This window comes from Tsuneonella litorea, from assembly GCF_025154015.1.
Taxonomy (GTDB): Bacteria; Pseudomonadota; Alphaproteobacteria; order Sphingomonadales; family Sphingomonadaceae; genus Tsuneonella; species Tsuneonella litorea.
The window spans coordinates 167,489-585,895 of record NZ_JAOAMV010000002.1; the positions used below are offsets into that span (position 1 = coordinate 167,489).

At 67.3% G+C, this 418,407-nt stretch carries 438 protein-coding genes, 6 tRNA genes, 1 other RNA gene and 2 pseudogenes (1 of these 447 running past the window's edge); 202 read left to right on the plus strand and 245 right to left on the minus strand.

Annotated features, from left to right (window positions below):
* From N0B51_RS04250 to N0B51_RS04275, 6 genes are all read right to left on the minus strand, one after another.
* A protein-coding gene (locus N0B51_RS04250; RefSeq protein ID WP_259960989.1) for a long-chain fatty acid--CoA ligase crosses the window boundary here: on the minus strand, window positions 1-413 show its 5' portion. The gene continues 1,213 nt to the left of window position 1, outside the view; only the first 413 of its 1,626 coding nucleotides appear in the window; its start codon is at window positions 411-413; its stop codon lies off the left edge, out of view.
* Window positions 414-456: 43 nt separating this feature from the next.
* Window positions 457-3,927 (minus strand): DNA polymerase III subunit alpha, encoded by a 3,471-nt coding sequence (gene dnaE / locus N0B51_RS04255; protein ID WP_259960990.1) that lies wholly within the window; start codon window positions 3,925-3,927, stop codon window positions 457-459.
* A 65-nt stretch (window positions 3,928-3,992) separates the two neighbouring features.
* Window positions 3,993-4,472, minus strand: a complete 480-nt coding sequence (locus N0B51_RS04260; protein ID WP_259960992.1) for a glutathione peroxidase — start codon at window positions 4,470-4,472, stop codon at window positions 3,993-3,995.
* Window positions 4,469-5,017 (minus strand): hypothetical protein, encoded by a 549-nt coding sequence (locus N0B51_RS04265; protein WP_259960993.1) that lies wholly within the window; start codon window positions 5,015-5,017, stop codon window positions 4,469-4,471. The genes N0B51_RS04260 and N0B51_RS04265 overlap by 4 nt, the downstream gene beginning before the upstream one ends.
* An 89-nt stretch (window positions 5,018-5,106) precedes the next feature.
* On the minus strand, window positions 5,107-5,784 hold the full coding sequence (locus N0B51_RS04270; RefSeq protein WP_259960994.1) for an ABC transporter ATP-binding protein: 678 nt from the start codon (window positions 5,782-5,784) through the stop codon (window positions 5,107-5,109).
* Window positions 5,777-7,018: a lipoprotein-releasing ABC transporter permease subunit gene (locus N0B51_RS04275; RefSeq protein ID WP_259960995.1), complete on the minus strand. Its 1,242-nt coding sequence runs from the start codon at window positions 7,016-7,018 to the stop codon at window positions 5,777-5,779. Before N0B51_RS04275 ends, N0B51_RS04270 begins: the two co-directional genes overlap by 8 nt.
* Before the next feature lie 152 nt (window positions 7,019-7,170).
* Here N0B51_RS04275 and purF point away from each other — a divergent pair, with 152 nt between their 5' ends.
* The 3 genes from purF to N0B51_RS04290 all read left to right on the plus strand — a co-directional run bounded on the left by purF (window position 7,171) and on the right by N0B51_RS04290 (window position 9,823).
* Window positions 7,171-8,643 (plus strand): amidophosphoribosyltransferase, encoded by a 1,473-nt coding sequence (purF, locus tag N0B51_RS04280; RefSeq protein WP_259960996.1) that lies wholly within the window; start codon window positions 7,171-7,173, stop codon window positions 8,641-8,643.
* Complete coding sequence (locus N0B51_RS04285; protein ID WP_259960997.1) at window positions 8,644-9,354, plus strand: SDR family NAD(P)-dependent oxidoreductase; 711 nt, start codon at window positions 8,644-8,646, stop codon at window positions 9,352-9,354.
* Window positions 9,355-9,472: 118 nt separating this feature from the next.
* Complete coding sequence (locus tag N0B51_RS04290; RefSeq protein WP_259960998.1) at window positions 9,473-9,823, plus strand: PilZ domain-containing protein; 351 nt, start codon at window positions 9,473-9,475, stop codon at window positions 9,821-9,823.
* A gap of 37 nt (window positions 9,824-9,860) precedes the next feature.
* Here the strand turns inward: N0B51_RS04290 and N0B51_RS04295 are convergent, their stop codons facing one another.
* Entirely contained in the window at window positions 9,861-11,150 is a 1,290-nt protein-coding gene (locus tag N0B51_RS04295; protein WP_259960999.1) for an SAM-dependent methyltransferase, read from the minus strand.
* Window positions 11,151-11,187: 37 nt separating this feature from the next.
* On the minus strand, window positions 11,188-12,570 hold the full coding sequence (locus N0B51_RS04300; RefSeq protein ID WP_259961000.1) for a cryptochrome/photolyase family protein: 1,383 nt from the start codon (window positions 12,568-12,570) through the stop codon (window positions 11,188-11,190).
* A 41-nt stretch (window positions 12,571-12,611) separates the two neighbouring features.
* On the opposite strand from N0B51_RS04300, the gene N0B51_RS04305 reads away from it, so the two are divergent.
* On the plus strand, window positions 12,612-13,376 hold the full coding sequence (locus tag N0B51_RS04305) for a phosphatase PAP2 family protein (protein ID WP_259961001.1): 765 nt from the start codon (window positions 12,612-12,614) through the stop codon (window positions 13,374-13,376).
* A gap of 59 nt (window positions 13,377-13,435) precedes the next feature.
* Here N0B51_RS04305 and N0B51_RS04310 read toward each other — a convergent pair whose 3' ends face one another.
* Together N0B51_RS04310 and N0B51_RS04315 are read right to left on the minus strand one after the other, a co-directional pair.
* Complete coding sequence (locus N0B51_RS04310) at window positions 13,436-14,470, minus strand: 2-oxoacid:ferredoxin oxidoreductase subunit beta (protein WP_259961002.1); 1,035 nt, start codon at window positions 14,468-14,470, stop codon at window positions 13,436-13,438.
* Entirely contained in the window at window positions 14,467-16,410 is a 1,944-nt protein-coding gene (locus N0B51_RS04315; protein WP_259961003.1) for a 2-oxoacid:acceptor oxidoreductase subunit alpha, read from the minus strand. The genes N0B51_RS04310 and N0B51_RS04315 overlap by 4 nt, the downstream gene beginning before the upstream one ends.
* Window positions 16,411-16,582: 172 nt before the next feature.
* Between N0B51_RS04315 and N0B51_RS04320 the strand changes: the two genes are divergently transcribed.
* Window positions 16,583-17,536 carry an alpha/beta hydrolase gene (locus tag N0B51_RS04320; RefSeq protein ID WP_259961004.1) on the plus strand — a complete coding sequence of 318 codons (954 nt, stop codon included), beginning with the start codon at window positions 16,583-16,585 and terminating at the stop codon, window positions 17,534-17,536.
* Window positions 17,533-18,006: an RNA pyrophosphohydrolase gene (locus N0B51_RS04325; protein WP_259961005.1), complete on the plus strand. Its 474-nt coding sequence runs from the start codon at window positions 17,533-17,535 to the stop codon at window positions 18,004-18,006. The genes N0B51_RS04320 and N0B51_RS04325 overlap by 4 nt, the downstream gene beginning before the upstream one ends.
* Window positions 18,007-18,018: 12 nt before the next feature.
* On the opposite strand, the gene N0B51_RS04330 is transcribed toward N0B51_RS04325, so the two are convergent.
* From N0B51_RS04330 to N0B51_RS04350, 5 genes are all read right to left on the minus strand, one after another.
* Window positions 18,019-18,525 (minus strand): tetratricopeptide repeat protein, encoded by a 507-nt coding sequence (locus N0B51_RS04330; RefSeq protein ID WP_259961006.1) that lies wholly within the window; start codon window positions 18,523-18,525, stop codon window positions 18,019-18,021.
* A 71-nt stretch (window positions 18,526-18,596) separates the two neighbouring features.
* Window positions 18,597-19,778, minus strand: coding sequence for an RsmB/NOP family class I SAM-dependent RNA methyltransferase (locus tag N0B51_RS04335; protein WP_259961007.1), 1,182 nt, complete (start codon window positions 19,776-19,778; stop codon window positions 18,597-18,599).
* 7 nt (window positions 19,779-19,785) lie between these two features.
* On the minus strand, window positions 19,786-21,249 hold the full coding sequence (gene guaB / locus N0B51_RS04340; RefSeq protein WP_259961008.1) for an IMP dehydrogenase: 1,464 nt from the start codon (window positions 21,247-21,249) through the stop codon (window positions 19,786-19,788).
* 61 nt (window positions 21,250-21,310) lie between these two features.
* Window positions 21,311-22,795 (minus strand): M28 family metallopeptidase, encoded by a 1,485-nt coding sequence (locus N0B51_RS04345; RefSeq protein ID WP_259961467.1) that lies wholly within the window; start codon window positions 22,793-22,795, stop codon window positions 21,311-21,313.
* Between the two features lie 31 nt (window positions 22,796-22,826).
* On the minus strand, window positions 22,827-23,582 hold the full coding sequence (locus N0B51_RS04350; RefSeq protein ID WP_259961009.1) for a 3-hydroxybutyrate dehydrogenase: 756 nt from the start codon (window positions 23,580-23,582) through the stop codon (window positions 22,827-22,829).
* 114 nt (window positions 23,583-23,696) lie between these two features.
* Between N0B51_RS04350 and ypfJ the strand changes: the two genes are divergently transcribed.
* Window positions 23,697-24,551: a KPN_02809 family neutral zinc metallopeptidase gene (gene ypfJ, locus N0B51_RS04355; RefSeq protein ID WP_259961010.1), complete on the plus strand. Its 855-nt coding sequence runs from the start codon at window positions 23,697-23,699 to the stop codon at window positions 24,549-24,551.
* Between the two features lie 22 nt (window positions 24,552-24,573).
* Complete coding sequence (locus N0B51_RS04360) at window positions 24,574-25,161, plus strand: hypothetical protein (RefSeq protein WP_259961011.1); 588 nt, start codon at window positions 24,574-24,576, stop codon at window positions 25,159-25,161.
* Window positions 25,162-25,227: 66 nt separating this feature from the next.
* On the opposite strand, the gene N0B51_RS04365 is transcribed toward N0B51_RS04360, so the two are convergent.
* Both N0B51_RS04365 and N0B51_RS04370 read right to left on the minus strand, forming a co-directional pair.
* Window positions 25,228-26,844, minus strand: coding sequence for a M56 family metallopeptidase (locus N0B51_RS04365; protein ID WP_259961012.1), 1,617 nt, complete (start codon window positions 26,842-26,844; stop codon window positions 25,228-25,230).
* A complete protein-coding gene (locus N0B51_RS04370) occupies window positions 26,841-27,230 on the minus strand; it encodes a BlaI/MecI/CopY family transcriptional regulator (protein ID WP_259961013.1) in 390 nt (129 codons plus the stop codon). Before N0B51_RS04370 ends, N0B51_RS04365 begins: the two co-directional genes overlap by 4 nt.
* Before the next feature lie 112 nt (window positions 27,231-27,342).
* Here N0B51_RS04370 and N0B51_RS04375 point away from each other — a divergent pair, with 112 nt between their 5' ends.
* Window positions 27,343-28,524, plus strand: a complete 1,182-nt coding sequence (locus tag N0B51_RS04375) for an alpha-hydroxy acid oxidase (RefSeq protein WP_259961014.1) — start codon at window positions 27,343-27,345, stop codon at window positions 28,522-28,524.
* Here N0B51_RS04375 and N0B51_RS04380 read toward each other — a convergent pair.
* Window positions 28,521-28,961, minus strand: coding sequence for a YidH family protein (locus N0B51_RS04380; RefSeq protein WP_259961015.1), 441 nt, complete (start codon window positions 28,959-28,961; stop codon window positions 28,521-28,523). The two genes, N0B51_RS04375 and N0B51_RS04380, sit on opposite strands and share 4 nt — an antisense overlap.
* Before the next feature lie 61 nt (window positions 28,962-29,022).
* On the opposite strand from N0B51_RS04380, the gene N0B51_RS04385 reads away from it, so the two are divergent.
* Both N0B51_RS04385 and N0B51_RS04390 read left to right on the plus strand, forming a co-directional pair.
* The gene (locus tag N0B51_RS04385; protein ID WP_259961016.1) at window positions 29,023-30,069 is read left to right on the plus strand and encodes a winged helix-turn-helix domain-containing protein; all 1,047 of its coding nucleotides are present in this window, start codon (window positions 29,023-29,025) and stop codon (window positions 30,067-30,069) included.
* Window positions 30,070-30,161: 92 nt separating this feature from the next.
* Window positions 30,162-30,719 carry a hypothetical protein gene (locus N0B51_RS04390; protein WP_259961017.1) on the plus strand — a complete coding sequence of 186 codons (558 nt, stop codon included), beginning with the start codon at window positions 30,162-30,164 and terminating at the stop codon, window positions 30,717-30,719.
* 34 nt (window positions 30,720-30,753) lie between these two features.
* On the opposite strand, the gene sdhA is transcribed toward N0B51_RS04390, so the two are convergent.
* The 3 genes from sdhA to sdhC are packed head-to-tail and all read right to left on the minus strand — an operon-like array spanning window position 30,754 to window position 33,367.
* Complete coding sequence (gene sdhA, locus N0B51_RS04395; RefSeq protein ID WP_259961018.1) at window positions 30,754-32,589, minus strand: succinate dehydrogenase flavoprotein subunit; 1,836 nt, start codon at window positions 32,587-32,589, stop codon at window positions 30,754-30,756.
* Window positions 32,589-32,975, minus strand: coding sequence for a succinate dehydrogenase, hydrophobic membrane anchor protein (gene sdhD, locus N0B51_RS04400; RefSeq protein ID WP_259961019.1), 387 nt, complete (start codon window positions 32,973-32,975; stop codon window positions 32,589-32,591). Before sdhD ends, sdhA begins: the two co-directional genes overlap by 1 nt.
* A gap of 11 nt (window positions 32,976-32,986) precedes the next feature.
* Window positions 32,987-33,367, minus strand: coding sequence for a succinate dehydrogenase, cytochrome b556 subunit (gene sdhC / locus N0B51_RS04405; protein WP_259961020.1), 381 nt, complete (start codon window positions 33,365-33,367; stop codon window positions 32,987-32,989).
* 97 nt (window positions 33,368-33,464) lie between these two features.
* Here sdhC and N0B51_RS04410 point away from each other — a divergent pair, with 97 nt between their 5' ends.
* From N0B51_RS04410 to N0B51_RS04420, 3 genes are read left to right on the plus strand one after another with little or no spacing between them, the layout of a single operon-like run.
* On the plus strand, window positions 33,465-34,172 hold the full coding sequence (locus N0B51_RS04410) for an SDR family NAD(P)-dependent oxidoreductase (RefSeq protein WP_259961021.1): 708 nt from the start codon (window positions 33,465-33,467) through the stop codon (window positions 34,170-34,172).
* Window positions 34,162-35,070 (plus strand): 50S ribosomal protein L11 methyltransferase, encoded by a 909-nt coding sequence (locus tag N0B51_RS04415; protein ID WP_259961022.1) that lies wholly within the window; start codon window positions 34,162-34,164, stop codon window positions 35,068-35,070. Before N0B51_RS04410 ends, N0B51_RS04415 begins: the two co-directional genes overlap by 11 nt.
* Window positions 35,043-35,744, plus strand: a complete 702-nt coding sequence (locus N0B51_RS04420) for a DUF2459 domain-containing protein (protein WP_259961023.1) — start codon at window positions 35,043-35,045, stop codon at window positions 35,742-35,744. The genes N0B51_RS04415 and N0B51_RS04420 overlap by 28 nt, the downstream gene beginning before the upstream one ends.
* A 43-nt stretch (window positions 35,745-35,787) precedes the next feature.
* On the opposite strand, the gene ligA is transcribed toward N0B51_RS04420, so the two are convergent.
* From ligA to N0B51_RS04445, 5 genes are all read right to left on the minus strand, one after another.
* Window positions 35,788-37,848 (minus strand): NAD-dependent DNA ligase LigA, encoded by a 2,061-nt coding sequence (gene ligA, locus N0B51_RS04425; protein WP_259961024.1) that lies wholly within the window; start codon window positions 37,846-37,848, stop codon window positions 35,788-35,790.
* The gene (locus N0B51_RS04430) at window positions 37,845-38,738 is read right to left on the minus strand and encodes an alpha/beta hydrolase (protein WP_259961025.1); all 894 of its coding nucleotides are present in this window, start codon (window positions 38,736-38,738) and stop codon (window positions 37,845-37,847) included. Before N0B51_RS04430 ends, ligA begins: the two co-directional genes overlap by 4 nt.
* On the minus strand, window positions 38,735-39,403 hold the full coding sequence (locus N0B51_RS04435; RefSeq protein WP_259961026.1) for a GNAT family N-acetyltransferase: 669 nt from the start codon (window positions 39,401-39,403) through the stop codon (window positions 38,735-38,737). The genes N0B51_RS04430 and N0B51_RS04435 overlap by 4 nt, the downstream gene beginning before the upstream one ends.
* Window positions 39,400-41,064 (minus strand): DNA repair protein RecN, encoded by a 1,665-nt coding sequence (recN, locus tag N0B51_RS04440; protein WP_259961027.1) that lies wholly within the window; start codon window positions 41,062-41,064, stop codon window positions 39,400-39,402. Before recN ends, N0B51_RS04435 begins: the two co-directional genes overlap by 4 nt.
* A gap of 68 nt (window positions 41,065-41,132) precedes the next feature.
* Complete coding sequence (locus N0B51_RS04445; RefSeq protein ID WP_259961028.1) at window positions 41,133-42,455, minus strand: bifunctional diguanylate cyclase/phosphodiesterase; 1,323 nt, start codon at window positions 42,453-42,455, stop codon at window positions 41,133-41,135.
* Window positions 42,456-42,581: 126 nt separating this feature from the next.
* Between N0B51_RS04445 and N0B51_RS04450 the strand changes: the two genes are divergently transcribed.
* Window positions 42,582-43,358: an NAD kinase gene (locus tag N0B51_RS04450; protein ID WP_259961469.1), complete on the plus strand. Its 777-nt coding sequence runs from the start codon at window positions 42,582-42,584 to the stop codon at window positions 43,356-43,358.
* A 54-nt stretch (window positions 43,359-43,412) separates the two neighbouring features.
* Window positions 43,413-43,487, plus strand: a tRNA-Asn gene (locus N0B51_RS04455).
* Window positions 43,488-43,495: 8 nt separating this feature from the next.
* On the opposite strand, the gene N0B51_RS04460 is transcribed toward N0B51_RS04455, so the two are convergent.
* The 3 genes from N0B51_RS04460 to N0B51_RS04470 form a co-directional block, all read right to left on the minus strand.
* Window positions 43,496-44,236, minus strand: coding sequence for a sulfite exporter TauE/SafE family protein (locus N0B51_RS04460; protein ID WP_259961029.1), 741 nt, complete (start codon window positions 44,234-44,236; stop codon window positions 43,496-43,498).
* Window positions 44,237-44,347: 111 nt separating this feature from the next.
* Window positions 44,348-47,125, minus strand: coding sequence for a preprotein translocase subunit SecA (gene secA, locus N0B51_RS04465; RefSeq protein WP_259961030.1), 2,778 nt, complete (start codon window positions 47,123-47,125; stop codon window positions 44,348-44,350).
* A 91-nt stretch (window positions 47,126-47,216) separates the two neighbouring features.
* Window positions 47,217-47,489 carry a hypothetical protein gene (locus N0B51_RS04470; RefSeq protein WP_259961031.1) on the minus strand — a complete coding sequence of 91 codons (273 nt, stop codon included), beginning with the start codon at window positions 47,487-47,489 and terminating at the stop codon, window positions 47,217-47,219.
* A 91-nt stretch (window positions 47,490-47,580) separates the two neighbouring features.
* Here N0B51_RS04470 and argJ point away from each other — a divergent pair, with 91 nt between their 5' ends.
* Window positions 47,581-48,807, plus strand: a complete 1,227-nt coding sequence (gene argJ / locus N0B51_RS04475; protein ID WP_259961032.1) for a bifunctional glutamate N-acetyltransferase/amino-acid acetyltransferase ArgJ — start codon at window positions 47,581-47,583, stop codon at window positions 48,805-48,807.
* A 10-nt stretch (window positions 48,808-48,817) separates the two neighbouring features.
* Entirely contained in the window at window positions 48,818-49,645 is an 828-nt protein-coding gene (locus N0B51_RS04480; protein WP_259961033.1) for an inositol monophosphatase family protein, read from the plus strand.
* Here the strand turns inward: N0B51_RS04480 and trxA are convergent.
* The 9 genes from trxA to N0B51_RS04525 form a co-directional block, all read right to left on the minus strand.
* Window positions 49,642-49,962 carry a thioredoxin gene (gene trxA, locus N0B51_RS04485; protein WP_259961034.1) on the minus strand — a complete coding sequence of 107 codons (321 nt, stop codon included), beginning with the start codon at window positions 49,960-49,962 and terminating at the stop codon, window positions 49,642-49,644. The genes N0B51_RS04480 and trxA overlap by 4 nt on opposite strands.
* 43 nt (window positions 49,963-50,005) lie before the next feature.
* Window positions 50,006-53,464, minus strand: a complete 3,459-nt coding sequence (addA, locus tag N0B51_RS04490) for a double-strand break repair helicase AddA (RefSeq protein WP_259961035.1) — start codon at window positions 53,462-53,464, stop codon at window positions 50,006-50,008.
* Window positions 53,461-56,424 (minus strand): PD-(D/E)XK nuclease family protein, encoded by a 2,964-nt coding sequence (locus tag N0B51_RS04495; protein ID WP_259961036.1) that lies wholly within the window; start codon window positions 56,422-56,424, stop codon window positions 53,461-53,463. Before N0B51_RS04495 ends, addA begins: the two co-directional genes overlap by 4 nt.
* Window positions 56,417-57,112 carry a nucleotidyltransferase family protein gene (locus N0B51_RS04500; protein WP_375545934.1) on the minus strand — a complete coding sequence of 232 codons (696 nt, stop codon included), beginning with the start codon at window positions 57,110-57,112 and terminating at the stop codon, window positions 56,417-56,419. Before N0B51_RS04500 ends, N0B51_RS04495 begins: the two co-directional genes overlap by 8 nt.
* A gap of 37 nt (window positions 57,113-57,149) precedes the next feature.
* A complete protein-coding gene (locus N0B51_RS04505) occupies window positions 57,150-58,124 on the minus strand; it encodes an aminoglycoside phosphotransferase family protein (protein WP_259961038.1) in 975 nt (324 codons plus the stop codon).
* Window positions 58,121-58,558, minus strand: coding sequence for a tRNA (adenosine(37)-N6)-threonylcarbamoyltransferase complex ATPase subunit type 1 TsaE (gene tsaE, locus N0B51_RS04510; RefSeq protein ID WP_259961039.1), 438 nt, complete (start codon window positions 58,556-58,558; stop codon window positions 58,121-58,123). Before tsaE ends, N0B51_RS04505 begins: the two co-directional genes overlap by 4 nt.
* A complete protein-coding gene (locus N0B51_RS04515; protein WP_259961040.1) occupies window positions 58,555-60,894 on the minus strand; it encodes a PAS domain-containing sensor histidine kinase in 2,340 nt (779 codons plus the stop codon). Before N0B51_RS04515 ends, tsaE begins: the two co-directional genes overlap by 4 nt.
* Window positions 60,895-60,944: 50 nt before the next feature.
* Complete coding sequence (gene ahcY / locus N0B51_RS04520) at window positions 60,945-62,348, minus strand: adenosylhomocysteinase (protein ID WP_259961470.1); 1,404 nt, start codon at window positions 62,346-62,348, stop codon at window positions 60,945-60,947.
* 174 nt (window positions 62,349-62,522) lie between these two features.
* The gene (locus tag N0B51_RS04525; protein WP_259961041.1) at window positions 62,523-62,945 is read right to left on the minus strand and encodes an S-adenosyl-L-homocysteine hydrolase; all 423 of its coding nucleotides are present in this window, start codon (window positions 62,943-62,945) and stop codon (window positions 62,523-62,525) included.
* A gap of 256 nt (window positions 62,946-63,201) precedes the next feature.
* Here N0B51_RS04525 and N0B51_RS04530 point away from each other — a divergent pair, with 256 nt between their 5' ends.
* Together N0B51_RS04530 and N0B51_RS04535 are read left to right on the plus strand one after the other, a co-directional pair.
* Window positions 63,202-63,681, plus strand: a complete 480-nt coding sequence (locus N0B51_RS04530) for a peroxiredoxin (RefSeq protein ID WP_259961042.1) — start codon at window positions 63,202-63,204, stop codon at window positions 63,679-63,681.
* Between the two features lie 139 nt (window positions 63,682-63,820).
* Window positions 63,821-64,660, plus strand: coding sequence for a phosphatase PAP2 family protein (locus tag N0B51_RS04535; RefSeq protein ID WP_259961043.1), 840 nt, complete (start codon window positions 63,821-63,823; stop codon window positions 64,658-64,660).
* Here N0B51_RS04535 and folE read toward each other — a convergent pair.
* From folE to N0B51_RS04550, 3 genes are all read right to left on the minus strand, one after another.
* A complete protein-coding gene (gene folE, locus N0B51_RS04540) occupies window positions 64,641-65,249 on the minus strand; it encodes a GTP cyclohydrolase I FolE (RefSeq protein ID WP_259961044.1) in 609 nt (202 codons plus the stop codon). The two genes, N0B51_RS04535 and folE, sit on opposite strands and share 20 nt — an antisense overlap.
* Window positions 65,246-66,790, minus strand: a complete 1,545-nt coding sequence (locus N0B51_RS04545) for a phospholipase D-like domain-containing protein (protein WP_259961046.1) — start codon at window positions 66,788-66,790, stop codon at window positions 65,246-65,248. Before N0B51_RS04545 ends, folE begins: the two co-directional genes overlap by 4 nt.
* Window positions 66,791-66,943: 153 nt before the next feature.
* Window positions 66,944-67,264: a hypothetical protein gene (locus N0B51_RS04550; protein ID WP_259961048.1), complete on the minus strand. Its 321-nt coding sequence runs from the start codon at window positions 67,262-67,264 to the stop codon at window positions 66,944-66,946.
* A gap of 138 nt (window positions 67,265-67,402) precedes the next feature.
* Between N0B51_RS04550 and N0B51_RS04555 the strand changes: the two genes are divergently transcribed.
* Window positions 67,403-67,612, plus strand: a complete 210-nt coding sequence (locus tag N0B51_RS04555) for a winged helix-turn-helix domain-containing protein (protein WP_259961050.1) — start codon at window positions 67,403-67,405, stop codon at window positions 67,610-67,612.
* A gap of 48 nt (window positions 67,613-67,660) precedes the next feature.
* A complete protein-coding gene (locus tag N0B51_RS04560; RefSeq protein ID WP_259961051.1) occupies window positions 67,661-68,866 on the plus strand; it encodes a tetratricopeptide repeat protein in 1,206 nt (401 codons plus the stop codon).
* An 86-nt stretch (window positions 68,867-68,952) separates the two neighbouring features.
* Here the strand turns inward: N0B51_RS04560 and N0B51_RS04565 are convergent.
* A tRNA-Arg gene (locus N0B51_RS04565) sits at window positions 68,953-69,029 on the minus strand.
* A gap of 55 nt (window positions 69,030-69,084) precedes the next feature.
* The gene (locus N0B51_RS04570; RefSeq protein ID WP_259961052.1) at window positions 69,085-69,495 is read right to left on the minus strand and encodes a (deoxy)nucleoside triphosphate pyrophosphohydrolase; all 411 of its coding nucleotides are present in this window, start codon (window positions 69,493-69,495) and stop codon (window positions 69,085-69,087) included.
* Window positions 69,496-69,577: 82 nt separating this feature from the next.
* Between N0B51_RS04570 and N0B51_RS04575 the strand changes: the two genes are divergently transcribed.
* Window positions 69,578-69,760, plus strand: coding sequence for a Flp family type IVb pilin (locus N0B51_RS04575; protein ID WP_259961054.1), 183 nt, complete (start codon window positions 69,578-69,580; stop codon window positions 69,758-69,760).
* 115 nt (window positions 69,761-69,875) lie between these two features.
* Window positions 69,876-70,040 (plus strand): Flp family type IVb pilin, encoded by a 165-nt coding sequence (locus N0B51_RS04580; RefSeq protein ID WP_259961055.1) that lies wholly within the window; start codon window positions 69,876-69,878, stop codon window positions 70,038-70,040.
* An 87-nt stretch (window positions 70,041-70,127) separates the two neighbouring features.
* Here N0B51_RS04580 and N0B51_RS04585 read toward each other — a convergent pair whose 3' ends face one another.
* The 5 genes from N0B51_RS04585 to N0B51_RS04605 form a co-directional block, all read right to left on the minus strand.
* The gene (locus N0B51_RS04585) at window positions 70,128-71,597 is read right to left on the minus strand and encodes a M48 family metalloprotease (protein ID WP_259961056.1); all 1,470 of its coding nucleotides are present in this window, start codon (window positions 71,595-71,597) and stop codon (window positions 70,128-70,130) included.
* 105 nt (window positions 71,598-71,702) lie between these two features.
* Window positions 71,703-72,650: an acetyl-CoA carboxylase carboxyltransferase subunit alpha gene (locus N0B51_RS04590; RefSeq protein ID WP_259961057.1), complete on the minus strand. Its 948-nt coding sequence runs from the start codon at window positions 72,648-72,650 to the stop codon at window positions 71,703-71,705.
* Window positions 72,651-72,660: 10 nt separating this feature from the next.
* Complete coding sequence (locus tag N0B51_RS04595; RefSeq protein ID WP_259961058.1) at window positions 72,661-73,533, minus strand: tyrosine recombinase; 873 nt, start codon at window positions 73,531-73,533, stop codon at window positions 72,661-72,663.
* 13 nt (window positions 73,534-73,546) lie between these two features.
* Window positions 73,547-75,145, minus strand: a complete 1,599-nt coding sequence (locus N0B51_RS04600; RefSeq protein WP_311201824.1) for a hypothetical protein — start codon at window positions 75,143-75,145, stop codon at window positions 73,547-73,549.
* 260 nt (window positions 75,146-75,405) lie between these two features.
* Window positions 75,406-75,555 carry a hypothetical protein gene (locus tag N0B51_RS04605; protein WP_259961060.1) on the minus strand — a complete coding sequence of 50 codons (150 nt, stop codon included), beginning with the start codon at window positions 75,553-75,555 and terminating at the stop codon, window positions 75,406-75,408.
* Window positions 75,556-75,630: 75 nt separating this feature from the next.
* On the opposite strand from N0B51_RS04605, the gene N0B51_RS04610 reads away from it, so the two are divergent.
* Window positions 75,631-76,200, plus strand: coding sequence for a shikimate kinase (locus N0B51_RS04610; protein WP_259961061.1), 570 nt, complete (start codon window positions 75,631-75,633; stop codon window positions 76,198-76,200).
* Window positions 76,191-77,297 carry a 3-dehydroquinate synthase gene (aroB, locus tag N0B51_RS04615; protein WP_259961062.1) on the plus strand — a complete coding sequence of 369 codons (1,107 nt, stop codon included), beginning with the start codon at window positions 76,191-76,193 and terminating at the stop codon, window positions 77,295-77,297. Before N0B51_RS04610 ends, aroB begins: the two co-directional genes overlap by 10 nt.
* On the opposite strand, the gene N0B51_RS04620 is transcribed toward aroB, so the two are convergent.
* The 8 genes from N0B51_RS04620 to N0B51_RS04655 all read right to left on the minus strand — a co-directional run bounded on the left by N0B51_RS04620 (window position 77,294) and on the right by N0B51_RS04655 (window position 85,960).
* Window positions 77,294-77,548, minus strand: a complete 255-nt coding sequence (locus tag N0B51_RS04620) for a hypothetical protein (RefSeq protein WP_259961063.1) — start codon at window positions 77,546-77,548, stop codon at window positions 77,294-77,296. The two genes, aroB and N0B51_RS04620, sit on opposite strands and share 4 nt — an antisense overlap.
* Before the next feature lie 140 nt (window positions 77,549-77,688).
* Window positions 77,689-78,138: a DUF488 domain-containing protein gene (locus N0B51_RS04625; RefSeq protein ID WP_259961064.1), complete on the minus strand. Its 450-nt coding sequence runs from the start codon at window positions 78,136-78,138 to the stop codon at window positions 77,689-77,691.
* Between the two features lie 20 nt (window positions 78,139-78,158).
* Complete coding sequence (locus N0B51_RS04630) at window positions 78,159-80,210, minus strand: acetyl-CoA carboxylase biotin carboxylase subunit (protein WP_259961066.1); 2,052 nt, start codon at window positions 80,208-80,210, stop codon at window positions 78,159-78,161.
* Window positions 80,210-81,220: a biotin synthase BioB gene (bioB, locus tag N0B51_RS04635; RefSeq protein ID WP_259961067.1), complete on the minus strand. Its 1,011-nt coding sequence runs from the start codon at window positions 81,218-81,220 to the stop codon at window positions 80,210-80,212. The genes N0B51_RS04630 and bioB overlap by 1 nt, the downstream gene beginning before the upstream one ends.
* Window positions 81,217-83,361 (minus strand): methylmalonyl-CoA mutase, encoded by a 2,145-nt coding sequence (gene scpA / locus N0B51_RS04640; protein ID WP_259961069.1) that lies wholly within the window; start codon window positions 83,359-83,361, stop codon window positions 81,217-81,219. The genes bioB and scpA overlap by 4 nt, the downstream gene beginning before the upstream one ends.
* An 8-nt stretch (window positions 83,362-83,369) precedes the next feature.
* Entirely contained in the window at window positions 83,370-83,981 is a 612-nt protein-coding gene (locus tag N0B51_RS04645; protein WP_259961070.1) for a glutathione S-transferase family protein, read from the minus strand.
* Window positions 83,981-84,418 (minus strand): methylmalonyl-CoA epimerase, encoded by a 438-nt coding sequence (gene mce / locus N0B51_RS04650; protein ID WP_259961071.1) that lies wholly within the window; start codon window positions 84,416-84,418, stop codon window positions 83,981-83,983. The genes N0B51_RS04645 and mce overlap by 1 nt, the downstream gene beginning before the upstream one ends.
* A 9-nt stretch (window positions 84,419-84,427) precedes the next feature.
* On the minus strand, window positions 84,428-85,960 hold the full coding sequence (locus tag N0B51_RS04655) for an acyl-CoA carboxylase subunit beta (RefSeq protein ID WP_259961073.1): 1,533 nt from the start codon (window positions 85,958-85,960) through the stop codon (window positions 84,428-84,430).
* A 107-nt stretch (window positions 85,961-86,067) separates the two neighbouring features.
* Between N0B51_RS04655 and N0B51_RS04660 the strand changes: the two genes are divergently transcribed.
* Complete coding sequence (locus N0B51_RS04660) at window positions 86,068-87,483, plus strand: helix-turn-helix domain-containing protein (protein WP_259961074.1); 1,416 nt, start codon at window positions 86,068-86,070, stop codon at window positions 87,481-87,483.
* Here N0B51_RS04660 and N0B51_RS04665 read toward each other — a convergent pair.
* From N0B51_RS04665 to pgi, 7 genes are all read right to left on the minus strand, one after another.
* Window positions 87,480-88,202, minus strand: coding sequence for an SDR family oxidoreductase (locus tag N0B51_RS04665; RefSeq protein ID WP_259961075.1), 723 nt, complete (start codon window positions 88,200-88,202; stop codon window positions 87,480-87,482). The two genes, N0B51_RS04660 and N0B51_RS04665, sit on opposite strands and share 4 nt — an antisense overlap.
* A complete protein-coding gene (locus tag N0B51_RS04670; RefSeq protein WP_259961077.1) occupies window positions 88,202-89,224 on the minus strand; it encodes an NAD-dependent epimerase/dehydratase family protein in 1,023 nt (340 codons plus the stop codon). The genes N0B51_RS04665 and N0B51_RS04670 overlap by 1 nt, the downstream gene beginning before the upstream one ends.
* Before the next feature lie 55 nt (window positions 89,225-89,279).
* Window positions 89,280-90,635, minus strand: coding sequence for a glutathione-disulfide reductase (gor, locus tag N0B51_RS04675; RefSeq protein WP_259961078.1), 1,356 nt, complete (start codon window positions 90,633-90,635; stop codon window positions 89,280-89,282).
* A gap of 55 nt (window positions 90,636-90,690) precedes the next feature.
* Complete coding sequence (locus N0B51_RS04680; RefSeq protein ID WP_259961080.1) at window positions 90,691-91,392, minus strand: VV20781 family protein; 702 nt, start codon at window positions 91,390-91,392, stop codon at window positions 90,691-90,693.
* A 96-nt stretch (window positions 91,393-91,488) separates the two neighbouring features.
* Window positions 91,489-92,922 carry a DEAD/DEAH box helicase gene (locus tag N0B51_RS04685; RefSeq protein WP_259961081.1) on the minus strand — a complete coding sequence of 478 codons (1,434 nt, stop codon included), beginning with the start codon at window positions 92,920-92,922 and terminating at the stop codon, window positions 91,489-91,491.
* 214 nt (window positions 92,923-93,136) lie between these two features.
* Window positions 93,137-94,018 (minus strand): SGNH/GDSL hydrolase family protein, encoded by an 882-nt coding sequence (locus N0B51_RS04690; protein WP_259961082.1) that lies wholly within the window; start codon window positions 94,016-94,018, stop codon window positions 93,137-93,139.
* Window positions 94,015-95,562, minus strand: a complete 1,548-nt coding sequence (gene pgi / locus N0B51_RS04695; protein ID WP_259961083.1) for a glucose-6-phosphate isomerase — start codon at window positions 95,560-95,562, stop codon at window positions 94,015-94,017. Before pgi ends, N0B51_RS04690 begins: the two co-directional genes overlap by 4 nt.
* Before the next feature lie 140 nt (window positions 95,563-95,702).
* Between pgi and lepB (N0B51_RS04700) the strand changes: the two genes are divergently transcribed.
* Genes lepB (N0B51_RS04700) through N0B51_RS04715 form a run of 4 tightly spaced genes read left to right on the plus strand, consistent with a single transcriptional unit; the run spans window position 95,703 to window position 98,462 of the window.
* On the plus strand, window positions 95,703-96,515 hold the full coding sequence (lepB, locus tag N0B51_RS04700) for a signal peptidase I (RefSeq protein WP_259961084.1): 813 nt from the start codon (window positions 95,703-95,705) through the stop codon (window positions 96,513-96,515).
* Window positions 96,512-97,189: a ribonuclease III gene (rnc, locus tag N0B51_RS04705; protein ID WP_259961086.1), complete on the plus strand. Its 678-nt coding sequence runs from the start codon at window positions 96,512-96,514 to the stop codon at window positions 97,187-97,189. Before lepB (N0B51_RS04700) ends, rnc begins: the two co-directional genes overlap by 4 nt.
* Window positions 97,186-98,076, plus strand: coding sequence for a GTPase Era (era, locus tag N0B51_RS04710; RefSeq protein ID WP_259961087.1), 891 nt, complete (start codon window positions 97,186-97,188; stop codon window positions 98,074-98,076). Before rnc ends, era begins: the two co-directional genes overlap by 4 nt.
* Window positions 98,073-98,462: a hypothetical protein gene (locus N0B51_RS04715; RefSeq protein WP_259961089.1), complete on the plus strand. Its 390-nt coding sequence runs from the start codon at window positions 98,073-98,075 to the stop codon at window positions 98,460-98,462. The genes era and N0B51_RS04715 overlap by 4 nt, the downstream gene beginning before the upstream one ends.
* A gap of 10 nt (window positions 98,463-98,472) precedes the next feature.
* Here N0B51_RS04715 and N0B51_RS04720 read toward each other — a convergent pair whose 3' ends face one another.
* From N0B51_RS04720 to plsY, 4 genes are all read right to left on the minus strand, one after another.
* Window positions 98,473-98,655 carry a hypothetical protein gene (locus N0B51_RS04720; RefSeq protein ID WP_259961090.1) on the minus strand — a complete coding sequence of 61 codons (183 nt, stop codon included), beginning with the start codon at window positions 98,653-98,655 and terminating at the stop codon, window positions 98,473-98,475.
* A complete protein-coding gene (gene topA / locus N0B51_RS04725) occupies window positions 98,655-101,207 on the minus strand; it encodes a type I DNA topoisomerase (protein WP_259961091.1) in 2,553 nt (850 codons plus the stop codon). Before topA ends, N0B51_RS04720 begins: the two co-directional genes overlap by 1 nt.
* 65 nt (window positions 101,208-101,272) lie before the next feature.
* Window positions 101,273-102,364, minus strand: coding sequence for a DNA-processing protein DprA (gene dprA / locus N0B51_RS04730; protein WP_259961092.1), 1,092 nt, complete (start codon window positions 102,362-102,364; stop codon window positions 101,273-101,275).
* A complete protein-coding gene (plsY, locus tag N0B51_RS04735) occupies window positions 102,361-102,930 on the minus strand; it encodes a glycerol-3-phosphate 1-O-acyltransferase PlsY (protein ID WP_311201825.1) in 570 nt (189 codons plus the stop codon). The genes dprA and plsY overlap by 4 nt, the downstream gene beginning before the upstream one ends.
* A 134-nt stretch (window positions 102,931-103,064) precedes the next feature.
* Here plsY and murI point away from each other — a divergent pair, with 134 nt between their 5' ends.
* The 6 genes from murI to N0B51_RS04765 all read left to right on the plus strand — a co-directional run bounded on the left by murI (window position 103,065) and on the right by N0B51_RS04765 (window position 109,871).
* Complete coding sequence (murI, locus tag N0B51_RS04740; protein WP_259961093.1) at window positions 103,065-103,859, plus strand: glutamate racemase; 795 nt, start codon at window positions 103,065-103,067, stop codon at window positions 103,857-103,859.
* Between the two features lie 85 nt (window positions 103,860-103,944).
* Window positions 103,945-105,165 carry a 5-aminolevulinate synthase gene (hemA, locus tag N0B51_RS04745; RefSeq protein ID WP_259961094.1) on the plus strand — a complete coding sequence of 407 codons (1,221 nt, stop codon included), beginning with the start codon at window positions 103,945-103,947 and terminating at the stop codon, window positions 105,163-105,165.
* A gap of 157 nt (window positions 105,166-105,322) precedes the next feature.
* Entirely contained in the window at window positions 105,323-107,461 is a 2,139-nt protein-coding gene (locus tag N0B51_RS04750; protein WP_259961095.1) for an EAL domain-containing protein, read from the plus strand.
* 38 nt (window positions 107,462-107,499) lie between these two features.
* On the plus strand, window positions 107,500-108,195 hold the full coding sequence (locus tag N0B51_RS04755; protein WP_259961096.1) for a nitroreductase: 696 nt from the start codon (window positions 107,500-107,502) through the stop codon (window positions 108,193-108,195).
* 48 nt (window positions 108,196-108,243) lie between these two features.
* Window positions 108,244-109,101 carry a TauD/TfdA dioxygenase family protein gene (locus N0B51_RS04760; RefSeq protein WP_259961097.1) on the plus strand — a complete coding sequence of 286 codons (858 nt, stop codon included), beginning with the start codon at window positions 108,244-108,246 and terminating at the stop codon, window positions 109,099-109,101.
* Entirely contained in the window at window positions 109,098-109,871 is a 774-nt protein-coding gene (locus tag N0B51_RS04765; protein ID WP_259961098.1) for a hypothetical protein, read from the plus strand. Before N0B51_RS04760 ends, N0B51_RS04765 begins: the two co-directional genes overlap by 4 nt.
* Here the strand turns inward: N0B51_RS04765 and N0B51_RS04770 are convergent, their stop codons facing one another.
* From N0B51_RS04770 to N0B51_RS04780, 3 genes are all read right to left on the minus strand, one after another.
* Window positions 109,872-111,077 carry a type III PLP-dependent enzyme domain-containing protein gene (locus N0B51_RS04770; protein WP_259961100.1) on the minus strand — a complete coding sequence of 402 codons (1,206 nt, stop codon included), beginning with the start codon at window positions 111,075-111,077 and terminating at the stop codon, window positions 109,872-109,874. It abuts the gene before it with no gap.
* A 166-nt stretch (window positions 111,078-111,243) separates the two neighbouring features.
* Window positions 111,244-112,416 carry a carboxynorspermidine decarboxylase gene (locus N0B51_RS04775; protein ID WP_259961101.1) on the minus strand — a complete coding sequence of 391 codons (1,173 nt, stop codon included), beginning with the start codon at window positions 112,414-112,416 and terminating at the stop codon, window positions 111,244-111,246.
* Complete coding sequence (locus N0B51_RS04780; protein ID WP_259961102.1) at window positions 112,416-113,627, minus strand: saccharopine dehydrogenase family protein; 1,212 nt, start codon at window positions 113,625-113,627, stop codon at window positions 112,416-112,418. The genes N0B51_RS04775 and N0B51_RS04780 overlap by 1 nt, the downstream gene beginning before the upstream one ends.
* A 60-nt stretch (window positions 113,628-113,687) precedes the next feature.
* On the opposite strand from N0B51_RS04780, the gene N0B51_RS04785 reads away from it, so the two are divergent.
* The 3 genes from N0B51_RS04785 (at window position 113,688) to N0B51_RS04795 (ending at window position 115,602) form a co-directional block, all read left to right on the plus strand.
* On the plus strand, window positions 113,688-114,653 hold the full coding sequence (locus N0B51_RS04785) for a threonine ammonia-lyase (protein WP_259961103.1): 966 nt from the start codon (window positions 113,688-113,690) through the stop codon (window positions 114,651-114,653).
* Between the two features lie 65 nt (window positions 114,654-114,718).
* Entirely contained in the window at window positions 114,719-115,168 is a 450-nt protein-coding gene (locus N0B51_RS04790) for an MAPEG family protein (RefSeq protein ID WP_259961104.1), read from the plus strand.
* Complete coding sequence (locus tag N0B51_RS04795) at window positions 115,165-115,602, plus strand: MAPEG family protein (protein WP_259961105.1); 438 nt, start codon at window positions 115,165-115,167, stop codon at window positions 115,600-115,602. The genes N0B51_RS04790 and N0B51_RS04795 overlap by 4 nt, the downstream gene beginning before the upstream one ends.
* A gap of 6 nt (window positions 115,603-115,608) precedes the next feature.
* On the opposite strand, the gene trxB is transcribed toward N0B51_RS04795, so the two are convergent.
* The 5 genes from trxB to egtB form a co-directional block, all read right to left on the minus strand.
* Window positions 115,609-116,592, minus strand: a complete 984-nt coding sequence (trxB, locus tag N0B51_RS04800; protein WP_259961106.1) for a thioredoxin-disulfide reductase — start codon at window positions 116,590-116,592, stop codon at window positions 115,609-115,611.
* 73 nt (window positions 116,593-116,665) lie between these two features.
* The gene (locus tag N0B51_RS04805; RefSeq protein ID WP_259961107.1) at window positions 116,666-117,442 is read right to left on the minus strand and encodes a tyrosine-protein phosphatase; all 777 of its coding nucleotides are present in this window, start codon (window positions 117,440-117,442) and stop codon (window positions 116,666-116,668) included.
* Between the two features lie 38 nt (window positions 117,443-117,480).
* Window positions 117,481-118,149, minus strand: a complete 669-nt coding sequence (locus tag N0B51_RS04810) for a retropepsin-like aspartic protease family protein (protein WP_259961108.1) — start codon at window positions 118,147-118,149, stop codon at window positions 117,481-117,483.
* Between the two features lie 42 nt (window positions 118,150-118,191).
* Complete coding sequence (gene egtD / locus N0B51_RS04815) at window positions 118,192-119,178, minus strand: L-histidine N(alpha)-methyltransferase (RefSeq protein WP_259961109.1); 987 nt, start codon at window positions 119,176-119,178, stop codon at window positions 118,192-118,194.
* The gene (gene egtB / locus N0B51_RS04820) at window positions 119,178-120,455 is read right to left on the minus strand and encodes an ergothioneine biosynthesis protein EgtB (RefSeq protein ID WP_375545929.1); all 1,278 of its coding nucleotides are present in this window, start codon (window positions 120,453-120,455) and stop codon (window positions 119,178-119,180) included. The genes egtD and egtB overlap by 1 nt, the downstream gene beginning before the upstream one ends.
* A 114-nt stretch (window positions 120,456-120,569) precedes the next feature.
* On the opposite strand from egtB, the gene N0B51_RS04825 reads away from it, so the two are divergent.
* On the plus strand, window positions 120,570-121,547 hold the full coding sequence (locus N0B51_RS04825) for a quinone oxidoreductase family protein (RefSeq protein ID WP_311201826.1): 978 nt from the start codon (window positions 120,570-120,572) through the stop codon (window positions 121,545-121,547).
* A 48-nt stretch (window positions 121,548-121,595) separates the two neighbouring features.
* Here the strand turns inward: N0B51_RS04825 and N0B51_RS04830 are convergent, their stop codons facing one another.
* Window positions 121,596-122,969 carry a class II 3-deoxy-7-phosphoheptulonate synthase gene (locus N0B51_RS04830; protein WP_259961474.1) on the minus strand — a complete coding sequence of 458 codons (1,374 nt, stop codon included), beginning with the start codon at window positions 122,967-122,969 and terminating at the stop codon, window positions 121,596-121,598.
* 117 nt (window positions 122,970-123,086) lie between these two features.
* Complete coding sequence (locus N0B51_RS04835; protein WP_259961111.1) at window positions 123,087-126,029, minus strand: M16 family metallopeptidase; 2,943 nt, start codon at window positions 126,027-126,029, stop codon at window positions 123,087-123,089.
* 109 nt (window positions 126,030-126,138) lie between these two features.
* Here N0B51_RS04835 and N0B51_RS04840 point away from each other — a divergent pair, with 109 nt between their 5' ends.
* From N0B51_RS04840 to N0B51_RS04900, 13 genes are all read left to right on the plus strand, one after another.
* Window positions 126,139-126,717, plus strand: a complete 579-nt coding sequence (locus N0B51_RS04840) for a NifU family protein (protein WP_259961112.1) — start codon at window positions 126,139-126,141, stop codon at window positions 126,715-126,717.
* Between the two features lie 9 nt (window positions 126,718-126,726).
* Window positions 126,727-127,335 (plus strand): malonic semialdehyde reductase, encoded by a 609-nt coding sequence (locus N0B51_RS04845; RefSeq protein ID WP_259961113.1) that lies wholly within the window; start codon window positions 126,727-126,729, stop codon window positions 127,333-127,335.
* A 42-nt stretch (window positions 127,336-127,377) separates the two neighbouring features.
* Complete coding sequence (tsaB, locus tag N0B51_RS04850) at window positions 127,378-127,995, plus strand: tRNA (adenosine(37)-N6)-threonylcarbamoyltransferase complex dimerization subunit type 1 TsaB (RefSeq protein ID WP_311201827.1); 618 nt, start codon at window positions 127,378-127,380, stop codon at window positions 127,993-127,995.
* Window positions 127,992-128,459, plus strand: a complete 468-nt coding sequence (locus tag N0B51_RS04855; protein WP_259961114.1) for a GNAT family N-acetyltransferase — start codon at window positions 127,992-127,994, stop codon at window positions 128,457-128,459. The genes tsaB and N0B51_RS04855 overlap by 4 nt, the downstream gene beginning before the upstream one ends.
* A gap of 142 nt (window positions 128,460-128,601) precedes the next feature.
* Complete coding sequence (locus tag N0B51_RS04860; RefSeq protein ID WP_259961115.1) at window positions 128,602-129,042, plus strand: Ros/MucR family transcriptional regulator; 441 nt, start codon at window positions 128,602-128,604, stop codon at window positions 129,040-129,042.
* A gap of 62 nt (window positions 129,043-129,104) precedes the next feature.
* Window positions 129,105-129,527, plus strand: a complete 423-nt coding sequence (locus N0B51_RS04865) for a Fur family transcriptional regulator (protein ID WP_259961116.1) — start codon at window positions 129,105-129,107, stop codon at window positions 129,525-129,527.
* Window positions 129,502-130,386 (plus strand): lysophospholipid acyltransferase family protein, encoded by an 885-nt coding sequence (locus N0B51_RS04870; RefSeq protein WP_259961117.1) that lies wholly within the window; start codon window positions 129,502-129,504, stop codon window positions 130,384-130,386. Before N0B51_RS04865 ends, N0B51_RS04870 begins: the two co-directional genes overlap by 26 nt.
* 63 nt (window positions 130,387-130,449) lie before the next feature.
* On the plus strand, window positions 130,450-131,793 hold the full coding sequence (miaB, locus tag N0B51_RS04875) for a tRNA (N6-isopentenyl adenosine(37)-C2)-methylthiotransferase MiaB (RefSeq protein ID WP_259961118.1): 1,344 nt from the start codon (window positions 130,450-130,452) through the stop codon (window positions 131,791-131,793).
* Window positions 131,794-131,879: 86 nt separating this feature from the next.
* Window positions 131,880-132,902 (plus strand): PhoH family protein, encoded by a 1,023-nt coding sequence (locus tag N0B51_RS04880; protein WP_259961119.1) that lies wholly within the window; start codon window positions 131,880-131,882, stop codon window positions 132,900-132,902.
* Window positions 132,899-133,381 (plus strand): rRNA maturation RNase YbeY, encoded by a 483-nt coding sequence (gene ybeY, locus N0B51_RS04885; RefSeq protein ID WP_259961476.1) that lies wholly within the window; start codon window positions 132,899-132,901, stop codon window positions 133,379-133,381. The genes N0B51_RS04880 and ybeY overlap by 4 nt, the downstream gene beginning before the upstream one ends.
* Window positions 133,382-133,407: 26 nt before the next feature.
* Window positions 133,408-134,325: a hemolysin family protein gene (locus N0B51_RS04890; RefSeq protein WP_259961120.1), complete on the plus strand. Its 918-nt coding sequence runs from the start codon at window positions 133,408-133,410 to the stop codon at window positions 134,323-134,325.
* A 74-nt stretch (window positions 134,326-134,399) separates the two neighbouring features.
* Complete coding sequence (locus N0B51_RS04895; RefSeq protein WP_259961121.1) at window positions 134,400-135,281, plus strand: LysR substrate-binding domain-containing protein; 882 nt, start codon at window positions 134,400-134,402, stop codon at window positions 135,279-135,281.
* A 61-nt stretch (window positions 135,282-135,342) separates the two neighbouring features.
* Window positions 135,343-136,065 (plus strand): EcsC family protein, encoded by a 723-nt coding sequence (locus tag N0B51_RS04900; protein ID WP_259961122.1) that lies wholly within the window; start codon window positions 135,343-135,345, stop codon window positions 136,063-136,065.
* Here N0B51_RS04900 and N0B51_RS04905 read toward each other — a convergent pair.
* Together N0B51_RS04905 and N0B51_RS04910 are read right to left on the minus strand one after the other, a co-directional pair.
* Window positions 136,062-136,958: an AraC family transcriptional regulator gene (locus tag N0B51_RS04905; protein WP_259961123.1), complete on the minus strand. Its 897-nt coding sequence runs from the start codon at window positions 136,956-136,958 to the stop codon at window positions 136,062-136,064. The genes N0B51_RS04900 and N0B51_RS04905 overlap by 4 nt on opposite strands.
* A gap of 25 nt (window positions 136,959-136,983) precedes the next feature.
* Window positions 136,984-137,448: a peptidylprolyl isomerase gene (locus N0B51_RS04910; RefSeq protein WP_259961124.1), complete on the minus strand. Its 465-nt coding sequence runs from the start codon at window positions 137,446-137,448 to the stop codon at window positions 136,984-136,986.
* Between the two features lie 98 nt (window positions 137,449-137,546).
* Here N0B51_RS04910 and mgtE point away from each other — a divergent pair, with 98 nt between their 5' ends.
* The 3 genes from mgtE to N0B51_RS04925 all read left to right on the plus strand — a co-directional run bounded on the left by mgtE (window position 137,547) and on the right by N0B51_RS04925 (window position 139,747).
* A complete protein-coding gene (gene mgtE, locus N0B51_RS04915) occupies window positions 137,547-139,004 on the plus strand; it encodes a magnesium transporter (RefSeq protein WP_259961126.1) in 1,458 nt (485 codons plus the stop codon).
* A 5-nt stretch (window positions 139,005-139,009) separates the two neighbouring features.
* Window positions 139,010-139,402: a DUF1489 family protein gene (locus tag N0B51_RS04920; protein ID WP_259961127.1), complete on the plus strand. Its 393-nt coding sequence runs from the start codon at window positions 139,010-139,012 to the stop codon at window positions 139,400-139,402.
* A 78-nt stretch (window positions 139,403-139,480) separates the two neighbouring features.
* Window positions 139,481-139,747, plus strand: a complete 267-nt coding sequence (locus N0B51_RS04925) for a hypothetical protein (RefSeq protein ID WP_259961128.1) — start codon at window positions 139,481-139,483, stop codon at window positions 139,745-139,747.
* 3 nt (window positions 139,748-139,750) lie between these two features.
* On the opposite strand, the gene N0B51_RS04930 is transcribed toward N0B51_RS04925, so the two are convergent.
* The 3 genes from N0B51_RS04930 to N0B51_RS04940 are packed head-to-tail and all read right to left on the minus strand — an operon-like array spanning window position 139,751 to window position 142,628.
* Complete coding sequence (locus N0B51_RS04930; RefSeq protein ID WP_259961129.1) at window positions 139,751-140,425, minus strand: DsbA family oxidoreductase; 675 nt, start codon at window positions 140,423-140,425, stop codon at window positions 139,751-139,753.
* On the minus strand, window positions 140,422-141,306 hold the full coding sequence (gene nudC, locus N0B51_RS04935; RefSeq protein ID WP_259961130.1) for an NAD(+) diphosphatase: 885 nt from the start codon (window positions 141,304-141,306) through the stop codon (window positions 140,422-140,424). Before nudC ends, N0B51_RS04930 begins: the two co-directional genes overlap by 4 nt.
* Complete coding sequence (locus tag N0B51_RS04940; protein ID WP_259961131.1) at window positions 141,303-142,628, minus strand: serine hydrolase domain-containing protein; 1,326 nt, start codon at window positions 142,626-142,628, stop codon at window positions 141,303-141,305. Before N0B51_RS04940 ends, nudC begins: the two co-directional genes overlap by 4 nt.
* Before the next feature lie 111 nt (window positions 142,629-142,739).
* On the opposite strand from N0B51_RS04940, the gene N0B51_RS04945 reads away from it, so the two are divergent.
* Window positions 142,740-142,961, plus strand: coding sequence for a hypothetical protein (locus tag N0B51_RS04945; RefSeq protein WP_259961132.1), 222 nt, complete (start codon window positions 142,740-142,742; stop codon window positions 142,959-142,961).
* Here N0B51_RS04945 and N0B51_RS04950 read toward each other — a convergent pair.
* Window positions 142,958-143,980, minus strand: a complete 1,023-nt coding sequence (locus tag N0B51_RS04950) for an A/G-specific adenine glycosylase (protein ID WP_259961133.1) — start codon at window positions 143,978-143,980, stop codon at window positions 142,958-142,960. The two genes, N0B51_RS04945 and N0B51_RS04950, sit on opposite strands and share 4 nt — an antisense overlap.
* Window positions 143,981-143,994: 14 nt before the next feature.
* Between N0B51_RS04950 and N0B51_RS04955 the strand changes: the two genes are divergently transcribed.
* The 4 genes from N0B51_RS04955 (at window position 143,995) to N0B51_RS04970 (ending at window position 149,524) form a co-directional block, all read left to right on the plus strand.
* A complete protein-coding gene (locus tag N0B51_RS04955; RefSeq protein ID WP_375545930.1) occupies window positions 143,995-144,543 on the plus strand; it encodes a DUF721 domain-containing protein in 549 nt (182 codons plus the stop codon).
* The gene (locus N0B51_RS04960) at window positions 144,540-145,214 is read left to right on the plus strand and encodes a DsbA family protein (RefSeq protein WP_259961134.1); all 675 of its coding nucleotides are present in this window, start codon (window positions 144,540-144,542) and stop codon (window positions 145,212-145,214) included. The genes N0B51_RS04955 and N0B51_RS04960 overlap by 4 nt, the downstream gene beginning before the upstream one ends.
* A gap of 104 nt (window positions 145,215-145,318) precedes the next feature.
* A complete protein-coding gene (locus N0B51_RS04965; protein WP_259961135.1) occupies window positions 145,319-146,074 on the plus strand; it encodes a thioredoxin domain-containing protein in 756 nt (251 codons plus the stop codon).
* A gap of 27 nt (window positions 146,075-146,101) precedes the next feature.
* Complete coding sequence (locus N0B51_RS04970; RefSeq protein WP_259961136.1) at window positions 146,102-149,524, plus strand: chromosome segregation SMC family protein; 3,423 nt, start codon at window positions 146,102-146,104, stop codon at window positions 149,522-149,524.
* Window positions 149,525-149,631: 107 nt separating this feature from the next.
* On the opposite strand, the gene N0B51_RS04975 is transcribed toward N0B51_RS04970, so the two are convergent.
* Complete coding sequence (locus tag N0B51_RS04975) at window positions 149,632-149,928, minus strand: hypothetical protein (RefSeq protein ID WP_259961137.1); 297 nt, start codon at window positions 149,926-149,928, stop codon at window positions 149,632-149,634.
* Between the two features lie 285 nt (window positions 149,929-150,213).
* Between N0B51_RS04975 and N0B51_RS14865 the strand changes: the two are divergent.
* Window positions 150,214-150,351 (plus strand): annotated as a pseudogene (locus N0B51_RS14865) (winged helix-turn-helix domain-containing protein); the annotation flags it as partial.
* Window positions 150,352-150,645: 294 nt separating this feature from the next.
* Window positions 150,646-151,575, plus strand: a complete 930-nt coding sequence (locus tag N0B51_RS04985; protein ID WP_259961139.1) for a tetratricopeptide repeat protein — start codon at window positions 150,646-150,648, stop codon at window positions 151,573-151,575.
* Between the two features lie 31 nt (window positions 151,576-151,606).
* Here the strand turns inward: N0B51_RS04985 and N0B51_RS04990 are convergent, their stop codons facing one another.
* The 5 genes from N0B51_RS04990 to rpmF form a co-directional block, all read right to left on the minus strand.
* Window positions 151,607-152,023 carry a MerR family transcriptional regulator gene (locus tag N0B51_RS04990; protein ID WP_259961140.1) on the minus strand — a complete coding sequence of 139 codons (417 nt, stop codon included), beginning with the start codon at window positions 152,021-152,023 and terminating at the stop codon, window positions 151,607-151,609.
* A 12-nt stretch (window positions 152,024-152,035) separates the two neighbouring features.
* Window positions 152,036-152,335 carry an integration host factor subunit alpha gene (locus N0B51_RS04995; RefSeq protein WP_259961141.1) on the minus strand — a complete coding sequence of 100 codons (300 nt, stop codon included), beginning with the start codon at window positions 152,333-152,335 and terminating at the stop codon, window positions 152,036-152,038.
* 104 nt (window positions 152,336-152,439) lie between these two features.
* Window positions 152,440-153,405 (minus strand): beta-ketoacyl-ACP synthase III, encoded by a 966-nt coding sequence (locus tag N0B51_RS05000; protein WP_311201828.1) that lies wholly within the window; start codon window positions 153,403-153,405, stop codon window positions 152,440-152,442.
* A complete protein-coding gene (gene plsX / locus N0B51_RS05005; RefSeq protein ID WP_259961142.1) occupies window positions 153,402-154,460 on the minus strand; it encodes a phosphate acyltransferase PlsX in 1,059 nt (352 codons plus the stop codon). The genes N0B51_RS05000 and plsX overlap by 4 nt, the downstream gene beginning before the upstream one ends.
* A 25-nt stretch (window positions 154,461-154,485) precedes the next feature.
* Window positions 154,486-154,665, minus strand: coding sequence for a 50S ribosomal protein L32 (gene rpmF, locus N0B51_RS05010; RefSeq protein ID WP_057883014.1), 180 nt, complete (start codon window positions 154,663-154,665; stop codon window positions 154,486-154,488).
* A 223-nt stretch (window positions 154,666-154,888) separates the two neighbouring features.
* Here rpmF and N0B51_RS05015 point away from each other — a divergent pair, with 223 nt between their 5' ends.
* Complete coding sequence (locus tag N0B51_RS05015) at window positions 154,889-155,281, plus strand: MAPEG family protein (protein WP_259961143.1); 393 nt, start codon at window positions 154,889-154,891, stop codon at window positions 155,279-155,281.
* A gap of 6 nt (window positions 155,282-155,287) precedes the next feature.
* Here the strand turns inward: N0B51_RS05015 and N0B51_RS05020 are convergent, their stop codons facing one another.
* The 3 genes from N0B51_RS05020 to N0B51_RS05030 form a co-directional block, all read right to left on the minus strand.
* The gene (locus N0B51_RS05020; protein WP_259961480.1) at window positions 155,288-155,929 is read right to left on the minus strand and encodes an MBL fold metallo-hydrolase; all 642 of its coding nucleotides are present in this window, start codon (window positions 155,927-155,929) and stop codon (window positions 155,288-155,290) included.
* Window positions 155,930-156,024: 95 nt separating this feature from the next.
* On the minus strand, window positions 156,025-156,780 hold the full coding sequence (locus N0B51_RS05025; RefSeq protein WP_259961144.1) for a transporter: 756 nt from the start codon (window positions 156,778-156,780) through the stop codon (window positions 156,025-156,027).
* 183 nt (window positions 156,781-156,963) lie between these two features.
* A complete protein-coding gene (locus N0B51_RS05030) occupies window positions 156,964-157,617 on the minus strand; it encodes a S24 family peptidase (protein WP_259961145.1) in 654 nt (217 codons plus the stop codon).
* A gap of 131 nt (window positions 157,618-157,748) precedes the next feature.
* On the opposite strand from N0B51_RS05030, the gene N0B51_RS05035 reads away from it, so the two are divergent.
* Window positions 157,749-157,937, plus strand: coding sequence for a hypothetical protein (locus N0B51_RS05035; RefSeq protein ID WP_259961146.1), 189 nt, complete (start codon window positions 157,749-157,751; stop codon window positions 157,935-157,937).
* Window positions 157,927-158,274: a hypothetical protein gene (locus N0B51_RS05040; protein WP_259961147.1), complete on the plus strand. Its 348-nt coding sequence runs from the start codon at window positions 157,927-157,929 to the stop codon at window positions 158,272-158,274. Before N0B51_RS05035 ends, N0B51_RS05040 begins: the two co-directional genes overlap by 11 nt.
* Window positions 158,275-158,337: 63 nt before the next feature.
* Here the strand turns inward: N0B51_RS05040 and N0B51_RS05045 are convergent, their stop codons facing one another.
* The 10 genes from N0B51_RS05045 to N0B51_RS05090 all read right to left on the minus strand — a co-directional run bounded on the left by N0B51_RS05045 (window position 158,338) and on the right by N0B51_RS05090 (window position 169,192).
* Entirely contained in the window at window positions 158,338-159,774 is a 1,437-nt protein-coding gene (locus N0B51_RS05045; protein ID WP_259961148.1) for an aldehyde dehydrogenase family protein, read from the minus strand.
* A gap of 17 nt (window positions 159,775-159,791) precedes the next feature.
* The gene (locus N0B51_RS05050; protein WP_259961149.1) at window positions 159,792-161,453 is read right to left on the minus strand and encodes an acetolactate synthase large subunit; all 1,662 of its coding nucleotides are present in this window, start codon (window positions 161,451-161,453) and stop codon (window positions 159,792-159,794) included.
* A 66-nt stretch (window positions 161,454-161,519) separates the two neighbouring features.
* A complete protein-coding gene (locus N0B51_RS05055) occupies window positions 161,520-162,458 on the minus strand; it encodes a D-2-hydroxyacid dehydrogenase (protein WP_259961150.1) in 939 nt (312 codons plus the stop codon).
* Window positions 162,455-163,906 carry a cysteine--tRNA ligase gene (gene cysS, locus N0B51_RS05060; RefSeq protein WP_259961151.1) on the minus strand — a complete coding sequence of 484 codons (1,452 nt, stop codon included), beginning with the start codon at window positions 163,904-163,906 and terminating at the stop codon, window positions 162,455-162,457. Before cysS ends, N0B51_RS05055 begins: the two co-directional genes overlap by 4 nt.
* 31 nt (window positions 163,907-163,937) lie before the next feature.
* On the minus strand, window positions 163,938-164,615 hold the full coding sequence (locus tag N0B51_RS05065) for a nitroreductase (RefSeq protein WP_259961152.1): 678 nt from the start codon (window positions 164,613-164,615) through the stop codon (window positions 163,938-163,940).
* 67 nt (window positions 164,616-164,682) lie between these two features.
* On the minus strand, window positions 164,683-165,165 hold the full coding sequence (locus N0B51_RS05070; RefSeq protein ID WP_259961153.1) for a DUF2846 domain-containing protein: 483 nt from the start codon (window positions 165,163-165,165) through the stop codon (window positions 164,683-164,685).
* Window positions 165,165-165,794 carry a hypothetical protein gene (locus tag N0B51_RS05075; protein ID WP_259961154.1) on the minus strand — a complete coding sequence of 210 codons (630 nt, stop codon included), beginning with the start codon at window positions 165,792-165,794 and terminating at the stop codon, window positions 165,165-165,167. Before N0B51_RS05075 ends, N0B51_RS05070 begins: the two co-directional genes overlap by 1 nt.
* Before the next feature lie 115 nt (window positions 165,795-165,909).
* Window positions 165,910-167,730: a cobaltochelatase subunit CobT gene (gene cobT, locus N0B51_RS05080; protein WP_259961155.1), complete on the minus strand. Its 1,821-nt coding sequence runs from the start codon at window positions 167,728-167,730 to the stop codon at window positions 165,910-165,912.
* 11 nt (window positions 167,731-167,741) lie between these two features.
* Window positions 167,742-168,395, minus strand: coding sequence for a fructose-6-phosphate aldolase (gene fsa, locus N0B51_RS05085; protein ID WP_259961157.1), 654 nt, complete (start codon window positions 168,393-168,395; stop codon window positions 167,742-167,744).
* 77 nt (window positions 168,396-168,472) lie between these two features.
* A complete protein-coding gene (locus tag N0B51_RS05090; RefSeq protein ID WP_259961158.1) occupies window positions 168,473-169,192 on the minus strand; it encodes a DUF4197 domain-containing protein in 720 nt (239 codons plus the stop codon).
* A 58-nt stretch (window positions 169,193-169,250) separates the two neighbouring features.
* On the opposite strand from N0B51_RS05090, the gene N0B51_RS05095 reads away from it, so the two are divergent.
* The 4 genes from N0B51_RS05095 to N0B51_RS05110 are packed head-to-tail and all read left to right on the plus strand — an operon-like array spanning window position 169,251 to window position 173,824.
* Window positions 169,251-171,416 carry a primosomal protein N' gene (locus tag N0B51_RS05095; RefSeq protein WP_259961159.1) on the plus strand — a complete coding sequence of 722 codons (2,166 nt, stop codon included), beginning with the start codon at window positions 169,251-169,253 and terminating at the stop codon, window positions 171,414-171,416.
* A gap of 49 nt (window positions 171,417-171,465) precedes the next feature.
* Window positions 171,466-173,022, plus strand: a complete 1,557-nt coding sequence (locus tag N0B51_RS05100; RefSeq protein ID WP_259961160.1) for a cryptochrome/photolyase family protein — start codon at window positions 171,466-171,468, stop codon at window positions 173,020-173,022.
* Entirely contained in the window at window positions 173,019-173,162 is a 144-nt protein-coding gene (locus N0B51_RS05105; protein ID WP_259961161.1) for a hypothetical protein, read from the plus strand. Before N0B51_RS05100 ends, N0B51_RS05105 begins: the two co-directional genes overlap by 4 nt.
* A gap of 11 nt (window positions 173,163-173,173) precedes the next feature.
* Window positions 173,174-173,824: a glutathione S-transferase family protein gene (locus N0B51_RS05110; protein ID WP_259961162.1), complete on the plus strand. Its 651-nt coding sequence runs from the start codon at window positions 173,174-173,176 to the stop codon at window positions 173,822-173,824.
* Here N0B51_RS05110 and N0B51_RS05115 read toward each other — a convergent pair.
* Both N0B51_RS05115 and N0B51_RS05120 read right to left on the minus strand, forming a co-directional pair.
* Window positions 173,821-174,765: a CPBP family intramembrane glutamic endopeptidase gene (locus tag N0B51_RS05115; RefSeq protein ID WP_259961163.1), complete on the minus strand. Its 945-nt coding sequence runs from the start codon at window positions 174,763-174,765 to the stop codon at window positions 173,821-173,823. The two genes, N0B51_RS05110 and N0B51_RS05115, sit on opposite strands and share 4 nt — an antisense overlap.
* On the minus strand, window positions 174,762-175,823 hold the full coding sequence (locus N0B51_RS05120) for a bifunctional transcriptional activator/DNA repair enzyme AdaA (protein ID WP_259961164.1): 1,062 nt from the start codon (window positions 175,821-175,823) through the stop codon (window positions 174,762-174,764). The genes N0B51_RS05115 and N0B51_RS05120 overlap by 4 nt, the downstream gene beginning before the upstream one ends.
* A 115-nt stretch (window positions 175,824-175,938) precedes the next feature.
* Between N0B51_RS05120 and N0B51_RS05125 the strand changes: the two genes are divergently transcribed.
* From N0B51_RS05125 to N0B51_RS05160, 8 genes are all read left to right on the plus strand, one after another.
* Window positions 175,939-177,486: a S1 family peptidase gene (locus N0B51_RS05125; protein WP_259961165.1), complete on the plus strand. Its 1,548-nt coding sequence runs from the start codon at window positions 175,939-175,941 to the stop codon at window positions 177,484-177,486.
* A 172-nt stretch (window positions 177,487-177,658) separates the two neighbouring features.
* Entirely contained in the window at window positions 177,659-178,213 is a 555-nt protein-coding gene (locus tag N0B51_RS05130) for a F0F1 ATP synthase subunit delta (RefSeq protein ID WP_259961166.1), read from the plus strand.
* A gap of 35 nt (window positions 178,214-178,248) precedes the next feature.
* Window positions 178,249-179,778, plus strand: a complete 1,530-nt coding sequence (gene atpA, locus N0B51_RS05135; protein WP_259961167.1) for a F0F1 ATP synthase subunit alpha — start codon at window positions 178,249-178,251, stop codon at window positions 179,776-179,778.
* A 28-nt stretch (window positions 179,779-179,806) separates the two neighbouring features.
* Window positions 179,807-180,676 (plus strand): F0F1 ATP synthase subunit gamma, encoded by an 870-nt coding sequence (locus N0B51_RS05140; RefSeq protein ID WP_259961168.1) that lies wholly within the window; start codon window positions 179,807-179,809, stop codon window positions 180,674-180,676.
* Between the two features lie 14 nt (window positions 180,677-180,690).
* Window positions 180,691-181,077 (plus strand): hypothetical protein, encoded by a 387-nt coding sequence (locus N0B51_RS05145; protein WP_259961169.1) that lies wholly within the window; start codon window positions 180,691-180,693, stop codon window positions 181,075-181,077.
* 12 nt (window positions 181,078-181,089) lie between these two features.
* Window positions 181,090-182,562, plus strand: a complete 1,473-nt coding sequence (atpD, locus tag N0B51_RS05150) for a F0F1 ATP synthase subunit beta (protein WP_259961170.1) — start codon at window positions 181,090-181,092, stop codon at window positions 182,560-182,562.
* A gap of 4 nt (window positions 182,563-182,566) precedes the next feature.
* A complete protein-coding gene (locus tag N0B51_RS05155) occupies window positions 182,567-182,824 on the plus strand; it encodes an ATP synthase F1 subunit epsilon (protein ID WP_259961171.1) in 258 nt (85 codons plus the stop codon).
* An 83-nt stretch (window positions 182,825-182,907) separates the two neighbouring features.
* Complete coding sequence (locus tag N0B51_RS05160) at window positions 182,908-183,195, plus strand: VanZ family protein (RefSeq protein WP_259961172.1); 288 nt, start codon at window positions 182,908-182,910, stop codon at window positions 183,193-183,195.
* 4 nt (window positions 183,196-183,199) lie between these two features.
* On the opposite strand, the gene N0B51_RS05165 is transcribed toward N0B51_RS05160, so the two are convergent.
* A complete protein-coding gene (locus tag N0B51_RS05165) occupies window positions 183,200-183,646 on the minus strand; it encodes a DUF6265 family protein (protein ID WP_259961173.1) in 447 nt (148 codons plus the stop codon).
* 229 nt (window positions 183,647-183,875) lie between these two features.
* Here N0B51_RS05165 and N0B51_RS05170 point away from each other — a divergent pair, with 229 nt between their 5' ends.
* Window positions 183,876-184,103: a DUF1153 domain-containing protein gene (locus tag N0B51_RS05170; protein WP_259961174.1), complete on the plus strand. Its 228-nt coding sequence runs from the start codon at window positions 183,876-183,878 to the stop codon at window positions 184,101-184,103.
* Window positions 184,104-184,110: 7 nt separating this feature from the next.
* Here the strand turns inward: N0B51_RS05170 and N0B51_RS05175 are convergent, their stop codons facing one another.
* Together N0B51_RS05175 and glmU are read right to left on the minus strand one after the other, a co-directional pair.
* The gene (locus N0B51_RS05175; RefSeq protein WP_375545931.1) at window positions 184,111-184,320 is read right to left on the minus strand and encodes a hypothetical protein; all 210 of its coding nucleotides are present in this window, start codon (window positions 184,318-184,320) and stop codon (window positions 184,111-184,113) included.
* A 68-nt stretch (window positions 184,321-184,388) separates the two neighbouring features.
* Window positions 184,389-185,756, minus strand: a complete 1,368-nt coding sequence (glmU, locus tag N0B51_RS05180) for a bifunctional UDP-N-acetylglucosamine diphosphorylase/glucosamine-1-phosphate N-acetyltransferase GlmU (RefSeq protein WP_259961175.1) — start codon at window positions 185,754-185,756, stop codon at window positions 184,389-184,391.
* A gap of 61 nt (window positions 185,757-185,817) precedes the next feature.
* Here glmU and N0B51_RS05185 point away from each other — a divergent pair, with 61 nt between their 5' ends.
* Together N0B51_RS05185 and N0B51_RS05190 are read left to right on the plus strand one after the other, a co-directional pair.
* Complete coding sequence (locus N0B51_RS05185; protein ID WP_259961177.1) at window positions 185,818-186,498, plus strand: HAD-IA family hydrolase; 681 nt, start codon at window positions 185,818-185,820, stop codon at window positions 186,496-186,498.
* A gap of 100 nt (window positions 186,499-186,598) precedes the next feature.
* Window positions 186,599-187,531, plus strand: a complete 933-nt coding sequence (locus N0B51_RS05190; protein WP_259961178.1) for an SDR family NAD(P)-dependent oxidoreductase — start codon at window positions 186,599-186,601, stop codon at window positions 187,529-187,531.
* Window positions 187,532-187,547: 16 nt separating this feature from the next.
* Here N0B51_RS05190 and N0B51_RS05195 read toward each other — a convergent pair whose 3' ends face one another.
* From N0B51_RS05195 to N0B51_RS05215, 5 genes are read right to left on the minus strand one after another with little or no spacing between them, the layout of a single operon-like run.
* Window positions 187,548-187,691, minus strand: coding sequence for a hypothetical protein (locus tag N0B51_RS05195; RefSeq protein ID WP_259961179.1), 144 nt, complete (start codon window positions 187,689-187,691; stop codon window positions 187,548-187,550).
* 39 nt (window positions 187,692-187,730) lie between these two features.
* On the minus strand, window positions 187,731-188,084 hold the full coding sequence (locus N0B51_RS05200) for a DUF2794 domain-containing protein (protein WP_259961180.1): 354 nt from the start codon (window positions 188,082-188,084) through the stop codon (window positions 187,731-187,733).
* On the minus strand, window positions 188,081-188,785 hold the full coding sequence (gene epsC, locus N0B51_RS05205) for a serine O-acetyltransferase EpsC (RefSeq protein WP_259961181.1): 705 nt from the start codon (window positions 188,783-188,785) through the stop codon (window positions 188,081-188,083). The genes N0B51_RS05200 and epsC overlap by 4 nt, the downstream gene beginning before the upstream one ends.
* Before the next feature lie 28 nt (window positions 188,786-188,813).
* Window positions 188,814-189,425 (minus strand): HdaA/DnaA family protein, encoded by a 612-nt coding sequence (locus N0B51_RS05210; RefSeq protein WP_259961182.1) that lies wholly within the window; start codon window positions 189,423-189,425, stop codon window positions 188,814-188,816.
* On the minus strand, window positions 189,425-190,687 hold the full coding sequence (locus N0B51_RS05215; RefSeq protein WP_259961184.1) for a heavy-metal-associated domain-containing protein: 1,263 nt from the start codon (window positions 190,685-190,687) through the stop codon (window positions 189,425-189,427). The genes N0B51_RS05210 and N0B51_RS05215 overlap by 1 nt, the downstream gene beginning before the upstream one ends.
* Window positions 190,688-190,766: 79 nt before the next feature.
* Between N0B51_RS05215 and purM the strand changes: the two genes are divergently transcribed.
* Entirely contained in the window at window positions 190,767-191,873 is a 1,107-nt protein-coding gene (gene purM, locus N0B51_RS05220; RefSeq protein ID WP_259961186.1) for a phosphoribosylformylglycinamidine cyclo-ligase, read from the plus strand.
* A gap of 7 nt (window positions 191,874-191,880) precedes the next feature.
* On the opposite strand, the gene N0B51_RS05225 is transcribed toward purM, so the two are convergent.
* Window positions 191,881-192,936, minus strand: coding sequence for an AI-2E family transporter (locus tag N0B51_RS05225; RefSeq protein ID WP_259961187.1), 1,056 nt, complete (start codon window positions 192,934-192,936; stop codon window positions 191,881-191,883).
* Window positions 192,937-192,995: 59 nt separating this feature from the next.
* Between N0B51_RS05225 and purN the strand changes: the two genes are divergently transcribed.
* Together purN and N0B51_RS05235 are read left to right on the plus strand one after the other, a co-directional pair.
* Window positions 192,996-193,958 carry a phosphoribosylglycinamide formyltransferase gene (gene purN / locus N0B51_RS05230; protein WP_259961189.1) on the plus strand — a complete coding sequence of 321 codons (963 nt, stop codon included), beginning with the start codon at window positions 192,996-192,998 and terminating at the stop codon, window positions 193,956-193,958.
* Window positions 193,958-195,157: a sulfotransferase family protein gene (locus tag N0B51_RS05235; protein ID WP_259961190.1), complete on the plus strand. Its 1,200-nt coding sequence runs from the start codon at window positions 193,958-193,960 to the stop codon at window positions 195,155-195,157. The genes purN and N0B51_RS05235 overlap by 1 nt, the downstream gene beginning before the upstream one ends.
* A 49-nt stretch (window positions 195,158-195,206) precedes the next feature.
* Here N0B51_RS05235 and N0B51_RS05240 read toward each other — a convergent pair whose 3' ends face one another.
* The 4 genes from N0B51_RS05240 to N0B51_RS05255 all read right to left on the minus strand — a co-directional run bounded on the left by N0B51_RS05240 (window position 195,207) and on the right by N0B51_RS05255 (window position 198,131).
* Entirely contained in the window at window positions 195,207-195,647 is a 441-nt protein-coding gene (locus tag N0B51_RS05240) for a nuclear transport factor 2 family protein (protein ID WP_259961191.1), read from the minus strand.
* A 90-nt stretch (window positions 195,648-195,737) separates the two neighbouring features.
* Window positions 195,738-196,160, minus strand: a complete 423-nt coding sequence (gene ndk, locus N0B51_RS05245; RefSeq protein WP_259961192.1) for a nucleoside-diphosphate kinase — start codon at window positions 196,158-196,160, stop codon at window positions 195,738-195,740.
* 74 nt (window positions 196,161-196,234) lie between these two features.
* Window positions 196,235-196,708, minus strand: coding sequence for a DNA polymerase III subunit chi (locus N0B51_RS05250; RefSeq protein WP_311201829.1), 474 nt, complete (start codon window positions 196,706-196,708; stop codon window positions 196,235-196,237).
* Entirely contained in the window at window positions 196,677-198,131 is a 1,455-nt protein-coding gene (locus N0B51_RS05255) for a leucyl aminopeptidase (RefSeq protein ID WP_259961193.1), read from the minus strand. The genes N0B51_RS05250 and N0B51_RS05255 overlap by 32 nt, the downstream gene beginning before the upstream one ends.
* A gap of 104 nt (window positions 198,132-198,235) precedes the next feature.
* On the opposite strand from N0B51_RS05255, the gene N0B51_RS05260 reads away from it, so the two are divergent.
* From N0B51_RS05260 to rsmA, 4 genes are all read left to right on the plus strand, one after another.
* Window positions 198,236-200,584: an LPS-assembly protein LptD gene (locus N0B51_RS05260; protein WP_259961194.1), complete on the plus strand. Its 2,349-nt coding sequence runs from the start codon at window positions 198,236-198,238 to the stop codon at window positions 200,582-200,584.
* Between the two features lie 134 nt (window positions 200,585-200,718).
* Window positions 200,719-202,059 carry a peptidylprolyl isomerase gene (locus N0B51_RS05265; RefSeq protein ID WP_259961195.1) on the plus strand — a complete coding sequence of 447 codons (1,341 nt, stop codon included), beginning with the start codon at window positions 200,719-200,721 and terminating at the stop codon, window positions 202,057-202,059.
* A gap of 31 nt (window positions 202,060-202,090) precedes the next feature.
* Window positions 202,091-203,116, plus strand: coding sequence for a 4-hydroxythreonine-4-phosphate dehydrogenase PdxA (pdxA, locus tag N0B51_RS05270; RefSeq protein WP_259961196.1), 1,026 nt, complete (start codon window positions 202,091-202,093; stop codon window positions 203,114-203,116).
* Complete coding sequence (gene rsmA / locus N0B51_RS05275; protein ID WP_259961197.1) at window positions 203,109-203,939, plus strand: 16S rRNA (adenine(1518)-N(6)/adenine(1519)-N(6))-dimethyltransferase RsmA; 831 nt, start codon at window positions 203,109-203,111, stop codon at window positions 203,937-203,939. The genes pdxA and rsmA overlap by 8 nt, the downstream gene beginning before the upstream one ends.
* Here rsmA and N0B51_RS05280 read toward each other — a convergent pair.
* Complete coding sequence (locus N0B51_RS05280) at window positions 203,932-206,013, minus strand: malate synthase G (protein WP_259961198.1); 2,082 nt, start codon at window positions 206,011-206,013, stop codon at window positions 203,932-203,934. The genes rsmA and N0B51_RS05280 overlap by 8 nt on opposite strands.
* 170 nt (window positions 206,014-206,183) lie before the next feature.
* On the opposite strand from N0B51_RS05280, the gene N0B51_RS05285 reads away from it, so the two are divergent.
* From N0B51_RS05285 to N0B51_RS05300, 4 genes are all read left to right on the plus strand, one after another.
* Window positions 206,184-207,386 (plus strand): hydrolase, encoded by a 1,203-nt coding sequence (locus N0B51_RS05285; protein WP_259961199.1) that lies wholly within the window; start codon window positions 206,184-206,186, stop codon window positions 207,384-207,386.
* Window positions 207,383-208,399: an arginine N-succinyltransferase gene (astA, locus tag N0B51_RS05290; RefSeq protein WP_259961200.1), complete on the plus strand. Its 1,017-nt coding sequence runs from the start codon at window positions 207,383-207,385 to the stop codon at window positions 208,397-208,399. Before N0B51_RS05285 ends, astA begins: the two co-directional genes overlap by 4 nt.
* Entirely contained in the window at window positions 208,396-209,658 is a 1,263-nt protein-coding gene (locus N0B51_RS05295) for an N-succinylarginine dihydrolase (protein ID WP_259961201.1), read from the plus strand. Before astA ends, N0B51_RS05295 begins: the two co-directional genes overlap by 4 nt.
* A 134-nt stretch (window positions 209,659-209,792) precedes the next feature.
* A complete protein-coding gene (locus N0B51_RS05300) occupies window positions 209,793-210,041 on the plus strand; it encodes a hypothetical protein (RefSeq protein WP_259961202.1) in 249 nt (82 codons plus the stop codon).
* A 147-nt stretch (window positions 210,042-210,188) separates the two neighbouring features.
* Here N0B51_RS05300 and ssrA read toward each other — a convergent pair.
* Together ssrA and mscL are read right to left on the minus strand one after the other, a co-directional pair.
* Window positions 210,189-210,536, minus strand: a transfer-messenger RNA (tmRNA) gene (gene ssrA / locus N0B51_RS05305).
* The gene (gene mscL / locus N0B51_RS05310; protein ID WP_259961485.1) at window positions 210,523-210,963 is read right to left on the minus strand and encodes a large conductance mechanosensitive channel protein MscL; all 441 of its coding nucleotides are present in this window, start codon (window positions 210,961-210,963) and stop codon (window positions 210,523-210,525) included. Before mscL ends, ssrA begins: the two co-directional genes overlap by 14 nt.
* A 155-nt stretch (window positions 210,964-211,118) precedes the next feature.
* Here mscL and N0B51_RS05315 point away from each other — a divergent pair, with 155 nt between their 5' ends.
* From N0B51_RS05315 to N0B51_RS05335, 5 genes are read left to right on the plus strand one after another with little or no spacing between them, the layout of a single operon-like run.
* Window positions 211,119-211,793: a LemA family protein gene (locus N0B51_RS05315; RefSeq protein ID WP_259961203.1), complete on the plus strand. Its 675-nt coding sequence runs from the start codon at window positions 211,119-211,121 to the stop codon at window positions 211,791-211,793.
* An 8-nt stretch (window positions 211,794-211,801) separates the two neighbouring features.
* A complete protein-coding gene (locus tag N0B51_RS05320) occupies window positions 211,802-212,614 on the plus strand; it encodes a TPM domain-containing protein (protein ID WP_259961204.1) in 813 nt (270 codons plus the stop codon).
* A 13-nt stretch (window positions 212,615-212,627) separates the two neighbouring features.
* The gene (locus tag N0B51_RS05325; protein WP_259961205.1) at window positions 212,628-213,302 is read left to right on the plus strand and encodes a TPM domain-containing protein; all 675 of its coding nucleotides are present in this window, start codon (window positions 212,628-212,630) and stop codon (window positions 213,300-213,302) included.
* Window positions 213,299-213,835 (plus strand): NUDIX hydrolase, encoded by a 537-nt coding sequence (locus tag N0B51_RS05330; RefSeq protein WP_259961207.1) that lies wholly within the window; start codon window positions 213,299-213,301, stop codon window positions 213,833-213,835. Before N0B51_RS05325 ends, N0B51_RS05330 begins: the two co-directional genes overlap by 4 nt.
* Window position 213,836: 1 nt before the next feature.
* A complete protein-coding gene (locus tag N0B51_RS05335) occupies window positions 213,837-214,619 on the plus strand; it encodes an SDR family oxidoreductase (RefSeq protein WP_259961208.1) in 783 nt (260 codons plus the stop codon).
* A gap of 36 nt (window positions 214,620-214,655) precedes the next feature.
* On the opposite strand, the gene N0B51_RS05340 is transcribed toward N0B51_RS05335, so the two are convergent.
* Window positions 214,656-214,874, minus strand: coding sequence for a PspC domain-containing protein (locus tag N0B51_RS05340; RefSeq protein WP_259961209.1), 219 nt, complete (start codon window positions 214,872-214,874; stop codon window positions 214,656-214,658).
* The gene (locus tag N0B51_RS05345) at window positions 214,871-214,996 is read right to left on the minus strand and encodes a hypothetical protein (protein ID WP_259961210.1); all 126 of its coding nucleotides are present in this window, start codon (window positions 214,994-214,996) and stop codon (window positions 214,871-214,873) included. The genes N0B51_RS05340 and N0B51_RS05345 overlap by 4 nt, the downstream gene beginning before the upstream one ends.
* A 228-nt stretch (window positions 214,997-215,224) precedes the next feature.
* On the opposite strand from N0B51_RS05345, the gene recF reads away from it, so the two are divergent.
* Window positions 215,225-216,295, plus strand: coding sequence for a DNA replication/repair protein RecF (gene recF / locus N0B51_RS05350; RefSeq protein ID WP_259961211.1), 1,071 nt, complete (start codon window positions 215,225-215,227; stop codon window positions 216,293-216,295).
* On the opposite strand, the gene N0B51_RS05355 is transcribed toward recF, so the two are convergent.
* From N0B51_RS05355 to N0B51_RS05370, 4 genes are all read right to left on the minus strand, one after another.
* Window positions 216,292-216,588 carry a hypothetical protein gene (locus N0B51_RS05355; protein ID WP_259961212.1) on the minus strand — a complete coding sequence of 99 codons (297 nt, stop codon included), beginning with the start codon at window positions 216,586-216,588 and terminating at the stop codon, window positions 216,292-216,294. The genes recF and N0B51_RS05355 overlap by 4 nt on opposite strands.
* Before the next feature lie 61 nt (window positions 216,589-216,649).
* Window positions 216,650-216,904 carry an accessory factor UbiK family protein gene (locus tag N0B51_RS05360; protein ID WP_259961213.1) on the minus strand — a complete coding sequence of 85 codons (255 nt, stop codon included), beginning with the start codon at window positions 216,902-216,904 and terminating at the stop codon, window positions 216,650-216,652.
* Between the two features lie 36 nt (window positions 216,905-216,940).
* Window positions 216,941-217,498: a TspO/MBR family protein gene (locus N0B51_RS05365; protein ID WP_259961214.1), complete on the minus strand. Its 558-nt coding sequence runs from the start codon at window positions 217,496-217,498 to the stop codon at window positions 216,941-216,943.
* The gene (locus tag N0B51_RS05370; RefSeq protein WP_259961216.1) at window positions 217,495-218,295 is read right to left on the minus strand and encodes a TlyA family RNA methyltransferase; all 801 of its coding nucleotides are present in this window, start codon (window positions 218,293-218,295) and stop codon (window positions 217,495-217,497) included. Before N0B51_RS05370 ends, N0B51_RS05365 begins: the two co-directional genes overlap by 4 nt.
* Before the next feature lie 52 nt (window positions 218,296-218,347).
* Here N0B51_RS05370 and N0B51_RS05375 point away from each other — a divergent pair, with 52 nt between their 5' ends.
* On the plus strand, window positions 218,348-218,887 hold the full coding sequence (locus N0B51_RS05375; RefSeq protein ID WP_259961217.1) for a hypothetical protein: 540 nt from the start codon (window positions 218,348-218,350) through the stop codon (window positions 218,885-218,887).
* Between the two features lie 402 nt (window positions 218,888-219,289).
* Window positions 219,290-220,366 carry a branched-chain amino acid aminotransferase gene (locus N0B51_RS05380; RefSeq protein WP_259961218.1) on the plus strand — a complete coding sequence of 359 codons (1,077 nt, stop codon included), beginning with the start codon at window positions 219,290-219,292 and terminating at the stop codon, window positions 220,364-220,366.
* 3 nt (window positions 220,367-220,369) lie between these two features.
* On the opposite strand, the gene N0B51_RS05385 is transcribed toward N0B51_RS05380, so the two are convergent.
* The 6 genes from N0B51_RS05385 to N0B51_RS05410 all read right to left on the minus strand — a co-directional run bounded on the left by N0B51_RS05385 (window position 220,370) and on the right by N0B51_RS05410 (window position 226,855).
* Entirely contained in the window at window positions 220,370-221,443 is a 1,074-nt protein-coding gene (locus tag N0B51_RS05385) for an NAD(P)/FAD-dependent oxidoreductase (protein ID WP_259961219.1), read from the minus strand.
* Window positions 221,422-222,108: a methyltransferase domain-containing protein gene (locus N0B51_RS05390; RefSeq protein WP_259961220.1), complete on the minus strand. Its 687-nt coding sequence runs from the start codon at window positions 222,106-222,108 to the stop codon at window positions 221,422-221,424. Before N0B51_RS05390 ends, N0B51_RS05385 begins: the two co-directional genes overlap by 22 nt.
* Window positions 222,098-223,147, minus strand: coding sequence for a type III polyketide synthase (locus N0B51_RS05395; protein WP_259961221.1), 1,050 nt, complete (start codon window positions 223,145-223,147; stop codon window positions 222,098-222,100). Before N0B51_RS05395 ends, N0B51_RS05390 begins: the two co-directional genes overlap by 11 nt.
* 64 nt (window positions 223,148-223,211) lie before the next feature.
* A complete protein-coding gene (locus tag N0B51_RS05400; RefSeq protein ID WP_259961222.1) occupies window positions 223,212-225,272 on the minus strand; it encodes an NAD(+) synthase in 2,061 nt (686 codons plus the stop codon).
* On the minus strand, window positions 225,269-225,796 hold the full coding sequence (locus tag N0B51_RS05405; RefSeq protein ID WP_259961224.1) for a CinA family protein: 528 nt from the start codon (window positions 225,794-225,796) through the stop codon (window positions 225,269-225,271). Before N0B51_RS05405 ends, N0B51_RS05400 begins: the two co-directional genes overlap by 4 nt.
* A gap of 45 nt (window positions 225,797-225,841) precedes the next feature.
* Window positions 225,842-226,855, minus strand: coding sequence for a DNA topoisomerase IB (locus tag N0B51_RS05410; protein WP_259961486.1), 1,014 nt, complete (start codon window positions 226,853-226,855; stop codon window positions 225,842-225,844).
* 85 nt (window positions 226,856-226,940) lie between these two features.
* Between N0B51_RS05410 and yghU the strand changes: the two genes are divergently transcribed.
* The gene (yghU, locus tag N0B51_RS05415) at window positions 226,941-227,819 is read left to right on the plus strand and encodes a glutathione-dependent disulfide-bond oxidoreductase (RefSeq protein WP_259961225.1); all 879 of its coding nucleotides are present in this window, start codon (window positions 226,941-226,943) and stop codon (window positions 227,817-227,819) included.
* 12 nt (window positions 227,820-227,831) lie between these two features.
* On the opposite strand, the gene N0B51_RS05420 is transcribed toward yghU, so the two are convergent.
* Window positions 227,832-228,203: a c-type cytochrome gene (locus tag N0B51_RS05420; protein ID WP_259961227.1), complete on the minus strand. Its 372-nt coding sequence runs from the start codon at window positions 228,201-228,203 to the stop codon at window positions 227,832-227,834.
* Window positions 228,204-228,386: 183 nt separating this feature from the next.
* Here N0B51_RS05420 and N0B51_RS05425 point away from each other — a divergent pair, with 183 nt between their 5' ends.
* The 6 genes from N0B51_RS05425 (at window position 228,387) to N0B51_RS05450 (ending at window position 234,103) form a co-directional block, all read left to right on the plus strand.
* Window positions 228,387-229,832 (plus strand): tyrosine-type recombinase/integrase, encoded by a 1,446-nt coding sequence (locus tag N0B51_RS05425; protein ID WP_259961228.1) that lies wholly within the window; start codon window positions 228,387-228,389, stop codon window positions 229,830-229,832.
* Window positions 229,833-229,953: 121 nt separating this feature from the next.
* A complete protein-coding gene (locus N0B51_RS05430) occupies window positions 229,954-230,475 on the plus strand; it encodes a BRO-N domain-containing protein (protein WP_259961229.1) in 522 nt (173 codons plus the stop codon).
* Window positions 230,476-230,827: 352 nt separating this feature from the next.
* Window positions 230,828-231,610: a hypothetical protein gene (locus N0B51_RS05435; RefSeq protein WP_259961230.1), complete on the plus strand. Its 783-nt coding sequence runs from the start codon at window positions 230,828-230,830 to the stop codon at window positions 231,608-231,610.
* Window positions 231,611-232,150: 540 nt separating this feature from the next.
* Entirely contained in the window at window positions 232,151-232,375 is a 225-nt protein-coding gene (locus N0B51_RS05440) for a hypothetical protein (protein ID WP_259961232.1), read from the plus strand.
* Between the two features lie 137 nt (window positions 232,376-232,512).
* Window positions 232,513-232,875, plus strand: a complete 363-nt coding sequence (locus tag N0B51_RS05445; RefSeq protein ID WP_259961233.1) for a hypothetical protein — start codon at window positions 232,513-232,515, stop codon at window positions 232,873-232,875.
* Between the two features lie 550 nt (window positions 232,876-233,425).
* Complete coding sequence (locus N0B51_RS05450) at window positions 233,426-234,103, plus strand: recombinase family protein (protein WP_259961234.1); 678 nt, start codon at window positions 233,426-233,428, stop codon at window positions 234,101-234,103.
* Here the strand turns inward: N0B51_RS05450 and N0B51_RS05455 are convergent.
* Complete coding sequence (locus N0B51_RS05455) at window positions 234,092-235,219, minus strand: hypothetical protein (protein WP_259961235.1); 1,128 nt, start codon at window positions 235,217-235,219, stop codon at window positions 234,092-234,094. The two genes, N0B51_RS05450 and N0B51_RS05455, sit on opposite strands and share 12 nt — an antisense overlap.
* Before the next feature lie 174 nt (window positions 235,220-235,393).
* Here N0B51_RS05455 and N0B51_RS05460 point away from each other — a divergent pair, with 174 nt between their 5' ends.
* Window positions 235,394-235,822, plus strand: coding sequence for a hypothetical protein (locus N0B51_RS05460; RefSeq protein WP_259961236.1), 429 nt, complete (start codon window positions 235,394-235,396; stop codon window positions 235,820-235,822).
* Window positions 235,823-235,944: 122 nt separating this feature from the next.
* Here the strand turns inward: N0B51_RS05460 and N0B51_RS05465 are convergent.
* From N0B51_RS05465 to N0B51_RS05475, 3 genes are all read right to left on the minus strand, one after another.
* A tRNA-Gln gene (locus N0B51_RS05465) sits at window positions 235,945-236,016 on the minus strand.
* A gap of 119 nt (window positions 236,017-236,135) precedes the next feature.
* Complete coding sequence (locus tag N0B51_RS05470; protein ID WP_259961237.1) at window positions 236,136-237,113, minus strand: NAD(P)H-dependent flavin oxidoreductase; 978 nt, start codon at window positions 237,111-237,113, stop codon at window positions 236,136-236,138.
* A 90-nt stretch (window positions 237,114-237,203) separates the two neighbouring features.
* Complete coding sequence (locus N0B51_RS05475) at window positions 237,204-238,880, minus strand: alpha/beta fold hydrolase (RefSeq protein ID WP_259961238.1); 1,677 nt, start codon at window positions 238,878-238,880, stop codon at window positions 237,204-237,206.
* Between the two features lie 258 nt (window positions 238,881-239,138).
* On the opposite strand from N0B51_RS05475, the gene N0B51_RS05480 reads away from it, so the two are divergent.
* The 4 genes from N0B51_RS05480 (at window position 239,139) to N0B51_RS05495 (ending at window position 243,981) form a co-directional block, all read left to right on the plus strand.
* The gene (locus N0B51_RS05480; protein ID WP_259961239.1) at window positions 239,139-241,169 is read left to right on the plus strand and encodes a TonB-dependent receptor; all 2,031 of its coding nucleotides are present in this window, start codon (window positions 239,139-239,141) and stop codon (window positions 241,167-241,169) included.
* A gap of 75 nt (window positions 241,170-241,244) precedes the next feature.
* Complete coding sequence (locus tag N0B51_RS05485; protein WP_259961240.1) at window positions 241,245-243,356, plus strand: sensor histidine kinase; 2,112 nt, start codon at window positions 241,245-241,247, stop codon at window positions 243,354-243,356.
* The gene (locus tag N0B51_RS05490) at window positions 243,353-243,715 is read left to right on the plus strand and encodes a response regulator (RefSeq protein WP_259961241.1); all 363 of its coding nucleotides are present in this window, start codon (window positions 243,353-243,355) and stop codon (window positions 243,713-243,715) included. Before N0B51_RS05485 ends, N0B51_RS05490 begins: the two co-directional genes overlap by 4 nt.
* Window positions 243,712-243,981, plus strand: coding sequence for an Hpt domain-containing protein (locus tag N0B51_RS05495; protein WP_259961242.1), 270 nt, complete (start codon window positions 243,712-243,714; stop codon window positions 243,979-243,981). Before N0B51_RS05490 ends, N0B51_RS05495 begins: the two co-directional genes overlap by 4 nt.
* On the opposite strand, the gene N0B51_RS05500 is transcribed toward N0B51_RS05495, so the two are convergent.
* From N0B51_RS05500 to N0B51_RS05515, 4 genes are read right to left on the minus strand one after another with little or no spacing between them, the layout of a single operon-like run.
* The gene (locus N0B51_RS05500; protein WP_259961243.1) at window positions 243,978-245,417 is read right to left on the minus strand and encodes a glycosyltransferase family 2 protein; all 1,440 of its coding nucleotides are present in this window, start codon (window positions 245,415-245,417) and stop codon (window positions 243,978-243,980) included. The genes N0B51_RS05495 and N0B51_RS05500 overlap by 4 nt on opposite strands.
* Window positions 245,414-246,448: a HEAT repeat domain-containing protein gene (locus N0B51_RS05505; protein WP_259961244.1), complete on the minus strand. Its 1,035-nt coding sequence runs from the start codon at window positions 246,446-246,448 to the stop codon at window positions 245,414-245,416. The genes N0B51_RS05500 and N0B51_RS05505 overlap by 4 nt, the downstream gene beginning before the upstream one ends.
* Window positions 246,445-247,473 (minus strand): YaiO family outer membrane beta-barrel protein, encoded by a 1,029-nt coding sequence (locus N0B51_RS05510; protein WP_259961246.1) that lies wholly within the window; start codon window positions 247,471-247,473, stop codon window positions 246,445-246,447. The genes N0B51_RS05505 and N0B51_RS05510 overlap by 4 nt, the downstream gene beginning before the upstream one ends.
* Window positions 247,470-247,859, minus strand: coding sequence for a response regulator transcription factor (locus tag N0B51_RS05515; protein WP_259961247.1), 390 nt, complete (start codon window positions 247,857-247,859; stop codon window positions 247,470-247,472). The genes N0B51_RS05510 and N0B51_RS05515 overlap by 4 nt, the downstream gene beginning before the upstream one ends.
* A gap of 185 nt (window positions 247,860-248,044) precedes the next feature.
* Here N0B51_RS05515 and N0B51_RS05520 point away from each other — a divergent pair, with 185 nt between their 5' ends.
* Both N0B51_RS05520 and N0B51_RS05525 read left to right on the plus strand, forming a co-directional pair.
* Window positions 248,045-248,401: an ArsR/SmtB family transcription factor gene (locus N0B51_RS05520; RefSeq protein WP_375545932.1), complete on the plus strand. Its 357-nt coding sequence runs from the start codon at window positions 248,045-248,047 to the stop codon at window positions 248,399-248,401.
* The gene (locus tag N0B51_RS05525) at window positions 248,398-248,862 is read left to right on the plus strand and encodes an ArsI/CadI family heavy metal resistance metalloenzyme (RefSeq protein WP_259961249.1); all 465 of its coding nucleotides are present in this window, start codon (window positions 248,398-248,400) and stop codon (window positions 248,860-248,862) included. Before N0B51_RS05520 ends, N0B51_RS05525 begins: the two co-directional genes overlap by 4 nt.
* A gap of 54 nt (window positions 248,863-248,916) precedes the next feature.
* Here the strand turns inward: N0B51_RS05525 and N0B51_RS05530 are convergent, their stop codons facing one another.
* Window positions 248,917-249,336 (minus strand): ATP-binding protein, encoded by a 420-nt coding sequence (locus N0B51_RS05530; protein ID WP_259961488.1) that lies wholly within the window; start codon window positions 249,334-249,336, stop codon window positions 248,917-248,919.
* Between the two features lie 59 nt (window positions 249,337-249,395).
* On the opposite strand from N0B51_RS05530, the gene N0B51_RS05535 reads away from it, so the two are divergent.
* The gene (locus N0B51_RS05535) at window positions 249,396-249,836 is read left to right on the plus strand and encodes a FecR family protein (RefSeq protein WP_259961252.1); all 441 of its coding nucleotides are present in this window, start codon (window positions 249,396-249,398) and stop codon (window positions 249,834-249,836) included.
* Window positions 249,836-250,420: an OmpA family protein gene (locus N0B51_RS05540; protein ID WP_259961253.1), complete on the plus strand. Its 585-nt coding sequence runs from the start codon at window positions 249,836-249,838 to the stop codon at window positions 250,418-250,420. Before N0B51_RS05535 ends, N0B51_RS05540 begins: the two co-directional genes overlap by 1 nt.
* Before the next feature lie 6 nt (window positions 250,421-250,426).
* On the opposite strand, the gene N0B51_RS05545 is transcribed toward N0B51_RS05540, so the two are convergent.
* The 5 genes from N0B51_RS05545 to uxaC all read right to left on the minus strand — a co-directional run bounded on the left by N0B51_RS05545 (window position 250,427) and on the right by uxaC (window position 257,217).
* A complete protein-coding gene (locus N0B51_RS05545; protein ID WP_259961254.1) occupies window positions 250,427-252,493 on the minus strand; it encodes a CHASE2 domain-containing protein in 2,067 nt (688 codons plus the stop codon).
* Window positions 252,468-253,394: an MBL fold metallo-hydrolase gene (locus N0B51_RS05550; RefSeq protein ID WP_259961255.1), complete on the minus strand. Its 927-nt coding sequence runs from the start codon at window positions 253,392-253,394 to the stop codon at window positions 252,468-252,470. The genes N0B51_RS05545 and N0B51_RS05550 overlap by 26 nt, the downstream gene beginning before the upstream one ends.
* A 58-nt stretch (window positions 253,395-253,452) precedes the next feature.
* On the minus strand, window positions 253,453-253,842 hold the full coding sequence (locus N0B51_RS05555; protein ID WP_259961256.1) for an STAS domain-containing protein: 390 nt from the start codon (window positions 253,840-253,842) through the stop codon (window positions 253,453-253,455).
* Between the two features lie 616 nt (window positions 253,843-254,458).
* A complete protein-coding gene (locus N0B51_RS05560) occupies window positions 254,459-255,820 on the minus strand; it encodes a mannitol dehydrogenase family protein (RefSeq protein WP_259961257.1) in 1,362 nt (453 codons plus the stop codon).
* The gene (gene uxaC, locus N0B51_RS05565; RefSeq protein ID WP_259961258.1) at window positions 255,817-257,217 is read right to left on the minus strand and encodes a glucuronate isomerase; all 1,401 of its coding nucleotides are present in this window, start codon (window positions 257,215-257,217) and stop codon (window positions 255,817-255,819) included. Before uxaC ends, N0B51_RS05560 begins: the two co-directional genes overlap by 4 nt.
* A gap of 146 nt (window positions 257,218-257,363) precedes the next feature.
* On the opposite strand from uxaC, the gene N0B51_RS05570 reads away from it, so the two are divergent.
* On the plus strand, window positions 257,364-258,875 hold the full coding sequence (locus N0B51_RS05570) for a UxaA family hydrolase (RefSeq protein ID WP_259961259.1): 1,512 nt from the start codon (window positions 257,364-257,366) through the stop codon (window positions 258,873-258,875).
* Between the two features lie 3 nt (window positions 258,876-258,878).
* Here the strand turns inward: N0B51_RS05570 and N0B51_RS05575 are convergent, their stop codons facing one another.
* From N0B51_RS05575 to N0B51_RS05600, 6 genes are read right to left on the minus strand one after another with little or no spacing between them, the layout of a single operon-like run.
* Window positions 258,879-260,165, minus strand: a complete 1,287-nt coding sequence (locus N0B51_RS05575) for a TRAP transporter large permease (RefSeq protein ID WP_259961260.1) — start codon at window positions 260,163-260,165, stop codon at window positions 258,879-258,881.
* Window positions 260,165-260,644 carry a TRAP transporter small permease gene (locus tag N0B51_RS05580; protein ID WP_259961261.1) on the minus strand — a complete coding sequence of 160 codons (480 nt, stop codon included), beginning with the start codon at window positions 260,642-260,644 and terminating at the stop codon, window positions 260,165-260,167. Before N0B51_RS05580 ends, N0B51_RS05575 begins: the two co-directional genes overlap by 1 nt.
* Window positions 260,645-260,646: 2 nt before the next feature.
* Complete coding sequence (locus tag N0B51_RS05585; protein ID WP_259961262.1) at window positions 260,647-261,621, minus strand: TRAP transporter substrate-binding protein; 975 nt, start codon at window positions 261,619-261,621, stop codon at window positions 260,647-260,649.
* Between the two features lie 48 nt (window positions 261,622-261,669).
* A complete protein-coding gene (locus N0B51_RS05590; RefSeq protein WP_259961263.1) occupies window positions 261,670-263,286 on the minus strand; it encodes a family 43 glycosylhydrolase in 1,617 nt (538 codons plus the stop codon).
* Complete coding sequence (locus tag N0B51_RS05595; protein ID WP_259961264.1) at window positions 263,286-264,287, minus strand: alpha/beta hydrolase; 1,002 nt, start codon at window positions 264,285-264,287, stop codon at window positions 263,286-263,288. The genes N0B51_RS05590 and N0B51_RS05595 overlap by 1 nt, the downstream gene beginning before the upstream one ends.
* A gap of 35 nt (window positions 264,288-264,322) precedes the next feature.
* A complete protein-coding gene (locus tag N0B51_RS05600) occupies window positions 264,323-267,088 on the minus strand; it encodes a TonB-dependent receptor (RefSeq protein ID WP_259961265.1) in 2,766 nt (921 codons plus the stop codon).
* Window positions 267,089-267,330: 242 nt separating this feature from the next.
* On the opposite strand from N0B51_RS05600, the gene N0B51_RS05605 reads away from it, so the two are divergent.
* A complete protein-coding gene (locus tag N0B51_RS05605; RefSeq protein WP_259961266.1) occupies window positions 267,331-268,635 on the plus strand; it encodes a pectate lyase in 1,305 nt (434 codons plus the stop codon).
* Window positions 268,636-268,675: 40 nt separating this feature from the next.
* Entirely contained in the window at window positions 268,676-269,032 is a 357-nt protein-coding gene (locus N0B51_RS05610; protein WP_259961489.1) for a cupin domain-containing protein, read from the plus strand.
* An 11-nt stretch (window positions 269,033-269,043) separates the two neighbouring features.
* On the opposite strand, the gene N0B51_RS05615 is transcribed toward N0B51_RS05610, so the two are convergent.
* From N0B51_RS05615 to N0B51_RS05635, 5 genes are all read right to left on the minus strand, one after another.
* A complete protein-coding gene (locus N0B51_RS05615; protein ID WP_259961267.1) occupies window positions 269,044-270,600 on the minus strand; it encodes a carboxylesterase/lipase family protein in 1,557 nt (518 codons plus the stop codon).
* Window positions 270,587-271,612: a sugar kinase gene (locus N0B51_RS05620; RefSeq protein ID WP_259961268.1), complete on the minus strand. Its 1,026-nt coding sequence runs from the start codon at window positions 271,610-271,612 to the stop codon at window positions 270,587-270,589. The genes N0B51_RS05615 and N0B51_RS05620 overlap by 14 nt, the downstream gene beginning before the upstream one ends.
* Window positions 271,609-272,379: a 2-dehydro-3-deoxy-D-gluconate 5-dehydrogenase KduD gene (gene kduD / locus N0B51_RS05625; RefSeq protein ID WP_259961270.1), complete on the minus strand. Its 771-nt coding sequence runs from the start codon at window positions 272,377-272,379 to the stop codon at window positions 271,609-271,611. Before kduD ends, N0B51_RS05620 begins: the two co-directional genes overlap by 4 nt.
* Before the next feature lie 26 nt (window positions 272,380-272,405).
* Window positions 272,406-273,038 (minus strand): RpiB/LacA/LacB family sugar-phosphate isomerase, encoded by a 633-nt coding sequence (locus tag N0B51_RS05630; protein ID WP_259961271.1) that lies wholly within the window; start codon window positions 273,036-273,038, stop codon window positions 272,406-272,408.
* Window positions 273,039-273,158: 120 nt separating this feature from the next.
* Complete coding sequence (locus N0B51_RS05635) at window positions 273,159-274,187, minus strand: LacI family DNA-binding transcriptional regulator (protein WP_259961273.1); 1,029 nt, start codon at window positions 274,185-274,187, stop codon at window positions 273,159-273,161.
* On the opposite strand from N0B51_RS05635, the gene N0B51_RS05640 reads away from it, so the two are divergent.
* Both N0B51_RS05640 and N0B51_RS05645 read left to right on the plus strand, forming a co-directional pair.
* Window positions 274,105-275,133, plus strand: coding sequence for a 2-keto-4-pentenoate hydratase (locus N0B51_RS05640; RefSeq protein WP_259961274.1), 1,029 nt, complete (start codon window positions 274,105-274,107; stop codon window positions 275,131-275,133). The genes N0B51_RS05635 and N0B51_RS05640 overlap by 83 nt on opposite strands.
* An 81-nt stretch (window positions 275,134-275,214) precedes the next feature.
* Window positions 275,215-275,673, plus strand: coding sequence for a hypothetical protein (locus tag N0B51_RS05645; RefSeq protein WP_259961275.1), 459 nt, complete (start codon window positions 275,215-275,217; stop codon window positions 275,671-275,673).
* Between the two features lie 305 nt (window positions 275,674-275,978).
* Here N0B51_RS05645 and N0B51_RS05650 read toward each other — a convergent pair.
* Window positions 275,979-276,069, minus strand: a tRNA-Ser gene (locus N0B51_RS05650).
* An 80-nt stretch (window positions 276,070-276,149) separates the two neighbouring features.
* Here N0B51_RS05650 and N0B51_RS05655 point away from each other — a divergent pair.
* Window positions 276,150-276,551, plus strand: coding sequence for a metallopeptidase family protein (locus tag N0B51_RS05655; protein WP_259961276.1), 402 nt, complete (start codon window positions 276,150-276,152; stop codon window positions 276,549-276,551).
* A 38-nt stretch (window positions 276,552-276,589) separates the two neighbouring features.
* Window positions 276,590-277,549, plus strand: a complete 960-nt coding sequence (locus N0B51_RS05660; protein ID WP_259961277.1) for a peptidylprolyl isomerase — start codon at window positions 276,590-276,592, stop codon at window positions 277,547-277,549.
* Here the strand turns inward: N0B51_RS05660 and N0B51_RS05665 are convergent.
* Together N0B51_RS05665 and N0B51_RS05670 are read right to left on the minus strand one after the other, a co-directional pair.
* On the minus strand, window positions 277,546-277,905 hold the full coding sequence (locus N0B51_RS05665; RefSeq protein WP_259961278.1) for a VOC family protein: 360 nt from the start codon (window positions 277,903-277,905) through the stop codon (window positions 277,546-277,548). The genes N0B51_RS05660 and N0B51_RS05665 overlap by 4 nt on opposite strands.
* Window positions 277,906-277,917: 12 nt before the next feature.
* Window positions 277,918-280,008: a RelA/SpoT family protein gene (locus N0B51_RS05670; protein ID WP_259961279.1), complete on the minus strand. Its 2,091-nt coding sequence runs from the start codon at window positions 280,006-280,008 to the stop codon at window positions 277,918-277,920.
* Between the two features lie 130 nt (window positions 280,009-280,138).
* Between N0B51_RS05670 and N0B51_RS05675 the strand changes: the two genes are divergently transcribed.
* From N0B51_RS05675 to N0B51_RS05690, 4 genes are all read left to right on the plus strand, one after another.
* Window positions 280,139-281,575, plus strand: coding sequence for a cytochrome ubiquinol oxidase subunit I (locus N0B51_RS05675; protein WP_259961281.1), 1,437 nt, complete (start codon window positions 280,139-280,141; stop codon window positions 281,573-281,575).
* The gene (gene cydB, locus N0B51_RS05680; protein ID WP_259961282.1) at window positions 281,575-282,570 is read left to right on the plus strand and encodes a cytochrome d ubiquinol oxidase subunit II; all 996 of its coding nucleotides are present in this window, start codon (window positions 281,575-281,577) and stop codon (window positions 282,568-282,570) included. Before N0B51_RS05675 ends, cydB begins: the two co-directional genes overlap by 1 nt.
* Window positions 282,567-282,701: a DUF2474 domain-containing protein gene (locus tag N0B51_RS05685; RefSeq protein ID WP_259961283.1), complete on the plus strand. Its 135-nt coding sequence runs from the start codon at window positions 282,567-282,569 to the stop codon at window positions 282,699-282,701. Before cydB ends, N0B51_RS05685 begins: the two co-directional genes overlap by 4 nt.
* Before the next feature lie 74 nt (window positions 282,702-282,775).
* A complete protein-coding gene (locus N0B51_RS05690) occupies window positions 282,776-283,627 on the plus strand; it encodes a glycoside hydrolase family 16 protein (protein ID WP_259961284.1) in 852 nt (283 codons plus the stop codon).
* Between the two features lie 42 nt (window positions 283,628-283,669).
* On the opposite strand, the gene hemF is transcribed toward N0B51_RS05690, so the two are convergent.
* Entirely contained in the window at window positions 283,670-284,527 is an 858-nt protein-coding gene (gene hemF / locus N0B51_RS05695; protein ID WP_259961285.1) for an oxygen-dependent coproporphyrinogen oxidase, read from the minus strand.
* A 46-nt stretch (window positions 284,528-284,573) separates the two neighbouring features.
* Between hemF and pdeM the strand changes: the two genes are divergently transcribed.
* Window positions 284,574-285,284 (plus strand): ligase-associated DNA damage response endonuclease PdeM, encoded by a 711-nt coding sequence (gene pdeM, locus N0B51_RS05700; RefSeq protein ID WP_259961286.1) that lies wholly within the window; start codon window positions 284,574-284,576, stop codon window positions 285,282-285,284.
* A 102-nt stretch (window positions 285,285-285,386) separates the two neighbouring features.
* Window positions 285,387-285,905 (plus strand): translation initiation factor IF-3, encoded by a 519-nt coding sequence (gene infC / locus N0B51_RS05705; protein WP_259961490.1) that lies wholly within the window; start codon window positions 285,387-285,389, stop codon window positions 285,903-285,905.
* A gap of 109 nt (window positions 285,906-286,014) precedes the next feature.
* Here infC and N0B51_RS05710 read toward each other — a convergent pair whose 3' ends face one another.
* Window positions 286,015-286,644 carry a hypothetical protein gene (locus N0B51_RS05710; protein ID WP_259961287.1) on the minus strand — a complete coding sequence of 210 codons (630 nt, stop codon included), beginning with the start codon at window positions 286,642-286,644 and terminating at the stop codon, window positions 286,015-286,017.
* A 101-nt stretch (window positions 286,645-286,745) separates the two neighbouring features.
* Here N0B51_RS05710 and N0B51_RS05715 point away from each other — a divergent pair, with 101 nt between their 5' ends.
* From N0B51_RS05715 to N0B51_RS05725, 3 genes are all read left to right on the plus strand, one after another.
* The gene (locus tag N0B51_RS05715; RefSeq protein ID WP_259961288.1) at window positions 286,746-288,170 is read left to right on the plus strand and encodes an SLC13 family permease; all 1,425 of its coding nucleotides are present in this window, start codon (window positions 286,746-286,748) and stop codon (window positions 288,168-288,170) included.
* Between the two features lie 137 nt (window positions 288,171-288,307).
* The gene (locus N0B51_RS05720; RefSeq protein ID WP_259961289.1) at window positions 288,308-289,600 is read left to right on the plus strand and encodes a cystathionine gamma-synthase family protein; all 1,293 of its coding nucleotides are present in this window, start codon (window positions 288,308-288,310) and stop codon (window positions 289,598-289,600) included.
* 214 nt (window positions 289,601-289,814) lie between these two features.
* The gene (locus N0B51_RS05725; protein ID WP_259961290.1) at window positions 289,815-290,669 is read left to right on the plus strand and encodes a hypothetical protein; all 855 of its coding nucleotides are present in this window, start codon (window positions 289,815-289,817) and stop codon (window positions 290,667-290,669) included.
* Between the two features lie 56 nt (window positions 290,670-290,725).
* Here the strand turns inward: N0B51_RS05725 and N0B51_RS05730 are convergent, their stop codons facing one another.
* Complete coding sequence (locus N0B51_RS05730; protein ID WP_259961291.1) at window positions 290,726-291,262, minus strand: SRPBCC family protein; 537 nt, start codon at window positions 291,260-291,262, stop codon at window positions 290,726-290,728.
* 71 nt (window positions 291,263-291,333) lie between these two features.
* Window positions 291,334-291,867: a J domain-containing protein gene (locus tag N0B51_RS05735; protein WP_259961293.1), complete on the minus strand. Its 534-nt coding sequence runs from the start codon at window positions 291,865-291,867 to the stop codon at window positions 291,334-291,336.
* Between the two features lie 102 nt (window positions 291,868-291,969).
* Here N0B51_RS05735 and N0B51_RS05740 point away from each other — a divergent pair, with 102 nt between their 5' ends.
* On the plus strand, window positions 291,970-292,152 hold the full coding sequence (locus tag N0B51_RS05740; protein WP_259961294.1) for a hypothetical protein: 183 nt from the start codon (window positions 291,970-291,972) through the stop codon (window positions 292,150-292,152).
* On the opposite strand, the gene pal is transcribed toward N0B51_RS05740, so the two are convergent.
* From pal to hisB, 13 genes are all read right to left on the minus strand, one after another.
* Window positions 292,149-292,655, minus strand: a complete 507-nt coding sequence (gene pal, locus N0B51_RS05745) for a peptidoglycan-associated lipoprotein Pal (protein WP_259961296.1) — start codon at window positions 292,653-292,655, stop codon at window positions 292,149-292,151. The genes N0B51_RS05740 and pal overlap by 4 nt on opposite strands.
* Window positions 292,656-292,716: 61 nt before the next feature.
* Window positions 292,717-294,093, minus strand: coding sequence for a Tol-Pal system beta propeller repeat protein TolB (gene tolB, locus N0B51_RS05750; protein WP_259961297.1), 1,377 nt, complete (start codon window positions 294,091-294,093; stop codon window positions 292,717-292,719).
* A complete protein-coding gene (gene tolA / locus N0B51_RS05755; protein ID WP_259961299.1) occupies window positions 294,090-294,899 on the minus strand; it encodes a cell envelope integrity protein TolA in 810 nt (269 codons plus the stop codon). Before tolA ends, tolB begins: the two co-directional genes overlap by 4 nt.
* 10 nt (window positions 294,900-294,909) lie before the next feature.
* Complete coding sequence (locus N0B51_RS05760; protein WP_259961300.1) at window positions 294,910-295,380, minus strand: ExbD/TolR family protein; 471 nt, start codon at window positions 295,378-295,380, stop codon at window positions 294,910-294,912.
* A gap of 1 nt (window position 295,381) precedes the next feature.
* The gene (gene tolQ, locus N0B51_RS05765; protein ID WP_259961302.1) at window positions 295,382-296,092 is read right to left on the minus strand and encodes a protein TolQ; all 711 of its coding nucleotides are present in this window, start codon (window positions 296,090-296,092) and stop codon (window positions 295,382-295,384) included.
* Window positions 296,089-296,568, minus strand: coding sequence for a YbgC/FadM family acyl-CoA thioesterase (locus N0B51_RS05770; RefSeq protein ID WP_259961303.1), 480 nt, complete (start codon window positions 296,566-296,568; stop codon window positions 296,089-296,091). The genes tolQ and N0B51_RS05770 overlap by 4 nt, the downstream gene beginning before the upstream one ends.
* A gap of 64 nt (window positions 296,569-296,632) precedes the next feature.
* On the minus strand, window positions 296,633-297,007 hold the full coding sequence (locus N0B51_RS05775) for a histidine triad nucleotide-binding protein (protein ID WP_259961304.1): 375 nt from the start codon (window positions 297,005-297,007) through the stop codon (window positions 296,633-296,635).
* Window positions 297,007-297,324, minus strand: coding sequence for a phosphoribosyl-ATP diphosphatase (locus N0B51_RS05780; RefSeq protein ID WP_259961305.1), 318 nt, complete (start codon window positions 297,322-297,324; stop codon window positions 297,007-297,009). Before N0B51_RS05780 ends, N0B51_RS05775 begins: the two co-directional genes overlap by 1 nt.
* A 41-nt stretch (window positions 297,325-297,365) precedes the next feature.
* Entirely contained in the window at window positions 297,366-297,521 is a 156-nt protein-coding gene (locus N0B51_RS05785; protein ID WP_259961307.1) for a PEP-CTERM sorting domain-containing protein, read from the minus strand.
* 71 nt (window positions 297,522-297,592) lie between these two features.
* The gene (gene hisF / locus N0B51_RS05790) at window positions 297,593-298,354 is read right to left on the minus strand and encodes an imidazole glycerol phosphate synthase subunit HisF (protein WP_259961309.1); all 762 of its coding nucleotides are present in this window, start codon (window positions 298,352-298,354) and stop codon (window positions 297,593-297,595) included.
* On the minus strand, window positions 298,351-299,079 hold the full coding sequence (gene hisA, locus N0B51_RS05795; protein WP_259961310.1) for a 1-(5-phosphoribosyl)-5-[(5-phosphoribosylamino)methylideneamino]imidazole-4-carboxamide isomerase: 729 nt from the start codon (window positions 299,077-299,079) through the stop codon (window positions 298,351-298,353). The genes hisF and hisA overlap by 4 nt, the downstream gene beginning before the upstream one ends.
* The gene (gene hisH / locus N0B51_RS05800) at window positions 299,076-299,705 is read right to left on the minus strand and encodes an imidazole glycerol phosphate synthase subunit HisH (RefSeq protein ID WP_259961311.1); all 630 of its coding nucleotides are present in this window, start codon (window positions 299,703-299,705) and stop codon (window positions 299,076-299,078) included. Before hisH ends, hisA begins: the two co-directional genes overlap by 4 nt.
* A gap of 4 nt (window positions 299,706-299,709) precedes the next feature.
* A complete protein-coding gene (gene hisB / locus N0B51_RS05805; RefSeq protein ID WP_259961312.1) occupies window positions 299,710-300,303 on the minus strand; it encodes an imidazoleglycerol-phosphate dehydratase HisB in 594 nt (197 codons plus the stop codon).
* A gap of 114 nt (window positions 300,304-300,417) precedes the next feature.
* On the opposite strand from hisB, the gene N0B51_RS05810 reads away from it, so the two are divergent.
* The 3 genes from N0B51_RS05810 to gmk are packed head-to-tail and all read left to right on the plus strand — an operon-like array spanning window position 300,418 to window position 302,152.
* The gene (locus N0B51_RS05810; RefSeq protein WP_259961314.1) at window positions 300,418-300,933 is read left to right on the plus strand and encodes an SspB family protein; all 516 of its coding nucleotides are present in this window, start codon (window positions 300,418-300,420) and stop codon (window positions 300,931-300,933) included.
* A gap of 48 nt (window positions 300,934-300,981) precedes the next feature.
* On the plus strand, window positions 300,982-301,422 hold the full coding sequence (locus tag N0B51_RS05815; protein ID WP_259961315.1) for a hypothetical protein: 441 nt from the start codon (window positions 300,982-300,984) through the stop codon (window positions 301,420-301,422).
* Window positions 301,423-301,471: 49 nt separating this feature from the next.
* On the plus strand, window positions 301,472-302,152 hold the full coding sequence (gmk, locus tag N0B51_RS05820) for a guanylate kinase (RefSeq protein ID WP_259961316.1): 681 nt from the start codon (window positions 301,472-301,474) through the stop codon (window positions 302,150-302,152).
* Here gmk and N0B51_RS05825 read toward each other — a convergent pair.
* From N0B51_RS05825 to N0B51_RS05845, 5 genes are all read right to left on the minus strand, one after another.
* Complete coding sequence (locus N0B51_RS05825; protein ID WP_259961318.1) at window positions 302,131-303,489, minus strand: DUF418 domain-containing protein; 1,359 nt, start codon at window positions 303,487-303,489, stop codon at window positions 302,131-302,133. The genes gmk and N0B51_RS05825 overlap by 22 nt on opposite strands.
* 123 nt (window positions 303,490-303,612) lie before the next feature.
* Window positions 303,613-304,536 carry a hypothetical protein gene (locus N0B51_RS05830; RefSeq protein WP_259961497.1) on the minus strand — a complete coding sequence of 308 codons (924 nt, stop codon included), beginning with the start codon at window positions 304,534-304,536 and terminating at the stop codon, window positions 303,613-303,615.
* Window positions 304,537-304,656: 120 nt separating this feature from the next.
* Window positions 304,657-305,454 carry an SDR family NAD(P)-dependent oxidoreductase gene (locus N0B51_RS05835; protein WP_259961320.1) on the minus strand — a complete coding sequence of 266 codons (798 nt, stop codon included), beginning with the start codon at window positions 305,452-305,454 and terminating at the stop codon, window positions 304,657-304,659.
* Between the two features lie 16 nt (window positions 305,455-305,470).
* Entirely contained in the window at window positions 305,471-306,631 is a 1,161-nt protein-coding gene (locus N0B51_RS05840; protein WP_259961321.1) for an acyl-CoA dehydrogenase family protein, read from the minus strand.
* Between the two features lie 4 nt (window positions 306,632-306,635).
* Entirely contained in the window at window positions 306,636-307,814 is a 1,179-nt protein-coding gene (locus tag N0B51_RS05845) for an acyl-CoA dehydrogenase family protein (RefSeq protein WP_259961323.1), read from the minus strand.
* A gap of 213 nt (window positions 307,815-308,027) precedes the next feature.
* On the opposite strand from N0B51_RS05845, the gene N0B51_RS05850 reads away from it, so the two are divergent.
* The 4 genes from N0B51_RS05850 (at window position 308,028) to N0B51_RS05865 (ending at window position 313,000) form a co-directional block, all read left to right on the plus strand.
* Window positions 308,028-309,458 carry an MFS transporter gene (locus tag N0B51_RS05850; RefSeq protein ID WP_259961324.1) on the plus strand — a complete coding sequence of 477 codons (1,431 nt, stop codon included), beginning with the start codon at window positions 308,028-308,030 and terminating at the stop codon, window positions 309,456-309,458.
* Between the two features lie 76 nt (window positions 309,459-309,534).
* Window positions 309,535-310,827 carry an acyl-CoA dehydrogenase family protein gene (locus tag N0B51_RS05855; RefSeq protein ID WP_259961325.1) on the plus strand — a complete coding sequence of 431 codons (1,293 nt, stop codon included), beginning with the start codon at window positions 309,535-309,537 and terminating at the stop codon, window positions 310,825-310,827.
* Window positions 310,824-311,912, plus strand: a complete 1,089-nt coding sequence (locus N0B51_RS05860; RefSeq protein WP_259961327.1) for a Zn-dependent alcohol dehydrogenase — start codon at window positions 310,824-310,826, stop codon at window positions 311,910-311,912. The genes N0B51_RS05855 and N0B51_RS05860 overlap by 4 nt, the downstream gene beginning before the upstream one ends.
* Window positions 311,909-313,000 carry a phosphotransferase family protein gene (locus N0B51_RS05865; protein ID WP_259961328.1) on the plus strand — a complete coding sequence of 364 codons (1,092 nt, stop codon included), beginning with the start codon at window positions 311,909-311,911 and terminating at the stop codon, window positions 312,998-313,000. The genes N0B51_RS05860 and N0B51_RS05865 overlap by 4 nt, the downstream gene beginning before the upstream one ends.
* 15 nt (window positions 313,001-313,015) lie before the next feature.
* On the opposite strand, the gene N0B51_RS05870 is transcribed toward N0B51_RS05865, so the two are convergent.
* A complete protein-coding gene (locus N0B51_RS05870) occupies window positions 313,016-315,295 on the minus strand; it encodes a S8 family peptidase (RefSeq protein ID WP_259961329.1) in 2,280 nt (759 codons plus the stop codon).
* A 283-nt stretch (window positions 315,296-315,578) separates the two neighbouring features.
* On the opposite strand from N0B51_RS05870, the gene dapD reads away from it, so the two are divergent.
* From dapD to N0B51_RS05900, 6 genes are all read left to right on the plus strand, one after another.
* Entirely contained in the window at window positions 315,579-316,418 is an 840-nt protein-coding gene (gene dapD, locus N0B51_RS05875) for a 2,3,4,5-tetrahydropyridine-2,6-dicarboxylate N-succinyltransferase (RefSeq protein WP_259961331.1), read from the plus strand.
* Between the two features lie 71 nt (window positions 316,419-316,489).
* The gene (locus N0B51_RS05880) at window positions 316,490-316,801 is read left to right on the plus strand and encodes a hypothetical protein (RefSeq protein WP_259961332.1); all 312 of its coding nucleotides are present in this window, start codon (window positions 316,490-316,492) and stop codon (window positions 316,799-316,801) included.
* A gap of 3 nt (window positions 316,802-316,804) precedes the next feature.
* Window positions 316,805-317,032 (plus strand): hypervirulence associated TUDOR domain-containing protein, encoded by a 228-nt coding sequence (locus N0B51_RS05885; RefSeq protein WP_259961334.1) that lies wholly within the window; start codon window positions 316,805-316,807, stop codon window positions 317,030-317,032.
* A gap of 20 nt (window positions 317,033-317,052) precedes the next feature.
* The gene (locus N0B51_RS05890; RefSeq protein WP_259961335.1) at window positions 317,053-317,238 is read left to right on the plus strand and encodes a DUF3008 family protein; all 186 of its coding nucleotides are present in this window, start codon (window positions 317,053-317,055) and stop codon (window positions 317,236-317,238) included.
* Window positions 317,235-317,651, plus strand: coding sequence for a DUF1810 domain-containing protein (locus tag N0B51_RS05895; RefSeq protein ID WP_259961336.1), 417 nt, complete (start codon window positions 317,235-317,237; stop codon window positions 317,649-317,651). Before N0B51_RS05890 ends, N0B51_RS05895 begins: the two co-directional genes overlap by 4 nt.
* Window positions 317,648-318,157 (plus strand): potassium channel family protein, encoded by a 510-nt coding sequence (locus N0B51_RS05900; protein ID WP_259961337.1) that lies wholly within the window; start codon window positions 317,648-317,650, stop codon window positions 318,155-318,157. Before N0B51_RS05895 ends, N0B51_RS05900 begins: the two co-directional genes overlap by 4 nt.
* Here N0B51_RS05900 and N0B51_RS05905 read toward each other — a convergent pair.
* Window positions 318,154-319,410: a dipeptidase gene (locus N0B51_RS05905; protein WP_259961338.1), complete on the minus strand. Its 1,257-nt coding sequence runs from the start codon at window positions 319,408-319,410 to the stop codon at window positions 318,154-318,156. The two genes, N0B51_RS05900 and N0B51_RS05905, sit on opposite strands and share 4 nt — an antisense overlap.
* A 179-nt stretch (window positions 319,411-319,589) precedes the next feature.
* Between N0B51_RS05905 and N0B51_RS05910 the strand changes: the two genes are divergently transcribed.
* A complete protein-coding gene (locus N0B51_RS05910; protein WP_259961339.1) occupies window positions 319,590-320,060 on the plus strand; it encodes a pyridoxamine 5'-phosphate oxidase family protein in 471 nt (156 codons plus the stop codon).
* Window positions 320,057-320,476: a DoxX family protein gene (locus N0B51_RS05915; RefSeq protein ID WP_259961340.1), complete on the plus strand. Its 420-nt coding sequence runs from the start codon at window positions 320,057-320,059 to the stop codon at window positions 320,474-320,476. Before N0B51_RS05910 ends, N0B51_RS05915 begins: the two co-directional genes overlap by 4 nt.
* 45 nt (window positions 320,477-320,521) lie before the next feature.
* Here N0B51_RS05915 and N0B51_RS05920 read toward each other — a convergent pair whose 3' ends face one another.
* Window positions 320,522-320,773: an SWIB/MDM2 domain-containing protein gene (locus tag N0B51_RS05920; RefSeq protein ID WP_259961341.1), complete on the minus strand. Its 252-nt coding sequence runs from the start codon at window positions 320,771-320,773 to the stop codon at window positions 320,522-320,524.
* Between the two features lie 255 nt (window positions 320,774-321,028).
* Between N0B51_RS05920 and N0B51_RS05925 the strand changes: the two genes are divergently transcribed.
* Window positions 321,029-322,456 carry a S41 family peptidase gene (locus N0B51_RS05925; RefSeq protein WP_259961342.1) on the plus strand — a complete coding sequence of 476 codons (1,428 nt, stop codon included), beginning with the start codon at window positions 321,029-321,031 and terminating at the stop codon, window positions 322,454-322,456.
* 3 nt (window positions 322,457-322,459) lie between these two features.
* Here the strand turns inward: N0B51_RS05925 and N0B51_RS05930 are convergent, their stop codons facing one another.
* Window positions 322,460-323,056: a TetR/AcrR family transcriptional regulator gene (locus N0B51_RS05930; protein WP_259961344.1), complete on the minus strand. Its 597-nt coding sequence runs from the start codon at window positions 323,054-323,056 to the stop codon at window positions 322,460-322,462.
* A 111-nt stretch (window positions 323,057-323,167) separates the two neighbouring features.
* On the opposite strand from N0B51_RS05930, the gene N0B51_RS05935 reads away from it, so the two are divergent.
* Entirely contained in the window at window positions 323,168-324,055 is an 888-nt protein-coding gene (locus N0B51_RS05935; protein ID WP_259961345.1) for a metal-dependent hydrolase, read from the plus strand.
* 60 nt (window positions 324,056-324,115) lie between these two features.
* Here N0B51_RS05935 and N0B51_RS05940 read toward each other — a convergent pair whose 3' ends face one another.
* The 3 genes from N0B51_RS05940 to rplU all read right to left on the minus strand — a co-directional run bounded on the left by N0B51_RS05940 (window position 324,116) and on the right by rplU (window position 325,653).
* Window positions 324,116-324,652 (minus strand): GNAT family N-acetyltransferase, encoded by a 537-nt coding sequence (locus N0B51_RS05940; RefSeq protein WP_259961346.1) that lies wholly within the window; start codon window positions 324,650-324,652, stop codon window positions 324,116-324,118.
* Window positions 324,653-324,844: 192 nt separating this feature from the next.
* Window positions 324,845-325,114, minus strand: a complete 270-nt coding sequence (gene rpmA, locus N0B51_RS05945) for a 50S ribosomal protein L27 (protein WP_259961347.1) — start codon at window positions 325,112-325,114, stop codon at window positions 324,845-324,847.
* 17 nt (window positions 325,115-325,131) lie between these two features.
* Entirely contained in the window at window positions 325,132-325,653 is a 522-nt protein-coding gene (rplU, locus tag N0B51_RS05950; protein WP_259961349.1) for a 50S ribosomal protein L21, read from the minus strand.
* 219 nt (window positions 325,654-325,872) lie between these two features.
* Here rplU and N0B51_RS05955 point away from each other — a divergent pair, with 219 nt between their 5' ends.
* On the plus strand, window positions 325,873-326,370 hold the full coding sequence (locus N0B51_RS05955; protein WP_259961350.1) for a hypothetical protein: 498 nt from the start codon (window positions 325,873-325,875) through the stop codon (window positions 326,368-326,370).
* Between the two features lie 69 nt (window positions 326,371-326,439).
* On the opposite strand, the gene N0B51_RS05960 is transcribed toward N0B51_RS05955, so the two are convergent.
* From N0B51_RS05960 to coxB, 14 genes are all read right to left on the minus strand, one after another.
* Entirely contained in the window at window positions 326,440-326,862 is a 423-nt protein-coding gene (locus N0B51_RS05960; RefSeq protein ID WP_259961351.1) for a hypothetical protein, read from the minus strand.
* 98 nt (window positions 326,863-326,960) lie between these two features.
* A complete protein-coding gene (locus N0B51_RS05965) occupies window positions 326,961-327,287 on the minus strand; it encodes a Rossmann fold domain-containing protein (RefSeq protein WP_259961352.1) in 327 nt (108 codons plus the stop codon).
* 8 nt (window positions 327,288-327,295) lie between these two features.
* Window positions 327,296-327,667, minus strand: coding sequence for a dihydroneopterin aldolase (locus tag N0B51_RS05970; RefSeq protein ID WP_259961353.1), 372 nt, complete (start codon window positions 327,665-327,667; stop codon window positions 327,296-327,298).
* Between the two features lie 11 nt (window positions 327,668-327,678).
* Window positions 327,679-328,569: a class I SAM-dependent methyltransferase gene (locus tag N0B51_RS05975; RefSeq protein WP_259961354.1), complete on the minus strand. Its 891-nt coding sequence runs from the start codon at window positions 328,567-328,569 to the stop codon at window positions 327,679-327,681.
* Window positions 328,569-329,969, minus strand: coding sequence for a threonine synthase (gene thrC / locus N0B51_RS05980; protein ID WP_259961355.1), 1,401 nt, complete (start codon window positions 329,967-329,969; stop codon window positions 328,569-328,571). Before thrC ends, N0B51_RS05975 begins: the two co-directional genes overlap by 1 nt.
* A gap of 49 nt (window positions 329,970-330,018) precedes the next feature.
* Complete coding sequence (locus N0B51_RS05985) at window positions 330,019-330,603, minus strand: SURF1 family cytochrome oxidase biogenesis protein (protein WP_259961356.1); 585 nt, start codon at window positions 330,601-330,603, stop codon at window positions 330,019-330,021.
* On the minus strand, window positions 330,600-330,986 hold the full coding sequence (locus N0B51_RS05990) for a DUF983 domain-containing protein (RefSeq protein ID WP_259961357.1): 387 nt from the start codon (window positions 330,984-330,986) through the stop codon (window positions 330,600-330,602). The genes N0B51_RS05985 and N0B51_RS05990 overlap by 4 nt, the downstream gene beginning before the upstream one ends.
* Window positions 330,986-331,813, minus strand: a complete 828-nt coding sequence (locus tag N0B51_RS05995; protein ID WP_259961358.1) for a cytochrome c oxidase subunit 3 — start codon at window positions 331,811-331,813, stop codon at window positions 330,986-330,988. The genes N0B51_RS05990 and N0B51_RS05995 overlap by 1 nt, the downstream gene beginning before the upstream one ends.
* 77 nt (window positions 331,814-331,890) lie before the next feature.
* A complete protein-coding gene (locus N0B51_RS06000) occupies window positions 331,891-332,463 on the minus strand; it encodes a cytochrome c oxidase assembly protein (protein WP_259961359.1) in 573 nt (190 codons plus the stop codon).
* Window positions 332,463-332,588: a cytochrome c oxidase system small membrane protein gene (locus tag N0B51_RS06005; protein ID WP_259961360.1), complete on the minus strand. Its 126-nt coding sequence runs from the start codon at window positions 332,586-332,588 to the stop codon at window positions 332,463-332,465. The genes N0B51_RS06000 and N0B51_RS06005 overlap by 1 nt, the downstream gene beginning before the upstream one ends.
* The gene (locus N0B51_RS06010; protein WP_259961361.1) at window positions 332,585-333,502 is read right to left on the minus strand and encodes a heme o synthase; all 918 of its coding nucleotides are present in this window, start codon (window positions 333,500-333,502) and stop codon (window positions 332,585-332,587) included. Before N0B51_RS06010 ends, N0B51_RS06005 begins: the two co-directional genes overlap by 4 nt.
* A gap of 278 nt (window positions 333,503-333,780) precedes the next feature.
* Entirely contained in the window at window positions 333,781-334,740 is a 960-nt protein-coding gene (locus N0B51_RS06015; protein ID WP_259961362.1) for an alpha/beta fold hydrolase, read from the minus strand.
* Window positions 334,741-334,822: 82 nt separating this feature from the next.
* Window positions 334,823-336,541 (minus strand): cytochrome c oxidase subunit I, encoded by a 1,719-nt coding sequence (gene ctaD, locus N0B51_RS06020; protein WP_259961363.1) that lies wholly within the window; start codon window positions 336,539-336,541, stop codon window positions 334,823-334,825.
* Between the two features lie 31 nt (window positions 336,542-336,572).
* A complete protein-coding gene (coxB, locus tag N0B51_RS06025; protein ID WP_259961364.1) occupies window positions 336,573-337,691 on the minus strand; it encodes a cytochrome c oxidase subunit II in 1,119 nt (372 codons plus the stop codon).
* A gap of 189 nt (window positions 337,692-337,880) precedes the next feature.
* Between coxB and pyrE the strand changes: the two genes are divergently transcribed.
* From pyrE to ruvX, 7 genes are read left to right on the plus strand one after another with little or no spacing between them, the layout of a single operon-like run.
* Window positions 337,881-338,459 carry an orotate phosphoribosyltransferase gene (gene pyrE, locus N0B51_RS06030; RefSeq protein WP_259961365.1) on the plus strand — a complete coding sequence of 193 codons (579 nt, stop codon included), beginning with the start codon at window positions 337,881-337,883 and terminating at the stop codon, window positions 338,457-338,459.
* 1 nt (window position 338,460) lies between these two features.
* Window positions 338,461-339,204, plus strand: a complete 744-nt coding sequence (locus N0B51_RS06035) for a pyridoxine 5'-phosphate synthase (RefSeq protein WP_259961366.1) — start codon at window positions 338,461-338,463, stop codon at window positions 339,202-339,204.
* Window positions 339,205-339,214: 10 nt separating this feature from the next.
* On the plus strand, window positions 339,215-339,616 hold the full coding sequence (gene acpS, locus N0B51_RS06040; RefSeq protein WP_259961367.1) for a holo-ACP synthase: 402 nt from the start codon (window positions 339,215-339,217) through the stop codon (window positions 339,614-339,616).
* Between the two features lie 23 nt (window positions 339,617-339,639).
* Window positions 339,640-340,497, plus strand: a complete 858-nt coding sequence (gene lepB, locus N0B51_RS06045) for a signal peptidase I (RefSeq protein ID WP_259961368.1) — start codon at window positions 339,640-339,642, stop codon at window positions 340,495-340,497.
* Complete coding sequence (locus N0B51_RS06050; RefSeq protein ID WP_259961369.1) at window positions 340,490-341,611, plus strand: AI-2E family transporter; 1,122 nt, start codon at window positions 340,490-340,492, stop codon at window positions 341,609-341,611. Before lepB (N0B51_RS06045) ends, N0B51_RS06050 begins: the two co-directional genes overlap by 8 nt.
* Entirely contained in the window at window positions 341,611-342,837 is a 1,227-nt protein-coding gene (locus N0B51_RS06055; protein ID WP_259961370.1) for a DUF3089 domain-containing protein, read from the plus strand. Before N0B51_RS06050 ends, N0B51_RS06055 begins: the two co-directional genes overlap by 1 nt.
* A complete protein-coding gene (gene ruvX / locus N0B51_RS06060) occupies window positions 342,819-343,304 on the plus strand; it encodes a Holliday junction resolvase RuvX (protein WP_259961372.1) in 486 nt (161 codons plus the stop codon). The genes N0B51_RS06055 and ruvX overlap by 19 nt, the downstream gene beginning before the upstream one ends.
* 9 nt (window positions 343,305-343,313) lie before the next feature.
* On the opposite strand, the gene ribB is transcribed toward ruvX, so the two are convergent.
* The 8 genes from ribB to N0B51_RS06100 form a co-directional block, all read right to left on the minus strand.
* Window positions 343,314-344,600, minus strand: a complete 1,287-nt coding sequence (gene ribB / locus N0B51_RS06065) for a 3,4-dihydroxy-2-butanone-4-phosphate synthase (RefSeq protein ID WP_259961373.1) — start codon at window positions 344,598-344,600, stop codon at window positions 343,314-343,316.
* A gap of 47 nt (window positions 344,601-344,647) precedes the next feature.
* Window positions 344,648-345,379 (minus strand): Nmad3 family putative nucleotide modification protein, encoded by a 732-nt coding sequence (locus N0B51_RS06070; protein ID WP_259961375.1) that lies wholly within the window; start codon window positions 345,377-345,379, stop codon window positions 344,648-344,650.
* On the minus strand, window positions 345,376-346,074 hold the full coding sequence (locus N0B51_RS06075; RefSeq protein WP_259961377.1) for an NAD(P)H-binding protein: 699 nt from the start codon (window positions 346,072-346,074) through the stop codon (window positions 345,376-345,378). Before N0B51_RS06075 ends, N0B51_RS06070 begins: the two co-directional genes overlap by 4 nt.
* Entirely contained in the window at window positions 346,067-347,227 is a 1,161-nt protein-coding gene (locus N0B51_RS06080; protein ID WP_259961378.1) for a deoxyguanosinetriphosphate triphosphohydrolase, read from the minus strand. Before N0B51_RS06080 ends, N0B51_RS06075 begins: the two co-directional genes overlap by 8 nt.
* Before the next feature lie 149 nt (window positions 347,228-347,376).
* Complete coding sequence (locus tag N0B51_RS06085) at window positions 347,377-348,504, minus strand: S8 family serine peptidase (RefSeq protein ID WP_259961379.1); 1,128 nt, start codon at window positions 348,502-348,504, stop codon at window positions 347,377-347,379.
* 110 nt (window positions 348,505-348,614) lie between these two features.
* Window positions 348,615-349,310 (minus strand): aspartate/glutamate racemase family protein, encoded by a 696-nt coding sequence (locus N0B51_RS06090; protein ID WP_259961380.1) that lies wholly within the window; start codon window positions 349,308-349,310, stop codon window positions 348,615-348,617.
* A 42-nt stretch (window positions 349,311-349,352) separates the two neighbouring features.
* Window positions 349,353-350,402: an SO2930 family diheme c-type cytochrome gene (locus tag N0B51_RS06095; protein WP_259961381.1), complete on the minus strand. Its 1,050-nt coding sequence runs from the start codon at window positions 350,400-350,402 to the stop codon at window positions 349,353-349,355.
* Window positions 350,399-351,595, minus strand: coding sequence for a parallel beta-helix domain-containing protein (locus N0B51_RS06100; protein ID WP_259961382.1), 1,197 nt, complete (start codon window positions 351,593-351,595; stop codon window positions 350,399-350,401). Before N0B51_RS06100 ends, N0B51_RS06095 begins: the two co-directional genes overlap by 4 nt.
* 116 nt (window positions 351,596-351,711) lie before the next feature.
* Between N0B51_RS06100 and N0B51_RS06105 the strand changes: the two genes are divergently transcribed.
* Entirely contained in the window at window positions 351,712-352,077 is a 366-nt protein-coding gene (locus N0B51_RS06105) for a hypothetical protein (protein ID WP_259961383.1), read from the plus strand.
* Between the two features lie 4 nt (window positions 352,078-352,081).
* On the opposite strand, the gene N0B51_RS06110 is transcribed toward N0B51_RS06105, so the two are convergent.
* From N0B51_RS06110 to N0B51_RS06125, 4 genes and pseudogenes are all read right to left on the minus strand, one after another.
* The gene (locus N0B51_RS06110; RefSeq protein WP_259961491.1) at window positions 352,082-353,527 is read right to left on the minus strand and encodes an NAD(P)(+) transhydrogenase (Re/Si-specific) subunit beta; all 1,446 of its coding nucleotides are present in this window, start codon (window positions 353,525-353,527) and stop codon (window positions 352,082-352,084) included.
* 20 nt (window positions 353,528-353,547) lie between these two features.
* Window positions 353,548-353,856, minus strand: a complete 309-nt coding sequence (locus tag N0B51_RS06115) for an NAD(P) transhydrogenase subunit alpha part 2 (RefSeq protein ID WP_259961384.1) — start codon at window positions 353,854-353,856, stop codon at window positions 353,548-353,550.
* 28 nt (window positions 353,857-353,884) lie between these two features.
* Window positions 353,885-355,009, minus strand: coding sequence for an NAD(P) transhydrogenase subunit alpha (locus N0B51_RS06120; RefSeq protein WP_259961385.1), 1,125 nt, complete (start codon window positions 355,007-355,009; stop codon window positions 353,885-353,887).
* Window positions 355,010-355,020: 11 nt separating this feature from the next.
* Window positions 355,021-355,149: pseudogene (locus N0B51_RS06125) on the minus strand (aa3-type cytochrome c oxidase subunit IV); the annotation flags it as partial.
* A 142-nt stretch (window positions 355,150-355,291) separates the two neighbouring features.
* On the opposite strand from N0B51_RS06125, the gene N0B51_RS06130 reads away from it, so the two are divergent.
* Genes N0B51_RS06130 through N0B51_RS06140 form a run of 3 tightly spaced genes read left to right on the plus strand, consistent with a single transcriptional unit; the run spans window position 355,292 to window position 358,061 of the window.
* On the plus strand, window positions 355,292-356,710 hold the full coding sequence (locus N0B51_RS06130; RefSeq protein WP_259961386.1) for a sigma-54-dependent transcriptional regulator: 1,419 nt from the start codon (window positions 355,292-355,294) through the stop codon (window positions 356,708-356,710).
* A gap of 18 nt (window positions 356,711-356,728) precedes the next feature.
* A complete protein-coding gene (locus N0B51_RS06135) occupies window positions 356,729-357,493 on the plus strand; it encodes an SDR family NAD(P)-dependent oxidoreductase (protein ID WP_259961388.1) in 765 nt (254 codons plus the stop codon).
* Window positions 357,494-357,551: 58 nt separating this feature from the next.
* Window positions 357,552-358,061, plus strand: coding sequence for a hemerythrin domain-containing protein (locus N0B51_RS06140; protein ID WP_259961389.1), 510 nt, complete (start codon window positions 357,552-357,554; stop codon window positions 358,059-358,061).
* Window positions 358,062-358,076: 15 nt separating this feature from the next.
* On the opposite strand, the gene folP is transcribed toward N0B51_RS06140, so the two are convergent.
* Together folP and N0B51_RS06150 are read right to left on the minus strand one after the other, a co-directional pair.
* Window positions 358,077-359,189 (minus strand): dihydropteroate synthase, encoded by a 1,113-nt coding sequence (gene folP / locus N0B51_RS06145; protein WP_259961390.1) that lies wholly within the window; start codon window positions 359,187-359,189, stop codon window positions 358,077-358,079.
* Between the two features lie 31 nt (window positions 359,190-359,220).
* Window positions 359,221-360,348, minus strand: a complete 1,128-nt coding sequence (locus tag N0B51_RS06150; RefSeq protein ID WP_311201830.1) for a site-specific DNA-methyltransferase — start codon at window positions 360,346-360,348, stop codon at window positions 359,221-359,223.
* Window positions 360,349-360,521: 173 nt separating this feature from the next.
* On the opposite strand from N0B51_RS06150, the gene N0B51_RS06155 reads away from it, so the two are divergent.
* Window positions 360,522-360,773 (plus strand): sulfotransferase, encoded by a 252-nt coding sequence (locus N0B51_RS06155; RefSeq protein ID WP_259961391.1) that lies wholly within the window; start codon window positions 360,522-360,524, stop codon window positions 360,771-360,773.
* On the opposite strand, the gene rnhB is transcribed toward N0B51_RS06155, so the two are convergent.
* Entirely contained in the window at window positions 360,770-361,399 is a 630-nt protein-coding gene (gene rnhB, locus N0B51_RS06160; protein ID WP_259961392.1) for a ribonuclease HII, read from the minus strand. The two genes, N0B51_RS06155 and rnhB, sit on opposite strands and share 4 nt — an antisense overlap.
* On the opposite strand from rnhB, the gene N0B51_RS06165 reads away from it, so the two are divergent.
* From N0B51_RS06165 to N0B51_RS06190, 6 genes are all read left to right on the plus strand, one after another.
* Window positions 361,398-362,576, plus strand: a complete 1,179-nt coding sequence (locus N0B51_RS06165) for a PQQ-dependent sugar dehydrogenase (RefSeq protein ID WP_259961393.1) — start codon at window positions 361,398-361,400, stop codon at window positions 362,574-362,576. The two genes, rnhB and N0B51_RS06165, sit on opposite strands and share 2 nt — an antisense overlap.
* A 61-nt stretch (window positions 362,577-362,637) precedes the next feature.
* Window positions 362,638-363,141, plus strand: a complete 504-nt coding sequence (locus tag N0B51_RS06170; protein WP_259961394.1) for a GNAT family N-acetyltransferase — start codon at window positions 362,638-362,640, stop codon at window positions 363,139-363,141.
* A gap of 31 nt (window positions 363,142-363,172) precedes the next feature.
* Window positions 363,173-363,709: a DUF1285 domain-containing protein gene (locus tag N0B51_RS06175; RefSeq protein WP_259961395.1), complete on the plus strand. Its 537-nt coding sequence runs from the start codon at window positions 363,173-363,175 to the stop codon at window positions 363,707-363,709.
* The gene (locus N0B51_RS06180; RefSeq protein ID WP_259961396.1) at window positions 363,706-364,305 is read left to right on the plus strand and encodes a CoA pyrophosphatase; all 600 of its coding nucleotides are present in this window, start codon (window positions 363,706-363,708) and stop codon (window positions 364,303-364,305) included. Before N0B51_RS06175 ends, N0B51_RS06180 begins: the two co-directional genes overlap by 4 nt.
* Window positions 364,298-365,491, plus strand: a complete 1,194-nt coding sequence (locus N0B51_RS06185) for a CCA tRNA nucleotidyltransferase (RefSeq protein ID WP_259961397.1) — start codon at window positions 364,298-364,300, stop codon at window positions 365,489-365,491. Before N0B51_RS06180 ends, N0B51_RS06185 begins: the two co-directional genes overlap by 8 nt.
* A gap of 258 nt (window positions 365,492-365,749) precedes the next feature.
* Window positions 365,750-366,262, plus strand: coding sequence for a hypothetical protein (locus tag N0B51_RS06190; protein ID WP_259961399.1), 513 nt, complete (start codon window positions 365,750-365,752; stop codon window positions 366,260-366,262).
* Window positions 366,263-366,356: 94 nt separating this feature from the next.
* On the opposite strand, the gene parC is transcribed toward N0B51_RS06190, so the two are convergent.
* Window positions 366,357-368,645 carry a DNA topoisomerase IV subunit A gene (gene parC, locus N0B51_RS06195; protein ID WP_259961400.1) on the minus strand — a complete coding sequence of 763 codons (2,289 nt, stop codon included), beginning with the start codon at window positions 368,643-368,645 and terminating at the stop codon, window positions 366,357-366,359.
* Between the two features lie 92 nt (window positions 368,646-368,737).
* Between parC and N0B51_RS06200 the strand changes: the two genes are divergently transcribed.
* Window positions 368,738-369,283 (plus strand): type 1 glutamine amidotransferase domain-containing protein, encoded by a 546-nt coding sequence (locus tag N0B51_RS06200; RefSeq protein WP_259961401.1) that lies wholly within the window; start codon window positions 368,738-368,740, stop codon window positions 369,281-369,283.
* 72 nt (window positions 369,284-369,355) lie between these two features.
* Here the strand turns inward: N0B51_RS06200 and N0B51_RS06205 are convergent, their stop codons facing one another.
* The 4 genes from N0B51_RS06205 to N0B51_RS06220 form a co-directional block, all read right to left on the minus strand.
* The gene (locus N0B51_RS06205; protein ID WP_259961402.1) at window positions 369,356-371,215 is read right to left on the minus strand and encodes a DUF885 domain-containing protein; all 1,860 of its coding nucleotides are present in this window, start codon (window positions 371,213-371,215) and stop codon (window positions 369,356-369,358) included.
* A gap of 83 nt (window positions 371,216-371,298) precedes the next feature.
* Window positions 371,299-371,643 carry a 2Fe-2S iron-sulfur cluster-binding protein gene (locus N0B51_RS06210; RefSeq protein WP_259961403.1) on the minus strand — a complete coding sequence of 115 codons (345 nt, stop codon included), beginning with the start codon at window positions 371,641-371,643 and terminating at the stop codon, window positions 371,299-371,301.
* Window positions 371,640-372,710: a cysteine desulfurase family protein gene (locus N0B51_RS06215; RefSeq protein WP_259961404.1), complete on the minus strand. Its 1,071-nt coding sequence runs from the start codon at window positions 372,708-372,710 to the stop codon at window positions 371,640-371,642. The genes N0B51_RS06210 and N0B51_RS06215 overlap by 4 nt, the downstream gene beginning before the upstream one ends.
* Window positions 372,711-372,719: 9 nt before the next feature.
* Window positions 372,720-373,817, minus strand: a complete 1,098-nt coding sequence (locus N0B51_RS06220) for a cysteine desulfurase family protein (RefSeq protein ID WP_259961405.1) — start codon at window positions 373,815-373,817, stop codon at window positions 372,720-372,722.
* An 89-nt stretch (window positions 373,818-373,906) separates the two neighbouring features.
* Here N0B51_RS06220 and N0B51_RS06225 point away from each other — a divergent pair, with 89 nt between their 5' ends.
* Complete coding sequence (locus N0B51_RS06225) at window positions 373,907-374,563, plus strand: alpha/beta hydrolase (RefSeq protein ID WP_259961406.1); 657 nt, start codon at window positions 373,907-373,909, stop codon at window positions 374,561-374,563.
* Between the two features lie 125 nt (window positions 374,564-374,688).
* Window positions 374,689-375,363: a TonB family protein gene (locus N0B51_RS06230; protein WP_259961407.1), complete on the plus strand. Its 675-nt coding sequence runs from the start codon at window positions 374,689-374,691 to the stop codon at window positions 375,361-375,363.
* A gap of 3 nt (window positions 375,364-375,366) precedes the next feature.
* On the opposite strand, the gene N0B51_RS06235 is transcribed toward N0B51_RS06230, so the two are convergent.
* Window positions 375,367-375,594: a hypothetical protein gene (locus N0B51_RS06235; protein ID WP_259961408.1), complete on the minus strand. Its 228-nt coding sequence runs from the start codon at window positions 375,592-375,594 to the stop codon at window positions 375,367-375,369.
* A 105-nt stretch (window positions 375,595-375,699) separates the two neighbouring features.
* Between N0B51_RS06235 and N0B51_RS06240 the strand changes: the two genes are divergently transcribed.
* Together N0B51_RS06240 and N0B51_RS06245 are read left to right on the plus strand one after the other, a co-directional pair.
* Window positions 375,700-376,089, plus strand: coding sequence for a DUF3597 domain-containing protein (locus N0B51_RS06240; RefSeq protein ID WP_259961409.1), 390 nt, complete (start codon window positions 375,700-375,702; stop codon window positions 376,087-376,089).
* Between the two features lie 40 nt (window positions 376,090-376,129).
* Complete coding sequence (locus N0B51_RS06245; RefSeq protein ID WP_259961410.1) at window positions 376,130-377,962, plus strand: DUF885 domain-containing protein; 1,833 nt, start codon at window positions 376,130-376,132, stop codon at window positions 377,960-377,962.
* Between the two features lie 129 nt (window positions 377,963-378,091).
* Here the strand turns inward: N0B51_RS06245 and N0B51_RS06250 are convergent, their stop codons facing one another.
* The gene (locus N0B51_RS06250) at window positions 378,092-379,702 is read right to left on the minus strand and encodes a phosphoenolpyruvate carboxykinase (protein ID WP_259961412.1); all 1,611 of its coding nucleotides are present in this window, start codon (window positions 379,700-379,702) and stop codon (window positions 378,092-378,094) included.
* A 217-nt stretch (window positions 379,703-379,919) separates the two neighbouring features.
* Between N0B51_RS06250 and N0B51_RS06255 the strand changes: the two genes are divergently transcribed.
* The 7 genes from N0B51_RS06255 to N0B51_RS06285 all read left to right on the plus strand — a co-directional run bounded on the left by N0B51_RS06255 (window position 379,920) and on the right by N0B51_RS06285 (window position 385,297).
* Window positions 379,920-380,681: a response regulator transcription factor gene (locus N0B51_RS06255; RefSeq protein WP_259961413.1), complete on the plus strand. Its 762-nt coding sequence runs from the start codon at window positions 379,920-379,922 to the stop codon at window positions 380,679-380,681.
* Window positions 380,682-380,692: 11 nt separating this feature from the next.
* Window positions 380,693-382,264, plus strand: coding sequence for a HAMP domain-containing sensor histidine kinase (locus N0B51_RS06260; protein ID WP_259961414.1), 1,572 nt, complete (start codon window positions 380,693-380,695; stop codon window positions 382,262-382,264).
* Window positions 382,261-382,704: an HPr kinase/phosphorylase gene (locus N0B51_RS06265; RefSeq protein WP_259961415.1), complete on the plus strand. Its 444-nt coding sequence runs from the start codon at window positions 382,261-382,263 to the stop codon at window positions 382,702-382,704. The genes N0B51_RS06260 and N0B51_RS06265 overlap by 4 nt, the downstream gene beginning before the upstream one ends.
* Before the next feature lie 45 nt (window positions 382,705-382,749).
* A complete protein-coding gene (gene rapZ / locus N0B51_RS06270; RefSeq protein ID WP_259961416.1) occupies window positions 382,750-383,691 on the plus strand; it encodes an RNase adapter RapZ in 942 nt (313 codons plus the stop codon).
* Between the two features lie 76 nt (window positions 383,692-383,767).
* A complete protein-coding gene (locus N0B51_RS06275) occupies window positions 383,768-384,196 on the plus strand; it encodes a PTS sugar transporter subunit IIA (protein ID WP_259961417.1) in 429 nt (142 codons plus the stop codon).
* 10 nt (window positions 384,197-384,206) lie between these two features.
* Window positions 384,207-384,485: an HPr family phosphocarrier protein gene (locus N0B51_RS06280; protein WP_259961418.1), complete on the plus strand. Its 279-nt coding sequence runs from the start codon at window positions 384,207-384,209 to the stop codon at window positions 384,483-384,485.
* The gene (locus N0B51_RS06285) at window positions 384,485-385,297 is read left to right on the plus strand and encodes a TrmH family RNA methyltransferase (RefSeq protein ID WP_259961419.1); all 813 of its coding nucleotides are present in this window, start codon (window positions 384,485-384,487) and stop codon (window positions 385,295-385,297) included. The genes N0B51_RS06280 and N0B51_RS06285 overlap by 1 nt, the downstream gene beginning before the upstream one ends.
* A 7-nt stretch (window positions 385,298-385,304) precedes the next feature.
* On the opposite strand, the gene N0B51_RS06290 is transcribed toward N0B51_RS06285, so the two are convergent.
* Both N0B51_RS06290 and N0B51_RS06295 read right to left on the minus strand, forming a co-directional pair.
* Complete coding sequence (locus N0B51_RS06290; protein ID WP_259961420.1) at window positions 385,305-386,030, minus strand: hypothetical protein; 726 nt, start codon at window positions 386,028-386,030, stop codon at window positions 385,305-385,307.
* A gap of 38 nt (window positions 386,031-386,068) precedes the next feature.
* Window positions 386,069-387,451: a DNA recombination protein RmuC gene (locus N0B51_RS06295; protein WP_259961421.1), complete on the minus strand. Its 1,383-nt coding sequence runs from the start codon at window positions 387,449-387,451 to the stop codon at window positions 386,069-386,071.
* Window positions 387,452-387,546: 95 nt separating this feature from the next.
* Here N0B51_RS06295 and N0B51_RS06300 point away from each other — a divergent pair, with 95 nt between their 5' ends.
* A complete protein-coding gene (locus tag N0B51_RS06300; RefSeq protein WP_259961422.1) occupies window positions 387,547-387,945 on the plus strand; it encodes a four-helix bundle copper-binding protein in 399 nt (132 codons plus the stop codon).
* Window positions 387,946-388,008: 63 nt separating this feature from the next.
* Here the strand turns inward: N0B51_RS06300 and N0B51_RS06305 are convergent, their stop codons facing one another.
* Together N0B51_RS06305 and recR are read right to left on the minus strand one after the other, a co-directional pair.
* Window positions 388,009-388,575 carry a peptide deformylase gene (locus N0B51_RS06305; protein ID WP_259961423.1) on the minus strand — a complete coding sequence of 189 codons (567 nt, stop codon included), beginning with the start codon at window positions 388,573-388,575 and terminating at the stop codon, window positions 388,009-388,011.
* Window positions 388,576-388,618: 43 nt separating this feature from the next.
* Window positions 388,619-389,215: a recombination mediator RecR gene (gene recR, locus N0B51_RS06310; RefSeq protein WP_259961424.1), complete on the minus strand. Its 597-nt coding sequence runs from the start codon at window positions 389,213-389,215 to the stop codon at window positions 388,619-388,621.
* A 53-nt stretch (window positions 389,216-389,268) separates the two neighbouring features.
* On the opposite strand from recR, the gene fmt reads away from it, so the two are divergent.
* From fmt to N0B51_RS06325, 3 genes are read left to right on the plus strand one after another with little or no spacing between them, the layout of a single operon-like run.
* Window positions 389,269-390,174, plus strand: a complete 906-nt coding sequence (gene fmt, locus N0B51_RS06315) for a methionyl-tRNA formyltransferase (RefSeq protein ID WP_259961425.1) — start codon at window positions 389,269-389,271, stop codon at window positions 390,172-390,174.
* Window positions 390,171-390,920: a tRNA pseudouridine(38-40) synthase TruA gene (gene truA, locus N0B51_RS06320; protein ID WP_259961426.1), complete on the plus strand. Its 750-nt coding sequence runs from the start codon at window positions 390,171-390,173 to the stop codon at window positions 390,918-390,920. Before fmt ends, truA begins: the two co-directional genes overlap by 4 nt.
* Before the next feature lie 59 nt (window positions 390,921-390,979).
* Window positions 390,980-392,092, plus strand: a complete 1,113-nt coding sequence (locus tag N0B51_RS06325) for a zinc-binding dehydrogenase (protein WP_259961427.1) — start codon at window positions 390,980-390,982, stop codon at window positions 392,090-392,092.
* A gap of 4 nt (window positions 392,093-392,096) precedes the next feature.
* Here the strand turns inward: N0B51_RS06325 and N0B51_RS06330 are convergent, their stop codons facing one another.
* The gene (locus N0B51_RS06330) at window positions 392,097-393,074 is read right to left on the minus strand and encodes an asparaginase (RefSeq protein ID WP_259961428.1); all 978 of its coding nucleotides are present in this window, start codon (window positions 393,072-393,074) and stop codon (window positions 392,097-392,099) included.
* A 63-nt stretch (window positions 393,075-393,137) separates the two neighbouring features.
* Here N0B51_RS06330 and N0B51_RS06335 point away from each other — a divergent pair.
* Together N0B51_RS06335 and N0B51_RS06340 are read left to right on the plus strand one after the other, a co-directional pair.
* Window positions 393,138-393,213, plus strand: a tRNA-Val gene (locus N0B51_RS06335).
* 48 nt (window positions 393,214-393,261) lie between these two features.
* Window positions 393,262-394,473, plus strand: a complete 1,212-nt coding sequence (locus tag N0B51_RS06340; protein ID WP_259961429.1) for a pyrophosphate--fructose-6-phosphate 1-phosphotransferase — start codon at window positions 393,262-393,264, stop codon at window positions 394,471-394,473.
* A gap of 5 nt (window positions 394,474-394,478) precedes the next feature.
* Here the strand turns inward: N0B51_RS06340 and N0B51_RS06345 are convergent, their stop codons facing one another.
* Window positions 394,479-394,994, minus strand: coding sequence for a TlpA family protein disulfide reductase (locus N0B51_RS06345; RefSeq protein WP_259961430.1), 516 nt, complete (start codon window positions 394,992-394,994; stop codon window positions 394,479-394,481).
* 67 nt (window positions 394,995-395,061) lie between these two features.
* Here N0B51_RS06345 and argH point away from each other — a divergent pair, with 67 nt between their 5' ends.
* From argH to N0B51_RS06365, 4 genes are all read left to right on the plus strand, one after another.
* The gene (argH, locus tag N0B51_RS06350; protein ID WP_259961493.1) at window positions 395,062-396,438 is read left to right on the plus strand and encodes an argininosuccinate lyase; all 1,377 of its coding nucleotides are present in this window, start codon (window positions 395,062-395,064) and stop codon (window positions 396,436-396,438) included.
* Window positions 396,438-396,674 (plus strand): LPS translocon maturation chaperone LptM, encoded by a 237-nt coding sequence (lptM, locus tag N0B51_RS06355; protein ID WP_259961431.1) that lies wholly within the window; start codon window positions 396,438-396,440, stop codon window positions 396,672-396,674. The genes argH and lptM overlap by 1 nt, the downstream gene beginning before the upstream one ends.
* 82 nt (window positions 396,675-396,756) lie before the next feature.
* Window positions 396,757-398,016 (plus strand): diaminopimelate decarboxylase, encoded by a 1,260-nt coding sequence (gene lysA, locus N0B51_RS06360; RefSeq protein ID WP_259961432.1) that lies wholly within the window; start codon window positions 396,757-396,759, stop codon window positions 398,014-398,016.
* A 4-nt stretch (window positions 398,017-398,020) separates the two neighbouring features.
* Window positions 398,021-398,791, plus strand: a complete 771-nt coding sequence (locus N0B51_RS06365) for a precorrin-2 dehydrogenase/sirohydrochlorin ferrochelatase family protein (protein ID WP_259961433.1) — start codon at window positions 398,021-398,023, stop codon at window positions 398,789-398,791.
* An 8-nt stretch (window positions 398,792-398,799) separates the two neighbouring features.
* Here the strand turns inward: N0B51_RS06365 and N0B51_RS06370 are convergent, their stop codons facing one another.
* The 4 genes from N0B51_RS06370 to N0B51_RS06385 form a co-directional block, all read right to left on the minus strand.
* On the minus strand, window positions 398,800-399,150 hold the full coding sequence (locus N0B51_RS06370; protein ID WP_259961434.1) for a response regulator: 351 nt from the start codon (window positions 399,148-399,150) through the stop codon (window positions 398,800-398,802).
* Window positions 399,151-399,263: 113 nt separating this feature from the next.
* Window positions 399,264-399,602: a hypothetical protein gene (locus N0B51_RS06375; protein WP_259961435.1), complete on the minus strand. Its 339-nt coding sequence runs from the start codon at window positions 399,600-399,602 to the stop codon at window positions 399,264-399,266.
* A 78-nt stretch (window positions 399,603-399,680) separates the two neighbouring features.
* On the minus strand, window positions 399,681-399,962 hold the full coding sequence (locus N0B51_RS06380; protein WP_259961436.1) for an ASCH domain-containing protein: 282 nt from the start codon (window positions 399,960-399,962) through the stop codon (window positions 399,681-399,683).
* Between the two features lie 16 nt (window positions 399,963-399,978).
* Window positions 399,979-400,941, minus strand: coding sequence for a winged helix DNA-binding protein (locus N0B51_RS06385; RefSeq protein WP_259961437.1), 963 nt, complete (start codon window positions 400,939-400,941; stop codon window positions 399,979-399,981).
* Window positions 400,942-401,096: 155 nt separating this feature from the next.
* Between N0B51_RS06385 and N0B51_RS06390 the strand changes: the two genes are divergently transcribed.
* Together N0B51_RS06390 and N0B51_RS06395 are read left to right on the plus strand one after the other, a co-directional pair.
* Window positions 401,097-401,651: an RNA polymerase sigma factor gene (locus N0B51_RS06390; RefSeq protein WP_259961438.1), complete on the plus strand. Its 555-nt coding sequence runs from the start codon at window positions 401,097-401,099 to the stop codon at window positions 401,649-401,651.
* Window positions 401,648-402,034: a DUF6768 family protein gene (locus tag N0B51_RS06395; RefSeq protein WP_259961439.1), complete on the plus strand. Its 387-nt coding sequence runs from the start codon at window positions 401,648-401,650 to the stop codon at window positions 402,032-402,034. Before N0B51_RS06390 ends, N0B51_RS06395 begins: the two co-directional genes overlap by 4 nt.
* On the opposite strand, the gene N0B51_RS06400 is transcribed toward N0B51_RS06395, so the two are convergent.
* Together N0B51_RS06400 and N0B51_RS06405 are read right to left on the minus strand one after the other, a co-directional pair.
* Complete coding sequence (locus N0B51_RS06400; protein ID WP_375545933.1) at window positions 402,031-402,531, minus strand: L,D-transpeptidase family protein; 501 nt, start codon at window positions 402,529-402,531, stop codon at window positions 402,031-402,033. The genes N0B51_RS06395 and N0B51_RS06400 overlap by 4 nt on opposite strands.
* Window positions 402,532-402,535: 4 nt before the next feature.
* The gene (locus N0B51_RS06405; protein WP_259961440.1) at window positions 402,536-403,825 is read right to left on the minus strand and encodes an adenylosuccinate synthase; all 1,290 of its coding nucleotides are present in this window, start codon (window positions 403,823-403,825) and stop codon (window positions 402,536-402,538) included.
* 285 nt (window positions 403,826-404,110) lie between these two features.
* Between N0B51_RS06405 and N0B51_RS06410 the strand changes: the two genes are divergently transcribed.
* Window positions 404,111-404,914 carry a PilZ domain-containing protein gene (locus N0B51_RS06410; RefSeq protein WP_259961441.1) on the plus strand — a complete coding sequence of 268 codons (804 nt, stop codon included), beginning with the start codon at window positions 404,111-404,113 and terminating at the stop codon, window positions 404,912-404,914.
* Between the two features lie 76 nt (window positions 404,915-404,990).
* A complete protein-coding gene (locus N0B51_RS06415) occupies window positions 404,991-405,806 on the plus strand; it encodes an aldo/keto reductase (protein ID WP_259961442.1) in 816 nt (271 codons plus the stop codon).
* Here the strand turns inward: N0B51_RS06415 and N0B51_RS06420 are convergent.
* The 3 genes from N0B51_RS06420 to N0B51_RS06430 all read right to left on the minus strand — a co-directional run bounded on the left by N0B51_RS06420 (window position 405,803) and on the right by N0B51_RS06430 (window position 409,716).
* Window positions 405,803-406,909 carry an ATP phosphoribosyltransferase regulatory subunit gene (locus N0B51_RS06420; protein WP_259961444.1) on the minus strand — a complete coding sequence of 369 codons (1,107 nt, stop codon included), beginning with the start codon at window positions 406,907-406,909 and terminating at the stop codon, window positions 405,803-405,805. The two genes, N0B51_RS06415 and N0B51_RS06420, sit on opposite strands and share 4 nt — an antisense overlap.
* Window positions 406,910-406,928: 19 nt before the next feature.
* The gene (gene serA, locus N0B51_RS06425; protein ID WP_259961445.1) at window positions 406,929-408,524 is read right to left on the minus strand and encodes a phosphoglycerate dehydrogenase; all 1,596 of its coding nucleotides are present in this window, start codon (window positions 408,522-408,524) and stop codon (window positions 406,929-406,931) included.
* Window positions 408,525-408,588: 64 nt separating this feature from the next.
* Entirely contained in the window at window positions 408,589-409,716 is a 1,128-nt protein-coding gene (locus tag N0B51_RS06430) for a phosphoserine transaminase (RefSeq protein WP_259961446.1), read from the minus strand.
* Between the two features lie 173 nt (window positions 409,717-409,889).
* Here N0B51_RS06430 and N0B51_RS06435 point away from each other — a divergent pair, with 173 nt between their 5' ends.
* On the plus strand, window positions 409,890-411,038 hold the full coding sequence (locus tag N0B51_RS06435) for a glycosyltransferase family 4 protein (protein WP_259961495.1): 1,149 nt from the start codon (window positions 409,890-409,892) through the stop codon (window positions 411,036-411,038).
* 1 nt (window position 411,039) lies between these two features.
* Here the strand turns inward: N0B51_RS06435 and N0B51_RS06440 are convergent, their stop codons facing one another.
* Together N0B51_RS06440 and N0B51_RS06445 are read right to left on the minus strand one after the other, a co-directional pair.
* Window positions 411,040-411,501 carry a hypothetical protein gene (locus tag N0B51_RS06440; RefSeq protein WP_259961447.1) on the minus strand — a complete coding sequence of 154 codons (462 nt, stop codon included), beginning with the start codon at window positions 411,499-411,501 and terminating at the stop codon, window positions 411,040-411,042.
* Between the two features lie 71 nt (window positions 411,502-411,572).
* Window positions 411,573-412,181: a PadR family transcriptional regulator gene (locus N0B51_RS06445; protein ID WP_259961448.1), complete on the minus strand. Its 609-nt coding sequence runs from the start codon at window positions 412,179-412,181 to the stop codon at window positions 411,573-411,575.
* Between the two features lie 134 nt (window positions 412,182-412,315).
* On the opposite strand from N0B51_RS06445, the gene N0B51_RS06450 reads away from it, so the two are divergent.
* The 4 genes from N0B51_RS06450 (at window position 412,316) to N0B51_RS06465 (ending at window position 415,644) form a co-directional block, all read left to right on the plus strand.
* A complete protein-coding gene (locus tag N0B51_RS06450; RefSeq protein ID WP_259961449.1) occupies window positions 412,316-413,650 on the plus strand; it encodes a replication-associated recombination protein A in 1,335 nt (444 codons plus the stop codon).
* A complete protein-coding gene (locus tag N0B51_RS06455) occupies window positions 413,647-414,522 on the plus strand; it encodes a hypothetical protein (protein ID WP_259961451.1) in 876 nt (291 codons plus the stop codon). Before N0B51_RS06450 ends, N0B51_RS06455 begins: the two co-directional genes overlap by 4 nt.
* A 23-nt stretch (window positions 414,523-414,545) precedes the next feature.
* A tRNA-Thr gene (locus N0B51_RS06460) sits at window positions 414,546-414,621 on the plus strand.
* Window positions 414,622-414,795: 174 nt separating this feature from the next.
* The gene (locus N0B51_RS06465; protein ID WP_259961452.1) at window positions 414,796-415,644 is read left to right on the plus strand and encodes an alpha/beta hydrolase family protein; all 849 of its coding nucleotides are present in this window, start codon (window positions 414,796-414,798) and stop codon (window positions 415,642-415,644) included.
* 37 nt (window positions 415,645-415,681) lie between these two features.
* Here the strand turns inward: N0B51_RS06465 and fumC are convergent, their stop codons facing one another.
* A complete protein-coding gene (gene fumC, locus N0B51_RS06470) occupies window positions 415,682-417,058 on the minus strand; it encodes a class II fumarate hydratase (RefSeq protein ID WP_259961453.1) in 1,377 nt (458 codons plus the stop codon).
* Between the two features lie 336 nt (window positions 417,059-417,394).
* On the opposite strand from fumC, the gene N0B51_RS06475 reads away from it, so the two are divergent.
* Complete coding sequence (locus N0B51_RS06475; RefSeq protein WP_259961454.1) at window positions 417,395-417,835, plus strand: aspartyl protease family protein; 441 nt, start codon at window positions 417,395-417,397, stop codon at window positions 417,833-417,835.
* Window positions 417,836-418,006: 171 nt separating this feature from the next.
* Here N0B51_RS06475 and N0B51_RS06480 read toward each other — a convergent pair.
* The coding region (locus N0B51_RS06480; RefSeq protein ID WP_259961455.1) for a hypothetical protein at window positions 418,007-418,407 on the minus strand (401 nt) is incomplete at its 5' end.

Here is a 418,407-nt window from a genome sequence, read left to right on the forward strand (position 1 = left end):
CAGGGCCATTTCTCCCGCATCCGGTCGACGATCGGCTGGAAGGCGGAATCGTAGAGAAGCACCCGGTCCTCGGCGTGGGTGACGATGTATTCGAGCTGGTCGTCGAACAATCGCGGGTTGATCGTGTGGAGCACCCCGCCCGCGCCCACCGCCCCGTACCAGCTTACGAGGTGCCGGCTGTGGTTCATCGCAAGCGTCGCCACCCGGTCGCCCTTGCGCACGCCGGCGGCGCGCAGGGCTTGGGTCATCCGCAGCGCATCGCGGCGGACGCCGGCCCAGTCGGTCCGCGTCTCGCTGCCGTCGGCCCAGTGGGTAACGTGTTCGCGCGCGCCATATTCCCGCGCGGCGTGATCGATCAGGTGCGTGACCACCAGATCCCAATCCTGCATCGCCCCAAGCGCCGAAAACGCCATCGATCTCTCCTCCTACTAGCCCGTCTCCGGGCGGAGGCCGGGATCAGGCGACCAGTCGCAGGCTGGGGCCGCGCTGGGTTGTGAGCTGCACATTGGCAAGTCCCTCGACGCTTGCCAAGCGTTCGGCGAGTTCACCGTCGAGCTGGTAACTCCACCCGAGCCGCACGACCGGTTCGCCGGGGCCGCCGGTTCGCAATCGCACGCGAACCTCGCCGCGGCCGTCCGGGCCGGGGACGAGCTGGGACCGGAGCGCCTCGATCGCTTCCGGCTGATCGACATCGAGGGTCAGCACCATCCGGGCCGCCGCCTTCACGTCCCGCAGCGGCCGCGCGCCGCGCACGGTCACGCGCGGTGGCTCGTCGGGACTCGGGCTGTCGAGTTCGACGTTGAGCAGCACGCAGGTGCCTTCATCCGCCCACTTGACGAAGCTGGCGACCAGCGATTCCTCGAAGCAGGCGGCGGAAAACTGTCCCGAACTGTCCGAGAAATCCGCCCGCACGAAGTCCTTGCCCTTGCGCGTGCGACCCTTGTTCACCTTTTCGACCATGGCAGCCATGACCGCGGGCGCCCGGCCCCCGCTCGGCGCACCTGATTCCATCAACGAGGCAAAACTGCGCGCGCCGTTCGCCGAGGCGATCGCCCGATACTGCTCGACCGGGTGAGCGGAAAAGTAGAAGCCGAAGTTCTCGCGCTCCTTCGCCATCCGTTCCGCGCGCGGCCATTCCTCGACATCCCTGAGCCGCAGGGCGGTATCCGGCTGGCTTTCACCGCCGAAAAGCGCCGCCTGACCGCTCTCCCGCTCGCGGTTGGCCGCTTCGCTGACCGCTAGCAGCAGGTCGGCGTTGGCGAACAGCTTGGCCCGGTTGGGCTCGAGCCGGTCGAGCGCGCCCGCCGCGATGAGGCCCTCGAGCTGGCGCGAGTTCATCGATCCCTTCGGCATTCGCCCGAACAGGTCCTCGAGCGATTCGAACCAGCCATGCGCCTCGCGCTCCTCGACCAGCGCCTCCATTGCCTTCTCGCCGACGTTCTTGATGCCGGCGAGCGCGTACCGCACCGCGTAGCCTTCATCGGTGCGTTCGACCGTGAATTCCGCTTCGGACCGGTTCACGTCAGGCGGTGCGATCTCGATTCCCGCGCGCCGCGCATCGTCGACGAACACCGCCAGTTTTTCCGACTGGTGCATGTCGAAGCACATCGACGCGGCGTAGAACTCTTCCGGGTAATGCGCCTTGAGCCAGCCCGTCTGGTACGCCAGCAACGCATAGGCGGCGGCGTGCGACTTGTTGAAGCCGTAGCCCGCGAACTTGTCGATCAAGTCGAACAGTTCATTCGCGCGCTTGGGCGGAATCTGCGAAACCTTCGCGCATCCGTCCACGAAACGCTGGCGCTGGGCGTCCATCTCGGCCTGGACCTTCTTGCCCATCGCCCGGCGGAGCAGGTCGGCATCGCCGAGCGAATAGCCCGCCAGGATCTGAGCGGCCTGCATGACCTGTTCCTGGTAGACGAAGATGCCGTAGGTCTCGGCGAGGATGCCCTCGAGCTTGGGGTGCGGATATTCGATCGGCACCTCGCCCGCCTTGCGCTTGCCGAATAGCGGGATGTTGTCCATCGGCCCCGGCCGGTAGAGCGATACGAGCGCGATGATATCGCCGAAATTGGTCGGCTTCACCGCCGTCAGCGTGCGCCGCATCCCTTCCGATTCGAGCTGGAATACGCCGACCGTGTTGCCGCTCTTCATCAACTCGTAGACTTGCGGGTCGTCGAGCGGGAGCGTGCCGAGGTCGATCGTCACGCCGCGCTTCGCGAGCAGTTCGACCGCCTTCTGCAGCACTGACAGCGTCTTGAGGCCAAGGAAGTCGAACTTGACCAGCCCCGCACTCTCGACGTGCTTCATGTCGAACTGCGTCACGGGCATATCGGACCGTGGATCGCGGTATAGCGGGACGAGCTTCGCCAGCGGCCGATCGCCGATGACAACGCCCGCGGCGTGGGTCGAGCTGTTGCGCGGATACCCCTCGAGCTGCATCGCGAGGTCGATCAGCCGCCGCACATCGTCGTCGTTGTCGTACTCGCGCTTGAATTCCGACACGCCGTTCAGCGTGCGCGGCAGCGTCCAGGGATCGGTCGGGTGATTGGGCACCATCTTGCACAAGCGGTCGACATGACCGTAGCTCATCTGCAGGATACGCCCGGCGTCGCGCAGCACCGCGCGCGCCTTGAGCTTGCCGAAGGTGATGATCTGCGCGACGTGGTCGTTGCCGTATTTCGCCTGGACGTAGCGGATCACCTCGCCGCGGCGCGTTTCGCAGAAGTCGATGTCGAAGTCGGGCATCGACACGCGCTCGGGGTTGAGGAACCGCTCGAACAGCAGGCCGAGCTTGATCGGGTCGAGATCGGTGATCGTCAGCGCCCAGGCGACGAGGCTGCCGGCGCCCGATCCGCGGCCCGGCCCCACCGGTATCCCGTTGTCCTTGGCCCACTTGATGAAGTCGGCAACGATCAGGAAGTAGCCCGGAAAGCCCATCTGGTTGATGATGTCGATCTCGAACTCGAGCCGGTCGGTGTAGACCTTGTGCTCGTCATCGGAGAGCTCCCCGTATTTCTCGAGCCGCGCGGCGAGACCCCGGCGTGAATCCTCCGCCAGCATACGCGCCTCGCCCTCCAGGTCCCCCGCCAGGCTCGGCAGGATCGGATCGCGCCTGGGTGGCGCGAACGCGCATCGCTGCGCCACGACGAGCGTGTTCGCGGTGGCCTCGGGAAGGTCGGCGAACAGTTCCTCCATCATCGGGGCCGACTTGACGAAGGCCTCCGGGTTCGAACGCGGACGCTCGGCGGCATCGATGTGGGTGGAATTCGCGATGCACAGCATGGCATCGTGCGCCGGATGGAAATGCGGGTCGGCGAAGTTCGCCGGATTGGTCGCGACGAGCGGCAGGTCGCGCGCGTATGCAAGATCGATCAGCGCATCCTCCGCCGCATCGCACACCGCGCTGCTGCGACGGGCAAGCTCGATGTAGAAGCGGCCCGGGAACAGGTTCTGTAGCCGGTCGCACAGCGCTTCGGCATCATCGGTCCGCTCGGCAGCCAGCAGCCGGGTCAGCGCGCCCTCGCCCGCCCCGCTCAGTGCAATGAGGCCGTCCGTATGTCCGCAGAGATCGTCGGGGGCGACGTGCGCGGGAAGTTCCAGCGGGCGCGCCAGGTGCGCCCGGCTTACGAGATGGCAAAGGTTGTCATAACCCGCCTCGTCCTGCGCAAAGAGGGGCAGGTAGTCGATCGTCGCGCCGGCGGCGTCGCGCGAAACGCCAAGCAGCGTGCCGATGATCGGCTGAACCCCCAGGTCGAAGCACGCCTTGGCGAACGCGACCACGCCGTAAAGGCCGTTGCGGTCGCAGATCGCGATCGCCGGAAAGCCACGGTCCTTGGCAAGCCGCGCAATGGCTTTCGGATCGATCGCCCCTTCGAGCATCGAGTAGCTCGACATGACGCGCAAGGGGACGAACGGGGCGTAGGCCATGCCCGAAGATGGTGGTTCCCCCCGCGATTCGTAAAGGCCTCGCGCGGGCGATTTGTCCACAGCGGTCAGAGAAGTTTCTCGATGTCCTTCTCGATCGACCTGGGCGCGTCCTGCGGCGCGTACCGCTTCACCACGTTGCCCTCGCGATCGACGAGGAACTTCGTGAAGTTCCACTTCACGGATCTGGATCCCATGAGCCCGGGCGCCTCGGACTTCATCCAGTCGTAGAGCGGGCTGGCTCCTTCGCCGTTGACCTCGATCTTCTTCAGCACTGGAAAGGTCACGTCGTAGGTGAGCTTGCAGAAAGTCGCGATCTCTTCGGCGTCGCCGGGCTCCTGCGCGCCGAACTGGTTGCAGGGGAAGCCCAGCACCTCGAACCCCCTGTCGCCGTACTTGCGCTGAAGCGCCTCCAGACCCTCGTATTGGGGCGTGAATCCGCATTTGCTCGCGACGTTGACCACCAGCAGGACCTTGCCAAGCTTCTCCCCGAGGTCGAGCGGGGTACCGTCAGCCGTCTCGACGGTGAAATCGGCGATCGTGGTCATGGGTGCTGGTTCCCTTCGGACTGAATGTCCCGAGGGCGATAGATCAGGTCGAAGGTCGTTTGCCAAGTCATCCCGTGGTCGCCGGAAAACTCGCCGTGCTGGCGCACCGAGCCATCGGGACGACGGCCATAAGTCATGCGCGTCAACCCGTCCTCTCCGTTCGGCCCGGACCCTTTCCAGCGCCCGGTCAGGACCATGCCGCCAGCCACCGGGCGGCCCGTGAAAAAGACCGGTCCCGGCGCGCTGCCGACCCAGGTCTGGTGCCACAAGCCGGTGTCCGGATCGTAGGCGTTGAGGCTGCCACCGCCAGCCCCCTTCAGCGGCATCCAGTTTTCACGCACCGCGCAGCCTGCATAGAGCTTCTCGATCCGGCTGCGTGCCACCTGTTGCTCCTTGCCTTCGGGATAGACGTCCCACTCGCCGATCCAGAAGTCGAACGCGGAAAATGCCGCGCCTTCGCAGCCTGGGCGGCCAGGCGCTGACGGAGGCGTGGCCGCGCCGGCGGAAACCTGGGCAAGGAGCAGGACGGCGATTGTTGCGGACATGGCGGCATCTCCCCGAGGTGAACTCAGCAGGCGCCTTAGCAGAAATCAGACCGGGTCGGGCGAATGGCCTGCCCGCTTCGACCGGGGACCTATTCGAGCACGCCCTCGTGCAGCCGGACCACCCGGTCCATTCTCGCCGCCAGGCGTTCGTTGTGGGTGGCGACCAGCGCCGCACTGCCTTCGCCGCGGACCAGCGCGAGGAACTGCTCGAGCACGATGTCGGCGGTGTGCTCGTCGAGATTTCCGGTGGGCTCGTCGGCGAGCACGAGCTGCGGCTGATTGGCAAGCGCCCGGCCCACCGCCACGCGTTGCTGTTCGCCTCCCGAGAGCTGGCTTGGACGGTGATCGAGCCGGTGCCCGAGCCCCAGCGAGCTCAGGATCGATCGCGCGCGCTCTTCGGCTTCGCCTTTGGCCCGGCCAGCTACGAGCTGCGGGATCACCACGTTCTCGATCGCGTTGAAATCGGGCAGCAAATGGTGAAACTGGTAGACGAAGCCGAGGTGGTCGCGCCGAAGCTTCGTGCGCCCCTCGGGCGGCAGCGCGCTGGCATCGATCCCCGCGATCTCGATCTTGCCGCCGAACCCGCCTTCGAGCAGGCCGACCGCCTGCAGCATGGTGGACTTGCCCGAACCCGATGGGCCGAGAAGCGCGACGATCTCGCCCGGAGCGACGGTCAGGTTGACCCCGCGCAGGACCTCGATCCGCACCCCGCCCTGCTCGAACGAGCGGGTGAGGTCTGTCAGTCGGACGACGGCGGGGCTACTCATAGCGCAGCACCTGCACCGGATCGGTGCTCGCCGCCTTGTAGGCAGGATAGAGCGTCGCGAGAAAACTGAGCACGAGTGCCAGCAGCGCGATGCCGACGATCTCGATCGGATCGGCCCGCGCCGGAAGCGTCGTCAGGAAGCGGACCGACGGATCCCACAGGTTCTGTCCGGTGACCGCCTGGATCACGTTCACGATGCTCTGCCGGAAGGCGAGGATCAGGAAGCCCAGGATCATTCCCGTGCCGGTCCCGACCGCGCCGACGGTGAAACCCGCGGTGACGAAGATCTTGAGCAGGGATCGCCGCGTCGCGCCCATCGTGCGCATGATCGCGATGTCCCGCGTCTTGGCGCGCACCAGCATGACCAGGCTGGACAGGATGTTGAAGGCGGCGACCAGCACGATCATCGACAGCGCGAAGAACATGGCCACGCGCTCGACCTCGAGCGCCTCGAACAAAGAGGCGTTGATCTGCTTCCAGTCGGACACGACCGCCTGCCCGGCCAACCGCTTGGCGATCGGCGCGAGGTATTCGGCCGCCTTGTCGGCATCGTCGGTCGTCACCTCGATCATGCCGATCGTGTCGCCGATCAGCATCAGGGTCTGCGCATCGGCAATCGGCATCACCACGAACGCCTTGTCGTAATCGTAGACGCCGATCTCGAATATCGCCGCCACCCGGTAGCCGACCTGCCGCGGAACCGTGCCGAACGGCGTCGACCGTCCGGCGGGATTGATGATGGTGATCGTGTCGCCGATCTGCGCACCGATGTTCTCGGCCAGGCGCGCGCCGATCGCGACCTCTCCCGCATCGGGCTTGAGCAGCGAGAGGTTGCCGGCGACGACCTTGTCCTCGAGGCTGGCGATGTCCGGCGCCGTGTTGCCGCGCACGAGGACCGCCTCGACCCGTCCGTTGAAGGTTACCAGCAGTGGCTGCTCGATCAGCGGGCTCGCCTTCGTCACTCCGGGGGTCTTGCGGATGTCCTGGAGGATCTCCTGCCAGTTATCGAGCCGGCCGCCGTACGCCTGCACGATCGCATGGCCATTGAGCCCGACGATCTTGTCGAGCAGTTCGGCACGAAAGCCGTTCATCACGCTCATCACCACGACGAGCAGCGCGACCGACAGCATCACCACGCCCACGCTGATCCCGGCGACGAGCGCGATGAAGCCCTCGCCCTTGCCAGGCAACATGTAGCGCTTGGCGATCGTCCATTCGAAGGGGGAAAGCAGCAAGGGGTGCGCGTCTCGTTCAGGGAAGCGTGATGCGCACGCGTGTAGGGACCCTTCTTGCCGCACGCAATGGCCAGTCACTTCGCGCAAGCAGCCTTGTCTTTGCGACACAACATCGCCATTGAGCGCCCCGAGCAGCGAGGCCCGACAGCCCCATGAACTTCCATCATCCGTTCGAGACGGCGGACGGCGACAAGCTCCGCGAGGAGTGCGGCGTCTTTGGCGCCATCGGTGCGCCCGACGCTTCGGCCGTGACCGCGCTGGGCCTGCACGCGCTCCAGCATCGCGGCCAGGAAGCCGCAGGCATCACCAGCTTCGACGGGCAGGATTTCTTCTCGCGCCGGGGCCAGGGCCATGTCGCCGAAAACTTCTCCTCGCAGGATGCGCTGGCGGAACTGCCGGGAATCATGGCGGCAGGGCACGTCCGTTATTCGACGACAGGCGGATCGGGCCTGCGCAACGTGCAGCCGCTCTACGCCGATCTTGCAGCCGGGGGCTTCGCCGTCGCCCACAACGGCAACATATCGAACGCCCAGAGCCTGCGCGACGAGCTCGTCCGCAAGGGCGCGATCTTCCAGTCCACTTCGGACACCGAGGTGATCATCCACCTCGTCGCGACGAGCCGCTATCCGACCACGATCGATCGCCTGATCGATGCCCTGCGCCTCGTCGAAGGTGCCTATTCGCTCATCGTCATGACGCCCGAGGGGATGATCGCCTGCCGCGACCCGCTTGGCATCCGGCCGCTCGTGATGGGCAAGCTGGGCGATGCGACGGTGTTCGCCAGCGAAACGGTGGCGTTCGATGTTATCGGCGCCGATTTCGTCCGCCAGGTCGACCCGGGCGAGATCGTGCGTGTCGATTTCGACGGGAAAATGGTATCCAGCCATCCCTTCGTGGCCGGACAGGCGCGCCCGTGCATCTTCGAGCACGTCTATTTCAGCCGCCCTGATTCGATCTTCGACGGGCGGTCCGTCTACGAAGCGCGCAAGGCGATTGGCCGCGAGCTCGCCATCGAATCACCCGCCGACGTCGACCTGGTCGTCGCCGTTCCGGACAGTGGCGTGCCGGCGGCGATCGGTTACGCCCAGGAATCGGGCGTCCCGTTCGAACTCGGCATCATTCGCTCGCACTACGTCGGACGGACATTCATCCAGCCCGGCGACAGCGCCCGCCATTCCAGCGTCAAGCGCAAGCACAACGCCAACCGCGGCCTCGTCGAAGGAAAGCGCATCGTGCTGATCGACGATTCGATCGTCCGCGGCACGACGAGCATGAAGATCGTCGAGATGATGCGCGACGCGGGCGCGACCGAAGTCCACTTCCGCGTCGCCAGCCCGCCGACCGCGCATTCCTGCTTCTATGGCGTCGACACGCCCGAACGCTCGAAATTGCTGGCAGCCCGGATGGAGATCGAGCCGATGCGCGAGTTCATCAAGGCCGACAGCCTTGCCTTCGTGTCGATCGACGGACTCTACCGGGCAGTCGGCGAAACCAGTCGCAATGCCCTGCGCCCGCAGTACTGCGATGCCTGCTTCACCGGCGACTACCCGACTTCGCTGACCGACCTCGCGGCCCGCGAATCGCGCGAGGCGCAGCTTTCATTTCCTGTCAACAAGGTCGCTTAATTGACTGATACCAAGCCATTTGATGGGCGTATTGCGCTCGTGACAGGAGCCAGCAGGGGCATCGGTGCCGCGACCGCGCTGGCCCTCGCCGAAGCCGGCGCCCACGTCGTCCTGACCGCACGCGACGTGAAGGCACTCGAATCGGTCGAGGATTCGATCCATGCCGTCGGCGGAAGTTCGACGATCGCTCCGCTCGACCTGGCCGAGCCCGACGCCATCGCCCGTCTCGCCGCGGCCATCGCCCATCGCTGGGACAGGCTCGACATTCTCGTCATCAATGCCGCGTACCTTCCCACCCTTACGCCGGTGACCCAGGTCGACCAGAAGCAGTTGGGACAGGCCCTGACGACCAACGTTCTCGCCACCCAGGCCTTGCTCGCCTCGCTCGATCCGCTGCTCAAGCGCGCGGGGCACGCACGCGTCATCGGCCTGACGAGTTCGGTCGGTACAAGTCCTCGCGCGTTCTGGTCCGCCTACGCGGCGAGCAAGGCGGCGTTCGAAACCATGCTTGATTGCTATGCCCTCGAAATCGAGAAGCTTGGAGACACCCGGGTAGCCATCGTCGATCCGGGCGCGACCAGGACGGCAATGCGCGCGCGCGCCTACCCCGGCGAGGACCCGGCGAGCGTCAAGCCGCCCGAGGAAGTGGCAAAGCGCATCGTGACTTTGCTGCAACAGGACTTCGCGACGCGGCACCGCGATCGTCCTTAGCTGCGACTTAACCCAATCCCTCAGGGATCGGGAAAGCACCTTGAGGCACCGTGCGGAGTGTCTGACCGGAGACTTCCGGTGAGACGCACCCAAGGGACGCGAACAAGGGCTTGTCGCCATGATCAATACGACCGACCGTTACGCTCTGGCCGCGCAGGAGGACCGCTGCGCGCCGCGGACCAAGATCAGCATTCCGGCGCAGTTGCGCGCTTCGGGTGGACGCCCATTCCGCACCGTCGTTCACGACTTGTCGATATCAGGCTTTTCGGCCGCCGCGATCAATCGGATGCACGTCGGCCAGTTCTGCTGGCTGACCCTGCCGGGCCTCGAATCGCTTCAGGCAGAGGTGGTCTGGTGGGACAACTGCATCGCCGGTTGCGCCTTCTCGGAACTTTTGAGTCCCATCGTGCACGACAACATCCTGGCGCGATATTCGGGCGGAGGCACCGTATACCGACCAGTAGCCTGAACGGCGTTTTCGCGCCAGGCAGGAGCGGCGCCGCGCCCTAGCCGGCCGGCTTCACCAGAGTGACCTGGTGCACGTCGATTCCCCCGCCGAGGAATCCGCCCTCGCAATACATCAGGTAATAACGCCAGAGACGCACGAACCGGTCGTCGAACCCGGCGGGTAGCCCCCCCTCCTCGACCGCGCGGTCGAAGTTTTCCCGCCAGAGCCGCAGCGTGCGCGCATAGTGGTCGCCGAAGCGGGTTTCGTCGGTCCAGGCAAGGCCGCGTCCCTCGGCCAAGGCGCGGAACTCGCTGGACTTGATCAGCAGCCCTCCGGGAAAGACGTAAGCCTGGATGAAGTCGGCGCTGCGGGCATAGGCTTCGAACAGCGATTCCTTCATCGATATGAACTGGATCGCGGCGCGGCCGCCGGGCTTCAGGTTGCGCGCGACGCAATCCATGAACGTCGGCCAGTATTCGCGCCCCAGTGCCTCGACCATCTCGACGCTGACGATCGCGTCGTACTGCCCATGGGTGTCGCGGTAGTCCTGCTTCAGGAAGCGCGGATTGGCCGGATCGGATGCCTTCGCCCGGCAAAAGGCAAGCTGTTCGTCCGACAGGCTGATCGCATCGACCCGGGCGCGCCCGTTCTGCGCCGCGGCGTGTGCCAGCATTCCCCAGCCACAGCCGATCTCCAGAATCGACGTGGCCTCGTGGGCGTTGACCCGGTTGAGCATGGCAGTTGCCTTGGCAAGCTGGGCGTAATCGAGCGGATCGAGACGTTGCTGCGACCGGCCGGGACCGTCCGCGTCTTCGAAGATCGCGCTCGAATAGCACATCGACCGGCCCAGCCAGGCGGCATAGAAATCGTTGCCGAGATCGTAATGCGCATGGATGTTGCGCTCGGCGCCCGTGTGCGTGTTCCGGTTGAGCCAATGAACGAACCGCGCGGCCCACCGGAACGGCCCGCGCGCGCGTCCCGTGTCCCCAAGGGCATCGCCGTTCGCCATGAACAGAGCAAAAACCGGGATCGGGTCCGGGCTGTCCCATTCCCCAGCTTCCCACGCCTGGTACCAACCGATCGACCCGTTGGTCGCAAGCCTGAGAAGCGCCCGCCAGTCACGGATGCGAACCTCGGCTTCGAAGCCGGAATTGCGGCCACCCAGCAGGCGCCTCGTCCCGTCCGGCAGCAATCCGAGAATCGAGCCCGTTTCGAGTCCTGCGTCGATCCTGTCGAGTATCTTGTGAAAGCCCGGCGCGAACAGGCGCGCAAGCCAACCCGGGCGCCGCGCAAAGCGATCGCCCGCCGAAAGAAGGGAGCCTCCCCTGCCTAGCCCTTCAGCCCGCATGGCTTCGCTATGAACCCGCGCGGGTCGCGAAATCAAGTTATCCCTTGCTGTTGCGGTAGGCCTCGAGAGCGCGTTCACGCGCTTCCTTGTGGCCGATCATCTTGGTGGGATACGCGCCCCGTTCTTCGTCCGGGGGGTCGTGGATCGCTGCGTCTCGGCAACCGGCGAGTTCGGGCACGAAGGCGCGAATGTAGCCGGCAGCATCGAACTTCTCGCTTTGTCTCAGCGGGGCCATGATGCGCGGAAACATGTTGCTGTCCACCCCGGTGCCGGACACCCATTGCCAGTTGACGCCGTTGTTGGCGTAGTCCGCGTCGACCAGGCAATCCCAGAACCATCGCTCGCCCTCGCGCCAGTCAATCAGCAGATGTTTGACGAGGAAGCTGGCGGCGATCATTCGCACGCGATTGTGCATCCACCCGGTCTGCCAGAGCTGGCGCATCCCGGCATCGACGATCGGATACCCGGTCAGCCCCCTTTGCCACCGCCTCAGATCCCGCGCGATCAGGCGGCCGGCAGCGGGGTGGCGCCACAGCTTGCGCTCGTCGTACTTGCGATAGCTTTCGCGCGGATAGCCGGGAAACTGGGCGATCACGTTCTGCGCATAATCGCGCCAGATCAGTTCCTTGGCAAAGGTCGCCCACCCCTGACCGCGCCGTCCGTGCAGCCGGTGCCATACCTGTGCGGGACTGATCTCGCCCCAGTGCAGGTGCGGCGACAGGCGCGACGAACCAACGACGGAAGGCAGATTCCGGCTGGTTTCGTAGTCGGCGACTCTGTCCGACCATTCCTCGAGTCGACGGCGGGCCGCCGCTTCGCCGACATCCCAGAAGTCGGCAATACCGCCCGACCAGTCCGGCCGCACGGGAAGCAGCTTCCAGTCATCGAGCGCATCGCCTTGCGGCCATGAATCGGGGCGGTGAATCGTCGACGGCGCGGGCAAGGGTTCGCGCGGCGGCATTTCATCGAGAACGGCCTTCGCGAACGGGGTATAGATCTTGTACGGTTCTCCCGAAGCAGTCGTTACCGCGCCCGGCGGGAGCAGGAAATTGCCGTCGTAAAGCGCAAGATCGACCGTCTTCGCCAACGCGTCTTCTGCGTCCCGCCACCAAGGTTCGTAGTGCCGGATCGCGTGGACGCGGGCCGCGCCGCTCTCCCTTGCGATGTTCGCGAGCTCGGTCGCCGCGTCACCCTTGCGCAGCACGATCCGCGAACCGTGTTTGCCCAGGTCGCGCGCCAGGCTTTCGAGCGAGTGGTGCAACCACCAGCGCCCCGCGCCACCAATCGCGTGTTCGCCCGGGGCCTCGTCATCGAGGACATAGACCGCGATCACCGGCCCCTCTTGTGCGGCCGCATGGAAGGCCGGTTGGTCTGCCAGGCGAAGGTCGCGCCGAAGCCAGACGATTTGCGGAGCGGTCATCGGAATCGGAACACAAGCCGCTCGGTGCTTGTTCCCCTGCCATGAACGATCCCGACAACGTTACCCCGGAAGAACCGCCGATCCCGGCCGAAACCGTGCTGCTGCCGTCTCGCGGTTTTACTATCGACCGGCGCAAGGCGCTGGCCGCGGCGGCCGTGCTGTGGGCGGGTTATGCATTCATGGTCTGGGCGGTTGCCAACGACCGTACCGGTAGCTTCGATCAATGGGGCCTGCTCTTCTATCGCACCGGCGATCAGCTCGTCGCGCGCGGCCCGGAACTGCTTCACGAAGCCGTTCGCGATGTGACCGGACTCGGCGGGGTATTTCTGCGCAACCTCTTCGCAATCGCCGCTGTCGTCGCACTTCTGTTCCTGAAACTGCGCCGCGAGGCCGTCCTGTTCGCGGCGACGGTAGTCATGGGCTGGCTCGTCAACAGCGGGATGAAGGCGCTGGTCGGACGTCCTCGCCCCGAGATCGTGCCCCACCTCACCGAAGCGGGCGGCGCGAGCTTCCCCAGCGGGCACAGCTTCAATGCCGCGGTGGTCTACATCGCGATGGCGCTCGCTTTCGCATCGATGAGCGCGCGCCATTCGGTGCGCTACACGATCGTCGGTAGCGCCATGATACTTTCCGCCATGATCGCCTGGAGCCGGGTGATGCTGGGCGTGCATTTTCCGAGCGACGTGGCGGCCGGCTGGCTGGGCGGCGCGGGATGGGCCTTCCTGGCAGCCGCGCTGCTCTATGCACCCGCGAAGGCCGCCGCAGACAGCGAAACGGTCCAGTCCTTCGATCCCGCGACGCACTGAGGCGGCCCCGGCCTCGACCTGCAGAATTGTCCGGCCGGATGCGCTGCGCAAGTGTCGGCTCAGACCGGGTCCTGAGCGGTGCCGTCGACGGTCCAGGTCTGCCCCTTGGCGAGAAGCTTTGCGAGGTTCGCTTCCTTGCCCTCGGAAACGCGAGCCTTTTCTTCCATCACCGCCGCCTCGAAAGTCGGACGCGGGTCATCGTAGAGGACGCCCAGGGCCATCGGAAACGGGCCGAACGGCATCTCGACCAGCATATGCGCGATCGAGCGGTTTGTGGTGTCGTGCACGATCACATCGGCCGCCTGCCAATCGCCGTCGACGACATCGACCACCTTGAGCTGCAGCTTTGCCCGGTCGAGGGCGATACCCTGCGTCCCGCCCGCGAACAGCATGGGTTCGCCGTGCTCCAGCCACAGCTGGCGGTCCTCGGCTCCCTTTGGAGCCGCGAATGCGTCGAACACGTCCTTGTTGTAGACGATGCAGTTCTGGAAGATCTCGACAAAGGCGGCACCCTGGTGGGCGTGCGCGGCCTTGAGCACGTCGGGCAGCTTCTTGGACACGTCGAACCCGCGGCCGACGAAGCGCGCGCCCGAGCCGAGCGCGAAGGCGGCCGGACGGGCCGGATGGTCGATCGAACCATAGGGGGTCGAGGGGCTCTGCGTACCCTCGCGGCTGGTCGGCGAGTACTGGCCCTTGGTGAGGCCGTAAATCTCGTTGTTGAACAGCATGATCTGCATGTTCACGTTGCGGCGCAGGACGTGCATCAGGTGGTTGCCGCCGATCGACAGGCCGTCGCCGTCGCCGGTCACCAGCCAGACATCGAGGTCCGGATTGGCGAGCTTCACGCCGGTCGCCACCGCCGGTGCGCGACCGTGGATCGTGTGGAAGCCATAGCTTTCGATGTAGTACGGAAACCGGCTCGAGCAGCCGATCCCGCTGATGAAGACCGTCTTCGCCGGATCGGCGCCCAGTTGCGGCAGCGTGCGTTGTACCGCCTTGAGGATCGCGTAGTCGCCGCAGCCCGGACACCAGCGAACCTCCTGGTCGGTTTCCCAGTCCTTGAGCGTGGTCTCTATGGGGGTCATGTCGTTCATGGGTTCACCGCTTTCACGCTCGGGAGCTGCTGTTCGTTCGGCTCGATCTCACCGCCCTCGTTGCCTTCGATGTCGTCGAAGTATTTCGCGATCGCGGCTTCGAGCTCGGCGATCTGGAAGGGCTGGCCACTGGTCTTGGTCAGCGGCTGCGCATCGACGAGGTACTGGTCACGCAGGACGGTCTTGAACTGACCGGTATTCATTTCCGGCACGAGAACGTTGTCGAACCCGCGCAGCAGGTCGCCGAGGTTTCCGGGCATGGGCCAGATGTGCCGGACGTGGACGTGGCTGACGTCGAGACCCTTCGCGCGGCTGCGGCGCACGGCCTGGTGGATCGGGCCGAAGGTGCTGCCCCAGCCCACCACGACGAGCTTGCCCGAGGTATCGCCAAGGCAGACGTCCTGGTCGGCAATCTCGATATCTTCGACCTTGTTCTTGCGCGCGTCGGTCATCGCCTGGTGGTTACCCGGCGAGTAGTCGATGTGGCCGGTGTCCACCGCCTTTTCGATCCCACCGATGCGATGCATCAGGCCGGGGGTCCCGGGCTTGATCCACGGCCGCGCACCCTTCGGGTCGCGCTTGTAGGGGAGAAGTTCGTCGCCAGCATTCTTCTGCTCGAGGAAGCGGACCGGGGCGCGTTCGAAAGTCGCAGGGTCGGGCACCTTCCAGGGCTCGGCGGCGTTGGCGATGTAGCCGTCGGTAAGCAGCATCACCGGGGTCATGTACTGGACTGCAATGCGGCACGCCTCGATCGCGCATTCGAAAACGTCGGCCGGGCTGCGCGCGGCGATAACCGGCATCGGCGCATCGCCGTTGCGGCCATAGACCGCCTGGTAGAGATCGCTCTGCTCGGTCTTGGTCGGCAGGCCGGTCGATGGCCCGCCGCGCTGGGAGTTGACGATCACCAGCGGCAGCTCGGTCATGATCGCGAGGCCCATCGCCTCGCCCTTCAGCGCAATGCCCGGACCCGACGAAGAAGTGACGCCGAGTTGCCCGGCATAACTCGCACCGATGGCCGAGCAGATCGCGGCGATCTCGTCCTCGGCCTGGAACGTCGTGACCCCGAACTCCTTCAGCCGCGCAAGGTGGTGCAGGATCGCGGAGGCCGGCGTGATCGGGTAGCCGCCGAAGAACAGCGGAAGTTCGAGCAACTGCGCGCCCGCAACGAGGCCGAGTGCTACCGCCTCGGCTCCGGTGATCGTGCGGTAGAGCCCCGGCTCGGTCGGCACAGGGTCGAGGTGGAGCTGTTTGAGCGGTCCCGACAGCTCGGCGGTTTCGCCATAGGCGTGACCGGCGTCGAGCGCCGCTATGTTCGCCTCGGCCAGCTCTGGCGCCTTGGCGAACTTCTGCCGCAACCAGTCGTGAATCGGCTTGCGCGGCCGGCCGAACATCCACATCGCCAGGCCGAGCGTCCACATGTTCTTGCAGCGCAGCGCGTCCTTGTTGCCGAGGCCGAAGGGCTTCACCGCCTCGATCGTCTGCGCACTGATGTCGAATGCGAGCACGTCCCACTTGGCAAGACTGCCGTCCTCGAGCGGATTGGCGTCGTACTTCGCCTTGTCGAGATTGCGCTTGGTGAACTCGCCGGTGTCGGCGATGATCAGTCCGCCGGGCTTGACCGCGTCGAGGTTCGTCTTGAGCGCGGCCGGGTTCATCGCGACGAGCACGTCGGGCGCGTCACCCGCGGTGTTGATTTCGCGGCTGCCGAAATTGATCTGGAATGCGCTCACCCCGAACAGCGTGCCCTGCGGCGCGCGGATTTCGGCCGGGAAATCGGGAAAGGTGGCAAGGTCGTTGCCGGCAAGCGCGGTCGATAGCGTGAACTGGCCACCGGTGAGCTGCATCCCGTCACCGGAATCGCCAGCAAAACGAACCACTACGGCTTCGGGATTGTCGGACGCGGGCGCGGTCTGTGTCGAATCGAGGGCATGAGTCGCCATCGGAATTCCTTGTCGTGCGTCTTGCTGACGCCTGTTCTCGGGTGGGCGCACCTAGGGAGCGTCCATCCCCTCCACAACCAAGTTTTTCTCCCCGTGCGAGAAATTGTCGAGTGGAAAAGCGACTTCGCGCCGGTTAATCACCCCGCTCCGGACCACAGGCGGGGCATTCGCGTTGGCAGACACTGAACCTTTCGTACGTGACGACGTGCGCCAGCTGCTCGATCTGCTCGCCGCAAACCCGAGTCCGCCACTCGCCGATGTGACCCCGGACGAGGCCCGCGCGGCGTACCTCGCCCTGGGAATGCTGACCGAGGCGCCGGCGCGCGACCTCGCGGTCATCCGCGACCTTGCCTGCCCGGGTCCCGCGGGAGACATCCCGCTGCGGCTCTACGACCCGCGGGAAAACCGCGAGCCGGGACCGCTGGTGATGTTCTTTCATGGCGGCGGCTTCGTGATCGGCGACCTCGAATCGCATCACGCCTTCTGCACCGAGCTTTCCCACGGGCTCGACCTGCCGGTGATCGCGGTCCATTACCGCCGCGCCCCGGAAGCACCCTACCCCGCCGCTCCCGACGACTGCGAAGCGGCGGCGCGCTGGGCCGCCGGCAGCCCGGAGGCACTCGGGAGGAGTGTGACCGGCCTGGTCACTTGTGGGGACAGCGCGGGCGGAAACCTGTCGATCGTCGTCGCGCAGGCATTGTCGAGCACCCCGGCCGCAGTGCCGGTGATTGTCCAGGCCCCCATCTATCCCGATGCGGGGCCACCGCGCGGGACGATGAGCCACGGCGCTTTCGGCGAGGGATTTTTCCTGACCGCGCGGTCGATCGACTATTTCGACGCCTGCTACGCCGGGGACCTGCAAAGCAGCCGCCGGTACCCTTCGCTGCATCGCGATCTCGCCGCTTCTCCGCCCACGGTGCTCACCACGGCCAGTCTCGACCCCATCCGCGACCCCGGCCGCGACTATGCGGCGCAGCTCATCCGGAATGGGGTCGAGGTGACCTATCTCGAGGCGCGCGGAAACGTCCACGGGTATATCAACATGCGCAAGGCGGTCCCGAGTTCGCAAGGCGACGTCGACGCGCTGATCGGGGCGATCAGGGCGGCGGTGGAGCGCCACTCGTGACCGAGCTTGGCTATCGGCCGTGTGTCGGCGTCATGCTCGTCAACGCCCATGGTCTCGTCTTCGTCGGCAAGCGGATCGACAACAAGGAAGGTGACTGGTGGCAGATGCCGCAGGGCGGCGTCGATCCGGGCGAGGACCTCGACGCGGCGGTCTTGCGCGAACTGGCCGAGGAAACCGGGATCACCAGCGAACTCGTGTCGCTTATCGGCAGGCTCGACGAACCGCTGCGCTACGACCTGCCCGAAGACCTGATCGGAAAGCTGTGGGGCGGTCGCTTCCGCGGACAGGAACAGACCTGGTACCTCGCCCGCTTCGCCGGCGGTGATGCCGACATCGACCTCGAGGCGCACGATCCGCCCGAATTCTGCGAATATCGCTGGGTCGAGCCGGACGAGCTTCCGTACCTGATCGTGCCCTTCAAGAAGCGCGTCTATCGCACGGTCGTCGAGCAGTTCCGCCCGCTCGTCTGACCGGACGAGAGATCAGTTCTGCTGGGTAACGACCGTGTCGGGAAGAACCGCTTCAGCGGTCAGCACCCGTGGCTGGGGACCCTTGTCGATCGCGGTGGCGAGCGCCCGGGTCTCGGCGCACTTGTCGCCGCACATCGACTGCAGGCGCGCGAGGTTGCGGCGCGCCTTTTCGACCGCACCTTTTTCGACCAGCGCGGCGCCCTCGCCCGACAGGGCGGCGAGGTTGTCGGGCTCACGCGCGAGCGCCTCGCGATAATAACGGATCGCCTTGCCCTGCAGTCCGTTGCGCCGGGCGGCATCGGCAAGATCGAGGAAGATCGAGGTCGCGGCAGGATCGACGGTCAGCGCCGCCTCGAATGCGTCGACCGCCTTTTCGGGCTCGCCCGCCGCAAGGGCGGCGCGGCCCTCTGCCACCAGGGCGGCCGCGCGCGGATCGGTGACGTGATCGGCCCCTTCACCCACGCTGGCGGTCATCGCGAGAACGACGGCAAGGGCGGCAGCGGGGGCAGCGAAACGCATCAGCAACTCCTTCACGGTCAGGCGACCAGGGCGGGTCCGGGCAGGATCAGGCTCGGCCATAGCGCGGCTGGTTAACACGCGCGAGTTGCACGCGCGATGAAAAATCCGTCCGTGCCGTCGTGGAACGGCTCGACCCGCCAACCTTTCCCCCGCGCGCGGCCGAGCGGTAGATCGACGCGTCCGGCCGACCAGTCGGAGCGAGCTGCGAGGAAGCGGTCGATCTGGTCCGCCCCTTCCGCGTCGAGCAGGGAGCAGGTGACGTAGATCAACCGCCCCTCCGGCCGCACGAGGTCGGCCGCAATTCCCAGCAGCCGCTCCTGTGCTTCCACGAAGCGCGCGAGACGGCCTGGCGTGAGCCGCCACCGCGCCTCGGGGTTGCGGCGCCAGGTGCCGGTTCCCGAACACGGCGCATCGACCAGCACCGCGTCGGCCTTGCCCGCGAGATCTTCGAGGCTTTCCAGTTCCTTGCCCGGATCGAGCAGGCGCGTTTCGATCATCCCGGCACCGGCCCGTTCGGCACGCGGTGCCAGGCGCGACAGGCGCTGGCGATCGGTGTCGCAGGCCACCAGCGTCCCCCGATTGCCCATCTCGGCCGCTAGCGCGAGCGTCTTGCCGCCCGCCCCTGCGCACAGGTCGACGATCGTTTCGCCGGGCGCCGCGGCAACCGCCTGGCAGGCAAGTTGCGACCCGGTATCCTGAACCTCGACCAGTCCGTCGCGAAAGACGTCCCACTGCTCCACGCGCGTGCCGGGCTCGAGCCGTAGCCCCTGCGGTGCCTCGGTTCGTACGGCGGCCGCCGGCAGATCGATCGCGCCGCGATCGGCCTTGAGCGTATTCACCCGGATATCGAGCGGGGCCCGGGCGAGGAGTGCCTCGGCCGGCGGGCCAGCGATACCGGACTGCGCCAGCGCGCGTTCGAGCCATTCCGGCGCAAGACCGGGCAAGGCGATCTGCTCGCCTTCCGCGATCGGCGCCGGCGCGTGCGCCGAACCATCGAACAGCAAGGCCAAGGCCGGGTCCTCGGCGGCGAGCCGCAGCATCGCTGCCCGGCCCGAAGCGGGGACCGGCCCGCAGGCCCGGATCGCAGCATAAGTAAGATCGCGGACAGCGCGGCGATCCTTCGATCCCGCATAGCGCCGCGCCCGGAAATAATCCGCGATCAGCCGGTCAGCGGGCGCCCCACCGGTGCTTGCCGCCTCGATCACGGCATCGAGGATTTCGATTGCACCCTGGACCCGCGCGGCAGGGGTCATCGCCCCGTCACCGCGTGGGGTAGTTCGGCGCCTCGCGGGTGATCGCGACGTCGTGCACGTGGCTCTCGGCAAGGCCCGCGTTGGTGATCCGCACGAACCTGCCGCGCTGGCGCAGGTCCTCGAGCGTCGCCGAGCCGGTGTAGCCCATCGCCGCCTTGATGCCGCCGACAAGCTGATGGATCACGTCCTTCGCCGGCCCCTTGTACGGCACCTGCCCCTCGATCCCTTCGGGCACCAGCTTGAGTGCGGAAACGTCCTGCTGGAAGTAGCGGTCCGCGCTCCCGCGCGCCATCGCGCCCACGCTGCCCATCCCGCGGTAAGCCTTGTAGCTGCGACCCTGGTAGAGGAACGTCTCGCCCGGACTCTCGGCCGTTCCGGCGAGCATCGAGCCGACCATGACGCTCGATGCGCCCGCCGCCAGCGCCTTGGCCGCATCGCCCGAGGTCCTGAGCCCCCCGTCGGCGATGATGGGCACGCCCGACCGTGCCGCCTCTTCCGCGCATTCGAGCACTGCGGTCAACTGGGGCACGCCAACGCCCGCGACGACGCGCGTGGTGCAGATCGACCCCGGACCGATGCCGACCTTCACCGCGTCCGCGCCGGCATCGATCAGCGCCCGCGTGGCTTCCGCGGTGGCGACGTTGCCGGCGACGATCTGGACCGAATTGGACAGCTTCTTCGCGGCCTCGACCGCCCGTCCGACGTCGCGATTGTGCCCGTGCGCCGTGTCGATGATGACGACGTCGACCTCGGCCTCGATCAGCGCCCGGGTGCGTTCGAAGCCCTTGTCCCCCACGGTCGAGGCGGCGGCCACGCGCAACCGGCCGCTTTCGTCCTTGGTCGCATCGGGATAGGTCACAGCCTTCTCGATGTCCTTGACGGTGATCAGGCCGACGCAGCGGTAGTTGTCGTCCACCACCAGAAGCTTTTCGATCCGCCGCTGGTGGAGCAGCCGCCGCGCCTCGTCCTGGTTCGTGCCGAGAGGCACCGTCGCCAGGTTCTCGCTCGTCATCAGCTCGCGGACCGGCTGGCGCGGATTTTCCGCGAAGCGGACGTCACGGTTGGTCAGGATGCCGCACAGCTTGCCGCTCCCGTCGGTGACGGGAATGCCGCTGATCCGGTTGTCGGCCATCAACGCCTGGGCCTCGCCCAGCGTCGCCTCGGGGCCGATCGTGATAGGGTTGACGACCATGCCGCTTTCGAACCGCTTGACCGCGCGCACCGCGGCGCACTGCGCTTCGAGATCGAGGTTGCGATGCAGCACGCCGATCCCGCCGAGCTGCGCCATGACGATCGCCATGTCCGCTTCGGTCACGGTGTCCATCGCCGCCGATACGACCGGGATGTTGAGAGCGATGTCGCGGGTCAGCCGCGTGCTCGTGTCGGCCATGCTCGGCAGGATGTCGCTTTCCGCCGGGCGCAGAAGCACGTCGTCGAAAGTCAGGCCGAGGGGGATATCGTCGTGTGCCACTGGATTGCGCTTTGCCCAAGAGAATCGTGGCGGCCCATCTAACGGCAGGTTGCCGAGGCGGCTAGAGGGGGGCGGCGCTTTTTCCTGCCGTGGCCGCCCACTTGGCCGGATCGGAGAAATAGCGCACCAGCGCTTCGGTCAGCAAAAGGTCTTCGACGGCCCCGCCCAGTTCGATCCCCCCAGGCTCGTCGGTCGGCTGGTGATAGCGCTGGGCGATATAGCGGTCGAGCGCCTCCGCCGAGCCGAACGCGCTCGTGACCGAAACCGCCGGCACGTCGCGCTGGAGCAGCGCCCATCCATCCTGCCGGCGCAGGTATTCCTGCGCCAGTCTCTCCTCGCTTTCGCGCCGTCCCGTAAGCCGCAGGACTTCGAGGATCCCCGGATCGAGCGGAGTCAGCCCCCTCCCCACGATCGCCACCGGCGTACCCGCGGGCGCCACGGCAACCGTGTCGAGATTGAAGGCGGCGACGATCGTGTCGAGCGGGATAGGGGGATTTTCCGCAATGGCCTGCGCGCCGAGCAGCCCCCACTCCTCGCCCGTCGTGGCGACGAAATAGACGTCGCGCTCGAGCCGCGGACCCGATGCGAGGCGCCGGGCGACCTCGGTGAGGACCGCAAGGCCGCTCGCGTTGTCGACCGCGCCGTTGCATATTCCCGGTGAACCGGTGTCGGGGCTGCAGTGTCCGAAATGATCCCAGTGCGCGAGGACCAGCACCGCACCGGCGGCGGGACGCTTGCCGGGAAGCCGCGCGATCAGGTTGAATGTTCGTACCATGCCGGCGACCGACACCGCCTCTATCGTCGACCTGAGATCCAGCGCCACGGGACGGAAATCGGCCTCGCGGGCGTCGCGCACCAGGGCTTCGAACCGGTCGCGGCCGATCAGCGCGGCAGCCGCGCTCCGGGTGACGAACCCGTCAAGCGTGTCCGCTCCGTCCGCCTCGGCCAGGCGGTAGCTTCCGCGCCGCCGGACTTCGACGAGGTTGTCGAGTTCAGCCCGGTCGCCGACGATCGCCAGCACCGCCGCAGCGCCCCCGCGCAGCAGCGCCTCGCGCTGTTCGGTCTGGCCCGCATGATCCCACATCATCAGCACGACCCGCCCGGCAAGCGCGGCGCTGTCGAGCCGTTCGCCCTGCTCGCCCACGAAAACGACCGGGGCATCCTCGACAAGCCCGCGCGTTCCCGAGGCGAATGCCACGACCTCGTCGCGCGGCAGCAGAGCGGTCCGGCCCGCACGGGTAAAGCGGACCGCGCTGCGTTCCGGCGTACTGCTGACCAGTTCGACCGGCGCGAACCAGGGGTGCGCGGGATCGTTGGTGCCCGATTCAAGACCTGCCGCCTGCCATTCGCGGGCCAGGTATCGCAGCGTCTTGGCCTCGCCCTCGGTGCCAGGCTTGCGCCCTTCGAAATCGTCGCTGGCAAGAACGTCGATGTGCCGCGATATGGCCGCGCGAAGGAGGCTATCGGTCGACAGGGTCGCTGCCGGGGGCCGCGTGCCGGTGCATCCGGCCAGCAGCAACACGCCCAGGAGCCATGCGACCCGCATCTTCACCCCCTGGATTCCTCCCCCCGTTTTCCTACTCGGCGGTCCATCCGCCGTCCACGCTCCAGTTCGCGCCGGTGACGTTCTGCGCTTCCTCCCGGCAGAGGAACACGGCCAGCGCGCCGATCTCCTCCGGCTGCACGAACTTGCGGGTTGCTTGCTTGACCAGAAGGACGTCGTTGACGACCTGCTCGCGGGTCATCCCCCGGGCCTTCATGGTGTCGGGGATCTGGTTTTCGACCAGCGGCGTCCAGACATAACCAGGGCTGATGCAATTGACCGTGATCCCACGGTCCGCGACCTCGAGCGCGACGGTCTTCGTCAATCCGTCGAGCCCGTGCTTGGCGGCGTTGTAGGCTGCCTTGAACGGCGAGGCGACCTTGGAGTGCGCGCTGGCGGTATTGATGATGCGGCCCCAGCCCGACACCTTCATGTACGGCACCGCAAGGCGGATCGTGTGGAACGCTGCGGTGAGGTTGAGCGCAAGGAGAAGGTCCCACTTCTCAGGCGGAAAGTCCTCTACCGGGCTGACGTGCTGCATTCCGGCGTTGTTGACGAGGATATCGACGTCGCCAGCGCCAGCCATCAGGGCCTCGCACCCTTCGCGGGTGGTCAGGTCGGCGGGCACGTGCCGCGCGGAAAGCGTCGTGCACAACCGGGCGATCTCGTCTTCGTCACCGAACCCGCTGAGAACGACCTCGGCGCCTTCGGCGCGCAGGGCGCGGGCGACTGCGAGCCCGATGCCCGACGTCGAACCGGTGACGAGCGCGCGCTTGCCGGACAGGAACATTTCACCTCCCTCGCGGATTAACCGGCCGACATGGCCGCGCAATTGCTCTTGCGAGCCGCGGCGCGCGTGTCCAGAGAGATTGCGGCCGGGCCGCGCAAAAACGGGGGTTTGTGCATGCGGCTCAACCGGTTCGATCCATCGAGCATCAACGTTCGCGGGGGCGGTGGTGGCGGTTTCCCTGGAGGAGCGGGTGGCGGCATCGGCTGCGGCACGCTGGTCATCGCGCTGATAGCCGCACTCGTGTTCGGGGTGGACCCGACCTCGATGCTGAGTGGCGGCGGGTCCGAGCAAACGGTCCCAGCGACGCAGGGCGACGGTTCCGCCCGTTCGGTCGAACAGCTCTGCACGTCGAACCAGTACGCGACCGAGGCCTGCAACGCCCTCCAGTCACTCAACCAGACCTGGCAGCCCGAATTCCAGCGTGCCGGCATCCCGTTCCAGCAGCCCACCCTGGTGTTCTATTCCGGCGGCACCCGCTCGAGCTGCGGCGGGGCCACTTCTGCGATGGGGCCATTCTATTGCCCGGCCGACCAGGGCATCTACATCGACACGAGCTTCTACGACCAGATGGCGCGCCAGCTTGGCGCGGGCGGAGATTTTGCGCGGTATTACGTCATCGCTCACGAATACGGTCATCACATCCAGTACCTCACCGGCGTGGCCGATGCGATCCGCAGCGCCCAAGGCCAGAACCCGCGCGCGGCGAACCAGCTGCAGGTCCGCATGGAACTGCAGGCCGATTGCTACGCCGGAGTCTGGGCTGGCAAGAACCGCAACCTGATCGACCACGGCGATTTCGAAGAAGGGATGACCGCCGCCAGCGCAATCGGCGACGACGCCCTGACCGGGGGCCGCGTCAGCGCGGAGAACTTCACCCACGGCACCAGCAGGCAGCGCATGGAGGCGCTTCAGGCGGGCATGGAAACCGGCAACGATGCCGTCTGCGACCGCTATGTTGACGTCCGCTAGGATCGCGCCCTTCGCGGCGCTCGTGCTGCTCGCAGCGACGCCGGTGGGTGCGCGAAACCAAGACGAGCCGGTCGCCAATCGTGCGCCCGACGCAGAGGACGTGGCAATGACGCCGATCACCGACCTCAACCTCGCCAAGGACGAAATTCCCTCGGTCCTGCTCGCGGCCCAGGCCGACCCGTATGCCAGCACAGGCGTCCGGACGTGCAAGGACATCGCCGCCGCCATTGCTCCGCTCGATGCCGCACTCGGCCCCGACATGGACGTCGTCGCAGGCGAAAACGACCGGATCAGTCCCGGATCGGTGGCCAAGAGCGTGGTGGCCTCGTTCATTCCCTTTCGGGGAATCCTGCGCGAGCTGACAGGCGCTGCCGAGCACCAGCGCGACTTTCAGGCGGCGATCTATGCCGGAGCGGTCAGGCGCGGATACCTGAAGGGCCTGGGACAGCAGAAGGGCTGTGCCTATCCAGCCCGCCCCGCTTTCGCGCGGGTCAAGGTAAACGGCAGGAAGGCAGAGGACGCCAAACCGGTCGAGCAGCCGAACGGCGAACCCGCCACCTTCGTTTCGCAGCCAGTGGTCCAGGACGTTCCCGGAAGAAGAAGACGCTGAGCGCGACTGCGGCAGCGTCTTCTCCGCACGATTAGGCGTGCAGACTCAACCCTCGGCCCTAGGCGTTCAGCCGTTCGGGTTCCTTTCGAGGCGTTCGATTTCCCGATCGAGATCCTCGATGACCCTGCGCCGGGTTTCCGCGTTCATGCGCGCGTCGCTCGCGATCGCTTCCCGTGCGGACTTGAGACCGCTGAGCGCGTTGGCGGAGACGATCTTCCGGCAAACGCGGATGACTTTCCGGCCATCGTCGGTCCGCCCCTCGATTGCCTTGTCGTTATCATCGCAGGACATCTCTATACGCGCCATGTCGCGCGCCATTCTCGAACCTGCCTCAGCAGCCCGCTCGCCCGCTGCATGCGCGCGGATTTCTATTTCCTTGATGCGCTTTTCGTCCACCTTCACCGATCGTTCGATCTCGCCGTCGAGTTCGGCGAGATGTCTTTCAAGTTCCTTCATGCGCGCCGCGAACTCGGGTGAATCGGCCCCTATCACCTTACCGTCGGGGCCTCGAAGGATGATCGACCGATGCTCGACGTCTCCTTCCTTGTCGTCCTTCGTCCGGATGACCACGACACGGCGACCTTCCTGGGCGGAGTCGCCGCCGGCGATCGGTGTCGCCGGCGCCAGCGGTGCTGACGGGGCCAGCGGTGCTGACGGGGCCGAAGGCACTGCGGGGGCCGACGGGGCCGCGGGCGGCGCAGGCGGCGCGAGGGACGGGCCATTATCCTCGCCGGCCCCTGCACTGGCATAGGTAACCGAAGCGGTCAGCGGCAGGCCCAGCGCCGCCAGGCCGACAAGAAACCCGCCCATGCGACGGCGGCGGAGGGAAAGTTCGTTCACGGTCAGGCTCCTCAGACGATGGATGATCGATTTGTCGCCGAGCACAGGGCACGCCATCGGTGCTGCCAGCGCGACCCGCGGCCCCGGATCGGCGGCGGCGCTAGCGATCAGCGCAGCGTATCGGGTCCTTTCGCGCCGGTCGCGCCCCTCCATCACGCGCGCATCGCACGCGGCTTCCTGGTCACGGCGCATCGCGCGCCATCCCAGCCACGAAAGGGGATTGAACCAGTGAAGCGCAAACAGCGGCAGTGCGGCGAAGTTGACCGCGAGATCGTGCGCCCGATGGTGCGAAAGCTCGTGCGCGAGCGCCAGATCGCGCGACGCACGGTCTGGGAGCGCCATGAAGCCCGCCGGAAGCGCGACGATCTTGTCGAATACCCCGAACGCGAGCGGAGACCGCGTGGCCGAAGTCTCGACGAGACGCACCGCTCCAGCTTCCCCGACCACGATTGCATCGGCCAGAAGCTGGGCGCGAAGCCGGCGATATGCGGCGAGGCGCAGAACGATGTAGAGCAATGCACCCGACAACCACACCGAGATAAGCGCAAGCTCCAGCGTTGGCACCCAGTGGGGTGAACCGGCAATCGCGGTTTCGACGGGCAAGGCCGTCTCGCTCGCGGCGGCCGGGCCCGCTACCATCGGGAAGTCGCCCGCGGGAATTGCCGCCGGGGGCAGTTGCGGTGCCGGCAGCACGAAAGGCGGCATCAGGAGCCGAAGGAACGGCAGGAGCCACAGCGCATACGCGCTCCGCGCACCGAAATGCCGCGCCACCGGCCGCCTGACGACCAGTACGATCGCGATAAGCACGCCGGTCCAGGCAAGCGTCTCCAGCAACCAGGTCATCGACGCAGCTCCCTCAGCAATTCCTCGATCTCGGCAAGATCATCCGCGCTCAACGCCTCGCTCTCGGCGAGATGCGCGATAAGCGGCGCGGCGCGACCGCCGAACAGTCTATCGACCAGGCGTCGGGATTCGCGACCGAGATATTCGGTGCGTTCGACAAGTGGAGAATAGAGAAAGCGGCGTCCGTCCGGTTCGGTCGCGACCGCCTTCTTGGCGACGAGGCGGCCGAGCAGCGTCTTGACGGTCGGCATCGACCAAACGCGCGTTTCGCACACCCGATCGCAGACCTCGGCGGCTGTCAGTGGGCTCTTGTCCCACAAGGCTTCCATGACCGCGTGCTCGGCCTCGCTGATCCGTTCGCTCGCGACTTCGCTCTGGTCGGTCACGGCCACTCTCCCAAAAGTGCGATCACGCCTGTAGTCATTGCGACTACGCGTGTAAACATGAAGCGCAGATGAATGGCTGTTCAGTCGTATCCCCGGCGATTAGAACGGCGGCATGGAAGAGCCCTATCCCGTGCCCCACGCCGTCCGGCAGTTGCGCGACTGTCATAACGTGATGGACTTCCGCAAACTCGCGTACCGGCGACTGCCCTTTCCCGTGTTTCACTACATCGACGGCGGCGGCGACGACGAGAAGACCCGCGCAAGGAACACCGCGGCCTACGACGATGCGGACCTGGTGCCCAACGTCCTCGCAGGGGTGGCCCGGATCGACACCAGCACGACGATCATGGGCCGCACCACAGACCTGCCCCTCGTACTCAGCCCTACCGCGCTCCAGCGCCTGTTCCACTGGCAAGGCGAACGCGCCGTGGCCCGAGTGGCCGAGCGGCACAACCTGTGGTTCGGCATCTCCAGCCTTTCGAGCGTCAGCATCGAGGAGATCGGTGCCAACTATGCCGGGCCGAAGATGCTGCAATACTACTACCACAAGGACCGCGGCCTCAACGCGGCACTTGTCGAGCGTGCCCGCGCGGCGAGGTTCGACGCGATCGCGCTGACCGTCGACACGATCGTTTCGGGCAATCGCGAGCGGTGCAAGCGATCGGGCTTCACCACCCCTCCGCGGTTCACGCCCGCAAGCTTCCTGTCATACGCCACGAAACCCGCCTGGGCGCTCAACTACCTTTTCCGCGAGCGGTTCAGCCTGCCGAACCTCGAGACTCACGTTTCCGAGGGCAGTAGCAGCGCGATTTCGATCCAGGATTACTTCAACGAAATGCTCGATCCCGACATGGATTGGGCCGCGGTCGAAAAGCTCCGTAACGACTGGGGCGGCACGTTCTGCCTCAAGGGCGTGATGAGCGTGGCGGACGCCCGCCGTGCGGCCGACATCGGCTGCGACGCGATCATGGTTTCCAATCACGGCGGCCGGCAGCTCGACGGCAGCCGGGCGCCGTTCGACCAGCTCGCCGAGATCGTCGACGCGGTCGGTGACCGGATCGAGGTGATTTGCGACGGCGGCGTGCGGCGCGGCACCCATGTGCTCAAGGCGCTTGCCACCGGAGCAAAGGCCGCTTCGGGCGGGCGTCTCTACCTCTACGCGCTTGCCGCTGCCGGCGAAGCGGGGGTCGAACGCGCGGTGATGATCCTGAAGGAAGAGATCGAGCGGGGAATGCGACTGATGGGCGTCAGGTCGGTCGCCGAACTCGATCGCACCATGCTGCGGCGGCGCTAGCTCGCAGCGACGCCGACCAGCACCGCCGCGCCGACGACGAGCATGAAGGCGTTGAACAGGACCGGAAGCCAGGTCGGCAACCGGTCGGTGTCGGGATCGGGACGCAGCGACTTGCCCGCAATCTCGCGCCAGATCCCGGCCCCGAAGCAGAACTCGGCGAAGACGATCAGCACCAGCGCGGTGGACAGGCCGAGCCAGTCGGGCACCAGCCCCGCAAGCAACTTGCGCGCACCTACCCCGGCGGCAAGGCTGGCGAGGCCGGTTCGCATCCATGCGGCATAGGTGCGCTCGGCGGCGAGCATGGTGCGGTCCGCGGACAGGCGCGTGCGGCGGTCCGCGCTGTCCTCCTGATTGGCGGCGCTGTCGACGAGCGTCTGCGCGCTGTCCGCAAGCTCATCCTGCGCCACCGCGGTCTCATGTTCACCGATCGTCGCCATGGCTCCACAACGGCCGGCGCGGCAAATGGTGGCATCGGCGGCAATTTCTCGTATTTCGGCGATGATGACGACCACGGGCACTTACAGCTTCGGACCGTTCCGCCTCGACCCGGCCGATCGCCGCCTCACGCGCGACGGAGCCCCGGTGGAGGTGAGTGCGCGATACCTCGATGCGCTGATTCTGCTCGCGGGGGAAAGCGGCCGCCTCGTCACGAAGGACCGCTTCATGGACGAAGTGTGGCGCGGCGTGCCGGTGACTGACGAGGCACTGACGCAGTGCATTCGCTCGCTTCGCCGCGCGTTGGAGGACGATGCCACCGCACCCAGGTACATCGAAACGGTTCCGCGACACGGTTACCGCATGATCGCCCCCGTCGATCGCGACCGGTCCGATAATCCGGACACGCCTCTCAGCGGGGACATCGCCGCCGTCGCCCGCGATGCCGTGTCCGGGGCGATAGGGGGAGGACTGGCCGGGATGGTCGCGGGCCTGGGCTATCTCGCACTGGGTCTGGTCGCCCCGGGGATCGGGACGGCATCGACGCTGCTCGTGCTCATCAGCATGAACCTCCTGCTCGGCCTCGCCGCCGGTCTCGCCGTGTGCGGGGGCGCCGCTCTCGCGGCACGGTTGGCTCACGAAGCGGCTCACTGGACCGTGATCGGGGGCGCCTTGGGCGGCCTGGTGATCGGGGCGCTGGGCCGCATGATCGGTAACGACCTTTTCTTCCTGTTGTTCGGTCGGTCTCCCGGCGCGATAACCGGCGCGCTCGAGGGTCTTGTGCTCGGCGCTGCGACTGGCGTGGCCCTGGTCCTCGCCGTGCGTGCACACCGGGGCTCCGCCGCCAGGCGGCTCGTTCCCGGTTTTCTTCTCGGCGGTGCGGTCGGCGCAGGCATCGCGGTGGCGGGCGGGCGCCTGATGGCGGGCAGCCTTGCCGAACTGGCAGCGCGCTTCCCGAACACCAACTTGCGGATCGACGGTGCGCTTTTCGGCGAGAGCGGCCTCGGACCCATCGCGTCGACGGTCGCCACGACGGGGGAAGGCGCGTTGTTCTGCGGGTGCGCGGTTGCCGCGGTGCTCGTCGGCCGCCGACTGGGCGGCACCCGCTGAACGGCCGATTTCACCGGCTGCTCACGCTCCCCTCATGACGCTCACGAGCGCGTCTGCGACGGTTTCCGAGAGCTTGCAACGGAGCGTCTGACATGAGCATTTCCCCGACCGACATGACCCCGAGGACCGAGCGCACCTTGCGCATCGCCGGCTGGCTTTTCGCCGCCGGGCTCCTCGCCCTCCCTGCCATCGCAATGCAGTTTTCCGATGAAGTGGACTGGAGCGCGGCCGACTTCCTGATCGCCGGAATCGCGTTGGGGCTGTCCGGGGGCATCATCGAATTGGGCGCACGGGCGAGCGCAAACCTGGCGTTCCGGATCGGTGCTGTCGTGGCTGTCGGCTGCGCCTTCTTGCAGGCCTGGATAAATGCCGCGGTCGGGATCATCGGCGACGAGGGTAATCCGGCCAACTGGACCTATTTCGCGGTCGTGGCGATCGCGGCCGCGGGCGCCGTTGGGGCGCTAGGCAATCCGCGCGGACTGGCGCGGACGATGGTCGCCGCCGCGAGCGCACAGGCGATATTCTCAATCCTGCACGCGGCGAACGGCACCCCGACGATCGTCATCGACGCCTTCTTCGTCCTGCTGTGGCTACTGGCCGCGCGCCTCTTTCAGCGGAGCGCGGGCGAGCGGACGGGCAATTCGGCCTGACGGCTGTCGGGGCCGCGATCGGCGCGATCCTGGATCAATACACCCGCTTCTTCGGCTTGATGTACGCGATGTCGTCGGTGAGGGTGTATTTGTGGACCGGCCGGTAGTCGATCTTCACGCCGCCGCCGGTGCCGCCCCACCCGTCGAACCAGGCGACGGTGTGCTTCATCCAGTTGGCATCGTCGCGCTCGGGATAGTCCTCGTGCGCGTGGGCGCCGCGGCTTTCCTTGCGGTTCTCCGCACTCGCCATCGTGACCGTCGCCTGTGCGATGAGGTTATCGAGCTCGAGCGTTTCAACGAGATCGCTGTTCCAGATCAGCGAGCGGTCGGCCACGGACACGTCCTGCATCCGCTCATAGGTCTTGGCGAGCTCGGTCACGCCTTCCTTGAGCAGGTCCGACGTGCGGAAGACCGCGGCGTGCTTGCTCATCGTCTGCTGCATTTCCTTCCGGATCGCCGCCGTCGGAGAGCCGCCCTTCGCATTGCGGAAGTGGTCAAGACGGGTGAGCGCGAGTTCGCCCGCATCCTTGGGCAGTTCGTCATGGCTGGTGCCCGGCTTGATCAGCTCCTTGAGCCGGTGACCGGTCGCGCGGCCGAATACGACGAGGTCGATGAGCGAGTTCGAGCCCAGGCGGTTCGCCCCATGGACCGAGACGCACGCCGCCTCGCCCACCGCGAACAGGCCCGGGACTACGGTTTCGGGGTCGCCACCCGCAACGGTCATCACCTCACCGTGGTAGTTCGTCGGTATGCCGCCCATGTTGTAATGCACGGTCGGCACGACCGGCAGCGGCTGGCGCGTAAGGTCGACGCCGGCGAAGATCTTGCCGCTCTCGGTGATGCCGGGCAGCCGCTCGGCAAGGATCCTGGGATCGATGTGGTCGAGGTGAAGGTAGATGTGGTCCTTGTCCGGCCCCACGCCCCGCCCCTCGCGAATCTCGAGCGCCATCGAGCGCGAGACGACGTCGCGGCTGGCGAGATCCTTTGCGCTCGGGGCATAGCGTTCCATGAACCGCTCGCCTTCCGAGTTGGTTAGGTACCCGCCCTCGCCCCGCGCGCCCTCGGTGATGAGGACGCCCGCGCCGTAGATGCCCGTGGGATGGAACTGGACGAACTCCATGTCCTGCAGCGGGAGACCCGCGCGCAGCACCATGCCGCCGCCGTCGCCGGTGCAAGTATGCGCGCTCGTCGCCGTGAAGTAGCAGCGGCCGTAGCCGCCGGTCGCCAGCACCACCGCCTTCGCGCGGAAGCGGTGGATCGACCCGTCGTCGAGGCACAGCGCGACCACGCCGACGCAGGCGCCGTCCTTCATGATCAGGTCGATCGCGAAGTATTCGATGAAGAAGTCGGCGTCGTACTTCAGGCTCTGCTGGTAGAGCGCGTGGAGCATCGCGTGGCCGGTGCGGTCGGCCGCCGCGGCCGTGCGCTGGACCGGCGGGCCTTCGCCCATGTTCTGCATGTGTCCGCCGAACGGGCGCTGGTAGATCGTGCCGTCCGGGTTGCGACTGAACGGCACGCCGGCGTGCTCGAGCTCGTAGACCGCCTGCGGCGCTTCGCGCACCATGTACTCGATCGCGTCCTGGTCGCCGAGCCAGTCGGACCCCTTGACGGTGTCGTACATGTGCCAGGTCCAGTGGTCGGGCGTATTGTTGCCCAGGCTCGCGGCGATGCCGCCTTGCGCCGCGACCGTGTGGCTGCGGGTCGGGAACACCTTGGTGATGTTGGCAGTCCGCAGCCCCACCTCGGCCGCGCCCATCGTGGCGCGCAGGCCCGATCCGCCCGCGCCGACCACGACGACGTCGTAAGTATGATCGATGATCGTGTAGGCCGGCTGGCGCGCCGCGCCGGTATCGTTGGGCTGCGAGGCCATCAGGCGGCTCCTCCGAGAGCGATGCGGACGATCGAGAACAGACCGAAGCCCGCGCCAGCGACCGCCAGGATGTTGAGCGCGGCGATCGCGGCGAACTTGTTGCCCGGCGTGTGGACGTAATCCTCGACCAGCACCTGCAGCCCAAGCCGCGCGTGCCAGAACACGTTGACGATCCAGATCGCGAGCGCCGCGGCGGGCAGCGGCTGCGACAGCCAGTCCCTCACCGTCGCGAAATCGTAGGACGGGAGCAGCGCGAGGCTGACCGCGAGGAACAGCCCGAGCACGATGTTCCCGATGGCGGTGAACCGCTGGAGCAGCCAGTGGTGCGAGCCATGGTGCGCCGAGCCCAGCCCGCGCACCTTGCCGATCGAAGTTCCGTTACCCATTGCGCACCGCCTTACTTGGTGAGGATGAGGGCCCAGAAGCCCACGGTGAGTGCCAGGCCGATGAGCGGCGACAGGATCGACCAGGTCTTGTTGACCGTGAGCTCGTAGCCCGCACCGATGTCGAGCACGAAGTGCCGGATGCCGCTCGACAGGTGCGTGAAGAACGCCCACGACAGACCCACCAGCACGACCAGGCCGACGGGCGAACCCGCCAGCGCCTGAAAGTCGCCGTAGCCTTCTTCTCCTCCGGCAAGCGCGCCGAGCCACCAGACGAGGATACCGAGGCCCACGAGCGCCATCCCGTCCCCGGTCGCCCGGTGGAGGATCGAGACCAGCATGTGCGGTCCCCATTTCCAGATCTGCAGGTGCGGCGAGAGAGGGCGGTCGGCCATCGAGGTATCCCGTTTTTCGAGTGCGCCCTTCCCTTAACGGGTTGAACCGTCCGTGCAAGCGCTCGACACGCAACCGATCATGCACGAAAGGGAACCGATGACGACCATCCTCCTCACCGGCGCTTCCCGCGGGATCGGCGCCGCCGCACGAAAGATGCTCGAAGCGCGCGGCTGCCGGGTGATCGGGCAGGCGACCGGCCCCGCCGGCGACCTTCTCGCCGCCGACTTCACCGATCCGCAGGCGCCGCAGGCCCTGTGGGAGGAAGCGCTCGACCGTGCAGGCGGCACCATCGATGTCCTCGTGAACAATGCCGGCCTGTTTTCCCCGAACCCGCTCGACGGGTCGGACATCGCCTGGCTCGACGGATGGGAGGATACCCTGCGGATCAACCTCACCGCCGCCGCGCAGCTGAGCCGGTTCGCAGTCCGGCACTGGCAGGAGGCGAGCCGGGGCGGACGGATCGTCCACGTCGCGAGCCGTGCCGGCCACCGCGGCGATTCGCCCGCGCACTGGCACTACGCGGCCGCGAAGGGCGGAATGCTGGCGCTGCACAAGACCATCGCGCGGCAGTACGCGGCCGGCGGCATCCTGAGCTACGCGATCGCTCCCGGGTTCACCGATACAGACATGGCCGGAGACTATCTGGCGAGCCGCGGCGGGCCCGGCCTTCTCGCCGACATTCCGCTGGGCCGGGTCGCCACCCCGGACGAGATCGCCACGATGATCGCCTTCTGCGCGCTCGACGCGCCGCCCAGCATGACCGGCGCCACCCTCGACGCCAACGGGGCGAGCTATGTCCGGTGAGACGTGGACGCTGAGCGCGTTTGGCGACAAGCCTACTATCCAGGCAGCCCTTCTCGCCCAGGAGGATGCGATTGACTGGCCCGCGGACGTCACCATCACGGGTTTCGAACTGGCGGACGACAGGCCGAACGACTGGCGGCTGGACGCCTATTTCAACCGCAAGCCGACCCACGCGGACCGGCGCTTGATCGCCTCGCTGTTTGCCGGCGAGGCCCCGAAGTTCTCGGCCGAGAAATTGCCGGACGCCGACTGGCTGACCGAGAGCCAGCGGGGCCTTGAACCGATCGTCGCCGGCCCGTTCTTCGTACGCACGCCCGAACATGCCCCACTGACCGGTGCGATCGACTTCGTCATACCGGCCAGCCAGGCGTTCGGTACCGGACACCACGCGACGACGGAAGGGTGCCTGACGATGCTCGCCGCGATGAAGGAACGCGGAACCGTGGTCCGGAATCTCGCCGATATCGGCACGGGAACCGGCCTGCTGGCCTTCGCCGCATTGGCGCTCTGGCCGCGCGCGCTGGCGACCGCGAGCGACATCGATCCGGTCTGCACAGGCGTGGTCGAGGCCAACGCCAGCACCAATGGGGTGAAACTGGGTGCAGGGCGCGGCGCGCTGGTCATGGCCATTGCCGACGGAATGGACGATCCCCTGCTGCAGGCGCGTGGCCCCTACGACCTGCTGATCGCCAACATCCTGGCAGGTCCGCTGGTCGGTCTCGCGCCGGAGTTCTCGACTGCCGTCGCTCCGGGCGGCAGCCTCCTCCTTGCGGGGCTCCTCGAGACGCAGGAGCGGGATGTTCGCCGCGCATATCGCAAGGCGGGTTTCCGGCTCGCGGCGCGGCTCGTCAACGGCGACTGGTCGATTCTGTGGCTGCGGCGCCGAACCGCGCGCTGACGGTCGCGGGCCGGGCCCTGGCGTGGCTGGCGCTTGCCGTGGGGCTATTCATGGGCGCGGCCTGGATCGGCAGCTCGATCCCGCGCAACTCCGGGTGGAGCGAACCCGCCACGGGCGTGCCGATCATGGTTGAAACCAACGGGGTCCACACCGCGATCGTCATGCCGCTGGTCACACCGCAAAAGGATTGGCGGGGCGATTTCCCGGCGAGCGACCTGGGCCAGCCCGATCGCCCCTATACGCACGTTTCGGTCAGCTGGGGCGAGCGCGCGGTGTTTCTCGATACGCCGACATGGTCGGATCTGTCTCCGCTCACTGCGATCCGCGCGGCGGCGGGAGGCGACGGCCTTCTGCACGTCGCTCACTACGTCCGCCCCGCGCCGAGCCAGACGGCTCGCCGCGTATACATGCGCCCTGAAGAATACGCGCGCCTTGTGAAGGCGATCGAGCGCCAGGTCGTCGCCCCGGACCGTCGACGCCGCTATCGCGGGTACGAGGACTGGGACGTGTTCTACGACGCGCCGGGCCGCTACCACCTCGGCAACACCTGCAACCAGTGGACCGCCGACACCCTTGCGCAAGCGGGCGTCAAGACGGGCCTCTGGACGCCGTTTGCGGGCGGCGTGATGAAGTGGGTGCAACTGCCCGACGAAGCGCCCGCCGCGACGCACTAAGTCTGGCGAGCGCTCCTTGGCGTGCGCTCGGCGCGGCACCGGATCAGCCGGCCGCCTTGACGATGTCCGCCCAGCCCGCTTCGTCGATCACCTCGATCCCGAGTTCGGCGGCCTTCTTCAGCTTGCTGCCGGCGCCGGGACCCGCGACAATTAGGTCTGTCTTCGCGCTTACCGAGCCGGCGGCCTTGGCGCCGAGCCGCTCGGCCTGGGCCTTGGCTTCGTCGCGGCTCATGGTCTCGAGCTTGCCGGTGAACACCACGGTCTTGCCGCTGACCGCACTGGCGGTGGTTTCGACTTCGTACCGCGGCGGCGAGACTTCCGAGAGAAGGTCGTCCCACACCGCCTTGTTGTGGTCTTCGTGAAAGAAATCGCCGAGCGCTTCGACCACGACCGGACCCACGCCGTCGATCGCGGTCAGTTCGGCCGCGGCTTCCGCATCGCCGGCATGGGCCTTCTCAGCAAGGTCGCGCAAGACAGGGAGCTCGTGAAACCGTTTCATCAGGTCGCGCGCGGTCACCGCGCCGACGTGACGGATGCCGAGCCCGAACAGAAGCCGCGCTGCATCGGGCTCGCGCTTCGCCTCGATCGCGGCCAACAGGTTGTCCACAGACTTGTCCTGCCAGCCTTCGCGCCCGACCAGCTCCCCGCGGCGGGATTTCAGCCGAAAGATGTCGCCCGGCCCCCTGTCGAGCCAGCCGAGTTCCATGAACTCCGCGATGGTCTTTTCGCCTAGCCCCTCGATATCGAGCGCTGGACGGCTGACGAAGTGGCGCAGGCGTTCGAACTGCTGGGCCTTGCAGACAAGGCCGCCCGTGCAGCGCACGTCGACCTCGCCTTCCTCGGCCACCGCCTCGCTGCCGCAGACGGGGCAGTGATCGGGAAAGGCGTAGGCCGGGCGGTCGACATCGCGCGTCAGGTTGTCGACCACTTGCGGGATCACGTCGCCCGCGCGCTGGACCACGACGCGGTCGCCTTCGCGCAAGCCCAGGCGGGCGATCTCGTCGCGGTTGTGCAGCGTGACGTTGTAGACCTGCACCCCGCCCACGAGGACGCCGGACAACCGCCCTACCGGGGTCAGCTTGCCGGTGCGGCCCACCTGGATGTCGATCTTTTCCAGCGTGGTTTCGGCGCGCTCCGCGGGAAACTTGTGCGCGATCGCCCAGCGCGGCGCCTTGCCCACTGAACCGAGCCGCGCCTGCAAGGCAAGCTCGTCGACCTTGTAGACGACGCCGTCGATGTCATACGGCAGGCTGTCGCGCCGGTCCCCGATGCTGCGGTAATGCTGCAGCAATTCCTCGGTCGAACGACAAAGCCTGAGATCGGGGCTAACCGGAAACCCCCATTCCCCGATCAATTGCATCATCGCGAACTGGGTCGCTTCCGGAACCTCGCTCGCGGCGCCCCAGCCATGCGCCCAGAACTTGAGCGGGCGCCGTGCCGTGACGCTCGCATCCTTTTGCCGCAGCGACCCGGCCGCAGCATTTCGCGGCGTGGCGAATTGCTTTTCACCAGCCTGTTCCTGCGCAGCATTGAGCGCAGCAAAATCCTGTTTTGCCATGTAAATCTCGCCGCGCACCTCGAAAACTGCGGGAACCTTTCCGCGCAGCATTTGCGGGACGTCGGGCACGTGCGCGACGTTGGCCGTCACGTCCTCTCCGACCTCGCCGTCGCCGCGCGTCGCGGCGCGGACGAGCTTGCCGTCCTCGTAGCGAAGCGAGCACGACAGGCCATCGATCTTGTCCTCGGCGGTGAACGCCAGTTCAGCGGCCTCGGAGAGGTTGAGGAAACGCCGTACGCGCGCGACGAACTCGGCCACCTCGTCGTCCGAGAACGCGTTGTCGAGGCTCATCATCCGGACTTCGTGCCGCACCTTCGACAGCGGCGAGGCGGCGACCTCGTGTCCGACCCCGGCACTCGGCGAATCGGGGCGCACGAGGTGCGGAAAGCGCGCCTCGAGCTCCGCATTGCGCCGGACGAGCGCGTCGTATTCGGCATCGGTGATCTCGGGCGCGTCCTCGGCGTGGTAGAGCCGGTTGTGGCGCGCGATCGCCCTTGCAAGCCGCATCAGTTCGTTGGCGGCATCGGCTTCGGAAATGTCGCTCATTCGCTCGTCAGAACTTTCAGCATCGCGGGTTCGTTTGCGAGATAGACCGGATCGCCCGGCGTGATCACCGCGAAATGGCTCGCCTGGGGGTTTTCGCGCACCTCGACCACGGCTCCTTGCGCGCGGATCTCCGCGAGCGCGGCGGGCGGCGGTGCCGGCAAGCGTGCCTGGACGAACAAGACCTCGTCAAGCTGCGGCCGCGGCGCGATTGCCGCCACCTGTTTCGTGCCCTGCTCGCCCAGGAAAGGCGCCACCGCGGAAAACTGGCACAACGCGTCGAACGCCCCGGACTCCATGCCGAGGTCCGCCGGGCCATCGAGCACGATGGCCGCCCGCGCGCCGAGCGCGGGACGCCTGCCGAGCGGTCCGTCGGGTCCCTGGTCCGCGGCGAGCCACAGCGCCGGGAGCGCACCCGCCGAATGCCCTACCAGTGTCACCCGGCCGCGCTCGACAGGATAGCGCGCCGCGACTTCGTCGATCAGGCGGGCCGCCGTGGACCAGTCGGCAAAGGAACCGGGCCAGCCCCCGCCGTCGCCGACCTCGCGGTAGTCGACGTTGAGGGTCGCAATGCCCTGCCCCTGCCAGCGGGTCGCAAGCGGAGCCATGTAGGCCTGGTCGGCCACGCCGTACTTGAAGCAGCCGCCGTGGAAGATCACCGCGAGCGGGAACGGTCCCTCGCCCGCCGGCAGGCGAAGTTCGGCAAACCCGCGCGGATGGTCGGCATAGCGCAGCACCACATCGGGCCGCGAAGGCGAGAGATGGGCATCGGTTCCCCACATGGCGCCGTTGGCCGGAGAAGCTGTCGAGGCGTCGGTCATCGCAGTATCCACCAGGCCATTGCACGAGGCGACGCCGCAGGCCGCCAGGAGGAGTAACGCGCGGGCCGTCATGCGGCCTCCAGGATCGTAACGACCATCTGGCGCCGTTCGACGAATCCCAGCGAACGGTAAAGCCGGATCGCCCCGTCGTTCGCGCTGTAGCTGTGGAGGAACGGGGTCTCGCGGCGCGCGACCATGTCGGCCATGACCCGCATCATCAGCCGCCGTGCGAGGCCGCGACCGCGCGCGGCGGGCGCGGTGCAGACTCCGCTGACCTCGGCGAACCGGGTCGAAGGCCGCATCCGCGTGCCGGCCATCGCGATCAGCTCTCCGCCATCGCGAATGCCGTAAAACCCACCGAATCGATGCGTCGAGGAAGACCATGGTCCCGGTTGCGTCGCGTGCGCCAGCCGCGCCATGTCGTCCGCGTCGTTCTCACCGAGCGGCACGAGACCTGCCTCGATGTCCCCGATGACCGGGCTCTCGGCGACCATTTGCGTCAGCTGCGCGGAGCGATCGAGAATCAGTCCCGCAGACGGCGCGACTTCGGCGGTTTCGACCAGCCAGAATGGGCCGTCCAGACGCGCCGCCAGTCCCTCGGCGGTGCCGTCTGCGCAGGCGGCGAAAGGCCCGATTGCCGGATCGAAAAGGACTGCCTGCCCTTCGCGCCGGGCCAGATGGGCCTGGGGTCCGGTCAGGCAGTTCCACACCGGCCGGTCGAGCGGGTGGCCGGTCACGCCCCCTCCAGCAGCCGATCCGCCTGCGCGCGCGCCTCGTCGGTCACCTCGGCACCGGACAGCATCCGTGCGATCTCTTCCTGCCGCGCGGTGGCATCGAGCAGGCTGACCGACGTGCGGGTGACGGTGCCTTCGCTCGATTTGTGGATCGCGTAGTGCGTGCGGCCGCGCGCGGCGACCTGGGGCGAGTGGGTGACGACGAGAACCTGCCCGCCCTCGGCCAACCGCGCGAGGCGCTCGCCGATCGCGCTTGCCACCGCGCCGCCGACACCGCGGTCGATCTCGTCGAAGATCATCGTGGCCGCCCCGCCCTGTTCCGCGAGCGCGACCTTCAGCGCGAGAATGAACCGGCTGAGTTCGCCCCCGCTGGCGATCTTGTTGAGCGGCGCGAAATCGGCCCCCGGGTTGGTCGCGATGAGAAACTCGACCGCGTCCAACCCGTGCGGACCCCAGCGGTCTTCGGGCAGCTTGGTCACCGCCGTCCGGAACCGCGCGGAATCGAGCTTGAGCGGGGCGAGTTCGCCGGCCACGGCCGCGTCGAGCCGCGCGGCCGCATCGCGCCGCAGGCGATGCAGCGCCAGCGCCCGCTCGCGATAGGTTTCGCCCGCCGCCCTGGCGGCCAGCGCCAGCGCATCGAGTTCGGCTTCGCCCCCCTCGATCGCGTCGAGCGCATGGCGAAAATCACGCATCTTGTCGGGCAGATCGTCGACCTCGCAGCGGTGCTTGCGCGCAATCGCGCGCAGGTCGAACAGACGGGTCTCGGCCCGCTCGAGCGCCATCGGGTCGTGGACCAGCGCCTCGGCAGCCTGCGCCAGCTTGTCCTCGGCCTCGCCCGCCTCGATCACCGCGCGGTCAAGCGCGGACAACGCTTCGGCGAGCAGCGGGTGCTCTCCCGCGATCCGGTCGAGCCGGCGCGCCGCGACGCGCAGGTGCGCGAGCGGCGATTCCGAGCCTTCCCAGAGGTGCCGCAGCTCTTCGAGGTCGCCCGACAAGCGTTCGCCCTTCTGCATGGATGCGCGCGTTTCAGCGAGCCGGACTTCCTCGCCAGCCTGCGGCTCGATCGCGGTCAGTTCGGCAAGATGGGCGAGCAGCAGGTCCTGGTCGGCCTGGGCCGTCTCGACCCGCTCGCGCGCTTCGGCGAGCCGGTCCTCGGCCGCGCGCCAGTCGGTCCACGCGCGCGTGACCGAGCCGACCTGTCCATCGGCGAAGCGGTCGAGCAGCGCGCGGTGCCCGCGCGGATTGACCAGCCCGCGATCGTCGTGCTGTCCGTGAAGTTCGACCAGCGAACTGGCGATATCGCGCAGCAGTGCCACGCCCACCGACTGGTCGTTGACGAACGCCTTGCTGCCGCCATCGGCCCGCAGCGTACGCTTGAGGATGAGCGCCTCGCCGGTTTCGATCTCGATCCCCGCGTCCTCGAGCGTCTCGCGCAGCCCGGCCGGAAGCGCCGCGAACTCGAACGTCGCGGTCACCGTCGCACGCTCTTCCCCCGACCTGACGAGCCCGCTGTCGGCCCGGTTGCCGAGGACCAGGCCCAGGGCATCGAGCAGGATCGACTTGCCCGCCCCGGTTTCCCCCGTGAGCACGCCGAGGCCGCTGCGAAATTCGAGATCGAGCGCCTCGATCAGCACGATGTTGCGGATGGACAGGCGCGTCAGCATGGCAGCGTCCGGTCCCTAGCCGATGCGCCGCGGCACGTCACGCACCGCCGGCGCCTTGCCAACAGCGTTCAACCGGTCGCGTGGGCGAGAAAGGCGTCGGGTGCGAGCGGTGGGGAGCCGAGGTAGCCCTGGTACAGGGCGCAGCCTTCCTCCCTCGCGATGGCGGCCTGCTCTTCCGTCTCGATGCCCTCTGCGACAACCGACAGGTCGAGAGCCCTGGCCAGCGCGACGATCGCCCGTAGCACCGCCCGGTCGCGGGGATCGCGTTCAATACCCTCGACCATCGAACGGTCGAGCTTGATGGCGTCGAGCGCGAGCAGCTTGAGATAGCGGAAGTTGCAGAAACCCCCGCCGAAATCATCGAGCGCGATCCGCATTCCCTGGCCCCGCAGGGCCGCAATCGTCGGCGCAGCCTCGTCGAGATCGGCCAACAGGACCTGCTCTGTAATCTCCAGCGTGATTCGCTGCGGATCGAAGCCGGCGGCGGAAACCAGCGCGGCGAAGTCCCGCGCGAACCCCTTGCTGGCGAGGTCGGCGGGCGTGACGTTGAGCGACAAGCGCAGGTGGCCTGGCCAACCGCCCGCCGCGGCCAGCGCGGCCTCGGCGATGTGGCGCGAGAGGTGAGCCACGTGATCCGCGCGCTCGGCAATCGCGAACAGCGGGCCCGCGCCGATCAGCCCGACGCGGGGATGTTGCCAGCGGGCCAGCGCCTCGGCCCCGACGATCCGCCCGTCGTCGAGCGCGTACTGCGGCTGGAAGGCGATCTCGATTTCCTCGCGGTCGAGGGCAGCGAGAAGGTCCGCTTCGAGTTCGGCCGCGCGAATCCCCGCAGGCGCATGGCTGCGGTCGGCCCACAGCACCCGCGCATCGGGCCGGTCGTGCGCCCGGCCGAGCGTCGCGGCGAGCCGATCGAGGACGTGGGCCGGCGTCTCGCCGGGCAGTATCCGCACGAGTGCGATGCGGGGCCAAAGGCGTACAGTGCCCGATCCGTCGATCGCGGCGATCGGCGCGGCGAACGCCTCTCCCAACGCCTCGCCGAGCCATTGCCAGCGTTCCCGGCTGACCGGCTGTCGGGCGACGAGGGCGAACTTGCCGCCACCGAGCCGAGCGGCCAGCCAGTCGCCATCAGCAAGTTCGTCGGCGGCGAAATGAAGCAGCCGCCGCGCCAATTCGACCAGCGCGCCGTCACCCGCGGCCTCGCCGTAGGCGAGATTCACCGCGTCGAATCGGCCCAGCCCGACGAGAAGGGCGTGGACCGGCGCAACCTGTCCACCCGCCAGCCCCTGGTCCTGCCAGTCGGCGAGCCGGCGCTCGAGCGCCGCGGCATCGGCTAGCCCGGTCAATGCGTCGTGTCCGTCGAGCGCGTGGGTGGAGTGGGGAAAGCTCGCCATTGCGCAGCATTAGCGCAGTTCGCGGGCCGATGCTGCAATCCCTCGGCCGCGTTGCCAAATGGGACAGCCGCAACTAGCGTCGTCGATGACCGAACGCGCGGGTGGGAGAGTACGGTGAACGGCCAGATCGACCTCAACCGGCTGGCCCTGCTCGCCTCGCCGACCGACCGCGCCCAGGGGGCTGCTGACGAGCTGCGCCAGCATTTCGACTTCGTCCCGCTTGACCGTGCCGAAGCGGTCGTAGTGGTTGGGGGCGACGGGCATATGCTGCACACGCTGCACCAGATGCTCGACCGGCAGCACATCGTCCCTGCGTATGGCGTCAACCTTGGCACGGTGGGGTTCCTGATGAACCGCTATCGCGGGCCGGCAAAACTGGCCGAGCGACTCGCCAAGGCCAAGGCGTTCGACATCGCGCCTTTGCGGATGGAGGCGATCCTGCAGGACGGGTCCCGCCACGTCGCCTGTGCGATCAACGAGGTGTCCCTGCTTCGTGAAACCCGGCAGACCGCCAAGATCGAGGTTTCGCTCGACAGCAAGACACGGCTGAAGGAACTGGTCTGCGACGGGGTGCTGGTGGCGACGCCGGCGGGATCGACCGCCTACAATCTTTCCGCGAACGGCCCGATCCTGCCGCTCGATTCGCAGCTTCTCGCGCTGACCCCGATCAGTCCGTTTCGTCCGCGTCGGTGGTCCGGCGCAGTCCTGCCCGAGCGCAGCCGAATCTCTTTCCGGGTCAACGAGCCCGCCAAGCGCCCGGTTTCCGCCGTCGCCGACCAGCGCGAGTTCCGCGACGTGGCCGAAGTTCACCTTGAAATCGCGCGTGAAAGCCAGCTGACGCTCCTGTTCGATCCCGGCCACGCGCTCGACGAGCGCATCGTTGCGGAGCAATTCGCCGTATAGGGTTGCCAAGCGCCGGGAGCGCCCATATAGGCGCGCTCCTGCCGATCTGGCTGCTCCCCGATAGCTCAGCGGTAGAGTAGGTGACTGTTAATCACTTGGTCGTTGGTTCGAATCCAACTCGGGGAGCCATTTTTCCGCTAATTTGCCAGCAAGAGCCGCGCGCCGACCCAGATGGTCAGCGCCGCGGTGAGCCAGCGGATCGCCTTTTGCGGAAGGAACTTCAGCGCCAGCAGGCTGCCGGCCTGTCCGCCCACCGCCACGGCTACGAGGAGCGGCAGGCCGAATGCCAGCGCGGCGCCTACCATGTCTGGGCCGCTCTTGATCAGCTGACCAGCGATGCCGAACGCCGAGTTGACGAGGATGAACAGAGCGGCGGTCGCCGCCACCGCGCGGGCCGAGTCCCAACGGACAATGTGCAGAAGCGGCGCGAGGAAGATGCCGCCGCCAATCCCCACAAGCCCCGCCAGGTAGCCGATCGGCGCTGCGGCAAGCGGAATCCAGCGTGCAAGAGGAGAAGGCTCTCCATCCTGAACGGACGTTCGCGGGACGAGCAGCGTCAACCCGGTCAGGACCAGGCTGGCGCCTAGCAAAGTCAAAAAGACCGCTTCCCGGATCGGCGTCAAACCGCCCAGGAACGCCGCCGGGGCCGCGATCGCGGTGAGCAGCACCGCGCCGCGCCACGGCGTGATGCCTGCCCGCGCAAACCGCATGGTGCTTCCGGTCACGACGACCAGGTTGCACAGCAGCGAGACGATCGGCAGCAACCGGTAATCGACGCCCGAGAGCGCCAGCAGGGCGCTGTAGGTCGAACCGCCGCCGAACCCCACGGACGCGTAGAGCAGCGCAGTCAGCGCGAAGGCGGCGGCAAGGACAGGCATCCTCGTTCCGCTCCTATCCGGCTGCGCGGGCTGCGACTAGCCGGATCGAACCTCGCGCTCGGCGGATGCGCCGCGGCCGATCATCGACCGCCGCGCGCGCCCGGGCGATCGTCAGGCCTGTGCCGGACCGCTTGCCTTGGTGCCCACCGCGCCGTGGCAGTGCTTATACTTGTTGCCCGAACCGCACGGGCACGGCGCGTTACGGCTGATGTCCTGGCCAGCCCAGGGGTTGTCCGCCGTTCCGCCGGGGCCCGCGGCCGCCATAGGCGCGCCGGCGAGCGAACCGAACAGCGCCTCGCGCATCCGCGACCCGTCGCCGTCGTTCGAATCCTCGAAGCCCGAGAGCGGATCGATGTGACCGGTGAGGAAATCCGGAAGATCGGGCAGCGAAAGCGGCTGCGTCTGGGGCCTGAACTGGAACTGCGCCTTGAGAAGGATGCTGGTCACGTCCTCCCGCAGCGTGTCGAGCATCCGTTCGAACAGCACGAACGCCTCGCGCTTGTATTCGTTGATGGGCTGCTTCTGCGCATAGGCACGCAGAAAAATGACCTGCCGCAGGGCGTCGAGGGTCGAAAGGTGCTCCTTCCAGTGATGGTCTAGGCGTTCGAGCAGGATCTGCTTCTCCAGCCGCTTCCACATCGCCGGATCGGCTTCGGCGATCTTCGCTTCCATGACCTCGTCAGCCATCGCCGAAAGGCGTTCCTCGAAGATCTGCGGCTCGACGTGGTCCTCCTGAAGCCAATCGTCGAACGGCGGCTCGAGCCCGAGCACTTCGCGCACCCGCTCCTTGAGGCCCGCGACGTCCCATTGCTCTGGGTAGGAACCCGGCGGGCACGCCTCGCCGACCAGCGTGTTGACCGTATCGTGGCGCATATCGATGACCACGTCGTCGACCGCCTCGCTGTCCATGATCTCGGCGCGCTGCTCGTAGATAACCTTGCGCTGGTCGTTCATCACGTCGTCGTATTCGACGACCTGCTTGCGGATGTCGTAGTTGCGCGCCTCGACCTTCTTCTGCGCGGTCTCGATCGCCTTCGACAGCCACTTGCTGCCGATCGCCTCGCCGTCGGCAAGGTTCGAGTTCATCATGCGGGCGAACAGCGTGTCCGGCCCGAATATGCGCAGGAGGTCGTCCTCTAGGCAGAGATAGAACCGGCTGAGGCCCGGGTCGCCCTGGCGCCCCGCGCGGCCGCGCAGCTGGTTGTCGATGCGCCGGCTCTCGTGCCGCTCGGTGCCCAGCACGAACAGGCCGCCTGCCTCGAGCACCTTCTGCCGCTCGGCCGCCACCTCGGCCTTGATCCGATCGATCTCGAGCTGGCGCCGGGGATCGTCTTCCGGGATGTCCTTGAGCTCGTCCTCGATGCGGAATTCGACGTTGCCGCCGAGCTGGATGTCGGTGCCGCGGCCGGCCATGTTGGTGGCGATCGTCACCGCCCCGAGGCGCCCTGCCTGGGCGACGATATGGGCTTCCATCTCGTGGAAGCGGGCGTTGAGCACCGAGTGCTTGACGCCTTCCTTCTCGAGGAACTGGCTGAGGAGTTCACTCTTCTCGATCGACACGGTGCCGACAAGCACGGGCTGGCCGATCGCCTGCTTCTCGGCGATGGACTTGGCGATGGCGGCGAACTTGTCGGTGGTGTTCTTGTAGAACTCGTCTTCCTCGTCGATCCGCTGGACCGGTACGTTCGTGGGAATCTCGACAACGTTCATCTTGTAGATGTCCCAGAACTCGCTCGCCTCGGTGGCGGCGGTTCCCGTCATGCCCGACAGCTTGGGATACATGCGGAAGTAGTTCTGGAAGGTGATCGAGGCCATCGTCTGGTTCTCGGGCTCGATCTTCACGCCCTCCTTGGCCTCGACCGCCTGATGCAGGCCGTTCGACCAGCGGCGACCGTCCATCATGCGGCCGGTGAACTCGTCGATGATGACGACCTTCTCGTCCTTCACAATGTAGTCGATGTCGCGCTTGAACATCTTGTTCGCGCGCAGCGCCTGGTCGAGATGGTGGACGACCTGGGTGTTCTCGACGTCGTAAAGGTTCGGCGTGACGAGCAGGCCGGTGTCGGCAAGCCGCTCCTCGATCTTCTCCGCGCCCTCCTCGGTCCAGGTGATGTTCTTGGTCTTCTCGTCGGCCTCGTAATAGCTCTCGTCGATCTCCTTCACGATCGCGTCGATCGCGACGTAGAGGTCGGTCTTGTCCTCGGTCGGGCCGGAGATGATCAGCGGCGTGCGCGCCTCGTCGATCAGGATCGAATCGACCTCGTCGACGATCGCGAAGTTGAAGGGGCGCTGCACCATCTGCCCGCGCTCGTGCTTCATGTTGTCGCGCAGGTAATCGAAGCCGAACTCGTTGTTCGTGCCGTAGGTCACGTCGCTGGCATAGGCTTCGCGCCGCTCGAACTCGTTCAGGTTCGGCACGATCACGCCCACGGTCAGGCCGAGGAACTTGTGGATGCGGCCCATCCACTCGGAGTCGCGGCGGGCGAGGTAGTCGTTGACCGTGACCACGTGGACGCCCTTGCCCTCGATCGCGTTGAGGTAGGTCGCGAGCGTGGCGACGAGGGTCTTGCCCTCTCCGGTACGCATCTCCGCGATCTCGCCGCGGTGAAGCACGATGCCGCCGACCATCTGGACGTCGAAGTGCCGCATCCCCAGCACGCGGACGGACGCCTCGCGCACCGTGGCGAACGCTTCGGGAAGAATGTCGTCCAGCGTGCTGCCGCTTTCGAGCATCTGGCGGAACTTGGGCGTCTGGGCGGCCAGCTCGGCGTCGGACAGCGCCTGGATCTGCGGTTCGAGAGCGTTGATCTGGCGGACGATCTTGTCGAGCGACTTGACGTAACGGTCGTTGGACGACCCGAAAAGGGCCTTGGCGAGGTTCTGGATCATGGGTGCCCCTGGGGCTGGAAACTGATGAGGAAACGCCCGCCGGGGCCGAAAGAGCCCGGGCGGCAGCGAAAGCGCAGGACGTACGAGCGCGCTACTCGAGCGCGCGGTCGGGACCGAACTGGATCGTCGGGATGATGATGACCACCGGCTTGCGCGGCCGGCAAGGTGCGGGCCCGGCACCCTTGCTGCGCAGGTTGGCGCGCTGCTGGATCGCCTCGCAGGCGGTCGCGGGTGCTTGCTGCTGCGACTGGGTCGCCTCGACGACAGACTGGGTCATCACCGCCATGATGCGTGCCTCTGCCGGGGAACCGGCAGCCGTCAGGCCGGTGATCAGCGCAAAACAGGCAAGAATGCGGCGTAGCATCGTGCCGGTCAGATAGGGTCTGGCCCGCGACTCGTCCACCCCCGATGAAAACGCGTTTACCTGTTCGCCACACCTTTCTAGGTGCCGCCTGATGGATACAGAACGCTCGCCGCTTGCCTGCCCCTTCCCCGACGCGCCGAAGATCGCGGGCGTACTGCCGCGCGTGGCGCGCGCGGGATACAAGGACTGGGGCCGCTGCGACCTCACTTATGTCGAACTGGCGGAAGGCACCTCGGTCGCCGGCGTGTTCACGAACAACGTGTGCTGTTCGAGCGAGGTCGAACTCGGCCGCGAGCAGGTCCTGCTCGGCCGGACGCGGGCGCTGGTGGTCAATGCGGGCAATTCGAACGCATTCACCGGTTACCGCGGGCGCGAAGCGGTCGAGGCCATCATGGGCCAGGTCGCGACGCACCTCGGGTGCGAGCCGAGCGACGTGTTCGTCTCCTCGACTGGCGTGATCGGCGTCCCGCTTCCCAAGGACAAGGCACAGGCTGGGCTCGAGGCTGCCTTCGCAGCGGCCGAGTGCACCTGGGAAGACGCTGCCCGGACTATCGGCACGACCGATACATTCGCCAAAGGCGCGGTCGCCACAGCGATGGTCGGCGGGACGAAAGTGACGCTGGTGGGCATCGTCAAGGGCAGCGGCATGATCGCGCCCGACATGGCCACCATGCTCGGGTACGTCTTCACCGACGCCGCCGTCGAGCCGGCGTACCTCCAAGCGTGCCTTTCGGCAGCAAGCGAGGCGACCTTCAACTGCATAACGGTGGATGGCGACACATCGACCAGCGACACGGTCCTGGCTTTCGCGACCGGCAAGGCGGACAACACCCCCCTTGCCTCGTCCGGCGACCCGGGCGCCGATGCCTTCGCCGCCGCGCTCCATGACGTTTGCCGCCAATTGTCCCACCTGGTCGTGCGCGACGGAGAAGGCGCGCAGAAGTTCATCGAAATCGCTGTCTCAGGCGCGGTCGACGATGCCAGCGCGCGAGGGATCGGCCTTGCGGTGGCGAACTCCCCGCTGGTCAAGACCGCCATCGCGGGCGAGGACGCCAACTGGGGGCGCGTGGTCATGGCCGTGGGCAAGGCCGGCGAACCGGCCGACCGCGACCGACTGTCGATCGGGTTCGGGGGCATCTGGGCCGCGCGCAATGGCCTACCGCTTGCAGACTACGACGAGGGACCTGTGACCGCGCACCTCAAGGGCCGGGAAGTCACGGTCGAGATCGACCTCGGCCTGGGAGACGGCCGCGCCACCGTCTGGACCTGCGACCTGACGCACGGGTACATCTCGATCAACGCCGACTACCGGTCGTGAGGCGAAGCCGGTGAGTTCTGCGCTCGACGACGAGATCCTCGCGCTCCTGCGCTTTGCGGCGCAAAAGGCGGTCATGCCCCGCTGGCGCAACCTTGCCGAAGCCGACGTCGAGGAAAAGGCCAAGGATGACCTCGTCACGATCGCCGACCGCGAGGTCGAGGCCTTCCTGACCGAGGCGCTCGCACGGCTCGCCCCAGAGGTTCCCGTCGTCGGCGAAGAAGCGAGCGCGGCCGATCCCGCCGTGCTCGATCGGCTTTCCGGCCCCTGCTGGATCATCGACCCGATCGACGGGACGTCCAACTTCGCCAGCGGCCAGGGCCACTTCGCGATCATGGTCGCGCTGGCAGACGGGGGAGAAACGCTTGCCGGATGGATCTACGACCCCCGGCGCGACCGCTTGTGCCGCGCGCGAAAGGGCGAAGGCGCGTTCGTCAACGACGAGCGGGTCCTTGCGGCGCCGGGAGGATCGGACCCCCCCGCTCTTGCCGCGATGACCCGCTTCATGGCGCCGGAGCAGCGCGCGGTATTCGAGCGCGAGATCGTGCCGCACTATACCATCGCAAAGGCACCCGGATGCGCGGCCGAGCAGTACCCGCTCGTCGCCATCGGCGGGCACGACATCGCGATCTACGAACGCACGCTGCCGTGGGATCACGCCGCGGGCTGCCTGTTCCTCAACGAGGCGGGAGGCGTGTGCGCGCGGCAGGACGGTTCCCCCTACCGCGTCGATTCACATCGCAAGGGCATGATCGCCGCCGCGACTCCCGCGCTGTGGGACCGGTTCGTCGCCCGGCTGGAAGGCTCCGGGTATGCGCCGGGCGGCCCGAACCCGGACTAGAGCTCGGCCTCGAGCCATCCCTTGAGCTGGCTCTTGGGCGCGGCGCCCAGTTTCTGCGCCACCGGCTTGCCGTCCTTGAACAGGACCATCAGCGGGATCGACTGCACGCCGATCGAACCGGGTACGCCGGTGTTCTCCATGATGTCCATCTTGGCGATGGTCACCTTGTCGGACAGCTCGTCCGAGATTTCCTCGAGCGCGGGCGCGATCATCTTGCACGGTCCGCACCAGTCGGCCCAGAAATCGACCAGCACGGGCTTGTCGGCCTCGAGCACGTCGGTCTGGAAGCTGGCGTCGGTCACGGCGATGGTCGGCATGGCAATCTCCTTTTGTCGGCCCCAATCTAGGCGCTCGCGTCGCTCACTCAACGCCCGGCGCGGAAAAGCTTTCCGATTTTGCCGACAAGAGCGCCTTGCCGGTCAACAGCAGGTCGGGTGGAATCGCGATCAGCAGCGGGGTCTGGGTGTACAGGATGGCGGCGCGCACCTCGCGGCCGGGATAGATCGCCGCAAGTGCCGCGGCATAAGCGGACATCTGTTGCAGCGTGCTGTCGGGAACGTCCGAAATGGCGGCGGGCGGGCGGCGTGTGCTCTTGAAATCGATCACGGTCACCCGCCGCGGTTCGACCAGCAGCCGATCTGCCGTTCCCGCTATCACCTGCCCTTCGACGGTCGCTGCCAGCGGCACTTCGGCAAGCGAGGTCGGCGAGAAGACCTCGGCGAAATCGGGTTCGGCCAGCACCGCGAGCGCGCTCGCCAGCAGATCACCCCGCTCGGCCTCTTCAAGGTCGGGAGCCTGCCGGGCCAGCCATGCGCGCGCCGCCGGTTCGCGCTCCGCCGGAGGAACATCGGGCAGTCGTTCGAGCAGCCGGTGGATCAGGACGCCGCGCCGCGCCGCGACGCGCGCTGCATCGGGCGGCAGCGGCGGGTCGCTGCCCTGCACCGATCCCGCCGCCGATGGTGCCAGGGGACGCGGTGGGCGCGGCTCGGGTCCGACGGCGGTCGTTGCCCAGGCCGGAAGCTCGGGCGTGGGGTCGCCATATCGGATGGCAGTCCGCGTTACCTGGGCAGCAGGCGCCCCCCATTCGCGCCGCATCCCCCAGATCGGGTCGTCGATCTCCTCGCCGGTCATGACCGCGGACAGCCGCGCATACCACGAATCCTGTGCGGGCTCGGTCTCCTTCTTGCCCAGCGCGCCGCCGACGAAGAGGGCCTCCTCGGCGCGGGTCATCGCCACGTAGAGCAATCGCCAGTGTTCCTCGCGCTCGGCGGCCTTGGCAGCCTTTTCGGCGGCGAGCACGGGCGCCGCCTTCTCGTCCTTGCGCAGCGCGGGGAGCGGAACGCTGCGCGTGCCGCCTCCCATCGCCATTTCGTCGAGAGAGAGCCCGCGCGTACGCGCGGTGTCGGGATCGCCGGTGGCGTCGGCAAGAATCACGATGGGCGCCTGCAAACCCTTTGAGCCGTGCACGGTCATCACCCGCACCAGGTCGCCGCCACCTTCGCTCTCGCGCTTCAGTTCGCCCTCGCCGGCATCGAACCATGCGATGAACCCGGCAAGGCTGGCGGTAGAAGTCGCGGCGTAGGCGGAGGCCGCATTGAGCAGTTCATCGACCGGATCGTTCACCTCGGGCCCGAGCCGCGCGACGAGCGCCTTGCGACCCTGCCAGGGGCCCACCAGCATCCACCGCAACATCGCCTGTGGCGGCTCGTAGTCGGCGATCCGCAACAGGTCGCGCAGCCGGTCCGCCGTCGCGCGCTGCAGCGGGGACTCGCCGTCCCGGATATGGTCCCACAACCGCCTGTCGCCGCGATACCCGTGTTCGAGCAGGTCCTCCTGGCTCCACCCCAAAAGCGGGCTGACAAGCAGGTTGGCGAGGCTGAGGTCATCGAGCGGCTGCGCGGCGAACCGCAGCGCGGCCATCAGGTCCTTGACCCCCAGCGGCGCCCCCAGGCGGAGGCGGTCAACGCCCGCGACCGGCACCCCCGCGGCATGGAGCCGGGCAACGATAAGGCCCGCCAGTTCGCGCCGCTTGCGCACCAGGATCATGATGTCGCCCGGCCCGGCGTTGCGCCCGTCGTCCTTCGACAGCGGGAAGCCGCGCCGCAGCCATTCGGCGACTTGTGCCGCGATGCGGTTGGCCATCGCGCGTTCGGGTTCCGACAGCCAGTCCTCGGGACCGTCTTCGTCGCCGCCGGGCCGCGCGCTGACGGGGCGCCAGAGCGTGACGAGACCGGGCCGGTCGGCGTAGCCGACGTGCCGCTCGATCGTCTCGTCAGGCGCGATCCCGAAGGCCTCCTTCCCGATCGCAGCGATCGCGCCGTCGACGAAGTCGAGCACCGGCTGCGCGGTGCGGTAGGACCGGCCGAGGCCCAGCGTCATCAGCGGTTCAACGTCCGGATCGTTTGCCGCAAGCGAATCGATCAGCGCGCGGTAATACTCGCGCGCGAGCGTGAAATTCTCCGGACTCGTGCCCTGGAAGCCGAAGATCGCCTGCTTGTAATCGCCGACCACGAACAGTGTCCGCTGGATGCCCGCGCGCTGGCCCTCTCCGGAAAAGAAATCGTCGGTGATCGCGCGCACGATGTCCCACTGCGCGCGATTGGTGTCCTGCGCCTCGTCGACGAGCACATGGTCGAAACGGCGATCGAGCTTGTAGCGGATCCAGTCCGACAGGGCGGAATCGGACAGCAGTGCGGCAGCCCGGCGGATCTGGTCGTCGAAGTCGATCAGGCCCTCGCGGTTCTTTGCCTCGTCCCATGCGAGCGCGAACCGGCGACCGATCTCGAGCGCGGGCGCGACGAGATCGGCAAGCGCCAGCAGCGCCCTGCGCTCGCGCAGCGCGGCAAACGAGGCAGCCACCGCCTCGAGGTGGACGGCATAATCGGGATCGTGCTTTTCAAGGTTTTTAAGCCACTTGGGATCGCCCTTCTGGGTGAACAAGGCCGCCTCGAGCGGATCTGCCGCCGACACCCGGCCCATGCCGCTCGCGCCGATGAAGTCGGCGATCGCGTCGAGCGACTTGCCCGCGCTCGCAGTGCCCCACGCTGCGTTCGCGGCGCGCACCCGTTCGAGCGCGTCGCAATCGAACACCCCGTCGCTGCACAGTTCGGCAAGGCTCTCCTCGCCCGCATCGCCGGGCAGGCCCAACAGCCGTAGCAGCCGCTCGCGCATGGGGGGTTGCCAACCGCCCCTGCCGAACCAGAGTTCGCGGGCATCGGCGCAGCGCATCAGCCATTCGGGGACTTTCGAAGGTCCCATGCGCTCGCTGAGCATCGCCAGCGGGCCGAGCACTGCCGCGTCGCCGGCTTCCTCGGCCTCGACGACCATTGCGGCCAGGATCTTGTGCGCGAGGACGTCGCGGTCGCGGTCCTCCATCGGGCGCGTACCCGGGACGAGACCAGCCTCGTCGGGAAATGCGGCGAGCAGCCACTGCGAAAAGGCATGGATTGTGTCGATCCGCAGCCCGCCGCCCGGGCAATCGAGCACGCTGGCGAACAAGGTGCGGGCGTGCGCGATGGTGTCCGGATCGTGCGGGGCGCCGATGGCGATCAGGTCCTTTGCGAGCCGCGTGTCGGGCATCCGCACCCAGCGCGCGAGAACGGCATTTACCCGTTCCGCCATTTCGGCCGCGCCGGCCTTGGTGAAGGTGAGGCACAGAATCGACCCCGGCGTGACACCCGGCCGCAGCAGCAGGCGCAGCACGCGGGCCGAGAGCACCTGCGTCTTGCCGGTTCCCGCCGAGGCGGACAGCCAGACGCTGCGGCCGGGCGCGACCGCGCGTCCCTGGTTGTCGGAGAGCGGATGAACCTTCCCGCTCACGCGCCGTTCTCACCGTGGAGCCGCATCCATTCCTCGAGGCGCATTAGCTGGTCGTAAGTGCCGTAATTCGGCAGGTCCGGCACAATCGTCGCCACGAAGGGATTATTGCCGAGAATCCAGCAATCGAGCGCCTCGTCCAGCCAGCCCTTCGTCTTCGGGAGAAACTCGTCGAGCGGTATTCCGCTGCGATTGCCCTCGCCGAAGATCGGCGACACCACATGGCCGAACTGATCCGAACCCTGGCGCTTTGCGAGCGACCAGTATTCGAACCGGTTGACCGTGCCCTTCCACGGCGCGAAGGCTCCGCTTTCGACCATCAGGCCCAGCGTACCCAGTTGCAAGGCGTATCCAGCCGCCGATTGCGCAGGTTTCGGCGGAGAGCCGGTCTTGTAGTCGACTACCGCGAAGCATCCGTCTTCTTCGTCGAAGTCGAGCCGGTCGATCCGGCCCTTGATCGTGACCCCGCGCCAATCGATTTCGCCCTTGGCCTCGACCAGCACCGGCTTGCGCGAGGGATCGGCCGCGATGGCGTCCTCGATCCATTCGAGCGCCTTGAGCAGCCGCGGCCGCCACAGCGCCCGGGTGAGCGGGTGGGAATTCATCTCGGCCAGTTTCTCGGTCGCGATGTCGGCAAGCGGCCGTCCGGACTTGTGCCATTCCTCGAGGATCGCGTGAGCCAATGTGCCCTGCCAGGCCGGACTCGGCTCGGCATCGAGACCGTCCAGTTCGCTCAGTCTCAGGATGCTCGCGGCGTAGAACTGGTATGGATCGGCGCGCAGGCGATCGAGGCTGGTGACCGAAACCGCCACCCTGCGCTGGGCCGCGCTCGGCATGGGCCTGGGGCGGGGATAGGCTGGAGCGGGATCCGCATGGTCGATTACCCCGGCGAGGCGCGGCGCCTCGGTCTCGCGGTGCGCATCGCCCAGTTCGCCAAGCAGCGCCTGCACCCGTAGCAGGAAGCGCGAGGCGATGGCGGGACCGCTCTGGTCGCGCCGGGCGCGGCTGAGCACCACCTCGGGCGCACCGAGGACCGAGGCGAGATCGTGCGCCGACAGGCCGATGCGAAAATCCGCGCCCGGCACGCCCAACGCGCGCAGCACCGCGGGAGCGAGCAACGGGTCGGTGGCCGGCCGCGCGGGCCAGGTTCCCTCGTTCAGCCCGGCCGCGATGACGAGGTCGGCCCGGGCCATGCGCGATTCGATCAGGCCATAGATCGCGACGCGCGGGTGGCCGCCGTACGGCGGACGGACCGCGATTGCCTCCATCGCATCGCGCAGCACGGCGTGCAGGTCCTCTGCTTCGAGCATCGTGCCTGCGTCGCGCGCATGAAGCCGCAGATCCTCCACGAACAGGGCAAGACCGCGCCCGTCCTCGCGGCCCCACAACCCGCTTCCGGCAAGTGCCTCGCCGGCGCCGGCGAGCCGGTCGAGCCAGTCCGCGAGCGGCAGCACTTCGTCGGTGAGCAATGGCCCGAGGACCGGTTCGACCCCTTCCCACCACTGCGTCACCCGGGCCTTCGCCGCAATGGGGCCGAGCGGCGCGAGGCCCGGCGCCGGTCGCGGCCCGCGCAGCGCGCGGTCGAATCGCCGCAGCGCGTCGAGCCAGTGACCGCGATCCGCGCCCGCACGGACCAGCGGATTGGCGAGCGCCGCGACGAGGGGAACCGGCGCGGCGCGCTCGCCCGCCAGTTCTGCCAGTTGCAGCAGCAACCGCCCCGCGGTCGTCTCCGAAAGGGCCCGCCCGGCGGAATCGTCGGCCGCAAGGTTCCAGCGCGCAAGGTGCTCCACCACCCGGCGAGCTAGCCCGCGATCCGGCGTGACCAGCGCGACCCGCTTTTCGGGAATCGCCACCGCTTCCCTGATCAGCAACGCAATCGCCTGGGCCTCTGCCTCAGGGTGGGCGGTTTCCATCACCCGAACACCCGAGAGCCGCCGCTTTTCGGCCGGCAGGTCGACCCATGCCCGGCTGGCCCTGGGCGGGAGGAACAGCGCCGAGATCGCGTGGCTCCGCTCGGGTCCTGCGGCCGCGAGCCCCCGCCGGTGCCACGGCTGCACTTCCGCGCGGTTGATTCCCATGCGGTTGAGCAGGAGCTTCAGGTGATATTGCGGATGGGTCACCGCATCCCCCGGTCCGAACGGCGGGTCGCCGGGATTGTCGCGCGCACCGGCAGCACCGAGTTCGTCCCAGACCTCGTCCGACATGGACAGGTCGAGATCGGGCAGGATCACCGCCCCGCGCGGAAGTTCGCTTATGACCCGCAACAGGTCCGCCAGTGCGGGCGCCGCGGAGGTCACGCCGGCCGCCACGATCGGCGTTTCGGGCGGACACGCACGCCAGCGCCGCGCCGCGAATTCGAACAGGCGATTGCGCCGCGCCGAGGCGTCGAGCATTCCGGCCGCTTCAAGTTCCCCGCGCCACATCGCCTGCACCGCGGCAAACAGCTTCGACGCCTCGACCCAGTGCGCCGACTGCTCGACCATCGCGTCGATCACCCGCTGCTCCCACAGCTCATCGGGCGCGATGTCTTCCACCAGCAGGCGATCCATCGTGGCGCCGAATTGCTGCGCCAGTTTGAGCAGCGCCGCGCCCTTGGGCGGCTCGCGCCCCAGTGCCCGCATGGCTTCGGGAATGATGGCGCCCAGCCGCAGCCAGCGTCGGGTCGGCTCGACCGCCGGGGGAATATCCGCGCTGCCAAGCGGATCGAGCAGCGCGCCGAGCGTCTCGTCGAGATCGAGGTCGCCGACCACCGCCATCCGGGGCATCAGCAGCCCGCCCCCGCTTGCGCGAACGAACGCTTCCTGCACCGTGCGGGCTGCACGGGTCGAGGGCAGCAGCAGCGTGAGCCGCGCCATGCCGACGTCCGGTTCGGAATATCGCGGCACAAGGCCGGCCACCAGGGCATCGGCGAAGCCGCGATGGGCGGCGATCGAATAGATTTTCGGCGTCGATGCCTCACCCACCGGCGAGCGCCTCCTCGGTCGGGCGGATCGCCTGCGGCGTGCCGACCTCGAACCACAGCCCCGTGAACCCGGTGCCGAACAGCCGCCCTTCCGCGATCGCGCGCTCCCACAGCACGTTGGTGCTGAACGGCCCCTGCGGCGCGTCGCGCAGCAGCCGGTGCGAGACGAGCTGGATCCCGGTATAGATGAACGGCGCGATCCGCCCCGGCTTGCGGCGCGAAAGCCTGCCGAGCGGGTCCATGTGAAAATCGCCGGGCCCCCGGAAATTCACCGCGCGCGCGTGGGGGACGACCAGCAGCAGCGCGTCCATCGCGTCGGGGTCCCACCGCGCGGAGAGATCGGCGAAGGCATCGCGCGGACCGTCGAGCCAGATGTTGTCGGCATTGAGGCAGAAGAACGGGTCGGGCAGAAGGCCCGCCGACTGCGCCTTGACCATACCGCCGCCGGTTTCGAGCAGGAGATCGCGTTCGTCGGAGATCGCAACCTGCGGCGCCTTGCGCGACCGGGTGTGCGCGACGAGCGCGTCGGGCAGGTAATGAACGTTGATCACGGCCTTGCCCACGCCCGCTTCTGCGAGCCGGTCGAGCGCGTGGTCGATCAACGGCTTGCCCGCGACGCGCACCATCGGCTTGGGCTGGGTGGCGGTAAGTGGCCGCATCCGCTTGCCGAGGCCAGCGGCCATGACCATCGCGGTGTCGCTGGCCGGCCCCGTCACGCTGCTCGCCTCACGCTATCCTGCCGCCGCCGCTCGCGCGCAGGTCATCCGGGATGTTGACGTCGAACCACGACGCCACGGGGGCGAGCGCGGGATGGGCCAGGTCGCGTTCCATCGCCGCCCACACGCGCGGGATCATCGCCAGGTAACGGTCCTTGCCGTCGCGCTTGTAAAGGCGGGTGAAGATGCCGACGATCTTGGCGTTCCGTTGCGCGCCGAGGCGGGCGTAGTCGGCCTCGAAATGCGGATCGGCATCGGCACCGGCAAGGTAGCGGTCGAGCATTGCCCGCTCGAGCTCGATCGGAACGTCGCGCCGCGCGTCCTGCAGCAGGCTGACGAGGTCGTAGGCCGGATGACCGACCAGAGCGTCCTGGAAATCGATCAGCCCCTGCCGGCCTCCGTCCAGAAGCATGATGTTCTCGGCATGATAGTCGCGCAGGACCGTGACCCCGGGCTGCTGTCGCGCGAGCATAGGCGAAAGCGCCTCCTCCCAGGCTGCCGCATAACCCGCTTCGTCGACCGCGAGGCCGGCGGCGGGGCAGTACCATTGAATCAGCAGGCCCGCCTCGCGCTGGTAGACAGCCTTGTCGTAGGGATCGAACGGACCGGGCGGCCGGGCGTGGAGATCGATCAGCGTGTCGATCGCCGCCGCGTAGGCATCCCTTTCCCCATCCGGATGATCGTCGAGCCAGTCGCGCATCCGGTCGTTGCCGAAATCCTCGAGCAGGACCCACCCGTCTCCCGGGTCCGCCGCATAGATCTCGGGCGCGCGCAAGCCGCTACTCGAAAGCCAGTTCGCCACGTGAATGAAGGGACCGGGATCCTCGTGCGGCGGCGGCGCGTGCATGAGCATTGCCTTGCGGTCGCCCGACCGCACCCGGAAATAGCGGCGGAACGAGGCATCGCCCGGAATGGGATCGATCGCCGCGTCCGCCCAACCGGACCGGGCGAGAAAATCGACGAGACCCTCGGGAAGCGAATTCATGGCATTCGCCCTAGCCAATCGGCGGCGCCCTCGACAATCGCCATGCGCCCGTTCCCGCGAGTTTCCAACGCAATTTCGAGGCATTGCGCCTCATGCGCGAAGCCGCCGGCGTTCTGGGGCCACTCGGCGAGCAGGACGGCGCCCTCGCGATAGTCGTCGAGCCCGATCTCCTCCACCTCACCCGGATGCTCGAGCCGGTAGAAGTCCGCATGGACGAGCGGCGGCTTGAGCGAGTCGTAGGTTTCGACGATCGTAAAGGTGGGTGACGGTACTTCGCCCTTGTGACCGAGCGCCGCGATCACCGCACGCGCCAGCGTCGTCTTGCCCGCGCCGAGCCCGCCGCTCAGCGCCACCACGTCTCCGGGACGCAGTTGCCGCGCAATCCGCGCTCCGAACGCGTCCATCGCGGCGAGATCGGGCAGGTCTACCCTCACGGCAAGTGGATCGTCGCGAACGTGCCCTCTCCCCGGCGCGAGACGATCTCGAGCGTGCCGCCGTGCGCCTCGACCAGCTGCGTAGCGAGCGGAATGCCGAGGCCCTGGCGGCGCTCGGGCTTGCCGTCGGCGCCGATGCGCAAGCCCTCGCGCGCGCGGCGCAGTTCGTCGGCCGTCATTCCCCGACCATTATCGGATACGACGATCCGCACCCCGTCCTTCTTGCGCGACAGGTCGACGAGGATCTTGCCCCCTTCGGGCGTCGCGGCGATGGCATTGTCGAGGAGATGGCCGAGGGCGCGCGAAAGCTGGCGCGGATCGGCTTCTACCTTGGAGGTCCCGCCTCCGCGCAGGTCCAGCGAAAGGCCCGCCTCGACGATCGCTGCTTCGCGCTCGCGGACCACCTGCGTCACGAACGGCAGCAGATCGAGCCGCTCCTTCGCGAGCGGGAGAAGCCCGGCCTCGCTCTGGGACAGGGCCAGCACGTTCTCCACCTGGTCGGTCAGGCGATGCACCGATTCGAGGATTGCCGCGACGTATTCGCGGCCCTGCGCGCTCAGCTCGCCCGCCACCCCGGCCTCGAGAAGTTCCGCGAAACCGCCGATCGAAGTCAGTGGCACGCGAAACTCGTAGCTCATGTTGGCGAGGAACCGCGTCTTTACCTCGTCGGCTGCCTCGAGCGCCTCGGCCCGCTCGAGCAGAGCGGCCTCGGCGTTCTGCGAATCGGTGATGTCGAGCACGGTCAGCAATCCGTTGCCGTCCGGCAGCGGCACGCCTGCGATCTCCAGCGTGCGGCCATCGGCGAGCGCGACCCGTCCCCCGGTCTGCTTGCGGTCGAGCGTGGCGCCGCGCACCACGTCGCCGATTGCCTTGGCCTGTTTGGGCTGCTCGAGACGGGGGGCGATCTTCGCCACGAGTTCGTCGGCCGTGGGATGGCCTTCCAGATCGTCCTGGTCGAGCCCCCAGGCGCCGCCAAATCGGCGGTTCCACAGCTGCATATGGCCATCCGGCGCGAATACCGCGAGCGCCTCGAACAGGCTGTCGAAGGTTGCGGTGCGGGTCCGCAGGAGGGTATCGCGGGTCGCCGAGAGGGCGAGGCTTTCGGTCCGGTCCTCGGCGATCAGCACCAGCCCTCCGTCGGGCATCGGCTGCGCGACGATCCGCAAGTGCGTGCCATCGTTGAGCGGCCAGGCCTCCTCCACCGCTTCCCCGATTCCGAACCACTCGGTCCGCTCTGCGCGCCAGGCCGGGAAGTCGCGCACCTCGGGCGTCCGGCCCGCCTCACGCGACTCGCGGAGCAGGCGCTCGAACTCGATGCCGTCGGTCGCGCCGGGCCGCATGGCGAATATCCGGCGGAAGGGCTGGTTGGCGGACAGCAGCCGCCGGTCCGGACCGAACTGCGCCACGCCGACGGAAAGCTGGTCGAGCATCTGCCGCTGTGCTTCGCGGAACGCGCGAAAGGTGCGCGCCTGTTCTTCCATTTCCTCGATATCGACCGCGTATCCGGCAACTCCCTCCGCGCCCAGCGGCAGGTCGCTGACGCGCAGGCTGCGGCGTTGCCCGCCGATCGTGGCCGTGACGACCCGCTCGACCGGGGTGTTTGCCGCGGCGGCCTGCGATGCCACCTGCGCCGCAGTAAGCCCGTCGACCGCCTCCACGAGCTCGATCTGCGCCTCGACAACCGCCTCTGCGCTTTCGGCACCGACAGCCCGGACATAGGACGTGTTGACCAGCTTCAACCGCGCGTCCGGCCCGCGGAACCACATCGGCAGCGGTGCAGCCTCGATCAGGCCCACAAGCGCGGCAAAGTCGCCCTTGGCGCGCGACGCCTCGGCGCGCAGCCGCGCGAGCTCGCCCTGGCTTTCGGAGAAGTCGAACACCCACAACAGCGCAGCGCCGCCCGGGGAGACCTGCGGGTCGGCGAGCACGCCGCGCACCGCGAGGCTGCGCTGCGATCCCGGAGGGGTCAGCTCCATGCGAAACGGTGTGGCGGTTTTCTGCGTGCGCAGCACGTTCGCCGAGAGCTCGGCGAGCTGTTCCGCCGAGAGGCCCCTTGCACTGTCGCTACCGCCCAGATCGCCGAGATACTGCGGGAGTTTCGACAGGCCCAGCCAACCCGCGAGCCGCTCGCTCGCCTCGATCCTGCCGTCGACCCGCACGATCAGGGGAATCGCGGGGGATTCGTCGATCATCCGCACCATCCGCCGCGCGGCCTTGCGCGCGGCGTCGGCCCTCCGTGCCCGGGCACCAGCGGCGATCATCAGCCACGCCGCGCCCGCGACCCAGGCGGCCAGCAGAAGGCCGATGAGCGCGAGCGCGGTGGGGGTCGACTGCATGGCGGTCAGCTATGCGCGCAGACCGCACTATGCAACGTCATTGCGGCCAATCAGTACCGGTAATGATCGGGCTTGAACGGGCCTTCGACGGGTACGCCGATGTAATCCGCCTGTTCCTGGGTCAGCTTGGTGAGCTTCACCCCGAGCTTGTCGAGGTGCAGCGCGGCGACCTTTTCGTCGAGGTGCTTGGGCAGCACGTAAACGTCGTTGTTGTACTCGTCGCCCTTGGTGAACAGCTCGATCTGCGCCAGCGTCTGGTTGGTGAAGCTGCAGCTCATCACGAAGCTCGGGTGCCCGGTCGCGCAGCCGAGGTTCACGAGGCGGCCCTTGGCGAGGATGATGATCTGCTTGCCGTCGGGGAAGGTAACCAGGTCGGTGCCCGGCTTGATTTCCTTCCAGTCGTAGTTGTCGAGCGCGCTGATCTGGATCTCGCTGTCGAAGTGGCCGATGTTGCAGACGATGGCCATGTTCTTCATCGCCTTCATGTGCTCGGCGGTGATCACGTCCTCGTTGCCGGTGGTGGTGACGAAGATGTCGCAACGCTTGGTCGCCTCTTCCATCGTCACGACTTCATAGCCTTCCATCGCCGCCTGCAGCGCGCAGATCGGGTCGATTTCGGTCACCATCACGCGCGCGCCGCCGTTGCGGAGCGAATCGGCGCTGCCCTTGCCGACGTCGCCGAATCCGGCGACGCAGGCGACCTTGCCGGCGAGCATGACGTCGGTCGCGCGGCGGATCGCGTCGACCAGCGATTCCTTGCAGCCGTAGAGGTTGTCAAACTTCGACTTGGTGACGCTGTCGTTCACGTTGATCGCCGGGAACGGCAGCTTGCCCTGCTTGGCGAGGCTGTAGAGGCGGTGGACGCCGGTGGTGGTTTCTTCCGAGACGCCCTTGATCGCCTTGACGCTGGCGCTGAGATAGCCCGGCTTCGCCTTGAGGAACGCCTTGAGCGCGCGGACGAACTCGATCTCCTCGGCGTTCGAGGGTTCGAACAGGTCCTCGCCCGCCTCGACGCGCGCGCCCCACAGCGCGAACATCGTGGCGTCTCCCCCGTCGTCGAGGATCATGTTGGCGGTAAGGTCAGGGTCGGCCTCGCTCGACCAGTCGAAGATGCGGCCGACGTAGTCCCAGTATTCGGCAAGGCTCTCGCCCTTGACCGCGAACACGGGGATGCCCTGCGCCGCGATCGCGGCGGCGGCATGGTCCTGCGTCGAATAGATGTTGCAGGTCGCCCAGCGGACTTCGGCACCCAGCGCCACGAGCGTCTCGATCAGCACCGCGGTCTGGATCGTCATGTGGAGCGAGCCGGTGATCCGCGCGCCCTTCAATGGCTGCGACGCGCCGTATTCCTCGCGCAGCGCCATCAGGCCCGGCATCTCGGTTTCGGCGATGGCGATCTCGTCGCGGCCGTATTCGGCGAGCTCGATGTCCTTGATGACGTAATCGCGGGTCATGGTGTCGGCGGTAGTGGCCACGGGGTCGTCTCCAGATTCGGGAATGGCGCGCCCCTAGCCTCCGGCACGCGCGAAGGCAAATATAAAGCTTCCTTTATATGTGAGTGCGGGAGGTCGCGAGGAACGGGCGGTCGCCCTGGAGCGCCGCCCGTTTCCCCCCGTCGTCGACCAGCTTTAGCGACGGGAAGCGAATTGCGGAGGGCGTTCCCCCAGCATTTCATCTGCGGCGGCGATCAGCCGGGCGCGATCCCGCGTCGAGGCGAGTTCCCGGGTCGCCGACTTGAGTTCGCCGCAGCCAAGCCAGGGATGACCCAGGCCATACTGGTTGGCCATGCCGACCGATACGCTGTCGAGCGCCTTCTTCGCTCGCGCCGGCCCCATCCGCGCGTTGTAGTCGGCTTCCAACGTCTTGAACGCGTCCTGCATGACCGGATACTGGTTCGTCGAAAAGCGCGCATAGTCGGCCTGGAAATTGTCCGCCCCGAAGCGGCAGCGAAGCGAACTCACCATCAGCATGATGTCCAGCCGCCGGAGCTTCGCCGCTTCGCTCGGCGAGGCGGCCGCCGCAGCCTGCGGTACGGTCGCGAGCATCGCCATGGCCGCGGCGACCGCAGCCAGTTTCGTGATTGATTTCATGACCCCATTCTCCCCCAACGGGCCCCACCCCGGCCCGCGTCACCTGGCGAACGGACCCGCCCGCCTGTTGGAGAGACTGCGCCCGGTCGTTTACCCGTTCTTAAACGGCCACGGTGAAGCGGAATTAACCACCTTCGTAGTGCGCTTGCGGTTGCACCGGCCGCCCCGCGCGCTATCTCGGCCCGCGAACGGACGGGACAGCGAAGGAATTTGCGAGATGACGATCAAGGTGGGCGATACGCTTCCGGATGTGAAACTGGTCAAGGCGACCGAGGAAGGTCCCGAGGCGGTCCAGAGCAGCGAATATTTCAAGGGCAAGAAGGTCGCGATCTTCTCGGTGCCCGGCGCGTTCACGCCGACCTGCTCGGCGCGGCACCTGCCCGGCTTCGTGGAGAAGGCAGACGAGCTCAAGTCGAAGGGCGTCGACGAGATCGTCGCCACCGCGGTCAACGATCCGTTCGTGATGGGCGCCTGGAACAAGGCTGCCGGCTCGGACGACATCACCATGCTGGCCGACGGCAACGGCGAATTCGCCGAAGCGATGGGCCTGACGATGGACGGTTCGGCCTTCGGCCTCGGCAAGCGCGGCCAGCGGTGGTCGGCGATCGTCGAGGACGGCGTGGTCAAGGAACTGAACGTCGAGGCCCCCGGAGACTTCTCGGTTTCGAGCGCGGAGCATCTGCTCGGTCAGCTCTGACAACCCGATAGCAACCAAATCCGGCTAGGGCGGCGGCGTGAATGCGTCTGCCGCCCTTTCCATGCCTGACCGGCCGTCATGGGGACTTGCACCGCCCTCTCCGGTTGCCCTCTTGGTCGCCGGGGCCCTGACAGCCGGATTGGCAGCGGCGGCAGCAGTGATCTGGATGACCGGCTCGCGGATCGAGATCGCTGGTTTCCTGCGGTTCTTTCTCCTCGGACTGGCTCTGCTTGGCCTTTCGCTGTGGTGCCGCAGGCGCCTGCCTGACCGCCGGCTGGCGCACGCGGCGGCGATCGTCGGCGCGGCGACCTGGGCGCTGATCCTGTGCGGCCTGGTGTCCAACGTCGGGCTGCGGCTCGGAGCCCCGCTCGCCGACGAGCGATTCGCGCGCGCCGACGCGCTCGTCGGGATCAATGCGGGCACCGTCGTGCAGTCGATTGCGGCACAACCGCTGGTCACGAGCATTCTTGCGGCTGCTTACAATTCATCGGGGATCGCGGTGGTCGCGGTCATATTTCTCGCGATCGCGCGCAACCACATCGGCGCGGCATGGGAACTGGTCGCCACCGCGATCCTGTCAATGCAGGTGGTCGCGATCGCGTCGCTGGGTGTGCCGGCCTGGGGCGTGATGCGGCACTTCGGCCTCGCCGGCCTGCAGGGAGCGGGTTTGCCCGCCGGCGCAGGAGTCTACCAGTGGCCCGCCTTTGAACATTTCCGGCACGGCGGGGACCAGCTCGTCCGACTTGCAGACATGGGCGGCGTGGTCGCCTTCCCTTCGTTTCACACCGTTCTGGCCTTGATGCTGACCCAGGCGCTCGCCGGTACGAGAATGCGGTGGCTGGGTCCCCCGTGGAGCGCGGTCATCATCCTGGCCGCTATCCCCATGGGGGGCCACTACGGCGTCGATCTTGCCGCGGGTTTCCTGGTCTGGCTCGGCTGCGCCGTGCTCGCCCGGCGGATTAGTAGCCCATCAGCTTGAGCACTTCCTCGCGGCTGCGCGGATCGTCGAGAAACGTGCCCATCATCCGGCTGGTGGTCATGCCGACACCCGGCGTGCGGACCCCGCGCGCCGTCATGCACGAATGCGACGCCTCGATCACGACAGCGACGCCCTGCGGCCTGAGATGCTCCCAGATGCAATCGGCGACTTCGGCGGTCAGCCGTTCCTGGACCTGCAGGCGACGGGCGAACCCGTGGAGCACCCGAGCGAGCTTGCTGATGCCGACCACGCGATCGTTCGGCAGGTAGGCGATCGCCGCCTTGCCGATGATCGGCGCCATGTGATGCTCGCAGTGGCTCTGGAACGGGATGTCCCTGAGCAGCACGATCTCGTTGTAGCCGCCGACCTCCTCGAAGATCCGGCTGAGGTGGACCGACGGGTCTTCGCCATAGCCGATGCAGTATTCCTTCCATGCGCGGGCCACGCGTGAAGGAGTATCGACGAGGCCTTCGCGGGTCGGATCGTCGCCAGCCCATTCGATCAAGGTGCGGATCGCGTCCTGAACGTGCGCGGGCACCGGCGGCTTGCCGCGCGGATCGTCTTCGTCGGGACCGACCAGGCTGCTCATGACTTCAGTTTCCTCCTGCCGCGGACACGGTTCCAGGCGCGGCTGACGAGGCTGCCCTGCTTCATCAGGCCGCCCTTGGCAAACGGTTCGAACATCTCGTCAGGGGACTCGGGATCGAGGATCTGCGAGCCGGCCAGCGTTTCCTCGATTTCGTCGACCTCCGGGGGGACGAACCGGCGCAGTTGCCGCGCATTCTTTCGGCCGTGCTTCTCGATGAAGGCGATCATCGATCCTTCCGTCTCCAGCGCACGAGCCACCGCGTCCTCCTCCATCCCGCAGTGCTCGGCAAGAAGCGACCGACGGATGGCGCCGATCGCGTCGGTGGCATGGGCGTTGCCGGGCCGCGCAGCATCGATGAACACGTCGCACTCGCTGTCCAGCCCCATCGAGCGGTTATTGAAGTTCGCCGAGCCGATGCGCAGGATCCGGTCGTCGAAGATCGTCAGCTTCGCGTGGACGTAGATCGGCGTTTCACCCGTGTAGGGGACGAACATTGCGAAGCGCCCGCGATGGTCGATGTCGGCGAGCGAGTGCAGCAGGCAGTTGCGCGCGTGGTCCATGGCGACCTGCTCCAGCCATCCGTCGCCGGTTTGCGGCTGAACCATGACGATTTCGGGCGGGTTGTCCTCTTCCAGCCGCTTCGCGATCGCATCGGCGATGCGCGGCGAGGTGAAGTACTGGTTTTCCGAGTAGATGAAGTGCCTGGCCGATGCGATCTGGCGGAGCAGCAGTTCCTCGATCTCGCTGACGCCTTCGAGGCCGTCGTATTTCGCGCGCGTGCGGGCGATACCGATCTCCACCCCTTCGAACTGCACCGCAAGCTCCCGGGGCCAGAGGCTCTCCTCGGGTATCTCCACCTCGCTCAGCGCATCTCCACCGGCCCGCCGCCACCGCTCGCGGCACAGCGCGCCAAGGTGGCGTGCCGCTTCGCCTTCCATCATCATCGTTGCGTCGTGCCACGGGCCATAGCGCAGGCCGTGAGGGCGGTGCCGACGACGGTCGTTCTCGATGTGCTCGCGGGTGTCCCAGCGTTCCTGGGTCATGTCGATGCCGCCGCACACGGCAAGCCTGTCGTCGAGCACGGCGATCTTCTGGTGGTGCGAGCAGCCGACCGGGTGATGACCATCGAAATTGACGTGAATCGCCTTGTAGGCGGCCATCCGGATCACATCGAACAGCATGAAACCCCGCAGGGCGAAATCGAAAACGCCCAGACCCCACTTCAGGATGTCGATCTCGATCCCATTGCGGTGTCGAGCGAGCCATACGAGGAAACTGCCGAGCCGGCGCGGATAGGTCCGGCGGAACGGACGACTGAACCAGCGTCTTCCAACCGCCAGGTGAATGCGGGTGTCGAAATCCCACCCGACCAGGAGGATGCGGCGGCGCGCGTCGAGCATCGCCTTCTGCATCAGGGCAAAATAGTCCTCGGCATCGACGATCACGCTGGCGCGATCGACGCGCGCATAACGCCAGACTCCCGGTTCGACCGAATCGTCGGTGAACGCGATCTCGTTCGGGTTTTCAGCTGCCTCGGCCACATTTCCCCTTCGCGGCTTTGCGCGTCCCTAGGGGGAATGGACGAAGTTTGCGAGCGGTTCCGGGAAGCTCCGTGGCCATCGCCTGCCGGGCTTGCAGAGTGACGGACCGACATCCCTAGCCGATGGCGGCCCGCCCCCCTTCGCGCGCTCTGCTCAGCCACCCGGCTCGTACGGACCGCCCCGCTGCGGATTGCACGCCCATCCCGGGCTCAACGAGGGCTCCCGCGGGTCGTTGGCCGTGGGATCCAGGAAAGGGGCCAACCAGGTCTGGGCGAAGAAGAACCCGAATGACTGGACACGGCCGCCGGGGTCCGACGTGTCTACGTCTCCATCGGGCGTGTCGTTCAGCCCGGAGAACGCGCAGGATGACTTGCCGTTGACGGTAAGTTCCTTGCCATTGCCCGTGACCTCGCCGGCCAGCGCCGGAGTGGACAGCAGCACCAGGCACGCAGTGCAGGTGACAAGCTTCTTCATGATCGGCTCCTTTCGTTGATCACTGCGAGGGAGCGTGCTCCGGCGGCCGCGATCGTGCGAGCACCTGAAGCTGATGAAATGCTGACGAATTGCTGATATATTCGCTTTGAAGGCAACGGGCCGGAATGGAGGTGCCTCTTGCTGCCAGAACCCGATGACGGATTCGTTCGGCTTGATGCGACCGATTCCTTTCGGCTGGGTTCAATACGTGTCGATCCCCCGAGCCTGCGCCTGATCCGCGACAAGCAGGAGATCATTCTCGAGCCGCGCGTCATGCGGGTGCTGATCGCGCTTGCGCAGGCAAGCGGCCAGGTCGTCGGGCACGATGCCCTCATCGAGAGATGCTGAGACGGGCAGGTCGTCGGCGACAATGCGATACAGCGGGCGGTTTCCAAGGTGCGCCAGGTCGGCGCCGGATTCGCAGGGGGCGACTTCGAGGTGCAGACCATCAGGGGGGTCGGTTACCGACTGTCTTGCGCCGGAGCCGATGCCCCGCCGGACGGCGCAAACGGGGAGCCGAGGTTCGGCCGACGCGCCGTCGTGGCGGCGGCTGGCGCTGCCGCGATTCTCGGCGGTGCGGCCTTCGTGCAGGGCCGCCGTCGTCCCGTCGACCGGCAGGCGAAAGAGCTCTTCGAAAGAGCGGAAATTGCCCGGCGAGAGGAAGGCTGTGCCCTGATCCCGGAGCAGGCATCCTCACTGTACCGGGCCGCTCTCGAGGCTGCTCCCGATTTCGCAGCGCCCTGGGGCGGGCTTGCCCTCGTCGCCGCGAAGGCCCTCGACCGGAACGAGGATATCGAACGGAATCGCCGCGTGGCCCTTTCCGCCGCGCGGCGCGGCGCCGAAATTGACCCCCGGCATCCATATCCGCGCATAGCCGTCGCCCTTGCCGAGCCGACCTATATGCGCTGGGGCGCGCAGCGGAAACGGCTGGAGCGTCTGGAGCAGCGCATTGCGCCGGGATGGGATCTGCCGGCTGCGATTGGGTTCCTTGCGATGTGCTGCGGTCATCTCGATACGGCGATCGGCGCATTCCAGCGCGCGCTGGATCACCAGTGGAACCTGCTGGGCGTGCAGTTCTGGCTGGCCCATGCGCTGCTGATGGCAGGCCGGGACGAGGAAAGCCTGAGGATCGCAGATCAGGCCCTGTCTCAAAGCCCCAAGAACTGGTGCGCCTGGGAGGTGGCTTTCCGTGCCAACCTGATGTCCGGCAATTTCGCTGCGGTGAACGTGCTCATCGGCGATGTGCGCGCCACGCCCGCGAATCTTCACCCGGGCGGCCGCCTGTCGCGCCAGATGCTGGCGCGCGCGGTAATCGACGAGGATGCCGGGTCCAGAAAGGCGACCATCAGGTATTTTCACGAGACCATCCTCGAATGGCCGAGCTTCATTCCCTTTGCCGCTGCGCCGCTCGCCCTCCTGCGGGAGTTCGAACTGCTGACGACCGCGATCAGGGGCTATTTGCTCAGCGAAGGACCCATGGCGGTACCCACCGATTGGCGCAGGCACCCGTGGTTCCTCTACCAACCGCCCCTGCTGGAACTGCATGACCACCCGCCGGTCCGCCAGGCCATGCTGAAAGTGGGACTCGATCTCCGACGCTAGGGCAGACTCCGCGCGACTGCGGCCTGGTCGCGCCAGCCTCGGACACCCGAAGAGGAAATGTCCAGTACACTATCCGGTGGGAAAATTGGCGCGCCCGGAACGATTCGAACGTCCGACCCTCAGATTCGTAGTCTGATGCTCTATCCAGCTGAGCTACGGGCGCGCTTGAGAGGGGGCCACATAGGCATGGGTGAGAGCCTTGGCAACACCTATTGCGATCATTCGCACAGCGATCTGACGAGTGCCTTGTCGAGCGGCGGAAGGGCCAACCGGTCGGCCTCCGCGAGCCCAAACCAGCCAATCTCGGCGCCCGGCTCAGCTACGGGAAATCCCTGCCACGCGATTACCGTGTAAAGCAGGATGACAATACCCGGTCGACCACCGGCCGGCATTTCTTCGGCGAAGGCCTGCGCGACAAGGTCCTGCGGATCGATCGTGACGGTCAACTCCTCGTTAAGCTCGCGAACCAGCGCGTTGCGGGGACTTTCGCCGACCTCGATCTTTCCGCCGGGAAATTCCCACAGCCCGCCATGATGCTTTTCGAGCGGCCGGCGCTGAAGCAGGAACCGACCGTCGTCGCGCTGCATCGCTCCGGCAACGACCGCCATCCATGTCGGATTCTTTTCCATGCGCAGCGCCCTTCGCAACCTTTTCTTAACCCGGGGGGCGCACAAAGCATCCTGTCAGTAAATATTCGACGGACACAAACCAATGCCGATGCGCAAGCTCCTCAAAGCGATTGCCACCGACATTTCGGGGGCCACTGCCGTCGAATACGGACTGATCTTGGCGATGATGTTCCTCGCCATGCTCGTGGCTGTCCAGAATTTCGGCAACACCACAATCGTTATGTGGAACAACGTTTCCGACAAGATGGCACAGGCCTCGAAATAAGCGTGCAAGCGGTTAGGATTTTGTCAACTCCGACGCCGTAATCCGAACGAAGTCCAAGCCGTGAATATGGGTTCGGCATGGACCGGGTAGCGAAGACTGAACCAGGAGACGTCACATGCAGTTCATCAAGAATCTCGTCCGCGACGAAGCGGGCGCCACCGCCATCGAATACGGCCTGATCGCCGCTCTCATCGCGGTCGCCGCGATCGCCGCGATGCAGGGCCTCGGCAACCAGCTGAGCGCGACCTTCACCGAGGTCAGCACCAAGATGAAGGGCTAATCCTTCACTCTTGATCGATTGAAGAAGGCGGCGGGAGCGATCCCGCCGCCTTTTTCGTGTGCGCGTCCCAGTCCGGTCCGAGGGCGATCAGCGACCGCGCACCACGATCTTGACCTTCTGGCCCGGCCGCACCGTCTCGCTGGACGTCAACCCGTTGAGCACCCGGAACCGCTGTTCCTGCGCATCCGAATAGGCCATGCGCGCGGCGAGCGACTGGACGGTGTCGCGCGAACCCACCGTCACCACGTCGAGCACCCGCGGGACGACCTGCGCCGCTTCGGTCGCGCTGATCCGGCGCATCGAATTGAACATCGGCGAAAACACCTCGGTTCGGCCCGCCTGGCTGATCGTCACGAAGTGGAATGCCTGGCTGTTTGAAAACTCGTACGCGAAGACGACAACGTCGACCTGGCTGCCGCCGCTGCTCACGCGGGCCGTGCCGTAGGCAGCCGGCAAGCCGTTGACGGTCGTGCGCTGGATCGTCTGCGGCGCGATCTGCTGATTTTGGCTCAGTCCTGAGAAGACCTGCCGCACATACGTTTCGAGATTGCCGCTATAGGGCGCGGTCGACATCTGCGCCTGCCCGCTCTGCCCATTGATCGAAACCGCGCGCGTGCCGTTGACCATGTAAAATCCGCTGGGCGCGGTGAACGCAAGGCGCAGTTCGGGATGGATGAACTGGTTGCCCTCGATCACGCCCTGTGAAGGGTCGTCCCCATACGTAAGCCCGTCGATCCGGGTCAGGAACGTGTCGCGATTGGTCACCCCGGTCGCGCTGCCCGCCAGGCTAAGCGCGTTCTGCACGCGGCTGGCCGGGTCGGGGTGGGTCGAGGCCCATTCCGGTATGGTCGCATTCTGGCGGCCCTGCAGTGATGCGTCGAGGGCGTTCTGCATCGCCAGGCTCTGCAAAACCGTCGCCATCGCATGCGGATCGTAACCCGCCCGGGTCAGGTACTGAACGCCGAGCTTGTCCGCCTCGAGCTCCTGCGAACGCGAAAACTTGAGAGTCAGGAGCTGCGATCCCTGCAGGAGTCCCTGCGAGATCTGCTGCCCCAACCCGCTGTTGCCGAGCAGGATACCCGACAGGATGGCCCCCGCGGCCCCCAGCAGAGAGTTCTGGGTCGCCTTGGCCTGGCGGCGCTGCGAATGGCGCGCCGCGACGTGACCGACCTCGTGCCCGAGCACTGCGGCAAGCTCCGCCTCGTTGTTCATCAGCGTGACGAGCTGGCGGGTCGTGTAGACGTAGCCCCCGGGGATCGCGAACGCGTTGTTGACCGAGCTGTTGAGGAGCGAAACGGTGAACGAATCGCGCGCGTTGCCGAGGCCCGACTGCACCGCGATGTTCTTGCCGACCTGCTCGACGTAGGCGGCATAGGCGCCCGTCATCGCGCCGCCGAATTCCTGCATGATCTTCGGGTGCGCCTCGGCGCCCTGCTGGGCCTCGCTCTGGCTGATTGGCGCCGAAGCGTCGGGTATCGTTCCGCCCATTGTCGCGCAGCCGGTAAGGGCGAACGGAATGGCGGCCGAAAGGAGGGCAAGAGACTTCAATCGCGACATGAATTATTCCCCTGAGCATGCGCGGCGCCCACCCGCCGCCGCGGTTGTCATGTGCGCGGGAAACCCGCACCGCGGCGGCTTTGTTCCCGCCGGGGAACGCGGGATCTAGCTGGTGCCGAGCGAGAGGAACCGCTCCTCCCGCAGCCGGCGCAGGGTCTCCGCCGGCAGGCCGACGAGCGCATCGAGTTCCTCGCCGATCGCGACGCCGAGGTCCTTGGCCGCCTTTTCAGGGTTGCGGTGCGCGCCGCCGACCGGTTCCGGTACGATGCGGTCGATCACGCCAAGCTGCTCGAGATGCTGGGCGGTTACCTTCATCGCCTCGGCCGCCTCGGGAGCCTTTTCCGCGGTGCGCCAAAGGATCGACGCACAGCCTTCCGGGCTGATCACCGAATAGACCGCGTGCTCGAACATCAGCACCCGTTCCGCGCTCGCGAGCGCCACGGCGCCGCCCGAGCCGCCCTCACCCACGATCACCGAGACCATCGGCACCGGTAGCGCGAGGCACGCCTCGGTCGAACGGGCGATCGCCTCGGCCTGTCCGCGTTCCTCGGCTTCGATGCCGGGAAACGCCCCTGAGGTGTCGACCAGGGTGACCACCGGCAGGCCGAACCGTCCGGCCATTTCCATCAGGCGGATCGCCTTGCGATAGCCTTCGGGCTTGCCCATCCCGAAGTTGTGGCGAATGCGGCTGTCGGTATCGTGGCCCTTCTCGTGCCCGATCAGCATGATCTTGCGCCCGTCGAGCGTGGTAAGGCCCCCCATGATCGCCTGGTCGTCGCCATAGGTGCGATCGCCGCCGAGCGGGACGAAATCCGTGAAGGCGTGGGCGACGAAATCGCGGAAGTGCGGCCGTCCCGGATGGCGGGCGACCTGGGTCTTCTGCCACGGCGTGAGCGAGGCATAGGTCGCCGCGAGGAGGTCGGCGCTCTTGGCTTCGAGGCGCGCGATCTCGGTCGAAATGTCGACCTCGTCGTCTTCAGCGGCCGAACGGAGTTCCGCGATGCGGCTGTCGAGCTGCGCGACGGGCTTCTCGAATTCGAGATAGGATTGCATGGAGGGGCAGCTAGTCGCGCTTGCCTCCATGCGCAAGCGGGTGCCTTTCGTTGACCAGGGCCACGAGCCGGGCCGAATCGACGTGCGTGTAGATCTGGGTCGTGGCGATGTCCGCGTGGCCCAGCAGCGTCTGGAGCACGCGCAGGTCGGCCCCGCCTTCGAGCAGATGCGTCGCAAAGGCGTGGCGCAGGACGTGGGGGCTGATCTTTTCGGGCGCGATCCCGGCCCGCGCGGCGAGTGCCTTGACCAGCTGGAACAGCCGCACGCGGGACAGGTGCCCCCCTCGCGAAGGGAACAGGTACTTGCCCTGCGGGCGCACCACCAGCCAGCGGCTCAGCGCAGCCATCGCGCGCGCGCCGACCGGTACCATGCGCGCCTGCCCGCCCTTGCCGGTGACGGTCACGAAGGGGGCATCGCGGGGAACCGCGGCCAGCGGCAGCGAGACGAGCTCGGTCGCGCGCAGGCCCGAGCCGTAGAGCATCTCGACGAGGGCCAGCGTCCTCACCGCGACGGGCCGGTCGCCCGCCGCCTCGCTCTCGGCAAGCGCGAAGAGAGCCTCCACCTCGGCGTGGGTCAGCACCTTGGGCAGCGGCCTGCGCGTGGCGGGCCGGGGCAGCGCGGCCGATGGATCGTCCTGGCGCACGCCCTCGTCGACCAGGAAACCGTAGAACTGGCGCAGCGCCGACGACTTGCGCGCGACGCTTGCCGGGGCGAGGTCCGCCCAGGCACTCCCCAGACGCGCGAGCGCCGGACCGTCGGCTGTCGACAGGTCGCCGACGGCATCCGCAGCGCCCTCGAGGTCACGGCGATAGGCAGCCACCGTGTTTCTGGCCGCGCCGCGCTCCGCGGCGAGCATCGCGAGGAAGTCGTCGATCGCGCTCACCGCAAGGCCGGCATCAGCCGCGCGCCACCGCCTCCGCGGCGATCATCCGCGCCTCTGCGGACAGGCCGACCCGATCGAGCGCGGAGACGATGTGATAGAGATGCCGTGCGGTCATCCGGTCCCACCCAGACCCCTGCATCCCCAGCCCTGCGAGAAAGACCACCAGCGCCTGGTTGTCGACCGCCGCCGCAGCATCGATCGCCCGGGTCCACCGGGTCGGCGTCTCGATGTCCATCCCCAGTTCCTGCGAAAGCGCGGGCACCGCGCCGGCATCGATCCGCCCAAGACCGGCAAGGCCGGCGACCAGGAATTGCGACTTACGCTGACCCGGACTCGAATCGTCGTCCGCAAAATCGTTCACCGCACCCGTAGAGACCGATCGAGCGCGGCCCGGCGAAGCAAACGCAAGCTGCGCCCAAGCGGTGCCCCCATCCGGGGCCACCGCGCTCCAGCGCAGCGCATCGCGCTCCAGCCCCGCGGCAAGCATCGATGCCACCAGCGGCGCGGCATCGTCCTCGAAATCCTCGTCGGGTTCCACCCGCGCCGCGGCGTAGGCGGTGAGGACGAGGCGGGCATAATCGATCGCCCCGCCGGCCCCGGGCGCCCATAGCTGGCGGATCGCTGCCATACGCGCGGCGGCGTCGGCGCCGACATAGGCCTGCCGCAGAAGGCGCGCCCGCTCGTAGGCAGGGCCCTCGCCCGCCTCCTCGGCGTAAAGCTGCGCGTAGAGATCCACCAGCGCAGCCGAGGAGAGGATGCCTTCGCGTCCCGCGGTTTCCGATGCGGCGAGGCGTTGCGGGAGGGACAGCATGGGCGCCGTCGCCGCGGCCCGCGCGTAATACGGCCCTGCGTTTTCCAGCAGTCCGGCCGGTATCGGCTCGCCCACCGCGTTCGCCAGGGCGAATCGCAGCGGGTTCATGTCCGTCACGCCCTTCCACTCGATGGTGACCGCACCGCGCCCCTGGCCAGCAGCGCCTGCATATCGCTGAGCCAGCAGGGCATCGATGTTGGCGGCTTGCCCGCGATAACGGACGCGCTCGATATCCGTCTTCGCCCGCGCGCTTTCCCCGGCGTAGGCGTTGCAGATCCCCTGGAACAATCGCCAGGTACCGTCCTCGCGCCGGTTGCCCTGCAGCCGCACCGCAGGACATGCACCGACTAGGTCCGCGGTGCCGACATAGGCGTCGAGGGCGGCAGAGGTCAGCGCGGGGTTCCAGTTGATCGTGTCGACATCCTGCGCGACCGCGCGCGCCACGGTGAATTCCCCGATCGCATTGAGCGCAGCCACGCGCAACGCGGCGAATTCGGCGGGATCCATCCCGCCGGGCGCCTCGAGCCGGCTAGCGAGCGCGCGGCGCAGGAGGATGTGCCCCCAGCGCGAGACGAGCGGGCGGGTGGTTCCGCCGAGGGCCGCCCGCACGAGCGAGGAAGGCTGATTCGCCAGCGAATGCACCGGCAGGCCGCCCTCGTCCGGCGCCAGTACCCCGACCTGCTCGAGTGAGCGGCGGGCCCCGGGAGGAATGTCGATCTTGGGCTTGAGGCCGAGCAACTCGTCCAGTTCGTCGGTCGACATCTTCTCGAGTTCTTCGAGTGTCGGCAACTTGCCCCCCATGCCCGGTAGCGCGACCGGCGGCGGAGGCGCACCTGTCCCACCGGGGAGCGGCTGGATGACCGGTACCGAAGTCGAACCCGCCGAGGGCGTCGACGGCCCCGGCTGGGCCGATGCGCTTGGCCGCGGCGCCGGCGATGGCGATGGGGTCGGCGCGGGATCGTCGAATCCCGGAGGCAACAGCGATTCGGGCGCGCTTTGCGCCAGCGCGAGGCCGGACGCCAAGGCGAGGGCCGCGGCGCCGCCGAAGAGCGTGAGCCGCCTCATCCCGCGCCGCCCGGCACGGCAACCGTTTGCGCGATCGGGCGCAGCGGCTCCTCGCCGCCATCGATCCAGGCGTAGACCAGCACGACGGCCAGCACCCCTCCGGCGATCCACTTCGCCCGCGCACCCATCATCGACCACTCTCGCATTCCCAAGTAAGCCTGCCATTCCCGCAAGGTCAGGTTGGTTGCACGCGCCCTAGCCCATCTATAGGCGGGGCGGCAATGCACTCCGCCAGCCCGAGCCTGAGCGACGCCGAAATCGCCGCGATCGCCGCCCGGATCGACCGGCCAATCGTGCTCGTCGGCCTGATGGGCGTGGGCAAGTCGACCGTCGGACGCAAGCTGGCGGCTCTGCTCAAGACCGACTTCGTCGATGCCGACGAGGCGATCGAGACGGCCGCCGCGATGCCGATTTCGGATATCTTCGAATCCTTCGGAGAAGACTATTTCCGCGATGGCGAACGCCGCGTGATCGCCCGACTGATCGAGGAGCGGCACGGCGTGATCGCCACCGGCGGCGGCGCGTTCGTGCATCCGGAAACGCGCGCGCTCGTTCTTGCCAGCGCAATCGCCGTCTGGATCGACTGCGCGATCGACACGCTGGTCGAGCGCACGTCGCGCCGCGATACCCGCCCGCTGCTCAAGAACGGGGATCCGGCAGAAATCCTCACGCGACTGCACGGCGAGCGCGCGCCGTATTATGGCGAAGCGCCGATCCGCGTGAAAGGCGGGGACGGCCCCCAGCTGGAAACCGCCCTCCAGATCATCGAGGCAATCGAACGATGGCTGTAATCCCCGTTGCGCTCGCCGGGCGCGCTTACGAAGTCCATGTCGGTCGCGGGCTTATCGAGAACCTGGGCGAGATTGCCGCGCCGTTCATGCGCAAGGAACGCATCGCCGTTGTCGCCGATGCCGGTGCCTGGGCCGCGCACGGCCGCCGGATCGAGAGGTCGCTCGGCGAAGCGGGACGCAGCATTGCGGTCTTCGAGGTGCCGCCGGGAGAAGATTCGAAAAGCTGGCGGAGCCTTGCCGCGCTTGTCGACTGGCTGCTGGACCAGGGGATCGAACGCGGCGACCACGTTTTCGCGGTCGGCGGCGGGGTCGTCGGCGACCTGACCGGCTTCGCCTCCGCGATCCTCAAGCGCGGCTGCGGTTTCGTGCAGGTTCCGACCACCCTGCTCGCGCAGGTCGACAGTTCGGTGGGCGGCAAGACCGCAATCAACACGAAGGCCGGCAAGAACCTTGTCGGCGCGTTCCACCAGCCTTCGCTGGTGGTGGCCGACCTCGCGACCCTCGATACGCTTCCGGCGCGCGAACTGCGCGCGGGCTACGCCGAGGTGCTGAAGTACGGGGTGCTTGGCGACCGGGCATTTTTCGACTGGCTGGCGACCAACGGCGTCGGGGTGATCAAGCTGCGCGAGGAACCGCTCGAGCACGCGGTCGCCACCAGCGTAGCGATGAAGGCAGCGATCGTCGCCGAGGACGAGCGGGAGACGACCGGGCGGCGCGCGCTGCTCAACCTCGGGCATACCTTCGGCCACGCGCTGGAGGCGGAGACGGGGTTTACCGATCGCCTGCTGCACGGGGAGGCGGTGGCGCTGGGCATGGTCCTGGCGGCGCGATACTCGGCGCGAAGCGGCCTGATCGCGCAGGATGATGCCGAGGTGGTGGCAGGCGCGGTGGCCCAATCCGGCCTGCCGGCGTCGACAAGGGCCCTGGGTCTGAAGTGCGACGGCCGCAAGCTGGTCGGCCATATGCTTCACGACAAGAAGATGGATGCGGGAACCCTGCCCTTCATCCTCCTGCGGAGCATCGGCGAAGCGTTCGTCGCCCGCGACGTCGCGCTTGATGACGTCGCGCAGTTCCTCGACGAGGAACTTGCGCGCTAGGCCGCCGGGCGCGTGCGCTCGGGCAGCTTGGCGACGTTTGCGCCGAGTCCGGCGATCATCTCGTCATGTTCGCGGAACAGCCGTTCGAGGTCCTCGCGCCGACCGAGCAGCGTCTGCGCGATGCCCGGGGCGAGGCTTTCGCCCTCCCCGATCCGCCCGAGCAGTGCCGACAGGTCGCTGATCGTCGCCTCGTCCGGCGTCTTGAAGAAATGGCCGCGGCCGTCGAAGAAACCGACACCCTGGTGCGCCATCGTCGTTCTCCCCTGAGCCCGGAGGGACTTCCGAGCAATCGCAGGTTCTCGCAAGAAAAGCGCGTTGGCGAGCGCATTTACCACGATTCGTGGTTAATGCCGGGGCTTGTCCCGTCACGATACGCCCCAGCCACCACCGCTTAAGCTGCCAGGATGCCGGGCTCGAGATCGACCCGTCTGAAATCCGCGAACAGCGCATCGAACAAGAGCGCGCGGTGACATTCGGCGGCGTTGCGCTCGTAGCAGAGCAGCGCGACGCGTCTCTCCGATGCCAGCGCGCGGATTTCGGCCATTTGCTGGAGCGCCTCGGGCAGTTCGAGCTGCCCGGAGTAGATGCGCGCAAGCTCGGCCTGGTCCCCTCGGCGCGCGGCCGCCCTACCCTCGGCCGGTGTGCCGAGGTGGCGAAAGTGTCGGTATTCGAGCCCGGCCTGCTCCACCGCCGCGCGCAGGCTGCTCTTGGAAAAGCCGGGGCGGCGCGACAGCGGCAGGTAACGGATGTCGGCGAGCACTTCGACGCCGGCCTCGCGCAAGGTTGTGACAAGCGCAGCCTGCGTCGCCTGCTCGTATCCGATGGTAAAGATCGTCGGCATCTGCCCGATATAGGCAGCGCCTATTCGAGTTCGAGGATTACCTCGTCCACCGCGAGGCTGTCGCCCTGCGCCGCGTTGACCGTCTTCACGGTTCCAGCCTTCTCGGCGCGCAGTATGTTTTCCATCTTCATCGCCTCGACCGTGGCGAGCGGCTGGCCGGGCTGGACCTCGTCGCCCTCGCTCACGTGGAGCGAGACGAGCAGGCCGGGCATCGGGCAGATGAGGAACTTCGACAGGTCCGGCGGGACCTTCTCGATCATGTGCCGGGCGTACTGCGCGACGTGCGCGGGCAGGATGCGCAGCTCGTGCTTCGCGCCCCGCGTCGTCATCCGGTAACCGGCGCGGGTGGGGACGAGCTGGATGCCGTATGTGTCGAGCGGATCGGCGTCGTCGTCGTCGTTGCTCTCGTAGAGCTCGACCGACACGAACCGGTCGCCCGGCGTGTATTCCATCGCGATGGCGACGGGTTCTCCGTCGACGGTGATCGCGTCTTCTTCGAGCGCGACGTCATGGTCCGCGCCGCCGATACGCACCTGCCAGTCACCCGGCGCCGCCTGCGGTCCGTTGAGCTGGCCTTCGATGCGGCGCGCACGGTCGGCGTCGGCGGTGGCGATCGCGCCGGCCACCGCACACAAGACGCCGATGGTGCGATTGTCCGTGGCGGCACCCTCGAAGCCGTCGGGATATTCCTCCGCGATAAAGCCGGTGGTGAGGTCGCCCGAGCGGAAGCGCGGGTGCTGCATGATCGCGCTGAGGAAATCGACGTTGTGGCCCAGCCCCTCGATCTCGAAGGCGTCGAGCGCGGCGACCTGCAGGTCGGCAGCCTCGTCGCGTGTCGGCGCCCAGGTGACGAGCTTGGCGATCATCGGGTCATAGAACATCGACACCTCGCCGCCCTCGTAGACGCCGTCGTCGACGCGCACGCCATCCACCCCGCGGCGGCCGTTCGCCTCGCCGTCATCGGTCCAGCCCTCGACCGGCGGACGGTACGTGACCAGCCGGCCCGTGCTCGGAAGGAACCCGCGATAGGGGTCCTCGGCATAGACGCGGTTCTCGATCGCCCAGCCGTCGATGCCGATGTCGGCTTGCGTGAACGGCAGCTTCTCGCCCGCCGCGACGCGGATCATCTGTTCGACGAGATCCACGCCGGTGATCATCTCGGTCACCGGGTGCTCGACCTGAAGCCGGGTATTCATTTCGAGGAAGTAGAAACTCTCCCCCGTCGGGTCCGCGCCGCTGACGATCAGCTCGACCGTGCCGGCGCTGTAGTACCCGACCGCGCGGGCCAGCGCCACGCACTGCTCGCCCATCGCCTTGCGCATCTTGGGCGTGACGAAGGGCGACGGCGCTTCCTCGACCACCTTCTGGTGGCGGCGCTGGATGCTGCATTCGCGCTCGTTCAGATAGACGATGTTGCCGTGCTGGTCGCCGAGGATCTGGATCTCGATGTGGCGCGGGTTGAGGATGAACTTCTCGATGAACACGCGGTCGTCGCCGAAGGAGTTCAGCCCCTCGCGCTTGGTCGCCTCGAAACCTTCGCGCACGTCGGTTTCGGTGTAGGCGAGGCGCATCCCCTTGCCGCCGCCGCCGGCGCTGGCCTTCATCATCACCGGATAGCCGATCTCGTCCGCGATGCGGACAGCGTGCTCGGTATCTTCGATCTCGCCGACGAAGCCGGGGACGACGTTGACGCCCGCTTCCTTCGCCAGCTTCTTGGACTCGATCTTGTCGCCCATCGCAGCGATCGCGTTCACGGGCGGGCCGATGAAGGCGATGTTCTCCTTCGCCAGCGCCTCGGCGAAGCTGGTGCGTTCGGAGAGGAAGCCGTAGCCCGGGTGCACCGCCTCGGCGCCGGTCTGCTTGCACGCGGCAATGATCTTGTCCGCGACGAGGTAGCTCTCGGCCGCGGGTGCCGGGCCGATGTGCACCGCCTCGTCCGCCATCCGCACGAAGGGGCTGCGCGCATCGGCGTCCGAATAGACCGCGACGGTCGCGATACCCATCCGGCGTGCGGTCTTGATGACCCGACAGGCAATCTCGCCCCGGTTGGCGATGAGGATCTTGGAGAACATTACTCGGCAGGCTCCATCGATTTGCAGGCGCGCATCGGTTCATCTTGTTGCAGCGCCGTCAGCCCCAGCTTGGCGAACAGCGCGGCGTCGCTGTCGTCGCCGGCGTTGGGGGCGGTCAGCAGCTTGTCGCCGGTGAAGATCGAGTTCGCGCCGGCGAGGAAGCACAGCGCCTGGGTCGCCTCGCTCATGCTCTCGCGTCCGGCGGAGAGGCGCACCATCGACAGCGGCATCGTGATGCGCGCCACCGCGACGGTGCGGACGAACTCGATGTCGTCGATCTTGGCGAGCGGGGTGTCCGCCAGCATGTCGCCCAGCACCGTGCCCTTTACCGGCACCAGCGCGTTGACCGGCACGCTTTCGGGATGGCGGTCGAGCGTCGCAAGCGTGTGGACGAAGCCGACGCGGTCCTCCCGCGTCTCGCCCATGCCCACGATCCCGCCCGAACACACGTTGATCCCCGCGGCGCGCACGTTTTCCAGCGTGTCGAGCCGGTCGGCCATCGTGCGCGTGGTGATCACGCGCTCGTAGTATTCGGGGCTGCTGTCGATGTTGTGGTTGTAGTAGTCGAGCCCCGCCTCGGCGAGCATGTCCGCCTGTTTCGGCGTCAACATGCCGAGCGTCATGCAGGTCTCCAGCCCCATCGCGCGCACGCCCTTCACGATCTCCATGATCGCGGGCATGTCGCGGTCCTTTGGGTTGCGCCACGCGGCGCCCATGCAGAACCGCTGGCTGCCGTTGTCCTTCGCCTGCGCGGCGGATTGCAGAACGCTGCGCACGTCCATCAGCTTGGAGGCGGGCACGCCGCTGTCTGCCTTCACCGACTGCGAGCAGTAGCCGCAATCCTCGGGACAGCCGCCGGTCTTGATCGACAGCAGCGTGCACAGCTGGACCTGCTCAGGGGGATGGTTCTCGCGGTGGACGCTGGCCGCGCGGAACAGCAGCTCGGTAAACGGCAGGTCGAACAGCGCGGCGATCTCCTCGCGCGTCCAGTCGGTGCGGACTTCGGTCATCCCGCCGCCTCCATTTCCTCGCCGACCGGCGGCATGTTGTGCCCCAGCAGGCGCAGCATGTCGGCCGCGCATTCGACCACGTTCGAGCCGGGGCCGTAGATGCCCTGCACCCCCGCCTCGCGCAGGAAGTCGTAGTCCTGCGGCGGGATCACCCCGCCGGCGACGACCTTGATATCCGGGCGTCCGGCTTCCTTGAGCAGGCCGATCAGTTCGGGGATCAGCGTCTTGTGCCCGGCGGCAAGGCTCGAGGCACCGATCGCGTCGACGTCCTCGGCGAGCGCCATGTCGCGGGTTTCCGCCGGGGTCTGGAACAGCGGGCCGGACACGACGTCGAAGCCCATGTCGGCAAAGGCGGATGCGATCACGTTGGCGCCGCGATCGTGGCCGTCCTGCCCCATTTTGGCGACCATCACTTTTGGTGCGCGGCCGAGGCGGCGCGTGACCGCCTTCACGCCCTCGACCACCTGCGCGTAGCGGCTGTCGTCCTCGTAGGCGGCGGAATAGATACCCGTCACCGGGGTCGGACTGGTGCCGTAGCGGCCGAACGCCTCCTCCATGGCAGAGGAAATCTCGCCCAGGGTGGCGTCGTGCCGCGCGGCCTCGACCGCGAGAGCGAGCAGGTTTCCGCCCGACTTCGCGCCGTCGGTCAGCGCCGCCAGCGCGGCGCGGCAAGCCGCCTCGTCGCGCTCGGCCCGCACGCGCTTGAGCCGCGCGATCTGCGCCTCGCGTACCGCATGGTTGTCGATGTCGAGCGTGTCGATCGGGTCTTCCTCGGCCTTGCGGTACTTGTTGACGCCGACGATCACCGTCTCGCCCCGGTCGATGCTGGCCTGCTTGGCGGCCGCCGCGCTTTCGATCGCGGCCTTGGGCTTGCCGCTGGCGACATAGGCGGTCATCCCGCCCGCCGCGTCGACTTCCTCGATCAGTTTCTCGGCTTCCTCGACCAGCTTCGCCGTGAGCGCCTCGACGTAGTAGCTGCCGCCCAGCGGATCGACGACGTTGGTGATCCCGCTTTCCTCCTGGATCACAAGCTGCGTGTTGCGCGCGATGCGGGCGGAGAAATCGGTCGGCAGCGCGATCGCCTCGTCGAGCGCATTGGTGTGCAGGCTCTGCGTGCCGCCCAGCACGCTCGCCAGCGCCTCGATCGTGGTGCGGATGACGTTGTTGTAAGGGTCCTGTTCCTGCAACGATACGCCGCTGGTCTGGCAGTGAGTGCGCAGCATCTTGCTGCGGTCCTTCTGCGCGCCCAGCCCGTCCATCGTGCGCCACCACAGCGTGCGCGCGGCGCGCAACTTGGCGACTTCCATGAAGAAGTTCATCCCGATGCCGAAGAAGAACGACAGCCGCCCCGCGAAGGCGTCGATGTCGAGCCCCGCCGCCATCGCGCGCTTGGCGTACTCCTTGCCGTCGGCGATCGTGAAGGCAAGCTCCTGCACCGCGGTCGCACCGGCCTCGTGCATGTGATAGCCCGAAATCGAAATGCTGTTGAATTTCGGCATGTTGGCCGAAGTATATGCGATGATGTCCGAGACGATCCGCATGCTCGGTTCGGGCGGATAGATGTAGGTGTTGCGGACCATGAACTCCTTGAGGATGTCGTTCTGGATGGTCCCGTCGAGCTTGTCCTGGCTGACCCCCTGGCGCTCCGCCGCGACGATGAAGAAGGCGAGCACCGGGATCACCGCGCCGTTCATGGTCATCGACACGCTCATCTGGTCGAGCGGGATGCCTTCGAACAGGATCTCCATGTCGCGCACGGTGTCGATCGCCACGCCGGCCTTGCCGACGTCGCCCACCACCCGGGGGTGGTCGCTGTCGTAGCCGCGGTGCGTGGCAAGGTCGAAGGCGACCGACAGCCCCTTCTGCCCCATCGCCAGGTTGCGGCGATAGAACGCGTTCGATTCCTCCGCGGTCGAGAAGCCGGCGTACTGGCGGATGGTCCACGGCCGGCCGGCGTACATCGACGCCTTCACGCCGCGGGTGAACGGCGCGAAGCCGGGAAGGCCCGGGTCCGACGGCACGTCGTCGGCGGTGTAGAGCGGCTCGATGGCGAAGCCTTCCGGCGTGTGCCACGAGAGGTCGCGGCCCTTAACCTCCCTGTCGGCGAGGGCCTGCCAGTCTGCTTTCGTCTTGTCGGTCATCTCGGTCCTCAGGCGGCGGCGCTCGGGCGCGCGCTCACGGCTTCGTGCCAGCGGTTCAGCGCCGCGTTCTCCGGGCCGGGTCCGCAGCCGACGAACGTCGCGAAGTCGACCGTCGTCAGCAGGATGATATCGGCCATCGAGAAGCTGTCTCCGGCCAGGAACGCGCTGTTCTCGAGGCTGCGGTCGAAGAACGCGAAGGCATCGGCCACGCGAGGCCGGTTGGCCTCGCCCCACTCGGCGTTGCGGCCGGGGAGCGCGGCGGTGAACTTGTGCGTGTGGACCCAGACCTGGCCGACCGGGTACATCGCGACCATCTCGGCCCGGCGGCTCCACATCTCGACCAGCGCGATCTCGGTCGGCGTGGTGCCGAACAGCGCCGGCTCGGGGTGCAGCGCCTCGAGGTAGCGGCAGATCGCGACGCTTTCGGCGATCACCGTGCCGTCGTCGAGCTCGAGCGCGGGGGTCTGCCCGCGCGGGTTCTTCGCCATGTATTCGGGCGACTTCTGCTCGCGCGCGGGGATCGAGATCTCCTTCGATGGCAGCTCGATACCCTTCTCCGCCGCGAAAATGCGCACGCGGCGCGGGTTGGGCGCGGGATTCGGGCTGTCGTAGAAAAGCATCAGTGTGCGCCTTTCGGGGTTTCCATGATTTCGGTGAGCTGGCCCATCATGTCCCTGGGATGGAGGAAGAATATCGGCGTGCCGTGCGCGCCGATGCGGGTCGGGCCGAGAATGCGCTTGCCCAGCCCTTCGAAATGCGCGCGCGCCGCCTCGATGTCGGGCACTTCGAAGCAGACGTGGTGCTGGCCGCCCAGCGGGTTCTTGGCGAGAAAGCCCGCAAGCGTGCTGTCGGGCCCCAAAGGCTCGATCAGTTCGACCTGCGTGCCCGCGGTGCCGTCATGCCCCGGCGTATCGACGAAGCAGACCTTCACCCCCTGCTCGGGCAGGTCGAAGGCTTCCGTGATCGACGTCGCCCCCATTACCTCGCGGTAATAGGCCACGCTGTCCGCGATCGAAGGCGTCGCGACGCCGATATGGTTGAGACGACCGAGTTTCATGGCACGCTCCTAAAGCGGAATGTTGTCATGCTTCTTCCACGGGTTCTCGAGCACCTTCCCGCGCAGCTTGCGTAAGCCCAGCGCAATCCGGCGGCGGGTCGAATGCGGGTAGATCACCTCATCGATGTAGCCGCGCTGCGCCGCGACGAAGGGGTTGGCGAAGCGGTCCTCGTATTCCTTCGTGCGCTCCGCGATCTTGTCGGGGTCGCCAATGTCGGAGCGGAAGATGATCTCCACCGCGCCCTTGGCGCCCATCACCGCGATCTCGGCGGTGGGCCAGGCGTAGTTTAGGTCGCCGCGCAGGTGCTTGGACGCCATGACGTCGTAGGCCCCTCCATAGGCCTTGCGGGTGATGACGGTGATCTTGGGAACGGTCGCCTCGGCATAGGCGAACAGCAGCTTGGCGCCGTGCTTGATGATGCCGTTGTGTTCTTGCGCGGTCCCAGGAAGGAAACCGGGTACGTCGACGAAGGTCACGATCGGAATCTCGAACGCGTCGCAGAAGCGCACGAACCGCGCGGCTTTCTTCGATGAATTGATGTCGAGGACGCCCGCCAGCACCATCGGCTGGTTGGCGACCACACCCACGGTGCGCCCCTCGATCCGGCCGAACCCGCACAGGATGTTGGCGGCGTGCTTCGGCTGGATCTCGAAGAAGTCGCCCTCGTCGAGCACCTTCCGGATCACCTCGTGCATGTCATAGGGCTGGTTGGCGTTCGCCGGGATCAGCGTGTCGAGGCTGTCGTCGAGCCGGTCCCACGGATCGGCGGTGGGCCGTTCGGGCACGTCCTCGCGGTTCGACAGCGGCAGGAAATCGACGAAATCGCGCGTGGCGAGCAGCGCCTCGATGTCGTTCTCGAACGCGACGTCGGCGACCGAGGTCTTGGTGGTGTGGGTAACCGCCCCGCCCAGTTCCTCCTGCGTCACGACCTCGTTGGTGACGGTCTTCACCACGTCGGGTCCGGTGACGAACATGTAGCTCGAATCCTTCACCATGAAGATGAAGTCGGTCATCGCCGGGGAATAGACCGCCCCGCCCGCGCACGGCCCCATGATCAGGCTGATCTGCGGGATGACGCCGCTTGCCAGCACGTTGCGCTGGAACACCTCGGCATAGCCGCCGAGGCTGGCGACACCCTCCTGGATGCGCGCGCCGCCGCTGTCGTTGAGGCCGATGACCGGCGCGCCGACCTTCATCGCGCTGTCCATCACCTTGCAGATCTTCTCCGCGTGGCGTTTCGACAGCGAGCCGCCGAACACGGTGAAGTCCTGGCTGAAGACAAAAACCAGTCGGCCGTTGATCGTGCCCGAACCCGTGACGACGCCGTCGCCGGGGATCTTCTGGTCCTGCATCCCGAAATCGGTGCAGTCATGCTCGACATAGGCATCGAGCTCCTCGAACGATCCTTCGTCGAGCAGGACGTCGAGCCGCTCGCGCGCGGTCAGCTTGCCCTTGGCGTGCTGGGCGTCGATGCGCTTCTGCCCGCCGCCCAGCCTGGCGGCGGCGCGGCGACGTTCCATTTCGGCGATATTGGCGGACATGCACTCTCCGGAATACTGCGAGCGGGGGCCATGCAAGGGGCCGGGGCGCCTGTCCAATGTAAAATTGCAAACTTGCAAAGGAGTATTTTGCAAACTAGCACCCATGGATGCCCGCCACCAAGCGCCTGTTCGCCGGCCCGGCCTTGCGCGACCTGCGGCGCGCGGCAGGACTGCGGCAGGGCGAGATGGCCGAGCGGCTGGGCATCAGCGCGCCTTACCTCTCGCAGCTCGAGAACGGCGACCGGCCGCTCACCCCGCGCCTGCTCGAGCGCCTGTCCCGCGCCTTCCCGCTCGACTGGCGCGAGCCCGAGGCCGACACGCGCGGTTCGCTCGCCGCTGCGCTGCGCGAGGCGGCCGCCGACCCGCTGTTCGCCGATACCTTCGCGGGCGAGGAAACCGCCCGCCTGGCCGACCAGCAGCCGGGCTTCGCGCAGGCCTTCGTGACCTTGCACGCCGCGTATCGCCGGGCAGGCCAGCGTTTGCAGATCATCGACGAGGCGATGGACGTCGACGCGAGCGACAGCGGCGGCGCCCGGCTGCCGTGGGAGGAAGTGCGCGACTGGTTCCACCTGGCCAACAACTACATCGACCCGGTCGACCGCGCGGCCGAAAAACTGGCGCGACAACTAGCGCGCGGCGCGTCGTCCCCGCCGGTCGACGCGATCGAGGATCACCTGCGATCGGCGCTCTCGGTCTCGCTGCTCTATGCACACGATCACGGCCTGCGGGAATTCGACGATTCGATGCGGCACCTCGTGATCGACCCAGGCCTTCCCGCGGAAAGCCGCCGCTTCCAGCTTGCCCACCAGCTCGCCTCGCTGGCCCTGCGCGACGAGATCGCCGCGGTCGTGGAGGGCGCGCACCTGCGCACCGCGGCGGCGCGGCAGCTGCTGTTCGTGGGCCTGTCGAACTACGCTGCCGGGGCGCTCCTGATGCCTTACGAGGCCTTCCGAGCCGCCGCGCGCGCCGCACGGCACGACATCGACCGGCTGGCGCAAGGGTTCGGCACCAGCTTCGAGCAGACCTGCCACCGCCTCTCGACCCTCCAGCGCGAAGGCGCTCGCGGGGTGCCGTTCTTCTTCTGCCGGGTCGACATGGCGGGCAACATCACCAAGCGCCACAGCGCCACCCGCCTGCAGTTCGCGCGCTTTGGCGGTGCCTGTCCGCTGTGGATCGTGCACGAAGCGGTGGCGATCCCCGACCGCATCCTCGTCCAGCTTGCCGAGACGCCCGACGGCGTGCGCTACGTATCGATGGCGAAAGGCCTCGTGAAACCGTCGGGCAGCTTTACCCGTGCCCCGCGCCGCTACGCGGTGGCGCTGGGCTGCGAGACCGCCCACGCGGGCGAGTTCATCTATGCCGACGGTATGGACCTGTCATCCGGCAGCGCGGCGACCCCGATCGGCGTCTCTTGCCGCATCTGCCCGCGCGACGACTGCGACCAGCGCGCGTTCCCGCCAAGCGACCGCCCGATCGCGGTCGACCCCGACCGCCGCGGCGTAGTCCCCTACAGGATCGGCTAGAACCGCAGCATGATGCGGCGCGCGAGCGCCGGGCTCGCCGAGTGGACGGCCTTGAGCAGCTTGACCATGCCGACGTTCGCCTCTGTGCGGTCGTGCTCGATCGCGGCGACGATCTGCCGCGCGCACGCGTCTGCCGACATCTTGCTGCCTGACCGCGCGGCGGTCATCTGCGTGTCGACGACCGGCGGCAGCGCCTCGATCACGTTGACCGAGGTGCCTGCGAGCTGCGCGCGGATCGCCTGTGTATAGGCACGCAAGCCTGCCTTGGTTGCGCAATAGACCGGCCCCCCGGCGCGCGGCGCGATCGCGAGGCCGCTGGTGACGTTGACGATCGCCGCCTCGGGCCGCGCCTTCAGCTGCTCGACGAAGGCGGCGATCAGCCGGATCGGGGTGTTGAGGTTGGCGAAGATGCAGTCGTCTGCCGCGTCGACATCGGGCGGCCCTTCGCGAAAGTCGTGGTCGACGCCCTGCCCGGCGTTGTTGATCAGCACGTCGATTTCGCGTTCGCCCAGGGCATCGACGATGTCGATCGCGCCCTGCGGCGTGGTCAGGTCGGCAGAGATCGCCTGGAACCCGGCCGCGCGCATTTTCTCGAGCCGTTCGCGCGAGCGGCCGGTGACGATGACCTCCGCCTCCTTTTCCTTGAGCTGGCGCGCCATGGCCTCGCCGATGCCCGCGGTGCCGCCGGTCAGCAGCACGGTCTTGCCCGTGAGCCGCATCAGACCTTCACCACCCCGTGCCCGATCAGGCTGCGGGCACAATCCACGACGCTTTGCTCGACCGGCCGCGTCTCCCAGCCGAGCCGTTCCTTCGCGTGGCTTGCATCGACATTGCGGCTCTTGCCCACTTCGGCCCTGATCGAACGAACCCCCGGGTTCACCAGGGCGAGCACGCTCACCATCCAGTTGGGCATGACCCGTCTGGGCACCTTGCGCGCCTGCTCGGCGGGAAGGTGCGCGCGCAGGATCGCGGCCAGCTCGATCAGTTTGAAGAACGGCCCGGACGCGATGAACCGCTCTCCCGCGAGACCCGGCGTCTCGAGGCAACGGACGTGGAGATCGGCGCAATCGCGCGTATCGACCACCGCGAAGCCGAGGTCTGGCGCCATCGGCATCGACCCGTCGAGCAGCTGCCGGACCACCTCGACAGACGGCGAGAAGTCGGCGTCATGGACCGGGCCGAGCACCATCGACGGGTTGACCGAGACGAATTCCAGCCCTCCGCCTTCGGCCGCCACCCAGTCGCGCGCCGCGCGCTCGGCGATCGTCTTGGATTTGACGTAAGGGTACACGTCCGGATGCGCGACATTCGTCCAGTCGTTCTCGTCGACGGTATAGACCTTCTCGTCGCGACCATAGGCGACCGCGGCCATCGAACTGGTCTGGACGAACCGCTTCACACCCGCGTCGCGCGCGAAGCGCAAAGCCCGCAGGGTTCCCTCGCGCGCGGGGACGATCATCTCGTCCTCGTGCTTCGGTGCGGCTGCAGCAATAGGAGAGGCGACGTGCGCGACATGCGTGCAACCCGCCGTCGCGTCCGCCCAGCCAGCATCGTCCATCAGCTCGGCCTCGTGGACCGACAGCCGTTCGCCCGCCTGCGGCCAGCGGGCGCGCAACCGGGCCTCGCCGGTCGATTTGCTCCGCACGGTGGCGCGCACGGTCCAGCCCTTGCCCAGCAACTGGTCGATCAGCTCTCCGGCGATATAGCCGGTGCCGCCGGTGACGAGGACGGTCCCACCCATGCCCAACTCCCTTCGGCATCGAACCTACGCCGAAGGGTTGCGAAGGGCAATCGAACTACCGCAGCAGGACCAGTTCCTCGGCCATTGTCGGATGGATGGCGGTAGTCGCGTCGAAATCGTCCTTGGTCAGGCCGGCCTTCACCGCCACTGCGGCCGCCTGCATGATCTCGGCCGCTTCCGGCCCGATCATGTGGATGCCGAGGATCTTGCCCGTCGTGTCGTCGCAGACCATCTTGTAGAGGCTCCGCTCGTTGCGGCCGGCAAGGACGTTCTTCATCGGCCGGAAATCGCTCTCGTAGACCTTGACCGAACCGTACTTGTTGCGCGCCTCGCCCTCGGTGAGGCCGACGGCGGCGAGCGGCGGGTGGCTGAACACCGCGCTCGGTATCACGCTGTGGTCGACCGCGACCGGATCGCCCTTGCCGAACACGGTGTCGGCAAAGGCCTGGCCCTCGCGGATCGCCACCGGGGTAAGCTGGACACGGTTCGTCACGTCACCGACGGCGTAGATGTGATCGACGCTCGTCTTGCTGAAGCGGTCGACCACGATCTCGCCCTTGTCGCCCAGTTCGACCCCGGCCTTGTCCAGGCCGAGCCCCTCGGTGTTGGGGACGCGACCGGTTGCGAACATCACGCAGTCGACCTCGATGTCCTCGTGATTGGTCATCGACACCCTGAGGCAGCCTTCGTCGGTCCGCTCGATCCCGCGGAACTCGGCGTTGAATCGGAACTCGATGCCCTTCATCACGCTGATCTGCAGCAACCGGTCGCGCAGCGATTCGTCGTATCCGCGCAGCAGCTTGTCGGACCGGTTGATGATCGTCACCTTGCTGCCGAACTCGTTGAAGATCCCCGCGAACTCGTTGGCGATATAGCCCCCGCCCGCGATCAGCACCCGCGGCGGCAGGGCGTCGAGGTGGAACGCCTCGTTGCTGGTGATGCCGAGCTCGTTGCCGGGACACGACGGGATATGCGGCCGCGCGCCGGTGGCGATCAGGATGTATTTCGCGGTAACCGTCCGGCCGCTGCCGAGCCTGATCTCGTGCGGTCCGGTCAACTCCGCCCGGTCGAGGATCACCTCGACGTCGTGGTTCTCCAGCGTCTGGGTGTAGAGCCCGTTGAGCCGGTCGACGTCCGCAAGAACGGTGTCGCGCAACTTGACCCAGTCGAACTTCGGGTTCTCGACCGTCCAACCGAACGCTGCCGCATCCTCGAGGTCCTCGGCAAAGTGCGCCCCGTAGACGAGCATCTTCTTGGGCACGCAGCCGCGGATCACGCAGGTACCGCCGACGCGGTGTTCTTCCGCCACCGCGACCTTCGCCCCGTGGCTCGCGGCGATCCGGCTGGCGCGCACGCCGCCCGAACCGGCCCCGATGACGAAAAGGTCGTAGTCGTAGTCTTCGGCTGCCATGGGGATCTCCTGTCGGGCCAGCGCATATGGCGGTCCCGGCAGGCGATGCCAACCGTCAGGCGTCGGGATCGTGGATCGCCGGATCCCAGAAGGTCGCGAGGACCAGGGCGGCGACGGTCACCGTTCGCGCCAGACCCTTGTCGAGCGCGGGCGACAGGACGAGCGCCGGGCGATTGGCGAGGTCGACCGCGCCGATCTCGCGGCCTGCCTGCTCGAACACATAGCCAGAGGGGGTGATCGTGGGCAGCGCGGCGCCGTCGATCCGATGCACCGAACGGAATTGCACGATCTCGCCCCCCAGCGCGATCTCACCGATGCGCTCGTAACGAAAAACGGCAAGCCCCCCTCGCTGCGATTCCTGCAATTCGAACCGCGCCGGAATGGGCCTACCCCCGGCCGTGAACTCGCACCGGTATGCCATCGACCGCACGGTCACTTCGACACCGGAGCCGAGGTCGATCGCGCGCTCGCGCATGGCGCAATGCGCTTCGATCGTGGAGCTTATCTCCGGTCCCGAAACCGAGAGGTAGTTGTGCCCGCCCCGAACGACGGCGGTGTCGGCAAACGACCACGACTCGAGCGAGCGGTCAAACGAACCGGAGTACGAACCGGCCATGAACTGGCCCGAGGTGCGCCCGCCGATACCGGCGATCTCCGCCCGGACCCGCGATTGCGCGAGAGAAGGCGAAAGCTGCATCTGGGCGGGGACACAGGCAGTCAGAACGGCGAAGCCAAGCAACGGAAACACACGCTTCATGGGACGGCAGCCCTTGGAAAGCTCCCGAATGGGGAGGACGGCGCGACCCGCCGTTCACCTAGACACGCATTTAGATGAACGGCAGATTGCCAGACTTCAGCCGCCGGTGCGCCGCTGGACGGAACCGCCACCCGAATTGCCCTTGCCGCGAAACCGCCGGCGCCGGTTCTGGCCGCCGCCACTCCCGCCGGTCTTTCCGTGCCGCTCGCTGCCGCCGCCGTGTTGCGGCCGGTCGCCGCTGCGGTTGTCCGCCCGGGAATCGGCCCGCTTGCCGGGACGCTGCCCGCCGCCGAGCGGCTTGGGCTGCACCTTCTTGGCGCGCGGCTGCTGGACCTGGCCGGGATTGCCCTTGGGCCGGACGATCGGGGCGTCCTCGATAAAGGCACGGAAATTGTCGGGTAGCGGCAGGCGCTCGCAGGTGACGCCGGTCAGCTTCTGGATATCGCGCAGGTACGCGCGCTCGTCCTCGCTGCACAGCGTCATCGCGATCCCGTCCGCCCCGGCGCGCGCGGTCCGCCCGATGCGGTGGACATACTGTTCGGACACGTTGGGCAGCTCGAAGTTGACGACGTGGCTTACGCCCGGAATGTCGATCCCGCGCGCGGCGATGTCGGTCGCCACCAGGATCGGCACGCGGCCCGACTTGAAGTTGGCGATCGCGCGCTCGCGCTGCGGCTGGCTCTTGTTGCCATGGATGGCGTCGGCCGTGATCCCGGCCTGGCCGAGCTTCTTCACCACGCGGTCCGCGCCGTGCTTGGTACGGGTGAAGATCAGCACCCGCTCCATGCCCTCGGTCTCGGGATAGCGTCTGCGCAGGATCAGCTCGAGCAAGCCCTGCTTTTCCGACTGGCTGACGAAGGTGACGTATTGCTCGACCCGTTCCGCGGTGGTCGCCGCCGGAGTCACCGAAACGTGTGCCGGATTGCTCAGGTACTGCTTCGACAGGTCCTTGATCGACGACGGCATGGTCGCGCTGAACAGCAAGGTCTGGCGGTCCTTCGGCATCAACGCGACGAGCTTCTTCAGCGCGTGTATGAAGCCGAGGTCGAGCATCTGGTCCGCTTCATCGAGGACGAGGATCTCGACACCGTCGAGCCGGAAAGCCTTCTGGTCGACGAGGTCGAGCAGCCGACCGGGGGTGGCGACGAGGATATCGGTCCCGCGATGCAGCTTGTTGCGGTCCTTGCCGACGGAAGTCCCGCCGACGACCGACTGGACGCGCAGGCCGGTGAAGCCGCCGTAGTCCATCGCGCTCTTGGCGATCTGCCCGGCAAGCTCGCGGGTCGGGGCAAGCACGAGCATCCGGCACGACTTGAAGGGCGTCTGCCGCCCCGCCTCGCGCAGGTTGTCGATCGCCGGCAGCATGAACGCCGCGGTCTTCCCGGTGCCAGTCTGCGCGATGCCGAGGAGGTCGCGGCCTTCGAGCACGAGCGGAATGGCCTGGGTCTGGATGGGCGTGGCGGCGGTGTAACCCTTCTGGTCCAGCGCCTGGAGAATGGGCTGCGACAGCCCGAGGTCTTCGAATGACATGGTTTGTAAAACTCGTATGCGAGCGACTGCGCGCAGCAGCTTTGAGGCTGCGCGCGTTCGCGGGGTGGTTGGGGCCGGAAGTGGCCCCGTCAACGACCCGCGTGAAATGGGAAGTCAGGGAAATGAACCGAGATGCGGCCGGGGCGGTTTCCCGCCTGTTCACGCTGCCAGGGCGTCTCGATGAGCGGCCATGTGGTGCAGTGCAGCGAAAATGTCAATCAAAACCGACCCGGGCGCCGGCCAGTTGTTCCATCGCGACCCTTTGCAGCGCCTCCGCAATCCTCGGCTCGATGCCCAGTTCGTTCGCCGCCTTCTCGCCCGCGCCGAACTGCCGCACGTCGTAGCCGGTGACATGCGCGAAGACCACCAGCGCCTCGAGGTAGGATCCTTCCGCGCTGGCGTGGTACTGGTCATAGCTCCACAGGTCGACCTTGCCGAAATCGCGCCCGTCATAGGGATTGCCATCGGCGATGCCCTGCGAAATCGTCCGCTGCCACGCCTCGCCGACCGGGATCACGCCATCGATGTCGTCCGAGGCCGCATCGGCCGCGTCGAGGGCCCTGCGCACTGCAAGTGCCATCGCTTCGAGGGGCTGGCCGTACCAGTATCCGGTCGGCTTGAGCGCCTGATCCGCGCGCGTCCACGTTGACAGCAGGTAGACCTTCACATCCGGATTGCGATCGCTGACCAACCGGGCGAGCGCAGGCGCATCCCGCAGCGTCGTGGCCGGGTCGCCGGGATTTCTTTCATCGAGCGTGGAATACTGCTGCAGCACGACAACATCCCAGGGCTTGTCGATCGCCTCTCTCCGGTTGGCGAGATGCCAGGCCAGGTCCTTGCCGCCGCTCAATTCGTGGCTCGCCTCCCATTCGAACCCCGCTTGATCGGCAAAGCGTTCGAATATCGCCGGGACGCCACCGATATTCGCTTCGGTGAGCGCGGCCACGCTGTCGGCGCGGTACCGCAGGGCAGACGAATTGGCCCCCATCGTAAAGCTGTTGCCGATGAAGAGAATGCGCTCGTGGGCGAACGCAGGTGTGGCACCGACCCATGCGGCGAGAGCGAGAGCGAGCGCGATCGCGGCGGCACGGCTCATGCCGACAAGCCCGCAGCCTCGAGGAGCGCCTCGGTGCTCGGGTCGAAATCGCCCCCTCCCGTCTCGATATCCCTGGCCATCTTCTTGCCCAGCTCGACTCCGAACTGGTCGAACGGATTGATCCCCATCAGCACCGCGTTGGCGAACGTGCGATGCTCGTGGAACGCGATCAGCGCCCCGAGCGCCGCGGCGTCGACATCGTCGAGAAGGATCGTCGCGCTCGGTCGGTCGCCAGGGAACGCCCGTGCCGGGTCCTTGCCGTCGGCGGCCATGTTGCCGCCCGCCATCAGCGCGGCGCCTTGCGCGAAACAGTTGGTGAGCAGGATCTGGTGGTGCGCCGGGTCCAGCACGTCGCCCGGCGCGACGCTCGCGATGAAATCGACCGGCACTTCGATCGTGCCCTGGTGCAGCAGCTGGAACACCGCGTGCTGGCCGTCGGTGCCCACGCCGCCCCAGGTGATGGGTGCGGTGGGCCCGTCGACCGGATCACCGTTTGCAGTGACCCGCTTGCCGTTCGATTCCATCTCGAGTTGCTGAAGGTAGAACGGCAGCAGCGCGAGCCGCTCGTCATAGGCGAACACGGCGCGGGTCTGGCAGCCGCGCACGCGGGTGTAGAACTGGTCGGCAAAGGCCGCGCGCAGCGGCAGGTTGGCGCGCCCATCGGTGTCGCGGAAATGCACGTCGACGGCGTGCGCCCCGGCGAGCATGGTGTCGAACGCCTCCCACCCGACGCCCAGCGCGATCGGAAAGCCGATGCTCGACCAGAGCGAGTAACGCCCGCCGACGCTCTCCGAGAATGGCAGCACGCGGGTTTCGTCGATGCCCCATTCGACCGCCTTGTCCGGCGCCGCGGTCAGCGCCACGACGCGGCCATAGGGATCGTTGACGCCGGCCTGGCGCAGCCATTCGATCGCGCTTGCCGCGTTGGTCATCGTCTCGATCGTCGTGAAGGTCTTGCTGGCCACCGCAATCATCGTCGTCGCCGGATCGCAGGCGGCGAACGCCTGTTCGAGTGCCAGCCCGTCGATGTTCGAAACGACGTGGACGTCGACCAGCGCGCCGTCCCCCCCGTCCGAATCCCGTGCGAGCGCATCGATCGCCAGCTTGGGCCCGAGCGCCGAGCCGCCGATACCGATGTGGATCAGGTGCCTCACTTCACCGAGGGCGCCGCGGTGGATGGCATCGACCAGCAGGTGCATCCGGTGGTGCAACTGGGCGGCTTCCTCGACCGAATCGCGGGCACCGATGCCGCGCTGTGCGGTGTGCTCTGCCGCCCGCCCCTCGGTCGTGTTGACCGTTTCGCCGCTCAGCAGCGCGGAACGCCTGCCGGCAAAGTCGCGTGCCGCGGCGAGTTCCTCGAATGCGGCCAGCAGATCGTCGTCGAGATGGGTCTTCGACCAGTCGAAGATGGCACCGCCGTCGTCCCAGTCCAGCCGGGCCGACAGCTTTCCCACCCGGTCGGCGTCGGCCGCGAACAGCTGGGCCAGCGTACGGCGCGGGCTCGCTTCGATGGCCTGCCAGGCGTCCCGGACTGCGTCGCTCATGAATATCCTTTCCTACTGCCCGCTCGCGCGATTAGAGGGGCGGCGATGATCGATAGCCTTCCCGTCCGCATCCGGCCACCACTTGAACGCAGCGAAGACGTATGCGCGCCGTCTGCCCGTCCTGCCGGGAAATCGGCCGGATGACGGCCGCAGGAAAACCGGTCAATCGGACCGCGAAGGACGAGGCCGGCAAGGAAACCTGGGGCAGCTTCGCCGCGTTCGTCCTCAAGCTCGCGCTCGCGGTGTTCGTGTTCCGCAGCTTCTTCTTCTCGTTCTACACCATCCCGAGCGAATCGATGCTTCCGCGGCTGTGGAACGGGGACTATTTCATCGCCGCCAAGTGGCCGTACGGTTATTCTCGCTGGTCGCTTCCGTTCAACCTGCCGCTGATCCCCGGCCACGTCCTCGCCAGCCTCCCCGACCGGGGCGACGTCGTCGTCTTCAAGCATCCGGTCGACAAGGTCGACTACATCAAGCGCGTTATCGGGCTGCCCGGCGACACAGTTGCCCTGCGCGGCGGCCAGGTAATCCTGAACGGGGTTCCGGTGAAGCGCGAGAAGATCGCCGATTTCGCAATTGCGGAATCGCCCAACACCGGCTGCGCGTGGGGCGGACGGGCGACGGCCGCGACCTGCACCTACACGCGATTCCACGAGACACTTCCTTCGGGCACCAGCTACGACACGCTCGATTTCGGGCGCACCCCGCAGGACGATTTCGGCCCGATCGTGGTGCCGCAGGGCCACGTCTTCGCGCTGGGCGACAATCGCGACAACTCGCAGGACAGCCGCTTTCCGGCGACCCCGGGCGGTGGGGTGGGCCTCATCCCTGACGAGCTGCTGGTCGCCCGCGCGAGCGTCATGGTGTGGTCGACCGACGGTTCGGCCAGCTGGATCAAGCCGTGGACCTGGCTGACCGCCGCGCGGTGGTCGCGGATCGGGCACGCGATATGACTGCGCCCAGGCTATCCCCCGAAACCCGCGCCTGGCTGGAGGAAACCGGGTTCACCGTGATGGACGAGGCGGTCTGGCGCGCCGCGCTCACGCACGGCAGCACCGGCGAGACGGTGAATTACGAACGCCTCGAATGGCTGGGTGACCGCGTCCTGGGACTCGCGATTTCCGAATGGCTGTACGCGATCGACAGCGCGTCCGAAGGCCAGCTCGCCCAGCGCCTCAACGCACTGGTCAGCCGCGACACCTGCGCCTGCACGGCGCGCGACATCGGCGTCCCGGCGCACCTGCGTCTCGGCAAGCAGGCGCGCGACGACGGCGCGCACGACAGCGACAACGTGCTTGGCGACGTGATGGAAGCGTTGCTCGGTGCCAATTTCCTCGAAGCCGGGTTCGATGCCACCCGCGCACTCGTGCGGCAGATCTGGACCGAGGCCGTCGAGGGACGCCGCGGACGCTCGAAGCATCCCAAGTCGGCGCTGCAGGAGTGGGCGGCGGGCAATCGCCGCAAGCCCCCCGAATATGCATTGCTCGACCGTTCCGGCCCCGATCACAGCGCGCGCTTCACCGTGCGGGTCAAGGTCGCGGGCGTCGGCGAGGTAGAAGCAGAGGGATCGAGCAAGCAGGCGGCCGAGACGGCCGCTGCCGCGGCATTCATGGAGAAATACGGATGACCCGCTGTGGATTCGTCGCCGTCATCGGCGCGCCGAACGCCGGCAAGTCGACCCTCGTTAACGCGCTCGTCGGGCAGAAAGTCGCGATCGTCAGCGCCAAGGCGCAGACCACTCGGGCGCGGCTGATGGGCATCGCGCTCGAGGGCGACACGCAGATGGTGCTGGTCGACACGCCCGGCATCTTCGAACCGCGCCGCCGGCTCGACCGGGCGATGGTCAATGCCGCGTGGGACGGCACCGAGGCCGCCGATGCGGTGTTGCTGGTGGTCGATCCGGTCAAGCAGCGCCGCCACGAACTCGAACCCCTGCTCGAGGCGCTGAGCCATCGTCCCGAGCGCAAGATCCTGGTGCTCAACAAGGTCGACGTCGCGAAGAAGGAACCGCTGCTGGTCCTCGCGCAGGAGCTGACCGGCAAGGTCGATTTCGCCGAGGTGTTCTTCGTCTCGGCCCAGACGGGCGACGGGGTGGCCGAGATGAAGGCGGCGCTCGCCGCGATGATGCCCGAAGGCGAATGGGTCTATCCCGAGGACCAGGTGTCCGACGCGAGCGAGCGCCTGCTGGCCGCAGAGATCACCCGCGAGCAGCTCTATCGCCAGCTCCACGAGGAACTGCCCTACGACAGCGCGGTGCGGCCCGAAAGCTACACCGTGCGCAAGGATGGCAGCGTCGAGATCCACCAGCAGATCGTCGTCGGCCGCGACACACAGCGCGCGATCGTGCTCGGCAAGGGCGGCTCGAAGATCAAGGCGATCGGCGAGGCCGCGAGGCTGGAGCTGTCCGAACTGCTCGGGCAGAAGGTCCACCTCTTCCTCCACGTGAAGGTGGAGGAGAACTGGGCCGAAAGCCGCGAGATATTCGAGGAGATCGGGCTCGACTGGGTGCGGTGACTTCGCAGCGAACCCCTGGCCGCGTTGATCGCTTCGCCGCGTTCTTTACGAAGCTCGACAGCGGCAACTTCCTCTACCGCCCTCCCGGAGCGGCCACCGGCCTCGTCGTGAGCGCCGCCGCCTACGAAGGCCTGCTCCAGCGCCTCGACCAGCGGCGCAAGCTGGCTCTCGTGCTGCGCTGGCTCGTGATCGCGGGGTCCGCGATCTGGGGTGCCCGCGAATATGCCCGAAGCGGCTCCGTACTCGTGTTTGTCATCCCGTTCGGACTCGGTTGCGGGATCGCCTTCCTGCTGAGCCTGTGGACTCACCTCGACCTGCTGCGACCGTTCGAGCGCGACCGCCGCCGTCTTGAAAAGGACGGCGGAGCCAGCCGCACCATGCATTAGGCGCTCCAGCCTATCGTTTCCTGGCGATGTCGATCCCGTTCTTCTTGGCGAAGTCCTTGGTCGATTCCTCGCTCCGGCCCAGCGCCTTGGCGATTTCCTTCAGGCCCTTGCCCTTCCCCGCGAGCGTGCGGAGCGTGCCCGCCTCCTCGGCCTTCCACGGCTGCTTGTGCCGCTCGAAATGCTCCTTCGCCATCAGCTCGCCTTCGCCTTCTTCACCGGGACCTTCTTCTTGGATGCCGCCTTCTTCGGCGCAGCCTTCTTGCGGCCCTTTTTCTTGGCGGGTCCCTTGGCCGCGCGCGCGTCGATCAGTTCGATCGCCTGTGCTTCGCTTACGTCCTCGGGCCTGGCGTCCTTGGGCAGCGTGGCGTTGGTCGTTCCGTCGGTGACGTAAGGGCCATAGCGGCCGGGCATGACCTTCATCTCGCCGCCGCTGGTGGGATGGACTCCCAGCACCTTGATCGGTTCGGCCTTGGCCCGCCCGCCCCCGCTCCCGCGATTGGCCGCCTGGGCGAGGATATCGACCGCGCGGTTCATGCCGACCTCGAACACCTCGCGGGTGCTCGACAGCTTGCCATACTTGCCGTCGTGGCGAAGGTAAGGACCGTAGCGGCCGATGTTTGCCTCGATCTCCTTGCCGGTCTCGGGATGTGTCCCGACGATCCGTGGAAGCCTGAGCAGCTTCAATGCCCATTCGAGGTCGAAATCGTCGAGGTCCTTGGGGATCGAGGCGCGCTTGGCGTCCTTGCCTTCGCCGAGCTGGACGTAGGGGCCGAAGCGGCCGGTCTTGCGCTCGACCTCAAGCCCCGTTTCGGGATCCTTGCCCATCGCGCCGTCGTTCTCGCTCGCGCCCGGACCGCCGGGATTGGCGAACTGGCGGGTGAACTTGCAGTCAGGGTAATTGGAGCAGGCGATGAAAGCGCCGAACTTGCCGCCGCGCAGGGACAGGCGCCCGCCGCTGCGCCCCTCGGCGATGCAGGTCTGGCATTCGCGCGGGTCGTGTCCGTCGGCACGCGCCGGGAAGAGATAGTCGGAAAGATATTCGTCGAGCGCCTCGGTCACTTCCGAGGGCTTGCGCTCCATGACGTCTTCGGTCTTCGGCTTGAAGTCGAGCCAGAACTGTCGAAGCAGCTTCTTCCAGTCCTCCTTGCCGTCCGAGACGACATCGAGCTCGTCCTCCATTCCCGCGGTGAAATCGTAGGCGACGTACCGTTCGAAGAAGCGTTCGAGAAACGCTGTCAGCAGCCGGCCCGATTCCTCTGCGAAGAAACGGTTTTTCTCCATCCTGACGTAGTCGCGGTCGCGCAGCGTCTGGATCGTCGAGGCATACGTCGAGGGGCGGCCGATGCCGAGTTCCTCAAGGCGCTTGACCAGGCTGGCCTCCGAAAACCGCGGCGGCGGCTGGGTGAAGTGCTGCGTGGCATCGACCCCGGTCTTGGCCGGGGTGTCGCCCTTGCGCAGCAGGGGCAACAGGTTCTCGTCGTCATCTTCGGCCTTCTGGTCGAAGCTCTCCTCGTAGACCGCGAGGAAACCGGGGAACTTCACGACCTGGCCCGTCGCGCGAAGCTCGTGCCGGCCGGTCGGATCGCGCAGCGTCACGGTCGTGCGCTCGAGGCTGGCAGCGGCCATCTGGCTCGCCACCGCGCGCTTGAAGATCAGGTCGTAGAGTTTTGCCTCGTCACCCGATCCGGCGCGGTCACGGCCGAAGTCGGTCGGCCGGATCGCCTCGTGCGCTTCCTGCGCGTTCTTGGCCTTGGTCTGGTACATCCGCGGCTTTTCGGGAAGGTAGTGGCCGCTGAACCGATCACTGATCGCCCGGCGGCAGGCGCTGATCGCGCTGCCGTCCATCTGCACCCCGTCGGTCCGCATATAGGTGATCGCACCGGCCTCGTAGAGCGTCTGGGCGAGCCGCATCGTGTGACTGGCGGAATAGCCAAGCTTGCGCGCGGCTTCCTGCTGCAGGGTCGAGGTCGTGAACGGGGGCGCTGGGTTGCGCTTCAGGGGTCTGGTCTCGACGTCTTCGACCGTGAAGCGGGCGTCCTCGACGGCTTTCTTCGCGGCGTTCGCAGTGCCTTCGTCGCCGATCGACAGGCGCTCCAGCTTCTTTCCGTCGAAGGTCACCAACCGCGCATCGAATGCGGTCCCATCGTGCTGCATGTGCGCGACGACCGACCAGTATTCCTGCGCGACGAACGCCTCGATCTCGCGCTCGCGCTCGACGATCAGGCGCAGCGCGACCGACTGCACGCGGCCCGCACTCTTGGCGCCCGGCAACCGCCGCCAGAGGACCGGCGAGAGCGTGAATCCGTATAGGTAATCGAGCGCGCGGCGCGCGAGGTAGGCGTCGATCAGGTCCTGGTCGAGCTCGCGCGGCCGCTCCATCGCCTCGGTCACCGCGCCCTTGGTGATCGCGTTGAAGGTCACGCGCTGGACCTCGTCGGGCAGCGCCTTCTTCTTTGCGAGCAGGTCGCGCACGTGCCACGAAATCGCCTCGCCCTCGCGGTCGGGGTCGGTGGCAAGGATCAGCCGGTCTGCCTTCTTGGCGAGATCGGCAATGTCCTTCACCCGGCCGGTCTTGTCGCGATAGACTTCCCAATCCATCGCGAAATCCTCGTCCGGCCGCACGCTGCCATCCTTGGGCGGCAGGTCGCGCACGTGGCCGTACGAGGCCAGGACCTTGAAGTCCGGGCCGAGGTATTTCTCGATGGTCTTCGCCTTTGCCGGCGATTCGACGATGACAAGCTGCATGTGAGTGGTTCGGTGTCCCTACGCGTATACGTGTACGCGAAGGTGGGGCCGGTATCCGCGGGCCGTCAAGCGGTCAGGCTGACGCGGCCGCCCGCGTGACGGACGAGCCGCCCGGCTATTTCCAGCTCCAGAAGCGCCATCTGCACCGCCGCGGGGCTCTCGCCCGACTGGCGGATCAGTTCGTCGACCCCGACCGGCGCGGTGGTCAGCAGCGCCGCGACGTCGGCCGGTTCGGCGGCTGCCAGTTCGTCGTGATCGAACACGTATGCGGACACCGCTTCGCGGAAGGTCGAGCGCGGCGTGCCGTCGAAACCGCTGAGGAGTTCGATCACGTCCTCGGGCGACTGGACCAGGACCGCGCCGTCGCGAATCAGCTGGTTGCAACCCGCCGCCCGGCCTTCGAGCGGGCTGCCCGGGATCGCCATGACTTCCCTGCCCGCCTCTGCCGCCAGCCGCGCGGTGATCAGCGAGCCGGACTTGGGCGCCGCCTCGACCACGAGCGTGCCGGCGGCAAGACCGGCGATGATCCGGTTGCGGCTCGGAAAGTGCCGGGCGAGCGGCTCCGTGCCGGGTGGCTGCTCGGCGAGCAGGAGCCCTTCGCGCGCCACCTGCGCCTGCAGGTCCGCGTGCTCGGGTGGGTAGCTCACGTCGATGCCGCTCGCGATGACGCCGATCGTCGCCGGCAGTGCGCCCCGGTGGACCGCCCCGTCGATCCCGCGGGCAAGACCGGAAACCACGGCGAACCCCGCCTCGGCGAGCGCGCAGGCGAAATCCCGTGCCAGCTTGACCGCCGCTGCCGAGGCGTTGCGCGCTCCGACGATCGCGACCGAGGGTTGCCGACCCAGCGCCAGGTTGCCGCGCCAGGTCAGGATCGGCGGCGCGCCGTCCGCCTGGCCGAGTAGCGCGGGATAGCCCGGCTGGTCATGGAACAGGTATTTCGCGCCGGCACGACGCACCTGCGAAATTTCCTCGGCGATCCTCTCGGGCGCCGCGGCCACATAGGCCCGCCCGCCCCGCTTGCCGAGGTCGGGCAGCGCATCGATTGCCGCCTCCGCCGTGCCGAACCGGGCGAGGAGCTGGCGGTAGCTGACGGGGCCGATGTTGGGCGACCGCAGCAGCCGGATGCGCGCGAAGGCCTCTTGCTGGGCGAGGCTCACGGCTTGCTGCCGACCCTCGGTTCCTCGCCGCGCATCAGCCGGCCGATGTTCGCACGGTGCTGGAAATAGACCACCACCGCCACAGCGACCAGCGTGACCACGAGGTCGCCTCGTCCCATCAGCCAGGCCGCGACGGGAGCCGCCGTCACCGCGGTGAGTGAGGCGACCGAGGATATCCGGCTGACGACGGCCGCCAGCGCCCAGATCGCCGCGCATATCAGGAACACCGGCCACGCCAGCGCGAGCAGGACGCCCGCAGCGGTAGCAAAGCCCTTTCCGCCCTTGAACCGCAGCCAGAGCGGGAAACAGTGCCCGACGATCGCGGCCACTGCGGCCACGCCTTCGGTACCGGGCCAGAGCATCGCGGACAGCAGAACCGCCGCCGCGCCCTTGCCCGCGTCGAGCAGCACCGTCGCCGCGGCGAGGCCTTTGCGCCCGGTGCGCAGCACGTTGGTCGCGCCGATGCTGCCCGACCCGATCTGGCGCACGTCGCCGGCGCCGAAGGCGCGCGTCAGGAGCAGCCCGAAAGGGATGGAGCCGAGCAGGTAGCCTGCGATGGAGGCCAAGATGAAATCTGTCTGCAACCCCAGTCCCCGGTTCCCGCCAAGCTTGTCGAAATGCCGTTCAAGCCCCTAAGCGCAACGCTAGAAGTTAGGCCGCCTTTCGACAAGATCGGCATAGACGGGTTTGGAGTTTTCGCGTGGACCCCGCCGCCCCCATCCTGCTGTTCGATTCCGGCGTCGGCGGGCTCACCGTCCTTGCCGAACTGCGCAAGGTCCTGCCCGAAGCGCCGGTCATCTATGCCGCGGACACCGCCGGCCTGCCCTATGGCGGGAAGACCGAGGCCGAAATCGCCGCGCGCGTCGCCGGCCTGCTCGGCGTGCTGACCGAACGGTATAGGCCGCGGCTGGCGACGATCGCCTGCAATACGGCAAGCACGATCGCGCTCGGGATGGTGCGCGATGTCCTCAACATCCCGATCGTCGGCACCGTCCCGGCGATCAAGCCAGCCGCGGCGCTGACCCGCACCGGCACCATCGGACTGCTGGGCACCGAAGCGACGATCCGCCAGGGCTATGTCGACCGGCTCGAGCAGGAGTTTGCATCCGACAAGCACCTGATCCGCCACGCAGCGCCGGAACTCGTCGCGGCGGCCGAGGCCAAGCTGCGCGGAAACCCGGTCGATCCGCAAGCCATCGCCGGCGCGGCCGAGGCGCTGCGGGAGAAGGCAGGCGGCGCACAGATCGACACGGTTGTCCTTGCGTGCACCCATTTCCCGCTGCTCGCAGAAGAGCTGGCCGAGGCGTTCGGCCCGCACGTGCGGTTCGTCGACGGGGCGGATGGCATCGCGCGCCGCATCGCGAGCCTGACGAAAGGGCAGGATTTCATTCGCGAGCAGCCGGACAGGGCCGTTTTCACCGGTGAGGCGGATCACGGCGATGCGTTCGCCAGTGCGCTGCGTTTCTACGGTCTCGAACGGTCCGACAGGATCTAGTCGCGAACGATTCGCAAAGATCGCGGTGGAATTCTTGCGCCCGCGGCGATAGGGCGGCGGGGATGCCGACGGACGGGACATCCACGTGAATTACGATCATATCTTCGACCAGGCGATCGATCGGCTCCATGCCGAGGGCCGCTACCGTGTATTCATCGACATCCTGCGCAACAAGGGTGCGTTTCCCAACGCGCGGTGCTTCCACGGCCACAACGGTCCGAAGCCGGTCACGGTCTGGTGTTCGAACGATTACCTGGCGATGGGCCAGCATCCCAAGGTCATCGCCGCGATGGAAGAGGCGCTGCACGACGTCGGCGCCGGATCGGGCGGCACCCGCAACATCGGCGGCAACACGCACTACCATGTCGAACTCGAAAGCGAGCTGGCCGACCTTCACGGCAAGGAAGCCGCGCTGATCTTCACCAGCGGCTACGTTTCCAACGACGCCACGCTGTCGACACTCGCCAAGCTGCTGCCGGGCTGCGTGATCTTCTCCGACGAGCTCAACCACGCGAGCATGATCGCCGGTATCCGCAATTCCGGCTGCGAGAAGCGGGTGTTCCGGCACAACGACGTTGCCCACCTCGAAGAGCTTCTGGCCGCCGAAGACGCCGAGACGCCCAAGCTGATCGCGTTCGAGAGCGTATACTCCATGGACGGCGACGTCGCCCCGATCCACGCGATCTGCGATCTTGCCGAAAAGTACAACGCGCTGACCTACATCGACGAAGTTCACGCGGTCGGCATGTACGGCAAGCGCGGCGGCGGCATATCCGAGCGCGACGAGGCCGCGCACCGCATCGACATCATCGAGGGCACGCTGGGCAAGGCGTTCGGCGTGATGGGCGGCTACATCGCCGCCGACCGCAAGGTGGTCGACTGCATCCGCAGTTATGCGCCCGGTTTCATCTTCACCACGTCGCTGTCGCCGGTGCTCGTCGCCGGCGTGCTAGCCTCGGTCCGCCATCTCAAGCAATCGAGCGAGGAGCGCGACGGCCAGCAGGCGGCCGCCGCCCGCCTGAAGGCCATGTTCCGCGATGCAGGGCTGCCGGTGATGGACAGCGTGACCCACATCGTTCCGCTGCTGGTCGGCGACCCGGTCCGAGCCAAGAAGATCAGCGACATCCTGCTCGCCGAGTACGGGATGTACGTGCAGCCGATCAATTTCCCGACCGTGCCGCGCGGAACCGAGCGGCTGCGCTTCACGCCCGGCCCGGCCCACGACGAAGCGATGATGCGCGAACTGACCGCTGCGCTCGTCGAAATCTGGGACCGGCTCGAACTCGAGATCGCGCAGGCTGCCTGACATTCGAGTCGGTTCGTCGAATGCGGCTTTCGCTTAGGCCCCTGTAAACCATTCCGTCGTAGGGAATTGTCACCATTCCATTCGGGATGGCGCGCAACGGACGGACATGGCTGTTAGGAATCTCTTGAAAGGCTTCTCCGGAAGCCAGGACGACGCGGTGAGCGATCTCACCAGCAATGGCCTGCGCGCGGCCGTACTCGACGATTTCGAACAGACCGGCATAGCGTGGATCTGGGCGTCCGATGCCGAGGGCGTCCTGAGCTACCTGTCTCCTGCCGCCGCCGAGGCGCTCGACGTTCCCCTGCCCACCCTGCTGGGCCAGCCGCTGGCGGGACTGTTCGAAACCGATCCCGACGATCCCGACAACCGTTCCGGCCGGCCGCTCGGGTTCCAGATCAAGGCGCGAAGCAGGATCACCGATGTAGTTGTGCGCTGCGCGCTGCCCGAGGCGAAGACGGGGCGGCCGGTCTGGCTCTCGCTGTCCGGACAGCCCAAGATTGATGCGACCGGCAAGTTCCACGGATATCGCGGCGCCGCCAAGGACGTGTCGGTCGAATACCAGCGCAAGATCGAGGACCAGCGGCTGGCCGAGTTCGACTCGCTGACCGGCCTCTACAATCGGCACCGGATGAACCGCCGGCTCGAAAGCGTGCTGGCCGCTTACAAGGCCGCCAAGCGCGTCTGCGCGCTGATGATGCTCGACCTTGACCGGTTCAAGCAGGTCAACGACACGATGGGCCACCCCGCGGGCGACGCCCTGCTCCAGCAGGTCGCCGAACGGCTGCGCAACGTGATCGGCGACCGCGGCGAGATCGGCCGCCTGGGGGGCGACGAATTCCAGGTCATCCTGCCCGACATGGACGACCGCGGAAAGCTGGGCGAACTTGCTGAAAAGATCATCCAGATCATCTCGCAGCCCTATCCGATCGACGACAAGCGCGCGATCATCGGCACCTCGGTCGGCGTGGCGATCGCGCCCTACGACGGGCTGGAGCTCGACGAGCTGACGCGGGCATCCGACCTTGCCCTCTATGCCGCGAAGAACGGCGGACGCGGCCAGTTCCGGTTCTATTCGGCCGACCTCAAGGATGAAGAGGAGGAGCGCGCGCTGCTGCTCGACGACCTGCGCGAGGCGCTCGCGGCCGACGAACTGCAGCTTCACTACCAGCCTGTCGTCCGGATTGCCGACAGCCACGTCGTCGGGATGGAAGCGCTGATGCGCTGGGAGCACGAGGAGCGCGGCTGGGTCCCGCCCGGCACCTTCATCCCGGTGGCTGAGGAATCGAGCCTGATCGGCCCCTTGGGCGAGTGGGCGCTTCACCGCGCGTGCAGGGACGCGATGGAATGGCCCGACACCGTTCGGGTCGCGGTCAACGTCTCGGCGCGGCAGTTCACTGGGAACGGCTTCGTCGACGTCGTCGCCTCGGCGCTGGATGCCAGCGGTCTGGCGCCCGACCGGCTCGAACTCGAGCTGACCGAAAGCGTGTTCATGGGCGACAGCGAGACGACCGAGGCGACCTTCACCGCGCTCAAGAAGCTCGGCGTTCGCCTCGCGCTCGACGATTTCGGGACCGGCTATTCCTCGCTCAGCTACCTGCGCTCGGCACCGTTCGACAAGCTCAAGGTCGACAAGAGCTTTGTCGACACCTGCACCCAGAAGGACCAGAACAGCGCCAAGATCATTACCGCGATCATCGGCCTGTCGAAGGCGCTGGGAATGGAAACCACCGTCGAGGGGGTCGAGGCGTTCGACCAGCTCGACGTGGTCAAGAAACGCGGGGCCGAGCTGGTCCAGGGGTGGATCTATTCCAAGGCCATGCCCCAGCCGGTCGTGCTGGCCAACATTACCTCGGGCGAATTCAAGATAGAGCCGAGCGGGCCGGACAAGCACCGCGCCGACCGTCGGTCGATGTTCCGCCGCATCGGCATCATCCACGGCGACCACCGCTACGAGGCGGTGATCCGCGACCTGTCGAAGAACGGCGCGTTCATCGAGGGGCTCGTCGGCGTTCCGAAGGGCACGCAATTCGTGCTCGACCTCGGCGGCGGCCAGCTCGTCGTCTGCGAGGTCATGCGCTCCGAGGGCGCGCAGATCGGCGTTGAATTCGAATCGCCACTCGTCAGCGACGGTGCCGGCGGGCTGTGCACCCGCCATCGCGTCAGCCCCTATGCGCTCGCCGCCGCGGGAATGCCGCTGACATCGCTCGCGCAGGGCGGCGCGACGCCGCTCGGCCAGCAACAAGCGCCTTCCAGCCCGCCCCAGTTCATGCAGGTGCAGGTCGGCAGCGGGGGCTGAGGCTTTACGCGCGCGGCCGACACGGTATGTCGGTTGCCATGCAAAACCGATCCGATCTTTCCTACGACGATGTCGTCCTCGGGCGGCGGTCGATCCGCGGCTACCTCGACAAGCCCGTTCCGCGCGCACTGATCGAGGAAGTGCTCGCGCTTGCCATGCGCGCACCTTCGTCGATGAACACCCAGCCGTGGCATTTCCACGTCATCACCGGCGAGCCGCTGGACCGCATCCGCCGGGGCAATACCGAGAACATCCTTGCCGGGGTGCCGGATAGCCGCGAGTTCCGCCGCGGCAGCCCCTTTGCGGGCGTCCACCGCGAGCGACAGGTCGAGGTCGCCAAGCAGCTATTCGGCGCGATGGGTATCGCGCGGGATGACAAGCACGGGCGGCAGGACTGGGTCCTGCGTGGTTTTCGCCAGTTCGACGCACCGGTCTGCGTCATCGTCACCTACGACCGCGTGCTCGACGACGGGGACGATGCCAAGTTCGACTGCGGCGCGGTGACCACTGCGCTGGTCAACGCCGCGTGGAGCCGTGGGCTGGGCTGCGTGATCAACTCGCAGGGGATCATGCAGAGTCCCGTCGTGCGCGAGCACGCCGGCATTCCCGCCGACCAGGTCATCATGAAGGCCGTCGCAATGGGTTGGCCGGACGACAGTTTTCCGGCCAACGCGGTCGTGTCCCACCGCAAGTCGGTGGAGGAAGCGGCGCGCTTCGTGGGATTCGCGGATTGACCTGATCGTCCGCGGGGGCGCACAATCGGATCCCAGAGGAGAAGCCCGATGGCCACCGCCGCCCCCACCCGCTCACGCGCGCTCGACGTTCGCCTGCTGACCCCGGCGATCGGCGCGGAAATCCACGGCATCGACCTCGGCGCGCCCGATGTCGGCACGCGGATTGCCGACATCCGCGCCGCGCTCCTCGAATACGGGGTCATCTTCTTTCGCGAACAGCACCTCAGCCCCGAGCAGCACATCGCCTTCGCGCGGCACTTCGGCGACCTCGAGATCCATCCGGCTACGCCCAAGGGCCAGGCGAACCCCGAAATCCTGCACATCGAGCATGGCCCCGACAGCCGAGGCCGCGAGAACAGCTGGCACTCGGACGTGACGTGGCGCGAATGCCCGTCGCTCGGTTCGATACTGCGCGCGGTCGAGGTGCCCGAAGTCGGCGGCGATACCCTGTTCGCCAACATGCACCTCGCGTTCGAACGGTTGAGTCCCGAAATGCGGCGCTTCTGCAGCGGACTGACGGCGGTCCACGACATCGCCAGGGTATTCGCCAGGCGGCTCGGCAAATCAGCCGAGGAACTGCACGCGAAATATCCGCCGATGCGCCACCCGGTGGTCCGCACGCATCCGGAAAGCGGAAAACAGGTGATCTACGTCAACGTCGGCTTCACCAGTCACATCGAAGGCCTGAGCGACAAGGAGAGCCGCTGGCTGCTCGACCATCTGTATGCGACCGCCGCCGATCCCGAGATCCAGTGCCGCTTCCGCTGGCAGCCGGGCTCGATCGCGTTCTGGGACAACCGCCTTTGCCAGCATCTTGCCGCCAGCGATTACTACCCCGCGCGGCGGGTCATGGAACGGGTTACGGTGGCCGGCGACCGGCCGTTCTACCGGGCTGACGGCGGATGAGCGATCCGCTGGTCGATTGCGGAGAAGGATTCTGGTCGATCCGCGGCGATTTTCGCATCGGCGGCATCGTCAACGTGGGCACGCAGTGCTCGCTGGTGGACCGCGGGGACGGAACCTGGCTCTTCCTCGATTCCTACACGCTCGAAGACGGCGTAAGGTCGATGGTCGATCTCATCACCGGCGGGCCGGCCAACGTATCGGCGATCGTGAACCTGCATCCCTTCCACACCGTGCATTGCGATTGGATGCACCAAGCGTTCCCCGGCGCGTCGCTGTGTGGCACGCAGCGCCATCACGACCTCTTGCCCGACCTGCCCTGGGCGAGCGAGCGGTGCGAAAGCGATGCGCTGCCGATCATCTTCGCGGACATCTTCGACTTTTCCGTCCCGCGCGGGGTCGCGCTGGTGTGCGCGGACGAGACCGTCCACTTCAGCTCGGTCCTTGCCCGTCACCGGCCCAGTCGCACGATTCACGTCGACGACACGCTGTCGTACCTGACCGCGCCCTTCCCGCTGTCGCTGCTACCGATGACCGGCCGGCTCGACTTTCACATGACGCTCGGAAAGGCGCTCGAGCCGCGCGCGGGGGCGGCAGACGCATTCCGCGACTGGGCGATCGAGATCGGCACCGAATGGGCCGATACCGAGCGCGTCGCGACCGCGCACAACACCCTGCTGGACATCGCACCCGGCAGTTTTCCGGAACTGATCGGCGCCGCGCTGGGCCGCGTCAAACCGGTGCTCGACGCGCACCGGTCGAAGCACGGCTGATCAGCGCAAGCTCACCACGTTGTCGCTCGCACGCGGATCGATCCGGTCCCCGCGATAAAGGCTCGCCATCGGCTCGTCCTCGACCACAATCTGTTCGGCATTGCCGAAGCCGTTGAAGCCGGTCTTCATCGCGGCGCCGTACGCGCCGAGCATCCCGATCTCGATGTAGTCGCCGGCCTGGATGTCGGCCGGCAGCATGAAGGGGCCCTTCATGTAGTCGGCATCGTCGCACGTCGGCCCGTAGAAGGCGAACTCGGCCAGCGGCTGCTCGAGGTCGTCCTCGAGCGCGCGGACGGGAAAGCGCCAGTCGATGTGCGCGGCATCGAACAGCGCGCCATAGGCGCCGTCGTTGATGTAGAGTTCCTCGCCCCGGCGCTTCTCGACCCGGACGATCAGCGAGGAATATTCGGCGCACAGCGCGCGGCCCGGCTCGCACCACAGCTCGGCGTTGTAGGCGATCGGCAGCGCCTCGAAGTGGCGGTGGATGATCGCGAAATAATCTTCGAGCGGGGGCGGTTCCATGCCCGGGTAGTCGCTCGGGAAACCGCCGCCCACGTCGACCACGTCAATCACCACCGAAGCCTCGGCGACCGCCGCGCGAACGCGCTCGAGTGCCTGGACATAGGCGAACGGCGTCATCGCCTGGCTGCCGACGTGGAAGCACACGCCCAGCCAGTCGCAGTGCTGGCGCGTGACGCGCAGCAGTTCGGCCGCATCGGCAAGGTCGACGCCGAACTTGGCGGCGAGGCTGAGCTCGGAATATTCGGAGCTTACGCGCAGGCGCACGAGCAGCCGCAGGTCCTTCGCCTGCTCGCCGTCTTCGCCGCGGGTGGCATCGATGATCTTCTCCAGCTCCTCGATCGTGTCGAGGCTGAAGGTCTTAACGCCATGCTCGAAATAGGCCTCGCGGATCGCCCGCGGCGTCTTCACCGGGTGCATGAAGCACAGCGTCGCTTCGGGCAGCTCGGCGCGCACGAGCCGAACTTCCGCGATCGAGGCGACGTCGTAGTGCGTCACCCCGCTATCCCACAGGATGCGGACCAGCTCGGGCGAGGGATTGGCCTTCACCGCATAGAGCGACTTGCCCGGAAACTTCTCGACGAAGAAACGGGCGGCGCGCGCAGCGGCGTGCGGGCGATTGAGGATGACCGGTTCGTCCGGCGCGAGGGCGCGAACTACAGACCGGGCGTCAGGATGATGGTGCAACTCAAGGGACCCCCAAACGGTTTTGTTCGGACAAGGCAGCCTTGCGGTTATGGAAGTCCCCTTGGGGCTGCGGGGTGCGCGTATATCGGCGCGTGCGTGAACCGCAAGTGAAAATGAGCGGTTTGCGAAACAACCTTGCGCCGGACGGGGCGTGCGTCAGCCTCGTTCAACTGAGCCGGTCGCGGAAATCCTCGTAGCCGAATGCCCTGATCTGCTCGAGCGAATCGGTCTCGCTGTCCCACAACCAGATCGACGGCAGCTGCACCCCGTTGAAGGTGTTGGTCTTGACCATGGAGTAATGCGCCTGGTCGAGAAAGGCGATGCGCTCGCCCGGCTCGTTCGGCACCGGCAACCGATAGTCGCCGATCACGTCGCCGGCGAGGCACGAGGGGCCGCCGAGGCGGATCGGCTCGCCCTCCCCGCTCTCGTTGAGCATCGCGGGCCGGTAGGGCGCCTCGATCACGTCGGGCATGTGGCAGGTCGCCGAGATGTCGACGATCGCGACCGGCAACCCGTTCCAGTGCGAATCGAGGATCGTACCGACGAGAATACCCGCGTCGAGCGCGACGGCCTCGCCCGGCTCGAGGTAGATTTCCGCCCCGGTATCGTCCTTCGCGTCGCGCAGGAACTCGACCAGTTCCTCGCGCTGGTAGTCGGCGCGCGTGACGTGGTGGCCGCCGCCCATGTTGATCCACTTGAGCTGGCCGAACCACGGCTCGATCGCGTCGAACACCGTGTCCCAGGTCGCCTTCAATGGCTCGAAATCCTGCTCGCACAGGTTGTGGAAGTGGATGCCGTCGACCTGGTCCATGATCTCTGGCGTGAGCTGGTCGATCGGGAAGCCGAGGCGGCTGCCGGGGCTCGAGGGATCGTAGCGCGGCACCTCGCCCTGCGGGCAGAGCGGGTTGATCCTGAGGCCGACGTCGAAATCCTGCCCGCTGGCGCGCGCCGCGTCGAGAATCGGCCGGTAGCGCTCGAGCTGGCCGGGCGAGTTGAAGATCACGTGGTCGGACAACCGGCACACTTCTTCCAGCTCGTCCGGCTTGTACGCCGCCGAGTATGTCGCGATCTCGCCGTCGTAGAACTCGCTGGCGAGCCGGGCCTCCCACAGCCCGCTGGTGCAGACCCCGTCGAGGTACTCGCCCACGATCGGCGCGACCGACCACATGCTGAACGCCTTCAGCGCAGCGAGCACCTTGATGTCCGCCGCATCGCGGATGTCGGCCAGGATCGACAGGTTCGCGCGCAATTTCGCCGCGTCGACGACGAACGCCGGCGAATCCACGCGATTGAGGTCGAACCGGGCAAAGGCCCCGGGATCGCCGGCGCGGGTTTCCATCAGAAGTCGACCGGCCCGTCCAGCTCCTCGACCGTCCACGGCAGGCCGTCGCTGTTCAGCATGTCCATGAACGGATCGGGGTCCATCTGCTCCATGTTGAACACGCCCTCGCCGCTCCACTTGCCGGTGACCATCAGCGCGCTTCCGATCATCGCGGGCACGCCGGTGGTGTAGCTGACGGCCTGGTTGCCGGTTTCCTCGTAGGCCTTCTCGTGGCTGCAGATGTTCTTGATGTAGAACGTTTTCTCGCCCGACCCGTCGAGCGCCTCGCCAGTGGCGATGACGCCGATATTGGTGTTGCCCTTGGTCGTCTCCCCAAGCGTTTCGGGCTTGGGCAGCACCGCGGCGAGGAACTGGAGCGGAATGATCTCCTTACCCTGATAGCGGATCGGCTCGATCGAGGTCATGCCGACGTTCTGCAGCACCGTGAGGTGGGTGATGTAGGCATCGCCGAAGGTCATCCAGAACCGCGCGCGTTCGAGCTCGGGGACGAACTTGGCGAGGCTTTCCAGCTCCTCGTGGTACATGAGGTAGGCGTTCTTCTTGCCCACCGCCTCGAAATCGAACTCGGTCCTGACCTGCATCGCCGGGGTTTCCACCCATTCACCGTTTTCCCAGTGGCGGGCTGGTGCGGTGACTTCGCGGATGTTGATCTCGGGGTTGAAGTTGGTCGCAAAGTGCTGGCCATGGTCGCCGCCGTTGCAGTCGAGGATGTCGAGCTGGCGGATGGTCTTCAGCTTGTGCTTCTTGAGCCACATCGTGAACACGCTGGTCACGCCCGGGTCGAAGCCCGAACCGAGCAGCGCCATCAACCCTGCCTCCTTGAAGCGGTCGTGATAGGCCCACTGCCACTTGTATTCGAACTTCGCCTCGTCCTTCGGCTCGTAGTTGGCCGTGTCCAGGTAGTTCACGCCGGCTTCGAGGCAGGCGTCCATGATCGGCAGGTCCTGATACGGCAGCGCGAGGTTGACGACGAGGCTGGGCTGGACCTTGCGGATCAGGTTGACCATCGCCGGGACTTCCTCGGCGTCGATCGAATAAGTCGCCACGTCTTGCCCCGTGCGGTCCTTCACGCTGGCCGCGATCGCGTCGCATTTCGATTTCGTGCGGCTGGCGAGGTGGATGTCGGAGAAGATCTCCGCATTCATCGCCATCTTGTGGACGCAGACCGAGCTCACTCCGCCCGCACCGATTACCAGGACTGTCGACATTTTAGCTCCCATCGGGATTCGCTGATTGGCTGTACAGGGCGAACGCACTAGTCGGACACAATGTTTCGCGAAAGCCCCCGGAACCCGACGCGCGAGGGCGTCCTGCGCGCCGCCGAGAAGATCGCCGCGCTCGTTCCCGCCACCCCGCTGCTGCCGGTCGAGGTCAACGGCATGCGCATCCATGCCAAGTGCGACAACCTGCACCCCATCGGCGCCTTCAAGATCCGCGGCGCGTGGCACCGGCTGACCGACCTGTCGCCTGATGAACGCGCGGCGGGGGTCGTGGCCGTTTCAAGCGGCAACCACGCGCAGGGCGTCGCCTTCGCCGCGCGCGAACTGGGCATAGAGGCGGCGATCGTCATGCCCGCCGACGCGCCCCAGGTGAAGCTCGACGCCACCCGCGGGATGGGGGCCGAGGTCATCCTCTACGACCGCGCCGGCGGGGAGGACCGCGACGTGATCGCGAACGCCCTGTGCGACGAGCGCGGGCGCACGCTGGTCCACGCCTATGCCGACCCGTGGGTCATCGAGGGCCAGGGCAGCATGGGTGTCGAGATCGCGGCCCAGCTCGGCCGAAGTCCTTCGCGCATCGTCGTGTGCTGCGGTGGCGGCGGGCTTGCCGCCGGCCTCGCGCTTGCTTGCCCCGACAGCGCGATCGTGCCCGTCGAGCCTGAGGGCTGGGACGACGTCGCACGAAGCCTCGCGAGCGGCGAGATCCAGCGCGTGGGACCGGACGCGCCGAAAACCATCTGCGACGCAATCCAGACGCCGAGCACCGCGCCGGTCAACTTCGCCGTGCTCAAGGGCCGCGCGGAGCCCGGCGTTGCCGTGTCGGACGCCGAGGTGCGCGCGGCGCAGCGATTCGCCTTCGCGAAGCTGCGGCTGGTGGTCGAACCCGGCGGGGCCGCGGCGCTGGCGGCGGCGATCGCCGGGAAAGTGGACCTCGACGAAGCCACGGTGGTGACGCTGACCGGCGGCAACACCGATGCCCGCGCATTCGCCAGGGTCCTGTCGACGAGCGATTAGCCCCGTTTGACAACCGGTTCGCCCGCGCGCAGTTTCGCGCCGGGTCGCGTGGAGGGGAAATCACGATGCAGGCTCAGATGCTCGCACCGGCGGCGATGCTCGTCGCCTGGACGCTCGTCATGCTGTTCTGGACCGCGGCCACGCGCTTTCCGGCGATGAAGCGCGCCGGGATGGACCTCGGAAACGCCAAACCGGGCGGCCGCGGGCAGGACCTCGAAGGCGTGATCGAGGATCGCGCCAACTGGAAATCGCACAACTACGCGCACCTCGTCGAACAGCCGACGCTGTTCTATGCCGTATCGCTGATCATCGCGCTGCTCGGCCCGAGCGCGACCGCGATCCTGTGCGCGTGGATCTATGTTGCCCTCCGCATCGCCCATTCGCTGTGGCAGGCATTGGTCAACGTCGTGGCGATCCGGTTCCTGCTGTTCATCCTGTCGACGGCGGCGCTGGTGGTCCTGTCGATCATCGCGATCATGCTGACCCTCTTCGCCGATCCCAGCGTGCTGTCATGATCGGGGCTGACATCCTCAAGCCCGTGGTCGCGCTACTGGCCTGGACCCTCGTGATGTGGGTCTGGCTATACGCGACGCGGCTCCCCGCGATGAGCCGAGCGAAAATCGATCCCGACAGCCTGGCGCGCGATCCCGATGCCTCGCTCGACCGGTTGCTCCCGCGGCAGGTCCAGTGGGTGGCCGACAACTACAACCACCTTCACGAGTCCCCGACGCTGTTTTACGCGGTCGCGCTGGTCCTCGCGATCATCGGCCAGGGCGACGGGATCAACGCCGCGATCGCGTGGATCTATGTCGGTTTGCGAATCGTGCATTCGCTCGTCCAGGCGATCTTCAACAAGGTGGTCGTGCGGTTTTCGCTCTTCATGCTGTCGATGATCGCGCTGCTCGCACTCGTGCTGCACGCGGCGATGGCGGTTTTCGACCTCGTCTGAGGCGGACTACTCGGCGGCCTCGGCCTCTTTCGCGTGGCCCGAGAGGTCGATCGAAAGTCCAGACAGGTATCGTTCGGCGTCGAGCGCCGCCATGCATCCGGTCCCGGCTGCGGTGACCGCCTGGCGATAGGTGTGATCCATCACGTCGCCGCAGGCGAACACGCCGGGAATCTCGGTTTTCGGCGTGCCCGGCTCGACGATCAGGTACCCCCCGGCATCCATCGGCAGCTTGCCCTTGAACAGCTCGGTCGACGGCGCGTGGCCGATGGCGACGAAGGCGCCGTCGGCGGCAAAGTCGCTGGTTTCGCCGGTCACGGTATCCTTGAGAACCAAGTGCGTGAGGCCGCCCGCCAGCGGATCGCCCGCGAACTGCTCCACCGTCTTGTTCCACAGGACCTTGATCTTCGGATTGGCGAACAGGCGTTCCTGCAGGATCTTCTCGCTCCGCAGTTCGTCGCGGCGGTGGATCAGGGTGACGTCGTCGGAATGGTTGGTGAGGTAGAGCGCCTCCTCGACAGCGGTGTTGCCGCCGCCGATCACCGCGACCTTCTTGCCGCGGTAAAAGAACCCGTCGCACGTGGCGCAGGCAGAGACGCCCTTGCCGCCAAGCTCCTGCTCGCCCGGGACGCCCAGCCACTTGGCCTGCGCACCGGTCGCGATCACGAGGGTGTCGCCTTCGTAGACATCGCCGCTGTCGCCGGTCGCCCGGAAGGTCGGGCCGGACAGGTCGACATCGACGATCGTGTCCCACATCATCCGGGTTCCGACGTGCTCGGCCTGGGCCTGCATTTCCTGCATCAGCCACGGCCCCTGGATCACGTCCTTGAACCCGGGATAGTTCTCGACGTCGGTGGTGATCGTCAATTGCCCGCCGGGTTGGAGGCCTTGCACCACGATCGGCTCCATCATCGCGCGGGCGCCATAGATCGCCGCGGACAGGCCCGCCGGACCCGATCCGATGATGAGCATTCGCGTCTTGTGGGTAGCCATCACATTCCTCCGTCTGGCCGCGAGATAGGAGCGTCCCGGTCCGAAATCGAGTCGGCCGGCGCGGCTATCCCCGTCAGGCGATATACTTCTCGCGCAGTGTATCGCGCAGCCGATCGTCGACGCCGACCTTGTCCTCGAGCCAGCCGTCGAACGATCCGCTCCGTGCGACGGCCGTCGCGTGAAACCGCGCGAGGTAATCCCGGTGCACCTCGAGCAACGCGCGCACCGAGGCATCGTCCATCTTCCGTCCGAGCCGGGCCTCCATCGCCGGCACCGATTGCGCGCGCAGGATGTGCAGTGTCGGCGACTTGTTGGTGAGCAGGAACTCGCGCTCCCGGTCCTCTTCAGAAACGCCCAGGATGTGCAGCAGGATCGTCGCGGCGATGCCGGTGCGGTCCTTGCCCGCAAAGCAATGGACGAGGCTTGCCCCGTCGCGGGTCGCGAGCGCGTGGAGGTATCGCCCGAACATCACCTGCATCGCCGGGTTGTCGGGCATCCGGGTATAGACCGTCATCATCCGCCCGCGCGCATACTCGGCGGTCGTGACATCCGGCCCGATGTCCATGTGCGGCGGGCTCGAACTCGTCTCGCCGTCGTGCGCGACGACCTCGCCAGACCAGCCCTCGTGTCGCCGGCACGGGTTGTTGGTCCGTTCGGTGATCCCCCGAAGGTCGATCACGGTGCGGATGTCGAGCGCAGCCAGCGCGGCAAGGTCCGCGTCGCTTGCGCCGACGTGTTGCCCGGACCGGTAGAGCAGCCCGCGCCGCACCCGTCCCCCGTCGGCCGCATAGCCGCCGTAGTCGCGGAAGTTGTGAATGCCTTCGAACGTGGGGGTGTGGTGATCGCTCATGGCTTCGCCCCTGCCAGCCGCAACGGCCAGCGGCAAGGTCAGTCGACGGCGACCGGCTGGGGGTTGTGCGGACGCAGGATCAGCACGTTGTCCTCGACCCGCCACGATGCAAGCCGCGACAACAGGTTCATGCCGATCACGTTGGTTTCGCCGATATTCGGCGCGATCACCGCATCGAGGCCACCGGCCTTGATGTTGCCGAACCGCAGCGTGTCGATCGTCGTCAGTTCGGCCGAGACCGTTCCGTTGGCGGTCGAGATGCGCACCGGCAAACCGCCCGCGCGAGGACGGAGCCCCGCATGGTCGGCGACCGGTACCGAGACGGCGGTCAGCGTGGCGCCCGTATCGACGAGGAACGGTGCGGCAAAGCCGTTCACTTCGGCGCGGATCCAGAAATGTCCGTCGGGCGCCATCGGCACCCGCGTCTCGCCTCCCGCCACTGTCTGCGGCGGCAGGCCCAGTTCGGGCACCGCGACGTCGAGGCGCGGATCGAAGCGCGAGACCTGCAGCACCACGACGACCAGAATGCCGGCAAGCACCAGCGTGCTGGCGCCCGCGAGCGTGCGCCCGGCGGCCGAGCCGCGCCGCGCGATCGCGCTGCCCACGAAGCTGCCCACGATAGCCGCCACGGTGGCCATCAGCAGCCCCGAGCGCGGCACCTCGCGGATGATGTCGGCCGCTGCGTCAACGATCGCCTTGAAGTCCATCGTAGCCGAGATAGTACCCCCAGAGCGCTTTCGCCACCATGACTAGGGCGCGCTGCGCGGCACCGTCGCATCGGCGAGGATCATCGAGAAGCGATCCTCCGCATCGGTCCAGCGCCGGGCCGGCGTCCAGCCGCCGGCAAGCAGCAGCAGGGTGGAGCTGCGGCGCGAGAACTTGTGGCTGTTCTCGGTGTGGATCGTTTCGCCCTCGCGCATCGTGAAGCGGCGCCCAGCCACCTGGAAAGCGATGTCGCGGGTTGCCTCGAGGTGCATTTCGATCCGCGCGTAATCGTCGTTCCATCGCGCGACATGGCGCAGCGCGTCGAGCGGGATGGTGCCGCCGAGTTCGCGGTTGATCCGCGCGGCGAGATTGCAGTTGAAGCGCGCCGTCACCCCCGCCGCGTCGTCATAGGCCGCCTCGAGCACGGCGGGATCCTTGATAAGGTCCATCCCGATCAGGAGCTGGCTGCCCTCGCCCAGCGTCGCGCGCATGGTGCGCAAGAGGTCGGTGGCGGTACGTGCGACCATGTTGCCGATCGTCGAACCCGGAAAGAAGCCGAGCTTGGGCAGATGTGAAACGGCCTCGGGAAGCTCGACCTTGCGCATGAAGTCGGCCTCGACCGGATGCACGGGCAGCGTGGGAAACTTGGCCGCGAGCGCCTCGGCGGACGCGCGCAGGAAGTCGCCGGCGATGTCGAGCGGGACATAGGCCGCCGGCGCGATCGCATCGAGCAATAGCGGCGCCTTGACCGAACTGCCCGAACCGAACTCGACCACCGCGCGCCCTTCGCCGATGCGCTCGCGAAACTCCGCGCCGCACGAGGACAGGATCTCGGTTTCCGCGCGCGTCGGGTAGTATTCGGGCAGCTGCGTGATATCCTCGAACAGCTCGGACCCGATGTCGTCGTAGAACCAGCGTGCGGGGATCGCCTTCTGCGGCTCGGACAGGCCCTGCAGCACGTCGGCGCGGAAATCCGTCGCGACACCATTCTCGTCGACTTCGACGAGGTTGAGGCTTTCGTTGGTGCGCATCAGTCGTCCTTGGCGAGCCGCAGTCCGGTGAACTGCCAGCGCTGATGAGGGTAGAAGAAGTTGCGATAGCTCGCGCGCGAGTGTCCGCGGACGGTGGCGCAACTCGCCCCGCGCAGGACGACCTGCCCGCTCATGAACTTGCCGTTGTATTCGCCCACCGCGCCCTCGGCGGGGCGGAACCGGGGGTACGGCAGGTATCCCGAGCGGGTGAACTGCCAGCAATCGCCAAACAGCCCGGTCCCGCCGCGCGGGGATGGCGGCGCGGCGCCGTCGAGCTGGTTGCCGCCCGATGGATCTTGCCCCCGCGCGATCGCTTCCCATTCGAACTCGGTCGGCAGGCGCGCGCCAGCCCAGCTCGCGAACGCGTCGGCCTCGAAGTGGGAGATGTGCGTCACCGGCGCGTGGGGGTCGCGCTCCTGCCAGCCGGCATGCGTGAAATCCTCCGTGCCGCGCCAGTAGAGCGGAGCCTCGATGCCCTCCTCCTGCACCCAGGCCCATCCGTCGGAGAGCCAGAGCGAGGCGGTCCGGTAGCCGCCGTCGTCGAGGAATTCCTGCCACTCGGCGTTGGTCACCAATCGGTCGGCGAGCGCGAACGGTTCGAGCAGGACGCGGTGGGCGGGGCCCTCGTTGTCGAACGCGAAACCCGGGCCCTCGTGACCGACACGGGCGATGCCGCCGGGGTGTCGATGCCAGCCGCCCGCGTTTGCAGGACTGGATGCCGCGCCCTCCCCCTTCTCCGCCCACATCGCCGGGCCGAGGGGGTTCTGGAACAGGGCGTGCTTGATGTCCGTCAGCAGCAGTTCCTGGTGCTGTTGCTCGTGCGCGATGCCGAGTTCGATCAGCGGCGCGAGCGCGGGGTCGTCGAGCAGGGGACCCATCGCCGCGGTCACGTGGGCACGCCAGGCAAGGATCTCGTCGACGGTGGGTCGCGAGAGCATCCCGCGCCGCGCGCGCATGAGCCGGTCGCCCTCCGCCTCGTAGTAAGAGTTGAACAGGTACGGCCACTGCTCGCGCCAAAGGCGATATCCGTCGGCGTGGTCGCGCAGCAGGAAGGTCTCCCAGAACCATGTCGTATGCGCGAGGTGCCACTTGGTCGGACTGGCATCCTCCATCGACTGGATCGTCGCATCGGCGTCGGACAGGGGCACGGCGAGCGCCTCGCTCAGCGAACGTGTGCGGAGGAATCTTTCCTGCAGGCCGGGCGTGTCCGCGGCGGCGCGGGTCTCGGGCTGGGGCACGCTGACATCCTCTTGTCGCTTCCAGTCCTGACCCAACATGGCCGAACCGACACCACATGGAAAGACCGGCGTTCGGTTTTCGTTCCCTGGATCCCGAATGCGGGTTGTGCCGCGCTTTCCGAAGCCTCATGCGGTTCGCGAAAGGCAGGTGGGATGATGCGTATCCGGCAAGCGATCATCGAACGGACCGGCGGACCAGAGGTCATCGGCTGGCGCGAGGTCGACCTGAACGACCCCGGTCCAGGCGAGGTCCTGCTGCGGCACGAGGCGATCGGCCTCAACTTCATCGATACCTATCACCGCTCGGGGCTCTACCCGATCGAGCTGCCCGGGACGCTCGGGCTCGAGGCGGCCGGCACGGTCGAAGCCGTCGGCGAAGGCGTCAGCCTGTCGGTCGGCGACCGGGTGGCGACTTTCGGCCCCAACCGGGCCGCCTATGCCGACGCGCAGGTCGCGGCCGAGGCGAGCCTGTTCAAGGTGCCGGACGGCATCCCGCTCGACGTCGCGGCGGCGATTCTGCTCAAGGGCCTAACCACCGAGATGCTCGCCGAACGCGTCGCGCCGCTCGCTCCGGGCAACTGGGCGCTGGTTCACGCGGCGGCGGGCGGTGTCGGGCAATTGCTGGTCCAGTGGCTGGCGGCCCGCGGCGTGCGGGTGATCGCGACCGCCGGCTCCGCGGAAAAGCGGCAACGGGCCGTCGATCTGGGCGCGGAAGTCGCGCTCGACACCGGGGCCGACGACCTGGCGCACCAGGTGCGCGAGGCGACAGGTGGCGCCGGGGTCCGCGCGAGCTACGACGGGGTCGGGAAAGCGACCTGGGATGCCTCGCTCAAGGCGACGGGTCGGCGCGGGATCGTCGCCAGCTTCGGCAACGCCAGCGGCCCCGTGTCCGGCGTGAACCTTGGATCGCTGGCGAGCGCCGGTTCGCTGTTCGTCACGCGTCCGACGCTGTTCGACTACTACCGCGAACCGGATGAGCGCGCGGTGGGAAGCGGCAAGCTGTGGTCGCTGGTCGAACGAGGGAAGCTGACGGTGGAGATCGGCCAGACCTACCCGCTTTCGGAAGTCGCGCAGGCCCACCGTGACCTTGAAGGCCGCAAGACCGTGGGATCGACGATATTGCGACCCTGACCGGTACGGGCGGCGCTGAAAGGCCGCCCTCGCCCGGCAGGCGTTTCCCTAAGCCGCGGCGGCGGGACGGGCCTGCGCCTCGAGGTTGAGCATCTCGGCCAGCAGGAACGCGAGCTCGATCGACTGGGCCGCGTTGAGCCGCGGGTCGCAATGCGTGTGATAGCGGTCGCCGAGCGCCTCGTCGGTGATCGCCACCGCGCCGCCGACGCACTCGGTCACGTCCTGCCCGGTCATCTCGATGTGGATGCCCCCGGCATGGGTCCCTTCGGCGCGGTGCACTGCGAAGAAGCCCTTCACTTCGGACAGGATGCGGTCGAAGGGCCGCGTCTTGTATCCGCTGTCCGACTTGACGACGTTGCCGTGCATCGGGTCGCAGCTCCAGACCACCGGGTGCCCTTCGCGCGCGACGGCGCGAACCAGGCGTGGCAAGCCCGTCTCGACCTTGTCGTGGCCGAACCGGCTGATAAGCGTCATCCGCCCCGCCTCGCGCGCCGGGTTGAGCGTGTCGAGGAGCCGCAGCAGGTCGTCCGGCTCGAGGCTGGGGCCGCACTTCATGCCCAGGGGATTGCCGATCCCGCGCGCGAACTCGATGTGCGCGCTGCCCGGGAATCGCGTCCGGTCGCCGATCCAGACCATGTGCGCGCTGGTGTCGTACCAGTCGCCCGTCAGGCTGTCCTGCCGGGTCAGCGCCTGCTCGTAGGGAAGCAGCAGCGCTTCGTGGCTGGTGTAGAAGGTCGTCCGCTCGAGCTGCGGCAGGGTTTCCGGGTTGACCCCGCAGGCCTCCATGAAGTCGAGCGATTCCCCGATGCGGTCGGCGACGTCCCTGAACTTGTCGGCCCACGGACTGCGGCCCATGAAGTCGAGCGTCCAGCGGTGGACCTGCCGCAGGTTGGCATAGCCGCCGCCCGCAAAGGCGCGCAGCAGGTTCAGCGTCGCGGCGGCCTGCGAATAGGCGCGCACCATCCGCTGGGGGTCGTTGCGCCGCGTATCGGGGTCGAACTCGATCCCGTTGACGTTATCGCCGAAGTAGCTCGGCAGCGTGACCGATCCTTGCGTTTCGGTGTCGGAACTGCGCGGCTTGGCGAACTGTCCGGCCATCCGGCCGACCTTCACCACCGGCCGCTTGCTCGCGAACGTCAGCACGACCGCCATCTGGAGCAGCACGCGAAAGGTATCGCGGATGTTGTTGGGGTGGAATTCGGCGAAACTTTCGGCGCAGTCGCCGCCCTGGAGCAGGAATCCGTGCCCGTTGGCAACATCCGCCAGATCGGCTTTCAGCGCCCGCGCCTCGCCCGCGAAGACCAGCGGCGGATAGCTCGCCAGCGTCTTCTCCGCCTCCGCAAGCGCGGCGGGGTCTTCGTAACGCGGCAAGTGACGCGCTTCGTGCGCCTGCCAGCTTTCGGGGGTCCAGTTGCTTGCCACGGTCATTTCGTCGGTCGTTTCGCGGGAATGCGCTTCTAGGCGCTGGAACACCGAACCGCAAAGCCGGCGCCGGGCCAAGCGCGATAATCTTGGCCCGGCGCAAGCGTGCGTGTCTCGTCAGCGCCCTCCGGGAGCGGGTGCCGCGCCACCAGCGGCCGTGGCCAGCTGCTGACCCTGAGGAATCACCGCAAGGCGGAAAGGCATGCGCGCGGTAAGGTACTTGGCGGCCAGCGCCTGCATCGCCTCGGGCGTCGTCTGGGTATAGTCGTTGAGCAACGAGCGCAGCATGGCGACCCTGCGCGAATCCTCGCTCGCGCCTTCGAGCTGCCAGAGCCAGAAGGTGTTTCCGGTCGATGCCCGGCTGATCGACTGCTTGAGCGGTTCGGTCACGCGGGCAAGCTCATCGGCGGTCACCGGGGTCGAGGCCAGGTCGTGCGCGATCTTGTCGGTTGCGGAAAAGAACGCCGGAACATCCTGCGGCCGGATCATGGCCAGCGCCTTGATCGAGCCGCCGGACGGGACATCCTCGGGCCATTCGTTCGCCACCTGCGGCGAATAGCTCGCGCCGGTCCGTTCGCGCATCTCGTCGAGCAGGCGGTTGTTGAACAGGTCGCTGAGGATCTGGAGCTGGCGCGATTCGCGCAGGCCCGCCACCCCGCCGCCGGTCGGCCAGGCGACCATCGCCGCGGCCTGGTTGGCGTCACCACGGTGGAACAGAACCCGGGGCGCGGTGTCGCTGGCGACGGTGGTCGGGCGCGCCAGCACCTCGGCCGGGATCGGCTCGCGCGGGGACAGTGCGCCGAAGGTGCGCCGGAGCGCCTCGACCGTCGCGTCCTTGTCGAATTCGCCGAACACGAGAACTTCGACCGGCCCCTGCCTGAGCAGCGGTTCCCAGACCCGGCGGAATCCTTCCGGCGTGGCCGCGTCGAGCTGGGCCGGTGTGGGTGTCTCGAAACGCGGGTCATGACCGTAGAGTTCGTAGTCGAGATCGCGCTCGAGCACGCCGTTAGGGCTCGTCGCGTAGCTTTCGTATGCGAGCTTTGCCGCCGCGCGGGCGCGGATCACCGGGTTGGGATCCCAGCGCGGCATCCCCAGCTTCGCGGCGAACAGGTAGAGCTGGTCCGCCAGGTCGGCCGACCGGGTCTGCGCGGCGAAAGTGAAGACCCCGTCGTCGATGCTGAAATCGAAGCCCATCTTGCGCCCCGTCGAGATGCGGTCGAGTTCTTCCTGGCCGAGTTCGCCGACACCCGAACCCACAAGCGCCGCTTCGCCGAGCGAGGCATAGACCGCGTCCTGCGGGCTGAACGCGCGGCGGCCCGATCCGAAGCGGACCTTGACGGTCACCCGCCCCGGCTCGGCGTTGTTGCTCCACAGCAGCGCGGACACGCCGTTGGCGAACTTTACCCGCTCGATCCCGAGCACGCCGAGCGACGCCTGTTCCGCCACGGCGCCCGGCGGGCCGACCGGCGGGAGATCGTCGAAGGACACCGTCTTGGCCGCGAGCCGCGCGCCGCTGTCCGCGCTGACCGGCGCGAGGAGCGCGGTGCGCAGCGCAGCCGGATCAGCCTCCGCTGGGTCCGGCGTGACATAGACCGATCGCGTCACCGCGCCGGTGAACAGGGCACGGGTATGCGCCAGCACGTTCGCCGGGGTGAACTTGTCCTTCATGCCGTTGAAGACCTTGAGCACCGTTTCGGGCGCCGCGACCGTCTCGCGGATATCGACCGCCTGGACGATGTCGTCGGCAAGCTTCGAGCCGGCAAGCACCGCGCGCTGCTCGACCTGGCTGGCGAAGGCGACCTCGAACTCGGCCATCTCGCGGTCGATTTCTTCCTGTGTCGGAGGGGTCGCCAGCGCATCGGCGATTACCGCCCGCACGTCGGCGAGCGCGGCGCGCCAGTCTTCGGTCAGCGGCGCGAAGCTGACGAACGTGGCGTCGGCTGTTCGGCTGACGTCGTCCTGGTTCACCTGCGCGTAGAGGAAGGACCCACCCGCCCGCGCACGGGCCTCGAGGCGCCGGTTGATGATCGATTGCGCCAGCGAATCGAGCAGCAGGCCCTCGTTGTAGACGATGGTATCGTTGACCGGCCGCCAGGGTCGCATGATCGCGTAGGTCAACGTCCGCGGCAGGTCGGGTTCGACGAGAACCTGGGTCTCGCCGACGGGGTTCGCCGGATCGGCCCCGGCGGGCGCGACCGGGTCCCCGAATGCCGGGGGTTCGACGTGCGGCCCGTTGCCCTTCCAGTCGCCGAAGTACCGCTCGACCAGCGCTGCCAGCGCGCGCGGATCGGCATCACCGGCTACCACGATGACGGTATTCTCGGGCCGATACCAGCGGTCGTGGAACGCGCGTACGCTCTGCGGGGTTGCCGCGGTGAGGGTCTCCTCGGTACCGATCGGCAGGCGATTGGCGAGCCGCTGGCCCGCAAAGATCGTCTTGCGGCTTTCCTGCGCCACGCGCTGCGCGGCCGCTGCCTGCTCGCGCTTTTCGGCAAGGACGATCGGCAGGTCCTCGGCAAGCCCCTTGGCCGACAGCGTCGGCTCGCGGATCATGCCCGACAGCAGCTTGAACACCTCGTTGAGCTTGCCCGGGTTCGCCTCGGGCACGTCGAGCTTGTAGACGGTCTGGGTGGGCGTGGTCTCGGCGTTGGTGTCGCTGCCGAACGTGGCGCCGAGCCGCTGGAATGTCGGAATGGCCGCGCCGTTCGCGAGGTACTTGCTTTCCCGGAACGTCATGTGCTCGATCAGGTGCGCGAACCCCTGTTCGTGGTCCTGCTCGTGGATCGAGCCGGCATCGATGCGCACGCGGATCGACACCTGTTCGGGCGGGACGCCGTTCTTGCGGACCGCGTAGCGCAGCCCGTTCGGCATTTCGCCGAACAGCCATTCGGGATCGCGGGGCACGTCGCTGCCGCGATAGATCCAGGGGGTCGCCGATCCGGTCTGCAGGTGACGGGGCGCGGCGACCGCCGACTTCTGCTGCGCCGCGACCGGCGCGGCGAGCATGGCGAGCGGGAGAAGGGGCGCAAGGTGCCGGGCGGCACGCGAAAACAAGCTCATGACAACACGCTATAAGGGACAGCCGGGTGAAGGGATAGTGAATGCGGGAAAGGAAGCTCTCGAGGGCGGGCGGGTTGTCGCAGCGGCGGGGGGGCACTACATCCCGGATATGTTCATCGAAACCGAAACCACCCCCAATCCGGCGACGCTCAAGTTCCTCCCGGGACGCCAGGTCATGCCCGCGGGGACGCGCGAATTCGCCTCCCCCGAAGCCGCCGAGGCCAGCCCGCTCGCCGAGGCGCTGTTCGACACCGGCGAAGTCACCGGGGTGTTCTTCGGCGGCGATTTCGTGTCGGTCACCGCCGCACCGGGCGCCGACTGGTCGCAGCTGAAGCCGCAGGTCGTCGCCGTCCTGCTCGATCACTTCGTCAGCGGCGCACCGCTGTTCGCCGGGGGCGATGCGTCGGGCCTGTCGGTTCCGCCCGAGAACGAAGCGGCTGTCGAAGACGATCCGGCCGATGCCGACATCGTCGCCCAGATCCGGGAACTGCTCGAAACGCGCATCCGGCCGGCCGTGGCGAACGACGGCGGCGACATCGTCTATCGCGGCTATCGCGACGGGGTCGTCCACCTCCAGATGCAGGGCGCCTGTTCGGGCTGCCCGTCCTCCACAGCCACGCTCAAGCACGGGATCGAGGGATTGCTCAAGCACTACATCCCCGAGGTGACCGAAGTTCGCGCAGCCTGAAGGAAATCCATGACCCAGGAGTACCACGACCAGCCGCTGCCCGCGGCGGCGCTCGACCAGATCTTCCGCGAGGCGCGGACCTACAACGGCTGGCTCGACAAGCCTGTCAGCGACGAGCAGGTTCACGCGATCTACGAACTGATGAAGATGGGGCCGACTTCGGCCAACATGCAGCCCGCGCGGATCGTGTGGGCCAAGTCGGACGAGGCGAAGCAGGCGCTGGCCGATCGCTGCTCGGAAAAGAACGCCCCCAAGATACTCGCCGCGCCGGTCACCGCGATCATCGGCTACGACATCGATTTCCACGAGGAACTGCCCTGGCTCTTTCCGCACACCGACGCGAAGAGCTGGTTCGAAGGGGACGAGGAAGGGCGCAAGCAGGGCGCGTTTCGCAATTCGTCGCTGCAGGGTGCCTATTTCATCATCGCCGCGCGCGCGCTGGGCCTCGACACGGGGCCAATGTCGGGGTTCGACAACGCGGCGGTCGACAAGCATTTCTTCGTCGATCAGCCGCGGGTGCGTTCGAACTTCATCTGTTCGGTGGGCTACGGCGACCCGACCTCGATCTTCGAGCGCAGCCCGCGCCCCGAATTCGACAAGTTCAATCGCGTAATCTGATCGCCGGCGCTTGCGCGCCCCGGCACAATGGGGTTGGGTCGCATGATGCGGACCTTGGCGATCGAATGCGCGACGGAAGCCTGCTCGGTCGCCCTGTTCGAGGGTGACGATCTCCTCGCCGGGGACCATCGCGTCCTCGGCCGGGGTCATGCAGAACACCTCGTCCCGATGATAGCCGCGCTGCCGGACAAGGGCCGTGCAGCGCGGATCCTCGTGTCGAGAGGGCCGGGCAGTTTCACCGGCGTCCGGATTGGCCTGGCAGTTGCCGGATCGCTGGCCGTGGCCTGGAAGGCGCCGGTGCGCGGTTACCCGACGCTCTCGCTGGTCGGCGCCATGGCACTCGAGGAGATGGACGGCGCAGACATCACCGTGTGCATGGCCGGCGGGCACGGGGAGTGGTTCGTCCAGGACTTCGCGGCAGGAGGCGTTCCGCTCACCCCGCTGGCCTCGCTCGATCCGGCGGCGGCCGCGGTCCGCGGAGCATCGCGGCAGATCGCCGGATCGCGCGCATCCGATCTCGCGGCGCTGCTGGAAGGCGATCACCGCGCGCTTTCACTGCTGCCCGACGCCCGCCGGGTGAACGCCCTGGCCGAAGGCGTGACGGGAGGCGACACCTCTCCGCTTTACGGCCGCGGGCCCGACGCCCGGCTCCCGGCATGACGCCTCCGCCCGAGGACGATCTCGACCGGATGATGGCGGTCATGGAGCGCGCCTTCGACCCTGCCTGGGGCGAGGCGTGGAACCGCCGGCAGGTGTCGGATTCGCTCGCTTTCGCGCACACGCATTACCGGCTCGCAGGGGTCGACGGGGCCGTTCCCGCACACGGCCAGCCGGCGGCCGGATTCACGCTCGTTCGCGCGGCTCCCGGCGAAGAGGAATTGCTGCTCGTCGCGGTGATTCCGACAGCCCGCGGGCGCGGCCTCGGCACCTTGCTGATCAGCCAGGCCATCGAGGATGCCCGCGCGCGCCATGCCGAACGCCTGTTTCTCGAAGCTCGTCACAACAACCCCGCGATCGGACTCTATCGCAAGTTGGGATTCGAACCGGTCGGCAGCCGCCGGGACTATTATCGCACTCCAGATGGTTCAAAACTCGATGCAATTACCTTCGCTTATCGAATTTGATCGGGCCTTTTGTAAAAAATCGTGAGAATACAGCGCATCAACCTGGGCTCCATCTTGTTTTGCCACTGGAATAATGCTTAGGTGAGCGAACGCAGGGAGTTGGGTCGGAAATCCTGCGCACTATCGATCGCACGAGGTGAAAATGGAAAATATTGATACCGACATGTCGGAAACGTTGATTACGCTCACGTCCGACATCGTGGCGGCTCATGTCAGCAACAATAATGTCGCCGTAGAAGACGTGCCGGCCCTGATCACGACTGTATACGGCGCACTCTCCGGTCTTGGCGGCGGCGCCGCGGAGGAAGAAGAAAAGCCCGAACCGGCAGTATCCATTCGTTCTTCGGTGAAGAAGGATCATCTCGTCTGCCTTGAAGACGGCAAGAAGATGAAGATGCTCAAGCGCCATCTGATGACCGAACACGGAATGACGCCCGACGAATACCGCCAGCGCTGGGGCCTGGGATCGGATTATCCGATGGTCGCGCCCGATTATGCGGAAACCCGCCGCGATCTTGCCAAGAAGATCGGCCTGGGCCGCAATCCCACCCAGAAGCGCGGACGTCGCAAGAAATCCGCCTGACACTTGGCAGTTGCGCCCCGCAGCCCTAGGTTGCGGGGCGACGACTTCACGCGGAGCCAGGCTTGCACCAGACCATCGATCTCGAGGCGCTCTGCGCCGAACGCGGCCTCCGGATAACCGAGCAGCGCCGGGTCATCGCGCAGGTGCTGTCCAACAGCGAGGATCACCCCGACGTCGAACAGGTGCACAAGCGCGCTGCCGAGATCGACCCGGGCATCTCGATTGCCACCGTGTACCGCACGGTCCGCCTCTTCGAGGAGGCCGGCATCCTCGACCGCCACGATTTCGGGGACGGCCGCGCGCGCTACGAGGCCGCGCCCGAGGCGCATCACGATCACCTGATCGACGTCGAAACCGGCAAGGTGGTCGAGTTCGTCGATCCCGAGCTCGAGGCGCTCCAGCGCCAGATCGCCGAGAAGCTGGGCTACCGGCTCGTCGATCACCGGATGGAACTCTACGGTGTCCGGATCGACCGCGACGGCTGACGAAGCCGGCTTGCGCGAAGCCGCCGCCCGCGGCGAAACGACCCCGATCCCGCTCGCCGGAAAACTGCGCATCATTGTGCGGCTGGCCGCGATCGTCGCGATCCTCGCGATCCTGGTGCCGCTGCACTTCATCTTCCGGGTCTTCGCGTACGGGTCGCCCTTCCCCATGTTGTTCCTGCGGTGGACCGCGAGGATCGTCGGCGCGCGGGTCCAGACGATCGGCACGCCGCTGCGGCGCGACGTCTTCTTCATCGCCAATCATGTGTCGTGGATCGACATTCTCGCGCTTGCCGGGGCGAGCGGGACGGCGTTCGTCGCCAAGCACGAACTCAGCCAGGTGCCGGTGATCGGTTGGCTGTGCGGCCTCAACCGCACGGTCTACGTTCAGCGAGAGAACCGGCTCGGCGTGGCCGAACAGATCAACGCCCTGCGCGAGGCGCTGGCCGACAACTGGTCGGTCACCGTCTTTCCCGAGGGCACCACGACCGACAACCAGAGCCTGCTGCCGTTCAAGACCAGCATGCTGAGCGTGCTCGAACCCCCGCCGCCGGGCGTGCTCGTCCAACCTGTGCTGCTGGATTACGGCGCGATCGGCGAGTGGATCGGCTGGATCGGCGACGAGAGCGGACTCAACAATGCAAGGCGCGTGATGGCGCGCAAGGGGACCTTCGCGGTGCGGATCCACTTCCTCGAGCCCTTCAGCCCGGAGGACTTCCACGGGCGCAAGGCGATCGGCGCCCGCGCCCGCGCCGCGATCGAAGCCGCGCTGCTCACCGCGCTGGGCAAGCCGCTGCGCACGTTCCGCCACGACGTGGTTCCGGTGCGCTACAACGCCCCGCTCGACCCGGACACGCGTTGATCCGCATTCCGTCGAGCCGCGGGGTTTTGCCGCGGACGCGAAAGTCGCTATAGGGCCGCGCCCATGCGCATCACTCCGCCCCCCAGGACCTTCCGGGTCAAGAGCTTCGGCTGCCAGATGAACGTCTACGACGGTGAGCGGATGGGCGAACTGCTTTCCGCGCAGGGCATCGCGCCCGCGCCCGAGGGTGAGGACGCCGACCTCGTCGTTCTCAACACCTGCCACATCCGCGAAAAGGCGTCCGAGAAAGTCTATTCGGACATCGGCCGGATCGTGAAGTCGGGAGAGCAGGCCGGCAGGAAGCCGCTGATCGCGGTCGCCGGCTGCGTGGCGCAGGCCGAAGGCGAAGAGATCATGGCGCGCGCGCCCGCGGTCAGCATGGTGGTCGGCCCCCAGGCCTACCACCATTTGCCGGAAATGCTCGCGAAGGCCGCGCGAGGCGAGCGGACGACCGATACCGACATGCCCGCGATCGCCAAGTTCGACAGCCTTCCGGCGCGTAGGCGGATCGGACCGAGCGCCTTCCTGACGGTTCAGGAAGGGTGCGACAAGTTCTGCACCTATTGTGTCGTGCCCTATACGCGCGGCGCAGAAATATCACGCCCATTCAACGATTTGACGGCGGAAGCTGAAAGGCTGGTTGAAGCCGGCGCGCGCGAGATCACCCTGCTCGGGCAGAACGTGAACGCGTGGAGCGGAACCGACGACAAGGGGCGCGCGATCGGCCTCGATGGCCTCATCCGCGCGCTCGCCGAGCTGCCCGGCCTTGCCCGCATCCGCTACACCACGAGCCATCCTTCGGACGTGACCGACGGGTTGATCGCCGCGCACGGCGAGGTCGAAAAGCTGATGCCGTTCCTGCACCTGCCGGTGCAGAGCGGCTCGGACCGGGTGCTGAAGGCGATGAACCGCAGCCATACCGCGGGCGAATACCTGCGCCTGCTCGACCGATTCCGGGCAGCCCGGCCCGACATCGCCATCTCGGGCGATTTCATCGTCGGTTTCCCGGGCGAGACCGACGCCGAGTTCGAGGACACGCTGCGCCTCGTCGATGCGGTGGGATATGCACAGTGCTTCAGCTTCAAGTACTCGCCCCGCCCCGGCACGCCCGCGGCGACGATGGAAGGGCAGGTAGCACCCGAGATCATGGACGAGCGGCTTCAGCGCCTCCAGGCCGCGCTTAACCGCGACCAGGCGGCTTTCAACGCCGCGTCGGTGGGCAGGCGCTGCGCCGTCCTCGTCGAACGCAAGGGCAAGAAGGCGGGTCAGTGGCTCGGCAAGTCGCCCTGGTTGCAGTCGGTCTGGTTCGAAGGGGACCATGCGATCGGCGACCTCGTCGAGGTGGACCTGGTCGAAGCCGGCCCCAATTCGCTCGCCGCGCGGGTCGTGGAGCGCGTCGCGGCCTGAGGTTTTCCACCACCGCGCGCGACGCTGCGCCTTGCCTATCGGCGCCGGCGACCACATCTTTCGACTCGCACACCCGAAAGGAGCGCATGGCCCGCAAACCTGCCCGCGCGACGAGCGCCATTCCCCTTCCCGCTGCGACGCCTCCACGCCGCGCGCGCAGCGAGATCACCTTCGAGGACCAGAGCCTGCTCGGCCCGCTCTTCGGCCAGTTCGACGCCAACCTGGTGCAGGTCGAAAACCGCCTTGGGGTGTTCATCTCGGCCCGCGGTGACCGGGTCCAGATCGAGGGGAGCGAGGATTCGGTGGCCCGTGCCCGCGACACGCTCAAGGCGATGTACGACCGGCTGGCGACGGGCCAGGAACTCGACGCCGGCGCGATCGAGGGACTGATCGCGATGTCGGTCGAACCCACGCTGGAAGGAATCGTCCGCGGCGGCGGGGAAGCCCCGCCGGTGATGATCCGCACGCGCCGCAAGACCATCGTCCCGCGCAGCCCCGGCCAGATCCCCTACATGCAGCAGATCGCGCGCGAGGACATCATCTTCGCGCTCGGTCCAGCCGGCACCGGCAAGACCTATCTCGCGGTGGCGCAGGCGGTCAGCCAGCTGATCACCGGCAGCGTGCAGCGACTGATCCTGTCGCGTCCGGCGGTGGAGGCGGGCGAAAAGCTGGGCTTCCTGCCCGGCGACATGAAGGACAAGGTCGACCCCTACCTGCGCCCGCTCTACGACGCGCTTTACGATTGCATGCCGCCCGAACAGGTCGAACGGCATCTCGCGAGCGGCGTGATCGAGGTCGCCCCGATCGCGTTCATGCGCGGCCGCACGCTGAGCGATGCCTTCGTCATTCTCGACGAGGCGCAGAACACCACCCGCGAGCAGATGAAGATGTTCCTCACCCGCTTCGGACAGAACAGCCGGATGGTCGTGTGCGGCGATCCGCGCCAGGTCGACATTCCGGGCGGCGACCGGATGAGCGGCCTTGCCGATGCGGTCGAGAAGCTAGAGGGGGTGGATGGCATCGCAGTCAGCCGGTTCACCGCCGCCGACGTGGTCCGCCACCCGATCGTCGGGCGGATCGTCGAGGCCTACGAAGGGCCTTCCTCCTGACACTCGACATCGAGGTGGACGGCTGGCCCGGCCCGGCGGACTGGGCGGCCCTCGCCGAACGCGCGCGCGAAGCCGCGGAGGCGGCGGCGCCCGAACTCGCCAATGACCGGCTGTCCGCCAGCATTCTGTTCACGAATGACGACGAAGTCCATGCGCTCAATCGCGAATGGCGGGGGAAGGACAAGCCGACCAACGTCCTGTCGTTCCCGATGCTCGACCGCGAGGACTTGCTCGACCTCGGCGACAACGGGCCTCCGGAGTTGCTTGGCGACATCGCGCTGGCCTGGGATACCTGCCGGCGCGAAGCGGAAGAAAAGGCGGTTTCGGTCGAAGACCATGCCGCGCACCTCGTGGTCCACGGCCTGTTGCACCTTGCCGGGCACGATCACGTCGAGGAAACCCAGGCCGATGCGATGGAGGCGCTCGAAGTGAAGGCGCTTGCATCGATGGGCATTGGCAATCCATATGGGAACGGCTGAACCACAAAGGGTTTTACGACAGGGCCATGCCCGACACAGATTCCCAAACGGGAGAAGCGGACAGTAACCGCGGGCTCTGGCTCGCGATCCGCAAGTTCTTCGAAACCGACGACGGCGAACGCTCCTTGCGCGAACAGCTCGAGGACGCGATCGACGAGCACGATGCCGCGCAAGGCGAGGAAGGCGAGCAGGTCACCCTCAACGGCGACCTGTCGCCGGTCGAGCGGCAGATGCTGCGCAACCTGCTCCACTTCTCCGAACACGATGCCGACGACGTCGCGATCCCCCGCGGCGAGATCATCGCGCTCAGCGCGGCGGCGAGCTGGGACGAAGTCGTCGCCGCCTTTGCCGAGCACGGCCATTCGCGCCTGCCGATCTACCGCGACACGCTCGATACCGTGATCGGCATGATGCACATCAAGGATGTCTTCCCGATCATCGCCACCGGCGCCCAGCCCCCTGCGGATTGGACAACCCTCATGCGCCAGCCACTGTTCGTGCCGCAGGCCCGCAACGCGCTCGACGTGCTGGCGGACATGCGCCTGAACCGCGTGCACCTCGCGGTCGTCGTCGACGAGTATTCGGGCACCGACGGGATCATCACGATCGAGGATCTGGTCGAGGAAATCGTCGGCGAGATCGAGGACGAGCACGACGACGAGGAACCCGAGTGGATCGTCGCCCTGCCCGGCGGGATGTGGGATTGCGACGCCCGCGCCGAACTGGAGGACGTCGCCCGGCGGATCGATCCCGCACTCGCCGAGGTCGAGGAAGCGGTCGATACGCTCGGCGGCCTGGCCTTCGTGCTGGCGGAGGCGGTGCCCACGGTCGGGACCGTGCTCACCCATTCCAGCGGCTGGCGCATCGAGGTCACAGATGCGGACGAGACCCACGTCAAACGGCTGCGGCTGCACCCGCCGGAGGGAACCCAGCCGGAGGAGTGAGTGCGCACTTTTCTTCGCACCTGCGGAAAAATCCTTCTCGACAAGGTCTGCGGCAATACGCATCTTCGCGCTAGATGACCCGCCGCCTTCCTCCCCTGCGCGCGCTCGAGGCGTTCCTGCGCGTCGTGCGCCTCGGATCGGCGCGGGCCGCGGCGACCGAACTTGGGCTGAGTCCCTCGGCGCTGTCGCGGCGGATCGGCACGCTCGAGGAGTTCGTCGGCAAGAAACTGTTCACTCGCGCGCACCAGGCGATGCAGCTGACCGACGACGGGCGCGCGTTCCACGATGCTGTCGCCCCCCATATCGAGGCGCTCGCGGCAGCCGTCGAATCGCAGTCCGACAAGGTCGGGCTGATGCGGCTGCACCTCGGCGTGCTTCCGCTGTTCGGGGGACAGCGCCTGTTCCCCCGCCTTCCCGAACTGCGCAAGCTGCACCCGCGCCTGCACATCGACATCGATACAGGTCCGCACCTGCTCGACCGGGTCGGAGACACGCTCGACGCGGCGATCGTGCTCATGCAGAAACCCGATTCGTCGCTCCACGCCGTGCGGCTCGACCACAACCTCGTCTACGCGATCGCCTCGCCCGAGGTGGCGCGAGAGGTCGGCCCGGAACCCGACGCCCGGAAACTCGCGAGCCAGACCTTCCTCGTCCATAACGAACTGCCCGACAGTTTCGTCGCCTGGCGCGAGGCGATGGGCCTCAAGCAGTTCGAGCCCGCCGCGATCGACCACTACGATTCCGGCCAGCTCATCCTCGAGGCGGCCGCGCAGGGCCTGGGTATCGCGATCATGCACGACGATCATTTCAAGCGCACGCGCGACAAGCGCCTGGAACGCCTGTTCGACGTCGATGTCGCCAGCCCCTATTCGTACTGGTTCGTCTGCCGCCCGCGCGATCTCGAACAGCGCCCGGTGCGGCTGTTCCATGAATGGCTGATCACCGCGAACCTCTGATCCGGCGGAACGCGCCGCCATTCTCGCGTGTTTATCCGGTTCGACAGTCAGGAGCACGCGTGTGGATATTCGCAAGGAACAGGACGCCTTTCGCAAGGCCAGGCCATCGCGCCTGGGGCGCGGCATCGAGCGGCTGACCAATCCGTTCGGCAAGGCTCTCGCCAGCGTCGTCCCGAACGCGCTCGTGCAGGCGGTGGTCAAGGGCATCGATGCGGCAGCGGGGACCCCAGCCCTCGCCCGGATGCGGCACGATCCGGCCGACATTGCAGCCGCCCGCGAGGCGGCGGAGAAGGTGGAGCGGCTGGCCAAGACGGTCAATGGCGCGACGGGCGCGGCAGCCGGCTTCGGCGGGGCGATCTCGGCCGGCCTGGACATTCCTGCGTCCATCGCGATCGCGCTGCGCAACATCCGCGATACCGGCCGTGCCTTTGGTTATGCCGGCCTTGGCGAGGCGGAAAAGCTGTTCCGCCTCCAGATCCTCGAACTTGCTGCGCTCGATGATCCCGACTTGCGCGCAGAGCGCATCGCCGGGATCGAGGCCGCGATCGCCGACGACGGGTCGTTGAGGCCCGTGACGGGTGACGCGGCCACGCCGATGGTCGATGCGGCAGTGGAGCGGATCAGCCGCGCGATGGCCCTTGCCACCTTCCGCAGGCGGATCGGGATGGTCGTTCCGCTGGCAGGTTCGGCGGTGGGTCTGATGGTCAACCGCTCGTTCCAGTCGGACGTATCGAAAGCCGCCCGGTTCGCCTTCCAGGAAAGGCGGCTTCGCGCGGGAGGCTAGTCGCGGCCTCTCGCCAGCGCCTGCGCTGGCGCGCCGAGCACCTTCTTGCGCAGCGCCAGCGACTGCCGCAACAGCGGATTGTCCATTTTCAGAAAAGCTTGCGGGCTCATGCCGAGAAAGCCGTGGGCATCGCGGATGAAGTGCGAATAATCGGTATAGCCATAGTCGATCGCCCGGGCGCTGCCCGATGGGCTGTTTGCCCCGCATTCGCCCAGCGCATGAAGCGAACGCAGGAATCGCGCGCGGCGGATCAGCAGCTTGGGCGGAAATCCGAAAATCCGCTTGGCCAGCCGCTCTGTCGTGTGGCGCGGCCTGCCGATGCGGCGCGCCAGTTCCTCGACCTTCGATATTCCGCGTTCGAGCAGGGCCTCCTCGAACGCGGCGATGACGTCCTCGTTGCGGCTGGGCCAGGGCATGGCCGCAACGAGTGCCGCATCGAGGATGGCCGGGATCGCATCGTCGTCGTCCGCCGCTGCCTCGAGCGCGCGCGCGAGCGCGGTCGTGTCGATGCGCAGAGCCTCACCCGGCTCAGCGACGCGATCGGTCCACTCGGAAGCCGGGACCCGCGACAGCCGCGCCCAGCCGCGCGGCAGGATTCCGACCCCGATCGTCTGTCCGGGGCCGCTGCGCGACCAGGTGATCCCGCTCGATGGGCCGAACAGCGCGACCGGTGGAACCGCCTGCCATGAGCCCCGCGGCGGCTGCACGCACCAGTTCCCGGGCTTACCCAGGGTAAACCGCAGGATCGCACCCGCGGGTTGGAATGCGTCGGTCTGCGGCTCCCCGACCGAGGAGCCGATCCGATACAGATGGTAGCCACTGACCAGCGCCCGCAGCGCGGGAGCCGGTTGCCAGTAGCGCATCTGCGGTTCGGTGGTGTGCGACCCTTTCACCGAGAACCTTTCCGGCCTTGCGGTGTCAGCCTACGGTGGCCTTGACGATCTTGCCGGGTTCGCGCGGCGGCTCGCCCTTGGGCAGCGCGTCGATGTGCTCCATCCCGCTCTCGACCTGGCCCCAGACGGTGTACTGGCGGTCGAGGAACCGCGCATCGTCGAAGCAGATGAAGAACTGGCTGTTCGCGCTGTCGGGATTGTTGGTCCGCGCCATCGAGCAGGTGCCGCGCACGTGCGGTTCGGCGTTGAACTCCTGCTTGAGATCGGGCTTGTCGCTGCCGCTCATGCCGGTGCCGGTCGGATCGCCGCCCTGCGCCATGAAGCCGGGGATCACCCGGTGGAACACCACGCCGTCGTAGAATCCCTCGTTGGCGAGCTCGGTGATGCGCTCGACATGGTTCGGAGCAAGGTCGGGCCGCAGCTTGATGACGACGTCGCCGCCCTCCCCGTTGCCGGTGTCGAGGGTGAAGGTAAGTGTGTCGGCGGCCATCGGTGTCTCCTTGATCGAATCGGGGCCGATATAAGGAGGATCGCGGCGAAGTCACCCGCCGGCTTGCGTTTCGCTGTCTCGCGCCTAAGGCCACGCGCATGGCGGACGAGACCACCCTCGAAGACGAAGCGATGCGCGCTGGCGACGAGGCCGCCCAGGCCGACGACCGGCCCGACGACCGCGTCGACGACGAGCGCCACGACGAGGACAACCGGCTGAAACCGGAATACCTGCGCAGCGTCGTCGCCGCGCTCGACGAAGACGACCCGGCGCTCGTTCACGAACTGGTCGAGCCGCTTCATCCGGCCGACGTCGCCGACCTTTTCGAACTGCTCGATTCGGACGACCGCCCACTCCTTGCCGCCGCCATTCCGGACCTGATGACCGGCGAGGTCATCGCCGAGCTGAACGACCACGTCCGCGACGACATGATGGAGGCACTCGGCCCCGAGGCCGTCGCCGAGATTGCCGAGCAGCTCGATACCGACGACGCGGTCCAGCTGATCGAGGACCTCGAGCCTGCCGAACAGGCCGCGATTCTCGCCGAGATGGAGCCAGAGGACCGCGCCGCCATCGAGAGCGCGCTGGCCTATCCGGAGGAAACCGCCGGGCGCCTGATGAGCCGCGATTTCGTCGCGGTGCCCGAGCACCTGACGGTCGGCGACCTCATCGACTACCTCCGCGACGCGGAGCAGGACGACCTGCCGACCGAGTTCTGGGAGGTCTTCATCGTCGACCTCGCGCACAAGCCGGTCGGCACCTGCCAGCTGTCGTGGATCATGCGCACGCCCCGCGCGACCCCCCTCGTCGAGGTCATGAAGCGCGACCAGACCCTCATCCCGGTCACGATGGACCAGGAAGAGGTCGGCAACATGTTCCAGAAATACGCGCTGATTTCGGCCGCGGTGATCGACGAGAACGGGCGGCTCGTCGGCCAGATGACCGCCGACGACGTGGTCCACATCGTGTCCGAGGAAGCCGGCGAGGACGTTCTGCTGCTGTCCGGCGCCGGCGATGGCGACATCAACGAACCGATCCGCGAGGCCTATGTCGCCCGCGTGCGCTGGCTGGTCGCCAACCTCGGCACGGCGGTCGTGGCGAGCGCGATCATCGCGCTGTTCGGTGCGGCAATCGAACAGCTGGTGGCGCTGGCCGTGCTGATGCCGATCGTCGCCAGCATCGGCGGCAACGCGGGGACGCAGACGATGGCGGTCACCGTGCGCGCCATCGCGATGAACCAGCTCACCCGCGCCAACACCCGGCGGATGATCTGGCGCGAGATGCGCGTCGCCATGCTCAACGGGACCACGGTGGCCGTGCTGATCGGCGTTGCTGTCGCGCTGCTGTTCACGCCCCAACTCGGCGCGGTCATCGCCGCTGCGATGGTCATCAACATCGTCGTCGCGGGACTGGCGGGCGTGGCGGTGCCGGTGATCTTCGAACGGCTCGACCAGGATCCCGCGGTCGCCTCGAGCGTCTTCGTGACGATGATCACCGATTCGATGGGCTTCTTCGCGTTCCTCGGCCTGGCGGTGGCGACCGGGCTGGCGGGCTGACGCCCATGCCGCTCAGCATGACCAAGATCGCCTACCGCTCGAAGAGCATCGATTCGCTGCGCGCGTGGGTCGAGGCCGGCGACGAGGCGCATATGCGCACCCGCTATCGCCCCACTCGCCACGCGGAAATGATCGGCGGGTCGCTCTACTGGATCATGGATCACGCGATCGTCGCGCGGTGCGAGATCCTGGGGTTCGAGCAGCGCAAGGACGGTCACTGGACAATCCGCCTCGCGCCCCGGCTCGTGCTCGTCCAGCCCAAGCACAAGCGCGCCCACCAGGGCTGGCGCTACCTCGAGGAAAGGAACGCGCCCCGTGACCTGGAAGAAGGGGAGGAGCCGAGCGACGCCATCCCCGGACGGCTGGCAGGCCGGTTGACCAAGCTGGGACTGATCTGACGCGCCGAAGCGCGGCAATCCCATGAAGCCGGAACATCCAGGCGCCGCGCCTCGTTCGGTCAGGGAAGGAGAACTGCCATGCCAGAACGCCAATCGCGCCACCCAGACAACGATATCATCGACCAGGCGCAGAAGGATAGCGTGCCCGGCGTGCAAGGCAGCAGCGCCGGGGGCGAAGTCAACCGCCGGGTCGGCTCTCGCGCCGACGAGAAAACGGCGCAAGGCAAGCTCGAAGGCGACGAGGTCGAGACCGTGACCGGATCGGACAACCCGCAAGAAGACGCCCGCAAGGGCCCCAAGACGGTCGAACACATGGTCGGCGGGGGCTCCAGCCCTTCGCGCTAGCAATCAGCCGCGCCGCGCGACGACCTTGCGCAGGACATCGACGTAGGTTTCCGCCCCCTGGGCGCCCGGAACCATGAACCTGCCGTCGATCACCATCGCCGGAACGCCGGTGACGTTGTTGTCCCACGCCAAGCGCTCCTCGGCGCGGACCTCGGCGGCAATCCGTTCGTCGTCGATTCCCGCCGCAGCCGCCGCGCGGTCGAAGCCCTGCTGCTCGGCGACGTCGAGCAGGACGTCGCGCTGCCCCACGTTGCGCCGCTGCTGGAAGTGCGCCGCGAACAGCGCGAGCTTCAATCGGGTCTGCGCCGCGGCTCCCTCGGCCTCGAGCGCCCACTTGAGCAGCTTGTGGGCGTCGAATGTGTTCCACAGCATGGCCGGCGGCGGGTCACCCTCGCCCGAATAGTCGAACGAAAAGCCCGCCTCCGCCGCGCGCTGCGCCATCATTGCCCGCCCCGCGGCCGCCTGTTCGGGCGTGCGACCGTACTTGCGCGCGATGTGCGCGGTGCTCTCTTCGCCTTCCGGGCCCATGTCCGGGTTGAGCTCGAAGGGGAGCCAGCGGATTTCCGCCTCGATCTCGCCCTCCAGCTTCGCCAGCGCCGCCTCGAGGTTCTTGTAGCCGATCACGCACCACGGGCACATGACGTCGGACCAGATGTCGATGGTAACCTTTTCGCTCACCGGTCGAGCCACCATTGCACGAGGTGGTGCGCGATCGCGAAGGAGCGGGGAAAGATCAACGCTTCGGTCCCGTCGGCGCCAGCATCGCGCGCCGCGAGCAGTTCCTCGTGGGTGAACCAGCGCGCGTCCTCGAGCTCAGTCTCGTCGATGGTGATCGCGTCGTCCTCGGCGACTGCGTGGCAGCCGATCATCAGCTGGCTCGGGAACGGCCACGGCTGGCTGGCGATGTAGCGCACGTCGCGCACCCGGACGCCCGCTTCTTCGAGCACTTCGCGCGCCACGGCTTCCTCGATCGTCTCGCCTGGTTCGACGAAACCAGCCAGGGCCGAGAACATCCGCGGCGGAAAACGCGGCTGCCGACCAAGCAGGAGCCGCTTGCCGAGCGGACCGTCGTGCTCCACGAGCATGATCGTGACAGGGTCGGTGCGCGGAAAATGCGCCGCGCCGCATTCGGGGCAGTCGCGCTGCCAGCCGCCCTTGGCGATTTTCGTGCGCCCGCCGCACCGCGCGCAGAAGCGATGGCGGGCGTGCCAGTCCACCAGGCTGCGCGCGCCGCCATAGATTGCCAGGTCCTGGGGCGAGAGCACCTGCATCGCCTGCCAGATTTGCGGCTGCGCGTAGGCCGGGCCTTCGGCGCCCCGTTCGGGCACGGGGGCGAAGCAGGCCTTGCCGTCAAGCAAGCCGAGGAAAACGAGATCGCACCCGTCGGGCGCCTCCGCCAGGCTGCCCCATCCCAGCCCGCCGCTATCGGGATCGAACGTCGGCAGAAGACCGTCCAGCCGCAGCAGTCGCGCCCGCCAGTCCATCGCGGCCGCCAGTGCGCCAGGATCGCTGCGCAGGTGGTCGGCCCGGTCGAGCGGAGAGCCGCCGAATGCGATCACGCCGCGGCGCGTCCCGGCATCGCCGCCAGGTCGGACAGCACGGCCCGGGTGAACTCTGCCGTCATGCCATAGGCGTCCGAAGGCATGTACTGCGTCATCAGGGTCGCCCGCAGGCCGCGGTGCAAGTCGACGAAGGCTGCGGTGCCGGCGGCCCCGCCCCAACCGAAGGTGCCCGCTTGTGCGCCAAGTCCGACGCGGCCGCCGGCCCCGAACCCCGATCCATCGGCAAAGGTGCCCGCGGTCTTCACGCCTTCGGGCAGCAGGTTCGACGTGCCCACACGAACCGCCGGTTCGCTCATCACCCGCGTTCCATCGATGCTGCCATAGCCCACCAGCATACGCAGGAACCGGTCGTAGTCATTGGCCGACATCACCAGGCCCGAACCGCCCATCGGAAACGGCGGCTCCTCGGCGAAGATCGAGTTGTTGCCCGGATCGATCGGCATCAGCGTCTCGCCCACCCGGAAATAGTTCGTAGTGAGCCGTCCGGTCTCGCTCGCGGGTACTTCGAAAAAGCTGCTGGTCATGCCCGCGGGCTCGAACAGGCGGGTCTTGAGAAAGACGTCAAAGGGAGTGTCGCTCGCGACCTCGATCACCCGACCGAGCAGGTCGAGGCTGACCGAATACGACCAGTGCGTGCCCGGCTGGTAGACCAGCGGCAGCTTCGCGAGCCGATCGGCGAAGTCGGCAAGGCTGGACGCGCTCGGCGCGCCGGAGAACTGGGGCAGTTTGAGCTTGGATGCCTGGCCGGCGCTCAAACCCGCGTCCATGTAGGCCTGCCGTATGGGGCCCTTCTGGATGATCCCGTATCCGAGGCCCGCGGTGTGGGTCAGCAGGTGGCGCACGGTGATCGGGGTCTTCGCGGGCTCGAGATCGGCCAGTGAGCCATCGTAGGTCTTCTGCACCATCATGTTGGCAAACGCGGGCAGGAAATCCGCTATCGGCTGGTTGAGGCCGAGCCTGCCGTCCTCGATCAACATCATCGCCGCCATGCCGGTGATCGGCTTGGTCATGGAATAGACGCGGAACAGGCTGTCCGCGCCCGCGGGCGCGGCCTGGCCGAGCGCCAGCGTGCCCGCTGCGATCACCTCGGGCGGCCGCTGCCCCCAGCCGAGCGCGGCGACGATCGTGGCGACCTTGCGCGCCGAGACGTAGTCGTTGACCAGCCGGGCGACCGAGGGCCAGCGCGCCGAATCGGCGGCATGAACGGCGGTCGCCCCGAACGGCAGCCCTCCCAGCGCCGCTCCAGCGCCGAGCCACGCGCCCGACCGCAACAACCCGCGCCGCGACATCTGCGGCGTCACAAATTCCCGGAATGCCATCGACCTCTCCAAAATCGGTTTCAATTCGAGATTTGGGGCATTGGCCCGCCGCGGTCAATCGGGCTTGCGCGCACTCTTGCATCCGGTCAGTGTGGTAAGCATATAAGACACATGCTGAACATCATCTCGATCCTGCTCGGCCTCGTGGCCCTCGTCCTCGCGATCCCTTCGGCGATCCCGCTGCTCGGCTGGGGCAACTGGATCGTCCTGCCGATCGCGATCCTCGGCGCCGGCCTCGGTGCATTGTCGCGTTCCAACCACGGACGGAACTTCTGCCTCGTGGTGATCGTGATCGCGGTCATCCGCCTCTCGCTCGGCGGTGGAATCCTCTAGTCCGCGAGAGCCCGCACCGCGGCCTTCGCGAAGACCGTCGGGAGGCCCGCCGCCTCGAGGTCGCTGACCGGCCACCATTCGCCCGGACCGACCGGCTCGGCCGACCGCGAGGCACGCACGGCAAGTTCAAGCTCGAAATGGGTGAAGCCGTGGCGGACGACACCTGCGTCGCGCCAGTCGCCCGGGCGCTCTCCGGCACCGTCGCCGCGGGCCGACCACCCGTCGTCAGGCAGCGCCCGCATCCCTCCGAGCAATCCGGCACCCGGGCGCCGCACCAGCCAGACCGCGCCATTTCGTTCGACCCAGAACGCGGTGCCCCTTCGCAGCGGCTTGGCCTTCTTCGCCGCCCTGACCGGATAGCGCGCGGGCTCGCCTTCCTCCCTCGCCGCGCAATCGCCCGATATGGGGCAAAGGAGGCAACGCGGGTCGCGCGGGGTGCAGATCGTCGCGCCGAGATCCATCATCGCCTGCGCGAAGTCTCCGGCCCGCGACGCGGGGGTGATCGCGTCCGTCCAGCGCCGAATCTCGCCGCGCACGCCGGGGAGCGGCGCGGAGATGGCGAACAGGCGCGAGACAACACGCTCGACGTTGGCATCGACGACGACCGCGCGGCGGCCGAACGCGATCGCCGCCACGGCTGCTGCGATGTAAATGCCAACCCCCGGCAACGCGCGCAGTTCGCCTTCGCTGTCGGGGAACCCGCCGCGGGCGGCCACTGCGCGTGCCGCGGCGATCAGGTTGCGCGCCCGCGAATAGTATCCCAGCCCCGCCCAGGCAGCCATGACCTCTGCGTCGTCGGCCGCGGCCAGTGCATCGACGGTCGGCCAGCGTTCGAGGAACCTTGCATAGTAGGGCGCGACCGCGGCGGTGGTCGTCTGCTGGAGCATCACTTCCGACAGCCACACGCGATAGGGGTCCGGGGCCGGTGAACCGGGCGGACTTCGCCATGGCAGCGCCCGCGCATGGCGATCGTACCAGTCGAGCAGTCGGCCCGGTATGCTGTCCTCGCTGGCGCTCATGGCGCGCCTATGGCATGGCCGCGCCGACGATGGAACGGGAAGCGAAACCCCTCAAGGCGAAGCAGTACACGCGGCCGCGCGGCGGGCCGGCGAAGTCGATCGCCGAACTGACCCCGCAGGTCGGGCGCACGGCATTCCGCCGGTTCGGCTTCGTCCAGTCGAGCGTCGTCACCCGCTGGCCCGAGATCGTGGGCGCAGCGCACGCGAAGGTCTGCACGCCCGAGGCGATCCGTTTTCCGCCCGGCGAGAAGGCCGACGGCATCCTGCAGCTCGTCGTCCTGCCGGCGCACGCGCCGCTCATCCAGCACGTGATCCCCGAGATCATGGAGCGGGTGAACCGCTTCTTCGGTTACAAGGCTGTGTCGAGAGTGAAGCTGCGGCAAGGCGCGGTTCAGGCCCCGAAAGCCACGGTGCGCGGCGAAGCACGTCCCGATGCTCCGCCTTCGCTCAAGCCCATTCCGCTCGAACTCGGAGAGTCGCTGCGCGATGTCGGCGACCCGGAGCTGCGCGCCGTGCTCGAATCGCTCGCCCGTTCGCTCGGGAGCAAGGAGGACAATACGTGACGTTCGCCCGCTGGTTCATGGCCGCATTCGCCGCGCTGGCGGCGACGGCCGCACTTGCCGCGACGCCCAACTGGCTGACCGTCGTCGACACGGCGGGTGGCGGCCACAGGATCGGCAACCCCCAGGCGAAGGTGAAGCTGACAGAGTTCGTCAGCTACACCTGCCCGCACTGCGGCCACTTCGCGCAGGAAGCCAGCGGCGCGCTCGACCTCTATGTCGCCACCGGCAAGGTGCAGCTCGACATACGCCACGTGGTACGCGACCCCATCGACCTGACCGCGGCGATGCTCGCCAATTGCGGACCGGCGGCCAGGTTCCCGCGCAACCACGCGGCGCTGATCCTCGCCCAGCCCAGGTGGCTGCCGATCGCCGAGCGGGCAACCGATGGCCAGCAATCGCGCTGGTACAATGGCCCCGGCCCGGCCCGGCGCCGCGCCATCGCGAGCGACCTCGGCTTCTACACAATCATGGCCGGCCGCGGATACGAGCGGGTCGCCATCGACCGCTGCCTCAACGACGAGGCACTGGCCAAGCGGCTCGCCGCGCAGTCGCGGGCCGACGACGAAAAGTTCAACGTCCGCAGCACGCCCAGCTTCGCGATCGACGGCACCATGCTCGCGGGAACCTACTCGTGGAGCCTGCTTCAGCCCCAGCTCGACGCCCGCCTCTGAATATCCGGGGGCTTAGCTGTGGAAAGCCCCCTCGGGCGGACCCGCCGCTCCTTCACCCCCTGCTGCCCCTCGTATACGCTCTACGACCACCCGAAAGGATGCGCATGTTCCGAAAGTTTCGCCCCGCCGCCGCCACCATGGCCGTCGCCAGCCTGATCGCGCTGTCGGCCTGCGGATCGAACGAAACCGCCGACGAAGGCGGCATCGCCGAGGCGCAGGCCGTGGCCACTGTCCCCCCGCCGGCCGGCAAGGAATGGTCCGAAGTCGCCGCGGTGACGCCCGAGGGCGGCATCGTCGAAGGCAATCCCGATGCACCGATCAAGCTCGTCGAATACGCGAGCCATACCTGCGGCCACTGCGCCGAGTTTTCGGAGCAGGCGAGCGATGCGATCCGTTCGAAGTACGTCAATTCGGGCCGGGTCAGCTACGAGATTCGCAACCAGATCCACGATCCGATCGACCTGACGTTCGCGGTCCTGGCCCGCTGCGCCGGGCCTGAGGCGTTCCACCCCCTTTCGGAGCAGGGCTGGGCAAATCTCGAGGCGATGTTCACGACGATCCAGGCCAACAATGCGCAGTTCCAGGCCGCCAGCCAGGCGACCGGCGCGGCCCGGTTCGATGCAATCGCATCGGCCGCCGGACTCTACGACTTCTTCGCGCAGCGCGGCATCTCGCGCGACCAGGCGAGGAGCTGCCTCGCCAAGACCGACACCGCGACGAAGATCGCCGAGAACTCGGAAAAGCAGTCGGAGGAACTCAACGTCACCGGAACGCCGACCTTCTTCATCAACGGCAAGAACGTCGGTACCCAGTCCTGGGCATCGCTGGAACCGATGCTCCAGCGCGCCGGCGCCAGGTAAGCGGCCGGCGGACGGGACATCGGCCGGATGCTCATCAGGCGGCTCAAGCTCACCGGTTTCAAGAGCTTCGTCGAGCCGTCCGAACTGCGCATCGAGCCGGGGCTGACCGGGGTCGTCGGCCCCAACGGCTGCGGCAAGTCCAACCTGCTCGAAGCGATCCGCTGGGTCATGGGCGAGAACTCGCCCAAGTCGATGCGCTCGGGCGGGATGGACGACGTCATCTTCGCGGGCACCGCCAGCCGGCCGCCGCGCGACTTTGCCGAAGTGGTGCTGACCGGTGCCGACGACGAGGGCGAGGAGCTCGAGGTCGTCCGCCGGATCGAACGCGGCGCGGGCAGCGCCTACCGCGTCAACGGCAAGGACGTGCGCGCGAAGGACGTGGCGCTGACGTTCGCCGACGCGGCGACGGGCGCGCACTCGCCCGCCCTCGTCAGCCAGGGCAAGATCGCGCAGGTCATCGCCGCGAAGCCCGCCGAGCGGCGGATGATGCTCGAGGAAGCCGCCGGCATCGCCGGCCTCCACGTCCGTCGCCGCGACGCCGAAAGCAAGCTGCGCCAGACCGAGGCGAACCTCGCCCGGCTGGAAGACCTGATGGCCGGCCTCGACAGCCAGATCGCCTCGCTCCGGCGTCAGGCCAAGCAGGCCGAGCGGTACAAGGCCCTGTCCGACCAGATCCGCGTCGCCGAGGCCCGGCTGCTGTTCGCGCGCTGGCGCGACGCCGCCGCGGCGGCCGATGCGGCCCGCGCGGAGGCGAAGGCGGCAGACGAACGGGTCGGCGCGGCACAGGCCGCCTCGGCCGAGGCGCAGAAGGCGCAGGCCGCCGCCGCGGCAACGCTCGCCGAGGCGCGCGACGAACTCGCCGACCGGCGCGACGATGCCAGCGCCCACGGCCATCGGATGGCCGCGCTGTCGAGCCAGCTCGAAGCCGCCGAACAGCGCCTTGCCGATCTCGATCGCCAGAAGGCGCGGCTCGAGGAGGACCGCAGCGATGCCGACCGGCTGACGCGCGACGCGGCAGAGGCGCTCGCAAGGCTCGAGAAGGAGCTGGCCGCCGGCACGGCCGCACTCGAAGCCGATGAGGCGCGGCGCCCGGCGCTGGCCGCGAGACTCGAGGATGCCGAGCGGGCAGGCCGGGCCGCCGAGCTGGCGCTTGCCAAGGCCACCGCCGACCAGGCCGGGGTCGAGGCCGAGTGGCGCGTCGCCGAGGCAGAGGTGTCGCAGGCCGAGGCACGGCTGGCGCGACTGGCGGGAGAGGCACGGCGCCACGCCGAAATGCGCGCTGCGCTTTCCGCGGCCGGCGACCCGGACGAGGCGGTGCGCAAGGCCCGGCAGGAGGCGGCGCAGGCCACGGCGGCGGTCGAGCAGGCGCGCGAGGCCCTCGAGGCCAAGCGCGCGCGCAAGGAATCGCTGCAGTCCGCGCGCGACGAAGCGGCCTCGGCGCTCGCCGGGGCACGCGCCGATCTGGCGGGCCTCGAACGCGAGTACCAGGCGCTCGACCGTGACCGACAGGCGCGTGCGAAGCAGGCGGCCGGCCGGCACGGACTGCCGGTCGCGCTCGACCGGGTCCGCGCCGCGCCGGGCTTCGAGCGCGCGCTCGCCGCGGTGCTCGGCCGCGATGCAAAGTCTCCGCTCGGCAGCCCGCCGGGCGACGGCGAGGGCCGCTACTGGACCGGTTCACCGCCGCCGAAGCCGGTCGCGGACGCGCTTGCGGGGCACGTCACCGATTGCCCGCCCGAACTCGCTGCCCGGCTGGCGCTGGTCCACGTCGCCGAGCGCGACGACGGCCGCGACCTCGGCCCAGGAGAATGGCTGGTAACGAAAGGCGGCGCCCTGCGCCGGTGGGACGGCTTCGTCGCCCGCGGCGAAGGCGCCGCCGAGGCGGCGCGGCTGGAGGCGGAAAACCGGCTCGCAGAACTCGAAACGCTCATCCCCCCCCGGCGCGAGGCGCTCGCAGCGGCCGAGGCCGCCGAGGCCCGCGCGCAGGACGAGCTTTCGACGCTCCAGCGCGAACTCGTCGGCGACGAGCGCGCGCTCCAGTCCGCCGCCGAGGGCGAACGCGCCGCATTGCGGGCACTCGACCAGGCAGAAGCCGCGCGCGAACGGCACGCGGCCCGTCTGGCCGAACTCGCCTCGACCGAAGCCGACCTCGGCGAGCAGCGCAAGGCCGCCGAGGCAGACCTTTCCGCCGCCCAGGGCAGGCGCGCCGCCCTTCCCTCCCCCGATGCGGGGCGGGCCGTCCTCGAAGCGGCACGGACGAAGAACGAGGCGGCGCGGTCCACGCTCCAGGCCGCGACCGCCCAGCTTGCCGCACACGACCAGGGTCTCGCGGTCGCGCGCGAACGGACCGCAGCGCAGCGGTCCGACATGGCGAACTGGCAGGCCCGCTCGGGCGAGGCCGCGCGCCGGCTGTCCGACATGAGCCGCCGGTTCGAGGAAATCGAGCAGGAACGCGTGGTCGTCGCCGCCAAGCCTGAGGGATTGCTGCGCGAGATCGAGCGGGGCGACGAAGTACGCAGCCGGCTCGCTACCGCGCTCGCCGCGGCGGAAGCCGCCGTAGCGGAAGCACAGGCAACAGCCCAGGATGCCGACCGGACCTACGCCGAGGCGACCGAGGCTCTCGCCAGCGCCCGCGAGGCCCGCGCCGGCCTTTCGGCCCGCGCCGAGAACGAGGAACAGCGGCGCGAGGAAATGGCGCGTATTTCCGGCGAACGGTTCCAGTGCCCGCCCCCGCTGCTCGCGGATCGCATCGGTTTCGACGCGGATGGCGTCAAGAACGCCGGCCTCGAAGGCGAAGAGATGGAGCGCCTGGTCGCCAGCCGCGAGCGGATCGGCCCGGTCAACCTCGTCGCCGCCGACGAGCTCGAGCGGATCGAAGCCGAGCATGGCAACAGCGCCGCCGAACAGGCGGAACTGGCCGAAGCCGTCGCCAGGCTGCGCGGCTCTATCGGCAATCTCAATCGCGAGGGGCGCGAGCGACTGCGCGCTGCGTTCGAGGAGGTAAACCAGCACTTTCGCCGCTTGTTCACTCGCCTGTTCGAAGGCGGCGAGGCGCACCTTGCGCTGATCGACAGCGACGACCCCCTCGAAGCCGGGCTCGAGATCTTCGCCCAGCCGCCGGGCAAGCGTCTCCAGTCGCTCACCCTGCTTTCGGGCGGTGAGCAGGCGCTGACCGCCACCGCGCTGATCTTCGCGCTGTTCCTGACCAATCCCGCGCCGATCTGCGTGCTCGACGAAGTCGACGCCCCGCTCGACGACGCCAATATCGACCGCTTCTGCGACCTGCTCGATTCGATGGTCGCGGAAACCGACACGCGCTACCTGATCGTCACCCACAACGCGGTGACGATGAGCCGGATGCACCGCCTGTTCGGCGTCACGATGATCGAACGCGGGGTCAGCCGCCTCGTCAGCGTCGACCTCGGCGAAGCGGAGCTGCTGGCGGCGGAATAGCGGGCAAGCCGGTTGAACGCTGCGCCTCTCGCGGTAATGCGGGGCCAAGGCGCAGAATAAGGGCGGGCGAGCGGCCCGCCCCCCTCACCGTTACCCGGCGCAACAGGTCAGTCCGGATACGTGCCGTACGGAGCGATCTCGCAGTAGTACGGCCTGATATCCACCAGCCAGGTCCCGAAGTTGGTGCCCTCGTCGCGCAAGCGATCAACGAACGGCACGAGTTCATCGTCGAGCCCGCCATATTCGCGGTCTCCTCCCGGCGAGTTGCGCTTCGCCCGTTCGGCACCCTGGCAGGAGCCGGGGTTGTCCAGATCGATCGTCGGGCTGTCCGGCCCCGTCGACTGGGCGTTGACCGGCACCGCCATGATCAGCGCGATGCCTGCGGCTGTCAGCAATCTCAACATGGCAATTCTCCTTCTTTCATGGCGAGCGAGAATTGGCGGCGAACGACGGGCAGACCAGCCCCCGCTGCTGACAGGATGCTGACGAGATGCTGATTTTCGGGGTATTTTCGTGTAACCTGGCTCTCACGCATGGAGAGTCGGCAGGAGCATTGCCGGATGCGCGAAAGTTCAAAGGCGATTGACCTTGCCCACGTCGCACCGATGCGACTCGCCGGTGTCGTGATCGACCCGCCCAGACGCCTCGTCCGGTCGCCGCGGGGCGAAGAAGCCATCCAGCCAAGGGTCATGCAGGTCCTTGTCGCGCTCGCCCGGGCAAAAGGAGGTGTCCTCAGTCGCGATGACCTTCTCGAACAGTGCTGGGACGGGCGGATCGTAGGCGACAATGCGATACAGCGGGCGGTTTCCCGTATCCGCGAGATCGGCGCCGGCGCCGGTGACCAGGGGTTCGCCGTCGAAAGCATCAAGGGGGTCGGCTACCGACTCCGCGCTCCAGACGGTCAATCGCTCGACCGCGAAAGCGAATCCGTCCAACCGCACCGTTTCCGAATCGATCGCCGCCAGGCGATCGCCGCATCGATCGCCACCGGTCTGGCGGGCAGTGCCGCCTTCCTCGCGTTCGGCAGATCCCCCGCGGCAAGCGCGGCCGCGCGGGACCATTACCGAAGCGCCGAGGCGCTCGTTCGCTCATCCTCGTCTTCGGACTGGGAGGAACAGTCGTTGCGGCTCTATCGTGCGGCGGTCGAGGAATCGCCGCGCTTTGCCGACGCCTGGAGCGGCCTTGCCCTCGCCCATGTCCGGTCGCTGTACCGCGCGCCGGACGAGCGATCGGATGCGGTCGCCGCAGAAGCCAGGGAGGCCGCCGGCCGCGCCATCGCCATCGATGCGAACAATGCGCGCGCGCAGGCGGCGCTCGTGATGGTCGAGCCGGAATTCCAGCACTGGGACGCGCGGATCGCCGCGCTGGAGGAAATCTCCGCCCGTACCCCCGGAACGTGGGAGATTACGCTGTCCATCGGATTGCTGCACCAGGCAACAGGCGATTTCCGACAGGCCCTTCCGGTGTTCGAGAAGCTCCTGCTCGACGAGCCCGCGAACCTGCGCCTCCACAGGATCCTCGCGCGCACCTACTTCCGAACCGGGCGCCCCGCGCAGGCCGGTCGCCTGCTCGACATCGCTCGCAAGCACTGGCCAAGGGATTACGGTTTATGGAATGCCGGCCTGGACTTCCTGATGCTGCAGGGACGCTACGACGAGGCGCGCCGCTATCTGGCCGATGACAGCCTCTATCCGTTCAACGTCGCTTCCGACGCGTTGCCTAAGCGGCACCTGCTGCTGGACGTCCTCGAAGGACGCGAACCGGGACAGCGCGACCGGCTCATCCGGTCATTCCTCGGACACCTCGCACTCAAGCAGGATGCCTATCCCGGGGTGATCCGGATGATGGGGCTCCTCGGCGCGAAGACCAGGATGGTCGAGGTCATGCGGGGCTATTACTTCGGGGAAGGACGGTACGCCCGCAGCCTTTCACGTCATTCGCCTCGCCTGACCGGATTCCTGTACCAGCCGCACGTCGATGGCCAGCGATCCGAGCCCCAATTCGGCGCGATGATGGCGCGCATCGGAATACCCCCACGGCCGCGGTTCTAGCACGCCCGTTCCGGAAAGAATCGATCCTGTCCTAGCCGTCCAGCGCGTCAACCAGGGTAGCACGGATGCGCCGGAGCCGCGCGATCGCTTCCGGCCGCCCGCGTTGCGAATCGGCATCCATGCGCGGGGCGGATTGGGACCGGTCGGGCGCGGGCTTCGCCCCGGGGGCGTCCACCGCCTCTGCGGCCGGCTTGTCCGCCGCCGCAAGCGCGGCCTTCGCACCGCGCAAAGTATACCCCTCGCGGTTCACCAGCCGGTCGATTTCCTCGACCAGCGCGATGTCCTCGGGCCGGTAATAGCGCCGGCCGCCGCTGCGCTTCATCGGCTGCAATTGCGGGAACTGACCTTCCCAGTACCGCAGAACGTGGGCCTTGATGCCCAGCGCCTCGCCCACCTCGCCGATCGTGCGTAGGGCGCGTTCGTCCTTCCCGTCGTCGAAGCTGGTCACCAACGGCGATCCTTATCCATTTGCCACCCGCTCCTTGAGCAGCTGGCTGGCGCGGAAGGTCATCACCCGCCGCGGCGTGATCGGCACCTCGACCCCGGTCTTGGGATTGCGGCCGATCCGTTCCTTCTTGTCGCGCAGCACGAACGTACCGAAGCCCGAAATCTTCACGTTCTCGCCCTTGCTCATCGCCTCGCACATGTGGCGAAGGATCGATTCGACGAGTTCGAGGGATTCAGCACGGCTGAAACCGAGTTTGCGATTGATCGTGTCTGCCAGATCTGCCCGAGTCAGCGTACCCACCGAACGCATCATGCCGGCGTCCTCCCCTTTTGGCGGTGCGACCCGAATTGTCGCATTGTTCTAACGGACTAAGCGTCGGTTCGCAATGCAAACGAAACTTTGCGGTGGAGCAGCATCTACATTCGAACGAGGCTGGCACCCCAGGTGAACCCGCCGCCCATCGCTTCGAACATGACGAGGTCGCCGGGCTTGATGCGACCATCGCGGATGGCGACGTCGAACGCCAGCGGGACCGACGCGGCCGAAGTGTTGGCGTGGCGATCGACGGTCACGATGACCTTCTCGGCCGGCAGGCCCAGCTTGCGCGCGGTCGCATCGAGGATGCGCGCGTTGGCCTGGTGGGGAACCACCCAGTCGATTTCTTCCGCGGTGAAGCCGGTTTCGGCGAGTACCGTCTCGAGCACGCTGGCGAGATTGGTCACCGCGTGCCGGAACACTTCCTTGCCCTTCATGCGCAGCTTGCCGACCGTCCCCGTCGTCGACGGTCCGCCGTCGACGTAGAGCAGTTCGTTATGGGTGCCGTCGGCGTGAAGCTGGGTGTAGATCACCCCGGGGCCGTCCTCGGCCACCTCCTGCGCCTCGAGCACGATCGCCCCGGCCCCGTCGCCGAACAGGACGCAGGTCGTGCGGTCCTCCCAGTCGAGAATGCGGCTGAAGGTTTCCGCCCCGATCACCAGCGCGCGGCGGGCCATGCCGGCGCGCAGCATCGAATCGGCCGTCGCCAGCGCGTAGAGAAAGCCCGAGCACACCGCGGCGACATCGAACGCGATCCCCCCGTGGCACCCGAGCAGGTCCTGCACCTTGGTTGCGGTGGCGGGAAAGGTCTGATCGGGGGTCGCGGTGGCGAGCACGATGAGGCCGATGTCCGTGGGCTCCATCCCGGCCGATTCGAGCGCCTTCTTCGCTGCATCGGCGGCGAGTGTCGCGGTCGTCTCGTCGTCGCCGGCAAGGTAGCGATTGCGAATGCCGGTGCGCTCGACGATCCATTCGTCGCTGGTATCGACCATCTGCGCCATTTCGGCATTGGCCACACAGCGCTTAGGCAGGGCCGAGCCGCTTCCACGCACGACAGACCGGATCACGCGGCTTCGCCCTGGTCGCCGTCCGAACGCAGCCGCGTCTCGCGAAGCGCCGCGAGGTCGGCGGTGATGCGCTGCGTGAGATCGTCCTCCAGCAACCGCGCCGCGACGGCGACGGCATTGGCCACGCCGGTCGGGTTCGCGCTGCCGTGGCTCTTCACCACGACGCCGTTGAGGCCGAGGAAAACGGCCCCGTTGTGATTGTTGGGATCGAGGTGGTGCCGCAGCAACTCGGTGGCGGGACGGCTGACGAGGAAGCCGATCTTGGACCGCAGCGAGCTGGTGAAGGCATTGCGCAGAAGGTCGGTGACGAAGCGGGCCGCCCCCTCGATCGCCTTGAGCGCGATGTTGCCGGAAAAACCGTCGGTGACGACGACGTCGCAGGAACCCCGGTTGATCTTGTCCGCCTCGATGAACCCGTCGAAGCTGAGCGCGAGGCCGGTCGCTTCGCGCAGGCGGGCGGCGGCGTCCTGCAACTGTTCGGTGCCCTTCAGCTCCTCGGTGCCGATGTTGAGCAGGCGCACGCGCGGCTCCTCGCGTCCCGTGACGATCCGTGAATAGGCCGCGCCCATCAGCGCGAACTGGACGAGGTTGCGTGCGTCACACTCGGTGTTGGCGCCGAGGTCGAGCATGATCACGTCGTTGTCGCCGAGGCTCGGCAGCAGCGCGGCGAGCGCCGGCCGGTCGATTCCCGGCATCGTGCGCAGGGCGAGCTTGCTCATCGCCATCAGCGCGCCGGTATTGCCCGCGCTCACCGCGGCCCCGGCATCGCCGGTCTTCACCGCGTTGACGGCCAGGCCCATGCTGGTGGTCTTGGCGCGGCGCAGGGCCCGGGTGGGCTGCTCCTCGCCGCTCACGACGCCCTCGCAGTGCAGGATTTCGGACGCGCCGCGCATCTGCGGGTGCGCGTCGAGCGCGGTCTTGATCCGCGCCTCATCGCCCACGAGCAGGAACTTGAACTTGTCGTGCCTCCGGCGGGCCAGTGCCGCGCCGGAGATCATCGTCTGCACGCCCTCGTCACCCCCCATCGCGTCGACGGCGATACGCGGGAGGCTCATGACGCGACTACCCTAAGGCCGGCCGTCAGAGGCCGACGGCGACGACTTCGCGGCCGTTGTAGTGCCCGCAGTGCGAGCAGAGGTTGTGCGGACGCTTGAGTTCGCCGCAGTTCGAGCATTCGTGGAATGCCTCGACCTTAAGCGAATCGTGCGACCGGCGCATGCCCCGGCGGCTGGGCGAAACTTTTCTTTTTGGGACGGCCATCGTGGCACCTGTTCCGTATGAATATCAAAGCTGTTGCGGCCCGCCCTAGGCCAGTCCCTTGCAGCGCACAACCCGCCGGACAACACCTTGGCGGGCCGGGAAGCGGCGAACGGGACCCGGCAGTGACGGGAAGGCGCGCCCTATAGCGCATATCGCGCCCGTTGCAAGCGCGCCCGGCTATGCTAGCGAGCGGTGTACGTTTTCGCAGGGAAATGGGGGCCAAATGATCCTTCCGGTTACGCTTACTTCGGCTGCCGCGGCCGCGATCATCAACATCTGGCTGGCGATGCGCATCGGCCGTCTGCGAATCCAGCACAAGGTTTCGATCGGCGACGATGCCGGCGGCCCGCTGACCGCGCGGATGCGCGCGCAGCTCAACTTCGTCGAGAATACCGCGTTCGTCCTCGTCCTGATCGCCGCCATCGAGATCGCCGGAAAAGGCGCGCCGTGGCTCGCCTGGGTCGCGGCGATCTACATGCTCGGCCGCGTGGCACACGGGCTGGGAATGGACGGCGGCCCGCTCGCCCGCGGCCGCTCGGTCGGGACGATCATCACGATGCTCACCCAGCTCGGCCTCGCGATCGTCGCGGTACTGATTGCGCTGCGGGTGATCTGAGCTGGCTCAGCCTAGCGCGTAGTCGCTGACGAACGCGTTGGTCTGGCGCTCGCGGCCGAAGGTGCTCGTCGGGCCGTGGCCGGGAATGAAGGTCACGTCGTTGCCCAGCGGCCAGAGCTTCTGGGTGATCGCGTCGATCAGGTCCTGGTGGTTGCCCATCGGAAAGTCGGTGCGGCCGATCGAGCCCTGGAACAGGACATCGCCGACGATCGCGAACCGGCTCGGCCGGTGGAAGAACACGACGTGACCGGGCGTATGGCCCGGGCAGTGGATGACCTCGAGCGTCAGTTCGCCGACGGTCACGGTGTCGCCGTCCTCGAGCCAGCGGTCGGGCTCGAACACCTCGGCGTGCATCCCGTACTTGCCGCCGTCCTCGTCGAGCCGGCTGATCCAGAACCGGTCCGCCTCGTGCGGCCCCTCGATCTTCAGGCCGAGTTCCTTGGCCAGCATCCCGGCCTGCCCGCAGTGGTCGAGGTGGCCGTGGGTGACGAGAATCTTCTCGAGCGTCACCCCGGCTTTCGCCACCCCTGCCTTGAGCCGGTCGAGATCTCCGCCGGGATCGACCAGCGCCCCCTTCATCGTCTTCGTGCACCAGATCAGCGAACAGTTCTGCTGAAGCGGCGTCACGGGAATGATCGCGGCGCGCATGGGGGGAAGAGGCGTGTCGGGCTGCATCGCGCCGAGGTGACCTCTAACCGGCCCGATTGCAAGCGCTGGCGGTCGCGGCGGCGCCCTCCGTCCCGTCAGCGCCCCAGCCGGATGCCCAGCGTCACCCCGCCTCCGAAATCGGAAGCCCCATCGGTCAGCCCGCCCGACCCGTAAAATCCCAGCGACAGGTTCTTCCCCACGCCGGTGTTCAGGCCGCCGACGATCCGCTGGTCGTCTTCGCCCCCTGCGACCTGGCTTTGTGCAAAGGCATAGCCGAGGTGGGCCGAAGTCGACTCGGCCAGGCGCAGCGACGCACCGGCCTGAGCCGAGAGCGCGTTCCTGAGGTCGAAACCGTCCGGGTCACCGGTAACCGTGTAGGCGACGCCGGCAAACGGCGTGACGCTGCCGAGCGGCTTGGCAAGGTCCGCGCGGACCGAATAGTCGGCCTTGCCGGTTCCCAGCCCCTTGTCGACCGATGCCGTGGGGACCTTTACGCCCGTGCCCAGCGTGGCATTGAAGCCCTCGACAGGCAGGTCATAGGCCGCCGAAAGGTGGAGGTCCCCCATTCCCTGGCGCGTGTCGACGGTATCGGGCCGGGTCGGATCGACGAGGATCGGCAAGCCGAGCGGCCCCGAAGGCGCGACCACGTTGCCAGGTGCCCTCAGCCGGACGTAGGACGTCTGCGCGCTCGCCCGCAGCCGCCCTTTCGCGACGACGAGAGACAGCGGGACGCTTTCCTTTTCCATCTGCGTATCGGTGCCATAGTCCCCCTGCTCGTAGTCGAGGCCGGTCGAAAACTGGACGCGGGTGCCGTTTTCTCCGCTCGGCGTCTCCGGCGACTGCTGCGCCATGGCGGGCACGATGGGAAGAGCGACGGCGGTGAGGGCAAGGGCAAGGCGCAAGGGTGATCTCCGAATTGACGCGTGTTCGCCCTGCAAACGGACGTGCCTCGGAAATCCATCCAACCAGCTGTCAGATTGTGCGCACGCGGCGCCGTTCGACCGCCCTCGTCCGTTCCCGTCCTCGGCGCTCGGCTACAGCCGGCCGCTCTTCCACACCACGCGGCCGACGATCTCGAGTTCGTCGAGCGCCACTTCGAGCGGCGGATAGGCATAGTTCTGGCTGAGCAGCGTCGCCCGGCCCGGCCCCGCGGGCGCGAGGCGCTTGACCATCAGGGCATCGCCGAGGCGGACGACGTGTATGCCGTCGCGCAAGGCCCGCTGGGCGCGATCGACAAGGATCTCGTCGCCGTCGTGAAGCAGCGGCTCCATCGAATCGCCCTGCACCCGGATGGTCGACAGCTGGGCGCCCGACAGCCCCTGTTCCTTGAGCCAGCGGCGGCTGAACCGAAACGAATCGAAGGGCCGCTCGTCGGCGGCGACCGCGCCGGGTCCCGCGGCGGCCCCAAGCGGCAGGCGCGGGACCTCGATCCACTCGCCGCGGGAGCTAGTCACGGGCGGGGAAATTTCCTCGCCCCCGCCCAGCTCGGATTCGGGCACGCCGAAGAACCGCGCAAGCGTGCGGCGGTCGCCTTCCTCCAGCTTGCGGGGGGAGCCCTTGCGAATGAACTGCTGCAAGTAGCTGGAATTGCGACCGATCATCTCCGACAATCCGGCAAGGCTGACGCCGCGCTGCTGCGCCAGGGCAAGCAGGCGGTGGCGTGAGGGATCGTCGGAAGGGTTTACCATTTTTCCTTCCTACACGTAGGATTTTTCCTAGACAAGTAGGATTTCACATGGTCCCCATGGGCCTCGATCGCACCACCTGAGTCGCCGGCCCCTTGGCCGGTGGCCGAGTCGCAGGGGCAGAAGAAAGTCGCATGCTGATCCGAACCATCGAGAAATTCCTGAGGGAGCACGAAATGCCCGCCACCAAGTTCGGCCGCCTTGCGGCGAACGATCCGCGCTTCGTGCTCGATCTGCGGATGGGCCGCGAACCCCGCCGCGCGCTGGCCTCGCGTGTGGAACATTTCATGAACACTTACCGGGAGGCGGCCCATGTCGGTTGATTTCAGGCCGCCGCTCCGCGCGCCGCTGGGCACCGCCGGACGCCTGCGCGAGGCGCTCTGCGCGCTCGCCGACGGACACGCCGTAGTCCTGCGTCAGACCGAGCGGCCCTGGGCAAGCGTGACGTTCGAGGGCGCGCGTCACACGTTCGAGCTCGCGTTCGAAGGCTGCGCGGCGGTCGGTGCCGGAGAGACTTTCGTCGCGGCGCTCGCCGATCACGAGTTCGCGATTCCCGGCCAGCTCGTCGCCGAGGCGGCGGTCGCCGCGGTCGACCACAGGCTGCTGCCCGAACCCCGCATGGCGGTGACCTGCGAATTGCTGCTGCTCAGGGACGCCTGAGCGATGGCGATCGTTTTGCCCCAGGACAGCGTGACACCTGTGACACGGCCCCGGCGTGAGCCGTCAAAGGCGGCGGATCACCAGGTTCCGGATCTCGCTCATGTCCTCCATCGCGAAGCGGATGCCCTCGCGGCCGAGCCCCGAGTCCTTGACCCCGCCGTAGGGCATGTTGTCGACCCGGTAGCTGGGGACGTCATTGACCACCACGCCGCCGACATCGAGCACGTCCCAAGCCTCGAGCACCTGGTGGATGTCGCGGGTGAACATGCCCGCCTGGAGGCCGAACTTGCTGTCGTTGACGACCTCCAGCGCCTCGTCCCAGTCGGTGAACCTGGCGAGGTTGGCGAGCGGGCCGAACGCCTCCTCGCGGTTGGCCTTGCAATCGTCCGGCACGTCCTCGAGCAAGGTGGCCTCGAGCATCGCACCGTCGCGACTGCCGCCACACAGGAGCTTCGCCCCGGCCTCGACCGCCTCGTCGATCCAGCCCTTGAGGCGGGTGGCCTCCTTCTCGGAGATCATCGGGCCGATGAAGGTGTCGCGGTCCTTGGGGTCGCCCGCCACCAGCGTCCGGGTCTTCGCGACGAGCATCTCTCGGAAGCGGTCGTAGACGTCGGCGTGGATCAGTATCCGCTGGACGCCGATGCAGCTCTGTCCGCTCTGGTAGAAGGCCCCGAACACGATCCGCTCGAGCGCGTGGTCGAGGTCGGCGTCCTTGTCGACGATCACGGCCGCGTTGCCGCCGAGTTCGAGCACGACCTTCTTCTTGCCGGCCTTTGCCTTGAGGTCCCACCCCACCCCCGGCGACCCGGTGAAGCTGAGCAGCTTCAATCGCTCGTCGGTGGTGAACAGGTCGGCCCCGTCGCGGCTGGCGGGAAGGATCGAGAACGCACCTTCGGGCAGCACGTCGCACTCGGCGAGCACTTCGCCCATGATGATCGCGCCGAGCGGGGTCATGCTGGCGGGCTTCATCACGAAGGGACAGCCCATCGCGATCGCCGGGGCGATCTTGTGCGCGGCGAGGTTGAGCGGGAAGTTGAATGGCGAGATGAAGCTGCACGGGCCGATCGGCACCCGCTTCCAGATGCCCATGTAGCCCTTTGCCCGGGGCGAGATGTCGAGCGGCTGGACCTCGCCGTAGATGCGCGTCGCCTCCTCGGCGGCGATGCGGAACGTATCGATCAGGCGGGTGACCTCGCCCTCGGCATCCTTGATCGGCTTGCCCGCCTCGACGCACAGGGCATAAGCAAGCTCGTCGAACCGCTCCTGGAAGCGGGTGACGCAGTGCTGAAGGACCCCTTGCTTCTCGTAGCTTGCAAGCCGCGCCATCGGCTCCGCCGCGCGGACCGCGCCGGCGATCGCCTCGTCGATGACGTCCGGCGTCGCGAGCGCGGTGCGGAACGCGACCTCGCCGGTGTACTTGTCGGTCACCTTGAGGTCGGTGTTCGGCTGCGCCGCCCGGTTGTTGAGGTATAGCGGGTAGGTGTCTTTCAGCTTGGTCATGCCATCCTCCTGAAGGATCAAAGCGCCTTCGACAGCTCCTTGATGTCCTTGTTGAGGATGCGGTCGTTCTCGGAATAGTCGACCGGGCAGTCGATCAGGTGGACGCCCGGCGTCTCGTTGCAGTGCCGCAGCGTTTCGCGCAGGTGGTCGCTCGATTCAATCCGGTGTCCCTTCGCCCCGAAGCTCTCGGCGAACTTGACGAAGTCGGGGTTGCCGTACGTCAGCCCGAAATCGGCAAACCCCATGTTCGCCTGCTTCCAGCGGATCATGCCGTAGGCATCGTCGCGCAGGATCAGGACCGTGAGGTTGAGGCCAAGGCGCACCGCGGTCTCCATTTCCTGGTCGTTCATCATGAACCCGCCGTCGCCGCAGATCGCCATGACCTTGCGGTCGGGGTACAGCATCGCGCTCATCATCGCGCTCGGCAGGCCCGCGCCCATCGTCGCGAGCGCGTTGTCGAGCAGCACGGTGTTGGGCAGGTACGCGGTGTAGCCGCGCGCGAACCAGATCTTGTAGACCCCGTTGTCGAGGCAGATGATCCCGTCGTGCGGCATCGCGTCGCGCACTTGGCTGACAAGGTGCGGGGGGAAGATCGGAAAGCGATCGTCCGCCGCCAGCTTGCCGGTGTGGTCGAGCTCCGCCTTGTGGTAGGCGAGCATGTGGGCGAAGTCCCAGCTCCGGTTGGGGCTGATGTCTTCCTTGATCTGCCACACGGCGTTGGCGATGTCGCCGATCACCTCGACCTGCGGGAAATAGACCGGGTCGACCTCGGCGGTCCGGTTGCTGACGTGGATCACGCAGGCCCCGCCGGCCTTCATGAAGAACGGCGGCTTCTCGATAACGTCGTGGCCGACGTTGATGATGCAGTCGCTGTCCTCCACCGCTCGGTGGACGAAGTCGCCCGCCGACAGCGCCGCGCAGCCGAGGAACTTGGGGTGCCGTTCGTCGATCACGCCCTTGCCCATCTGGGTGGTCAGGAACGGTATGCCGGTCTTCTCGACGAACTGTTCGAGCATCCGGCCGGTCATCTTGCGGTTCGCGCCCGCGCCGATGACGAGGACCGGAGCTTTCGCGCGCTCGATCATCTCGACCGCCTGGCGCACCGCCTTCGGCTCGGCCGACGGACGCCGCGCGGTCGACCGGACGATCGGGCGCCCGTCGGTCTTCTCTTCGGCGATGTCCTCGGGAAACTCGATATGCACCGCGCCCGGCTTTTCCTCTTCCGCCAGGCGATAGGCCTCGCGCACCCGGCTGGGAATGTTGTCGCCCGCGGCGAGCTGGTGCGTGAACTTGGTGATCGGCTCCATCATCGAAACCACGTCGAGGATCTGGAACCGGCCCTGCTTCGATTTCTTGATCGGCTTCTGCCCGGTGATCATCATCATCGGCATCCCGCCGAGCGTGGCATAGGCGGCCGCGGTGACGAAGTTGGTCGCGCCGGGCCCGAGCGTCGCGATGCAGACACCGGTCTTACCGGTGTGCCGGCCATAGGTCGCCGCCATGAAGCCGGCGCCCTGTTCGTGCCGGGTCAGGATGAGCTTGATCTTGTCCGACCGGCTGAGGCTGTCGAGGAAGTCGAGGTTCTCCTCGCCAGGAACCCCGAAGATGTATTCGCACCCCTCGGCCTCGAGACACTCGATGAAGAGATCCGATGCCTTTTGCTTGCCGCCGTCAGCCATTCCGCCATTCCCCCTCTGGTCCGGAAGAGCGGGAGCGTAACAAGTCGGGGGCGTGGAGTCTTGTAACTAATACCCCTTCACGGGATCGAATATCGGCGCGAGCGCCTCCCCCGCGACGTAGCGGCGGCAATTTTCTACGAACCTTTCCGCCGACCGCACGAACATCTTCGCTTGCGCCCGCCCCGAAAGGTGCATCGTCACCTGCGCGTTCTCGAGATCCCACAGCGGGTGCTCGGGCGGCAACGGCTCGGGCGTCGTCACGTCGAGCAGCGCGCCGCCAATCGACTTCGCCTCGAGCGCGCTGACGAGAGCGTCCTGGTCGACCACCGCGCCCCGCGCGATGTTCACCAGCACCGCGCCCGCCTTCATCGCAGCGAGTTCGGCGGCGCCGATCATCGCATCGGTTTCCGGTGTCGCGGGAACGGCAAGGATCACCCAGTCGAACTCGCCCAGCCGCGCACGCCATTCGTCGGGACCCAGAGCCCCTTCGGAAGGCGAACGCCGAACGGGCACGACCTCGACGTCGAACGCCTCGAGCCGCGTCTTCACGAGCTTGCCGATCGCACCCATGCCCAGCAGCAGCGCGCGGCTGCCGGCCAGTTCCATCTTCCCCGGCGAATCCCCCAGCCACGCGTGCCGGTCCTGCGCGCGGACGACCTCGCGGTAGCCCTTGGCGTGGACCAGCATGAGCATGACGACGTATTCGGCGATCGTGAGCGCGTTGATGCCGGCGCCGTTGGTCACGGTGACCTGGCGCTCGACCAGCAGGTCCAGCGGCAGGAAATCGAGGCCCGCGTAGATCGAGTTGAGCCACTTCAGCTTGCCCGCCGCGCGGACCGCCTCGATCATGGGTTCCTTTTTGTCGAGGTCGAACCAGCCGATCTCAGCCTGCGGTGCGAGTTCGAGAAGATGTTCGACCGAGGTAAACCACCTGGGTTCGATTTCCGGCGGCAGGCGCCCTTCGACCAGCGGGCGCACGAGCCCCGAGAGAACGGCAACAGTCATAGCTTCCAGTCCCATCCCAGCGGGTCGCCGTCCATCACCTCGACACCCTTAGCAACAAGCTCGTCGCGGATCGCGTCCGAGGCGGCGAAGTCCTTCTCCGCCCGCGCGGTCTTGCGGCGGGCAAGCGCGGCTTCGATTTCGGCCTCGGTGATGGAGACTGAGGCGGGGCGCAGCCGCAGTTCCTCGCGGGTGAGGTCGAGGACACGCAGGCCCAGCACGGCGTCCATGGCCTCGACCGCAGCGCGCTTCGCAGCCGGATCGATCTTCTTCATCGCCAGCGCCTCGTCAAATGCGGTCAGCGCGACCGCGGTGTTGAGATCGTCGGACACCGCGGCGTCGAACTTGTCCAGCAACGGTGCGAGTTTCGGATGTTCCGTGCCAGCGGCGATCCCGCGCAGCGGCGCGGCGGCCATGACCATCCGCTTGAGCCGCACCAGTGCAGCGCCCAGCCCTTCCCAGGTGAACTCCAGCTCGCTGCGGTAATGCGCCTGGAGGCACATCAGGCGGTAGGCCAGCGGGTGATAGCCGCGGTCGACCAGCGCCTGCAGCGTCAGGAAGTCCCCGGTGGACTTGCTCATCTTGCCCCGCCGGTCGACGAGGAAGTTGTTGTGCATCCAGATCCGCGCGCCGGTATCGGGGCCGCAGCTGTGCGCCTGGTCAGTCATTTGTTTGGCTTGATTCTGGGCGATCTCGTTCGGGTGGTGGATCTCCCGGTGATCGATCCCGCCGGTGTGGATGTCGAACGGATGGCCGAGCAGTTCGGCGCTCATCACCGAGCATTCGATATGCCACCCCGGCGCGCCGCGGCCCCAGGGGCTGTCCCACTCCATCTGCCGGCTTTCGCCCGGCGGGGTCGTGCGCCACAGCGCGAAGTCGGCGGCGTGGCGCTTGCCCTCGACGCTCTCGATCCGCCCTTCGCCTCCGAGCTCATCAGTTCCGGTGCTGGCGCGCGCCAGCCGGCCGTAATCGGGCACCGTCGAAACGTCGAAATAGAGCCCGCCGTCGAGCCGGTAGGCGTGTTTCGCCTCGATCGCGGCATTCCACGCGATCATCGCCTCGACATAGTCGGTCGCGCGCGGATGATGCGCGGGCTTCCTGATGTTGAGCCGGGCAAGATCGGCCTCGAACACCTCCTGGTAGTGCCGCGCGATGTCCCACGCCGACTTGCCCTGGGCCTGGGCGGCTTTCTCCATCTTGTCGTCGCCCGCGTCGGCATCGCTCGTCAGGTGGCCGACATCGGTGATGTTGATCACGTGGGTGAGCCGGTATCCCTTGAAGCTCAGCACCCGCCCCAGCGTGTCGGCAAAGACATAGGCGCGCATGTTGCCGACGTGCTGGTAGTTGTAGACCGTCGGCCCGCACGAATAGACCCGCGCCTCGCCGGGATGGATCGGCTCGAACGGCTCGAGGGTGCGGGTCAGCGAGTTGAAGAGGCGAAGCTGGGCCATGGCGGGCGGGTTAGCGGCGCGCGGCCAAGCGTCAATCCCAACCTTCCCAGCGGACCGCTTCCTCCAGCGGCGCACGGGGGACGGGGAAGGTGTTGACCGGGTCTTCCCGATCGCCCCAGCCGATCGCCATGCCGCAGAAGAAGATGTGATCCTCGGGGATGTCCACCACCTCGCGGATCTGCGGGGAATAGACCGCCCACGCCTCCTGGAAGCACGAATCCATCCCCTCCTCGCGCAGGAGCAGCGCGATGGTCTGCAGCCACATCCCGATGTCGGACCATTGCGGCGGCCCCATGTACTTCGGCGTGTGGACCAGCATCAGCACCGGCGCTCCGAAGGCCTGGAAATTGCGCGCGAACCACATCAGCCGCGCCATCTTGTCCTCGCGCGGGATGCCGAGCGCGGCGTAGAGCGCCTCGCCCACCCCGAAGCGCCGCGCCTCGTAGGCGCCGTCGAGCTCGGGCGGATAAACGTGATATTCGGGCGCGAACGCGGCGCGCCCCTTGGGGACATCCTCCGCCACCCGGTCCAGCAGCCGCCGCAGCGGATCGCCGGTCAGCACGATCCCGTGCCACGGCTGCGTGTTTCCGCCCGAAGCCGTGCGCTGCGCCTTTTCGAGAATTCGTTCGATCACCGCGCGATCGACGGCACGATCGAGAAACGCCCGGATCGAGCGGCGGCTGGCGACGGCCTGGCTAACGGTTGTCATTCGCCACCGCTAGCGAGCCGGGACGGAAGTGCAACTCCCGCACCGGCCCGGATCAGGTCGCACCGGGTCATTCGCCAGTGGCGGCGCCCATCTCCTCGGCCCGAAGCGCGCCGGGTGCCGGCCCCATGTCGTCGGCATCGACGAGCTTGAAGCTGCCCTTGCGGAACTCGGCCTCGTCTGCGGGCGCGAGGTCCGGACGACCGGCCATGATGCCCATCTTGATCTTGCACTTGGCGAATTTCGTCTCGCCTTCCTCGACCTCGAGCGCGAGCGTGTCCTTCGCCTCGCTCTTGACGGTGTATTCGTGGCGGCCGGGCGTGGTGCGTAGCACGAAGTACTTGCCCGCGCCGAGCGAGCTGATCTTCTCGCCGTTCTCGTTAACCGAGCATCCCATCGCAAAGCCCATCCCGCCGGGGCGGAAGAAGACGATCTGGCCGGTTCCGGCAGTTGGTGCAGGAATCACGATCGGCGCGGCGGCTTCCTTGGCGATCGTCGGCGCCGAGAGACCGGCCGCGACCATCGCGGCGGCCAGGGTAAGTGCAAACTTCATTAAGATTTCCCTTCCCAGTTACCCGCGGCCGTCCCGACGGCCTCGGAATTTCCATCTTCGCTCGCCGCGGCGGGAATGGCCGGCGCGGCGGGGCTGAAGTCTTCTGCTAACTTCGCCACGAGGCGCGTGCCCGGCGGCAGCTCGATCTCGCCACCCTTGATGAAGAAGCCGATCCACGCGACCGGTAGCGGGCTTGCCGCAGAGGCGGCGGCAAGGTTGCTTACCCCGTTGATGCGGCTCTTGCCCTCGGCGTCGATGACCGTGCTGCGCAAGCGCACCTTGCGGTCGCCAAGATCCAGAAAGCGCGCAGCCACGACCAGCTCGCCCGCAGCGCCCATCCCGCCGGCCTTCTTCGCGTGAACGATCTCGCCTGTCCCCGGCGTTCCCGCGGGGATCACCTCGAATTCATCCACCATCACCGGCTCGGCGAGAACAACGCGAAATGTCTCGAGTGACTTGCTGGTCTTGCTGCCGACCGGATCGACGAGCTCAAGCGCGACCGGAGTCATCTTGAGAGCACGGGGCGCGGTCGCTGCATCCGCCGATGCCGCCTGGTCGCGCGCGGTCGCGCCAAACGCACCTGCGCCCGCAGTCGCCTCCTGTGCCGCGCACGGCGAAGCCAGGCACACCGCCAGCCACGCACAACGCGTGTACAACCCCCGCAATGTCATGAAGTTAGACCCCTGATTCCCCAAAGGCCGATTTATCGCGAACGCACTAGTTCGCAAGCGGAACTTGCGCCGTTCACTCCACTTCGAACAATTCGGCCAGTTGCTCGGTGATCGTGCCGCCGAGTTGTTCCACGTCCATGATCGTCACCGCGCGTCGATAGTAGCGGGTCACGTCGTGGCCGATGCCGATGGCGACGAGCTGGACGGGGCTCTGCTTCTCGATCCAGTCGATCACCTTGCGCAAGTGCTGCTCGAGATAGCCGGCGCTGTTCACGCTCAGCGTCGAATCGTCGACCGGTGCGCCGTCGGAGATGACCATGAGGATGCGGCGGTCCTCGCGGCGGGCGAGCAGGCGGTCGTGTGCCCACAGCAGCGCCTCGCCGTCGATGTTTTCCTTTAGCAGGCCCTCGCGCATCATCAGGCCCAGGTTACGGCGGGCGCGCCGCCACGGCTCGTCGGCCTTCTTGTAGACGATGTGGCGCAGGTCGTTGAGCCGGCCGGGTTGCGGCGGCTTGCCTTCCGCGAGCCAGGCCTCGCGGCTCTGCCCCCCCTTCCACGCGCGGGTGGTGAAGCCGAGCACCTCGGTCTTCACGCCCACGCGTTCGAGCGTGCGGCCGAGAATGTCGGCGCTGATCGCGGCGATGCTGATCGGCCGCCCGCGCATCGAACCCGAGTTGTCGATCAGCAGGGTAACGACGGTGTCCTTGAACTCGACGTCGCGCTCGATCTTGTAGCTCAGCGAGTGACCGGGGCTGACGACCACGCGGGCAAGGCGCGCCGCATCGAGCAGGCCTTCCTCCTGGTCGAAGTCCCAGCTGCGGTTCTGCTGCGCCATGAGTCGCCGCTGGAGCCGGTTGGCAAGCCGGGTGACCACACCCTGCAGACCGGTGAGCTGGCTGTCGAGATAGGCGCGCAATCGGTCGAGCTCGTCCGGATCGCACAGCTCGGGCGCCTCGATCACCTCGTCGAACTTGGTGGTCCAGGCCTTGTAGTCGAAGCCTTCGGGGATGTCGGTCCACGGGCGATTGGGGCGAACGGGCATCATGCCCTCCTCGCCCTCGTCGCCAGGCTCGCCCTCGGCCATGTCCTCTTCCGACGACATCTCGGTCTCGCCGTCGCCGTCGTCGTCGCCTTCGGACATTTCGCCGGCCATCTCGGTGGCCTGCGCGTCGCCCTGCCCCTCGTTGTCGTCCTCGCCCTCGTCCTGCTCCTCGCCTTCCGGCTCGTCGCCGTCGTCGCTGTCGTCGGGCGTCTGGTCCATGTCCTCGGGCAGCGTCAGCTCGAGATGACGCAGGAGGTCGAGCGAGAGGTTCTGGAACGCCTTCTGGTCACCGATCGAATCGGCCAGCGCCGCGAAGTCGGCCCCCGCACGGTCCTCGATCCAGCCGCGTACCATGTCGACGCCCGCCGCCGCGCGCTCGGGCACCGGCTGGCCGGTCAGCTTCTCGCGCAGGATCAGGCCGAGCGCGGTGGGAAGCGGAACGTCCTCCCGGCGCATCGCCCGGGTGATCGGGTCGGACGCCGTGCGCAGTTGCATGGCAGCGTCAAGATTGGATCGTATGCCACTGAAATCGTTCGATCCGATTGCCTCGTAACGGACCATTTCCGCAACGTCGTAACAGGCGCGCGCGACGGGTTCCGAAGGCGCACCCCGCGCGTGCAGCGCCTCGTTGTGGTGCAGCATCCGCAGCGCGAAGCCATCGGCCACCCCGCGCGCCTCGCGCACCTGGTCCGACGGCAGCGAGCGGCCCGGAAGCGGCACGCGCATCTGCTTGCCGCGGACTGTCGGCGTATCGGCGCTCCAGGCGACTTCCACCTCGGGCTCGTGCGCCAGCGCCCGGCTGGCACCGGTCAGTGCGTGCTTGAAACGGTCGAGAGGGGTTTCTTCGGCCAAGCGCGGCGCCCTTACAGGATCGATTGCCCGGTCTTCGCCCAGTCGGCGAGGAAGCCCTCGATCCCCTTGTCGGTGAGGACGTGGTTGGCGAGGCTCTTGATGACCTTGGGCGGCGCAGTCATCACGTCCGCGCCGATCCGCGCGCTTTCGAGCACGTGGACCACGTGGCGCACGCTGGCTACAAGGATTTCCGTCGTGAAATCATAGTTGTCGTAGATCAACCTGATGTCGCGTATAAGGTCCATTCCGTCGACGCCGTTGTCGTCGTGACGGCCCACGAACGGCGAAACGAAGGTCGCCCCGGCCTTCGCCGCGAGCAGCGCCTGATTGGCGGAGAAGCACAGCGTGACGTTGACCATCGTGCCGTCGCGGGTGAGCGCGCGGCAGGTCTTGAGCCCGTCGATCGTGAGCGGCACCTTGATGCAGACATTGTCGGCGATCTTCCGAAGGACGTCTGCCTCCTTCATCATCGTCTCGTGGTCGAGCGCGACGACCTCGGCCGAAACCGGGCCGTCGACGATGCCGCAGATCTCCTTCGTTACTTCCATGAAGTCGCGGCCCGACTTGTGGATGAGCGAGGGGTTGGTGGTCACCCCGTCGAGAAGGCCCGCATCGTTCAGCTCGCGAATGTCGGCGATCTCGGCGGTGTCGGCAAAGAATTTCATTTGGGGGAGGCTCTCCGGAAAGTGCGATTCCCGGAGAGCCTTAGCTTCTGCACCAGTGAGTGGCTAGGACGCCGTGGCTAGAAGGCGTTGCCCGCCCCGAACACGCCGATAATCAGTGGATCACGCGTGCTCGCCGGATCGCGCCGGATTGCTGCTTCCTCTAGGCCGATCTGGTCCCAGATGACGTTGTCGACCGTCCCGGTGAACCGGCGCGCGACCTGCGGCACGTCGACCCCGGTGAGCGCGGCAAGCGCTTCGCCGACGATCGGGTCGCTGGCGACGCGCAGGCCCTGCCCCACTTCGGGCAGCATCGCGTCGATCAGCCGCGTGCCCATGTTCTGGCGCAGGTAGCTGGTGGCGGCGGTCGGGCCGCCGCGGACGAGGTCGACCGCGTTCTGGAAACCGATCACGCGGATCGTGTCGGCCACCACCGGAGCGGCGCGCTGCGCGGCGTCGAACGCGACCGGGGCAAGCGCGCGGGCGAGCCGGTCCTTGAACAGGGCCGAGGTCAGGATGCGGCTGAGCACGCCTCCGCGCGCGCCGAGGAACTCCTCGAAGCCGAGCTGCGCGACCTGCTGGTCCCAGAACCCGCCGGGCGCCGCCATGCGGTCGAATGCGCGCGAACTCGACAGGAACAGCAGCCGCGCGATGGCGTCGGTGAAGCTGAACCCGCCATAGGGGCCGGCGCAGGCCGGAATGACGAGCGCGCCGCCCGCGACGCCCAGGCCGGCCAGGAAGCTACGGCGATGAAGGCGGGAATCGGAAAGCATATCGGGGGTGTCCATCAATTCGTTCATTGCAAGGTCCTCTTACCTTGCCGCCCCACCCCGGCGGCGCCCATATGGGCCGTGAAACATGAACCGCGCCCGACTGATCATCTTCAACGCCGCGCTCGGCCCGCTCGACTACCGCGTTCCGGAAGGGATGCACGTCGAGCCGGGTTCGGTCGTCGTCGCGCCGCTGGGTCCCCGCCAGATCGTGGGAATCGTCTGGGAGGCTGAACGGCTCCCCGCGAGCGAGGTTCCGGAAGCCAAGCTGCGCCCGCTCGTCGGCCCCCTACCGGTCCCGCCGCTCAAGTCGGAACTTCGGCGGCTGATCGAATGGACCGCCGATTATTACTGCGCGCCGATCGCCGCGGTCGCGCGGATGGTGCTGGCAAGCGGCGGTGCGCTGCGCGGCCCCGCCACGATGACGGAATATCGCCTGAGCGGGGGGATGCCCGAACGCATGACCCCCCAGCGCGAGGCCGCGATCGAGGCGCTGGACGGCGAGCAGGCGACGATTCGCGAGCTGGCCGGGATGGCCGGGGTCAGCGAGGGCGTGCTGCGCGGCCTCGTCAACCAGGGCGTGCTCGAGCCGGTGGAGGTGGACTGCGATCGCCCCTACCCACCCGCCCGCGCCGATTTCGCCGCGCCCAAGTTGAGCCCCGCCCAGGCAGAGGTCGCCAAGCGGTTCGTCTCCGCGGTCGAGGCCCGCCGCTTCGCGCCGTTCCTGCTCGACGGGGTGACCGGGTCGGGCAAGACCGAGTGCTATCTCGAAGCGGTCGCCAAGGGCCTCGAAATGGGCCGGCAAACCCTCGTCCTGCTGCCCGAGATCGCGCTGACAGAGGCATTCCTGCGCCGGTTCGAGGACCGGTTCGGCGTGCCGCCCGTGGTCTGGCACTCGAGCCTCAAGTCGACCGAACGCCGCCGTGCATGGCGTTCGATTGCCGCCGGACAGGCGCAAGTCGTCGTGGGCGCGCGTTCGGCCCTGTTCCTGCCCTACGCGAACCTCGGCCTGATCGTGGTCGACGAGGCGCACGAGATCAGCTTCAAGCAGGACGACGGCGTGCGCTACAACGCGCGCGACGTGGCGGTGATGCGCGCCCGGTTCGAGCAGATCCCCGTGGTGCTCGCCAGCGCCACGCCCGCGCTCGAAAGCCTGCAGATGGCCGAGAGCGGCGTCTACGAGCGGCTCGTGCTCGAGGACCGCTACGGCGGCGCGCGGCTGCCCGACATCGACACCATCGACCTGACCGAGGAAAAGCCCGAGCGCGGCCGCTGGCTCGCGCCGCGGCTGGTGGCGCAGATGGAGGCGCGGCTGGCGCGCGGCGAGCAGTCGCTGCTGTTCCTCAACCGCCGCGGCTACGCCCCGCTCACGCTGTGCCGCAACTGCGGCTTCCGGTTCGAGTGCCCCAACTGCACCGCGTGGCTGGTCGAGCACCGGTTCAGCCAGCGCCTTGCGTGCCACCACTGCGGCCACGAGACCGCGCCCCCGCCCGCCTGTCCCGAATGCGGCGAACTCGACTGCCTCGTCGCGTGCGGTCCCGGGGTCGAACGCATCGCCGACGAAGTGGCCGAGATCCTGCCCGAAGCGCGGGTCGCGGTCGTCACCAGCGACACGGTCAACTCGCCCGAACGCGCGGCCGAGTTCGTCGCCAGGGCGGAAAGCGGCGCGATCGACGTCATCGTCGGCACCCAGCTGGTGACAAAGGGCTTTCACTTTCCCGAGCTGACGCTGGTGGGGGTCGTCGATGCCGATCTCGGCCTCGAGGGCGGCGACCTGCGCGCCGCCGAGCGGACCTACCAGCAGGTCGCGCAGGTCGCCGGGCGCGCGGGGCGCGGCGAGAAGCCGGGCGAGGTGCTGATCCAGACCCGCCACCCCGCCGCACCCGTCATCGCCGCTCTCGCCGCGGGCGACCGGGACGCGTTCTACGCGGCCGAGACCGAGGCCCGACGCCAAGCCGGCGCGCCTCCGTTCGGGCGCTGGGCCGCGATCATCGTGTCATCGGAAGACGAGGCCGAAGCGCGCGAGGCGGCGCACCATATCGGCGACGCGCGCCCCGACGTCGCCGACGTCGCCATCCTGGGACCTGCGCCCGCCCCGCTCGCCCTGCTGCGCGGCCGCTATCGCTACCGGTTCCTCCTCAACGCCCGGCGCAGCGCGCAGGTGCAGGACGTGATCCGCGACTGGCTCGAGGCGCTGAAGTTCCCGCAGGGCGTGCGGGTGTCGGTCGACATCGACCCCTACAGCTTCGTCTAGGCGGCATGGCGCGAGGCAACATAACCGTCGTTGGCGGCTGGAGATCGCGATGACCGTCCTCGTGCCGATTCTCGGCGACCAGCTCACCCGCACGATCGCCTCGCTCAAGGGAATGACCAAGGACGATACGGTCGTGCTCATGATGGAGGTGCGGGACGAGGCGACCTACGTGAAGCACCACAAGGCGAAGATCGCGCTGGTCTTCTCCGCCATGCGCCACTTCGCCGCCGAGCTCGAGGAGGCCGGGTGGAGGGTCGACTACGTCCGCCTCGACGATCCGGGCAACGCCGGATCCTTCACCGGCGAGGTCGTCCGCGCGGTGGAGCGCCATTCGCCCGACCGCGTGCGGGTGGTCGAGCCCGGCGAGTGGCGCGTGCGCGCGGCGATGGACGAGTGGGCCGACAAGCTGCCCTGCCCGGTCGAGATCCTGCCCGACGATCGCTTCGTCTGCTCGATCGCCGAATTCGCCGACTGGGCAGACGGCCGCGATCACCTGACGATGGAGTATTTCTACCGCGCGATGCGCCGCAAGACCGGGCTGCTGATGAACGCAGACGGCAAGCCGGCGGGCGGCGAGTGGAACTACGACAAGGCCAACCGCAAGCCCCCGAAGGGCGAGATGGATGCGCCGGACAGGCCCCGCTTCGCGCCCGACGCGATCACGCGCGAAGTCATCGCGCTGGTCGAGGACCGCTTCGGTGACCATTTCGGATCGCTCGACGGGTTCGACTGGCCGGTCACCCGCGCCGAGGCGGAAAAGGCGGCCGACGCGTTTTTCGCCGAGCGGCTGGGCAAGTTCGGCGATTACCAGGACGCGATGGTCCACGGGGCGGACCAGCTCTGGCATTCGATGCTGTCGACCAGCATCAACCTCGGCCTGCTCGATCCGCTCGACCTGTGCCGCCGCGCCGAGGCGGCCTACGAGGCGGGCGACGCGCCGCTCAACTCGGTCGAGGGCTTCGTGCGGCAGTTCATCGGCTGGCGCGAATACGTGCGCGGGTTCTACTGGCACGAGATGCCGGGCCTGGCCGATGCCAACGCGCTCGACGCGCAGCGCCCGCTGCCAGCGTTCTACTGGACCGGCGAGACCGAGATGCGGTGCCTTGCCGATTGCATCCGCTCGACCCGCGACAACGCCCATGCGCACCACATCCAGCGGCTGATGGTGCTCGGCAATTTCGCGCTGCTCGCGGGGATCGACCCGCGCGCGGTCGCCGACTGGTTCCTGGTGGTCTACGCCGATGCATACGAGTGGGTCGAACTGCCCAACGTCGCGGCGATGGCCCTCTATGCCGACGGCGGGCGGCTGGCGACCAAGCCCTATGCCGCGAGCGGGAACTACATCAACAAGATGTCCGACTATTGCGGCGGCTGCGCATATTCGCCCGACACGAAGACGGGCGACGGCGCGTGCCCGTTCAACCCGCTGTACTGGCACTTCATGCACCGGAACCGCCCGGCGCTGGAGAAGAACCATCGGATCGGCCGGGTCTATGCGACATGGGACCGGATGAGCGAAGACCGGCGGCAGGACTATCTCGATAGCGCCGAGGTGGTGCTGGATTCGCTTGAGCCCGCCGCGGCCGGCTGGGCGCGCGAAGCATGAGCGGGGGCATCATCGGCCAGCCCGGCGGACGCAGAGTGCGCTATTGGTGCGCGGCGAAGGGGCTCGTCGGCAGCGGCGGCGATCGGCGCTCGCATAGGCTGCGCTTCACGGCTACGCCGGTCCGGGCCGAACCGGTCTAGGGGATATTCTCATGCTCACTGTCCATCACCTGCGCCTGTCGCAATCCGAACGCATCCTCTGGCTGTGCGAGGAACTGGGGCTCGACTACGACCTGAAGCTCTACACCCGGCGCGGCGACAACAACCTCGCGCCCGAAGATTACAAGGCGCTGCATCCCATGGGCATCGCCCCGGTGATCGAGGACGACGGCCCGGACGGAAAGATTGTCCTCGGCGAAAGCGGAGCGATCATCGACTGGATCGTGGCGAAGCACGCACCGGAGACATCGCTCGTCCCAGGCCCCGACAGCCCGGACTTCGCGGATCACCTGTTTTTCTATCACTGGGCGAATGCGACCTTCATGACCAACGGCATGATGGCGCCCGTCGCGACCCGCATGGTCAATGGCGGGCAGATGCCTCCCTTCGTCGCCGACCGCATGGCGAAGAGCTGGGGGATCATCGAGAAGCGGCTTGGCGAAGCGGACTATTTCGGCGGCGCGCAGCTGACCACGGCCGACATCATGATGGGCTTCCAGCTCACCACCAGCCGCGCGATGAGCGGGATGGGCATCGACGGAATGCCGAACCTCAAGGCCTATCTCCAGCGGATCGGCGAGCGCCCCGCCTATCGCCGGGCGATGGAAAAGTGCGAGCCGGGGATGGCGCCAAAGCTCGACTAGTCGGCTGCCACCGCCTCCTCCGCCTGCGCCAGCCGCCGGCGGACCCACCACGGGCGGACGACCTGGCCTTTTCGTGCCGCGAGAACGACGAGCCAAAGCCCGAACGCAGTCGCAAGGACGAGCGCCACGACCGACGCCTCCACCCCGAACGCACCGCCCGAGACAAGCTCGCTGCCGTGGGTGCGTGAAGCGACCAGCCCGTCGACCGCCATGCCGGAAACCGGCACGTCCCACACGTATCCTTGCGTGACGTTCCACCCGAAGTGCAGGCCGATGGCGAGCCACAGGTTGCTGGTCAGCATATAGGCGCCGCCAAGCATCAGGCCCGCCTCCAGCGCGATCGCCAGCGAGCTGAACACGGTGGCGTTCGCGTTTCCGTAGTGGGCGAGCCCGAAGATGGCAGAGCTGAGCGCGAGGGCGAACCAGCTGCCGCCGAATTCCTCGAGGAAACGGAACACGATTCCCCGCGCGACGATCTCCTCGACGAACGCGGCCTGCAATCCGGCGCCCAGGAGGATCGTCGCCAGGCTGGAGCTGCCTCCCCATCCGGCGATCGTGTAGCCGCCCAGAAGCGCGACGACCCCTACGATGAGCGACATCAGGAGCGCGGCTGCGAGGCTGCCGCGCAGGAAGTCGGCCGCGCGGATGTCGAACGGAAGGTCATCCCGCGTCTGCGTGCCGATCCGCGTGACCACGAGCTTGTACGCGAGCACAGCGAGAAGTGTCGCGGCGATCAGAACGACCGACATGACCAGCGACGTCGGCGCGTCGCCGAGCGGCAGGTTGCGAACGAGGATCGCCAGCGCGACGAGCGGCGCATTGACCGCGACAAGCCCGGCGAGCAGCGCGACGAGGGGGAAATCCAGAATCCGCCGATGGAACGGCTGGGCTGGTCCCTTTCCGGCCCCGGGCGTGGGGGCGACCGGGTGCGAACCGGTCACTCGACGCCTTCGCGCTTCAGCAACTCGCGCTTGATCGCAAGACCATAGGCGTAACCGCCCAGGTCCCCCCCGGTGCGGATCACCCGGTGACAGGGGATCAGCACGGCGACGTTGTTGCGCGCGTTTGCACTGCCCGCCGCGCGCACCGCCTTCGGGTTGCCGGCGGCGGCGGCGATCTCGGCATAGGTCCGCGTCTCGCCCGGCGGGATCGCGCGCAGGGCCTTCCAGCAGGCTTCCTGAAAGGCGGTCCCCTTCACGTCGAGAGGGATGTGGCTGAAACCGGCCGGCGCGTCGCCGGGCGCCTCGACCGTGGCGACCACCTCGGCGAGCAGCTGCTCGAACGCCTCGCCGCCCTCGACCAGCTCGGCGTGGGGAAATCGCCGGGCGAGTTCGTTCGGCCCCTCGTTGAACGAAAGCCGGCATACGCCCCTGTCGGTGGCGGCGACCAGCATCGAGCCCAGCGTCGTGTCGACAACCGCCCAGTGGATGGTCGCTCCCCGCCCTCCCGCACGCCAAGCCGAAGGGGCCATGCCCATCTTTCCCTCCATCGCCTCGTAGAACCGGCTGGGGCTTTCATAGCCCGCATCGTAGATCGCGTCGGTCACCCGCCTGCCCTCGCTCAACGAAGCGCGCGCGCGCTCCTCGCGCAGGGCGCGGGCATAGGCGGCCGGGGAAAGACCGGTGGCGCGGGTGAACAGGCGCTGGAAATGACTCGGCGAATATCCGGTCAGGGCGGCCAGTTCGTCGAGCCGGGGGAGACCCTCGCTGGCCTTGATCTCGTCGATCGCGGCCCGCACGGCCGCCTCGTCGCGCGAAACTTGGTCGGGCGCACACCGCTTGCAGGCGCGCAGCCCTGCCGCTTCGGCCTGTGCGGGGGTCGCGTAAAACCGCACGTTCTCGCGCTTCGGCGCGCGGGCGGGACAACTGGGGCGGCAATAGATTCCGGTGGAATGCACGCCGGTGACGAACCGCCCGTCGAAACGGCGGTCCTTTGCCAGCGCGATACGCCAGCGGTCCTCGTCGGTCAGTTCGGCGTCGGTTTGGGGGGAATCGGTCATCTCGTCGTCCTCGGTCGTGCCACAGGCGGCTGTGGCTGAACAGGTAGCGCGCCCCGGCGAGCCGTGCGTCCCGCGGCTTGCGGTCAATCCCGCGTGCGGGCACAAGCCGCCGCCGATGGTTCGCCTGCTTATCCTGCTTTTCGCGCTGTTCGCGCTGGCCTTGCCCGCCCCCGCCCGTCCCGAGGCGTCCGACATCGCCGCCGCGGCGCGCGGGGTCGTGCGGGTCGTGATCGTGGGGACCGACGGCCAGCGGGTGTTTCCCGTCAGCCACGGGACCGGCTTCGCGGTCACGCCGACCAGGATCGTGACCAACGCTCACGTCGTGCGCGAGGTTCTGCAGGACGACACCCTTCGCATCGCCATCGTCCCGCCCGACGGCGACGGTGCCGATTACGGCAAGGTCGCGTCCGTATCGAGCGTCAAGGACCTCGCCCTGATCGAGGTCACCGGCGCGCTGCGACTGCCGCCGCTTACGCTGACCGGGATCGCCGCGGGCGACGGAGACGAGGTCGCCGCGGTCGGTTATCCGATGAATGTCGACCGCGCGCAGGGCCTTGGCCTTGCCGACCTGTTCCGGCCCCAGCCGCCGGTGAAGAGCCGGGGCTTCGTTTCGGGCATCCGGCCCAGCCGCGACTTCGACACCGTGCTCCACACGGCGCCGATCGCGCGCGGCAATTCCGGCGGGCCGCTCCTCGACGGGTGCGGACGGGTGCTCGGCGTCAACAGCTTCGGGACGACATCGGACGACAGCTCGGACGCGGAGTTCTCCTTCGCCGTGTCCGAGCGCGAACTGCTGCCCTTCCTCAAGTCCGCCGGGATCGACCCGGCGGTCAACACGATGCCCTGCCGCTCGATGGCGCAGCTCGACGCCGCCGAGCGCGAACGCCTTCAGGTGGAACAGGCTGCTGCGCGCGCCCGGATGGCGCGGCGCGCGGAAAGCGACCGCGTGCGGCGCGACCGCGCGCAGCTCGAGGCGCAACTGTCGGTGATGGACGGGCGCGAGAACGCAATGGCGCTCGCTGGTCTGCTGACTCTGCTCGCGGCGGCAGCAGGATTTGCAGCGTGGAACCTGCGCGATGCCGGGGACGGGGGCAAGAAGATGCGCATGGCCAGTGCGCTTGCAGGTGCCGCCATGATCGGGGCGCTGGCGATCTGGTTCACCCGGCCCGGCCTCGACGCGATCGACCGCCGCGTCGCCGACGCGATGGCGCAGGACCCGGGCGATGGTGACGCCGCCCAGCCGGACACCGATCCGGTAGCGGCCGAACTGACCTGCTCGATAGAGCCCGAGCGCAGCCGGATCGTGAGCGAGCCGCCCGAGGACCTCGACTTCGCATGGAATCCCGGCGGCTGCGTGAACGGGCGCACGCAGTATGGCTTCGCCGATGGCAAGTGGACCCGGCTGTTCGTCCCGAACGACGAGGACACGATCGCGGTCAACAGCTTCGACCCCGAGACGAAGGTATTCCGCATCGACCGTTATCCGCTGCCGCAATCAGCAATGGCGCGCGCCCGCGCGGCGCGGGGCGCGTACCAGGCCCCCGCGTGCGGCGCGCCCAACGCCGCCGGCCAGCTCGGCGAAAAACAATCCGGCGTGGTCGCGCTGCTGCCGCGACAGGCCAACGAACGCCTTGTCTATGCCTGCCGCGCAAAGGGAAGCTGACCGCGCCCGGGCCGTCCTGGCGAGCGAACCCGCGCATCGCCGTCCGACTCCGGTTGCATCCCTGCAAACCCGGTGATAGGGGCGCGCCAGCCTTGCCCGGGGAGCCTATCGGCTGTCCACTTCGCGGCGAAGCCCAAAATCGAATTTCCCGGATCCAAGAGGACCATCGCGCGTGGATATTTCCGCCGGTATTCAGGCTAGCCTCGCAGGGCGTTACGCCTCTGCATTGTTCGAACTCGCCAGCGAGGCGGGAACGGTGACGGCGGTCGAATCGGACCTCGACACCCTCGCTGCAGCGCTGGCCGAATCGGCCGACCTGCGGGCGTTGACGACAAACCCGGAAATCGGCCGCAAGGCGCAAGGGTCCGCGATCGAGGCGGTGGCCGGTACGCTGGGCCTCTCCGACCTGACGAAGAAGTTCCTCGGCACCCTCGCCGAAAATGGCCGGCTGTCGCACCTCGGCGACATGGTCCGCGCGTTCAACACGATCGCGGCCGCCCAGCGCGGCGAAGTGACCGCCGAGGTCACCAGCGCCCACGCGCTCACCGACGCGCAGATCGATCAGCTCAAGACGAAGCTGACCCAGCGCGAAGGCCGCACCGTAAAGCTTTCCACCAAGGTGGACCCGGACCTGCTCGGCGGGCTCGTGGTCACCGTGGGGTCCAAGCGGATCGACGGTTCGATCCGCACCCGTCTCAACTCCCTTGCCCAGGCCATGAAGGCCTAAGGGCGCAAGCCCGTCCCTGAAAAGGTACATCAGTCATGGAAATCCGCGCCGCAGAAATCTCCAAGGTCATCAAGGACCAGATCGCCAACTTCGGCACCGAGGCGGAAGTCTCGGAAGTCGGCTCGGTGCTCTCGGTCGGTGACGGCATCGCCCGCATCCACGGGCTCGACAAGGTCCAGGCCGGCGAGATGGTCGAGTTCGCCAACGGCGTGCAGGGCATGGCGCTCAACCTCGAGGCCGACAACGTCGGCGTCGTGATCTTCGGCTCGGACGCCGAGATCAAGGAAGGCGACAGCGTCAAGCGCACCGGCACCATCGTCGACGTCCCCGTCGGCAAGGGCCTGCTCGGCCGCGTGGTCGATGCACTCGGCAACCCGATCGACGGCAAGGGTCCGATCGTCTCCGACGAGCGCCGCCGCGTCGAGGTCAAGGCACCCGGCATCATCCCGCGCAAGTCGGTGCACGAACCCGTGCAGACCGGCCTCAAGGCACTCGACGCCCTCGTCCCCGTCGGCCGCGGCCAGCGCGAGCTGATCATCGGCGACCGCCAGACCGGCAAGTCGGCCGTCGCGATCGACACCTTCATCAACCAGAAGGAAGTCAACGCCAGCGGCGACGAGAGCAAGAAGCTCTACTGCATCTACGTCGCGGTCGGCCAGAAGCGGTCGACTGTCGCCCAGCTGGTCAAGACGCTCGAGGAAAACGGCGCGATGGAATACTCCATCATCGTCGCCGCGACCGCTTCGGAGCCTGCTCCGCTGCAGTACCTCGCGCCCTACACCGGCTGCACCATGGGCGAGTTCTTCCGCGACAACGGCATGCACGCCGTGATCGTGTATGACGACCTGTCCAAGCAGGCTGTCGCCTATCGCCAGATGTCGCTGCTGCTGCGCCGCCCGCCGGGCCGCGAAGCCTACCCCGGCGACGTGTTCTATCTCCACAGCCGCCTGCTCGAGCGCGCGGCGAAGATGAACGAGGAGAACGGCTCGGGCTCGCTCACCGCGCTGCCGATCATCGAGACTCAGGCGGGCGACGTGTCGGCCTACATCCCGACCAACGTGATCTCGATCACCGACGGCCAGATCTTCCTCGAGACGAACCTGTTCTTCCAGGGCATCCGTCCGGCGATCAACGTCGGCCTGTCGGTCAGCCGCGTCGGCGGCGCTGCGCAGACCAAGGCGATGAAGAAGGTGTCGGGCTCGATCAAGCTCGAGCTCGCGCAGTACCGCGAGATGGCCGCGTTCGCGCAGTTCGGCTCGGACCTCGACGCCTCGACGCAGAAGCTGCTCAACCGCGGCGCGCGGCTGACCGAGCTGCTCAAGCAGCCGCAGTTCCAGCCGATGCCGTTCGAGGAGCAGACCGTGTCGATCTTCGCCGGCACCAACGGCTACCTCGACAGCGTTCCCGTCGACCAGGTCACCGACTACGAGGCGAAGATGCTCGCGTTCATGCGCGCCGAACACGCCGACGTGCTCAAGACGATCCGCGAGACCCGCGACTTCGGCGACGACGTGAAGAAGTCGACCGTCGCCGCGCTCGACGCGTTCGCCAAGCAGTACGCCTGAGCCCGAGAAGATTAGCTAGGGAGCCGAAATGGCCTCGCTGAAGGAACTCAAGGGTCGGATCAACTCGGTCAAGTCGACCCAGAAGATCACCAAGGCCAAGCAGATGGTCGCGGCCGCCAAGCTGCGCAAGGCGCAGGCGGCGGCCGAGGCCGCGCGCCCCTATGCCGAGCGGCTGGGCAAGGTCATGGCCTCGCTCGCCAGCAAGGTATCGGGCGAAGGCGCGCCCAAGCTGTTTGCCGGCACCGGCAAGGACCAGCGCCACCTGCTCGTCGTCGCCAACAGCGACAAGGGGCTGGCGGGCGCGTTCAACTCGAACATCGTGCGCGCCGCGCTCGCCAAGGCGGCCGAGCTCAAGGCCGAGGGTAAGGAGGTCGACTTCTACCTCGTCGGCCGCAAGGGCCGCGCCCCGATCCGCCGGGCGCATCCGCAGAACATCGCCCGGATGTTCGACACGACCGACGTGCGCGAGCCCGGGTACGAGGAAGCCGAGCGGATCGTCGCCGAGCTGATGGAAATGTACGACGCCGGCAAGTTCGACGTCGCGCACCTGTTCTACAGCAAGTTCAAGTCGGCGCTGACGCAGGAACCCACGCGGCTTCAGATCATCCCGGTCCCCGCGCCCGAAACCGCCACGGCGAGCCAGGCCGCGGTCGAATACGAACCCGACGAGGAGGAAATCCTCGCCGAGCTTCTGCCGCGCTACCTCAAGACCCAGGTCTTCGGTGCGCTGCTCGAGAACCAGGCGTCCGAACAGGGCGCCTCGATGACCGCGATGGACAACGCCACGCGCAACGCTGGCGAGCTGATCAACAAGCTGACGATCCAGTACAACCGCAGCCGCCAGGCCGCGATCACCACCGAACTCATCGAAATCATCGCGGGCGCAGAAGCGCTCTGATCAGGGTCCCCGACGTGAACAAGCTCGCCCTCCTCCTTCCGCTCCTCGCGCTCGCAGCTTGCGGGCAGGAACAGCCTGCGCCCGAGCCGACCCCGGCCCAGACCGTCACCGCTGCGCCGGTCTCCACGCTGCCCGCGCCCGATCGCGAACACTTCGCCGAAGCGTTCGCCGCCGGGTGCACGGGCGCCGAGCCGGTCAAGAACGCGACGTGCAAGCGCGCCGGCATGGGCTCTGACAACGTCGTCTGCCAGTACGGCCTGGGCGACGACGAATACCTCCGCCACACTGCGACGATGGGCCCCAACGCCGACAAGACCGGCTGGGTGCTGACCGACGCAGCCACCGTTTGCACCGAACACGGTGCCGAAACCACCGAAACCGCAGCTTCCGAAAGCCAGTAGGACACACATACCATGGCAACCGCACCCGTCCTGAACCAGACCACCCCCAACCAGTCTTCTGGCGGCACCATCAGCCAGGTCATCGGCGCCGTCGTCGACGTCGCGTTCGAAGGCGAACTGCCGGCGATCCTGACCGCGCTTGAAACCGACAACAACGGCAACAGGCTCGTTCTCGAGGTCGCCCAGCACCTCGGCGAGAACACCGTGCGCACGATCGCGATGGATGCGACCGAGGGCCTGACCCGCGGCCAGCCGGTGACGAACACCGGTGCGCAGATCTCGGTGCCGGTCGGCCCCAAGACACTCGGCCGCATCGTCAACGTCGTCGGCCAGCCGATCGACGAACGCGGCCCGATCGACAGCGACATGACCGCTCCGATCCACGCCGAGGCGCCGCTGTTCGTCGACCAGTCGACCGAAGCCAGCATCCTCGTCACCGGCATCAAGGTCATCGACCTCCTCGCGCCCTATGCCAAGGGCGGCAAGATCGGCCTGTTCGGCGGCGCGGGCGTCGGCAAGACCGTGCTCATCCAGGAACTGATCAACAACATCGCCAAGGGCCACGGCGGCGTGTCGGTGTTCGCCGGCGTCGGCGAGCGCACCCGCGAGGGCAACGACCTGTACCACGAGTTCCTCGACGCCGGCGTCATCGCCAAGGACGCCGACGGCAACGCGACCTCGGAAGGATCCAAGGTGGCGCTCGTGTTCGGCCAGATGAACGAGCCCCCGGGCGCCCGCGCCCGCGTCGCGCTGTCGGGCCTGACGATGGCCGAGTACTTCCGTGACCAGGAAGGCCAGGACGTGCTGTTCTTCGTCGACAACATCTTCCGCTTCACCCAGGCGGGTTCGGAAGTGTCGGCGCTGCTCGGCCGCATCCCGTCGGCGGTGGGCTACCAGCCGACCCTGTCGACCGACATGGGCAACCTGCAGGAACGCATCACCTCGACCACCAAGGGCTCGATCACCTCGGTCCAGGCGATCTACGTCCCCGCGGACGACCTTACCGACCCGGCGCCGGCGACCTCGTTCGCGCACCTCGACGCGACCACGACGCTGAGCCGCGCGATCTCGGAACTCGGCATCTACCCGGCGGTGGACCCGCTCGATTCGACCAGCCGCGTGCTCGAGCCGCGCGTCGTCGGCGAGGAGCACTACCAGACCGCGCGCCGCGTCCAGGAAGTGCTGCAGAAGTACAAGTCGCTGCAGGACATCATCGCCATTCTCGGCATGGACGAACTGTCCGAAGAGGATAAGCTGACCGTCGCCCGCGCGCGCAAGATCCAGCGCTTCCTCAGCCAGCCGTTCCACGTGGCCGAGGTGTTCACCAACATCCCGGGCAAGTTCGTGCAGATCGAGGACACCGTGAAGTCGTTCAAGGCCGTCGTCGACGGCGAGTACGACCACCTTCCCGAGGCCGCGTTCTACATGGTCGGCGGGATCGAGGAAGCGGTCGAGAAGGCCAAGAAGCTGGCCGAGGACGCCTGAGGCGATGGCCCTGCACTTCGAACTGGTCACGCCGGCCAAGCTGGTCCGGTCCGAGGAAGTCCACATGGTGGTCGTCCCCGGTACCGAGGGCGACTTCGGCGTGCTCGAGGGCCACGCGCCCGTCATGTCGACCATCCGTGACGGCGCGATCCAGGTGTTCCGCACCGAAGGCGCGGCGGCGGAAAACATCGCCGTACGCGGGGGTTTCGCCGAGGTCGGCGAGAACGGCCTGACGGTGCTCGCAGAGCACGTCGAGGGCTGACTATCCGCAAGCTGCTCGAAGACGCGCGCACGCAGCTATGGCTGCGGCGCGCGTTTCTCGTTGCCGCCGCCTTTGCGCTGGTCATGGCCGTGCTTCCCGGTGTACCGGACATACCCGGCAAGGACGGCGACAAGGTCCAGCATATGCTGGCCTTCTTCACGCTTGGCGCGCTGGCTGCTGCCGGTTGGCGCGACAGGCCGGCAGTGCTGATATTTGCGATGCTGGCCGCATTCGGCGGCTTGATCGAGATCGTTCAGGCCATCCCGGCACTTCATGCCGATGCCCAGTGGGGTGACTGGCTGGCCGACATGGCGGCCGCGATCGTTGCGCTGGCGACGACCCGACTGATCCTGGACCGCCTTCCCTCCTGAAGGCCTAGCGCCGTGATCCAGGCCGCCGGAACTCGAACCGGATCGCCCGCGATCCGTCGAGCATCGCGCTCTCCGCCATGAGCAGGTCGCCCGCGCGCCAGTAGCGGATGCGCTGCGGGAAGCCGCCGGCCGGGTTCTCGAACCCGATGCCATCGCCCTCGCCTACGCCCGGCCGCCAGACGTACATCGTCCTGGCGCCGTCACGAACCGAGGCGAAGAGCGCGATCGGCGCGTTGGGTCTTGCCCGACGCGGCGCGTCGAGGGCGATCTGCATCGATTTCCACGACAGCAGCGTATCACCCACCCCGCTCCGCCCGCTGCCGAGCATGATCCCCCCGCGCGGGCCGGTCCAGCATTCCTCGATCCAGGTCTCACCGCGGGTCTCGATCCAGCACCCACCCATCCACGCGGGCAGCCGGGGTGTCTGCTCCGCCGCTCCGACGAGTGACAACGAAGCCGCCGCAATCGCCAATTGCACCGGTCGCATGGCTTTCTCCTCCTGCGCGACCCGTGCCGCCATCCTAACCCATCGCGCGCCGTCGGTGGTGATTTTTTCGGTTCGTCGCGGCTTCGGCACGCCCCGGATGCACAACCGCGCGTAAACCATGGTGCGCAATGCGGAATTAACCGTCGCCGCTCACTTTCGATTCAGACGGGGGGCGCGTCGAGGAGTGAAACGCATGGCGTACCCATATGACAGCACGGTTTCCGCAGCGATCAAGGCTGCGGGCCTTCCAAAGTCGCACAAGGTCCACTGGTCGGAACAGCGCAAGGCAGACGTTGTCCGCGCGGTTCGCGACAAGCTGATCACGTTCGACGAGGCGCGCTGGCGCTACCTGCTGAGCCGGAGCGAGTTCCGCCAGTGGGAAGAGAAGGTCAGGGAACAGGAAGCGAAAGAACTCGCCTGACGCGCCGTCAGCTGCGCGCCGTTCGGGTCGGCGCATGGAAGTCGGGCGGCTTGTCCGCCACCCACGCGAGGAATTTTGCCAGCGCCGCGCTTTCCAGCAATGCGGCACGGTCCCCGCCGATGCGGGCGAGCGCGGCGTTGGTGAAATTCGCATGGATCGCCCGATGGCAGATCGGGTGGACGGGGACGGTCTGGCGCCCTTTCTTGGCCTTGGGCACGACATGATGCTGCTGGACCTTGCGACCCAGCGGCCGCCGGCAGAGCCAGCAGGTCGGGGGAGCCTCGATCAGCCCTTCTTCTCCGCCGCTTTCTTCTTCTTCATCGCATCGTGGAAACGGTCGGCCCAGCCCGGCTTCACCATCTGCTCGGCACGGACCATGCGCAGTTCGCCCGCATCGACGTCGCGGCTGACCGCGCTGCCGGCAGCGACGATCGCGTCGGCGCCGATCCGCACCGGCGCGATCAGCGCGCTGTTCGAACCGATGAACGCACGCTCCCCGATGACTGTCTTGTGCTTGAAGTAACCGTCGTAGTTGCAGGTGATGGTCCCCGCCCCGATGTTCGCTCCCGCGCCCACTTCCGCATCGCCGAGGTAGGTCAGGTGGCTCGCCTTGGCGCCCTCGCCGAGGACGGCCTTCTTCATCTCGACGAAATTGCCGACCTTGGCGCCTCGTTCCATGACCGCGCCGGGGCGAAGCCGCGCGAACGGCCCGACCTCGCAGCCCTCGCCGATCGTCGCCCCCTCGATGTGGCAGAACGCCTTGATGTGCGCGCCGTCGGCGACGGTCACCCCCGGGCCGAACACCACGTTGGGCTCGATCGTCACGTCCCGGCCGACCTGGGTGTCGTAGCTGAAGAACACGGTATCCGGGGCGCGGAGCGAGGCGCCGTTCGCCATCGCCTCTTCCCGCCTGAACGCCTGCCATTGCGCTTCCGCCCCCGCGAGTTCCGCACGTGAGTTGATCCCGGCGACTTCCGCCGGATCGTCGGTGACGACGACCGCGCTCTTGCGCCCGTCGTCGCGCGCGACGTTGACCACGTCGACGAGGTAGTATTCGCCCGCCGCGTTGTCGTTGCCGACACGGCCGAGCAGGTCGAACAGGTCGGCGGCGCGCATGGCCATCAGACCCGAATTGCACAGGCGGCAGGCGCGTTCGTCCTCGGTCGCGTCCTTGTGTTCGACCATCTTCTCGATCGTCCCGTCAGCCGCGGCGATCACGCGGCCGTAGCGTAGCGTGTCCTCCGGCTCGAAGCCGAGCACCACGGACGCGGGCGCATCGGCTTCGTGGAGCCGATCGAGCATCCGACGCATCGTCTCCGCCCGCACGAACGGCACGTCGCCGTAAAGCACGAGGACATCGCCGTCGAATCCGGCCAGCGACCCTTGCGCCTGCTGTACGGCGTGGCCCGTGCCCAGCTGCGGCTCCTGCAGCGCGGTCGCCGCGCGGCCCGCGACCGCCGCCTCGATCTGTTCGCGCCCGCTGCCGACGACGACGACGGTATGGCGGGGGCCGAGCTCGTCGACGCTCGCCATCAGGTGGTGCAGCATCGCCCGCCCGGCGATCGGGTGCAGGACCTTGTGCAGATCGCTCTTCATCCGGGTGCCCTTGCCCGCGGCGAGGATGATGGCGGCAAATTCGCGTGTCGTGCTCATGGCGCCAGCCCATGCCACCGATTGCTTGCGGTTGGAAGAATCCCCGCTACCGATGCGGCCGATGACAGGATTTCCATTCCAGATCGTCGGCTTCGACCTCGACGGCACGCTGCTCGACACCCATCGCGACCTCGGCGCGGCGGTCAACCATGCGCTGCGAACCGGGGGCTTCGATCCGGTTCCGGTCGCGGAGATCGAAGATGCCATCGGCGGCGGCGCGAAGCTGATGCTGAAGCGCGTGATCGATGCCCGCGGCGGACTGCCCGATGACGAGTTCCAGGTACTCTACAAGGCGTTGCTCGCCTTTTACGCCGAAAACAATTGCGTCCACACCCGCCCCTACCCCGGCGCGATCGAGGTGCTCGACGAACTCGCTGCCCGCGGGGTGCGCCTGGCGCTGCTGACCAACAAGTTCGAAAGCTTTGCCCGCCAGATCCTCGATACGCTCGACCTTACGCGCCGCTTCGAGCTGATCCTGGGCGGCGACAGCTTGGGCAAGGGGCGCTCGAAGCCCGCGCCCGATCCGATCCTCGAGGCGCGCGAACGGCTCGGCGGCGGCAGCTTCGCGTACATCGGCGATAGCAGCTACGACGTCATGTCGGCCAGGGCCGCCGGCGTTCCGGTCGTGGTCGCCGGGTACGGCTACTGCGACAAGCCCCCGGCCGAACTGGGCGGAGACGCGGTGATCGAGCGTATCGGCGATTTTGTTCGCGCGCTCGAGAGCATCGATCCGCCGCGCTGAGCCGCGCGCGCGGTTGCATCGCGGCGCGATTGGTGCCAACCGCATTGCCTACTTTACGGGCGCGTAAACCTGCGCGCTGCACAGACTGGAGAGCATAGCCATGACCATCTCGTTCAAAGACAAGGTCGCCATCGTCACCGGCGCCGGCGGGGGCCTGGGCCGCGAATACGCGCTCGAACTGGCGCGGCGCGGCGCGAAGGTCGTGGTCAACGACCTCGGCGGCGCGCGCGACGGTACCGGCCATTCCGACATGGCGCTGCAGGTCGTCGAGGAAATCGAGAAGATGGGCGGCGAGGCGATGTCGAACGGCGGTTCGGTCACCGAGTTCGAGCAGATGGAAAAGATGGTTGCCGACGCGAAGCAGAAGTGGGGCGGCGTCCACATCCTGATCAACAACGCGGGCGTCCTGCGCGACAAGACTTTCGCCAAGATGAGCCCCGAGGACTTCGAGTTCGTGCTCAAGGTCCACCTCACGGGATCGGCCTTCGTCACCAAGGCGTGCTGGGAACTGATGCGCGAGCAGGCCTACGGCCGCATCCTGATGACCGCTTCCTCGACCGGCCTGTTCGGCAACTTCGGCCAGGCGAACTACGGTGCCGCCAAGCTGGGCCTCGCGGGCCTGACAAAGACCCTCCAGCTCGAAGGCGCGAAGTACAACATCAAGGTCAACACCCTCAGCCCGGTTGCCGGCACGCGCATGACCGAGGACCTGTTCCCCGAGCAGGCGTTCAAGCTGTTCGCGCCTGAAAACGTGGTCCCGGCCGCGCTCTATCTCGTGAGCGAGGACGCGCCGACCAACGCCATCGTCGGCGCGGGCGGCGGCGGCTACCACTCGGCGTGGGTGATGATGAACGACGCCGTGTGGCTGCCCGAGGAAGAGCGTACCGTCGAAGGTTTCGCCGCGCACTGGGAGCAGATCTCGGCCCAGAACAACCTCCACGCACCCAACTCGGGCGCCGAGCAGTCGGGCGCGATCCTCAAGGCGATGCAAAAGGTCATGGGCGACGCCGCGCCAAGCTCGACGCGGGGCTGACCGAAAAGCCTTTAAATCAGAGACCGCCCATCAGGGCGACCGTGGCGCCAGCCACCGCCAACGCGGTGGCTGGCAGCCCGAAGGCGACCAGCGCTAGAATCTTCTTGCGATTAAGGCGTAACTGCCGCCGCGCGAAAAGGGTGTCCAGTTCGGTAGTCATTTGAAGAGTTTAGATCTCTTCAGGAGTGCTGTCCATCCACTAGCCTTCGACCGCCTTAACCAGACGCCGTTCCATCGGCGCAAGCACGCCCGCGAGTTCGTGCCCGCGCTTCAGGATCTGGCCGTGTTCTCCGAACAGAGTCCACATGCCCTGACGATTGCGTAGCGCGGGACGCTTTTCGATCCGTGCCTGGGGCCGCTCGGTGGTCCGCCGAAATGCGGCGAAAGCGGCATAATCCTTGGTGAAGTCCATTGCGTAATCGCGCCATTCGCCGGCTGCGACCATTCGGCCATAAAGATCGAGGATGCGCATCAATTCCTCGCGCTCGAAACCGACCTGATTGGGAACACGGCCGGGAAAGGGAACGACGGAACCGCCAACACCGAGGCTCATCCGCGCTTGGCCCCGCCGCGGCGGCTCACCTGCACGCCCTCGCCTACCGACGCCTTGAGCTCGGCGATCTCGGCGCGGAGGCTGGCGAGTTCGCTTTCCAGCTTCTCCACGCAGTCGCGGCTCGGAGCGCACGGATCGTCGCATGGCGTGCCATAAGGGAGGAATTCCTTCATCCATTCCTCGGCCGGGACGAGCGTGCTCCGCGCCTTGAGCCCGATCATGGTGGCGCCTTCGGGGACGTCGTCGGTGACGACCGCGTTGGCGCCGATTCGCGCGCGCGCGCCAACGGTGATCGGCCCGATCACCTGTGCGCCCGAACCGATGATGACGTTATCGGCGATCGTCGGATGCCGCTTGCCCTTGACGCCGTTGGTCGGGTTGGTTCCGCCTAGCGTGACACACTGGTAGATCGTGACGTTGTCACCGATCTCGGCCGTCTCGCCGATCACCGTGAAGCCGTGGTCGATGAACAGGTTCCTGCCGATCTCGGCCCCGGGATGGATGTCGATCGCAGTCAGGAAGCGGCTGAAATGGTTGACGAAACGGGCGAGAAAATAAAGCTTCGCCTCGTACAGCCAATGGGCCACGCGGTGCAGCCCCAGGGCGAGCACGCCTGGGTACAGCAGGATCTCCCACCGCGAATGCGGCGCCGGATCGCGCGCGCGCACCGAGTCGAGATAGGCTGTCAGTTTCTCGAACATTCTTCGCGAATCTCCCACCGATCGCGCGTCAAAGCAAGCGGGGCTGCTCTGCCCCCTGCACAGCTTCGAGCGCATCGCGCCAGACCGACAGCGTCGGCGGGACCTTGCGCTCGAGGCTGAGCCGGTCGATCGCTGCCACGACGTTCTCGATCCCGGCGAAGCTGCGCTCGAGCCGCGGAAGCAGGTAGGTAAGCGCGCCGTCGCCAAGCGCAAGACCGCGCGCTTCGGCATGGGCTTCGATCAGAGCGCCGACCATTTCATCGTCGGGAACCCCGATCTCGAGGTGCCATGCCGCTCCGAGGCGGCTGCGCAGATCGGGCAGCGCGATCTCCCACGGGTCGCGATCGGTCACGATCAGCAGCGGACGGCCACTTTCCTGCGCGCGATTCCACCGGTGGAACAGGTCGGTTTCATCGACCGCGTCGGCGCCGTCGATCGCCGCGAGGTCGCCCTGTACGGCGGCCCATCGCGCGAGGAGCGACTTTCCGCTGCGCGGCGGTCCCGCAAGGATCGCCGTGCCGAAGGGCCAGGCCGAAGGATCCGACAGGGCATCGATCGCCGCGCGGTTGGCGTTGCCGACGACGATCCGTCCGGGGTCGTCTGCCCGCCGCACCGTCAGCGGCAGCGCGATCTGGCCCATCAGCGGCTGATCGCCAGTCCGGCTCCCGCCTGCCGGACGGTAAACCCGCGAGCCCGCAGCGCGGCGGCAAGCGCGTTGATGTCGCCGGCGAAGCTGACGGTCATCACCGACGTGCCGCCGATCGCGGTGCTCGTCGCCGCCGCCCCGCGCACGCCGGGCGTGGCGCGGACCGCCGAGAGCGACGCGTCGAAGGCGCCGGCATTGGGCGTCGCGAACTGGACCGAGAAGCTCGACACCACCGCGGGAGCCGGCGCGGCCGGCGCAGGCGTTTCGCCCGGCACCGGACCCGCGGTCGCCTGCGCCTGGCGCGCGCGCTCCTGCGCCTCGGCAGCGCGTCCGTACTCAATCAGTCGCTGGAGCGCGGGATCGACCTGGGGCGCGCCGAGGTTGAGGGTGGAATCCGGCTTCAGCTTGCCAGCATCGAGGGCGCTTTCGAAGATCGCGTTGAACCGCAGGACCGCCTTGTCGAGCATCGCGGGCAGCGCGTCCTGGTTCGGCGCGGAGAGCGTGAAGCTCTCGAGGAACTCGCTGTCCGGGCCGTGACGGGCGGTGAAGGTGCCCTTCACCGGGCCGCCCGGATACGCATAATCGAGGTCGGCGATCGCGATGAGCACATCGGAGGCGCCGAACTGGTCGAGCACGTTCCGCCACCACGTCCGGCTGCGGCGTCCCACCTGGCCATAAGTCAGCAGAAGCGAATCGCCCCCCGCACCCGATGGGCGAACGTAATCGATCTTGCTGGCGCCCGGCTGGTATTCGGCCCACGCACGCTGCCAGGGATTGCGAATTTCGTAGACCGTCTGGGTGCCGGCGCTGAAAGTCACCGGAACCAGCAGCAGCGGTGCCGAGTGCTGGACGTTCTCTCCGCGGCCGAGAAGCCCGCCGGCCCGCGCGCGATCGAACACCACCCCGAGCCGGGCGATGTATCGGCCGGGTCCAAGTTCCTCGTGCTCGATGACGACCGAGGAAACCAGCGAATAGAGCTGGCCGTCCGGAATGGCCGGACCATCGATCTTCTTCCAGGCGAGCTTCATCGCCTGCTTCCACCCCTGCTCGCGCGCTTCCTCGGCGGTCTTGGCGGTCACGTCGACGTCGATGCCACCGACCTGGATGTCGCCCGACGCGGCGACCGCAGCGATCCCGCGATCGCCGGCGATCTGCGCGTAGAGCGCCCGCCCGCCGAGCGCGAGGATGATGGCCGCGATCAGTCCCGCTGCGACGATGATCGTGGCGCGGCGCGGGTCGCGCAGAAGGGTTTGCATGGGTGCCATAGGGGAAAACTGGCGGCCTTTTGCCCAAACGGGCATGGAAATCCAAGCGGGAATGCGTCAGGGCGATCGCATGGCATCGAATGGCTCGCCTCCTCGCCCCTATACCTACGAATCCGCTGGAGTCTCGATCGACGCCGGCAACGCGCTGGTGCGCGCGATCGGCCCGCTCGCAAAATCCACCGCGCGCCCCGGGGCGACCAGCGAACTGGGCGGATTCGGCGGGTTCTTCGATCCCCGGGCTGCCGGATACGAAGACCCGCTGCTGGTCGCCGCGAACGACGGCGTGGGCACCAAGCTCAAGCTGGCGATCGATCACGACCGGCACGACAGCGTGGGCATCGACCTTGTCGCGATGTGCGTGAACGACCTGATCGTCCAGGGCGCCGAACCGCTGTTCTTCCTCGACTACTTCGCCACCGGCAAGCTCGAGAACGGGATCGCCGAGCGGGTGATTGCCGGCATAGCGGAAGGTTGCAGGCAGGCCGGCTGCGCGCTCATCGGAGGCGAGACCGCGGAAATGCCAGGGATGTATGCTGCCGGCGACTACGATCTGGCAGGCTTCTGCGTCGGCGCGGTCGAGCGCGGCGAGCAACTGACCGGCGACAAGGTCGCGCCGGGTCACGTCCTGCTCGGCCTGGCCAGTTCGGGCGTGCATTCGAACGGCTATTCGCTGGTCCGCCGCCTGGCCGCGGACATGGGATGGCGCATGGACCGCCCCGCCCTGTTCGACCAGGACACGCTGCTGATCGACGCGCTCGCCGCGCCGACGCGCATTTACGTCAGGGCGCTGCTGCCGCTGGTCCGCTCGGGCAAGATCGACGCGCTCGCCCACATCACCGGCGGCGGCCTGCTCGAAAACGTCCCCCGCGTGCTCCCCGAGAGCGCGCACGCGGTGATCGACGCCGACGCGTGGGAGCAGCCGCGACTGATGGCCTTCCTGCAGGCGCAGGGAAACATCGAGCCGGGCGAAATGGCGCGCACCTTCAACTGCGGAATCGGCATGGTCCTCGCGGTCGCGCCCGACATGGCGCGCGAAGTGGCGGCCTACCTCGAGGCGAACGGCGAAAGCGTGAGCCGCATCGGAGAGGTTATCGAGGGACCCCGGGGATGCACCGTGCGCGGATCGGACGGCACATGGTCGAGCCGCGCGGCGTGGGAAGCCCGCCACACCGCCTGACGCGACGCTATCTTCCGGCCCCGTCCGGGATGCCGTCGATGTCTTCGCCCAGCGTCTCGCGCAGGTAGATCTCGCGCACCCCCACGAAAGCCACGACCAGCAGCGCGCCGGCGAAGAACACGCCGTAGAGGCCGAAGACCGCCCCGACGCCCAGGATCGTGAACAGCGTAAGCGCGGGCGGAATATCGACCACCCGGCGGTTGACCACCGGCGTGACGAGCCACGCCTCGATCACCCGTACCGCGACGTACGCCACCAGCGTGTAAGCCAGGACGTCGCTTCCCTGCGCTGTGGCGAGGCCGATTGCGGGCAGCATGGCGACCGCCGGGCCGACATACGGAATGAACTCCGACAAGCCGCCGAGCAGGCCGAGCGCGGCCCAGTTCTCGAGCCCGGCAAGCCACAGCGCGCCGCCGATCAGTATCGCCATCACGGTCATCGAGATCAGCTTGGATTTCAGCCACAGGCGCAATGCCCTACCCATCCGGTCGATCGTCCGCTCGACCACCGGACGCCCGTCGGGCGGGGTCAACAGAACCGCCGCGCGGATATAGGGCCGCGGGTTGGCCGCGAGGAAAAGCGCGCCAACGACCACGATGAGGAAGTTGAGCAGCACTTCGCCCGCGCCCGCGGCGAGCGAGCCGAGCCGATCGGCGATCGCACTCCCGGCAACCGCCGCCTCGGCCGCGCGCACGATTGCCTCGCCCACGGGGGTGACACTCATCGTTTCCTCGATCGAAGCGATGATCGAAGGCAGGTTGTCGATCATCGCGGCTACGTCGTTGCCGAACTGAACAACGAGCAGCCAGCCCACCACCCCGAACAGGCCGAGCGACACGAGCACCCCGAGCACGAGCGCGGCCTTCGGACTGGTCACTCCCGCCTTCGCGAACAGCCGCGCGGCGCTGCGGAAGAGGACCGCGCCGATGACGGACCCGAAAGCCAGCAACAGGAGGTCCGCGGCGCGCCAGGCGACCAGCAGCGCGGCGGCGATGGCGACTGTCCAGCCGAGCCTGCGCAGGTACGGTATATCTTCCGGGCGGGGCTTGAGCGGAGGTCCCATGTGCTGGCACAAGCATCCGCCGGGGCAATCGGTTCCTCGGGGCGTGCGGGAGAATCCAGTTGGCGAAGGCGCGCGTGGCGGTGCTCATCTCGGGCAGCGGCACCAACATGGCGGCGCTGCTCTACGCCAGCCGGCGCGCGGGCAGCGCATACGAGATCGTCCTGGTGGCGAGCAACGATCCTGCGGCCGCGGGGCTGAAGCTTGCCGAAGCCGAGGGCGTGCCCACTTTCGCGCTCAGCCACAGGGGCATGGACCGGGCGGCACACGACGCCGCGATGGACGCGGCCATCCGGCGAGCCGGCGCGGAATATGTCGCGCTGGCCGGATACATGCGGGTCCTAGGTGCCGAGTTCGTGCGGGGCTGGAAGGACCGGATGCTCAACATCCACCCCTCGCTCCTGCCCAGGTATCGCGGCCTCCACACCCATCGCAGCGCGCTCGAGGCGGGCGACGCGCACGGCGGGTGCAGCGTCCACCTCGTCACGGAAGAGCTCGACGCCGGCGAAGTGCTCGGCCAGACGAAGGTCGCGATCATGCCCGGCGATACCGAGGCCAGCCTGGCGGCGCGCGTGTTGATCGCGGAACACCAGCTTTTCCCGCGTGTGCTCGAAGAATACGTGTCGCGTCCGAACGACCCGGCATGGCTGCTCGAGCGCGTGCGCGCGCTCGCGCTCGACCTGCCAGAGACGCACGAGCGCGAAAGCCACGGCGCGCCCGGCTGGCGCGCGGGGAGCGAGAAGTCGGGCAAGTTCTTCGCCCATTTCTCCGACCAGCACCACGGCACCCCGCACATTTCCCTGCTGGTCAAGGCCGCCAGCATGGACGAACTCGAGGGCCTCGTCGAAGCGCAGCCGCACGCCTACCACAAACCCGCCTACTACGGCGCGGGGGGCTGGATCGGGGTGATCCTCAACCGCCCGGGACTCGACTGGAACGACGTCGCCGACTGGCTCCAGAGGAGCTGGCGCGCGGTGGCGCCCAAGTCCGCGACCCGCCTGCTCGACGTCGCCGACGAGTTCTGATGGCGCCGCCCCGCCCGCATCCGCTGGCGGTCGCGCCCGCCGCGCGCATCGCCGACCGTGCCGTCGCGGCCATCTGGCGGAGCGGAATTACCCCCAGACCGCCGCTGGAGCCGGAAGACCTCTGGCGCATCGGCGCGCGCGGGTTCGACGCAAACGACGAAGCCGGGGGCCGCTGCGAGGAGGACCGCCAGGATTTCCGCGAGCGGCTCGATCGGCTCTGCCGGGCACTGCGCGAGGAGGCCGACCTCAACGCGCTCGGCCACACGATGGCCTACGGGCAATTGACTGGCGCCATCCGCAAGCGGCACGCGCTGGGCCGCCTGTGGCGTCATCGCCCCGAGCTTGCCAACGCGCCGCTCGCGACGCCGATCGTGGTCGTGGGCCAGATGCGCAGCGGAACGACCCGGGTGCACCGGCTTCTCGCGGCCGATCCCGCGCTCTGCGCGACCCGGTTCTGCAACAGCTTCGATCCGGTTCCCCGGAGACCCGACCTACGCCCGCTCAAGGCGGCGTTCGCGCTCGCGATCGCCCGCCGGATCAATCCCTGGCTCGACACGCTCCACCCCTTCGGCGCCACTCGCGCGGACGAGGAGATCGGCTGGCTCTCGTCCGCGCTTTCGCCTTGTGCCTACGAGGCGCAGTGGCGCATCCCTTCCTTTGTCGGCTGGAGTGAGGCGCACGACGCAGCGCCGGTGTACCGCGAGTTCGCCCGGATCCTGCGCACCGACGCAGCGACGATGAACGACGGCCCGCGCCCGCGCGTGCTCAAGTGCCCGCAATTCGCCGAGGATCTGCCCGCTCTGCTCGCCGCGTTTCCCTGCGCGCGCGTGGTGATCGCCAGGCGCGCGAGCGATGCGATTCTCGACAGCGCGGTATCCATGGTCGCGGGCCAATCGGCCTTCCAGTCGCCTGCGAGCGACCTCGCCGCCATTCGCAACGAATGGCGGCGCAAGCTGGCCCTGCGCGACGAACGGATCGAAGCGGCCCTCGGTGCACACGACGGCCCCGTCGCCACGGTGCGGTACGACGATCTCGACGCCGACTGGCGAACGGCGATCGGCGCGCTGTACACAGCGCTCGGACTGCCCCTGTCGCCGGAGGCCCTGGCGGCCATGGAGCGAGAGCAAAGAGAAGCAGCGCGATCGCCCCATCGTGCGCACGGCAAGGCGCTTCGGCGCTTCGCGCGATCAACCGGTTGACCGTGCGCGGGCCCGGCAATCGGGGCCAGCAGTGGCCTTGTGAAGGGGTTCAGACGACAGTGGGCGGCGCGCCGTCGCGGTCCGCCATGAGTTGCGAAGCTTCGGGCGAATAGGTCCGGTTCATCGCCGGAGGGCCGCCTTCGGCCCACGACTGCCACTCGCTGATGAAGCCGCTTTCGCAGCGCGCCCGCCATACCGCACGCCGCCGGCCGAAAGCGGGCAACGCGCTGTTCGCCCAGCCGCGCATGAGGACGAAGGGATCGCTGAAGCTGACGGTTTCCACCTCGACGCGGAAACCCGGGTCGGCGTCAAACAGCCGTTCCACCCCAAGCATGACGGTATCGCGGCCCGTCACGCCCTCGCGCCAGCTGTCGATGTAGGTGAAATCCTCGCTGACGAGCTCGCGCATCGCCGCGATGTCGTGCGCGTTGGTAGCCGCGACGAAACGCGCGACGAGCGCCTTGCTCTTCTGGCTACGACCCCAGGGCATGGCACGCCGAATACCACGCCGGCGGGGATGGCCGCCAGCGCTATCGCCCGAACGAGCAGGGGATCAGACAGGCCGACCCCCAAAGGCCGATCAGCCGACGATTTCTTCCGGCTTGAAGAAATAATCGATCTCGATCCTGGCGTTCTCTTCCGAGTCCGAGCCGTGGACCGAATTGGCCTCGATGCTTTCCGCGAAGGTCTTGCGGATCGTGCCGTCCTCCGCGTCCTTGGGATTGGTCGCGCCCATCACGTCGCGGTTGCGCTTCACGGCATCCTCGCCCTCGAGGACCTGCACGACCACCGGGCCGCTGGTCATGAATTCGACCAGCTCGCCGAAGAAGGGGCGTTCCTTGTGCACCGCGTAAAAGCCCTCAGCCTGCTCGCGGGTCATGTGGATGCGCTTGCTGGCGACGACGCGCAGGCCGGCGTCCTCGAGCATCTTGGTGACCGCGCCGGTCAGGTTGCGGCGGGTGGCATCGGGCTTGATGATCGAAAAGGTGCGGGTGACCGCCATGGGTTTTTCCTTGCGAACTGCGGGGTGGGAGAATTGCGCGCGCCCCTAACGGGGACTTGCACGAGGCGCAAGCGTCAGGCCTTCTTCACCCACTTGCCATCCTCGACCGCGTAGTATTCCCGCTCGACGTCTTCGCGATCGTCGAAGCGGCGCCAGATCGCCCGCACCGAGTCGCGCTGGCGGTCGTCGAAGAACAGCAGCGCGCGTTCGAAACCCTCGGCTTCCTCGCGCCACCGACCGTCGGCAAGCGCGATGACCGCGGCGCCATTCGCCGCGATGCATTCCGTTGACAGGAGAATCGGCTGGCGCGCGGCGTGGCCGTCGGACGCCTTGCCATTGGCGACGAAAGCGGCCGGGTTCGCGTTCCACATGGCCGCGCCCAGGCGGTCGAGATCGGCCTCGTCGTCGGCGACGACGAGCACGCGTTGCCCCTTGGCCATGGCGCCGCGCATGATGATGGGGAGCACCTGGTCGACCGGGCGCTCCCCCGAAAGGTAGAAGCTGAGCTGCTTCAGGTCAGCTCTCCAGCGTGTCGCGCACGTAGCGATCGATCAGGCGCACGCCGTATCCGGTCGCGCCCTTGCCCCAGGTCGCGCCGGGCTTGGCCGCCCAGACCATGCCGGCGATGTCGCAGTGCGCCCAGGCGCGGCCCTTGTCGACGAACCGCTGGAGAAACTGCGCCGCGGTGATCGAGCCGCCTTCGCGCGGGCCGATGTTCTGCATGTCGGCGATCGGCGAATCGAGCAGCTTGTCATAGGCCGGGGCGAGCGGCATCCGCCACAGCTTGTCGCCGCTTTCGCGCCCCGCCCTGAGCAGCGAATCGGCAAGCCCGTCGTCGTTCGAGAACAGCCCCGCATGCTCGGTGCCGAGGCTGATCAGGATCGCGCCCGTCAGCGTCGCGAAGTCGACGATCGCGACCGGATCGTATTCCTTCTGCACCCAGGTGATCGCATCGCACAGGACCAGGCGTCCTTCCGCGTCGGTGTTGAGCACCTCGACCGTCTGGCCGCTCATGGTGGTGACCACGTCGCCGGGCCGCATCGCCTTGCCGTCCGGCATGTTCTCGACCAGCCCCATGACCGCCACGACGTTGGCCTTCGCCTTCCGCCTGGCGAGCGCCAGCATGGCGCCGGCGACGGCGCCCGCGCCGCCCATGTCCCACTTCATGTCGCCCATCCCCGGCCCCGGCTTCAGGCTGATACCGCCGGTGTCGAAGGTCACGCCCTTGCCGACGAACGCGGTTGGCCTGGCGCCCTTGACGCCGCCGTTCCACTCGACCACGAGCAGGCGCGAGGGGCGGTCCGACCCCTGCCCCACGCCGAGCAGCGCGCCCATGCCGAGCTTCGTCATCTCGTCGACATCGAGCACCCGGACCTTGAGCCCGGCCTTCTCGAACGGACCCTTGACCCGCTCGACGAACGATTCGGGATAGATCACGTTGGCCGGCTCGGTGACGAGTTCCTTCGTCAGTTCGACCCCGTCGGCGACCGCGGCCGCATCGGTCCACGCGGCTTCGGCGCCATCGACCGCGCCAACCGCGATGACCTTGTCGAGCGTGACCTTCTGCTCGTCCTTCATCTTCGTGCGATAACGATCGTAGCGCCAGGTGCGCAGCCGCACCCCCATCAGCACGGCCGCCGCTTCCTCGGCCGAGAGCCCGCCCAGTTCCACAGCAAGCGAGTCCGACCCCGAACAGGCGTACTTCGCGGCAAGGCCGGCGCCCGCCTTCTCGAGATTGGCCAGCCGCGCCTCGTCGCCCTTTTCGCCCGCTCCCGCCAGCGCCACGCGGACGACCGCGCCTTCCCGCTCGGCAAAACCGTCGAATACCTGTCCCGCGCGGCCCTTGAAGCGGGCCGCCCGGGCGCCCTCGGCGATGGGCCGCTCGAGATCGCCGGGCAGCGTGTCCTGGTCGACCACCCGGGCCACGATCGAGATTCCGGCGGGGATTGTGTCGGCAAAGGTGATCTGCATGGAAACTCCGGCAAATTATGTTCGTCCCGGCAACCGCGCATCCTGGCGCACACCGGTTCAGGATGGCGATTGCGATTAGGCGGCAGTGCTGCGATAGGCAAGCAATGCTCCCCGCGTCGATCGGAATGCAGCAAGCCCCGGGCCGCCGCTTGCGCGCCTCGCGCCGCGCCAGCGCCGCCAGCCTAGGCGCGCTTGCGCTCGCCCTGCTTGCGCTGCCCGCCTGGGCCCAGGAAGGGCCTGCGCCGGGCATGGGCACGACCGATCAGCCCGAAGGCGTGCCGCCAGACCTGGCGACGCCGATGCCGCCGGTCGACGTTTCCGCACTCCCGCCCGCCCCGACCAGCGACCGGCAGATCAACTTCGAGGCCGACAGTGTCGCCTACGATTCGGACGCCGACACGGTCACCGCCACCGGCGATGTCGTTCTGCGCAGCGAAGACCGCTCGGTCCGGGCCGACGAGGTCACCTGGAGCCGCTCGAATGGCCAGATCGTCGCAACCGGAAACGTGCGCTTCGTCGACGAGGACGGCAACCAGCTCTATACCAGCCGGATCGAGCTGACCGACGCGTTCGAGGCGGGCGCGATGGAAGACCTTCTGCTGTCACTGCGCGAAGGCGGGCGACTCGCTGCCGCCAACGGCAAGCGGCTTGCCGACGGCACGATCGAGTTGACCCGCGCGGCTTACACCGGCTGCGAGGTCGTCGACCGCGAGGGTTGCCCGCGCGAACCGAGCTGGCGCATCACCGCCGACCGGGTGACTTATTCGCCCGCCGACAAGCGCGTCCGCTTCCAGGGCGCCTACCTGGAAATCTTCGGAGCCCGGTTGATTCCGCTTCCCGGGCTGGCGGTGCGCACCGACGGGCGCCCGGTTTCCGGCTTCCTCATCCCCGACATCCAGTATTCGCGCAACAACGGGCTGGAGCTGTCGGGGTCGTATTACCTGAACCTCGCGCCGAACAGGGACCTGACCCTCAGCGGCTATGCCTTCACCGGAGCGCCGCCGATGGTGTCGGGCCAGTGGCGGCACCTGACCGACCTCGGCGCCTACCAGGTGACCGGATACATGACCTACAGCCGGCGGCTCGACCCGTTCGGCGGTGAGCCGACAGGAGACAACCGGTTCCGCGGCTATCTGTTCGCCAACGGCAGGTTTCAGTTCGATCCCAACTGGAGCCTCACATTCTCGGCCCGGCGGACGAGCGACCGCACGTTCCTGCGGCGCTACGACATCAGCCGCGACGATCGCCTGCGCTCGATCGCCGAGATCGAACGGATCGACGCGGATTCGTACCTGGCAATCGCCGGCTATGCGACCCAGACCCTCCGCCTCGGGGTTCCGCAGGGGCAAGTCCCGGTCGCACTGCCGCTGATCGACTACCGCCGCCGGATCGACACCGGGTTCCTCGGCGGCGGCAAGCTCGAACTGCAGGCCAATTCGCTGGCGCTGTTCCGCAGCGAGGGCCAGGATACCCAGCGCGCGTTCCTCGGAGCCAAGTGGGACCTGAAGCGGGTCACCGGGTGGGGCCAGCTGCTGACGCTGACCGGGCTCCTGCGCGGCGACGTCTATCATTCGGACGAAAACGGTCTGACCGCGACCGCCAGCTATCGCGGCAATCCGGGCTGGGAAACGCGCGGAGTGGCACTGGCCGCCGCCGACCTCGAATGGCCGCTCGTCGGTCCCGCATTCGGCGGCACGCAGGTACTGACCCCACGGGTGCAGGTCGTCGTCACCCCGCCGATCCGCAACCTGGCGGTACCGAACGAAGACGCACGCGCGATCGATCTTGAAGATTCCAACCTCTTCGCCCTCAATCGCTTCCCCGGTTACGATCGGATAGAGGACGGGCCGCGGATCACCTACGGGCTCGACTGGAAGCTGCGGCGCACGGACTGGCGCATCTCCACCACCATCGGGCAATCGGTGCGCCTCAACAACCGCGCGACCATCCTGCCGGACGGCACCGGGCTGAGCGAGCGGGTTTCCGACTTCGTCGGCAGGACCCAGGTGCGCTACAAGGACTTCGTCAAGTTCACCCACCGGTTCCGGCTCGACAAGGACAGCCTCGCGGTTCGCCGCAACGAGATCGATGCCACCGTGGGATCGAGCCGGACGTATCTCGAAGCGGGCTACCTCCGCCTCAACCGCGACGTTTCGCCGACGATCGAGGACCTGCGCGATCGCGAGGAACTACGGCTGGCCGGCCGGGTCGCCTTTGCGCGTTACTGGTCGCTGTTCGGGTCGGGCGTGTTCAACCTGACCGACCGCAGCGAAGACCCCACCCAGGCATCGGACGGGTTCGATCCCATCCGCACGCGCATCGGCGTCGCCTACCAGGACGACTGCCTCGAGCTGGGTGCGACTTGGCGGCGCGACTACCTGGACCAGGGCGACGCGCGGCGGGGCAATACCTTCCAGTTCTACTTCGCGCTCCGGAACCTCGGCTTCCGGTGACGCGAGCCCAGTTGGCAGGCGGCCATCAACAGGCTAACGCCCGCCCGCACTCAGCTTGGGTTAAGCCGTTCTGGCGCACCCGCCCGGGCATCATCGGGCGCCGTTTCCCGGCGTCGACGTAAACGGACCAAGGCGTGATCGAACGAACACTTTCCAGGCTTGTCAACGGTTTCGCGGCTGTCGGCCTCGTCATCTCTCCGCTCGCCGCCGCGGCGCAGGAGGCGCCGGACGCGGGCGGCCTCAACCTGCCGAGGACCCTCTCCGTTCTGGGCCAGAACGATCCCAACCTGCGCAAGCCGACCGCGGTCGTGAACGGCCAGATCATCACCGGTACCGACGTCGACCAGCGCACCGCGCTGGTGCTCGCGGCGTCGAAGGGCCAGATCGAGGGCGAGGAACTGCAGCGCCTGCGCACGCAGGTCCTGCGCAACCTGATCGACGAGACCCTCCAGATCCAGGAAGCCAAGGCCCAGGAAATCGAGGTTAGCCAGGCAGAGGTCGACCAGACCTATGCCCGGGTGGCGGCGCAGAACTTCGGTCAGAACGTGCAGGCGATGGACGAATACCTCGCCCGGATCGGCTCGTCGCCGGCATCGCTCAAGCGGCAGATTCTGGGCGAACTGTCGTGGCAGCGGCTGCTGCGCCGAAACGTGGCGCCGTTCATCAATGTCTCGGCCGAAGAAGTGAACGAGATGATGGCCCGGCTCGAGGCCAGCCGCGGCACCGAGGAATATCGCCTCGGCGAAATCTGGATGGCAGCCACGCCCGAGAACCGCGAGCAGGTGGTCGAGAACATGCGCAAGATCATGGAGCAGCTGCGTCAGGGCGGCAGCTTCGTGGGCTATGCGCGCCAGTTCTCCGAATCCTCCACGGCGGCGGCGGGCGGCGACCTCGGGTTCGTGCGGCTCGAAATGCTGCCGAGCGAACTTGCCGTGGCCGCGCGCCAGATGCAGGTCGGCCAGCTGGTCGGCCCGATCGAGAACTCGGGCGGTTTCTCGGTTCTGGCGTTGATCGACAAGAAGGCCGTGTTGATGGCCGATGCCCGCGATGCGGTGCTCAGCCTCAAGCAGATTTCGCTCGAGTTCGCGCCCGGCACGACCGAGGCCGAGGCTCAGGCGGGGTTGCAGAAATTCGTCGCCGGCGTGGGCCAGATGCGGGGATGCGGAAGCGCCGACGAAGTGGCGGCGGCGATGGGCGCCACGGTCGCGAGCAGCGACGGCATCGTCCTGCGGTCGCTGCCCGAGCAGATCCAGTCGATGCTGCTCGACCTCCAGATCGGGCAGACCACACCGCCGTTCGGCGGGCTGGAGGAAGGCGTCAGCGTTCTCATGCTGTGCGGCCGCGACGATCCGCAGGATGCAAACGCGCCGAGCTTCGACGACCTGATGTCCCAGCTCGAGGACGACCGGATCAACAAGCGGGCGCAGCGTTACCTGCGCGACCTGCGCAACGACGCGGTGATCGAATACAACTGAGGCCGCGCATCCCGCTCGCCCCGGCGGGGGCGTGAGCGTGGCGGCCGAAGCCCGTATTGCGCCGCTTGCGGTATCGCTCGGCGATCCGTCCGGGATCGGTCCCGAGCTGATTGCCGAAGCATGGGTGCAGCGAACCCGCGCGCGCGTGCCACCGTTCGTGGCGATCGGCGGCGTGCGCCTGATCGCTTCCGCGGCCGCCAGCCGGGGCATCGAGGTCCCGATCGAACCCGTCGCGTCGCTTGCCGAGGCAGGCGCGGTCTTCGGGCGCGCGCTGCCGGTGCTCGGCGACCTCGACGCGCCCTTCCGGCCCGGCGAGCCGAATGCCGAAGGCGCGGCGCTGGCATTCTCCAGCCTCCAGACTGCGACCGATCTGGCGGTGCGCGGCGAGGCATCCGCACTCGTCACCGGGCCGATCGCCAAGGCGCTGCTGGCGGCGGTCGGCTTCCATCATCCGGGCCAGACCGAGTTCGTCGCACAGGCTTGCGGAGTAACCGCGCAGGATGCCGTCATGATGCTCGCCGGGCCACAGCTCCGAACGATCCCGCTGACGGTTCACGTCGCACTCGCGCGGGTGCCGGGGCTGCTGTCGGTGGACCTGATACGCAGGCGGGCGCGCATTGCCGCCGCGGCGCTGACGCGCGACTTCGGGATCGTCCGGCCCCGCATGGCGATCGCCGCGCTCAACCCGCACGCCGGCGAAAGCGGAAAGTTCGGCGACGAAGAAGTGCGCATCATCGCCCCGGCGGTCGAGGCGCTCCGGGCTGAAGGGATCGACGCGACCGGGCCGCACCCGGCCGACGCGCTGTTCGCGCCGCACGAGCGGAGAAGCTACGATGCGGCGCTCTGCATGTACCACGACCAGGCGCTGATCCCTCTCAAGGCGCTCGACTTCGACAGCGGGGTCAACGTCACGCTTGGCCTGCCGATCGTGCGCACGAGCCCGGACCATGGCACGGCATTCGCCATCGCGGGCACGGGCCGCGCCAATGCGGGGGCGACGATCGCCGCCCTGCGCATGGCCGGTGAATGCGCCGCGCGGCGGGCGGCGCATGGCTGAACCGCCCCCCAAACTCCCGGCACTGCGCGATGTCGTGGCGCGGCACGGTCTGTCGGCAAGCAAGGCGCTGGGCCAGAACTTCCTGTTCGACGAGCAGTTGCTCGATCGGATTGCGGCCATCCCCGGCGACTTGGAGGACAGGGCGGTGCTCGAGATCGGACCGGGACCCGGAGGGCTGACGCGGGCGCTGCTGAGGGCCGGCGCGCGGGTGACCGCAATCGAGATGGACCGGCGCTGCCTTCCCGCACTCGCCGAAATTGAAGCGGCCTTTCCGGGCAAGCTGCGGGTGGTCGAGGGCGACGCAATGAAACGCGACCACGACGCGCTGATGGGCGAGCCCTACGCCGTCGTCGCCAACTTGCCCTACAACGTCGGCACCGCGCTGTTCACGCGCTGGCTGTCGGGAGAGGCCTGGCCGCCGCGCTGGACGAGCCTGACGCTGATGTTCCAGCAGGAAGTCGCCCAGCGGGTCGTCGCGAAGCCTGGCACGAGCGCCTACGGCCGGCTCGCGGTGCTGTCGCAGTGGCGGTCCGCGGCAAGCCTCGCGATGAAGGTTCACCGCAGTGCGTTCACCCCCCCGCCCAAGGTGATGAGCGCAATCGTCCATGTCGAGCCGGAGCCGATGCCCGCCGGCGTATCCGCCCGCGTCCTCGAACGCGTGACCGAAGCCGCCTTCGGCCAGCGCCGCAAGATGCTGCGGCAAAGCCTGAAGGGCGTGCCCGGGGCGCTTGATACGCTGGAAGCGCTCGGAATCGATCCCCAGCGCCGGGCGGAGACGCTCAGCGTCGACGAGTTCGTCGCGGTCGCCCGCGCTCTCAGCTAGCCTTCGCGCGCTGCCGCCATGCGTGCAGCAGCGGCTCGGTATAGCCCGAAGGTTGCTCGACACCCTTGAACACGAGGTCCATCGCCGCGCGGAACGCGGGCCCATCCTCGTTGCCGACGAGCGGGGTGTAACCGGGATCGCCGGCATTCTGTTCGTCGACCTTGGCGGCCATCCGGCGCAGCGAGTCCATCACCTGCTCCTTCGAGCAGACGCCGTGAAGCAGCCAATTGGCCATGTGCTGGCTGCTGATCCGCAGCGTCGCGCGGTCCTCCATCAGGCCGACGTCGTGGATGTCGGGCACCTTCGAGCACCCCACCCCTTGGTCGATCCAGCGAACCACGTAGCCCAATAGCCCTTGTGCGTTGTTGTCGAGCTCCTCGCGCACTTCCGCCTCCGACCAGTTGGTGCCGGTCGCGAGCGGGATCGACAGCAGCGCGTCGAGGCCGGGCGATTCGCCCAGTTCCTTCTGCCGCTCGAACACGTCGATCGCGTGATAATGCGTCGCGTGCAGCGTGGCCGCGGTGGGCGAAGGGACCCAGGCGGTGTTCGCGCCCGCCTTCAGGTGCCCGATCTTCTGCGCCATCATGTCGGCCATCATGTCGGGCGCAGCCCACATGCCCTTGCCGATCTGCGCCTTGCCCGAAAGACCGTGCCTGAGGCCGATCGCGACGTTGCGCGCCTCGTAGGCGGTGAGCCAGGCAGACGTCTTCATCTCCGCCTTGCGGATCATCGGACCCGCGTGCATCGAGGTATGGATCTCGTCCCCCGTGCGGTCGAGGAAGCCGGTGTTGATGAACACGATCCGGTCCTTCACCGCGTGGATGCAGGCGGCGAGGTTGGCCGAGGTCCGCCGTTCCTCGTCCATCACCCCGACCTTGACCGTATGCCGGTCGAACCCGAGCAGGTCCTCGACCGCGTCGAACAGGTCGTTGGTGAACGCGCATTCCTTGGGCCCGTGCTGCTTGGGCTTGACGATGTAGATGCTGCCGGCCCGGCTGTTGCGCCACTTGCCCAGGCCGCGCACGTCATGCGCGCCGATCGCGCTGGTGATCACCGCGTCCATGATGCCTTCGGGCACCTCGCTGCCGTCCGGCAACCGAATGGCCGGGTTGGTCATCAGGTGGCCGACATTGCGCACGAACAGCAGGCTGCGGCCGGGCAGCGTGGTGTCGCCGGCCTCGACGTCGTCGGCCAGGCAGCGGGTCATCTGCCTGCCGCCCTTCTCGAACGTTTCGGACAGGTCGCCGCGGATCACGCCGAGCCAGTTGCGATAGGCGGCGAGCTTGTCCGCTGCATCGACGGCGGCGACCGAATCTTCGAGGTCGACGATCGTCGTCAGCGCGCTTTCGAGCACCACATCGGCGATTCCTGCCGCGTCGTCCTGTCCCACCGGGCTTTCGGGATCGAACACGACCTCGATGTGCAAGCCGTTGTTGACGAACATCTTCCCGCGCGCCGTGGCGCCGACGAACTGGTCCGGATCGGCGAGCGGGATGGCGTCCGGCCCGGCAAGGTCCGCCCAGCTTCCGCTCGCCAGCGGCACCGCGCCGTCGAGGAATGCGCGGACCTTGGCGATTACCGCGCGCCCGCGCGCCTTGTCGTAGCCGCCCGGCTGCGCCGCCGGGGCGTCGAGCGCGTCGGTGCCGTAATAGGCATCGTAAAGGCTGCCCCAGCGCGCGTTGGCGGCATTAAGCAGGAAGCGGGCATTGAGCACCGGCACCACGAGCTGCGGCCCGGCCATCGTCGCGATCTCGGGGTCCACGTTGCGGGTGCCGATCGTGAACGGGTCCGGTTCGGCGACAAGGTATCCGATCTCTTCCAGGAAGGCGCGGTAGGCCCTCGCATCGTGCGGCTGGCCTTTCCGCGAACGATGCCAGGCGTCGATTTGTGCCTGCAGGTCGTCGCGCCTGGCCAGCAGCGCGCGGTTGCGCGGGGCATATTCGGCCAGGATGGCGGCAAATCCCCGCCAGAAATCGCCCGCATCCCGGTCGAGCGGGGCCAGCACCTCGTCCTCGACGAAACGCGCCAGCGCGCTGTCGATTGTCAGCCCGGCCTTGGTAACGGTATCGCTCACTGCTTCCCTCGCATGGTCTTCTGGCGCACCGACGGGAATCGGCGCACCGGGTCAATAGCCTGTCGTCCGGGGAGGAAGCGAGCCGCGCCTATGGCCAAGGCAGCGCCACTTTGCAACACCGGCGGGCGGGGGTTGGACAGCTCCGCACGCTTCGCTAGGAGCCGTTTCAGATGAAACTGGCAGCCGACCACTTCACCGCCGCGATCGACGGCTCCGCGATGCTCCGGACGGTGCGCGAATGGAGCGCGGTCAATACCGGAACCGGCAACCTTGACGGCCTCGCAAGGCAGGCCGCGCTGCTGGCCGATGCCTTTGCCGCGCTACCTGGGGAGATTTCGCTGGTCGAACCAGCCGCGGTCACCGTTGTCGCCGCTGACGGACGCGAGGTCGAGAAAGCGCACGGCCAGCACCTCGTGCTTAGCGTGCGGCCCGACGCGCCGCGCCGCGTGCTCCTGACCGGCCACATGGACACCGTCTTTCCCGCCGACCACTCGTTCCAGGACCAGCGCTGGATCGACGACGAAACGCTGAACGGTCCGGGCCTCGCCGACATGAAGGGCGGGCTGGCGGTCATTCTCCACGCGCTCATGGCGCTCGAGGACACCCGCGCCGGCCAGTCGCTGGGCTACGACGTGATGATCAATTCGGACGAGGAGACAGGCTCGCTATCCTCGTCTTCGCTGATCGCCGATCTCGCCCGGGACAAGTTCGCCGCGCTGACCTACGAGCCGAGCGCGCTGCCCGACGGCACCCTCGCCCATGCCCGCGGCGGATCGGGCAATTATTCGATCGTGGTGGGCGGCAAGTCGGCGCACGCCGGGCGCAACCCGCAGGACGGGCGCAACGCGATCGTCGCGGCGGCCGATCTTGCGCTCAGGCTCAAGGCGATGGGACACGACGCGCTGTCGGTCAACCCGGCGCGGATCGACGGCGGGTCGGCGAACAACGTCGTTCCCGACCACGCCGTGCTGCGGTTCAACATCCGTCCGAAATCGACCGATGCGGCCGACGCATTCGAACGCGATCTCAAGACCTTGCTCTCTGAAATTGAGAAACTGCACGAGGTTTCCCTGCATCTCCATGGCGGTGTGACCCGACCGCCCAAGCCGGTAGACGCGCGCGCACAGAAGCTGTTCGACCTCGTCCGCGAATGCGGCGCTGAGCTGGGGCAGGATATCCGCTGGAAGTCCACCGGCGGCGTGTGCGACGGAAACAACATCGCCGCCTGCGGGGTGCCGGTGGTCGACACGATGGGTGTGCGCGGCGGTGCGATCCACTCACCCGACGAATTCATGATCGTTCCCTCCCTCGCCGAGCGCGCCGCGCTCTCGGCGCTGGTCCTTTCCCGCATCGCAGCCGGAGAAACCATTTGAGCTTCCGCCTTCGCGCCGCCCACCCGGACGATCTCGAACCGCTGTACGAGATGGCCAAGCTGACGGGCGGCGGATTCACCAATCTGCCGCCTGACCGCAACGCGCTCAGGGCGAAGCTCGAACGCACCGAAGCCGCCTTCACCCGCGAGGAGAACACGCTGGCCGACGAGCAGTTCGTCCTCGTCCTAGAGAACGCACAGACCGGCGACGTGCGGGGAACGTGCCAGCTGATGACGCAGGTCGGGCAACGCTGGCCCTTCTATTCCTACCGCAAGACCACCCTTACCCAGCATTCGCAGGAACTCGAGCGGACGGTGCGCGCCGACCTGCTCAGCCTCGTCACCGACCTTGAAGGATCATGCGAGGTCGGCGGCCTGTTCCTCCACCCGAGCGAACGCGCCGGCGGGCTCGGCCTCCTGCTCGCCCGCAGCCGCTACCTGTTCATCGCGATGCACCGCGATCGGTTCGCCGACCGCATCCTGGCCGAACTGCGCGGGATCATCGATGAGCGCGGCGGGTCGCCGTTCTGGGACGGGGTCGCGGGCCGGTTCTTCGGGATGAGCTTCCAGGACGCGGACTATTTCAACGCGATCAACGGCAACCAGTTCATCGCTGACCTGATGCCCAAGCACCCGGTTTACATCGCGATGCTCGACGACGACGCGCGGGACGTGATCGGGATGCCCCACCCTACCGGCCGGGCGGCGATGCGCATGCTCGAGAACGAGGGATTCCGCTATGACGGCTACGTCGACATTTTCGACGGCGGCCCGACGATGACCGCGCGAACCGACGACGTGAAATCGATCCGCGAATCGCGCCGGGCGAAGATCGCCAGCGCGTCGCTCGACATCGGCGACCGCGCGATCATCGCTGCGGGGACGCTCGGCAGCTTTCGCTCCGCGTTCGGAATGCGCGAATTCCGGCCCGACGGGACGGTCGAGATCGACCATCGCTCGGCGCGCCTGCTCGGGGTGGGCGAAGGCGACGAAGTGTGGAGCGTGGCGCGATGAGCGGCCGAAGCGGGCTCCTCGAGATCAACTTCGACGGCATCGTCGGCCCCAGCCACAACTATGCGGGTCTCAGTCTAGGCAACCTTGCCGCGACCGCCCACGCCGGCGACGTGAGCTACCCGCGCGCGGCGGCTCTCCAGGGCCTCGCCAAGATGCGTCACAACATGGCGCTCGGCCTGGCGCAGGGCTTCTTCGTGCCGCTGCCCCGCCCCAACGCCGATTTCCTCCGCCGGCTGGGCGCGAACGAGGAAACCGATCGCGCACTGACCGCCGCGGCGTGGTCGGCATCGTCGATGTGGACAGCGAACGCCGCGACCGTCAGCCCCGCTCCCGACACGGATGACGGGCGCTGCCACCTGACCCCGGCGAACCTCGTGACGATGCCGCATCGTGCCCAGGAGTGGCCCGACACCGCGCGTCAGCTCGAGATCGCCTTTGCCGACGCTGCGCACTTCAAGGTCCATCAGCCGGTCCCGGCCAGCTTCGGCGACGAGGGTGCAGCCAACCATATGCGCTTTTGCGAAAGCCATGACGGCGCCGGCGTCGAGGTGTTCGTGTATGGCCGCACCGGCGGCGCCTTCCCGGCCCGCCAGCACGAACAGGCGAGCCGCGCGGTCGCCCGCCTGCACCGGCTCGACCCACAGCGCACCGTTTTCGTCGAACAGAACCCCGCCGCGATCGAGGCCGGCGCATTCCACAACGATGTGGTCGCGGTCGCCAACGGGCGCGTGCTGTTCACCCATGCCGAGGCCTTTGCCGATCAGTCTACCGCCTACGCGGCGATCCGCCGCGCGTTTCCGCCGCTCGAGGTGGTCGAAGTGCCCTCCTCGGCGGTATCGCTGGACGAAGCGATCCGCAGCTACCTGTTCAACGCCCAACTGGTGACGCTTGCCGAGGGCGAAAGCGCGCTCATCGTGCCCAGCGAGTGCCGCGAGGTCGAAGCTGTATCACGCTATCTCGACACGCTGGTCGCCGGCAACGGACCGATCCGGCGGGTCCTTGCCGTCGACGTGCGGCAGTCGATGGCCAACGGCGGCGGGCCGGCCTGCCTTCGTCTCCGCGTCGTCGCCGACCCCGCCACCGTCGATCCGCGCTTCCTGCTCGACGATGCGAAGGCGGACCGCATCGAGGCGGTGATCGCGCAATACTGGCCCGAATCGATCGACCCCGCCGATCTGGGGAATCCCGAACTGATGGCCGACGTCGTCTCGGCGCGCACCCGGTTGCTCGAAACGCTCGACCTGCAGATTCTTGGTTAACGCGCTGGACGCATTCGCGCCGGCGTTTACACTTTACCCCGCATTAACCATCGAACGGGACAGTCCGAATGCCGTTTGGCACCAGGACACGCGGACGAGGTTGAGCACTAACAAGGGTTTGCGCGAGGTTTTGGATGCTCAGGAAGGTCGGGCGCCTGTTCGTCATCAAGACGCGGATCGAGGCGTGCCTGATCATCTACGCGCTGGCGCTGGGCGCCTGCGAGCGCGGCGTTCATTACATGGCGCAGTTCCCGGGCGTGGGTGGCAAGCTGCTGTTCGTCGCCGCCACCGGGTCGGTCTTCCTCGCCGGCGCCAAGATCTTCGACTGCCTGCGCTTCGAAAAGGAACGGCGCGAGGCGGCGTCAACGGCTTCGCCCGGCTGACGTCCCACATCGGCCTGGCCCCGCCTTTGGCCGGAACCCGCATACCAATCACCGATGCGCCGCGGCGCGCAGTCACCGAGCGCGCACGGATGTACCATGCTGGGGAAACGGGTGGGGGATTCTGTTGCTAGGCTCCCCCGGGCCCCCGGTTTCCGATTCTGTTACCCGGTTCGGTCCGAACCGTGCTCTAGGCTTTGTAACGTCAGGCCGTTAGGCCCTAGAATTACGCAGCGAGAGCAAGTGCTTCGTTGTCGTTGGCACTTGTGTGTTGTGAGCCTATTTGCGGGTTACTCAGCCCGGGCGAAAACAGCGCTTTTCAGCACACGTCGATCCTGGTTCGGCCCCGTCATTTCCCCCGCAACGAACGGAAGAGGTGGTGGAGCCGCCGGGTACTGCCCCCGGGTCCGCTGCGCCTATTGCACGCCGCAGTTTATCGCCATAGCCGGCCGAAACCGGCACCGCCCATATAGGCGATGCCGGCTTAATGTGAAGTGACTTGGGGCTGCTTCCTTAGTTCGTCGCGGATCTCGATCAGCAGATCGGTCTCGCTCGGACCGGCCGGCGCTTCTTCCTTCTTGGCCTCGACCTTGTTCGCGCCCTTGACGATGAGAAAGATGACCCACGCGATGATGAGGAAGTTAACCAGCTGGGTGATGAAATCGCCGTAGCCGATCATTGCCACGCCGGCTTCCTTGAGCTGCGCGTAATTGTTCACTTCGCCTTCGTACCCGTCGGGAATGGCCCCGAGGCGAATGAAGTAATTCGAAAAATCGAGGTCGCCGAAAATCCATCCGATGATCGGCATGATGATGCTTTCGGTCAGCGAGGTGACGATCTTGCCAAACGCCGCGCCGATGATCACCGCGACCGCGAGATCGAGCACGTTCCCGCGATTGATGAATGCCTTGAACTCCCCCAGCATGAACCCTCCACTCATTGGCGCCCCTGCCACGCAGGCTGCGCAAGAAAATCGAACCGGTCAATTCCCGCATTTCCTTGAACCCGGCACGGGGTGTGCTAGATTCACAATACAGGCCGGGTTGACCCGGCGTCTTGGGAACGAAGGGGTTTACCGCGATGAACTTCACCGCCGTCCGCCGCGCCGCGATCGTGGCGTTGGCCGCTCTCGGGCTCGCCAGCTGCGGGATCAACACGATCCCGACCAAGGAAGAAGCCGCGAAGGCACGCTGGGCCGACGTGGAGGCGACGTTCCAGGAACGCGCCAACCTCATCCCCAACCTCGCCGAAGTGGCAAAGGGCGCTGCCGAGCAGGAGCGCGGCATCCTCACCGACGTGATCGAGGCCCGCGCCAGGGCGACCAGCATCCAGGTCAATGCCGACGACCTGTCCGATCCTGCCAAGATGGCGCAATACCAGGCCGCACAGGAACAACTCGGTGCCGGCCTCGGCCGCCTGCTCGCCAATTTCGAGCGTTACCCGGACCTCAAGTCGATCACCAATTACCAGATGCTGCAGGGCCAGCTCGAAGGCATCGAGAACAAGGTTCGCATCTCGATCCGCGACTACAACGAAGCGGTGCGCGAATATAACACCGAGATCCGCACCTTCCCCAGCATCATCGGAGCCAAGGTGATCTACGGAGCGAAGCCGTTGGTGCCGTACAAGGCGGTGACCCCCGGCGCCGAAGTCGCCCCCACGCTGGACATGACGCCGAACGGCTCCGCCACCGCTCCTGCGGCGGGCGCCAACGACAACGCCGCGCAGCCCACCGCCGCCGCCGTGAACCAGTAGGCAACCCGGTGCGCGGATTTGCGCTCCTTTTCGCCACGCTGGCGGCGCTGTTCGCGTCGCCCGCGCTGGCGCAGGCGTTCCCCCCCCTAGCCGGGCGGGTGACCGACGCGGCGAACATCATTCCCGCCGATGTCGAAGCATCGCTCGAAGCGAAGCTGGCCGCGTTCGAATCGCGCACTCAGCGCCAGTTCGTCGTCGCGACGATCCCCGACCTCGAAGGCTACGACATTGCCGATTACGGCTACCGCCTCGGCCGGCACTGGGGAATCGGCGACGAACAGCGCAACGATGGTGTGCTGCTGATCGTCGCGCCCAACGACCGCAAGGTGCGGATCGAGGTGGGCTACGGCCTCGAACCCTATCTCACCGACGGATACTCGACGCTGATCGTGCAGAACACGATCCTGCCGAAGTTCAAGGCGGGCGACATGGTCGGCGGCATCGTCGCCGGGACCGACGCGATCGTCGAGCAGCTCGAACTGCCCGCCGACGAGGCAGCAAAGGTCATGCAGGAGGCGCAGGCACGCCAGTCCGGTGGCGAGGACGGCTTTCCGGTGGGCATGATCATCTGGGCGGCGTTCATCTTCTTCTTCTTCGTCCTCCCGCTGCTGCGCGGGCGACGGCGCGGCGGGCGCCACAACGGCACTCTCACCGGCAGCACGATCGGCGACATCATCGTCTGGGAAGCGGGCAAGTCGATCCTGGGCGGCGGGTCACGCCACGGCGGCGGCTGGGGTGGCGGCGGCGGTTTCGGTGGCGGCGGCGGATTTTCGGGCGGCGGCGGCAGCTTCGGAGGCGGCGGCGCCTCCGGCGGCTGGTAGGAGAGGCGAGGCGATGGGCTACCTGAACAAGGCGGAACACGACCGAGTCTCGGCAGCGGTCGCCGCGGCAGAGGAAAACACTGCGGGAGAGATCGTCACCGTTCTTGCCGACCGCTCGGACGGCTACCACGACATCCAGCTAGGCTGGGCAATTCTCGCCGCGACGACCGCGCTCGCGTTCCTTGCCGTGCTGCCAGGGTTCTACCTGTCGCTCGTCGACCGGGTCCTGGGCGGCTGGAACCATGAATGGCACCCACAAGCCGTGTTCTCGCTCGCGATCGCGGTGGTCGTGCTCAAATTCGCGTCGGTCTGGGCGATCCAGTTCTGGCAGCCCTTGAAATATTTCCTCGTCCCGCCGCCCATCAAGAAGGCCCGCGTGCGCGAGGCGGCGGTGCGGCACTTCAAGGTGGGCGCTGACCGGCGCACCCATGGGCGCACCGGCATCCTCATCTACCTCTCGATGCGCGAACACAGGGCCGAGATCGTCGCGGACGAGGCTATCGCCGAGAAAGTCCCGGCCGAAGTCTGGGGCGGCGCGATGGCCGATATGCTCGTGCATATCCGCGACGGCCGGATCGCCGAGGGTCTTGCCGCGGGCATCGCCGATGTCGGGGCCGTCCTTGCCGAGCACTTCCCGCGGGCTGAAGGCGACGTCAACGAGCTGCCCGACCGGCTGATCGAGGTATGACGGTCGACAGGGACGAACCCGAGCAGACCGTCTGGCAAGGCCGCTACATCGCCGCGAGGAAACGCGGACGGTGGGAATATGTCGGGCGGGTTCGCGGAATCCGCGCAGCGGTGATCCTCGCGATACACGAAGGGCATATCCTTCTCGTCGAGCAGTATCGGGTGCCGCTGGGCAGGACATGCCTCGAATTGCCAGCGGGGCTCGTGGGCGATCAGGACGATCCCGACGAGGACGTACTCGCCGCCGCTGGCCGCGAACTCGAGGAAGAGACGGGCTGGCGCGCCGGGCGACTTACCTGCGCGGGTGAATTCTACAGCTCGCCCGGCATGGTCAGCGAAAGCTTCACGCTCGTGCGGGCGTACGATCTTGCCCGGACCGGACCGGGCGGCGGAACCGAGGGCGAGGACATCACGGTGCACCGCGTACCCCTTGCCGAACTTTCCGGTTTCGTCGAAAAGCGCAGAAACGCGGGCGTCGGGATCGACGTTCGAATAATGGGTCTGCTGCTGGCGGGCGATATTCGAGGAGAGTGACATGGCAGGACGGGTTGCGGGCAAGCTGGCGCTGGTGACGGGTGCGGCGCAGGGGCTCGGCGCGGCGCACTGCCAGGTCCTGGCCCGCGAAGGCGCGCGCGTCCTGTGCACCGACATCAACGGCACCGGGGCGGAGGACACCGCCGCCATGCTCAACAAGGCCCACGGCGACGGCACCGCGTTCGCCATGCAGCATGACGTCACCGATCCCGACAAGTGGGACGAGGCGATCGCAATGGCGCGCGACGAACTTGGCGGGCTGTCGGTCCTGGTCAACAACGCCGGCGTCGGCGTGCGCGGCAACATCGAGACGTGCACGCTCGAGGAGTGGCGCCGCGGCTTCGCAATCAACGTCGATTCAGTGTTTCTCGGCTGCCAGAAGGCGCTGCCGCTGATGAAGGACAACCAGCCCGGCTCGATCATCAACATCAGCTCGATCGCGGGTCTCATCGCGAGCGACACGATGCCTGGCTACAACGCGAGCAAGGCCGCGGTTTGGATGCTGTCGAAGAGCGTCGCGCTCTACTGCGGCAAGATGGGCTGGAACATCCGCTGCAACTCGGTCCACCCGACCTTCGTCGACACCCCGATCCTCGACGGGATGACGAGCCGCACGGGGCATTCGAAGGAGGTGATCATGGAGAAGCTGGCGCGGCAGATCCCGCTCAAGCGGGTCGGCGTGCCGCGGGAGATCGCCGACGGGGTGTTGTTCCTCGCCAGCGACGAGAGCAGCTTCATGACCGGGGCCGAGCTCAAGCTCGACGGCGGCATCAGCGCGATGTGAGAAAGGTTGGAAGGGCGCGGGATATGCCCGCGCCCTTCAGTCGGCGATCAGCGCGATCGCCAGGTAGATCAGCAGGAACGATCCGAAGCCGAAGATCGTGCCCGCGGCGAAGACCACCCGTACGATCATCGGATCAATCCCGAAGTAGTTCGCGATCCCGGCGCAGACGCCGAAGACTTTGCCGTTCGGGCGGTCGAGGTGAAAGCCGTCGCGCTTGGGCGTCACTGCCGAGTGGTTGCGGTCGAGCCGGTTCATGCCAGCATTCCGCCCGGGAGCAGCGCACCGCCGTTGGCAGGAGCGATCGCGGTGGCGAACATCACGAGGCTGAAGACGAGCGAGAAGACAGCCGCGGCAGCCTTGTTGTTGAGAACGTGCATTTCGATTTCCCTTTCCAAGTGTCCCGGCGGACCATTCCGCCAGATGTTCCAGGTATCGCAAGGGCCGTGCCAGTTTCGAAAAACCGCGGAAATCTGCCGTTTCCCTGGCGATCCAGCTAAACCTCGGGTGAACGGCTTGCTCAAGGTAGGGAAATATTCCCAACTGTTGGGATCAGCGCATTGGCGGCTGGCGGTCGTCACCCCTCCCGGCTATCCGACGAGCCGAAAATGGCGCTCGACCGCATCTCCCTGACGACCTTTCGTAACCATCGCGCGACCGCTCTCGAGGGTACGCGGCGGTTCAACCTGCTCGTCGGCGAGAACGGCGCCGGCAAGACCAACGTGCTCGAGGCGTTGTCGCTGCTTGCCCCCGGACGCGGCCTGCGCCGGGCCCCGCTTTCCGACATGGCCTCGAGCGAGGGTCCCGGCGGCTTCGCGATCGGTGCCTCGCTCGCCGCGGAAGGGGAGCCGGTGCGGCTCGGCACCGCCACCGACCCGGCACGTCCGGCGCGGCGGCAGGTGCGCATCAACGGAGCCGACACCACCGCGCTGGCACTCGGGGAATGGGTCGCGATCGCATGGCTCACCCCGGCGATGGACGGATTGTTCACCGACAGCGCCGGCGCGCGCCGCCGCTGGCTCGACCGCATGGCGGTGGCACTCGATGCCGGCCATGCCCGCCATGCCGCGCGCTATGAAGCGGCGCTGCGCGAGCGCAACAGGCTCATCTCGGGAGATGACCCGCCCGATCCGCTCTGGCTCGATGGCGTCGAGGCGCAGATGGCCGAGGCCGGCGGCGCGCTTGCTGCGGGACGCGGTCGGCTCGTCGCGTCGCTGCGAGAGGAACTGTCCACCCTTCCCGCAGAACCCTTCGCGCGGCCGGTGCTGGAACTGGTTTCAGGCGGATCTGCCGACGCCGACGCATGGCGTGCGGCTCGCCAGGTCGACCGGGCTGCGGGCCGCACCCTTGCCGGTCCCCACCGCGACGACCTGGCGGTAACGATGGCGGGAAAGGACCAACCCGCAGCGCAAAGCTCGACCGGAGAACAGAAGGCGATGCTGATCGCGGTCACACTGGCTCATGCAGGACTGGCGGCGCGGGGTCGGGCGAGCGTCCTGCTGCTCGACGAAGTCGCCGCCCACCTCGATCCCGTCCGGCGTGCGGCGCTCTATGAACGGCTGGCGGACAGCGGAACGCAGGTCTGGTTCACCGGCACCGAGACCGCGCCGTTCGACGGGATGCTGGCCGATGCGGCGGTATGGCGGGTGGCCGACGGCGCAGCCCGGCGCGAGGACTAGGCGCGACTCTCCAGGGCGTCGGCGCAATCGGCGCAGACGTTCCCGGACGCGGCATTCCTGGCCGCGAGCCGGTCCTTCGAGGCCGAGACCGCCGCGCTCTTGCCGCGCCCCATGCTCCAGTTCGCCTGCATCCGCACCTGCGGGTTGGGTGCGCACCAGATTTCGCCGGTCGCGTCGATCGCGGTGATCCACAGCAGGTTGTGCTCGGGTCCGTAGTCGATGACCCCGAAAGCGAGGCCATCGCCCTTGTCGAGGACGTGAAGCGGCACCGGGGGATCGAGCTGGGTGAACATGGAAGGGCCCTTTCGCACGCTCAACCGAGCGCGCGACCCCGCGTTCCGAACTTGCGAAAAGTCAGCCTTCGCGGGCGAGCTTGGCCTCGAGCGCATCGAGGCGGGCGGCCAGCTGCTCGCTGTCTTCCCGCGCGCGGGCGGCCATGTCCCTGACCGCGTCGAACTCCTCGCGGCTGACGAAATCGAGCCCGCCGAACGCCTCGCGCATCCGTTCACGCGCGCCATCGCGCGCCTCGCGGGTCATGCCCGCGAAAGTGCCCGCCGCCGCGTTGGCGAGCTTGACGAGATCGGCGACGAGGGGGTTTTCGCTCTGCATGGCGCCGATGTGGCGATCTGCCGGGCCGCGCGCAAGTCAGAACTCGTAGCGTTCGACCGCCCCGTTCGCGGAGCCCTCGATCCCGCCGCCGGGATTGAGCTCGAGGAACTGCCAGTTGAGCACGGTCGCGAACGCGATCCACGCGAGATAGGGCAGCAGCAGGACGCCCGCCAGCTTGCGCACGCGCCAGAACAGCGCGATCGTCACCACCACCAGGACGTCGAGCACGCCGATCACGACCAGCGCCGCGCGGATGTCGTGCATCGCGAAGAACACCGGCGACCATGCGAGGTTGACGAGGAACTGGAGCGAAAAGACCGCGATCGCGACGCCGCGGCCGCGCGCTCCCCAGGCCGCGCAGACCATCGCCAGCGCGAGGCCCATGAGAACGTAGAGGATCGTCCAGACGATGCCGAACCAGACCGGCGGCGGGAAGATCGCCGGCCTTTCCAGCGAACGGAACCACGTGCTGTCTGCCCCGCTTCCGGACAACTGGCCCGACAGGAACCCGAGCAGCACGACGAGCGGCACGGTGAACAGCGCCCAGCGGAAGAGACTGGCGCGCAACTGTCCGCGCGAGGCGAGAGCGGTCATGGGTTCTCCATCGAAGCCGATTCGTCGGCGGTTTTGTGGCCGACCGCCGATGCAGGCGCAACTTTGCCACGCCTTGCGACGACGAGGAACTCGACATTGCCCTCCGGTCCCGTGATGGGACTGCGCGCAATTCCGTCGACTGCCCATCCGCCGGCCTCGAGCCAGCTCCGCACCTCTCCGCAGACGCGGTCGTGGAGCGCCGGTTCGCGCACCACCCCGCCCTTGCCCACTTCGTCGCGCCCTACTTCGAACTGCGGCTTGATCAACGCGACGAGGCGGCAGTCGGGCGCGGCGAGTTCGAGCGGACGCTCGAGGACCTTGGCAAGCCCGATGAAAGAGGCATCGCAGACGACCCAGGTGCAGGGCGCGTCGATCATGTCGGAGGTGAGAATGCGTGCGCTGGTCTGCTCGAGGACCGTGACGCGAGGGTCTTGGCGCAGCTTCCAGGCGAGCTGGTTGGTACCCGAATCGACCGCGAACACGCGCTTCGCCCCCTTCTGCAGCAACACGTCGGTGAAGCCCCCGGTCGAACTGCCGATATCCATCGCGACCACGCCTGCCGGGTCGAGCGCGAAGACCTCGATCGCGTGGGCGAGCTTGATTCCGCCTCGAGAGACCCACGGGTGATCGCGCCCGCGCACCTCGATCTCGGCATCGCTCGGCAGCTGGTGACCCGGCTTGTCGAGCTTGCGATCGCCGGAAAAGACCAGGCCCGCCATGACCAGCGCCTGCGCGCGGCTGCGACTTTCGGCGAGGCCGCGGTCGACGATCAGCTGGTCGAGGCGCTTCTTTCCCATGGACCCTTTGCGGGTTAGCGTGCGTTGACCGCCTGTCAAACCGGGAGAATCCATGCGTTTTCGTGGCCAGATCGCCGCCCTTGCCTGTTTCGGTGCCGCCTGCTGCACGGCGCCGGCGCCCGAACCGACCCCGGCGCCGCCGCAGGCACGGCCGACGCCCGCTCCACCTCCGGTCGCCCTGCCCGCGCCCAGTTTCGACGACTGGATGGATGCGCCGCAGACGTCCGGCGACTGGTACTACCGGCGCGGCGCGGGCACGACCGCGGCGCTGTTCGGCAGCGCGGGGGCCGATGCCCGCTTTGCGCTCACCTGCCGCCTTGCCGGACGCACGGTCACGCTGGCGCGGGCCGGGACGGCATCAGGCCCGGTGCCGATGCGCATCCGCACCGAGACGGCCGATCGCGTCCTCACCGCATCGCCATCCGGGGACGAGATGCCGTCGCTGGTGGCGAGCGTTTCAGCCAACGACCCGATCCTCGATGCCATCGCCTTTTCGAAGGGCCGTTTCGCGGTCGAGGTGGCGGAGCAGTCCACGCTTTATCTACCGAGCTGGCCCGAGATCACCCGGGTGATCGAGGACTGCCGGTCCTAGGCGCGAAAAAGGCCCGCTGCTGGGCGGGCCGGAAGCATCGAATACTGACAGTGAAAAACTATTTTTCAAGACTTGTGTTGCGCCGCGGAAAGACTCACATTCCCTCCTGAGGCCAGCGACCCACGCGGCACTCGGCCACCGGTGAAACGGCGGTCTGGCTTTCTAAGCGCGAAAGGAGGTGATCCGATGTCTCATGGTTCAGCAGGGAGGTCGGTGACGACCCTCGCGAGGCATTATCGGTAATCTCTGACGCCGATAGAGGCTTCGTGGGCGGCCGAACCGGCCGCTGACCATGCGAAGGGCGGTTCCTGGCAGAAGGGGCCGCCCTTCTCATTTGGGCAAGCCTGATCGACGCCGCCCGGGTCACTTGCGCGCCGGGCGATGCGGCCCTAACCGCGCGATATGGACTTCGCGCATCTTCCCCATCCCGCTCCGGTTCCCGGCGAAACCCGCGCACAGGCGATCGCCGATCCCGGTTTCGGCACAGTCTTCACCGACCACATGGTCACGGTGGACTTTCACGCGGACCGCGGGTGGCACGATGCGCGGATCGGGCCGCGCGAACCGCTGAGCCTCGATCCCGCCTGCGCCGTGCTGCACTACGCGCAGGAAATCTTCGAAGGGCTCAAGGCCTATCGCCACCCGGACGGGAGCTTCGCGCTCTTTCGTCCCGAGATGAACGCCGCGCGGATGAATTCCTCGGCCGACCGGCTGGCCATGCCGCACGTGCCGGAAGATCTGTTCGTGGAGGCATGCCGCCAGCTGGTGCGCAAGGACCGCGACTGGTTTCCCACCGTCGATGGCGGCGCGCTCTACCTGCGCCCCTTCATGTTCGCGTCGGAGGCATTTCTCGGCGTCCGTCCGGCAAGGGAGTACAAGTTTCTCGTCATCGCCTCGCCGGTCGGCAACTACTTCAAGTCGGGCGTTCCGGCGGTCAGCATCTGGGTCAGCCGGGACTTCGTGCGCGCTGCGCCCGGCGGCACCGGGGCAGCGAAGACGGGCGGCAACTATGCCGCCAGCCTCGTTCCGCAGGCCGAAGCCATCGCCAAGGGTCACGACCAGGTCGTTTTCCTCGACGCGGTCGAACGCAAGTGGGTCGAGGAACTGGGCGGCATGAACCTGTTCTTCGCCTTCGACGACGGCAGCGTGCTGACCCCGCCGCTCACCGGCACCATCCTTCCCGGCGTGACCCGCAACAGCCTGATCCAGTTGCTGAGGGACGAGGGTCTCACCATCCGCGAGGAACGCTATTCGATCGACCAGTGGCGGCGGGACGCCGAAAGCGGCCGGCTGATCGAGACGATGGCCTGCGGAACTGCGGCGGTGGTCACCCCCGTCGGCAAGGTCGAAGGTCCCGAGGGCGCGTTCACGATCGGCTCGGGCGGCCCCGGGCAGCTCACCGGCAGGCTGCGCGAGAAGCTGGTTTCGATCCAGCGCGGTCATGCGCCCGATCCGCACGGCTGGGTGGTGAAGGTCTAGCGGTCAGATACGCGTCAGCGCCATCGCCGCGCGAGCGAGCGACGGCACGGCACGGGTGGCGGCTGTCAGCAGCCGCGCCCCCGCTTCTGCCTCGGCGATGCGCCAGATCAGCTGCGCGACCCGCACCGGTCGCTCGGCCCGCACGGCGAAATCAGCCTGGAACCACGGCGCGCTTCGACCTGCGAGCCACGCCCGCGCCGCGGCATTTCCGCTGTCCATCGCGATCCCCATGCCCTCGCCCGCCAGCGACGGGATGACGGCGGCCTGGTCGCCGATGCGGTAGAGGCCCGGATCGGTCGTCTCGGCAATGAACCCGTAGGGAACAGACCCGACCGTATCGAACGTCAGGCCGGGCGGGGCGAAGGCCATCCGCTCCCCGAAGGCCGGGTATGTCGCCGCGAGCCGGTCGAGCAGCGCGGGGGGCTGGCCGCTCGCACCGGCAAGAAGCGACTTGCGCAGCGCAAGGCAGACGTTCGCGCTCCCGTCCTCCTGCAGCACGATGCCGGCGTATCCGCCGCGGAAGAGGTGCAATTCGATGCGGCCCGAAAGCAGCGCGTGCAGCGCGTCGTGCGCCGGAATCCGGATGCGCAGACCGAGCGCGGGGTCGTCGCCCTCGCGCGGCCGCGCCTGCCCCCGGACGTCGTGCTTGCCGCTGGCGAGGAAGATCGCCTCGGCCGCGTAATCGTCCTCCTCGCCCTCGACGATGTCGGGTTGCACCGAACGCACGCGATCGACGATCAGCCGGGCGCCCTCGCCCACCGCGCGGCGCCGCAAGGCGCTGTCGAGCGCGCGGCGCGAAAGGCCGAAACCGGACGAAGGCAGCGCAGCAGTCGCCTCGAAGTCTCCCGCGATAAGGGCCAGCGATTCGACTGGGTGCGCGCCAAGCGCCTCCGGCTCCACCCCTGCCCCGCGCAGGCTCTGCGCGGTCCGCCACGACAGGAACCCGCCGCACAGTGCGTCGCCCACCTTCTCGTCGCGGTCGAGCAGTCGCGGCTCCGCCCCGCCCCGACAGAGCGCGATCGCGGCCAGGCATCCAGCCGGACCGGCGCCGACGATCAGCGGAGCTTTTCGACGCACAGCCGGAACGGGAACTGCCGGTACACGCGCGCGCCCTCCACGCCCGCCTCGGCCAGCAAGGGGGACCACTCGCCGGGCCGATAGGACCGTGCTATGGACAAGTGTCCGTCGTGCCGCACGATCGGGTGCCAGCGCATCAGTCCCGCGAGCAGCGGCCAGCCGGCAAAGGCGAAGCCATGCCGGTGCAGGTCGTTGACCAGCCATCCCGCGGCAGCTTCGCGGTCCATGAAACGCAGGAAAGCCAACAACTCCTGCCGGCTCATGTGATGCGCGACGAGGCTCGAAATCACGCAGTCCCAGCCGGCCCCGGCGAGATCGGCATAGTCGCCGGTGCGGTAGTCGATCGCAAGCTCGCCTGGAGTCGCCGCGCGCGCCGCGGCCACGCTGCGCGGATTGAGGTCGACCCCCACCAGCTCGGCCTCGATACCCCGGCGCCGCGCCCAGTGCGCGATGGCGCGCAGCATGTCGCCGTCTCCGAAGCCGACATCGAGCAGGCGAAAACGGGACCGCCCGCCCACCGCGCGCCGGAGGAACGCCAGTGTCGGCCGCCGGGCAAGCGTAAGCGTGTTCACCCGCGCAAGATCGTGCAGCACCGCGGCATACGTCCGCGCGTCGAGCGCGGGATCGTCCATCAGCTCATCGGCAATGGCGCGGTCAGCCAGCATCGCGCCAGCCAAAGCGGAAACCCTCCATCGCGAGGCCCGGCCCGAACGCCAGGGCGACCCCGCTTTCGGGCCGCCCGCGCAGGATGGCCTTGAGCGCGAACATCAGGGTCGACGAACTCATGTTGCCGCACATCCGCAGCACCTCGCGCGATTCGTCGAGCGCGGTGGGCGCAAGGCGAAGGCCCTTCTCGACCGCATCGAGGATCGAGCGGCCTCCGGCGTGGACCGCCCACGCGGCGATGTCCTCCGGCGGCCAGCCGCCGGTGATCCGACGCTGCACAGCAGGGTCGGCAAGCGCGGCCGCGATGCGCCCGGGCACTTCCCCCGAAAGGCGCATATGGAAGCCGGTGTCGCCGATGCGCCAGGTGATCAGGTCCTCGCTGTCCGGCAGCGCGGCGGAGATCCCCTCACCGAGTGCCAGGCCGGGCTCGTTGCCTGTGACGATCGCGGCCGCAGCGCCGTCGCCGAACTGCGCTCCCATCAGGAGTGGTTCGAGATCCATCTCTTCCTGGTGGTGAAGGCTGGACAATTCGACCGTCACGACCAGTACCCGCGCATCGGGCTCGGAGCGGACGATGTGACGCGCGGTGCGCAGGGCGGTGACGGCGGCATAGCAGCCCATGAAACCGACCAGGACGCGCTCGACGTCGTCGCCGAGGCCGAGCCTCCGCGCGATGACCTGGTCGATGCCCGGCGCGACGAAACCGGTGCAGCTGGCGACGACGAGGTGGGTCGGTTTCCCCAGTTCCGGCAGGCCGGCGATCGCCCTGAGCGCCAGTTCGGGCGCCGCCTCGGCATAGATTGCCATGCGCGCCGCAGTGCTCGGCGCCTCGCCGCCGTAGAAGCCCACGCCTTCGTCGAGGCGCGCGTCCTCCGCATCGAGAATCGACCAGCGATGCTCGATGCCCGACCGGTTCGCCATGCGTTCGAAGAGCTTCGCCTCGCGGCTCTCGCCAAGGCGCGAGAGCGCCCACCGGCGATAGTCCGGTTCGAAATCAAGGTCAGGGACCGCAGTTGCGATCGCGGATATGGCGGCCATGTCAGGCAATTCCCGTCGTCATCTGCAACCGAAACGATCCCCTCGCCGGTTTGCTCCCGGCAGGTTACCGCTCCGGCACGTTCGTGCGCAACTCGTCGAGCCAGACGTCCGCGACCGCGTCAGACGGGGCGCGCCAGTCGCCGCGCGGGCTGAGCGCGCCGCCCGCGCTTACCTTCGGCCCGTTCGGCATGGCGCTGCGCTTGAACTGGCTGAATGCGAAGAACCGGCGCAGGAAATTCTCCAGCCAGTGGCGGATCGTGGCAAGGTCGTATTCGTGCTTGGCGTCTTCGGGAAAGGCGAGCGGCCATCTTCCCCGGCTCGCGTCGCGCCAGGCGTGCCAGGCCAGAAACGCGACCTTCGACGGCTTCTGCCCCCAGCGGATCGTGTGGTGCAGGAAGAAGTCGTTGAGCTCGTAGGGGCCGATTATGCTCTGCGTGCTCTGGATTTCGCCGTCCTCGCCCGGCGGCACCAGTTCCGGGCTGATTTCCGTGCCCACGATGTCCTCGAGTACCGCGTCGGTCGCCGGATCGAACTGGTTGGTCCGAGCGGTCCAGCGGATGAGGTACTGGATCAGCGTCTTGGGGACGCCGGAGTTGACGCCGTAGTGGCTCATCTGGTCGCCGACCCCGTAAGTGCACCAGCCAAGGGCGAGCTCCGAAAGATCGCCCGTGCCGATCACGAAGCCGCCGTGCTGGCCGGCAAGACGAAAGAGGTAGTCGGTCCTGAGGCCGGCCTGCACGTTCTCGAACGTCGTATCGTGGACCGGCTCGCCTTGCGCATAGGCATGGCCGATATCGCGCAGCATCCGCTCGGCGGCGGGCCGGATGTCGATCTCCTCACCCAGGACGCCGAGCGCGTCCATCAGTTTCCAGGCGTTCGACTTGGTCCCCTCGGACGTGCCGAAGCCGGGCATGGTGTAACCCCTGATCGTGGTCCGCGGCAGGTCCAGGCGGTCGCAGGCCTTGGCGGCGACGATCAGGGCGTGGGTGCTGTCGAGACCGCCCGACACGCCGATCACCAATGCTCTGGGCTTCGTCGTCTCGATCCGCCGCATCAGACCGTCGACCTGGACGTTGAACGCCTCGAAGCAGTCCTCGTCGAGCTTGTCGGGGCGGTTGGGCACGAACGGAAAGCGCCGGATCGGGCGGGTGAGGCCAATGTCGGCAAACGCGGGCGCGTGGGCGAAGGGAATGACCCGGAAATGATCCTCGGGACGCCCTTCGTGTTCGGCGGCGTCGTTGAACGTCTGCATCCGCATCCGCTCGGACCGGATGCGGTCGCAATCGACATCGGCGATGCACAACTCGGGCCGCAGCGCGAAGCGTTCGCTCTCGGCGAGGAGGTCGCCCAGTTCGTAGATCATGCCCTGCCCGTCCCAGGCGAGGTCGGTCGTACTCTCGCCGTGGCCGGCGGCGGAATAGACATAGGCCGCGACCGCGCGGCTCGACTGCGACCGGCTGAGCAGGTGCCGCTCGTCGCTCTTGCCGATGGTGATGTTGGACGCCGACAGGTTGCACAGGATCGTCGCCCCCGCGAGCGCGGCGCGCGTCGAGGGCGGCAGCGGGGACCAGTAATCCTCGCAGATCTCGACCCCGACCCGGAAGCCCGGCAGGTCTTCGGCGGAAAAGATCAGGTCGGTGCCGAACGGAACCGAGGCGCCGTTCACGCCGATCTCGAGCCCTTCGATCAGGCGGCCGTTGGCGAACCAGCGCTTCTCGTAGAACTCGCGGTAATTGGGCAGGTAGCTCTTGGGCACCGCGCCGAGCAAAAGCCCGCGGTGGATCGCGAGCGCGCAGTTGTAGAGCCTGCCGTTGTGCCGCAGCGGCGCCCCGATCAGGAGCAGCGGGTTGAGGTCGCGGCTCGCCGCGACGATGTCGCCCACCGCTGCCTCGACCGCGTCGATCATTGCGAGCTGGAGGTGCAGGTCGTCGATCGCGTACGAGGACAGGCACAGCTCGGGATAGACCAGCAGGTCGACGTGGGCATCGTGCGCACGCCTTGCCTCGTCGAGGATCGCCGCGCGATTGAATGCCACGTCGGCAGTGCGGACCTGCGGCGTGCTCGCGGCGACCCGCACGAGCCCGTGCGCGTGGAGCGAATGAAAGCGTTTCGCTGTGTCGTTCATCTGTGAAGCGCGTCTTCCATCATCGCGAGCGCGACTTCAAGCGCGGCGATCCGCACGCCGGCGCGGCCAACGGCGCCGAAGTGCTCCTCGCGGTGCGCACAGCCACCCGCGCGGGTGGCGCAGGCGAAGTGAACCAGGCCCTCTTCATCGCCCGGTGCGCCGGGTCCGGCGAAGCCTGTCACCGACAGCGCCACATCCGCATCGGAACGGGCGATCGCCCCTTCGGCCATCGCACGCGCCACGTCCTCGCTGACCGCGCCGACTCGATCGATCGCGTTCGGATCGACGCCCAGCAGATCGCATTTCGATTCTTCGGCATAGGTCACGAAGCCCCGGTCGAAGACGTGACCGCGTCCCCCCACGTCGGTCAGCAGAGCCGCCAGTAGTCCGCCGGTACAGCTTTCGGCAGTGGCGAGTGACAGCTTCCTCTCGTGCGCGAGATCGAGAACGCGATGCGCCTGCCGCTGCAAGGCATCGGGCAAGGCGCCGTCGAGCGTTTCGGCCTTGTCGTCTCCATCGGTCATGCCTGGCTCAACACCCGCTCCGCCGCAGCGTTCCGCCTCGTCCTTTCAGGCGGCTGCAAGCAACTCGTGCGCCTTTGGTGAATCCTCGAGGAGGTCGATCAATGCGCGTTCCGCGCGGTCCAGCCAGCGGGTCGCGCGTGGCATCTTCAGCCCATCGCGCCACGTCTTCTGGCGATCGACCAGCGCGATGACCGCCGGATGGACGTAGCTCTTGCGGGTCACGGCGGGCGTGTTGCCAAGATGCGCAGCGACGTCTTCCAGCATTGCCTTGAGGGTCAGCTGCCCGTCGGCCTCGGCCAGGATTTTGAGGGCGAGCACGCTCGCGTGCCAGGTGCGGAAGCTCTTGGCGGTGAAATGGTCGCCCATGGTTTCGCAGAGGTATTCGTTGACGTCGGCCGAGTCGACCGAGTGAACGTCTCCATCCTCGTCCGTGTACTGGAACAGGCGTTGGCCCGGCAGGTCCTGCATCGCACGCACCACCCGGCTGAGCGTGCGGTCGGACAGCACGACATCGCGTTCCACGCCGCTCTTGCCCTTGAACTTGAGGCGGATCCTCTGTCCCTTCACCTCTACGTGGTGCTGCCGGAGCGTCGTCGCCCCGAAGCTCTTGTTCGACCTGGCATAGGCATCGTTGCCGATCCGGATTGCGCCGAGATCGAGCAACCGGATCACGCTCGCGATGGCGCGCTCGCGGGTCAGCGACCGCACCGCCAGGTCGCCTTTCACGCGCTTGCGAACCAGCGGCAGGAGCCGGCCGAATGCCGCGCACCCGTCGAACTTCTCGCTTTCGCGGGCGGTGCGGAAATCGGGGTGATAGCGGTACTGCTTGCGGCCCTTCGCATCGACGCCGGTCGCCAGGATATGCCCGTTGGGCGCAGGGCAGAACCAGGCGTCGGTATAGGCCGGCGGCAGCGCGACGCGATTGAGGCGATCGCGCTCGTCGGGATCGGTGATCAGTTCGCCCTTGGGATCGTAATAGGCCCAGCCGCGGCCGCTGCGCTTGCGGGTGATGCCCGGCATGTCGTCATCGACGTACATGAGCTTGGATTGAGCGACCATGACACGCGCAACGGCGGGCTGCGCCTTGCGGTTCCGCCGGGGCGCGACCATGTCGTTCGAAACCGCAACACGGAGCGCACCGAGCATGACGGATATTGCCTATACGCCGCCGAAGGTCTGGACGCACGACAAGGAGAACGGCGGGCGCTTCGCGAGCATCAACCGTCCCACCGCCGGCGCGCGGCACGACAAGGACCTGCCGGTCGGCGATCATCCCTTCCAGCTCTATTCGCTCGGCACGCCGAACGGGCAGAAGGTGACGATCATGTTCGAGGAGCTGCTCTCGGCCGGACACGACGCCGAATACGATGCCTGGCTGATCAACATCGGCGAAGGCGACCAGTTTTCCAGCGGCTTCACCGCGCTCAATCCCAACGGCAAGATACCGGCGCTCGAAGACCGCAGCGGCGACGAGCCCTTTCGCGTGTTCGAAAGCGGCGCGATCCTGCTTCACCTGGCCGAAAAGTTCGACTTCCTGCTTCCCCGCGCGAACCCGGCGCGCGCCGAGGTGCTGAGCTGGCTGATGTGGCAGATGGGCACCGCGCCCTTCATCGGCGGCGGGTTCGGCCATTTCTACGCCTATGCCCCGGAAAAGTTCGAATACCCGATCGACCGCTACGCGATGGAAACGAAGCGCATCCTGTCGGTCGCCGACTTGCGCCTCGGCGAGACCGAATACCTTGCCGGGAACGAATACTCGATCGCCGACGTGGCCTGTTACGGCTGGTTCGGCGCGCTCGTCCGCGGCGATGCCTACAACGATGCGGCGACGTTCCTCTCGGTCCATGAATACGCCAATCTCGCGCGGTGGGTGCGGACGCTCGAGGCAAGACCGGCGGTGCGCCGGGGGCGCATCGTCAATACAACCAACATGAAGGAGCGCCATTCGCCCGCCGATTTCGAGCGGATCGAAAAACCGGAACTGCTCGAACGCGTGCCCTGGAAGTCGCTCGAAAACGCCTAGCGGGACCGACCGTCAGCCTGGCGGTTCCGCCTCTGTGCGGCGCAGGGTGAGGACATAGGCGGCGAGCTCGTCGATTTGCTCGGCCGGAATCTCGAAATACATTTCTTCCGGGTAGTTGCGGTGGTCGCGCATCCACTGCGCGAGCATTGCCGAAGTCAGTCCGGGCGTGTTGGCGATCGCGGAGAAGCTGGGCGCCTGCGGCACGGGTGATGTTTCGCCATAGCCGACCGAATGGCAATCGGAACACCGGTTCACCGCCAGCTTGTATCCGCGGGCTTCGAGCGATCCGGGATCGGACAGCCCGCCGGCGTCGGCGAAACGGGGCGCCACCGACTGGCAACCGGCCAGAAAAGCGCAGGCGGCGATGGCGAAAAACGTCCTCATGCCCGCCAGGCTAGGCAGGGGCCGCGAAGCAGACAATGACCTGGATCAAACGTACTGGCTGGGGCGGCAGGAGATTCTGACCCGACCACAAAAAACGGGAGAACTCTGGGATTTCCTTGCTTTTCAAGCGTCTCCGGCCCACAGACCGGGCCCACAAAGGTGGCCCACAGGAGATTCTCAGACGTGCCTGCACTGCAACGGCGACACAACAAGTGGCGCGCAAAGATCCGCGTACCTGAGCGGCTGCAAGCTGACCACGGCGGCCGGAAGTTTCTCCAGAAGACGCTAGAGGCCCTCGACCGCCCCTCGGCGCGCCTCGAGGCCGCCGCATGGGAGCTGAAGATCAAGACGGAGTGGGCAGCGAAGAGCGATGCCCCCCAAGCCCGCTCGGCTCTCCGCGAGCTGTACCGGCAAATCCAAGCCGAGGCAGAGGCCGGAGTCTTCATCCTCGAAGACGACCCGCACTCCTACGATGCCGTCACGGCTGGCATAGGATACGAGCTGGAGAAGATCGAAGAGCGGCACGGGCGCGGGGAGCTTCCCGAGGCTGAGCGGGTCAGGGTAATGGCCCTGCAGGACGCGGCAGCTGCCCGAATGGGCCGCGTAGTTCCACCCCGCAAGGAACTTGAGCCGACCTTCCGCGAGCTTGCAGACGAGTACCTCAAGCTCTGGAAGACGCAGCACGAACTCAAGGAGACGAACACCGAGCAGCAAAAGGTCGCCACCTTCGACCTCTTCGGGGGCTACTGGGGTTCCCGTCCGATCCGTGAGGTTCGCAAGAAGGATGCGGCCGAGTTCCTCGACGCCCTTCGTCAGATGAACCCGATGTGGGGCAAGTCTCCCAAGGCCAGGAGCATGAGCTGGCCTGAGTTGCAGGAGAACTTTGGCGGCCAAGCCAAGGGGATGTCGGATGCGACGATCAACCGCCACGCTGCGACCCTCAAGTCCTACTGGGCATGGGCGCAGGAGCGGGACTACTGCGAGGGGAACAACCCGTTCAGCGGATTTCACAAGCGCCTCAAGGAAGGCCGAAACGTCAAAGGCTACCTCGCTTGGGAGCCCCACGAACTGGAGCAGCTCTTCAACCCGCCGCCAAAGCGCCGCGACGTCACCGAGGTGATGCTTGTTGCGATGTACTCCGGGATGCGGCTGGACGAGATTGCCTCCCTGACGCGAGGCCAGATTAGGACCGAGGCCGGGGTCACCTACGCGAACGTGGTCGACGCAAAGACAGCCGCTGGCGAACGAAGGGTGCCGATACACCCCGAGCTGAGCTGGCTCGCCAAGCGGGCCGAAGGTGACCCTGCAGAGCGCATCTGGCCCCGCTTCAACTGCGAGGGTCCGGGCAAGAAGGCCGGAGCAGATGCTGGCAAGGAGTTCTCCCGATTCAAGCTGGCCCGGGGCTTCGCAAGCCGACGCAAGGCGTTTCACTCCTTCCGCAAGAACTTCGTTGGACAGCTGGAGGAGGCCGGGGTGCCGCAAAGCGATGCGGCGCACGTAGTGGGCCATGAGGTCGGCTTCACGTACCGCACCTACAACCCGAACGGCCTGTCCCTGCAAAGGCTGGCGGATATCGTCGCACTGATCAGATACCCGGGCTTGTCATTGCCGAACCCCGGGGACGCGTGAAGCTGAGAAGCCCGACTGTGGCGCCCTAACACTGCCAAATCGAGCCCAAGAGCGCCGAAACGGGCCCGCGCCTATTCCCAGTACCCTAGCGTCCACCGAGGCCATCCTTTGGCGCGGTTTGGTGGGTTTACACGACATCGGAGTGGCAGCGCACTGCAGCGACCCCTTCGCCACGGAAAACAGGCGTGATTTCAGAGAGATGGAATTAACCCGCACCCTCGGGGGTGTGCCTCTATTGGTTAGGCGGGGGCCAGCGAGCACGTGCCGTGCCGAATTAACCCGCACCATTGGTGGCTCTTCCATTTCCTCTGCAGAACGACATGACACCTTCACCTTCGCGGGGCAGCAGCTTCGCACCATCGACATTGACGGAACACCTTGGTTCTGCGGCGGCGACGTCCTCACCATCCTACTCGGCTCGGCATCGGGGAAGGGGAGCGCGTACGACAAGCTCTTCCCTCGCGACGTACGCAAGGTTGATCGGATCGCACTAGGAATGAAGCCGGGGCGTCCAGTGAACGTCGTCAACGAGAGCGGTCTCTACAAGCTCATCATGCGCTCGGACAAACCCGAGGCCCGCGCCTTTCAGGATTGGGTGACCCGCGAGGTTCTCCCGGCGATCCGGCGCACTGGCGGCAAATAACCCTCACCCTTGGGGGTGAGCCTCTATTGCTTAGGCAGGGGGTCGATGATCCGCCGCACTGTTCGCAATTAAAGCCGACCCTCGGGGGTGAGCCTCTATTTGATTGGCGAGCACGTGTGTGAACTCTCGCCGCGCAAGAATTAAAGCCCATCCTTGGAAAGAGAACCCGGCTGATCTGATGCACCCGGGCAATTAACCCGCCCCCTTGGAATAGAAGCCACTGACAGCTCACCGCTGGCCGGGTGGCAATTATCCCTCACCTTTGGAGAGCGAAGCCCCCGGCTCGCTTCCCCCTCGGCGCTGCCGAGCATCCCCCACAACCCCAGAAGGCCCCGAAAGGAGCCCCCTTTTCATGACCACCACCTCATCCAGTCCCGCCGACACCCTGAGCATCGATATCCGCTCCACCGGCACCTCTGCCCCTTCCGAGACCATCGCCCCTCAGGATCAGCACTTCGCTGACGCCATCCTCGCGATGGATCCGATGAGCCTCCCGAACAGCAACATCCAGATCACCCCCGGGCTCAAGCTCCCTGAGCTTCGAGTCACCGGCCTGCCGCCGGGGCCGGAGCGCACGGAAATCGAGACGGCCCTGAAGGCCCTCCCACCCGAGCAGCGCGCCACCCGCGAATCCGCTATGGTCGAAGCTGCGCTCCGCAAGATGCTGCCCGCTATCCGTTCGTTGACCGGCGCGGGGGAAGGAGCGACCCCGTACCATCAGGAGCAGTGCCTGATTGCTGGCGAGTATCGCGAGCTGGCCCGTCGGCTCGACGCAGTCGAGGCTGAGCTAGACGAAGTGGGGAGCTACCGCGCTGAGCGAGATCCGCAGACAGGTGAGGCCGTGGCCATCCCGGTCCCGCTGTACCAAGGCGACTCGCGTTCATCGCGTTTGGCCCTGAAACTCGATCTGGAGCGCCGGATGCGAGTGCTGGTCAGCCCTGACGGCACCCCGGGTGTCGAAGCCAAGCGGCGGCTCGGGGAGGCGATGCGTGAGAGCGTCGTCTTGGCCAAGCAACGTGCCGAGCAGCTGAGGGATTCGGCAGAGGCCAATCGCTTGGCAGGCGAGATGCTTCGAAAGGAGCGGATCGAGGCCCAAGCTAAGGCCATCGCTAGCGTTCACCGGAACACCCTCTGAGATGCGCGGCTTCTACCGGCTGGCTCGCCGGGACCGGACGCGTAAGCCATCGAGCATCGCTAACTTGCCTGACCCCTACAACCCGACATCGCCCGGGTTCGCCGAGCGCAACACCCAGAGCGTCACGGCGATGCCAGGTGGGTTCATGCGAGTAGACATCGGCGAGCCCATCGCCCGTGTCGACGGTTTCCCCCAGCCCGTCTCCCTCAGCGATCCCACAGACCCCCAGCCGACCAAGGCTGAGCCTTCGCCTTCCCCAGTTCCCCCAGCGTCACCCTCGGTGACCGAGAGGGATTGGCGGAGTGACTACGGTCTCGCCAAGCGCGGCTAACCCCCCAGCAACATCAAGCCCAAGGAGGCCCCGTCATGGCTCGCGTTTCCTCGCAATCCCGTGGCGGGGTCTCCGCCCTTTGGGAGGACCTGCAGGCGCTCGCTGCGCTGCAATCGTTCCCCGCTCCCCATCCTAACCGAACCGGCGCCCAAGGTGCCCTGCCGGAGTCCCGGCGGGCCGCTTTGCGGTGCCAGTAGGAATCCCATTCCATGACCACCAACACCCGAGTTCCTCTCCGCAGCGCCGTCAACGCGAAGTGTCGCGAGTGCATCTATGACCCGTACCAGCGCGGCACGTGGCGCGAACAGGTCGCCGCTTGCTGCAGTGCCAACTGCTCGCTGCATGAGGTGCGCCCCGTCCCGCGAGACTGCATGAACGGCGGCCGCATCTGCCCTGCCAAGATTGCGGCAGTGCGAGCGAAGCTGGAGGCCTGATCGTGGCGGCCTTACGCTGCTATTTTCAGCCACACAGCGCCGAATGCTGAGACGCAGCCATGGACATACCTTCGGCCCTCATATCGGCGTCACACAACCTAATTTGGTGCCTTAACGCTGCACGGAGTCACACCTCAATGAGCAAGACCCCACCCATCCCGGTCCAGCCGGGAGAGAAGTATTGCTTCGTCTGCGAGCAGGCGCTGCCTCTCGCGTCATTCCGCCCTCGGAACGGCAAGCTCTATTCGCCCTGCCGATCCTGCGCCCGCACGTCGCACGAGCGGACAGCGCCCATGAGAGAGCTGATCGAAGAGCTAATGACGGGGATTCAGGAACGCGCTGCGGTGCGGCGGCCCGCCACACCCGAAGAGGAGCGTCTCTTTGCGCCGATGGACGGGTTCGCCCGGTGGATCATGCGGCGGGAGGCGCAAGCCAAGAAACCCAAGCGGGCCACGCGCAAGCCTCAGACAAGGAGCGGTCCTAGCCATGAAATCGCCTAGGTTCCCCATCGCCTCCTACGCGGCCCAGCTGCCCCCTGAGCGCCGGGACGCCTTCGCTCGGTTCGCCCACATTGCCCCGGTGGACACCGTCGAGGCGTTCATTCGGTCGCAGCGAAGGAAAGGCTGAGCTCTACGTGGACCAGCTTACGGGGGGCCTGAGATGCCTCCATACCAATAGGGGCTCACCCCCGGGTCGGCTTTAATTGCAAACCGTTGGTTTTGGCGCAAAAATCCGAAGCGGGTTAGCGCACACGACAGGCGCGGGCTCCCCCCATGGGGCGCCCGGCCACCGACACAGTGCCGCCGCCGAAAAAGCCCCCTAGCCCACGCGGCAGGGAAGCCGTCCTGGCGGCGGCACCTGCCCCTCATTACGTGGCGCGGGCTCCCACGGTCCCTTGGTCCCGAGGGCGTCGAAACACCGCAAGGCTGCGCCTGAGTCCAAGCGAGTCAAAATAACGGTGAAGAGAATATCAGGCGGGTCGACGGGCCCGATCTCCGTCCTTACAAATCCGCCTAACGAACGTCAGATGGATTTGAAGGGGCAAGAGTGATGTGCCGAGTTGTCGCCTATTACCGCGTGTCGACTGAAGAGCAGGGGCGCTCTGGCCTAGGGCTGGAGGCCCAGCGTCAGGCCGTGTCTGCCCTATGCCAGCAGCGGGGTTGGGACATCGTCGCTGAGTTTACCGAGGTGGAGAGCGGCAAACGCGATGACCGTCCCCAGCTCGCAGCCGCAATGAAGCGCGCCAAGGTTACGGGGGCCCGCTTAGTGATTGCCAAGCTGGATCGCCTTTCACGCAACGTGGCCTTCCTTGCTGCCCTGCAGGACAGCGGAACGAAGTTCACCGCTGCTGATATGCCGGAGGCAGACGAGTTCACGATTCACATCCTCGCGGCCGTCGCCCAGCGGGAGCGCAAGCTTGCGTCTGATCGAACCAAGGCAGCCCTAGCGGCCGCCAAGGCGCGTGGAGTAAAGCTGGGCAATCCGAATGGCGCGGCAGCAATCCGCAGGGCGGCTAAGGGCACAACGGCGGCCATAGATGCAGTGCGCGCAAACGCTGCAAGCCGCGCGGCGGATTACGCGGAGACGATTACCGACGTCCGCGCCAGCGGAGCAACCTCTCTCGCCGCCATCGCCAAGGAATTGAACACAAGGGGCATCGTGACAGCCCGTGGCGGCTCTTGGCATCCTTCTTCGGTTCGAAACCTACTGCGACGTCTAGGTGGCTGAGGTTGTCTGCGGGCCCTTGGGGCCCTGCTTTTTTCTTTTTGCCTTTACAGGTCGCTGAGCGTTGCCGTTCAGTTCAGCTGCACCGCCGGTTAGACGGAGGACAGGCGCGTCGCTCGCGTTAGGAAACTTTAACTCAGCAGCAATTACCTGGAGATCGCGCTGCTCTTCAGTTTCCTCCGCTGGTAGCTCACCGGGTTCGCTGTGCTGAAGCAGTCGAATCTCTACAGTCATCCCCCGCTCAATTCTTTGAAGGAACTGGTCGAGCAGCTTGCCCAGCCCTGTCGTCAGTTCATTACGACGGCCTTCATTCCGTACATCTTGGGTCAGACGAGCCGCTTGGTCTTCTATCTCCTTGACAACCTGCACACGAATCTTTTCGCCGAAGATGGCATCGACCTCTTCTGGGCTGAAGGCCTTAAGTTTCGCCGTCTCGGCCCTTAGCTTGCGGATTTCTTCGACAGTCTTCCACGTCTCTACGCCCCACTTGATCAAGCGCCCAACGGTCAAAGCGAGCCCGCAGCCGGTAACAACGAACACCGTCGGGTCGCTTGTAGACAGGCGTGACACTTCGAAATCATCGTGTTCACCAGTTGCAGCTTCGGCCACTGTCGAGAGGAAACGATTTATCCACTCGAGTTCCTTCGTCAGGCCCCTCAGATTGTTGGCGAAGATGGCGCGGGGAACCGTGAAACCAATCTCCGCATCCCCCTCAATGCCGGATGCTGCATCAACGTCCCACTCGCGATCTTGAGCGACCCCAATAACAGTCTGGAAGCCTCTCAATATTTCCTGTCGTCGTTCATACACCGTTTGGACGTGGGATTGAGAAACTGCGGGAGTTCCGACATTGGCGCCGAAATGATCCGCGAGGCTTTCATAGAGGTCTGGCCGGAACAACTCGGCCGCCCCAAGCTCAGCCAAACGCTGCGCATCTGCTTCTGTGAGTTCGTCGGCTACATCGATCATACGGTTTCCGAGCTGATCGAAGGCACTGCGTACGCTGGATTGTGCGCTGGCATCCGCAGGGTTCGCTGACAAAACTCCAAGGGCATTGATAATCGCTTGTAGTGACGCCGAGACTTCGAGGCGAGAGTCCAAATCGACCGCGAGCCCCATCACTTCCAACGCTGAGCCTAAGTTCATAGAAGCCCCCCATCTATTTCTTCGTACACCATGTGCCGCCACGTTTGGCGCGTGATTGCATCTCCGACAACCAACTTGTGCTGTTGCACCTCGGTGCTAACCCGTCGGTTTAGACTGCCATGCGAACGCTTAGCGGAGAGCTTTACGATGGACACTCGTGTCGAGGCCCTAATTCAAGGTCTGAAAAGTGCAGAGACGATCGACCCATTGGAGGCTCGAAAGCGGATTGTAGACCTCTTTAATGAGATCAACGATGAGGAGGGTCGGACCGCTCTCTTGGCTTCGTTGGACGCTGTGATTGGACTCGCGATCCGCTATCAAGAGACTTGCGGGAACGACAGCCAGGCACTGCGAAACGCTCTGCTTGCCGACAAACGTGCGCTCGTCTTGGCGGAAGCAATGGGCGCCAACGAGCTAGTCGAGCCCGCAGAGATGCTTCGAATACTCGAGCGGGAAATCGCAGCGGGTCGGATGGAGCGAGACGATTTTTATCAGCTCGCACGCGACGGGTCGGACGTGCTGGAATCCCCGTCACCTAAACCCAAACCCGGATTCCTTAAGCGACTGTTCGGATGATTACCGAATCCACGGCATTAGTGTGCACGATAGGGGACCACGAACCGGGCCCACAAATCGGGCCCACACTAATCGCCGTATGACGATTAATATGTTGAAAAACCGTAGAAATTAGAAACGGGCTGGGGCGGCAGGATTCGAACCTGCGAATGCCGGTACCAAAAACCGGTGCCTTACCACTTGGCGACGCCCCAGCAGCGAGGCGCCCCTATAGCGGCCTCGCGGCTGAAGGAAAGACCCGCTTCGGTTTCCGAAGGTCGGACAGCCGGTCGCTGGCGCGCACGGAGCGGCCAGACCAGTCAGGCAGCCCCGATCAGCCTAGAGAATCGAGGCGCGCGCGCACCGCTTCGGCCTGGGCCATGATGTTGGTGACAAGCTCCTTGCAGGTCGGAATGTCGTGCACAAGCGCCTGGCTCTGCCCGCTCGACCAGATGCCGCCGTCCATGTCGCCCTTGGCATAGACCAGTTCGCGCCCGCGCGCGCCGGCCATGAGGTGCTTCACTTCTTCGAAGGTGGTGTCGGGATTGCGCTGGATCGCGGCGACTTCTTCGGACACCGCGTTGCGGGCCACGCGCGCCGTGTTGCGGAACGGCCGACCCACCAGGACGGTGTCGAGTTCGGTATTCTCGACGATCTGCCGCTTCACGTTGGGGTGGATCGCGGCTTCCTGCGTCGCGCAGAACCGCGTGCCCATGTTCACCGCATCGGCCCCCAGCGCCAGCGCCGCGACGAGGCTGCGGCCGTCGGCCATGCCGCCGCTGGCGACGATCGGCGTGTCGGGCAGCGCGTCGACCGTCGCCGGAAGCAGCACCACCAGGCCGACGTCGTCCTCGCCCGGGTGACCGGCGCATTCGAAACCGTCGATGCTGATGACGTCGACACCCTTGCGCACCGCGCTTTCCGAATGGCGCACGCTGGTGCACTTGTGGATCACCTTGACCCCCGCTTCCTTGAAGGCGGGCAGGTGATCGGTCGGCGCGCGGCCGGCCGTCTCGACGATCTTGAGGCCGCTCTCGATGATCGCCTCGCGGTATTCGTCATAGGGGATGGGATTGATCGAGGGCAGAAGCGTGAGGTTCACGCCGAACGGCTTGTCGGTCAGGCCGCGGACCTTGTCGATCTCCTCCTTCAGCGCGGCGCCGCTGGGGAACATGTGCGCGGTAATGAAGCCGAGCGCGCCGGCTTCCGCGACCGCGGCAACCAGTTCGCCGTATCCCACGCCGGTCATCCCGCCCATGAGGATCGGCGTCTCCACTCCGAACATTTCCGTGATCCGCGTCCTGAACGCCATCGCCCGCTCCCTGCCTGCTCGCTTTACGTTTGCGTCAACCTTACGCGATGGGCGCGGCAGGGCAAGCGAATTGCCGCCGGCGGCGGGCGGTTACGCCGGACTTCCGACGCAGGCCGCCGCCTCTTCCGGATGCGAGTAGAGGATCATCTGTCCCGCCGACACGATGACGTGGCAATCGGCCCGGGGGAGGAGCCGGGTGAAATAGCGGCGCGAGATCTGCGGATCGTGGAGCACGAAATGCCGCCCGAACACCAGCGTGTAGTGATCGGTCCGTCCCTTCGGGTGCGGTTCCCAGCCCTTGGCCCAGGAGACGTTCTCGACGATGTAGCCCGCGAGGTTGCCGCGCAGGGGCGCCACGGCAAGGAGATAATCCTCCGCGACGCGCGGATCGTCGAGCGCCTTCAGGTCCGGTTCGCTTTCCGCGAAGGACCGGCGCATCCCGACGACGATCCGTTCCGGGGTCGCGTAGCGCAGGAACAGCCCGATGAGCAGGCGGATGGAATTGGGGCTTCGCGCATAGCGGCGCTTGAGCGCGCCGAGCGGCCCGCGGTCGACCGGCGACTGCTGAATCGGAGGGGTCGGGTTGAACAGGATCGCACGCTCGACGCGCGCCCCCAGGTGGTCGGTGAAGAAGAACGCGCCCTGTCCCGTCCCCCGGCTCACCAGGGTGATCCTGTCGATGCCTTCCGCGTCCATCACCGCGGCAAGATCGCGCGCAGCTTCGGCGAAATGGGCATCGACGTCCTGCGATGGTGCCTCGCTGGTCCCGCCGAAACCGGGCCTGTCGACGACGAGCACCTGCCAGCCCTGACGGTTGAGCCGGCGCACGAAGCGGGTCGGGGGATGGCGGCAGCAGATCGAGCTGTGAAGCAGGACGACGGCCGGCGCACCCCTGTCGCCGAAGACGGAATAGGCTACTTTCCGGCCGCCCTCGACAGTCACTTCGGCATGGCGAAGCGCGGGAACGGGGTCGAGCGCGCCGTCGGGCCGGTCGAGGAAAGATTCGGCAACGTTGGATGCCTGTGCGAGCACGCAGCTGACTTCGGCCGCCGATGCGACATCGAGCCGCTCGTAAATGTCGGCAAGAAGAGCCTTCACCGTCGCGAGAGACATCCCGCTCGCACGGGCGATGCCCTTGCGCGGGGTGCCGCCGGCGATCGCGCGGGCGACCGACAGGTGGCGCGGTCCGATCTGGAGTATGTCGGCGACCGTCTCGTCGACCGGCTTGAAGTCGGTGGACCGCGGCCCGAACATGATCATCAGGAGGTGCTCGACCGTTTCGGCGAGATTGCGGGTGCCGAACTTGGCGCGAAGCCGCATGACCGCATTGCGCGCGGGAACCTTGCCGAGCCGGGCCGCCGCGGTCGCCCTCTCGAAGTCGCCGTACTCGGCCAGCGCCTTCGCAAGCGCGGTTTCCACCGTCGACAGCCCGTAGCCTTCGGCGACGCGGCCCATCGCCACTTCCCACGCGGGCTCGGCAAACCGGAGAACCAGCGCCAGCGGGAGCGGATGATCCGACGCGACGCCGCACGCGCTCGCCCACCCGTCCCCCAGTGCCTTTCCGGCGACCAGGAAAAGGTTTCCCCGCCCCGGCCAGCCGTCACCCCAGTGCCTCGGCAACAGGCGGCAACACCGGCCTGGCCCGAGCAGGTCGAGCAGTTCCTCGCAGTGCCAGGGAGACAAGTGCGCTGCGTCCTCCGAGGAACCGAGCACGACTGCACGCGGCCCCGGCAGGATCGCCGTGATGTGAAATTCCCCGACCCCCATCGGCGAACTGGTGCGACAAAATCGAAGTCCGGGCAAGTATATGGATGGCTTCGATTTTCCCGGGAAGCGATCGACGTTCCGCCTTTGCTGCCGGTCGGCGGGGCGGGGGACTGGTCAACGGGCAATCGGCAGGAACCGCTGCCTGCAACGTGCGCCCTTGGCCGGAGCTGCTCGCACCCCTATGCACGCGGACTTTGGCGGCTACCTTCGACAGGCGACCGCCGCTCGATTCCGATCCCGAGGAAGGCACACACACCGGTGGCAGACCGTACCTTGACGATCCTGATCCATGTCGCTGCCGCCGGTATCGCCGCCGCCCTGCCCGCGCCGCTTTCCGCCGAGCCGCAGGATGATGAGGCGCCGGCGATCGTGGTGACCGGCAACGGCCTTCCCGACACGCCCGCCACCCCGGCATACGACACGCAGGTTCTCGACCGCGAAAGGCTTGTCGCGACCGGGTCCGGCCGCATCGAGGACGCCCTTGCAGCGGTTGCCGGATTCCAGCAGTTTCGCCGCTCCGACAGTCGTTCCAGCAATCCCAGCGCACAGGGCGTGACGCTCCGCGCCCTCGGCGGCAACGCCACCAGCCGGGCGCAATTGCTGCTCGACGGGGTTCCGATGAGCGATCCGTTCTTCGGCTACATACCGTTCAGCGCCATCGCGCCCGAGCGCCTCGCCAGCGCGAGGGTCACCCGCGGCGGGGGGTCGGGTCCGTTCGGCGCGGGTGCGCTGGCGGGGACCATCGAACTGTCCAGCGCCGACGCGCAGACCCTCGGTCCGCTCGGTGGCCAGGCGCTGGTCAACGATCGCGGAGAAACCGAAACGAGCATTGCGATGGCGCCCCGGCTGGGTGCGGGCTTTGCGGTCCTGTCCGGGCGGTGGGACCGCGGCGACGGGTTCGTGACCACGCCGGCCAGCCAGCAGGTCCCTGCGACGGCACGCGCGGCTTACGACGCCTGGTCGATCCAGGCCCGCGGCGTGGCTCCGCTTGGCCCGAACGTCGAATTGCAGGCGCGCGCGCTGGCCTATCGCGACGAGCGGACCTTGCGCTTCGACGGGGCTGATTCGTCGACCGCAGGCCAGGACGCGTCCGTCCGCGTGGTGGGCCGCGGGTCGTGGCAGTTCGACGGCCTTGCCTACATCCAGGCGCGCAACTTCACGAACGTCGTCGTCAGCTCGACCAGCTTTCGCCCCGTCCTCGACCAGCGCAATACCCCTGCCACCGGCCTTGGCGGCAAGCTAGAGGTCCGGCCGCCGACCGGCGATTCGAACGTGCTGCGGATCGGAATGGATTACCGCAAGGCGAGCGGGCAGCTTTACGAAGACGCGATCAATGCCGGGACCGGGACGGTGACGCAGCGCCGCGATGCGGGGGGGGCGAACACTGACCTCGGCTTCTTTGCAGAGAACGACCTCAGCGTCGGCAGCGTGACCCTGACCGGCGGGCTGCGGGCGGATCGCTACACGATCCGGGACGGCTTTTACCGCGCGCGGAATAGCGCGGGGATGACCCTCGTCGAGGAGAGATACCCCGATCGCGCCGGCTGGCAGACCAGCCTGCGTGCCGGGGCGGTGCTTCGCGCAGGAGCCGGCTTGCGGCTACGGGCGGCTGCCTACACCGGATTACGGCTTCCGACGCTCAACGAGCTCTACCGGCCCTTCACCGTCTTTCCGGTGACCACCCAGGCCAATGCGGGGCTGCGTCCCGAGCGCCTGAAGGGGTTTGAAGCCGGGATCGACTTCAGCCCGGCCGCGAACATCGACCTGTCGTTCACCGCGTTCGACAACACCGTCGAGCGCGCGATCGCCAACGTGACGATCGGACCGAACTTGCGGCAGCGCCGGAACATCGACGCGATCGAGGCCCGTGGCATCGAGGCGAACGCGGGGCTGACGATCGGACCCATCCGTTTCGACGGCGCGCTGGCCTACACCCGCGCGCAGGCGCGCGGCAGCGGGGCAGCGGCCGCGCTTGATGGCAACCGCCCGGCCCAGACCCCGCGCCTGTTTGCCGGGGGAACGCTGGCCTGGCGGCCGTCGGAACGCACTCTGCTGGCGCTCACCCTGCGGCACGTCGGGGCGCAGTTCGAGGACGATCTCGAGACCGACCGGCTGACGGGCGCCACAACGGTCGATGCATTCGCCCGCGTGCCGGTCGACCGGCGCATCGCCTTCATCGTGCGCGGCGAGAACCTGGCCGACTCGGCGATCGTTACCCGAAACCAGGGCGGCTCGATCGACCTGGGGGCACCGCGCACGGTCTGGGCAGGGCTCGAAATCGCGCTCTAGGGTGCTTGGCGCCCCGCCTCGCTGATCCGCCGGGCGATTGATAACTCGGTCATAAGTTCGTGGTATCGCGACCCGATGAAAAGGCGCCAGGCTCTCGGACGCGCGTTCGCGCTGCTCGTGCTCGTCGCGGTTCCAACCAGCATGTTGCTGGTCGTCATGCAAATCAGGGGCGAATTTGAAGAGAACCGCGCTCTGCGTGCATCGGTCGAACAGTCGACCGACGCGCGACAGGACCTGCTCAAGCTGCTGTCGGACCTCCAGGAAGTCGAAGCCGGCCAGCGAGGCTACGTCGTCTCGCGGGATCCACGCTTCCTCGCGCCTTTCGTGGAAGCGCGGGCGCGCATCGCCCAGCGATTTGCCCAGGACGGCCCGGCGGGCCGGTCGGCTCCCGAACTCGATCGGATCGAGGATTTGTCGCGACGCAAGATCGCGTTTGCCGAGCAGACCATCGACCTCGTCGCAAAAGGGCGCATCGAGGCCGCGAGGATGCTGATCGCCGATGGCGAGGGCAAGCGCCTGATGGATATCATCCGGACGGATATCCAGCGCCTCGACCACGCCGAAGAGGCCCGGCTGGCGGTACTGGCGGATGCCCGGGACAGGAACCGCGAACGAGCCGAACGGCTCATCAACGGCGCGCTTGCCAGCCTCGCGGCGCTTTTGGTTGTCCTCTCATTCACGATCTGGCGGATGCTTCATCTGCGGCAGGCTGCGCTCGACCGCGTACGCGGCCTCAGCGCGCGCAACCGCGCGATCTTCGACGGTGCGGTGGACGGAATGGTGGTCCTCGATGACGAAGGGTACATCCGCGAAGCCAACCCGAGCATGACCCGGCTTTTCGGTTTCGCGAATTCCGAACTCATCGGGATGCACAACACGTCGCTGATGGCATCCCCCCCTCCCCTCGACGAAAGCATTGCCTGGCTTCGCCATGTCGGATCGGCGGGCGCGGAGGGATCGGGCCAGCAGCAGGAATTCATCGGCCGGCGGGCTGATCGTTCGACCCTCGCAGCGGATGTCTCGATCAGCCGGGTAGGCGATGGGGACGAAGTGACCTTCGTGGCCGTCATCCGCGACGTGACCGAGCGCAAGCGCATCGAGGGCATGAAGACGGAGTTCGTCTCCACCGTCAGCCACGAGCTGCGCACGCCGCTGACCTCGATCGGCGGATCGCTGGGCCTGCTGGCTGCCGGCGCGGCCGGCCCGCTGGAAGAGAAGGTCGCCCGGCTCGTTTCCATCGCACACAGCAACTGCGAGCGGCTGATCCGCTTGATCAACGACATCCTCGACATCGAGAAGATCGAATCGGGCAAGATGCAGTTCGATCTTCGGCGGATGTCGCTGGCGCCGCTGCTCCAGCGGACCGCACAGGCCAATCGCGCATTCGGAGACGCGCACGCGGTGGCGATCGAGCTTTCGATGCCGCCCTGGCCCGTTGCGGTGATGGGCGACCCGGACAGACTGGAGCAGCTTCTGACCAACCTCGTGTCCAACGCCGTCAAGCACTCACCGGCGGGCGAAACCGTTCACATTGCGCTGGAGACGGCAGGGGGACGCGCGCGCATCGAGGTTCGCGATCGCGGCGACGGCATCCCGGAAGACTTCCGCGACCGCATTTTCGGGAAATTCGCGATGGCCGATGGATCGGACAGCCGGCGGCGCGGGGGCACCGGGCTCGGGCTCGCGATCGCCAGGGAAATCGCGGTGTCCCACGCCGGTTCGCTGGGGTTCGCCGATCGGGAAGGCGGGGGCACGGTGTTCGCGGTCGAGTTGCCGCTGGCGGAATGCGAAGACGTCTGCAACGCGGACAAGCCCGATACCGGCCTGCCCCTCCTGCTGCATCTCGACGACGACGCGGACTGCCTCGCGGTCGTGGCCAGCGCCTTTTCGGGCAAGGCATCGGTCATCTCGGTGAGTTCGCTCGCCGACGCCCGCCAGGAAATCGGCGGCCGTGACCTTTCCGGGGTAATCGTCGACGTCGTGGTCCCACCTGACAATGGGCTCGACCTCATCCCGGGGCTGCGCGCTTCGGCCCCCGATCTCCCGATCATCGTGTTCACCGCGCTTGACGATATCGGCAAAGCGGATGATGTCGACGCGGTGCTGATCAAGAGCCGTAACGCCGTCGAGACGCTCGTCGAAACGACCATGGCGCTCGTCGCGCGCGCGGACCGGAAGGCCGCATGACCCGCATCCTGTACGTCGACGACGAACCCGACATTCGCGAGATTGCCGAATTGTCGCTTTCGCTCGACCCGCACTTCGAGGTCCGCACCGCGGAAAGCGGCCCGCAGGCGATCGAACTGGCGAACGACTGGCGGCCCAGCCTCATCCTGCTCGACGTCATGATGCCGGGTATGGACGGGCCCGAAGTGCTAGACCGGTTGCGCAGCGACCCCCTTACCGCTGCCATACCGGTGGTGTTCGTCACCGCCCGCGCTCAGCGGAGCGAAATCCAGAACTTCCGAACGCTCGACGCGATCGGGGTGATCGCCAAGCCGTTCGACCCGATCACCCTGGCAGCCCAGGTGCGCGCGTTCCTGTGAACGACATCGTCCAGGCAAAGCTTGCTGAACTGGGCCGGCGTTTCGCCGCCCAGGCGCCCGAAAGGCGCACCGCGCTGCGCGCCGCGCTGGACGAAGGTGACCTCCCTGCTCTCGCCACGCTCGCCCACAGGCTCGCAGGGAACGCCGGGATGTTCGGGTACCCCGCGATCAGCGAAGCCGCCTTTGCGGTGGAACAGGCGATCGACGAGGAACGCGACCCGACCGAACCCGCGGCGGTTCTTATGGACCTGCTCGGCGCGGTCTAGCCGGTCGGCGCGGTCGCGAAGCCCTTGCGGGTCATCGTCCCCCAGCCCTGCTGCTTGCGCAGGAACTGCCACCATCCCTGGATGCGCCACACGTTCGACAACTGGCGATAGCCGAAGTTCTCGATCACCGCGATCGCGGCGAGGATCGGAATGGCACCCGCCCGCGGAAAGCGGCGCAACTGGATTTCCTCGAGGATGAGCGTCGCAACGCTCACGAAAATGCCGAACGTGACGGTTACCGACAGGAACGCCAGCAGCCACGGCAATGCGAGCAAGCCGAGGCCATAGAGCAACGGCACGAGCAGGTACCCCAGCACCTCGACGAGCGGGCCGATCACGTCCACCAGCAGGATCTGCCCGAAACCGATCATGCCGATCCGCCCGTATCGCGGATTTAGGCACATCGCCCGGTGCTTCGCGAAGCATTCGAGCGCGCCGCGCTGCCAGCGGCTGCGCTGGCGGCCGAGGACCGCCAGGTCCTCCGGGCACTCGGTCCAGCAGACCGGCTCGGCGATGAACTCGATGCGGTACGGCTTTTTCTGGTCGCGCATATGGCGGTGGAGCTTGACGACGAGTTCCATGTCTTCGCCGACGGTCGCGTGGCTGTACCCGCCCACTTCGACCACGCGCTGCCGGTTGAACAGCCCGAAGGCCCCCGAAATGACGGTCAGCACCTGCATCTTGCCCAGCGCCAGCCGGGCCATCAGGAACGCCCGCAGGTACTCCATGATCTGCACCAGCGCGAGAAAGTTGCGCGGCAGACGGATATCGACGACGCGCCCCGAATCGATCGTGCAGCCGTTGGCTATCCGGATGGTTCCCCCGGCGGCGATCGTCAGGTCGGGATCGTCGATGAACGGCCGGACGACGCGCAGCAGTGCATCGGGTTCGAGAATGGAATCGGCATCGATCGCGCAGAACAGCGACGTGCGGCAGGCGTTGATTCCCGCGTTCAGTGCGTCGGCCTTGCCGCCGTTGTCCTTGTCGATGACGAGAAGGCGCGGCTGCGCCGGGTTGGCGTAGAACGCGCGGATTCGGGCGTGCGACAGCGCGTCGTCGACGAACCGTTCGACCCGCGTCAGGCCGAACGCGGCAACGAGCCTGTCGAGGGTGCCATCCTTCGACCCGTCGTTGATCAGCAGGATTTCGAAGTCGGGATATTCGAGCGCGAGCAGCGAGCGCACGCTTTCGACCACCGTCAGCTCCTCGTTGAAGGCCGGCGCGAGCACGGTGATCGGCGGGGCTTCGCCCGAATACCGGCGCCAGAGCGTCGCTCCCCGCGGGACGGGCGGCCGGTTCGATAGCGCGAAGGCGGCATAGCCGAGCTGGACGACATAGAAGCCGACCTGCAGCAGACCGGTAACGATCACGACCAGCGCAATCGTTTCCGCAGCACCGATCATCCAGTCCTGCGCCCAATGGGGTGAGGCGATCATGTTGCCCCCTGCTCGGCCATGATCGTCGTTGCCGCCGCGCGGGCGGCCGGGCGACCATCCGAAGCCGCCTTGCGAAGCGCCGCGCGGCCGGCAGAACCCAGCCGCATCAGTGCCTCACCGGCGCGGAAGCGCACCCACCACTGCCCGTCGTCCAGAAGTTCGGAAAGGCGCGGTACCGCAGTGACCAGCGCCGCGCGACCGGCAGCTTCCGCCGCCGTCGTTCGCACCGGCCAGGATTCGCTGTCGAGCCCCGCCAGGATGGCCTCGTGGGCTGAGGGATGCCCGACCTTGCCGAGCGCCCGCAAGATGCGGGGACGGAGATCGCCTTCCTCTTCCGACGCTTCTGCCATCCATGCAATCAGCGGGGCATGATCGACCGCGGCGCTGTCTGCCAGCGCGTCGGTGGCCGCCAGCTTGGCTGCGTCGGGTATCTCGAAATCATAGAGCAGCGCGGCGACGGCATGGGGATCGCTGCGCGCAAGGTCGCGCATGAGCGAAACGACGAGCAGCGACCGTTCGGTCGATCCGATGCCGAGACGTCGGACCAGCTCGCCGACCGGCGGCGCCCGGCCTTCGTGCGCCAGGGCCAGGGCCGCGCCCAGCCGCACGTCGGCATTCTTGTCGCCTAGCGCGACCTTCGACACGGTCCCCTCGTATTGCGGGAACATCGCCAGCGCCTCGGCCGCGATGAGGCGGTCCTGCGACGCGCGCGAGCGAAGCCGCCTGGCCAGTTCCTTGCCCGCCCCGGCCTGCGTCGCTGCGGCGATGAAACCCTCGCGGTCGTTGCCCCGAACAAGCTCGGCAAGTTCCACGGTGAGGTCGGCCGCAACCCTGCGAAACAGCCGCGACCGCTCGACCTCGGCTGGCTGGCCGCGCAGCATCGAAGGAAGCAACCGCAGCCGGATGTCTTCGCGGCGCCGCTCCAGCCGGTCCCTCGCTACCCTGGCCAGCAGCAAGGCAGAGATTGCCAGCAGGGCGACCGCCGACAAGAGCAGGGAGAACTCCCACAGGAAGACAAGCTTCCCGGTCATAGCCGGGCCTTGAGCGCGAGCCGGAACTCGGTGCGTTCGCTTGCCCCCGCCCGCCATTCGCGGGAGAGCGATCCGCCGACCGAAAACCGGGCACCGAGCGGTGCCCCGATGCCGCCGAAAAGCGCGCTGGTGCGGCTGACAACGCCGAGATCGACATCCGGTCCGTTCGCCGCGCCAGCGTAGATGCGCCAGCGGCTCCGCGGCTCGTGATCGAACCGCAGCAACGCGCCTGCTCTCAGGGGGCCGCCGTCCGTTACCACGCCGATGCCGCGTGCCGTAATCCAGGTATGCCCCGCCGCGAGATATCGCACGACCCCGGGATTGATCGTCACCACGTCCTGCAGCGGGTATCGCTGGAAAGCGCCATCGAGCGTGAGCACGGTGGACCTGTCGTCGGCAAGGCGCAGGTCGAACCCGCCGCCGATGCCGAATTGCGGCCGGAAGTCTGCTTTCGGGGTACCCCCGGCATGCGCGCGCAGCCACAGGTCGCGGGTCGGGTGAAATCCCGCCCGCAGTTCCATCTCCACATCGGCAAGACCGAAGCGCCGATAATGGCTCAGACGACCGCCGGCGGTTGCGGACCCGACCGGAAGCGCGATGTCGAGCGCGGCCTCGCTCCAGTCTGCCGCACCGTCTGTGAGCACGCTCGCCGCGCCTTCGATCGTCATGCTTGCGCCCTCGCCCGCATCGCCAGAGGCGAGGCGGCGCGTGCGTACCTGCTCGAGCCCGGCCGCGGCATCGGCGTACGAGGGCGCCGTCCGCAGGACCGCCCGAAAACCGGCTTCCGCTGCATCGAGCCGTCCCAGCGCCAGATCGGCCAGGGCAAGTTGCAGCCGGGCGTCGAGGTCGCCGGGGTTCTCGGCCAGCCATTGCTCAAGCAGCACCCGCGCATCTTCCGGCCGTCCGTCGAGCCGCGCCGCGACCGCAGTCTCGTATTCGTTGCGGTCCGAAGCGGCGGCGGCCGCGGTTGCGGTCCAAAGCGCCAGCGCCGCAAGCAGCGCCCGCGTAAACAGGCGCGCCGTCATGCCTGGCTTCCGGCGAGCAGGCGCGCGAGGCGCACGAGCAGCTCTTCCGGCAGAAAGGGTTTCACAAGATAGTCGTTCGCGCCGAGTTCAAGCGCACCAATCACGTCGGCCTCGCCGCGCCGGGCGCTCAGCATGATGACGGGGGTGGCGGCATGCCGCTCGCTCGCCCGCATCCTGCGCAATACCTCGAGGCCGTCGTGGACCGGCATCATCATGTCGAGCACCACCGCCTGCGGGTTCGCGTCGTCGAGTTTGGCGAGCGCCTCGCGCCCGTCGCGCGCGACCACCGTTTCGTACCCGCGGGCCGACAGCCGGAACACGAGCAGCTCGGTTAGAAGCGGCTCGTCGTCGGCGATCAGAACGGTTGCGGGCGCTGCGTTTGACATGGCGCATCCAGTTGCGGCCAGCGTGGTTAAGAACCGGATAATTCTCCCCCCGGGAGACTACCTGTCGCCGGGCTGGTGCCGATCCCCGAGGAGCACGGCAGACCCGATCCCCAGCTTACGATCATATTTCGAGACTTATCGAATTATCGCTTGACGTATACGCCAGAGAGCTTATTTCGATGATCATGGAAATGAAGTCGTCATCTGCGGTCGACGCCCTGGCGTCCCTCGCGCACGAGAACCGGCTGGCGATCTTTCGCCTGCTCGTTCAGGCGGGCAAAGCGGGGCTGCCCGCGGGCGCCATCGCCGAACGGCTCGGCATTCCGAACTCGTCGCTCTCGTTCCACCTTGCCCACCTCAACCGGGCCGGCCTGGTCGGGCAGAAACGGCAGGGCCGGTCGCTGATCTACACGGCCGACTATGCGAGGATGGACGCGCTCGTCGGCTTTCTCATGGAAAACTGTTGCGAAGCCGCAGCTTGCGCGCCGGCGGCAGACGGCGACGTCAGCGCCCCAGCTTTACGGAAGGGACTTACCACATGAAGCGCCTGCACGTTCACCTCGGTGTCCACGATCTCGCCCGCTCGATCCGGTTCTACACCACCTTGTTCGACGCCGAGCCGACGGCGGTGAAGGCGGACTATGCGAAGTGGATGCTCGACGATCCGCACGTCAATTTCGCCATCTCCGCCAGCAACGCTCACAAGGGCGTCGAGCACCTTGGCATCCAGGTCGAGAGCGAAGCCGAACTGGGGGAGGTCTATTCCCGGCTGAAGCGAGCGGACCGCCCGGTGCTCGAGGAAGGCGCGACGACCTGCTGCTATGCTAAGTCCCGGAAGAGCTGGATCGCCGATCCGCAGGGCGTGGCGTGGGAAGCCTTCCTCACCAATGGAGAGGCGACCTTGTACGGCGACAGTCCAAACCTCACGGCGATCGCTGCCCACCAGGCAAAATCGGCGTGCTGTCAGCCGGACAAGGCGCCCCAGATCGCTTGCTGCGGGTAATCCTTCGGTCGGCCGGGTTCTGATCGTTCGGGCAGACGCCGGGTTTGCGAAAGGTCAGGCGGGCGACCCGAGGGCCCTGTCCAGCACGACGTGAATACGGTTACGCCCGCCCCCGCGCTCGTACCGGATCTCCTTCGCCCAGGCCTTGACGAGTTCGAGGCCGACACCGCCCCCGGTCTCCGGGTCGGGGCCTGAGAATGCGGTCCGGGCGGTCGGGTCGAAGGCCGGGCCATCGTCCTCGAGGACGACTTCGATCGATCCCTCGCCCTGAGTGCGGATCACCAGCCCGACCGAAAGCGCACCGCCGACGCGCCCATGCCGCGCGCTATTGGCGATCAGTTCCTCGACGACGACCATGAATCTGGCCCGGGAATCCTCGCCGAGCGCGGAGTCCTGCGCGAAGTCGCTCGCGGCGGCCAATGCGGCGGCGATCACCGCGCCCGGATCTTCGCCCTCCGCAAGGTCTGCCAACATCTCTTTCACGTAAGGCATCCGGTATGGTAGCATCGCTGTCGCGGGTGGGGAGTGGCAACATGACGAAGCGCATCATCATTTCCGCCATGGCAGCGATTGCGACGTGCGTGTTTTCGCAGCCGGCATGGGCCGAGATCGGACGCGTCCGAAGCCTCGTGGGCGAGGTCAAGATCATCCGCGATGGCCGGCCCATCACCGCCGCATCCGGCGTGAAACTCGAACAGGGCGACGTGATCTCGACCGGCAGGAACGGCAGGGTCGGGATCACCTTCCTCGACAATTCCCGCGCCGCACTGGGGCCAGGCACCGAAGTGGCACTCGACGAGTTCACCTACGACCGGGCGCGGCAGACCGGATCGTTCGTGACGCGAGTCAACCGCGGCTCTCTCGGCGTGGTGTCGGGGAACATTGCCCGCTCGCGCCAGGACGCCATGCGCGTCCGCACACCCACCTCGACGTTGGGCGTGCGGGGCACCCGGTTCGTAGTCGAGGTCAAGTAATGGTGCGCCGCATAGCCACCGCCGCGCTCGTGCTGGCCTTGGGCGCTTGCGCGACCACGGATCGGGTCACCCTGCTCGAGGGCGAGGCGGGCCATCCTGTCGGCGCCATCGCGGTGCTGGGCAAGGATGGCACCGAAACCGTGCTCGATGCGCCCAGAATGCAGGCCCTGCTCGGAAGCGAAACCGCACGGGTTCGCACCGTCGACAAGCTCGATGCTGCGATCGGTCCTCTCATGGACAGCCTGCCCTTGCCGCCGGCCAGCTTCACGATCACCTTTCCCAATGCCGGCGCACGCATTCCCGGCGACCAGATGCAGGTTCTCGAGAAGATTCGGACGGAGCTTGCCCGTCGTCCCGGCGCGCAGATCGAAGTGGCCGGTTTTACCGATTCAACCGGTACCGAGGAAAGCAACAACGAACTCTCCCGGCAACGCGCGCTGGCGATCACGCAGGAGCTGCGCGATTCCGGCTTCGAAATTGCCGACGAAGACGCAGTCGGCCGCGGCGAATACGAAGCCAGGGCCGCGCTGGGCGACAATGTTGCCGACGAGAGCTATCGCAGGGTCGACGTCATCATCCGGTGACCGGCCTCACGAGGTCCGGCCGCGATAGCGCAGGGTGAAGATCGTAAGGTCGTCACTCGGCTCGGTATCTCCCTCGAACGCGCGTACGCGCGCCGCAAGGTCCGTCGCGCGCTCAGCGGCGGGCATATCGCCTTCGTCCCTGAGGGCGGCGATGACACCATCGATGCCGTACATCGTCTGCCGGTCGTTCTCGGCCTCGGTTGCCCCGTCGGTGATCAGAACGAGAGTATCCTTCTCCAGCAGAGCGAAGGATTCCTCGGCATAGGGAAAATCCATCACGCAGAAGGGCGGCCCGCCGACCATCTCCAGTACCTCCACCTCTCCATCGGCGCGAACCACCAGCGGATTTTCGTGCCCGGCATTGACCAGGGCCAACGTACCACTGTTACAGTCGAGCGTGCCGAGGATCATGGTCAGGCCCATTTCCTCGTCGGCCTGGGTCATCAGGTCGCGATTGAGCGCGGCAGCGGCGGCCCCCAGATCGTCCCCACCCCGACTCAGGAAACTTGCCGACAGGGCCTTCGAAAGCGCCATGAACAGGGCCGCCGGCACGCCCTTGCCGGTGACGTCCCCGACCAGGAACAACAGCCGGTCTGCGTCGATCATGACGGCTTCGTAGAAATCACCGCCGACCGATCTCGCGGACTCCAGGATCGCCCCCACGCCCACCCTCGGATCGAGGTCGGCCAGCTTTTCAGGGCCCGGGACCATGCCCTGCTGGATCCGCCGCGCCGCATTGAGCTCGCCCTCTTTTTCCGCGCTCGCCACCCGCTCCTCGACAAGCGCCGCTGCGAGCCGGGCCCGCTCGCTGCGTGCAAGTGCATGGAGCGTCACCCACAGCGCAACCGCTCCGCAAAGGCCGATGAGGACCGGACGGATCGGATCGAACACGACGTTGGCTTCTACGAAAGACAGCCAGGACACCAGCGGAATGGCCAATGCGACGAGCAAGGCGGCGCCAAGCAGGCGATAGCGCCGCGTCTCCCCGGCAATCAGGACAAGCAGCAACAGGAAAAGCCCGGCCGCGGCTTCCAGCCACAGGGTCCAGGAAGGGCGGGACAGCCAATCGCCCTCGAGGATGGCATCCACCGCCTGCGCCTGGACGTAGACGCCGAACGTCTCCGAAGCCAATGGCGTGGCGACGATGTCGACCGCACCTTCTGCCCCGAGGCCGACCAGAACTACCTTGCCGGCAAAGGCGTCGGGGGGGACCTGGCCGGTGATCACGTCCACTGCCGAATGGACTGCGTCGGGGGGAAATGCCCCGAAGCGCAAGGGAAGGCTGCCGCTGTCGTCCACGGGCAGGCGCATCGCGCCGAGTTGCATCGCTCCGCCCTGCCAGGCCAAGTGCGGAGCCCCGGCGGCCAGCCGCGCCAGTTCGACCGCCATCCCCGGCATCGGTCGATCGTCGACCATGATGCTGAGAGGAATCCTCCGGACGACCCCGTCTTCGTCCGGAGGGCCGTTGATGAAGCCGTGCGCAAGCGCCACGTCGTCGAGCTGCGGAATGCTGGTGAGAGCTTGGGGCGATCGCAACGTGCCGGTCGGCGGCTGCCCCTGGACGGCCGGGTCGACCATCAGCTGCGCGGGATCCGTGCCTTCCCCCTGCACACCCAGACGGGCCAGCAGGACCGGCGCGGCGCCGAAGACCGAAGCCAACTCGTCGTCCGCGGTCGGCAGCCGGTTGAGTTCCTCCACGGTCGCCCGTTCCAGTTCCGGATAGAGCGAGCTGAAGACCCGCGGGCTGAGCGCATCGGGCTCGGCAAAGATGATGTCGATGCCGATGGCGACGGGGCGCTGCCGGGCAATTTCCCCGGTCAGCCGCGCGACGTAGTAGCGCGACCACGGCCACGATCCGATCTCGCCGATGCTGGAGCTGTCGATCAGAACGACCGCGACATTCTCGGTCCCGATCGCGCGCGGGGCGCTCCGCTGCCAGATATCGGTGAGCGTCCGGCGCGGAAGGTCGCCAGCCAGAAGACCGAGGATCGCTCCCAGCAGACCTCCGAGCAGGACCGCCGTACCGACGGTGTGGCGAGAGCGGATGTCAGACTTCGATGCAGAGGCCATCATGAGCACAGATGACCTCGAGAGGGGCGTCGTCGCGAGTCAGTTCCTCGTAGCGGATCGTTTCGCGGTACATCCGCTGGATGTCGGCATCGCTGTAGGTCGGTTCGTGGTGGAACAGGGCCAGCCTTTGCGCGCGCGCCGCGTGGCACAGATCGACGGCGACGATATTCGACGAGTGCCCCCAGTCCTCCTTCATCGAAACGGTGTCCGCCAGCGAATACATCGTGTCGCAGACCACCAGGTCGGCCGCTTCGAAAAAGCCCACCACGTCGGCTTCGCCGTGCATGAGGTCGATCTTGTGCTCGCTGTCGGTCGAATAGACCGCCACCTTTCCCCGATCGTCGCGAAAGCGATAGCCGTAGCTCGAATGCGAATGATGCTGCTCTATCAGCGACACGTCCAACCTGCCGATGCGATATTCGCGGCCGGTTTCCAGGGTGCGAAACGCAATGTCGGCCTTGAGCCAGTCGAATGGGACGGGAAAAGAAATCTCCTCCTGCTGGCGGCGCAGGGCCTCCTCGGCATCGGCATGGCCGGCGTGGATCACGATCTTCGCACCTGCCAGGAAGGCCGGCACGAAGAACGGGAAGCCCATGATATGGTCCCAGTGCAGGTGGGACAGGAAGAAGTGATACTCTTGCGGCCTGCCCTCGGCGTTGCAGCGGCGCAGGCTGTCGAGGCCGAACTCGCGCAGCCCGGATCCCATGTCGCAGATAACGAAAGGGCCAGCGCCGAGGTCGATCTCGACGCAGCTCGTGGCCCCGCCGTAGGTCTTTCCGACGGCAAATTCGAGTTCCCCCTCGACAAAGGCGCGCGCGGCGGCCTCGCTGGCGAAGGACCTGCCGTTGGCGGCGAAGAGTGCGCGGGAAACCTTTTCGGCAATGGTCGAGGCGTGCGGCGCCACCGGGAGAGATCCCCGCGTTCCCCAGAACCGAATATGCATAGCCCCCTCCCGTAAGGGTTCAGTCGTCCTGCGCCGCCTCGATTGTTTCGGTGACGGTGAAAATCCGATCATATCGGCTGATCGCCAGTATCTCGCGCATCGTCGGATTAGGGCGGGCGAGCACGATCGTCGTCCCGCACTCACTGGCGCGACGCTGCGCCAGGGTGAGTGCCCGCAGTCCGCGCGAGGACATGTAAGCGATCCCTTCGAGATCGAGTATCATCGTGTCCCGGCACGTTTCCGCAAATTTACTCAGGCGTTCGGCAAACTCCGCAGCCGTCGCCTCATCGACCCGTCCAGCGGGCGCGACGAGTGAAGCGTTGCCGCGCTCTTCGAACGCCCAGGCAATTTCACCACTACCCATGCCTCTGGCTAGCGCCCTCCGGCATATTTTCCAAGTCGGCGTCATGATCGGTGCCAGCGGCCCGCAGGCAGCCGGGGCGCTCGCCCCCCGCGATGAGGATCTCACCGCGCCGGCTATCGCCAGCCTCGAGCCGCGAGACACTTGCGTGACTGCAAGAGCGTAGGGCGGGTGGCTGGCGGAGGAGGTGGTCAGCTGCGAACCGCTCTCCCCTTCAAATTCCCAGATCCACGGGAATTTACAGGGAACTTTGCGAAATTAGCGTCTTGCATCTGCTGATGCAGCGACCCGGAAGCGCAGAAAACCGCCATTCTGCGCGCGTAATTCCCTAGAATTGGAACAGGGAATTTCCGGATGCGTCGTCGGAAATTCCACGCTCGGTGAGGGCAAGACCATGCGCTCCGATAAAGAAGTTTCTTTCTCGGCTAACATCTTGAATCGCAATCGCCGTGAATCCAAATCCGCCAAGTCCTTCGAGGAAGCAGCACCGCGCTCAAGAGATCACAGCAGCAATTCCCAGCCGCTTGCGGGGTAGTGAGGTGACGTCCGGAGAGGCTAGGATGGGGCGCATAGCGGACGAGGAGGAACTGGGCCGGATGTCGAAAGACCGGTTCGAGATGAGAAAACCGTAGAATCGCGCTTCGGCTGGATCCCCCGACCTTCTCTATCGCGGCTTTCGAAATATCCATGCGATATCACGATAACCCGCCCATAGTGGAGGGATCCCCTCTGCTCCCTCGAAGCATCTAGCGATTACCGCCTCCCGGCCGCCCGCCGCCATCAGGCTGACCAGTTCCTGTCCGAAGGGGTCGTCGACGAAACGTCCGTCGGCAAGATGCCACAGCCACGCGTCGAACCCCCTCGCGATCGCCCGGCTATTGATCCCCGTGCCGGACAATGCGCGAGCGGTGTCGAGCCAGCGTTGCGGTATCTTCTGCGTGCCGTCCATCGCGATCTGCGCGAGACGGTGGCGTAGAGTCGGATCGGCAAAGCGGGCGATCAGCTCGTCGGCATACGTGCCCAGATCCTGGCCCGCAGTCGCCGGGATCGTCGGCATTGCCTCGCGGCGCATGAGCCGCTCGGCCAAGTGGCGCAACTCGGGATCGGCCACCGCTTCGTGGATGAAATCGTGACCCGCGCGAAGCCCGCAGTAGGCAAGGAGCGAATGCGCGCCGTTGAGCATACGCAGCTTGGCGGTCTCGTATGGCGCCACATCATCGACCATCTGGACGCCGTGGCATTCCCACGCCGGCCGGGGACCGGCGAAATCATCCTCGATCACCCACTGACTGAATCGTTCGGTGAAGACGGCCCCGGCGTCGTGCAGACCGATCCTGGCCTCCAGATCTTCCAGGTCTTCCGGTCCGCTTCGCGGCACGATGCGGTCGACCATTGTCGAGGGCACGCGGCATTCACGGTCGAACCATTCGCGCAAGGCGGGGTCCTCCGCTTCCAGCCACTGGCGCACCAGGCCTGCTAACACGCCGCCGTTGTCGGCGAGGTTGTCGCACGGCAGCAAGGTCACGCCCGGCAGATCCGCCGCACGCCGCGCGGCCAGTCCCCGAGCCAGAAGCGGATAGAAGCTCTCGCTTGCCCGGGACGGATCGAGCCGGTCGCCCTCCCCCCGCGCGTACCCTTTCTCGGTGACGGTGAAAGAGACGATGCGGCAGGCCGGGTCGGCGATCCGGGCAACCACCCGGTCCGACTGCCGGGGCGCGAAGAGCACCTCCCGGACCGAGCCGACCAAGCGGATAGAAGCAGAATCGCCGCTGCGTTCGGTCAGCGTGAACAACCCGTCTTGCGGATCAAGCTGGTCCGCGACCGCGGTCGAACGGAGCGATACCCCGCAGATGAGCCAGTCGCGCTCGCCCGCGGACAGGGCGAGGTCGGTGTACCAGGCCTGATGCGCCCGATGAAAGGCACCGATGCCGAAATGGACGATCCCGATCGCCTGCTCGTCGCGGTCGTAATTTCCTCGTGTGATCTCAGCCGAGAGACCTGCGGCAGTCTCGGAATTCAGTCTCACAGGCGGTAGGCTCGCTTCACGAGATTGTACGCGAGGTCGCGGGCCGTCTCCGCTGCTTCCCAATCTTCCATGCGATGCTCTGCCACCAACTGGGCAAGGAAACCGCAATCGATGCGTCGCGCGACGTCGTGCCGGGCGGGGATCGAAAGGAAGGCCCGCGTGTCATCGTTGAAGCCGACGGTGTTATAGAAACCTGCAGTCTCGGTCGTCATCAGGCGAAAGCGGCGCATCCCTTCGGGGCTGTCGTGGAACCACCATGCCGGCCCCAGCTTGAGGCAGGGATAATGCCCCGCCAGCGGCGCGAGTTCGCGCGCGTAGCTGCTTTCGTCGAGCGTGAAGAGAATGATCGAGAGATTCGCCTCGTTTCCGTACCTGTCCAGCAGCGGGCGCAGCGCTGTCACGTAATCGGTGCGGGTCGGGATATCCGCTCCCTTGTCGCGGCCGAACATATCGAAAAGCTGGCGATTGTGGTTGCGGAACGAACCCGGATGGATCTGCATCACCAGCCCGTCGTCAAGGCTCATCCCGGCCATTTCAGTGAGCATCTGGGCCCGGAACAGCTCCGCGTCCGCGGCGCTTGCATCGCCGTTCTTGACCCGGTCGAACAGGGCCTCGGCTTCCGTGAATGACAGGTTGGCGGTAGCGGCGCTGGGATGGCCGTGATCGGTTGAAGTCGCGCCCATCGTTGCGAAGAACGCCCGGCGCTTGCGGTGCGCCGCGAGGTATCCGGTCCACGACGAGCAGTCCTCGCCCGTCAGCTCGGAAAACCGCGCGAGGTTGCCGGTGAACCCTTCGAAATCGGGATCGACGACCGGGTCCGGGCGGTAGGCGGTGATCACCCTCCCGGTCCACCCGCTTTCGCGGATTTCTTGATGATGCTCGAGCGTGTCGAGCGGGCTTTCGGTCGTTGCCAGCAGTTCGATGCCGAAACGTTCGAACAGCGCGCGCGGACGGAACTCCGCGCGCTGAAGCGCCTCGGTGATCGTGTCGAAATAGAAGTCGGCGGTCTCGCCGTCCAGCCGGACATCGATGCCGAAGGCCTCGGCGAAAACCCAGTCGAGCCACATCCGGCTCGGCGTGGCGCGGAAGAGGTGAAAGTTTTCGGCCAGGATGCGCCAGGCCGCGCGCGGGTCGGCAGAATACCCGCCGATGCCGAGATCCTCCAGCCGCACACCTCGCGAATAGAGCATCCGGAATAGGTAATGATCGGGGACGAGCAGCAATTCGGCGGCATTCCCGAACGCGGCATTGACGGCAAACCATTCGGGATCGGTGTGCCCGTGCGGACTGATGATCGGCAGGTCCGCCACCTCGCGATAGAGTTCGCGCGCGATCGCGCGGGTTGCCGGTTCGGCGGGGAACAGCCGGTCGGGATGCAGATTGAGCGGGCGAGGCATGGCTAATCCTTCACAGGCGGACCGGCAGCGGACGATCGTCTCTCGTTGCCGCTATCCAGCATTTATGGTAACCGGTGTCAAAGACGGGGTTTGCACGGATTCCCGGTCAAATCAACCTTCCGCTGAAAGCGGGGAAACCGGACGTTATGGTCGGATCTGCCTCATCCAACGCACTGACGGTCGATTATTGGCTGTGCCACGCCGACGACACGGTCGGAATCGCGCTTGAACCTCTGCCAAGCGGGCGCGAAGTGTCCCTGGGCGGGCGGCGCGTGATCCTGCGCGACGCGATCCCGGCTGGACACAAGTTTGCCCTGCTCGACCACTCCGTCGGGGAAGCCGTGGTGCGATACGGCGAGGCGATCGGGCTGGTAACCGTCGCGGTTCAGGCCGGACAGCACGTCCATTCTCACAACCTCGTGACCGCGCTCGTCGGGGAGCGTCGGTACGATCCTGCGGCATCGCCGGACTCGTCGGTAGAGGGCCGCCCTCTCGGTCAATGGCTTGGCTATCGACGGGCAGACGGGCGCTATGCCACCCGCAACGATATCTGGCTCCTGCCCACCGTGGGCTGTGTCGCACCGCTCGTCGAGACAGTCGCGCGCGAAGCGCAGGTGCGCCATGAGGGTAAAGTGGACGCGATCGTCGGGTTCGGACATCCGCATGGTTGCTCGCAGTTGGGAGATGATCTCGCGGGGACGCGGGCGGCTTTGGCGGCCTTGTGCGACAATCCCAACGCAGGAGGGGTGGTTCTCATCGGCCTCGGCTGCGAATCCAACCAGCTCGACGATCTCGTCGCGCGCGTGCCCGAGCGGAGCCGTTGCAAGGTGCGCATCATGCGGGCGCAGGACCCGGGCGACGAGAAGGCGCGCGCAATGGCGCTGGTCGATGGTCTGGTCGAGGAAATCTCTGGATTGCAGCGTGAAAGTGCGCCTGCCGCGGCGCTGACGGTGGGCCTCAAGTGCGGCGGATCGGATGCCTTCTCCGGCCTCACCGCCAACCCGCTGCTCGGCCGGTTCAGCGACCGTGTCGCGGCGAGCGGCGGACGGCTCGTCCTCACGGAAATTCCCGAGATCTTCGGAGCCGAGGACTCGCTCCTGGCGCGAGCGGACTCCTCCGCCGTATTCGACGCGGCCGGAGCCCTGCTCAACCGCTTCAAGCGCTATTTCCTCGACCAGGGCCAGCCGGTGTCGGAGAACCCCTCGCCCGGGAACATCGCCGGCGGGATCACCACGCTCGAGGAAAAGTCGCTCGGCGCCGTGCAAAAGGCCGGCAAGGCGCCCCTCGTCGACGTCGTCGATTACGGCGGTACCGCCAGCAGGGCGGGCCTCACGCTGCTGGAAGCGCCCGGTAACGACGCGGTCTCCTCGACTGCGCTGGCTGCTGCGGGAGCGACGATGATCCTCTTCACCACCGGACGCGGCACTCCGCTCGGTTTCCCGGTGCCCACCGTGAAGGTCGCCTCGAATTCAGCTCTGGCCCGTTCCAAGGCGGACTGGATCGATTTCGACGCGGGCCGCGCGCTGACTGAGGGTGCGGAAGCGGTGAGCGCCGAGTTCGCCGACTATCTCATGGACATCGCGAGCGGCCGCACGACAGCCGCGGAGCGGAGCGGCCAGCGCGTGATCTCGCTGTGGAAGCGCGGGGTCACGCTCTAGGCGTCATTCGCCACCCATGGCTCCGGGCAGCCACAACGACAGCGCGGGCACGTAGCTGACGATCATCAGCGCCGCGATGAGTGTGAAGTAGAACGGCCAGATGGTCCTGACGAGGGTCGTCACCGGGATCTTGCCGACGGCGGAGCCGACGAAGAGGACCGATCCCACCGGCGGAGTGACCAGCCCGACGCCCAGGTTGAGCATCATGATGATCCCGAAGTGTACCGGGTCGACTCCGACATCCATCGCCACGGGCAGGAAGATCGGCGTCGTGATCACGATCAGCGGGGCCATGTCCATGAAGGTGCCGAGCGCGAGCAGCATGAGGTTTATGATCAGCAGGGTGACAAGCGGATTCTCGGTCATCAGCCCGATCAGCCCGCCGAGCGCGGCCGGCACCTCGAGCAGCGCGAGGGCAAAACCGAACGCGGTCGCCGCGGCGATGATGAACAGGACCATTGAAGCCGTACGCACCGACGTGCCCGCGGCTTCCCAGGTGCCGCGCCATCCCAGGCTCCGATAGACGAGAGTACCCACGATAAGCGTGTAGACCACCGCCACGGCGGAGCTTTCGGTCGGGGTGAAGAACCCGCTCAGGATGCCGCCCATAATGATGAAAGCGGTCATCAGTCCCGGAATCGCATAGGCCGCGGCGCGAACGAACGCGCGCCACCCGGGAAATACACCTGTGGGCAGGTTGCGGTGCCGCGCCACCAGCCAGGCCATGAGCATGAGCATGAAGCCCGTCAGCAGGCCCGGGACCACGCCTGCGAGGAACAGGTCGCCGATCGACACGCCGATTCCCGAGGCTGCCGAATAGATGATCATGTTGTGCGACGGGGGGATCAGCAAGCCGACGATCGCCGCGGTCACGGTTACGTTGACGGCATAATCGGCGGGATAGCCCTTGTCCTTCATCAGCGGGACCATCGTCGATCCGATGGCCGAAGCGCTGGCGATGGCCGAACCCGACACCGCGCCGAACATCATCGACGCGCCGACGTCGACAATGCCAAGGCCGCCGCGGACCCGCCCGACCGCAGCATCGGCGACTCGTACCAGCCGCTCGGCGATGCCGGCCCGGTACATCAGGTCGCCGGCGAAGATGAAGAACGGAATTGCCATCAAGGTGAACACGCTGATGCCCGCGGCAACGCGCTGTACGGCGACGACCGGCGGGATGCCCATTGCAAGGAAACAGGCGAGCGCAGATCCGAGCAGCGAAAAGCCGACCGGCACGCCGAGAACGAGCAGCAGGAAAAGCACGCCGAACAGAATGAGGAGTTCCATCAGGCCATCTCCCCTTCACCGTGCGGAGCGACCGGGTGAGTCCCGCTCCATATCTGCGGAAGCGCGAACAGAGCCATCAGCAGGCCCGAAACGGGAAGTGGAACATAGGCGAGCGAACGACTGATCCCGAGCGAGGGCACGACATTGCCGCGCACGAGCCAGCAGAGCTGCAGCCCGTAGATCAGCATCACCAGCCCCAGAACCGCGACGATCGCGGCGACCAGTCGCATCACCGGTCGCGCCCGCTCGCCGAGCCTTTCCTCGAGAAGCGCGATGCGGATGTGGAAACCTTCATGCACGCCCGCGGCGGCAGCGAACATGACGTACCAGATCATCAGGATCAACGAGGCCTGCTCGGTCCAGGAAGGGCTCGAATCGAGGATGAAGCGACCGAAGACCTGCCACGCGATGATTGCGGTCATGGCGAGCAATCCGGCAGAACCGAATCCGATCAGCAAGCGCGAAACCGTATTTGCCATGCTCATGCCTCCCTCATGGCGAGGATGCGCTCGACCACGGATTTCTGTTGGGGGGTAGTGACGAACTGGTCCCAGACCGGCCGCATGAGCGCGGCAAACGGTGCCTGGTCCACTTCGTTCACGCGGACGCGGGAGCGGGCAATCGTCGCCTGCGCGTCGGCCACGCGCAGGTCCCACAGTCGCCGCATCTCGATTACGGAGGCCTTGGCTGCTTCTCGCACCAGCTCCTGGTCGGCCTGGGAAAGCTTGTCCCAGCTGATCTTGCTCATCACGAATGCTTCGGGCGTCAGCAGGTGACCGGTAAGGCTAAGGTAACTCGCGACCTCGTAATGCCGTTCACCGACGAACGTCGGCCAGTTGTTCTCGGCACCGTCGATCACTCGCTGCGCCAGGGACTGGTAGATTTCACCGAAAGGGATCGGCACCGCATTGGCGCCCAGCGCGTTGACCATCGCGATGTATAAGTCCGATGCCGGCACGCGAATCTTGAGGCCCTTCATGTCCGAAGGCGTGCGAATCGGTCGGCGGCCATTGTAGAAATTGCGCGCTCCCGAATCGTAGATCGCCAAGCCAATCAGCCCGTGCGGCTCCAGTGCCGCGAGCACCTCGTCGCCTACGTCGCTGTCGACTGCGCGCCGCATGTGATCGACCGAGTCGAATACGAACGGAAGGGAAAACGGAAGCGTCATCGGCTCGATCGAATTGAGCGGCGCGAAGTTCACGCGGTTGAAATCGATTCCGCCGAAACTCGTGATCTCGAGGGTGTCGGTCTCGTTCCCGAGCTGCCCGCCGGCGAAGACCTTTATGCCGATGCGGCCATCGGTCCTTTCTGTCAGGTACCGGCCCATGAACTCGACCGCGCGCACGGTGGGATAATCCGCCGGGTGGGCGTCCGCACTGGTCAGATGACCGGACAGGACCGGCTTGCACGCGGGCAGCGACGCGACCGCGCCCAGCGACAGCGCCCCCCGCATCATTTCCCGCCGCGTTGATTGGAATCCGGTCATTCGCTGGGTTGCCCTTCTTCAGTCCTGAAGCGCCGTGAAGCGGAAGTCGCGGAACTTTGCCTCGCCCGGTCCCGCAGCGTAGAGCCCTGGACGGAGCATCAGGAATCCTCCGCGCACGTTGTGGTGATAGCCCGATACCTCCATCCCGCGGTCGAAACGGTGCCAGGTTCGCCCACCGTCACCGCTGGTGTCGTATGTCACTATGTGCCGGTCGTTGGTCACGCGAATTCGCATGCGGGACCCGTGCGGATTAACGGGCCGCCCACGCTCGATCCCATATTGGTGAGTGACGAAGCGTTCGGCATCGAAGCCGAGCCCACAATAGAGCTTATCGTCGTAGAACAGCACGAGGCCCGCCCGGCCGCCGGGGGCTATCTCGATGTCGCATTCGAACCGGTAGCTGCGATCACCCGCGGTCAGCAACAGGGGCGACCCGCTCGATGGTGCATCGCCCCTGCCCGCTAAATGGAGGACTCCGCCATCGGTCCTGACCCGAGCTGTCTCTTCGTTCGACGGGCGGAAGAACGCCCACTTGCTGCCAAGCGCGAGCGGGCCGGAAAAGTCGTCCGTCAGCGCGAGTCCATGCGGCTGAACCTGGCCGCCGCGGGGCTTGGCTATCGGCCGTGACAGATCGCCTCCCGTCATCTCGAACCAGCCGTCCGCGGTGAAGCGGACCGGGTCAAGAAGGCATTGCCGGCCCAGGGTCCAGAACCCGTGCTCGAACCCGTGATACAGCGACCACCAGCTGCCGTCCGGCGCCTCCACGAGCGACGCGTGACCGCGCGACCACCAGGCCTCGTCAATCGATGTGGTGCGCACGATCGGATTGCCCGGATGATGCTCCCACGGACCGTGGAGCGACCGCGACCGGGCAGCGATCACCATGTGCCCTGTGGGCGGGCCGGCGGTGCCCCCGACGGCGGTGATCATATAGAACCAGCCGCCGATCCGGTGGATCTTGGGTCCTTCGGGCGAGAACCCCTCCACGATCCAGTCGGAAGGGTAGCGCCATGGGTCGTAGACGTGCTCGACTTCACCAGCGAGCGAGAGATTGTCGTCCGCCAGCCGCACGCGGTCACCCCCCGAAAGAAACAGCCACTTGCTGCCGTCCTCCGCCACCGCGTGGCAGGGATCGATGTGTTCGTGCAGCCCCAACGGGACGGGATCGCTCCACGGGCCTTCCATCCGCTCGGCCCAGCTGACGAAGATGTCGTTCCGCGGCTCGGCCTTTACCGGGATGTAAAGCAGGTAGCGGTTGCCATCCTTGTGCAGGCCGGGTGCCCAGACCGAGCCGATGTTGCGATGAAGGGCGGGCTTCAGGGGACGCCAGTTTATCAGGTCCCGTGAGTGCCAGATCGTCAGCCCGGGATATGCGTCGAAGGTGGAGAACGTGACGTAGTAGTCGTCTCCGTCCTTCAGGATGGCGGGATCGGGCCGGTCGCCCGAAATCACAGGATTGAGAAACGAACCGTCGCCGAGGTCGGGGATGCGCTGGTTGTCGAAGCCGCGGCGTGAGACAGTCACTGCAGCCCGCCCGTGTCCCGAGGCACCGGACGCCTGCGCGCCACGCCCCGCGAGCGATACGACACCGATTGCGCCGGCTCCGGCAAGCAGGGTGCGCCTGTCGCTCTGCATCAGCCGAGGCCGGTACCGCGCGCCCACGCACGCCAGAGGTCCGGCCAGGCCTCCACTGGCTTGCCGATCGCCTTGCGCAATCCGAATCCGTGACCGCCATGCTCGAACAGATGCAGCTCGACCCGGATGCCCCGCGCCTTGAGCGCTGCATGAAGAAGAAGGCTATTCTCGGCAGGAACGACGTCGTCGTCCTCGGCATGAAGAATGAAGAACGGGGGCGCATCCATCGGCACGTTGCGATGCGGCGAGTGCGCCGCCTCGAGCGCCCGTGAAGGGTTCGTGCCGAGCAACCGTTCGCGCGAACCGGCGTGAGCGGCTGGCAACTGCATCGAGACGACCGGGTAGATCGGCGCTGCGCACACCGGCCTGGCGCTGAGACCGTCCGCGTCGTCGACGGGCTCGTAGGTATGTGCGGAGAAACGCGTCCCGAGATCGGCGCACAGGTGGCCGCCCGCCGAAAAGCCCATGGCCGCTACACGCTCCGGGTCGATCGCGAAATCGCCATGGCGCTTGCGGATCAGACGCATCGCCCGCTGGGCGTCGGACAGCGACACGTTCGGGCCAGCCAGCCAGCCCTCGTACGGGAGGCGGTAGAACAGCACGAAGGCGGTGAATCCGCGCGCCGTCAACCAGCGCGCCATTTCGTAGCCTTCCTTGTCGACAACGACGTGACGATAGCCGCCACCCGGCATGAGCAGGACCGCCGCCCCGTTGGGACGGTAGGGGCGAAAGACCGCCATGCGCGGAACCGCTATTCCAAGGACCGCCCGGTCGGACACCAGCGGGTCTTCCGACCGCTCGACGACCTGCTCGATCGGGCGCTCTGCTTTCGGGCCGGGCGCGCCGCCAGGCCACAAGTCGATTGTCTCGACCGGCTGGGGCAATCCCGGCGGCGATGCACCCGCGACCGACGGCGGAGGCGACTGGCCCGAGGCGCGTCCCGCGCCCAGCAAGGACAGGATCAGGCCCCCGCCCAGGATCGATCTGCGATCACTCCTCATGCGGGGGCCTGTCCTCTTCTGTCACCCGAGTTTCGTCAGATCTTCACCCGGACGCCGGCCATGATCACGCGGCCGAAGTGATTGTTCTCGTAGCCGCGCGGCGAGGGATCGTTGACGAAGCGCTCACGGTACTCGTCTGTCAGGTTGGTGCCTTCCAGCGAAAGCTCGACCTGGCGGGTAAGCTTGTAGCGGATCGACGCATCGACGTTGACCGTGCTGGCGTACCCTTCGAAGATGTTGAGGTTGCCGCTCGTGCTGTCGAGATAACCGTCGCGATATGCGACCGAAACGCGGGCGGAGAACTTTTCGTCCTCGTAATAGAGCGTGCCGTTGGCGGCCTTCTTGGCGAGATCGAGCAGCGGCCGCGTGAAGATCGTCGCTGGACCCGAGACGGGGTTTCCGCTGCCGTTGAGCGCACTTGCGGGAGTCGCCAGCGTGTAATCGACGTCGCTGTCGACGAACGTCACGTTGCCAAGGACGCCGAACCGCGAAAGGAAACCGCTCGCAAACGTATCGAATGGCAACTGCAGCGAGACCTCGACGCCCTTGAGGTTCGCACCGGGTCCGTTGACGCTGGTGCGGAACTCGATCGGAACGCTGGGATTGGTGCCCACCACGATCGCATTGTGGAGCGGCGTGCCCGGCGTCAGGATCGACGTCGGCAGTCCGCTCTGGGCGTATGTGCCCTGAAACGAGCTCGAGAGCGGGAAGCTGGAGATGTCCTTCTTGAACAGCGCCACCGATGCCAGCGCGCCCGGCGCGAAGTACCATTCGAGCGCCGCGTCATAGGCGACAGCACGGAACGGGTCGAGGAACGGGTTGCCCGACGTGATTCGGAAATTGAACTGATCGACCGAGCCGCCCGGTGTAAGGTTACCGAGCGACGGCCGGGTCATCACCTCCGCGACCGCACCGCGCAGGATCAGGTTGTCGGTGAGAAAGAGGTTGAGGTTCCCCGACGGGAGCCAGTCGTCATAGCTGCGCTCGACGGTCACCTCCGATCCGCTGTTGAAGCCGGTCGAACTCTGCTCGGTCCGGACATAGCGGCTACCGACATTGCCGGTCACGCGTATGCCCAGCAGGTCGTAGGTGTCGAAGTTGAACTGCAGGTAGCCGCCCTTGGTCTTCTCGGTCACTGAGCGGTTCTCGCCCGTCTGCGACACCGCGGGCCGCTGGTACAGGCCGACGGCATCGGCAGCGGGGCCGAGAAGCGGCACGAGCCAGCTGTTCGAGTTACCCGAAGGCTGCCCGGCGTCGCCGAGGTTGAAGATCTCGGAAATCGCATCGGTCACGGGCAGGCCCGTCTGGCCCGGCGCGCAGGTGAAGGCCCCGCAATAAGTGCTGTCGCGGCGGAAGCCCTCGGTGTCGTAGTCGTAGCGCCGGTAGATCGCGCCAGCCGTGACGTTGAACCCATCGGCAATATCCCACTCGGCATCGAGGCCAACGGTCTCGAACTTGTTCGTCAGGAACGAGGGACGGTCACGGAACTCGGCCAGCTCGAACTGCGAGGGGGTGGATGCCCCGCCAGGACCGAAGTTGAGCTTCGGCGAGGCCATGTTGGTGTAATCGAAGGTGTAGCCGTTGATCCGGTCATCGAACAGGATCGTGGTTTCGACAGGTATGTCGGCGTCCGAACGCGACTTGCCGCCGCGCAAGGTCAGCGAAAGAGTATCGGTGACTTCCTGATCGAGCCGAGCCGACACCTGCCAGAACTTGGTTTCGCTTTCGCGCGAATAGCGCTCTGTGCGCAGGTACGCATTGTTGAGTGTCGCAGAGACGAGGTTGTTGTTGGAATCGATCGCGAAATTCGTGACATCGATCGTTCGCTCGTTCGACCGAACAAGGATTTCGCCCCAGAACTCGTCGCGCGTCTCCTTGAAGTTTGAATAGAGCCCGTCGATCGACAGCTTGGTGCGGTCAGTCGGTGCCCACTGCACTGAGCCAGTGGCACCGAGCCGTTCGCGATCGTGCGCGACCAGGCCGTAACGAGGAATTCGCGGATGGAAGGCGAGGCCGACCTGGTTGCAGAGCGCGCTCGGCACATAAGTCGAGCCGGTGAAGCACGACGTGCCGTTCACCGAACGGAAGGCACCTTGCGCCCAGCGCACCGTGTTGTTGCCCAACTCGAAGGTATCGTACTTCGAATAGGCAAGGGAGGCCGCCACGCCGAAGGTCTGGTCGATGTTCGTCCAGGACACGAGACCGGCGAGACGCGGTCCTACGTCCTTAGACAGGTCGTTGTACCGCGCCTGGGCGGAGGCGACGACGTTGAAGCCCGGGTCGTAGGCCAGCGGATTGCCCGTGTTGAGGTCGACCACCGCTCCGAGAGATCCCTCATCTAGCGAGGCCTCGGCCGTCTTGTGGACGACGATCGAGTTGAACAACTCTGACGCGAAAACGTTGAAATCGAAGCCGCGATCGCGGTTGGCGCTCGCCCCGTCGGTCGAGGTCGCGATTGCCTCCATCCCATTGACGCGGACGCGGGTGAACTGCGCGCCCAGGCCACGAACAGTGATGGCACGCCCCTCGCCCGCATCCTTCTGGATGGAGATGCCCGGGATGCGCTGAAGGGATTCGGCAAGGTTGGTATCGGGGAACTTCGCGATGTCTTCGGCGACGATCACGTCAACCTGCGAAGCGCTGTTCCTTTTCTGGGCGATCGCGGCGTTGAGCGATTCGCGGTATCCCGTGACGACGATGACGTTCTCTTCCGGCGCGGCACCGTCGACGCCTGTTGCATCCTGCGCCCACGCTGACTGCGGAACCAGCGCCGCGCCGCCAAGCAAAAGAGCAACCTTCATTCGCGAAACCGTACGCACGTGAGCCATGCAAACCTCCCCTAGTCAGTATGGGTTGGTGACACCGGTTTCCTAAACGGGCCAAAAATTGGCGCCTCAGGCATCATCCGACTCTCCAACCCGATTTTGGTAACCGGTGTCATTTATCATTGCCTCAGTCGGCCCGCTCTGTCAAGTTGATGGCATCAAGCATGGGAGAGAGAGCCGGTATGCGTGGGGTTCTGACAGGCATCATTCTGATTTTCATGGCATTTGTCGCCGGGGCGGGCAGCCTCAAGGCACAACCTGCAGACCCGACCGACGGCGGCCGGGGGGGCAAGATCATCCGAGTCACGACACTCGCGAAGGATGGCCCGGGGAGCCTCGCCGCCGCATTGGCGACCAAGGGCAAGCGCATAGTGGTGTTCGAGGTCGGCGGCGCGATAGACCTTCAACAGTCGACCCTCACGATCGACCAGCCATTCGTCACGATCGCGGGTCAGACTGCGCCCTCTCCCGGGATCACGATCCTGCGCGGGGGCATCGATGTGAAGACGCACGACGTGAAGTTGCAGCACCTGCGAATCATCACCGGTGCAGATGGCCAGGCCAAGCGCAGCGGCTGGGAGGCGGACGCCTTTTCGACCGCTGCCGCGTCCCGCGTGCTGGTCGAGAATTGCACTTTCCTGTGGGCGATCGACGAGAACATGTCGGCGTCCGGCCCGCGCTTCACAGGCGAGACGGTGGCCGAATGGCGGAAGGGAACGAGCCACGACATCGTCTTCCGCCTGAACCTCGCGGCAGAGGGCCTGGCCGATTCGAGCCATCCCAAGGGCGAGCACTCGAAGGGCTCGCTCGTCCACGACAACGCGACCGGGATCGTCTTCGATCGCAACATCTGGGCCCACAATGTCGAGCGCAGCCCGCTGGTAAAGGGCGGCGCGCAGGTTCTGATGATCAACAACCTGATCTACAATCCGCAGCATCGCGCCGTGCACTACAACCTGATGGACCTCGAATGGGCCGGCCACCAACCCGTGACGGGCAAGATCACCGCTATCGGGAACGTGCTACGCGGGGGTAACGATACCGATCCGGGCCTCCCCTTTCTGATGCTCGGGGGCGTTGGTGACCTCGCCTATTACGGCAAGGACAATCGCGCGGTGGATCGCCACGGCAACCCCCTGCCGATGTTCGGCCGCTATGGCGAAACCGCGGCCCGCCTGATCGAGGCAGATCGGCCGCTGGCGAACATCGAGGGCTACGACATCCTGCCCAGCGGGGACGTGGAAACCACCTTGCTCGCGACGGCCGGCGCACGCCCGTGGGACCGCGGCTCCGAGGAGATTCGCGTACTGTTCTTCATCGCGGAAGGACGCGGCGAGATTATCGACGACGAAAGCGAGGTAGGCGGATATCCCGCGATCGAGCCCGCCACTGCCCGCTTCGTGGAGACCGACTGGGACCTGTCCCGGATGACCCCCCGATCGGGCTTGTATCCCGGCCAGAAGACCGGCGCGCAGGAACACCTTTCGCCACGAGACCGCGCCATGCGCAACCGGGGGAAATGACTTGCTCTGGCCGCTGATCGTTCTGACGCAGGCTCCGCCCATGGTGGTGATCGACGAGATCGACACCGCCGTGCGCGAAGCCCCGCCCCACGGCGCACTGGGGATGTCGACGGCCTATCGCATGAGCGATGCGGCCCCCCAGCCCCGCACAATGGAGTTCCGCCGCCGCGTGCTCGATGTTGGCGCGGCGATCGGTGAACATCCGATTGCCCACGACGAGGTGTATTACGTCACCGCGGGCGCGGGCGTGGTGGTATCAGATGGTGTGGAAGCGGAATTGTCCGCGGGGATGGCCGCCTATCTCTACACCGGTGCAATTGTCGGTATCCGGCAGGCGGGAGCCGAGCCCCTTTCGATAATCATCGCCTACCCCGTGACGGCCAAACCGGGGACCTGAGGCCGGCGCCGCTAGCTGCCAGGCTGAATGTAGGGTGCCCTCGACCAAAGCTCGCGCTGCCATTGGCGCGGATCGGCCTCGACTGCGATGCGGTCCTCCGCGATCATCAGGGTGGCGCGTTCGGGCAGCCGATAGGGCCGCCAGTCCGGCAGTCCCGGCACCCCATGGCGGGCGAGCCCGGCAAACGCCCCCATCATCGCGCTGCTGATCTCTCGTGCCCGTTCGCCGGTCCCCGAGAAGCTTCCTTCCGCATCGAGCGTGCCGAACACGTACGGCAGGTCGTCGGTGTGCGCCGCGCCCCGGTCGGGATCGACGGGGCTTGGCCGGTCGAGCTGGTAAACCCATGTCTTCACGGCGCCTACCTTCGCCCGCTCGTCCGCCTCGATCAGTTGTCCCGGCCAGCTTCGCCCGTCGGTCGAAGCCGCGTAGAACACCTCCTGGGCGGTCCAGCTGGGAAAGCGCGCCCGGTACTGGTCGACCACCCACTGGGGGCTCAGGTCGATGCGGATCTGCGGACCGAGCCGGTCGGCGATGTTCGACCAGTCGAGTCCCTTCACGACCGGACCCGTCGGACTGATGAACGCGCGAGTCTCGTCGGTCGTGTTGCCCAGTATCATCGGTATGTGACGCGACTGCGGAGCAGCGTCGGGCCAGAACGGATGACGTCGGAGGTTCGTCATGTCGAGCGTGGGTCCGAAGTAGATCCCGCCGCCGAGCACCGGATCGCGCGCCTCAAGCCCGTCGAGGAGGCGTTCGGCGGGCAGCGCAAGCAGGCTCTCCACATCGCCGTCCGCAAGACCGATGTGCTCCATGAACGCCTGCGTTCGTTTCCACGCGTGGCCGGGGCCCTGCGCAGTCACCTGCTGCCCGCTCATCGTCGCGGCAGAGGCAAACAGGCCCTCGGCAGCGGGCATTGCCATGAGGGTAGCGATCTTCGCCCCTCCGCCCGACTGGCCGAAGACCATCACCCGCGCCGAATCGCCGCCGAACGCCCCGATGTGATCGCGGATCCATTCGAGCGCACAGACGAGGTCGAGCTGGCCCAGGTTGCCGCTGTCGCGGAAGCGTTCACCGAATGGAGCAAGCCATCCGTAGCCGAAAACGTTGAGGCGGTGGTTGACCGTCACCACCACGACATCTTCCCGCGCAGCCAGGTGGGGGCCGTGCGTCACCGGATCGGTGACCGAGCCCCAGTTGTATGCCCCGCCGTGAAAGTAGACCATCACCGGCCGCGCAGCAGCCGGATGGGCTTCGGGCGTCCAGATGTTGAGGAAAAGGCAGTCCTCGCTGACGCCAGGCGTGATGGGCCGCACTTGCGGGGCGAGCGGACCGAACCGATCCGCCCGCGTGCTGATTGTCGGCAGCGGCTCGCGCACGGGTGGAGCGAAGCGAGCGGCGCGAGCATATCGGATGCCTAGGAACGCGGGCGTACCCCGGTCGACGATGCCGAGCCAGGACAGCGCGCGCGGTTCGCGGGTCCGAGCTGCGAGCGGAACCGAGAGCGCCAGGCCCGCGCTGGCGGTTCCGGTCAGAAGCGAACGGCGGGAAATACGGTCAGCGGCTGACATCGGATCCGGCCGGATCGAACGCCTCGAGCTCGCCGCGCGTCACGCAGATCGAATCGCCGGCGATGCCGTGCTTCATTACCGCCAGCGCCAGCCCGGTCTTCGCCATGCTCTCCGCGCCACCTCCTTCGATCCAGCGCGAGAGCACCCCCGCTGCGAAGGCGTCTCCGGTCCCGATGCGATCCACCACCCGGTCGATGCGAACCTCTTGCGTTTGCCATTGCTCGTTACGCAGGTCGACGCGGCCCGCCAGCCGCTGGGCGGTCGCGCTTTCGACATGACGCGCGGTTGAGGCGATCAGTTGCAGCCGCGGGAACGCCGCGAAGGCTGCCTCCGCCGCCTCGCGCCGCCGATCGGGGCCGTCACCGGAGAACGTCTTGCCGAGCAGCAGCGAAATGTCGCGATGATTGCCGACGAGGACGGTCGCTTCACCCACCAGGCGCAAGAGGATCTCGCGCGGATTGCTGTCCCACGCGTCCCACAGGTTGGCCCGGTAGTTGCCGTCAAAGCACACCGGCACTCCAGCGTGCCGGGCGGCAGCGATGGCCGCGAGGGCCAGCTCGGATCCCGAGGGGCCCAGCGCCGGCGTGATGCCCGACACGTGCAGCAGGCCGGCCCCTTCGAGCGCAGGGGCAAAATCGATGTCGGAAGCGTTTGTGGCGGCGAAGGCGCTTCCCGCGCGGTCATAGGTAACCCGCCCGCCGATCGGGCCTGACGGCTGTTCGAAGAAGTAAAGGCCAAGTCGCCCCTCTCCCTTGCGGATGAACCGGGTATCGACGCCTGCTTCTCCAAGCGCCGCGATCGCCCTTCGTCCGAGGGGATTGTCAGGCACCACCGTGAGCATTCGGGCGGAACACCCCAGTCCAGCGAGCGCGACGGCGACATTCGCTTCCGCTCCGCCAACGGCAAGGTTGAGCGCGCCGGATCTGACCAGCGGAACGCCTGGTGGCGGCGAAAGACGCATCAGCATCTCGCCGAAGCAGACAACCGGACCCGGCAACTTCGCCGCGCTCATCGCGCAAGCCATCCGCCGTCGACAGCCAGGATGTGACCCTGGACGTAATCGGCCGCTCGGCTGGCGAGAAACACCGCGGCACCGCCGATGTCCGCCGGGTCGCCCCAACGGCCTTCGGGGATGCGCTCCATGATCTGGCGATTGCGATTCTCGTCGGCCTGCAAGGCAGCCGTATTGTTGGTCGCGATGTAGCCCGGCGCAATGGCATTCACATTGATGCCCTTCGCTGCCCATTCATTGGCGAGGAGCTTGGTCAGGCCGCCGACGCCGCTTTTCGATGCGGTGTAGCTTGGCACGCGGATGCCGCCTTGGAAGGTGAGCATCGATGCAATGTTGACGATCTTGCCGCGCTCGCCCGACTGGCTGGCCCAGCCGACCATGTGGCGTCCGACCGCCTGCGTGAGGAAGAACAGGACCTTGAGGTTCGTGTCGACGACCGCGTCCCAGTCCTCCTCCGAGAAATCGAGCGCGTCCGCGCGCCGGATGATTCCGGCGTTGTTGACGAGAATGTCGATTCGCCCGAGCGCGTCGATCGCCTGCGCGACCACGTCTCCCGTGGGAGCAATTGAGGACAGGTCAGCGCGTATCTGGATGGCCTTGCGGCCCTCGCGTTCGATCAGCGACTGGGTATCGCTCGCGGTACTGCGACCGACCAGAGCGACATCGGCGCCGGCCCGCGCGAGCGCAACCGCGATACCTTGCCCAATTCCGGTGTTCGCGCCGGTCACCACCGCCTTGCGCCCGCTCAGGTCGAATGGATTGCCCACCGTGCCGGCCTCCCTTCGCGATCCGCTCACAGCGAACGCAGGTAGTCGCTGATAGCCGCGTCCTGCGCGTTGGCATAGAAAAGCTCGGCGAACTTCTCTCCCGCGATTGCCGACCGCAGCAGGTCCTGGTCTACGTTCTTGAGAACCGTGAGCATATCGTGGCAGGCGGCCGCCTTGAAATCCTTGAGGATGCCGCGGTTCGTGCGCATGATCTCGGCACGCTCCTTGGGGTAGCCCGCGCCGCCTTCGTTCTCGAAGATCTTGCGATAGCAGTCCTGCAGGTTGAGCTCGGCCGCCCAACCGAAGCCCTTGGCATAGGGCATCGACATGCAGTTGCCGTCGTTGATCTGGCTGAAAAGGAAAGCATCGGTAGGATCGATGACGAGGCCGCAGAACACGCCGGGCATCGAATTGCACGCGAGCATGGAACCCATGCCGGTGCCGCAACCGGTCACCACGAAATCGGCCGCGCCGGAGTTGAGCAGGATGCCGGCAAGCAGGCCGTTCATCACATAGGTGAGCTGCGCGCCGTCCTCGGCGGTATACATGCCGTAATGATGAACCTCGTGCCCGAGAGGCTCGGCCACCGCGGTGAGTGCGTCGTGTATGATGCCGCTCTTCGCAGCCTGGCTGTTCTCTATGACGAGTGCGATCTTCATGGTGCCTCTCTTCGGCTCGGCGAGCCCTTCGTTGGATTGGTTTCCGGGCACGAGCGCCCTTAGGAAACCGGTGTCATAAGTCGTTCTGCGGCAAAGTCCGGAAAAATTCAACCTCCCTGTTCAGCTTCTGCCGGACGACGGCGGCGCGACCGACAGCCGTTTGACCAGTCGGGCGGGGAACCGGGAGTCCTGCGCCGCCTCGTCGGCCGGGGCGACCAGCTTGAGTGCAGCCGCCTTGCCCATCTCGCGGATGGGCCATCCGACCGTGGTCATTGGCGGCCAGATATGCGCGGCGATCGGCGAATCGTCGAAACCGATGATCGACAGATCGCCCGGCACCTCGATGCCGCGTTGACGAGCAGCATGCAGCGCGCCGGCGGCCATCTCGTCGTTGCTGCAGAAGATAGCGGTCGGCCGTCCCGGACGGTCGAGCAACCGACCCGCCGCAGTCAGCCCCGAATCGAAGCGGTAGGTACCTTGCCCGATGGCCTCGGGCGGAATGGAGAGCCCGTGCTTTTTCATCGCCGCCATGAACCCTTCGGCCCGCTCGAATGCGGAACGGAAGCCGTCGGGGCCCTTGATGATACCGATCCGACGGTGACCCGATCCGACCAGATAATCCACCGCGTTCTCGACGACTTCGCGGTCGTTGGAGGCGACCACGTGCTCCTCGTCATCCAGCATTGCCGAGCCCATGCGCACGTACCCGCACCCCATTTCGCGGCACAGTGCGGCGAGATCATCGTTTTCCGAGATCGGCGGCAGGATCAGCACACCGTAGAGGCGCTGCTGCTCGAGGAAGTGGCGGATGTCTTCGAGCATGTGCGGGGAATGACGATCCACCGGCCGCACGACCAAGGCGAACTCGGTCGCCTTGATGGCGTCGAGCACGCCCTCCTGGAAATTCAGCACGGTCTGCGCGTTGGGATTGTCGTGCAGCAGGCCGAGCAGGAAGTTCCGCCGCAGCGCCAGTGCCCGCGCCTGAGGATTGGGTACATAGCCCAGATCCGCGATGACCGCCTCGATCTTCTCGCGCGTGTCCTTCTTGATCAGCGCCGACCGGTTGATGACCCGGCTGACGGTCTTTTTCGACACGCCGGCCGCGCGGGCCACGTCGTTGATCGTTGGTGTTTTGGTCGACTTGGCCATGACGATACCTAGCACTGCTGGCAGGAATGCCGGCATCCTGCAATCTGCCTTTCCGCGAAATCCCGGAGCGATCAGCCCGCCCGGCATCATTCGCGGAATTTCCTTTTTGACACCGGTTTCCTTTTTCGTCAAAATTGCCTTTCCAGCAAGCAGATGGGGATGGACCAGAGTGACAGTTCAAGAGTGCGGAATCGCGCAGGCGTTCGTCGATGCGCGGCGCAAGGGAACGGCACTCGCCCGCTATCCCGGCAACCGTCCGGAGAGTCTCTCGGCCGCCTACGAAATCCAGAATCGCGCGCTTTCGCTATGGGACCGCGCGGTCGGCGGCTGGAAGGTGGGCAAGATTAACCCGCCTGACGACGCGCGCCTTGGCGCCAATCGCCTCGCCGGACCGGTATTCGCGGACCTCATCAGCTGGAGCGGCGACGCGCCGACGCGGTTCGAGATCTTTCGCGAGGGGTTCGCCGCGGTCGAAGCCGAGTTCATGTTGCGGGTGGGGCCGACCGACGGGCCGGTGCCCGCGGACCGAAATGACGCAGTCCGATGGATCGATGAAATCCGCATCGGCATCGAAGTCGCCTCGTCTCCCTATGCGGCGATCAATGCCGATGGACCGTGCGTGACCATTTCTGACCACGGCAATAACGCCGGCCTGCTTTTGGGACCGAAGGTGCCACACGACCTTTGGGCGCACCTCGACCAGATAGAGGTCTCGATGGAAATCGACGGTTCGATCGTGGGCCAGGCAACGACTGCGACGATGCTCGATGGTCCCTTCGGCGCAGCGGTCTTCCTGTTCGAAAACTTGCTGGAGCGTGGGATCACGCCGCAGGCAGGTTGGTGGATCTCCAGCGGGGCGATCACCGGCGTCCACCCAGTCTCCGGCGAGCAGCTCGCTCGCGCGCGTTTCAGTGGAGTGGGGGAGGTATCAGCCTTCATCGACTGAAGGTTCCGCGCTGCACTCGGGCGACCTCCGGCAATCCATAACGTTGCCCAAGGGCTCGCCGAGGAGATTCACGCGAGCAGCGTGCGCATCAAGGCGAGCGAGAACACGATCGAGCTATCAGCTGAAGCGCTCGCCGAAAGGCTCAAGCTCGAGCGGGACAATGGCACTTATGCCGACGTGATCAGCCTCGGTGCAAAGGTCAGGTTAACCCGCACCGGTCGCGCGGTGCGCCTCGTTCACTCGAACGGTCTGGTAGCGACTGCGGGAACCGCGGACCCGGACCTCGTAGCCCTGTTGGTCACCGCCCGGCGTTGGTGGGACCGCCTTGCGACCGGCGAGATCGACATCGCCACGCTCTCGCGCGAGGAAGGGGTCAACGACTCCTGGATGTCGCGTGTGATCCGGATTAACTTCCTCTCGCCGCGGATCATCGACGCGATCCTCGCCGGGACCCAGCCGGTCAACTTCACTGCCCGCTGGCTCAGGCGAAACGACCTGCCGCACGACTGGGACGATCAGTGGGACCTGCTCGTCAGCTGACACTCAAGAGACGAGGAACTAACGGCGCGGCGCTTCGGCGCCGTTGCTTGTTGGTGCTGGCCATCGCCTCGATACGATGGGACCGGGGGCGGCCACCCGACTGGCAACGCGCAGAAGCGCGGGCCAACAAACTCCCGACAATTGCGATTCCGGTCCACCCCAGAGGTCTGCGGAGAATCCGCGCGAGACTGGCCCGAATCAGGCCGAAAATTTGCTCTCCGCGGACCGGTCGGGGACGCAGAATAGCGCGGAACCGCGCGCTTTATCGCGGGCGTAAAATTGTTCTATATCAAGCACTTAGTTCGTGGCGGAGCGGGAGGGATTCGAACCCTCGATACGCTTGTGACGTATACTCACTTTCCAGGCGAGCGCCTTCGACCACTCGGCCACCGCTCCGCATGCACTGGACAGGCCGCGCGCCCTAGCCGCCCCGGCGAAGGCTGACAAGCGCGCGAAGCGCGCCTAGATCGGCCGGGATGACCCGCACCTTCGGACCGCCCCCATCCGCGCAAGAGTTCGAGGCGATCGCCCGCACCGCATTCGCGCGCCTGCCCGCGGAGTTCGCCGCCCACCTCGGCGACGTCGTCCTCGCAGTCGAAGAGTTCGCGGATGCGGACACGCTCGCTGCGATGGGCATCGAGGATCCGTTCGAGCTGACCGGCCTGTTCGAAGGCGTCAGCCTGACCGAGCAGTCGATCGAGGCGAGCGGCCAGATGCCCAATCGTGTACGCCTGTTCCGCCAGCCTATTCTCGACGAATGGATCGCCGACGGCCACGATCTGGAACACCTGATCGCGCACGTCGTAATCCACGAGGTCGGCCATCACTTCGGCCTCAGCGACGACGACATGCACGCGCTCGAGGACATGGCCGACTGAGCCTTGCTTTGCACCGCACGCATGGCACAACCCCGGGCATGAAAAGGCTTTTTGTTTTCGCCGCCGCGCTCGCCGCCACTTCCGCAGCCGCTCAGCCGGACGCATCCGGCGCGCCCTCGCCCGGGGAAATCGTCGCGGCGGCGAGGGCCGACGAGTGGGCCGATATCGCGCCTGACGACCTGCTGGTGATGGACCTTGCACCCGACCGCGACGCCAAGCCGCGCCGCGTGATCATCCAGCTCATCGCGTCGCCCTTCAGCCAGCCCTGGGTGGCAAACATCCGCACGCTGGCAGAGGCGCATTGGTGGGACGGGCTCGCAATCGTGCGCGCGCAGGACAATTATGTCGTCCAGTGGGGCGATCCCGATGCCGAAGACACGGCGAAGGCAAAGCCGCTGCCCGAACGACTGATACCGACCGCTGAGGACGCGTATCTCGTCCGCGTGCCCGACGAGGCCCAGGACGCAGCCGGGCCCGATGCTGCCGTTCGGTTCGCGATTTCGACCCCAAACGAGAACGACTTGTACGCTCCGGTCACCGGTTTTCATGGCGGCTGGCCATTGGGTCTATCGGAACGCAAGGCCTGGCCGGTTCACTGCTACGGCAGCGTCGGCGTGGGCCGCAATCTGTCACCCGACGCGGGGAGCGGCGCCGAGCTTTATGCCGTAATAGGCCACGCGCCGCGCCATCTCGACCGGAACATCGCGGTCGTCGGCCGCGTGATCGAGGGGATCGAGCACCTGGCTACCCTGCCGCGCGGTACCGAGGCGCTTGGCTTCTACCGGACGCCTGAAGAACGCACGTCGATTGCATCGGTGCGGCTGGGCAGAGCGGTGCCCGGGCTGCCGACCTATCAGTATCTTTCGACGGAAAGCGAGAGCTTCGCCCGGTACGCCGACGCACGGGCCAACCGCCGCGATCCATTTTTCATCGTGCCTGCCGGGGGCGCCGACGTGTGCAACATCCCCGTACCGGTCAGGCGGAAAGCGGCCGGCTAGATCTTCTGCATCAGTTCGATGCGGTTGCCGAAGGGGTCGGCCACGTCGCCGCGGAGATATCCGTCGAGCGGTTGTCCTTCGACGAAACTCACGCCGCGGCGTTCGAGGCGGTCTCGCATGGCGGCAAGATCATCTACCAGGAGAGCCGGATGGGCTTTTCGCGCCGGACGGAAATTGCGCTCGGCGCCGAGATGGATATGCGCCGATCCGCCCTCGAACCAGCACCCGCCGCGCGTCGCGAGGTGGGCTGGCTTGGGCACCTCGGCAAGCCCGAGCACGCCCGCATAGAATGCCCGCGCCTGGTCTTCACCTCCCGCCGGCATCGCCAGCTGGACGTGGTCGAGGCCAACGATCACCCCGCCCCCCGCCTAGAGCCGGTCGGCCTGGGCGACCGCGTCGCTCGCGCGCAGGGCGCTGAGGATGCGGGTGAGGTGCGCCAGGTCGCTGACATCAAGCTCGACGTCGTAGGTCGAGAACGGGTGGTCAGCCTGGGTCTGCGCCAGGGTAACGACGTTGGCGTGGTTCTGGGCGAACAGGCCGGCCATTTCGGCAAGCGTGCCAGGCCGGTCGTAGAGCGTTACCCGCAGGCGGCCGACCGCGCCGTGGCTGCGCTTGCCCCAGTTGAGGTCGATCCAGTCGGCATCGATCCCGCTCGCCAGTTCGAGACAATCGATCGTGTGAACCTCGACCGGGGCGTCTGCCTTGCGCAGGCCCACGATGCGGTCGCCGGGGACCGGATGGCAGCAATCCGCGAGGTTGAACCCGACCCCGGGGGTCAGGCCGCGGATCGAGATTGCCTTGCCCTGCCGGGGCACTTCCGCGCCTTCCTCGAGGTCGGCGGTGCTGCCGGGCACGAGCGCCTCCATGACCTTGCGGTCGTCGAGCTTGTTGGCGCCCACCTGGTACATGAGCTCGTCCTCGTCATCGAGTTCGAGCCGCTTGACCGCCTCGCGAATGGCCTTCTTGCCGATCTTTGCGGGCAGGCGCGCGGCGATCTCGTCGAACAGCTTGCGGCCCAGGGACGCGATCTCCTCGCGCTCCTTGAGACGTACCGCGCGGCGGATCGACGCACGCGCCTTGCCGGTCGTGACGAAGCCCAGCCAGCTCATCTGGGGTTCGGCATTCTTGCCCTTGATGATCTCGACCACGTCGCCGTTGTTGAGCACCGTGCGCAGCGGCATGTGCCGGCCGTTGATCTTCGCGCCGACGGTCTGCGCGCCGAGATCGGTGTGAACCGCGAAGGCGAAGTCCACCGGAGTGGCGCCCTTGGGCAGCTGGAACAGCGCGCCCTTCGGCGTGAAGGCGAAGATGCGGTCCTGGTAGATCGCCATGCGCGTATGCTCGAGCAGCTCTTCCGCATCGTGGCTGGCATCGACGATCTCGATGAGGTCGCGCAGCCAGCCCACCTGTCCGTCCGGGCGGTCGCCCTGCTTGTAGGCCCAGTGCGCGGCGAGCCCGAATTCGTTGGTCCGGTGCATCGCGCGGGTGCGGATCTGCACCTCCACGCGCATCGAGTTCTCGTAGATCAGGCTGGTGTGCAGGGATCGATAGCCGTTGGTCTTCGGCGTCGAGATGTAATCCTTGAACTTCCCGGGAATGAACTGCCAGGTTGTGTGCAGGACACCGAGCGCGCGGTAGCAGTCGGCGTCGGTTTCGGCGATCACCCGGAACGCCATGATGTCGGTCACCTGCTCGAAGCTGACGTGGCGCTCGGCCATCTTGCGCCAGATCGAATAGGGGTGCTTCTCACGGCCCGAAACCTCCACCTTGAGGCCGGCTTCGGCCAGCGCCTGCTTGATCGCCAGCGCGATCGCATCGACCTGCCCCCCGTCCGCGCTGCGGATCTGCGCAAGTCGCCCGGTGATGGTGGCATAGGCCTCGGGCTCGATCTGCTCGAACGCGAGCATCTGCATCTCGCGCATGTATTCGTACATCCCCACGCGCTCTGCGAGCGGGGCGTAGATGTCCATCGTCTCGCGGGCGATCCGCTTGCGCTTTTCGCGGCTCTTGATGAAGTGCAGCGTGCGCATGTTGTGCAGCCGGTCGCCGAGCTTCACCAGCAGCACCCGGATGTCCTCGCTCATCGCAAGGAGGAACTTCCGCAGGTTCTCGGCCGCCCGCTCGTTCTCGGGCATGGCCTCGATCTTGGACAGCTTGGTGACGCCGTCGACAAGCCGGGCGACGTCTTCCCCGAACAGGTCCTCGACCTCGCCGATCGTCGCCAGCGTGTCCTCGACGGTGTCGTGGAGCAGCGCGGTGATGATCGTTTCCTGGTCGAGCTTGAGGTCGGTCATCAGCCCGGCCACCTCGACCGGGTGGCTGAAATAGGGGTCGCCGCTCGCGCGCTTCTGCGTGCCGTGCTTCTGCACGGTATAGACGTAGGCGCGGTTGAGCAGCGCCTCGTCGGCATCGGGGTCGTACTCCTTGACCCGCTCTACGAGTTCGTACTGGCGAAGCATTGCGCCGACGATGTGCGTATTGCGGGCCGAACGGCAAGCCTTTTCGCACCTGCAGCGTTGCGTTCCGCGCAACGCGACTTGCCGAGATGCCGATTGAGCCGCGCCGCCGGCCCGTTCATACACTCCGCAGATGCCGGACCTCGACGCCCTGTTGCTCGCGCGGATCCAGTTTGCCTTCACGGTAAGCTTCCACTTCATCTTCCCGTCGTTCTCGATCGGGCTGGCCAGCTATCTCATGGTGCTGGAGGGACTCTGGCTGAAGACCGGCCGGCAACGCTATCTCGACCTGTTTCGCTTCTGGCTGAAGATCTTTGCGGTCGCATTCGTGATGGGCGTCGTGAGCGGCATCGTCATGTCCTACGAATTCGGCACCAACTGGGCGGTGTTCTCGGACCGGGCGGGGCCGGTGATCGGGCCGCTGATGGCCTACGAGGTGCTGACCGCCTTCTTCCTCGAGGCCGGCTTCCTGGGCGTGATGCTGTTCGGGATGAACAGGGTCGGCAAGGGACTGCACTTCGCGGCAACCTGCATGGTCGCGCTGGGGACGTTCATCAGCGCGTTCTGGATCCTTTCGGTCAACAGCTGGATGCAGACCCCCGCGGGCTACGAAATCGCCGCCAACGGCCAGTTCCTGCCCGGGCCGAGCTGGCTGGCAATCATCTTCAACCCCAGCTTTCCCTTCCGGCTGCTCCACACGGTAACCGCCGCCTATCTCACCACTGCTTTCGTTGTCGGCGGCGTCGGCGCGTGGCACCTGCTCAGGAACCGGACCGACAGGCACGCCCGCACGATGTTCTCGATGGCGATGTGGATGGCCGCAATCGTGGCGCCGGTGCAGATCGTTCTCGGCGACATCCACGGCCTCAACACGCTCGAGCACCAGCCGGCCAAGGTCATGGCGATGGAAGGGCATTTCCAAAGCCATCCCGATGGCGCCCCGCTGATCCTGTTCGGGATCCCCGACAGCGAGGCCGGCACGGTCCGCTTCGCCGTCGAGATCCCCAAGGCGTCGAGCCTGATTCTCAAGCACGATCCAGATGCGCCGCTGGCCGGGCTCGACACCGTTCCCCAGCAGGACCGGCCTCCGGTCGGGATCGTCTTCTGGTCGTTCCGGATCATGGTGGGGATCGGCCTTGCCATGCTGGGCATGGGCCTGTGGAGCCTCCTCGCGCGGATGCGCGGCAGGCTCTACGATTCGCCGCTGCTGCACCGCGCGGCGCTGGTCATGAGCCCAGCGGGATTCGTCGCGGTGATCGCCGGCTGGATCACCACCGAAGTCGGCCGCCAGCCATGGACCGTCTATGGTCTGATGCGCACCGCCGAAAGCGCCAGCCCGCTTGCCGCGCCCGCCGTCGCCAGCTCTCTCGCGGCGTTCGTGGTGGTCTATTTCGCCGTGTTCGGGGCCGGCGTCTGGTACATCCTGCGGCTGATGGCCGGCGGCGTGCAGTCCGGTGAAAGCGGACCGGACGCCGGCGTGGCCGGGCCCATCCGGACGGCCGGCATCACGCCCGCTGCACAGGCCACGTCGAGCGGCTCGCCCCGGTCGGAGCAGGAGGTAGCCCCCTGATGGACCTTACCGTCGCCTGGGCGTTCATCATCGCGTTCGCGGTGTTCGCCTACGTCGTGATGGACGGCTTCGACCTGGGCATCGGCATCCTGTTCCCGACTGTCACCGTGGGGCATGGGCGCAACCGGGCGATGAATTCGATCGCTCCGGTATGGGACGGCAACGAGACCTGGCTGGTGCTTGGCGGTGGCGGCCTGCTCGCGGCATTCCCCCTCGCCTATGCCGTGGTCCTGCCCGCGACCTATCCCCTGATCATCGCGATGCTCCTCGGGCTCGTCTTTCGCGGAGTGGCGTTCGAATTCCGCTGGCGCGACGAACGGCACCGCGGGTTCTGGGACCTGGCCTTCTTCGCCGGTTCGCTCGTCGCGGCGATGAGCCAGGGCATGGTGCTCGGCGCATTGATCCAGGGGATCGAGGTGTCGGACCGCGCCTACGCGGGATCGTGGTGGGACTGGCTGACGCCCTATACCCTTCTGACCGGGCTCGGCACGGTGGCGGGTTATGCGCTGCTCGGCTCGACCTGGATGATCTGGAAGCTGTCGGGCGAAGTGCAGGAACACGCCTATCGCCTTGCTACCCGGGCCGCTGTCGCCACGCTGGTGCTGATGGCGCTCGTCAGCGTCTACAACCTCGCCATGCTCGACGCCTATCGGGCGCGCTGGCTCGAAATGCCCAACATCCTGTTCGCGAGCCAGGTGCCGCTACTGACCCTGATCATCGCGGTCGCCCTGTTCCAGTCTCTGCGCAAGCGACGGGAACTGGCGCCTTTCCTGCTCTCCCTTGCCCTGTTCCTGCTGGGAATGGCGGGCCTGGGCATAACGATATGGCCGAACGTCGTGCCCCCAGGGATCACCATCTGGGATGCCGCCGCTCCGGAGCGGAGCCAGGCGTTCATGCTGGTGGGCGTGGCGATCGCGATGCCGCTGATCCTCGCCTACACCGCCTGGGCCTACTGGGTATTCCGCGGCAAGGTCGGAACGGACGGGTACCATTGAGCAAGCGCCAGGACGACCGTGCCCCGCCCCCCCTGTGGCAACGACTGGCGTGGATGGCCGCGATCTGGGCCGCCAGCGTCGGCGTGCTCGGCGCGGTTGCCACGGTGATCCGCGCGTGGCTGGCGAACTGACGGTAGAGCGTCTTGGCACTTCATCGAAGCCGGTCTATGGGAACGTTCACATAAATCAGCACGAGAGGCCGCCCGTGACGCTCAAGACCGCCCTGCCCACCTTGCTCGCCCTCGCCGCCGCCGTTGCGGGGTGCGCGGCCGCGGCTCCCCCGGCGAGCGCCCCGGCCGCGGAGCGCACGCTGCTGTTTTCGGACGAGTTCGACGGGACTGCGCTGGACCGCTCCAAGTGGGTCACGATCGGCCCCGATTTCTGGGTCAACAACGAGCAGCAGGTTTATGTTGACCGGCCAGATGTGCTCGAAGTGCGCGACGGGATGCTCGTGCTGACGCCGCGTTATGCGCCGGGGGTCGACACCAACGCCAGGCGCAACGCCGACTTCATCGCCGGCCGCGTCGAGACGGCCGGCAAATTCAATATGCGCTATGGGCGGGTGGAGGCCCGCATCCGGATGCCCGATGCCGAAGGCGTCTGGCCCGCGTTCTGGATGGTCGGCAACGGCCCGTGGCCCACCACCGGCGAGATCGACGTGATGGAATACGTCGGCGAAAAGGACTGGACCGGCAGCGCGATCCACGGCCCGGGATATTCGGGCGACATGGGCATTTCCAACCGGTTCTATTTCCCCGAGGGCGAGGACGTGACCGGGTGGCACGTCTATGCCGCCGAATGGAAGCCCGACACGATCGAGTTCTTCGTCGACGGGCGCCTTGCGAACCGGGTCACCCGGCCGATGGGCGAACGCTGGGGCAAATGGGTGTTCAACAACCCGGAGCGGATCGTGATCAACTTCGCTCTCGGTGGGGCATATCCCCGCAAGATCAACAACGTGACCGCTCCCTACGAAGGACTGCCGAAAGCGACCGTGGAAAGGATCAAGCGCGGCGAAATCGCGATGCAGGTCGACTGGGTACGGGTCTGGAAGTGAGCGGCGCCGCGCCAGCCGGGTGAGGGGCGCCCCGGTCGCGAATCAGGACCAGACCGCCTCGGGCGGCAGGCTCATCAGGATCGCGTCAATGTTGCCGCCGGTCTTGAGTCCGAACAGCGTTCCCCGATCGTAAACGAGGTTGAACTCGGCATAGCGGCCGCGCCACTCGAGCTGCGTACGCTTGTCCTCGGGCGTGAAAGCGGTCGCCATGCGGCGGCGCACGATCTTGGGAAACACCTCGAGGAACGCCTTCCCGATGTCCTGCGTGAAGGCGAAATTGCGCTCCCAGGCGCCTTCGTCGCCGCATTCCAGGTGGTCGTAGAACACGCCCCCGACGCCGCGATGCACCCCGCGGTGGGGGATGTAGAAATAATCGTCGGCCCACTTCCTGAAACGGTCGTAGTAGGTCGGGTTGTGGGCCGCGCAAGCGGCCCGGAACGCGGCGTGGAATTCGGCCGTGTCCTCGTCGTAGGGGATCGGCGGATTGAGGTCCGCGCCGCCGCCGAACCACGCCTTGCCGGTGGTCAGGAATCGGGTGTTCATGTGCACCGCGGGTACGTGCGGGTTCGCCATGTGGGCGACCAGGCTGATACCGGTCGCCGTAAATCCGGGGTTATCGTCATCGGCCCCGTGAATGGTCGCCGCGAAGCCCGGCGCGAAATGGCCGTGGACGGTCGACACGTTGACCCCGACCTTTTCGAACACCTGCCCCTTCATCACCCCGCGCACGCCGCCGCCCGGGTTGTCGTTGCCCTCCTCCTCGCGGCTCCACGGGGTGTATTCGAACGCGGCGTCGGAACCGGCCTCGCGTTCGATGTCCTCGAATGCGGCGGTGATCCGGTCGCGCAGCGATTCGAACCAGTCCTTGGCGCGGGCGGTGTATGGGGTCCAGTCGGTCATCGCCTCTACCCTTGCCAAGCCGAATCCGCTGGGGCAAGAGCGCGCCATGGTTCCCCTTTCGTTCGCTGGCGAGGAATTTGCCCTCACGCAGGGCCGCGCGCTGTACTGGCCGCGCGAGCGCGCGCTGCTGGTGGCCGACCTGCACCTCGAAAAGGCGAGCTTTTTCGCGCGTCACGGCCAGCTGCTACCCCCCTACGACAGCCGCGAGACGCTCGAGCGGGTGGCGCTCGCCATCCGCGAGACTGGTGCGCGCCGGGTCTACACGCTGGGTGACAATTTTCACGATCCGTCGGGGCCGGCACGGCTCGAACCCTACGCCGCCGGGATGCTCGCCGCGCTGACTCGCGCCACCGACTGGGTGTGGATCACCGGAAACCACGATGTCGGCACGAACGGCGCGGGCACGAGCGAGGCGAGCGTCGGCGGGAGCCTCGCCGACGAACTCGAGATCGCCGGGCTCGTGCTGCGGCACCGGGCGAAGCGCGGCGAAAGCCGACCGGAACTGTCCGGGCATTTCCATCCCCGCCTCCATCTCACGGTCCGCGACCGGCGAATACGGCGTCCTTGCGCGGTGATTAGCAGCGACGACCGGGGATCGGGACGGATGATCCTGCCCGCCTTCGGCGCCCTGACCGGTGGCATGGATGCCGCTGCGCCGGAAATCCTCGAGGCATTGCAGCCGGCGCGCGCGATCGATGCCGTTGTCCCCGCCGGTGGCAAGCTTGCCACATTCGCGTTGTGGCGCGCTGCGGCCTGACCGCCCCCCCTTCCTAAACCGCGCTTTTCTCCCTAAGTAGCGCGCCGTAACCATCGGCAATTCTCAGGAGACTGCCCCATAGCCCGTCCCCCCCGGCGCTCACTGCAACCGCCCGTCAAGAGCGGCCCGCGCTACGATAATCTGATTCAATCCGACAAGGTTCGCGTGATCGACGAGAACGGCGAGAACCTCGGCGTGATGTACACGCGCGAAGCGATCGAACAGGCCGCCGACGTCGGCCTCAACCTGGTCGAGATTTCGCCCAACGCCGACCCGCCGGTTGCCAAGTTCCTCGACGTCGGAAAATACCGGTACGAGGCGCAGAAGAAGGCGAACGCCGCCCGCAAGACGCAGAAGACGCAGGATATCAAAGAGATAAAGATGCGTCCCAACATCGATGATCACGATTACGATGTGAAGATGCGCAGCGTCACCAAGTTCATCGGCGAAGGCGACAAGGTCAAGATGACCCTGCGCTTCCGCGGCCGTGAAATGGCGCACCAGGAACTCGGCATCGAACTTTTGCGCCGCGTGCAGGACGACGTGACCGAGATCGCCAAGGTCGAGGCATTTCCCCGCCTTGAAGGCCGGCAGATGGTGATGGTTCTCGCCCCCAAGTAACAACCACTCGACGATCCTTGCCGGCCGGACCGGCGAGGATCGGAAACGTCGACCGCTGCCCACGAAGTCTTGCGCCGATCCCCCTGCCACCGGTCGGGGCGGCCGACGCCTATTCGATCGAAAAGTCGAGCAACGTGAAGCGCGCGGGCGCGGTCGCATAGACGCCGTGCCCGCGACCGCCGCCGCCGCCGAACGTCATGCTGACCGATTGTGCCTCGGCGAGCGCCTCGGCAAACGCGCGCGGATTGCCGCCAGCGGTGCTCGACAACACGCCAATCCATCGCGGATCGTCGAGACGCGCGGTGAAGGTATGCGTGCCAGGCGTCAGCACCGGCGCTTGCGGGGAATACCAGCGATAGGTCTCGTAACGCCCGCGCGCGCTCCAGTTGTCGCCGGTACGCTGGATCGCGAGACCGAACGTGCCGGACGCACTGCCGTTGGCCGCCACCAGCCTCGTGCCCGGTGCGGCATCGATGCGATAACGCAGACTGATCGACCGCGCCCCTTTGAGCGAGCCGACGGGAAGCGTCACGTAATGGACTTCGCCCTGCCCGCGGAGGGGAAAGGCGAACCACGGGCCGTTGGGTCCCGGCTGCATCGTGGCGGGCATGTTGATCGAATAGTTCTTGCCGCGGATGACCGGTCCGATCTGCCACGCTGATGCTGGAGGCGGCGCTGCGGCGGCAACGGCGGCAAGGCCGGCCGCGCCGAGGGCGATGGGAGCGAGAATCTTTCTCATGACGACGAACTTGGGGGAAAGTCGCTTGCAAGCGACTGAACCGCCCGGTTGCCTGCGCTTCAGGTTCGGCTAGACACGCATCCGGGGGAGATGCGCCACACATGACCGCACGCCGTATCGGGTTCATCGCCGGGCTCGTCCTGTTCACCGTCACCATCGTTTTTCCGCCGCCGGGCGACATGCCGCGCGAGGCGTGGACCGTCGCTGGCCTCGTGCTGTGGATGGCGGCATGGTGGATGACCGAGGCGATCCCGCTCACCGCCACCGCGCTGCTGCCTTTCGTGGTGCTGCCGCTCGCCGGGGTCCTGACCGCGAAGGACACCGCCAGCGCCTATTACGATCCGATCCTGTTCCTGATCCTGGGGGGCGCCTTCGTTGCCCTGGCCATCGAGCGCACCGGGCTGCATCGCAAATTGAGCCTTTCGATACTGCGGACGATCGGCCGGGGCGGCGCGCACGGCGAGATGCGGCTGCTACTGGCGTTCATGACCAGCGCGGCGGCGCTGTCGATGCTCATTTCGAATACTTCGACGGCGCTGATCATGATGCCGATGGCGCTCGCGGTGCTCGCCGGCGGGGGAATCCACGAAGGGGAGCGCGACGGGCTGGCTGGTGCGCTGCCCATCGGGATCGCCTTTGCCGCCAGCATCGGGGGCCTCGGCACGATCGTCGGATCGCCGACCAACGGCATCGCCGTGGCCCTGATCGCCGACCTGACCGGTACCCGCATCAGCTTCGCGGAATGGATGGCCTACGGCCTGCCGGTCGTCATCATCGGCATCCCGCTGGCCGCCGTCATCATCGCGCGGGTCCAGCGCATCGCCGATCATCCCTTCGACGTCGCCGGCGCGCGCGAGGCGATCGACGACCACACCCCGTGGTCTACCCCGCAGAAGCGCCTGCTGCCGATCATCGGCGGGGCATTCGCGCTGTGGGCGACCCAGCTGCTCGTCGCGCCGCTGCTGCCCGCCAATTCGTGGACCGACGGCACTATCGCGATCCTCGCCGGTCTTTCGCTGTTCGTCATACCCGACGGCACCGGGCGCCCCCTGCTCACCTGGCCCGAGGCCGACCGCGCGCCCTGGGGGGTGATCATGATGTTCGGCGGCGGGCTGGCGCTGGCGGCAGGAATGGGAGCGTCGGGCCTTGCCGACTGGCTGGGCCAGGCGCTGTTGCCGCTGGAAGTCTTCCCGCTCGTCATGATCGCACTTGCGGTGGTCGCGCTCGTCATCGTGGTTACCGAGTTCGCCAGCAACGTGGCGACCGCGAGCGCCATCATCCCGGTCGTCGCGAGCCTGTGCGTGGCGCTCGGCGCGGACCCGGTGCTGCTGGCGATGCCCGCGGCGCTGGCCGCAAGCTGGGGATTTATGCTGCCCGCGGGCACCGGTCCCAACGCGATCGCCTGGGCGACGGGGCGCATCCACCTGCCCCGCATGGTCGGGTCAGGCATCCTCCTCGACGTCGCCGGTCCGCTGCTCATCGTCGGGAGTGTCTGGGGCACCGCCACGCTGCTTGGTTACGGTTGAAATCATTTTCTCGCCGCGCTAACCGCGCCGCATACCGGCGAGCCGGCGGAGATGCGTCCTGCGGAGGTTAGGGCGCGAGCGCCCCGGCCCCTTCGCCGCCCCCGCCTTCCTGGGGGCACCGGACCGGATGACCTGACATGACCGACACGCCTAGCCGCAAGCCCAAGCCGACCCTAACCCGCATCGGCAATCGCGAACTCTCGCCCGCGACCCTGATGATGGGCGCAGGTTACGACCCCGCCCTGTCGGAGGGCAGCCTCAAGCCGCCGATGTTCCTGACCAGCACGTTCGCTTTTGAGAATGCCGCGGCGGGCAAGCATCACTTCGAGGGGATCACCGGCAAGCGCCCGGGCGGCGCCGAAGGCCTGGTCTATTCACGCTTCAACGGGCCGAACCAGCAGATCCTCGAAGAGCGCCTGGCGATCTGGGACGGCGCGGAAGAGGCGCTGTGTTTCTCGAGCGGAATGACCGCGATCTGCGTGCTGATGCTGGCGCTGTGCGATGCCGGCGACGTGATCGTCCATTCCGGACCGCTCTATGCCGCGAGCGAGGGCTTCGTCGCCAAGCACATGAGCCGCTTCGGCGTCTCCTACGTCGACTTCCCCGCAGGTGCCGACCGCGCCGAGCTCGACGGCGTGCTGGCGAAGGCCAAGGCGCAGGCGGAACGCAGCGGCGGCAAGGTCGCGATGATCTACCTCGAAAGCCCCGCCAATCCGACCAACGCGCTCGTCGACGTGGAGGCGGTGCGCGACGCGCGCGATGCGGCGCTGTCCGCCGATTGCCCGATCGCGATCGACAACACCTTTCTCGGCCCCCTGTGGTCGAAGCCGATCGACCACGGCGCCGATCTCGTCGTCTATTCGCTGACCAAGTACGTAGGTGGCCATTCAGACCTCGTCGCGGGCAGCGTTTCGGGGGCGAAGAAGTGGATCACTCCGGTGCGGATGCTGCGCAACACGATGGGCGGCATCGCGGACCCCAACACCGCGTGGATGCTGCTGCGCAGCCTCGAGACGGTCGAACTGCGAATGAGCCGTGCCGGCGAGAACGCGGCGAAAGTCTGCGATTACCTCAAGGGCCATCCCAAGGTCGAAGGCCTGGGATACCTCGGCTTCGTTCAGGACCCGCGCCAGAAGGACATATTCGAGCGTCACTGCACGGGTGCAGGTTCCACCTTCTCGCTGTTCATCAAGGGCGGCGAGGCCGAGTGCTTCCGCTTCCTCGACGCGCTGACAATCGCCAAGCTCGCGGTCAGCCTGGGCGGCACCGAGACGCTCGCCAGCCACCCTGCCTCGATGACGCACCTGTCGGTTCCCGACGCCCGCAAGCAGGCGCTCGGGATCACCGATAACCTGGTGCGCATCAGCATCGGCATCGAGGACGCCGACGACCTGATCGCGGACTTCGCGCAGGCGCTCGACGCGGTGTGAGGGCGACTTCGCCCTTTTGATGGAGCGCGCGCGGGGTTCTGGAAAGCAGAACCTCGTAATGGCCGCACTAGGCATCGGATGTCCCCAAGTCGCGTCGGTCGGCGAATCATCAGAAGATCATCGGTTCGCCATCATGGGCTGCCCTGAAAGCCGGCGGTAGATCAGCCGCCGAAGGAGGGATGCCATGTTGCCACTAGCGAATCGCGTCCGCTTGTTGCCCGTTTTTGCCTCCCTGGCCTGTGCCGCCGGGTGCGGCGGTGGAGACGGCGCATCGCCTGCACCGGCGCTCAGTGCATCTTCGCCTGCGCCTGCGCCTGGACCGAGTGCTCCGCCGCCTTCATCGCCGAGCTTCAACACGGTCCCGTTCGCGCTGGGACAGCCCGCGGGTTTTACCTACGCGGTCCTGGGCTATCGGGTAGCGGGCAAGGCCGGTCCATTCGAAAACATTCCCGATCCGTCGACAATCGATCCCACGGTCCCGCTCGGCCTCACCTACTCAGGCTCGGGTCTATTCCGCTTGTCGGTAGGCGGGTTGGGAGAGGGATCGCTGGTCCCCAACGGTGGAGGCGGGATTGCAAGCGCGGACGGGCGAACAACCCAGTTCGGGTTCAATGCACTGGGCGGTGCCGGGAGCATCGGCGAAGCACTGGACCTGGACGCGCGACCACTGGCCAGCACAGCGTGGGGCTACCTCTCGATTACGGCACGCCCCTCATCCCTTTATTATGCCGACGACTATCCATTCCTCTACGGCGTGCCGACCGCGTCGATGGCTGTTCCGACCACCGGGTTTGCCGACTTTCGCACCTGCTGTGACACGACGTATTCCGCAATCCGGGTCGACTACGCGAGCGGCGGGATGACGGCGACCCGGCTTGGTGACAACATAACATTCATCGATGTCGCCCTTGGCATCGACCGCTCGACTTTCTCGGGACGGTTTGCGAGCAAGGACGGCGAGGGGACGGTCGAAGGGCGCTTCACCGGGTCCGATGGCCGCGAGTTGATGATGCGGATGATCGTGCCAGGCAAGGCCGCCTACCTGGTCCCCATGAGGAAGATAGACTAATCCCAATCCTCGGAAGCGGAACAAGGCACGAGCTTCCCCCGCGCCTGCCAGATCGATCAACCTTGCCTTTGCCCCATCTCGCGCTCGAAGCTCTCGACCGCTTCGATGCCCCGTTCGGCTTGCAGCTTGAGCTTGGTCAGCGAATTCGCCGCAGCCAGCGACGCCTTGCCGACCTCGTCGGCAAGTTCGGCTTCGGTCAGGCCGGGTACGTGGGTGACCGTGTTCACGAAGGTCAGTCTGCACCTCCCATCGGTCAGCGGTTCGATCGAGTAGGCCTCGTGGCTGCCGAGCCGGCGCCCCACGGGCGGGACGATGCTGGCGGTGTAGGCATAGGCACGACCCGGGACGGCCTCGGTCACGCGGAACAGGAAATTGAGGTCTGGCGCCAGATCGTACCACAGGCGGTATTCGGGCGGGTCCGTCGCGATCACGCGGATTTCGTTGCCACGCGCCCGCAGCTGGTGACGCTCGTCGCCAAAGTCCAGCAGCGCATAGACAGCGTCCGCCGGGCGTTCGATCTCGATCGAGGTCTTCAGCTCGATCGGCACGTCGGGTACGAGGACCGCCCTGTTGCGCTTGAACAGTCCGAACATCGAGCACCCCGCGCCAGTATCGCGGGACGGGAATAACCCCGACGCGTTAGCGCCCGGTTATCGCGGGGGCATCAGCCCCTCCACTCGCGGCGTTCCTCGGCCTGGCGAAGCACTTCGTAGGCGACCTGGATCTTCTGGAACTCGGCGGCGGCCTCCTTGTCGCCCGGGGCGACATCCGGGTGGACCTTCTTCGCGCGCTCGCGAAAGGCCTTCTTTATCGCGGCGAAATCGGCATCGTTTTCAAGCTCGAGCACGTCGAGCGCGCGCATCTCGTCGGCCGAGCGGCTGCCGTCGCCGCTGCCGCCCCAGCCGTAGTGGGACGCTTCCGCATAACCGGCGTTGTCGCGCTTCTCGTTCGCCGCGCGCTCGGCCGCTTCCTCCTTCGACAGCCCTTCGAAATAGTCCCACTTCGAATTGTATTCGGCAGCGTGCCTCTGGCAGAAATGCCAGCGGTCCGGGCTGTTGGGGCTCTTGGGCGCGGGGCAGTCGCCCGGTTCCTCGCATCCGTGCCGATCGCACAGGCGCACCGTCGCCGCATCGCGCGACGAACCGTAGCCGCGCCAGCGCGGAAAGCCCCAGTCCATCGATCGCCGCGCGCCTGCCATGCCCTTAACCTAGGTGCTCGGGCCGGGAATGGAAAGCGAGGGAAACGGTTTCGAAAGGACTTTGTTGCACTGCAATATGAAAGTCCCTAAATGAAACCTGTTATGACGAAGCCCAGCCCCCAGCTCCTCTTTTCCGCCGTGGTCAGCGCGCTTGCAATGGCGATGCTCGCGCTGAGCGGCCCGACCATTTCGTCGCAGACCCGCTCGAGCCATGAAGGAGCGCCGGCAGCAGCGGGGATCGAGTTGCTCTCGCCCCCCGCCTTGCCGGCGCTCTTTCCGCGCTAGTTGATCACGACCGAGACGGCGCGGCGATTCTGCGCCCAGGCGGCTTCGTTCGAACCGAGCGCGACCGGGCGTTCCTTGCCGTAGCTGACCACGTTGATGCGGCCGGCGGCGATGCCGAGGCCGACGAGATAGTTCTTCGCGGCGTTTGCCCGTCGCTCGCCCAGCGCCAGGTTGTATTCGCGCGTGCCGCGTTCGTCGGCGTGACCCTCGATGGTGATGTTCACCTGCGGGTAGCGCGAAAGATACTGCGCCTGGGTCTGCAGCGCGGCCGCATCGGCGCTGTCGATGTTGTAGCGATCGGTGTCGAAGTAGATCACGTTCTGCCCGTTGACGCCCTGGACGAAGTGTTCCTGCGTTCCGGGAACCGGCGCCGTGCTTCCGGTATTCGGGGTGCTCGTGACCGTCGGTTCCGGTTCGGGCGGAAGCGAGGCCGGCGGCTCCTTCTTGCAGGCCGACAGCGCGGCGGCGCTGACCAGCAGCACGGTGGTGAAGGCGCGGTTCATCGGGGATCTCCTTATTGGCTTGTTGAAAATCGGTGCGACCCGCTTTCTGAAACGAATGCCTTCAGGGCAGGATGGGTCCCCAGGCGGGATCCGACGCATCGACGGGCGTCGCCAGCCGGCGCAGATTCTGGCCGGTCAGGTCCACCTGGTAGAGCGCCGTGCGCCCCGAATTGCGCTCGGTCCGGAAGAACTGGATCACGCGGCCATTGGGCGCCCAGGTTGGCGCCTCGTCCTGCCAGCCGTTGGTCAGCGTCCGCACGCCGCCGCCGTTGGGGTTCATCACCGCGATGTTGAACGAGCTGGCGTTGGTGAACGCGATCTGGTCGCCGCGCGGGCTCCACTCGGGCGTGGCGCAGCGACTGCCGCCGAAGCTGATGCGCCGCTGGTTCGACCCGTCGGCGTTCATGACGTAGCACTGCTGGCTGCCCGACCGGTCGCTCTCGAACACGATCTGGCGGCCGTCGGGGGAATAGGACCCGCCGATGTCGATGCCGGGACCGTCGGTCAGCCGCACGCTCGCCCCGCCCTCGGCGGAGACGCGGTAGATGTCGGTGTTGCCGCCGACCGCCATCGAATAGAGCACCCAGCGCCCATCGGGCGACCAGCGGGGCGCGAAGGTCGGGTTGCGGCTCTCGGTGATCAGGGTCTGCCGGCCGGTGCCGATGTCGTAGCTGTAGATCCGCGGATTGCCGTCGATGTAGCTGAGATACAGCAGCTTGCGGTAATCGGGCGAATAGCGCGGGGTCAGCGCGGTCGCGCGGCCGTTGGTGATGAAGCGGTGGTTGGCGCCGTCCGAATCCATGATCGCGAGGCGCTTGACGCGGTTATCCTTGGGACCGGTTTCGGCGATGTAGGCGATGCGGCTGTCGAAGAACGGGCTTTCGCCCGACAGGCGCGAATAGACAAGGTCCGCGCACTTGTGCGCGGCGCGCCGCCAGTCGACCGGCGGGACGACCCAGCCCGCGCGGGCCAGTTCCTTGTTGAGCGCGACGTCGTAGAGATAGCAGCCCACCGTCAGCCGCCCGTCCGCACCGGCGCGGACATAGCCCTGAACCAGCATCTCGCTGCTGCGACTGGACCAGGTGCCCCACGAAGGCGCGGTGATTTCCCCGTAACTGGGCTGCGGCAGCGAGCCCGGCCCGGTCGGCTTGAACAGGCCGTTGTTCTTGAGATCGTTGTAGACGACCTGCGCGAGTTCCTTGCCGAGGGCGGCGGTGCCGCTGGTGTTGGCGGGTGTCTGCGCGTTGCGATCGGTCGCGAAGCCGGGAATCGCGATGCCGAGATCCTCAAGGTTCCCTTCGAAGCTGACAGAGCCTGAAAGGCCTTCTTCCTCGGTCGTCACGACCGGCGTCGCCTCGGGCGGTTTCTGGCCCAGGTCCTGCGCCAGTGCCGGGGTGGCGGCGGACATCATGAGGAGCGCGATAAGAGTCTTTTTCATTGCGATAGCTTCCAATCGAAATCGACGGTCACGACCTTCCAGGCCTCGTAGTATTCTTCCGGCAGGTCGAACGGCGCGGCAAGGCGAACGGCGCGGATGGCCTGCTCGCCGTGGCGGCCGGCCTGCGGCTTGTTGAGATCGGTGATGCCGGACTGGCGAACGACTTCCGGACTGCCGGAAAGGCTGCCGTCGGGGTTGAGCCGGAACCGTACCTTCGTGATCAGTTCCTCGACCTCCGGCCCGCTCGGGGGCTGCCATTTGGGCCGCAGTTCGCGGGCAATCGCCTGGAACAGGCTCGCCTTTGCGCTGGCGCCGATCTGGCTGGCGGGGACCCGCGTTTCGCGCGTGGTCGTGCTGTCGCCTGCGCCGGGCAGGAAGTCGGCGCCGATGCGGTTGCCCCCGGCCGGTTTGGGCGTCGAACGCTCAGACCGCGACGGTGCGTCGGGACGGCGGCGCGGTTCGGTCGACACGGGGGACGGCTTGGGCGCGGGCCTCGCGACGGTGCGTTCGACGGGTTTCGGGCGCGGTACCTCTGGCATGGGCCGGACGACCGGCTCCGGCTCGGCGAGGGGCGCAGGTTCCGGCGCGAGAGTGGGCGCGATCGCCGCCGCGCTCTCGGGAACGGGCTCGGGTGCGGTCGCTTCGAGGCCGACGTCGGTGGTCAGGTTGACCGTCATCCTCGGCGCAGGATCGAGCACGTCGCGCTTCGACGGCTGGAGCAGAAACGCGGCAGCAAGACCAAGGTGAAGGACCACCGCGATCCCGAGGCCGATGCGCTCCTCGCGCCGAAGATGGGCGAACACCATGGCGGTCGGGCTATGGCGCGTCGGCTGAACCGCCACTGACCGCGTCGGCGGGGGCGCCGCCCGACGTGACCAGCGAGATCGAGTTGAAGCCCGCGCGATTCAGCTCGCCCATGACCGCCATGACCCGTCCGTAATCCAGCGCCTTGTCCGCGCGCAGGGTGACCTGTGGCGGCGTGCCGGTGCCCGGCCGCAGCTCTTCGAGCGCCGCGGGGAAACCGCCCACGGGAACGCGCTCGCGATCGATGAAGACATAGCCGTCGCGGTCGATCGAAATCGTCACCTGCTCGGGGTCCTGGTCGAGCGGGTTCGCACGGCTGTCGGGCAGTTCGAGCGGCACGCCCGCGGTGAGCAGCGGTGCCGTGACCATGAAGATGATCAACAGAACCAGCATGACGTCGACCAGCGGGGTGACGTTGATCTCCGCCATCGGCGCGCGTCCGCGGCTCCTGCCGCGGCGCGAGGAATGGAGGCCCATGGCCATCCTAGAGCCCCTCGATCTCGCGGCTGAGGCTGGCGTGGAACCGGTCCGCGAATCGCTGGAGGCGCGCCTCCAGTGCGTTCACCGCGTGACTGAAGCGGTTGTAGGCGATGACCGCAGGGATCGCCGCGAACAGCCCGATCGCGGTGGCGAACAACGCCTCCGAAATGCCCGGGGCGACCACGGCGAGCGAGGAGTTCTGCTGCTGGCCGATCTGGAAGAAGCTGTTCATGATGCCCCAGACCGTGCCGAACAGGCCCACGAACGGCGCGACCGATCCGACCGTGGCAAGGAAGTTCAGCCGGCTCGACAGGTCGTCGGCCTCTGCGGCGACCTGGCTTTCCATCGCGGCCGCGAGGCGCTGGCGAAGACCGTCGCGATCGACCACGCGTCCCCCGGTCACCGAGTGCTTCCACTCGTGCATCGCAGCCGCGGCAACGCGGGCGCTGGCGATGTCCTTCTTGCCGCGGCGGGTCATCAGTCCCTCGAAGCTGTCGGCTTCCCAGAAGTCGGTTTCGTATTCCCGGCACCGACGACGAACCGCGGCAATCCGCAGACTGAAGCTGACGATGATCGTCCAGGTCCACACGCTGGCGAGCAGCAGGCCGAGCATGACCGCCTGGACCACGATATCCGCGTCGAGAAACAGCTTTACCGGATTGAGCCGCCCGGGAAGATCGGGGGTTGCGGCGGCAAGTATCAGCAGGTTGGTCATTCGGTATCCTGATTGGATCTGGCAGCGAATTTCTCGAACGCCGCGCGCCATTCGGCGGGCTGGCGGCGGGGGCGCCCCTGGAGATCGACGAACCCCACTCTGACGGTCTGTTCGGCGACAAGTTCCCCGTCGCGCGTCGCGCGCTGGATTATGCGCACGCTTGCCGCGCCCAGTTCGGCGCAGGTGCTTTCGATGACCACGGTGTCGTCGAGCCGGGCGGGCCGCGCGTAGCGGATGTGGAGGTCGGCAACCGCGTAGGCCCCCTCGCCGCTTTCCACCGCCGCGCGCTGGTCGATCCCCAGCATCCGTACCAGGTCGCTGCGCGCCCGCTCGAACCATCGCAGGTAGTTCGCGTGATAGACGATCCCAGACAGGTCGGTGTCCTCGTAGTACGCGCGCACCGCGAACAGATGGCGCGCCCCGTCGATCACGCCGCCGGGAGGGTTGGGGCCGGAAAGAGAAGGCGCTGCGGTCATTGCCGGGGCCGCTTAGCTGCACCGGGACTCGGGTGGCAAGCTACAGAAGGTTAACCGGAGCGGATCATCCGACCATGCGACCCAGCGGTCGGCCGCCGAAGATGTGGGCGTGCAGATGCGGGATCTCCTGACCGCCGTGCCCGCCGACGTTGTAGAGGACCCTGTAACCGGGTTCGACCAGCCCCGCGTCGCGCGCGATCCTGCCCACAGCGCGCGAGAACCCGGCGATCTCGGCGTCGGGAGCCTTGGCCGAGAAATCGTCCCAGCTGACATACGCACGCTTGGGCACCACCAGGATGTGCACCGGCGCCTGCGGGTTGATATCGTGGAAGGCGAGCGCCCATTCGTCCTCGTAGACCTTCTTCGACGGCAATTCGCCGCGAAGGACCTTCGCGAAGATGTTCTGGTCGTCATATGGCTGGGTCGCATCGATGGGCATCAGTTGCTCCGTGAAGCCTTTTCCTCGAGGCCGGACGTGCCCTCGCGGCGGTCGAGCTCCGACAGGACATCGGCGAGCGGGACGCCCTTCTCGCCAAGCAGGACCAGGAGATGGAACAGTACGTCGGCTGCCTCCCCGGCCAGCTCCTCGCGACTGCCCGCCAGCGCGGCAACGGTGGCCTCGACCGCCTCCTCGCCGAACTTGCGTGCGATGACGGGCAGCCCGCGCGCATGAAGCTGGGCGACGTAACTCGTGGAGGCCTCGCCCGCGGCAAGCCGCTCGGCAATCGTGGCCTCAAGCCGGGAGAGCGTGTTCATCGCCCGCCGGAATGGCCGGGTGCGGCCGATCCCGCAAGGGGTCAGTCGCGTTTGCGGCGCGATCCGTGCCGACCGATGATCACGCCGAGAACACCGATTCCGAACAAGGCCAGGGCCGATGGCTCTGGTACCGTGGTATCGGCGGCGTGCGCGGGTACGGCCATGGCGAGAAACGCGATGAAGCCGGCTATCCGCATTCGAGCACAAGGCGCGTGACGATCGCGCTCGGCAAGCCGGCAGACGGCTGCGTCCCGAAACGGGACTGGCGTCAGGCGCTGCGTGCGGGCAGGCCGGCCGCCCGCAAGGCGTCGTGCGCCTCGGCGATGGTGTGGGTGCCGAAGTGAAAGATCGAAGCCGCGAGAACCGCGCTCGCCCCGCCTTCCGTCACCCCTTCGACCAGGTGACGGAGCGTGCCGACCCCGCCGCTCGCGATCACCGGCACGCCCACCGCGTCGGCGATCTCGCGGGTCAGCGCGAGGTCGTAACCGGCTTGCGTGCCGTCGCCGTCCATCGAGGTGACGAGCAGTTCGCCCGCACCCAGTTCGGCGAGCCGGACAGCGTGCTCTACCGCGTCGATATGGGTGGGCTTGCGCCCCCCGTGCGTGTAGATCTGCCAGCCGGCCCCGCTGCGCCGCGCATCGATGCTGGCGACGACGCACTGGCTGCCGAACCTCGCGGCGATCTCGGCGACGAGTTCGGGGCGAGCGACCGCCGCGCTGTTCACGGCGACCTTGTCGGCGCCGGCAAGCAGCAACGCACGCGCGTCCTCGACCGAGCGCACCCCGCCGCCGACGGTGAGCGGCATGAAGCAGACTTCGGCCGTTCGGCGCACGACATCGAGCAGCGTGCCGCGCCCCTCGTGGCTGGCCGATATGTCGAGGAAACACAGTTCGTCCGCGCCCGCACGATCGTAGGCCCTGGCCTGTTCGACCGGATCGCCCGCGTCCTTGAGGTCGACGAAGTTCACGCCCTTCACCACGCGCTTGTCGCGCACGTCGAGGCACGGGATCACGCGGACGCGGACGGTCACGACCGGTTCGCCATGGCAATCGCGGCGGCAAGATCCAGCCGCCCGTCGTAAAGCGCCCGGCCGGTGATCACGCCTTCTATCCCTTCGGCCGCGTGCATCGAGAGGACGTAGATGTCGTCGATGCCCTTGACCCCGCCGCTGGCGATGACGGGCAGGTCGACCCGGCGCGCCAGGTCCACGGTCGCGTCGATGTTGACGCCCTTGAGCATTCCGTCGCGGCCGATGTCGGTGAACAGCAGGCTGGCGACCCCGGCGTCCTCGAACCGGCGCGCAAGATCGACCACGGGCACGTCCGACACGTCGGCCCAGCCCTCGGTCGCAACCATGCCGTCGCGCGCATCGACGGCGACGACGATGCCACCCTCGAACGCGCGCGCCATGTCGCGCACGAACTGCGGGTCCTTGAGCGCGGCGGTTCCCATCACGATCCGCGCCACGCCGAGGTCGAACCACCCCTCGACCGCTGCGCGGGTGCGGATGCCGCCGCCAAGCTGGACGTAGCCGGGAAATGCCTCGACGATGGCCTCGACCGCGGCGCGATTTTCCGTGCGGCCGGCGAACGATCCGTCAAGGTCGACGACGTGCAGGTGCTCGGCGCCGGCCTCGGCGAACAGCAGCGCCTGGGCGGCGGGGTCGTCGCCGTAGACTGTGGCGCGCGCCATGTCGCCTTCGGCGAGGCGGACGACCTGGCCGCCCTTCAGGTCGATCGCGGGAAAGACGATCACGGCTTCCACTCCAGGAAGCGCGCCAGAAGCCCCAGCCCGTAAGCCTGGCTCTTCTCGGGGTGGAACTGCACGCCCAGCATATTGTCGCGCGCCACCGCTGCGACGAGGCCGCCGCCGTGGTCGGTCATCGCCGCCACGTCGTGCCCGTCGGCGACCGCGAAATGAAACGAGTGCAGGAAATAGGCCTCGCCCGGTTCGATCAATCGCGCGCCGTTCGCACGGGGCATCGGGCGCACGTCATTCCAGCCCATGTGCGGCACCTTGATCACCGGGTCGCTGCGTTCGATCGGGCGCACCTCTCCCGCGATCCAGCCAAGACCCTTGGTCACCCCGTGTTCCCTGCCGCGGGTGGCGAGCAGCTGCATTCCCACGCAGATGCCGAGGAAGGGGACGCCTGCTCCGATCACCCGTTCCTCGAGCGCGGCGACGAGACCGGGAATGGCCTTCAGCCCATGCGCGCAGGCCTTGAAAGACCCCACACCGGGCAGCACGATGCGCCGCGCGCCGCGCACGATATCGGGATCCGCCGTCACGTGGACATGGCCCGCCCCGGCCGCACGAAGCGCGTTGTGGACCGAGTGGAGATTGCCCGCGCCGTAATCGATGAGGGCGATCGCTTCCGCCATGCGATCAGCCGCCCAGCTGGCCCTTGGTGCTCGGCACCGCCCCGCCTTTCCTCGGGTCGAGTTCGACCGCCTGCCGCATCGCGCGAGCGAAACCCTTGTAGAGCGATTCGCAGATGTGATGGTTGTTGGTGCCGTAGAGCAGTTCGACGTGCAGCGTTATGCCGCAGGCCTGCGCGACCGAGTGGAACCAGTGTTCGATCAGTTCGGTGTCCCACTCGCCGAGCTTTTCCTGGCTGAAACCTGCCCGCCAGACGAGGTATGGCCGGCCCGAGATGTCGAGCGCGACGCGCGAGAGCGTCTCGTCCATCGGGGAATAGGCCTGCCCGTAGCGGCCGATCCCGCCCTTGTCGCCGAGCGCCTCGTACAATGCCTGGCCAAGAGCGATCGCGCTGTCTTCGGTTGTGTGGTGCTGGTCGACATGAAGGTCGCCGTCGACCTTCATCGTCACGTCGATCAGCGAATGCCGGCTGAACTGTTCGACCATGTGGTCGAGAAAACCGATGCCGGTTTCCACCGCGTAGGCACCCGTCCCGTCGAGGTTCACCTCGACCAGGATGGCCGTTTCGCTGGTCCTTCGCTCGATCCGTCCGGTGCGCATGGGAGGCGCCTATACGCGCGGGGGCCGGGCGCGCAAGCAATCCGCGCTTGCCCCCCAAGGGTTTCGCCTTTTGCGGCTTGACCGGGCCGCGCCGCGCCGCCACCAACAGAGGCGATGACCGACGAAACGCCCGACAGCCTCATCCCCTACGACGAGATCGTGCAGGAAGCGCTGCGCGCCGTCGTCGGGCGCGTGCTCGGCGAGGTCGAGGCGGCGGGCGGCACCCTGCCGGGCAATCACCACTTCTACATCACCTTCAAGACGAACGCTCCCGGCGTCGACATCCCCAAGCATCTGCGCGAGCGCTTCACCGACGAGATGACGATCGTGCTGCAGAACAAGTTCTGGGACCTCAACGTCGACGACGAGGGGTTCACCGTCAGCCTCACCTTCAACCAGGTGCCGGCCAAGCTCGACATTCCGTTCGGCGCCATCACCGCCTTCGTCGATCCGGCGGTGGATTTCGGCCTCCAGTTCCAGGCGACCGTGGCGGACATGGCGCCCGAGAGCCACGACGAGGCCGAGAACGACGGTCAGGGCGATTCGGCGGAACGGGCACCGCACCCGGCCGTTACCGAAAGCGACGACGGCTCGAATGTCGTCACGGTCGATTTCGGCCGCAAGAAGTAGCCGCGCGGCGCGCCGAACACCGGCAGTGCCGCGCCACAGGGGAGCGGCATGACACGCACATCCGGCAAGGCCGGGAAACTCGGCGAACGCATCACCAGCAAGGGCGGACGCGCGGTCGACAGGGCCATCACCAAGGTGACCGGCGAGGATCGCGAAGTGATGGGCCCCAGTCCCAACCCGGCGACCAATCTTATCATCCACGACGTGCTCCTGCGCGCGGGCGGGCGATTGATGCGCACGACGCTCGAAAAAGGGCTGCTCGCCAACCGCTATGGCAAGCAGAGCGCCAAGAAGATGGTCGACAACCGGTCGGTCACCATGGCGCTTGCCAGCTACGCGGTCTCGCGCTTCGCGACGCGCTCTATTCCGGGTGCCCTGATCGTGGGAACCGGGCTCGCTGCCAAGACGCTTTTCGACCGCAGCCAGTCGCGCAGGAAGGCCCGAAGCGCGGGTGACAAGGCGCTGCGCGAGACCGAAGCGGAGGAATAGCCCGCTCGCAGGGGTTGATTCGGCGGCCCCGTTCCGCGCAAGAGCGCGCATGACCGCCAGCGACACGCAATCCGAAGCTCTCAAGAGGCGCGGGCTCATGTTCGTGCTGTCCTCGCCCTCGGGTGCGGGAAAGACCACGATCAGCCGGATGCTGCTCGAAGCGGACGAGGCGATCAAGCTGTCGGTGAGCGTGACAACCCGCAGTCCCCGCCCCGGCGAACGCGACGGGGTCCATTACCACTTCGTCGATGACGCCACCTTCGACCGGATGGTCGAGGAGGACGACTTCTACGAATGGGCGCACGTGTTCGGCCATCGGTACGGGACGCCCAAGGGACACATTCGCTCGGCCCTCAAGGACGGGCAGGATTTCCTTTTCGACATCGACTGGCAGGGCACCCAGCAGCTTTACCAGAAGGACCGGCAGGACGTGGTCAGCGTGTTCATCCTGCCGCCCAGCATCGCCGAATTGCGCCGCCGCCTCGAAGCGCGCGCGCAGGACAATCCGGCGGTGATCCAGAGCCGGATGGACCGCGCCCGCGCAGAGATCAGCCACTGGGCCGAATACGAATATGTCGTGATCAACGACGACGTCGACGAATGCTTCCGCAAGGTGCGCGAGATTCTCCACGCAGAGCGGATGGAGCGCACGCGGCAGACCGGCCTGATCCCCTTCGTCCGGGAACTGATGGGGACCGACCCCTCGCCTCAGGTGGCGCCGAGCATCTGACCGGGCACCGGTCCGCTTCCGCCGCCGCGCAATCGCATCGGCTGCACTTTCCAGTAGGTCAGCGAACGCCACACCCATTCGAGCGGCCCGAAACGAAAGCTCTTCAGCCAGATCACGCTGATCGTCATCTCGACCACGGCGATCGCCAGGACGAGCAGATACAGCTCGGCTCGATCGAGCCGGCCATAAAGGCCGAACCCGAAGCCGTAGAACAGGATCGTGCAGATCAGCGTCTGGCCTATGTAGTTGGTCAGCGCCATCTGGCCTGCCGCCGCCAGCGCGCGCTGCAACCAGCGCACCGCCCCGCCCCGTACCGCCAGCAGGATCAGGCCGAGATGGCCGAAGACCATCGCCAGCCGGCTGATCTCGTACGTCCGGTTGGCGGCAGCGGCGGCGACCGGCCCGTAATCGCCGGCGGTCAGTATCCCGAGTTCGTATAGCCCAAGAGGGATGCCGATGCCGTAACCTGCGATCATCATCCCGCCGTAGAAACGCGCGCTCCGCTCGGCCGACAGGACACCCCATTTCAGCAGGGCCATGCCGATGAGCATGAACGGGATCATGTCGAAGAACAGCCAGAACGGCGCGTTCTTCCACTGGAATTCGTAGCTGAAGGCGAACTGCTGCTCGACCGCGTCAATGTAGGAGCCGCTGTGCCAGCCCACGAACATGGCGTTGCTTTCCACGCTTGGCACGAAGTGCGACAGTTTCTCGTTCCACTCAGCGAGCTCGGCCTGCGCCGCGTCGCCCGGTTCGCCGCCGCGGGCGACCTGGGCTTCGGTTTGCTGCGCCGAACGCTCGAGCGCGACCGTGTCGTGATAGTCGAAGTTGAGGAGCACTCCGGCGGCCAGCAGCGCCCCAAGGCCGACGGCCAGTTGCCACTTCGCCCCCACCTTGCGCACTGCGAACAGCAGGAAACCGCACAGGGAATAGGCGAACAGGATCTCGCCGGTCCACAACAGCAGCGCCCAGTGGACGATTCCGAAAACCATTAGCCAGGTCATTCGCCGGAAATGGATCTCGGCGGTCATCAGGCCCGCGCCGGCCGCCTCCATCCGCTCGGTCATCAGGACGATCCCCGCCCCGAAGAGCATCGAGAAGATGCCGCGCATGGTCCCTTCGAACCCGACGTTCATGATCTCGAACAGGCGCAGGTTTAGGCCGCTGCTGCCGCCGGCGGCAAAGGGATTGCCGTACGCCTGCCAGACCAGCCCGAAGGCCGAAATGTTCATCAGCAGGATGCCGAAAACGGCGATCCCGCGCAGGATGTCGAGCGAATCGATCCGGTCGGTCCGTTTCACGGGAGCGGCCACGGCCGTCTGGTTCACAACGGTCATCAGGAACCCCCAGTTCCCCGAGCAGCCATAAGCCGCGACCCGTTGTGCGCCTCGCCCTCGGTCACCGAAGCGCGCTGCGACGCTAGGCCCGCAGGACGGGCCTGGCAAGACATGGTGGAGGCGTCAGCCGCCGATGTAGGAGCCGATGAATTCCCGTCCGTCCGAATGCGCGACGTTGAAGATCAGGACGACCTCCTCGCGCGACGGACCGGCCAGCGAGCCGACGAACTGGCCCTTGAAGCCGTTCGTGGTGTCGTCGATGTTGCCGATAAAGGCTCCTCCGGCGACCACCGTGCCCGAAATCGGCAGCGTCGCGCGCAAGGTCTGTGTTCCCCCCACGTTTTCGAAAATCTGGATCGACCCGGTGATCTTCTTGTCGCTAGAGGCGACCGTGAGGGTTGTCGCCGGTGAACTGAACAGCCCCGGAGCGGTCGTGCCCGCCTTGCCGCCGGCGACCTGCGCGGTCCCGGTGTAGGTGAGGTTGCTGGTGATGTCGGCAGTCGTGGTGACGGTGTTGTAGAACAGCGAGACCCGGAAGGCCCGCAGCGTGCCGTTCACCGTGTTGAGAATGTACGGCTGCACGTTTTCGTACGCGACGCGCATGACGTGGTTGAACGGCAGTTCCATCACCAGCCCGTCGGTCCCCTTGCGATAGGTCCGGCGGGTCGGGCTGGCCGACTGGAGGTCCGCCGCGACGAACGTCGTCAACGCGGCGCTGTCCGGCCAGTCGAAATCGGCGCTCTCGGGCGAGACGGTGTAGGTGATCTTGCTCAGGCCGTCGCGGCGCGTCCCGTCGCTCCAGATCTCCGCCCCGCCGCTCGGCGTGAAGAAGGCGTAGCTGTAGGACGTGTTGACCGCGGACGCGGTGAACGCCTTCGCGAAGTCGAAATCGACCGCCGTGGGGGTCGGCGTCGGCGTCGGAGAAGGCGACGGCGAAGGGGACGGAGAAGGTGTCGGCGTCGGCGAGTTGCCATCGCCTCCGCCACACGAGGCGAGGAGAGCACAGCAGGCGGCGGCGGTGAAGAGATGAGCAAAATTACGGCGCACGATCAGCGTACTTCCTGTCGGTTGGACGACCTGCCATCGCGCAAGTCCGGACCGGCAAATAGCTTCAGCAGCCGCCAGCGCAACCCATTTGCTCGGCGCCGCGCGTCGCTCGTCGAGGGTTCACGCCGGTTCGGCGAAGTGGCTCGGCAGATGCGCGTTGACGATCCCGCCGTCGACCGTGAGCGTTTCGCCGACCGTGTAGTCGCCGGCTCGCGAAGCCAGGTAGACCGCGGTCCCGCCCATGTCCCACTTGTCGCCCACGCGCCGGTTGGGAATCCCGGCCGCCGACCGCTCCTCGTGATCGCGCGCGGCCTTGTTCATGTTCGACGGGAACGCGCCGGGGGCAAGGCTGGTGACGTAGATGTGGTCCTTCACCAGCCGCGCGGCCATCCGCCGCGTGAGGTGGATCAGCGCGGCCTTCGACGCCTGGTAGCTGTAGGTTTCCCACGGGTTGACCCGCTGCCCGTCGACCGAGGTGATGTTGATCACCTTGGCCGGGTGGTCTTGGCTCGCCGCGGCCTTGAGCAGGCCGTGGAGCTTCTGGGTGAGGAAGAATGGCGTCTTGACGTTGAGGTCCATGACCTTGTCCCAGCCGGCCTCGGGAAAATCCTCGAAGTCCGCGCCCCACGCCGCACCGGCGTTGTTGACGAGGATGTCGAGCTTGCCTTCCTTCGACGCGATTTCCCGCGCCAGTTCCTCGATCCCTTCCATAGTCGAGATGTCGCCCTGGATCGGGATCACCCGATCGCCCAGTTCCTCGGCGGTCTCATGCAGCTCGCCGCCCTTGCGCGCGGTGATGTAGACCCGGTCGATCCCGGCGCCGAGAAAGCCTTCGACGATCATGCGCCCGATCCCGCGGCTGCCGCCGGTCACCAGCGCCACGCGGCCCTTGAGGCCGAACATCTCTTCGAGGGTCATGTCAGGTTCCTTCGGATCAATAGCCGCTGAGCCGCGCGACGCGGTCGGCGTGATAATAGACGTCGCCGAGGAACTCGGCGAGCGCGCGGTCGCGCTTCATGTAGAGGCCGATGTCGTATTCGTCGGTCATGCCGATGCCGCCGTGCATCTGCACGCCTTCCTTCACAGCAAGGCCCGCGGCCTTGCCGACCTTGGCCTTGGCGACCGACGCCATCAGGCTGGCGTTCTCGGCCCCGGCGTCGAGCAGTTGCTGCGCCTTGATCGTGACCGCGCGGGCGATCTCGACTTCCGAGTAGAGATGCGCGGCGCGGTGCTGGAGCGCCTGGAATTCGCCGATGAGCTTGCCGAACTGCTTGCGCTGCTTGAGGTAGTCGACGGTCATGTCCATCGACCCGCGCGCGACGCCCACGCCCTCGGCGGCCGCGCCCACACGGCCCGCATCGAGCACCCTGTTGAGCACGCTGCGCCCGCCGTCGACCTCGCCGATCACGGCGTCGCCGTCGAGTTCGACACCGTCGAGCGTCACATGGCTCGCCATCGAGCTGTCGACCAGCCGCACCGAGTTGTGGCCCAGCCCCGCCGCGTCCCTGGGAACGGCGAACAGCGTCACACCATCCTCGTCGTCGTCGGCGCCCGAAGTGCGCGCCGACACCACGATCATGTCGGCGCTGGCGCCGTGGACCACGAAGTCCTTTCTGCCGGTCAGCCGGAAACCGTTACCAGATTTCTCCGCCCTGGTCGCGACCCGTTCGGGGCGGTGCTTCGGCCCCTCGTCGATCGCCACCGCGAACACGCTGTCGCCGGAAATCAGGCCGGGCAGCCAGCGCCCCTTGAGGTCGTCCGACCCGTGCGCGAGCGCGGTCGCGCCCATGACCGAGCTGGTCAGGAACGGCGAGGGGGTCAGGTTGCGGCCGATCTCCTCGAGCACGATACCCGCCTCGACGTTGCCCATGCCGAGCCCGCCGTCGTCCTCGGGAACCAGGAGGCCGGTGAACCCCATCTCGGCCATCTGCTTCCACAGGTCGTGGCCGAAACCGTCCTTGCAGCCTTTCGTCCCGTCCTTGTTCTGCAGGTCGCGCCAGTGGCGCAGCTGCTTGGCGATCGCGCCTTCCTCGGCCATGAACTGGCTCGCGGTTTCGGCAAGCATCGCCTGGTCGTCGTCGTGATAGAGCGGCATCTGTTCAGGCCCCCGGGAGTTCGAGAATGCGCTTGGCGATCACGCCGAGCATGACTTCGCTGGTGCCGCCCTCGATCGAGTTGGCCTTGGTCCGCAGCCAGTTGCGCGCCGACTTGCCGCCGGCGCTTTCCTCGCTGTCCCATTCGAGCGCGGCCGAGCCGCCGGCCGCCATCAGCAGTTCGTGGCGCGTCTTGTTGAGCTCGGTCCCGGCATATTTCATCATGTTCGGCTGCGCGGGATGCCCGCGGCCGACCTTGACCTCGTCGAGGAACTTCTCGCTCATCGCGGTAAAGGCGAGCGCATCGACGTCGAAAAGCGCGAGCTCGGCGCGCAGCACCGGGTCGAGCGCGCCGTTGCGGCTGGCGACCGCGCCGAGCGAGGTCGCCCGGTCGCCGCCGCCGGTGGCCGAGATCATCTCGCGTTCGTGGCCGAGCAGGTACTTGGCGACGTCCCACCCGCGGTTGACCTCGCCGACCTGCGCGGGGATGTCCTCGCCGTACGACTTTGGCACATCGACGTCGTCGAAGAAGGTTTCGCAGAACGGGCTGTTGCCGCTGATCAGCAGGATCGGCTTGGTGGTGACGCCCTTGCTCGCCATGTCAAAGAGCATGAACGTGATGCCCTGGTACTTGTTCGCCTTGTCGGTGCGAACGAGGCAGAAGATCCAGTCGGCCTTGTCGGCATAGCTGGTCCAGATTTTCTGGCCGTTGACGGTCCAGTGGTCGCCCTTGTCCTCGCCGAAGGTCTGCAGGGACACGAGGTCGGACCCGCTGCCCGGCTCGGAATAGCCCTGGCACCAGCGGATCTCGCCGCGCGCGATCTCGTTCAGGAACCGCTGCTTCTGGCCCTCGGTGCCGAACTTGAGCAGCGCCGGGCCCAGCATCCAGATTCCGAAGCTGTTGAGCGGCGGCCGCGCGTTGATCCGCGCCATTTCCTCGCGCAGCACCTTTGCCTCGGCGGGCGAAAGGCCCGCGCCGCCGTATTCCTTCGGCCAGGCGGGAACGGTGTAGCCCTTGTCGCGGCAGGCCTCGAACCACGCTTTCTGAGCGTCGTTCTTGAATCTCGCATTGCGACCGCCCCAGTAGACGTCTTCCTCGTCCTCGATGGGCTTGCGCATTTCCGGTGGGCAATTGGCTTCGAGCCAGGCGCGGGTTTCCGCGCGGAAGGCGTCAAGATCGGCCATTCCAAGTCTCCTCTTGTTGACGCACACGTAAAGCCCAATCGGGCTTCGGGGCAAGGCCCGATTATCGATCGCCGCTTGCCGTAGCGTCACTGGCTGGCCCGTTGACGCGGAGCGGCTCAAGTCTACCATACCCTGGATACGAGATTCCTCGGGGAGAGGTATGCGATTCGACGATACCCGACTTCCGAACGGGGCAAAGAAAGGTTGCCGTCGATGACGCCGGTCGAGGGGCGCGTGCCCACCCGGCTGACCCTCGCCAACGGGCTCGGCAGCGTCGCTTACGGGATCAAGGACAACGGGTTTTCCACCTTCCTGCTGCTGTTCTACAACCAGGTGCTGGGGATGGACGCGCGCCTTGTCAGCCTGGCGCTGCTGATCGCGCTGGTATTCGACGGGCTGATCGATCCGCTGGTCGGCCACGTCAGCGATCGAACGACATCGCGGTGGGGCCGCAGGTTGCCCTTCCTCTACCTCGCGGCGATCCCCCTGGCCCTGCTCTGGGCCCTGCTCTGGTCGCCGGTCGGCGCGGCAAGTTTTCCGGTGCTGCTGGCATCGGCCATCGCCGTGCGCGCCGCGGTCGCCTTCTGCGAGGTGCCCTCTGCGGCGCTGGTCGCGGAAATCACCCGCGATTACGACGAGCGCACCCGGCTGACGCGCACCCGGTTCCTGTTCGCCTGGGGCGGCGGCCTGCTGATGCTGCTGCTCGCCTACGGCGTGTTCCTGCCGCAGGCGATGCTGGCGCGCGAGGGTTACCGGCTCTACGGAATCGCCGGCGCGGTGCTGATGGCGGTCACCGTGATCGTGTCTGCGATCGGCCAGCACAAGTGGGTCGGCCACCCTCCCCCGCCGCGGCCGCAGGCGACGACCGGCGGTGTGCGCGGGGCCTTTGCCGAAATCCGCGAATGCCTGGGCCACCCGGCATTCCTGGTCCTGATGGCAGCGATCGTGGCGGCAATCACCAGCCAGGGCATCACTTTCTCGATCTCGAACTACCTGCTGCTCTTCGTGTGGAAGTTTCCGCCGCTGGCCCTGCAGCTTTACCCCCTCATGCTCTTCGCCAGCGTCGTCGGCAGCTTCCTGCTGGTGACGCCGCTGCAGGCGATCTTCGGCAAACGCGACCTTGCCGTCTGGACCGCGATCGTCGGGATGACGTTCTGGGCGACACCGCTGACGTTGCGATGGCTCGGGCTGTGGTGGCCCGACGGATCGACGCAATCGCTCGCGGCGATGTTCGCGTTCACGTTCCTGTCCAACATGTTCAGCGTGATCATGACGATGTCGCTGTGGTCGATGGTCGCCGACGTGGTCGAGGCGTCCGAGGTCCAGACCGGTCGCCGGTCGGAGGGGACATTCGCTGCAGGCGCGTTCTTTGCCGCGAAGTGTTCGACCGGGATCGGGATCTTCGTGACCGGTCTTCTCCTCAGCCTGTCGGGAATGCCCGCCAATGCCCGGCCCGCCGACGTTTCCCCCGCGGTCATCGCGGACCTGACGCTGACCTATGTCGCCTGCATCGCCGTGCTGGCCACCGTCGTCTCGCTCGTGATCCGGCGATTTCCGATTACCCGCCGGGATCACGAAGCGCGGGTGGCGCTGCTGGCCCGCGCGGCGCTCGCCGATCCCGAGGCGCACACGATGCACCGCTGACTTTCCCCTACAGGGCTTGGCTAGACCGCCCCGCTCTGCCACCAGAAGATCGATTGCAAAGGAAGGACGCATTGTCATGGATTTCGAACCCACCGACCGGCAGAAGCATTGGCGCGACCGGGTCCGCCACTACATCGACACGCACATCCGTCCGCGCAACGCCGAATACAAGGCCGCGCACGAAAAGGATCGCTGGGGCGTCAATCCGGTTCTCGAAGAGGAAAAGGCGCGTGCCAAGGCGCAGGGCATCTGGAACCTGTTCATGCCGCCGCAGTCGGGCCGTCCCCATGTAGACGACACGTTCGAGTTCGATGGCCCCGGCCTCACCAACCTCGAATACGCGCTCTGCGCCGAGGAAATGGGCCGGGTCGGCTGGGCGAGCGAGGTATTCAACTGCTCGGCGCCCGACACCGGCAACATGGAAGTGTTTCACCGCTACGGCACCCGGGCGCAGAAGGACGAATGGCTGAAACCCCTGATGGAAGGCGAGATCCGCAGTGCCTTCCTCATGACCGAGCCAGCGGTCGCCAGTTCCGATGCCACCAACATCGAGACGCGCATCGAGCGCGACGGCGACGAATACGTCATCAACGGCACCAAGTGGTGGTCGAGCGGCGCGGGCGATCCGCGTTGCAAGGTCGCGATCGTGATGGGCAAGACCGACTTCGAGGCGAAGCGGCACCAGCAACAGTCGCAGATCATCGTCCCGCTCGATGCCGAGGGCGTGAACATCAAGCGGTTCCTCCCCGTTTTCGGCTATGACGATTCGCCGCACGGCCACATGGAAATCGAACTCAAGGACGTCCGCGTGCCGGTGTCCAACATCATCCTGGGTGAAGGCCGCGGGTTCGAGATCGCGCAGGGGCGCCTCGGGCCGGGCCGCATCCACCACTGCATGCGCACGATCGGCGTCGCCGAGGAGGCGCTCGAGAAGATGTGCAAGCGACTTCAGGTTCGCGAAACGTTCGGCAAACCGATCTACCAGCACTCGGTCTGGGAGGAACGGGTCGCCCGGGCGCGCATCGACATCGAGATGACCCGCCTGCTCTGCCTCAAGGCGGCGGACATGATGGACAAGGTCGGCAACAAGGCCGCCGCCCAGGAAATCGCGATGATCAAGGTGCAGGCCCCCAACATGGCGCTCAAGATCATCGACGACGCCATTCAGGCGCACGGCGGCGGCGGCGTAAGCGACGATTTCGGTCTCGCCAACGCCTATGCCCACCAGCGCACGCTGCGGCTTGCGGACGGTCCGGACGAAGTCCACGCCCGCGCCATCGCGCGGATGGAGTTTGCGCGGCACGCGCCCAAGGTCGGGCCGGACGGCGAGCCCGAATACAGCTCGGGCGACCTGGCGGTGACCCGATGAAGGCTGCCGTACTCGTCCAGCCCGGCTCGCCACTCGAGATCGAGGACCTCTCGATCGCCAAGCCGGGCCCGCACGAAGTGCTCATCCGCACCGCCGCGTGCGGGCTGTGCCATTCCGACCTGCACTTCATCGAGGGCACCTATCCCCACGCCCTGCCCGCCGTCCCCGGACACGAGGCGGCGGGCGTGGTGGAGGCGGTCGGCAGCGAGGTGCGCACGGTCAAGCCGGGTGACCACGTCGTCACTTGTCTCAGCGCGTTCTGCGGCCACTGCGAGTTCTGCGTGACCGGGCGGATGGCGCTGTGCCTCGGCGGCGACACCCGCCGCCAGAAGGGCGATGCGCCGCGCATCACCCGCCCCGGCGGCGAGATGGTCAACCAGATGCTCAACCTGTCGGCCTTTGCAGAGCAGATGCTGATCCACGAGCACGCCTGCGTCAGGATCGATCCCGAGATGCCGCTCGACCGTGCGGCGGTGATCGGGTGCGCGGTAACCACCGGTGCCGGGGCGGTGTTCAACGCCTGCAAGCTGGTGCCGGGCGAAACCGTGGCGGTAATCGGCTGCGGGGGCGTTGGCCTTGCCGCGATCAACGCCGCAAGGATCGCCGGCGCCGGCCAGATCATTGCCTGCGACCCCGTTCCGGCCAAGCGCGAACTGGCGAAGACGCTGGGCGCGACCGACACGGTCGATGCGCTGGCCGAGGACGCCGCCGATCAGGTCATCGCGCTGTCGAAGGGCGGCGTGCACCACGCGATCGAGGCGGTCGGCCGCCCGGCCTCGGCCGAGCTCGCGTGCAAGGTCCTGCGACGCGGAGGCACCGCGACGATCCTCGGGATGATGCCGCTCGACTGCAAGGTCGGCCTCGGCGCGCTCGACCTGCTCGGCGGCAAGAAGCTGCAGGGCGCGATCATGGGCATGAACCGCTTTCCGGTCGACCTGCCGCGCCTCGTCGATTTCTACATGCGCGGCCTGCTCGACCTCGATACCATCATCGCCGAGAGAATCGCTCTCAAGGACGTCAACGAAGGCTTTGAAAAGATGAAGCAGGGCGACAGCGCGCGCAGCGTGATCGTGTTCGACCAGTGAGCACCCCGAGCCCCGAGATCAAGGACGCGACCGCCGCCTTCACCGGCACGGTCGAGCCGTCCGCCGCCGACCACCTCGACGAAGGCAGGCTGACCCAGTGGATGGAAGCCAACGTCGAGGGGTTCGAGGGACCGCTCAGCCAGGGCAAGTTCAAGGGCGGCCAGTCGAACCCGACCTACAAGATCTCGACCCCGAACAAGGACTACGTCCTGCGCCGCAAGCCGTTCGGAAAGCTGCTGCCGAGCGCGCACGCGGTCGATCGCGAGTTCCGGGTCCAGTCGGGCCTGCACAAGGTCGGCTTTCCGGTGGCAAGGCAGTACGGACTTTGCACCGACGACGACGTGATCGGGTCGTGGTTCTACGTCATGGACATGGTCGACGGGCGGACGATCTGGGACGGCGCGATGCCGGGCGCCAGCCCGGAGGAACGCCGCGCGGTCTATTTCGAGATGACCGACACCCTGGCCGCCCTGCACAACGTCGACCTCGGCGAGGCGGGGCTCGAGGACTACGGCAAGCCGGGCAACTACTTCGGCCGCCAGGTCGACCGGTGGACCAAGCAGTACCGGTTGTCGGAAACCGATCACCTGCCATCGATGGAAAAGCTGATCGCATACCTGCCCGCGACCTTGCCCGAGCAGACCCGCACGAGCGTGGTCCACGGCGATTACCGCATCGACAACATGATCTTCGCGCATGACCGCGCACAAGTCCTCGCGGTGCTCGACTGGGAGCTTTCGACGCTCGGCGACCCGATGTCCGATTTCACGTACCTATGCATGATGTACGTCACCGAGAACGGCGGGCGGTCGGGCGTGATGGACCTCGATCGGAAGGCGCTCGGCATTCCCGAGCTCGACGAACTGGTGGACCGCTACTGCGCCGCGACCGACCGCACCGAAGTGCCCGACATGAACTGGTACTTCGCCTACAACTTCTTCCGCCTCGCGGGCATTCTCCAGGGCATCAAGAAGCGGGTGATCGACGGCACCGCGAGCTCGGCCCACGCAAAGGCGCAGTCCGAACGGGTCGGTCCGCTGGCCGACAAGGCGTGGGAATTCGCGAAGAAGGCCGGCGCTTCGGATTGACGAGGCGGCGGCGGCTCAGAAGGCCTTCGTCCACCTGACCGCGACGCCCTTGTCGTCCGGAGCCGATGCCACGTGGGCGGGGTCCCTGCGGTAAAAGAGGCTGGCCGCGGCACTGCCGCCAAACAGATGCCCGGCCCAGGCGATCTCTCCGTCGATTTCGCGCCCCGATGGCGACAGCGCGATCGTCCGCACTCCGTAGGTGGGTGAGAGTGTCGCATAGTCGTAGCCGACCGGAAGGTTCAGCGAGAGCCCGCCGCTTTCGACGCGCAGCGGTTGCGATATGCGGACCGCCAGGCTGTCCCTCGCCGTGGCGAAGCCCCGCTTCGCGAGGTCGAGCGACCACGCCCGGCTGATAAACTCCGATCCGGCGCCGATCGCCCCGGCATGATCGGCCCGCGTCCATCCCTGGCGCGCGGTTCCGCCCAGCCGCCAACCTTCGGCAATCTTCCAGCCCACGCGCGCGTCGGCGAACAGCGTGCGTGCGCCGCCGGCCCCCACCACGTCGTGGAAGAATGCCCCGAGCACCGTCCGCTCCTCGTTGAGCCAGGTCAGGCCGAGTGCCGCTTCCACGTTGCCGAAGCGCCGATCGGCCTCGAGCCCGAAGCTCGAAAGACCATGCGCCTCGCGCCGGCGGCCCAGTGCACCGTCCATCACCCGCAACGTTCCGAGCCAGGCGCTGCCACGCTCGGCGTTGGCGGTCAGTCCCCAGCGGCCGAACTCCTGGCGATAGGCAAGCGCCGCCTGTCCTCGCGCGGCGAAACCCGGTCCGCCGCGCGCATCGCCTGCGATGAGGAACGCCGGGCGATGCTGTCCCTGCAACTGCGCGACAAGCCCGTCCGCACCTTCGCGGAAGGCGAATCCCAGGCGCTTGCCGGGCGCCAGAACTGTGGCGGCCCGGGCAGCCAGCACGCGCGCGGCCTCCGCATCCTGCCGCTCCAGGCGCAACTGTGCCGGCCAGGCACCCCTGCCGCCCGTTTGGCTGGCGACCGAGAACGCCAGGCTGAGCGATTCGCTGCCGCCACCGACCCGGCGTGCGCCTTGGTCGAGCGCGCCCAGCAGGCGGGGCGCCGCGGCTGCGTCGTGCATTCCCTGTCCCAGGTCCGTCCCGTACGCGCGCCCGTAGGAATCGAGGATCACCGTGTGCGCGCTTGCCCGCAACAGGGCATCGCCCATCGGCGCCGATCCGATCGCGGTGTCGTCGTTCAGCGCGACCGCCGTCGTGCCACCGGCAAGCGTGGTCGTCCCCATCGGCGCGAAGGCGGCGGCAATGTCGAGAATGCCGCGGCCATAGGTCGTGTCGATGCCGATCGCCCCCGCGTCGCGCGCGCTCCTCAGCAGGATGTCCACCATCTGCGCCCCGGTGAGGTTGGGGAAAGCCTGCTTGAGCAGCGCCACCGCTCCGGCGACCTGCGGGGCGGAAAAGCTGGTTCCCGACAGCACGGTCACGAAGTTGCCGCTCGGCCCGCTCTCGACCTTGAGCACGCCGTTTTCATAGACGCAGCACACCCGCTCGCCGAGCGCGGACAGGAACCAGTTCGCCTGGCTGCCCGCGCGGTTGCTGAAGCTCGAGAAACGCCCGGCATCGTCGACCGAGCCGACGATGATGACATTCGCGCCGCCGGCGTTGCGGACCCCGGCGGCGAACGGATTGGGCTGGTTCGGGTCGATCGCCGGATCGCTCCCGTCGCCCTCGTTGCCGGCCGCGACCACGATCACCACGCCAGCTGTCACTGCGCGCTGCACCGCGTTGAGCAGGCTTGCGCTGGGCGCATCCCCGCCGAGGCTGAGGTTGATGACCGTCGCGCCAGCCGCCACGGCGCGATCGATTCCCGCCGCGATGTCGCGATCCTTGAAGACGCACCCGTCGGTCGTCGAGGTACTCGAAGCGCAGCTTCCCGGTTCGTCCGCCCGCAGCGCGATGACCGTGGCATCGAAGGCGATTCCCATGATTCCGGTGCTGTTGCGGGCAGCGGCGGCGATCATGCCGACGTTGGTGCCGTGATCGTCGAACGCCTCGACGGTGCCGTTGCCAGCAACGTCGGAACTGGCCGGGTCGAGACGCCCGGCAAATTCCGGGCTGTCGGTGTCGATCCCGGTATCGACCACGGCGATCTTGACGCCCGAGCCGGTGGCGCCCTGCGCCCACGCGGTCGGGGCGTTGTGGAACCCAGGCCCGTCCGACCTGCGGAATTCCGGCGTATCGAAGGACGCTGCCGGCGTCGGCGTCGGGCTTGGCGATGGCGTCGGGCTGGGCGCCGGAGATGGCGTGGGCGTGGGTCCGGGCGTACTGATCACGCCGCCCCCACCGGCTCCTCCGCCTCCGCCGCAAGCCGTCACGCTCATGAGGGCGGCCAAGGCGCATCCCAATTCCCAGCGAACCATCCGCCGCCCGTTCGTCATAGTGTGTCGCGTCCCCGAAAGTTGCTTCTAGCTTGCAGAGCATGGTTGAAGAAGTGCTGAACGAGGCCGCTCGGCGACCGGGGCCGCGGGCGTAGCAGATCGCACCTCGTCTCTTGCCCCGCCCCATGCGCGCCGCTAGCGCCGGATCCGCAACGCCTTTTCCGGGAGCTCCCTCGCCATGTCCGCCGATCTCGAGACCGCCATCAATGCCGCGTGGGAGGACCGTGCCAACGTCACGCCCGGCAGCAGCGAGGTTCGCGAAGTCGTTGAACAGGCACTGGAGCTGCTCGATTCCGGGCAGGCTCGGGTCGCCGAGCCTGACGGAGCGGGCGGGTGGAAGGTCAACGAATGGCTGAAAAAGGCCGTCCTGCTGAGCTTCCGACTCAACGACAACCAGGTGATGGACGGTGCCAGCGCCGGCGCGCCGGCATACGACAAGGTCACGCTCAAGTTCACCGGGTGGAGCGAAAACCGCTTCCGCGAGGCGGGCTTTCGCGTCGTTCCGGGAGCGGTGGTGCGCCGCGGCAGCCACATAGGCCGGGGCGTGGTCGTGATGCCGAGTTTCGTCAATATCGGCGCCTACGTGGGCGACGGCACGATGGTCGATACCTGGGTGACCGTGGGCAGCTGCGCGCAGATCGGGCGTAACGTGCACCTGTCGGGCGGGGTGGGCATCGGCGGCGTGCTCGAACCGCTGCAGGCAGGCCCCGTGGTGATCGAGGACGGTTGCTTCATCGGCGCGCGCTCCGAAGTCGTCGAAGGCGTGCGCGTGTGCGAAGGCGCGGTCCTGTCGATGGGCGTCTTCATCGGCGCGTCGACCAAGATCGTCGACCGCAAGACGGGCGAGGTCCATGTCGGGCGGGTGCCGCCCTACTCGGTGGTCGTTCCGGGATCTCTGCCGGGCAAGCCCCTGCCCGACGGTTCCCCTGGGCCGAGCCTCTACTGTGCCGTGATCGTCAAGACGGTCGACGCGCAGACCCGCGCCAAGACCGGGATCAACGAACTGCTGCGCGATTGAGGAACCGCCGTGCGGGCCAATCGTAGAAGGCAAACAGGGTCGCGGACCCGTGCGAGGGAGGTTGGTCAGTCATGGAACGTCGCGGCGATCAGATAGTCGAAACCGAAACCGAGGCGAGCGCCGGTTCGAAGGAAGGCGTTGTCCGGTGGGTCCTGATCATCGGCACGCTTCTCGCGATCGGGTTCCTCACCATCATCTGGGTGACGGGCGCCGCCACCCAGGGCGATGTCGAGGAAGAGGCGACCGTCAGCGGGATCATCGAAAGCCAGGCGGACGCGCCCGCGGACGTCATCTTGAGTGACGATGTCGATGCGGTGACCGACGCGCCGGTCGAGCCGGTCGAGCCGGCGGCACAGGCGGACGTGCGCACCGACGGACAATAGGCCGTGGCAGAAACGCCGAACAGTTTCCGCACCGGCCAGAAGGTTCGCTGGAACTGGGCCGGCGGGACAGGCCAAGGCACGATTGCAGAGCGTTTTGAAAGGCGCGTCGAGCGCACTATCGACGGAACCGAGGTCGTGCGGAACGGAAGCGCCGACGACCCCGCCTACCTGATCGAACAGGAAGACGGGGACAGGGTTCTCAAACTGGGATCGGAGCTGGACGGGGGATAGACATCAAGGAGTCGCCCATCATGCCCGCACAATCCAAAGCTCAGCAAAAGGCCGCCGGAGCCGCCCTCTCGGCCAAGCGCGGCGATACCAAGGTCGGGGACCTCAAGGGCGCGTCGAAGGACATGTACGATTCGATGAGCGAGGACGAACTCGAGGATCTCGCCGAAACCGACCGGGAAGGACTGCCGGAGAAGAAGGATTCGTGACCGGCCTGCGCCGGTTCCTCGATGCGCAGGAAGGCGGGGTTTACGAGACGGCCCTCGATGAACTCCGGGCGGGCGCAAAACGCAGTCACTGGATGTGGTTCGTCTTTCCCCAGATCGCGGGCCTCGGCCGAAGCGACTTGGCGCACCGCTATGCCATCGAAGGCAAGGACGAGGCCGCCGCTTATGCGCGGCACCATGTCCTCGGATCGCGTCTCGCGGCCTGCACCGATGCCATGCTGTCGTGGCGCGGCAAGCGGAGCGCCGAGGCTATCCTCGGCCCGGCCGACGCGCGCAAGTTCCATAGCTCGATGACGCTGTTCGCGGCCTGCGCACCGGACCCCGCCGCCTTCGCCGGCGCGCTCGATGCGTTCTACGCCGGCCAGCGCGATCCGGCCACGATGGAGAGGTTATGAACGAGCTTCCCAGCGATCAGCAGGTCATCGACGCCACGTTCAACCTCCAGCTGGCGGTGGGTGCCGGAATGATCGCACTGTGCGTGGTGATCCACGGGCTGGGCCTGTTCACGCTCCAGCGGGTCATGCGCAGCGAGGCGGCAGAGGAGCGTTTTCGGCACCTCGAACCCTTGAGCTTCCGTGGGGCGTTCTTCACGCTGCTGGTGGTATTCGCGCTGATCTTCATCCACTTCGTCGAGATTTGGCTCTTCGCGTTCCTGTACGATTTCGTCGGCGCGCAGTGGAGCTTCCAGAACGCGCTCTATTTCTCGACCATCAGCTACGCGACCATCGGCTACAACGATGCCTCGATCGCGCACGAGTGGCGGATGGTCGGCGCGCTCGAGGGCGTTCTCGGGGTGATACTGCTCGGCTGGTCGACCGCGTTCTTCGTGCGCGTGCTGGGCCGGATCGAGGATACAGGACACGCCCGCTCACCCCCGCGATCGCTGGACGAGGAGCCCTAGAACACGGTGGGGTTCTCGATCGGCGGATCGTTCCGGTGGGCGGCCGCGAAGGACTCCGCAGCGCGCAGGACGCGGGCAACGTTGCCACCGGCGATCTTCTGCAGGTCCGCCTTGCCGTATCCCCGCCGGGCAAGCTCGGTGAACAGCGCGGGATAGCCGGCGACGTCCTCCGCGCCGACCGGCCCGGTGTCCATCCCGTCGTAATCCCCGCCGATGCCCACGTGGTCGATCCCCGCTAGGTCACGGATGTGATCGATGTGGTCGGCCCAGTCCGAAACCGTCGCCAACACCTCGGGATGTGTCCTGCCCCACTCCGCCATCCCGTCGGCGACCGCTCGGGGATCCCCGGGCCATAGCGTTTCCAGTCGCGCCTCTTCGGCCGCCCCCGCGGCCAACCATTGCCGGCGCGCCTCGCTAAGGAACGTGGGGTAACCGACCGCCATCACGACGCCGCCGTTCGACTTGAGGCGCGCCAGCACGCTGTCGGGCACGTTGCGCGCGTGCCCGTTGACCGCGCGCGCGCCCGAGTGGCTGAAGATCACCGGCGCCCTGGCGACGTCGAGCGCATCCATCATGGTTTTCTCGCTGACGTGGCTTAGGTCGACCAGCATGCCGAGCCGGTTCATCTCGCGTACGACGTCCTTGCCCAGCGGCGTCAAGCCGCCGTGCGCGGGCGCATCGGTCGCGCTGTCCGCCCACGGCGTGTTCCGCGAATGGGTGAGGGTCATGTAGCGCGCGCCCAGCGCATACATCTGGCGCAGGACCGCGAGACTCGATCCGATCGAGTGACCGCCCTCCAGGCCCAGAAGCGAGGCAACCTTCCCGGCCTTCATCGCCTTCGCCGCTCCGTCCGCGGTGGTCACCAGGGCCAGCTGGCCGGGGTGGCGCGCGATGAGGCGCTTCATCACGTCGATCTGCTCGATCGTCGCCTGGACCGCCTGTTGTTCGCCGAGGTTCGCACTTACGTATACCGACCAGAACTGCGCGCCCAGCCGCCCTTTGGCGATGCGCGAAAGGTCGGTGTGCATCGGCGCGCTCCCGCGGTCGGGTTCACCGGTGTTCGAGGTGTCGGAAAAATCGAAATCGTCGAGAACGTTGCGGTAACGCTGTCGCAGTTGCTCGGGCACGTCGTTGTGCCCGTCCCACACGGGGGTATCGCGAAGCGCCGCTGCCGCCACGTCCTCGGGGGCGGGCGCGGCGTGACCGACGCTTGCGATCGCGACCATCGCAATCGCTACGAAGTGGGGACGCATCGATCTTCTCCTGGCCAGGCGAGGCAACCGGCCCCTTGCCGGGCCGGCGCACCATTCAGCCCGGCAGCCGCCGCGTGGCAAGTCCCCTGTGGGTAACGCCGTTGCGCTGCCCCTGGGCATCCGGTCGGCCTGCGGGAACCGGCTGCTCCCACAACCTTTGGCAGAGGAGGAGAACTCTCATGACCAAATCGCTTTCCGATATTTCCCGGGATATGAAGCAGATCGATTTCTGCACATTGGCGACCCACGCGCCAAACGGTACGATCGGCGCGCGACCCATGAGCAACAACCGCGAGGTCGATTTCGACGGCACCAGCCGGTTCTTCACCTATCGCGACCGCCAGATGGTCGCGGACATCGAACGCGATCCGAAGGTCGGGCTGACGTATCTCGGCAGCGCCGGTCTCAAGGGCATACTGGGCGCGCCGGGCCAGTTCATCCACGTCGAGGGAGAAGCCGAGGTGATTTCCGACAAGGCCCGGTTCGAGAAGCACTGGGACAGTTCGCTCGACCGGTGGTTCCCCGAGGGGCCCGACACCCCCGGCACGGTCATGCTGCAGGTCACGGCAACCCGCGTCCACTACTGGGACGGAGAGGACGAAGGCGAAGTTCCGCTTCCCGATCGCACGGCCTCAACCGAAGGCCATTGACCGCTCAGGGCATCCGCGCAGGGCTGCGCTGGCTGCTGGGGCTGTGCTATGCGGCAGCGGGCAGCCTGCACCTCGCCGCGCCCGGTCCCTTTCTGAAGATCATGCCCGGCTGGGTGCCTGAACCCGATGTCGTGGTCGCGCTCACGGGGGTGGCTGAACTCGCCGGAGCCGCTGGACTGCTGCAGGGCTGGTCGCGCGGATTGCGCTATGCTGCGGGGCTGGCCCTGGCGCTCTATGCGGTGTGCGTGTGGCCTGCCAATTTCAATCACATGGCGATGGACCTGGCGCGGCCGGACGGAGGGCTGGGCCTCGCCTATCACGCGCCGCGGCTGGCATTCCAGCCGATCCTGGTCTGGCTTGCCTTGTGGACGGGCGAGGTGACCCGATGGCCCCTCGATCGGGCCCACGCGAAGTAACGCCTCGCGCTGGTCCCCTCGCCCGCCGTAAGGCGTGACGACCGATCAGCTCATGTGCTTGGAAACGGCACCGGTCATCTTGAACATCGAGATCTGCGCCGGCCCGGTCACCTTGCCGAGCGTGGCGTCGGGGTTGATCATGCGCTTGTCGGTCGAGTCCTGAAGGCCGTTCTTCTTGATGTAGTCCCACACCTTCGAAGTGACCTGCGCACGGGTCATCGGACCCTTGCCGACGACCGCCTCGAGGTCGTTCGTCAGGTTCACCGGCTTCTGCAGCGCGTTATTCTTGCCAGCCATGATCATTGTCCTTTCCTGCTTGGCTATGGCGGCAATCCTAGGCGCTCCACGGTCGCACGGCGAGGGCGCAAGGGCACCGGAAGCGAGTTTTCGACAGGCACGACGGGCATTTCGCCCCGAATTCGCGCAATTTGTCCCCTCGCCGTGGCTCAGATCCCGCTCAGGAGGCGTTCAGCCGTCATTTCGGAAAAGGCCGGATTGGCCTATGAGGGGCCGCAAGGGGGTCTGCCCCGGACAATCGGAAGGCTTTTCACGATGGGCATCGGTCGCACTTCGCTCGCAATGGTACTCGCCGGAACCGTCGCCGCCTGCGGCGGTGGGGGAAGCGGCGGCAGCACGGGCGGTTCTACCGGCGGCGGCGGCACCCCCACGCCCACCGGGGGCTGTTCGCTGTCCGCGCGGCAGGACTTCGTTAAGACCCGTATCGACAGCGACTACCTGTTCCCCGACCTCGTCGACAACACGGTCAACAAGGCGAATTACCAGACCCTCCAGAGCTACATCGACGCTCTGGTCGCCCCGGCCCGTGCCCAGCGCAAGGACCGCTTCTTCACCTATGTGACCTCGATCGCCGAGGAAAACGCCTATTACAATTCGGGCGCGAACGCAGGGTTCGGCATCCGCCTTTCCTATGACACGTCGCAAAACCGCGTGTTCGTGGTGGAAGCTTTCGAAAGCGCGCCCGCGTTCGCGGCCGGGATCGACCGCGGGACCGAGATCGTCGCCATCGGCCCGGTCGGCGGCCAGTTGCAGACGGTATCGTCGCTGATGAGCACCGGCGGCACCCAGGCGGTCGTCGATGCGCTCGGCCCGTCGACCGCCGGCACCGCGCGGGTCCTCAGGGTCAACGTGAACGGGACGATCAAGGACCTTACCGTGACCAAGGCCGACTACTCGCTCGACCCGGTGTCGAACCGGTATGGCGCAGTGATTCTCAACGACGGCGGGAAAAGGGTCGGATACGTCAATCTGCGGACCTTCATCACGCCCGCGAACGCCGACCTGCGGACCGCTTTCGGGACCTTCCGGGCGCAGGGCGTGACGGAAGTGATCGTCGACTTGCGCTACAACGGGGGCGGGCTGGTGTCGGTTGCCGAAGTGCTCGGCGACCTGATGGCCGCGGACAAGGTCGGCCGGGTGTTCGGTTACGTCACCTACCGCCCCAGCAAGGCCTCGCGGAACGAAACCGACTACTTCGGCTCCGAAGCGAACGCGATCGCGGCAACCAAGATCGCCTTCATCGGCTACGGCGGCACCGCATCGGCCAGCGAACTGGTGGCGAACGCGTTCCCGCCGTACCTCGGCGCGAACACCGCGCTGGTCGGCGGCAACACGTATGGCAAGCCGGTCGGCCAGGAGGCATTCGACAAGACCGAGTGCGACGACCGCTTGCGGCTGGTCACCTTCAAGCTCGAGAACGCCAACCGGCAGGGCGAATACTTCAACGGCCTCGCCTCGACGTTTCCGAAGACCTGCGCGGCAGCCGACGACATTACCCGCCAGCTGGGCGATCCCAACGAAACCGCGATCAAGGCGGCGCTCGATTTCCTCGGCGGGCGCACGTGCACGCCGATCACCGTGTCTGCCAGCGGCCAGGGGACCCTGGGGACCCGGCCGTCGCGCGACCTCCTCGAACCGCGCGAGCCGACGGCCGCCCAGCGCGAGACGCCGGGGCTGTTCTAGGCTTCAGGCCTGTGCGGGATCGCGGGCGAGCGAGGCGACCAGCAACCGCTCGGCACGATCGCGCGCGCTCGTGTCGGGCAGGCCGAGCGAACGCGCGAGCGCCGGCCCCATGAGCGCATTGCCCAATGCCAGCAGGACCAGGGTGAGCGTCGTCTCGTGCAGGGCCTGGACGCCGTCGTGCGACACCTCCTCGGGCGCGATCTCGTCGACCAGTTCGTGGATCGTCTCCACGATCGGGTCGAGCGCGTCCTCGTTCCCGGTCAGCAGCATCCAGCTCGCCAGAGCGCCCGCCCCTTCCTTGTCGAAAGCGTCGAACGTCAGGTCGACGACCTCGCGCGGGCTTCCCAGGCCCGCCCGGCTGGCCCGCACGGCTTCCTTGATCGTTTCGCACACTGTCTCGGCCAGATGCTGGGCGAGCGCCTTCTGCAATCCCGATGCCGAACCGAAATGATGAAGCAGGTTGGCGTGCGTGCGCCCGATGCGCCCCGCGACCGCCTTCAGCGTGACCGATTGCGGTCCGGTTTCGATGAGGAGATGTCGGGCGGCTTCGAGCGCTGCGGTGCGCGACTCTTCGGGGCTGAGACGCTTACGGGTTGCCATGCAGCGCGCCTATACCCCTGCGCGACCCCCGGCAAGAGCGGGACCAGCCCGTATTGACATCAATGTCAGCAACGCTTACTTACACTGATGTCAGTTAAAGGAGCCGATTCGATGAATGCCCCTGCCCGATTCGACCTAGAACAGGCCGCCTCCGCGGCGCCGACCGCGACCCCGGCCGATCTCGACATCGTCGTGCGTGACCGTCGCTTCCTGCGTGGCCAAAAGGCCAAGCGCTGGTGGCTGAACGGCGACCCGATAGCGACCGCCTGGTTCAACGCGCTGTCCGCGACCTTCCCGCGCGGCGAGGCGTTCTTCATCGAATCGGTCCGCGCGTTCCGCGACGGCGCCGATCCCAAGCTCGCCGGTGAAATCCGCGCCTTCATCAAGCAGGAAATCAACCACACGCGCGAGCACATCGTGCTCAACAAGCTGGCCGAGGACAGCGGTTACGACATCGGTTTCATCGACAAGCGGGTCGAGGAACTGCTCGCTCTGCTCAAGGACCGCCCGGCGTACCTCAACCTCGCCGCCACGATGGCGCTCGAGCACTTCACCGCGATGTTCGGCCAGGAACTCCTCGCCAATCCGAAGCACCTCGAAGGCGCCGAGGGCGACCTCGGCGACATCTGGCGCTGGCACTCGGTCGAGGAGATCGAGCACAAGGGCGTCGCCTACGACACCTGGCTTCACGCCACCCGTGACTGGAGCCGCTGGAAGCGGTGGAAGGTCAAGAGCCTGATGATGGTGCTGGTGACCAAGCGGTTCATCGGCAACCGGGTCAAGGACATGAAGGACCTGCTCGCGCAGGATGGCCTGACTGGCTGGAAGGTTACGGCGCGCATCTGGGCCTATCTGCTGCTGCGCCCCGGGTTCCTGCGCCGCATCGCCCTGCCGTGGCTGGCGTTCTTCCTCCCCGGCTTCCACCCGTGGAACGAGGACGACCGGCACCTGATCAGCAAGTACGAGGGCGACTTCGCCGACGCGCTGCTGCCGGCCTGATCGTTCCTAGACCGACCGAAAGAGCGCCGCTCCGGGACCACCGGGGCGGCGCTCTTCGTTTCAGGCTGCCTGCATGACCGGCTGGGCCGGCTCACCGAGCTCGAGGACGTATTCGAGCGACTGGACCTCGCACCCTCGGGCGAGACTGTAGCGCCGTGCGGCCTGGGGGCCGCCGAACCCGAGCTTGCGCAAGACGCGGCCCGACGCAGGGTTGTCGGCGAAATGCCCCGCGACGACGCGCCGGATGCCGAGCATCCGCGCGACCTCGATCACCCCGCGACCGGCCTCGGTCGCCAGGCCCCGCCCCCAGTGCGAGCGGGCGAGCCAGTAGCCGAGCTCGACCTCGACGCTGCCGGTCTTGCGCCCCAGTCCGGCCGCCCCGATCAATGCGCCGCTGCGCGATTCGATAACGGCAAAGGCGGGCAGGCGGGGATCCTGCGGCTGGCTGGTCCACCAGCGTGCGTCGTCCTCCGTGTAGGGCCAGGGCACGCGCGCGAGATTGCAGGCGATCGCCTTCTCGCCAACGCCCGCCAGAACCTGATCCCAGTCCTCGGGCCAGAAGGGCCGCAGCAGCAGCCTTTCGGTCACATGGAACATCACGCCTACTCCCCTGCTCGCCACGCGGGGACCCGATAGGGCCGCTGCGTGACGCCTGTGTTGCGAGGGAGAAACGACAAGAGGGAGACGGGCCTCCCGATTGCTCGGGCTGGCCCCATCTCCCTCTTCGTGCCGGATCTTTCCTCCGGCGGGGGGCCATCCCGTGGACGGCCCCTTTATCGGGTCGTCCGGTTATTCCGCGGCTTGCGCCATCATGTCGACCGATACGTACTTGCGGCCGAGTTTGCCGGCGTGGAATCGCACGCGGCCTTCGACGAGCGCGAACAGCGTGTGATCCTTGCCCATCCCGACACCGGTGCCCGGATAGAACTTGGTCCCGCGCTGGCGCACGATAATGTTGCCCGGAATCACTTCCTGGCTGCCGAACTTCTTGACGCCGAGGCGACGGCCTGCGGAGTCGCGGCCGTTGCGGGACGAACCGCCTGCTTTCTTGTGTGCCATTGCTTCGTCCTACTCTCTTACTTGTCGGTCTTCTTGGCGGCCGGCTTCTTGGCCGGGGCCTTCTTGTCGGCGGCCTTCTTCGGCGCTGCGTCCTTCACCGGAGCCGCGGCCTTGGCCTTGGTTTCCTTCTTGGTGTCGACGCCCTTCGCCGGCTCGGACGCCTGCGCGGAGTGATCGGCCTTGGGGGCCTCGTCCTTCGGAGCGGCTTCCTTCTTTGGCGCGGCCTTCTTCTCGGCCTTGCTGTCGCCGACCGAGACGATGCGCAGCAGGGTCATCTGCTGGCGGTGACCGGCCTTGCGGCGGTAGTTGTGCCGGCGGCGCTTCTTGAAGACGGTGACCTTCTCGCTCTTGGCCTGGGCGATGATCTCTGCCGAAACGACGGTCTTGGCCGCGTCGGCGAGCGTGTCGCCCTCGCCCGCCAGCAGGACGTCGCCCAGGGTGATCGTGTCGCCGGCGTCGCCCGCCAGCTTCTCGACCGCGATCTTGTCTCCGGCGGCAACCCGGTATTGCTTGCCGCCCGTACGCACTACTGCGAACATGGGTAATTCACTTCCGCTTTATATGTGTAGCCGCCCACGAACGGGCGACGAAACCGGAAGCCCCCGAACGGGGGCCCCGGAAAGATGGGTGCCGTTAGGGGAAGCATCCCGCGAAGTCAACGCCCCAGGCGACAGTTTGGGCTCGGGATCGGCGGCCGCCGCCTGCGCCCTGGGCCGCATCGCGCTTTTCCGCGGCGCATCGCGTGCTAAGGACCGCAGGTGACTTCGAATCTGCGCCTTCCAGCCCTCGCTGCCGCCGCACTTCTGGCAGGCTGTGCGACTCCCGGCGACTACCCGTCGCTCGCCCAACGCCCGGCAGAGCGGGTCCAGGGTGCGTTCACCCCGGACGATGCCGACCCGCAGCCCCTCGTGCCCGTCCTCCCCAGCGCCGACCTCGTCGCGCGGCTCACCCAGCTCGAACGCGAGGCGCGCACGGCTCACGGCGAATTCGTCGAGGCGACCCCGGCTGCCCGGCAACGCGCCGAACGGGCCGGGCCGGTCGCCAGCGACAGCTGGGCCGCCGCGCAGGTTGCGCTTGCCGATCTCGATTCCATTCGCAGCCGTGTCGCGATCGCTCTTGCCGAGCTCGATTCGCTGTGGGTCGACGCCACGCTCGAGGCAGGGCCGCGCGATGCCATCGGCGCGGTGCGCCGCACGGTCGAAGCCCTCGTCGCGCAGGAAGACGCCGTCCTCGCGCAGCTACGCGGCCGCGTGTAGGGCAAGCGAAAGGCGCGGGATCGGCAAGATCCCGCGCCCCCTCTCCGACCGCGCTCGATCGATCGGACTTCAGACCACGGCGGCGATCGTCACGCAGACGATGCCCCATGCGAAGATCAGTATCGGCAGCACCAGCATCTGTGCCGCGGCTTCGCCCGATGACAGACGACCGGTGTGGGTCATGATGCCCTGGCGGCGAAAACGCGCCCACGACATCGCGGCGACCCGGTTGTCGGGCTTCAACCGGGTCCAGATGGCCGGGACGCCGACCGCCATGGCGATGAAGAACGCGCAGATCGAAAGCGGGATGACGAGGCCCGGGCTCGACAGGCCCGTTGCCAGCACGGCGAGGAACCCGAGATAGGCGGCGGCTGTGGCGACGTAGAGCCCGCGCGGCAGCTCGAAACTGCGGTCGACCGTCACCGGCTGCAGCAGCTCGGTGCGAACCTCCGCTGCCCCGGCCACGAGTTCGCGGGTGAGATGCTTCGACATGGACAGGCTCCCTTCGTTCGGTACGAAGCGGATCTAGCGTGTCGATTGCCCCGGCGAATTGACGCGGATCAAAGCGGGATGAAATTTGTCTCGGGCATTCAGCCCAGCGGGTTTCCCGCACCGCGGCCGTCGAGGACGAAGTACTGGCCGGTGACGCCCGGAGACCGCGCGAGGTAATCGGCGGCCGCCGCGATCGCCGCCTCGTCATCGCCTGCAATCGCGTTGACCCGCAGCGGTGCGTGCTCGCGCGCGAGGCCCTGCACGGCGGCGAGGCGCCAGGCACGGTGGGTGTGGTCGGCGGGCGCGAAAACCAGGGTGACTTCCTCGCGAGTCTCGGTGATCGCCTTGAATACGGGCGGTAGCCCGTCGCGGTGAAAGGCCGCCGCGGCCTCCACGGCCGACGAGGGCAGCGGATCGATGCGCACGAGCACGATCAGCGCCGCTCGCGGGTAAGGGTCATCCCGATCTTCTCGTCCGCTTCCGCGATGGCGAGCTTGACGATCTTCACCGTCACCGCCTCGACCCGCTGGTCCTGCACGAACAGGGTATCGCAGATGTGCTCGGCGACCGCCTCGATCAGCTTGAAGTGCACGCCTTCGGGCAGCGCCTCGGTCGCGGCGAACTTCAGGTCCATGTAGTTCTTGCTCGCCGACAGGTGCGTGTCGGGTTCGTAGCGATGCGCCGGCTTCATGCGGGCAGTCACCGTTATCCGCAGCGGCTGCGGCTTGCCGGTTTCCTCGGAGTAGATGCCGGTGAGGACATCGACTTCGAGATCGGCGACTTCGAGAATCAGCGAATCGGCCATCGTCGCCGCCCTTAGCCGGGATTCGACCAGCGCGCGAAGATCGCGGTGGGAAGCAGCCGTGCGCCCTCGCCCTCTTCACGCACGGCAAGGTCGCCGTGCTCGATCCGGCCGGGCAGGTCGGCGAAGAGTTCCGCCAGCAGGCCGCCCAGCGCGAGGCTGCTCATGCGCACGGCATAGACGGTGAGGAACAGGAAGCGGCTCTCGGCATCGAGCAGACGGCGGCAATCGGCGACGAGCGGGGCGAGGCCCTCCTCGATTCGCCAGGTCTCGCCATTGGGGCCGCGGCCGAACTTGGGCGGGTCGAGGATGATCCCGTCGTAGCGCCGCCCGCGCCGGACCTCGCGCGCGGCGAACTTCGCGGCGTCGTCGACCAGCCAGCGGACCGGCCGGTCCTCCATGCCCGATAGCGCGGCGTTCTCGCGCGCCTGCGCGACCGACTTCTTGCTCGCATCGACGTGCGCGACCGGACCGCAGGCGCTGAGCGCGAGCGAGCCCACCCCGGTATAGCCGAACAGGTTGAGCGTCTGCGCATCGACCTTGCCCGCGAGCTGGCCGCGCATCCACGCCCAGACCGGCGCCATGTCGGGAAAGAAGCCGAGATGCCGGAACGGCGTGCACTGGGCGGCGAAGCGGACATCGCTCCATTCCAGCGGCCAACCGTCGCGCGGAACCGGCTGGTCGAAGTGCCACCGACCCCCGCCGTCCTCGTCGCTGCCCGGCACGAATTCGCCATCAGCCCGCCAGTCGGAAATGCGGGGCGACCACATCGCCTGCGGCTCGGGGCGGATGAAGCGGTGCGGGCCATACCGTTCGAGCTTGCGGCCGTGCCCGCTGTCGACGAGACCGTAGTCGCTCCACCCCTCCCCCGCGAGGACCAGCGGCTGTTCGACGAGCGCTGCCATCAGGCGCTGGGCGTGGCGCGTTCGGAGATGAATGCCCGCACCGCTTCGTATTCGCCGGGAAGCTCGGCGTAACGCTCCTCGTGCGCGAACAGGTCACCCACGCGTGCGGGCAGCTGCGGGCGCTGGCCGGTCGCCCGCTCGACCGCGTCGCGGAACTTGGCCGGGTGCGCGGTGGCCAGCGTGACCAGCGGCACCTCTGCCGGGATGCCGCTCGACCGCGCGGCATGGAGCCCGATCGCGGTATGGGGGTCGATCGTCTGGCCGCACGCTTCGTGCGCCCAGCGCATGGCCGCGGTCATCTCGTCCGGTTCGACCCGCGCGCTGGCGAAGAGCGCGGCGGCGCCCTCGCGCTGCGCGTTGGTCAGCCGCATCGCCCGCGACGCCTCGAACCCGCGCATCTGCTCGGCCATCGCCGGCCCGTCGCGGCCGCCGAGGTCGAACAGCAGCCGCTCGAAGTTCGACGAGACCTGGATATCCATGCTGGGGGCGGCAGTGGGGGTCACCGTGCCGGCCGAATAGTCGCCCGCCGAGAGCGCGCGGTGGAGAATGTCGTTGACGTTGGTGGCGACGATCAGGCGCTCGACCGGCAGGCCCATGCGCGACGCGACATAGCCGGCAAAGATATCTCCGAAATTGCCCGTCGGCACGCTGAAGGCAACCTTGCGCTCGGGCGCACCTAGCTGCAGCGCGGCGGCGAAATAGTAGACCACTTGCGCCATCAGACGCGCCCAGTTGATCGAATTGACCGCCGACAGCCGGAACCGCCCGGTCATCTCGCCGTCGCCGAACATCCGCTTCACCATCGCCTGCGCGTCGTCGAAGCTGCCGTCGATGGCGATGTTGTGGACGTTGGGCGCGAGCACGGTGGTCATCTGGCGACGCTGGACGTCGCTGACCTTGCCGTGCGGGTGAAGCATGAAGACCTCCACCCCTTCGCGGCCCGCCACCGCATCGATCGCCGCGCTACCCGTGTCGCCGCTGGTGGCGCCAACGATCGTGAGGTTGCCACCCGCCCTGGCGAGAAACTCCTCGAACAACAGGCCGAGCAGTTGCAGCGCGACGTCCTTGAACGCGAGGGTGGGACCATGAAACAGTTCGAGCAGCCAGTGCTGCTCATCCAGCTGGGCGAGCGGGGTGACCGCCTCGTGCGCGAACCGGCCATAGGCGCTGCGGGTCAGCTCTAGCAGCCGTTCGTCGGCCAGGCTCCCGGCGACGAACGGCGCCATCACCCGCGCCGCGAGTTCCGGATAGGGCAACCCGCGCATGGCGGCGATCTCTGCGGCCGTGAATGCGGGCCATTCGCGCGGGACATAAAGGCCGCCGTCGCTCGCCAGCCCGGCAAGCGTTGCGCCCTCGAAATCGAGCGCCGGGGCGCTCCCTCGGGTGGAGACGTATTCCATCGTGCCCGCGCCTAGCCGCGCGTCGCACCGGCGGCAAGCAAGCCCGGCTTTACGCGGCCGAAGACCGCCACCTTTTGCGCAGCGCGAGGACGTAGATCACCAAGGCCGTGAGCGCGAAGAGAAACCACTGCACAGCGTAGGACAGGTGATTGTTCGGCACGTCGCGCGGGTCGGGCAGCGCGAGCTGGGCAAGGCCCGCCCGGGCCGGGACGGCGACCAGCTTCGCACCGTTGCGGTAAGGCCCGACGATACCGTCGACCCGGCCGCCCTCCCACTGCGGGCGCACCGGCTCGCGCGCCCAGCCAATTGCCACGGCCGCCGTGCCGCCGCCCGGCAGGGCGCAGCGGGCGATGTGCGCCCAGCCGGTTTCGCCGGACGCGGCGTGACCCGCAAGGGTATCGATCGACAGCACGCGCGCGCAATCCACGCGCGACCGCCGGTAGAGCGCCCCGTCGATGTCTTCGGCCCGGGTCGGCCATGCAGCCTCCGCAGACATCGCCTGCGCCCGCTGGTAACGCGCGAGCTGCGCCTCCTTCTCGTCGAGCCGGGCGAGTTGCCACAGGCCGAGCGCGATCATCGCCAGCACCGCGAGCGCCACGATCAGGGTCGCGAGGACAGGAACGCGCCGGGTCACTTGCCCAGCCGCCCCTCGCCCGCGCGGTTGCGGAATTCACTCGCCAGCAGCCCAGCCTTGGCGAGACGCAGGCCGCCGAGCACCAGCAGGGTGGTGACCGGAACCCAGACGAGCGCCTGCAGCCAGTACGGCGGGTCGGCTGCCAGCTGGAGGCCGATGGCCAGCGTGGCCACGAGGCCGCCGATGATCAGGATCAGGAACGCCGCCGGCCCGTCCCCGACGTCGAACCGCGTGAAATCGAGCGCGCAGACGCGGCAGCGGTCGGCAAATCGCACGGTGCCCGCGAACAGCGTCTTCGCCCCGCAGCGCGGGCACAAACCGAAAAGGGCAGCCCGGGCGATCCCGGGCTGCCCCTTCTCGGTGTCCGGGTCCGCCGGATTCATCAGTGGATCGGCGCGCCCCAGCCGCCCCAGACGTAGATCACGACGAAGAGGAACAGCCACACCACGTCGACGAAGTGCCAGTACCACGCCGCCGCCTCGAAGCCGAAGTGCTGCTGCGGGGTGAAATGGCCCTTGTAGGTGCGCACGAGGCAGACGATCAGGAAGATCGTGCCGACGAGCACGTGGAAGCCGTGGAACCCGGTCGCCATGTAGAACGCCGACCCATAGGTGTTGAGGCCGAAGGCGAAGGGCGCGTGGACGTATTCGTAGGCTTGGATGCTGGTGAACAGGATGCCCAGCAGGATCGTCAGCCACAGCCCCTTCTTGAGCCCGTCACGGTCGCCGTGGATCAGCGAGTGGTGGGCCCAGGTGACCGTCGTGCCCGAGCAGAGCAGGATCAGCGTGTTGAGCAGCGGCAGGTCGAACGGATCCATCACCGCCTCGATCGCCTTGGGGGGGAATTGCCCGCCGACCACTTCGGCCAGTTCGCTGGGGAACAAGGCAAAGTCGAAGAAGGCCCAGAACCAGCCGAGGAAGAACATCACTTCAGAGGCGATGAACAGGATCATCCCGTAGCGCAGGTGCAGCTGCACGACCGGCGTGTGATCGCCCGCCTGCGCTTCCTTCACGATGTTGGAGAACCAGCTGAAGAAGGTCGCGATCAGGCCGGCGATGCCGAGCCCGAGCACGATCGGCCAGCCGCCCATCGTGTCGCGGTGCATGAACAGCACCATGCCGCTGGTGAACATGACCGCGGAGATCGAGCCGATCAGCGGCCAGATGTCGGGCGGGAGGATGTGATACTGGTGGTTCTTGGCGCCGGCCATGAGGATTGCTCTGTCCCTGTTGGAAGCGGAATTGCGGTTGCCCTTAGAGCGCCTCCGCCCCGGGGTCCAGTGGCCTCTTAGCCTTCGGCGTCCGAACGGTGGAAAGTATAGCTCAGGGTGATCTGTTCGACCGGGGCGGCGTCGGGATCGCTGCGGATCGACGGGTCGACGTAATACAGCACCGGCATGTTGATTTCCTGCCCGGGCTGCAAGGTCTGCTCGGTGAAGCAGAAGCACTGGATCTTGTTGAAATAGGCACCGGTCTGGTCGGGCGAGACATTGAAGCTGGCCTGCCCGGTGATCGGCTTGTCCGAGTTGTTCTTCGCATAGAAGAACGCCATCCGCCGCTGGCCGAGCCGGACAGTCTCGGTCACCTGTTCGGGCCGGAATGTCCACGGCAGGTCGGGATCGATGTTGGCATCGAACCGCACCGAGATCGTCGCCCCGGCAAGCTGCTGGGCGCGGGCAGCGGCGAGCGACGCCTCGTCCTCGGTGGCAACCTGGATCGTCCCGCCGAAGCCGGTGACCTGGCAGAAGATCCGGTAGAGCGGCACCGCCGCGAAACCGAGTCCGAGCATCGCCAGCCCGAACGCCGCGGCCATCAGGCCGACCTTCAGGTTGCTGCGCTGGACCGAAACCGTGCTCGACATCAGCGGCCCATCTGGACAAACGTGAGTGCGTAGAAAAGCAGCACGAAGAACACCAGAACCGCCGCCAGGACGACGTTGCGGCTCTTGCGCCGCCGCTTGAACTCGGTCTCTTCCTCGGGTGTCATGCGAACACCCCCTGCCCGTAAATCGCGCGATCGGCAACCAGCGCCGCGAACAGTGCGAAAAGATAGAGCACGCTGAACGCGAACAATCGCTTCTCGGGCTTCATCGCGTCCCCCGGCCCGGCCCGGCGCAGCGCCACCGGGACCGAGAGCGCGATGAAGGCAAGGCTCAGCAGCATGGCCACCGCGCCGTACACCGCGCCCGTCCCGCCGATGAACCACGGGGCCGCCGCGATCGGCAGAAGCAGGACCGCATAGGCGATGATCTGGCGCCGCGTGCTCGCCTCGCCCTTGACCACCGGCATCATCGGAATGCCCACTTTGGCGTAGTCGGTCTGCACGAACAGCGCGAGCGCCCAGAAGTGCGGCGGGGTCCAGAAGAAGATGATCGCGAACAGCAGCACCGGCATCAGCGTGATGTCGTGCGTCACCGCGATCCAGCCGATCATCGGCGGGAACGCGCCCGCCCCGCCGCCGATAACGATGTTCTGCGGCGTGCGCGGCTTGAGCCAGATCGTGTAGACGACCGCGTAATAGACGATCGAAACGGCAAGGATCGCCGCCGCCAGCCAGCTGACCGCAACGCCCATCAGCCCGACCGAGGCGACCGACAGCGCGATGCCGAAATCGCGCGCGTCGGTGCGCCGCATCCGCCCGCCGGGGATTGGCCGGCCTGCGGTACGCTTCATGCCGGCGTCGATGTCGGCTTCCCACCACTGGTTGAGCGCCGCCGCGCCCCCTGCACCCATCGCGATGCACAGGACGGCGACGAACCCGACCAGCGGATGAATGTAGCCCGGTGCGGCCAGCAGTCCGCACAGCCCGGTGAAGATCACCAGGCTCATCACGCGCGGCTTGGTCAGCGACACGAAGTCGCGCCAGTCGGTCGGCAGGTAGAGGGCGGGAGATTCGCTCATCGGGGACGGGCGGCCATATAGGGACGGAGCGGCGCCGAGGGAAGCGCTGCTGGTTTTCCCCCGTGCGGGTAAGAGCACCACGCAAGCCTTTTCGAACCAGTGGTCGATTTTTCGGATGTACCGCTGCAAGCGCCAGGGGACGTGCCGAAGGCGTGCTGGGTCTTCCCCGAAGAAACGCAGACGAGCGACGTAACCCGTCATCTGCAAAGCGTCCGCCAGCGCGAGGAGGTCCCTGGGCGAGCACGTGATGCTCGCATGTCGACGGGACGAAAGAGGCCTCAGACCCGCGCCAACCAGTCGAGAAGCAGCCGATTGACTTCTTGCGGCCGTTCCTGCTGTGTCCAGTGGCCGACGCCTTCCAGGATGTGTCCTTCGACCCTCGGGGCGAAGTTGCGCATCATGGCGACGGGATCGGCCACGGCGCCGAACAGGAACGTCGCCGGGTCGCGGTCGCCGCCGATGAACAGGCTGGGCTGCTCGATCCGCTTGCCCTTCCAGCCCTGCAGCCATTCGTAGTCGCGCTCGTGGTTGCGGTAGCGATTGAGCGGGCCGCGGAAGCCGCTCTGGCTGAACTCTCGGCCGTAGAACGCGATGTCTTCTTGCGTGAGCCAAGGCACTGGCCGGGGATCGGGCAGCCCGTCGAGAAACTTCGCGCCAAGCGGCTTGTCCCAGTAGGCGCCCGGCGGAACGTCGCCGCAAATGGAATACATCATGCGGTGCACGAACCCCTGCGGGTCGGCTTCCGCCTCAGCCTCGGCGACGCCCGGTTCCTGGAAGTATTCCTGGTAGAAGAACTTGCCCTGGCTGGTGAAGTGCTCGCGGAAGACCTCGGTGAACGGCCGGCTGGGCACCCCCGCGAACGGGACCGAGAGGCCCGCGACCGCGACGATCCGCTCAGGATGGGTGAGCGCGGTGTTCCAGACGATCGGCGCGCCCCAGTCGTGCCCGACGAGGATAACCGGCGCGTCGGGCTGCAAGGCGTCGGCGAGACCGACGAGGTCGCCGGCGATCTTCTCGAGCGTGTAGTCGGCCACTTCGGGCGGCTTGTCCGAACCGCCATACCCACGCACGTCGATCGCGCAGGCGGTGTAGCCCTCCCCTGCAACCGGGCCGATCTGGTGGCGCCACGAATACCAGCTTTCGGGAAAGCCGTGGACGAAGATCACCAGCGGGCCGGTTCCCTCGATCGCGCAGCGCAGCGTCGCTTCGCCGGTATCGATCAGGTGCATATCGGGCATAGTTGCTCTCCCCCAAAGCAAACGGCCGGCCCCCCTTCTGGTCTGGGGGACCGGCCGCCTGTGCTTGTCAATCCTGCAAGGGTCAGGCCGGAGCGGCGCCCTTGGGCAGGTGGTTGTGGTAATCGTGGTCGTCCTCGATCACCGGAAGCGTTTCGAACTGGTGATACGGCGGCGGGCTCGACAGGCTCCACTCGAGGGTCGTGGCCCCCTCGCCCCAGTAGTTCGCGCCGACCTTCTTGCCTGCGGTGAACGCGTAGATCAGGTTGACGAAGAAGAAGATCATCGACCCGGCCATGATCGCGTAGCCGATCGAGCTGAGCTCGTTCCACTGCGCGAACGCTTCCGCGTAGTCGGGGTAGCGGCGCGGCATGCCCTGCCAGCCCAGGAAGTGCTGCGGGAAGAAGATCACGTTCACGCCGATGAAGAAGACCCAGAAATGCAGGTGCGCCAGCAGCTCGGAGTGCATCCGGCCGCTCATCTTCGGGAACCAGTAGTAGAAGCCCGCGAAGAGGCTGAACACCGCACCCATCGACAGCACGTAGTGGAAGTGCGCGACGACGAAGTAGGTGTCGTGCACCACGTCGTCCACGCCGCCATTGGCAAGATAGACGCCGGTCACGCCGCCGACCGTGAACAGGAAGATCATGCCCAGCGCCCAGACCATGGGCGACTTGAACTCGATCGAGCCGCCCCACATCGTGGCGATCCAGCTGAAGATCTTCACGCCGGTGGGCACCGCGATGACCATGGTGGCGGCCGTGAAGTACATCTTCGTGTTCACGTCGAGGCCCACGGTGTACATGTGGTGCGCCCAGACGATGAAGCCGACGACGCCGATCGCGACCATCGCGTAGGCCATGCCGAGGTAGCCGAACACCGGCTTGCGGCTGAAGGTGGCGACGATCTGGCTGATCATGCCGAAGCCCGGCAGGATCATGATGTAGACCTCCGGGTGGCCGAAGAACCAGAACAGGTGCTGGTAGAGGATCGGGTCGCCGCCGCCATCGGCCGCGAAGAAGGTCGTGCCGAAATTACGGTCGGTGATCAGCATGGTGATCGCCGCGGCGAGCACCGGCAGTGCCAGCAGAAGCAGGAACGCGGTGACCAGGATCGACCACACGAACAGCGGCATCTTGTGCAGGGTCATGCCCGGCGCGCGCATGTTGAAGATCGTGGTGATGAAGTTGATCGCACCCATGATCGAGGCCGCACCGGCAAGGTGCAGCGCGAAGATCGCGAAGTCGGTCGCCGGACCGGGCGATCCGCTGGTCGACAGCGGGGCGTAGACGGTCCAGCCGGTGCCCGAGCCGTTACCCGTCGCGTCGCCCGGCATGAACAGCGAGATGCACAGCGAGGTGAAGCCCGCGACGGTCAGCCAGAACGAGATGTTGTTCATCCGCGGAAAGGCCATGTCCGGCGCACCGATCATCAGCGGCACGAACCAGTTGCCGAAGCCACCGATCATCGCCGGCATGACCATGAAGAAGACCATGATCAGGCCATGCGCGGTGATCAGCACGTTCCACGCGTGGAGGTTGGCCTCGAAGCTCGCCTCGCCGCCCATCAGGGCCACCCAGCTGCCGAGGACCTGGATGCCCGGCTGCGCCAGCTCGGCGCGCATAACGCCCGAGATCGCGCCGCCCACGATCCCCGCGAAGATCGCGAAGATGAGGTACAGCGTGCCGATGTCCTTGTGATTGGTGGACATGAACCACCGGGCGAAGAAGCCCGGCTTGTGATCCGCGTCGTGGTGCGCGTGATCGTCGTGGTGAGCCTGGAAGGTGTCGGCGGTGGTGGCCATTGCTCGGGTCTCTATGCTTCGTATCGGATGATCAGGCGACGGGCTTGACGGCGGCGGGCGCGCTCGGCGGGGTGCCGGCAGTCGCATCCGCGGGGGCGCCGGCGGGTTGCTGCGCGCCCGATTCGGGCTGCTGGAGCGGCGCCGCGGCGGGGGCCGCGGCTTCCTCGGCCGCACCGACCGTGCCGCCCTGTGCGCGGACCCAGGCCTCGAACTGCGGCCGCGGCAGCGCCTCGACCGCGATCGGCATGTAGCCGTGCTTGGCGCCGCACAGCTCGGAACACTGGCCGTAGTAGATGCCGGGTTCCTTGATGAACATGCGCTTTTCGTTCAGGCGGCCAGGCACGGCGTCGAGCTTGAACCACAGGCTGGGCACCGCGAACGAGTGGATGACGTCGGCGGCGGTGGTCTGGATGCGGATCCATTCGCCCGCCGGGACCACCATGCGATTGTCGACAGCGAGGTGCGAGGGTTCGCCGCGCGAGTGCGCTTCCTCGTCGGGCAGCATGTTCGAGATCACCTCGAACCCGCCGTTGTCGGGATAGGTATAGCCCCAGTACCACTGGTAGCCGGTAACCTTGACGGTAAGGGCGTCCTTCGGCGCGCTCTTGTACTGGGCCGACAGCAGGCTGATCGAAGGCAGCGCGATGCCGATCAGGATCAGGACCGGCAGCAATGTCCAGACCACCTCGATCGTGGTGTTGTGCGTGGTGCGCGAGGGAACCGGGTTACGTCCGCGGCGGAAGCGGATCATCACGAACAGCATCAGGCCGAGGACGAAGGCGGAGATGATCGCCATGACCCAGATCAGCCAGTAATGCAGCGTATATGCCTGTTCACCGGTCGGAGAGTACTGCTTCTGCACGTCCCAGCCGCCGGCGTGGGGCTGGCCCTTGATCCATTCCGGGCCGAGCGGCTTGTAGGCCGACGCGCCAGCAGCGACGTCCTCGCTCGAGGCGTCGGCCTTGTCGTCCACCGCGCCGATGGCGCCAGCACCCAGCTCGCTCGCGGCAGGCGCGGCTTCGGTCGCCGCGGCGGGATTGCTCGCGACCGAGGCGGGCTCCTGCGCCAGCGCGGACTGCGGGGCGAGCGCCAGGATGAGCGCGGCCCACAGCGGGGCGAGAGTGCGGAGGAACGATTTGCCGAGGATCATCGGTGCGAAGCTTTCCGTCTTGACCTGTTTCTTATCAGCCCGGTTTTCCGCCCTCATGGCAGGCCGGAGAAACCCCGCGGACGGGGGTTTGGGCGGGCCTATACGCGCGCTTGCCCCATGCCTCAAGCGCTTCTAGGGAGATTTTTGCCCGCCTTTTCCCCACTCTCGCACGAGCGCCCGCGATCCGCGATGACCGAAGAAGAAGTCCTGCACGAATTCCGTAGCTGCGAAGCCCTGCTGGAGGGTCATTTCAAGCTTTCGAGCGGACGCCACAGCGCGCATTACCTGCAATGCGCGCGCGTGCTCATGAACCCCGACCGGGCCGGTAGCCTCGCCATTGCCCTCGCCCAGAAACTGCCGCGCGAGCTCAGGAACCAGATCGACGTCGTGGTAAGCCCGGCAATGGGTGGCATCATCATCGGTCACGAGATGGGCCGCGCGCTGGGCAAGGACGCACTGTTCCTCGAGCGGCCCGAGGGCACGTTCGAGTTGCGCCGCGGCTTTCGCCTCGATCCGGGTGCCAAGGTCCTCATGGTCGAGGACGTCGTCACCACCGGCCTCTCCAGCCGCGAGGCAATCGAGGCGGTCCGGCGCGAAGGCGGGGAGGTGATCGCAGAAGCCGCGCTGGTCGATCGCAGCAACGGCACCGCCGACCTCGGCGTGCCGTTCTACCCGCTGATCGACATCCGATTTCCCAGCTATGCGGAGGACGAGGTTCCCGCCGAGCTTGCCGCCATCCCCGTTACCAAGCCGGGGAGCCGCAGGTAACTTGACCGCCCCGTTCCGTCCCCAGAAGCTTCGCCTCGGCGTCAACATCGACCACGTCGCGACGATCCGCAACGCGCGCGGCGGCGACCATCCCGACCCCGTTCGCGCGGCCGAGATCGTCGCGCGGTGCGGCGGCGACGGGATCACCGCGCACCTGCGCGAGGATCGCCGCCACATTCGCGACGACGACCTCGCCCGCATCCAGGCGGCGACCGACCTTCCGCTCAACCTCGAGATGGCAGCGACCGAGGAAATGCTCGAGATCGCGCTGCGCCACAGGCCGCACGCCGCGTGCATCGTGCCCGAGAAGCGCGAGGAGGTGACGACCGAGGGGGGACTCGATGCGGCCGGCCAGCACAACCGCCTCGCCCCCGTGGTCGCACGCCTCGCCGATGCCGGCATCCGCGTCTCGCTGTTCATCGAGGCCAGCGAGCGCCAGCTCGAGGCCGCCGTGCGGCTCGGGGCGCCGGTGGTCGAGTTTCACACCGGGGAATACGCCCACGCGACCGGAGACCGCGTTCCGCTCGAGTTGAAGCGCATCGCCGACATGGCGGCGCTGGCCGCCAAGAACGGCATCGAACCGCACGCCGGTCACGGCCTGACCTACGACAACGTCCAGCCAATCGCCGCCATCCCCCAGCTCGCCGAGCTTAACATCGGCCACTACCTCGTCGGCGAAGCGGTGTTCGTCGGGCTCGAGGCGGCAGTGGTGCGGATGCGCGAGCTGATGGACGCCGCACGATGAGCCTGACGTCATGATCATCGGGATGGGCTCCGACCTTACCAACATGGACCGCATCGCCAATTCACTCGAACGGTGGGGCGAGAAGTTCGAGGCGCGCTGCTTTACCGACGTCGAACGCGCCAAGGCGGCGAAGCGTCCGTTCACCCGCGTGGGCACGTTTGCGAAACGGTGGGCGGCGAAGGAAGCCTATGCCAAGGCGGTCGGCACCGGCTTTCGCCGCGGGGTATTCCACAAGGACATCGGGGTCGTGAACGCCCCTTCGGGCGCACCGACCCTGGCTCTCACCGGCGGCGCGGCAAACCGGCTTGCCGAACTTGTGCCCGACGGCCATGAGGCGCGCATTCACGTCACCCTAACCGACGACCACCCATGGGCGCAGGCCTTCGTCGTGATCGAGGCCCTCCCCCTATGAAATCCCTGAGTGACAGCCAGCCAATGAGCAGCCCCGACAACAAGCGCGAAAAGGTCGACTGGCTCGCCGAACTGCGCGGGCTCGGGCTGATGCTGCTCGCGGTGCTGGCGTTTCACAGCCTCGTCGCCAAGCCGTTCTACATCCCGTCCACCTCGATGGTGCCCAACCTGATGGTCGGCGACCGGCTGGTGGTCTCGAAGTATCCCTATGGCTGGAGCTGGGTGTCCGCCTCGTTCCACGTCCTGCCGCGGGGCAACACCCGGATCTGGCCCGCAACCCCGCAATATGGCGACATCGTGATCGCCGTGCCGCCCAACCGCGACGAGGACTACATCAAGCGCGTCGTCGCCCTGCCCGGCGACCGGATCGCGGTGGTAAATGGCCGGATCGTCCTCAATGGCAAGCCGGTGCCGCAGAAGGTCGAACCCGACATCCGCATCCCGGTCGACTCGCAGGTCTGCGACCGGGTCCCCTGCCTGGGCTATTTCGACAATTACCGGGTGCGCGCGGCAGACGGGAAGGACTATTACGAAGTCCCCGCGCGGCGCGAAACGCTGCCCAACGGCGCGACCTACCTCATCGTCGATCACCGTGACCAGCCGCTCGACAACTATCCCGAAACGCGCGTGCCCGCCGGCCACGTGTTCCTGATGGGCGACAATCGCGATCATTCCGCCGACAGCCGCGCGGACACGTGGGAAAGCGGGCTTGGCGGGCCGGTGCCTCTGGCGAACGTCGGCGGACGGGCGGAGTTCATCACCTTCTCGCTCGACGGAACCACCACCTTCAACCCGATGACCTGGTGGGGCAGCTTGCGCGACGGCCGCGCCTGGTCGACACTGCGCCCCGCCATCGCGAAGGTACCTGCATCCGATGAATGACGAGGCAACGCCCCAGAGGATGGACCTGGACGACCGAGACGTCGGTACCAGCCCGACGCGCATATCAAGCCCCGAGTTGCGCTACGAGGCCAAGCGCGCCGCCGTCTGGGCGGGGGTGATCGGCCTGCTGGTGCTGGGGATCTACCTGGCGCAGTCGCTCCTCGTAATCTTCGGCGCACTGGTGTTCGCCGCGATGATCGACGGCGGCGCGCGTCTGATCGGACGGGTGCTGCCGATCGCTCGCGGCTTCCGCGTCGCGATCGTGCTCCTGTTCACCGCAGGCTTCCTGTTCTGGCTGGTCCGTTTTGCCGGAACCCAGATCGCCGACCAGGCGGCCGAATTCCCCGCCCTCGTTTCCGAACAGCTGGGCCGCGCGGCGGCCTGGCTGCGTTCGAAGGGCGTGGCGATCGACCAGAACGACATCCAGGGCTTCGCCAGCAGCCTGACGAGCGGGGTCGGCACCGTCACCCGGGCGATCGGCGGCGTCGTCGGGGGCGTCACCACGCTCGTGCTGATCACGATTATCGGCATCTACCTGGCGGTCGATCCGCGGCCCTACGAACGGGGCCTGTCGTGGATGGTGGCCGAGGAACACCGCGAACACGTCGCCGACATGCTCGGGCACATGGCCTTCACGATGCGGCGCCTCCTCGCCGGCCGGCTGGTCGGGATGTTCGCCGAAGGGTTCTTCACCTACATCGCGCTGTCGCTGGTCGGCGTCCCGATGGCGGCCCTGCTCGGCCTGATAACCGGGCTGCTCGCCTTCATTCCCAATATCGGCGCGATCATATCGGGTGCGCTGATGGTCCTCGTCGGGTTTTCCGGCGGGACTGAAATGGGGCTGTGGACGATCGCGATCTACTTCGCGGTGCAGAACTTCGACGGTTACATTCTCGTGCCGATGATCGCCAAGAAGACGGTGGACCTCGCGCCCGCGCTGGTGCTCGGCTTCCAGCTGATCATGGGCGTCCTGTTCGGTGTGCTGGGCCTGACCTTCGCCGACCCGATGCTGGCGATGATCAAGACCGCGCTCGAACGCCGTGCGCACTGGCTGGAACAGGAAGATGACGCAGCCGCCGCCCGAGGCCTGGCGAACGAGGGACCGGCAGCCTGATGGCGCGCAAGTTCCTCTACTTCGTCGCGTTCGTGATATTCCTCGTGATCGCCGGAGCGATCGCGCTGAGCATCTGGTCGAAGGAGGCGACCGAGTTCGCCTTCGTGCCGCGCGGCGACTTCGTCGAGCAGCCAGCGCTCGACAGCAACGCCTATGCTGACCCGCAGATGTGGTATTCGCGCCCCGGCATGGGGGACGGAGACCCTTCGCGCTACCAGCCGGCCGTGGCCGCAGCGCCGGCCTCGCCCCAGGCCCCCGCCGCCGAGCGCGCGCTGGCACCGGCCGCGCAGGCCGCCCCGTCCGCTGCGCCCGCATCTTCGCCCCCTGCCGGCGGGCCGGAGCGCAGCTACGCGGTCTTCTTCGTTCATCCGACGAGCTACATTCGTCCGGCGATCGGCAACGATGCCCCGTGGAACGCGCCGCTGGATGACGAAGAGGCGCAGACCCGCGCGCGCCTGTTCCTGCGTGGGATGGCCAGTCCGTTCGCGGGTGCCGACGAAATCTGGGCGCCGAAGTACCGTCAGGCCGTGTTCGGCGCCTTCCTGACCGACAAGCAGGAGGCCCAGAAGGCACTCGACCTCGCCTATCGCGACGTCGCGCAGGCGTTCGACTTCTTCGCGGCGACGGTCGACCCGGACGAGCCGATCGTGCTCGCGGGCCACAGCCAGGGCGCGCTGATGGTGCTGCGGCTGCTGCGCGAGAAGATCGCAGGGACCCACCTCGAGAAGCGGATCGCGATGGTCTATCCCATCGGCTGGCCGGTATCGGTCGACCACGACCTGCCCGCACTCGACTTTCCGGCCTGCGCGACGCCGGGCCAAGCCCGCTGCATCGTCACCTGGTCGAGCTTTGCCGAGCCCGCCGACCCGACCCAGGTCTTCGAGCGGTTCACCGCCACTCCCGGTTTCGACGGGCAGCCGCGCGGGGACGGGCCGATCGTGTGCGTGAACCCGGTGACGGGGACGCTCAACGGACAAGCGGCGGCCTCCGAAAACCTGGGCACCCTCAAGCCGACGAGCGACTTCTCGAGCGGGGAACTGCTCGCGGGAATGATCCCCGCGCGGTGCGATCCCGACAGCGGTCTGCTGCTTATCGGCGATCCCCCCGACCTCGGCCCCGGCGTGCTGCCGGGCAACAACTACCACGTCTATGACATCCCGCTGTTCTGGGCGAACCTGAAGGCCGACGTCGCGCGGCGGATCGCGGCGTGGAAACCGGCGGCCTGATCACCGATAGCGCGCGCGCGTTCGGCGAGGCGCTGCCTGACGGAGGCGCCTTGCTCGCACTCGACCTGGGGACCAAAACGATCGGCACCGCGCTGTGCGATGCCGGCTGGCGTTTCGCGACGGCCGGAAAGACGCTCGAGCGGGGCAAGTTCGGGCGTGACCGCGAGGCGTTGGCGCAGCTGTGCGCCGCGCGCGGCGTGCGCGGGGTGGTGATCGGCCTCCCGCGCAACATGGATGGCAGCGAGGGCCCCCGCGCGCAGGCCAGCCGCGCCTACGCGCGCAACCTGTCGGCCGCCCTCGCCCTGCCGATCCTGCTGTGGGACGAACGCTGGTCGACCGTCAGCGCCGAGCGCGCGCTGATCGAACAGGACATGAGCCGCGCGCGGCGCAAGGAGCGCATCGATTCGCACGCGGCCGCGGTGATCCTGCAGGCGGCGATCGACGCGCTCGCCGGGGCCGCGCTCTAGGCGATCCTGCTAGTCGAGCGTCCGCTGGCCGACGATGCTGAGGCCGTATCCCTCCAGCGCCACCAGCGAATGCTCGGTGTTGGTCAGGAGGATCATGTCGTGCACGCCGAGCGCGCCGAGGATCTGCGCCCCGCCGCCGTAATCGCGCTGTTCGGTCACCTGCGCCGCGTCGGCCGGCGGCCCGCCGGCGCCGCGGACAATCGCGCGGGTGACGTAGTCGGAGCTCGCCCGGTTGATCAGCACGATGACCCCTGCGCCCTCGCCGCCGATGATTTCCATCGAACGTTCGATCAACTGGCCGCGCGGGCCGTCCTCGCCGAAGACGTCGTCGAACAGCGAGAGCGCGTGCATTCTGACCAGCGTCGGCCTGTCGGGGTGAACCGCGCCCTTGACCAGCGCGAGGTTCTCCTCGCCCGTCGCGCGGTTGTAGAACGCGATCGCCTGCCAATCGCCGCCCCACTTGCTGGTGAAGCGCCGTTCGCCGCGCCGCTCGATCAGGTGGTCGTGACGACGGCGGTAGGCGATGAGGTCGCGGATCGTGCCGATCTTGAGGTCGTGCAGCCGGGCGAAGCGGACGAGGTCGCCGAGGCGCGACATCGTGCCGTCCTCGTTCATGATCTCGCAGATCACGCCCGATGGATTGAGGCCCGCGAGGCGGCTGATGTCGACCGCCGCCTCGGTGTGGCCGGCGCGCACGAGCACGCCGCCGTCGCGGGCGACGAGCGGGAAAACGTGGCCCGGCGTGACGATGTCGTCGCGGCCCTTGGTGCCGTCGATGGCGACCGAGACAGTGCGCGCACGGTCACCGGCGGAAATGCCGGTCGACACGCCCTCGCGCGCCTCGATCGAGGTGGTGAAGGCGGTTTCGTGTCGGGTGCGGTTGTTGCGGCTCATCAGGTCGAGGCCGAGCTGTTCGACCCGCTGGCGCGTCATCGCGAGGCAGACGAGGCCGCGCCCGTGCGTCGCCATGAAATTGATCGCGTTGGGCGTCGCCATCTGCGCCGGGATGACCAAGTCGCCCTCGTTCTCGCGGTCCTCGTCGTCCACCAGGATGAACATCCGGCCGTTGCGCGCCTCGTCGATGATCTCTTCGGCCGAGACGATCACGGGGCGCTCGTCGTTCGCCGCCAGAAAGCCGTCGAGCTTGCCCAGCGTCTCGGCCGTGGGGTTCCAGCTGTCATCGAGACAGTCGCGCAAGGAGTTGGCGTGGAGGCCGGCGGCGCGGGCGAGCGCGCTGCGGCTCATGCGGTTTGCGGCGACGAGGTCGCGGACGCGATCGATGGTCTGGTTGTTCATGAGTGGCCGCATATCACATCGAAATGTGATTGCTACACCAAAATGTGTCACCCCCGCTCGATTGTCTCGATCACCTGCTCGAGCCAGCGGCGGGGCGGTGCGCGCCGACCCACGTCGGTGACGAATTCCTGACCCCGCGAGGCCGCCCGCAAGCGCCCGCCGGAAAGCCATCGCGCCGGGTCGTCATGGTAGCTCAGTTCGCCCGGTTTCAGCCAGTCCGGCCGGCGCCAGGTGCTCGGCTTTTCCCCGTGCGCGGTGAGCCGGAGCGCGGGAGAGGCGCACACGGCGGTCCGGCCTCGCCCGGCATAGATCGTGTCGTTCGCGGCTTGAGGCGCGATGGCGTGCGGATGCCGCTGGCGGACGAGCGCCTCGCGCCGGGCATCGGGCAGGTCAGCGACCACCAGCACCTCTTCCACCGCGAGATAGCCGAAGATCCTGTGGTGCGGCGGCGCGCGGCCGTCGCGGAACAGCCCGAAGAACACGAACGTGTCGCCCACCCCGACCCCGCGGTTGGCGAGGTGCGTCTGCGCCGCGCCGCACTGGCCGAACAGGCAGGTCCCTCCGGTCAGGAACATGGGGTCGTGGTGGCAATCCCCGCTGCCTGCGTGCCGGCCCCGGCTTGCCTGGGCGACGAGTTCGCCGAGGCCGAGGTCGTCCCAGGTCGTGCCCGAAGCGCCGGTGCTCGGTATCGGCAGGCTCACCGGACGATCGTCGACGATCGGCGACGGACCGCCGCCCGCTGCACTGTCGAACCCCTTACGGCTGAAGACGATCTTCACGCGTCGGGGTGCGGAACAGACAGGCTCGCCGCCGCCCGCAGGATCGCGTCGTTGTCGTGCACGAACCGCCCCGCCGCCTTGCGCATGGCAAGCGCCACCGCCGCTTTTGCCACGGTCTCTGCCTCGATCGAGCGATAGGCCCGCCGGCTTCCGTGAAGGACCAGATCGGCGAGCGGACTGGCGATAATGCCGACCCGTTCGAGCAACCGGCGGTCCCCCGACCGCTTTCCGCGCAGGAGCCCAGGCCGCAGCACGTCGAGCCGCTTGAAGCGAAGCTTGCCGAGCTCGGCCTCGACCTGCCCCTTGGTTCGCAGGTAGAACGTCTTCGACATCGCATCGGCACCGGCCGAACTGACCACGACGAACCGTTCCGCACCATGCGATTTCGCGGCCGCGGCGGTCGCGAGCACGAGGTCGTGATCGACCGCGCGGAACGATGCCTCATCACGCCCCGCCTTCTTCCACGTCGTACCCAGCGCGCAGATCACCGCGGCCGGGCGGACCGCTTCGAACACCTCGCCCCACTTGTCGGGCTCGGCGACGAACATTTCCATCCTTGCGCCGGGCGGCAGCGGAGCCTCGCGCCGGGCCACGGCGACGAGACGGATGTCCTCGCGTCCGACCGCGAGTCCCATGACCTCGCGGCCAACAAGGCCGGTTGCGCCGACGAGCGCGATCCGCAGCGGGTCAGACATTGCGCAGTCCGTCGGGCGCCCTGCCGAAAATGTCGGCACACTGGCGGATCGCAAAGCGGTCGGTCATGCCGGCGATGAAATCCGCGAAGTGGCGACTGCGAGCGGGCTCTTCTGCCGGAAGCGCGGCCCTCCACTCTTCCGGCAGCGCCTCGGGGCTCTGGTCGTAGGCGGCAAACAGGCGGGACACCACGTCACGCGCGCGGCTCGCCGCCATGAGCTGCTCCGGATGATAGTAGAGTCGCTCGTACATGAACGCCTTGAGCGCGCGTTCCTCCTCTCCCATGCCCGATGAGAACGCCGCCAGCTGCCCCGGGTGCGCGCGCACCTCGGCAACGCTGTGGAGGCCCCTGGCGTTCGCGCGCGTCGTTTCGATCACGTCGTTGACCATCAGCCCGATCCGGCTGCGCACGAGCTCGCGCAGGCGCTGGTCGGCACTGGCCGATGGATAACGCCGCTCGATCGCCCGGTACTGGTCGGCGATCGCCGGCAGTTCGAGCAGGTCGTCCAGCAGCAGGAACCCGGCGCGCAGCCCATCGTCGATGTCGTGGTTGTCGTAGGCGATGTCGTCGGCCAGCGCGGCGACCTGCGCCTCGAGGCTGGGCCAGGCGCCAAGGTCGAGCGGAAAGGCCTCGTCGAGCTCGGCAAGCGCCCAGTTCGGGGTGGACACCGGCCCGTTGTGCTTTGCCAGCCCTTCGAGCAGGTCCCATGACAGGTTTAGGCCCGGAAAGTCGCAATACGGCGCCTCGAGCCGCATCAGCACGCGCAGCGTGTGGGCATTGTGGTCGAACCCGCCGCGCTCCGCCATCGCCTCCTGCAGCGCGTCCTCGCCGGCATGGCCGAAGGGCGGGTGCCCGATGTCGTGCGCAAGGCACAGCGCCTCGGTCAGGTCCTCGTCGAGGCCCAGCGCGCGGGCGATCACCCGGCCGATCTGGGCAACTTCGATGCTGTGGGTCAGGCGGGTGCGGTAGTGGTCCCCGTCCGGCGCGATGAAGACCTGCGTCTTGGCCTTGAGGCGGCGGAAGGCGATCGAATGGACGATCCGGTCGCGGTCGCGCTGGAACTCGCTGCGGGGGCCGCGTGTGCCCTCGCGGTTCTCGGCGAACTCGCGGCCGCGGCTGGCGGCGGGATCGGCAGCGTAGGGAGCGAGCGTCATCGGCAACTGGCGGTTAGGCGGCAGGCCCCGCGCGGGCAACGGGAACAGCAGCGGAACATTGATCGGCGCCCGACAAAATCGGGCCGCGCATCGCAACGACGCGCGGCCCGCAGGTCATCCGGCCAGGTGCGACCCGCCGGAAGCCGTTGTCACTTGACGCCGATCTTGTCGGGTTCGCCGTCGGGATCACCCGAGATCGTGCCGCCGCTCGTCACCGTGCCGAGCAACATCAGGCCGGCAAGGTGCGGAGACGCCATCGACGTGCCGCTCAAGGTGGCATAGCCACCGTCCTTGTAGGTCGATTCCACCTGCACCCCCGGCTCGGCCCAGGCGATACCCGTGCCGAAGTTGGAGAAGCTGGCAAGCGAATCGGTCTTGGTCGACGCCGACACCGTGAAGACGTTGTCCGAGGCCGACACACCGCCCGCACGCGCCGGGGAATGGTTATGGTAATCGTCGGTCTCGTTGCCCGCAGCCAGCGCGAACTTGACCACGCTGGCGGCGGCCAGGACGGCATCGTCGAGCGCCTGGGACACCGGCCCGCCCAGGCTCATGTTGGCAACTTCGCCGGACTTGCCGTTGGCGGCGACGTATTCGACACCCGCAATCACCCCCGAGTAGGAACCCGATCCACGGCGGTCGAGCACGCGCACGGCGACGACCTTGGCGTTGGGGGCGACCCCGATGACACCGATTTCGTTGTCCTTCGCCCCGACGGTGCCGGCGACGTGCGAACCGTGACCGTTCTCGTCCTTCCACCCGCTGCGCGAGCCCGTGAAGTCCTTGCTCCGCCCGGGATCGACGTTGAGATCGGGGTGCGTGGGATCGATGCCGCTGTCGATAATCCACGCGGTCTTGGTCGAGGAGTCGATCGTTCCGCCGAAGACGCGTCCGACGCCCCAGGGGGTAAACTGGGCGGGCGCGGTGCCGCCGCCGGGCTTGCCCTTGCCCGCGACACCGATCGCGTTCGCGACCTGGTCCTGCTCGCAGTAGGCGATCGTCGGATTGGCGCGACGCATGGCGGTCACCGCCTGCTCGCTCATGTTCGCGGCGAATCCGCGGATCGTGTTCTTGTAAACGAATTTCACCGCGCCGCCGTGGGCGCGCGCCATCGCGTTCGCGCGGCCGGACACTTCGTCCTTCGCGACGCGGTCCTTCTTGAACACGCAAATATAGGAATTGGCGATCTTTTCAGCGTGCGCCGGCGTGGCGGCAAGCGCCATTGCAAGAGCAGCACCGCTCATGGCCGCAACGCGGCCGGCAACCCGGTTGTTCATGGTAGTCCCTCCCTCAAGCAGGAAAGACAGAATGCCTCACCCCCTACCAAAGGGAATAGACAAACATCATTACCCCGCCGACAAGCAAACGCCTCGTCGCGCGCAAAGAACTACTCGTCGCTCAGGAGCCAGTCGATCCCCGCCCGACAGTGCGCGCGGGTGGAATCGAATACCGGCAGGACGTTGGCATCGACGTCGACCACCATCGACAGCTCGGTGCAGGCGAGCACGATCGCTTCTGCGCCCTCGCGTTCCTTGAGCGTGATCCAGGTCTTCATCGCGCGCTCGGCATCGCGGGTCGCCTTGCCGCGCATGAGTTCGTCGTAGATAATCCGGTCGATCATCTTCACCTGATCCATGTCGGGCGGCAGGAGATCGACTCCGTGGCTGACCAGCCTTCGGCGATAGAAGCTTTCGGTCATCACGTTACGCGTGCCGACCAGCGCCGCGCTCTTGACGCCGGCGGCCTGCATTTCGCGACCCACGCAGTCGGCGATGTGGATGACCGGCACGCCCGCCGCCCCGGCGACCCGGTCGTAGACCTTGTGCATCGAGTTGGCGCAGATCAGCAGCGCGCCGGCCCCCGCGTCGACGAGGCGGCGCGCGCTGTCACACAGGATGTCGGCCGCCCGATCCCAACCGCTGTCCTCCTCGATCGCGCGCAGAGTGGCGAAATCGAGGCTTTCGATCAGCAGCGGCGCGCTGGATTCGGGGGAAACCTTGCGCTGGATGCCGCGGTTGAGAAACTCGTAGTAGTCACGGGTGGAGGCCCAGCTCATGCCCCCGATCAACCCCAGTTTACGCAAGTCGTCGCTCCCCCAGAACAGTCCTGCAGACGGGTTAGCGCGTCAGCCTCCCCCGCGTCCACCTTCAGTCGCCCCGGACGCGGGGAGAAGCGACCGGATCCAGCGTTCGACCACGGCGAGGCCGTCTCGATCGACGGTCGACTTGCCCAGTTCGGGCATCGCCACCCCGCCTTCGAGGCTGCCCATGCGGTGGGCCAGGATCGACCGCTCCGGGTGGCCGGGGACGATGTCGAACAGCAGCTCGCCCGCCCCGCGCCCGGCGGCAACGGGGCGTTTCATCACGCCCAGAGCCCTGGGGTCGGCCTGCTCCCAGCGCAGGTCGAGCCCCGAGTTCGATGCGGTCGCCCCTGGCCGATGGCAATGCGCGCAGTTGACGTCGAGGTATCCGCGCGCGGCATCCGCCACTGCCACCGAGGCGCGTTCCTCCCACAGCGGCAGCGGGGCCGCGACTGCGGGCACGCGGTCGAGGTGTCCCTGCCCGGCAAAGGCATCGAGCCAATCGCGCGAAAGGTTCCGCGCCTTTGGCCCGATCGGAACGACCGCCCCGTCGAGGCCGTGGCATTCCTTGCACTGGTTCTTGTTCGGTACGCGGTAGTCGATTTCCTCGCCCTGCGGCGTGGTCAGCCGCACGCGCGCGCCCGCGATCGCCAGCGTGGCTTCGGTCTGCGCCTCGTTCCACAGGTATGGCAGCGCGACCCAGCCGCTCTCGCGGTGGAGCAATACGCGCGTTTCGACGAGGTGGCGCCGGCCGTCGCGCGGGAAGGCGAAGGTCTTGATGAGCGCCGAGCCGACGGGAAGGTCCAGCAGGCCTTCGCCCTCGGCACGTGCCTGCTTGCCCGGCGGAACGTAGACGAACCGCAGCTTTTCCGCCCCGTCGGACCACAGCGGGATGTTCAGCCGATACGGTACCACGCTCTTGCCGGGCACCTGTGCCGGGGCGTCGGCGAAGAAGCCGAAGGCCGACAGGGTGCGCGGCATTCCGTCGCTTAGGATCGCCGACTGGTCGACCGACCCGACCGGTGTCGCGCGGGCAGCGAGCGCGCCCGCAAGGGCCGCGATCCCGGCCAAAGACAGGGCAACCGAACGGATCATCCTACTCGCGCGTCAAGCTCCGCCGAGGCGCCGACCGCCGCGCGATCGACCGCGTCGGCAAACGGGGCGAACTTTGCCGGAGCGGGTCTTGCATCGTCCGGCCCCTGTCCCTGCTTCGTGAGCGCCAGGGTCCACCCGCTCATCGCCGGATCGACGGTCAGCGCGTTCTCGCCCAGGCCATCCCACATGACCGCCGGCAGCGCGCCGCCGAACATCGCGACGAGCTGCTCGCCCCCGCCGATCTGCGGGTCGGTACCGTTGCCGCTCGCCATGTTGTGGCCGATTGCGACCTTGCGGGGATAGGGATTGTAGCGCGAATCCTCGTATTGGCGGGGATAGGCGACGACCATGACCGCGGTGGTGGGGTTGCCGGTGATCATGTTGTTTTCGACCGTCACGGCATCGTTCGCCATGACCATCACCCCGGTGCCGCGCCGAACGCCGGCGACGATGTTCCCTGGCGGAGCGAAATTGGCGGTGTCGTTGTCGACGACCAGGTTGTGCTGCACCAGAACGTTGCCGCCACCCATGACCGGCAGGTCGGGCAGGTCGAAGACGAGGATGCCGCCGGTATTGCGGGTGACCATGTTCATCGTCACCAGCGCATCGCGGCTGTTCTCGATCTCGATCCCGGCCACGTTCGCCTGGGCCAGCGAGTTGCGAACGGTGATCTTGCGGCTCTGGCCGACATATATCCCCGCGTCAGACGCGCCCGAAACCTGGACGCCGTCGATGAGGACGTTGGTGCTCTCGACCGGGTAGATCCCGTAAGCGCCGTTGGTCGACAGCGGGCCGCCGGTCCATGTAACCCGGACGCGGTGGTAGACAATGTCGTCGGCACCCTTCGACTTGATCCCGTCACCCTTGGGATTCTCGATCGCGAAGTCGCGCAGGGTGACCTTGTCGCTGGTGACCAGCAGCCCCTCGCCGGCCCCCTTCTGCCCGCTGAAGTCCAGCACGGTCACATCCATTCCCGCGCCGCGCACGGTCACCCCGTCGACGTCGAGACTGAGCCCGTCGTCGAGCGCGAAGCGGCCGGCCCCGAGCACGATCTCGTCGCCCGGCTCGGCCAGGATCAGCGCCTCCTGCAGGCGCGTCTGCGCGCCTTCCCCCGCGGCAACATCGTGTGTCGCAGCAAGCGCGGGCGAAGCGACGGCGGCAAGCGCCAGCGGCGCGATCAGGGTCATCCTCATGCGTAGCAAGCTGCTACTGACAGGCCTGTTAGTCAACGCCGAACAGGGGTCTTGCCAGACTCGCCCGCGAAGCGCACTCTCAGCGGCGAGTTCCTTTGGAGAGGGGAGCGTTATCGATGCGTTTCAAACTCTTGGTCGCTGCGATCGCGATGGCCGGCGCAACGCCGGCACTGGCCGAAAACTGGGATTTCGTGCTGGTCAACAAGACCGGAAAGACGATCACCATGGTCGAGGTCGCCGTCGCCGGGTCGGGCGAATGGAAAAAGGACAAGCGCGACGAGGACATGGGCGATCGCAAGATCAAGCCGGGCGACGATTATACCGTGCACTTCGACAAGGACGGCAAGGTCTGCAAGTACGACGTGCGGATGACCTTCGAGGGCGACGACACCCCGGTCATCTGGGCGGGGTTCGACGCGTGCAAGTTCGCCTTCGGCGACTTTGCGCTGACCAACGGGGTGCCCACGGTGAAGGGCACCTGAAGGGTCAGTCGAACGCCTTGACGATGTCCTCGACCATCTTCTTGGCATCCGCCAGCAGCATCATCGTCTGGTCCATGTAGAACACGTCGTTGTCGACCCCGGCGTATCCGACGCCGCCCATCGACCGCTTGATGAAGAATACCTGCTTGGCCTTGTCGACGTCGAACACCGGCATCCCGTAGATCGGCGACGTCTTGTCGGTCTTGGCGGCCGGGTTCACCACGTCGTTCGCACCGATGATGAAGGCGACGTCGGCCTGGGCGAACTCCGAATTGATGTCCTCGAGTTCGAAGACCTTGTCGTAGGGCACCTGCGCTTCGGCGAGCAGGACGTTCATGTGCCCGGGCATCCGGCCCGCGACCGGGTGGATCGCGAACTTCACCTCGACGCCCTTTTCCTCGAGCAGGTCGGTCATCTCGCGCAGCGCGTGCTGCGCCTGGGCGACCGCCATGCCGTAACCGGGGATGACGATCACCTTCTCGGCCTGTTCCAGCATGAACGCCGCGTCCGCCGCGCTGCCCGACTTGTAGGGGCGCTGTTCCCTGGCCTCGCCGGCAATCGCCGCGTCGGCGCCGAAACCGCCGGCGATCACCGACAGGAAGCTGCGGTTCATCGCGCGGCACATGATGTAGCTGAGGATCGCGCCCGAACTGCCGACGAGCGCGCCGGTGATGATCATCGCGGTGTTGTGCAGCGTGAACCCCATCGCCGCCGCGGCCCAGCCCGAATAGCTGTTCAGCATCGAAACGACGACCGGCATGTCGGCCCCGCCGATCGGGATAATAAGCAGGAAGCCGATCGCGAAGGCGGCGGCAAGCAGGGCCCAGAACAGCCACCCCTCACCCGGTCCCGCGTTCGCCGCCATCGCGAACGCCGCCGTCGCGCCGAGGATGCCGACGAGCGTGCCGAGGTTGATCACGTGCCGACCCGGCAGCAGGATCGGCGAACCGCTCATGTTGCCGTTGAGCTTCGCGAAGGCGATGACCGACCCGGAAAACGTGATCGCGCCGATCGCCGCGCCCAGCGCCATCTCGATCCTGCTGACGGCGAGGATGTTGCCATCCATCCCGAGGATGCCGAATGCGCTCGGGTTGAGGAACGCCGCGACCGCGACGAGCACCGCCGCCAGGCCGACGAGGCTGTGGAACGCCGCCACGAGCTGCGGCATCGCGGTCATCGCGATCCGGCGAGCGATGATCCAGCCGACGCCGCCGCCGAGGGCAATCGCCGCAACGATCTCGGGCAGGCTGGCGATCTCGTGGGTCACCAGCGTCGTGACCACCGCTATCAGCATTCCCGCCATGCCGTAACGGTTGCCCGCCCGGCTGCTCGCCGGGCTCGACAGCCCGCGCAGCGCGAGGATGAACAGCACGCCCGCCGCGAGGTAGGCCAGCGCCACCCATGGGCTCACCGCGTGCGCCGCGTCGGCCGCAGTGGACAGGTCGGCCACCTGCTCGACCGGGAACGCGCTCACGCCTGCTTCTCCGTGGCAGGGGCGGGCTTGTCCTTCTTCTTGTACATCGCGAGCATCCGCGCAGTCACGGCGAACCCGCCGAAGATATTCACGCTCGCCAGCGCCACCGCGACCAGGCCGAGCCATTTCGCGCTGGGGCTACCCGCCGCCGCGCTCGCGATCAGCGCGCCGACCACGATCACCGAGGAAATCGCGTTGGTCACGGCCATCAGCGGGGTGTGCAGCGCCGGGGTCACCGACCATACGACGTAGTAGCCGACGAAGCAGGCCAGCACAAAGATCGACAGGATCGAAATGAAGTCCACTCTGGGTCCCCTCCCCCGGGTCCGGAAATTACTGGGTCTTCAGCCTTTCGCTGACCACCTCGCCGCCTTTTGTCAGGCGGATCGCATCGCCGATTTCCTCGTCGAGCACGGGCCGTCCCGCATCCTTGTCCCAGAAGGCCGAGAGGAAATTGAACAGGTTGCGCGCGAACAATGCGCTGGCGTCCGCCGCCAGCGTCGCCGGCGTGTTCGAATAGCCGATGATCTTCACGCCGTGCTTCTCGGTTACCTGGTCGGCCACCGATCCCTCGACATTGCCGCCCTGCGCCACGGCGAGGTCGTAGATCACGCTTCCGGGCTTCATCGTCGCGATCTGCGCGTCGCTGATCAACCGCGGCGCCGCGCGGCCCGGGATCAGCGCGGTCGTGATGACGATGTCCTGCTTGGCGATGTGGCTGCTGACGAGCTCGGCCTGCGCGGCCTTGTACTCTTCGCTCATCTCGGTGGCGTAGCCGCCCGCGCCCTCGCCCTCGATCCCCGCGACGTTCTCGACGAAGATCGCCTTCGCGCCGAGCGACTGGATCTGCTCCTTCGTGGCGCTGCGCACGTCGGTCGCGGAGACCTGCGCGCCGAGCCGCCGCGCGGTCGCGATCGCCTGGAGGCCGGCGACGCCCACGCCCATCACGAAGACCCGGGCGGCCTGGATCGTGCCCGCGGCGGTCATCATCATCGGGAACGCGCGGCCGTAGGCGTCGGCCGCGGCGATCACCGCCTTGTAGCCGGCAAGGTTGGACTGGCTCGAGAGCACGTCCATCGACTGCGCGCGGGTGATGCGCGGCATGAACTCCATCGCCAACGCCTCGAGACCGGTCCCGGCATAGGCCTCGACCCGTTCCTTGCGCGCGAACGGATCGAAGGTCGCCGCGACCCACGCTCCGGATGCCGCGCCGGCGAGCACGGCCACGTCGGGCGCCTGGACCCCCATCACGATATCGGCCCCCTTCACCACCTGCGCCGCGGGTCCGACCTCGGCCCCCGCATCGGCATAGGCGGCGTCGGGGATGCTCGCGGAAACACCCGCCCCGCTCTCGACCGCGACCGTGGCCCCGAGGCCGATGAACTTCTTCGCGGTTTCGGGCGTCAGCGCGACGCGGGTCTCGCCCGGCGCTGTTTCCTTGAGGACGGCGATCCGCAACGCCGGGTCCGTCAGTTCGAGATGGCGATGACGATGAGCAACGCGATGACCGCGATGATCGGGACCGACCATTTGAGCAAGGTAATGAAGCCGCCGTAGGTACCGCGGTGGGCCTTCATGTCGTTGCCGGTTGCCATGCTGTGTGTTCCCCTGGATTTTCGGTATGCACCGACGTCCTATCGCGCGGCGCTCGTGCGCTCAAGTCCGCAAGCTGTCTTAAGCGGACCTTTACTCCTGTCCCCTATTGGGTCGGTCTGTTTCGGGACGGGACACGTTTGCGCGATGACCGAGGGTGACAACCGGCTGCTGATGCTGATCGACGATGAACCGGCGCAGAGCCGGCTCATCTCCGCGCTCGCCGCGCGCGAGGGCTGGCGCACAATCGTGGTCGGCGATTCGGAAACCGCGATCGCCACGCTCGGCACCCGCCAGGGAATGCAGCTGTCGGCGATCATCCTCGACCAGTGGGTGCCCGGAGACGACGCCTGTCGCCTGATCGAGGAACTCAAGGCACGCCGACCCGCGCTGCCGATCCTTATGCTGACCGCCAGTGCCAGCCCGCTCCTCGCGGTGGAGGCCATGCGGGCGGGCGCCACCGACTACATGATCAAGCCCGTCGCGCCCGATCGGCTGATGCAGGCACTGCGCACCGCCTCGAAGCGCGAAGCGCCGCGCGATGAGCTTCAGCCGCTGACCGAGAAGCTCGGCCAGGTGCTCGATTTCGACGCGATGATCGGCACCGCGCCCAATTTCCGCGCTGCGCTCGCCAAGGCCGCGAAGTCTGCCCGCGGCCACGGCAACGTGCTGATCGAGGGCGAAACCGGGACCGGCAAGGAAATGCTGATCCGCGCGATGCACGCGGCCAGCCCCCGGGCGAAGGCGCCGTTCCGCCTGATCAACGCCCGCGCGGTCCCGGCCAATTCGATCGAATCGGTCCTGTTCGGCCATGAACAAAACGCCTTTCCCGGCGCGTTCGAGCGCCAGGTCGGGGCGATCCAGCAGTGCGACGGCGGTACCCTCGTGCTCGACGAGGTCGACCGCCTGCCGATGCCCGTGCAGGAGCGCCTGGCAGAAGTGCTTGAAACCGGCGTTGTCCGCCCGCTCGGCGCGCGCCATGGCTTCAAGTTCGACCTGAGGGTGATTTCGGCAAGCAACCTGCCGCTCGCGACGCTGGGCGATTCGGGTTACTTCCATCCCGCACTTCACGCGCAGCTCGCCGGCACCACCATCACCTTGCCGCCCTTGCGCGAGCGGACCGGCGACATTCCGGCCCTTGCGCGCCATTTCCTCGGCCGGATCGGCGAGCAACCCGGCCTCAGGTCGCTGACGATCACCGACAGCGCGCTGGCGCTGCTCGCGGCGTTCGACTGGCCCGGTAACGTCCGCCAGCTCCAGGCGGCGCTGTTCCGCGCGGCGGTGTTCTGCGACGGCGACGCGCTGACGTCCGACAGCTTCCCGCAACTGTCCGAAATGCTCGGCGAGACGGTCGAGAGCCGCGACCCGCGCCAGGACGGGGTCGGCGTCATGCTCTACACCGAGGACGGCAACCTGCGCAGCCTCGAGGAGATCGAGGCCGACGTGATCCGCCTCGCCATCGGGCATTATCGCGGACGCATGACCGAAGTCGCGCGCCGGCTCGGCATCGGCCGGTCGACGCTGTACCGCAAGCTCGGCGATCTCGGCATCGACAACGCCGCCTGATCCGCTAGTCGGGTCGGCATGACCGAACCCAAACTCGACTTCTCCGGCCGCACCGCGCTTGTCACGGGAGCAGGCTCGGGCATCGGCGCGGCGGTCGCCCGGTGGCTGGACGCGCACGGCATCGCCGCGCTGCACCTCGTCGACATTAACGCCCATGGGATCGAGGCGCTCGCCCTGACGTGCGAAGTCCACGCCCACGTCCACGATGTCTCGGATCCGCAGTTCTGGGGCGGGTTCGAGCGGGCCGCGGGCAAGCTCGACCACGCGGTGGTCAACGCGGGGATCGGCAGCGGCGGCCAGATCGCCGAGCAGTCGTTCAAGGACTGGCGCCGGGTTATGGCGGTCAATCTCGACGGGGCCTTCCTCACCCTCGCGGCCGCGATCCGGCTGATGCGGGCGAACGGCAGGGGGTCGGCGGTCGTCACGAGCTCCATCACCGCGGTGAAGCCGGTCGCGGGGATCGGCGCCTACGGCGTCGCCAAGGCCGGTGTCGCGCACATGGCGCGGATCGCCGCGGCGGAGAACGCCGCGCTCGGCATCCGCGTCAACGCGGTCGCGCCCGGCGGGGTCGACACCGCCATATGGGATGCCGGCGAGGCCTTTCGCGAGGCGGTCGCTGCACACGGGCGCGAAGCCGCGATAGCGGGAATGGGCGCGAGCCATCCGCGCGGCCGCTTTGCGACGGCGGACGAAATCGCCTGCGATATCGGATACCTGCTCAGCGACATGGCCGCGAACGTCACCGGAGTGGTGCTCAACACCGATGGCGGGTACTCGCTCTAGCGGAACCGCACTCGCCGGACACCGTTCGACTGGAACCATTCCAGCAACGGGGCACCTCATGGACATCGTCGACTGCATTCTCGCCGACCACGCGCGCCAGCGCCAGTACTTCGCCGCGCTCGACCAGGCCCAGGACGATCCCGATGTGCTCGGCAAGGTGTTCGCCCGCCTGAAGAACTTCCTCGAGGCCCACGCGGAGGCCGAGGAACGCTTCTTCTACCCCACCCTGCTGAAGAAGGGCGAGGGGGCGACCGATTCCGACAGCGCCGCGGAGACCACCGACGACGCGATCGACGACCACAACAAGATCGCCGAGGCGGCCGAGGCGGCGATGCGCGAGAAACCCGGGTCGGACGCGTGGTGGACTTGCGTCGACAAGTGCAACGAGCAGAACTCGAAGCACTTGAGCGAGGAGGAGCGGCAGGGCCTGACCGATTTCCGCCGGCGCGTGCCGCTCGAAACCCGCGTCAAGCTGGGTCTCCAGTACCTCGCGTTCGAGGCAAAGCACGAGAACAGCTACGACCGGACCGAGAAGGAGCCGGACGCCTACATCGCGGCAAACTCGTAGCTCGCCCGGGCTTCGTCAGGCCGGCAGCATCGAGAAGTCGGTCAGCGCGGCGTCGCGCAGCCCGCGCCAGATATTGCGCGCCTGCACGGTCTCGGCAACGTCGTGCACACGGACGATCTGTGCGCCGGCTTCCATAGCCCTGAGCGCCAGCGCAACGCTGCCGCCGAGCCGCTGGTGCGCCGCCGCCTCGTCCGACAAAGCGCCGATCATCCGCTTGCGGCTCGCGCCGATCATCAGCGGCTGCCCCAGCGCGTGGAACAGCGGCAGCGCGTTCATCAGCGCGAGGTTGTCGGCCAGGGTCTTGCCGAAGCCCAGCCCAGGGTCGAGCGCGATCTTCTCGCGCGCGATGCCCGCGGCGATCGCCGCGTCCCTGCGCGCGGCAAGCCAGTCGAACACGTCGAACACGACATCGTCGTAGTCGCCATCGGCGTGCAGGTCGTCACCCGAACCCGGGGCGTGCATGATCACCACCGGACATCCCCGCGCCGCGACGAGGTCGATCATGTTCGGATCTTGGCGCATCCCGGACACGTCGTTCGCCATGTGCGCGCCCGCATCGAGCGCGGCGTTCATGACCCCGGCGCGCCGGGTGTCGACGCAGATCGCCGCGCCCATCGCCGCGCAGTACTCGACCGCCGGGACCACGCGGGCGATCTCGTCGCCCTCCCACACCGCCGCCGCCCCCGGCCGCGTGCTTTCGCCGCCGATATCGACCATCGCCGCACCCGCCTCGAGCATCCGCGCCGCGTGGGCCGCGCCCTCTTCGGGGTTCTCCAGGAACTTTCCGCCATCGGAAAAGCTGTCGGGCGTCACGTTGAGGATGCCGGCGACCTGCGGCTGGTCGAGCCGGATGGTGCGCGCGCCGAGCTGTAGGGGTGTGTGCGTGGTGCGCAGCGCGGCCCACTGCGCCTCGGCCTCGGGCCCGAGCGCATCGGGCAACCGGGCAAAGGCTTCAGCCGCGCCGTCCGGCGTGAACCGGTCCCGCGAAACGACCTTGCCGCCGCGCCGCACGACCGCGGCAAAGCGGTGCGCATAGACCAGCCCCCCGGCGAGGCGAACGCAATCGCCCTCCTCGACCTGCGGGCTGGCGGCAAGGCCAATGGGCATGAGGTAAAGGCGATCGGTCATGCAGCCGCCTTCGCGGGGACGGTCAGCGAAATCAATCCTCGTTCGCGAGCAGCCACAGCTGTCGTGCGGCGTCGATCGGCTTCACCTCGCCACCGGTCTCGTAGTGCCAGAACGACCAGCCGTTGCAGCTCGGCGCGCCCTGCAGGTCCTTGCCGAGACCGTGGATTGATCCGCTCGCCTTGTCGTGCACCAGCGATCCGTCGGCACGCACGGTGGCGATCCAGCGGCGCTTCTTGTCGAAGACGCGGGTGCCCGGCGGTATCAGGCCCGCCTCGACCAGCGCACCGAATGCCACCTTGGTCGCGGCGCGCGGGCTCTGCATCGTGGCCAGCGCGCTTTCGTCGAGCGGCAGTTCCTTCTCGATCCGCCTGGTCGCGACTTCGCGGTAGGCCGGCTCGCGCTCGCAGCCGATCCACTGGCGGCCCAGCCGCTTGGCGACCGCGCCGGTGGTGCCCGTGCCGAAGAACGGGTCGAGCACAACGTCGCCCTTTTCGGTCGTCGCCAGCAGCACGCGATAGAGCAAGGCCTCGGGCTTCTGCGTCGGGTGCGCCTTGGTGCCGTTCTCCTTGAGCCGTTCCTGCCCGGAGCAGATCGGGATCGTCCAGTCGCTGCGCATCTGCAGCTCGTCGTTGAGCGTCTTCATCGCGCGGTAGTTGAACTGGTAGCGGCTCTTCTCGCCCATGCTCGCCCAGATCAGCGTTTCATGCGCGTTGGTGAAGCGGGTGCCCTTGAAGTTGGGCATCGGGTTGGTCTTGCGCCAGACGACGTCGTTGAGGATCCAGAACCCCAGGTCCTGAAGGATCGCGCCGACGCGGAAGATGTTGTGGTAGCTGCCGATAACCCACAGCGCCCCGTCGGGCTTGAGCACGCGGCGCGCCTCGGTCAGCCAGGCGCGCGTAAAGTCATCGTATGCCTTGAAGCTGGAAAACTGGTCCCAGTGATCGGTCACCGCGTCGACATGGCTGCCGTCGGGCCGGGCAAGGTCACCGCCGAGTTGGAGGTTGTAGGGCGGGTCGGCGAAGACGAGATCGACCGACGCGTCGGGCAGCCGCCGCATCGCCTCGACGCAATCGCCCGGCAGGATCCGGCCAAGCGGCAGCTCCACCGGTGCCTCCGGCGCGCGCCGCGCGCGGACCTTCGCGGTCTCCAGGACCCCCATTTTCATCATTCCCCCCGATTCAAGTTATCCACAGGGTGAGTCCTCGCGGACTCCGCGTCAAGCAGGGAGTTTGAACGAATATGGTTAACGCCGGCTCACTTTCGACAGAACAGAAGGTGTCCGCCACAAGATGTTGAGTCTGCGCGGAATCGCCTGACTCGACATCGTGGGGTGTGGCACGGAAGACTCGCTGGGACGGTTTCGGGTTGCCCGGACCACGCGGCTACCACATGGATTGCGAGTGGGGGCCGCTGTGCAAATTTCTCGCGGTGCCCAAGCCAGCGCCGCCCTTGCCGCGCGTGAACAGCCGCGACGAGCTGACCGCGGCCAACGACGAGGCCGGCGGTCTGCCGCCCGACTTCGAAACGATGGAGAAGTTCGGCCGCGACTATATCGCGGCGATGCGCGCCAAGGCTTTCGCCTAGGCCGCGAACAGGTCTGCCTGCGCGACCGGCGAGAAGCTGCGCCGGTGGAGCGGGCACGGTCCGTGCCGGCGCAGCGCGGCAAGGTGATCCGCGGTCCCGTAGCCCTTGTTGCGCTCCCACCCGTATTGCGGGTGCACCTTGGCATGGTCGCGCATGATCCGGTCGCGCCATTCCTTGGCGACGATCGAGGCCGCGCCGATCGCCGGCTCCTTGCCGTCCCCGCCGACGATCGGACGCGCAGCCCAGCGCCATTCCGGCCGCCGGCCGCTGGGGGTCAGGTTTCCGTCGACCAGCACCAGGTCGGGATCGCGCGCGAGCGCTTCGGCGAGGCGCGCGACCGCCAGCGTCATCGCGAGCATCGTCGCGCCGAAGATGTTGAGCCGGTCGATGTCCTCGACTTCGACGACTCCGACACCCCAGGCACAGCGCCGCCGGACGCTGAGGTCGAGCCGCGCGCGGGTCGCGGCGCAGAGCTTTTTCGAATCGTCCAGACCCACCGGGCGCGGCTTGCAGAGCGCGACCGCCGCTGCGACAACCGGTCCCGCGAGCGGACCGCGACCCGCCTCGTCCACGCCCACGACCAGCGGGGTGGAGCCGAATTGCGGATGAGGAGTTCCTGAGAGCATGACCAAGCGACCGATTTCCCTTGTGCTCCTATCCCCTGTCACTCTCGGGCTGGCAAGCTGCGGGATGCAGACGACCGGGGATTCGCCTGCGGCGAACTCCACCCCGGCGCCCGCGGGTGGGGGCGCGGCCCCGTTCCGCATCGTCGAGCACGGAAGCTTCGACGAGCCCTGGGCCGCCGCCTTCGCCCCCGGAACGAACACGATCTTCATCACCGAAAAAGCCGGGACGATGAAGTTCGTCGACGCGGCGAGCGGGCGGGTCGGCACGGTGACCGGCCTGCCGGACGTCGACTACGGCGGCCAGGGCGGCCTCGGCGATGTCGCGTTTCTTCCGTCCGAAGGCAGCAGCACGCTCGGCAACCGGACGATCTACCTGAGCTGGGCCGAAGCGGGCAGCGGCGACACCCGCGGCGCGGCGGTCGGGCGCGGCCGGCTGGTCTGCGAGCAGGCCGATGCCTGCCGGATCGAGAACCTCGCGGTGATCTGGCGGCAGCCGAAGGTGACCGGGCGCGGGCACTATTCGCATCGCATCGCCTTCGCTCCTGACGCAAAGACGATGTTCGTGTCGAGCGGCGACCGGCAGAAGATGAGCCCGGCACAGGACACCGCCAACAACCTCGGTTCGATCGTGCGGCTCAACCTCGACGGGACGCCCGCCGCTGGCAATCCCTTTACCGGCGCGGCCGGCAAGGCACAGGACATCTGGTCGTTCGGGCACCGTAACACGCTGGGCATCGCCTTCGACGGGCAGGGGCGCCTGTGGAACATCGAGCACGGCCCGGCGGGCGGCGACGAGATCAACCTGGTCGAGAAAGGCGCGAACTACGGCTGGCCCGAGGTGTCGGAGGGCGATCACTACGACGGCCGTGCGATCCCCCCGCACGCCACCCGGCCCGAGTTCTCGGCCCCCGCAATCAGCTGGAATCCCGTCATCGCGCCCGGTGACTTCCTGTTCTATTCGGGCAAGCTCTGGCCGGAATGGAAGGGCAACGCGATCATCGGCGCGATGAAGCCGGCAGCGCTCGTAAGGGTCGCGATCGACGGGACGAAGGCCAAAGAGGCGGCCCGCTACCCGATGGACAAGCGGATCCGCGAGGTCGTCGAAGGCCCCGACGGCGCGCTCTGGCTGCTCGAGGACAAGGCCGGCGGCCGGCTGCTCGAATTGCGGCCGCGCTGACGGCGCCAGCCGCGGATTGCTCTCGACACGCGAACGGCACGCCCCTAACGGCGCCGCGCCCATGCCGACTATCGTGCCCCTGTCCGCGGTCGATCCGCAGCTCGTCGAGGACCTGCTCGACCGCGCGTTCGAGCCCGAGAGGCGGCGGCGCACGTCCTACCGGATCCGCGAAGGCACAGACTGGCTGCCCCCGCTCAGCTTCGCGGCGCTCGACGATGCGGACTGGCTGATCGGCACGATCCAGGTGTGGCCGGTGGCATTGTCCGATCCGGCCGGGCGAGCGCATCCGCTCTTGATGGTCGGCCCCGTCGCCGTCCTGCCGGGGCACCAAGGGGAAGGCTACGGCAAGGCGATGATGGCCGCCGCGCTCGGCGCGATCGACCCCGCGGCGCCCTTGCCGCAAGTGCTCATCGGTGATGCAGCCTATTACGGCCCGTTCGGCTTCGTCGAGGCGCCGCAAGGGTGGCGCTGTCCCGGCCAATGGGACCCGGCGCGGTTGCTGGTGCGATGCGAGCATCCCTCGATCCTGCCGCCCGAGGGCATGTTGGGTCCCTGGAAGGATTGAGTCGCCCGCGGCTCTCTGGCATCGCCCGCCCGTGCCATATGACCCGCCACCCGAGATCGCCGGTCTCTCGCTTGCCGAGCTCGCCGATGCCGTCGCGGCGCGGAGCCTGCCGCCCGTCGAGGAATGGTCACCGGCTCACGTGGGCGACAGCCGCATGACGATCCGCGCGGACGGCACCTGGACTCATGAGGGCAGCCCGATCACCCGCCCCGCGATGGTGCGCGCGTTTGCCTCGCTGCTGGTGCGGGACGACGCGGGGTACTGGCTGGTCACGCCGGCGCAAAAACTGTCGGTCGAGGTCGAGGACGCCGCCTTCATCGCTACCGACATGACGGCACGGGACGGCGCGCTGGCCTTCCGGCTCAACACCGACGAGATCGTCATCGCCGGACCGGACCACCCGCTGTTGGCGCGCGGCGACGCAGAGACGCCGGCTCTCTATCTCGGCGTGCGACGCGGTTGCGAGGCGCGGCTCAACAGGTCGACCTACGAACAGCTCGCGCACCTCGCAGATGCCGACTGGCGGGTGGCGAGCCGGGGCAAGATCTTTTCGCTGGTGCCGTCATGAGCGTGCTGATCGACCGGCTGACCCGCGTGTTCGAGGCGGGCCACGCGCGCGAGGTCGACCTGCTGACCGACGCCATGGCCCCGCCCGACGAACTGCGCCCGGCGGCGGTGCTGATCGCGGTCACCGACCGGAGCGAGCCCGGTGTCCTCCTCACGCATCGTCCCGACACGATGCGCTCGCACCCCGGCCAGGCGGCATTTCCGGGCGGGAAGATCGATCCCGGGGAGGACGCGATTGAGGCGGCCCTGCGCGAAGCACACGAGGAACTCGCGATCGATCCGCGCCACGTGCGGGTGATCGGCGCGTCGGACCCGTTCCGCACGCGAACGGGCTACGACGTGACCCCCGTGCTCGCGGTGGTCCCGCCCGACCTGCCGATCGTCCCCAACCCGGCCGAAGTGCGCGAATGGTTCGAACCGCCGCTGGCCTTCGTGCTCGATCCCGCCAACCGCGTGCCGCGCACGGTCGAGTGGGAGGGCGCCGAGCGGACCTATTTCGAGATCGTGTGGGAGGGCCACCGTATCTGGGGCGTGACCGCGGCGATCATCGGCAACCTGTCGCGGCGGCTGGCGCTCACCGAGCTGTTCGATGGCTGATCTGGCACCCCCACGCGTTCCCGACGCCGAATGGACCCGGCGCCCCGCGCTCGCACGTCTCGTCGGCGCCCTTGGGGAAGGCAACGTGCGCTGGGTCGGCGGGGCGGTGCGCGACACGCTGCTCGGGCAGGACGTCCACGACATCGACGCGGCCACGCCGCTCGAACCGGTCGAAGTGATCGACCGGCTCGAGGCCGCCGGCATTCGCACGATCCCGACGGGCATCGATCACGGCACCGTCACCGCGATCCTCGATGGCGGCAACGTCGAGATCACGACGCTGCGTCACGACGTCTCGACCGATGGGCGCCGCGCGACGGTCGCCTTCGCCAGCGACTGGAAGGACGATGCCGCGCGCCGCGACTTCACGATCAACGCGCTCTACGCCCATCCATCGACACGCGAGGTTTTCGACTACTTCGGCGGGGTCGCGGACCTTGAGGCGAAGCGGGTGCGGTTCATCGGCGATGCGCGCCAGCGCATCCGCGAGGATTACCTGCGAATCCTGCGGTATTTCCGCTTCCAGGCACGGTTCGGGTCCGCGCTCGACGCCGAGGCCGAGGAGGCCTGCGCCGAACTTGCCGAAAGCCTCAAGGGCCTCAGCCGCGAACGGGTCGGCTGGGAACTGCAGAACCTGCTCGCGCTGCCCGATCCGGGTCCCACCGTGGCGCGGATGCGCGAACTGGGCGTGCTGCAGGTGGTCCTTCCCGAGGCGGGCAAGCAGGAGGTCGACAAGCTCAGCAGGCTGGTCGCGGTCGAGAATGCCGCAGGCGTAAGGCCCCATGCCATGCGCCGCCTCGCCGCGCTGCTTCCAGCAGTGCCGCCGGTTGCCGAAGGCGTCGCGGCACGCCTCAGGCTTTCGAAGAACCAGCGTGCGCGCCTCACCTGCACCGCAGCGCGCGATACGCGCGACGGAGATTCTCCGCGCGCGCTCGCCTATGCCGTGGGCGTCGACTGCGCGATCGACCGGCTCCTGCTGGAAGGACAGGACATCGACGCGCTCAAGCGGTGGGAACCGCCAGTGCTGCCGGTCAAGGGCGGCGAAATCGTCGCCCGGGGCGTCCGCGCCGGTCCCGAAGTCGCGCGGATCCTGCGCGCGGTCGAGCGGCGCTGGGTCGACGAAGGCTTCCCCGACCGTGAACGGGTGGCAGCAATCCTGGAGGACGAACTGGCCCGGCGCGGCTGACCACTTCAGCGTGGCTTCAGGAACGCGCCGCTATACAGCGCACGGTTGCCTTTCCCCGCAAGTGACGGATAAAGGTCCCGACCGCTCGTGCGGTCGCCCGCGCGTCCGGTCCCATTCCAGGGGCCACCGTCCCGCCTGCCGGGGCAATCCCTTGCGAAGCCGCGCTTCGCACTTTTTCGCGCACACAATCGAGTTTCACCGTCAAGCGGGTCCTGCCCGCGGACGCGGTGCCATGTGAACTGAACGGAGATTCTACCCATGAACCTTGCCAAGATGGCCGTATCGGCCGCCCTCGCCACCGCCCTTCTTCCCGCCGCCGCGCTCGCGCAGGTCGCTGCTGGCGCGACGGTCTATGGCCCGCAGGGCGGTGAAGTCGGCAAGATCGTCAGCATCGAGGGCGGGACCGTCATGCTCGACACGGGGACCTACAAGGCGCCGCTTCCCGAAAACGCCTTCGGCAAGAGCGACAAGGGGCCGACGATCACCGTCACCAAGGCGCAGATCGACGCCATGATGGCCGAGCAGGTCGCCGCGGCCAATGCCAAGCGCGACGCGGCCCTGGTCGCGGGCGCGGCGGTCATCACCGCCAAGGGCGCGCCGGCCGGCTCGATCAAGTCCGTCGAGGGCGACGCGATCGTGCTCGAAAGCCCCAGCGGCGCGGTCGCGCTCAAGCGCGAACACTTCGCCGTCGATGCACAGGGCGCACTCATGGCACTGTTCACCGCAGACCAGATTGCGGCGGCCGCCAGCGCTGGTACTACATCAGAGTAATCTAATATCCGATTTCCGGAAGGCTCTCCGCATGAGAGCCCTTCGGGTCGCCGAACGGGCCGGAGGCGCATCAGACGCTTCCGGTCCGTTCTTTTTAGAACCGGTTGACCTTCGGAAAGCCGGTCGGCGGGAGGCGCCCGGCCGCCCCGCGTGCCACCTTCCACTGCCAGATTTCGTTCTCGGTGCGCGTCCGGCCGCTGTCGCCGCCCGTCACCCAGCTCAGCCCGTCCTCCAGCCTGAACGTCGTCGCGTCGGACAGGCCGCCGTCGCGATAGCGCTGGAGGGTGACCCCCTGTCCGCGCGTGAGGATCGGCAGTTCCTCGAGGTGGAAGACAACCAGCTTGCGGTTGTCGCCGACGACCGCGACATGATCGTGCTCGGGGGCGATCTCGCGCACCGCGGCGACTTTCTGCCCCGGCTTGAGGTTGACGACCTGGCGGCCCTTGCGGGTTTCGGCGAGCAGCTCGTCGGTGACCGCGGCAAATCCCTTGCCGCTCGTCGCGGCGAGCAGGAGCTGTCCCTTCGGCCTGTGCACCAGCGCGGCGACGACGTTCGCCTCGGGGTCGATGTCGATCATCGTGCGCACGGGCTCGCCGAAGCCGCGCGCGCCGGGAAGCTTGTCGGCGCCCAGCGTGTAGAACCGCCCGTCGTCGGCAGCGAGAAGCAGCTTGTCGGTGGTCTGCGCGTGGAGCGCGAAGGCCGGCCCGTCGCCTTCCTTGAACTTCCAGTCCTGGTCGAGCGGAAGGTGGCCCTTCGCCGCCCTGATCCACCCGCGCTGCGACAGGATGATCGTGACCGGCTCCTTCTCGATCATCGCGTCGGGATTGAACTCGACCGTCGGGGCGGCCTCGGCGATCGTCGTGCGGCGGCGCCCCAGCGGGGTGTCCGGCCCGTATTCCTTGCGCAGCGCCTCGAGATCGCGGCGCAGGCGAGTGCGCTGGCGAGCCGGTGAACCGAGCAGCTTTTCAAGGTCCCCCTGCTCCTTCAGCAGGTCGTCGCGCTCCCGCCGCAGCTCCATTTCCTCGAGCTTGCGCAGGGACCGCAGCCGCATGTTGAGGATCGCCTCGACCTGCCGGTCGGTCAGCGAGAACTCGGCCATCATGACCGGCTTGGGCTCGTCCTCGGTGCGGATGATCTCGATCACCCGGTCGAGGTTGAGGTAGGCGACGATATAGCCTTCGACCAGTTCCAGCCGCTTGGCGATCTGGTCGAGCCGGTGGCGGCTGCGCCGCTGGAGGATGTCGATCTGGCTCGCGATCCAGTGTTGGAGCAATTCCTTGAGCCCCATGACCATCGGCGTGCGGCCCGCGTCGAGCACGTTCAGGTTCAATCCGAAGCGCGTCTCGAGGTCGGTCAGCTTGTAAAGGCTTTCCTTGAGCAGCTCGGGATCGACGTTGCGGCTGCGCGGTACGAAGACGATGCGGATGTTCTCGTCGCTCTCGTCACGCACGTCCTCGAGGATCGGCAGCTTCCTGTCGGCGATCAGCTGGGCAACCTGCTCGATCAGCTTGCCCTTCGCCACCTGGTACGGGATCTCGCTGACCACGAGCTGCCACTGCCCGCCGCCCAGCCGCTCGATGCCCGCGTCGCGATCCTCGGCCTTTTCCGCCTCGGCGGCGTGGAAACGGGCGCGCATCCGGAAACTGCCCCGACCGGTCTCGTAGGCGGCGGCGATCGTCTCGGGACTGTCCACCACCAGGCCGCCGGTCGCGAAGTCGGGGCCGTGGAACAGCTCCATCAGGCGCGCATGCTCGGCGTGGGGGTTGTCGACCAGTTCCAGCGTCGCGTCGATCACTTCGGCAACGTTGTGGCTGGGAATGTTGGTCGCCATGCCCACCGCGATCCCGCTCGACCCGTTGGCGAGCAGGTTGGGGAACAGGCCGGGGAAGATTTCGGGCTCTTCCTCCTCGCCGTTGTAGGTCGGGATGAAATCGACCGTGCCTTCGTCGAGGCCCTGCATGAGCAGCATCGCGGTGCGCGTCAGCCGCGCCTCGGTATAGCGGTACGCGGCGGCGTTATCGCCGTCGATGTTGCCGAAGTTGCCCTGCCCCTCGACCAGCGGATAACGCAGCGCGAAATCCTGCGCGAGGCGGACCATCGCGTCGTAGACGCTGGCGTCGCCGTGCGGATGGTACTTGCCGATGACGTCGCCGACCACGCGCGCGCTCTTCTTGAATGCGTCGGTCGGGTTGAGTTTCAGCTGCCGCATCGCCCACAGCAGGCGGCGGTGGACCGGCTTCAGCCCGTCGCGCAGGTCGGGCAGCGAGCGGGCCGTGATCGTGGACAGCGCATAGACCAGGTAGCGCTCGGACAGGGCGCTGTCGAACGGGGCGTCGACGATCGCGTCGAACGGGTCTTTTTCGGCTTCGATAAGGTCTGCCATGCACCTCGCCCTAGCAGCGGCACGGGCAGGCGCTCAACGCCGGAACGGCCCGCTATCCCCACACGTATGGTGGGGTGAAGGAGACTATCATCATGGCAAAGCGCATCCTCATCATCGCGACCGACGGATTCGAGCAGTCGGAGCTCGAAAAGCCCAGGGCAAACCTCGAGGCCGCGGGGTTCGAGACGGTCGTCGCGAGCCTCGAGGACGGGGAAATCAAGGGCTGGGACCAGAAGGACTGGGGGCGCGCGGTCAAGGTCGACGTCACGGTCGAGGAAGTCAGCGAGGGCGACTACGACGCGCTGCTGCTGCCCGGCGGCCAGATGAACCCCGACATCCTGCGCATGAACGATGCCGTGATCGACCTCGTCGAGGACTTCAACGACGCCGGCAAGCCGATCGCCGCGATCTGCCATGCGCCCTGGCTGCTCATCGAGGCCGACATCGTCGACGGCCGCACGGTGACCAGCTGGCCCTCGGTCCGGACCGATCTCGAGAATGCGGGCGCGAACGTGGTCGACAAGGAAGTCGCGATCGACGGCAACCTCATCACCAGCCGCAACCCGGACGACATTCCGGCCTTCAGCGAGGCGCTGATCGAGGCGCTTCAGCAGGAAAAGGTTCCCGAAGACGCCTGAGCCGTTGACCCGGCCTGTCGGTTGAAAGAAGGCCCCGCCCGCAATGGGCGGGGCCGCTCTTACGCTTCCCGGTCAAACCTTTTTCTTTTCGGACGCGATCCAGTCGCGCACCCGTCGCTCGAGAAGCGACAGCGGAAGCGATCCGCCGCCGAGGACCGCGTCGTGGAAGGCGCGGATATCAAACTTGTCGCCAAGCTCCCGCTCGGCTTCGGCCCGCAGGTCGAGGATCCTGTTCATGCCGATCTTGTAGCTCGTCGCCTGACCCGGCCAGACGATGTAGCGGCGCACTTCGCTGCGGATCGTCTCGGCGTTCTGGGGCGAATTGGCGGTGAAGTAGGCGATCGCCTGATCCTCGGTCCAACCCTTGGAATGCAGCCCGGTGTCGACCACCAGCCGGATCGCACGCCACAGTTCCGAGGTCAGGCGCCCGAAATCCGAATAGGGATCGGCATAGGTTCCGGGCATCTCCTTGGCGAGGCGCTCGGAATACAGGCCCCAGCCTTCGGAAAAGGCGCTGTAACCGGCTTGCGTCTGGAAGGTCGGGACGCCTTGCAGCTCCTGCGCGATCGAAATCTGCATGTGGTGGCCGGGCAGGCCCTCGTGATAGGCGATCACCTCGAGCATGTTCTTGGGCATCGCGCTCATGTCCGAGAGGTGGGCGTAATAGACGCCGGGGCGCGATCCGTCGGGCGTGGCCGAACGATAGTGCTGGGCGCCGCCGGCCTGTTCGCGGAACGGCTCGACCCGTTTGACCTCGAGCGCGGCCTTGGGCAGCAAGCCGAAATACTCGGGCAGCTCGCTCTCGATGTTGTCGATCGCCGCCGTGGCCGCGTCGATGTACATCTGCGCGCCCTCGTCCCCTTGCGGATAGTAGTTCGCCGGATCGGTCTTCACGTGCTCGAAGAAGGCCTTGAGGTCGCCTTCGAATCCGACCTTCTGCCTGATCGCTTCCATCTCGGCGTGAATGCGCTTCACGTCGTCGAGGCCGATCTGGTGCACCTGTTCCGGCGTCAGGTCGGTGGTGGTGGAAGCCGCGAGGCGGTGTGCATAATAGGCCTTGCCGTCGGGCAGTGCGCCGACGCCGGTGGCAACCTGGGGGGCATTGGGCCGGTCTGCCGTCATGAACGCGACGAGCCGGTCGTATCCGTCCTTGTATCCGCCCTTGAGCGCAGCCTCGAGATCGGCGCGCAGGACATCCCCCTGCGCCGCCGTGATCGTGCCCGCGTCGACGAGCTTGGCGATCTTGCCCTTGCCGTCCTGCCACAGAGCATTGTCCGCTCCGTCGTCGAACGGCGCACCGGACTTGAGCTTGGTCGCTTCGGCGATCACGAAGTCGTAGGCGAAATAGGGCGGGCGCACCCCCTTGGCCGCACGCGCCTCGGCGAAGTCGACAAGCTGCCCGATTGCCCGGCCGATACCCCCCACGCGCGAGATGTAGTCGCGCATGTCCTGCTCCGTATCGACGCGGTGCTGTCCCACGAGCAAGGTCGGCAGGCTGGTATGGATGCCCTGCATCTGAGTGAACACGTAGCCGCTGTCGCGCCATTTCGCGCTTCGCGCCGCCTGCTCGTATTCGTATTTCCACAAGTCGTAGGACAGCCGGTCGGCGGCGTTCAGACCGGCGTAGTCGAAAGTCCGCTCCATTTCCTCAACCGAAGCCTTCATCCACGCGAGCCGGCGATCCTGGGCCGCGAGCGAGAAGTCGTCGATCTCGCCGTAACGTTCTTTCCGGCCGAGGCTGGTCAGCGTCAGCGGGCTGTCGAGCACCTGCTCCTCGTACTTCGCCTCGAACCAGGCGCGCAGCGCGGCGTTGTTTTCTGCCGCTGCCGCGTGCGCGGCGTGTGCCCCGTGGTCCCGCGCATGAAGCGGCGCAGCGGGTGCGACGAAGGCGATCGGCGCGGCGGCGATCAGGATGGAATAGGCAAGGCGCATCTGGATTTCCCCCGTTCACGACTGGATCGCGGCCGTAGTCGTTCGCTGCCCGCAGAGAAGAGGGTTTTTCCGCGAACGACGCTTCAAAGTCGGCGAGCGTCGTGGCTGTCGGACGGCACCCGCACTGCCAGGCCGTCCAGGTCTTCGGTCAGGTCGATCTGGCACGACAGCCGGCTCGTTCGGCACGCTCCGGCGGCGAGGTCGAGCATGTCTTCCTCCGCCTCGCTCGCGGGCGGTAGGGAATCGAACCACGCGCCGTCGACGATCACGTGGCAGGTCGAGCAGGCCATCTGGCCCTCGCAGGTCCCCTCGAGCGGGAGCCCGTTCGCCTGGCCGAGGCGCAGGAGGTTGTCGCCCGGCGCACCCTCGGCCTCGATCCGGCTGCCGTCCGGAGCGATGAAAGTGACGCGAATCGCCCGATCGCTCATTGCCTGCCCGCCGCTTCGTTGATGATCGCCGCGGCCTCCTCGATCTCGTCGATCGTGGTATAGCGGCCGAAACCGAGCCGGATCGAGCTTTTCGCCTGCTTGTCGGTCAGGCCGATCGCCTTGAGCACGTGGCTCGGGCGGCCCGATCCGCTGGCGCAGGCCGATCCGGCCGAGAACATCACCGTGCGGCATTCGCTCATCAACCGGTTCACGTCGAGGCCCTTGCGCCGGATGTTGAGGTTGCCGTGCCACCGCGCGTCCGCGCTTCCGTTGAGGTCCCAGTCACCGAACAGTTCGCGGGCGCGGTCCCACAGCACATCGACGTGCGCGGCATCGGCGGCCATGCGCTCCTTCGCCACCGCCGCGGCGGCCCCCATCCCGGCGATCAGCGCAGGCGAGAGGGTGCCGGACCGCAAGCCGTGCTCCTGGCCGCCACCGGTCTGGACTTCCGAAAGGTCGACCCCGTTGCGCACCCACAACGCGCCTATGCCCTTGGGCCCGTGGAACTTGTGCGCGCTGATCGCGATCATGTCGGCGCCGGTGACCTCGATCTTGCCGTAGGCCTGGACCGCGTCGCAAAGATAGAGCGCGTTCGCCGCCTTCGCCTTGCGGTGCCAGTCGACCGTCGGCTGGATCGTGCCGATCTCGTTGTTGACCTGCATCACGCAGACCAGGCGGATGTCGGCGGGCAGGTCCTGGTCGACGTTGCACTGCCCGGTTTTCGCCACGTTGAGATGATGAGCGCGGCCCAGGTCCGCGGCGGTGTCAAGCACTGCGGCGTGCTCGATCGCGGAGACCGAGACGCTGCCGCCCTTGCCGCTCCCGCGGATCGCGAGGTTGATCGCCTCGGTCGCGCCGCCGGTGAAGATCACTCGCCCGCCCGGCGGCAGCAGCGCCGCCACCTGGTCGCGCGCAAGGTCGATCGCCGCCTTCGCCATCCGGCCCATCCTGTGCGCGGAGTGCGGGTTGCCGAACCCCTCGCCGCCCGGTCCGTCGAGCCAGCGCAGAATCGCCTCGCGCGCTTCGGGTGCGAGCGGGGTCGTGGCCTGATAGTCGAGATAGATCATCGCTTCAGCCTAGCGTCCCCGGGCCATGCCAAGCCAGACTTCGCAAAAGCGTTCCACCTCTTCGCGCGTGGTGGTCCAGCCGAAACTGACGCGGATCGTGCGCTCAGCGACATCGTCGGCAATGCCCATCGCGGTCAGCACGTGGCTGCGCTTCATCGTGCCTGACGAACACGCGGAGCCCTGGCTCACCGCGATACCCGCCATGTCGAACCGCATGAGCTGGGCCTGCGCCGACAGGTTCGGCATGGCGATCGCGCGGATGTACGGCGTGGGATCGGAGAGGCGATCCGAGAGCCATTCGCCCTCCAGCGCACGAACCTCGTTCGCGAATGTGTCGAGCGGTTCCAGCACGACTGGGTCGATGTACGGGTCCCCGCACGCCTCCAGCGCCGCCGCCATGCCGAGCACGCCGGGCAGGTTCTCGGTGCCGCGCCGGTAGCCGCGCTCCTGCCCGCCGCCCGGGTGAAGCATCGCGAAATCCTTTACCAGCAGCGCGCCGATCCCGACCGGCCCGCCGAACTTGTGTGCCGAGACGATTGCCAGGTCGGCCATCTTCGGCAGCGCGAACTTGCCCGCGCTCTGCGCGCAATCGACGAGCAGCAACCCGCCGTTGTCGTGCACCACCTCGGCGGCAAAGCCGATGTGCTGGCGGTTTCCGGTTTCCGAGTTGACGTGCTGCACGGCGACGAGCGATCGGTTCTCGGGATCGTCGACCAGCAGGTCCGACGGCGCGCTTTCGGCCGACAACGCCATGAGGTCGGCCGCCCCGTCGGGCCTCACGGGCAGCATCCATTCGGGCCGGTCGCCCCGCAACACCGCGTCGTGTTCGACGGCGGACGCGATGTCGTGGACGGTGTTGGCGGTTTCGATCGCCAGTTCCGCGGCTTCGCTGGCGCCGGAGGTGAAGATCACCTCGCCTTCCCACCCTAGCGCGGACTTCACTCGCTCGCGCGCGTCTTCCAGCGCAGCGCGGGCCCTGCGTCCTTCGGCGTGCGGGCTCGACGGGTTGGCCCACAGCGCGAAGCCCTCCTCGACAGCGGCGCGCGCCTCGGGGCGCAGCGGGGTGGTCGCGGCGTGGTCGAGATAGATGCGGGAAGAATTCGTCACGATTGCGATTTTTGCCTTGCCGCCTATATAGCCGCCCACCCGCGAGGCGCCAGCCGCTCCCGCGCAAACCGTTCAGCCAAGGCGATTTCATGCCCTCAGTGATCTTCCCCGGCCCCGAAGGCCGCCTCGAAGGCCGTTTCAGCCCCGGGCCGCGTCCGCGCGCGCCGGTGGCGATGATCCTCCATCCGCACCCGCACGGCGGCGGCACGATGAACGATCGCATCGTCCAGCGGCTCTACAAGACTTTCGTCGACCGCGGTTTCGCGACGCTGCGCTTCAACTTCCGCGGCGTCGGCCGCAGCCAGGGCAGCTTCGACAACGGCGTGGGCGAACTCAGCGATGCCGCATCGGCGCTCGACTGGGTACAGACCGTCCACCCCGAAGCGCAGACGACCTGGGTCGCGGGAGTCAGCTTCGGCGCGCTGATCGGGATGCAGCTGCTCATGCGGCGGCCCGAAGTGCGCGGGTTCATCTCGATCTCGGCCCCGGCGAGCATGTACGATTTCACGTTCCTCGCCCCGTGCCCGGCAAGCGGGATCTTCGTGCACGGCGCGCAGGACACGGTCGTCCAGCCCAGCTCGGTCACCAAGCTGGTCGAAAAGCTGCGGACGCAGAAGCACATCACGATCCATCACGACGAGATTCCGCGGGCGAATCATTTCTTCGAGCACGAGCTCGACGAGATGATGCTGTCGGTCGACAACTACCTCGACTTCCGGCTCTCGCCCGACTGCCCGATCCGCTGACGTTCCACGACGGCCCGCACCCCCGGGCCGCCGTGAGCAACCGATCCGTGGCGCTCCGCAACGCGAAACCGCTTGCTTCGTGGATGTAACGTTGTAACATTGCTTGTCGAGAGAGGAGACTCGATATGGCTTACCTGTCGCACACGACCTGGAAGGACCGCCCCGGCGCGGTCGCCGCCGTCGTCGCAATCCATGGCCTCGTGGGGTACGCCCTGGTGACGGGCCTCAGCTTCGAGAAGATCATCGAAACGGTGAAGAATCCCCAAGGGATCAACGTCGAAGTGCCGCTCGACCCCCCACCGCCTCCGCCCGAGCCCGATCCCCAGGTCGAACCGGAGCCCTCGCTCGTCACCCCGCCCGTCCACGCCCCGGCGCCGCCGCTCGACCTGTCCCCGGTGCGCCCGCCGATCGACACGACGCCGATCATCGTGCCGCTGCCCGATCCGGTCCCCTTTGTCGTGCCGCGACCCACGCCGAGCGCGACCCCGGCTCGCCCCGCGTTCGATCCGGTCGCTGTCAGACCGCGCGGCGATCCGGGCAAGTGGGTGACGGTCGAAGACTATCGATCGAGCTGGATCAGCCGCGAATGGACCGGCGTCACCCGCTTCCGGCTGACCGTCGGCGCCAACGGCAAGGTGCAGGACTGCGCGGTCACCGCATCGAGCGGCCATGCCGAACTCGATAACGCGACTTGCGCGCTGATCAGCCGCCGTGCGCAGTTCGAACCGGCGCGGGACGCGACCGGCACGAAGATCGCCGGTAGCTACGCCAGCGCGGTCCGCTGGGAGCTTCCCGAATAGGGTCTAGGGCGCGCCGCCGGTTCGATCCGCCGGCGCGTCCAGCTGCCTGACCGGGGCGCGCCCCTCGCTGTCGGGCAGAGTCCAGATCGCCACGTTCACGACCGCGATCCCCGCCAGGACGAGCATCAGGAGCGCCTTCTTGCGCATACCTGGCTTGTTCCACAGCCACGCGGCCCCGCCGACGAGCGCGAAGGTCGCGAGGACGAGGATCGAGAGGACCGCGGGCATCATGGCCGCACCCCTAGCGCCAACCGGGCACCCGGAACAGCCCGCCCGCCCACTTGTTCTTGCTCCACACGGGCGGGCTGGCCGCCCCGCATCCATCGGAGTGCATCGATGAGCATTTTCGGCAAGATCAGGGACGCCATCTTCGGCAGGGAACACCCCGCACCGGCGCCTTCTCCCACGATCGACACCACCCAATCACCGGGCAATCCGCCCCCCAGCCCCGAACCCAGCGACAGCGCGGCGATCGGTGTCGTGGATGTTGAGAACAACCTCGACAATATGCCGGGCGCCGACCGGCTCAACTGGCGCACGTCGATCGTCGACCTGATGAAGCTTATCGGGGTCGATTCCGACTACGAGAGCCGCAAGGCGCTCGCCCAGGAAATGGGCCGGGCCGACTATTCGGGCAGCGCCGAGGACAACGTCTGGCTGCACCGGCAGGTGATGAGCGAACTTGCCCGCAACGGCGGACGGGTTCCGGCGGAATTCATCGACTGACGGTTTGACTTGCGCCCGCGCGTCTCCGTAAGCGCGCTGGATGGAGTCGCACTTTCAGGTCACCCGCCGCCAGGCCCTCTCCGGGATCGGCGGCGTATCCGCCATCGCCCTGTCGGGCTGCACGACACTAGCCTCGCCGGCCGGCCAGGGCGAGGCAGCCGCCCTATTGGACGATATCGCCTGGCGGCTGCTCGAACACAGCCCCACGGGCGCGACCGCGATGGGTCTGGACGTCGGTGAGCACGCGGAATTGCGGGGGAAGCTCGGGGACAGCTCGCCAGCGGGCGACCGCGCGCTCGCAGCCACGCTCCGGTCCGCTCTCGCGCAGGTCCGGGCGGTGGATACCGCCGTCCTGGACCCGGCCACGCGCACCAGTTTCGAGGTTGTCGATAGTGCCTTCTCGACCGCGCTCGACGGGTTCGCGCTGCCCTATGGCGAGATCACCGTCGGCGGCTGGCGCAATGCGCCCTACGCGGTGATCCAGAACGTCGGCGGATACATCGACTTCCCCCGGTTCATGACCGCAACGCACCCCGTGCGCGATGCGGCGGACGCCGAATACTACCTCGACCGCATCGCCGCGATCCCCGCCCAGCTTGACGGCGAGCTCGAGCGGATCCGCGCCGCGCGGGCGATGGGCGTGGTGCCGCCGGGCTTCCTGCTCGACAAGGCGATCGCGGCGATGAAGAAGTCGATCGCCGATGCGCGCTCGCGCGAAGGTGCCTACGTCGACGGACTGACGAGCCGCACGGCCGGCATTCCCGGCGAATGGGGGAACCGCGCCTTCGCCATATCGTCCGGCCCGATCGCCGCCGCGCTCGAGCGGCAGCTGGCCGAGCTTGAGGCCGAACGCGCGGTCGCCGACATGGACCCCGGCCTGTGGAGCCAGCCCCGCGGCGACGAATGGTACGCCTGGGCCCTGCGCGCCGCGACCACGACGCGCCTCTCGCCCGAGGAAATCCACGCCATCGGCCTTGCCGAGCTGGAGGAAATCCACGCGAAGATGGACCCGATCCTGGTCAAGCTCGGCTACCGCGACGGATCGGTGGGCCAGCGAATGAAGGCGCTGGGCGAAGACCGCCGGTTCATGTTCGCCGACGGCGACCCGGGCCGCGCCGAGATCATGGCGTTCCTCCACGAGCGACTTGCATGGATCAAGGCCCAGATGCCGCGCGCGTTCGAGCGCCCCGTCGATCCCAACATGGAGATCCGCCGGCTTCCCGTGGCCGAGGAACCGGGTGCCCCCAACGCCTATGGCGGTGCGGGCAGCAAGGACGGAAAGATTCCCGGGCGGATGTGGATCAACCTCCACACAACCGACCTGCACCGGACCTACACGCTGCCGACGCTGGTGCACCACGAAGCGATCCCCGGCCACGTCTGGCAGGGCGAATATTCGAACCAGCTTCCCACTATCCGCTCGATGCTTTCGTTCAGCGCGTTTTCGGAAGGCTGGGCGCTCTACGGAGAGCAGCTCGCGGACGAGTTGGGCGCCTATGTCGATCATCCCGAATGGCGCCTCGGCTACCTGCAGGACCAGGCCTGGCGCGCCTGCCGCCTGATCGCGGATACCGGACTGCACCATATGCGCTGGACCAGGCAGCAGGCACTGGACTTGTTCGTCGAGCGCAACGGCAGCAACCCGCTCGAGATGGCGAGCGAGGTGGACCGGTACTGCTCGTGGCCGGGCCAGGCCTGTTCGTACAAGATCGGGCACACCGCGATCGTGCGCGAGCGCGCGCGGGGGCAGGCCGCGCTCGGGGACCGGTTCGACCTCAAGGCGTTCGACCAGGCGGTCGTCGACGGGGGCAACGTGCCGATGGACGTGCTGTCCAAGACCGTCGACCGCTACATCGCGCGGGCGCGCGGCTGACCGGTCGCCTGCCGCCGCGTGAAATAGTCGGCCAAGGGCACGCGCACCTCCCTTGGGGCGTGCCAGACAGTTAAAGGCCCCGGTCCGGTTTCCCGGCCGGGGCCCCCCTCTCCAACTCGTGCGAAGCCGTCAGGCGGCTTCGGCAGCCAGGTTCGGCGCGGCGTCGCGCACCCCCTGGTCGACGTGATTCTCGAACTGGGCGAAATTGTCGACGAACAGCTGCACCAGCTTGTGCGCGGTGCGGTCGTAGGCGTCGGGATCAGCCCAGGCCGCCCGCGGGTCCAGCAGCCGGGCGTCGACGCCCGGAACGCTCACCGGAACATCGAACCCGAAGTTGGGATCCTTGCGGAAGTCGGCGTCGTTGAGGCTGCCGTCGAGCGCGGCGTTGAGCAGCGCGCGGGTCGCCTTGATCGGCATTCGCTCGATGCCCTCGTCGGTCGCCTTGCCGCCCGACCAGCCGGTGTTGAGCAGCCAGCACTGGACGTTGCCCTTAGCGATCCGTTCCTTGAGCAGGTTGCCGTAAACGCTGGGGTGCCGCGGCATGAACGGGGCGCCGAAGCAGGTGCTGAACGTTGCCTCGGGCTCGGTCACGCCGATCTCGGTGCCGGCCACCTTGGCGGTGTAGCCCGACAGGAAATGGTACATCGCCTGGTCGGGCGTCAGCCGCGCGATCGGCGGCAGGACCCCGAACGCGTCGGCGGTCAGCATCACCACGTTCGACGGCGGCGGCCCCATGTTGTCCTGGCTCGCGTTCGGGATGAATTCGATCGGATAGGCGCCGCGGCTGTTCTCGGCGAGCGAGTTGTCGTCGAAGTCGAGTTCGCCGTTCTCGTCCATCACCACGTTCTCGAGCACCGTGCCGCGCATCCTGGTCGTGGCGTAGATTTCGGGCTCTGCCTCGGGCGAGAGGCGGATCATCTTGGCGTAGCAGCCGCCCTCGAAATTGAAGACCGCAGTGTCCGACCAGCCGTGCTCGTCGTCGCCGATCAGCGTGCGGCTGGCGTCGGCCGAAAGCGTGGTCTTGCCGGTCCCCGACAGGCCAAAGAACACGGCCGTCTTGCCGTCCGGTCCGATATTGGCGCTGCAGTGCATCGGCATCACGCCCTGCGCGGGCAGCAGGTAGTTGAGGATGCCGAACACGCTCTTCTTCATTTCGCCGGCGTACTTGGTGCCGCCGATGAGGATCAGCTTTTCCGACAGGTTGACCGCGATCACCGTCTCGCTCCGCGTGCCGTGGCGCTCGGGATCGGCCCGGAAGCTGGGCAGGTCGATGATCGTGTATTCCGGAGTGAAGCCGGCGAGTTCCGCCTCGGTCGGCCGCACAAGCAGCGTGCGGATGAACAGGTTGTGCCACGCCAGTTCGTTGATCACCCGCACGTTCACGCGGTGCTCGGGCTGCGAGCCGCCGAACAGGTCGGCGACGTAGAGCGCGTCCTTGTCCTTCAGCGCGGCCATGAAATCGGCCTTGAGGGCAGCGAAATGCGCGGGCGACATCGGCACGTTGACCTTGCCCCAGTTGACCGTGCTCTCGGTCTCGGCATCGCGGACGATGAACTTGTCCCTGGCGCTGCGTCCGGTGTGCTTGCCGGTTTCCACGACCAGCGCGCCGTCCTTCGCCAGCCGCCCCTCGCCGTTGGCGATCGCGGTGTCGATCAGCGCGTCGGTGCCGAGGTTGGCTTCGATACGGGCGGAGGTTTCGATGCCCTGGGCGGACAGCGGATGAGCGAGGGCGGCGGTCACTTCTTTCTCTCCAGTTCCGTAGCGGAAATCCAAGCGGCTGGTCGCACGTTCGCGATGCTGTGCATACGAATGCGCGGGCCTTGTCCCGGCCAATAGTCGGCAATCCGATTCCCGTCAAACAGCCGCGTGATGGCAAAAGTTTGGCGGACCAAAGAACCACCCTCCCTCCGCGCAAAGCCGCGTTGCCGTAAGCGCCCGCAGCCGCTAGTCGGGGGCGATGCAGGTCGATGCCAACGAAACCGGTAGCACCTCGGGCACTCGCGCGGATCGGACCACGATCGCGCTCGTCGACGACGATCGCAACATCCTCACCACCGTTTCCATCGCGCTGCAGGCCGAAGGGTTCGCGACCCGCGTCTATTCGGACGGCGAGGCCGCGCTGAAGGCGATCAGCGAAAATCCGCCCGACTTCGGGGTCTTCGACATCAAGATGCCGCGGATGGACGGAATGGAGCTTCTCCGCCGGGTCCGCGCGCAGCATCCCGCTCTTCCCGTCATCTTCCTTACCAGCAAGGACGACGAGCAGGACGAGGAAGCCGGCTTCGAGATGGGCGCCGACGACTACATCGCAAAGCCGTTCAGCCTGCGGCTGCTGATCGCCCGGATCCGCGCCATCCTGAAGCGCAGCGGTGCGGTCGATCCCCACGAAGCCGACGCCAGCGCGCCAGAGCCCGGCCCGGTGATCGAGCGCGGCCGCCTGCGAATGGACCCAGCGCGCCACCAGGTGACGTGGGAGGACCGCCCGGTCTCGCTCACCGTCACCGAGTTCCTCATCCTCGAGGCGCTCGCGCAGCGTCCGGGCGTGATCAAGAGCCGCAACCAGTTGATGGATGCCGCCTATCCCGACGACGTCTTCGTCGACGATCGCACGGTCGACAGCCACATCAAGCGGATGCGCCGCAAGTTCCGCAGCGTGGACCCCGACTTCGCCGCGATCGAAACGCTTTACGGCGCGGGCTACAGCTTCGCCGATGGCTGAGGCGCTTGCCGATGAACCGGGCGGCTGATCCCACGGCGGGGCTGACGCGCTTCACGCCCGGGCGGCGTCTGTCGCTTACCCCGCGCATCCTGATCATCAATCTGCTGCCGCTGCTGCTGCTGGGCGGCGGGGTGTTCTATCTCGACAGCTACCGCAAGCAGCTGCTCAACGAACGCTACAAGCTGGCGCGGGTCGAGGCGCAGATCACCGCCGAGGCGCTGGCCGGCGCCAGCAGGGAACGCCAGGAGGCGCTGCTGATCCAGATCGGCAAGGAGCAGAAGATGCGCCTGCGTATGTTCGACGCGGAGGGCAACCTGTGGGCCGACAGCTTCCAGCTCGCCGAACCCAGTTTCGCGTTCGACCGGCCCGGAGACGAAACCTGGCAGGAAAACCTCGCCCGCTGGCTCGACCGCGCGGTCGATACCGTGGTCGGCGCCGATCCCATCCCCGACTACGTCGAGCCGGACGACCCCGATGCCGACGCCTGGCCCGAACTGAAACGCGCGCGCGAGGAGAACCTGACCCAGATCCAGCTGCGCGACGCGAGCGACGGGACGCCGGTGATCAACACCGCCGCCCCCGTTGGCCTGCTCGGCGCGACCCTGCTCACCACCCGCAACGCGGTGGACATCACCCAGCAGGTTCGCGAAGCACGCAGCACGCTGATCATCGCGGTGCTGCTCGCGCTGTTCATGTCGACGCTGCTGTCGCTATACATGGCGCGCACCATCGTCAGCCCGCTGCGAATGCTGGCGAGCGCGACCAACCGCGTGCGGCAGGGCCGCGAGCGCCAGGTCGAGGTGCCGCGCCTGCCGATGCGCCGCGACGAGATCGGCCAGCTTGCCCGCGCAATCGCCGACATGACCGACACGCTGCGCCACCGCATCGACGCGGTCGAACATTTCGCCGCCGACGTCGCGCACGAGATCAAGAACCCGCTCGCGTCCCTGCGCAGCGCGCTCGAATCGCTCGCTCAGGTCGAGGACACGGAACTGCGCGGTCAGCTGAACGCGATCGCCGCCCATGACGTGCGGCGGATCGACCGCCTGGTCAGCGAGATATCCGAGGCCAGCCGCATCGACGCCGAACTCAGCCGCGCGACGTTCGAGCGGATCGACCTCGTCGCGCTGGCGCAGAACATCGTCGGGCGGAGAGATACCCGCGCCGAGAACGCCGACCACCGGGTCGTCATCACCCGGCCGCCGGGCGGCGCTCAGGTGCTGGGTGTGCCCGTCCGGCTCGAGCGCGTGATCGACAACCTGCTCGACAACGCGGTTTCGTTCTCGCCGCCCGGCACCCCGATCGAACTGACGATCGACCGCGGCGACCGGCTGGTCACGCTGGCGGTCAGCGACCACGGGCCAGGCATCCCCGAAGACGCCCGCGAAAAGGTCTTCCGCCGGTTCCATTCCGACCGGCCCGAGGAAGAGGGTTTCGGCCAGCACAGCGGGCTCGGCCTGGCGATAGCGCGGACCATCGCCGAAGCGCACGACGGGACCCTGATCGCCGAACCGCGGAGCGACGGAGCCTGCGGGGCGAGCATGGTTCTCACCCTGCCGGATGCGGACGTCCCGCGCCGATGACGCCCGCGGTGCCCTCGCTCCACCAGGCAACCGCGGTCGCGATCGGGGGCCGCGGTCTGCTGATCGAGGGACCGCCGGGCTGCGGCAAGACCACCCTCGCGCTCACCCTGATCGATCGCGGCGCGACGCTCATCGGCGACGACGGGGTCCGGCTGCACGCCGAAGCGGGCGTGCTGCTCGCGACCCCTCCATCGGCGACGGCGGGGCTGATCGAGGTGCGCGGAGTTGGAATCGCCACCCTTCCCACGACCGGCGCTCCGGTAGCCCTGGTCCTGCGGGCGCACGACGTGCTGCCGCGGTTCGTCGAAGGCACGGGAACGGTCGCCCTTGCCGGGTGCGCGATACCGCTGCTCGCCTTCGACCTGCGCGGACCCGCCGCCGCGCTGCGCGCCGAATACGCGCTGGCGATGCACGGCCTGTCTCCCGGCAAGACGGCCTGAAGGCCGCCCTTCCAAAACACTTCCGCAGCCTCCACAGATGCGGGCATGAACGCCGACTCGGCTTCCCGCTCCCGCTCGCAACGGGTGGTGCTCGTCACCGGTCTTTCCGGCGCGGGCAAGACCACCGCGCTGAGGGTGCTCGAGGATCTCGGGTGGGAGGCGATCGACAACTTCCCGATCCGACTGCTCGAACGGCTGATCGGCGCGGAATCCGCCAATCGCTTCGAACTTGGCGGAGAACCGCGCCCGCCGCTGGCGGTCGGCTTCGATTCGCGCACGCGGGGGTTCGTCCCGCAGGAAATCATCGCGCGCTGCAAGAAACTGGCGGCCCGACCGGACCTCGACCTCACCACGCTGTTCCTCGACTGCACCAGCGCGGAACTCGAGCGGCGCTACAACGAAACACGGCGGCGGCACCCGATGGCCCAGGGACGCCCGCTGATCGAGGGCATCCAGGCCGAGCGCGAACTGCTCGACCCCCTTCGCCGCTGGGCCGAGGCGGTCATCGATACCAGCGCGCTGACCGCGAGCGATCTGCAACAGGCCATTCGCGACCGGTTCGCCGATGCGCCCGAGGACGCGATGACGGTCACCGTCGCAAGCTTCGGCTTTGCGCGCGGGATGCCGCCGCTGGCCGACCTCGTGTTCGACATGCGCTTCCTCGACAACCCGCACTGGGTTGCGGAGCTGCGGCCGCTGACCGGCCTCGACCCCGCGGTTTCTGCCCACATCGAAAACGATCCTGCGTGGGCCGAAGCGTATGCAAGGATCCGCGATCTCCTGCTCCTGCTGCTTCCGCGCTATGCCGAACAGGGCAAGACGTACGTGACGATCGCGTTCGGCTGCACCGGCGGCAGGCACCGGTCGGTTCACACCGCAGAGGCCATCGCGCGGGCCTTGCGCGAGGGCGGATTTTCGCCCACTGTCGTCCATCGCAACCTGGGTTCGCGCGCCGCAGACCAGCTCGAAGGGCAGCCGTTGGCATGACGACCCCGCATCACGGCGGCGACCGCGAAAGACGCGGCACCGCGGAACCATCTCGCAGGCAGAGCATCCCAGTCACATGATCGGATTGATCCTGGTCACCCACGGCCGCTTGGCCGAGGAATTCGTCAGCGCGATGGAGCACGTGGTCGGCCCGCAGGAGGGCATCGCGACGATCTGCATCGGCCCGCACGACGACATGGAAAAGCGTCGCAAGGAGATCGCGGCCGCCATTGCCCGGGTAGATACCGGTGCGGGCGCGATCGTGCTGACCGACCTGTTCGGCGGTACGCCCTCCAATCTCGCCATCTCGCTACTCGAGGCTGGCCGGGTCGAGGTCATTGCGGGGGTCAACCTGCCGATGCTGATCCGCTTGGCCGGCGCGCGCAAGTCGATGGATGTCACTGCCGCGGTCTCCGCCGCGCGCGACGCCGGCAAGAGCTACATCACCATCGCTTCCGAATTCCTTGCCACGGGGGCGTGCGACAAGAAGAAGGCGGCGCAGTGAGCCCCGCCCGATGAACGAAGCGCGCCGGACCTGCACGATCGTCAACCAGCGAGGGCTTCACGCGCGCGCGAGCGCCAAGTTCGTGAACGCGGTTGCCGCGCTGCCCGACGGCTGCTCCGTGCGTCTTGCCAAGGACGGCAACGAGGCGGTCGGCGGCTCGATCCTCGGCCTGATGATGCTCGGCGCCGCCAAGGGTGACGACGTCGAGGTGATCGTCGCCGGCGACGGTGCCGATGCCGTGCTCGACCAGCTCTGCGCGATGATCGACGACGGTTTCGGCGAAGACTGATGGATCGTCCCGGCCGGCGCACGATCACCGGCTTTTCCAACCCGACCGTCAAGGCGCTGCGCGCGCTGCGTGACAAGAAGCATCGCAAGCGCGAGCGGCGCTTCCTCGCCGAAGGGCTGCGCCTGCTGACCGATGCGCGCGAGAGCGGCCGGCTGCCCGAGATCCTGGTCATGGCGGAGGGTCGCGATCCGCATCCCCTGCTTGCCGCTCTCGAGGCCGACGTGCTCGCCGCGGGCGGCGAGGTGATCGAGACCAGCGCCGATATCCTCGGCAAGATCACCGGCAAGGACAATCCGCAGGCGGTCGCCGGGGTGTTCGCCGAGTTCGACACCGCGCTCTCCGCAATCGACCGGTCGGCCGCGCCGATCTGGCTCGTCGCCCAGGCGCTCCGCGACCCCGGCAACCTCGGCACGATGCTGCGCACCGGCGACGCGGTGGGCGCAGGGGGGTTGATCCTGATCGATGACTGCGCCGACCCGTTCTCGGTCGAGGCCGTGCGCGCCAGCATGGGCGCGGTCTTCACCCAGACGATCGCCCAGGCAAGCTGGGACGCGTTCCTGCCATGGCTGCGCGGCGGAGCGGGGCAGCTCGTCGCCGCGTCGCTGCGCGAGGCCGTGCCCTATCGCGGGGCGCAATATGCCGCGCCCTGCTTCGTGCTCGTCGGCAACGAATCGCGCGGGCTTCCGGCCGAATACGAGGCAGCGTGCGACCTGCGCGTGACGATGCCGATGAAAGGACGCGCCGACAGCCTCAACGCCGCGGTCGCCGCAGCCGTCCTCGCCTACGAGGTGCTCGCCACGCTCGACCCGTGAATCCGGGCTAGTCGCCCGCGACCAGGCTCGTGAAGCTCCACTTGCCGTCGCGGCTTGAGGCGACCAGTCGGTAATCGAGCGGGCTGCGCAGCCTGTCGGTGGCGATGAACCCGGTCTTGTCCCCGTCGAACGCGACCTTCTGGAAGTCGTCTTCCGGCTGAAGCCCGTCGACCAGCCGTACGAAGTTCCACGAAACCTGCGCGATCTCGGGCGAATCGGCATCGGCATCGCGCCGGACCGGCACGCCTTCGCCGGTGACGAGCATGTCCGCAGCCGGGTCGACCCCCTCGAGCGGCTTTGCGGCGTACCAGGGAATCGTGATGCCGCCTTGCGCATTGACCGCGCAGCCCAGCTTCAGGAGATCGTCGAGCTCACCCCACAGATCCTGCTCCTTCCTGCTCAGGCGGGACCGCAGCACCGCCGTGCCCGCGCCCCCGCCGAAGTCGAGCTTCACGTCGGGGGCAGCGAGCGCGGCGAGGCGGTCGGCGTCGCGCGCCTCGACCGCGGCGCCGAGTTGCCGGCGGAAGTTTTCCGCGCCGGGCGTGTCGCCGCAATCGTCGCGCGGGGCGTATTCGCCGCGGCCCGAGGCGTCGCTGGCGGATCCGTCGACCGTCTTGACGACCTTGTCGGCAGCCTTGTTGATCGCTTCCGACGGCGCGTTTTCCTGGCTGCAAGCCGCTGCCAGGGTCGCCAGCGCCAGCGCGAAGATCGTCTTTCTGTCAGGTATCCACATCGCGCATTCCGTAGCGACCAAGCGTCCGCGATTTCAACCTAATCTTCTATCGCGGGTTCCGCCTGCGGGCCCTCGACATACCGCGGCGCGGCTTCGACGAGGGGCACTTCGTCGATTTCGCGCTTGCCGATCTCGATGCCCTTGTCCTTGAGCCGGCGCCCGGCCGACAACACGTTGCGCTCGAAGCTGCCGACGAACTTGTTGTAGTTGTTGACTGCTGTCTCGAGCCCGCCGCCGACGCGCTTCATGTGCTCGGCCGCCACCGCCAGCCGATCATAGAGTTCCGCCCCCGCCTTGCCGATCTCGACCGCCTCGCGGGCGATGGTGTCCTGCCGCCAGACCTGCGCGACCGTCCGCGCGATCGCCACGAGGTTGGTAGGAGTCGCCAGCAGCACCTTGTTGCGGAAGGCGAAGTCCCACAGCTCGGGATCGTGTTCGAGCGCCGCGGCGACGAAATGTTCGCCCGGCACGAACATCACGACATAGTCGGGCGCCTCGTCGAACTGGCTCTGGTAGCCTTTCGCGCCGAGCGTCTGGACGTGGCTGCGCATCGACTTGGCATGCTGGTCGAGATGCCGCTTGCGCTCGTCGTCGTCGTCCGCCTCGAACGCCGCCTGGTAGGCGTTGAGCGACACCTTGGCGTCGATCACCAGCTTCTTCTGGCCCGGCACCCGGACGATCGCGTCCGGCCGCAGCCGGCCGTCCTCGGTATCCATCGAATGCTCGAGGTCGAAGTCGGTGTGCTCCGACAGCCCGCACTGCTCGAGCACGTTCTGCAGCGCGCGCTCGCCCCACCGCCCGCGCGCCTTGGGCGCGTTGGTCAGCGAATTGCCGAGCCGGGCCGCCTCGCGCCGCACCTCTTCCTGGCCCGCGCGCATCGCCTCGATCATCCCGGCGAGCTGACCGAACGCATCGACCCGCTGCTTCTCGAGAGTCTCGACCTGGGTCTCGTAGGCCTTGAGCCGGTCGCCCACGGGCTGGAGCAGCGCGGCGATCGCCTCCTTGTTGGCCTTTTCGGCGTGATCGAACCGTTCGCCGGCCCGGGCGAGGAACATTTCCTGCGCCTTGCCCAGCACTTGCGCGCCGGTGTTCTCGAATTCCTTGAGCAGCTTCTCGCGGCTTTCCTCGAGCAGGCGCTTCTGCTCGGCGAAGCCGGCGGCCTGTGCCTTGAGCGCGGTCAGTTCCTCGCGCGCGGCATCGAGAGAGGCGGCCAGCGAATCGGCCCGCGCGGCGCGTTCGCTCATCGTGGCGAGTTCGGGGACCATCCGGGCGAGCTTGTCGGCAATCTCCTTCGCCTCGGCATCGCGCTCGCCGTGGCGCGCCTTCCAGTCGGCGACCGGGCGCGAGCCGAGGTACCAGCCGGCGGCCCCTGCCGCCAACGCGACGACAACGATGGTCATGATGATTGCGAGAGGTTCCATGCCAGGGAACATAGGCGGAACGCCGGGTGTAGGAAAGAGCGTTGCGGAACTATCCACCGCTCTCGCGCGCTGCATCGGCAGAAGGAGACAAGCCCATGTCGATCAAGGAAATGATCCGCGAGCACCCGCAGGTCGGGAACGACTACAACGAGCAACTCGCCGAGGCCGTCAAGCACGCGATGTACTGCGCCGCGATCTGCAACTCGTGCGCCGACGCGTGCAGCGCGGAGGACATGGACATGCGCGCCTGCATCCGCCTGTGCAGCGATTGCTCGGACGTGTGCGAGGCGACCTACCGCGTCGCCAGCCGGCGCACCGCGGGCGACGTCAAGGTTATCGAGGCAATGCTTCAGGCATGCATCACCGCCTGCGAACGCTGCGCGTCCGAGTGCGACAGGCACGACACCGACCACTGCCGTCGCTGCGCGAAGATGTGCCGCGAGTGCGCCGAGGATTGCCGCAAGGCGCTCGAGGGGATGAAGGCCCACGCCTGACCTGCCCCACACCTGAATGAAAAAGGCCCCGCCAGACGGCGGGGCTTCTTGCTGGCGTGCGCGTCAGGCGGCCTGGCGCAGCTTCTGAAGCTTCTTCAAGGCCATCTGCCGCTTGAGGCGGCTGAGGTGGTCGATGAACAGGATGCCCTCGAGGTGATCCATCTCGTGCTGGATGCAGGTGGCCATCAGCCCCTCCATCGCCTCCTCGTGGACGTTGCCGTCAAGGTCCTGCCAGCGCACCCGGCAGGTCGCCGGGCGATCGACGTCGGCGAATATCTCGGGGACCGACAGGCAACCCTCCTGGTAGGTCGCCAGCTCTTCGGCCGGGTCGAGGATCTCGGGGTTTACGAAGACCCGCGGTTCCTTCTTCGTCGGCTGGTGGGTGTGCTGGTGGCCGCCGTGGTTGCACACTTCGGGCTCGGCATCCGGATCGTCGGGCTGGAGGTCGATAACCAGCACGCGCTTGGGCACGCCGACCTGGATCGCGGCCAGGCCGATGCCGGGCGCATCGTACATCGTCTCGAACATGTCCTCGACAAGCGTCTTCAGCTCGTCGTCGAACACCGTCACGGGTTCGGACACGGTCTTGAGCCGGGGATCCGGCACTTCGAGGATTTCACGGATGGCCATGGCGCGCAAATAAGCACGATCCGGCTGAACGGCAAGTGAGCCGTCAACCGACCGGTCGCCGCGCCCGCAATGCCTGTGCAAGCGTGCCCTCGTCGAGGTAGTCCAGCTCGCCGCCGACCGGCAGTCCGTGGGCGAGCTGGGTGATGCGCACTGGCCGCCCTTCGAGCCGTTCGGCGATGTAGTGGGCGGTCGTCTGCCCCTCGAGCGTGGCGTTCATCGCCAGCACCACTTCGTCGATCCCGCCCTCCCCGACACGGTCGATCAGGCGGCCGATCGAAAGGTCTTCGGGCCCCACTCCGTCGAGCGCCGAGAGCCGGCCGCCGAGGACGTGGTAACGCCCGGTGAACAGCTTCGCCCGGTCGAGCGCCCAGAGGTCGGCGACGTCCTCCACCACGCACAGGGACCGCGGGTCGCGGCGCGGATCGGAGCAGATGCCGCACGGATCGCTCGTGTCGACGTTGCCGCAGGTCGCGCACTCCACGAGCCGGTCCTGTACCTCGGCCAGCGCCGCGACGAGTTGGCGCAGCGCCGTTTCGCGCCGCTTGACCAGCCACAGCACCGCGCGGCGCGCGCTGCGCGGGCCGAGGCCCGGCAGCTTCGCCAGTGCGCCGCTCAGCGCCTCGATCTCTTGCGATGCCATGGGGCGGGAGATAGGGGCTGCCCTCCCCCCGCGAAAGGTTGGACCCACCGGTTATGCGCATCGTCTTCATGGGAACGCCGGCCTTCGCGGTGCCGACGCTCGCCGCGCTCCACGAAGCGGGGCACGAAGTTGTCGCCGCCTACACCCAGCCGCCGCGCCCGTCGGGCCGGGGCAAGAAGCTAAGCCCCAGCGCGGTGCAGGTCGAGGCGGAGATCCGGCACATTCCGGTGAGGTGCCCGGCCTCGCTCAAGTCGACCGAGGCGCAGGCCGAACTCGCGGCTCTCGAACCCGACCTCGCGGTGGTCGCCGCCTATGGACTGATTCTGCCGCAGGCGGTGCTCGACATTCCGATGCACGGGTGCCTCAACGTCCATGCCAGCCTGCTGCCCAAGTGGCGCGGCGCGGCGCCGATCCAGCGCGCGATCATGGCGGGCGACCTCACCACCGGGATCACGATCATGCGAATGGAAGCCGGGCTCGACACCGGCCCGATGCTCGCCACCGCGCGCACGCCGATCGAGGACAAGACCGCGGGCGAACTGACCGCGGAACTGGCCGAGATCGGCGCGCAGCTGATGGTCGGCACGCTGATCGACCTTCCGACGATCCATCCCGTGCCCCAGGACGATGCGGAGGCAAGCTATGCCCCCAAGATCGACAAGGCCGAGGCGAGGATCGACTGGACCAACGGTGCCGAGGCGATCGAGCGGCAGGTGCGCGGGCTTGCCCCCTTCCCCGGCGCGTGGTTCGAGCTGGACGGAGAGCGGATCAAGGTTCTGAAGGCCGAGATCGTCGCGCGCGAAGGCAAGCCGGGCAAGACCCTCGACGACCATCTGACGATCGCCTGCGGCTACGCGGCGATCCGCCCGGTGCGCCTCCAGCGGGCGGGCAAGCCGGCGATGGATATCGCCGCGTTCCTCAACGGCAAGCCGGTGCCGGCGGGGACGCTGATCGGGTGACGCGCTTTGCCCTGACCCTCGAATTCGACGGCACGCCGTTCGTCGGCCTCCAGCGGCAGGCGACCGGACCAAGCGTGCAGCAGGCGGTCGAGGACGCGGCGCACGCGGTCACCGGCGAAGCGGTGACGATGCACGCCGCAGGCCGCACCGACACCGGGGTCCACGCGCTCGCGATGCGCGCGCACGTCGACATCGAGAAGGCGATCGAGCCGTTCCGGCTGATGGAGGCCCTCAACGCCCACCTGCGACCCGACCCGATCGCCGTGATCGCCTGCGCGGCGGTGCCGGATGACTGGCACGCGCGCTTCTCGTGCATCGGCCGCGCCTACGAATACCGCATCGCCAACCGCCGCGCGCCGCTGACGCTCGAACGCAACCGCGCGTGGCAGGTTGCCAGGCCGCTCGACGCCGACGCGATGCACACCGCCGCGCAGGCGCTTGTCGGCCGGCACGACTTCACCACCTTCCGCTCGGTCCAGTGCCAGGCGGCGAGCCCGGTCAAGACGCTCGACCGGCTCGATGTGCGCCGCGAGGGCGAGCACGTGATCGTGGAAGCCGCGGCGCGCAGCTTCCTCCACCACCAGGTGCGCAGCATGGTGGGCTGCCTCGCGCTGGTCGGCATGGGGCGCTGGAACATCGGGGGGGTCGCCAAGGCGCTGGCGGCGCGCGACCGGCAGGCGCTGGGCCTCAATGCACCGCCGCACGGGCTCTATTTCGTGAAGGCGGAATATCCGGGAGAGGCCTAGCCATCGCGCGCTCACCCGCCTAGCACCGGTTGCAATCAGAAACTTTGGGAGAATCGAACATGGCGACCACCGGCAAGCAGCTTTTCACCACTCTCGCCCCGGACGGCACGCTGACGCTCGAGCTCGTCGACAGCCAGTTTCCCGATCCGACCGGCAACCAGGTCCTCGTCAAGATGGAGGCCGCACCGATCAATCCGTCCGACCTCGCGATCCTGACCGGCGCGGCGGATTTCGAGAACGCCGAGTATTCGCCCGGCAAAGTGGTCGCCAAGATGCCCGAGCCGTTCAACAGCGGCCAGAAGGCGCGCCACGGCAAGCGGCTTCCGGCGGGCAACGAGGGGGCGGGCACCGTGGTCGCGACCGGCGACAGCGACATGGCCAAGGCCCTGATGGGCCAGCGCGTCGCCTGCGTGCCGGGCAGCGCCTATTCGCAGTACGCGATCGCCGACGCCGCGATGTGCCTGCCACTGGGCGACCACAGCGCCGAGGACGGCGCATCAAGCTTCGTCAACCCGATGACCGCGCTGGGCTTCGTCGAGAACGCGAAAATCGACGGACAGGATGCGATCCTCCACACCGTCGGCGCGTCGAACCTCGGCCTGATGCTCAACCGCATCTGCCTCGAGGACGGGATGAAGCTGGTCAACATCGTGCGCAAGGACGACCAGGCAAGCCTGCTCAAGGACCAGGGCGCGGAGTGGGTGGTGAACTCGTCGGACGGCGACTTCATGGCCAACCTGCGCTCGGCGATCAACGCGACCGACGCGTTTTACGGCTTCGACCCGATCGGCGGCGGGACCATGGTCGACAGCTGCTTCAAGGCGATGGAGCAGGTCGCGGTCTCGAAGATGACCGAGTACTCGCGCTACGGCTCGAACCAGCCCAAGCGGATGTTCATTTACGGCCGGCTCGACTTCAGCCCGACCACGCTGACCCCGTCGTACGGCTTCGGCTGGACGCTGTCGGGCTGGCTGCTGACGCCGTTCCTGCAGATGGCCGGAATGGAAACGACGATGCGGATGCGCCAGCGCGTGCTCGACGGGCTTACCACGACCTTCGCCAGCCACTACAAGACCAGGGTCGACCTCGAGGGAATGCTGACGAAGGAGGCGATCCTCGACTATCGCCAGATGAAGACCGGCGAGAAGTACCTCGTCACGCCGTGGGGATGATTCCCTAGCGCCGGTCGAATTCGCGCTGCATCGCGAGCGGGTCCTCGTATCCGCTCGCGAGCAGCACCTGCAGCAGGATCCGCGCCTTGGCCGGCCCCAGCCCGCGGGCGGCGACGAAACCGAGGCTGTCGTCGTCGATCTCGAGGGTGCGGTCGACCGAGCCCTGGTCGACCCGGCTCGAGCGGACGACGGGCACCCCGCTCGCCGCAAGCGCGTCGATCACCGGGCCGGGCGCGTTGCCCTGCCCCATACCGGCAAGGACGATTCCCCGGTCCCCGCTCCCTAGCGCGCAGCCGACCGTGTCGGCATCCATCCCGGCATAGGCGTAGAGGATCGCGACCTTCGGCAAGGCTTCGGGCCAGGCGAAACGCGCGCCCCGTCCCGGCCGGTCGGGGGGGCCGAACCAGTCGAGCGAGGTCGGCGTGACGTTCGCGAGTGCACCGCGCGGGAAGCCGCGGAACGCTTCCGCCCCGCCGGTCGCGGCCTTGCGCACGTCGATCGCGGCAAAGACCTGGTCGCTCATGACCACCAGCACGCCGCGCCCTGCTGCCGCCGGATCGCCCGCGACCCGCGCGGCGTTGGCGAGGTTGCGCATCCCGTCGCTGCCGACCGCGTCGGCAGGTCGCATCGCGCCGACGAGCACCACCGGCTTGCCGGCGGGCAGGGTGAGGTCGAGCAGGAACGCCGTTTCCTCGGCGGTGTCGGTGCCGTGGGTGACGATCACCCCATCGACGCCGTCGTCGCCCAGGGCGTCGGAAATCTCGCGGTGCAACGCGGACCACTGGGGCCAGCCGATGTCCTGCGATCCGATGGCGGCAATGTCGCCTCCCTCGAATCGCGCGTCGAGATCGAGCGCGTCGGCCGCGGCGAGCAGGTCCGCCACGCCGATCTGTCCCGGCCGGTAACCGCGCCGGGTCGCCGATCCGGCGCTCCCGGCGATGGTTCCCCCGGTGGCGAGGATGCGGATGTTGGCCCTGCTCATCACCGGCGCCCTAGCCCCGATTGACCCACGCCGCCAACCGGCTAAAGCGCGCCCACCCGGTTGGGGCGCTTAGCTCAGTTGGTAGAGCATCTCGTTTACACCGAGAGGGTCGGCGGTTCGAGCCCGTCAGCGCCCACCAGGCTTCGCTGCATAGCTATTCGACTAGGCGCGGCGCCCTCCCCTTGGCATGAGTGCGGTCATGCCCGTTCGCACCGTAGCCATCCTCACCGCAGGCGGCCTCGCGCCGTGCCTCTCGTCCGCGGTCGGCGGGCTGATCGAGCGGTACACCGAGATCGCGCCGGAGATCCGCATCATCGCCTACCGCAACGGCTATGCGGGCCTGCTCACCGGCGACTGGGTCGAGGCGAGCGACGAGGTCCGCGCGGCCGCCTCGCGCCTCCACGCGTTCGGCGGCAGCCCGATCGGCAACAGCCGCGTGAAGCTGACCAACGTGGCGGACTGCGTGAAGCGCGGCCTCGTCGCGGAAGGCGAGGACCCGCTCGAGGTCGCCGCGTCGCAGCTCAGCCGCTCCGGCGTCGACGTACTCCACACTATCGGCGGGGACGATACGAACGGCGCGGCGGCCGAGCTCGCCGCGTTTCTCGCCCGCAACGGCTATGGCCTGACCGTGGTCGGCCTGCCCAAGACGATCGACAACGACGTCGTCCCCATCCGCCAGTCGCTCGGCGCGTGGACGGCCGCCGAACAGGGCGCGGTATTCGCGCGCAATGTCATCGCCGAGCACACCGCCAACCCGCGGATGCTGACGATCCACGAGGTCATGGGGCGCGGCTGCGGCTGGCTGACCGCAGCGACCGCCTATGCCCACCACGACTGGGTCAGGGGCGCACCGTTCGCCGAGTGGATGGAGAACGCAGCCGCGCGGTGGGACGTCCACGGGGTCTACGTTCCCGAGCGCCCCTTCGACATCGCGGCCGAGGGCGCGCGGCTCAGGACAATCATGGACGACCAGGGCGGCGTGAACCTGTTCGTCGCCGAAGGGGCCGGCGTGACCGAGATCGTCGCCGCAATGGAAGCCGCGGGCGACGAGGTCCCGCGCGACGCGTTCGGGCACGTCAAGCTCGACCGGATCGATCCGGGCAGGTGGTTCGGCAGCCGCTTTGCCGCCGAGCTGGGCGCGGAAAAGGTGCTGGTGCAGAAGAGCGGCTATTTCTCGCGCTCGGCCCCCGCCAACGAGGCCGACCGCAAGCTGATCGCGGCCTGCGTCCACCGCGCGGTCGACGCCGCGCTCGCCGGGGAATCGGGCGTGGTCGGCCAGGACGAGGAGCGCGGCGACGAACTGCGCGTGATCGAGTTCGAGCGGATCGCCGGCGGCAAGCAATTCGATACCGCGACGCCGTGGTTCGTCGAACTCTTGCGCGACATCGGGCAGGACTGACGGGCCTAGGCGGGCCCAACCGCCTCGTCGATCAGCGCCCGCGCTTCCGGGCTTTCCCAGTCGAACGCGCCGACGACCCGGGCGACTTCCTCGCCGCTGGCGGAATAGAGCACCGTTGTCGGCAGCACGCCTTCGCCGGCGAGCGCGGTCATCAGGTCGTTCTCGCGATCGAGCCAGGGTTCGAGGTGTGCGAACCGCGCCTCGGCGAAGAACGGCACGACCTTGTCCGCGCCTTCGAGGTCCTGGCTTGCGACGATCACCCGCAGCCGGTCGCCGTAGTCCCCGGCGATTCCATCGAGCATCGGCATTTCCTTGACGCACGGCGCGCACCAGGTCGCCCAAAGGTTGAGCAGCACCGGCGTGCCCGAAAGGGCCCCGGTATTGAGCGCCCTTCCATCAGGATCGGTCAGCGCCACCGCGGGCATGAGGTCGCCGGCGTGGCTGCGGTCGATCTCGCCCGGAAGAGCCGCCTCTGCCTCTTCTTGCGGGGGGCTGCTCTCTTCCCTACTGCACCCCGCCAACAGGACGGCCGAGGCAAGCAGCGTGAACGACAGTCGCAAGGACAATGACGGCAAGGGGGCAAACTCCATGTGGGGCGGGCGCTTCGCCGAGGGGCCTAGCGCCATCATGCGCGAAATCAACGCCTCGATTCCCTTCGACAAGGCCTTGTGGCGGCAGGACATCGCCGCCAGCAAGGCGCACGTTGCCATGCTCGGCGCACAGGGCATCGTCTCCGCAGGCGATGCACGGGCGATCTCCGAAGGCCTCGACCGGGTCGCAGCCGAGTACGAGGCGGACGGCGTGCCCGAGGACTGGGACCTCGAGGACATCCACATGGTCACCGAGAGCCGCCTTGCCGAACTGATCGGCGCGGCCGCCGGGCGGCTGCACACGGCGCGCAGCCGCAACGACCAGGTGGCGACCGATTTTCGGTTGTGGGTGCGCGACGCGTGTCACCAGGTCGATACCGGGCTCGCCGGCCTCCAGCGGGCGATCGTCACGCGCGCAGGTGAACACGCCGACAGCATCATGCCCGGTTTCACGCATCTGCAAACCGCACAGCCGGTGACGCTCGGCCACCACCTCATGGCCTATTACGAGATGCTGCGCCGCGACCGCAGCCGGTTCGCCGACGCGCGTGCCCGATTGAACGAATCGCCGCTGGGTTCGGCGGCGCTGGCGGGCACCGGCTTCCCGATCGACCGCGACGCGACCGCGCGCGCGCTCGGTTTCGATCGGCCGACCGCGAACAGCCTCGACGCGGTCAGCGACCGCGACTTCGCGCTCGATTACCTGCAGGCGGCCGCGCAATGCGCGCTGCACCTCAGCCGCCTGGCCGAGGAGCTGATCCTGTGGGCGAGCCAGCCGTTCGGCTTCGTGCGCCTGCCCGACGCGCTCAGCACCGGCAGCTCGATCATGCCGCAGAAGAAGAACCCCGACGCCGCCGAGCTGGTGCGCGGGCACGCGGGGCGGATCGTCGGCTGCCTGACCGCGCTCACGGTGACGATGAAGGGCCTCCCCCTCGCCTATTCGAAGGACATGCAGGACGACAAGCCGCCGGTGTTCGAGGCGCACGGGCTGCTGGCGCTCAGCATCGCCGCGATGACCGGAATGATCGCCGATTCGACTTTCCGAACCGAGCGGATGCGGCAGGCGGCCGAACTCGGCTACGCCACCGCGACCGACCTTGCCGACTGGCTGGTACGCGAGGCCGACGTGCCCTTCCGCGAGGCGCACCACATCACCGGTGCCGCGGTCCGGCTCGCCGAAAGCCGGGGCTGTGCGCTCGACGCGCTGTCGCTCGATGATTTCAAGCAGATCGATTCGCGGATCGACGAGCGCGTGTTCGCCGCCCTGTCGGTCGATGCGTCGGTCGCCGCGCGCGCCAGCTATGGCGGGACCGCGCCGGTCCGGGTAAGGGAGCAGGTTGCCGCGGCGCGCACCGCGCTCGGCATGGAGCCCTGATGCGCAAGTCCGTCGCCATTGCTGCCGCCTTGCTGCTGGCCGCCTGCGGCCAGAAGGCCGATCTCGAACCGCTTGCGGGCCACGACCTGCCGCCCACGCCCTACGGCGCCCCGGCGCAGCCCGATTCCGAAGACCTGCTCAAGCTCGATCCGCTCGCCGCGCCCGACCGCTCGGTCGAGCTGCGCAAGCGGTCCGAGGAGCGGCAGGACGACCCGTTCGACCTGCCGCCGGAGTAGCCGGGGCAGCGCGCCTGCATCGTCTGCCTCCAAGCAAGCCTTGCTTGGCCGACGCCTCCGACATCGCTAAGCGCGCCCGACGATGGACCATTTCGAACTCCGCGACGGCATCCTCCATGCCGAGGACGTGCCGCTCCCCGCGATCGCCGAGGCGGTCGGCACCCCCGTCTACGTCTATTCCCGCGCGACGCTGGTGCGTCACGCGCGGGTGTTTCGCGACGGACTGGCCGGGGTCGCGAACCCGCACATCGCGTTCGCGGTCAAGGCGAACCCCAACCTCGCAGTGCTCAAGGTTCTGGCGAAGGAAGGCTTCGGCGCCGATGTCGTCAGCGGCGGCGAGCTGACCCGTGCGCTGGCGGCAGGGATAAGGCCGCAGGACGTGGTGTTCTCGGGCGTGGGCAAGACCCACCCTGAACTCGTCCAGGGTATCGAGGCCGGAATCGGCCAGTTCAATCTCGAGAGCGAGGAAGAGGGTTACGAGCTCGCCGCGATCGCCCGGCGCCACGGCGTGACCGTGCCCTGCGCGCTGCGCGTGAACCCCGACGTCGACGCCCGCACCCACGAGAAGATCTCGACCGGCAAGCGCGAGAACAAGTTCGGGGTTCCGCTCGACCGCGCGGCAGCGATCTACGCGGCGCTCGCCGCCGAGCCGGGCCTCGAGATGCGCGGTGTCGCGGTTCACATCGGCAGCCAGCTTGCCGACCTCGAACCGCTCGAGACCGCCTTCGGCAAGCTGGGCGCGCTGATCGAGGAACTGCGGACGGGCGGGCAGACCGTGACTCACGCCGATCTCGGCGGCGGCCTCGGTGTGCCCTATCGCAAGCACGAGACCTTCCCCTCCCCAGCCGAATACGGCGCGATGGTCGCGCGCGTCACCGCGGGTTGGGACGTGCAGCTGTCGTTCGAACCGGGGCGCGTCATTGCGGGCAACGCCGGCGTGCTGCTGACCCGCGTGGTCCGGTCAAAGCGCAGCGGCAACGGGCCGCCGTTCGTGATCGTCGACGCGGCGATGAACGACCTCGCGCGCCCCGCGATGTACGGCGCGTGGCACGATTTCGACGCCGTCGCGCCGACCGGCGAGCGGATGACGGCGCACATCGTCGGCCCGATCTGCGAAACCGGCGACACGTTTGCGATGGACCGCGAGATCGACGCGATCGGCGCAGGCGACCTTGCCGTCTTCCGCACCGCGGGGGCCTATGGCGCGACGATGGCGTCGAGCTACAACAGCCGCGGCTTCGTGGCCGAAGTTCTCGTGGATGGAGGCAAGTTCGCGGTCGTCGCCGACCGGATCAGCCCGCACGCGATCATGGACGCCGAGCGGGTCCCCGAGTGGCTCTGAGCCGGTGCCGCTGAGCGCCCTGCCGCTGTTCCACCGCGTGAACGGGCAGCGGGTGGTTGTCCTCGGCGCCGGCGATGCGGCCGCCGCCAAGCGGCGCCTCGTCGAGCGCGCCGGGGGGATCTGCTGCGGCGAACCCGAAGCGCACCATGCCGCGCTCGCCTTCGTCGCGATCGACGATCCGCGCGCGGCCGAGGCGGCTGCGATCCGGCTTCGCTGCAAGGGGCTGCTGGTCAACGTGACCGACCGGCCCGAACTGTGCGACTTTACCGTTCCGAGCATTCTCGACCGCGACCCGGTGCTGGTGGCGGTCGGCACCGCAGGCGCCTCGGCCGGGCTCGCCAAGCAGCTGCGGCTGCGGCTCGAAGGTCTGTTGCCGCCGTCGCTCGGAAAGCTGGCCGCGGGGCTTTACGCCGCGCGCGATGCCCTGCGGCAGCGTTTCCCGGATGGCGCCGTCCGCCGCCGCGCGCTCGACGCCGCGCTGACCGCAGGCGGCCCGCTGGACCCGCTGCGCGCCGATGCCGCCGAAGGGATCGACGCCTGGCTCGGATCGCCCGGTGACGCGTTCGATGTCGAGCCGGTCGCGATCGTGCTGACCAGCGACGATCCCGACGATCTCACGCTGCGCCAGGCACGCTGGCTGGGAGAGGCGGACACCGTGCTCCACGACGCCGACGTGCCGCAGGCGATCCTCGACCGCGCCCGGGCCGACGCGGTGCGCGGGCCGAGCGACGGAAGCCCGCGCGGCAGGACGGTGATCGTACGGTCGAGAGACTAGCGCGCCGCTTACGCCGCGCCGATCGCCTGCAACCGGCTGATCAGCGAGGCCTCGTCGAACGGCTTGATGACGTATTCGTCGGCGCCCGCCTCGATGCCCTTGTGAATGTCGCGCGCGCCCGAGTTGGTCGTGCAGAAGACCACCCGCGGACGGCGGTCGGTCGGGATCGCGCGCAGGGCGGTCACGAACTCGATTCCGCTCATGACCGGCATGTTCCAGTCGGTGACGACGAGATCGGGCATCGCCGCGCGGCAACGGGCGAGGCCTTCCTCGCCATTCTCGGCCTCGACCACCGCGTAGCCCACCCCCTCGACGATCCGGCGGGCGACCTTGCGGATCATCCGCGAATCGTCGACCACGAGGCAGGTGCGGCGTGATCCCTGTTGCGGCGGCGCGGGACGTTCCGCGGGCGCTGGCGCCCCCGGGGCATCGTTCGAAGCCGGGCCCTGGGGCGGGACGTTGAGGCGCTTGATCAACCCGTGAATGACACGAACTCCTCTTCGCCGTAGACCGGTCGCTCGTCTGCTCCGTAGTCCGGCAGAACCTCGGTATCGCCAATCGGCCGCTGGGCGGGCGCAGAGGCGGCAGGCGGCATCGCCGCCTTCTCGGACGGCGTCATGCAGACGTGCAGGTACGGTATCCAGATGTCGCCGAAATCGGCCTTCTGGTACCACAGATCGAGCACATCGTAGCTGGCCCAGCAGCCGTCAGGCTCGAGCAAGCGGATACCTTCCCCGATCCGCGGCACGGCGGCGAAGCGGATTCTGTGTTGGGTCTGGTGCGTTTCGTTCTGGATTTCGACTTCAATCACCGGTGCGGACCTCTCGAACGAAGGGGAACGCTAAAGCGAAATGGTTGCCGAACCTTCAATGGCGCCCGCGGTCGCCGCCTAGTCAGGCGGAAGATACGCGAACTCGATGAGGTAGATGTTTTCGCCCCTGCCATGCCGAGCGGTCGCCATCAGCTCGTGCACGTCCGCGAAGCCCGATCGGCGGGCAAGATCGTCGGTCACGTCCTCGAGGGCGATCTCGCGCACCGAATCCACGCGAATCCGTCCCGGCTCCATCGGGTACAAACCGCCGCTCTTCACCCGCGGAGCCTGCCACACCCGTACGCTGCAGGTGATGTCGCCGCTGCGCACCCTGTCGCGCAAGGCGCGGGCGAACATCATGCGTTCGTGCGCGCCATCAGAGCGCGGCCTTCGCGTCCTTGCCGAGCTCGTGGAAATAGCGCGCCATCGCGTCGGCAGCCTTGTCGCTCAGTTCGATGAAGGCGCGCCGGCGATCGGTCTCGTCCTCCACCCTGACCAGCAGGCCGGCCTCGGTCATCTGGGATATCCAGCGCAGCGCCGTGGTCGGCGGAACGCCGCTGGCGATGCACAGCGACGTGACGGAGACGCGCACGTGTTCGGCGCGCGCGGCCGTGAGGTCGAGCAGGATGTCCCAGGCGGGATCGGCAAACAGCTCGGGATCGAGGAACTCCGCGCGCAACTGGCGCTGGCGGATGATCTTGCGCACCAGCCGGGGGTCGGGCAGCGGCGGCCGGGGCGGACGGATCAGCTTGCGCTCGGCCTCGCCGCCTTCCTCGGCCCGGAACTCGTCCGTGGGCGATTCGAGGCGGAAGGCCCGCGGTTCGCCCGCCGACAGCCGGTCGATCTGCGCGGCGATCTGCGCGACCTGCTGGGTCAGGGCGTGCAGCGTCGCGCGGTCCTGGGCATCGAGTTCGCGTACTGCCATCCGGGGAACCTTGGGCAAGGCGCGGGCAAGAGCAATTACGCGTTCCCCCCTAGTCGGCTCGATAACGATGTCCGCTCCCGATCGCTCGAGACAGAAGAACACCGCGTCGAGCGCGGACAGTGTCGTGGCGACCACCAGCGGCAGGCCCTGCGCCGCGGCGCGCGAATCGAGCTGCATGAGGGCGGCCAGCGTCGCGCCGTCCTGCACGGGGCAGTCGACCAGCAGAACGTCGGCCGGGAAAGGCGGCGGCGTTTCGTCGAGTTCGGCCAGGAGATCGTAGTCGACCACGCCGAACCCGGCGGTCGTGGCATCGTCGCGAAAATCGGCCGCGGTCGACAGCCGCGCGGAATATACGCCGGCAGTGAAGGCGATCGCATCCATACCGGTATCGTAGGCGAAATCCGCCTGTCTCATGGGGGGCGACCTCCGTGCAGAACCTGACCCGCCGGGGTTAGAGCCATGCGGTTGCGAGTCAACCGCGCCCTCGCGGATCGCTCCAATCCGGAATTATCAGAAAATCGGCCGCATGCGATTGAACCAACCGGCCCTCGCGAGCGACTATGCAAGCGATGGACAGGAAGACGGCCGCCAACCAGACCGTGTCGCAGCTCTACGAAGAGCTGCTGGTCATGCTTGTCCAGGCGGGCGACCGGCGCGCCGCCGAGCGGCTGGCGGTGCGCTGGCAACCCCGCCTCGCGCGGACCGCGCGCAGGCTGCTCGGCGATGAGGACCGTGCCTTGGTCGTGGTGCAGGACTGCTGGCTGGCGATCCTGCGCAATCTCGGCCAGCTGCGCCAGGCCTCGCGATTTGCGCCCTGGGCCTTCGCCATCCTTCATCGCCGTTGTGCCGACGGCATTCGCGCCGTCCAGGCCGAACGGGCGCGCGCGACAGCTCTCGAACGCGAGCCGCACGATGGCGGCGCAACCGAAGACCGGGCGGCGATCAGCCAGGCCTTCGCGGCTCTGCCGCCGGTCCAGCGTTCGGCGGCGCAGCTTTTCTTCGTCGAGGGCCTGACTCTCGCCGAGATCGCCCAGGTGCAGGACGTGCCGCTCGGCACCGCCAAGTCGCGCCTGTTTCACGCCCGCCGCCGGCTGAAGGCGGCCCTCCAAGGAGAACCGCAATGACGACTATCGACGACCGCATCCGCGGGGCGCTGGACGAGGACGACCGCGATTTCCTCGCCAGTCTCGAAACCGAACGCGGGCTATTCCGCCAGCTCGGCGACACCTGGAAGGGTCCGATGGGCGGCTGGGCCAAGTTCGCCTTCGCCATGTCCATCGTTTTCGGCGCTCTGATGATCTTCGTCATCATCCAGGTGATCCACACCCATGACGTCGAATTGCACACGCTATGGGCGATCGCGCTGCTGGCGGTGCTCGTCATGCTCGGCTTCATCAAGCAGTGGATCTTCGAGCGGATGAACATGCTGACCATCCTGCGCGAGGTGAAACGGCTGCAGGTGCAGGTCGCCATGCTCGACCAGGCGCGCGAAGGCGACGAGGACTAGGGGCGTATCTCGATCGGGGTTCCATCTGGGATGGCGTTCCACAGCAGCGCGATCGTGCCGTTCGATACTGCGATGCAGCCGTCGGTCCAATCGCCCGGCATCCGCAGCCCGGCGTCGGCGCCCGGAAGCCCGTTGGGCTGGCCGTGGATGAAGATGGCCCCGCCCGGCGAGCGGCCCTGCGCGCGCGCGAAGGCGCGGTCGGCCGCGTTGGGATAGGAAATGTGCAGGCTGAGGTAATAGGCGCTGTTCGGGTTGCGATAATCGATCGTGTAGCGCCCCTCGGGCGTCCGCTCGTCACCCTCGAACTGCTTGTGATCCTCGGGCGCATCGCCGAGCTGGATGCCGCTGACGGTCATCGTCGCCCGCCCGGCGGTGTAGAGCGTCAGGGTCCGGTCGGACTTGTCGATCAGCACGAAGTCGGCGACAGGCGGCGCCATCTCCTGCGCCTGCGCGCATCCCGCGAGCAGCGCGAACGCCAGGAACGCGGCCCGCGCCAAGCGGTCAGTCCACGAACGGATCGCGCACGAGGATCGTGTCCTCGCGCTCGGGACTAGTCGAAACCAGCGCAACCGGGGTCTCGATCAGTTCCTGCACGCGCTGGATGTACTTGATCGCCTGCGCCGGAAGGTCGGCCCACGAGCGCGCCCCGGCGGTGGTTTCCTGCCAGCCGTCCATTTCCTCGTAGATCGGTTCGACCTCCGCCTGGTCGGCCGAGTGCGAGGGGAAATAGTCGAGGATCTTGCCGCGCAAGCGATAGCCGGTGCAGATCCGCACGGTGTCGAACCCGTCGAGCACATCGAGCTTGGTCAGCGCGATCCCGGTCACCCCGCTGATCGCGCACGACTGGCGCACCAGCACTGCGTCGAACCAGCCGCAACGACGCTTGCGCCCGGTGACGGTGCCGAACTCATGCCCGCGCTCGCCCAGCCTTTGCCCGGTATCGTCGTCGAGCTCGGTCGGGAATGGGCCGCTGCCGACGCGGGTGGTGTACGCCTTGACGATCCCGAGCACGAAACCGGTCGAATTCGGACCCAGCCCGCTGCCGCTCGCCGCGGTGCCGCTGACGGTGTTCGAGCTGGTGACGAAGGGATAGGTCCCGTGATCGACATCGAGCAGGACGCCCTGCGCGCCCTCGAACAGGATCCGCGCGCCCGCCTTGCGGACTTTCTTCAGCCGCTTCCACACCGGCTGGGCGTATTGCAGCACGAAGGGCGCGATCTCGGCCAGGTCGGCGACCAGCCGCGCGCGGTCGACCGGCGGTTCGTCGAACCCCGCCCGCAGCGCGTCGTGGTGCGCGCAGAGGCGGTCGAGCTGCGGATCGAGCTGATCGAGGTGCGCGAGATCGCAGACGCGGATCGCGCGCCGACCGACCTTGTCCTCGTAGGCCGGTCCGATGCCCCGCCCGGTGGTGCCGATCTTGCCGGAACCCGCGGCGGTTTCGCGCAAGCCGTCAAGGTCGCGGTGGATCGGCAGGATGAGCGGACAGTTGTCGGCGATCGCGAAGTTGTCCGCGTCGATCCGTACGCCCTGCCCTTCGAGCTTCTCGATCTCGGCCTTGAGCGCCCACGGATCGAGCACCACCCCATTGCCGATGATCGACAGCGTGCCGGTGACGATTCCGCTCGGCAGAAGGCTCAGCTTGTAGGTCGTGTTGCCGACGACGAGCGTATGGCCGGCGTTGTGCCCGCCCTGGAACCGGACGACCGCGTCGGCCCGGCTGGCGAGCCAGTCGACGATCTTGCCCTTGCCTTCATCGCCCCACTGGGCGCCGATCACCGTGACGTTGGCCATGGCCCTCTTTCGCGTCGCTCAAACCGCGGCGGGCACTAGGCGCAGGCGGTGCCGAGGGCAATGCCGAAGGGCCTGGTTACTTTGCCGTTAACCCGCGCACCGCGGTTAACCGCATTATGGGACACGGCGCGCAGCGTCATTGCATGACTGCGTCGGCCTTGTTCTGATGGCGGAACCAGCAAAGCAAAGACTGTCCGCCACGCGGCAAGGTCCACGCTGGGTCGCCGTAGATCGCTGACCGCAAGGCGTGGCCGTCGCCTGACCGTTTTTGTGAAGAGAGACGCCATGACCACCGATACCGAGCCCGCCGACGTCGAACAGCGCGAGGACATTCGTGCCCCGCTCGAGGTAGCTATCTCGGTGCGCGAACGCGGCGGTCACAAGATGCCCGCCACCATGCTCGACCTTTCCTGCGCCGGATGCCGGATCAAGGGAGCACCGCTTACCCGCGGCACCGAAGACATCTGGGTCCGGATTCCCGGCCTCGAAAGCCTGCCGGCCCGGATTTGCTGGGCCGAGGAAGGCGCCAACGGCCTCGAGTTCGAGCGCAAGCTGCATCCCGCCGTGTTCCAGCGGATGATCGCGATCCTGGGAAGCGGCAAGCCGCCCGGCCCGGTGGCGGCGTTCGACCAGGATGACGCCCCCTCGCCGCACCGGACCGACCGCGAGTCGGCCGCGCCGCCCCCGCCGCGGCCGAGTGCCTCGCGCCGCGAGCAGATCCGCGCGGGTTACGTCATTCCCGACCCCGGGATGCTGCTGGAAAAGAAGCCGGTCGAAGGGGGCAAGTCGATCTTCACCCTGGTGCGGCGGAATACCGCGAGAACGTCGGACCACCGCCACGAACCCCGCTTTCCAGCGCCGCCCGAGATCGATCTCGCCATCGGGTTCGCGAGCATGTCGCCGCACATCGCCAACGTATCCGCCAGCGGGCTCATGCTGGCCACCGAAACCTCATGCGAGATCGGGGACCCGGTCGAGGTCCGCTTTGCGAACTTTCCCCCGATCGAAGGCACGATCGTGTGGAAGCGCGCGGACAGCTTTGGCGTTGCCCTGCCACCCGAATCGATCGACCTGACCGAGGCCGCCTGACGAGAAACCGGTTCGGTCGGGAAACCTTGCCGCGCGTTCGGGCATTCATGACCCCGAACCCGCGGAAAGGACATTCATGAGCAAGACCCCGGCCATCCCCCTCAACGACGGACGCACGATTCCCCAGCTGGGGTTCGGTACCTGGCAGATCCCCGACGAGACGGCAGCCGATGCCGTGAGCACCGCGATCGCGGTGGGGTACGAACTCGTCGATACAGCGGCGATCTACCAGAACGAGCGCGGCGTCGGAAAAGGTCTTGCGGATAACCCGGACACCTGGCTGACGACCAAGATCTGGAACGAAAGCCAGGGCTATGACCGCGCGCTGCGGGCGATGGACAAGTGCCTCGAAAGGCTCGGCCGCGACAGCGTCGACCTCGTCCTCATCCACTGGCCCTGCCCCGCCAGGGGTCTTGCGGTCGAAACCTGGAAGGCGCTGGTCGCGGTGCGCGACGCGGGGAAGGCGAAGTCGATCGGCGTATCGAACTTTCGCGAACAGGACCTGAAGACAGTGATCGATGCGACCGGCGTGGTCCCCGCGCTCAACCAGGTCGAACTCCACCCCGCCTTCCAGCAACGCGAATTGCGCGATGTGCACGAGAAACTGGGCATCGTCACGCAGAGCTGGTCGCCGCTGGGCCAGGGCGGCGCGATGACCAACCCGGTGATCACCGGGATTGCCCGGGAGTGCGACCGGCCGGCGTCCGCGGTCATCCTGCGCTGGCACCTGCAATCGGGGCTCTGCACGATTCCCAAGGCGACCGGCCGCGCGCACATCGAGGCGAACTTCGAGGCACTCGACTTCGCCCTGTCCGACGACCAGATGGCGCGGATCGACGCGCTCGACGAAGCGGGTGGTCGCATCGGGCCCGACCCCGCCGACTTCGGCTAGATCGGCCGGGGCTCGCTGCCGTCCAGGCGGTGGGTGCACCCCAACATCGCGGCGTCCTCGCCGTCGCCGAGCGCGGCGACGGTGCGCCAGCCGATCGCGCGCAGGCGCGCGGCGACCTCAAGGTCATGCCCGGCGGGCAGGTACAGCAGGTCGCCTGCCGGCGCCGGTCCCAGCGCATCCACCAGCGGATCGATGTAGAGCGAGAAGCCCGTGGCAGGCTCGCCGCCGCCCAAGCGATAGGTGCCGCCCCGCCCCAAGGTACCACGCGCGCCTTCGGCGTAGAGGGTGAAACCGAACCAGCTCTGGTACTGGAAGCCGTGCCGTTCGGCCGGATCGAGCGTGACCCGCGCCGAGGCACCGATCCGGTCCGCGATCTCCCGTAGCCCGTCGATCCGGCTGGCAAGCACGCCGCCCGCATCGATGGCCTGCAAGCGCTCCACCGCCTTCTCGAACGGCCCGGCCGCGTAGAGCAGCGGCAGGTAGGCCTCGCCCCCGACCGCCTTGAGCGCGCCGGCGTCCTTGGCGTCGAGCTCGCGCCGGACGTCGTCGACCCGCTCGGCCGGCAAAGGCAGGACGCTCTCGGCGAGCGTGTCGACGAGATCGGGTAGCGTGAAATCGACCGAGATGCCGGTGGCGCCGGCGGCGGCGAGCGCCTCGATCGCGAGGTTGACGATTTCGCCTGCCGCGGCCGCGCTGTCGCTGCCGATCAGTTCCGCTCCCAGCTGAAGCCGCTCGCGCGCCGGGTCGAGCTGGTCGCTGGCGATCGTCGCCACCTCGCCCGCGTAGCACAGCCGCAGGGGCCGCGGTGCCGAAGCGAGGCTGGTCGCCGCGATCCGGCCGACCTGCACGGTGATGTCCGAGCGCAGCGCGAGCGTGCGCAGCGAATCGGGGTCGGTGAAGCGGAACATCCGGCGCGTGGCGACGCCGCTCATCCGCGTGGCCATCGACGATTCGAACTCGACCAGCGGCGGGATCACCCGGTCGTAACCGTGCGCGTCCATCGCATCGAGCGCCGCCCGCCGCGCCCGCGTGAGCGCGCGGGCCGCCGCGGGCAGCCGGTCCTCGAGCCCCACGGGCAAAAGGTCGGTGGTCGGATCGGTCATCGCGCGCGCCCTAGCGCGGTCAGAACTCGAGCGCCATGACAGTCTTGACGCCCTGGAGCTTGCAGGCCTTGTCGATAACGTCGCTGGGGATCGACTGGTCGACGCTCAGCAACAGCACCGCCTCTCCGCCCGCGTCGCGGCGGCCGAGGTGGAAGGTGCCGATATTGATCCCGCTCTCGCCGAGCAAGGTACCGATCCGGCCGATGAAGCCGGGCGCGTCCTCATTGACGATGTAGAGCATGTGCCCTTCGAGTTCGGCCTCGATCCCGATGCCGAAGATCTCCACCAGCCGCGCGGTACCATGCCCGAACAGCGTGCCGGCGACCGAGCGATCACCCTGGCTGGTGCCGACGGTGACGCGCAGGAGCGTGTTGTACGCGCCCTCGCGCTCGTGCCGAATCGAGCGCACGTCGAGCCCGCGCTCCTTCGCGAGGAACGGCGCGTTGACCATGTTCACGCTGTCCGAATACTGCTTCATCAGGCCGGCAAGCACCGCGGCCTCGATCGGCTTGCCGGCAAGCTCGGCCGCGGCGCCCTCGCGCTCGATCGAGATCTGGGTGAGGTTGCCGTGTGCGAGCTGGCCAACGAGGCTGCCGAGGTTCTCGGCGAGCTTCATGTAGGGGCGCAGCTTGGGCGCCTCCTCGGCCGAAAGGCTCGGCATGTTGAGCGCGTTGGTGACGCCGCCGTTGACGAGGTAATCCGCCATCTGCTCGGCGACCTGCAGCGCGACGTTGACCTGCGCCTCGGTCGTCGACGCGCCCAGGTGCGGGGTGCAGATGAAGTTCTTGGTGCCGAACAGCGGCGATTCCTTAGCCGGTTCCTGCGCGAACACGTCGAGCGCGGCGCCCGCAATGTGGCCGCTTTCGAGCCCGTCCTTCAATGCCGCTTCGTCGATCAACCCGCCGCGCGCACAGTTGACGATGCGCACGCCCGGCTTGGTCTTTTCCAGCCGTTCGCGGCTGAGAATGTTGCGGGTCTGGTCGGTCAGCGGGGTGTGCAGCGTGATGAAGTCGGCCCGCGCGAGCAGCGTCTCGAGATCGACCTTCTCGATCCCCAGTTCCACCGCGCGATCCTCGGTCAGGAAGGGGTCGTAGGCGACGACCTTCATCCGCAGGCCGAGCGCCCGGCTGGCGACGATCGAGCCGATGTTGCCCGCGCCGATCAGGCCGAGCGTCTTGCCGGTAACCTCCACGCCCATGAACCCGTTCTTGGGCCACTCGCCCTCCTGGGTGCGCTCGTTGGCCTCGGGTATCTGCCGGGCGAGCGCGAACATCAGCGCGATGGCGTGCTCGGCGGTTGTGATCGAGTTGCCGAACGGGGTGTTCATCACCACCACGCCCTTGCTGCTGGCATAGGGAATGTCGACGTTGTCGACGCCGATCCCCGCGCGGCCGATGACCTTGAGATTGGTCGCCGCGTCGAGGATTTCCCTGGTCACCTTGGTCGATGAACGGATGGCGAGGCCGTCGTATTCGCCGATCCGCGCCATGAGCTGTTCGGGCGTTTCGCCGGTGATCACGTCGACCTCGCAACCGCGCTCTTCGAATATCCGGGCGGCATTGGGATCCATCTTGTCGGAAATGAGGACTTTGGGTCTTGCGTTGGGCTGGGCCATGATCGGCCTCCTTCAATGAATGTGGGAAAGCGTGACGGGCAACCGGCCCGTGCGCGCGAAAGAATCAGGCAGCGGTGGCCGCGTAGGCCCAGTCGAGCCAGGGTCCGAGCGCGTCGATGTCGGCGGTATCGACCGTCGCACCGCACCAGATGCGCAGGCCCGCCGGCGCGTCGCGATAGCCGGCGACGTCGTAGGCGGCGCCCTGCTCTTCGAGCAGCTTGGCCATCGCCTTGATGCGCGCCTCGTCGGCACCATCGACCGTCAGGCAGACGCTGGTGTTCGACCGGATCGCCGGATCGGCGGCGAGGTGGCGAAGCCAGTCGCGGCCCTCGACGATTGCGTCGAGCGCCGACGCGTTGGCATCGGCCCGCGCCTTCATGGCGGGCAGCCCGCCGATCGACTTGGCCCATTCGAGCGCGAAGATCGCGTCCTCGACCGCGAGCATCGACGGGGTGTTGATCGTCTCGCCCTTGAAGATACCCTCGATCAGCTTGCCGCCCTTGGTCAGGCGGAACACCTTGGGCAGCGGCCAGGCGGGGGTGTAGCTCTCGAGCCGCTCGACCGCGCGGGGGCCGAGGATGAGCACGCCGTGCGCGCCTTCGCCGCCGAGCACTTTCTGCCAGCTGAATGTCAGCACGTCGACCTTGTCCCAGTCGATGTCCTGCGCGAACACCGCGCTGGTGGCGTCGGCGATCGACAGGCCTTCGCGGTCGGCGGCGATCCAGTCGCCGTTCGGCACGCGCACGCCCGAGGTCGTGCCGTTCCAGGTGAACACGACGTCGGTCGACCAGTCGACCTGCGACAGATCGGGCAACCGGCCGTAGTCAGCGCGGATCACCGTGGGGTCGATCCTGAGCTGCTTGAGTGCGTCGGTCACCCAGCCTTCGCCGAAGCTCTCCCACGCCAGCGTGGTCACGCCGCGCGCGCCGAGCATCGTCCACATGGCCATCTCGACCGCGCCGGTATCCGAACCCGGCACGATGCCGATGCGGTGCGTGTCCGGGACCTCGAGAACCTCGCGGATGAGGTCGATGGCGTACTGGAGGCGTGCCTTGCCGATCTTCGAGCGGTGCGAACGCCCGAGGGATTCGGTGGCGAGCTTGTCGGGGGACCAGCCCGGCGGCTTCGCGCAGGGACCGGAAGAGAAATACGGACGCGCAGGCTTGCGCTCCGGCAGCGGGTAATCAGTCATGTAGACTCTCCTTGCAGAGAGCACGCGCGGCGTTGGGACCGCGTGGCCCGCCGGCCGCACTAATGTTGCAGCGCAGCGAGTCAAGCGTGCAATGCGATTCCCGGTTCAAGCGTGCCGGCGCGCCGACAGTTCCCCTCTCGCCAAAAGAACGCGACGCTCATATGGCCACGCGCATGAAGGTGTCGGACCTGCGCGTTGCGCTTTTCAGCGGCAACTACGCCATGACGGTGGACGGCGCGAACAAGGCGCTCAACCGGCTTGTCGACTATCTCCTGCGGCAGGGCGCCGAGGTGCGGGTCTATTCTCCGACGATCGAAAATCCGCCGTTCGAACCCAAGGGGGATCTGGTCAGCCTGCCTTCGATCGCGATCCCGGGACGCAGCGAATACCGCGTGCCGACCTGGCTGGGGAGCCGCGTGCGGGCCGATCTCGCCGCGTTCGATCCGCACGTCGTTCACATCTCGTCGCCCGATTTCGCGGCGCGCGAGGCGGCGCGGTGGGCGCGCGATCGCGGACTGCCGGTGGTCGCATCGGTCCACACCCGCTTCGAGACCTATCCCCGCTACTACAACCTGGGTTTCATGGAACCCGCAGTAGAGGCGTGGCTGCGCCGGCTCTACCGCCGCTGCGATGCACTCGTGACGCCCAGCCCGAGCATGATCGAGACCCTGCGTCAGCAGGACATGAACGACGACATCGGCCTCTGGTCGCGCGGGGTCGAGCACGCAATCTTCACTCCCGACCGCCGGGACGAGGCATGGCGCCGGGAGCTGGGCTTTTCCAGCGCCGACCTGGTGGTCGGCTTCCTCGGCCGGCTCGTACTCGAAAAGGGCCTGGACGTATTCGGCGCGGTCGTAGGCGAACTGGAAAAGCGGGACGTGCCGCACAAGGTCATGGTGATCGGCGAAGGCCCCGCGCGCGCGACGTTCGAGGAGCGCATGCCCGAGGCGTGCTTCGTCGGGTTCCAGCGCGGCGAGAACCTCGGCCGTGCGGTCGCCTCGATGGACGTGCTGCTCAACCCCAGCGTGACCGAGACCTTCGGCAACGTCACGCTCGAGGCGATGGCGTGCGGGGTGCCGGTCGTAGCCGCCGACGCGACCGGCGCCGCCAGCCTGGTCGAGGACGGGGTCAACGGTTACTTGGTCCCCCCGCGCGATATCGCCGCCTACGCCGACCGGATCGCGGCCTACGCGGCCGACCCGGCGCTGCGAGCAGCGCATGGAAAGGCGGGCGAGGTCCGCGCCCGGGCCTTCGAGTGGGACGCAATCAACAGCGCGGTGGCCGACACCTATCTGCGGGTGCTGGCAGCCAGGGGCCGGTAACCTAGCGCAGCACCCCCGCCGCGGCCATACGGCGGGCGTACCACCATTGCAGGATAACGGCCGCGACGATCACCAGCGGCATGAGTTTCGTCATCGCGCTGTCGGCCATCTGGGGCGGCAGTTCTACCGTGTACTGGTAGGCGAAGCTCAGCGCCGCGCCGACCAGAGATATGAGAAAGGCCGTGGCGGCATGGCGCGAGCGGACAAGCAGCAGGACCGATCCCGCGACCGATCCCCATACGCCAAGCGCCCACAGCGCGCTGGCCCAGACCGGAAAGCTGTCTAGGAATGTCGAGGCTTCTTCCGCGGTCATCCCCATCGGCCCCATGGTCGCCTCGAGGTATGCCGCGTCGCGCAGCTGCGACATGATGTAATCGTAGGCCCCGAACGCGTTCCACAGCAGCGATGCGATGCCCACCACCCACAGGTGCCAGGGTGTTCTGGCCGGCGCAGCAGTCGTCATGTTCCCCTCCCCGGTCGCGACCACCCGAACGGTTTACGCCGGTCGCCCCGGGCCCGCAAGCAGCGCGCGCGTCAGAGGCGCTCGATCCGCTTTGCCATGTCGTCGATCAGGTCGACGATTTCGTTGACCGCATCCTCGTCGAGTTCACCCGAGCGGGCCTTGTGCCTGAGCACCTGCGCGAGATTTCCCATCGCGCGAAACAGGTGGGGGGATCGTCCGCGCTCGTGGCGCTCGGCGTGGTCCGCCAAGCGATCGAAGATTGCCGAGACTTCGTCTGCCTTTTCGGCCAGCTCCGCGCGCCCCTGGTCGGTCGCGACGAAGGGCTTGCGAGGGCTTGCATCGTCCTCCTTTTCGGCGATCGCGCCCTCGTCGGCGAGCAACTGGAGCGTCGGATAGACCGCACCGGGGCTCGGGGCGTACGTACCGCCGGTGGCTTCCTCGATCGCCTTGATCAGCTCGTAACCGTGCCGCGGCTGGTCGGCGATCAGCTTGAGCAGCGCGAGACGCAGTTCGCCCTGCCCGAACATCCGCCCCCGGCGGCCACGCCCCCCGCTTCGGCCGCCACCGAACGGCCCGCCCGGACCGAACGGGCCTTCGCGACCGAACGGACCGTCCGGCCCGAACACGCCGCCGTCCCAGCCACGGCCGGCCATCGCCTTCGCCGCAAATGCCGCCCGCATCGCGCGCCTAACGTCGCGCTGATAGCAATGATGTCGCATATCTCTTCTCCAAAAGACACGTCACGATATATCTTTGGTATATCGTTTTGCAAGCCCCTCGCGGAACCGCGGGTGATTTCCTATCTCTCGCGGGCATGGCCGATCTCTTTCCCGACAGTCTTCCGGCATCGACGGCCGACGAGCCGCGTCCCGACGCCCCCCTCGCGGACCGCCTGCGCCCGCGATCGCTGTCCGAGGTCGTCGGGCAGGAACACCTTACCGGACCGGAGGGGGCGATCGGCCGGATGGTCGCGGCAGGCAAGCTTTCCAGCATGATCCTGTGGGGGCCGCCGGGCACCGGGAAGACCTCGATCGCGCGGCTCCTCGCCGATGCGGTGGGGATGCGCTTTGCATCGATCAGCGCGGTGTTCAGCGGGGTTGCCGATCTCAGGAAGGCGTTCGCAGAGGCCGACAAGGCCGCCGCCGCCGGGCAGCGCACCCTGCTGTTCGTTGACGAGATACACCGGTTCAACCGGGCCCAGCAGGACGGCTTCCTGCCTTTCGTCGAGCGGGGCACGGTCACCCTCGTCGGCGCGACGACCGAGAATCCGAGCTTCGAGCTGAACGCGGCGCTGCTCAGCCGTGCGCAGGTGCTGATCCTGCACCGGCTCGACGCGGCGGCGCTGGGCTTGCTGCTCGACAAGGCGGAGGAACTCGAAGGGCCGCTGCCGCTCACTCCGGAAGCGCGCGAGGCGCTGGTCGCCAGTGCCGATGGCGATGGGCGCTTCCTGCTTAATCAGGCCGAAACGCTCTACGCGGCAAAGATCGGGTCCGATGGTTCGGGGCCGCTCGATCCCGCCGCGCTCGGCAGTTTCCTCCAGCGCCGCGTCGCGGTCTACGACAAGGACCGCGAAGGGCACTACAACCTGATTTCCGCCTGGCACAAGGCCCTGCGGGGATCGGACCCCGACGCGGCACTTTACTACATGGCGCGGATGCTGGTGGCGGGAGAGGAGCCGCTGTTCGTGCTGCGCCGGCTGGTGCGCGCGGCGGTCGAGGACATCGGCCTCGCCGACCCGCAGGCGCTCGTCCAGTGCCTTGCTGCCAAGGACGCCTACGACTTCCTCGGATCGCCGGAAGGCGAACTCGCGATCGTGCAGGCGTGCCTCTATTGCGCCACCGCACCCAAGTCGAACGCCGCCTACAAGGCGCAGAAGGCCGCCTGGCAATCCGCCAAGGAGACCGGCAGCCTGATGCCGCCCCGCAGCATCCTCAACGCGCCGACCGGGCTGATGAAGGATATCGGCTACGGCAAGGGCTATGCTTACGACCACGACGCCGACGACGGCTTCTCGGGCGCCGATTACTGGCCCGACGAAATGGAGCGGCAGACGTTCTACGCCCCGGTCGAGCGTGGCTTCGAGCGCGAGGTGCGCAAGCGGCTCGAATACTGGGCGAAGCTGCGCGCGGAGCGACGCGGCGGCGAATGAGGCCGGACCGTTTCCGCCACTTCGCCGCGATCGACTGGTCGGGCGCCGCGGGCGAGCGCCATGCCGGCATCGCGGTGGCGATCTGCGAGGCGGGCAATGCCGCTCCGAAGATCGTGCGCCCCGGACACCGCTGGTCCCGCCCCGAGGTCGCCGCGTGGATCGAGCACCAGATGCCCGCCGAAACGCTGGTCGGCCTCGACATATCGGGCTCGCTCGCGTTCGCGGACGCGGGGGCGTTCTTCCCCGGTTGGCCGAGCAGCCCCGATGACGCGCGCGGCTTGTGGGCACTCGTGGAACGGCTCTGCGCCGACGATCCGCACCTCGGCGCAGCCAGCTTCGTCGACCATCCCGAGATCGCCCGTCACTATCGCCGCCATGGCGGGCGCGAGGGGGACCTGTTCGGCGGCGGAACCGGCCGGCTGCGGCTGACCGAGCGGATCGGCCAGGCCGCGCTCGGCTGCCGGCCCACTAGTAACTTCAACCTCGTCGGCGCGAGCCAGGTCGGCAAGGCGAGCCTCACCGCGATGCGGGTGCTCCACCGGCTGGACGACAAGCTCGCGCTGTGGCCGTTCGACCCATTGCCCGATCACGGTTCGGTCGCGGTGGAGATCTACACCACGATCGCCGCCATCGCCGCCGGCCGCAGCGCCGGTCGCAGCAAGCTGCGCAGCTTCGCGGAATTGAATGCGGCGCTTGGCGCACTCGACAGCAAGCCGGTCCGCGGACGCGGCCCGATCGACGATCATCGGTCGGACGCCCTGCTCGCCGCCGCATGGCTACGGACCGTCGCGCACGCTCCGCAATTTTGGTCGCCCGATGCCTTGACCCCCGGCATCGCTCGCACCGAAGGCTGGACTTTCGGCGCGCTCTGAACGAAATGCGCGCGTCACGGTACGCCGGCTTAGCTCAGTTGGTAGAGCACCTGATTTGTAATCAGGGGGCCGCGGGTTCGAATCCTGCAGCCGGCACCACGCCCTTGCCTCCCCCCCCACCACGGGTCTGGTTGCCGGCCGCGACCGCTCCACCGGCCGGTCCGGGCATCCCCGACGAACGACCATTTTGCCCGCTGGAAAGCCGTGGCTATTATCCGCGCTTCGCGACTCAGCCTCGGCGGGCGGATGCGCGGCTCTGCAAGGGGGTGACCGATGCTGACGGTTATTGACGGAACGGGCGATGCCAACGGGCTGACCTATCGCAGGAACATGACCGGCGGCATGTGCGACCGGTTGGCCAAGGCGTACAAGGGCCGGTACTATCGCGGCCCCGTCCTTGACGGCCACGACACGTTCGACATCGCCGAATCCGCCTATCGCGACATCAGGGCCGACGCGGCGCTGGGCAGGCAACCGCTGTTCCTTGCCGGACATAGCCGCGGGGGAGCGGCGGTAATCCGCGTCGCCCAGTGGTTGAAGCGCGATGGCGTATCGGTCGAGGCAATGTTCCTGTACGACGCGGTCGACCGGACGTTCAATCCGTTCGTGGACGTGCAGATCGTCCCCTCGAACGTGAAGCGGGTCTATCACGCCCGCCGGTCGGGCGAGATTGTCGACTATTTCAGCAAGGCTGCCGAGGATACCGCGAAGGAACTGCGGGTCTTCCTTCTGAAGAAGGGACACAAGAGCCGCGAGGTCGAGGACAAGCGCAAGCTAGCCCAGAAGTACGGCCGCCTCGACGACGCGATGAAACTGCGGATGCGGAGTTCCAACGGTTTCTTCGAAAGCCCGAGCATCGATTTCGGCAACTGCGGCGTCGGCCTCGAGGACAATCCAAAGGGATACAAGGAGGAGTTCTTCCTCGGCAGCCACGGCGCCATCGGGGGCAGTTTCATCGGCGCGCAGGACGGGGCGTGGCAGAATCCGGCCGACGCCCTGCTGTTCCAGCAGATCGCCAATGCCGACAAGGCGGCCGTTTCCTCGGTATCGGCCTGGATGGCCAAGGCGTTCGACGAAACCGCGCTCAAGCTGCACGGCGGCGTGCGGACCGAGGCCCGCTAGGCGCCGAAGATTCGCCGCCCGCGCGAAGACCGAGCGGTCAGACCATGTCTTCCGGCCGCACCAGCCGGTCGAATTCTTCGGCCGTGACCCCCGCCTCGATCGCCGCTTCGCGCAGCGTCTTTCCGCTTCTGTGCGCCGCCTTGGCGATGGCGGCCGCCTGGTCGTAACCGATCTCGGGCGCCAGCGCGGTTACGAGCATCAGCGAGTTCTCGACCCCGCGGGCAATGTTGTCGCAGCGCGGTTCGAGGCCGTCGAGCAGGTGCTCGGTGAAGCTGTTCGCGGCGTCCCCCAGCAGCCGCACCGAGCGCAGGAAGTTCCACGCCATGAGCGGGCGATAGACGTTCAGTTCGAACTGTCCCTGCGACCCGGCAAAGGTCAGCGCGGCGTTGTTGCCGAACACCTCTATGCAGACCTGCGTCAGCGCCTCGACCTGGGTAGGATTGACCTTTCCCGGCATGATCGAGCTGCCCGGCTCGTTCTCGGGCAGCGCCAGTTCGCCCAGCCCAGCGCGCGGGCCCGAGCCGAGCAGGCGGATGTCGCTCGCGATCTTGTAGAGCGCGGTCGCCGCCGCACCCAGCGACCCGTGCGCGAAGACCAGCGCGTCGTCGGCGGCGAGCTGGGCGAACTTGTTGGGCGCGGTGACGAAGGGAAGGCCGGTGAGGTCCGCGATCCGCTCCGCGACGCCCGTCGCAAACCCCTCTGGCGCGTTGAGGCCCGTGCCCACAGCGGTCCCGCCCTGCGCCAGTTCGTACAGTCCGGGCAGCGTGGCCTCGATCCGCCCGATCGCTGCCTCGACCTGCGTGTCATAGCCGGAAAACTCCTGCCCCAGCGTCAGCGGCGTCGCGTCCTGCGTATGCGTGCGGCCGATCTTGACGATGCCGCTCCACTCCTCCGCCTTCGCCGCGAGGTCGGCGTGCATCGACCTCAGCGCGGGGAGCAGGTGGCCCACGATCTCGCCCGCAGCGGCGACGTGGATCGCGCTGGGAATGGTGTCGTTCGAGCTCTGGCTCATGTTGACGTGATCGTTGGGGTGGACCGGCGCCTTCGAGCCGACCGTACCGCCGAGGAGCTGGATCGCGCGGTTGGCGATCACCTCGTTGGCGTTCATGTTGGTCTGCGTGCCCGAACCCGTCTGCCACACGACGAGCGGGAATTCGCCGTCGAGCCTGCCGTCGGCCACCTCCTGCGCCGCCGAGGCGATCGCCCCCGCCAGTTTCGGATCGAGCACGCCCAGGTCGCAATTGGTTTCCGCCGCCGCGCGCTTGATCGTGCCCAGCGCGCGGATCAGGGGTAGCGGCATCGTTTCGCCGCCAATCCGGAAGTTCTCCAAGCTGCGCTGCGTCTGCGCGCCCCACAGGCGATCGGCAGGCACCTCGACCGGGCCCATCGTGTCGGTTTCGGTTCGGGTTTTCATGAACGGAATCTGGACCCGGACGCCAGGCGGCGCAAGGCAGCTAAGCGCGCGGGCCTGTCACACTTGCCACAGAGTTCAGGAAGAAAAACCGGCGCCCTCCCGAACGCCTGTCGTTGACGCAATGCCCGACAATCGCAGCAGGCGGGTTCGGGGATTGCGATTGGGCGATAATGGGCGGTTCCGGTGGAAAAAAGCGAAACAGAAGCTCTATGCGCGAGGTTGCGTGTAGGAAATAAGTTTTGGCGATCAAAAGCGGTCGGTCGGCTAACGACCCCGGTGCGGACACTGCTTGCCTCCGAGCTTGGCCCCTCTGGTACGCCCAGCTACGCTCCCGCCATGGCAGCGACACAAAAATGGATCACATTGGTTCCCATCGCAGCCTCGATGGCCGCCTGTGCCGCTGCTCCAACTCGGGAGCCAGCGACCGTCGCTTTCGATGCCCGCTCCCACGAGATTGGCCTTCCCGTAACAGTGGAAGGGCGATCGCTGACATTTCTCCTTGATGCGGCGGTGGACCCGTCGGCGATTGACGCATCACAAGCATCGACGCTGGGCCTGAAGAAAACGGGCGAAGGCGGCGAGGTCGAAGGTGTCGGCAACGAGGCCGCCATGGCTTTCCCCAGCAGCGTGCCTGAAATCATTATTGGCGGGAGGGATTACGGCCCGATCGAAGTGCTCGTTGCCGATCTCGGGAAGCTGCGGGAACGCTACGGCGCACCGATGCATGGAATCTTAGGATACAGTCTGATCAAGGACAACGCTGTCTTGATCGATTAAGAATCCGATACCGTCACCATCTGGCAGGGCGCAGCCCCGGCGGCGCCTCGCAATTGCAATTCCTCTTACCGCGTCCCGCTGCAGTTCCTTGCGGATGACGAGCGGCTCATCCTGTTGCCCGGCCTCATGATCGCCGGGCACGAGGTCCCCGCGTTCCTCGATACCGGTTCATCAAATGGCTTGCGAATTGACGTCGATGCCGAACCCATTGCGCCAATCCGTTCGCGTCTGCCGGAGGGAGTCGAAAGCACCAGCGTCGGTGCGCGTGGGGTTGCATCGCAGCGTCGCGCGACGCTTGAGTATCCTGTACGCCTGGGCCCTCTCGAGGTCGAGCGAGTTGAAGTCGCGCTCGTGAAGGAGGCTCCCCTGGCCGTTGGAGTCGGCAATCGTTTTTTCGAAGCCATTGGCGCCCGGCTCCTCATCGACATACCAGGCCGTCAGATCGGCGTCTTCACGCAGTGTGGATAGCTCCGACTTGCGCCCGCTTCCCACCCTTATTCTGTTGAAGAAGTCGGGTTCTGCGTTGCTGGCAGGCTGACGCGGATCGGGGGCGAGCAGCTTTCCTCGCCCGA

What these genes read in the sequence shown, in the direction of transcription:
- lptM (WP_259961431.1), top strand. Translation starts at nt 396,438, where the DNA reads ATGCGCAAGTCCGTCGCCATTGCTGCCGCCTTGCTGCTGGCCGCCTGC.
- N0B51_RS05720 (WP_259961289.1), top strand. Translation starts at nt 288,308, where the DNA reads ATGACCGACACGCCTAGCCGCAAGCCCAAGCCGACCCTAACCCGCATC.
- tsaB (WP_311201827.1), top strand. Translation starts at nt 127,378, where the DNA reads ATGATGCGGACCTTGGCGATCGAATGCGCGACGGAAGCCTGCTCGGTC.
- argH (WP_259961493.1), top strand. Translation starts at nt 395,062, where the DNA reads ATGTGGGGCGGGCGCTTCGCCGAGGGGCCTAGCGCCATCATGCGCGAA.
- N0B51_RS05040 (WP_259961147.1), top strand. Translation starts at nt 157,927, where the DNA reads ATGTCGGTTGATTTCAGGCCGCCGCTCCGCGCGCCGCTGGGCACCGCC.
- N0B51_RS06285 (WP_259961419.1), top strand. Translation starts at nt 384,485, where the DNA reads ATGGATCGTCCCGGCCGGCGCACGATCACCGGCTTTTCCAACCCGACC.
- N0B51_RS05900 (WP_259961337.1), top strand. Translation starts at nt 317,648, where the DNA reads ATGAACGAGCTTCCCAGCGATCAGCAGGTCATCGACGCCACGTTCAAC.
- N0B51_RS05445 (WP_259961233.1), top strand. Translation starts at nt 232,513, where the DNA reads ATGAGCAAGACCCCACCCATCCCGGTCCAGCCGGGAGAGAAGTATTGC.
- N0B51_RS04795 (WP_259961105.1), top strand. Translation starts at nt 115,165, where the DNA reads ATGATCGGGGCTGACATCCTCAAGCCCGTGGTCGCGCTACTGGCCTGG.
- N0B51_RS05640 (WP_259961274.1), top strand. Translation starts at nt 274,105, where the DNA reads ATGACCCGGCTGACGGTCTTTTTCGACACGCCGGCCGCGCGGGCCACG.
- N0B51_RS05390 (WP_259961220.1), bottom strand. Translation starts at nt 222,108, where the DNA reads ATGCTGGCTGACCGCGCCATTGCCGATGAGCTGATGGACGATCCCGCG.
- N0B51_RS06005 (WP_259961360.1), bottom strand. Translation starts at nt 332,588, where the DNA reads ATGACACCCGAGGAAGAGACCGAGTTCAAGCGGCGGCGCAAGAGCCGC.
- N0B51_RS05375 (WP_259961217.1), top strand. Translation starts at nt 218,348, where the DNA reads ATGCGTTTTCGTGGCCAGATCGCCGCCCTTGCCTGTTTCGGTGCCGCC.
- N0B51_RS06095 (WP_259961381.1), bottom strand. Translation starts at nt 350,402, where the DNA reads ATGATCCGTTCGGTTGCCCTGTCTTTGGCCGGGATCGCGGCCCTTGCG.
- N0B51_RS06075 (WP_259961377.1), bottom strand. Translation starts at nt 346,074, where the DNA reads ATGTCTGACCCGCTGCGGATCGCGCTCGTCGGCGCAACCGGCCTTGTT.
- pgi (WP_259961083.1), bottom strand. Translation starts at nt 95,562, where the DNA reads ATGAGCGACGCAGTCCGGGACGCCTGGCAGGCCATCGAAGCGAGCCCG.
- N0B51_RS05235 (WP_259961190.1), top strand. Translation starts at nt 193,958, where the DNA reads ATGGCGCCGCCCCGCCCGCATCCGCTGGCGGTCGCGCCCGCCGCGCGC.
- era (WP_259961087.1), top strand. Translation starts at nt 97,186, where the DNA reads ATGACCCGCTGTGGATTCGTCGCCGTCATCGGCGCGCCGAACGCCGGC.
- N0B51_RS04720 (WP_259961090.1), bottom strand. Translation starts at nt 98,655, where the DNA reads ATGGCGAAGGAGCATTTCGAGCGGCACAAGCAGCCGTGGAAGGCCGAG.
- N0B51_RS06180 (WP_259961396.1), top strand. Translation starts at nt 363,706, where the DNA reads ATGAGCGTGCTGATCGACCGGCTGACCCGCGTGTTCGAGGCGGGCCAC.
- N0B51_RS06340 (WP_259961429.1), top strand. Translation starts at nt 393,262, where the DNA reads ATGAGTGCGGTCATGCCCGTTCGCACCGTAGCCATCCTCACCGCAGGC.
- N0B51_RS05460 (WP_259961236.1), top strand. Translation starts at nt 235,394, where the DNA reads ATGGACACTCGTGTCGAGGCCCTAATTCAAGGTCTGAAAAGTGCAGAG.
- rpmF (WP_057883014.1), bottom strand. Translation starts at nt 154,665, where the DNA reads ATGGCCGTCCCAAAAAGAAAAGTTTCGCCCAGCCGCCGGGGCATGCGC.
- ligA (WP_259961024.1), bottom strand. Translation starts at nt 37,848, where the DNA reads ATGAGCGACATTTCCGAAGCCGATGCCGCCAACGAACTGATGCGGCTT.
- N0B51_RS05370 (WP_259961216.1), bottom strand. Translation starts at nt 218,295, where the DNA reads ATGGGAAAGAAGCGCCTCGACCAGCTGATCGTCGACCGCGGCCTCGCC.
- dapD (WP_259961331.1), top strand. Translation starts at nt 315,579, where the DNA reads ATGTCCGCCGATCTCGAGACCGCCATCAATGCCGCGTGGGAGGACCGT.
- N0B51_RS05020 (WP_259961480.1), bottom strand. Translation starts at nt 155,929, where the DNA reads ATGCGCGCCGCGATCATTCCCGTGACGCCGCTTCAGCAGAACTGTTCG.
- N0B51_RS04430 (WP_259961025.1), bottom strand. Translation starts at nt 38,738, where the DNA reads ATGACGGCCCGCGCGTTACTCCTCCTGGCGGCCTGCGGCGTCGCCTCG.
- N0B51_RS06050 (WP_259961369.1), top strand. Translation starts at nt 340,490, where the DNA reads ATGAATGACGAGGCAACGCCCCAGAGGATGGACCTGGACGACCGAGAC.
- N0B51_RS06225 (WP_259961406.1), top strand. Translation starts at nt 373,907, where the DNA reads ATGCCCTCAGTGATCTTCCCCGGCCCCGAAGGCCGCCTCGAAGGCCGT.
- N0B51_RS05545 (WP_259961254.1), bottom strand. Translation starts at nt 252,493, where the DNA reads ATGATGGCCTCTGCATCGAAGTCTGACATCCGCTCTCGCCACACCGTC.
- N0B51_RS04660 (WP_259961074.1), top strand. Translation starts at nt 86,068, where the DNA reads ATGCCCGCCACCAAGCGCCTGTTCGCCGGCCCGGCCTTGCGCGACCTG.
- N0B51_RS06265 (WP_259961415.1), top strand. Translation starts at nt 382,261, where the DNA reads ATGACGCCCGCGGTGCCCTCGCTCCACCAGGCAACCGCGGTCGCGATC.
- rnc (WP_259961086.1), top strand. Translation starts at nt 96,512, where the DNA reads ATGACTGCGCCCAGGCTATCCCCCGAAACCCGCGCCTGGCTGGAGGAA.
- N0B51_RS05575 (WP_259961260.1), bottom strand. Translation starts at nt 260,165, where the DNA reads ATGGAACTCCTCATTCTGTTCGGCGTGCTTTTCCTGCTGCTCGTTCTC.
- N0B51_RS04890 (WP_259961120.1), top strand. Translation starts at nt 133,408, where the DNA reads ATGCCCGACACAGATTCCCAAACGGGAGAAGCGGACAGTAACCGCGGG.
- N0B51_RS05920 (WP_259961341.1), bottom strand. Translation starts at nt 320,773, where the DNA reads ATGGCTGGCAAGAATAACGCGCTGCAGAAGCCGGTGAACCTGACGAAC.
- N0B51_RS05025 (WP_259961144.1), bottom strand. Translation starts at nt 156,780, where the DNA reads ATGGCGCAGCAGTCGCCGGAGACGCCGAGCGGAGAAAACGGCACCCGC.
- N0B51_RS04625 (WP_259961064.1), bottom strand. Translation starts at nt 78,138, where the DNA reads ATGCCGACGATCTTTACCATCGGATACGAGCAGGCGACGCAGGCTGCG.
- fsa (WP_259961157.1), bottom strand. Translation starts at nt 168,395, where the DNA reads ATGAAATTCTTTGCCGACACCGCCGAGATCGCCGACATTCGCGAGCTG.
- recF (WP_259961211.1), top strand. Translation starts at nt 215,225, where the DNA reads ATGGCGCTCGACCGCATCTCCCTGACGACCTTTCGTAACCATCGCGCG.
- sdhA (WP_259961018.1), bottom strand. Translation starts at nt 32,589, where the DNA reads ATGGCCTCGCAGCCCAACGATACCGGCGCGGCGCGCCAGCCGGCCTAC.
- N0B51_RS06130 (WP_259961386.1), top strand. Translation starts at nt 355,292, where the DNA reads ATGACCGAGGGTGACAACCGGCTGCTGATGCTGATCGACGATGAACCG.
- N0B51_RS06135 (WP_259961388.1), top strand. Translation starts at nt 356,729, where the DNA reads ATGACCGAACCCAAACTCGACTTCTCCGGCCGCACCGCGCTTGTCACG.
- N0B51_RS04855 (WP_259961114.1), top strand. Translation starts at nt 127,992, where the DNA reads ATGACGCCTCCGCCCGAGGACGATCTCGACCGGATGATGGCGGTCATG.
- N0B51_RS05330 (WP_259961207.1), top strand. Translation starts at nt 213,299, where the DNA reads ATGACGGTCGACAGGGACGAACCCGAGCAGACCGTCTGGCAAGGCCGC.
- N0B51_RS06185 (WP_259961397.1), top strand. Translation starts at nt 364,298, where the DNA reads ATGGCTGATCTGGCACCCCCACGCGTTCCCGACGCCGAATGGACCCGG.
- N0B51_RS05940 (WP_259961346.1), bottom strand. Translation starts at nt 324,652, where the DNA reads ATGTTCCATGTGACCGAAAGGCTGCTGCTGCGGCCCTTCTGGCCCGAG.
- N0B51_RS04910 (WP_259961124.1), bottom strand. Translation starts at nt 137,448, where the DNA reads ATGGCCGCCGACACACTTACCTTCACCCTCGACACCGGCAACGGGGAG.
- N0B51_RS04810 (WP_259961108.1), bottom strand. Translation starts at nt 118,149, where the DNA reads ATGGACTTCAAGGCGATCGTTGACGCAGCGGCCGACATCATCCGCGAG.
- N0B51_RS06190 (WP_259961399.1), top strand. Translation starts at nt 365,750, where the DNA reads ATGAACCTTGCCAAGATGGCCGTATCGGCCGCCCTCGCCACCGCCCTT.
- N0B51_RS04680 (WP_259961080.1), bottom strand. Translation starts at nt 91,392, where the DNA reads ATGAAGCGTGTGTTTCCGTTGCTTGGCTTCGCCGTTCTGACTGCCTGT.
- N0B51_RS05400 (WP_259961222.1), bottom strand. Translation starts at nt 225,272, where the DNA reads ATGAACGACACAGCGAAACGCTTTCATTCGCTCCACGCGCACGGGCTC.
- N0B51_RS05580 (WP_259961261.1), bottom strand. Translation starts at nt 260,644, where the DNA reads ATGGCAAATACGGTTTCGCGCTTGCTGATCGGATTCGGTTCTGCCGGA.
- N0B51_RS06445 (WP_259961448.1), bottom strand. Translation starts at nt 412,181, where the DNA reads ATGCGGGCGGCATTTGCGGCGAAGGCGATGGCCGGCCGTGGCTGGGAC.
- rplU (WP_259961349.1), bottom strand. Translation starts at nt 325,653, where the DNA reads ATGTTCGCAGTAGTGCGTACGGGCGGCAAGCAATACCGGGTTGCCGCC.
- N0B51_RS06420 (WP_259961444.1), bottom strand. Translation starts at nt 406,909, where the DNA reads ATGACCGATCCGACCACCGACCTTTTGCCCGTGGGGCTCGAGGACCGG.
- N0B51_RS05710 (WP_259961287.1), bottom strand. Translation starts at nt 286,644, where the DNA reads ATGAGAAAGATTCTCGCTCCCATCGCCCTCGGCGCGGCCGGCCTTGCC.
- folP (WP_259961390.1), bottom strand. Translation starts at nt 359,189, where the DNA reads ATGACCGATCGCCTTTACCTCATGCCCATTGGCCTTGCCGCCAGCCCG.
- N0B51_RS06000 (WP_259961359.1), bottom strand. Translation starts at nt 332,463, where the DNA reads ATGTCGAGCACGGTTTCGGTCCAGCGCAGCAACCTGAAGGTCGGCCTG.
- parC (WP_259961400.1), bottom strand. Translation starts at nt 368,645, where the DNA reads ATGGCAGACCTTATCGAAGCCGAAAAAGACCCGTTCGACGCGATCGTC.
- N0B51_RS05055 (WP_259961150.1), bottom strand. Translation starts at nt 162,458, where the DNA reads ATGACTGTTGCCGTTCTCTCGGGGCTCGTGCGCCCGCTGGTCGAAGGG.
- N0B51_RS06330 (WP_259961428.1), bottom strand. Translation starts at nt 393,074, where the DNA reads ATGAGCAGGGCCAACATCCGCATCCTCGCCACCGGGGGAACCATCGCC.
- N0B51_RS05570 (WP_259961259.1), top strand. Translation starts at nt 257,364, where the DNA reads ATGGTCGGATCTGCCTCATCCAACGCACTGACGGTCGATTATTGGCTG.
- rpmA (WP_259961347.1), bottom strand. Translation starts at nt 325,114, where the DNA reads ATGGCACACAAGAAAGCAGGCGGTTCGTCCCGCAACGGCCGCGACTCC.
- N0B51_RS06200 (WP_259961401.1), top strand. Translation starts at nt 368,738, where the DNA reads ATGGCAAAGCGCATCCTCATCATCGCGACCGACGGATTCGAGCAGTCG.
- serA (WP_259961445.1), bottom strand. Translation starts at nt 408,524, where the DNA reads ATGGCCCAGCCCAACGCAAGACCCAAAGTCCTCATTTCCGACAAGATG.
- N0B51_RS05510 (WP_259961246.1), bottom strand. Translation starts at nt 247,473, where the DNA reads ATGACGGCGCGCCTGTTTACGCGGGCGCTGCTTGCGGCGCTGGCGCTT.
- sdhD (WP_259961019.1), bottom strand. Translation starts at nt 32,975, where the DNA reads ATGGGTAACGGAACTTCGATCGGCAAGGTGCGCGGGCTGGGCTCGGCG.
- N0B51_RS06140 (WP_259961389.1), top strand. Translation starts at nt 357,552, where the DNA reads ATGGACATCGTCGACTGCATTCTCGCCGACCACGCGCGCCAGCGCCAG.
- N0B51_RS04265 (WP_259960993.1), bottom strand. Translation starts at nt 5,017, where the DNA reads ATGTCCGCAACAATCGCCGTCCTGCTCCTTGCCCAGGTTTCCGCCGGC.
- uxaC (WP_259961258.1), bottom strand. Translation starts at nt 257,217, where the DNA reads ATGCCTCGCCCGCTCAATCTGCATCCCGACCGGCTGTTCCCCGCCGAA.
- N0B51_RS06390 (WP_259961438.1), top strand. Translation starts at nt 401,097, where the DNA reads ATGGACAGGAAGACGGCCGCCAACCAGACCGTGTCGCAGCTCTACGAA.
- N0B51_RS05380 (WP_259961218.1), top strand. Translation starts at nt 219,290, where the DNA reads ATGGACTTCGCGCATCTTCCCCATCCCGCTCCGGTTCCCGGCGAAACC.
- N0B51_RS04350 (WP_259961009.1), bottom strand. Translation starts at nt 23,582, where the DNA reads ATGTTCCTGTCCGGCAAGCGCGCGCTCGTCACCGGTTCGACGTCGGGC.
- N0B51_RS05760 (WP_259961300.1), bottom strand. Translation starts at nt 295,380, where the DNA reads ATGGCCATGGGCCTCCATTCCTCGCGCCGCGGCAGGAGCCGCGGACGC.
- N0B51_RS05065 (WP_259961152.1), bottom strand. Translation starts at nt 164,615, where the DNA reads ATGACAACCGTTAGCCAGGCCGTCGCCAGCCGCCGCTCGATCCGGGCG.
- tolQ (WP_259961302.1), bottom strand. Translation starts at nt 296,092, where the DNA reads ATGACCAACCTGCTGATACTTGCCGCCGCAACCCCCGATCTTCCCGGG.
- N0B51_RS06465 (WP_259961452.1), top strand. Translation starts at nt 414,796, where the DNA reads ATGCTGACGGTTATTGACGGAACGGGCGATGCCAACGGGCTGACCTAT.
- N0B51_RS04685 (WP_259961081.1), bottom strand. Translation starts at nt 92,922, where the DNA reads ATGTCATTCGAAGACCTCGGGCTGTCGCAGCCCATTCTCCAGGCGCTG.
- N0B51_RS06055 (WP_259961370.1), top strand. Translation starts at nt 341,611, where the DNA reads ATGGCGCGCAAGTTCCTCTACTTCGTCGCGTTCGTGATATTCCTCGTG.
- epsC (WP_259961181.1), bottom strand. Translation starts at nt 188,785, where the DNA reads ATGTTCGAGAAACTGACAGCCTATCTCGACTCGGTGCGCGCGCGCGAT.
- ahcY (WP_259961470.1), bottom strand. Translation starts at nt 62,348, where the DNA reads ATGACCCGCGATTACGTCATCAAGGACATCGAGCTCGCCGAATACGGC.
- N0B51_RS05395 (WP_259961221.1), bottom strand. Translation starts at nt 223,147, where the DNA reads ATGGCCGCCATATCCGCGATCGCAACTGCGGTCCCTGACCTTGATTTC.
- N0B51_RS04945 (WP_259961132.1), top strand. Translation starts at nt 142,740, where the DNA reads ATGCTGAACATCATCTCGATCCTGCTCGGCCTCGTGGCCCTCGTCCTC.
- N0B51_RS05555 (WP_259961256.1), bottom strand. Translation starts at nt 253,842, where the DNA reads ATGACGCCGACTTGGAAAATATGCCGGAGGGCGCTAGCCAGAGGCATG.
- N0B51_RS04315 (WP_259961003.1), bottom strand. Translation starts at nt 16,410, where the DNA reads ATGGCGACTCATGCCCTCGATTCGACACAGACCGCGCCCGCGTCCGAC.
- sdhC (WP_259961020.1), bottom strand. Translation starts at nt 33,367, where the DNA reads ATGGCCGACCGCCCTCTCTCGCCGCACCTGCAGATCTGGAAATGGGGA.
- purF (WP_259960996.1), top strand. Translation starts at nt 7,171, where the DNA reads ATGAACTTCCATCATCCGTTCGAGACGGCGGACGGCGACAAGCTCCGC.
- N0B51_RS05070 (WP_259961153.1), bottom strand. Translation starts at nt 165,165, where the DNA reads ATGAAGTTTGCACTTACCCTGGCCGCCGCGATGGTCGCGGCCGGTCTC.
- N0B51_RS04580 (WP_259961055.1), top strand. Translation starts at nt 69,876, where the DNA reads ATGCAGTTCATCAAGAATCTCGTCCGCGACGAAGCGGGCGCCACCGCC.
- N0B51_RS05410 (WP_259961486.1), bottom strand. Translation starts at nt 226,855, where the DNA reads ATGGTCGCTCAATCCAAGCTCATGTACGTCGATGACGACATGCCGGGC.
- N0B51_RS04780 (WP_259961102.1), bottom strand. Translation starts at nt 113,627, where the DNA reads ATGTCGACAGTCCTGGTAATCGGTGCGGGCGGAGTGAGCTCGGTCTGC.
- N0B51_RS05615 (WP_259961267.1), bottom strand. Translation starts at nt 270,600, where the DNA reads ATGTCAGCCGCTGACCGTATTTCCCGCCGTTCGCTTCTGACCGGAACC.
- N0B51_RS06245 (WP_259961410.1), top strand. Translation starts at nt 376,130, where the DNA reads ATGGAGTCGCACTTTCAGGTCACCCGCCGCCAGGCCCTCTCCGGGATC.
- N0B51_RS06300 (WP_259961422.1), top strand. Translation starts at nt 387,547, where the DNA reads ATGTCGATCAAGGAAATGATCCGCGAGCACCCGCAGGTCGGGAACGAC.
- N0B51_RS05315 (WP_259961203.1), top strand. Translation starts at nt 211,119, where the DNA reads ATGAACTTCACCGCCGTCCGCCGCGCCGCGATCGTGGCGTTGGCCGCT.
- N0B51_RS04295 (WP_259960999.1), bottom strand. Translation starts at nt 11,150, where the DNA reads ATGCGGGCTGAAGGGCTAGGCAGGGGAGGCTCCCTTCTTTCGGCGGGC.
- N0B51_RS05855 (WP_259961325.1), top strand. Translation starts at nt 309,535, where the DNA reads ATGGATTTCGAACCCACCGACCGGCAGAAGCATTGGCGCGACCGGGTC.
- scpA (WP_259961069.1), bottom strand. Translation starts at nt 83,361, where the DNA reads ATGACCGACAAGACGAAAGCAGACTGGCAGGCCCTCGCCGACAGGGAG.
- N0B51_RS05905 (WP_259961338.1), bottom strand. Translation starts at nt 319,410, where the DNA reads ATGCGTCCCCACTTCGTAGCGATTGCGATGGTCGCGATCGCAAGCGTC.
- N0B51_RS06170 (WP_259961394.1), top strand. Translation starts at nt 362,638, where the DNA reads ATGCCGACTATCGTGCCCCTGTCCGCGGTCGATCCGCAGCTCGTCGAG.
- N0B51_RS05155 (WP_259961171.1), top strand. Translation starts at nt 182,567, where the DNA reads ATGGCCCTGCACTTCGAACTGGTCACGCCGGCCAAGCTGGTCCGGTCC.
- N0B51_RS05590 (WP_259961263.1), bottom strand. Translation starts at nt 263,286, where the DNA reads ATGCAGAGCGACAGGCGCACCCTGCTTGCCGGAGCCGGCGCAATCGGT.
- hisB (WP_259961312.1), bottom strand. Translation starts at nt 300,303, where the DNA reads ATGCGCACCGGACGGATCGAGCGAAGGACCAGCGAAACGGCCATCCTG.
- N0B51_RS04825 (WP_311201826.1), top strand. Translation starts at nt 120,570, where the DNA reads ATGATGCGTATCCGGCAAGCGATCATCGAACGGACCGGCGGACCAGAG.
- N0B51_RS04785 (WP_259961103.1), top strand. Translation starts at nt 113,688, where the DNA reads ATGTTTCGCGAAAGCCCCCGGAACCCGACGCGCGAGGGCGTCCTGCGC.
- argJ (WP_259961032.1), top strand. Translation starts at nt 47,581, where the DNA reads ATGGATACAGAACGCTCGCCGCTTGCCTGCCCCTTCCCCGACGCGCCG.
- fmt (WP_259961425.1), top strand. Translation starts at nt 389,269, where the DNA reads ATGCGCATCGTCTTCATGGGAACGCCGGCCTTCGCGGTGCCGACGCTC.
- N0B51_RS04460 (WP_259961029.1), bottom strand. Translation starts at nt 44,236, where the DNA reads ATGCCTGTCCTTGCCGCCGCCTTCGCGCTGACTGCGCTGCTCTACGCG.
- aroB (WP_259961062.1), top strand. Translation starts at nt 76,191, where the DNA reads ATGGCTGTAATCCCCGTTGCGCTCGCCGGGCGCGCTTACGAAGTCCAT.
- N0B51_RS05960 (WP_259961351.1), bottom strand. Translation starts at nt 326,862, where the DNA reads ATGTCGAAGCATCTCACCCGCGAACTCGTGGCCGGGGCAGCGGAGGTT.
- N0B51_RS05840 (WP_259961321.1), bottom strand. Translation starts at nt 306,631, where the DNA reads ATGCCGCTCTATCACGACGACGACCAGGCGATGCTTGCCGAAACCGCG.
- N0B51_RS05485 (WP_259961240.1), top strand. Translation starts at nt 241,245, where the DNA reads ATGAAAAGGCGCCAGGCTCTCGGACGCGCGTTCGCGCTGCTCGTGCTC.
- N0B51_RS05785 (WP_259961307.1), bottom strand. Translation starts at nt 297,521, where the DNA reads ATGCGGATAGCCGGCTTCATCGCGTTTCTCGCCATGGCCGTACCCGCG.
- N0B51_RS04755 (WP_259961096.1), top strand. Translation starts at nt 107,500, where the DNA reads ATGCAAAACCGATCCGATCTTTCCTACGACGATGTCGTCCTCGGGCGG.
- N0B51_RS05405 (WP_259961224.1), bottom strand. Translation starts at nt 225,796, where the DNA reads ATGACCGATGGAGACGACAAGGCCGAAACGCTCGACGGCGCCTTGCCC.
- N0B51_RS05450 (WP_259961234.1), top strand. Translation starts at nt 233,426, where the DNA reads ATGTGCCGAGTTGTCGCCTATTACCGCGTGTCGACTGAAGAGCAGGGG.
- N0B51_RS05435 (WP_259961230.1), top strand. Translation starts at nt 230,828, where the DNA reads ATGACCACCACCTCATCCAGTCCCGCCGACACCCTGAGCATCGATATC.
- N0B51_RS06255 (WP_259961413.1), top strand. Translation starts at nt 379,920, where the DNA reads ATGCAGGTCGATGCCAACGAAACCGGTAGCACCTCGGGCACTCGCGCG.
- N0B51_RS05775 (WP_259961304.1), bottom strand. Translation starts at nt 297,007, where the DNA reads ATGCCCATCGATGCGACCCAGCCATATGACGACCAGAACATCTTCGCG.
- N0B51_RS04860 (WP_259961115.1), top strand. Translation starts at nt 128,602, where the DNA reads ATGGAAAATATTGATACCGACATGTCGGAAACGTTGATTACGCTCACG.
- trxA (WP_259961034.1), bottom strand. Translation starts at nt 49,962, where the DNA reads ATGCCGACCATCGCCGTGACCGACGCCAGCTTCCAGACCGACGTGCTC.
- N0B51_RS05780 (WP_259961305.1), bottom strand. Translation starts at nt 297,324, where the DNA reads ATGAACACGCTCTCCCGGCTTGAGGCCACGATTGCCGAGCGGCTTGCC.
- N0B51_RS05325 (WP_259961205.1), top strand. Translation starts at nt 212,628, where the DNA reads ATGGGCTACCTGAACAAGGCGGAACACGACCGAGTCTCGGCAGCGGTC.
- N0B51_RS06475 (WP_259961454.1), top strand. Translation starts at nt 417,395, where the DNA reads ATGGCAGCGACACAAAAATGGATCACATTGGTTCCCATCGCAGCCTCG.
- N0B51_RS05535 (WP_259961252.1), top strand. Translation starts at nt 249,396, where the DNA reads ATGACGAAGCGCATCATCATTTCCGCCATGGCAGCGATTGCGACGTGC.
- N0B51_RS05295 (WP_259961201.1), top strand. Translation starts at nt 208,396, where the DNA reads ATGAGCGGCCGAAGCGGGCTCCTCGAGATCAACTTCGACGGCATCGTC.
- trxB (WP_259961106.1), bottom strand. Translation starts at nt 116,592, where the DNA reads ATGGCTACCCACAAGACGCGAATGCTCATCATCGGATCGGGTCCGGCG.
- rsmA (WP_259961197.1), top strand. Translation starts at nt 203,109, where the DNA reads ATGGCTGAACCGCCCCCCAAACTCCCGGCACTGCGCGATGTCGTGGCG.
- N0B51_RS06435 (WP_259961495.1), top strand. Translation starts at nt 409,890, where the DNA reads ATGAAGGTGTCGGACCTGCGCGTTGCGCTTTTCAGCGGCAACTACGCC.
- N0B51_RS05160 (WP_259961172.1), top strand. Translation starts at nt 182,908, where the DNA reads ATGGCCGTGCTTCCCGGTGTACCGGACATACCCGGCAAGGACGGCGAC.
- ctaD (WP_259961363.1), bottom strand. Translation starts at nt 336,541, where the DNA reads ATGGCCACCACCGCCGACACCTTCCAGGCTCACCACGACGATCACGCG.
- N0B51_RS06440 (WP_259961447.1), bottom strand. Translation starts at nt 411,501, where the DNA reads ATGACGACTGCTGCGCCGGCCAGAACACCCTGGCACCTGTGGGTGGTG.
- N0B51_RS05255 (WP_259961193.1), bottom strand. Translation starts at nt 198,131, where the DNA reads ATGCAGATCACCTTTGCCGACACAATCCCCGCCGGAATCTCGATCGTG.
- N0B51_RS04575 (WP_259961054.1), top strand. Translation starts at nt 69,578, where the DNA reads ATGCCGATGCGCAAGCTCCTCAAAGCGATTGCCACCGACATTTCGGGG.
- N0B51_RS04970 (WP_259961136.1), top strand. Translation starts at nt 146,102, where the DNA reads ATGCTCATCAGGCGGCTCAAGCTCACCGGTTTCAAGAGCTTCGTCGAG.
- N0B51_RS06395 (WP_259961439.1), top strand. Translation starts at nt 401,648, where the DNA reads ATGACGACTATCGACGACCGCATCCGCGGGGCGCTGGACGAGGACGAC.
- folE (WP_259961044.1), bottom strand. Translation starts at nt 65,249, where the DNA reads ATGAGCAGCCTGGTCGGTCCCGACGAAGACGATCCGCGCGGCAAGCCG.
- mgtE (WP_259961126.1), top strand. Translation starts at nt 137,547, where the DNA reads ATGGCGGACGAGACCACCCTCGAAGACGAAGCGATGCGCGCTGGCGAC.
- N0B51_RS05990 (WP_259961357.1), bottom strand. Translation starts at nt 330,986, where the DNA reads ATGAATCCGGCGGACCCGGACACCGAGAAGGGGCAGCCCGGGATCGCC.
- N0B51_RS04955 (WP_375545930.1), top strand. Translation starts at nt 143,995, where the DNA reads ATGGCCGCGCCGACGATGGAACGGGAAGCGAAACCCCTCAAGGCGAAG.
- N0B51_RS05190 (WP_259961178.1), top strand. Translation starts at nt 186,599, where the DNA reads ATGACCATCTCGTTCAAAGACAAGGTCGCCATCGTCACCGGCGCCGGC.
- N0B51_RS04505 (WP_259961038.1), bottom strand. Translation starts at nt 58,124, where the DNA reads ATGAATTCGCTTCCCGAGGGTCTCGTCGATTTTCTCGCCCGGTCCGGT.
- N0B51_RS05975 (WP_259961354.1), bottom strand. Translation starts at nt 328,569, where the DNA reads ATGGCAGCGCTCGTCGAACAGCCGCTGGTCCTCGCGGGGGAGGGGTGG.
- N0B51_RS04570 (WP_259961052.1), bottom strand. Translation starts at nt 69,495, where the DNA reads ATGGAAAAGAATCCGACATGGATGGCGGTCGTTGCCGGAGCGATGCAG.
- N0B51_RS05810 (WP_259961314.1), top strand. Translation starts at nt 300,418, where the DNA reads ATGACCGACGAAACGCCCGACAGCCTCATCCCCTACGACGAGATCGTG.
- N0B51_RS05525 (WP_259961249.1), top strand. Translation starts at nt 248,398, where the DNA reads ATGAAGCGCCTGCACGTTCACCTCGGTGTCCACGATCTCGCCCGCTCG.
- pyrE (WP_259961365.1), top strand. Translation starts at nt 337,881, where the DNA reads ATGACCGAAGAAGAAGTCCTGCACGAATTCCGTAGCTGCGAAGCCCTG.
- N0B51_RS04920 (WP_259961127.1), top strand. Translation starts at nt 139,010, where the DNA reads ATGCCGCTCAGCATGACCAAGATCGCCTACCGCTCGAAGAGCATCGAT.
- purM (WP_259961186.1), top strand. Translation starts at nt 190,767, where the DNA reads ATGGCATCGAATGGCTCGCCTCCTCGCCCCTATACCTACGAATCCGCT.
- N0B51_RS05715 (WP_259961288.1), top strand. Translation starts at nt 286,746, where the DNA reads ATGACCGCACGCCGTATCGGGTTCATCGCCGGGCTCGTCCTGTTCACC.
- tolB (WP_259961297.1), bottom strand. Translation starts at nt 294,093, where the DNA reads ATGAAAAAGACTCTTATCGCGCTCCTCATGATGTCCGCCGCCACCCCG.
- N0B51_RS05505 (WP_259961244.1), bottom strand. Translation starts at nt 246,448, where the DNA reads ATGACCGGGAAGCTTGTCTTCCTGTGGGAGTTCTCCCTGCTCTTGTCG.
- N0B51_RS04630 (WP_259961066.1), bottom strand. Translation starts at nt 80,210, where the DNA reads ATGTTCTCCAAGATCCTCATCGCCAACCGGGGCGAGATTGCCTGTCGG.
- N0B51_RS06290 (WP_259961420.1), bottom strand. Translation starts at nt 386,030, where the DNA reads ATGTGGATACCTGACAGAAAGACGATCTTCGCGCTGGCGCTGGCGACC.
- N0B51_RS06215 (WP_259961404.1), bottom strand. Translation starts at nt 372,710, where the DNA reads ATGATCTATCTCGACTATCAGGCCACGACCCCGCTCGCACCCGAAGCG.
- N0B51_RS04690 (WP_259961082.1), bottom strand. Translation starts at nt 94,018, where the DNA reads ATGAGCCGTGCCGCCGCGATCGCGCTCGCTCTCGCTCTCGCCGCATGG.
- N0B51_RS05345 (WP_259961210.1), bottom strand. Translation starts at nt 214,996, where the DNA reads ATGCACGTTCTCAACAACAAGGCTGCCGCGGCTGTCTTCTCGCTCGTC.
- N0B51_RS05585 (WP_259961262.1), bottom strand. Translation starts at nt 261,621, where the DNA reads ATGATGCGGGGGGCGCTGTCGCTGGGCGCGGTCGCGTCGCTGCCCGCG.
- N0B51_RS04925 (WP_259961128.1), top strand. Translation starts at nt 139,481, where the DNA reads ATGCCAGAACGCCAATCGCGCCACCCAGACAACGATATCATCGACCAG.
- N0B51_RS06010 (WP_259961361.1), bottom strand. Translation starts at nt 333,502, where the DNA reads ATGAGCGAATCTCCCGCCCTCTACCTGCCGACCGACTGGCGCGACTTC.
- rapZ (WP_259961416.1), top strand. Translation starts at nt 382,750, where the DNA reads ATGAACGCCGACTCGGCTTCCCGCTCCCGCTCGCAACGGGTGGTGCTC.
- N0B51_RS05540 (WP_259961253.1), top strand. Translation starts at nt 249,836, where the DNA reads ATGGTGCGCCGCATAGCCACCGCCGCGCTCGTGCTGGCCTTGGGCGCT.
- N0B51_RS04260 (WP_259960992.1), bottom strand. Translation starts at nt 4,472, where the DNA reads ATGACCACGATCGCCGATTTCACCGTCGAGACGGCTGACGGTACCCCG.
- N0B51_RS06455 (WP_259961451.1), top strand. Translation starts at nt 413,647, where the DNA reads ATGAGGCCGGACCGTTTCCGCCACTTCGCCGCGATCGACTGGTCGGGC.
- N0B51_RS05035 (WP_259961146.1), top strand. Translation starts at nt 157,749, where the DNA reads ATGCTGATCCGAACCATCGAGAAATTCCTGAGGGAGCACGAAATGCCC.
- N0B51_RS06405 (WP_259961440.1), bottom strand. Translation starts at nt 403,825, where the DNA reads ATGGCCAACGTCACGGTGATCGGCGCCCAGTGGGGCGATGAAGGCAAG.
- N0B51_RS06240 (WP_259961409.1), top strand. Translation starts at nt 375,700, where the DNA reads ATGAGCATTTTCGGCAAGATCAGGGACGCCATCTTCGGCAGGGAACAC.
- pal (WP_259961296.1), bottom strand. Translation starts at nt 292,655, where the DNA reads ATGAACCGCGCCTTCACCACCGTGCTGCTGGTCAGCGCCGCCGCGCTG.
- cydB (WP_259961282.1), top strand. Translation starts at nt 281,575, where the DNA reads ATGGACCTTACCGTCGCCTGGGCGTTCATCATCGCGTTCGCGGTGTTC.
- N0B51_RS05500 (WP_259961243.1), bottom strand. Translation starts at nt 245,417, where the DNA reads ATGATCGCCTCACCCCATTGGGCGCAGGACTGGATGATCGGTGCTGCG.
- N0B51_RS05215 (WP_259961184.1), bottom strand. Translation starts at nt 190,687, where the DNA reads ATGCAAACCCTTCTGCGCGACCCGCGCCGCGCCACGATCATCGTCGCA.
- N0B51_RS05455 (WP_259961235.1), bottom strand. Translation starts at nt 235,219, where the DNA reads ATGGGGCTCGCGGTCGATTTGGACTCTCGCCTCGAAGTCTCGGCGTCA.
- N0B51_RS05930 (WP_259961344.1), bottom strand. Translation starts at nt 323,056, where the DNA reads ATGGCAACCCGTAAGCGTCTCAGCCCCGAAGAGTCGCGCACCGCAGCG.
- N0B51_RS04500 (WP_375545934.1), bottom strand. Translation starts at nt 57,112, where the DNA reads ATGGTCATGGCCGCTGGCCTCGGCAAGCGGATGCGGCCACTTACCGCC.
- N0B51_RS05740 (WP_259961294.1), top strand. Translation starts at nt 291,970, where the DNA reads ATGACGAAGCCCAGCCCCCAGCTCCTCTTTTCCGCCGTGGTCAGCGCG.
- egtD (WP_259961109.1), bottom strand. Translation starts at nt 119,178, where the DNA reads ATGCGCACCAACGAAAGCCTCAACCTCGTCGAAGTCGACGAGAATGGT.
- tolA (WP_259961299.1), bottom strand. Translation starts at nt 294,899, where the DNA reads ATGGTGTTCGCCCATCTTCGGCGCGAGGAGCGCATCGGCCTCGGGATC.
- N0B51_RS05475 (WP_259961238.1), bottom strand. Translation starts at nt 238,880, where the DNA reads ATGGGGGTCGGGGAATTTCACATCACGGCGATCCTGCCGGGGCCGCGT.
- N0B51_RS05850 (WP_259961324.1), top strand. Translation starts at nt 308,028, where the DNA reads ATGACGCCGGTCGAGGGGCGCGTGCCCACCCGGCTGACCCTCGCCAAC.
- ribB (WP_259961373.1), bottom strand. Translation starts at nt 344,600, where the DNA reads ATGAACAACCAGACCATCGATCGCGTCCGCGACCTCGTCGCCGCAAAC.
- N0B51_RS05970 (WP_259961353.1), bottom strand. Translation starts at nt 327,667, where the DNA reads ATGGCCGATTCGCTGATTCTCGAAGTCGCCGATCTCGAAGTCGATGTC.
- topA (WP_259961091.1), bottom strand. Translation starts at nt 101,207, where the DNA reads ATGCAGCTTGTCATCGTCGAATCGCCGGCAAAGGCGAAGACCATCGAG.
- egtB (WP_375545929.1), bottom strand. Translation starts at nt 120,455, where the DNA reads ATGTTGGGTCAGGACTGGAAGCGACAAGAGGATGTCAGCGTGCCCCAG.
- N0B51_RS05770 (WP_259961303.1), bottom strand. Translation starts at nt 296,568, where the DNA reads ATGACCGCAGCGCCTTCTCTTTCCGGCCCCAACCCTCCCGGCGGCGTG.
- N0B51_RS05365 (WP_259961214.1), bottom strand. Translation starts at nt 217,498, where the DNA reads ATGACCGCTCTCGCCTCGCGCGGACAGTTGCGCGCCAGTCTCTTCCGC.
- N0B51_RS04550 (WP_259961048.1), bottom strand. Translation starts at nt 67,264, where the DNA reads ATGAAGAAGCTTGTCACCTGCACTGCGTGCCTGGTGCTGCTGTCCACT.
- N0B51_RS04975 (WP_259961137.1), bottom strand. Translation starts at nt 149,928, where the DNA reads ATGTTGAGATTGCTGACAGCCGCAGGCATCGCGCTGATCATGGCGGTG.
- N0B51_RS04655 (WP_259961073.1), bottom strand. Translation starts at nt 85,960, where the DNA reads ATGTCCGCCAATATCGCCGAAATGGAACGTCGCCGCGCCGCCGCCAGG.
- N0B51_RS06430 (WP_259961446.1), bottom strand. Translation starts at nt 409,716, where the DNA reads ATGACTGATTACCCGCTGCCGGAGCGCAAGCCTGCGCGTCCGTATTTC.
- N0B51_RS05200 (WP_259961180.1), bottom strand. Translation starts at nt 188,084, where the DNA reads ATGAGCCTCGGTGTTGGCGGTTCCGTCGTTCCCTTTCCCGGCCGTGTT.
- N0B51_RS04965 (WP_259961135.1), top strand. Translation starts at nt 145,319, where the DNA reads ATGTTCCGAAAGTTTCGCCCCGCCGCCGCCACCATGGCCGTCGCCAGC.
- N0B51_RS05675 (WP_259961281.1), top strand. Translation starts at nt 280,139, where the DNA reads ATGCCGGACCTCGACGCCCTGTTGCTCGCGCGGATCCAGTTTGCCTTC.
- hisH (WP_259961311.1), bottom strand. Translation starts at nt 299,705, where the DNA reads ATGGCGGAAGCGATCGCCCTCATCGATTACGGCGCGGGCAATCTCCAC.
- N0B51_RS06280 (WP_259961418.1), top strand. Translation starts at nt 384,207, where the DNA reads ATGAACGAAGCGCGCCGGACCTGCACGATCGTCAACCAGCGAGGGCTT.
- N0B51_RS05825 (WP_259961318.1), bottom strand. Translation starts at nt 303,489, where the DNA reads ATGACCGTTGTGAACCAGACGGCCGTGGCCGCTCCCGTGAAACGGACC.
- N0B51_RS05890 (WP_259961335.1), top strand. Translation starts at nt 317,053, where the DNA reads ATGCCCGCACAATCCAAAGCTCAGCAAAAGGCCGCCGGAGCCGCCCTC.
- N0B51_RS04600 (WP_311201824.1), bottom strand. Translation starts at nt 75,145, where the DNA reads ATGGGGGGCAAGTTGCCGACACTCGAAGAACTCGAGAAGATGTCGACC.
- N0B51_RS06325 (WP_259961427.1), top strand. Translation starts at nt 390,980, where the DNA reads ATGGCGACCACCGGCAAGCAGCTTTTCACCACTCTCGCCCCGGACGGC.
- N0B51_RS05335 (WP_259961208.1), top strand. Translation starts at nt 213,837, where the DNA reads ATGGCAGGACGGGTTGCGGGCAAGCTGGCGCTGGTGACGGGTGCGGCG.
- N0B51_RS04310 (WP_259961002.1), bottom strand. Translation starts at nt 14,470, where the DNA reads ATGAACGACATGACCCCCATAGAGACCACGCTCAAGGACTGGGAAACC.
- N0B51_RS06450 (WP_259961449.1), top strand. Translation starts at nt 412,316, where the DNA reads ATGGCCGATCTCTTTCCCGACAGTCTTCCGGCATCGACGGCCGACGAG.
- N0B51_RS05815 (WP_259961315.1), top strand. Translation starts at nt 300,982, where the DNA reads ATGACACGCACATCCGGCAAGGCCGGGAAACTCGGCGAACGCATCACC.
- N0B51_RS04790 (WP_259961104.1), top strand. Translation starts at nt 114,719, where the DNA reads ATGCAGGCTCAGATGCTCGCACCGGCGGCGATGCTCGTCGCCTGGACG.
- gor (WP_259961078.1), bottom strand. Translation starts at nt 90,635, where the DNA reads ATGGCAGCCGAAGACTACGACTACGACCTTTTCGTCATCGGGGCCGGT.
- N0B51_RS05605 (WP_259961266.1), top strand. Translation starts at nt 267,331, where the DNA reads ATGGCATTTGTCGCCGGGGCGGGCAGCCTCAAGGCACAACCTGCAGAC.
- N0B51_RS05210 (WP_259961182.1), bottom strand. Translation starts at nt 189,425, where the DNA reads ATGGGCCAGATCGCGCTGCCGCTGACGGTGCGGCGGGCAGACGACCCC.
- lepB (WP_259961368.1), top strand. Translation starts at nt 339,640, where the DNA reads ATGAGCAGCCCCGACAACAAGCGCGAAAAGGTCGACTGGCTCGCCGAA.
- N0B51_RS04620 (WP_259961063.1), bottom strand. Translation starts at nt 77,548, where the DNA reads ATGGCGCACCAGGGTGTCGGTTTCTTCGACGGCCGCGGCCATTTCTTC.
- N0B51_RS05470 (WP_259961237.1), bottom strand. Translation starts at nt 237,113, where the DNA reads ATGGCGTTCAGGACGCGGATCACGGAAATGTTCGGAGTGGAGACGCCG.
- N0B51_RS05610 (WP_259961489.1), top strand. Translation starts at nt 268,676, where the DNA reads ATGGTGGTGATCGACGAGATCGACACCGCCGTGCGCGAAGCCCCGCCC.
- N0B51_RS05660 (WP_259961277.1), top strand. Translation starts at nt 276,590, where the DNA reads ATGAAAAGGCTTTTTGTTTTCGCCGCCGCGCTCGCCGCCACTTCCGCA.
- N0B51_RS05595 (WP_259961264.1), bottom strand. Translation starts at nt 264,287, where the DNA reads ATGAGGAGTGATCGCAGATCGATCCTGGGCGGGGGCCTGATCCTGTCC.
- N0B51_RS05170 (WP_259961174.1), top strand. Translation starts at nt 183,876, where the DNA reads ATGGCGTACCCATATGACAGCACGGTTTCCGCAGCGATCAAGGCTGCG.
- N0B51_RS04765 (WP_259961098.1), top strand. Translation starts at nt 109,098, where the DNA reads ATGAGCGATCCGCTGGTCGATTGCGGAGAAGGATTCTGGTCGATCCGC.
- N0B51_RS05910 (WP_259961339.1), top strand. Translation starts at nt 319,590, where the DNA reads ATGACCAAATCGCTTTCCGATATTTCCCGGGATATGAAGCAGATCGAT.
- N0B51_RS05285 (WP_259961199.1), top strand. Translation starts at nt 206,184, where the DNA reads ATGAAACTGGCAGCCGACCACTTCACCGCCGCGATCGACGGCTCCGCG.
- N0B51_RS04390 (WP_259961017.1), top strand. Translation starts at nt 30,162, where the DNA reads ATGAGCATTTCCCCGACCGACATGACCCCGAGGACCGAGCGCACCTTG.
- N0B51_RS05880 (WP_259961332.1), top strand. Translation starts at nt 316,490, where the DNA reads ATGGAACGTCGCGGCGATCAGATAGTCGAAACCGAAACCGAGGCGAGC.
- N0B51_RS05195 (WP_259961179.1), bottom strand. Translation starts at nt 187,691, where the DNA reads ATGACTACCGAACTGGACACCCTTTTCGCGCGGCGGCAGTTACGCCTT.
- N0B51_RS05995 (WP_259961358.1), bottom strand. Translation starts at nt 331,813, where the DNA reads ATGGCCGGCGCCAAGAACCACCAGTATCACATCCTCCCGCCCGACATC.
- dnaE (WP_259960990.1), bottom strand. Translation starts at nt 3,927, where the DNA reads ATGGCCTACGCCCCGTTCGTCCCCTTGCGCGTCATGTCGAGCTACTCG.
- N0B51_RS04880 (WP_259961119.1), top strand. Translation starts at nt 131,880, where the DNA reads ATGGCCCGCAAACCTGCCCGCGCGACGAGCGCCATTCCCCTTCCCGCT.
- hemF (WP_259961285.1), bottom strand. Translation starts at nt 284,527, where the DNA reads ATGACCGACTGGACCCCATACACCGCCCGCGCCAAGGACTGGTTCGAA.
- N0B51_RS04670 (WP_259961077.1), bottom strand. Translation starts at nt 89,224, where the DNA reads ATGGGTGGGACCGTCCTCGTCACCGGCGGCACCGGCTATATCGCCGGA.
- N0B51_RS05600 (WP_259961265.1), bottom strand. Translation starts at nt 267,088, where the DNA reads ATGAAGGTTGCTCTTTTGCTTGGCGGCGCGGCGCTGGTTCCGCAGTCA.
- N0B51_RS05860 (WP_259961327.1), top strand. Translation starts at nt 310,824, where the DNA reads ATGAAGGCTGCCGTACTCGTCCAGCCCGGCTCGCCACTCGAGATCGAG.
- N0B51_RS06380 (WP_259961436.1), bottom strand. Translation starts at nt 399,962, where the DNA reads ATGATGTTCGCCCGCGCCTTGCGCGACAGGGTGCGCAGCGGCGACATC.
- N0B51_RS04530 (WP_259961042.1), top strand. Translation starts at nt 63,202, where the DNA reads ATGACGATCAAGGTGGGCGATACGCTTCCGGATGTGAAACTGGTCAAG.
- N0B51_RS04610 (WP_259961061.1), top strand. Translation starts at nt 75,631, where the DNA reads ATGCACTCCGCCAGCCCGAGCCTGAGCGACGCCGAAATCGCCGCGATC.
- N0B51_RS04385 (WP_259961016.1), top strand. Translation starts at nt 29,023, where the DNA reads ATGATGACGACCACGGGCACTTACAGCTTCGGACCGTTCCGCCTCGAC.
- N0B51_RS05630 (WP_259961271.1), bottom strand. Translation starts at nt 273,038, where the DNA reads ATGAAGATCGCACTCGTCATAGAGAACAGCCAGGCTGCGAAGAGCGGC.
- N0B51_RS05120 (WP_259961164.1), bottom strand. Translation starts at nt 175,823, where the DNA reads ATGACCGATTCCCCCCAAACCGACGCCGAACTGACCGACGAGGACCGC.
- coxB (WP_259961364.1), bottom strand. Translation starts at nt 337,691, where the DNA reads ATGATCCTCGGCAAATCGTTCCTCCGCACTCTCGCCCCGCTGTGGGCC.
- N0B51_RS05845 (WP_259961323.1), bottom strand. Translation starts at nt 307,814, where the DNA reads ATGGCCGATCTTGACGCCTTCCGCGCGGAAACCCGCGCCTGGCTCGAA.
- N0B51_RS06105 (WP_259961383.1), top strand. Translation starts at nt 351,712, where the DNA reads ATGCGTTTCAAACTCTTGGTCGCTGCGATCGCGATGGCCGGCGCAACG.
- N0B51_RS06015 (WP_259961362.1), bottom strand. Translation starts at nt 334,740, where the DNA reads ATGCCCGATATGCACCTGATCGATACCGGCGAAGCGACGCTGCGCTGC.
- N0B51_RS04365 (WP_259961012.1), bottom strand. Translation starts at nt 26,844, where the DNA reads ATGACCTGGTTGCTGGAGACGCTTGCCTGGACCGGCGTGCTTATCGCG.
- N0B51_RS04380 (WP_259961015.1), bottom strand. Translation starts at nt 28,961, where the DNA reads ATGGCGACGATCGGTGAACATGAGACCGCGGTGGCGCAGGATGAGCTT.
- N0B51_RS05100 (WP_259961160.1), top strand. Translation starts at nt 171,466, where the DNA reads ATGACCGTCCTCGTGCCGATTCTCGGCGACCAGCTCACCCGCACGATC.
- N0B51_RS04840 (WP_259961112.1), top strand. Translation starts at nt 126,139, where the DNA reads ATGTTCATCGAAACCGAAACCACCCCCAATCCGGCGACGCTCAAGTTC.
- N0B51_RS05240 (WP_259961191.1), bottom strand. Translation starts at nt 195,647, where the DNA reads ATGCCCTGGGGTCGTAGCCAGAAGAGCAAGGCGCTCGTCGCGCGTTTC.
- thrC (WP_259961355.1), bottom strand. Translation starts at nt 329,969, where the DNA reads ATGGAATACGTCTCCACCCGAGGGAGCGCCCCGGCGCTCGATTTCGAG.
- N0B51_RS04270 (WP_259960994.1), bottom strand. Translation starts at nt 5,784, where the DNA reads ATGAGTAGCCCCGCCGTCGTCCGACTGACAGACCTCACCCGCTCGTTC.
- N0B51_RS05620 (WP_259961268.1), bottom strand. Translation starts at nt 271,612, where the DNA reads ATGAGCGCGGCGAAGTTGCCGGGTCCGGTTGTCTGCTTCGGCGAGATG.
- gmk (WP_259961316.1), top strand. Translation starts at nt 301,472, where the DNA reads ATGACCGCCAGCGACACGCAATCCGAAGCTCTCAAGAGGCGCGGGCTC.
- N0B51_RS04525 (WP_259961041.1), bottom strand. Translation starts at nt 62,945, where the DNA reads ATGGCGATGCTCGCGACCGTACCGCAGGCTGCGGCGGCCGCCTCGCCG.
- N0B51_RS04605 (WP_259961060.1), bottom strand. Translation starts at nt 75,555, where the DNA reads ATGCGAGAGTGGTCGATGATGGGTGCGCGGGCGAAGTGGATCGCCGGA.
- N0B51_RS06165 (WP_259961393.1), top strand. Translation starts at nt 361,398, where the DNA reads ATGACCAAGCGACCGATTTCCCTTGTGCTCCTATCCCCTGTCACTCTC.
- N0B51_RS05735 (WP_259961293.1), bottom strand. Translation starts at nt 291,867, where the DNA reads ATGGCAGGCGCGCGGCGATCGATGGACTGGGGCTTTCCGCGCTGGCGC.
- N0B51_RS04835 (WP_259961111.1), bottom strand. Translation starts at nt 126,029, where the DNA reads ATGAGCTTGTTTTCGCGTGCCGCCCGGCACCTTGCGCCCCTTCTCCCG.
- lysA (WP_259961432.1), top strand. Translation starts at nt 396,757, where the DNA reads ATGGACCATTTCGAACTCCGCGACGGCATCCTCCATGCCGAGGACGTG.
- N0B51_RS05355 (WP_259961212.1), bottom strand. Translation starts at nt 216,588, where the DNA reads ATGTTCACCCAGCTCGATCCCCCGGTGCCGCTTCACGTCCTCGACAAG.
- recN (WP_259961027.1), bottom strand. Translation starts at nt 41,064, where the DNA reads ATGCTGACGCGCCTGTCCATCCGCAACATCGTGCTGATCGAGGCGCTC.
- mce (WP_259961071.1), bottom strand. Translation starts at nt 84,418, where the DNA reads ATGAAACTCGGTCGTCTCAACCATATCGGCGTCGCGACGCCTTCGATC.
- N0B51_RS04950 (WP_259961133.1), bottom strand. Translation starts at nt 143,980, where the DNA reads ATGAGCGCCAGCGAGGACAGCATACCGGGCCGACTGCTCGACTGGTAC.
- yghU (WP_259961225.1), top strand. Translation starts at nt 226,941, where the DNA reads ATGACGGATATTGCCTATACGCCGCCGAAGGTCTGGACGCACGACAAG.
- N0B51_RS04805 (WP_259961107.1), bottom strand. Translation starts at nt 117,442, where the DNA reads ATGAGCGATCACCACACCCCCACGTTCGAAGGCATTCACAACTTCCGC.
- N0B51_RS04590 (WP_259961057.1), bottom strand. Translation starts at nt 72,650, where the DNA reads ATGCAATCCTATCTCGAATTCGAGAAGCCCGTCGCGCAGCTCGACAGC.
- N0B51_RS06230 (WP_259961407.1), top strand. Translation starts at nt 374,689, where the DNA reads ATGGCTTACCTGTCGCACACGACCTGGAAGGACCGCCCCGGCGCGGTC.
- N0B51_RS04330 (WP_259961006.1), bottom strand. Translation starts at nt 18,525, where the DNA reads ATGCGTTTCGCTGCCCCCGCTGCCGCCCTTGCCGTCGTTCTCGCGATG.
- N0B51_RS04290 (WP_259960998.1), top strand. Translation starts at nt 9,473, where the DNA reads ATGATCAATACGACCGACCGTTACGCTCTGGCCGCGCAGGAGGACCGC.
- N0B51_RS04415 (WP_259961022.1), top strand. Translation starts at nt 34,162, where the DNA reads ATGTCCGGTGAGACGTGGACGCTGAGCGCGTTTGGCGACAAGCCTACT.
- N0B51_RS05420 (WP_259961227.1), bottom strand. Translation starts at nt 228,203, where the DNA reads ATGAGGACGTTTTTCGCCATCGCCGCCTGCGCTTTTCTGGCCGGTTGC.
- N0B51_RS04470 (WP_259961031.1), bottom strand. Translation starts at nt 47,489, where the DNA reads ATGCTACGCCGCATTCTTGCCTGTTTTGCGCTGATCACCGGCCTGACG.
- N0B51_RS05515 (WP_259961247.1), bottom strand. Translation starts at nt 247,859, where the DNA reads ATGTCAAACGCAGCGCCCGCAACCGTTCTGATCGCCGACGACGAGCCG.
- N0B51_RS05530 (WP_259961488.1), bottom strand. Translation starts at nt 249,336, where the DNA reads ATGTTGGCAGACCTTGCGGAGGGCGAAGATCCGGGCGCGGTGATCGCC.
- rnhB (WP_259961392.1), bottom strand. Translation starts at nt 361,399, where the DNA reads ATGCTCTCAGGAACTCCTCATCCGCAATTCGGCTCCACCCCGCTGGTC.
- N0B51_RS04300 (WP_259961000.1), bottom strand. Translation starts at nt 12,570, where the DNA reads ATGACCGCTCCGCAAATCGTCTGGCTTCGGCGCGACCTTCGCCTGGCA.
- ndk (WP_259961192.1), bottom strand. Translation starts at nt 196,160, where the DNA reads ATGGCGGTCACCCGCACCTTTTCGATCATCAAGCCCGATGCCACCCGC.
- N0B51_RS05110 (WP_259961162.1), top strand. Translation starts at nt 173,174, where the DNA reads ATGCTCACTGTCCATCACCTGCGCCTGTCGCAATCCGAACGCATCCTC.
- N0B51_RS04335 (WP_259961007.1), bottom strand. Translation starts at nt 19,778, where the DNA reads ATGACCCCTGCCGCGCGGGTCCAGGGTGCAATCGAAATCCTCGATGCC.
- N0B51_RS05095 (WP_259961159.1), top strand. Translation starts at nt 169,251, where the DNA reads ATGAACCGCGCCCGACTGATCATCTTCAACGCCGCGCTCGGCCCGCTC.
- N0B51_RS04895 (WP_259961121.1), top strand. Translation starts at nt 134,400, where the DNA reads ATGACCCGCCGCCTTCCTCCCCTGCGCGCGCTCGAGGCGTTCCTGCGC.
- glmU (WP_259961175.1), bottom strand. Translation starts at nt 185,756, where the DNA reads ATGAGCACGACACGCGAATTTGCCGCCATCATCCTCGCCGCGGGCAAG.
- N0B51_RS05340 (WP_259961209.1), bottom strand. Translation starts at nt 214,874, where the DNA reads ATGAACCGGCTCGACCGCAACCACTCGGCAGTGACGCCCAAGCGCGAC.
- N0B51_RS06385 (WP_259961437.1), bottom strand. Translation starts at nt 400,941, where the DNA reads ATGAGACAGGCGGATTTCGCCTACGATACCGGTATGGATGCGATCGCC.
- N0B51_RS06150 (WP_311201830.1), bottom strand. Translation starts at nt 360,348, where the DNA reads ATGGGGGTCCTGGAGACCGCGAAGGTCCGCGCGCGGCGCGCGCCGGAG.
- N0B51_RS05360 (WP_259961213.1), bottom strand. Translation starts at nt 216,904, where the DNA reads ATGCAGAGCGAAAACCCCCTCGTCGCCGATCTCGTCAAGCTCGCCAAC.
- N0B51_RS06305 (WP_259961423.1), bottom strand. Translation starts at nt 388,575, where the DNA reads ATGGCCATCCGTGAAATCCTCGAAGTGCCGGATCCCCGGCTCAAGACC.
- secA (WP_259961030.1), bottom strand. Translation starts at nt 47,125, where the DNA reads ATGATCCAGAACCTCGCCAAGGCCCTTTTCGGGTCGTCCAACGACCGT.
- N0B51_RS06410 (WP_259961441.1), top strand. Translation starts at nt 404,111, where the DNA reads ATGACCACCGATACCGAGCCCGCCGACGTCGAACAGCGCGAGGACATT.
- N0B51_RS04645 (WP_259961070.1), bottom strand. Translation starts at nt 83,981, where the DNA reads ATGCTTTTCTACGACAGCCCGAATCCCGCGCCCAACCCGCGCCGCGTG.
- N0B51_RS04375 (WP_259961014.1), top strand. Translation starts at nt 27,343, where the DNA reads ATGGAAGAGCCCTATCCCGTGCCCCACGCCGTCCGGCAGTTGCGCGAC.
- N0B51_RS04515 (WP_259961040.1), bottom strand. Translation starts at nt 60,894, where the DNA reads ATGCAGTCGACCCCCACCGCGCTCGCGCTCATCGGCCTTCTGCTGGCC.
- N0B51_RS04665 (WP_259961075.1), bottom strand. Translation starts at nt 88,202, where the DNA reads ATGCGGCTCACGGGCAAGACCGTGCTGCTGACCGGCGGCACCGCGGGC.
- N0B51_RS05300 (WP_259961202.1), top strand. Translation starts at nt 209,793, where the DNA reads ATGCTCAGGAAGGTCGGGCGCCTGTTCGTCATCAAGACGCGGATCGAG.
- fumC (WP_259961453.1), bottom strand. Translation starts at nt 417,058, where the DNA reads ATGAAAACCCGAACCGAAACCGACACGATGGGCCCGGTCGAGGTGCCT.
- N0B51_RS05090 (WP_259961158.1), bottom strand. Translation starts at nt 169,192, where the DNA reads ATGAACGAATTGATGGACACCCCCGATATGCTTTCCGATTCCCGCCTT.
- N0B51_RS05030 (WP_259961145.1), bottom strand. Translation starts at nt 157,617, where the DNA reads ATGGTAAACCCTTCCGACGATCCCTCACGCCACCGCCTGCTTGCCCTG.
- ypfJ (WP_259961010.1), top strand. Translation starts at nt 23,697, where the DNA reads ATGCGGCTCAACCGGTTCGATCCATCGAGCATCAACGTTCGCGGGGGC.
- plsX (WP_259961142.1), bottom strand. Translation starts at nt 154,460, where the DNA reads ATGAGCCTCCCGCGTATCGCCGTCGACGCGATGGGGGGTGACGAGGGC.
- N0B51_RS06100 (WP_259961382.1), bottom strand. Translation starts at nt 351,595, where the DNA reads ATGAGGATGACCCTGATCGCGCCGCTGGCGCTTGCCGCCGTCGCTTCG.
- N0B51_RS06415 (WP_259961442.1), top strand. Translation starts at nt 404,991, where the DNA reads ATGAGCAAGACCCCGGCCATCCCCCTCAACGACGGACGCACGATTCCC.
- cysS (WP_259961151.1), bottom strand. Translation starts at nt 163,906, where the DNA reads ATGGCCCAGCTTCGCCTCTTCAACTCGCTGACCCGCACCCTCGAGCCG.
- N0B51_RS04995 (WP_259961141.1), bottom strand. Translation starts at nt 152,335, where the DNA reads ATGATGCGTTCGGTGGGTACGCTGACTCGGGCAGATCTGGCAGACACG.
- recR (WP_259961424.1), bottom strand. Translation starts at nt 389,215, where the DNA reads ATGGCATCGCAAGAGATCGAGGCGCTGAGCGGCGCACTGGCGAAGCTG.
- N0B51_RS04410 (WP_259961021.1), top strand. Translation starts at nt 33,465, where the DNA reads ATGACGACCATCCTCCTCACCGGCGCTTCCCGCGGGATCGGCGCCGCC.
- N0B51_RS05935 (WP_259961345.1), top strand. Translation starts at nt 323,168, where the DNA reads ATGAATGCCCCTGCCCGATTCGACCTAGAACAGGCCGCCTCCGCGGCG.
- N0B51_RS05260 (WP_259961194.1), top strand. Translation starts at nt 198,236, where the DNA reads ATGCTCCCCGCGTCGATCGGAATGCAGCAAGCCCCGGGCCGCCGCTTG.
- N0B51_RS04345 (WP_259961467.1), bottom strand. Translation starts at nt 22,795, where the DNA reads ATGCGGGTCGCATGGCTCCTGGGCGTGTTGCTGCTGGCCGGATGCACC.
- pdeM (WP_259961286.1), top strand. Translation starts at nt 284,574, where the DNA reads ATGGTTCCCCTTTCGTTCGCTGGCGAGGAATTTGCCCTCACGCAGGGC.
- N0B51_RS04760 (WP_259961097.1), top strand. Translation starts at nt 108,244, where the DNA reads ATGGCCACCGCCGCCCCCACCCGCTCACGCGCGCTCGACGTTCGCCTG.
- N0B51_RS05105 (WP_259961161.1), top strand. Translation starts at nt 173,019, where the DNA reads ATGAGCGGGGGCATCATCGGCCAGCCCGGCGGACGCAGAGTGCGCTAT.
- N0B51_RS05520 (WP_375545932.1), top strand. Translation starts at nt 248,045, where the DNA reads ATGGAAATGAAGTCGTCATCTGCGGTCGACGCCCTGGCGTCCCTCGCG.
- N0B51_RS06085 (WP_259961379.1), bottom strand. Translation starts at nt 348,504, where the DNA reads ATGAACAACCGGGTTGCCGGCCGCGTTGCGGCCATGAGCGGTGCTGCT.
- bioB (WP_259961067.1), bottom strand. Translation starts at nt 81,220, where the DNA reads ATGACCGAAGTCCGCACCGACTGGACGCGCGAGGAGATCGCCGCGCTG.
- N0B51_RS06295 (WP_259961421.1), bottom strand. Translation starts at nt 387,451, where the DNA reads ATGGAACCTCTCGCAATCATCATGACCATCGTTGTCGTCGCGTTGGCG.
- N0B51_RS04845 (WP_259961113.1), top strand. Translation starts at nt 126,727, where the DNA reads ATGACCCAGGAGTACCACGACCAGCCGCTGCCCGCGGCGGCGCTCGAC.
- N0B51_RS05440 (WP_259961232.1), top strand. Translation starts at nt 232,151, where the DNA reads ATGACCACCAACACCCGAGTTCCTCTCCGCAGCGCCGTCAACGCGAAG.
- N0B51_RS06260 (WP_259961414.1), top strand. Translation starts at nt 380,693, where the DNA reads ATGAACCGGGCGGCTGATCCCACGGCGGGGCTGACGCGCTTCACGCCC.
- N0B51_RS04585 (WP_259961056.1), bottom strand. Translation starts at nt 71,597, where the DNA reads ATGTCGCGATTGAAGTCTCTTGCCCTCCTTTCGGCCGCCATTCCGTTC.
- N0B51_RS04940 (WP_259961131.1), bottom strand. Translation starts at nt 142,628, where the DNA reads ATGGCATTCCGGGAATTTGTGACGCCGCAGATGTCGCGGCGCGGGTTG.
- miaB (WP_259961118.1), top strand. Translation starts at nt 130,450, where the DNA reads ATGCGCATCACTCCGCCCCCCAGGACCTTCCGGGTCAAGAGCTTCGGC.
- N0B51_RS06205 (WP_259961402.1), bottom strand. Translation starts at nt 371,215, where the DNA reads ATGCGCCTTGCCTATTCCATCCTGATCGCCGCCGCGCCGATCGCCTTC.
- mscL (WP_259961485.1), bottom strand. Translation starts at nt 210,963, where the DNA reads ATGCTGGGGGAGTTCAAGGCATTCATCAATCGCGGGAACGTGCTCGAT.
- N0B51_RS05635 (WP_259961273.1), bottom strand. Translation starts at nt 274,187, where the DNA reads ATGGCCAAGTCGACCAAAACACCAACGATCAACGACGTGGCCCGCGCG.
- acpS (WP_259961367.1), top strand. Translation starts at nt 339,215, where the DNA reads ATGATCATCGGGATGGGCTCCGACCTTACCAACATGGACCGCATCGCC.
- N0B51_RS06275 (WP_259961417.1), top strand. Translation starts at nt 383,768, where the DNA reads ATGATCGGATTGATCCTGGTCACCCACGGCCGCTTGGCCGAGGAATTC.
- atpA (WP_259961167.1), top strand. Translation starts at nt 178,249, where the DNA reads ATGGAAATCCGCGCCGCAGAAATCTCCAAGGTCATCAAGGACCAGATC.
- N0B51_RS05185 (WP_259961177.1), top strand. Translation starts at nt 185,818, where the DNA reads ATGACAGGATTTCCATTCCAGATCGTCGGCTTCGACCTCGACGGCACG.
- N0B51_RS05490 (WP_259961241.1), top strand. Translation starts at nt 243,353, where the DNA reads ATGACCCGCATCCTGTACGTCGACGACGAACCCGACATTCGCGAGATT.
- N0B51_RS05015 (WP_259961143.1), top strand. Translation starts at nt 154,889, where the DNA reads ATGATCCTTCCGGTTACGCTTACTTCGGCTGCCGCGGCCGCGATCATC.
- N0B51_RS05225 (WP_259961187.1), bottom strand. Translation starts at nt 192,936, where the DNA reads ATGGGACCTCCGCTCAAGCCCCGCCCGGAAGATATACCGTACCTGCGC.
- N0B51_RS05125 (WP_259961165.1), top strand. Translation starts at nt 175,939, where the DNA reads ATGGTTCGCCTGCTTATCCTGCTTTTCGCGCTGTTCGCGCTGGCCTTG.
- N0B51_RS05730 (WP_259961291.1), bottom strand. Translation starts at nt 291,262, where the DNA reads ATGTTCGGACTGTTCAAGCGCAACAGGGCGGTCCTCGTACCCGACGTG.
- N0B51_RS05670 (WP_259961279.1), bottom strand. Translation starts at nt 280,008, where the DNA reads ATGCTTCGCCAGTACGAACTCGTAGAGCGGGTCAAGGAGTACGACCCC.
- N0B51_RS05835 (WP_259961320.1), bottom strand. Translation starts at nt 305,454, where the DNA reads ATGACCCTCGAAGAGATGTTCGGCCTCAAGGGCCGCGTGGCGCTGGTG.
- N0B51_RS06080 (WP_259961378.1), bottom strand. Translation starts at nt 347,227, where the DNA reads ATGACGCTCGCTCCCTACGCTGCCGATCCCGCCGCCAGCCGCGGCCGC.
- N0B51_RS05140 (WP_259961168.1), top strand. Translation starts at nt 179,807, where the DNA reads ATGGCCTCGCTGAAGGAACTCAAGGGTCGGATCAACTCGGTCAAGTCG.
- N0B51_RS05050 (WP_259961149.1), bottom strand. Translation starts at nt 161,453, where the DNA reads ATGGCTGACGGCGGCAAGCAAAAGGCATCGGATCTCTTCATCGAGTGT.
- N0B51_RS05045 (WP_259961148.1), bottom strand. Translation starts at nt 159,774, where the DNA reads ATGACCAAGCTGAAAGACACCTACCCGCTATACCTCAACAACCGGGCG.
- N0B51_RS04305 (WP_259961001.1), top strand. Translation starts at nt 12,612, where the DNA reads ATGAACGATCCCGACAACGTTACCCCGGAAGAACCGCCGATCCCGGCC.
- N0B51_RS05655 (WP_259961276.1), top strand. Translation starts at nt 276,150, where the DNA reads ATGACCCGCACCTTCGGACCGCCCCCATCCGCGCAAGAGTTCGAGGCG.
- lepB (WP_259961084.1), top strand. Translation starts at nt 95,703, where the DNA reads ATGACGGCCGCAGGAAAACCGGTCAATCGGACCGCGAAGGACGAGGCC.
- atpD (WP_259961170.1), top strand. Translation starts at nt 181,090, where the DNA reads ATGGCAACCGCACCCGTCCTGAACCAGACCACCCCCAACCAGTCTTCT.
- N0B51_RS05925 (WP_259961342.1), top strand. Translation starts at nt 321,029, where the DNA reads ATGGGCATCGGTCGCACTTCGCTCGCAATGGTACTCGCCGGAACCGTC.
- N0B51_RS06235 (WP_259961408.1), bottom strand. Translation starts at nt 375,594, where the DNA reads ATGATGCCCGCGGTCCTCTCGATCCTCGTCCTCGCGACCTTCGCGCTC.
- N0B51_RS04775 (WP_259961101.1), bottom strand. Translation starts at nt 112,416, where the DNA reads ATGGAAACCCGCGCCGGCGATCCCGGGGCCTTTGCCCGGTTCGACCTC.
- N0B51_RS06210 (WP_259961403.1), bottom strand. Translation starts at nt 371,643, where the DNA reads ATGAGCGATCGGGCGATTCGCGTCACTTTCATCGCTCCGGACGGCAGC.
- N0B51_RS04445 (WP_259961028.1), bottom strand. Translation starts at nt 42,455, where the DNA reads ATGGCGAGCTTTCCCCACTCCACCCACGCGCTCGACGGACACGACGCA.